Below are 457,722 nucleotides of genomic sequence, written 5' to 3'. Positions count from 1 at the left end.
GTGTCAGGTAGCTTCAGGCCCTTGTTGCCGTAACGCTTGGCGATTTCGCCGGAGAGCATGGCCCCAACCGAACGGTCGACGGAACAGATCGTCTCGTCGACGATCGTGGGTTCCTTGTTGTCGAGGGCCGGCTTGGCGGCTGCAATCAGGCGCCGGTCCAGAATGTCGTGGATCGGGTGATCCTGACGTGCAGTCCAGCGGGTTTCTTCCGGCTTTGCTTCCGGCTGGAAGAAAATACGGGAGAAATCGAGGCCCTTTGCTTTCCAGTGATCGATGGCGGCTTCCTTGTCGAGGAAGTCGGACCGTCCGATCATGTCTTCCAGCGTCTTGAAGCCGAGATTGGCCATCAGCTCACGAACTTCCTCGGCGACGAAGAAGAAGTAGTTGATGACGTGTTCCGGCGTGCCCTTGAAGCGCTTGCGCAGGACCGGATCCTGGGTGGCGATGCCGACAGGGCAGGTGTTGAGATGGCATTTGCGCATCATCAGACAGCCGGCGGCGATCAGCGGAGCAGTGGAGAAGCCGAATTCGTCAGCGCCAAGAAGAGCGCCGATGATGACGTCCCGACCGGTGCGGATACCGCCGTCGACCTGAAGGGCGATGCGCGAGCGCAGCCCGTTCAGCACCAGGGTCTGCTGGGTCTCGGCAAGGCCGATTTCCCACGGAGAGCCTGCATGCTTGATTGAGGTCAGCGGCGAAGCGCCAGTGCCGCCGTCGTAACCGGAAATCGTGATGTGGTCGGCACGTGCCTTGGCAACGCCCGCCGCAACCGTGCCGACGCCGACTTCGGACACCAGCTTGACCGAGATATCGGCTTCCGGATTGACGTTCTTCAGGTCGTAGATGAGCTGCGCCAGATCCTCGATGGAATAGATGTCATGGTGCGGAGGAGGCGAAATCAGGCCGACGCCCGGTGTCGAGTGACGAACTTTCGCGATGACCGCATCCACCTTGTGACCCGGCAACTGGCCGCCTTCGCCGGGCTTGGCACCCTGGGCGACCTTGATCTGGATCATGTCGGAGTTGACAAGGTATTCCGTGGTCACGCCGAAGCGGCCGGAAGCAACCTGCTTGATGGCAGAACGCTGCGGGTTCGACGAACCGTCCGGCAGCGGGTTGAAACGTTCGGGCTCTTCGCCGCCTTCACCGGTGTTCGACTTGCCGCCGATCTGGTTCATGGCAATGGCCAGGGTCGTGTGGGCTTCGCGCGAAATGGAGCCGAAGGACATGGCGCCGGTTACGAAGCGCTTGACGATGGCTTCGGCCGGTTCCACCTGGTCGAGCTTGATCGGCGTGCGGTCGATTTCGTCCGCGGACTTGATCCGGAACAGGCCGCGGATCGCATAGCGTCCGCTCTTTTCGTTCACTTCCTTGGCGAACGCACGGTAGGTCTCGGGCAGCTTCGCGCGCACCGCATGCTGCAGCAGCGCGACGGAATCCGGCGTCCACATGTGGCTTTCACCCCGGGTCCGGTAGGCGTATTCGCCGCCGACTTCCAGGGAGCGGCGCAGGATGGCGACATCGCCGAAGGCCTGCTCGTGGCGCAAGACGGTTTCATTGGCGACTTCGGGAAGTCCGATGCCTTCGATCATGGTTGCCGTGCCGAAGAAGTATTTCTTCACGAACTCCGAACCGAGGCCGACAGCGTCGAAAATCTGAGCGCCGCAATAGGACTGGTAGGTCGAGATGCCCATCTTGGACATGACCTTCAGGATGCCCTTGTCGATGGACTTGATGTAGCGGTAGACGACTTCGTCCTGATCGACTTCCTCGGGGAAGTCCATTTCCATGTGCATGGAAAGCAGCGTTTCGAACGCCAGATAGGGGTTGATCGCTTCCGCGCCGTAGCCGGCCAGAACGCAGAAATGGTGCACTTCGCGGGCTTCACCGGTTTCCACCACCAGGCCGACAGAGGTTCTGAGACCCTTGCGGATGAGGTGATGATGCACGGCGGCGGTTGCCAGAAGGGCAGGGATCGCGATGCGCGACCGGCTGATCAGGCGGTCGGACAGGATGATGATGTTGTATCCGTCCAGAACCGCTTTCTCGGCGCGCTCGCACAGTTCGTCCAGCGCGCCTTCCATGCCGACGGCGCCTTTTTCGGAATTGTAGGTGATGTCCAGCGTCTTGGCGGAGAACTGGTTGTCGGCGATGTCACCGATGGCGCGGATCTTCTCCAGATCCTCATTGGTGAGGATCGGCTGACGGACTTCCAGTCGCTTGGAGGTCGACATGCCCTCGAGATCGAAGATGTTCGGACGCGGGCCGATGAAGGAGACCAGGCTCATCACCAGTTCTTCGCGGATCGGGTCGATCGGCGGGTTGGTGACCTGGGCGAAGTTCTGCTTGAAGTATGTATAAAGCAGCTTCGACTTGTCGGAGAGGGCCGAGATCGGCGTGTCCGTGCCCATGGAGCCAATGGCTTCCTGGCCAACGGTCGCCATCGGGGTCATCAGGAGCTTGATGTCTTCTTCCGTGTAGCCGAAGGCCTGCTGACGGTCGAGCAGGCTTTCACCGGCAACTGGCGCGCGCTGGCGCACGCCCGGAAGATCTTCCAGAACGATCTGGGACCGGTGCAGCCAGTCCTTGTACGGGTTGGCCGTGGAAAGCTGACGCTTGATCTCGTCGTCGGAAACGATCCGGCCTTCGTCCATGTCGATCAACAGCATCTTGCCCGGCTGCAAACGCCATTTCTGGACGATACGCTCTTCCTCGACCGGCAGCACGCCAACCTCGGACGACATGATGACAAAATCGTCGTCGGTCACGATATAGCGGGCCGGACGCAGGCCGTTCCGGTCCAGCGTCGCGCCGATCTGGCGGCCATCAGTGAAGGCAACGGCTGCCGGGCCGTCCCACGGCTCCATCAGGGCCGCGTGGTACTCGTAGAAGGCGCGACGGTTGTCGTCCATCAGCGGGTTGCCGGCCCAGGCTTCCGGGATCAGCATCATGGCTGCATGGGCCAGGGAGTAGCCGCCCATGACCAGGAATTCGAGTGCGTTGTCGAAACAGGCTGTGTCGGACTGGCCTTCATAGGAGATCGGCCAGAGCTTGGAGATATCGTCGCCGAGAAGCGTCGAAGATACCGACGCCTGACGCGCCGCCATCCAGTTGACGTTGCCGCGCAGCGTGTTGATCTCGCCGTTATGGGCAACCATCCGGTAGGGATGCGACAGATCCCACGACGGGAACGTGTTGGTGGAGAAGCGCTGGTGCACAAGCGCCAGGGCGGAGGAGAAGCGCTCGTCTTTCAGGTCGGCATAATAGGCGCCAAGCTGATAGGCCAGGAACATGCCTTTGTAGACGATCGTCCGGCTGGACATTGAAACGATATAAAAGCCCTTCGAAACCGCGTCGGTTTCCGCGCGCACACGGTTCGAGATAACCTTGCGCAGCACATAAAGGCGGCGTTCGAATGCATCATCCTCGCCGCCGGTCTTGCGGATGAAGACCTGACGGGACACCGGTTCGGTGGCGGCGATGTCCGGAGATTTGGACAGCGATGAGTTGTCGACCGGTACGTCGCGCCAGCCGATCAGCTCCTTGCCCTCGTCCTCGATGACGCGCTCGATGATCGCTTCGCACTTGGCGCGCAATTCATCGTCCTGCGGCATGAATATGAAGCCGACGCCGTATTCACCGGGTTCGGGAAGCTGGGTCCCGGCGTTTGCCAGTTCCTCGGCAAAGAACGCATGCGGGATCTGCACCAGCATGCCGGCGCCATCGCCCATCAGCGGATCGGCACCAACCGCGCCGCGGTGCGTGAGGTTCTCCAGAACCTGCAGACCGTCTGCGACAATCTTGTGAGACTTCTCACCTTTCATATGGGCGACAAAGCCGACACCACAGGCGTCGTGTTCGCGCGACGGATTATAGAGCCCTTTGTCGGCGGCCGTGCTCAGTCGTTCCGCAAGTGTGGTGGTTGCGGTGGTCTTCATGTCCGCGCTCCCCGCTTGCATGGCTGTGCTGGTCGTCAGCTCTATCTTCGTCATGTGCGCCCTCACTGTTAACCCCAGTGCCGCCGTGGCTGGGAGCGTCCGGTTCCGTTCGGGTCGCATTCCATCAAGAATGCGGTCCGGCGAACCCTGGCTTTCCTGCCCCGGCTCTGTTGTTGTATTAACCACGGCCGTTTATCAAAGCAAACCGCCGCATTGACGCAGCGGTCCTCCGCTGCCGAAACGTTCCGTCTCGCTTCCATACGGATCCTCCCCGGATCCGCCCAGTGGTCAGCCTGACTATCGCCTCTGCCTTTTTGTCCTGCGCCCTGTCCGGGCCGTTTTTGGCATGGCGATAATTGGGACAGCATACCTGTCCTATTCCAAGCGGCGCGAACATGACAGATTTCGCCGTCGTGAGCAAGAGTGTTTCTGCGTCGCTGCATTATAATTGTTTCGCGCAAAAAGTGCCAATCGTCCGGAAAGGTCAAAACCGGCAGGAAATAAGTAAGAATCTTGCGTTTGTTAAACTTTGTGCAGTTATGCTCGCAAAACAGTCACATGCGTTTGATTTCCTATTTATCTTCAATAGGGTCATCTAACGAGGGTGCCTGGCGGCCCTGCGAGAACGCCGGTACGCATTGAATTTGCAACGACCAGAGGAGATCGAGATGAAGCACAAGGCCATGTCTGCAGCAATCGTTGCCGGTGCGGTGGCAACCGCGGTTGCGGGTCTGTCGTCAACTGTTCCGGCTCATGCCCAGGCCAAGGAAAAATGCTACGGCGTGTCCCTGAAGGGACAAAACGACTGCAAGGCCGGTCCGGGTACGACCTGCGCCGGTACGTCGACCATCGATTATCAAGGCAACGCCTGGACCCTGGTTCCGAAGGGCACTTGCGTGACGATGGATGTGCCTGGTGGTCGCCACGGGTCCCTGACCGAGCTTGAGCGCGATCTGCCGGAAGCCTGATCGGCTATTATCGGCCGCTACTGCGGCAATTTGCTCAGGCAGGCAACAGGTTGACCCGCACTTGTTTACAGTGCGGGTTCGGCACCAGGTCCCTTAAAGGCATCAGCCATGGTCCTTCAACAGGTCGCGTTTGAAGATGTCCTCAGCCAATGGGCCTGCCTGACAACATTTTTTCCCACCGGAGGACACCATGGTTTCCGACACCCGATCAGAGCCGACAATCCGTGCCGACGGCGCTGTTCCGGCGCGTGCGGGGGCTGGTCTGAAGGCGGAACATGTTGCGGCAATTCTGGAAAGTTCCCCCGATATCGGGTTTTTCGAGGTTCATGCCGAAAACTACATGGGTGCCGGCGGTCCGCCGCACCGGCAGCTGGAAGCAATCCGAGAACGGTATGCCTTGTCCCTGCATGGGGTAGGACTGTCGATCGGCGGTGAGCAACCGCTGGACAAGGATCACCTGCAGCGTTTGTCGGATCTGAACAAACGATACGAGCCGGGACTGTTTTCAGAGCATCTCGCCTGGTCGACCCATGACACCACCTATTACAATGACCTGTTGCCGGTGCCTTACGACGGGGCGACCCTCAACCGAGTGTGCGACCATATCGACGAAGTGCAGGAGACCGTCGGACGGCGGATGCTTCTGGAAAATCCGTCGACCTATGTGGCTTTCGCACAGAGCACGATGAGCGAACTGGATTTCCTGAGAGAAATCGCACGGCGGACCGGTTGTGGCCTGTTGCTCGACATCAACAATGTTCATGTGTCCTGCACGAACCACGAAAGATCAGCCTCGGACTATCTGGCCGCTTTTCCGATGGCGGCCGTTGGTGAAATTCATCTGGGTGGCCATGCGCCGGACCGGGACGATGCCGGCCGGCCGCTGCTGATCGATGCCCACGACCGGGAGGTCGATACGGCGGTCTGGCAGCTCTTCGAAGAAGTCATTCGGGTACATGGTCCGCTGCCGACCCTGATCGAATGGGACAACAATGTTCCGGCCTGGCCAATTCTGCTGGCCGAGGCAGAAGCCGCCGACCGGATCCTGGCGCAGCCCGAAGGGGCCAGACGAAAGCACGCGGTCTGACATGCGCGGACCTTTGACACTTCCGCAGGTCGATGCCTCAACGTTCGGACGCGCGCTGCTCGACCCGCAATTGGACACGCCCGTTGGTCTGACCGGTCCTGACGGACAGACGGCACCGAAGCGGTTCAACGTCTACCGTAACAATGTCATCGTCAGCCTGACCGAGGCTTTGGGCGAAACCTTTCCCGCAGTGAAGACGCTGCTTGGCGAAGAGTATTTCAAGGCCCTTGCCCAGGCCTTCGTGATGGACCATCCGCCGGTATCACCGGTCCTGATCTGGTACGGTGCCGAATTCGCAGACTTTCTGAACGCGTTTCCGCCGCTCGAGGCTTATCCTTACCTTGGCGACGTTGCCCGGCTGGAATGGGCCTGGCTGCAAGCCTACCATGCAGCGGACGCCGCGCCTCTCGACCCGGCCGCGCTGGGGGATGTTGATCCGCAGCGTCTGGGCAATGTGCGCTTCGCACCGCATCCGGCAGCGCATGTCGTGACATCCGGTTGGCCTGTGTGGGCGCTTGCACGAACCAACAGGTTCGATCCCGATGGGGCCGAGGCTGTGGATCTTGCCGAGCCGCAGGCCGTGATGATCACCCGGCCCGACATGGAAGTGAATGTCTATCTGTTGCGTCCAGGTGGTGCCGTTTTCGCGAAGGATCTCCTGCAAGGGCATACGCTTGCAGAAGCCGCAGGCCGGGCACAGGGCGACGACGAGGCTTTTTCCTTGTCCGATTGCCTCTCGGACTGTCTTGTCGCAGGTGCCTTTTCAGGCCTGCTTTGGGACGAATAACAATCACACGGCATATGGATGCCGCTTGATCATGGGGGATTAGATGGGTGTGCTGATCGGATTTTTTGTCAGGCTCTACACGATGGTGTTCGGAGCCCTGGAACGGCTGACTGATGGTTGGTTCATCGGGCTTGCCGCACGGTTCATTTTTGCCGCGATTCTGCTGCAGTTCTTTCTGAACTCGGCGATGACCAAAATCGGCGGCAGCATCATGAACATCTTCACGCCGACGGCGGGGGCCTATGCGCAGATGCTCCCCAAGATGATGGAGCAGGTCAGCTACGACACCAGCCAGATCGCGTTCTTCCCCTATGGTCTCATGGTGCTTCTGGGTACCTGGGGTGAATTTGTCCTGCCGGTCATGGTGGTTGTCGGTCTCTTCACCCGCTTCGCCAGCCTGGGGATGATCGTCTTCATCTGCGTGATGACCTATGTGGATGTCTACGGCCATGGGGCCGATGCCAAGACGATCGGAGCCCTGTTCGACGGTGAGCCTTACGCGATTATCGCCGACGACCGGTTGCTGTGGATCTTCCTGCTGCTGGTGCCGCTGCTCAAGGGCCCGGGCGTCGTCTCGCTCGACTGGCTGCTCGGCCGGTCCTATCGCAAGCGCGAGATGTACTACTGAAAAATCGGTTGCCGGTTTTGAAGCCAAGTGATTAAACCGGCACATGAATTTTGCTAGTGACAATTGGGCGGGTGCAGTTCCGGCGGTGATGTCGGCGCTGGCCCGCCATAATGAAGGGTTCTCGCCTGCCTACGGCACCGACCCTTTGACCGACGCCGTCTCAGCCACCTTCAACGAGATCTTCGAACGGGAAGTTGCCGTCTTTTTCGTGGCGACCGGTTCGGCGGCGAATTCGCTGGCGCTGGCCGCCTGTGCGAAGCCGGGTGGGGCGATCTTCTGCCATTCCGGTGCGCATATTCAGGTCGATGAGTGCAACTGTCCCGAATTCATGACCGGCGGCAACAAGCTGTTGAGCGTGGAAGGTGCAAACGGCCGGTTTTCTGCCGATACCCTGCGCGCAAAGATGGCGCAGGTGCCGGACGGCGTAGTCCATCATGGCCAGGTTGCGTCCGTTTCCATCAGTCAGGCAACCGAATGCGGCACGGTCTATACGCTGGACGAAATCAGCGCCATCAAGGACGTCTGCCGGTCGCGTTCAGTGCCGCTTCACATGGATGGCGCGCGGTTTGCCAATGCGCTTGTGACACTCGGCTGCTCGGCTGCCGACATGACCTGGAAAGCGGGCGTCGACGTGCTTTCCTTCGGCGCGACCAAGAACGGCTGCTGGTGTGCCGAAGCCGTGGTGTTCTTCGATCTGGAAGCGGCAAGGTCCTTCGAATATTTCCGCAAACGCGGCGGTCATCTGTTCTCCAAGAGCCGGTTCGTGGCTGCCCAGTTCGAGGGCTATTTCGAAGACGATACCTGGCTGGCAACCGCAAGCCACGCCAACGGTATGGCCACCCGCCTTGCCGAAGGTATCCGGGAAGCCGGCGGGCGGACAGCCTGGGCGGTCGAGGCCAACGAGCTTTTCCCGATCCTGAAGCGCAGCCAGATGGAAGCCCTGCAGGCAGCCGGGGCCAAGCTCTACGAATGGCCTGCAAACGGTCTGGCGCAGGATCACGCTCCTGCGTCTGACGAAGTCTGCCTGCGCCTGGTCACCAGCTTTGCGACGACAGACGAAGACGTCAATTCGTTCCTGAAGGTACTTGCCGGGACGGTCTGAGGACCGTTCTCCCCCTGCGATCTGCCGCGCAGACAAGCACCAAAAAAGGCGCCTGGTTTCCCAGGCGCCTCGATGATGCGATTGCCGCAGTTGATCCAGGCGGTTAGTGAGCCGTGGTTTCAATCTGCTTGGTTTCGCCGCTGGTGATTTCAATCTTGCGCGGCTTCATTGCTTCCGGAATTTCCCGGACAAGATCGACGTGCAGCAAGCCGTTTTCGAGGCTTGCCCCTTCCACGCGAACATGTTCGGCGATCTGGAAGCGGCGTTCAAAGGTGCGCGAGGCAATGCCACGGTAAAGAATTTCCCGGCTGGCATCTTCTTCAGCTTTTTCACCCTTGATGGTAAGCGTGTGCTCCTTGGCTTCGACGCTCAGTTCATCGTCGGAAAATCCGGCCACGGCCATCGTGATGCGATAGGCGTTTTCGCCGGTGCGCTCGATGTTATAGGGCGGATAGCTCGGGGCTTCGTTGCCGGCGGCATCGAGCATCGAGAAAAGCCGGTCGAAACCGACGGTGGAGCGGTAAAGCGGAGAAAAGTCGAAGTGACGCATGTGTCTGTCCTCTCTTGAGCAACTGATACTTCACTGATGTTGAGCAGTCCTTCGTCCCCCGGATTGGCGGGACAGGCTGCGGTGCAAACCCGTGTTGGCGCTTGCATGAAGAGATTTGGTATCTCGGATTTTCTTTTCAAGAGGGCAGGCAGCAGCGGGGAGCGCGGAAACATGAACGCCACATGAACGATGCCTTCCGGTTGCGTTCAAGTGGCCCGGTGCATCTTCAATCCAACGTCAGCACGGCGCTGGCGGAACAGACAGGAGATTTGAAGATGTTTGCCAATGTTTCGAAATTGTCCGCCCCGATCGCCGGTGCCATTCTGTTGGTGTCCGCCGGTTTCATCACCACCGCATCCGCTGCGCCGCTGGCCGGCAAAACCCAGATCGAACCGGCAAAAGCCGAACTGGTGGTCAAGGTTGATCATCGCCGGGGCAATGGCCGCGGCAACTGGAATGGCCGTCATGGTGGCCGGCACTTCGAAATGGGTCCGCGCCAGATCCGCCGCAGCCTGCGTCACCGCGGTTTTGACCACATCAAGATCCTCGACCGCCGTGGTCCGATGTACATCGTGCGGGCAAAAGGCTGGCGTGGTATGCCGGTTCGGCTGGTGGTCGATTCCCGCAACGCCAATATCGTCCGCAGCCATCCGATCGGCCATCGTGGTCACTGGCAGCGCCGCTGGTACTAAGCAGCCATCGCAAGGTTTCTGACATTTTCACGGCCGGCTTCCCAGGGAGCCGGCCTGAAGCTTGTTGAGGCGGGCGTCTGGCCCGGGTATCACTTGACGGTGCACGGTGTGCCGGACACTGTCGGCAAAGTCTGCAACGTGACGAGTTCTTGACGAAAAACCGTTATCTATTTGAACCAATACCCCTCAACGAACCCGAGTGATTCGCAGCGCATGACCTTGATCGACCATCCCGACAATCCGGTGCCTGACGGGGCGCGATCCGGGTTTGTCACGACGCCGGACGGCAAGAAGATCCGGTATGCGCATTGGCCCGCCGCCGGTGTGCGGCGCAAGGGCACGGTGACCCTGCTGCAGGGGCGGGCGGAATTCATCGAAAAATACTTCGAGGTGATCGAGGATCTGCGCAAGCGCGGGTTCGCCGTCATTGCCTTCGACTGGCGCGGGCAGGGTGGCTCACAACGGCTGACCCGCAACCCGAGACGCGGCCACGTGTCCAATTTCGGCAAGTACAAGCTGGACCTGCGCACGGTGCTCAAGGAAGTCTCGCTGGCAACCTATCCCGGACCGCATTTTGCGCTGGCTCATTCCACCGGCGCCCTCGTGGTCCTGTCCGACACCGAGCGGCTGAGAACCATGCTGGACCGCGCAGTCCTGACGGCGCCGCTGCTGGGGCTGCCATCAGGAACCTGGTCACCGGGCCTTGTGTCCGGCTACCGCTGGGTTCTGCGCAAGCTCACTCTCGGTCTCTTCGGTCGTCCGGGTTTGAAGGCAACGGCCCCGAAGACGTCCGGCCTGATCGAAAAGGTTGCCATTCCGGTCGCCCGGCTGTTGTCGATGTTCGGTCTTGGCAGGCTGTTTGTGCCCGGTGGAAACGCTGAGGTTTCCGTGCCCTTCGAGACTAACCGGCAGACGTCGGACAAGGCCCGGTTCGAGCGGTTCAACAAGGTATTGGACCAGGCTCCTGAACTCGGAATCGGATCGCCGACCCTCGGCTGGCTGGGAACGACGGGCCGTGCCATGATGATGCTGCGCCGGCGCGATGCCGGGCCGAACATCAAATTGCCCTGCCTGGTGCTGGCGGCTGGGAACGACCGGATCGTCTCCACGCCCATGATCGAGGACTTCGTCGCGCGGGCCAAGGCCACCGCCTATGTGGAAATCGCTGGCGCCGAACACGAACTGATGATGGAACGCGATGCCTTCCGGGATCAGTTCTGGGCGGCGTTCGACGCTTTCGTGCCGGGCCTGGAAGCCGAGCAGGCGCTGGAACGCGCCCGGACCTGATCCGGGGTCTGGTGAAGCCGAGCGGCTGGTCAAGCCGCCTTTGCAAGGTCCCGCAAAAGGAGTTCGTGCAGCCAGGGATCACCCGATGCGACGATCTGACCGCCGTCGGCCGGCGAGCCCCCGGTCCAGGTCGTGACGACCCCGCCAGCGCCCTCGATGATCGGAACAAGTGCAACGATATCATAGGCTTGCAGACCGGATTCAATCACCGCATCACCGTGACCGGCTGCCACCATGCAATAGGCGTAGCAGTCGGTGCCATAGCGGGACAGCTGCACGGCAGCTTCGATCCGGTCAAAGGCCTGACGTTCGCCATCCTTGAAAAGAGCAGGGGTGGTGGTGAAAATAGTGGCATCTTCCAGACGCGAGCAGGACCGTGTCTTCAGCGCTCTGCCGCTCAGGGGGCCAGTGTACCAGGCCGTCTTGCCGTCACCGCCGAAACGCTCGCCGATATAGGGCTGGACCATCATGCCAAGGCTCGGCACGCCGTTGGTTCTGAGGCCGATCAGCGTGCCCCAGGTGGGCAGGCCGGTGATGAAGGCACGCGTGCCGTCGATCGGGTCCAGTACCCACACATGTTCCGCATCGAGATTTTCCGGACCGTGTTCCTCGCCAAGGATTCCGTGGTCCGGATAGGTTTCGTTGATCAGCGCGCGCATCGCCGTTTCGCCGTTTCTGTCGGCGACAGTGACCGGGTCGAATCCGGCTTCCCACTTGTTGTCGATTTCAAAGCCCTGGCGGAAATGCGGCATGATCGCGCCACTGGCGGCGTCCGCCAGCCTGTCCAGGAACGGGGCAAACATATTTGAACTGGAAACAGGCCCTGCCGACATCATTACCTCCTGGCTGCGGAAACCGCTCAAAACTCAAATCAAGGTGAATTGCCGCTTGTATAACCGGTTCTGCAAAAAAATGAATCTGCAAAACATGAATGTCTGCTCATACTTTGATCAGTTTGAAAGGCCTGCCGGGCTTGACCTTTGTGCGGTGCAATGCGAATTTATTGCGGTGCGATACGTTGTGTCGTACCGCCCTCCTTGGGCGTTTCCTCCCTAGACTCGGGCCGCCTCTTTTGAGCGCGGCCTTTTTTTTGTTCGGAGGTTTATTCCGCTGCGATGGAGTCCGCCGGCAGGGCTGCGTCCGGCATGGAGGTCAGTTCACGGGCGAACTGGCGCAGATTGTGGAAGAGGTCGCCAAAGCCGGGCGTCGGCTGATGAGTGACCTCGTCCATATAGAGACCACGGTTGATTTCGATCTGCAGGGCATGGAGACCGCTTGTGGGACGGCCGTAATGTTCGGTGATGAAGCCGCCGGCGTATGGCTTGTTGCGCGAGACGCTGTAGCCCATTGTCTTCAGCACCGAGCAGGCGAACTCGGTCAGATCGTTGCTGCAGCTTGTGCCGTAACGGTCTCCCAGGATGAAGTCCGGACGGGTATCGGTGGTCTGGCATTTCACGCTGGACGGCATGGAGTGGCAATCGATCAGAACTGCATAGCCGAAGGTCACATGGGTCTGGGCCAGCAGCCGGCGCAGCGTGGTGTGGTAGGGCTTGTAGATCTCTTCCACCCGGTTGAGGGCTTCGGCAACCGGCAGCTTGTGCCGATAGATCTCGTGGTTCTCGCTGACAATGCGGGCAACGGTGCCCAGTCCGCCAGCCACGCGGATCGAGCGGCTGTTGGTGTAATTCGGCAGGCGTCCGTCGAACATTTTCGGGTCGAGTTCGTAGGGCTCACGGTTCACATCCAGATAGGCCCTGGGAAAATGGGCCCTCAGGAGCGGTGCGCCCAACGGCACCACATGGGCGAAGAGATCGTCGACATAGGCATCCTCGGACCGCCGGATGGCTGTTTCGTCCAGGCGGGAGGAGGCGAGAAAGCTCTTGGAATATTGCCGGCCGGAATGCGGCGAATTGAACACGAATGGCACCCGCTGGTCTGCAGGGCACAGGACTTCAAACGCTGGAAAGCCGTTAAAATCGGCTTCGAATGAAGCTTGAAGGAAAGGCTGTTTTTCGTCCGTCAATGGTGTGTCCTGGTTGCTGCCCTGTGCAGGCCATGTCCCACAGTGCCAAGGAATTGCTGCACAGTCTACCTTGGCAGGATCAAAAGCATGCGCGGCTGTGGGCAAAGAAGCCGTGAACGACGTCAGGAACGACCGGCGAATGCGGGATCCTCTGTCCGCGAAACATCTTGTTTTACCGCGTGCCGAACGGGTTTTCCCCGGCGTGAGAAGCTGTCCGGTCCGGAACGACTGGGCGACCGATCGTTCTCAACAAGAGCCTATCCACACCAGATGTGTGTGATCCAATTCACCCTATCATTCTGTGGAATTCGAGCTATAACCGGCAGAAAGGGAACCAAACCCACACGAACAAAGGACCTGGTCAATTACGATGCCGCGTATCCTGCTTGCCGAAGATGATAATGACATGCGCCGCTTCCTGGCGAAGGCGCTGGAAAATGCCGGTCATGACGTCGTTTCTTTCGATAATGGCAGAAGCGCCTACGAACGCCTGCGCGAAGAGCCGTTCTCACTGCTTCTGACTGATATCGTGATGCCGGAAATGGACGGGATCGAGCTGGCCCGCCGGGCAACCGAACTCGATCCGGACCTCAAGGTGATGTTCATCACCGGTTTTGCAGCGGTTGCGCTCAATCCGGAATCAGATGCACCCAAGGACGCCAAGGTTCTTTCCAAGCCCTTCCATTTGAAGGATCTTGTGCAGGAAGTGGAGCGCATGCTCGCCGCCTGACAAGGTGCTGACGCGGCGGAAAACTGGGGTTGCCAACCGGGCTGGGGAAATTTTGACAGTTCGGTGAAAAAGGGGGGTTGCACAGATTGCCGATCCCCGTTATATCGCACTCCACCACGGCGCTGGGGCGTCGGAGTACCGAGAAATTCGGGCGTGTAGCTCAGCGGGAGAGCACTTCGTTGACATCGAAGGGGTCACAGGTTCAATCCCTGTCACGCCCACCATTATTGCGCTGATCGAGGTTTTGAGAGGCGCGGATTGATCTGAAGACAGGCGCAGGACCTGCCGCTGCTTCCAGGCCAATCCAGTCAAACGTGAGCGCCTTTGGCGCTCATTTGGTTTAAAGAAGCAGGGCCCTTGTGGGGACAGTGACATGAAGATCAAAAACTCGCTCAAAGCGCTCATGACCCGCCACCGCGACAACCGTATGGTTCGCCGCAAAGGCCGCGTCTACATCATCAACAAGAAAAACCCGCGTTTCAAAGCGCGCCAGGGTTAATCTTGCTGCTGCGCCCTGCGTGGCAGACGATAGAAAATCTGTTCAGGAACAAGATGTTATCTTGTTCGAATGGAGCGGATTCAAGTCGTCGCCACGGTGGTGCACGAAGATGTGTAAAATTCCCGGATTGACCGCCGCATCCAGCGATCCATAATCGTCGGATGCGGATTTTTGTGTTTGCCCTTCTTTTTCTCGCCGGGAACAGCCTTGCCAGCGCCCAGCCTGTTCCCGATCTCGGTCCGGAAGCAGAGCCGCCGTCTGCCGAGGATTTCAACGCCCTTCCCGATGATCTGCCTGAAGAGGGCGGCCAGGTGGTCGTCGAAGAGACGGATCCGGACGATGAAAAATCCCGTCTGGACGAACTTTTTTCCAACCTCGCCAAAGCGGAAAATCCAAAGGAAGCCGAACGTATCGGCCGGGAAATCCAGATGCTCTGGATGGATTCGGGCAGTGATACGGTGGACGTACTGATGTCGCGGGCCGGCAAGGCCATCCAGGCCGACGACCATGCCTTGGCACTCGATCTCCTGGACACGGTGGTGATCCTCAAGCCTAGTTATGCAGAGGCCTGGAACCGGCGCGCCACCGTCCACTACATGCAGGAGGACTTCGGCAAATCCCTGGTGGATATCGAGCGCACTTTGGCACTGGAGCCACGGCATTGGGGCGCGCTGTCCGGTCTTGCCATCATTCAGCGTCGGCTGGGCTTCGACAACGAGGCGCTGACGACCTTCAAGCGGGCGCTTGAGGTCAATCCCAGCCTGGAAAATGCCAGCAAGGCCGTGAAGGATCTGGAAGAGGAAGCAGAGGGCGAACCCGCCTGAGGCGGCCTTGCCGCTCGGCCGATGTGCTGCCGGTCTTGATTGCTGACGGCGCAGTGCTATGTCCGGGCTATGATCCCGTTACTGATTGCCCTTCTCGTCGCCACCAGCCTTGTTGCCACCTATTCCCTGTTCAGGGCGAGGCAGATTTCACGCGCTTACACTCCTGACGGCTCTTTTGCCGAAGTGGACGGTGCGCGGCTTCACTATCATCTTGTTCCTGCGTCTGGGGCTGCCAGCGGGCAGCCTGTGCTGGTGTTCCTGCACGGGGCCAGCGGCAACGCCTATGACATGAAGCTGGCGTTCGAAGGGGCGTTCAAGGGACGGTATTCGCTTCTCTTCGTTGACCGGCCGGGGCTGGGATTTTCAGAGCGATCCAGAGAGGGCAGCAATACTCCGGAGAGTCAGGCCAGGCTGATCACCGGTCTGCTCGCAGCGCTCGACATTGAAACTGCCGTGGTGGTGGGCCATTCGCTTGGAGGGGCCGTGACGGCGGCCGTGGGGCTCGCCGCACCTGGGCGGGTCCGGGGGCTGGTCTTTCTGGCTCCTGTCAGCCATGTGTGGCCGGGTGGGGTCAACTGGTACTACCGGGTTGCCGCGATGCCGATCATCGGTTGGGTGTTCGCCCGGACGCTGACGATCCCGGTCGGCGAGAAGCTGGTACCGCACATGCTGGCGCATGTCTTCCGTCCCGACCGGCCGGTGGCCGGCTATGCGGCTTCGGTCCGTCTGCCGTTGTTGTTCCGCCCGGAAAGTTTCCGGTCGAACGCGGCCGATATCTGCTGTTTGCAGCAGGCTGTGCAGCTGCAGTCGACACTTTACGGGCAGCTTGGGCAACCGTCGCTGATCGTGACCGGCACGGCAGATACGGTGGTCTGGCCGTCGATCCATTGCGAAGGCTTGCTGCAGGACCTGCCGGAGGCGGAGCTGCTGATGCTGGGCAAGGCAGGGCATATGCCGCAGCATACGCACACGGACGAAATCGTGCGCGGCATCGACAGGCTGGTGGAGCGGGTGCAGGCGCCCGGTCGCAAGGCGGCGGAACCGGGTGCTGACATGTTGCAGACGGCATGAAAAAGGCGGCCTGGAGGCCGCCTTTCGTCATCCGGTTTGTTTAACCGATTAGATCGTCAAATGCCGCCCTGGCCGTCGTTGCCGACAAAGGCAATCCGCAACATGTTCGTGGAGCCTGGAGTGCCGAAGGGCACGCCGGCCGTCACGATGATGCGCTGACCAGGCTTTGCAATTCCCTCGGAGAAGGAGATGCGGCAAGCGCGGTCAATCATGTCCTCTTCGTTGGCGGCATCTTCACTGACCACGCAGTGGAGACCCCAGCCGAGAGACAGGCGCCGTGCAGTCGCAAGCACCGGAGACAGAACGATCACGGGGCTGGCCGGACGTTCGCGTGAGGCACGCAGACCCGTTGCGCCGGATGTCGTGTAGCAGACGACGGCGGCCAGGTTCAGCGTCTCCGCAATCTGCCGGGCAGCTGCCGAAATCGCGTCTGCGCCGGTGGCTTCCGGTTCGGTCCGCTGTGCGTAGATGATGGTCCGGTAGTTGGGATCCTGCTCCACCTGCTGGGCGATCTTGTCCATGGTGGACACCGCCTCGATCGGGAAATCGCCTGCAGCGGATTCGGCCGACAGCATGACCGCGTCGGCACCTTCGAAAACGGCGGTGGCAACGTCGGAAACTTCGGCGCGGGTCGGCACCGGTGCGGTGATCATGGATTCCAGCATCTGCGTGGCGATCACGACCGGCTTGCCGGCGCGGCGGCAGGCGCGGGTGATGCGCTTCTGAAGGCCGGGAACCTGTTCCAGCGGCAGTTCCACACCCAGGTCACCACGGGCAACCATGATGGCGTCCGACAGCTCGATGATCTCGTCCAGCCGGCCAATGGCCTGCGGCTTTTCGATCTTGGCCAGAACGCCGGCGCGGCCACGGGTGATCTTGCGCACTTCGGCGATATCGTCCGGACGCTGCACGAAGGACAGGGCCACCCAGTCGACATTCTGGTCGAGTGCCGCGATCAGATCCTTGTGGTCCTTCTCGGTCATGGCGCTGGTTGCGATTTCCGAATCGGGAACGCTGACACCCTTGCGGTCCGAAAGCTTGCCGCCGACGATGACTTCCGTCACGGCCCTGGTGCGGTCGGCTTCCAGAACCTTGAGCTGGATCTTGCCGTCATCGAGCAACAGGCGGTGGCCCGGCTCGAGCGCCTGAAGAATTTCCGGATGCGGCAGATGCACCCGGTCTATGCTGCCGCCGGACTTGTCGGCGTCCAGCGTGAAGGTTGCGCCGTTTTCCAGCATCACCGGGCCATCGGCAAAAGTTCCCACACGCAACTTGGGTCCCTGCAGATCGGCAAGAATGCCGATTGGCCGTCCAACCTTTTCCTCAACAGAACGGATGCGTTCGACAAGCATCTTCAGACGATCATGGTCGGTATGGCTCATGTTGATGCGGAACACGTCCGCACCGGAGCGATACAATTTTTCGATGATGTCTTGTTCTGAGGAGGAGGGTCCGAGAGTTGCAAGAATTTTGACTCGTCGGTTACGCCTCATCGCCCACCTGTCCCCTGTTGCACGGGTTCGGTCAGCTGGACCGTCCAGCTGCTCTGTTCACCCGTGTCGATTTCAAAAAAGCCTGTCCGCTCGAATCCGCGAGCCACACAGTCCTCAATTCCGCGAATGGTGAATTCCTTTTCCCGGGTGCACATGAATGCCCGGCCACCCCACTCGCCGAATTGGTCGTAATCAACTGCGTAGATGTAATAGTATCGTGACACAAGCGCCCCGGGTACCAGGGTCTCGCAGGAATTGGAAGCAAGGTTCCACCAGCCTTCGGTGACCCAGTCAGTCTTGTCCTTGTAGCCGATGGCCACACCAACCTGACTGTCGGTCTTGTTGCAAAGGCGGAGATCCGCTCTGGCTTCGTCACTGGATGCGGAGAAAAACAGCACGGTGAGGAAAGCAGCAAAGGCAACTTTCATAGGCACGCTGACACATGCCCGAGACCTGCCCTGGTTCCGTTCCCCAACCTTAAACATATGCAGTCGTTCGCTTTGCTGCTTTACAGACATTCGCTTTTTGCGTCGACAAGGGGGTCTTGTCAACGTCGTTAACGGGATCCAGAGGCTTTCGCCCAGACTTGTTTCCCGAACCGTCCAGATTTTTTGTCCAAATGAACAGTCCCACCCCCTATGCCGTCAGAAATGGGGCGGGAACATGGCCGCTCCGCCTCAGATCGGTGTTAGCTGTCAATAAAGCGTATACAGCGTTGTACTCACCTTGGCAAAAACACAGGTGGGTGGAAGGGTGTAGAAGGTGTGGACGGCTGGAACGATAGGCACTTGAAAGCGGTGTTTTCGGGCTTGGTTCCTTCGCCTGTTTGCCGTAAACCTGACCGCCTGCACGATAGCGAGCCAAAAAAGTTTCCACGAAGCGAGACATGATAGAACCAGCTGCCGAAACCGGCCGGGCCTTTCAGCCGACCGAATATGTGAATGGCGATTTTTCTTCCGGATTGCTGCTCTTGTGCGATCACGCCCGCAATACCGTGCCGGAGCCATATGGCGACCTCGGTGTTCCGGCCGAACAGTTCGAACGCCATATTGGCTACGATATCGGTGCCCGTGCCGTTACGCTGGAACTGGCGAGGCGGCTCAATGCACCGGCATGTCTGACCACGTATTCCCGTCTGCTGATCGATCCCAACCGGGGCGATGATGACCCGACACTTATCATGCGTCTGTCGGACGGTGCCGTCGTGCCGGGCAATGCCAAGGTAGATGCCAGGGAACGGGACATCCGGATCAACCGGTTTCACAAGCCCTATCATGATCTCATCGACCAGACACTGGAGGCGATGATCGAGGCGAGCGCACCGCCGGTGATCGTTTCCATTCACAGTTTCACGCCGGTCTGGCGCGGCGTGCCGCGGCCCTGGCATGTCACCGTCTTGTGGGACAGCGACCCGCGGGCCGTTCAGCCGATGCTGGAGGGGCTGCGAGCGCAGGAGGACATCGTTGTCGGTGACAACGAACCTTATGACGGGGCTCTCAAAAACGACACAATGTACCGGCACGCAACGCGCCGGGGTCTGGCGCACGCGCTATTGGAACTGCGTCAGGACCTGATTGCCGACGAAGCCGGGGCGCTTGAATGGGCGGACCGTCTCGAACCGGTCCTCAGAAAAATTTCCGGCATGTCCGACTGCCGGCGTATCCAGCATTTCAAGTCGCGCAGCGACGCCGCTTAAGGCCGGCAGTCGCCGGTCCGGGACAGGGAGACCTTCGGGATGGACGATCAGACGAAACTCGAACTGGAAGCAGCCGTATTCAGGCGCCTTGTGGAGCATCTGCGTGGCCGTACGGATGTTCAGAACATCGACATGATGAATCTGGCCGGCTTCTGCCGTAACTGCCTGTCCAACTGGTATCAGGACGCCGCACAGGAAAAGGGTGTTTCCCTGGAAAAGTCCGAAGCGCGCGAAATCGTCTACGGCATGCCTTATGACGACTGGAAAGCCAAATACCAGACTGAGGCGACGGCGGACCAGAAAGCCGCTTTTGAACAGAACAAACCCCAACATTGAGCTGGAATCTGCTTCGGCTCGCATGGCCGCTTGACGGCCGGTGCGGAGTCTGGCAACGCACGGCCAGGTGATTGACGGCGGCTGAAGAACAGCCGCAGCCATTAGAACCGCGCAAAGCGCGACACGTAAGAACGAGAAGGAGAAACAGAAAACATGTCCGATCCCGGTGGAGTAGCAGGCGACCAGCTGCGTGCATTCGTAGAACGTATCGAGCGTCTGGAAGAAGAAAAGAAAGTCATCTCCGATGACATCAAGGACGTCTATGCGGAAGCCAAGGGCAACGGCTTCGACGTCAAGATCCTGCGGAAGGTGGTTTCCCTGCGCAAGAAGCAGCCGCATGAGCGCGAAGAGGAAGAGGCGGTTCTCGATCTCTACCTGCATGCACTCGGCATGGCTGGTGGCGCTGGTGGGGTCGAAGGCTGATCAGCGGCAAGGTCCGTAGTTCACGACAAGAAAAAAGAGCGGCTGAAAAGCCGCTCTTTTTTGTTTGAACTTACTGGCAGTCCGGTCAGCGCGCGAAGCGCACCGGCAGGATAACCACCGCCGGACCGTCGAACCGGTCTGTCCGCAAGCCGCCGTAGGGATTGCTTTCAAAGCTGGCTGAGACAAAGCGGTTACCCGGCATCATCACGTTCTTCAGCTGGCGCTGGTTAGGGTGGCTGAGCCAGGCAAAGGACTGGTGCCGGGTGGTGCCTGCACCGGACAGGAGCGTCGGTGCGGATTTGTCAGGCAGGCTTGCGAAGCCGGCAAGCGGGTCGACAATCTGGTCACGCGGGATCCTGCCCGAAACGGACGGCTGACGGGCCGGAGCCGCCTTGGCGGTGGCGCCGGAAGCTGGCCGGTTCGCCTGTGCGCGTGCCGGCTCGCTGACCGACGGCCGCAGCGAACGGCTCAGGCTGGGTGGTGTCGCGGATGCAGACGCGTAGGCGAGTGTTGTTTCGGAGCGTGGTGCCGGTACCGGAGAGGGCACCGAAGTGCCGGTGGCAGCGGCGATTGCGGCAACCGGATCATCGGTCGGCGCGGAGCCCGGGACGGGGACGTCGCCGCTCAGGCCGAGGTTCGCAGCGGCAACCTTGGCAGCATCGCTCAGCCCCTTGCTCGGCTTTTGCACCGGAGTGCGCGAGGCCACCTGGAACCGCGAGTCGATCGCTTTTTCGGGAACCGGGTTCGGACCTTGGGCCGGCGTGGTCGGCTGACCGGTCTCGATGGCGAACCGCTGCGCGTCAAGTGTGTTCGGTGCAGGCGGAGGTGTCTTGCTTGCGGCCACTGCCGGAATGTCCGCAGGCGGTTTCACGATGGGCGCATTGCTGGCCACGACAATCGGTGCCGCGGCAGGCGCTTCCGGTTCGCTTTCCAGGATCTTCCGGCCAGGAACGGGCGGATTTTCGATCACGACGGCCGGTGCTTCGGCTGTAATCGGGGCGGGCGGCGTATTGCCGACGGCACCGGGGCGCTTGGCCGCATTGTCGCGGTTGTTGCCACCGCCGAAGAGGCTGGCGAACAGGTTGCCGCCGCCGGAGGACGCATTATCAGCCTGCGCGGTTACCGGAATCGGTTTTCCCGGGCGGGTCAGGGTCTGATCGCGGGTGCTCAGGCTCTTGGCGGAACTTGAGCGCTTGTTGGATGCAACGATCGTCGGTTTGGAACTTCTCGACCGGCCGGACTTGCTTTCGGCGAGAGCAACCTTGTAGCCGCTCATCGGCTTGCCGTCCGACGGAATATGGAGCGTCTTGCCATCAGGAAAGACGCGGGCCAGTTCAGAACGGCTCATGCGCGGCCAGTGACGGACGCTGCCGGTGTCCATGTGAACGAAGGGAGAGCCGGATCTCGGATAATAGCCGACGCCGCCAACTTCCTTGCGCAGGCCAGTGGCGCGCAGGGTGGCAAGTTTTACACCGGGAATGAAATAGTCCATTGCCTTGCCGAGCGTGTGCTGGCTGTTCTTGGCAACGCCGGAGGACCGCTTGCGCAGCATGTTGTTGGTTGCGGGCGACCGGTAGCTGGAGACGACGTGGATGGGCTGGCTCGCGCCCACCTTCTGGTACACTTCCCAGACAAGATCCAGAAGTTCCGGATCGATCTTGGTCATCTCGTTGCGGCGCCAGTCGCGCAGGAAGCGGTTGGCTTCGCGCAGACCATCGGGCAAGTAGCGGCCGTTTTTCTTGAAGGTGATGGATACACGCTCTTTGGTGTGCGTGTTGTATAGCTTCAGGGTGCGTGTCTCGGCCTGGGCAAAGGTGGCCAGGCACACGGACACAACAGCAAACGCGCCGGCCGCTTTCGCGGCACGCTTCAGCCAACCGACGGCGTCGAAATCAACTAACCGTGTACGCAATCTCTATCTCGCCGTTTTCAGAGGGCTTTCACCCATCCCGTGCTCCCCAGCAGGATGTATACCCTAGCTGCTGTAGGTTAAGAAGTTTTTACCCTAATTTCGCTTCGCTGATAATCGTTGCAGAACTGCAACGGCGCAAGCGCGTAGTGCAAAAACGCTCCCGTAGTGGTGGTTACTCGGAGAATGCGTCAAAATATCGTCGAAATCGATGGTTTGCGCTATGATTTGCCTCAATTCAGGCGGCCGCGTCCTTGCCGCTTTCGTCGAGCCCGTATTCCTTGAGCTTGCGATAGAGCGTGGAACGGCCGATTCCCAAGCGTTTGGCAACTTCCGTCATGCGTCCGGAGTAGTGATTGATCGCGGCGCGAATCAGTTCCTCCTCGATGTCGGTCAGCTTGCGGACGTGTCCATCCTGGTCGAGGTTGCGCATGAAGCCGAATGGCGCGGACTGCTCGAAACCTGCCTGAGTGGCTGGAGCCGGAGGCGCGTGATGCGCCGGAATGGAGGGTTCGCTCGGTCGAACCGGCGCTGCGGCAAGGTCACTGCCGGACATCCGGTCGGTATAGGACGAAGGTGCTTGTGACTGGAGCGTGGCGCCCTGCGTGGCGGTTTGCTCCGTTGCCGCGGCAACCTGAGGAAAATCGTTGATCGTCAATTGCGGGCCGTCGCACAGGACAACCGCCCGGAAGACCGCGTTCTCAAGCTGCCGGATGTTGCCCGGCCAGTGATAATCCTGAAGCATGGACAGCGTTTCGGCGGAAACACCGGCCACCTGGGGCTTGCCTTCCTCGGCGGCGAAACGGGCCAGAAAGTGGCGGGTGAGGGCAGGTATGTCCTCGCGCCGGTCGCGCAGGGGAGGGATCCAGATCGGGAAAACGTTGAGACGGTAATAGAGGTCTTCGCGGAAGACACCTTCCTTCACCTGGTCGATCAGCCGGCGGTTGGTCGCCGAAATCAACCGGAAATCCACCTTCACCGGGCGGCGCGCACCGATGGGGTCGATCTCGCTTTCCTGCAGGGCACGCAGCAGTTTGACCTGTACGTCCTGGGGCAGCTCGCCGACTTCGTCCAGGAACAGGGTTCCGCCGTGAGCTTCCTGGAACTTGCCGACATGCTTGTCGACCGCGCCGGTAAAGGCGCCTTTCTCGTGACCGAAGAGGATCGATTCGACCAGGTTGTCGGGGATCGCGCCGCAGTTGACGGTGACCAGCGGCTTGGACTTGCGGTCGCTGGAGCCCTGGATGGCACTGGCGATCATTTCCTTGCCGACGCCGCTTTCTCCCTCGATCAGGATGGGGATGTTCGAAGCGGCGGCCCGTTTGCCGAGATTGATCACCCGCTCCATTGCGGGCGAGTGGGTTATGATATCGGCGAAGGTCAGCGTGCCGGACGCCTGTTTGCGGATCCGGGTGATCTCGCCTTCCAGGGCGGAGGTCTTCAGAAGATTGCGGATCGAGACGTTGAGACGTTCCGGTGCCACAGGTTTGACCACGAAATCCTGTGCACCCGCGTTCATGACGGTGACCACGGTATCGATGCCGCCGTGAGCGGTCTGGACGATGACCGGTGTTGCGTTCTTGTCGGAGCGCAGCCGTTCCAGAACGCCGAGGCCGTCCAGCTCCGGCATCACCATGTCGAGGATGATCAGATCGATCTCACTGGCCTCGGGACTGGACATGATGCGCACCGCTTCAACACCATTTTCGGCGGTCTTCGAGCGGTAGCCGAATTTTTTTACGGCCTCCTGCAGCAACCTGCGCTGGATGGGATCGTCGTCTACAATGAGAATTTTGCCGCTGAGTGCTTGCATTTGCGGTTTCGCTCGTCCCGAATTGTCTCGTTTCGAACCATTCTGGTCGCAATTGGGTAAACAAATCGTCCAAGGCCGAGCAAAAAAGTTTTCACAGTCTGATTGCAGGGGCCCCTTTTCCCGGCCTACAAATTCCAACAACAGCAGATTGCCGGACCTCGTTCGTCCGGTGGCGCACCGGAGAAGATAATTTGCCCATCCCACATCCCGTCTATGCCCCCCAGGCCGCCGCTTCCGCTGATCTGGGGGCTCTTCCCGAATGGGACCTCACGGATCTTTATCCCGCTGTCGATGCGCCGGAGGTAGCCGCTGATCTGAAGGAGATCCTGGAGCGGTCGACAACCTTCGAGACGTCCTACAAGGGCCGTCTGGCCGACATGGCGCAGACCAATGTAGCCGCGCTGGTCACGGCAATCCGCGCCTATGAGGACCTCGAAGACCTGATGGGCAGGCTGATTTCCTTCGCCGGTCTGGTCTATTCGGAAAACACGATCAAACCCGCGTCCCAGAAATTTTATGGTGACGTTCAGGAGCAGATCACGACGGCCAGTTCGCATCTCCTGTTCTTCACGCTGGAGATGAACAAGATCGACGACGCGGTGATGGAAACTGCGCTCCAGGACAGCCAGTTCGCGTATTACCGGCCCTGGATCGAGGACCTGCGCAAGGGCAAGCCCTATCAGCTGGAAGACAGGGTGGAGCAACTGTTTCACGAGAAGTCCGTCACCGGTGCGGGCGCCTGGAACAGGCTCTTCGATGAAACGATGGCGTCGCTGTCCTTTGACGTGGACGGCAAGGAACTCTCAATCGAGCCGACGCTCAACCTGCTGGTCGATCCCTCGCCCGAAACGCGCCGCAAGGCGTCCGAAGCGCTGACGACAACCTTCAAGGAAAACCTGCGCACCTTCACGCTGATCACCAACACGCTGGCCAAGGACAAGGAAATCTCCGACCGTTGGCGGAATTTCACGGACATCGCCGACAGCCGCCATCTGTCCAACCGGGTCGAGCGGGAGGTGGTCGACGCGCTCGTGGCCGCCGTGCGCGATGCCTATCCGCGCCTGTCGCACCGCTACTACAAGCTGAAGGCAAAGTGGCTGGGCATGGACCAGCTCAATACCTGGGACCGCAACGCGCCCCTGCCTAACGCCGACACACGCGTGATCCCCTGGGACGAAGCGAAGGACACGGTCCTGTCCGCTTACAGCGCGTTTTCGCCCGACATGGCCGAGATCGCGGGTCGGTTCTTCGACCGGCGCTGGATCGATGCTCCGGCACGCTCCGGCAAGGCTCCCGGTGCCTTTGCCCATCCGACCGTGCCGAGCGCGCACCCTTATGTGCTGGTCAACTACCAGGGCAAGATCCGCGACGTGATGACGTTGGCGCATGAGCTTGGCCACGGCGTTCACCAGGTGCTGGCAGCGCCCAACGGGCCGCTGATGGCACCGACACCGCTGACCCTGGCCGAGACGGCCAGCGTCTTCGGCGAAATGCTGACGTTCAAGTCGCTGCTTGCCAAGGCCGACAACCCGCAGACCCGCAAGGTGATGCTGGCATCCAAGGCGGAGGACATGATCAACACCGTGGTGCGCCAGATCGCCTTCTACACCTTCGAGCGCAAGATCCATACAGAGCGGCGCAACGGCGAGTTGACCTCGGAGAAGATCGGCGAACTGTGGCTGTCCGTGCAGGGCGAAAGCCTTGGCCCCGCGATAAAGTTGAGCGAAGGCTATGAAACCTTCTGGACCTATATTCCGCACTTCATCCATTCGCCGTTCTACGTCTATGCCTATGCCTTCGGCGATTGCCTGGTAAACTCGCTCTATGCGGTTTACGAGGAAGCGGAGACCGGCTTCCAGGAGAAGTATTTCGACCTGCTGAAGGCCGGTGGTACCAAGCATCATTCCGAATTGCTGGCACCGTTCGGCCTGAGCGCGGTCGACCCGGATTTCTGGAAGAAGGGTCTTTCGGTGATCGAACGGATCATCGACGAACTGGAAGCACTGGAAGAGGCCTGACGCGGAATCCAATGACACGGCAACCGTCGCCACCCTTTCATCACACGCCCTATGACGGCACCAGCCAGCCCTTCACCGTCGGTCTGAAGCCGATCCATGAGGCGGTCTGGCTGGAGCCTGATCCCTTTCTGGCGAAACATCTGGCCGAGAAGAACCGGCTGTTTTCAGACCACCTTGAAACGGTGTTTCGGGCAGAGGCGGATACACCTTCCGCGCAGCAGGAGGTGTTGGACCTCGTTACGGAGAACCTTGCAAGGTTTCATCACGAGACCCACAGGGTGGCGGATGACGCCGTCGAGATTGCCCAAACAGGCGAGCGGGTATTGCTTGCCGGTGCACCGCCCCTGATGACCGCGGCACGCCTCGTGCAGGAAGATCTCGTTTTGATGCGGCCCGGTCCGGACGGCTACAGGCTCGCGGCCGCTGCGCTGTGTTTTCCCTCGTCCTGGTCCCTGGCGGAGAAATTCAGGCAGTCCATGACGGGCATTCACGACAATGTCCCCGGTTTCAACGGAAGCCGCATGGGACTGATGGTGGCCCGGATCTTCGACAATCTGAAGGCTGGACAGTTTCTGGAGCGCTTCAACTGGTCGATCTATCCCGACGGCGATCTTCACCACCCGTTGCCGAAACAGATCCGCGTCAAGATTGACGACGGTGCGCTGGCTCAGCTTTTCCTCAGGGTTGAACGGCAGACCCTGCGGCGCTTGCCGGGTTCCGGTGATATTCTGTTCACCATCAAGATCCATCATGATCCCCTGGCGGCACTGGAAGCGCAGGATGGGCGCGCGGATCTGGCGGCCGGTCTGCGGACGCAGCTTCTTGCACTTGATGCGGACCAGCTTGCCTACAAGGGCCTCGTGGCAACACGGGACGATCTGGCCCAGGCGCTTGAGAAAATCAGCCAGAGCTAACGGTTGTTCCTTTCCGTGTAATTGCCGAGGCACTTGGCCGCGGCCTGGATCACCCCGTACGTTCTTGTCTTCGGAAAAAGCGGGCTCCCATTTCGGTTTTCTGGGTGCCTTTGCCGGTATGGATGGCCCAGCTTACGCTGCAAAGACCAGGGCATCGCTCGGTTGGCAGCGGGAAGAAACGGCTTGTTGGCGGATATCAAACGGAGCGGCTAATACGGAAAATAGCCTTGCCTCGAGGACCGGCTGACAGCCTGCGTCGGAATAGCGGCTGGCGGATCTGGATATTGCCGCGGTAGGTCATATGTAGTTTCTGGAGACTGCCTCTCAACGGTTTGGCGCATCGGGCGTTCCAGGGAACGTCCGATGTCACAAAGGAGTTCGCCACCGCATGGCCGAAAGCAAAGATCGCGAAAGCAACCGTCTCAGCGCCCGGATGGGGCGTTATGCCAAGGTCGGCACCAACATGGGCGGGATTGCCGCGAAGGTGGCCGGGGCCCGGTTGTTCGGCATGGAACTCGACAACGCCAAGAATGCGGCCGAGCTTGCGGCGGCCCTTGGCGGGCTGAAAGGCCCGTTGATGAAAGTGGCGCAGCTCCTGTCGACAATTCCCGATGCCTTGCCGCCGGAATACACCACCGAGCTTGCCAAGTTGCAGGCAAGTGCGCCGCCGATGGGCTGGGCCTTTGTCAAACGTCGGATGCGCGCCGAACTTGGCGCGAACTGGCAGGGCCGGTTTGCCGAATTTGGCAAGGAACCGGCGGCTGCTGCTTCTCTCGGACAGGTTCATCGGGCCACCGGCCACGACGGTCGGGTCCTGGCCTGCAAGCTGCAGTATCCGGACATGGCCTCGGCGGTTGAAGCGGATCTCAAGCAATTGCAGATGCTGTTTTCGCTGCACCGGCGCATGAGCCCGGCCATCGACACGCGGGAGATCGCCAAGGAAATCAGCTCCCGTGTCCGAGAGGAACTGGACTATGCCAGGGAAGCGGCGCATATCGCCATGTATCAAGGCATCCTGGGGGACTTCGACCGCATCCGCGTGCCGGACGTGATCGCGGATCTGTCGACCAAACGGCTGCTCACGATGGGGTGGCTGACCGGCAAACCCCTGCTCGACTTCAAGGATCACAGCCAGGATGAGCGCAATCTGCTTGCCAGAACCATGTTCCATGCCTGGTGGCACCCGTTCAGCCACTTCGGTGTCATTCACGGTGATCCGCATCTGGGCAATTACACGGTGTTCGAGCAGGAAGGTGCTCCGGCGGGAATCAACCTCCTGGATTATGGCTGTATCCGCATCTTCCCCGAAGCCTTCGTCGAGGGCGTCGTCGAGCTTTACCGAGGTCTTCTGGAAGAGGATAACGACCGGGTCGTGGCGGCTTATGAGCGCTGGGGTTTCAAGAATCTGAAGAAAGAAGTCATCGAGGTCCTGAATATCTGGGCAAGGTTCATCTACGGTCCGCTGCTGAGTGACAGGGTCCGCTCGATCGCGGATGGGGTGTCTGCCGCCGAATACGGGCGCAAGGAGGCGTTCCGCGTGCATTCCGCCCTCAAGCAGTTGGGACCGCTCACCGTGCCACAGGAATTCGTCTTCATGGACCGGGCGGCGATCGGTTTGGGTGGGGTCTTCCTGCATCTGCGGGCTGAACTCAATTTCTTTCAGCTCTTCAACGAACAGATCGACGGCTTTGATGCGGGAACCGTGCGCAAGCGCCAGGACGATGTTCTGGCCGCCGCGGGCCTGGCAGGGGCTTCTCATGCTGCCTGATTCCACGCGTGATTCCGGTGAAGGCAGGGGCAATCCACACAGGGCTGTCAAAAAGTCGCGACCTGTGTGACGAATTGTGCACTTCCCATCATTGCCGAACCGGGAAGCTTTATTGTATGTAGGCTGCCGACTATCGAATTTTCCTGGGGGACTTCATGTCTGACGAAACTGCGCCCGCTATGGACTATGACGCTCACGAGCAGACTTACGAGGGGTTCATCAACTTCTCCAAGATCGGCACGATCGCGGTCCTGACCATTGTCGTTTGCCTGATCATGTTCGCTTTTGGCGGCACTGCTGCCACTGTTTTCGGCTGGCTGCTGCTGATCGCAACCCTCGTTGCCACCGCTATCGGCATGGCTCTGGGTGCATCCGGCTGGATCCCGCCTGCAGCTGTCTTCGTTCTGAGCGGCATCCTGGCGATCCTGACCGTCTGAGCTTAACCTCCGGCCTTCATGGTCCGGTCGGCACAGACGAATACATCTATTTTTGGAAAGGCGCGGTCAGATCCGCGCCTTTTCCTTTTGTCCTTGGACCCCGAGTGCGATGAGCCAAGCCGCGCCAACATCCTTTGTCTATGATCCGCCGCTGGAGCCGTTTCTAACGGTGCTTCACGCGGATGACGACCTTCTTGTAGTCGACAAGCCGAGCGGGCTTCTGAGCGTGCCTGGCAAGGCTGCCGAGCATGGTGACTGTATCGAAAGCCGCGCGCAGGAGCGGTTTGCGGATGCGCGGATCGTCCACCGTCTCGACATGGACACATCAGGTGTCATGGTATTGGCGCGGAACCCTGCCGCCCACCGGCATCTCGGACTCCAGTTCGAGCGGCGCAAGACACTCAAGACCTACCTTGCCGATATCTGGGGAAGCCCGTCAGAAGACGAGGGAGAAATTGATCTGCCGCTCGTTTGCGACTGGCCGAACAGGCCCAAGCAGATGGTCAGCTTCGAGTTTGGCAAACCTGCACTAACCAGGTGGAAGGTACTTGAGCGGAAAGAACTGACGACGCGGGTCCGGCTGTTTCCCCATACGGGACGGTCGCATCAGTTGCGTGTCCACATGCTGGCTCTGGGACATCCGATTGCCGGAGACAGATTCTATGCGGAAGGTGAGGCGCTGTCAGCCTCTCCCAGGCTGGCGCTCCATGCAGAAACCCTGGAGCTGCATCATCCGGCGCATGGCGGACGGATCTGTTTCCGGTCCGAGGTGCCGTTCTAGATAACCATTCGGCCTGAGTGGTGCCCCCGGCCAGCTTCAGCGGTTACCGGGCGAGACACCACAAACAGGTCTGGGCAGTCACTGCACATGATGACTTCAGGTCTTTTGGTAAGCTTGCGTTTGGGCCGGGTCAGCCGTTGCCGACGCGGCGAAGACCTTCACGGGCGATCGTGTTGGAGTTGTCCAGCGTGATCGCGCGGGTGAAGCTCCGGCGGGCATCCTTCGGATTGTTGAGCATTTCCTGGGCAAGGCCCCGGTTTGCCCAGGCAATGGCCGAATCCCGGTCGAGATTGACGGCCATCGACAGATCCGAGAAGGCAGCGTTCGGGTCGTTCACCGCAATGTAGGAGATGCCGCGGGCGATATAGGGCGCGCTTGCCTTCGGGTTGAGGCCGATGGCGGTCGCAAAGTCCTCGATCGCGCGTTGATGCTGGTTCTGGGCCTGGTAGATCAGGCCGCGATTGTAGAACGCACGGGCATCGCTGCTGTCACGGGTGATGACGGAATTGAAGTCGGCGAGGGCGGCGTTGTAGTTGCCCTGCTGACGATAGATGTTGCCGCGCCCGACATAGGCCACGTCATAATCCGGCTTGATGTTGATCGCGCGGGTATAGTCGGAAACTGCCTGCTCGTTCTGGTCCATGCGACGGTAGACGAGGCCGCGGTTGGCATAGGTCTGATAGGACTGGGGATTGAGCTGCAGTGCCCGGTTGAAGTCCTCGACCGCCTTGTCCAGCTTGCCGGCCTGGCCGTAGGCGATGCCACGGGTGCTGTAGGCACTGGCGTCGTTCGGATTCGCGTCGATCACCGCCGACAGAGAGGCGATGTTGGTCGACGACCCGGCAGAGGCATTGGTTGGCACATTGTCATAGGCGCCTGTCGTGCACGCCGCCAGCACGGCAGCAGCGCCGAGCAATGTTGCATGAGGCAGGAACTTGCGCATGCGGCACATACGATCTCTCAGGGTCAAGCGATTAGACATGCCGTTCATCTGCCTCCAATAGGGCGGGAGTGTGGCTGCACCCGGCTCTTTGGGCCGAGTCCGGAGCATTCCCCGCAAAACGCCAAAAGCCGACCGGAACGTCGGTCGGCCTTAGGGCAATTTTGAGAAGAGCGGCGGCCAAATCCGCCAGAAACGCTCAAGCCGAACTTAGCGGCGAGCGGACTTGCCCGGGAGCAGGCCTTCACGCTGTGCCCGCTTGCGAGCCAGCTTGCGTGCACGGCGAATTGCTTCAGCCTTTTCACGCGCCTTCTTTTCAGACGGTTTTTCGAAGTGACCGCGAAGTTTCATTTCACGGAAGATGCCCTCGCGCTGCATCTTTTTCTTGAGCGCCTTCAGCGCTTGATCGACATTGTTGTCGCGAACCAGAACCTGCACGCGTTTTTTCCCGTTTTCGATGCGCTGCAGAGGATCCGCAGCAAGAAATAACCATGATGGAAGCGAGGCTTTGCCAACGAACCTTTACGGTGGTTTCAAAAACACACACGAATGCTCATCGTTTTACCGATCAATCAAGCATCCACTTGTGTACAGAGACCTTATCGCCGCTGACGCGTCGCTCACTTTGGCGGGCTTAATACCAGAGCAAACCCTACGTGTCCACAGTCATTCGCAAAGAAACCCGCCGAAAACGGATTCCAGCACCCGAGTCAGAGCGTGTCCCCGACCCGCATAACATGTGTGGACACCGGACTGTATCACGACTAGAGGTGGATGTCTCACCGCGGTCAATCGAGCCTCGCAAAAGAAGGCATGACCTTGCCCACATTGTTGGAGGAAACAATGGCGCAACACGCGTCAAGGGCTCCCGATTCGGACAAGAGCCAGTCCCTTTGGCGGAGCGACATTCAGCCGACGCTTTCTCTGGGCTTGCCGCTGGCCGGTGCCCAGTTGGCCCAGATGGCCATCAACACCACTGACGTCCTGATGATCGGACGCCTTGGCGCGCAGGAGCTTGCTGCTTCCGTGCTGGCCTTCAATTTCTACATGCTGGTCTGGTTCTTCGGAATGGGCTTGCTGCAGGCTGTGATCCCGCTCGCCGCGCGTGCCCGCGGTCAGCGCAAACCGCGTGACCTGCGCCGCGCCGTGCGCATGGGGTTCTGGATTTCGGTCCTGTTCTGCATCCCTGTCTGGGGCATCCTGCTGTTCATCGAGCCGATTCTCCTGCTGCTCGGCCAGGAGCCGGAGCTGGCCAGGCTTGCAGGGGTCTATATGGCCTACCTTCAGTGGACCATGTTGCCGGCGCTGCTGATCATGGCTGTCCGTGGCTTCCTGACGGTGATGGAACGGACGCAGGTCGTGCTCTGGGCGACGATCGCAGGTGCTGTTGCGAACGCTTTTCTGGACTATGTGCTGATTTTCGGCGAGTGGGGCTTTCCGCGCCTTGAGTTGGTGGGGGCGGGGATCGCGTCCGTCATCAGCGCGACAACGACATTCCTGTTCCTGCTGGCCTACGCCATGCTGCACCCCAAGCTGCGGCGCTATAACATTCTCGGCCGCATATGGCGGTCGGACTGGCCGGTCTTCTTCCAGATCGTCCGGTTGGGAACGCCGATCGCGCTGACCATTATTGCCGAAGGATCGCTGTTCACGGCCTCTTCCGTAATGATCGGCTGGCTGGGCACGCTGCCGCTTGCCGGTCACGGCATCGCACTGCAGATCTCGTCCATCACGTTCATGGTGCCTGTCGGACTGTCCGTTGCCGCCATGACCCGGGTCAGCCTTGCTTCCGGCCGCGACGACCACAAGGGGGTTGGCCGTGCCGGCTGGACGGCCCTTGCCGTGACCATGATGTTCATGGGGCTCTTCGCCATCTTGTTCTGGACGATCCCGGAGCAACTGGTGGGCGCGTATCTCGATCTCAGCGATCCGGAAGCCAGGGAAGTAATGGCCTACGGGGTTTCGTTCATCATGGTGGCGGCACTGTTCCAGCTTGCCGACGGCGGCCAGATTATCGGCGTCAACAACCTGCGCGGATTGGGCGACACCACGATCCCGCTGTTTTATGCCCTGTTCGGGTACTGGGTCGTCGGCATCAGCCTGTCGCTTGGGCTGGGTTTTGTTGCCGAGTGGGGCGGGGTCGGTGTCTGGTGCGGGCTGGCCGGTGGCCTTGCCTCAGTCGCGGTGTTGGCAAATCTGCGCTTTGCCCGGAGGGAGAAGCTGGGCCTCGTGCCCGGCTGAGCCGCCGTGACAGCGCCCGCTCCCTCAACCGGCTTTACAGGCCCCGGCGTACGGCCGGGGCTGCAACAGCTTTCAGGTAATCCTGCTCAGGACCTTTTCGAGATCCGGTTGACGTGGCCCATCTTGCGGCCTTCGCGGGTTTCCGCCTTGCCGTAAAGATGCAGCCGGGCAGCAGGTTCCTTGAGAACCGCTTGCCAACCGTCGGCGTCAAAGCCGATCAGGTTTTCCATGACGGCGTCCGAATGCCGCTCAGCGGAGCCCAGAGGCCAGCCGGCGACGGCGCGGATGTGCTGGTCGAACTGCGAGGTGAGGCAGGCGTCCTGCGTCCAGTGGCCGGAATTGTGCACGCGCGGCGCGATCTCGTTGACCAGCAGTCTCTCGCCCGCCGGATCGCGTACCAGGAACATCTCGACACCCATGACACCGACATAGTCGAGACCGGCGACGATCTGTCCGGCCATTGCGCGGGCCGCGTCCATGGTGGCCTGTGAGACGCCGGCCGGAACGGTCGAGGTTTTCAGAATGTGATTTTCGTGGTGGTTCCGGGCAATGTCGTAGCAGGCGATGTCGCCGTCCAGGTCACGGGCGACAATCACAGAGACCTCACATTCGAACGGGATCAGCGCTTCCAGTACCATCGGAACAGATCCGAGCTTCTCGAAGGCGCCGCCCGCATCCCCGGGGTTGCGGATCATCTGCTGGCCCTTGCCGTCATAGCCGAAACGGCGGGTCTTCAGAACGCCCTTGCCGCCGAAGCGGGCAACCGCCTCGTCGAGATCCTGCTGCGAGGCGATGTCGGCGAAGTCGGCAATGGCAACGCCGGCTCCGGACAGAAACTGCTTTTCGAACAGCCGGTCCTGGGAAACCTCCAGCGCACGGACGCCGGGGCGCACCGGAACCCTTGCATCGAGATGAGCCGCGGTCGGGCCGGGCACGTTTTCAAATTCATAGGTGACGGCAGCCACCGAGGAGGCGAAACGGTCGAGCGCATCAACGTCCTCATAGGGGGCAACCGTAAAGGTGGCGCTGACATCGAAGGCGGGACTGTTCGGATCCGGACAGAAGATATGTGTCTTGAGGCCAAGGCTGGCAGCCGATTGTGCCAGCATCCGGCCAAGCTGGCCTCCACCAAGGATGCCGATGGTGTCGCCTGGGCTCAAACGGGTTTTGGCGCTCATGATGTGGATCCTGCCCGCGGGGGTCTGTGTCAGTCGTTGGAGGGTGTTTCGGCGACGGCTGCTGTGCGCTCGGCGCGGAACGTGGTGAGAGCGGCGTCGATTGCCGGATTGTGCAGGGCCAGAACGGCGGCGGCCAGAAGCGCGGCGTTGGTCGCTCCGGCCTTGCCGATGGCCAGCGTGCCGACCGGTATGCCTGCCGGCATCTGAACGATGGACAAAAGACTGTCCTCGCCCGAGAGCGCCTTGCTTTCGACCGGGACGCCGAAAACGGGAAGCGGGGTCAGCGCGGCGGTCATGCCCGGAAGATGGGCGGCCCCGCCTGCGCCTGCGATGATGATCTTGAAGCCTTCGGCCTTCGCGCTCTTGGCGAAGTCGTACATCCGGTCCGGCGTGCGATGGGCGGAGACGATGCGCGCCTCGTAGCTGACGCCCAGCTGATCCAGCGTGTCGGCGGCGTGTTTCATTGTCGGCCAGTCCGACTGACTGCCCATGATGATGGCGACATCCGCTTTTGCCATAAAATGCTCCAGTTTCCGGCGGGCTCAGAAGAGCCGCGGAGTATAGGCAGCGGGCCGCGCATCGCAAGCGCGAATCCGCGGAAATCGTGTCGGAAATTCACTTTCGGGATGCATGCTGCCGATGCGGGTAAACCCGTGACAGGAAAGGCTCAGGCGATGATGTCCGGGAACAACTGATCCTCAAGCGCCGTAATCCGGTCCTTGATCATCAGTTTCTTCTTCTTCAGTCGCTGAAGCTGCAAGGCATCTTGGATCGAAGTTGAGGCAAGTGCCTCGACGGCCGCGTCAAGATCTCTGTGTTCCTGGCGAAGCTGCGCCAGCTGTATACGCAACGCTTCACTATCCATCTGCGCCATCTATGTCCCCCAAACAGGAGATAAGTCCTAATCCATTTTGTCGCTGGCGGGCAAGATATCATCTTTGGCCGACCAGTGGCCGGTTTTCAAAAGTCCGTTGCTTTCGTGAAGCGGACAGGGGCCTTGGTCACGATTTCGTATGTTGAAAACTTGTGAACTGGCAAATTTTTCAAGGGTAATTTTCGTGAGTTTCTAGCGTGTTAATTGGCGTTGCATCTTCAGGGTTTCCTAAGGATAGCAGCGAGAATGCATAATTTGACGGCGAAACGTTCAAGGTATGCGTAATCAACAATCGACAACGCTGGAATTCCTGTGGCACGATGAAAATGTTGAGCCAACAGACAGGAGGATATCCATGTCAATGCAGTCGCATCTCGCAGAACTTGAGCGCCGTCACGCGGAAATGGAACGCAAGATTGAAGACGCTCAGTTACATCCGAGTACAGACTCCCTGCAACTGGCTGACATGAAGCGTCAAAAGCTCAAGATCAAGGATGAGATTACGCGAATACGGGAAAATGAAACGCTCCATTAGAGGGGCGTCCCTTTGAGATCAAACGCCGCGCATTGCGCGGCGTTTTTGTTTTTATCGACTTAAAGCGCCTTCGCCTGTTCCCGCAGGGCGAATTTCTGGATTTTTCCCGTCGAGGTCTTGGGCAGTTCGCAGAAGACGACTGTTTTGGGAGCCTTGAAGCCCGCAAGGTGCTGCTTGCAGAAGGCAACCAGATCCGCTTCGCTCACGGTTGAGCCGTCTTTCAGCTCGACAAAGGCGCAAGGGGTTTCCCCCCACTTCTCGTCTGGCCGTGCCACGACCGCTGCCGCCTGAACGTCAGCATGCTTGTACAGCACTTCTTCCACCTCGATGGACGAGATGTTCTCGCCGCCTGAGATGATGATGTCCTTGGACCGGTCCTTCAACTGCACATAGCCGTCGGGATGCAGGACGCCGAGATCGCCTGAATGGAACCAGCCGCCCTCGAAGGCCTTTTCGGTCGCCTCCGGGTTTTTGAGGTATCCCTTCATCACGACATTGCCGCGGAACATGACTTCCCCAAGCGTCTCGCCGTCTGCGGGCACCGGTTCCAGCGTTTCCGGGTCGAGCACCGTCAGACCTTCGAGCGCGACATAGCGCACGCCTTGCCGCGCCTTCTTCTGTGCCTGTTCGGCCAGCGGCAGGTCGTTCCATTCGACTTTCCAGTCGTTGACGACCGCCGGGCCATACACCTCTGTAAGGCCGTAGAGATGGGTAACATTGAAGCCGGCGGTCTTCATGGCGGCCAGCACGCTTTCCGGTGGCGGGGCGGCCGCGGTGTAAAATTCCACCTCGCGCTCGAGGTCGCGCTTGTGCTCCGGTGAGGCGTTGAGGAGCGTCGACATGATGATCGGCGCGCCGCACAGATGGGTGACCCCTTCATCGGCGATCAGGTCCCACATGGTTTGCGGCCGGACCCAGCGCAGACACACATGGGTGCCGGCAACAAGTGACAGGGACCAGGGGAAGCACCAGCCGTTGCAGTGGAACATCGGCAAGGTCCACAGATAGACCGGGTGCTTGGCCATGGAGGCGGTGATCACATTCGCCTGGGCCAGCAGATAGGCGCCGCGGTGGTGATAGACGACGCCCTTGGGATTGCCCGTGGTGCCGGAGGTGTAGTTGAGCGCGATCGCATCCCATTCGTCTTCCGGAAGCGACCAGCTGAAGTCCGGATCGCCCGATTGCACAAATTCCTCGTAATCGAGGCTGCCGAGACGCTCGCCGTCCTGCGGGAATTCCGTGTCGGAAAAGTCGATCACGGTAGGGGTCACGGTTGCAATCGACAAGGCTTCCTTGACGACCGGCGCATATTCGCGGTCGGTGATCAGCACCTTGCAATCGGCGTGATCGAGCTGGAAGGCGATGATTGCGGCATCGAGACGGGTGTTCATGGAATGCAGCACGGCGCCGGCCATCGGCACCCCGTAGTGGGCTTCCAGCATGGGTGGCACGTTGGACAGCATGACGCTGACCGTGTCGTTCTTGCCGATGCCTAGCCGCGCCAGTGCCGACCCGAGCTGCCGCGCACGCCGGTAGAACGTCCGGTAGTCAGTCCGCTGGCGGCCGTGAACAATTGCAATCGTGTCCGGAAAGACATCCGCCGCGCGCGCCAGGAAACTCAGCGGACTGAGCGGGGCATAATTGGCGGTGTTCTTGTCGAGGCCCCGGGCAAAGGGGTTGACGCTGGCATCCATGACCATCCTCCCTGAAGCATCCCGCCCATAGATGGAGTGCGGGACGCCAAAAACGTCTTGAAGCCGATCAGCGTTCCCGCCCGCGCATGGGGGCGGACTGTTGATCCGGTGATTTTGGCCGTATCAAAACCGGAAACGGTCTGCCGCGCAATTGATCATTGGCGAGGGGTATCCCCTTTGACGATCCGCGGCGTCTGCCGGGTCAGGCAAGAAGGCCCACAATTCCGTCGTAGGTCAGCTTGGCGCCGATCACGCCCATGAAGATATAGATGATGGCGTAGAACATTTCCGCCTTGACGACACGCACCAGCCAGACCCCGACAAGGGTTGCGACAAGCGCGACCGGAAACAGCATGACGGAGGTCGACAGGTTTGTGGCGTCGAATTGTCCCAGCAGAAAATAGGGTACCAGCTTGATCGCGTTCACGGTCGCGAAAAAGATGACCGCCGTTCCGGCAAACAAAAGCGGCGCCAGGCGCAGCGGCAGCATGTACATCTGAAAGGGTGGGCCGCCGGTGTGGCTGATGAAGCTGGTAAACCCTGCTATCGCACCCCAGAACGTGCCTTTCGGCAGGTTGTGACCACTGGCGGTTGTGACCTTGCGCTGCTTGAAGAGGTAGTCGGCGACGAAGGCCAGCGACATGATGCCGATCAGGAAGATGACGAAGGCATCGTTCACATAGGCTGCGGTTGCCCAGCCGATGCCGATGCCGATCACGGCGGCAGGCAGCAGGATGCTTAGGCTTTTCCAGTCAGCCCGGCCGCGATAGGCGATGAGCGCGACAACGTCCATCACGATCAGGATCGGCAACATGATGCCGGCTGCCTGTAGCGGGGAAACGACGAGCGCCATGATCGGCACGCCGAGCATTGCGAAGGTTCCGCCGAACCCACCCTTGGACAGGCCGACCAGAAAGACCGACGGAATGGCGGCCGCGTAGAACCAGGGATCAGTTATTGGGGTCATGTTCTGAGAAATTTGAGGAGTAGAACGGATAGGACCGGCAGACAATCATGCCAGAGTGCTTACGTAAAGTCCCGAAGGCCGAATTGCCTAGAAGCGGAGGCTTGCAATTTCGGGTTCCCTTACAGCACTCTAGGCCGCAAAAGCCGGGGTTGCGTCTCCGGTCTGGTGTTTGGGAGGACAAGTCATGGCAAGCCGGTATCACGAGATTTACCAGGGCTGGAAACAGGACCCGCTCGGGTTCTGGAAAACGGCAGCAGAGGAAATCGACTGGATCTCGATAGGTGACAAGGTGTTCGACCCGGATCAGGGGCAGTATGGCCGCTGGTATCCGGATTGGGAGTGCAACACCTGCTACAACTGCCTTGACCGGCATGTGGAACGCGGCCGCCCCGGCCAGCCGGCGCTCATCTACGACAGCCCGATTACCGGCCGGACGGCAAGCTACACTTTCGCGGAACTGCTTGAGGAAGTGGAGGCAATGGCCTGCGTGCTCGCCGACCAGGGTCTCGTCAAGGGCGACCGGGCCATCATCTACATGCCGATGATCCCCCAGGCGGTGATGGCGATGCTGGCCTGCGCACGTCTTGGCGTCATCCATTCCGTCGTCTTCGGCGGGTTTGCCGCCAACGAGCTGGCAACGCGAATCGACGATGCGACCCCGAAGGCAATCATCGCAGCCTCCTGCGGCATCGAACCGGGCCGGGTCATCGCCTACAAGCCGCTGATCGATCAGGCCATCGATATCGCCCGGCACAAGCCGGACAGTTGTCTGGTCTTCCAGCGCGAGGAACTGGCCGCCGACCTGAAAGACGGCAGGGATCATGATCTCGGCGCTCTTCAGGCGGAAGCGGTCGCGGCCGGACGCAGGATCGCGCCGGTGCCGGTCAAGGCAACCGACCCGCTCTATATCCTTTACACCTCCGGCACGACCGGTCAGCCCAAGGGCGTCGTCCGGGACAACGGCGGCCACATGGTGGCGCTGAAATGGTCGATGAAGAACCTTTACGACATTCAGCCGGGCGAAGTTTTCTGGGCGGCGTCCGATGTCGGCTGGGTTGTCGGTCATTCCTATATCTGCTACGCGCCGCTGCTGCACGGTTGCACCACCATCGTCTTCGAAGGCAAACCTGTCGGGACACCGGATGCGGGCACGTTCTGGCGTGTCATCTCTGACCACAACATCGTATCGCTGTTCACGGCGCCGACCGCCTTCAGGGCGATTCGCAAGGAAGATCCGAAGGGTGAGCTTATCCAGAAATACGACCTGTCCCAGTTCCGGTCGCTATTTCTGGCTGGCGAGCGCGCGGATCCGGAAACGGTCAACTGGGCCATCGACCAGTTGCAGGTGCCGGTGATCGATCACTGGTGGCAGACGGAAACCGGCTGGTGCATCGTCGGCAACCCGGTAGGCCTCGGCCAGTTGCCGGTAAAGCCAGGGTCACCGACGGTGCCGATGCCCGGCTACGACGTTCAGGTGCTTGACGATTCCGGCCATCCGCTGGGCGCCAACACACTTGGCAACATAGTGGTTCAGCTTCCGCTGCCGCCAGGTGCCTTGCCGACGTTGTGGAACGCCGACAAGCGATTCTTCGATGCCTATCTCGCCGAGTTCCCCGGCTACTACAAGACGGCGGATGCGGGCATCATCGACGATGACGGCTATCTGTCGATCATGGCGCGGACCGACGACATCATCAACGTGGCCGGTCACCGCCTGTCGACAGGCGGCATGGAAGAGGTGCTGGCAACGCATCCGGATGTCGCCGAATGCGCCGTCATCGGCATTGCCGACAAGCTGAAGGGCCAGCTTCCCTGCGGCTTCGTCGTGCTGAAGGCAGGTGTCGAGCGGTCGCATGAGGAGATCGAGAAGGAACTCATCAAGCTGGTCCGCGACAAGATCGGTCCGGTGGCGGCTTTCAAGGTTGCGATCACGGTCGACCGGTTGCCGAAAACACGCTCCGGCAAGATCCTGCGGGGCACGATGCGCCAGATCGCCGATGGGGAAACCTGGAAGATGCCGGCCACGATCGATGATCCGGCCATTCTGGACGAGATCACCGAAGCGCTCAAAACGCACGGAATTTCCGTCTGAAACTGCAAGGTGACGTTGGTGGAGGGCGATAACAGCCATCGACACAGCCGTTTTTGACACTTAATGTCGGGCCGCCGCGAAGCGGCCCGCGTTTTTTGCGCGGCAGAATTAAACTCAAGCAGCCGTGAGGTTTCCGTGTCTTTGGAGAATAAGGTCGCCATCATTACCGGGGCAGCCCGTGGGATCGGATTTGCAGTCGCCAAGCGCTTTGTCGCCGATGGCGCGAAAGTCGTGATTGCCGATGTGGATGACGAAGCCGGTGAAGCCGCGGCTGAAGATCTGAAATCGCAGGGCGAGGTGATGTACATTCATTGCAACGTCGCCGAACGCCTGGACGTCCGCAATCTGGTTGCCGAAGCACTGAACGCCTATGGCGACATCGATGTGCTGGTCAACAACGCAGGTATCGTGGTCGGCGCAGATTTCCTCGACCTGGAAGAAGAGGATTTCGAGCGCGTCCTGTCGATCAACCTGAAGGGCGCTTTCCTGTGCTCGCAGGCCGTTGCCCGCCACATGGTGGAAAAGGTGCAGAACGGTGGTGAGCCGGGCTGTATCGTCAACATGTCTTCGGTCAATTCGGTGCTCGCGATCCCGAACCAGATCCCCTACTGCGTTTCCAAGGGGGGCATGTCGCAGCTGACCAAAACCACGGCGCTGTCGCTTGCCCAGTACGGCATCCGCGTGAATGCCATCGGGCCGGGCTCGATCATGACCGAGATGCTGGCGTCGGTGAACAGTGACCCGGCGGCCAAGAACCGCATCCTGTCGCGCACGCCGATGCTGCGTGTCGGTGAACCGTCCGAAATCGCCAGCGTCGCGGCCTTCCTGGCCTCCAGCGATGCCAGCTACGTCACCGGCCAGACCATCTTTGCCGACGGTGGCCGCATGCCGCTCAACTACACGGTCGCCGTTCCCGACGACGCGTGATTGTCATTCGATTTCATTGACTAGAAAGGGCGGCTATTTTGCCGCCCTTTTGCGTTTGAGGATTTATGCCGTTTCGGCATCCAGTTCGGCGCCAAACTGCAGCCGGGCGAGTTTGGCATAAAGGCCTCCGGCCGCTGTCAGTTCGCCATGCGTCCCGGTTTCAACTATGCGGCCGTTTTCCATCACCACGATCCTGTCGGCCTTGAGCACGGTTGCCAACCGGTGGGCGATCACCAGCGTGGTTCGGTTCTCCATCAGCCGGTCGAGCGCTTGCTGGACAAGGTTCTCGCTTTCGGCATCGAGAGCGCTTGTTGCTTCGTCCAGAAGCAGCACGGGCGCGCGTTTCAAAACGGCGCGGGCAATGGCGATGCGCTGGCGCTGGCCACCAGACAGGGTAATGCCGCGTTCGCCGACAAGCGTGTCGTAACCGTCCGTCATCTGCTCGATGAAGGGGGCGGCCAGGGCTGCTTCCGCTGCCGCGATCACGTCTTCACGGCCGGCTTCCGGCCGGCCATAGGCGATGTTCTCCGCGATGCTGGCGCCGAAGATGGCCGTATCCTGGGGTACCAGGGCGATATGGCGGCGCAGGTCTTCCGGGTCGAGGTCCTGAAGGGCAACGCCGTTAAGGCGGATGACGCCAGAGACCGGATCGTAGAAGCGCATCAACAGACTGAAGATGGTCGACTTGCCGGCACCTGAGGGCCCAACCACCGCGACTGTCTCACCCGGCGATACGGTGAGGCTGAGATCGCGGACAACAGGCATCTTCTCCGCGTTGCGATAGGCAAAGGACACATCCTGGAAGACGATCTCGCCGCGCGGCGTGTCAGGCAGGCTGACCGGATTTTCGGGAGCGGCGATTTCCGGCTGGATTTCCAGCAGCTCCGACAGCCTCTCGGCCGCCCCGGCTGCCTGTGAGAGTTCGCCCCAGACCTCGGAAAGAGCAGCCAGAGACCCGGCGGCCAGGATGGAATAGAGCAGGAACTGGCTGAGTTCGCCGCCGCTGATTCTGCCCGAGAAGACATCGCTCGCCCCGATCCACAGAACCGCGACGATGCTGGCGCCGATCACCATGATGGCAAAGCCGGTGAGCGCCGCGCGGGCCACGATCGCCTGCCGGGCAGCCTGGAAGGCCGCATTGACGGCGCCTGCGTAGCGGGCTGCACTGCGGCTTTCATGGGTGAAGGCCTGAAGTGTGCGGACCGAGCCGAGCATCTCGCTGGCATAGGCAGACGCTTCGGCCAGGGTGTCCTGGGCAAAGCGGGAGCGTTTGCGCACCTGACGCCCGAACCCCAGGATGGGAATGAGAATGACCGGAATGGCGGCCAGCACGATGACGGAAAGGCGCGGACTGGTGACCACCATCATCACCGAAGCCCCGAGGAACATGATCAGGTTGCGCATGGCGAGCGATGCGCTGGCACCGAAGGCTGCCTTGATCTGGGTGGTGTCGGCGGTCAGCCGCGAGAGGATTTCCCCGGACTTGGCACTGTCGTAAAAGGCCGGGCTGAGGCGGGTCGTATGGGCAAAGACATCGGAGCGCACATCGGCAACGACCCGTTCGCCAATCCACATCACCAGAAAATAGCGGACGGAACTGGCCGTCGCGAGGGCACACACCACGCCGATCAGCACGGCAAAATAGGAATTGACCAGCGCGGGGTCATCTGCCCCGAAACCGAAATCGATCATCCGGCGGACCGCCGCGGGCAGAATCAGTGTGATGACGGCGGCGGAGAACAGGGCGGCGACAGCCGCTGCAACCATGCCCTTGTGCCGGAATAGATAAGGCAACAGCCGGGTGAGGGGGCGAAGCGATCTGCGGGAATTTCCGGTTTGGGATTGGGTTTCGTTGACAGGGGCGTCGGCCACTGGGCTCTCCTCGTTGTTCCATCCCGTCTTAGCATGTTCCGCACGGTGGACAATGACTTTGGACAAAGCTGTCCGGAGCTTTTGTGCAAGCTTTGCCAGAGCTTTGAAGCCGCTTTGCGGAAGCGTTGACGAAACTTTGCCGAGACTTTATCGGGGCCGTTTGGATGAGGTGGAATTCCTTTGCCGGACATCGCTGGAAATTGCGGGATTTTGCCCCTTGTCTTGGCTCCCTCCTTGGGGTATATCCCCGCCTCATGTTTCTGAGGGCGGCGTCCGCAACCGGATCGGCGGCCCCTCACTTCGTTTTGCGTTTGCTTGGCGGCTTTCCCGAAAAGTTGTCACAGGGCGCTTGAAAGGACCGGCCATGAAAGCGGATATTCATCCCGACTACCACACCATCAAGGTCGTCATGACCGATGGCACCGAATACACCACCCGCTCCACCTATGGTGCGGAAGGCGATACCCTGACGCTCGACATCGATCCGACGTCCCATCCGGCATGGACCGGTGGCGACCGTCAGCTGATGGACCGCGGCGGCCGCGTGTCCCGCTTCAAGAACAAGTTCGCTGGCTTCCTGGGCTCCTAAGCCTCCGCCACGACAGCTTCAAACGAAAGACCCGGCCTTTGGCCGGGTTTTTTGTTTTTGAGGCGATCGCAGAACTGCAGCTAGTTCAGGACAGTGTCACTCCGGGGCTGCACTGGCATCCGGCGCAGGTTCTCACTCAAAAATAAAAAAGCCGCCTTGCGGCGGCTTTTCAAAAACGAAAGAGTTTGACCGGCGTTAGCCGAACTTGCCGAATGCGGCGTGCAGCTTGTTGATCTGGGACGCGACCGGGTTGTCGTTTGTGGCTTCCTCGACCGGCTCGGCGTCCTTGCGGTACAGCATCTTGTCGAGATGGACGACGCGTTCCTGCAGCCGCGAAGAGCGCTCGATCAGCTCACGCAGGGTTTCCGGCAGGTCGCTCCAGGTCGGGCCACCCGAGGCGGTGGACAACTTGTCGAGTCGGACCTTGTTCTTCTCGCTGCCGGCCTGCTCACGGGACATCTCGCCTTCGTTGACTGCGCGCTGCAGCAACAGCCAGGACGCAAGCTGCATGAGCCGCGTGGTCAGACGCATGGATTCGGTCGCATAGGCCAGGGAAGCGGGACGCGGAAGCTGCTTGGCTTCGTCGCGGCCACTGCCGTCCAGGTACATTGCGGTTTCCTCGACCAGCGACATGCCTTCCTGAAACAGGTTCTGGAAACTGTCGGAGCTCGCAAGATGATGCGCAATGTGAACTGCGCTACCTGTGTCACCGGCTTTCTTGATGTCGTCCGTCATAGGATTGCTAAGCCTCAATTACTCTTCCGGTTATCCCGCATCTCTTCTTGGACTGTCCCGGGATATGTCATCCCGTTTCGGGTGTTCCTTTTTGGAACGATGCAGGTCTTCATGGCCTATATCCAGCAAAGCGCGTGCCAAACGGACAAGTAAACAGCCATTAACCAGAACATTGACAAGATACTATGAGGCGGCAGCAAAAAAAAGAGCCGCAGGGTTGCGGCTCTGAGTCTTTAACAGGGAGGCGTCAAACAGAGTGGACAGGAGCCACTCACATCCAGATGACTGGATGACTATGTTTATATTTTGGAAAGATTAATAAGAGGTAAACAAGTAAATTTTTACCTATCAGCTTCACTGTAAGTGCGTGTCAGAAAAGGACATAAACTCTAGTTATGTAATAAATAACAGGGTCATTTCTGGAAGATCGAGTTGGCGGCATCGCGAATAGTGCTGCGTTGCTCTAACTCCTTCTGGGTACGGTTAATTTCACCCTGCAGAGCTTCGATCCGTTCCTCCAGCTCTGCCTCGGAAAGGCGCGCCAGCTCTTCCCCTACGGTAACAGCGCCGAGCGGTGATTTTTTGGGGACATCTTCATCAAACAGGCTCATCGATTTCCTCCACTACAGCTCCACGATGGTGTCCGACCGTCAATTCGAGCCAGGCCGGGCGGGTTGCCTCACCGGTCCGTTTTCCTGCAAATAGACTGACAGCCGATTTACCATAGGCCAGGCACAGTTGGCCTATCCAGTCCCAAAATGAACCAAAAAGGAAACGTCTCTATGCAGAAACTGCCGGATCGCATGACCGCCGTTGCCATTTCCGAGCCCGGAGGACCGGACGTTCTGCGCCTTGAGGAGCGGGCCCTTCCCGAATTGGGACAGGGCGAAATCCTGATCAAGGTGGCCGCGGCCGGCGTCAACCGTCCGGACGTCCTGCAGCGCAAGGGAGCCTACCCACCACCCAAGGGCGCCTCGGATCTGCCCGGACTGGAAGTCTCCGGCGAAGTGGTCGCGCTGGGCGAGGGAGCCGGACGGCACAAGGTTGGCGACAAGGTGACGGCGCTTGCCCCAGGTGGCGGGTACGCGACCTACTGCAAGGTGCCGGAGGGCCATGCGCTTCCGGTACCGAAGGGCCTTTCAATGGTCGAAGCGGCGGCCGTTCCGGAAACCTTCTTCACCGTCTGGACGAATGTGTTCGATCGCTGCGGCCTGAAGAGCGGCGAGCGCTTCCTGGTTCACGGCGGCACGTCGGGTATCGGTACGACCGCGATCCAGTTGGCCAAGGCATTTGGAGCGGAGGTCTTCACCACCGTCGGTTCAGCCGAGAAGGCCGAGGCGGTACGAAAGCTCGGCGCGGACCACGCTATCAACTATCGCGAAGAGGACTTCGAAAAGGTGATCTTGGACATCACCGGCGGTGAAGGGGTCAACGTGATCCTCGACATGGTCGGGGGTGACTATGTGGAGCGGAACTGGAAGGCTGCAGCTGTCGAGGGACGGATCTGCCAGATCGCGACGCTGAACGGGATTGCCGAGAACGTCAATTTCTCCCGGCTGATGGTCAAGCGGTTGACCCATACCGGATCGACGCTGCGTCCGCGCAGTGATGCCTTCAAGACGGCGATTGCGGAAAGCCTGAAAGAGAAGGTCTGGCCGCTGCTCGAATCGGGGAAAGTCGCCCCGGTGATGGATTCCACCTATCCTCTGTCTGAAGCTGCGGAAGCCCACCGGCGCATGGAAGGCTCTGGCCATATTGGAAAAATCGTCCTGACGGTGGAGGTCTGATGCCGTACGGAAACCTGAGAGAGCACGATTGTTACGCGAGTATTTGCGTTTCCGTGTTTTTCGACATATATTCCGCCCACTTTCCAGGAAATTGACCAAGGAACACCGCTTTTTCGCCCTGCCAGGCGAGGGAGCAGACGAGAGGAATTTATCCGATGGCGAACACGCCGCTAATGCCGAAGGCAACCGCCGTCTGGCTCGTGGACAATACTGCGCTGAGTTTCACTCAGATCGCCTCCTTCTGCAGACTGCATCCGCTTGAAGTGAAGGCGATTGCCGATGGCGAAGCCGCCCAGGGGATCAAGGGCCTCGATCCGATCCTGACAGGCCAGCTCTCCCGTGAAGAAGTCGAAAAGGCTCAGAGAGACCCGAACTATCAGCTGAAGCTGCAGGGGTCGAAAGTGGTGGTGCCTGAATCGAAGCGCAAGGGTCCGCGCTACACTCCGGTGTCGCGCCGTCAGGACCGTCCGAACGCGATCCTGTGGTTGGTGCGGAACCATCCGGAACTGAAGGACGCTCAGATCATGCGCCTGGTCGGCACAACCAAGCCGACCATTGCCGCGATCCGCGACCGGACCCACTGGAATTCGGCGAACCTGACCCCGTCCGACCCGGTTACCCTGGGCCTGTGCAGCCAGCTTGAGCTGGACATGGAAGTCGAAAAGGCTGCGAAGAACGCTCCGTTGCCGATGGCCGGCGAAGTGAACGAGACCCTGATGTCTGTCGAAGACAGCACCAGCGAAGACGCCATCGCGGCTGCTTTCTCGCTCGACCCGTCCAAGCCGATCCAGCGTGAGGAAGAAGAAGAAATCGACGCCGACGCCGTGTTCGCCAAACTGAACTCGCTGAAGAGCGAAGCTCAGGACGAAGGCGAGGAAGACGACGGAAACGGCGAAGACGACGAAAACCGCTGATCGCTTCCTGTTTTCAGCAGATTTCAAAACCGCCGGCTGGGCTCAGCCGGCGGTTTTTGTTTGACCCTGCAGGCGTAGATTTTCGGCTTGCCCGTCCAGGGTGTGGAGTGGCTGAAATTTCGTCGTGAGCCGTACCCAGATCATATGAAAACGCGTTGCCACGCCGAAGATCACACAATAGTCTGCCTGAAAAATTCGGGAGACGCTCATGACAAACAGATTTTTGAAACTTGCCTTTGGCCTGACACTCGCTCTTGGCACGTTCCAGGCCCATGCCGAAACGCGGATCACCTATAAATCCGCCAAATCTGGCTCGTCCTATTACCAGATGGGCGTCCAGATCGCGGAAGCCATCAAGGCCGGCAGCAATGGCGACATGATCGTCACCGTGGAAGAAAGCCAGGGCTCCGTTCAGAACGTGATGGAAGCCAAGGCGCGCGGTGGTGACTATGTCTTCACGACGCCGCCTGCGCTCGTATCCCTCGCCCAGGGCGGCAAGGCCATGTTCGAAGGCAAGGGCGATCCGAAGTTCGACGAAATCCGCGCTCTCTTCCCGATTCCTTCGCTGACCATGCATTTCGTCATGTCGGCCGACAGTGGCGTGACCGACTTTGCCAGCATGGAAGGCAAGACGATCCTTCTCGGCAAGGGCTCCTTCGGGGCGACGGAAGGCGAGAAATATCTCAAGATGTTCGGTCTGGACGGCAAGGTCAATATTGCCGACGCCGAACTGTCCAACGCCGTTGCCGCACTCAAGAACGGCCAGATCGACGGTTTCGTAACCGCCGGCTCCTGGCCCGCACCGAATGTCATCGAGGCTGCCGCTTCCACGGACGTGACGGTGCTTTCGCTCAGCGACGATCAGATTGCCGAAACCAAGCGCTCGAAGCTGGTCATTCCGGCAGGTACCTATGCCGGCCAAGCTGAAGACATTGTCACCACGTCACTGCCGGTCGTTGCCTATACGACCTCCGCGATGGACGACGATACGGCCTACGCGCTGACCAAGACCTTCTGGGATGAGAAGGCCAAGATGGGCGAAGAAGCGCCGTGGTGGAACGGTGTCGATCAGGCGCTGATGGCCAACATCACCGGCAAGATCCATCCGGGTGCCGCACGCTACTACCAGGAAGCCGGCATCGAGTTGACCGACGCGCAGAAATAAGTTTCAAGACGCAATACGGGGCGCCATGGCAGGACCTGCCGAAAGTGGCGCCCCGCATTGTTCGAGCTGAAATACACAGGTCCGGGGAGATCGTCCGCCGGGCATTTCCATGTCTGCTCAGTGACAACGGAAACCCTGCCGGGTGCTGGGGCTCTGACAGATTGAAACCGTGCAGCTGCTGTTTGGTCCTTCTCGGCTGGACGGTTGCGGAGCCAGATAGAAATTTCTGCCAATGATCAGTGGTGAGACCGCGACATCGCCCTTCCAGCGAATGGCCATGCTTCTTCTTGCAACGGTGCTTGTGGTGTTTCATCTCGGGCTGATCTTTTCCGGCCTGGTGCCGAACCTCGTCAGCCGCCCGCTTCACCTCGCGCTTGCCCTGCCATGGATTTTCATCTTTGCAAAAGGTGGCGCGCTCACGCGTGTCAGCGGTGCAATCCTGTGTGTCGCGGGGGTGGCTGTCTGCCTTTGGATCGCGGCAAATCAGTCCGCGCTCTCCGATCAATACGGCTTTCTGGAAGGCGATTTCCAGTTCTGGCTGGCGGGCATCCTGCTGCTGGTCGTCCTTGAAGGGGCGCGCCGCGCGATTGGCTGGCCATTGCCTGTGGTTGCCGCACTCGCGCTGGCCTATGGCATGTTCGGCCAGCACATTCCGGGTGAGTTCGGTCATTCCGGCACGCCGCTCGCCAGTTTTCTCGGTACGCTGACCATTGCAGAAGGCGGTGTCTGGGGCAGCCTCACCGGCGTTTCGGTGGGTGTCGTCGCCATTTTCGTGATCTTCGGAGCGGTGCTCAACGCAGGGGAGGCGGGGCAGGGCTTCATGAATGTTGCTGCTGCGGCGGCAGGACGGCTGAAGGGCGGAGCGGCCAAGGTGTCGGTCCTGTCCTCGGCGCTGTTCGGGTCCATTTCCGGTTCGGCGTCCGCCAATGTGGCCTCCACGGGCGCGATCACGCTGCCGGCAATGACGCGGCTCGGCTACCCGAAGAAACTGGCGGCGGCAGTCGAGGCGGTTGCGTCTTCCGGTGGACAGATCATGCCGCCATTGATGGGGGCAGGGGCCTTCGTCATGGTAGAGCTGACACGGGTGCCCTACACCCAGATCATGGCGGCGGCCCTGCTGCCGGCAATCCTCTATTTTTTCGCGGTCTGGGTGGGCATCAATGCCTACGCCAAGCGGTATGACCTTGCCGCTATCGACCGTGAGGACCAGCCACAGATGCGCCAGGTCGCCATTACGTCTGCCTTCTTCCTGGTGCCGTTTACCGTGCTTTTATGGGGAATGTTCGTTGCGCGCTACACACCACAATATGCCGCCTGCATTGCCATCCTGGCTGGATTCGCACTGTTGTTCTTCAACGCCCGGGGGACCTTTGCGTTCAAGGAAATCCTGCTGCGTCTGGAAAGCGCGGTCCTGAATGCCGCCCGGCAGGTGTCAGTCATCGCCTCGATCATCGTTTGCGCGTCGATCATCATCGGCGTGCTCGCGATTACCGGCCTGGGCGTAAAGATTACCTCGCTGATTCTGTCGGGATCCGGCGGGTACCTGTGGCCGTCTCTTTTCCTGACCGCGCTTGCCTGCCTGATCCTGGGTATGGAAGTGCCGACAACTGCCGCCTATGTGATATGCGTTTCCGTTGCCGGACCGGCCCTGATGCAGCAGGGGCTGGAGCCGTTGCAGGCGCATCTTTTCGTCTTCTGGTTTGCGCTGCTGTCGACCATCACGCCGCCGGTCTGCGGTGCGGTCTTCATTGCCGCCGGCATGATCGGCGAAAACTGGCTGAAGGTCGCGCTCTCCGCCATGGCGCTCGGCATCGGCCTCTATATCATCCCGCTGGCCATGGTGGCCAATCCGGCGGTGCTGGAGCTTGCCGCCCGTCCGCTGCCGGCGCTGCTCGCGGCGGTCAAGACCGGCCTTGGTTTGGGCCTTGTCTCCTACGCGGTCATCGGCTTCAAGAAGCCCTTGCAGAAACTGGCCTCAGGCGGCGCAGGCCTTCTGGTGATCTTCGTCGGGGGCAATTTTCTCTAGGTGATCTGACCGCAGCCTTCCGGCTTGAGGATCCGCTCTGTGGATGCGGGATGGCGCAGCAGGGCTGCGGCTGGACGGATCGGCCGTGGTTGCAGGTTGCCACCGCAGTTGGGGCAGGTGCCATGCAGGACATTCCGAGCGCAGTCCGCGCAAAACGTGCATTCGAAAGTACATATGAAGGCGTCATCCGACTGAGGCGGTAGATCCTTGTTGCAACATTCGCAATTGGGGCGCAGGTCCAGCATGATGTGTCTCCGGTAAGGATGGGCCCGCCAAAGGTCAGCCCTTGCAGGCCGTAAGGTCAAGCGGCAAATGCTAGCCTTTTTGAACGCGCTTGCGAAAATCGACGTTGCTACTGTCACCCAGACCGTGCCTGAGACACAGGTAGATGATGGCAAGGCTTGCCAGAAGCCAGAGACCGCCCCAGAAAATGGTCGGTCCGCCGAACTCGTCCGCCAGCATGTAGGCGTCCGATCGGGCACCCGAGCGGCGAATGGTATCGTCGAAGATGTCAAAGGGCACGTAGAGGATGCTGGTCAGACCGATGACGCGCAGGATCAGGTCGTTGATCGTGACACTGAGATACCGGGCAGCCGCCAGCATGGCGACACCTGTGCCGATGCAAAAGGCCAGGGCGAAGAGATCGCGGATATAAAGCAGCGCAACCAGCAAGGTGAAGGCCCCGAGCAGCCCAAGTACAATGCGGTCCGCATCGGTCTTCAGGGCTATCATCAGAAGCGCCATGCCGATGACGAGAGAGCCGAGATATCCGGCCGTCAATGTCAGGAAACGGCTACCGCCGCGCGTGATCGCGTGTCCACCCTGCCAGGGCGAGAGGGAGATTTCCTCGACGGACCCGCCGGTCAAAATGGCGGCCAGGGCGTGAGAAAGCTCATGTAGATAGACGATCAGGATTTTCAGGGGCACGACAAGGAAGGTGTTCCAGAACAGGAACATGACCGCCGTGATCAGAATGAGCTGCCAATGGCCTTTAAGGATCTGCATGCGTTTGAGAAATCCGTGCAGGGGCGGGAAAGTCAAGCAGACATGTTCTTTTCGCCGGACATGACGCGCGAATTCACCAAAGCCCGTTGAGCTGGGACCAGCCTCAGCGTTCCGTCAGCTTCAGCTCTATCCGGCGGTTCTTGGCCAGGGCTTCCGGCGTGTCGCCTTCCTCCAGCGGCTGGAATTCGCCGAAACCGGCGGCGACAAGACGTTTGGGGTCGACGCCGCGTTCGATCAGGTATCGGACAACGGAAATGGCGCGGGCGGCGGAGAGTTCCCAGTTGTTGCGCAAGCGCCCGGTGCCCGACAGGGGGCGGGCGTCGGTGTGCCCGTCGACACGCAGCACCCAGTTGATCTCGTCCGGTATCTGACCGCTGAGTTCCTGGATGGCGTCTGCGAGCTTGTCGAGCTCCTGCCGGCCTTCCGGATTGATGTCTTCCTGGCCGCTGTCGAACAGCACTTCGGACTGGAACACGAACCGGTCGCCGACAACGGAGATGTCGGAGCGTTGGGACAGAATCTCGCGCAAGCGGCCGAAGAAGTCGGAGCGATAGCGCGACAGTTCCTGCACGCGTTGCACCAGCGCGGCGTTCAGCCGCTTGCCAAGGCTCGCGATCTTGGCCTGGCTGTCGGCTTCCTTTGCCTCAGAAGCTTCAAGAGCGGCGTTGGCGGCGGCTATCTGACGGCGCAACGCGGCGATCTGCTGGTTGAGCAGCTCGACCTGGGCAAGAGCTTCCTGGCTGATCTGGCGCTCGTCGTCGAGCAGGTTTTCCAGCTGCGAGGCGCGGCCGCCGGCAGCATCGGCTGCACCGGAACTGTTTTCCAGAAGACCGAGCAGGCGGGTCTGTTCGGCCTGTGCATCGGAAAGGCTGGCCTGCAGCCCGAGGATCGTGTCTTCCAGTTCGCCGGAGTTGGCACGTTCCAGGGCAAGAAGCTCGGTCAGTTCGCTGATCTGGGCGTTGAGCCGGTTCAGAACCGTGTCGCGTCCCGAGAGCTGCTGCGACAGGAAGAACTGCGCAATCATGAAGATGGATAGCAGAAAGATGATGACGAGCAGCAGCGTCGCCATGGCGTCGACGAAGCCGGGCCAGTAGTCGGTCGACTGGGCCCTCCGGCGGGCGCGCAATGCTGCCAGTCCGGCCATCGTCTACTCCTTCGCGCGGTCGAAGGCCGCGGCGATCGAAGACAGGAGCCCTTCGATGCGCTTTTGCTGTTCGCCCTGGGCCTCGGCCCAGTCGCGCATCATCTGCTGTTCGGAGCGCACATGTTTGACGAGGCCCTGGATGCCTTCCGCCAGATTGGCCATGGCCTGATTGGCATTCTTGCTGCCACCGTCCTCGACGCTTTTCTGCAAGGCGGAGATAGAGGCCTGTATCTGTTCGACGCCCGGTGAATCCGGTGCGTTGAACAGGCTTTCTTCCGGGTCGATGTCGGTGACCGTGGACAGCCAGTCTTCCAGTTCGTTGTAGAACCGGTTCTGCGCCTGGCCGGCCTGCAGATCCAGGAAGCCCAGCACCAGCGAGCCCGTGAGACCGAACAGCGAGGACGAGAAAGCCGTGCCCATGCCGGACAGGGGGGCTTCCAGGCCTGCTTTCAGATCTTCGAAGATGACGTTGGCATCGCCCGAGCCGACGTCGAGCGACTGGATGGTGGCGCCGACCGAGCTGACCGTCTGCAGCAGGCCCCAGAAGGTGCCAAGGAGGCCGAGGAACACCAGAAGGCCGGTGAGATAGCGCGACATCTCGCGGCTTTCCTCAAGGCGCATGCCGATGGAATCGAGGATCGAGCGGGCGGTGGTTGGCGTCAGGGCCATGTCGCCGGACTTGTTGCCGAGCAGGGCCGCCATCGGCGCCAGCAGGACCGGCGAACGCGTGTCGAGGCCCGGGTCGCCGATCCGGAAACTGTTGACCCAGGAGATTTCCGGGAACAGGCGGATCACGCGGCCGAACAGCAGCAGCACACCGAACACGCCGACAAGCACGATCAGGCCATTCAGACCCGGGTTGCTCATGAAAGCCGTCGATATCTGCGGGAACAGGATGAAGGCGATGAAGGCAACGATCACCAGGAAGATGATCATGAAGGTCAGATAGGCCCGCGGACTGGACAGGCTGTAGGGGTCGAATTCACGGGCCATATTGCGTTATCAATCACCTGAATTGGACGTAACTGATTGATAGCGTGATTTTTAACGGCTTGGAAACCTCGAATTGCGGCAGAAGCCCGAATAAAGTCTGGAAAGCCTGAAAACCGGCAGGTTTATCCAAAGGCTACCGTCAGCCCGAGACGGACAGTGCGGCCCGTCTCCGTGCATGGGCGACCTGCGCCAAAGTTCACCGCCCATCGTTCGAGGCAGCGCTACGCACTTCCTCAGGACGATGTTTTTCGTGCGGCGGTTCTTTTCCGGGATGGGCGAAATTATCAGCCCTGCGCGGGGGTATCCGCCTTTTTCAGAAGCTGAAGCAGGTATTTGTGGGCGTCTTCGTTGCCGACCACCACATCGCCGCTTTCCAGCATCTTGTTCTTGCCCTGAAGGTCGCTGACGAAGCCGCCGGCTTCACGCACCATCAGGAGACCAGCTGCAATGTCCCAGCTGTTGAGATTGCGCTCCCAGAAGCCGTCCAGGCGGCCGGATGCGGTCCAGGCGAGATCAAGCGCGGCTGCGCCACAACGGCGAACGCCTGCAACTTCCGGCATGATGTAGCGCAGTTCGCGCAGGGTCCGGCCATGGTCACCCATCCCGATGAAGGGAAGGCCGGTGCCGAACACCATCTCGGTCAGTTCGGTGCGGCCGGCAACGCGCAGGCGACGGTCGTTGAGGAATGCGCCACGGCCACGTTCGGAGGTGTAGAGCTCATCCATAACCGGGTTGTAGATGACGCCGGCAACGATCTCGCCAGCCCGCTCCAGTGCGATGGAGGTGGCGAAGATCGGAATGCCGTGCAGGAAGTTGGTGGTGCCGTCGAGCGGGTCGACATGCCAGCGGTGCTGGCCGTCCGTACCCTCGATTTCGCCGCTTTCTTCCATGACCAGCCCGAAGGTCGGGCGAGCCTTGGTCAGTTCGGCACGCACGATGTCCTCGGCGCGGCGGTCGGCTGCCGAGACGAAGTCGCCGGGCCCCTTGCGGGACACCTGAAGGTTTTCAACTTCACCGAAATCGCGAACCAGAGAGCGTCCGGCTTTCGTTGCGGCTTGAACCATCACGTTGAGGAGAGCTGTGCGGGCCATTTTTCGTCACTTGTTGTTGGGCGCTGCCCGGCGAAATCCGGGCGCGCCAGTTTGAAGTCTTGCCGGCCGGAGGTCAGTCCGCGCGGCGGACGTATTCCAGAGAGCCGGTGTCGACGATGATCTTTTCGCCGGCCGTGATGAACGGCGGAACCATGACGCGCACGCCGTTTTCCATCAGCGCGGGCTTGTAGGACGAAGACTGGGTCTGGCCCTTCACCACCGCGTCGGCTTCCCGGATTTCCAGGGTAACGAACTGCGGCAGGGTGATGCCGATCGGGCGCTCTTCGTGCAGTTCCACGGTCACCATCATGCCGTCCTGCAGGAAGGCGGCGCGGTCGCCGACGAAATCAGCCTGAAGTTCCAGCTGCTCGTAGGTTTCCGTGTCCATGAAGATCAGCATGTCTTCCTGGGTGTAGAGATACTGAAAGTCTTTTTGTTCCAGGCGGACGCGCTCGACCTTGTCTTCGGAGCGGAAACGCTCGTTGAGCTTGCGGCCATCGAGCAGGTTTTTCATTTCAACCTGTGCAAAGGCGCCGCCTTTGCCCGGCTTGACGTGTTGGACTTTGACAACCGCCCAAAGCGTGTCCTGGTGCTGAAGCACGTTACCGGGCTTTATTTCGTTTCCGTTGATTTTCATGGAACGACCGACTGTTTGATTTGTTTGGATCTCAGGGTCCGGTGACCATTGGAAATCAGCCGTGCCCGATGGGATTTGCTCCCAAGCCACGACAAAACTCCAAAACTCAACAGAACCTGTAGCAGGGCGGTGACCGGCGGGACGCCGGTGCGCCTGAAATTTGCTCGCGCCTGTCCACCACAAAAGCCGGTGGAGTTCAAGGAAAAAAGGCAAACATCCTTACGATTCCGCGCGTCATCGCAAGGTTTACGGAGATTCCTTGGTAGGGTCCTGTGACGGAGCCATCAATGTGGCCGAATATTGTTCGGCAAGCTTGCGGGCTTCGTCCATCGTGGTTTCGTCCAGGCTCTCGACAATCCGGTCGAGGGAGAAATCCGCAACGCCGAGCGTGCGGGCAATCAGGTGCCAGCCGGCGGCGGCGGCAAAATTCTGCTCCCGGCCACGGCCATAGGCATAGACCCGGGCCAGTCTGTTCATCGCGACCGGGTTGCCGGCAGTTGCTGCCCGCTCGAACCAGTCGGCGGCTTCCGCTTCGTTCGGATCCACGCCTTTGCCCTGGAACCTCAGGATGCCGTAATAGACCTGTGCCGAGGTGTGCCCGCGGCGGGCTGCGCGGCCCAGCCAGAACGCGCCGAGCCCGGGGTCGTTCAGACCGGTCTGAGCTTCCAGATAGGACAGGCCGAGCGCATATTGCGCTTCCGGATCGTTGAGCTTGGCCGCTTGTTCCAGAAGCTCGCGCGATTTCTTTTCATCGAAGGGGCGGCCTTCACCTTCTTCGTAGAGCAGGGCCAGATTGTAGAGCGCGGATGCATTGCCGGCCGCGGCCGCTTCTTCGAAAAGATCGGCGGCCTTCTTCTTGTCGACCTCGACACCGGTACCCAGCAGATAGAGCTGGGCGAGCTGCATGGCAGATCCGGTATCGCCCTTGGCGGCCGCCAGTCGGTACCAGTCGGCGGCTTTTGCCTTGTCCTGGTGAATGCCGAGCCCAGCCTCATGCAGCACACCGAGTAGGGCCTGGGCCGCCTTGTCACCCTGTTCTGCAAGCGGCGTTGCCAAACCGAGCGCGGTCAGGAACCAGCCGCGCTGAAAGGCGGCATATGCGGTATCCGCGGAGGCAACTTCGCCTTCTTCCAGTTTCGGAGGACCCGCGTCGACAATGCTCAGCAGCGTCTTGTCCTTGGTCGTGACATCGATCAACACCGGCAGCGGCTCGCCATCCGCGCCCACCGGCGTTTCGGACCCCGGAGCCGCACCGTCTGTCTCGGTCGTCTCACTGGCGGCGGCATTCTCCTGTGCAAGTACCGGAGACAACGACACGGATGACAGCAGTCCGGCAGCCAGCAGCCCTGCAGCCAGCAGAAATGAGGCAGGAAATTTCCGGTGTCGGCTCGTTTCAGGTGTCGGCATGCATCCAGCTCGGGCTATTCGGCTTCGGGAAAGGGATGGGCGTCCAGAATACGGTTGGCTTCGGCAATGACAGATGAAATGTCCGTGGCGGATTGCCAGACGGCGTCCTTGAGGGCAACGAAATCTGCAGCGGTCGCTGCCACATCGCCCAGGGTGTCGAGCGAGTTGCCGGCAAGCGCGACACAGGGTGTTTCGAACAGTTCCGCCCACCACGACGCGCTGGCCAGGGTTCTGTCATGGGCTTCGGCCTTTTCAGGCAGATCCAGTTTGCCGAACAAGATGTAATCGACCCCGGTCTCGGCCCATTCCATGGAATCATGCTTCAGCTTGGTGCCGCCGGTACCGACGATCCGATCGGGTTTGAAGCTTTCCACCGCCAGTTTCAGGTCTTCCAGTGACGTGTCGACATGAACTCCGTCGGCACCGCTGCGGCCGGCCGCCTGGGTGTCGCGGTAGACGATCGCCGCTGCACCGCCTTCCTGGATGATCGGCACCAGTTCGCTGGCGGCGGCCTGCAGTTCCTTTGTGCTGGCACTTGGCAGGTAGATCATCACGCAGGCGATGTCGCCGCCGGTGAAGGCCTGTTTGAGCTTGGCCGCCATCTCGGCGGTGTCAAATTCCGGCGGCGTCACGAGAAAGAGGCGGGGACGGTTCACTTGTGCGGTCCTGGTTGATGTCTGATCGGGATTTTGTCCCTAAAGACGGCGAAAGAGGGACGCAAGGCCCCTCTTTCAAGAAAGTGAAAGAATTTATCTGCCGGTCCTGCCGAAAATCACGCGACTTTCGGATCCAGTTCGCCAGTCTGATAGCGTTTGGCCATATCGGCAAGCGTAATGATCTTCTTGATCTTGGACGCCTGTCCGGCGGTGTTGAAGGCTTCGAGACGCTCGATGCACAGTTTCTGCATGGCATCGCGGGCCGGCTTCAGGTATTTGCGCGGATCGAATTCACCCGGGTTCTCACTCAGGATCTTGCGGATCTGGCCAGTCATCGCCATCCGGTTGTCGGTGTCGATGTTGACCTTGCGCACGCCGTTCTTGATACCGCGCTGTATTTCCTCAACCGGCACACCCCAGGTCTGCGGCATCTGACCGCCATACTGGTTGATGATGTCCTGCAGGTCCTGCGGCACGGAAGACGAGCCGTGCATGACAAGGTGGGTTTCCGGAAGACGGCGGTGAATTTCCTCAATCACGTGCATGGCGAGAATTTCGCCGTCCGGCTTGCGGGTGAACTTGTAGGCGCCGTGGCTGGTGCCCATGGCGATGGCGAGCGCATCGACCTTGGTTTCCTGCACGAATTTGACTGCCTCTTCCGGATCGGTCAGCAACTGGTCGTGGCTGAGCTTGCCTTCAGCGCCGTGGCCGTCTTCCTTGTCGCCCATACCGGTTTCCAGCGACCCCAGAACGCCGAGTTCGCCTTCGACCGAAATACCGCCCAGATGGGACATGTCGGTCACGGTCTTGGTGACGCCGACGTTGTAGTCCCAGTTGGCCGGGGTCTTGCCGTCGGCTTCCAGCGAGCCGTCCATCATCACCGAGGTGAAACCGGCCTGGATGGCGGTCATGCAGGTCTGTGGCGCATTGCCGTGATCCAGATGCACGCAGACCGGAATGTGCGGATAGATTTCCACGACCGCATCCATCATGTGCTTCAGCATGATGTCGTGGGCATAGGACCGTGCGCCACGGGAAGCCTGGATGATGACCGGCGAATCGGTCTGGTCCGCCGCTGCCATGATCGCCAGCGCCTGCTCCATGTTGTTGATGTTGAATGCCGGAACGCCGTAGTCGTGTTCAGCAGCATGATCAAGAAGCTGGCGGAGGGTGATACGTGCCATCAAAAATCTCCCGAGGGTGCGGTTCCGATGAGCCGACAAGGCTGGCGAAAATCACGACACCTATTTTGCGGTGCGTCAAGTCCCGGTGGTTCTAACAAGATTTTCAGCCATGAACAGAGGGGCGTGACCGCTTAAATCAATTAAAATACAAGGGCCTGCCGGAAAACGTCCCGGCAGATTTAATTTGCAGATCGAATTAAATTGAGGCGTTCCGACTGCCTGCCCCGTGACAGTTTAGACCGGCGAACTGATATCGACAAAGGTTCCTGCCGGATCCCTGACAATCATCCGCATCTGGCCATAAGGCATTTCACGAGGTGCCTCGACCACATTCACACCGAGCGTCTGGGCGCGCTCGTATACCTCCGCGCAATTGTCGACGACAAATGTAAGGATAACCCCGGCGGTTGCCCGCTGCGCACGGGCCGGGACAATCTCGCTTGTCTGTTTCAGGATGCCGAGTTCAAGGGAAGGGTTTTCCGCATCTGCCAGACTAACGAACCAGTCGGACACGAATTGGGGCTGCATGGCCAACAGATCTTCGTAGAAGGCCGCCGTCGCGGCGACCTCCTCGGTCAGAATGTTGGTGAAACAGCGTTGCATTGCGGTTCCCTGTTCCTTTGAGCCGTCAGGCTTCGAGTGCCTTTACTCCCGGCAGTTCCTTGCCTTCCAGCCATTCCAGGAAGGCGCCACCGGCGGTGGAGACATAGGAGAAATCGTCCGCAGCGCCAGCATGATTGAGTGCTGCGACGGTGTCGCCGCCACCGGCCACGGAGTTCAGTTTGCCGGCCCTGGTATTGGCGGCTGCGTGTTTGGCGGCAGCAACCGTAGCGGTGTCGAATGGTGCGATCTCGAAGGCACCCAGCGGACCGTTCCATACGAGAGTTTTGGCGGTATCGATCCTGGCCTTCACCGTTTCGATGGAGGCTGCGCCGACATCGAGGATCATGCCGTCGGCCGGAATGGCATCGAGTGATACGGTCTCGTTTTCCGCACCGGCCTTGAATTCCTTCGCGACAACGGCATCGACCGGAAGGACGATCTCGCAACCGGCCTTGTCGGCTGCGGTCATGATGCGTTTCGCCGTTTCCGCAAGATCATGTTCGCACAGCGACTTGCCGACATCCGTACCCTGCGCTGCCAGGAAGGTGTTGGCCATGCCCCCACCGATCACCAGCATGTCGACCCTGGTCACAAGGTTTTCCAGAAGATCGATCTTGGAAGACACCTTGGCGCCGCCGACAACAGCGAGAACCGGACGAACCGGATTGCCGAGTGCGGACCCGAGCGCTTCAAGTTCCGCCTGCATGGTGCGGCCGGCATAGGCAGGCAAAAGCCGGGCGATGCCTTCGGTGGAACCGTGAGCCCGGTGGGCGGCGGAAAAGGCGTCGTTGACATAGATGTCGCCATTGGCGGCAAGGGCCTTTGCGAAGTCCGGGTCGTTCTTTTCCTCGCCCGCATGGTAGCGGGTGTTTTCCAGAAGCAGGACATCGCCATCGACCATCACGTCGACAGCATCCTTCGCGGCCTGACCGATACAGTCGTCAGCAAAGACGACAGGCTGGCCAAGAAGAGATGCGACCGCCAAGGCGACCGGGCCGAGCGACATGCCGGCAACGCGTTCACCCTTCGGACGGCCGAAATGGGCCAGCAGGATGACCTTCGCCTTCTTGTCGGACAGTTCGCGGATGGTCGGCAGAACGCGTTCGATACGGGTGGTATCGGTCACCTTTCCACCATCCATCGGCACGTTGAGGTCGACGCGGACCAGAACGCGTTTGCCGGCAATGTCAGTCAGATCATCGAGAGTTTTGAAAGCCATTGATTCACCTGTTGGAAAACGCCTGTCTTCAAGGACGGCTGGAGTTTGTGGAAACGGCGATGCCGATGCCGAACAAGGTCAGCAGAATGCCGAAGGAGCGCTCCATCCAGAGCTTGGCACGCATGAACTTGAGGCGCACGGCAGGCAGGGTGAAGAAGACGGTCACCAGAACGAACCACAGGAACACGCCACCGGCCATGATTACGCCGTAGCCGATCTGCGTCCAGAGCGGCGTTGCGGGAGACGTCACCTGAAGGAATACCGACAGGGCGAACATGGTTGCCTTCGGATTGGTCACATTGGTGAAGAAGCCCCAGCGGAGCGCGCGGAAGGGAGACATGCCGGACAGGGCGCCATCGGCCGGCATCTCCTTCGATGCCGTGCGGTACATGGTGACGCCTAGGAAAACGAGGTAGGCCGCGCCGATCAGCTTCAGCGCGTTGAAGAGCAGGATCGACTGGGAAACGATCAGGCCGATGCCCGCCAGCGCGTAAGTGACATGTACGCCAAGCGCCAGCGCGATGCCGAGCGCAGTCATTATGCCGGCGAGACGTCCGCCGATGAGTGCGTTGCGGAGGACGACGGCAAAGTCGGGCCCGGGAACGATTGCGACCACGACGGTCAGCGAAATGACGGTGAGCAGTTCGAGCAAGCAGGGAACTCCGGGAAGGGAAAAATGTCTTTTCGGGAGGGCTATCGATCGGGTGGTGTTTGAAGGCTGGCCATCGTTTCGGATTTTTGGCTATCCACATCCGGCTGCCAGCTCCGTTTGGTGTTTCTCGCGGAGCGTTCCTTCGACCGTTCGACGAAATAGAAGCCGACGCCGATCAGCACAACAAATCCGAACAGAAATGTCAGAGTGGTCATTTTCTGGATCCTTCAATTGGCATCAGGAATTTCCGGCCGGGAAATCCGGCTTTCGCAAGGCGTCGGTATCGGGATTGCCGATATCAGGCTCCGAGTCCTGATCTGAAGGGAACCGTTCGTTGTCCCTCTTCATGTCGACCCAATAGAAGCCGAAACCCACCAGGCAACCAACCGCGAACAACGACCCAAGAATGACCAGTAAGGCAGTCATGACGGCGTCTCCAGGATTGAACTGCACGTGTCTGCAGTTCCAGTCTACATGACCTTTGCCCTGGAGCTATGCCTGAAATGAAAACCGTGTCGCGGTCTTGCCGGAATTGGCACCCGTGCCGACCAAAAAAGACGCCGGATGGCCCGGCGTCTTTCGAAGGCAACAATCAGATGAGCTTTGCCATTGCCACAGCCGTGTCGGCCATGCGGTTGGAGAAGCCCCACTCGTTGTCGTACCAGGACAGGATACGCACGAAGGTGCCGTCCATGACCTTGGTCTGGTCGCAATGGAAGACCGAGGAATGGCTGTCATGGTTGAAGTCCATGGAAACCAGCTTGTCTTCGGTGTAGCCGAGCACACCCTTCAGCTTGCCGTTAGCTGCTGCCTTGATGGCTTCGTTGATTTCCTCAACGGTGGTGTCGCGCTTGGCGATGAAGTTCAGGTCGACCACGGAAACGTTCGGGGTCGGGACGCGGATGGCAACACCGTCCATCTTGCCAGCCAGGTCCGGCAGCACCAGGCCGACGGCCTTCGCGGCGCCGGTGGAGGTCGGGATCATGGACATGGCCGCAGCACGGGCGCGGTAGAGATCCTTGTGCATGGTGTCCAGGGTCGGCTGATCACCGGTGTAGGAGTGGATCGTCGTCATGAAGCCTTTTTCGATGCCGATGGCTTCGTTCAGCACATAGGCAACCGGGGACAGGCAGTTAGTGGTGCAGGACGCGTTGGAAACCACCAGGTCGTTCGCAGTCAGCGCATCGTGGTTGACGCCGTAGACGATGGTCTTGTCGGCACCGTCAGCCGGAGCGGAGACCAGAACGCGTTTGGCGCCGGCTTCCAGATGCATGGAGGCCTTTTCCTTGGCGGTGAAGATGCCGGTGCATTCCATGGCGACTTCGACGCCAAGCTCGCCCCAGGGCAGTTCCTTCGGATCGCGGATCGCGGTCACCTTGATCGGCTTGCCGCCGCCGACGGAAATGGTGTCGCCATCGACCTTGACCTCTGCCGGGAAGCGGCCGTGAACGCTGTCGTAGCGCAGCAGATGCGCGTTGGTCTCGACCGGGCCGAGGTCGTTGATCGCAACGACTTCAATGTCGGTGCGACCGGATTCGACGATGGCGCGCAGCACATTGCGGCCGATGCGTCCAAATCCATTGATTGCTATCTTGGTTACCATAATCCACTCCCGCAATCTTCGGCGTGCCTCATCATGGGCTAAACCGATTTAAAAACCACTTGTTGTGGTCACTTGATGAGCAGCTTTGTGCTCGAAAGGCCCGGCACCATAGGAGGAAGTCTTGGTGCCGGGAATTGATTTAAGTTAAGAGCCGAGCTTTGCCTTGGCGGCTGCAACGACGGCGTCCGCCGTGATGCCGAAATGCTCGTAGAGCTCCTTGTAAGGAGCGCTCGCGCCGAAGCCGGTCATGCCGACAAAGATACCGTCTGAACCGATAAAGCGGTCCCAGCCCATGCGGATGCCGGCTTCAACGGCAATCTTGACCGGGCTGTTGCCGATAACGGCGGCCTTGTAGTCGTCAGACTGAGCTTCGAACAGTTCGAAAGAAGGCACGGAAACCACCCGAGCGGCAATGCCGGCAGCGGTCAAATCCTTGTGCGCGTCGGCAGCGATCTCAACTTCCGAACCGGTCGCGAAAATGGTGACGGCTGCATCTTCGTCGCTGTCGATAAGCACGTATGCGCCTCTGGCGCAGAGGTTGTCTTCCTCATAGGTCTTGCGCAGCGACGGCAGGTTCTGACGGGTCAGCGCCAGGACCGACGGGCCTTCACGGTTTTCCAGCGACAGCTGCCAGCACTCGAGCGTCTCGGTGATGTCTGCCGGGCGGAAGAAGGACAGGTTCGGGATGGCACGCAGGGCGGCGAAATGTTCCACCGGCTGGTGCGTCGGACCGTCTTCGCCAAGGCCGATGGAATCGTGGGTCATGACATGAATGACCCGCTGGCCCATGAGCGCTGCGAGGCGGATCGACGGGCGGCAATAATCGGAAAAGATCAGGAAGCCGCCGGAGTAGGGGATCAGGCCGCCATGCAGGGCCATGCCGTTCATGGCCGCCGCCATGCCGTGTTCCCGGACACCGTAGTGGATGTAACGGCCGGAGAAATCGTCCGGTGTGACAGGCGCGGTCTGAGGTGTCTTGGTGTTGTTGGAACCGGTCAGGTCGGCGGAGCCGCCGATGGTTTCCGGAACCACTTCGTTGATGACGGTCAGGACAGCTTCCGACGCCTTGCGGGTCGCCATGGTGGGCTGTTCGTCAGCGAGCTTCTTCTTGTAGTCCAGAACGGCCTGGGTGAAGCCAGCCGGCAGGTCGCCACGATTGCGGCGCTCGAATTCGGCGCGGGTCTCGGCGTCTGCCTCGGCGAAGCGCTTCTGCCAGTCCTTGTGGGCCTGGGCAGAGCGAAGGCCGGCAATACGCCAGGCGTCCAGAATGTCGCTCGGAACTTCAAACGGCGCATGTGGCCAGTTGAGCGCGGCGCGGGTACCGGAAATCTCCTCGGCACCAAGCGGGGAGCCATGGACCTTTGCGGTGCCGGACTTGTTCGGAGCACCGAAGCCAATGGTGGTCTTGGCGGCGATCAGGGTCGGGCGGTCGCTGGCCTGGGCCTGACGAATTGCAGCGGAAATGGCAACCGGGTCGTGACCGTCGACGCTGAGCGTGTTCCAGCCGGATGCGGCGAAGCGGGCCTGCTGGTCGGTTGAATCGGTGATTTCGACCTTGCCGTCGATGGAAATGCCGTTGTCGTCCCAGATGACGATCAGCTTGTTGAGCTTCAGGTGGCCTGCCAACGTCAGGGCTTCCTGGCTGATGCCTTCCATGAGGCAGCCGTCCCCGGCCAGCACATAGGTGTAGTGATCGACAAGGTCTTCCCCGAAGCGGGTCGACTGCAGGCGTTCCGCGATGGCCATGCCAACCGCGTTGCCGAGACCCTGGCCGAGCGGCCCGGTGGTGGTCTCGATGCCGGCGCCGTGGCCGTATTCCGGGTGACCGGCGGTGCGCGCACCGAGCTGGCGGAAGTTCTTCAGCTCGTCGAGCGAGAAATCTTCATAGCCGAGCAGATACAGCAGGCTGTAAAGCAGCATCGAACCGTGACCGGCGGACAGAACGAAGCGGTCGCGGTCGGCCCAGTTCGGGGATGTCGGATCGAATTTCAGGAATTCGGTAAAAAGAACTGTCGCGATATCCGCAGCGCCCATGGGCAGGCCTGGGTGACCGGAGTTAGCCTTTTCCACGGCATCGATGGCAAGAAAGCGGATCGCATTTGCCATGCGCTGGTGTTTATCAAGATCGGTCATCGTCGTCCCGTTGCTTGCTTTGGAGCCCCCCTTGGCCGAAGCAGGGAGCCCGGCAAGGTTGTTTTGAGGTGCGTTGCTCAAGAATTAACTTTCGTCAATCTCGAACAGGCGCCAGACAAATATCAGGAACGGCACCCGAGTCAATAAAGCTGCCTTGGGTCTTTTGCGGGCTTGGTCGGGGAAGAATTTTTTCCTTCGCGCGTTATAGAGTTGAGGATTCTGCCAATGGTGGCATTGACTGAGAGAAGTTGCGGCGCCTAAGCTCAATGCTCTAACAAAGATTTGCTTTTTCGCCGTGAAACGCGCTTTGCCACGCATTGTCTGAAATGCACGCAATTTGAGCAGCAAATACAGGGTTGAAAGCGCCAAATCTCCAGTCTGACCTCGGAAGGAATGGGCGGACCGCCGCAGAAGAACGATTGGGACGACGTAATTAATGGCGGATGTCGACTGCATGGAAAAGACCAGCCTGGCCGATGCGGTAAAGCGCCTGGACAAAGCCGTCGGCAATCTCGAAGCGGCTGTCCAGCGGCGCCTTGACGCAGACAGGTCGCTGAATGCCCTGCAGGACGATCTGCAGCGGCTTGGCGAAGACCGCTCCCAATTGGCAGCCTCACTTGATGAAAGCGAAGCACGGGCTTCCCGCCTGGAAGAGGCCAACCGGGATGTGTCCCGGCGGCTGGTCTCTGCGATGGAAACCATTCGCAGCGTGCTCGACGCGCACGGAGGCTAGGCGCATATGGCTCAAATCACGGTTACCATTAACGGCAAGTCGTTCCGGATGGCGTGCGACGACGGCGAGGAAGAGCGCCTGATGGGCCTCGCCGCGCGTTTCGACGGCTGGATCAACGACCTTCGTGGCGCCTTTGGCGAAATCGGCGACCAGCGCCTGACGGTGATGGCCGGCATCATGGCGGCCGACCAGCTTTCGGAACTGGAACGCAAGGTTGCCCGGCTTGAAGAGCAACTGGCGGACGCCAGGAACCAGCAGGTGGCCGCGCTCGACAACATGAGCCAGAACGAGGAAGAGCTTTCGCGGGCGGTCAACACGGCCGCCGCACGCATCGAAAGCCTCGCCGATGGCCTGTCCAAGAGCTTGCGCACCCAGGACAACGCCTGAGGCGATTGTCTGACCGGTATCTTGCAGCAAGGCTGCACGTGTTCACACGAGCCACTCTCAAGAAACTTCGTTTGTGATGAATTTCATGCCGCACTGGTAATTGCGGCTGCACCGGATTATATGCGGTACTTGCGGCTGCCCGATACGTCAGGAACATTATCCCCGGGGCCTTACGCATTCCCTTGGGAGCTGTCCCTGCGCTGGGCCGTGGTCCGTTGCATACGGCGCCCACCTACATAGTAGGTTTCCCGGGATTGCAAATCCAACGGTCGGGCGGCTGCGCGTTCTTGTTTGTCTGAACGGTGGCCGATGCAATTGACACGAGGCCTCATGACCGACCTTTCCACCATCGCGACCGAAAAAGACAGGCTCCGCAAAGATGTGCTGGCTCGCCGCAAGGCAATGCCTGTTGTCGAACGGATTGAAAAAAGCCTTCAGCTGAGTGATTTTGCCGATGATCTGCCGCTGCCGGCAGGAGCGGTGGTTGCCGGGTTCTGGCCAATTCGCGACGAGATCGATCCGCGCCCGCTGATGGATCGCCTGCGTCAGCTCGGGCATCCGCTCAGCCTGCCTGTAATGACAGGGCCAAGCCTTATCTTCCGCCGCCTGGAACGGGACACGGAACTGGTTTCAGCCGGTTTCGGTACGTCGGAACCTGGTCCTTCCGCCGAAGAAGTGCGTCCGGACGTTCTTCTGATGCCGCTCGCCGGCTTTGACGCGCGGGGCACGCGCATCGGCTACGGCAAGGCTTTTTACGACACCACAATTGCGCAGTTGCAACAGTCCGGTCCCCTTTTGTGTATCGGGCTCGCCTTTTCCTTGCAGGAGGTTGACCGCGTCCCCTCGGAAGCGCATGACAAGCCGTTGAATGGAATTTTGACCGAGCAGGGGTACCGGGCGTTCGGCTGACGGCATGATTGACAGCCGAAAGCAGGCCGTTCAGTGAAGATATATGCGTATTCTGTTTCTGGGCGATCTTGTCGGCCGCGTGGGCCGTACCGCCGTCATTGAGCAACTGCCGGAGCTGGTGGAAAGCAACCGGCTCGACTTCGTGATCGTCAACGGCGAGAACGCTGCATCCGGGTTCGGCATTACCGAAGCCATCTTGCAGGATGTTCTGGACGCAGGCGCCGACGTGGTCACAACCGGCAATCATGTGTGGGACCAGCGCGACACGCTTGTCTATATCGAACGGCAGGACAGGCTGCTGCGTCCGGTGAATTATCCTAACGGAACACCCGGCCGCGGTGCGCATCTCTTCACCGCCAGAAACGGTGCGCGGGTGATGGTCGCCAATGTGATGGGGCGCGTCTATATGGACGCGCTGGACGATCCTTTTGCAGCCATCGACAACGTGATCAACGGATGTCCGCTCGGCGATGTGGCCGATGCGATCATCGTCGACATGCATGCCGAAGCCACCAGCGAGAAACAGGCCATGGGCCATTTCCTGGATGGCCGCGTCAGTCTCGTTGTCGGTACGCACACCCATGTGCCGACGGCCGATCACCAGATCCTGGAAAACGGCACGGCCTATATGTCGGACGCAGGCATGTGCGGTGCTTACGACAGCGTGCTGGGCATGGACAAGGAAGAGCCGGTCAACCGGTTTCAGCGCAAGATCCCGAGCTCCAGGTTCACCCCGGCGAACGGCGATGCAACGATCTGCGGTGTTGCCCTGGAGACGGACGACCGTACGGGTCTTGCCGAGCGGATCGCACCACTGCGGATCGGCGGGCGGCTGGAGCCCGTGATCCCCCACTTCTGGCCGGACGGGGCCTGACCACCGGCGAGATTTTCTCTGCGCTGGATTTTCCGGGTCAACTTGCCTATAAGCGGCGCAGTTTTCACTGACATCACCTGTAAAGAACCGAGAAGAGCCATGGCAGGCCATTCAAAATTCAAGAACATCATGCATCGCAAGGGACGCCAGGACGCGGCCCGCTCCAAGATGTTCTCCAAGCTGTCCAAGGAAATTACCGTCGCCGCGAAGATGGGCGACCCGGATCCGGATTCGAACCCGCGCCTGCGCCTTGCCGTCCAGAACGCCAAGGCTCAGTCCATGCCGAAGGAAAACATCCAGCGGGCGATCAACAAGTCCCAGTCCGGTGACGACGACAACTACGAAGAAGTCCGCTACGAAGGCTACGGCCCGGCCGGCGTTGCCGTGGTCGTCGAGGCTCTGACGGACAACCGCAACCGGTCGGCTTCCAACATCCGCTCGTATTTCACCAAATGCGGCGGCTCGCTGGGGGAAACTGGGTCGGTGTCCTTCATGTTCGACCGGGTTGGCGAGATCATCTACAAGCCGGAAGCCGGCGAAGCCGACGCTGTTCTGGAAGCCGCGATCGAGGCAGGGGCGGAAGATGTCCAGTCCGACGAGAGCGGTCACACGATCTACACTGCCTTCGAAGACCTGAACGATGTCTCCGCGGCCCTTGAAAAGGCGCTGGGCGAAGCGGATTCGGCCAAGATCATCTGGAGGCCGCAGAACCTGACACCGGTCAATGCGGACAAGGCCCAGACCATGATGAAGCTCATCGACATGCTGGAAGACGACGACGACGTCCAGAACGTCTACTCCAATTTCGATGTCGACGAAGAAACCATGGCCTCTCTGGCTTCCTGAGGGCCTCAGGATATGGATCTGAAAACCCCGGCTCTGCCGGGGTTTTTGTTTTGGAGTTCCTGAGGGCTCGGGCCTTCGTTGAACCAGGGAAACCGATCGCATGTTCAATATCTTCGATCTGACGCGGAATGATCCGAAGACCTTGCAGGAACGGGCGCTGAAGCTGGCGGAAGAGGCTGGAGAGCTGGCGCAGGCTGTGCTTTCGGCGACGAAAGCACCGGGCAGCGAATACAAGAAGCAGACATTGGCGGATGTGCGCGAGGAAGCCGCCGATGCTGCGATCGTGGCGCTGAGCGTTCTTGCGCAGGCTTCTTCAAGCAAGGAAGAGTTTGAGGTCGAGCTCAACCGGCTGATGGCGGAAAAATGTGCCAAGTGGCAGGCAAAGCTTCAGGAAAAGTCTTTGGCCGAATAGGGTTTGCGCCGCGTTTTTGGGGCGGTTTTTGCAATATCTGAAGCCAGATAAATATGGCTTTCTTCTTTTCACCCTCATCTTGAGGAGCCGCGTTAGCGGCGTCTCGAAAGATGGGCCACTTGTACCTGAGTGCGCAGCCCATCCTTCGAGACAGCGCTTCGCGCTTCCTCAGGATGAGGAGGTGGGTGGAGCCGACGCAAGATTCCGGATTGGAACCGCCTACCGGAACAGTGGGTCGAGCAGGGGCATGCTTGACAGCGCGGCGAGTGCGATCAGTCCGTAGGCAAGCTTGCGGTAGAGGCTGGGGTCGGCACGCTTGAAGCCGTTGGAACCCAGGTAGATGGCAAGGGCATAAACAGGGACCGCCATCACCAGGAGCTGGAACACTTCAAGCGTGAAGAAGCCGTTGAAGATATAGGCAATGAAGGTTCCGATGCTCGCCAGCGCGAAGAAGACGATCAGGTTGGCGCGCACAATGGCCGGTTCCTTGGCGCTGGACAGCCAGAAGGCAACAACCGGCGGGCCGGAGACCTGCGAAATTCCGCCAAGGACACCGGCAACCGCACCGACGCCGAGGGAAACCGGTCTGGAGGGCTTGCGTTCATAGCGCCAGCCGGAGACCAGCAACAGCAGCAGGCCTGTGACGATTGCAAAGATCGTCCAGCGCAGAACCAGCACGTCCGCATTTGCCAGCAGCCACGCGCCGACCTGGACGAAAACCACCGCGCCAATAACTGCGGGAAGCACTGTTGCCCAGTTGCATAGCCTCAGCGCCCTGACCACCAGCGGCAGGGCGACAATGCCGTCAATGAACAAGAATGTGGCCGCGGCGGTTGAGGGCAGCATGACGCTGGCGGCAACCGGCATGAAGATCATTCCAGCACCGAACCCGGCAAATCCGCGCACGCACCCGGCGATGAACAGAACGGCGGCGAGGAAAACCAGAAGGCCGGGCGAAAAGGAACTGAAAATGTCGGCCATAGAAACTCGCGGGACGGACGGGATCGGAAATAGTGAGGCCCTGCGGTTGGTGGGCCCTTGCGGGAAAGCGGCCTGCTGCTGAGGGTGAGAACTGATTACACGCGTTTTCAGGTGTTTTTGACAGGCATTCCGGTGGTAAGCCGCGCTTTGGCTGGCGTCAACGGGGAAGTTTTGTTACCGATTTGTTCCATGATACACGCGATTCGTTTGCTGGGCATCGACCCGGGGCTGCGGCGTACCGGCTGGGGCATGATCGAGGCGGCGGGAAATCGCCTTTCCTTCATCGCTTCCGGTACGGTGACCTCCGACAACAAGAAGAGCCTGGCCGAGCGCCTGGTACAGCTGCATGATGGCCTCACCGACGTCGTGCGCCGTCACGAACCGGCGGAAGCCGCGGTCGAGCATACGTTTGTCAACAAGGATGCGGGAGCGACGCTGAAGCTGGGGCAGGCGCGCGGGATCGCGCTGCTGGTGCCATCGCTTGCCGGGCTGCCCGTTGCCGAATATGCGCCGAACCTCGTCAAGAAAACCGTTGTCGGCACAGGCCATGCGGAAAAGGAACAGATCCGGGCCATGGTCAAGATCCTGATGCCACGGGCCACCTTCAATTCGGACGATGCCGCCGATGCACTGGCAATTGCCATCTGCCACGCACAGCACCGGTCCAACAGCACGGCGCGGCTTGCCGCCATGGGGGCAATATGATCGGTAAGCTGAAGGGTACAATCGACAGCTACGGCGAGGATCACGTGATCCTGGATGTGCATGGGGTGGGCTATCAGGTCCATTGCCCTTCCCGCATCCTTCAAGGCCTGCCCCGGGCGGGTGAAGCGGCTGTCCTTTTCATCGAGACGATCGTCCGCGAGGACATGATCCGCCTCTATGGCTTCGGTGTCGAGGCGGAACGTGAATGGTTCCGTATCCTGATGACGGTGCAAGGGGTCGGTGCCAAGGTGGCGCTCGGCATTCTGGGCATCCTGAAGGCAAGTGAAGTCGCCAACGCGATTGCCCTTGGCGACAAGGCGACGATCTCGCGCGCGCCCGGTGTCGGCAAGCGCGTCGCCGAACGTATCCTCTCGGAGCTCAAGGACAAGGCGCCGGGCCTTGCCACGGTGGATCAAGGCACGATTGCGGTGTCCCAGAACGTGGCCGACAATGTGGCCGCGCGGCCGGTGGCCGAGGCGGTATCGGCGCTCACCAATCTGGGGTATGCACAGGCGCAGGCGAGCGGCGCCGTCGCAAAGGCCCTGCAGTCAGCCGGTGAGGACGCGACCACGGAAACGCTGATCCGCCTTGGCTTGAAGGAATTGGCCGGATGATCGCCGTTACCTATGGCATCATAGCCGTCGTGTTCGTGGTTCTCGGCATTGGCGGCATCGTGTATCTCGATCATCGCTTCAGTGCTTCGGTGGGGGATCGCCCCTTTACCGTCAACGGGCGCCGCGTGGAGTCGGACGATCCGTTTGTCCTGCGCCAGTTCAAGAAATTCTATGCGCTCCGGGTGGCCTATTCCCTGGCTCTTCTGGTGCTGCTGTTTGTGGTCGTAAGCCATGTCGGATGACACTCGCATCGTGACGCCGGAAATCCGGGGGGACGAGATCGATTCAACCATGCGCCCCCAGGTGCTGGATGATTTCGTCGGTCAGGCCCAGGCGCGCGCCAATCTGAAGGTCTTCATCGGCGCGGCGAAAGCGCGTGGTGAGGCGCTGGACCATGTGTTGTTCGTCGGGCCTCCGGGCCTCGGCAAGACGACGCTGGCGCAGATCATGGCACGCGAACTCGGTGTCAATTTCCGCGCAACTTCCGGCCCGGTCATCGCAAAGGCCGGGGACCTGGCCGCCCTTCTGACCAACCTGGAAGAGCGCGATGTGCTCTTCATCGATGAGATCCACCGGCTCAATCCGGCGGTCGAGGAAGTACTTTATCCGGCGATGGAGGATTTCCAGCTCGACCTGATCATCGGTGAAGGCCCTGCCGCGCGGTCGGTCAAGATCGATCTGGCGAAGTTCACGCTTGTTGCGGCGACCACACGGCTCGGCCTGCTGACGACGCCGTTGCGCGACCGGTTCGGCATTCCCGTCCGGCTGCAGTTCTATACGGTCCCGGAGCTGGAACATATCGTCAAGCGGGGGGCGTCCATTCTCGGCATCGGCATGGTCGAAGAAGGCGCGCGGGAAATCGCCAAACGTTCACGCGGGACGCCGCGCATCGCCGGACGGCTGCTGCGGCGGGTGCGCGATTTCGCCATCGTTGCCGGGGTCGAACGGGTCGACAGGGAACTTGCGGACAGGGCGCTTCTTCAGCTTGAAGTCGATGCCGCCGGGCTCGACAGTCTCGACCGGCGCTATCTGACCCAGATCGCCGTCAACTTCGGCGGTGGGCCGGTGGGTATCGAGACCATTGCAGCAGCGCTTTCAGAGCCACGCGATGCGATCGAGGAAATCGTCGAACCGTACCTTATTCAGAACGGATTCCTGCAACGGACACCGCGTGGTCGTATCCTCACGCCCATGGCGTTCGAACATCTTGGACTTGCCGCGCCGTCCAGACCGGATGCACCGCAAATGGGTCTGTTTTCCGATCCGGATTAGCTTACGTAGTATTTATAAAATAGAGCCTCGTTATTTATATCTAACCCTGCATAGCAATTAAGCATTTATTCGCGAATGTTGCCGTATCGTCGCGTTAACTATGCGGGGGAAACCATGCGGAAGCGGCTTTCATCTAAACTGGCTTTAATGTTTCTGGCCGGCGCACTTACCATGTGCGTGGCAATTGTGACGGTCACTTCGACCATTTCTCGGGATGTTGCTAACGGTCAGGCGGATGCCGGATTGCAAAGCGCGACCAGGGCAAAACAGAAGGTTCTTGAACTCTCCCTCGGGCAGGTGAGGGACAGCGCTGCGTTCTTCTCCACGCTGGAAGGCGCCAAGGACAGTCTGATGAAGACCATGGTCGGGTGGAAGAACCTGAAGGATGGGCAGAAAAACGCAGAGGAGAGCCAGAAGGAGGGGCCCAAGGAGCTTCTTCGGAGGATCTTCGTGACAGACAATCCGCATCCCGAAGGTGAGCGTCACCTTCTGGTGGAGCCGGAAGAGTCCAACTACTACGTGAACAACCACAAGGTCGTTCATCCGATCTACCAGGAACTGGTCGATCAGGGCCTGTTCTCGGATGCGGCACTGGCCAATCCGGACGGGTTCATCACCTATACCTTCCGCAAGGGTCCGGAATTCGCCTTCCACGTCAACGACGCGCAAATCCAGGGACATCCGGTACAGATTGCCATGGGCAAGCTGTTCGAAGCCTCGAAAAACGAGACGCTGGCGGCTGGACAGATTTATTCTTCTGGGTTCGTGACGACAGAAGATGGCACAGTCTCTGAGGTTCTCGCGGTGCCGGTCTTCTACCTCGACCGGTTCTTTGGCGCGGTGGCGTTTACGACCAACATGGAGCATCTGGCAAACCTGTTGAACGAAAAAACGGGTCTCGGCGAGAGCGAGCGCATCTTCCTTGCCGACTCAGACGGCAAGCTGGTTCAGCTTGATGAAGTGGGCCGCGCCAGTGCAGTTCACATGATCTCCGACATCAAGGTCGATGACCGGCTGATCCGCCTGGATGATGGCGTCTACCGATTTGCGGAAGCAAGCAACACGTTCGTCGGATCGCCCTTCGGTGTGGTCGATGCCGTCAAACAGACCGAACTGTCTGCTGCAGCCGACCGCATCACCTATGGCGCGATCATTTCCGGGTTCCTTTGCCTGGTGCCGATTGTCGGCCTGATCTGGTGGGTGACCCGGCGCATGTTCGCTCCCATGGAACGTCTGTCGGTCGCAGCCCGCAAGATTGCGGACGGCGATCTGGAGGTCGCTGTCGAAGCAACCGAACGCCAGGATGAGATCGGCCGCATGGCACGCTGTATCGAGGTGTTCAAGGACAGCTCCATCGAACGCGAGCGTCTGGCATCGGAGCGCAAGGTCGGCCACATCGCCCGTGAACAGCGCGAGAAAACGATCGATGCTCTGATCGCCGCATTCCGGGCCGAGTCGCAGGCGGTTCTGGAACTGGTGGAAACCAATATTGCCCGTGTGGAAGAAGTCTCTTCCGCCCTCAGTCACCGGTCCACTGCCGCGTCAGACCAGGGGCAGACCGCAGTGTCGACTTCGGAAAACGCCTCTTCCAACGTGCAGGCAGTTGCCTCCGCGACCGAGGAACTCAACGCGTCAATCTCGGAAATCTCTCGTCAGGTCGAAACCACGGCGACCATCGTGGCCCAGACAACGACTGCGGCGCAGAGCTCCAATTCCAAGATCTCCGGACTTGCGGAAGCGGCCAACAAGATCGGCGATGTCGTGTCGCTGATCTCCGAGATTGCAGAGCAGACCAACCTGCTGGCGCTTAACGCGACGATCGAAGCCGCACGTGCGGGCGATGCCGGCAAGGGCTTTGCGGTCGTTGCGTCGGAAGTCAAGTCGCTCGCCGGCCAGACCGCCAAGGCAACGGAAGAAATCTCCGCGCAGATCGCGGCAATCCAGGCCTCTACCACCGAAGCAGTGGAAGAGATTGCCCGGGTGTCGGAATCGGTCGAGGAGGTCAACTCCTACACCACCACGATTTCGGACGCCGTGCAGCAGCAGGGCGCTGCCACCGGTGAGATTTCCCGAAACGTCGCAGAAGCCGCGGAAGGCACCCGCAGCGTTGCAGAAACAGTGGCATCGCTGAACGAAGGAGTTGCCGAAAACTCGGAAGCGGTCGGCGACATGCTGAACGCGACCATCGAGATGAAACAGCAGGCGGAACAGCTTCGTGCATCCGTCGAGAAATTCCTCTCCGAGGTTGCCGCTGCATAAGATACAGCCTACGTAAGGGCCAGGCACGAGCCTCCCGGTCGGTCGACCGGGAGGCTTTTTCATTCAGCTTTCGAGGGACAAAGCGTGTCGGACTGGCCGGATCTCGCCGGCCGCCTGGAAGATGGCGGTCATGTGCTACCTGTTCGCGTCTACTACGAGGACACGGATTTCACGGGTATCGTCTATCACGGAGCCTATGTGCGCTTTTTCGAGCGTGCCCGGTCGGACTTTCTCCGTCTCATCGGCATTCATCATTTCGAAATGGCGGAAGGTAGCCACGGTGCCTCCCTGGCCTTCGCGGTCAAGACAATGACGCTGGATTTCCAGAAGCCGGCCCGGATCGACGATGTGCTGGAAGTGCATACAAGCATTGCGGAATACAAAGGTGCCCGAATCCGGCTCGATCAGCTTATATACCGGGGAGAAGAGCTGCTGGTTTCGGCTGCCGTCACCGTTGCAATCATCACCTCGCAAGGGCGTCCGACCCGACTGCCGCAGGTTCTGGCGGAAAAACTGCTGCAACATGCACCGGGAGAAAACACCGACGGTTGAAGGGGTTGGAGCTGAATGCGCGCGCCTGCTGCTTGAGGTCGGCAAAATACTTTCAAAACACATTACTGCGTTAATCTTGCAGTAACCTTAATTGATTCCTTTAGAGAGGGACTTCCTTTGATAGGAAAAGTCCCAGTTTTGACAAAATCAAACGTCAGAGAGGCGGCTGGTTACAAGAGCCGGCCGGCTGATTCCGGTTCCTCGCTGTCGTTTTCGAAACCTTGAATGCAAAACAGCGTCAGACGGCCAAGGGGTCATTGAATTTATGGAAACACTTGTCCAATCGACATTGGCGCCGGAGAGCGGCATTTCGTTTTTTGCGCTGTTCTGGCAGGCGCATATCGTCGTCAAGCTCGTGATGCTCGGTCTGCTGGGCGCTTCGGTGTGGTGCTGGGCGATCATCGTCGACAAGATCATGCTGGTCGGCCGGACCCGGCGACAGATGACACGGTTTGAAACGGTGTTCTGGTCGGGCCAGTCTCTCGAAGAGCTCTATAATACGCTTCACAATCGCGTGAACCATTCCATGGCGGCGCTGTTTGTCGCGGCCATGCGCGAATGGAAGCGCAGCCACGAGGGCGCGCGGCCTGCCATCGGCAGCCTGCAGCAGCGTATCGACAGGGTGATGGACGTCACCATCCAGCGCGAAGCGGAGCGGCTGGAAAGCCGGCTGCTGATCCTGGCGACCGTGGGATCGGCCGCACCGTTCATCGGCCTGTTCGGAACGGTCTGGGGTATCATGACCGCGTTCCAGGCCATTGCAGCATCCGAAAGCACCAACCTTGCCGTTGTGGCACCCGGTATTGCCGAGGCGCTGTTTGCGACCGCCCTTGGTCTTCTGGCAGCCATTCCGGCGGTTATCGCCTACAACAAGTTCTCCGCAGATGTCGGCAAGGCGGTTTCGCGCATGGAAGGCTTTGCGGACGAATTCTCCGCCATCCTGTCCCGTCAGATCGACGAGAGGGGCTGATCCATGGCCATGCAGGTCGGTTCAGGTCAGGCAGGAGGCGGGCGGCGCGGACGGCGCAGGCGCCGCCACGCCCCCATGAGCGAAATCAACGTCACGCCGATGGTCGACGTGATGCTCGTGCTTCTGATCATCTTCATGGTGGCGGCTCCGCTGCTGACGGTCGGTGTACCGATCGATCTGCCGGAGACGAGTGCCAAGGCACTGGAAGGCGACACGGAGCCGATAACCATCTCGGTGAACGCGGCTGGTGAAATCTTCATTCAGGATACGCCGATCACCCTCGACGAGATCGTGCCGAAACTCGAGGCCATTGCCGCCAATGGCTACGAGGAACGTATCTACGTGCGCGGCGATCAAGATGCCGACTACGGCACCATGATGAAGCTGATGGGCCGCATCAGCGCGGCCGGGTTTAAACGCCTCGGTCTGGTCACTCTGGAAGAACGGGACTCGTAACGCGTCATGCGCGCAGGTCTCATCGCGTCTCTGGCCGGTCACTCGGCTTTCCTGCTCTGGGGCTTGATAGCCTTTCCGGACGCTGAGAGCTTTGCTGTTCCGCAGGTGGATTCCCTGCCTGTCGAACTGGTGCCCATCGAGGAAATCACAAAGCTTCGGATCGGCGAAAAGAACGCCGAGGTCCGGGACGTGGCCGCGGTGAACCCGAGCGAGACCCCGGCTGAGGAACCGCCCAAGCCAGCCGACAAGCCGGGTGAGAGCAAGGTCGAGCAACCGACACCGCCATCACCGGCTCCGTCACCCACACCTGCTCCGGCACCGGAACCGCAGCCCGTGGCAGACCCCGAGCCTGCGCCTGCACCAGCCCCCGAACCGGCGCCGGTGGCAGAGCCCGCACCTGCACCGGATCCCGCTCCTGCGCCGGAACCTGTGCCACAGCAGCAGGAGGCCGCGCCTGCGCCGCAGCCGATCGTGACAAAGGTTTCGCCGCGCTCGAAGCCGACGCCGCCGAAGAACGCGCCCGAGCCGCCGAAGGAAAATTTCGACAGCACGGATATCGCCGCGCTTCTGAACAAGGTCGAACCGGCCAAGCAGGCAGGTGAAGCCAGCCAAAACCCAGCGTCCCTCGGGTCCCAGCGTGGGCAGCAGGAAGTCCGCATGAGCCAGTCCGAGCTGGATGCGCTTCGCGGCATGGTGGCGCAATGCTGGAACCCGCCGGTTGGTGCAGTCGGAGCGGAAGATCTGAAGGTTCGTGTTCGTTTCAACCTGTCCCAGAACGGTCAGGTGTCGGGCCAGCCGGAAGTCATGAATTCCAGCGGCAACCCGGCCTTCGGCGCAGCCTCAAGCAGTGCGGTGCGCGCGATAATGCGCTGCCAGCCATACAATCTGCCAATTTCCAAGTATGAAGCTTGGCAGGAAGTCATCATCAATTTCGACCCCAGAGAGATGCTCGGGGGATAGGCTGGCTCGACCAGTTCAAACGTCCATAAGGGAGCTGTTGTGCTCATGCGCGGAATACTGAAAAAACTCTCTGTTTTCACAAGCCGGAAAGCCAGAGGGCTCGCATTTGTTCTCGCTTCTTTTGTCGTGATTGCACCGCTGCCTGCCGCAGCACTTGTCGAAATTGATATCACACAGGGCAATATCGAGCCGCTGCCGATCGCGCTGCCTTCGTTTTCCGCCGAGGGTGGAGACGGCAAACTGGCCGCTGACATGACCAGCGTCATCGCCGCCGACCTGAAACGGTCCGGTCTGTTCCGGCCGCTCGATCCGGCCAGCTTCATTCAGAAGAACATGAGCGTGAATTCCACGCCGCGTTTCGGCGACTGGCGCCAGATCAGTGCCCAGGCGCTTGTAACCGGCACGGTGACCAAGCAGCCCGACGGGCGTCTGCGCGCGGAGTTCCGTCTGTGGGACGTGTTTGCGTCGGAGCAGATGCTCGGCCAGCAGTTCTACACGACGCCGGACAACTGGCGGCGGCTGGCGCATATCATTGCCGATGCGATCTATGAACGGCTGACAGGTGAAAAGGGTTACTTCGACACCCGCATCGTGTTTGTCGACGAGACCGGTCCGAAGGACAAGCGCGTCAAGCGTCTGGCAATCATGGATCAGGATGGCGCCAATGTGCGCTACCTGACGCGCGGTGACGACCTTGTGCTGACCCCGCGGTTCTCGCCGACGAGCCAGGAAATCACCTACATGTCCTATGGCGGAACGGACCCGAGCGTCTATCTGCTCAACATCGAGACAGGGCAGCGTGAAATCGTTGGCAATTTCCCGGGCATGACCTTTGCCCCGCGGTTCTCGCCCGATGGGCAGAGCGTGGTGATGAGCCTGCAGCAGGGCGGCAACGCCAACATCTTCAAGATGGACCTGCGCTCGCGCCAGACGACCCGGCTGACCAACGACGCGGCGATCGACACAAGCCCGTCTTTCTCGCCGGACGGACGCCAGATCGTGTTCGAATCCGACCGTGGCGGCACGCAACAACTTTACGTGATGGGCGCTGGCGGCGGCGGGGCGCAGCGCATCTCCTTCGGCCCGGGCCGGTATTCCACGCCGGTGTGGTCGCCGCGTGGAGACCTGATTGCCTTTACCAAGCAACATCAGGGCCGCTTCATGATCGGGGTCATGCGGCCGGACGGCAAGGGCGAGCGTATCCTGACCGAGGGCTATCACAACGAAGGCCCGGCCTGGTCACCGAACGGCCGCGTTCTGGTGTTCTTCCGTGACACGCCGGGTGCCAACGGCGGGCCTCAGGTCTGGACCGTGGACCTGACGGGATACAACGAACAGCGGGTGGAGACCCCGGCCTTCGCGTCGGATCCCTCCTGGTCGCCGCTGATCGACTGACGGTGATATTCGGCCTGCAAAGGCAGGTCGTGTTAAGCTTTCGCTAACCATGTTTGAAAAGGCGTTTTTTACCAGTTTTGGCTAGAAAGCGTTTACCAAGAACCAGACGGATGAAATGTCGGGTTGGCGGGCTGGGGTGTAGGAGACAGGAATGTTCATGAGTTTAAACGCCGGACGAAGCGCACGCTGGATTGCAGTCTGTTTCGCGGTTCTGTTCGCAGCAGCATGTGCCCAGACCAAACCGGATGGGCTGTCGAGCAATGTGAAGCCCGGTACGGGTCAGGACTTCGTCGTGAACGTGGGTGACCGCGTGTTCTTCGAGGAAGACCAGTCGGTGCTGAACGCGCAGGGTCAGGCAACCCTTGCCAATCAGGCCAAGTGGCTGAACCGCTATTCCCAGTACACGATCACGGTCGAGGGGCATGCGGATGAGCGCGGCACGCGCCAATACAACATCGCGCTGGGGGCCCGCCGTGCCCAGTCCGCGCGGGACTACCTTGTTGCGCAGGGTGTGAACGCCTCGCGCATCAAGACGATTTCCTACGGCAAGGAACGGCCTGTGGCGGTCTGTAACGACAACAGCTGCTGGTCGCAGAACCGCCGTGCGGTGACCGTGCTGAACAACGCGACCAACTGATCGCGCAAATGCCGAACAAAAGGCCGGGCATCTTGCCCGGCCTTTTTCGTTGGTCCTGACTGAATTGGCGAAATCACTTCAATTTCAGCAGGAAACGTCAAAATTTGGCCGAAGTCGGAGCGCTCTGTGCACTTGAGTAAGAAGCCGGGCATGGTAAGACATCATGCGCGTGGATCTGCTTGAGTATTAGCGTTTGTCGGACCACGGCCAGACACTGGTACAGCAAATCCAACCGGAGGAGCGAATGCTGAAACTAAAGGGACTGGCAGGTCTCATCATGGCGTTGGTCATCACCTTCGCCGCTGCCACACCGTCGCAAGCCCAGCTGTTCGGACGCAAGAACGATGATTCCAGCGTGCGGATCGGCCAGCTTGAGGAACGGATCCGGGTTTTGACCGGCCAGATCGAACAGTTGTCCTATCAGATGCGGGAATTGCAGGATCAGATGCGCCGCATGCAGGAAGACAATGAATACCGCTTCCAGCAGCTGGAAGGCGGCACACCGGGTAAACGCTCGGATGTCGCACCAGGATCGACCGCTCCGGGCCTAGGCCCGGACGGTACTCCGCAATCGGGCAGCCTGATTGCGCCGGGTGGCGGCTTTGCGACCCTTCCTGCGGACGGGTCAGGAGACGGCAACTGGGATCAGTCCGGCGGCTATGAAAACGGTTTGCCGACCGATGGTCCGATCGATCTGTCACGGCTTGCGAACGGGCTTGAAAACCTGCCGGGTACTGGTCAGGAAATCGCGCCCGACCCCGGTCTTGCGACCGACGACGACCAGATCGCCAGTGTCATCGGCAGCGGTGACCCCAGCTCTGACTACAACCAGGCCTATTCCTTCGCGGTCAACGGTGATTATGCTGCTGCCGAGCGCGGGTTCCGGAATTTTCTGGAAACCTATCCCGACGATGCACAGGCCGCGAATGCCCAATACTGGCTGGGTGAAAGCCTGCTGGCGCAGCAGAATTATCGCGAAGCAGCCGATGCCTTCCTGAAAACCTATACGGACCACCCGGGCAACTCCAAAAGCCCCGACAGCCTTCTGAAGCTGGGTGTCTCGCTCCGCGGTCTCGGCGAAGCCGATGCGGCCTGCGCAACCTTTTCCGAGCTCCTGAACAAATATCCGAATGCCGCTCCAGCCGTTTTGTCCCAGGCACGGGATGAACGCCGCCGTGCCCAGTGCTCCTGACAGGCCGGTTGAGCCAGACAGGCTCCCGGCCGATCGCGTCGATGCTCTATTTTCACAGCTAAGCCCTTTTTCAAGTCTGGCCCTGGCGGTGTCCGGAGGCCCGGATTCCCTTTGTCTTCTCGTTCTCTTCGATGAGTGGCGCAAACGCACCGGCTGGCAGGGGGCCGCCGAAGTGCTGTGCGTTGATCATCAACTACGGCCCGAAAGTGGTCGGGAAGCGGAATTTGTTGCTGAAAACGCGCGCGCCTGCGGCCTTGCCTGCACTGTGCTGCGCTGGTCGGACAACAAGCCATCGGCAAATCTCCAGGAAGAGGCGCGCCTTGCCCGCTATCGGCTGATGGCCACCCGCATGCGGGACAGCGGCGCCGAGGCGCTCGTTCTAGGTCATCACCTTGACGACCAGGCAGAAACATTTCTCGATCGCCTGACCCGCGGCAGCGGCGTCGCCGGCCTGAGCGGGATGGCCGCAGACGAATGCAATGGTCCGGAAGGCCTGCGCCTGCTACGTCCGTTCCTGAGTGTTTCGAAGGCCGATCTCGAAGCCGCGCTTGAACGGCGGGGCCACAGATGGTGCACGGATCCCTCGAACCGCAGCCCGAAATACAAGCGCAGCCGGCTCCGTGCCATCTTGTCGCTGCTGGCCGAGGAAGGATTGAGCGCGGAACGCCTGGCGCAGACCGCTGCCAACATGCGCCGGGCGCGGGAAGCGCTCGAGTTGACCGTCGACGATCTGGCCACGCGGCTGATTACCGAACACCCGGCTGGTCCGGTGCGGCTGGAGCGGCAGGCCTACCGCGGCCTTGCCGAAGAACTCCGGCTCCGTTTGCTCGTTTATGTGTTGGCGCGTGTCACCGGCAAGATCTCCAGGCCGAGACTGGCGAAGCTTCAGGCATTGGACAGCTTGCTGATGTCCGGCGAGCAAAACCGTCAGACGCTTCAAGGTTCTGTTTTTGAAGCCGATTCAGAGGTTGTCAGGGCCTGGAAAGAACCCGGGCGCGTGCCGCCGGGTGTCATCACGGGCCTTGCAGGGTCAGGAACCTGGGACGGCCGGTATCGTTACCGCGCACCCGGTCGTGCCGTGGACGATCGCCATGCACCGGTGTGCCTGGGGCCACTGGTGAGTGCGCCGGTGTCCTCCCGGGACATCGACTGGCCGGAAGGCTGGCCGAAAGCTGCCTTCGACTGCGCACCGGTGTTCTGGCGGGCAGGGGACATCCTGATGCCGGCTTCCGCAACGGCCGGTTTGACCATTGGCAATTCCTGCAGCAGCGCGGATTTGGATTTGGAGCGGATGCCGATCCAAGGTAAATTGACGGATAACTTTATGGGTAATGGGGACGCAGATGGGGAAATCTAAGGTTTTCCCCATCTGGAACATCTGGTAGACGTCCGAACTTAACAAAATAGTCAGCGCATCTGCGCAACTATGGCGCACCGCCTTGGCAGCGGGCTTTGGGCGACCTATCTTCGCTCTAAAGAAACGTAACCGCGTGCAGTAAGTCGCGTTGGGCGGTTAAGGAAACGAAATGAACGCACATTTTCGCAACTTCGCTCTGTGGGTGATCATTGCCCTGCTGTTGATCGCATTGTTCCAGCTTTTTCAAAGTCCCGCGCAGCATGGCGCAACGAATGACATTGCTTATTCGGACTTCATGAAGCAGGTCGACAACGGCGAGATCAGATCGGTCATCATTCAGGAACAGAAGATCACCGGTACCTATAGCAGCGGCAGTGCCTTCCAGACCTACGCTCCTGACGGTGCGCAATATGTCGATGAGCTGCGCCGCAAGGGCGTCCTGATCAATGCCCGCCCGCCTGCAGAAAGCTCTCCGCTGCTTGGCGCCCTGTTCTCCTGGCTGCCGATGCTGATTATTCTCGGTATCTGGATCTTCGTGATGCGCCAGATGCAGGGGTCCGGCGGCAAGGCCATGGGCTTCGGAAAGTCCAAGGCGAAGCTGCTGACCGAGGCACATGGCCGGGTAACGTTTGAAGACGTCGCCGGTATCGATGAAGCCAAGGAAGACCTTCAGGAAATCGTCGAGTTTCTGCGCGACCCGCAGAAGTTCCAGCGTCTTGGTGGCCGTATCCCGCGCGGCGTTCTGCTTGTTGGTCCTCCGGGTACCGGTAAGACGCTGACCGCGCGTGCGGTGGCAGGCGAAGCCAACGTGCCGTTCTTCACGATTTCCGGTTCGGATTTCGTGGAAATGTTCGTCGGCGTGGGTGCGTCCCGCGTCCGCGACATGTTCGAACAGGCCAAGAAAAACGCACCGTGCATCATCTTCATCGATGAAATCGACGCGGTCGGCCGTCATCGTGGCGCCGGTCTCGGCGGCGGCAACGACGAGCGCGAACAGACGCTCAACCAGCTGCTGGTCGAGATGGACGGTTTCGAGCCGAATGAAGGCATCATCATTATCGCCGCGACCAACCGGCCGGACGTTCTCGACCCGGCGCTGCTGCGCCCGGGCCGCTTCGACCGCCAGATCGTGGTTCCGAACCCGGACATCACCGGCCGCGAAAAGATCCTGAAAGTACATATGCGCAAGGTGCCGCTGGCACCGGATGTCGACGTCAAGACGCTGGCACGCGGTACCCCGGGCTTCTCCGGTGCGGACCTGATGAACCTCGTCAACGAAGCTGCCCTTCTGGCTGCCCGCCGCTCCAAGCGCCTGGTGACCATGGCAGAGTTCGAGGACGCCAAGGACAAGGTCATGATGGGTGCGGAACGCCGTACGCTGGTCATGACCGAGGAAGAAAAGAAGCTGACCGCCTATCACGAAGCTGGTCATGCGCTGGTCGCTCTGCATCAGGAAGCTTCCGATCCGATTCACAAGGCGACCATCATTCCGCGTGGACGTGCACTCGGCATGGTCATGCGCCTGCCGGAAAAGGACCAGGTCTCGCTCACCCGTGCCAAGTGCAAGGCCGACCTTGCGGTTGCCATGGGCGGCCGTGTCGCCGAGGAAATGATCTTCGGTTACGAGAAGGTGACTTCGGGCGCGTCCGGCGACATCCAGATGGCGACCAAACTGGCCCGTGCGATGGCGACCCAGTTCGGCATGTCCGACAAGCTCGGCCCGCTGCTTTACGGCGAGAACCAGGAAGAAGTGTTCCTGGGGCATTCCGTCGCAAAGAACCAGCACGTCTCCGACGAAACCCAGAAGATCGTCGACGCGGAAATCAAGTCCTTCGTCAACCAGGGCTATGAAACCGCGAAGAAGATCCTGGGCGATCACGAAGACCAGCTGCATACGATCGCCAAGGGCCTTCTTGAATACGAAACCCTGTCCGGTGACGAGATCAAGGGCCTGCTCGACGGCAAACCCCCGGTCCGTGATACGGACGACGACCAGCCGGTCGGCCGGTCGTCCGCGGTTCCGACCGCCGGCGCCAAGCGCGGCGGGGACGAAGCAAGCGGCGGCATGGAGCCGCAACCGCAGTCCTGATCGGTCCCGGTCTGTTGAAAAGTCCAGATGCCCGGCCTGTGCCGGGCATCGTCGTTTTCGGCGAAGCAGGCGGTTTTCCCGCCATGAGTGATTGGTAACAATTGCTCACATATTTTGAATCATGAGTGCGTCTGATTGCGTTACAAAGAGCGCAATCAAGACGGACAGATCAGCAAGGCATATTAGATGCGCAAGTTTTTCGGCACCGACGGCATCCGCGGTCAGGCGAACAGCTATCCCATGACAGCCGAGATGGCGCTTAAGGTCGGCATGGCTGCGGGGTTGGCTTTCAAGAATGGCGGTCACCGCCACCGTGTGGTGATCGGCAAGGACACCCGCCTTTCCGGTTACATGCTCGAAAACGCCCTTGTGGCCGGCTTTACCTCGGTCGGCATGGATGTGTTCCTGCTGGGGCCGATGCCGACACCTGCGGTCGCCATGCTGACGCGCTCGCTGCGAAGCGACCTCGGCGTGATGATCTCTGCATCCCACAATCCTTTCCAGGACAACGGCATCAAGTTCTTTGGCCCCGATGGCTTCAAACTCAGCGACGAGATCGAAAAGACGATCGAAGAGCTGATGGAAAGCGACATGACATCCCGCCTGCCGAGTGCAAGCGAGCTTGGCCGGGCCAAGCGGATCGACGGGGCGCAGCAGCGTTATATCGAAACTGCCAAGCGGACCCTGCCGCGGGAAATGAGCTTGGAAGGCCTGCGCGTGGTCATCGATTGCGCCAACGGTGCAGCCTACAAGGTTGCCCCAGAAGCCTTGTGGGAGCTGGGTGCTGACGTGATCACCATGGGTGTCACACCGGATGGCTTCAACATCAACAAGGAGTGCGGTTCGACGTCGACGGATGCCCTGTCCCGCAAGGTGCACGAAGTGCGCGCCGATATCGGTATCGCGCTTGATGGCGACGCCGACCGGGTCATCATTGTAGACGAAAACGGCTCCGTGGTGGATGGCGACCAGCTGATGGCTGTGGTGGCGCAGTCGTGGCAGGCCAGCAACCGCCTGTCCGCACCGGGGATCGTGGCGACGGTCATGTCCAATCTCGGACTGGAGCGATACCTTCAAAGCCTCGGGCTGGGCCTTGCTCGGACCAAGGTCGGCGACCGCTACGTGGTCGAGCACATGCGGGCCAACGGCTACAACGTCGGCGGTGAGCAGTCCGGCCACATCGTTCTGTCTGACTTCGCCACGACCGGTGATGGCCTGATCGCCGGTCTGCAGGTTCTCGCCTGCGTCAAGGATCAGGACAAGCCCGTTTCTGAAGTCTGCCGCCGGTTCGAACCGGTGCCGCAGATCCTGAAGAACGTGCGCTACAAGGGCGGCAAGCCACTGGAGCAGGATCTGGTAAAATCCGCGATCGAGGATGGTGAGGCCCGTCTCGGCAATTCCGGTCGCCTCGTGATTCGTGCGTCCGGCACCGAACCGTTGATCCGCGTGATGGCGGAAGGCGACGATGCGGATCTGGTCAAGCAGGTCGTCAACGATATCGCCGGTGTGGTGGCAACCACCGCCGCTTGATCGCTATAACAACAAGTGACGAGAAAAGCCGCCCCTTTGAGGCGGCTTTTTTTGTTGCACCCTTATTCGCGGACAACCCCGGATGACACCTGGAATGCAGGCTCAGAACCGGGTGGCAGGATCGTCCTTTCTCGAGAGTCCTAACAAGGTCCTGAAAACGTAGCGATAGATGGGCTTCCGGAGCCGGCTCAGGTTTCCAAGAGGCGGTGTGAGGGCCGAAAGCTTTGGCGGCTATGTTCCCAGATTGTTTGATGATTTTCCAAACCGCTTTCTAATCCGTTGATGTCTCTGGTGTCGTTAAGGTTTCCTTAAGGTAAAAAAACGCGGTTAAAGAACAGAGTTAAGTCACAATTAATGAATTCCCCTCAGTATGCTTTCAAGTTTGATGTGTCCGACATTGGTTAAAGCGGACGCTCACTGGAAAAGGACGAGGACATGGACAATTTCTTTAAGCGTTTGTCTTTGACCGGCTTTGCTGTTGCGCTTTCCACTGCAGCCTATGCCGCGGATTTGCCAACCCCGGTCATCGAGCACATCCCGGAAGTTCCTGCCGTTGGCGGTTGGTACCTGCGTGGTGATATCGGGTATAAGTTCTACAACGATCCGAGCGGCAGTTTTAACGATCCCGTAATCGGTGATCTGCGCTTCCAGCGAGAGTCGATGGATGATGCCTGGATGATCGGCGTTGGTGTTGGTTATCAGTTCAACGATTACTTCCGTTCTGATCTCACGATCGACTACGAAACTTCGGCAAACGTCAAAGGCTACGCAGTCTGTGGCACCTGCTCGGGTGGCTTTTCGACAGAATCTACAGATGTCGACGTCTGGACCGTCATGTTGAACGGTTATGTTGATCTGGGTACCTGGAACCGTATCACGCCATACGTTGGTGCAGGTATCGGTGCTTCCTATGTGACCACGGACAACACCTACTCGGTCAACCCAGGTGGTACAGGGCGTACGGATTATGACGGTTCACATAGTGAGTGGAACTTTGCGTGGGCACTTATGGCCGGTGCGTCTTACGCCGTTACCGACAACTGGGCGATCGACGCTGGCTACCAATATCGGGATCTCGGTGATGCCAAAACCGTCAAACTTCATGATGCGGGTACTGGAGAGACCCGCGTTGAGTGGGACGATCTTACTGCGCACGAAATTCGCCTCGGTGTTCGTTACAACTTCGGTGGTGGCGCGCGTGTTCCGGCCGGCCCGGTCTACTACGAGCCGCAGGGTCCGATCACCAGCAACTTCTGATCTTCCGATCACCAAATTTGAAAGGCCGGTCAATCGACCGGCCTTTTCCTGTTCGCGCCAGTACTTTCCCTTGAGTTCTCTTGAGCCAAGCGAAGCCAATCCTGATTTCAGGTGCGGGTGACTATCTGAGAGAATGCCTCCGGAAGGCGAGGGGCGTGACCGAATTTATCCGTTCACCCGCGATTTGAATTGACCAAAGGTCAGGAAGGTCCTATCCCCGTAGGTGGGCCACCTCTCCCCAACGAGAGGCTACTATCTGCGAGGGTAGACAGATATGACAGACCTCACCGCCAAGCCGGACGTGCGTCCGGCCAATCCCAATTTTTCTTCTGGTCCCTGTGCCAAGCGTCCCGGCTGGTCGCTGGAGGCCTTGGGCGATGCGCCGCTCGGACGGTCTCACCGCGCCAAGCCCGGCAAGGCCAAGCTTGCCGAAGCCATCGAGCTGACCCGCAAGGTGCTGAACGTCCCGGACGGGTATCGGATCGGCATCGTGCCGGCGTCCGATACCGGCGCTGTCGAGATGGCGCTCTGGTCGCTGCTCGGCGCCCGCGGCGTTGAAATGCTCGCCTGGGAAAGCTTCGGTTCCGGCTGGGTCACCGACGTGATCAAACAGCTCAAGCTTGATGATGCACGGGTGGTGGAAGCGCCTTACGGCGAACTGCCGGATCTTGCTTCGGTCGATTTCTCCAGGGACGTTGTCTTCACCTGGAACGGCACCACTTCCGGTGTACGCGTTCCCAACGGCGACTGGATCCCGGCCGACCGCGAGGGCCTGACCATCTGCGACGCGACCTCCGCCGCTTTCGCCCAGGACCTTGCGTTCGACAAGCTCGATGTCGTGACCTTCTCCTGGCAGAAAGTGCTGGGCGGAGAAGCCGCTCACGGCATGCTCATCCTCAGCCCGCGCGCCGTCGAGCGCCTGGAAAGCTACACACCGGCCTGGCCGATGCCGAAGATCTTCCGCCTGACCAAGGGCGGCAAGCTGATCGAGGGCATCTTCAAGGGCGAGACCATCAACACGCCCTCCATGCTCTGTGTCGAGGATTATATCGACGCCCTTAAATGGGCCGACGGCCTCGGAGGCCTTGCGGGGCTTCAGGCACGAGCCGATGCCAATCTCAAGGTGCTTGCCGACTGGGCCGAAAAGACCTCCTGGGTCGATTTCCTGGCGGTCGATCCGGCAACGCGGTCGAACACCTCCGTCTGCTTCAAGGTGGCCGATCCGGGCATACTCGCCCTCTCCGCCGACCAGCAGGCCGCCTTTGCCAAGTCACTCGCAAGCACGCTCGACGCTGAAGGCATTGCCTATGACATCGGCGCTTACCGCGATGCACCGTCCGGTCTTCGGATCTGGGCAGGTGCGACCGTGGAAGCGAGCGATCTCCAGGCCCTGACCCATTGGCTTGACTGGGCGTTCCAGTCGGAAAAAGCGAAGCTGCCTCAGGCCGCCTGAGCCTGTTCATCCTTCAACGACAACAGTCCCGGGCGGTGCGCTGCCCGGATCGTTTCTCGTATTCAAGGAGAGGCTCTTATGGCTCCCAAGGTACTGATTTCCGACAAGCTGTCGGACGCTGCCGTGCAGATTTTCAAGGATCGCGGCATCGATGTGGACTTTCTGCCGGACGTCGGCAAGGACAAGGAAAAACTGCTGGAGATCATCGGCAACTACGATGGTCTGGCAATCCGTTCGGCCACCAAGGTCACGGAAAAGATCATTGCAGCAGCCGAGAACCTGAAGGTGATCGGCCGGGCGGGGATCGGTGTCGACAATGTGGACATCCCGAAGGCGACCGCGCGCGGCATCATTGTCATGAACACGCCCTTCGGCAATGCCATCACCACCGCCGAACATGCCATCTCGATGATGATGGCGGTTGCACGCCAGATCCCGGCGGCCGATGCGTCGACGCAGGCGGGCAAGTGGGAGAAATCCCGCTTCATGGGCCGCGAACTTACCGGCAAGACACTGGGTCTGATCGGCTGCGGCAATATCGGCTCGATCGTTGCCGACAGGGCCATTGGCCTGAAGATGAAGGTGATCGCCTTCGATCCCTTCCTGACTCCGGAACGGGCGCTGGCGCTAGGTGTCGAGAAGGTCGATCTGGACGGTCTCTTGTGCCGGTCCGATGTCATCACCCTGCATACGCCGCTCACCGACAAGACGCGTAACATCATTGATGCCAAGGCGATCGAGAAGATGCGCAAGGGGGCCTATCTCATCAACTGTGCCCGGGGCGGCCTTGCGGATGAGGCCGCGGTGCGTGCAGCACTGGAAGAAGGCAAGCTCGGCGGGGCGGCCTTCGACGTCTTTGTCGAAGAGCCGGCCAGGGAGAACGTCCTGTTCGGCGCGCCGAATTTCGTCTCCACCCCGCATCTGGGCGCGTCCACAGCCGAGGCCCAGGAAAATGTGGCACTGCAGGTGGCCGAGCAGATGTGCGATTACCTGCTGCAGGGCGCTGTCCGCAACGCGCTCAACATGCCGTCCATCACGGCCGAGGAAGCACCCAAGCTTGTGCCCTTCGTGCGGCTGGCGGAGCAACTCGGTTCCTTCGCGGGACAGTTGACGGAAAGCGGCATCGAGGGTGTGCGGCTGGAATATGCCGGTGCCGTCGCCGAAATGAACGTCCAGGCGCTGACGGCGGCTGCTCTGACGGGCCTGCTGACGCCGTTGCTGCAGACGGTCAACATGGTTTCCGCACCGATCCTGGCCAGGGAACGCGGCATGAAGATCGAGGAAATCCGCCGCGAGAAAGACGGTGCCTACGAGACCTACATGCGCCTGACCGTGGTCACCCAGCGGCAGGAGCGCTCGGTTGCGGGCACGGTCTTTGCCGACGGGAAACCACGCATCATCCAGGTGAAAGGCATCAACATGGAGGCCGAACTCGGCCCGCAGATGCTGTACATCACCAACGAGGACAAGCCTGGCTTCATCGGGCACCTCGGGATGGAACTCGGCAACAGCGGCGTTAACATCGCGACCTTCCATCTTGGTCGTCTGGCCCCTGGCGACGATGCGATCTGCCTTGTGGAAGTGGATGGCGACGTGTCTCCGGAGGTTCTGGCGCGGCTGGAGGCCGTTTCTCACGTCAAGCAGGTCAAGGCCCTGCATTTCTAGAATGGCTGGCGTTCAACCGAACACCCGCTGATCCGCTATCCGGTCAAAAGGGTGCGTGCCCCTAATCGCGCCTACCGGATGTACGTCAGGTGCAGCCCAAGTTCCTGGCGCTTGAGCCTTCTGCCTTTTGCAGAAGGCTCCTTTTTTCCTGAACAGATCATACTGCCGGTGCACCGCGCCTTTTGAGGATGCGACCGTCAAGGACGACGAGGCCTGCCAGCAGCACGGCAAACCCGCCAAGCTGCAGCACTCCGAGGTTTTCTCCCAGAATCAGCCAGCCGAAGAACAGGGCGCTTGCCGGCACGATTAGCGTGACCAGCGACGCGTTGGTCGCACCGGCTTCGGCCAGAAGCTGGAAATAGATCAGGTAGGCAAGGGCGGTCGCCAGGACACCAAGCGCGAGCACGTTGAGCCAGGCTGTCGGGCCGGGATCGGCAATGGACCAGCTGCCCGATGTCAAAAGCGCAACCGGCAGCATCAGCGTGGTCGAGCCCATCAGCTGACCCGTTGCAGCCACTTGCGGTGGCAGCGATTTGAAGCGACGGGCGAAAGTTGCCGCACAGGCATAGGACATGGCGGCGCCCAGGCAGCAGAGCTGCGCCCATAACGGATCGCTCGCAAGGCCCGACAGGCTGCTCCACAGCATGATGGCGACGCCCGCGACACCCAGCACCACACCGGCAACCCTGTTGCCCTGGAGCGTTTCCTGTCTTGTCAGAACGCTTGCCACCACAACCGTGAAGACGGGCGTTGTCGCATTCAGGATCGACGCGAGACCGGCACCGATTGCGGTCTGTCCCAGAAACAGGAGCGAGAACGGAACGGCGTTGTTCAACAGACCCATGACCAGAAACGGCAAGGCGTATCTTCGCTCCAGCCTGCTCAACATGCCGCGATGCCACAGGATGATCAGCAGGACAGCGCAGGCGATGGCAACGCGCAGGAAGACGAGGACAAAGGGCGGTATTTCCGCGACGGCCACCTTTGCGAACAAAAAGGAGCCACCCCAGATGGCACCAAGGACGGTCAGCATGATCCAGTTTCGAAGTGGCATCGCAAGATCTCTGTTGGAGTGATGTCTTCCAGGTATCATTCTGCCGGGTCGAAGGACACCCGAAACGCGAGTGGTCGACCGACCGCCTTTCCGAAGGCGGGACGAGACGCTTTGAAGTGGCCCTGGTTGGGGGGCTGTCTGGCTGATCTGATGGGTCGACAGCCTGTTTCGGCTCTGTCTTCAGTATTTCGATGGCCAATTCAGACCGGTCTGTCCGATTTGTCTGCACAAGCGTCGGTCCGGGGCTTGCGCAGCCGTTTCAGTCCGGCAAAAGTGGCTGGGCCGGGTTTTCTTCGGCTGCTCGGAAGAGTTCTTCACACATGACCCAAGTTGCCACGGCTGCGGACACCAGGTCGCTTGCCGGACGTCTGACACCGTTGCTGGTTGCCGCCGCCTGCCTTTTGGGTGCGAATGGCCTTTCCGTGACCATGATCTCCGTCCGCGCCCGCTCGGAAGGCATGTCCGACGCTTTCATCGGGCTGCTCGGGTCGTGCTATTTCGGCGGCATGATCGTCGGTGTTCTGCTGACACCGTTTCTGATCGCACGGGCAGGGCATATCCGGGTCTTTTCCACACTTGCGGCAATCAGTGCCATAGCCATTCTGGCAATCGCCTTCACACCTGCCGGCTGGCTCTGGATGATGGTGCGGCTGGTGAGCGGTGCAGCGTTTTGCGGTACCACAATGGTGCTGGAAAGCTGGCTCAACTCCATTGCTACCAATTCGTCCCGGGGGCGCATTCTCTCTGTTTACCGGATCGTCGACATGATTGCCGTCATGGGCAGCCAGTTCATGTTGCCGGCCTTCGGGCCGCTCGGTCCGGATATTCTGATCGTGCTGGCCATCCTCTTCTGCTTTGCGCTGGTGCCGATCTCCCTGACCAGTGAGCGCAATCCCGCGGCACCTCCCGCGCGTTTTTTCGATCCGCTCATGCTGTGGCGCGTGTCTCCGGTCGCTCTCGTCGCAGTCTTCACCATCGGCCTGACCAACGGTGCCTTCCGGATGGTTGGCCCGGTCTATGCGGAAAGCGTTGGGTTGGGACTGGAAACGGTCGCCGCGTTCGTCGCGATCTGGGTTTTTGCCGGGGCCATCTTCCAGTATCCCGCCGGCTGGCTGTCCGACAGGCTCGACCGGCGTATCGTGCTGGGTGTCTTTACCGTCGGCGCCGGGCTGGCCTGTCTGTTCATTTCCGGGTCCTCGACCCGTCTGGAACTCTTTGCCGGCGTCTTTCTGTTCGGCGGATTTGCCTTGCCGCTTTATTCGCTCTGTGCAGCCCATGCCAACGACAATGCGGAGCCTGGACAGTTCATCGATGTGGTGGCAGGGCTGACACTTGCCTATGGCGTGGGGGCAATGGCCGGGCCGTTCATTGCGTCTGTGGTGATGGAAACATTCGGTCCCTCGGCGTTCTTCCTCTACACCGCCACACTGCATCTGTCGCTCGTGGTGTTCGTCTTCGCGCGGATCGTCAGCCGCGATGCGGTTCCGGCAAGCAAACGCCATCGTTTCGTCTGGCTGCTGCGTACATCGCCGATGATCTTCAGGCTTGCCCGCAACGAAAAGCAGGAAACAGATGAGCCGCCGGCAAAATAATCCGCCGTCGCGACATTGCCGCAAATGCAGTCTAACTCGGACAAAGTCCAATTCGAGGCGCGGTATGAATGGTCATTTGGCACAGAGGGGACCGGGCCGATCGGGAGAGCTGGCAAAAAAACTTGCTTTTGGCTTCCAATCTCCGTGCGGAGACTCGCATGAGCAGGGAAACCTGTCTATAGTCCGCGCCGTTTGCCCCGGTCCGATTGCCGGGGCTTGTCGTGTTGGCATCCCGAACATGTTTCGGAGGGTGCGGAAGCTGCTTCAGGAGAGCAAAGTCTAGATGGCGAATGTGGTTGTTGTCGGTTCGCAATGGGGTGACGAAGGCAAAGGCAAGATTGTCGACTGGTTGTCGGAACAGGCCGATGTCATCGTAAGGTTCCAGGGCGGGCACAATGCCGGTCATACCCTTGTCATCGACGGTGTCAGCTACAAGCTGTCTCTCCTGCCGTCCGGGGTTGCACGTGAAGGCAAACTCTCGGTGATCGGCAACGGCGTTGTGCTGGACCCCCATGCACTTGCCGAGGAAGTCGAGCGCCTGGGCAAGCAGGGTGTCGTTGTGACGCCTGAATCGCTTCGCGTTGCGGAAAACGTCACGCTGATTCTGTCCCTGCACCGCGAGCTTGATGCCCTGCGGGAGAATTCCAACACCGGTACGCGCATCGGCACCACCAAGCGCGGCATCGGTCCGGCATATGAAGACAAGGTCGGCCGTCGTGCCATCCGTCTGATGGATCTGAAGAACCTTGCCACGCTGCCGGCCAAGATCGATCGTCTGCTGACGCACCACAATGCGCTGCGCCGCGGCCTCGGTCAGGAAGAAGTGTCCGCACAGGCGATCTATGACGAACTCGCCAGCATCGCCGACAAGGTGCTGCCCTATATGGACAAGGTCTGGTACCTGCTGGACGAGCAGCGCCGCCAGGGTAAGCGGATCCTGTTTGAGGGCGCCCAGGGTGCGCTTCTGGACATCGACCATGGCACCTATCCGTTCGTGACCTCTTCCAACACCGTTGCCGGCCAGGCCGCAACGGGCTGCGGCCTCGGCCCGGGTTCGATCAATTACGTGCTCGGCATCACCAAGGCCTACACCACCCGTGTTGGCGAAGGCCCGTTCCCGACCGAGCTGAATGACGAAGTCGGCGAGTTCCTGGGCACGCGCGGGCATGAATTCGGCACGGTGACCGGCCGCCGCCGCCGCTGTGGCTGGTTCGACGCGGTTCTGGTACGCCAGACCGTCTGCACCTCCGGCATCAACGGCATTGCGCTGACCAAGCTGGATGTTCTGGACGGCCTTGATGAAATCAAGATCTGCATCGGCTACGAGCTGGACGGCGAACGGATCGACTATCTGCCCGCCTCGCAGGGCGCGCAGGAACGGGTCAAGCCGATCTACGAAAGCCTGCCGGGCTGGAAGGAATCGACCGAAGGGGCCCGGACATGGGCCGATCTGCCGGCCCAGGCGATCAAATATGTGCGTCATGTCGAAGAACTGATCGGTGCTCCGGTGGCTCTTCTGTCGACAAGTCCGGAACGGGACGACACAATTCTTGTGCAGAATCCCTTCCAGGATTGAGATCTGTGACGTTAAAAGCACATTATTAAGGACTGAGGTTGCGTGCTGCGAATCACCGCACGCAACCACCGCTCGTTTTCGGCGTTCCATGTGTGTGCCGAGCAAACAAATCTGTGTTAGGAAAAGGGTACTGTGAGGGTCTCTGTCGCGGCAAAGATATTGAAGAAATAGCACCGGTTTTCGAAAAACTTGCTATAAGCCTGAGAATGAAACGAAATCTCGGGCCCGCAGAACAGATCCTTGCAGTCGGCCGGTAGGCAGGAAGATGGCTGATTACTATTCAATTCTGAAGAAAACGATCGCGTCTTTACCTGAAAACAATGGTGCTGCACGCAGAAGCGTTTACAGCCGTGCGCGCAATGCCATCGTCAATCAGCTGAAAGCCTATGAGCCGCCGCTGGCGCCGTCCGAAATTACGGCGGAGCAGCTGCGACTTGAAGAAGCCATCCGCAAGGTGGAAGCGGAAGCCGCGCGCGAAAGCCTCGGTCTCAGCCCGACAGTTCCGAAGGTGGAGGCTCCCGCCCCCGCGCCGGAGGTTTCGGCACCGCCTGTGACACCGCCGCCGTCCGAGCCGGCTGCAGAAGTCGCGCCGGAAGCTCCCGCGCCGCAGGAGCCAGAAGCCGCACCTGCGCCGGCTGATGACACCCCGGCGCCTTCGCCGCTGAAGGAAACCCTGACACAGGCCGAAGCGCTTGGCACCGCTGCCAGCCAGGCCGTTCACAACGCAAAGGAAGCTGCCGATCCGTCTGCAGTGCCCCAGCGCCAGGAGCCGTCGTTTGGTGGGTCGACGCAACCGGAACAGGCTGATGACGGTCTGTTCGAAACTGCTGAAAGCGCCACCGCAACTGTTTCCGTCGACCAACCCTACCAAGCCGGCGAGACCGGGAAGGTCAAGGATGAACCGGCACCGAAGAAAGACCGCGCCAAGCGGTCCAAGCCGAGCGCTTCCGAGGCCCTGCGCGGTGAGTCGTCCGGTAACCGCACCGTCCCGATTGCAATCGCTGCCGGCTTCCTGCTGCTGGTGCTTCTGGCGGCCGCAGCCTACTTCCTGATGCCCGCTGGCGATCAGACTGCGGACAGCGGCAATGTGCCCGCCGCGTCCTCTACGCAAACGGCTTCCGAAGCCGAGCCGGTCACCACCCCTGAGCCTTCGACGTCTGCGTCGGTCGGGGAGGGCGAAGAGCCTTCCAAAAACACCGACCGCCTGTTGAACGACGGCGAGACGGATGTGGTTGCCCCGGACGCGCGTACCGTGACCACCACGACCATCACGGGCCAGGCCGATACGCCTGCGGCCACGGAAACTCCTCAGGTCGACGCGCCAGCGGCCGTGACACCCACGCCGTCCCAGCCGTCCATCGTGACGAGTGCCGAAAACGACCAGACACCGGCTGCGGCCGATAGTCCGGTCGCGGTGCCGGAAGACAACCTGTCGGCTATTTCTCCTGACGAGACTGCGCCCGCTCCGTCCGCTGCGGCGGCGGATCCTTCGGTGCAGCGCTCCATTCTCTATGAAGAGGGCGAAGAATCCGGCGGCGCCGGTACTGCGGCGCAAGGCGCTGTCGTCTGGGGTGTCGATGAAGAAACCAATCTGGACGGCAAGGCTCTTGCGGTCCTGAGTGCGTCCGTCGAAATCCCCGAACGGGATGTGAAAGTCGACATTCGTATCAAGCCTAATGACGATAACTCTCTGCCGGCCAGCCATCTCGTCGAGATCAAGTACGAGTTTCCGGAAAATTTTGCTGCGGGTGATGTCGTCAACGTTCCGGGTCTGGTCATGAAACCTACGGAAGAAGCCCGCGGCGATGCGCTGATCGGAGCGTCGGTGAAGGTGTCTCCGGGCTTTTTCTGGATTGCCCTGTCCAGCCTGCCGAACGAGCAGCAACGCAATCTCGCCCTTCTGCGTGAGCGCGGCTGGATCGACATTCCGATGCTTTATGAAAACGGCAAACGCGGCATCCTGACCCTGGAAAAGGGTACGGCCGGTGCGGATGCCGTCGAAAAGGCAATCACGGCCTGGCAAGCCGGCTAAGCGTCAATTGCCTCGTTTGAAAATCTGAAAAAGCCGCTTCACAGCGGCTTGCCTTTTTCTGTCACATTGGGCATGGTCCGCCTTGGTCCGAGGGGTGTTCCGGTTACCGGAGCTGAGATGGCGTGATGCCGAACCCTTAGAACCTGATCCGGGTCATGCCGGCGAAGGGACGGAATCCTTAGCCTATTCCCGGATCTCCATTGTCATTTTCGGTTTGTCCGAAGACGGGAGATCCTATGCGTATTTGTCTGCGACCGCAGCCGTGGCTGCAAATCCGACTGCCGATATCGGCTCCCAGGCGTTTCCGTTGGCGCATTGCAACGGGGCGTGTCGGATGATGTTTTTTCTGAAAGCCGTTGCCAGGTCCGTGTTCGGCCTGCTGCTGACCGTTGCGATCTGGGCGGCCATCGTCCATGTGTTCGATACCCAGCACTACATCCTTCCCGGACCGGACCGCGTCTTTACAGCCTTTGTCAAACACGCGGGCTTCCTGCTGCACCATGCCGGCATCACCGCCTTTGAAACAGTGCTCGGGTTTGTGCTCGGGGCTGCGGCGGGGGCACTGCTTTCCGTGCTGTTGTGGCTGTTTCCGGTCGCTGCAAGGCTTGCCATGCCACCCATTCTGGTTACGCAGGCCCTGCCTGTGTTCGCAATCGCGCCGATCCTGGTTCTCTGGCTCGGTTTCGGGCTTGCGTCCAAGATCGTCGTCATCATCCTGGTCATCTTTTTCACGGTCACATCGACCTTCTTCGACGGTCTGCAGCGGCTGGACCAGGGGTTGTGTGATCTTGCCCGGCTTTACCGTCTGTCACGCGTGAAGGAACTCTGGTTCTTCCGCCTGCCGTCAGGCCTGCCGGCGTTTGCATCCGGTCTGCGCGTTGCCGCTGTATTTGCCCCCATGGGGGCGATCATCGGCGAATGGGCGGGGGCGAAGGGTGGCCTTGCCTTCATCATGCTTCAAAGCAGCAACCGGATGCAGGCGGACATGATGTTCGCCGCCCTGATCCTTCTCGCGGCCATGGTGCTGATCATGCGCTTTGTCGTGAACCATCTCACCCGACTTCTAGTTCCCTGGCAGCCGCTCAGCTAGCTGCCGTCCAACGGAGGACCTCATGAAAAAACAAATTCTGTCTCTCGTGCTCGCCGCCGGGTTGCTGGCATCCGGCCCGGCTCAGGCCAGTGAAAAACTCACCCTGCTGCTCGACTGGTTCATCAATCCGGATCACGCGCCGCTGGTGACTGCGCAGACCATGGGCTTCTTCGAAGCTGAAGGTCTCGACGTGGAGATTATCGAACCCGCGGATCCGGCGATGCCGCCGAAGCTGGTGGCGGCCGGGCAGGGCGATATCGCGGTCTCCTATCAGCCGACGCTTCATGCGCAGATCGAGGAAGAGCTGCCGCTGAAATGGATCGGCACGCTGGTCGAAACACCGCTTAATTCGCTGATCGTGCTCAAGGATGGTCCCATTCAGGAGCTGAAGGATCTGAAGGGCAAGAGTGTCGGTTTTTCCGTGTCGGGCTTCGAGGATGCTATGCTTGGCCAGATGCTGCGCTCGGCCGGTTTGACCATGGACGATGTCGAGCTGGTCAACGTCAATTTCGCGCTGTCGGGTTCCCTGCTTGCCGGGCAGGTGGATGCGGTCATTGGCGCTTATCGCAATTTCGAGCTGACGCAGCTCGAAATCGAAGGCAAACCGGGCAAGGCTTTCTATCCCGAAGAAAACGGTGTGCCGATCTTTGATGAGCTGATCTATGTCGTCAACAAGGACAAGACGGACGATCCACGCTTCGCGAAGTTTCTGGCGGCTGTGGAAGCGGCAACCATCTATCTGAGCAACCATCCGGAAAAAGCCTGGAATGCTTTTGTCGAAGCGTATCCGAACCTCAACGACGAGCTGAACAGGCGCGCCTGGTTCGACACCTTGCCGCGTTTTGCAAAGCGCCCGGCCGCACTCGACGAAGGCCGTTACCAGCGCTTTGCCGAGTTCATGGCCGAAGCCGGCCTGATCAGCAAGGTCGTGCCGGTGGAAAGCTACACAGCCGAAATCCGCTGAGTAGACGTCTCAGGCAAAAGAAAAGCGCTGGAGCCAGGCTTCAGCGCTTTTTTTGTTTCTCTATGGCAGCGTGTCTCAGGCGGCAGGCTGGTCCATGGTGCGGGCGCTGTTGCGCACGGCTTTCTGAACCTTCTCGAACGCGCGGACTTCAATCTGGCGCACACGTTCACGGCTGACACCGAACTCGCCAGAAAGGTCTTCCAGCGTCATCGGGTCTTCCGAGAGGCGGCGCGCTTCGAAGATGCGGCGTTCGCGCTCGTTGAGGACATCCATTGCGTCGTTCAGCATCTTGCGACGCATGTCCAGCTCTTCCTGATTGGCGAGCAGGGTTTCCTGACTGTCGCTTTCATCGACTAGCCAGTCCTGCCATTCGCCGGCATCGGCTTCCGCGCGCACGGGTGCGTTCAGGCTGGCATCACCGCCGAGACGGCGGTTCATGGACACCACTTCCTCCTCGGACACACCGAGCTTGGTGGCAATTTCCGATACCTGATGCGGCTTCAGATCGCCCTCGTCCAGCGCCTGGATCTTGCCCTTGAGGCGACGCAGGTTGAAGAACAGGCGTTTCTGATTGGCTGTGGTCCCCATTTTCACGAGGGACCATGACCTCAGGATGTATTCCTGGATGGCTGCCTTGATCCACCACATGGCATAGGTCGCGAGTCGGAAACCCTTGTCCGGCTCAAAGCGCTTGACCGCTTGCATCAGGCCGACATTGCCTTCGGAGACGACTTCTCCGATCGGCAGGCCGTAACCGCGGTAACCCATGGCAATCTTGGCAACGAGGCGTAGATGGGAATTGACCAGGCGTTCGGCAGCTTCAGGATCCTCATGCTCTTTATAGCGCTTGGCGAGCATGTACTCTTCCTGTGGCTGAAGCATCGGAAACTTGCGAATCTCGTCCAGATACCGGCTGAGACCGCCTTCCCCTGCTGTAAGCGTCGGAACGTTTTGGGCCATATCATGCACCCCCTTTCGTCAAGTTTGCGACCCCTTCCTTCCGCTGCCCCGCAGTGATACGCAAGCAAGCCATTTCTGAGGGAAGGCGGACGCACAATAGTGTCCGTTCAGGCACACAAGAGCTGTTAATATAGGTCCAAATTGGCCGATTGCATGGTCAGAAAACGAAAACGTATCCTAAAATTTTTGTAATCCGGACAAAAGTTTTGCGAAATCAGCCGGGTAAGGGCTCTCAAAGCGCAAGGTTTTACCGTTTACAGGGTGTTCGAAAGCCAGCAGACCGGCGTGCAAGGCCTGCCGGTGGAAGCCGTTGACGATGCTTTTGAGCGGTTCGTCGAGCCGGTTGGACTTGGTCTTGAACCCCGACCCGTAATCATCGTCTCCGATCAGCGGGTGGCCGATATGGGCCATGTGCACACGAATCTGGTGGGTCCGTCCTGTTTCAAGGCGGCATTCCATCAGCGCAGCGAGTGCCGGCTGTTCGGCGTTGCCGAAGCGTTCCTTCACCTGCCAGTGGGTGATGGCATGGCGGCCGGAGGTCTTGACGACGGCAATCTTCTGCCGGTTGGCCTGCGAGCGTGCCAGATTTGCGTTGATCGTACCCTTCAGGCCGGAGGGCGCGCCCCAGACCAGAGCCGAATAGGCACGTTCCAGCGGCCCCGTGCGGCCGTGGTCCGCAAATTGGGCCGCAAGGCCTTTATGGGCCTGGTCCGTCTTTGCGACGACCAGTAATCCGGAGGTGTCCTTGTCGATCCGGTGGACGATGCCGGGGCGCTTGACGCCGCCGATCCCCGACAGGCTGTCGCCGCAATGATGAATGAGCGCGTTGACGAGTGTACCGGTCCAGTTGCCCGCGCCTGGATGGACGACGAGCCCGGCCGGTTTGTCGACCACGATCAGGTGTTCGTCCTCAAAGACGACCGTGATAGGAATGTCCTCGCCCTTGGGCTCGGGGTCTTCGGCCTGCGGCAAAGTGAGGGTCAGGGCATCGCCTTCATTGACCCGGTATTTCGGCTCCACTATTTTCGCGCCGCCGACGGTGACGTCCCCGGATTTGATCAGGGACTGGATCCTGTTGCGGCTAAGGGCTTCCAGATGAGCCGCCAGCACCGCATCCAGCCGTTTCCCGGCATCGGCTGCATCAACTGTTAAACTGAAATCCTGGTCCAGACCGGCCGGATACTCGAGGGAATTGTCTGTCATGTCACAACCTGATTATCGGGATGAGGGGCCGGGTGAAAAGCCGCTTGATCCAGCGGCCGAACGCATCCAGGCCAAGCTGAAGCGTCTGCTGCTCGGCTCGTCCCTCGTCATGATCGCCGGCTTTATCGCTGTCTTTGCAGCAATTCTCTACAAGATCAACTCCAATAAGACCGATGTTTCCGCTGATCAATACGCCGCGACAGTGGCGGTTGGTGCTGACGCGGAAATCCTGCAGGCAAACATCTCGGGCGGACTGTTGATGGTTCTGGTGCGCGAAGGCAGCAAAACGGCATTGCTGCGGTTCGATCCTGTCACAGGAAAACAATTGGGCCGCACGGATTTTGTCGCGCGCTGACGCAGCGTCGTGCCTGTCCGGCGCGGTTATGAACAGGCATGTGACATAAAAATGAAAATTAGGGCTTGCGTCTTTTTTCATGCAGCCTTATACGCACGGTCCTCGGCTTGAGACAGTGAACTTCTCAAGCCCCGCGCGCCCATCGTCTAGCGGTCTAGGACGCCGCCCTTTCACGGCGGAAACACGGGTTCGAGTCCCGTTGGGCGTGCCATTTTTCCCCAAGGCACCAACAGCATATCCACACCCTGCGCACAGGTTCTCAACCCGTTTGTGCACCGGGTTCGCGTATCGGAAAATCCGATCAGCCGGTGATGTGGTCTTCCTGTTGTCCGGTCTCGATCAGGTCAACCTCCGCCTCTTCCGCAATCTGCGCAAAGTCGGGCGAGGGGCAATAATCCGTGACGAAGGTGCTGACCTGGCGCAGATGACCGACGCGAACCGGTGCGGTGCGTTCGAATTTGGTGCTGTCAGCAGCCAGAATGACGTGGCGTGCGTTGTCCATGATGGTCTTGGTGACCTTCACTTCCCGATAGTCGTAATCGAGCAGAGACCCGTCCGGATCGATCGCAGAGGCGCCGATCACGGCAAAGTCGACCTTGAACTGACGCATGAAGTCGACCGCAGCCTCGCCGACGATCCCGCCGTCGGAATGGCGCAAGACGCCCCCGGCGATGACCACTTCGATCTGGGAGTAGCCGCGCATCAGGCTGGCGACATTGATGTTGTTGGTGATTACCATCAGGCCGCGGTGCTGCAGCAGCGCTTGGGCAACGGCTTCCGTCGTGGTGCCGATGTTTATGAAGATGGAAGCGTTGTCGGGAATGAGGGAGGCGACCTTCTCGCCGATGTCCGCCTTTTCGCGGCTGGAGATGATCCTGCGGGCCTCATAGCCGACATTCTCGATGCCGGAAGACAGCAGGGCCCCGCCATGGGTACGCGCCAGCAGGCGCCGGTCGCACAGCTCGTTCAGGTCCTTGCGGATTGTCTGCGGACTGACGTCGAACCGCCGGGCGAGATCGTCGACGCTGACACGGCCCATCTGCCGGGCGAGTTCGAGAATGGCGTTGTGGCGTTCGATCAACATTTACCGCAGCTTCATCCAGTGCAATTCGGGCTGACAGCGACCAGCATCTGCGAACTGGAAATGCAGATGAGGAGCTCAGCGCGTCAAATTCGTTCAGTTTTCGGACGACTGTCCATCGGACTAGATGACCGGAGCGGCCATGTCAGATCAAGCCACATCTTTCTTTTTTTGTTTCGTGGCTTTCGTTTTTTGGTCGCTGTCTTGCGCAGCCGTGGTGGTTGCCGACTTGGTCTCGGCACTTGGCTTGGATTTGCTCCGGCTGGAGGCGACGATCCTGCTTACGAGCGCCTCTGCGGCGTTCGCGATATCCGCGGACTTGGCCTGAGACTGGGGTGCCCCCTTTTCGGCAGCTGCGTCTGCCTTTGGCGAGGCCTCTTCGGACGTCGCTTCTGTCTTCGGCTCTGGCTGGTCTGTCGGGGAGTTGACCCCGGCTGGCACTGCAGCCTGTGTGTTGCGCACAGCGAACGGAGCTGAAGGCTGATCAGGGGAGAGGGTGGCGGCCGGCTTGACCGCAGCGGGCTCGTCAGCGGTGAGCTTTGCAGCAAGGGCCCTGAAATCGCGGCGCAGGTCCGCAAGGGCGGGAACCGAAGCGAGATCCTTTTGCAGCTTCGCCATCTGGCCGGTGATCCGCTGCAGCGCGCGGCCCTTTTCGATCGCATCCGCCTGGTGGCGCGCGTTTTCGACCGACAGCTTTTCCAGCTCGGCATTCAGATGCTTTTGGCGATCGTTTTCCGGAATCCTGGCCGCCTCCAGCATCAGCGACAGACGGGTGACTTCCGCCTGCGCGGAAACATAATTGGATTCCGTATCGACCAGCTGGGCTTCCAGTTCCGCGAGCCTCGATTTGGCGGTTTCGCTGCGCGCGGCATCCATCTGCCCCGCAACCGTCGGCTCATAGCGGGCCAGCTTGGCCTTCAGCGTTGCAACTTCTGCCTCGAGCCCGGTGATGGTCGCAAGCGCCATGGTGCCGGATGCAGGCAGCCAGCCGCTGTCGTCTTCAGCCTGCTCGGAAGCCTTCGTCTCCGGTTTGTTGTCGGGGCCACTGGTCCAGCTCTCCGCAAGAGCCCTTTCTGCCTCCGACAGTTTCTTTTTCAAGGAGGTCACTTCAGAGGACAGCAGGTCGACTGCGTGCTGATCGCTGGCCTGGGCGGCAATTTGGGCTTCCAGGCCGGAGACGGTGTTCTTGTGGGCTTTCGTCAGGTCGTCGACTTCCGTCCGCATCCGCGTGGCTTCAAGCAGATATTTGGCGGCTTTCTCGCGTTCGCTGTCGAGGCGCTTTTCAACCCGGCGCAGCTCGACGGCATGGCGCGCGCGCTCCTGGTCCTGGGCGGCCCGGACTTCGGCGTAGCTGGTCGGATTGACGGCGCGCAGGGCTTCTTCGGTCAGTCGGGCGGCCCGGCGATAAAATGCGGGCAGGATTGCCAGTCCAATCAGGCCGGCGGTGCAAAACCCCAGCGCCACATACATCGCTGCTTCAATCAAGTCCGGCTCCCGGTTACGTCTTGAAAAACGCCCACAACTCCATCATTAGACGACAGCGGAGCTGCCGCCAAGTCTCGTCCGAGGAACGAATGCAACCCGGCTTCGTCCAAAGATTGCCGTGATCGTCCGATCCGTCCGTTTAGAACGGGTTCCAGGTCGGCTTTTCCGTGAACTTCAGGTAACCCATGTTCAGCCCGAGACGGGCGCCGACGCCGGCCCGCACGGGCACAAGCACGATTTCATTGTTCAACAGCACGGTCATGCCGACACCGCCGACCAGATAGGCCGATCCGTTGACACCGGCAAAGCGCGTGTAGACGGAGTTCACGGTGGGCAGGTTATAGACCAGCATCATCACCCGGGCGCCATCCGCGCCGAAATCCCAGCCGACGGACGGCCCCTGCCAGAACAATTTGTGAGTGCCGGCATTGCGGGTATAGAGGTTGCCCTCACCATAACGCGCACCGGCGATGAGTGCGCCCGAACCTTCTTCACCCAGGATGTATCCATTCGGTTCGCCGTAACTGGAGAAGGCCTTTTCGACAACGGACGCAAGACCGCCTGACACGGAGCCGAAGAACTGGTGGCCGGCCTGCAGGATTTCGTCCTGGTCATAGGTCTGTCCCGATGCAATCGGCTCGTTGCCGGACGTCTGGGAAAAAGCCGGGTTGGAAAACACAAATGCGCACAAGGCCAGGAACGCAGCCGATATCAGGGATACAACTCGCCGGGAACTTTGTGCCATTCGATATTCTCCCAAATTCTGTTGGCCGCGCCGATTGTTGCCGTTCGGCCAGACCGCAATGTTAAACTGACGCAATATCATGCTGATTCGCATGAGATGGTGCACCTTACATAAGCCGAATCAATGGAAAGCTGGCCTCAAAAAAAGACAAGGTTATGTCTTTGCGCTGTATTGATCCTGCTCTCCTGTCATTTTGCGGGGAAAGTCTTCGCACGTCCCCAGGTTTTCGTGCCCGACCCGATCACCGGATACGCCATGGGCGGCCATGATCCGGTGAGCTATTTCGTCGACGGGTATCCGCGCAAGGGCAAGCGGGAGCATGTACACAAATGGGGCGGCACCGAATGGATCTTTGTCAACGAAGGCAATCTTGCCGCCTTCGCTCGTGATCCGGACGCATATGCACCTCTGTTTGCCGGCTGCGGCGCTCATGCGCTGGCCGAAGGCTTTGCCACTACGGGCAATCCGTTCATCTATGCCATCGTCGACGGTCACCTGGTGTTTTTCCATTCCGTGGTCAACCGGTTCCTGTTCGTCGTCAATGGCAGCCAGCTGATGACGGCGGCCCAGGACAATGCCGAACGGGTCGGCTGCGTCCCGATGCGGTAGACGGTCCCCCGGTCAAACGGCAGCCCGGCGCCGGAAAAGGCGGATTTCGGGGCAAACTTTCATCTGGATGACATGTTTTGCAGTCCGCCGCTGCCTTGGCAGCCGCTGTGCGGATGTGTAACCCTTGCGACCAGTATATCGAATCAGTTTCTGCCGCCTCCTCAAGAAGAGCCTTAAAACGCCATGTCTGCACTAAAAGAGCTTTCCTCTCTTGATCTTGCCGCCCTGGTGGCCAGCCGCGTCTGCCACGACATCATTTCTCCCGTCGGTGCGATAACCAACGGGTTGGAAGTGCTGGACGAGGAAGGCTCGGAGGACATGCGCGAATTCGCCATGGACCTTATCCGCAAGAGCGCGCGTCAGGCGTCGGCTAAACTTCAGTTTGCCCGTCTTGCCTTCGGTGCCGCCGGCTCGGCCGGCGCGGAAATCGACCTCGGGGACGCCCAGGTCGTTGCTACCGGGTTCATGGAAAACGAAAAATCCGATTTAAATTGGCAACTGACCCGGCACCTGATGCCGAAGAACTACGTAAAACTACTTCTTAACCTTATTCTCATCGCCAACCAGTGTGTTCCGCGCGGCGGTGAAATCAAGGTTGAAATGGAAGGCGACCCACAATCGCCGACGTTCACGCTTCAGGCCAGTGGTCTCAATCCGCGCATTCCTCTCGGAATGAAGGAAACCCTTGGCGGAGAAGAGCCTGAGCGGGTCGATGCGCATTCGGTCCAGCCGATCTACACGTTGCTGCTCGCCCGTGAATGCGGCATGGTATTAACGATAGATAAACAAGAAGAGTTGGTAAAAATTACGGCCCTTCTGGCAGAATAACCAAGGTACCCAAAAGTCTCCACCCGCTTCAGCGTATCTTAACTGTTTGCCGTCAACCTAGCTCTCATGGACTTCTCGGTCCAGACGTCCCGTTTGGGATGCGGAACCAGTAACAAGTCGGGTGAGAGCAGGCCATGGACGACCTCCTCAGGGAATTCATTACCGAGACCAACGAAAGTCTCGATGTTGTTGACGTTGAGCTCGTAAAATTCGAGCAGGAACCGAACAACGCTACTATCCTAGATAATATTTTTCGCCTGGTGCACACGATCAAGGGCACCTGTGGCTTCCTGGGTCTTCCCCGTCTTGAAGGTATAGCACACGCGGCTGAAACCCTCATGGGCAAGTTCCGCGATGGCGCTCCTGTCACACAAGAAGCTGTTTCTCTCATTCTGACCTCGATCGACCAGATCAAGGACATTCTGGGTGAGCTGGAAGCTGCTGAAGGTGAAGAGCCGCAAGGCGACGACAGTGAGCTGATCGGTCAGCTGGAAGAGATGTCAGCGAAGGCTGACGCTGCCATGAAAGGTGGCGCCGCCGCGGTGGAAGCTCCGGCCGCCGAACCCGTCGCAGAAGCCGTTGAACCCGAGATGGAAGTACCTGCGGACGATGCTTCTGCCGAGCAGGCCCTTGAGCGCCCGCTCCGTCCCGGTGAAGTGTCGCTGGACGAACTGGAACGCGCCTTCCGCGAGACAGAAGTTGAAGTCGATATCGCTGAGCCGGTAACACCGGAAGCGGAAGAAATCGTCGACGAAGCCGATGAGCCCGAGCCCGCTCCCATTGCGGTCAAGGCCGAAGCCAAGGCGGCTGCCAAGACCCCGGCGAAGAAATCCGGTGGCGAAGGCGGCGAGAAGAAGGCTTCCGGCGGCGGTGTCTCCAACCAGAGCATCCGCGTTGCGGTCGACACGCTCGAACACCTGATGACCATGGTGTCCGAACTCGTGCTGACCCGGAACCAGCTTCTGGAAATCGTGCGCCGTCACGAGGACAGTGAATTCAAGGTGCCGTTGCAGCGCCTGTCGAATGTAACTGCCGAGCTGCAGGAAGGCGTCATGGCGACGCGCATGCAGCCGATCGGCAATGCCTGGCAGAAACTGCCGCGCATCGTTCGCGATCTCAGCCAGGAACTTGAAAAGCCGATCGAACTGGAAATGATCGGTGCGGATACCGAACTGGACCGCCAGGTTCTTGAGATGATCAAGGATCCGCTCACACACATGGTCCGCAACTCGGCCGACCATGGTCTTGAGCGTCCGGATGAACGCCGCTCCGCCGGCAAGCCGGAAAAGGGCACCATCACCCTGGCGGCCTATCATGAAGGCGGCCACATCATCATCGAAGTTCGCGATGACGGTAAGGGCATCGACGTTGACAAGGTGAAGGCGAAGGTCGTTGAACGCGGCCTGGCGTCGGAAGCCGAAGTCGACAAGATGACGGACGCCCAGATCCACAAGTTCATCTTCGCGGCAGGGTTCTCCACCGCTGCAAAGGTCACGAGCGTGTCCGGCCGCGGCGTCGGCATGGACGTGGTTCGCAATAACATCGAACTGATCGGCGGTACGGTCGACCTGCGCTCTACCCAGGGCAAAGGTTCGAGCTTCATCATCAAGATCCCGCTGACGCTTGCCATCGTTTCGACGCTGATCGTCGAAGCCGGCGGCGACCGGTTCGCGATCCCGCAGCTGTCCGTTGTCGAACTGGTCCGCGTACAGACCAATTCGGAACACCGTATAGAGCGGATCAAGGACACTCCGGTGCTGCGCTTGCGCAACAAGCTGCTGCCGCTGGTGCACCTGTCCCAGCTCCTGGGTATCTATGAGGGCGAAAACGCGGATGAGGCCATCGATGCGGACAACGGCTTCATCGTTGTCATGCAGGTGGGCAGCCAAACATTCGGTGTGGTTGTCGACGGTGTCTTCCATACGGAAGAAATCGTGGTCAAGCCGATGTCGACGATGCTGCGCAACCTCGGCATGTTCTCCGGCAACACCATCCTGGGCGACGGCTCGGTGATCATGATCATCGATCCGAACGGCATCGCCGGCGCCATGGCAAGCCACGCTACGAGCGCGGTTACCGAAAACCAGGAAGACGAACGGGAAGACCTGCAGAGCCGTGCGGTTTCGGGCCAGAGTTCGATCTCGCTGCTGCTGTTCCGTGCCGGTGCGCCGGAACCGAAAGCCGTGCCGCTGTCGCTGGTCACGCGCCTGGAGGAATTCGAGGTTTCCAAGATCGAACGGTCCAATGGCCGCGATCTGGTCCAGTACCGTGGCGCGCTCATGCCGCTTGTCTATCTGAACGAGGGCGACTGCCACAAATCGGAAGGCACCCAGCCGATGCTGGTGTTCTCCGACGCGGGCCGCTCCATGGGCCTCGTGGTCGACGAGATCGTCGACATTGTCGAGGACCGCATGAACATCGAAGTCGGTTCGGAACGTCCAGGCATCCTCGGTTCCGCCGTGGTCAAGGAACGTGCGACCGAGATCATCGACCTCGGCTACTACCTGCCGCAGGCCTTCGAAGACTGGTTCATGCGCAAGGAAATGGATATCGAGGCGCTGACGAAGAAGGTTCTCTTCGTGGACGACTCGTCCTTCTTCCGCAACATGTTGACACCGGTTCTGAAGGCGGCCGGCTATGATGTGACGACCTGCACCGGTCCACATCAGGCGTTCGAGCTTCTGGAGAACGGCGACAAGTTCCATGCGATCGTCAGCGACATCGAAATGCCGGAAATCAACGGCTTCGAGTTCTGTGAATCGCTGCGCCGCGATCCCCGGTTCCGCAACATTCCGATCCTGGCCCTGTCGTCCATGGTGACGCCGGCCTCGATCGAACGCGGCCGCCAGGCAGGCTTTGACGACTATGTCGCCAAATTCGACCGCCCGGGCCTGATCGCTGCCCTGAAAGACGTCTTCTCCGGTGAAATGGGAGCTGCAGCATGAGTGTGCTGGAACACAAACTGACCGCGGAGCAAAAAGCCGCAAGTGACATGATCCAGTATGTAACCGTGGTCATCGGCGGCCAGTTGTTCGGTCTGCCCATTTCCCAGGTTCATGACGTGTTCGTGCCGGAAAGCGTGACACGGGTGCCGATGTCCGCTCCCGAGGTTCAGGGCGTCCTGAATCTCCGCGGACGCATCGTGACCGCGATCAACATGCGCCGCCGCCTGCACTTGCCTCCTCTCAAGGAAGGGCAGATGATGGCTGTGGGCATCGAGTACAAGCAGGAAAGCTACGGCCTTGTCATCGACACGGTGGGCGAGGTGCTCACCCTGCCGTCCGCGTCGGCAGAGCCCAACCCGTCGAACCTGGATCGCCGCTGGGCAGAGATTTCCGGAGGCGTGCATCGCCTGGACGGCCGGTTGATGGTCATCCTGGATGTCGACCGTCTGCTTGGCGCGATGTTCACCGAACCCATGGCAGCAGCATAACAAGGCCAGAATGGCCGTTGAGTGGAGTTACGCCTGATGAAACAGTGCCTCGTAGTAGATGACTCAAGCGTCATCCGGAAGGTGGCCCGCCGCATTCTCGAGGATATGAATTTCGAGATTACCGAAGCGGAAGACGGCCAGCAGGCGCTTGACGAATGCCGTAAGACGATGCCGGACGCGATCCTGCTGGATTGGAACATGCCCGTTATGGACGGGCTGGAATTCCTGACCAGCCTGCGGGCGGAAGAAGGCGGGGAAAACCCGATCGTCGTATTCTGCACGACTGAAAACGATGTGGCTCACATCGCCCGTGCCATTCGCGCCGGTGCCAACGAGTACATCATGAAACCGTTTGACCGCGAAATCGTGGAAGCCAAGTTTCAGGAAGTCGGTCTTATCTAGTTTCGAGTTGGGCAGTCTAAATGGCGTTTGCGCAAAGAAGCATAACTGCGGGCACGAGTCCGGGCAGCGACCCCATCAAGGTCATGGTCGTAGATGACGCCGTCGTCATCCGCGGACTTTTGACACGCTGGCTCGGTGAAGACAAAAGTCTGAAAGTCGTCAGCTCGCACCGCAACGGCAAGCTTGCTGTAGAAGATATCGAAAAAAGCAATCCGGACGTTGTCGTCCTGGATATCGAAATGCCGGAAATGGACGGCATGACGGCCTTGCCGCTCATGCTGGCAAAGAAGCGCGACCTTGTCGTGATCATGGCATCGACATTGACCCGCCGGAACGCGGAAATCAGCTTGAAGGCCCTGTCGCTCGGCGCTGCCGACTATGTGCCTAAGCCGGAATCCACCTCCGAAGTCACGACATCAATCGATTTCCGGCGCGAACTGATCGAGAAGGTCAAGGCGCTCGGCGCCCGGGCCATCCGCATGCGCGGCCCGGCTCGCACCATGCGCGCCGAAACCAGCGCCGGCCGCACAGCGCAACCGGTCAGGCCGATTTCTGCACGTCCGGCAACGGATACGCGGGCGAGCTTCCGGCAACCAGCAGCAGCTGCCGCAGGTGCCGCAAGATATCAGACCCGTCCCTATTCATCCGCGCGTCCGCGCATCCTTGCGATCGGTTCTTCCACGGGCGGTCCGCAGGCCTTGCAGGAAGTCATGCGCGAAGTGGGGACGGCCATGAACGATGTGCCGGTCGTCATCACCCAGCATATGCCGCCAACTTTCACCGCAATTCTGGCCGAGCACATGGGCAAGGCTGCCCTGCGTCCGTCCAAGGAAGGTGAAGATGGCGAATTGCTGAAGCCCGGCAACATTTATGTCGCGCCAGGCGGCAAGCACATGATCGTGGAAAAGGACGGCGGCGTTGCCAAGATCCGGCTGACCGACGGCCCTCCAGTCAATTTCTGCAAGCCTGCGGTCGATCCCCTGTTCGACAGTGTTGCCAAGGTTTTCGGTTCCGCAAGCCTTGCTGTCATCCTGACCGGAATGGGGCACGACGGCGCCGAAGGCGTCAAGACCATTGCGGCGGGCGGTGGCAGCGTGATTACGCAGGACGAAGCCACAAGCGTGGTCTGGGGTATGCCGGGCGCTGCTGCACAAACGGGCGTTTGCAGTGAAATTCTACCTTTGAAGGAGATCGGCCCGAAGATCTCGCGCGTTCTGAAGGGGAACACGAGATGACCCCGAGCGAGTTCGAGTTTCTGAAAAACTTCCTGAAGACCCGCTCCGGTCTGGTGCTGTCAAACGACAAGCAGTACCTGGTCGAAAGCCGTCTTCTGCCGATCGCACGCAGTTCCAAGCTGGAAACGCTGAGTGCGGTGATCCAGCAGCTTCAGCGCGGCACCAACCGTGCGCTGGAAACGGATGTCGTTGAAGCGATGACGACCAACGAGTCGTTCTTCTTCCGTGACAAGACACCGTTTGATCACTTCAAGGACACGATGCTGCCGGCGCTGCTTCAAAGCCGCGCGACTCGCAAGCAGATCAAGATCTGGTGTGCGGCTGCCTCGACAGGCCAGGAGCCTTATTCCCTTGCGATCTGCCTGAAGGAAGACGCTGCCAAAATGAGCGGCTGGCGAACCCGAATCCTGGGGACCGACCTGTCCAACGAGGTTCTGGAAAAGGCCAAGACCGGTCTCTACAGCCAGTTCGAGGTGCAGCGCGGTCTGCCGATCCAGATGCTGCTGAAATATTTCGAGCAGAAGGGTGACATGTGGCAGATCAACGCCGGCATGCGCGCCATGATCGAATGGAAAAAGCTGAACCTCCTGGAAAGCTTCACGCATCTGGGCGAGTTCGACATCATCTTCTGCCGCAACGTGCTGATCTATTTCGATCAGACAACCAAGACGGAAATTCTCGGTCGGCTGGCAAAATCCCTGCCGGATGACGGATATCTTGTTCTCGGCGCGGCGGAAACGGTTGTCGGCCTGACGGATGCCTTCAAGCCAGTGCCTGGAAAGCGCGGCCTGTTCCAGAAGAAACAGGCAGTGCAGGCATCGACCGGTTCGGCTGCGAGCCCGCGGCTGGCCGTCGGTGCGGGAGCAGGTCTGGGACTTCAGCGTTAGGAGCTGCGCCTGCCTATCAGTGCGGGCAAGGCCAGTCAGTTCAAGATCAAAGGCGGCCATGGGTCGCCTTTTTTCATTCACTGCATCGTGAAGAGGGCGAGCGATCCGGTGGACCGGGTTGCCGTCCTAAGCGCTTGAATTGTTTTTTCTTTATCTTGCTCTCACGAAGTTTATCCGTCAGATGCGGGCCCGCGCTTGTCTGTGCCGGCATCCATTCCATTTTCTCGGACGTAAACTTTGTGTCCCGCCGGAAAGCGCAAGTTGCCGACCGCGGGACAGTTTTTATGCGTTGGAACTGCAGGGAGTGGGAATATGACAGAGATTAAAGTTGAACTCACACGTCGCGCGGCCCTTCTGGGTGCCGGAGGCGCGCTTGCCGGGGCAAGCCTCGCCGGAACCACGGTTGTCCATGCGGCAGCGGAAAAGCAGGCTTCTGTGCCGGCGCCCGTTGCTCGCTACTCAGTGGGAGGATTCGAGGTGACGACGTTGCACGACGGTGCGGTCTCCCTGACCGATCCGCAGAAGACCTTCGCAATGAATGTGGATGCGGATACTTTTTCCGAGACCAACGCCGAAAACTTTCTGCCCAACGACACTTTCCAGATCAGTTTCACACCAACGCTCGTCAACACAGGCAATGAGTTGATCCTGTTCGACACCGGCAACGGCGAAGGTGCCCGGCCAGGCCGAGGCCACATGCGTGCGGCGCTGGAAAATGCAGGATACACACCGGAACAGGTTGACGTGGTGGTGCTGACGCACATGCATCCCGATCATATCAGCGGGCTCGTCGAAGGTGGTTCACCGGCCTTTGCCAATGCCCGCTACGTGACGGGGCAAAAGGAATATGACTTCTGGGCGGCGATGGATGCCGAAGCCAACGGCATTACCAAGCTGATGGCAAGTCATGTCAAGCCGCTGGCGGAGAAGATGACTTTCCTGGATGACGGCGGCAGCGTGACGGGCGGCGTCACCGCGATGGCCGCACCGGGACATACACCCGGACACATGATCTACATGCTGGAAAGCGACGGCAAACAGCTCGCCCTGACGGCGGACACGGCCAACCATTACGTCTGGTCTCTGGCACATCCGGAGTGGGAAGTTCGCTTCGACATGGACAAGGAAGGTGCCGCGGCCACCCGCAAGTCCGTTTTCGGCATGTTGGCAAGCGACAAGATCCCATTCGTCGGCTACCACATGCCATTCCCGGCAGTCGGCTACGTCGAGGCAAATGGCAGTGGCTTCCGCTACGTGCCGGCATCCTATCAGTTGCAGCTCTGATCCACGGGGCACGGACCACTGAAAATGTGGCAGAGATAATCTGAAGACCGGCCGCGAGGCCGGTCTTTCTGTCTTTGCGGGGGAGCCCGGGATTTCGGTCAGGTTATCGACGTGTCATAAAGGTGTGGCAGCGTTCTTTTCCTTACTCTGGGTTGAGGTGGCCATGTCTGAACATATCTATCAAGCGATTTGGAGCGAGGATGCAGACCGGTTCACCGTCGCCACGCGCGATGCGACCGGCAACTGGACCGACCCGACTGCGGATATCTTTCTGGACGAGCAGGTGAAGGCAAAAGGGTCGCGCCAGATTGATCTGGCGGCCAATCCGCTTTTTGCGAAGGTCGACTTCAGCAAGATGGAAGCCAGCGAGCTTTATCGCGCTTTCATAAGGCTTCTGGATAATTTTGCGGTCAACTTTCGTGATCCGGAGACGATCTCACCTGCCGAGCGGGACGAGATAGAGACCTTTCTCGACCTGGTGATCGACAGCCGGCCGATGCAGATCACCTTCGAACACGTGTCTGCGGAGCTCGTCAGGGACATGACGCGGGACCGGTTCCGGCAGGAGCTGTTCCGAATGTGGTTCGAGGTCTACACCAATTTCTTCAGAGGCAAGTCGACGCATTTCTGCACCGGGTTCGAACATGTCTTCGTCGGGGAGGGCAAATACAAGAAGGGGGCGAACGCGGCTTCGGAGAAGGGGGAGATTTCCGGCTATCATTCCTGGGTGAAATTCGCGCTCGATGAGTTGAACAACCGTGTCGATTACCTCGGTTACAAATACGATCTCGGTGGACCGGGACCGGACAATCCGCATGTGGTGACCTTGCAGATGATCTGGAACCATCAGGACATGTCCGGCAACCTGGTTGCCGAACTGTTCAAGAGCAAGGGCGGTTTTTTCGTCGGCAGCAGCCCTGCCTGTGAATTCGCGCTGGGTACCCTTGCCTATTACGAGGGCCTGCATGGTCTGCTTTCAAATCAGAAAAAACGCGTGCAGCTGGGACAGGGCAATTTCGATCTCGTGATGTATCACGAGACTGCCGCCGACGGCTCGCTCGGTCCGCATATCCGATCGTTCTACCCGGTGTTCCTGGGAGACGGCAGCACCGTCACGGACGATGCGGGCAGCGTGGTCGTTCGTCCCCGGTCGGTCGCAATACAAAATGACGGACCGCTGCGCATCCTGTCGGCGCTGCCCAATCCACCCGGCGATGATCAGGGCACCGAGTGGGTGGAAATCTGGAACGCCGGTGGCGCGGACGTCGATCTCGAGGGGTATGAGCTGCGGGACAAGATGGGGCGTCCCCAGGCCGTGAACGCGGTGGTTCTTGATGCGGGAGCCGTGCTGAAGGTGGCTGTTACCCGTGCCTCGGTGCATCATATGCAAATGTCGAACCGCAAGGGCCTGATCACGTTGCACGACGAAACAGGCCAGATGCTGGCGTCTGTCAATTACGGGCAGGCGGCGGAAGGGTCTGTCCTGACATTTGCCAATCGCGTCGCCGGTTAGCGCGGGTTGTCCGAGTGCTGGATGGGCAATCCGGTCCGGGCACTGACCCGAGCAGAACCTGCGATTGAAGCCGAACCGGCATGGCGACCGGTACAGGTCCGGATTTTCAGACTTTCGACACAAAAAACCCCGGCAGAGCCGGGGTTTTCAAACTTCAACCGCCTATGTTGGATCAGGCTGCTGCCTCGACATCCGGTTCGCGCAGCACGTAGCCGCGGCCCCACACCGTTTCGATGTAGTTCTTGCCGGATGTTGCCGCTGCCAGCTTCTTGCGAAGCTTGCAGATGAACACGTCGATGATCTTCAGTTCCGGCTCGTCCATGCCGCCATAGAGATGGTTCAGGAACATCTCCTTGGTGAGCGTCGTTCCCTTGCGCAGGGAGAGAAGCTCCAGCATCTGGTATTCCTTGCCGGTCAGATGGACGCGCTGGCCGCCGACTTCGACGGTCTTGGTGTCCAGGTTGACCTTCAGGTCACCGGTGACGATCACCGACTGAGCATGGCCCTTCGAGCGGCGGACGATCGCGTGGATGCGCGCTACCAGTTCGTCCTTGTGGAACGGCTTGGTCATGTAATCGTCAGCGCCGAAGCCCAGGCCACGAACCTTGTCTTCGATACCCGCGTTGCCGGAAAGGATCAGGATCGGTGTCTTGACCTTTGAAACGCGGAGCGTCCGGAGAACCTCGTAACCGGACATGTCCGGCAGGTTCAAATCCAACATTATGATGTCGTAATCGTACAGTTTGCCGAGGTCGATGCCTTCCTCGCCAAGATCTGTCGTGTAGACGTTGAAGTTCTCGGACTTCAGCATCAGTTCGATGCTCTGCGCCGTGGCGCTATCATCCTCAATCAACAATACACGCATGCCAATCCCCTTGTTCTGCCTTTCCTGGGCAAGTCGCAACGGCTCTGTCGGTGCCTGCTACGAAGGACTGATGTTAACCCCGACTCAAAGCTATCGGTTAATGGTTAACAAAATATGATTCGTAACGGCAAGCTCTGAAGAGAGGAAACTGTGAACAACAGTCAACTTGTTGAATCCCCAGAAAAAATCCAGATTCACAAATCTTAATGTTGAACTTTAAGAACCGGCGCTAACCGATTCCGTTCAGATTCCTTTCAACAAAGCCGTTTTGACTTCGAAATGGCTCTCGCTTGTCAGCCTTCCAAAGGTTAAGATTAACCAGAGTCGTAAACGATCGGTTACCAAAACCGTTAACGAGGAAAGGAATCTTCCGTGAAGGCGCTTTTCGCCGAGATTGATTCGCTCATGCCGACCGAAATTTATGGCCGGGTGACTGCGGTTCAGGGACTTCTCGTCGAGATTGCGGGGCCTATCCATGAAATGAGTGTCGGTTCGAGATTGTTGATCGACAATGGTGAGGATAACCCCAAAGTACCCGCGGAAGTGGTCGGATTTCGCGAAGGACACGCACTTTGCATGCCGTTTTCGGGACTGGAAGGCGTGCGAATGGGCTGTAAAGCGGTGATTCAGTCCCGCGACAGCGTCGTTCATCCGGCAAATGCCTGGCTTGGCCGAGTCATTAACGCACTTGGTGAACCGATTGATGGTAAAGGAGGTCTTGTTCATGGCGGAGTGCCTCGCAAATTGCGAAGTTCACCGCCTCCGGCGTCAGAACGTAAACGCGTTGGGCCGCCGCTTGATCTCGGTGTTCGCGCACTTAACACATTCGTAACCTGTTGCGAGGGGCAGCGAATGGGCATTTTTGCCGGCTCGGGTGTCGGCAAGTCTGTTCTCATGTCCATGCTGGCGCGCAATACCAAATGCGATGTCGCAGTGATCGGTCTGATCGGGGAACGCGGCCGCGAGGTTCAGGAGTTCATTGAGGACGACCTGGGTGATTCGGGCCTGGAGCGGTCCGTGGTCGTGGTGGCGACCTCCGACGAAAGCGTTCTGATGCGCCGGCAGGCTGCCTATCTGACCATGACGGTCGCCGAACATTTTCGCGACGAAGGCAAGAATGTGCTGTGCATGATGGATTCGGTCACACGTTTCGCCATGGCGCAGCGGGAGATCGGTCTGTCGATCGGCGAACCGCCCACGTCCAAGGGCTATACGCCGACCGTGTTCACCGAACTGCCGCGTCTTCTGGAGCGGGCCGGCCCTGGCAAGGAGGGCAGCGGCTCGATCACGGGACTGTTCACCGTGCTGGTGGAAGGCGACAATCATAACGAGCCGGTGGCCGACGCGGTCCGCGGTATTCTCGACGGTCACGTGGTCATGGAGCGCGGTATTGCCGAACGCGGCCGCTACCCGGCGATCAACGTGCTGAAATCCGTCTCGCGGACCATGCCGCGCTGCGTTCCGCCGGAACAGCTTCCGGTTCTGCGCCGGGCGCGCCAGCTGCTGTCGACCTATACTGACATGGAAGAATTGATCCGGCTGGGCGCATACCGGAAGGGATCGGATCCAACCGTGGATGAAGCCATCTACAGGTTCGATATGATCGACGAGTTTCTCAATCAGGGAAAAGACGAAGCGACATCACTTTCTGACGGGTATGAGCAACTTGCCAACCTTTTGGAAATGACTCAGGGGTAGACTGCCCGTGTTAGGGGAGTATTGAGTAATGAAAACCCGAGACAGTTTGATCCGTTTGAAGCGGTTTCAGGTTGATGAAAAGCGGCGACAGCTTGCTCAGATCGAGAGCATGATCGCCGAATTCAACCGCATGGCCGATGAACTCGATGACCAGATCCGGTCTGAACAGGAACGGGTTGGCATCACGGATGTCACACATTTTGCCTATCCGACGTTCGCCAAGGCCGCGGCAGACCGGCGCGACAACCTGCGCAATTCCGCGCATGAACTGGACGACCAGCTGCAGCGTGCCCGGGACGAGCTCAGCGAGGCTATTGAAGAGCTGAAGAAGTTCGAGCAGCTGGAAGAACGTGACCAACAGCGTGAACGCACCGCCCAGGAAATGGCGGAACAGGATCAGCTCGACGAAGTGGCAGCCCGCGCGCGGGGCCGATAACGGCTTTCTGAACTTCCCTAGAAATGGCCGGTCTCCAACAGGGGGCTGGCAGGGTTAGACGCATGTTCTTATATTCCTGATCGTTGCTTGCGGCGGTCAGGTTTTGTGCTTTCCGGTCCGGGTGATATGAGGAGATGGCAACCCGTCAGGCTTTCGCCAAGCGCAGGTGCCGGTGCAAATTTACGCGATAGCCAGGGTACGGCAGGTTCGATGCGATTATTTCTGGCTTTCCTGCTTCCCGTTTCCACATTTTCGTTTGCTCTCGGTCTGACACAGCCGCTCATGCGGTTCGAGCGTCTGTATTTTCTGGAAGACCGTCCGACACTGATCGAAATGGTGACGAGCCTCTATCACGAGGGCGACGCCGTTCTTGCGGCGATCGTGGCTCTGTTTTCGATCGGATTTCCCGCACTGAAGATCCTGCTGATCCATGTGGCGGTGCTCAGCGGCGCCAAGACGCGTTCGCTGGCGCTGCTGTCGATGGTGAGCAAGTGGTCTATGCTGGATGTCATGCTGGTGGCGCTGGTGCTGTTTGCCGCAAAGACCAGCGGGCTGGCCGCCGCCGCCATCTTGCCGGGGCTGTGGTTCTATGCGGCCGCGACCTTGTCGACGGCGGTCGCCGCGACACTTTGCTCCAGAAACTGAGTTTCTTGCCAGCGACAAAAAGATTTCCGCACGGTGGCGTCAGTCTTCCGGGGTGTCGCTACATCGCGGCGACACGTGCCGGCCTCTCAGCTGCGATCCTTGTTTTTTTTTCCCGCCGGTTTGCCTGAAAGTCACCGCAACGCGACTGTTTGCTCTGCGCCGTGCTGTCGAGATATTTCTTGTAGATCGCGGTCCATTCGGAGCCCTGCGTCGCCGGGAGCTTAAGGTGATCACAGCGAACTTTTGCGAACAGGGCGAAGGTGGGGGTGTCCAGCCCGGCCTTTGCGGCGGTCCTCAGAACCAGATCCTGCTTGCCGTTGAAGACTGCATCCTTGAGGGACTTCTGTGCCGTGCGTCCGCGAGCGCTGAGCAGCTCGATCGCATGATTGAAGCGGCCGTCCTGCAGCAACAGGATCATCAGTTCGTTGACGGTAATGTCTGCGCGCTCGGCTTCCCGCCACAAGAGGGCCACGTCAGGGTTGTTCAGCGCATCGCCGAATTCACGACGCAGCACCTTGAGCCGTGCGATCTGGTCCAATTGTTCCTGCGACAGGGACCCCTCGATGATGCTGCGCAGACGCTTCTTGGTTTCATCGTCCACAAGCGGCAGCAAGGCCCGGCAAACCGCGGGCGAAAGATCGGAGCGCAGGCAAAGGTCCTCACGCAGGACCACGTCTTCCGTGGCGTATTTGACGAAATTCAGCATCGTCTCGCGTGACAGCTTGATCTCGCGATTGCCTGCCAGGATGCGGTGCACCGGACGATCGCCTTTTTCGGCGATGGCATCGGAGACTTCCGGTGAAAGGTCGGTGCGGCGGGCAATCACCTGCAAGTGCGCGTTGCTCAGGCGTTCGACGAAGTCGATGAGATCTTCCTGTGTCAATGCCGGACTTTGGGCCAGCAGGGGCATGGCCACGTTGACGTCGTCTTCGGCGATCTTGCGGGCCAGTTCAGGTGGCGTGTTGACCTGTGAGGCCAGCTTGTGTGCCAGCCGGGCCCGATCCCTGGCGGTGCCGACGCCATAAAGCTTGATGATCACTTCCGCGAAGATGGCGAGTTCACGGTCGGTCCGTTGATCGAGGTTCGAAATGACGAGTTCGCTCACCTGCGCGAACAGCCGTCGGCGCGCCTCCTCAGTGCCTTCCAGGGCAAGTTTGATCAAGGACCTGGGCATTCTTTCTCCTCGTCGGGTCAGATTGGCGCCCATATTGTTATTATTACGTTACCCGATAGAAGCAGGTGGCTATATTACCTTGGGGAAATGTGAAATGTTTTTCTGAATTTCCATGAATCCTTGTTTCTGCTGAGCCCGGAGCACCGGTTACTGTGCAGGAATCTTGCAATTCATAATAGTACCTAAAAAATGTCAGATGACGGCAGACTGAGCCTTTTCATCGGGTCCCGTTCCTCCATATTGTCCCTGCCATGGCCGGACGCCAACCGGCTCCTTTGAATTGACAAGAGTTTGAAATGACGAATTTGCGCTGCTGCCTGTTTGCCCTGATGACACTCATCCTTGCCGGCCTGGCGCCGGTTCTGGCTCAGGAAACCGGGGGGCAGACCTCCGCGCAGGAGCAGGCGCCTCCGGCTGATGTCGAACAGGCGAGCCAGGCTCTGATCAAGGTCCTGAACGATCCTGACAGCCGGGCCGCACTGATCGAGCTTTTGCAAAAAAGCTCTGCCAACACCCAGCAGGCCGACGGGGACAGACAAGTTCCCGGAAAGGAGGAGGCCGTTCGGGTGGAAGGCGTTTCCCGGCCCCTGCAACAGGAAAACTTTGCTCTCAGGATCGGCGAATACACGCGCAAGCTTGTGGATGATGCAGGCTACCTCATGGAGCAGGCGATGCGCTCGCTCAACGGGCTGGTGCTCGTCGCGCGCGGTGATATACCGATCAAATGGGATCGGGCCAAGGATATCGCGATCCAGGTCGTCATCGTGCTGCTGGCTGCCTACGCGGGATTTCTTGCCAGCCAGCTGATCGCAAAGCGGCTCTATCCCCGAATTTCGGTTTATGCGCGCTATGGCGGTGGGCTGACCCGCAGCTTCGTACTTGTGCTGACTTCGGTTGTCGATGCGATCACCGTCGGGATCGGCTGGGCGGTCGGCAACGCGGCGGCTCTGGCGAGCTTTGGGGGTGTCAATGCGGGTGTGACGCTGCAGGAAAGCCTGGCGCTGAATGCCTTTTTCTTTCTCGGCATGGCCAATGTGTCGCTGCGCTTCATCTTTGCGCCTGGGCGGCCGGAGCTGCGTCTTCTGCCGTTCACCGACGAGAGCTCGCTCTACTGGTACGGCCGCTTGCGGCTGTTCATGTACTGGATGATCTACGGTTTGTTTCTGGCGGTGCCGATCGCCAATGTTGCCGTCTCCTTCGTTCTGGGCAACGCCCTGCGGTTCATCGTGGTGCTTCTGGGCATGGTCTATCTGCTGGTTCTGGTGCACCAGAACAGGCAGCGCGTGAACGCGGGTGCCAAAGATTACGCCGAACACCTGCAGAGCGCGCTTGGCAAGCGTGCCCTCATTCTGGTCGGCCAGCTCTGGCATCTGGCTGCCTTTGGATACGTCGCGGCGGTCTTTATCATCTGGGTCACACGGCCGTTTGACGCGACGACCATCATCTTGCGGGCGACGGGACTGTCGATCCTGACCATCATGGCGGGTATGGCCATTTCGCTGGTCGTCACCAAGGCCATCAAGGGCGGGATCCGCCTGCCGGACGACCTGAACCGGACCCTTCCGGCGCTTCAGAACCGGCTGAACGCTTTCGTGCCGCGTCTTTTGAAGTTCATCCGGTTCGCCGTGTTCCTGGCAACCGTGCTGCTGCTTCTGGAAATCTGGGGCGTATTGACGGTTGCCGAGTGGCTGGCAAGCGAAGCCGGGGTGCAGCTTCTCAGCAGCTATGGATCCGCCATTCTGGTGCTGCTTGTCGCCTTCGTCATCTGGCTTGCCGTCATGTCCTGGGTGGATCTCAGGCTGCAATCGCGCTCCGGCTACATCGTGACCGCCCGCGAGCGCACGCTGTTTCAGTTGTTCCGGAACGCGTCGACAGTCGTCATCGTCGTGATGGCGCTGCTGTTGTCCCTGTCCGAAGTCGGTATCGATATCGGCCCGCTGATCGCCGGTGCCGGTGTTGTCGGTCTGGCGATTTCCTTCGGGGCGCAGACCCTGGTCAAGGACATCATCACCGGTGCCTTCATCCAGATCGAGAACGCCATCAACGAAGGCGATGTTGTCACCGTTGCCGGCGTGACGGGGACGGTCGAGGGGATCACCGTTCGGTCCGTGCGCATGCGCGACATCGATGGGACCACCCATATCATTCCGTTCTCTTCGGTCGACATGGTGTCCAACTTCATGCGTGGCTTCTCCTATCATGTCGCGCTGATCGGCGTTGCCTACGACACGAACATCACCCACGCCAAGGATGCCATGCTGGAAGCCTTCCGCAGGCTGAAGGAGACGGATTTCGGACCCAAGATCATCGGCGACTTCGAAATGCACGGCGTCACCAATTTCGGTGCCAGTTCCATCGATATCCGCGGCCGCATCAAGACCGTGCCGGGGGACCAGTGGGGTGTCGGGCGTGCATATAACGAATTCGTCAAACAGGTCTTCGACGAGCGAAATATCGAAATTCCGTTCCCGCAGGTCACCTACCATTCCGCTACGCCTCCCTTCGTGGAAGACGCAAACAAACCGAAACAGCGCAAGAAAGTTGACGTTTCAGCGGGCCAGCTTGAGGACGATGCACCTGCGGAGGATGGAGAACACTAAAAACATCAATGCGTTGTGCATTTTTAGATGACGTTTGCACCCTGGCGGAAGCGCAAGCCTTCTGCCGGGGTGTTTCGTCTTCGAGTGCGAAATTGTTGATTGAATTTCGAGATGTTTCGTTTTATTTTCATTTTCAATCCTGAGACGCAAAAACACAGGCCGGGGACAGGTTATGGCTGCGGATTACGATCTTTTGATCATCGGTGGGGGCATCAACGGAACGGGCATCGCCCGAGACGCGGTCGGCCGGGGAGCTTCGGTTCTTCTGGTTGAGATGGGTGACCTTGCCGGCGCCACTTCGTCGGCCTCGACCAAACTCATCCACGGCGGGCTTCGCTATCTGGAATATTACGAGTTCGGACTTGTGCGCAAAGCGCTGAAAGAGCGTGAAGTGCTGTGGTGCGCCGCGCCCCACATCGCCTGGCCGCTGAGGTTTATCCTGCCGCACCACAAGGACCTGCGTCCGGCATGGCTGCTGCGGATCGGCCTGTTCCTCTACGACCATCTCGGCGGGCGCGAGCTGCTGCCGGCCACCAGGACCGTTCGCCTGGATCAGGCGCCGTTCTCGCAAGGGCTCAAGAAGCTCTTCAAGAAGGGGTTCGAATATTCGGACTGCTGGGTCGACGATGCACGTCTGGTGGTGCTGAATGCACGCGATGCGGCCGATCGCGGGGCCGACATTCTGACCCGCACAAAATGCATCAGCGCGCGGCGAGACGGGGATGTCTGGCGGGTCGTTCTGAAGGATCAGCAAAGCGGCGAGGAAAAGACCGTAACCGCCAATGTGCTGGTCAATGCGGCGGGCCCCTGGGTTGCCGAGATGCTGAGCGGCGTCGCCGGGGCGAACAACAGTTCCAGCGTCCGGCTGGTCAAGGGCAGCCACATCATCGTCAAGCGCCAGTTCGAGCACGACCGCTGCTTCATCTTCCAGAACGGCGATGGCCGGATCGTGTTTGCGATCCCTTACGAAAACGACTTCACGCTGATCGGCACGACCGATGTCGATTTCCAGGATGACCTGAGCAAGGTCGAGATTTCGAAAGACGAGATCTCATATCTGTGCAAGGCCGCCAGCGAATACCTGGAAAATGCGATCACGCCGGAAGATGTGGTTCATACCTATTCCGGCGTTCGCCCGCTCTATGACGATGGCGCAAAGGATGCCAAGGCGGCGACGCGCGACTATGTGCTGGAACTGGATGTGGGCGATGCCAAGCCGGCGGTCCTGTCCGTGTTTGGCGGCAAGATCACGACCTATCGCAAGCTGGCCGAGCAAGTTCTGGAAAAGCTGGAGCCGTATCTGCCTTTCAAGCGCGGCGTGTGGACAGCCTATGCTCCGCTGCCGGGCGGCGATTTCAAGGTGAGCGAGTTCGATGCGGAAGTTGCGCGACTTCAGGGCGAATATCCGTTTCTGGACAAGGTATTCGCCACGCGCCTGACCCGTCACTACGGCACGGATGCCCGCTTTATCCTTGGAGAGGCGAAGACCGTGGAGGATCTCGGCCGCTGCTTTGGCTACAACCTCTATGAAGCGGAGGTGAAGTGGCTGGTGCGCCGAGAATGGGCGCGCAGGGCTCAGGACATCCTGTGGCGGCGTACGAAACTGGGGCTGCGGCTGAGCCGGGAGGAAACCGCTGAGCTGGAAACCTATCTGTCGGCTTATCTTGCAGATCAGGCCGGCGCTGCGGCATAGTTTCATCAAAGGGAACCAGATGATCTGCCGGCCTTGCCGGCAGTTTTCATGACAAGAAGAAAACGGGAGGTGCGCCATGGCCGGATGTGTTTTGGCAATAGACCAGGGCACGACGTCGAGCCGGGCAATTGTCTTCGGCGACGATTTCAATCCAATCAGCGTGGGCCAGCAGGAATTTCCGCAACATTTCCCGAAATCGGGATGGGTGGAACATTCGCCGGCCGACATCTGGACGAGCACGCTGCGCGTGTGCCGTGAAGCGCTGGAAAAGGCACCGTCCGGCGGCGCCGACGTTGCCGCGATCGGCATTACCAACCAGCGGGAAACCACACTCGTCTGGGACCGGTCAACAGGTGAACCTGTCTACAACGCCATTGTCTGGCAGGATCGTCGCACCGCGGATTTCTGCGCCAAATTACGCGCTGAAGGCCGGGAAGAGACTTTTTCGGCCAAGACCGGCCTGCTGCTCGATCCCTATTTTTCCGGAACCAAGATCGCCTGGATCCTCGACAATGTCGAAGGCGTGCGCGAGCGCGCTGAGCGCGGAGACCTTGCCTTCGGCACAGTTGATACCTGGCTGATCTGGCAGTTGACGGGCGGCAAGGTGCATGCAACCGATGCCACCAACGCTTCGCGGACGCTGATTTACAACATTCATGAAAACACCTGGGACGAGGAACTGTGCAAGCTCCTCAATATCCCGCAAAGCCTGCTGCCCGAGGTCAAGGACAGTGCCGATGATTTCGGCAATACTGATCCGGAGCTCCTTGGCCGGACCATTCCGATCCTGGGCGTCGCCGGAGACCAGCAGGCCGCAACAGTCGGTCAGGCCTGTTTCAAGCCGGGCATGGTCAAGTCCACCTACGGCACTGGTTGTTTTGCGCTGATGAACACCGGGCCCAAACCGGTCCGGTCCAACAACCGCATGCTGACGACCATCGCCTACAGGCTGAATGGCGAGACCACCTATGCGCTCGAGGGATCGATTTTCGTTGCTGGCGCCGCTGTCCAGTGGCTGCGCGACGGTCTGGGCCTCATCGAGAATGCAGGCGACACGCAATCTCTTGCCGAGCAGGCCGATCCGAACCAGGACGTCTATCTGGTTCCGGCCTTCGTCGGGCTTGGGGCGCCCTATTGGGATGCGGATGCCCGCGGTGCACTGTTCGGCCTGTCGCGCAACACGGGGCCGAAGGAAATCGCCCGCGCGGTGCTGCAAAGCGTCGGCTACCAGACGAGCGATCTTATCGAAGCCATGCGGGCGGACTGGCCGGAAGCTGAACAGCCGGTTCTTCGCGTGGACGGGGGCATGACGGCTTCCGACTGGACCATGCAATTCCTGGCCGACATTCTGGGGGCGCCGGTCGATCGGCCGACTGTTCCGGAAACAACCGCCCTCGGGGCGGCGTGGCTTGCCGGATCGAAGGCCGGTATCTGGCCGGGAACCGAAGCTTTTTCCGCGGAATGGAAACTGGAAAAGCGGTTTGAACCGCGGTTACAGGAAAGTGAGCGGGCCCGATTGCTGGCCGGGTGGCAAGACGCCGTCAAACGAACACGTTCCACGCAGGATTGAAAATAGCAGAGGCTCCCGTTAAAGCGGGAGCCTTTTGTTTTCAGATGTTTAGACAAAGCTTGAAAATGCTTCCGTAGCGGTATTAGTTTCTCGTGAGTGCCCGTTGCCGCATCAAAAATTTACGGCAGCAACTCTTACCTAGCAAAAAAATTTCAAAAACATCGTCAAATTAGAAATATGTTGGCAGTTGATTTTCTGCCAAAAAAACGCCTTAGTTTGCGCTGGCTTGGGCTTAACTCCTTTGCGCGATTCAACGATGCAAGGCCCTTGCTCTTCATCAAGGGGAGAACAGTTTGATGAATTTCCAAAAAACCTTGAAGGCATCCCTTCTTGGCGTAAGCCTTGCTGTGATTGCAGCAACCGGCGCTTCTGCAAAAAACCTGGTTTATTGCTCTGAAGGTTCGCCTGAAGGCTTCGATGCTGCACTTTACACCGCTGGCACCACGTTCGACGCTTCTTCCAAGCCGATCTACAACCGGCTTGTCGAGTTCAAGCGCGGCACCACTGAAGTGCTTCCGGGCCTGGCTGAAAGCTGGGAAGTTTCCGAAGACGGTCAGGAATACACCTTCAAGCTGCGTCAGGGTGTGAAGTTCCACACCACCAGCTTCTTCACGCCGACCCGTGACTTCAATGCCGACGACGTGATCTTCACCTTCGAGCGTCAGCTGAAGAAGGATCATCCGTGGCACGAATACACCGCCGGCACCGCGTGGGAATATTTCGACGGCATGTCCATGCCGGACCTGATCAAGGAAATCGTCAGAGTTGACGACTACACGGTCAAGTTCGTGCTGAACCGTCCGGAAGCTCCGATGATCGCCAACCTGGCGATGGACTTCGCTTCCGTCGTGTCTGCTGAATACGCAGCACAGCTTGAAGCGGCCGGTTCCAAGGAACAGCTGAACCAGCAGCCGGTCGGCACCGGGCCGTTCTCCTTCGTGGGTTACCAGAAGGACGCCGTGATCCGCTATGCAGCAAACCCGGACTACTGGGGTGGCAAGCAGCCGGTCGACAACCTGATCTTCGCCATCACTCCGGATGCAGCCGTGCGTCTTCAGAAGCTGAAGGCCGGTGAATGTCACGTCATGCCGTACCCGGCACCGGCCGACATCGCCGACATCAAGGCTGACGGCAACCTGACCCTGATGGAACAGCAGGGCCTGAACGTCGGTTACCTTGCTTACAACACCAAGCAGGCACCGTTCGACAAGCCGGAAGTCCGCAAGGCGCTGAACCACGCGATCAACAAGCAGGCGATCCTCGATGCAGTTTTCCAGGGCTCCGGCCAGGCTGCAAAGAACCCGATCCCGCCGACCATGTGGTCCTACAACGACGCCGTTGAAGACGACGACTACAACCCGGAACTGGCCAAGGAAATGCTGGCAGCAGCCGGTGTCTCCGATCTTTCCATGAAGATCTGGGCAATGCCGGTACAGCGCCCGTACAACCCGAACGCTCGTCGTATGGCTGAAGTCATGCAGGCCGATTTCGCGAATGTCGGCGTGAACGTCGAGATCGTTTCCTACGAATGGGGTGAATACCTGTCCCGTTCCAAGGACGAGAACCGTGACGGTGCCGTGCTTCTCGGCTGGACCGGTGACAACGGCGATCCGGACAACTTCCTGGCCGTTCTGCTTGGCTGTGACGGTGTCGGCGGCTCCAACCGTGCCCAGTGGTGCAACGAAGAGTTCGACGCGCTGATCAAGAAGGCAAAGACCGTGACCAGCAAGGAAGAGCGCACCAAGCTCTACGAAGAGGCACAGGTCGTCTTCAAGGAGCAGGCTCCGTGGGCAACCATCGCGCACTCCGTGGTCTTCATGCCGATGTCCTCCAAGGTCACCGGCTACGTCATGGACCCGCTCGGTGGCCATTGGTTTGACGGCGTGGACATTGCGGAGTAAATCCGCCTAAATCGAAGGAGGCGCTGGCAGCAATGCCGGCGCCTTCGAACATTCTGGCCGGCGGATGCTTTCCTGACATCAGGTCGTTTCCGCTGGCTCTTCGTATCTGGAACCTGACATGCTTCGCTTTCTTCTAGGCCGGCTCGGTCTGTTGATACCGACATTCTTCGGCGTCACCCTCGTCGCCTTCTCGTTTATCCGCATGCTGCCCGGCGACCCCGCCGAACTGCTCGCCGGCGAGCGCGGTATATCTGATGAGCGGAGGGCTCAGGTCCTTGGCCAGCTTGGCTTCGACAAACCGCTCTGGCATCAGTATCTCGATTACATAACCGGCATCTTCCACGGGGATCTGGGTATCTCCTTCGTGTCGAAGAAACCTGTGCTCGATGAATTCCTGACGCTGTTTCCGGCAACCGCCGAACTGGCTCTCTGCGCTATCATCATCGCCATCTGCCTAGGCATTCCCGCCGGCATATTCGCGGCCGTGAAGCGCGGATCGATTGCCGATCAGGCGATCATGGGAACGGCGCTGGTCGGCTATTCGATGCCGATCTTCTGGTGGGGCCTGCTACTGATCATCCTGTTTTCGGGAACTCTCGGCTGGACACCGGTCTCCGGACGCATCTCGCTGATGTTCTTCTTCCCGCAGGTTACCGGCTTCATGCTGATCGACAGTCTGCTGTCCGGCGAGAAGGGGGCGTTCCTTTCCGCCGTCCGGCACCTGATCCTGCCTTCCATCGTGCTGGCGACCATCCCGATGGCCGTGATCGCGCGCCAGACCCGCTCTGCAATGCTTGAGGTTCTCGGTGAGGACTATGTGCGTACGGCCCGGGCAAAAGGCCTGCCGCCGCGTGCGGTGATTGGTCTTCATGCGCTGCGCAACGCGCTCATTCCGGTGGTGACCACCATCGGTCTGCAGGTTGGGGTGCTTCTCGCAGGCGCGATTCTGACAGAGACCATCTTCTCCTGGCCGGGCATCGGCAAGTGGCTCGTCGACAGCATTTCGCGCCGTGACTACTTCGTGGTCCAGGGCGGTCTGCTGCTGATCGCAGGCATCATCATGATGGTCAATCTGATCGTGGACGTGCTTTACGGCCTGATCAATCCGCGTATTCGCTATAACTGAGCCGGGGACACGGAAAATGACAAATACCTCGCCGGCTGCGAAAGCCGATCAGACCAAGCTCCAGGCCGAAAGCCGCAACGCCACCAAGGCGCAGCTGGTTGAATTCTGGTACTACTTCTCGCAAAACAAGGGCGCCGTCATCGGCCTCGTCGTTTTCGCTCTGCTGGTCCTCATGGCCGTCTTTGCGCCGTTGATCGCGCCGCACAGCCCCGATTTCCAGTATCGTGACAGTTTCCTCGTTCCTCCGGTCTGGGAGGAGGGCGGCAAGGCCGCGTTCCTGCTGGGCACGGATGCCGTCGGCCGCGATATCCTGACGCGCCTGATCTACGGCGCACGGTTCTCGCTGTTCATCGGCGTGGTCGTGGTCACCATTGCCCTCGTCGGCGGGGTCGTGATCGGCCTTGTTGCCGGTTACATGCGAGGCATGACCGACACGCTGATCATGCGTGTGATGGACATCATTCTGGCATTTCCCTCACTGCTTCTGGCGCTGGTGCTCGTTGCCATCCTGGGTCCGGGGCTGATCAACGCAATGATCGCGATCGCCATCGTGCTGCAGCCGCATTTCGTCCGCTTGACCCGTGCGGCCGTTCTGTCCGAACGCACGCGGGACTACGTTGTCGCTGCGAAGGTCGCAGGGGCCGGGCACATGCGGCTGATGTTCAAGACGATCCTGCCGAACTGCCTGGCACCGCTGATCGTTCAGGCAACCCTGTCCTTTTCCAACGCGATCCTGGATGCGGCCGCCCTCGGCTTTCTGGGCATGGGCGCACAGCCGCCAACTCCGGAATGGGGCACCATGCTGGCCGAAGCGCGCGAGTTCATCCTGCGGGCCTGGTGGGTTGTCACCTTCCCGGGCCTGGCGATCCTCATCACCGTTCTTGCCATCAACCTGGTCGGCGACGGCCTGCGTGATGCGCTCGACCCGAAGCTGAAGAGGAGCTAAGCGATGCCGCTTCTTGAAATCAGAAACCTGAAGGTCGAATTCGACACGGCCAAGGGTCCGTTCAAGGCACTCGACGGCGTCGACTACACAGTCGATGCAGGCGAGGTTCTTGCCATCGTCGGGGAATCGGGTTCCGGCAAGTCCGTTGCCATGCTGGCGACGATGGGCCTGTTGCCGAACACGGCAACGATCACCGCCGACAAGATGGAATTCGAAGGTCTCGATCTGCGTACCCTGTCGTCGAAGGATCGGCGCCGGGTGATCGGCAAGGACATTTCGATGATCTTTCAGGAACCGATCGCCAGCCTCAATCCGTGTTTCACGGTTGGGTTCCAGCTTGGCGAAACGCTGAAGACCCACATGGGTCTGAAGGGCCGGCAGGCCCGGGACCGGGTGGTCGAGATCCTGACCTCAGTCGGTATTCCGAACCCTGCCGAGCGCCTGTCCGCCTTTCCGCACCAGATGTCCGGCGGCCAGTGCCAGCGCGTGATGATCGCCATGGCGATTGCCTGCGCACCGAAGCTTCTGATTGCCGATGAACCGACAACCGCGCTGGACGTGACGATCCAGAAGCAGATCCTGGACCTGCTGGTCCAGCTGCAGCAGGACAGCGGCATGGGCCTGATCATGATCACTCACGACATGGGTGTGGTGGCCGAAACCGCCGATCGGGTCATCGTGCAGTACAAGGGCCGCAAGATGGAGGAAGCCGACGTGCTGTCCCTCTTCGAGAACCCCAAGAACGCCTACACCAGGGCGCTGCTTTCGGCCTTGCCGGAAAATGCCACAGGCAAGCGTTTGCCGACGGTGAGCGATTTCGCCGAAGCGGGAGGTTTCTGAGATGGCTGACGATGTGATCCTCAAGGTCCGCGACCTTTACCGGACCTATGACATCAAGGGCGGCATGTTCAAGAAGGCGTCGACCCTGACGGCCGTCAAGGGCGTTAACCTGGACGTGGAACGCGGGAGCACTCTTGCGGTGGTCGGCGAAAGCGGCTGCGGCAAGTCGACCCTTGCCCGCATGCTGACGATGATCGATGCCCAGAGCTCCGGCCTTATCGAAATCGACGGCCTGCCGATCGATATCTCGAAGACAGGTATTTCGCGGGAAATGCGCCAGAAGGTGCAGATCGTGTTCCAGAACCCCTACGGTTCCTTGAACCCGCGCCAGAAGATCGGCCACGTGCTGGAAGAGCCGCTTCTGCTGAACACCGACATGCCGTCGGCAGAGCGCCGCGACCTGGCCCTGCAGATGCTGGAGAAGGTTGGGCTGCAGCCAGAGCATTACGGCCGTTATCCGCACATGTTCTCCGGTGGCCAGCGCCAGCGCATCGCGATTGCCCGGGCGATCATGATGAAGCCGAAGCTGCTCGTCCTCGATGAACCTGTGTCGGCGCTGGACCTGTCGGTCCAGGCGCAGATCCTGAACCTGCTTGCCGATCTTCAGGAAGAGATGGGCCTCACCTATGTGTTCATTTCCCATGATCTGTCGGTGGTACGTTACATCGCCGACAAGGTGATGGTGATGTATTTCGGTGAAGTGGTGGAATACGGCACGCGGGACGAGGTTTTCGAAAACCCGCAGCACGACTACACCAAAACGCTGTTCGCCGCGACGCCGCGGGCAGATGTGGAAAGCATCCGGAAACGTCTGGCAGCCAAAGCCGCCTGAACCGGCACAAGATTACAGACCGTAGTCGCGAATAACAGAACCTTGCCCAAACCGGGCAGGGTTCTTTTCGTTAGAGGAAACTGACTTGAATTCCTATTTCATCATCATATTGGCAATTGTTTTGGCCGTTGTTTTCTGTGCCGTTTTTCTGGGCTTGAGTTACCTCAACGCATCGATCCTGTTTGGCGTTGTTGCCGTGGTGCTCTCACCGGTAGCCATTCATCGAATACCGCAATCAAATCTCGCGACAGGGGCGCTTGTCGGCCTGGCGATTTTCGCGTCCTACCCACTCAAGAAATTCTTCCATCTCGACTCGCTCATGCTGAGCATCATTGTCACCTTGGCGTGTTTTGGTGTGCTCTGGGTGATTGGTTTTGGTTGGAAACGGAGTTGGAAGTAACTTCCATTTTGTCCGGCGGATCGTTCTTTCGGTTTCCGGGGAGTTACTCAGCCAAACCACAAAGTTGGCAATTTGCACTTGTGTATTTCGTTATTTCGAGTATTCTCGAAATATGGAAAAAGAAGATGCCTTGAACGCATTGGCAGCACTCGGTCAGGAAACCCGCCTCGACGTCTTTCGCCTGCTGGTGAAGGCCGGAAAAGAAGGCATGACCGCCGGTGCCGTTTCAGATGCACTCGGTGTGCGTCCGAATACCCTGTCGACCCACCTGGGCGCTTTGTCCCGTTCCGGCCTTGTGCATGCCGAACGGGACGGGCGCTCGATTTGTTATCGCGCAAGCCTGGAGACGATGCAGGGCCTCGTGACCTACCTCTTGCAGGACTGTTGCGGCGGCAATCCGGAGCTCTGCGCGCCGATCGCTTCCCTGGTGACCGGTGGTGGTTCCAGTCGTGGCGGGACATGCTGACACTCAGGAAGCTGGCAGGGTCTGGTTATGCGAAGGGCCATTTCGTCTGCCGGATCAGGTCGGTGTGCCCGGTTGTGAGCGAAGCCATGTTGCAGCCCCTTGCTCAGACCCTTGAGGATGCCTCCGGTTTGCTGAAAAGCCGAATTGAGAAAGAGTTGTTATGACACAGGAAAACTCACCCCTGGGGCTCTTCGAGCGGTTCTTGTCGCTCTGGGTCGCATTGTGCATTGCCGCCGGTGTTGGGCTTGGCGCTCTCTTTCCCGGGGTTTTTGAGGCGATCGCATCGCTGGAATATGCCAGCGTCAATCTGGTCGTTGCCGTGCTCATCTGGGTGATGATCTATCCGATGATGGTCAACGTCGATTTCGCCTCGCTGAAAGATGTCGGCCGCAAGCCGAAGGGTCTCTGCATCACGATCGTTGTCAACTGGCTCATCAAGCCCTTCACAATGGCGGCTCTCGGAATCCTGTTTTTCGAGCATTTGTTCGCCGGACTGGTCGATCCGCAGACCGCGAAGGAATATATCGCCGGCATGATCCTGCTTGGCGTTGCGCCGTGCACGGCCATGGTCTTCGTCTGGAGCCAGCTGGTGCGTGGCGATGCCAACTACACGCTTGTGCAGGTCTCCATCAACGACATCATCATGGTGTTCGCCTTCGCGCCCATTGCGGCGCTGCTGCTCGGCGTGACCGACATTGTCGTGCCGTGGCAGACCCTGCTTCTATCCGTAATCCTCTATGTGATCATTCCGCTGGTGGCCGGGTATTTCACCCGTAAGGCGCTGGACGGATCGGGCAATGACGAGCGCATTGCCGAGTTTACGGCGAAGGTCAAACCGTTCTCCGTCATGGGTTTGCTGGCGACGGTTGTCCTGTTGTTCGGATTTCAGGCACAGACCATTCTGGAAAAGCCGCTGGTGATCGTGTTGATTGCCGTGCCTCTGCTGATCCAGAGCTATGGCATATTCCTGGTGGCCTATGCCTGGGGCTATCTGTGGCGCGTCCCCTTTACCACCGCCGCACCGGCTGCACTCATCGGGACGTCCAACTTCTTCGAGCTTGCGGTTGCCGTTGCCATCAGCCTGTTCGGGCTGAACTCCGGTGCAGCACTTGCGACCGTTGTTGGTGTGCTTGTGGAAGTGCCGGTGATGTTGTCGCTGGTCGCCTTTGCAAACAGGACGCGGTCCCACTTCCCGGTGGCTGCCTAACCGGAGCCGCTGACCAGCGTGGTTGCCTGGCGGCGCAGGTATAACATCAGGTTTTCCGCGTGATCCATCGCGGCGGCCTCGTCTCCGGCGGCAATGGCGCGCATGACTTCCATGTGGCTCCAGGCTGCCGGTGTGAGGTCTTCCTCACCGAAATGGCGGTACCAGAACCGGCGGCACTGCGTCTGCAACGGCGCAAGGGCCTTTGCGGCAAACGGGTTGCACGCGGCCGACGCAACGACCTCGTCAAATGCCTTGTCCAGGCGTAGGTAGTCAACCACGTCCGGCTTTGCAGCCGCCTCGCGCATGTCGATCGCGATCGCTTCCAGAGTTCGCCTTTCGTCCTTGCTGGCAAGCCGGGCAGCAAGTCCGGCTACAAGGCGTTCAAGAGCGTGTCGGGCTTCCAGGACTTTCAGAAAATCAGACGGGTTCATGTCGGCGACGACAATGCCCAGGCGCGGCCGGATGTTGAGAAGCCCCTCCCAGGACAGCCGCTGAATGGCTTCCCGTATGGGTGTGCGGCCCAGGCCGAGTTTCTGGGTGAGGGCGACTTCCGTCACTGTTCCACCGGGCTTCAGCTTCAGGGTCACGATCTCTTCTTCCAACAGGCGGTAGGCCTGCGCGGATCGGCTGGAAACTCCGGACATGGAAATCGGAACCCTTTATATGTTTTAGCTATATCAGTGATATATCATGAAATGAAACAGTAGACGAGCCTCGCAGGTTCTGGCAGGACGGTGGTCCTGACATCAGGCAAGAGGCTTGGGTCGATCGTGCATGTGAATGCTTTAAGGCATGGCAGCACGGATGTCCGGCAACGCAAGAGAGAAGACACGGCGAATGAGCAAGGGACATGTCCATGTAATTGGTGCAGGGATCGTCGGTCTTGCAACGGCTGCTGCCCTTGTGCAGCGTGGCTATGGCGTTACGGTGCTGGACCGCGAGGGCCCGGCCGCTGGTGCCAGCCAGGGCAACGCGGCCGCCATCGCCTGGACGGATGTCGCTCCGATGGCGTCTCCCGGCCTCTGGAAACAGGCCATCAAATGGATGCTCGACCCTCTGGGGCCCTTGTCGGTGCGACCGGCCTATGCGATCAAGATCCTGCCCTGGATGCTACGGTTCATGGCCGCCTCCAACCCCGCAAAGGTGGCGCAAAGTACAAAGGCGCTGGCGGACCTGAACGGGGGAGCGCTTCCTGCCTGGGAGGCCTTATGGCGGGCGACGGGAACTCACAACCAGGTGCGACGGGATGGTTGTCTGGAACTGTTCGACACCGAGCAGTCGCTTGAAGCTTCGCGGGCAGGCTGGGCGGAGCAGCGCGACTACGGCATCACGGTGGAGGAGCTGGATGCGGCGACAATCCGCGACCTGGAGCCGGATCTGTCGGCCCGTGTCGTTGGCGGGGCGCTCGTGCCGGATTGGGTCCAGGTCGATGAGCCCAAGGTCCTGTGCCTTTCGGTTGCCGAGTGGCTTGCCTCCCAGGGTGTCACATTCGAGGTTGGTGACGTCAGCCGCCTGGAGCCCAATGACGATGGTTGCGACGTCGTTCTGAAAGATGGCCGGAAGATCGGGGCCGAGCGGCTGGTGATAGCCTGCGGCGCGTGGTCGAAGGCCCTTGCCGTGCATTTGGGGGATCGGGTCCCTCTGGATACGGAGCGCGGGTACAACATCACCATTCCGGAGCCCGGCGTTACCGTCAACCGCATGATCATGCTGTCTGGCCACGGCTTTGTGCTGTCTCGATTGTCCAGCGGTTTGCGGGTGGGTGGTGCTGTGGAATTCGGCGGTCTGGATCTGCCGCCGAACTGGCGCCGGGTGGATGCCATGCTGGCCAAGGCCAAGCTGTTCTTCCCGGACCTCAAGTCTGAGGGCGGCAAACGCTGGATGGGATTTCGTCCGTCCATTCCGGACAGCCTGCCGGTAATCTCGCCGGCAACACGGCATAGCCGTGTCTTCTATGCCTTCGGCCATGCCCATCACGGTCTGACCCAGTCTGCCGTCACCGGAGAGATGATCGCGGATATGATTGATGAGGTGCGGCCGGGTATCGATCCGGCTCCCTTTGCGGCAAGCCGGTTCTGAGGCACGCGGGTCTGGTTTTCGAGGCGCAGTAGCGGCGGCCCGAAGGCCGCCGCTGTCGTATCAGGGCCTCATGGCCATTTTCACGCTGATCTGCTGAGCCAACTCGTGGAAGTATTCTTCGGTCGGCACGAAGCCGTAAGCGTCGTAAAAACGCCGCCCGCGGGCGTTTTCCTTGAAGACCTCCACGGTGAGCGGGCCTTTCTGTTTCACGGCGTGATCCACGAGGGCTCTTCCAAGACCCAGTCCGTGAAATTGCGGGTCCACAAACAAGCCGCCTATGTGGTTGTCCAGCAGCGAGATGAAGCCGACGGCAATGCCCTTGACCTCCGTGACATGGGTTTCCGCCTTCGGCAGATAGACGTCCCGGATAAGAGTGGCTGCCATGTCGTGAAAGTCGTCGCTCAGAAACGGATGTGCAAATTCGCTGGCCTTGCGCCAGATATGGATAATCCGGTCAGCGTCCTGGCTGACATAGGGTCTGATCATTTTGGATGATATTGTCCTGCTCCGATCATGGAGTCATGACCGGGTATTGTCTCTTGTGATGTTCAGCAAACGCTTCCGGGAACGGCCGGGGAGCGGGTTTGCAGATGGGCACCGATGGGTGCCCGAGAGGTCAGGACATAAAATCTCCGATTTCAATTGGGTGTCCCATATCACACCCCGAATGAGGAGGAAAAGAGAGGTGGTCTCCGAAACTGACCTGTTCCGGTTCAGATCGCCTGCATCGGCGATTGGCGTTTTTCCCGATAGAGTTTGTCCAGCCGCAAGGTCACCAAGGCAAACACAACCCAGCTTGTGTGAAAAACAAGACCGGCAAGGATGACGGTCCATCCGGGGATCGGCCCTATGGCGGCACGTTGAAACGCATCGGCAAGGCTGGTCAGCGGAACAGGATGAATGGCCAGTTTGCCATAGTAGGCGACAGCCTGGATCGCCAGGATCCAGGAATAGTTGCTGCGCAGCCGGCGGCCTGCCGCCCTCACGAGTGAGATGTGATAGTGCGGCATCTCGTAGTCGTCAGCGAGCATCGTTGCCCAGCTTCCCTGCATCGGAACTTTTCGTCCAGCCAGGATGGGCGCGTAAAAGTCTGTTTCCATCAGCCGTGCCCGGGCCCGGAACATGTTGTAGTAGCGATAGCGCCGGGCTTCGAAGATCAGGAAAACCGTCACCAGCAGGCCAACCAGCACCATGGGCAGAGGTGAGGCGTCCTTGTTGGAGAATGTCGCCGACAGCGCGATGCCTGTGGTAACGACGGCCCAGTTGGTGGTGTTGTCGAGGCGGCTGCGCCAATGGGTGCTGCGAAACACCTCGGCGCGGTAGAGATGGGCAAGCGCAGTGAGCGTGCCGGACTCCATGTCCTGCTTCGGCCAGTCCTGTTCCTGATTATTCTGCGGCATATGCCGTTCCTCGACACCCGGCTTCTACTGACAAGACTAATGCAGTTGGCCCGTATTGCCAGAGGGGCAAAATTGACCAGGTCAAAGCCGGAGCCGGAACTCGCGATTTTCTGGTTTTGATTTCGATGCCTGCTGGCAAACGCGGACAGTTCAGGAATTTGGATGACACAACGCCTGCGGTTCTCCTCCCGGGCGTAGGAGCTGTCCTTTATCCGGCGGCCCGGTTCGACATGTCGCCCTGGATGTCAGAAATGGCGCTGCGCAAACAGTTACCAAACGTGGTTTCATTTCATGTTCGTATGACCTAACGTTAGTTAGTGAATTCAGAAATTCTCGCCGATTATTCCGCGTTTCGACTTAAGCACCTTCAATAGAACAGGTTATTTGATGAACAGGTTTTCATTCTGTCTTGTGCTGGCAATCATTTTTCTGCCGGCAAATTTCGCTTTCGCCTCACCGGATGTCGATTTTCCGCAGAATGGGGCCTCCTATGGAGGCAAGGTTCGCAGTGGTCCAGGTATTCAGTACGGGCAGAGCGGTAGCCTCTTTCAGGGGGATCCCATTTTGATCCTGTCCGGAACCGGGGTCATGATGAATGGATACGAATGGTTCCAGATCAGGTACCGGAACGGGCAGACAGGCTATCACTGGGGTGGGTTGTTCTGTTCCGAGCGCCCCTATCCCGGGATTTATGAGGTCTGCGGCGTTGGTTCTCTGGTCCAAAATCCCGTGCCGCAGCAACCTTCCGGTCAACCGTCAGCAGCTTCCGGCCTGAACGGCAGAAATGTTGGTGTCGTCCGGCATTCGGGTGGCTCATTCACACACGTTGGTAATGGCCAGTGGCAGGAGGCAGACGTCTACGGCACTGTGAATTTCTATTTTCAGGAATTCGGCCGGGATGACTGGTCGGTGTATCTTCATGATTCCTCACGAAATGTGACGCTGCAACTGGATCTGCATCGGCGCATGATCCTGTATGCGCAGGGGGATGCCCCACGGTCTGACCTTTACGCCATCACTGACGCCTTTCCGATGCGTGGCCAACAGCCGGTATCAGGCGGCAACGTGGCTCAGCCGGTTGCCGGAGACTCGGTCACTGTCCAATACACGTGTACCGAAGGATTGCCGATGACGGTCACCTATGTGAGAAGTGGCAACGGATACGTGACTTATACATTTGACGGTTCTCCACCGAGGCGATTGGAGCAGGTCGTCTCCGGGTCAGGGGCGCGTTACTCGGATGGAAGTTATACGATCCACAGCAAGGGGTCGGACCTTATCCATGAAGCGCCCTATGGAAGCGATACCTGCCGTCAGAACCAATAGTGAGCTGATCCAGCAGCGCACATAAACACCGCTGGATCAGGAGATTATTTCTTCTTGTTCATGGCTGCGGCGAGTGCCGCGGCCAGTGCGTTGTTGCCGCTGTCTCCGCCAGAGGATTTGGGCGCACCGCCGCCACGCGGTCCATTTCCGCGCGGACCGTTGCCGCCGCCAGGACCTTTTCCACCGGGGCCTCTACCGCCCGGTCCGCCTCGATGCTGTCCGCCACGATCCTGGCTGCCCCGGTCCTGGTTGCTCCGGTCCTGGCCACCGCGCTCGCGCTGGCCTTGATAATCGGCCTGGGACTTCATGGTCATGGAGATGCGCTTGCGCGGAACATCCACTTCCAGGATCGTCACCTTGACGATGTCACCGGCCTTGACGACCTTGTGGGGATCATCAACGAAACGGTCGGCCAATTGGGAGACATGCACCAGTCCGTCCTGATGGACCCCGACATCGACGAAGGCACCGAAGTTGGTAACATTGGTGACCGTGCCTTCCAGCTTCATGCCGGGTTTCAGGTCTGAAATCTCTTCCACGCCGTCCTGCAAGGTCGCTGTCTTGAATTCCGGACGCGGGTCACGGCCCGGCTTTTCCAGTTCCGACAGGATGTCCTTCACTGTCGGAAGGCCGAACTTCTCGTCGGTGAATTCGGACGGTTCGAGGCCTTTCAGAAGTGATGCATCGCCCATGATCTGACGCACGTCGCGGCCGCAGGCCTTCACGATCCGCTTTGCCAGCGGGTAGGCTTCCGGGTGCACGGAAGAGGCGTCCAGAGGCTCCTTGCCCTCGTTGATGCGCAGGAAGCCTGCGCAGAGCTCAAAGGCCTTGGCGCCGAGGCGCGGCACTTCTTTCAGCTGGGTGCGGCTGTCGAACCGGCCAATCGCTTCGCGGTGTTCGACCACGGCCTTTGCCAGACTGTCCGACAGGCCGGAAATACGCGACAGAAGAGCAGGAGAGGCGGTGTTGAGATCAACACCGACGGCATTCACTGCATCTTCGACCACCGCATCAAGCGCACGGGCAAGTTTGGTCTGGTTGACGTCGTGCTGATACTGGCCGACGCCGATGGATTTCGGTTCGATCTTCACCAGTTCGGCAAGCGGGTCCTGCAGACGGCGGGCGATGGAGGCAGCGCCGCGCAGGGAAACGTCGACGTCCGGCATTTCCTTTGCTGCCAGTTCCGAGGCCGAATAGACCGAGGCGCCGGCCTCGTTGACGATGACCTTGACCGGGCGCTGGGCGGCCGGAATGTCCGCCAGGACGTCACCGGCCAGCTTGTCGGTTTCACGGCTGGCCGTGCCATTGCCGATGGCAATCAGGCCGACCTTGTGTTTCGCGATCAAGGCGAGCAGGGCAGCGCGGGAGCCGGAGACATCATTGCGTGGCTGGAACGGGTAGATGGTGGCGGTGTCGACCAATTTGCCCGTCGCATCGACAACGGCAACCTTCACGCCGGTCCGGATGCCCGGATCGAGGCCGAGCGTCGTTCTGGAGCCCGCAGGTGCTGCCAGCAGCAGATCCTTCAGGTTGCGGGCAAACACCTGGATGGCCTCTTCTTCGGCCTTGTCGCGCAGGACACCCATCAGGTCGAGTTCCAGGTGCAGGGCGAGCTTGACCTTCCAGGCGAAGCGGGCAGCTTCCATCAGCCACTTGTCGGCGGGCCGGCCGCGGTCGGCAATGCCATAGGTGTCTGCAACCATCTTGACGGCTGGCAGGACAGGGGAGACGTCTTCTGCGTCGACAGTCAGATCGACCGACAGGATGCCCTCGTTGCGGCCGCGGAACAGCGCCAGGGCACGGTGGCTCGGGATCTTCGACCATTGTTCGGAATAGTCGAAATAGTCGGCGAATTTCGCACCCTTTTCGGCCATGCCGTCGATGAGTTTCGATTGAACGACTCCGCGTTCCTCGACATGACGACGCAAACGGCCGACCAGCTCGGCATTCTCGGCGAAACGTTCCATCAGGATCTGGCGTGCGCCATCGAGTGCGGCCTTGGTGTCGGCAATGCCCTTGGCATCGTCAACAAAGGAGGCTGCTTCGGCTTCCGGATCCCGGGACGGATCGTCCAGCAAGCTGTCCGCCAGCGGTTCCAGGCCAGCTTCGCGAGCAATCTGAGCCTTGGTGCGGCGCTTCTTCTTGAACGGCAGGTAGATGTCCTCAAGCTGGGACTTGGTATCGGCTGCCTGGATGCTGGTGACGAGATCGTCGGTGAGCTTGCCCTGCTCTTCAATGGACTTGGTGATGGCGACGCGACGATCTTCCATCTCGCGCAGATAGATCAGCCGCTCTTCCAGTTTGCGCAACTGTGTGTCGTCAAGCCCGCCGGTGGCTTCTTTCCGGTAACGGGCGATGAAAGGCACCGTCGAGCCTTCGTCCAGCAACTGGACGGCCGAATTCACCTGTCCGGCCTTGCAGCCGATCTCATCCGCGATCCGCTGGGCGATGCGCACGGCGGTCTGGCCGGACAGGGCTGCCTTGGGAGTGGACGAGGTCGGGTCGGTAATCGTTACGCTTGCCATTTACGAAAGGTACTTTCCGTCGAGAAAAATCTTAGCCGCAGACGATAAGCCCCCTCAATCGGGCGGAAAAGGGACGGAAGCGCTCCGTCCACTGTGAAATACCGAAAGATTGCCGGACCGGGCACGCCGAATTGATACGCCCCGAGCCCAATGACGAACCAATTTTACGGCCGGTGTTGAAATGAAAACGTTTTGGTATACACTTTTAGGTTGAGCTGCAGGTAGTTCCTGTACGAATTGCATTAAATTGCGTATTCTGCGTTGAAAAAGAGCAGCTATTCTTTCAACAGGATGTCGTGGTTGGTTGGCAGTGCGCACGGTAGCAAGAGTGCACATCCTGCCGAGGTTCTAGGTTCTTGAGCTTTTATAACCGGCTAACACGGTTTGTTATGAGGAGGGCAGACCGATGGCGCGTGGACGACCGAGAAAAATTAATACCAAAGACGCTCTCCAATCGGTGATGATCGCCTTTTGGCAGAATGGCTATACCGGCACGTCCATGAGCGATCTCGCCGAAGCGTCAGGCATGGCCAAGCCTGGCCTTTATGCCGCTTTCGGCGACAAGGAGGCGCTGTTCGAAAAGGCGCTGCTGCATTATTTCGAAACCTATGGCGGTCCCGTCTTTGCCAGGCTGAAACGGGCCGAAAAACATGTGATCCAGGACTTCCGGGATTTTCTGGGTGCCGTCGCGGACCTGACGCTGGACAAGGAAACGCCGGCGGGATGTTTTCTGGTCAATGCGCTGGTTGATTGCACCTATGGCGCACAGCGGCACCAGGAAGTTGTCATGAATCTGCGCGCCGCGCGCTACAAGGCCATTCGGGACCGTATCCTGAAGGCGGTTTCAGTCGGCGAAATGCCTGAAGATACGGATATCGACCGGGCAGCAACTTTTGTCGACGGACAGTTTTCGGCGATTGCCCTGCTCGGGCGCAGCGGCAGCAACGAGACGGATCTCAGAACCTTTATCGAAACGGGACTTCAGGCCCTTCCTGCCACCGGTGGCATGCAGGAGCTTTCCGGGGCCCCGTTCACGTCACCTATCTTACGACAGTGATCTGCTCGGCGGCGCGGGTGACCGCTGTATAGAGCCAGCGGCTCTTGTGTTCGCGGAAGGCCCAGCTTTCGTCAAACAGGACAACATTGTCCCATTGTGAGCCCTGGGCCTTGTGGACCGTCAGCGCATAGCCGTAGTCGAACTCGTCCGCCTTGCGCCGGATGGCATAGGGAATGCTTTCCGCACCGTCCTCGAACATGGCCGGCAGCACCTTCACCTTGACGGCGTTTCTTGACAGCTCGTCCTCGGACATGACGTCGAAGCGCAACGTATTGCCGCGCGGCGGACGCAGCCGCTTGACCGTCCACAGGCCGCCGTTCAGGAGCCCTTTGGTCTTGTCGTTCCTGAGGCAGACAAGCTTGTCGCCGACAGCAGGCATGGGTGTCGAGAAATCCTTCAGCTCGCGGATGCGGGCATTGTAAAGCCTGCGCGTCTTGTTGGTGCCGACCAGCACCTGATCGGCGGCAAGGATCTGGTCCTTGTCTATGTCGCGCCGATGGATCACCCGGCTTTCGCCAAACGTGCCGTAGTCGAGCTGGCCGCCGTCGCGAATGGTCATCGACATGCGTACGATCGGGTTGTCCTGAGCCTGCCTGTGCACTTCGGTCAGCATCACATCGGGTTCGGCTTCGGTGAAAAAACCGCCACCCTTGACCGGCGGCAGCTGCGCCGGGTCGCCGAGCACCAGAACCGGGGTGCCGAAAGACAGAAGGTCCTTGCCAAGGTCCTCGTCCACCATTGAGCACTCATCGATGACGATCAGGCTCGCTGTCGAGGCCTGGCTGTCCCGCTTGATGGCAAACTGCGGGCCGCTGTCGTCGTCATCGTCGTCGAGATCTTCTTCTTCCTTGGCCGAGCGCGGGCGGTAGATCAGCGAGTGGATCGTGCCGGCATCCTCACAGCCCTTCTGGCGCAGCACATGGGCGGCCTTGCCGGTGAAGGCACCGAAACATACATCGCCGTCGATGCCTTCTGCCAGATGCCGGGCAAGCGTGGTCTTGCCAGTGCCTGCAAAGCCGAACAGGCGGAACACCTGCCGGTCGCCGCGCTTCAACCAGGCGGCGGCTTCTTTCAGGGCTTCGTCTTGTTGCGGGGACCAGGCCACGGAAACGCTCCTTCAGGATCAGAACCGGTTGCTTACCCCGAAACGCGCGATTCGACCACGGCGGAAATCGACAGGTTTGTCTCTTGGCGGATTTGCTTGTGGTCCTCCTCAGGATGAGGTTGATTGGGATGAGTAGCCTGAGCGGCCTGAGTGAGGTTTGATAATCGGGAAGTCTACCCCAACACCGAGAATGAACTTTCCTTCGTCAGCGCGCGCTTGCGGGAGAACGTGGCCGTGTTGAGCGTGTGGGGGACATGCTGCAGCTTGAATTGCAGAGGGTTGGTGTCGTGGTCGTTGCCGGCTTCGCAGTATCCGATCAGTTCGGTCATCAGGCGCCCGGCGACGGTTGCGTTCTTGAACTGGTTGCCGCTGGTGCCGATGGCCAGGTAATAGCCGTCGACATTGGTGCGGTCGTAGATCGGCAGCCAGTCGTCCGTGGCATCATAGAGCGCTGCCACACCGACCGGATGCTGGGAGACGCCCAGCTCGGGAACACGCTGGGAGTAGCGATAGGCATAGGTGAGACCGCGGTCGGTGAGATCCATGGCGAAATCGTCGGGATCTTCCACGAGGTGGGGATCGCAGGCCGGGTTCTGGCTGCCGATCATCAACTGGCCGCCACCACCCGGTTTGACATAGACCGAGATGTCGTTGTCGGAAACGATCAGACCTTCGCGGGAGTAGTTCAGATTTGTGGGCGGAGCGATCTGGACCACTTCCTGACGCAGCGGGCGGTGGCCGATCTTCAGCCCGGTCTCGCCTTCCAGCAACGCGTTCACCTTGCCGGAATGCGGACCGGCGACATTGATGACGATAGTTGCCGGGATATGTTCGCCGTTTTCAGTCAGAACGCCGATGACACGTTTGTTTTCGACCGGGATCTTGACGATCTTGGTCTTGAAGCGGAACTGGGCGCCAAGCTTCGCAGCCGCATCCTTCAGATTGCGGGCGGCAATCTGCGGATCGTCGACATACCCACCTGCCGGGAAGAAGACGCCGCCCTGAAGCGCGCCGCCGGTCGGCATGCCGAAGTCGTCATTATCCATGGTCTTGGCCGGGGCGAAGCAGTCCAGGTTGTAGCCCGGCAGTTCCTGGGTGATGCGGTCGGCCGACCAGTGCTCGTAAGGGATGCCGAGGGCGTCGGCATGTTCCAGAACATGCTTCTGGTAGTTGTCGGACGCCGTTTTCATCACCAGTGTTCCGGTTTCGATGAAATGAGCCAGATCGCCTGTGTCTTCGGCCTCCAGATAGGCCTGCCAGTTCTTCCAGTCGTAATAGCCCTCCAGCGCCATGGCCGTGCCGTCGCGGGTGGAATAATAGGTGCGGATCACCGCGGCGGAGCTGGAGGTGGAGCCATAACCAGCTGCCGGCAAAGCGTCGACATTCAGCGTTTTATAGCCCCTGCGCGTGAGTGACAGGGCAATGGCGCAGCCGATGATGCCGGCGCCGATGATGATGACGTCGTGACGGCTCGGCGATTCGTTCGATGTTGGCATGGCTGTCCTTCCTTCCGGCTATTGGCCAAGATCAGAGGACAGTCCCTTTTTTGTCTAGCGGCAAAACCGCCAATTGATGTTCCGATCCGGTCATCAGGCTTTTCAAAAAGTCTGCATTTGCAGCTTAAAATCATCAAGTGTTTACAATGAGAAACATCATGATGAATTTGCGAAATTCCGTGGAATTTGTTCTCAAGTCTCAAATTGTTCTGAACGTGAGCGGCGCGCATAGTTGAACCGGTTCTTATCGGTTTGCGCCGATTTTTCAAACATTTGGAGACCTCCTTGCCGCGAGCTAAACTCTGCGAGTGGCCGACACTGGCTCTTATTCTGGCTACGTCGTCGGCATGGTTATTGATGATAGGGTTCTATTCCGAGCTTGGCCCTTTCGTGGTCTGCCCGTTGGCGGCGATCCTGGTGACGCTGCAATCCTCACTGCAACATGAAGTTCTGCACGGACACCCGACACGCAGTCCCGCATTCAACGAAGCCCTTGTCTACTGCTCGTTTGGCCTATGCGTGCCGTATCGCCGCTTCAAGTCTCTCCATCTGCGCCATCACAACAACGACCGCCTTACGGATCCGTATGACGACCCGGAAAGCTACTATCTTGCCTGGGCGGACTGGCAGAAGCTTCCTGGCCCAATCCAGCTTGTCCTGACGGTCAACAACACCCTTCTCGGCCGTCTGCTGATCGGCCCTGTTGTGTCGATGGTCGGTTTCGTCGGGGCGGAGATCCGGATGATGCTGGCGGGAGACAAGGTCGTCATGCGCGCCTGGGCACATCATCTCGCCGGTTTGGTGCCGATTTTGCTGTTTGTCACCCTGGTTGGCGGTATGCCGCTCTGGCTTTACATCCTCGGTGTCGCCTATCCGGGAATGAGCCTGCTGATGTTGCGCACTTACGCGGAACACCGGGCACACGAACAGGCCGAGGCGCGTTCGATCATCGTCGAGTTCTGCCCGGTGTTCTCGCTTCTGTTTCTGAACAATAATCTCCACGTTGTTCATCATGCCAATCCACGTGCACCCTGGTATCAGCTGCCGCAGCTTTACCGGGCCGCCCGTACGGAATGGCAGGAACGGAACGGCGGCTATGTCTTTGCCAGCTACTTCCAGTTGGCCAGGCACTATTTTTTCAAGGTGAAGGAGCCCGTTGTGCACCCGATCAAATACAAGGAAACAAGCGGATTTCCCGCCGCGGAAAAGGCGGTGTCTTGACCGGACGATCCTTTCTCGCCGTCCGTCTGCCGATGTATGACTGGCCGGAAGTGCGAAGTGCCACGCGGGATCTTGAAAGCGCGCTCCAGGGCGCGCTTTGCCGCGTTCTGGGTCTGGCTGAAAGCGATATCCGGCCTTGGCTGGAGGGGCAGGACCTTGTGGAGGCCTGGACAGATCCGGACCTTCTCCTGTCGCAGACCTGCGGATATCCACTGACACACGGTCTTGCGGACAAAGTCCGGCTCGTTGGGACACCTCATTACGATGCCGAAGGATGTGAGGGCCCGCGATACTGCAGTCAGCTTATCGTCGGGCGCGGCAGCTCCCACAAGAGCCTGGAAAGCCTGCGCGGGCAACGTGCGGTTTTCAACGGTTCTGACAGCCAGTCGGGCATGAACACCTTCCGGCATGCGGTGGCGCAGCTTGAAGTCTCGGGGCGCTTCTTTTCAGAAGTGATCGAGAGCGGCAGTCACCTGGCGTCCTTGAAGGCCGTTGCGGCGGGCAAGGCAGACATTGCTTCGATCGATGCGGTTTGCTGGGCTCTGGTCTGCCGGGAAATACCAGAGCTGGCTGCGCAACTGCGGCCGCTTGCCCGCACGGCTTCCGCACCGGGGTTGCCTCTGATCACGTCCTGCCGCTTCAGCGATACGGAACTCGGCCTTGTAACCGAGGCCGTTGCCAAGGTGTTCACCGCACCTGAAACGCAACAAAGCCGCGAACGCCTTGGCATTCACGGCTTTTCAAAACTGTCTGCGGACGATTATGCGGTGATCTTGAAAATGGAAGCCGAGGCGGCCGAACTCGGTTATCCCGTGCTGGCCTGATGCTCGCTTCGGACGCCTTGGAATGATGCCTGATTGCCGGCATCAGGCCGGCAAACGACAGTCATTCAGGTCGTCAGATCAGCGTGTCTTCGCCTTCTGAATTTCGCGTTGGCGCAGGGCCTGGTTCAGGCGTGCCAGTTCTGCGGCGGTGCGTCCACTGACGACACCCATGAGATTGGTGCCGAGGGCTTGTGCAAGATAGGTCATGGCGTTCCCAATCCGGAAGATATTCGATTGTTCCAAGAAAGTGCGGTTCGCTGACTAAGCGCGAGGCCGCTTGCCTGCTATATGGGCGGGTCTTGTGGTTCAATCAATCGAATTGTATTCATCAGTTCGTTCAAAAATATTGATCTGAACTCGCAAGGTGTCAGGATATGGAAAAGCTGCCCGGCACAGGCATGCCGCTCATCGATCTGGATCTTTACAGGACGTTCTTGGTTATCGCAGAAACGTCAAGTTTTTCAAAAGCTTCCGAGCTCGTTGGCAGGACGCCGTCGGCAGTTTCGATGCAGATCAAAAAACTTGAAACGATCCTCGGCGTATCGGTGTTTGCCCGGGAAGGGCGGACAGTACGTATGACTCCGGAGGGCGAAGCCCTGCTTGGATATGCCCGCCGGATCCTGATGCTGAACGAGGAAGCGGTCTCGCTGTTCCTGTCACCGGAAGTGGAAGGGGAAGTCCGGTTCGGTGCACCGTCGGATTTCGGTACGAGGTTCCTGCCCAACATCCTGTCGCGCTTTGCACGTTCCCACCCTGGCGTGAATGTGGATGTGCACCTCGAGGGCAGCCCGATGCTGGACGAGAAGGTGAAGAAGGGAGAGCTGGATCTGGCGCTCTTTACCGCCCGCCCGGGCACTGCGCTGGCACGGGGCGGGACAATCGTCTTTACCGAGCCACTGGTCTGGGTAGGGCTGGAAGGCGGGATCGCCTATGAGCGCGATCCGTTGCCGCTGGCTGTTTCCACGCCCGGGTGCCCCTGGCGCAGAGCCGCGCGCGTTGCGCTGGACGACGCCCAGAAGTCCTATCGTATTTCCTATACAAGCTTTCACAGCGCCGGTCAGGAGGCCGCGCTGCTGGCGGATCTTGCTGTGGCACCCTTTCCGGCAAGTGTGGTCGAGGCACCCTTGATGGCGCTGGATGAACGGCATGGCCTGCCGGAAATCGGTGACTACCATATTCTCATGGCCGAGCGTGCCCATGCGGGCAAGGCCACCCATGCGTTCGCCAAGCATGTTGCCGAAAGTTTCAAGGATCTCAGCCACGGCGTCTCGGTCTGAAGCCAACCCTTCGCGTTAACCATAATTGGCGTTTCACGGGACAAATCCGCAGGGCCTCTGGCGCAAAAGTTAACGAGCGGTTACGATTCATGGTAAATGGAACGTTAACAGCGAGACGTGTCATGAATTCGTTCTGCAAAACCCTGCTGGCCGCAGCCGGCATGAGCATCACCCTTGGAGCCGCAGCGCGGGCCGAAAGTGGCACGACGCGCATTGTCCATGACGAACCCTACGGCGCCATCGTCACCAAGGAAGCCGGCGTGCTGGTGTTCCGCGGTCTTCCGCCGACCCGCAAGGTGATCGTCAATCCGGACGGCAAGACGCCGCTGGAGCTGAAGCAGACCGAAGTGACCGAGACCAACGTGGTGGTGTTCGCCAACCAGAGCGATTACGTGCGCGCCCTCGGGCCGAAGATCATCCGGTTGAAGTAAACGTCGAGAGCCGGTCTTCAGGCGTGTTCCGATTAGCCGACTGGCTTCTGCCATCGGTTTGCTTAGGTCGCATGATAATCTGCCAGTCCCCACCAAACTCCTCAGGATGAGGTTGTGAGAGACGAGGCTCAGCATGTCTGGGGGAAGATTGGACGACCCCATGCGAGGAAATCATCGATGAGTTTCAGCCTGTGTTCCGACACGATGTACGCCGAGGCGGGCGCAGAGCCGGGCAGGTGTGCCCGGCTGGTCCATGTCCTCACATGCGCATGCGTTCGGCTTTCGGGTCGAACAGCGGCTCGCTGATGATCGTCGCCTTGCGGCGCTCGCCGAGGATTTCGATCTCGAAGGCGCCTTCCTGCGTGTTTGTTGCCAGGTCCGCTGGAATGTAACCTTGCGCAAGGGATTTCCGCAGGAAGTGGGCGTAACCGCCGGATGTCACCCAGCCAATGACCTCGCCGTCGTGCCAGACGGGTTCGTCGCCCATGACGTCGGCGTCCGAGGCGTCGACCACGAAGCTGACACGCAGGCGCTTCGGTCCTTCGTCGAATTCCTTCTGGGCCGCGTCCTTGCCGATGAAAGCGTCCTTGGACAGCTTCACGAAGCGACCGAGATCGGCTTCGAATGCGCCGTAGATAGGGCGGAATTCACGAAACCAGGTGCCGAAGTTCTTTTCCAGCCGCAGGCAGAGCAGGGCACGCATGCCGAAGTTGACGATGTTGAACTCGGCCCCGGCCGTCATCAGGGCATCATAGACCTGGCGCTGATACTCCGGCGCCATCCAGATTTCGTAGCCGAGGTCGCCCGTATAGGTTATGCGATTGACCTTGCAGGGTGCGTTGGCGACGTCCATTTCGCGGAAGTCCATGAAACGGAAAGCCTCACCCGAGACGTCTTCACCGGTGATCTTCTCCAGAACCTTGCGTGAGTTCGGCCCGGCGATGGACAGGCCGACCCAGCCGAGATTGATTGCGCGGATCGTCACCGAGCCATCCTCGGGCAGGTGTTTCTCGAACCAGCGCATGTGATAGATCTCGGCCTGGGACGAGCCCCACATGTAGAATTTTTGCTCGCTGGCCCGGGCTATGGTGAAGTCGCCGATCAGTTTGCCGTTCTCGTTCAACATCGGTGTCAGGATGATGCGGCCGACCTTCGGCATGGTGTTGGTCATCAGCAGCGACAGGAAGCTTTCCGCCCCCGGACCGGTGATCTCGTATTTGGCGAAGTTGGCCGTCTCCGTTACGCCCACGCTCTCGCGCACGGCCCGGCACTCAGCGCCGATATGCTCAAAATCGTTGGAGCGGTGGTAGGAGACGATGTCCCTGGCTTCCACGCCTTCAGGAGCGAACCACAGCGGTGTCTCCAGACCCCAGCTGTCACCCATGACTGCGCCCTGGGCCAGCATCCTGTCATAGAGCGGCGTTGTCTGTTGCGGACGGGCTGCGGGCAGTTCCTCATTCGGGAAGCGGATACGGAACCGGCGGCGGTAGTTTTCTTGAACCTTGGCATTGGTGTAGGACAGCGTTGCCCACGTGCCGTAGCGGGCAACGTCCATGCCCCAGATATCGTAGCCCGGGTCGCCGTTGATCATCCAGTTGGCAAGCGTCAGGCCTACGCCGCCGCCCTGGCTGAACCCGGCCATGACACCGCAGGCGACCCAGTAGTTCCGGAGGCCGCGCACCGGACCGACCAGCGGGTTGCCGTCGGGGGCGAAGGTGAAAGGCCCGTTGATGATCTGCTTGATGCCGGCATTCTGCAGGGCCGGGAAATGCTCGAAGCCGACTTCCAGCTCGGGCGCGATCCGGTCGAGATCGGGCGCCAGCAGTTCATGGCCGAAGTTCCAGGGGGTCTGGCGCGGGCTCCACGGGCGGCAGTTCTGTTCGTAGGTGCCGAGCAGCACGCCCTTGCCTTCCTGGCGGGTGTAGATCTCGCCGCCGAAATCCAGCACGCCGATCAGCTCCTTGCCGGTGGCTTCGTTGTGGGACGTCACTTCCTCCATTTCGTCGGTCAGGAGGTACATGTGCTCCATGGCGAGAACCGGTAGCTCCAGACCGACCATGCGCCCGCATTCGCGCGCCCAAAGGCCGCCGGCGTTGACCACATGTTCGGCATGGATGGTGCCCTTGCTGGTGATGACATCCCAGGTGCCGTCGGGCGTCTGGACCAGTTCTTCCACCTTGGTGTGGCGCAGGACGGTCGCACCGTTGACGCGCGCGGCCTTGGCATAGGCATGAGTGGTGCCGGACGGGTCGAGATGGCCTTCGATCGGATCCCAGAGCGCACCGATGAAATGCTTTTCGTCCAACAGCGGGAACATTTTCTTGGCTTCGGAAACCGATATCAGTTCCAGATCCATGCCGAGATAACGGCCCTTGGCCTGGGCAAGACGCAGAAAGTCCATTCGCTCTGGCGTGTCAGCCAGCATGACGCCGCCGGTCAGGTGCAGGCTGCAGGACTGTCCGGAAATCTCCTCCAGCTCCTTGTAGAGATCGACGGTGTAGCTCTGAAGCTGGGCAACGTTCGGGTCACCGTTGAGGGTGTGAAAGCCGCCGGCGGCGTGCCAGGACGAGCCGGAGGTCAGTTCGTCCCGCTCGATCAGCGTGACGTCTTTCCAGCCGAGTTTGGTCAGGTGATACAGAACGCTGCAGCCGACAACGCCACCGCCAATGACAACAACCTGAGTATGGGTATTCATGCAATCTGCTCCGGAAGCGCCTGCTCTTGCGCGGCAGGCCTTGTTCGAACGTTAAATGTGAAATGATCAGAAGTCGGTCGGGGCGCCGCCCTCGGCCTTTCGTCTTTCGACAAAGGCGGTGATTTCCTCGTCGATGGCTTGATCGAGCGGTGGCTGTTCATAGGCTTCCAGAGCCTTCTTGTAGAGCATGTTCGCCTTGTCATAGGCGGTCGGGCTGCCGGCTTCCGCCCAGGTTTCGTAATTGCGCCAGTCGGAAACGATCGGCGCGTAAAACGCATCCTTGTAGCGGTCCTGGGTGTGCTGGGTGCCGAAGAAGTGTCCCGCCGGACCGACTTCGCGGATCGCATCGACGGCGAGTGCCGCTTCTGAAACGTCAAGCGGCGTCAGGTATTCGGCGATCTTCTGCAACAGGTCGATGTCGGTGATGAATTTCTCGAAGCCCGCGCTGAGGCCGCCTTCCAGCCAGCCGGCGGCATGCTTGATGATATGCGCGCCGCCATTGATAGCACCCCATTCCGACAGGGTGGTTTCCAGCGCAGCCTGATAGTCGACCGTATTGGCCGCGCATACGCCTGACGAACGGTAAGGCAGATGATACCGCCGGGCGAGCTGACCGCCGACAATCGCCGCCTTCATGTATTCCGGTGTGCCGAAGGCCGGCGCGCCGGATTTCATGTCGACATTGGAGGTGAAGCCGCCATAGACCACCGGCACGCCCGGCCGCACCAGCTGGGCGAAGGCGATCCCGGCAAGGGCTTCCGCGTTCTGCAGGGTCAGCGCCCCGGCCACGGTGACCGGAGCCATGGCCCCGGCAAGGGTGAAGGGCGTGACGATGGAGACCTGACCGGCCCTGGCCATTTCGATAAGGCCCTGCAGCATCGGCGTGTCGAGCCTCAGTGGCGAGGACGTGTTGATGACGGTTGCCACGCACGGGGTCTCGACGAATTCTTCCCGGGTGAGGCCGTAGCCGATGCGGGTCAGCTCCAGGCCGTCCTGGTTGCGTTCCTTGCCCAGCGAATAGATGTGGTAGACCTTGTCGGTCAGCCGCAGCATGTCGGCAACGCAGTCGAGGTGGCGCACGGAGGCGTGGATGTCGACGGGTTCGACCGGATAGCCCATGACGCAGTGAATGATGTTGAAGAACTGCGCCAGTTTCAGGAAGTTGCGATAGTCCTCCTGGTTGCCTGGACGGCGGCCGCGGTCGCGGTCGACTGCGTTGGGCGCGCTGGCAACGCAGGAAAAGGCAAGGGCATCGCCACCGACCTGCAGATCATGGGCCCGGTTGCGGGCCCGGAGTGTGAATTCGGCCGGGGCCTTGGCGACAAGCTCCTCCACCATGTCCCGGTCCATGCGCACACGATCATCACCCGGCTTGATGTCGGCTCCGGCGTCTTTCAGGATCTGTTTGGCTTCCTCATGCAGGAAGTCGATACCGATTTCTTCCAGAACACGCATGGATGCGTCGTGGATCGCTTCCAGTTCGTCGGCGGAAACGGCTTCAAGCGGTTTGAATATGTGCCGGGGCTGCTTGAACGGCTTTTGCGGAAAGAGATCCGGACCGGCTTTCTCGCCACCTCTGCGCCGCCGGCCGCGACGTGCGGGAGCTGTCTCGGCAAGGGAGGCCGTTTCGATGTCATGCGTCATGTCGTCCGCCACTTTTCTGGAAGCCGGGCCCTGTGCCTTGGGTAGGCCAGAATGCGGGCCGGTCTGCGCCATCTGATCAGACGTTACTTGAGAGGGTGGTTTCGGCGGGCAGTCTCAGAACGACGGCCAGTGCTTCAACTCCGACATCGGGTTCCCGTGACCTGCTTCCTGCCGGGGTCTTGTCAATCGAGGGCTTGACGGCAAGAGACTTCAAAGCGATCAGAACAAAGAGATTTTTCGCAGGGAGCATTGGTGCGCGTGTTGCTGTCGGATTCGGACCTGCTGGCCTATTTGAAAACGCTGCTGCCGGTGAGAGACTGGGCCGCGGCGCGCCTGCGGCCGTTGCCGGTTGCCTATACGGCCCGGTTCTGGCGCCTCGACACGCCCGGTCGAAGCTACGTGGTCAAGGAGTTCTTCCCCGAAAACGAGAACAATCCGCTGTACCCGACCTTGCCACGGCAGGAGGCCGATGCCCTTGCCGTTCTGTCGCGGCACGGCCTGTCACCGGAACTGGAAGCCTTCACCCACAGTCCGGCGAATACGCCGCTGCTGATCTATGGCTATCCGACCCCGATCGACAATGAGATCGATGTCGGCGAAGCCGCGGAACTGATCGGGCGCTTTGCGGCCCTGAGCGAACCGGTACCCGGTCATCAGACTGTTCCGGCCGGATATCATGAAGTGCTGGCGCGAGGCGATGCCATGCTGGCGCTTATCCCGCACAGCCGGAAGGCGGCGAACCTGAAAAGGTCGCGTCCGGCGGACAACGCGGTGAAGACACGCGAGATCAAGCGCTCGCTGGTCCATCGCAGTTTTTGCCTCGGCACGATCCAGGCGACCGGGGACGGCGCCCGGCTGATCGACTGGCAATTTGCCGGTCTCGGTGATCCGGTGGAGGATATCGCCTGCTTCGTTTCACCGGGCCTTGCAACGCTTTACGGCCTTCATCCGCTGGTGGCCCATGCGGAGGAAATGTTCCTGATGCGCTATCCGGACCAGGAGACCGTCGAACATTTCCTGACGGAACGCGCGGCCTATCACTGGTGCCTTGCAGCCTATTGCCTGTTCCGGCACGAAACGCTGATGCATTCCAATGCCCCTGCGGCCCGGGCCTATGGCCGGGCGCTGGAAGAGGAAGTCGACCTGTTGCTGCGTCTTCGTGGCCGATGAGGCCCGTTGGCGGCGCTTGTAATCAATCTGTCACGGGAGCGCGCTAACGGGAGGCATGTCCATCCAGCTTGCTTCCGTTTCCAAGTCTTTCGGTGCCCACAAGGCGCTGAACAATGTGTCCCTTTCCATCGAGGACGGCACGTTCTTCGTCGTGCTCGGCCCCTCCGGTTGTGGCAAGTCGACCCTGCTGCGCGCCATTGCCGGGCTGGAACCAGTCGATGAAGGCGAGATCATGCTCGGCGGGCAGGCCGTTGCCGGCAAGGGGTTGCACCTGCCACCCGAGCAACGCCAGGTGGGTGTGGTGTTTCAGTCCTATGCGTTGTGGCCGCATATGAGCGTTGCCGGAAACGTCGCCTTTCCGCTGGAAACCGCGGGCGTCAAGCGAGCCGGTGTTGCTGCCCGTGTGGCTGAGTGTCTCGAAACGGTTGCCCTGACGCCTTTCAGGCAGCGCAAACCTGCGGACCTTTCCGGTGGCCAGCGTCAGCGGGTGGCGCTGGCGCGGTGTCTGGCTCAAGACGCGGCAACCGTGCTCATGGACGAACCTCTCGCCAATCTCGATCCGCATCTGCGCAGCACAATGGAAGAGGAACTGGCGGCCTTCCACAGGGCGAGTGGCGCGACAACGCTGTTCATCACCCACGACCAGCGCGAGGCGATGGCCCTTGCCGACAAGGTGGCGGTGATGTGGGACGGCAGCATCCTGCAGGTGGCGGATCCCGACACGCTTTACCGCCAGCCGAATTCGAAAAAGGTCGCCGGTTTCATCGGCCGCAGCACGCTTGTGCCCGTGGAGGTGGAGCGGGCCGAGGATGGTGAGGCGCAGGTTCGCTTCGGCAAGATCTCGGCAGTGGTCGACTGTCCGCAAGGAATTTCCTGCGGGCCGGCGACACTCTTGCTGCGGCCCGAACATGTGGTTCTGGCAACGGGGTCTTCCGGCTTTCAGGCAAGGGTTGAGCGGATGATCTATCGCGGCGGGTATTGGGAGGTCTTTGTCAGCACTGAAGGCCTCGACACGCCCCTGCTCATGGTGCTTCACCGGAGGGCCGAGCCGGGCGAGGTCCTGCGGCTCGACATTCTGCGCGGCTGGGTGCTGCCGGAGTAGGTTTTGTTCCTTGTTGTCATCCCGGTCATGGCTATGCCAAACAGGGATGACAAGAGCTTCGAATGCCCCTCAATCCTTCCAGGGTATCGTGCCAGCCGGCACCTTTCGGGCCAATGCGTTCATCGTCAGCATGATGAAAATTGTTGCCGCAACGACGATCACCGACATGGCGGCGGCCAAGGTGGTGTAGCCGCCGTCCTCGTAATTGAAAATCGTGGTGCCGATGGTCTCGTTGCCTGTGGACCAGAGCAGGGCAGAGACCGTGACCTCATTATATGCGGTCAGGAACACGAGGATTGCTCCGGAGGCAGCCGCCGGGGCTGCGAGCGGGGTGAAGATCTTCGTCATGCGCCGGAAGAAGCCGGCCCCGGCGACCCTTGCTGCATCTTCCAGCGAGCCGTCCATTTGCAGAAAGGCGGCGGCAACCGGTTTCAGGCCGACTGCCAGGAAGACGGAGACATAGGCGATCAGGATGATCCAGAGCGTGCCGTAGAGCGAGACATTGAGCAGCGGCAAGGGCCTGATGAACGCCAGGATGAAGGCGATCGACATCACCAGACCGGGAACGGCGAAGGCGACTTCCGACTGTGTCAGCACAAGGCTCGCCCATCTTCGGTGGGCCGGTTTCCGGTGTGCCAGGAAATAGGCGATGAGCAGGCTGATGACGGCAATGGCAAGCGCCGCAAATCCTGCGATGATGGTGGAGTTGGCGAAGGCGCGCAGGGTAACGGACTGGCGCCAGAGCACCTCGGAGAAGTTCTCCAAGGTCAAGGTTTCGGACGAAAGCGTCAGGCCGTAGGTGCGGACCAGGGAGGTTGCCAGCAACGAGGCGGCGGGCAGCACCAGGACAAATGCCACAAATCCCCAGAGCAAAGCTTCAACAAAGGGGCGCTTGCGGCCAAGGGAAATCGCCAGTGGGTCCTGCGGCAGGCCGATAAGGCTAGTGCGCAGACGTCGCTGCAAAAGGCTCTGCAACAGGATTGCAGCAAGGGCGACGACGGCGAGGATCACCGAAATAACCGCCACGTTGGGCAAGACATCCGGTCCGAAACTTGCCAGCCTTCGCCAGACCAGAACGGGCAAGGTGGTGTAGCGCGCCGGAATGCCGATCAGCGCGTTGATGCCGAAGTTGCCGAGCGCGGCCACAAACGCCAGGGCGAAGCCGGCCAGCAACGAGGGGGCCAGTAGCGGCAGAGTGATCCGGCGCAGCATCAACAGGCTTCCGGCCCCGGAAACGCGGGCCGCGTCCGACAATTCGCGCGGGAAAGACCTGAGCGCGGCGCGCACCAGCAGGAACACCAGCGGGCTGTGCTGCAAGGTCAGCAACAGGACGAGACCTTCACGCGAATACAGCGGATGGGTGGAGCCGAGTTCCGGTTCCAGCCCAAGCCAGCGCAGCACCGGGCTAGCCGGGCCGAGTGCCTGGATCCAGGCAATTGCCGTTACATGCGGCGGGATCATCATCGGCAGCAGAATGAGGAAGACCAGCAGCCCCTTGGCGCGAATGTCGGTGAGGCCGATCAGCAGGGCAAGCGCGGTGCCCAGCACGGTTGCGGCAACCGCAGACCAGAAACCGCTTTCGATTGAGTGCCACAAGGCGCGCAAGACTGACCGACTTTGGATGGCTTCCAGAAGCGGGCCGAAGTTCAGGCCGTGCTCACCCGTCAACCCGGTTTTGAACAACAGCAGCAACGGCAGGCCGCAGATCAGCGTTGCACCGAGAACAAGCACGAGGAGGATGGTCTTTTCGGAAAGCCTTGGTGATTGCACAGGGATATACCGTTGCTTCCCGCAGTCATTCCGAACGAGAGAGATGTAGCCGAGCGATGATCCGGAATCCTGACTTATTTCGCGCCGGAGGTGCGGCCAAATTCCAAACGGAAAGGTATTCGGTCTGCTCATGATGATTTCCGAATTCCGGATCAGCATGCAGCATTGCTGCATTCGTCCGGAATGACGGGAGAAGAATGGAAGGCCGCGCGGGAAATGATTACCGCGCGGCCGGACTTGTTTTGCGTAGACCGGCTTAGCCGCCGAAGATCTCGGAGAATTTCATCTTGTTGGCCTGGTCCTGTTTCAGGGCGTCGGCCGGATCGAACTTCATGAGCTTGATCTGATCGCGGACCGGGAAGCCTTCCGGGGCCGGGACGCCCGGGTGAGCCGGCAGGTAGCCCTGTGAAGCGGCGAGCTTCTGACCGTCTTCGGAGATCAGGAAGTCGACAAACGCCTTGGCCGCATCCGGGTTCTGCGCAGTGGAGAGGATCGCGACCGGCTCGGTGACGGCGGAAACGCCTTCTTCCGGGAAAACGAACTCAACCGGCGCGCCTTTCACCTTTTCGCGGATCGGCAGGAAATCGACGACGAAACCGTAGAGTTTCTCGCCACCGGCAATCGCCTTGTAGACACCGCCATTGCCGCCTTGCGGGTTGGCGCCCTGGTCTGCGAGGCCTTCATAATAGGCCCAGCCGAGGTCCGGGTTGGAGGTCAGCGCGGTCATGTGGATGGTCGCGGCGCCGGAGGTCAGCGGCGACGGCATGGCCAGCTTGTCCTTGGCTTCCGGCTTCAGGAGGTCCTTGTAGGACGTCGGCTTCATCGGCGCATTGGTGTTGTACATGATGCCGGTGGTGATCAGCTTGGTGGAGAAGTAGGTCTTGTCCTTGTCCATGATCGCCGGATCGTAGGCGGAAACATCAACGGCCTCATGGGCCATCAGGCGGCCTTCCTGCTTCAGACTTTCCATGGTCACCATATCGGCGATCAGCAGCACGTCCGGCTTCGGTGCACCGGCTTCGAATTCGGCCAGCAGCTTTGCCATGATCTTGGTGGTGCCGTCACGCACCCACTCCACGTCCACGCCCGGATGCGCCGCGGTGAAGGCATCGACGGTTGCCTGGGCGTCGGCGTTCGGCTGGGAGGTGTAGAGCACGAGCTTGCCGGTAACATCTTCGGCGTAAGCGGAGGCGGATGCCGCGGCCAGAAGACCGGCTGCAATCAGAAGCTTTTTCATGTGACAGATCCTTTGCACAGAGCAGCAAAAGGGTTGCGGATGAAGATCGCCTATCAGCTCTACATGACAGTTTTATTCGGTCAGCCGGTATTTTTACGGGTGAATTAGCCGGCTAATTTAATTCACGCTTGAGAAAATTTCGCCTTCCGGCGTCGATGTCGCGACGCGGGAAGGCAGTGTTCTGGTGTGGTCAAAGGTAGCTGACACAGGTGCCTTCCGAAACCAGGTCGAGCCCTTGCGTCTTGCCGGCAAGTGCCGTCGGCAGGCTGGTGACAGGTTCGAGATAAAGCGCATATGTGGAGTGATGGATCGGCAGTACCTTGCCCGGCTGGAGCCTATCAACGAAATCTGCGGTATGAGTTGCGCCCATGCTGATCTGCCCGAGGGGTCCTGAAGTGCCGACGCCGCCAAGATGTGGAATGAACACGTCCGGCGATCCGAAGCCCTTGAGCGCGTCGAGGACATTTGGCGTCGGGAAGGTATCACCGGTCCAATAGACTGACTTTGCCCAGTCGCCCTGGCGGATCTCCAGCCAGTATCCGTTGCCGGGGCCGAGCAGGGCGGCAATCTCCGGGTTTTCCGAGTGTTCGGCAGGTAGTGCGGTCAGCGAGAGAGTGACGTCGCCCTTGGTGATCGAGTGAGGTTTCATCCAGTTGGCCACCTGGACCTGGGTGAACCCTTTTGCGGTCAACCTGTCCCGGTCATGAGTGGGCGCGAAGAGCGGCATGTCCGGGGCAATCGCGCTTTCCGCCTTCTGATCGAAGTGGTCTTCGTGCAAGTGGGACAGCAGGACTTGATCTACCTGAGAAAGAGCAACACCCCGAAACGGGGTCAATCTTTTGTGTGGCACGACGTCGGGCCCCTTGGCGAGATCGAACATCTTGTTGGGATCTCCCATCTGGTAGGCTTCATCACCTTCGCCGAAGGCCGGGTCGGTCAGTAGGGTCAGACCACCGCATTCGATCAGCATCGTTGCACCGCCCAGCCAGGTGATGTCGAGCCGTGGAGATCTAGTCGCGGGTTTTGCGGGTGCGGCTGATACGCTGCCCAGACCTGCCGGAACAGTCAGTGTCATCGCGCCGGCTGATTTCAGAAAACTGCGCCGTTTCATGGAAGTACCTCTTGGTGCCGTTGAGAGTGCACTTGAGGTAGACCACCGCCATTGTTCGGAGTAGTTGTGTAAAAATAAACAGTCTGACTGATAATTTCGCTTAATGACAACACTCGCTCATCTGGAAACCTTTGTCGAAGTCGCCAGCCAAGGCAGTTTTGCCGCTGCCGCCAGGCGGCTCGATCTGCCGAGATCGACGGTCACGGCGCGCATCAAGGCCCTGGAGGAGGAACTAGGTGTTGCCCTGTTCCAGCGCACAACCCGGCAGGTTCGGCTGACGGCAGAGGGCGAGGCCTACCGTGCAAAGGTACAGCCGGCCCTGAAGGATCTGGAAGAGGCGGGTGAACAGTTGAAATCGGCGCAGGCACCGCAAGGTCTGGTGCGCGTGTCCGTTCCGGTCGATCTGCCACTGGACGTTCTGGCAGAGGCGATGGCCAGCTTCAATGTGCGTTATCCGGATGTCCATATCGAGGTTCACGTCAGCGACCGCCCTGTGGACCTGACAAGCGAGCGGTTCGACTTTGCCCTTCGCGGCAACCGGGTTTCATCGGAGAGCGTCATCGTGCGGAAAATCGCGTCCAGTTCCATGGTCCTTGTCGTCCGTCCGGATCTGTCGCAAGAGGCGACGTTCGACGCGTTGCTCAAGGAAGGACGGGTGATCGATCCCGCCGAGGTGCTTGGAGAGGCCGGGCTGGAGAATGCGGAACCTCTCTACAGGACCCGAAACCTGCAGCTTGCCCGAGCCCTGGTGCTGGAAGGCGGTGTGGCCGGTATTCTGCCGAAATCGATGTGTGTCGATCTCCTGGCTGAGGGGCGCATGGTCGAGGCTTCATGTCCGGTCAACCTGCCGGAGTTGTCGCTCTTTGCGGTCCTGCCGTCACGCCGGTTCATCCCCAGGCGCGTCCGCCTGCTGGTGGATCATCTGGCAAGTGCTTTCGGCTGACCGGATTTTACACGGTCATGCCCTATCCAGACGTTGCCGTTGGGCTGCTTGTCGGCTATCACCGCCCCACCAGACATTAATCGATTTATGAAAGGCATGTTCATGAGCTCAAACGGCGCGGCCGCGGAAATCGGCCTGATCGGTCTCGGTACCATGGGTGGCAACCTTGCGCTCAATATTGCCGAACATGGCTTTCAGATCGCGGTGTTCAACCGGACCACGGAGAAGACCGACCAGTTCATGGCAAAGGCCGGTGAACTTGCGCCGAAACTCGTGCCGACCAAGACGCTGGAAGAGTTCGTTGCCGCCATCAAGACCCCGCGCGCGGTCATTCTGATGGTCCCGGCCGGTGAAGCGGTCGATGCGCAGATCGAAGCCTTGCGGCCGTTGCTCGATGCCGATGATCTCATCATCGATGCGGGCAACGCCAACTACCACGACACCAACCGTCGTGCGGCAGACGCGGCCGAAAAAGGCCCGCGCTTCATGGGTATCGGCGTGTCGGGTGGCGAGGAAGGCGCGCGCTTCGGCCCGTCCATCATGGGCGGCGGCGCCAAGGACGCCTGGGATCAGGTCGGCCACATTCTGGAGGCGATTTCCGCCAAGCACGAAGACGCACCCTGCGCTGCTTATCTTGGCGAAGCCGGAGCCGGTCATCTGGTCAAGACCGTCCATAACGGCATCGAATATGCCGACATGCAGATGATCGCCGAGGTCTACGGGGTCATGCGTGACGGTTTTGGCATGTCGGCGTCGGAAATCGGTGATGTCTTCGAGAAGTGGAACGGCGGCATCCTGCAGTCCTACCTGATCGAAATTTCCGGAAAGGTAGCCAAGACAGCGGATCCGGACACCGGCAAGCCGATGCTCGACATCATCCTGGACAAGGCCGGCCAGAAAGGCACTGGCCGCTGGACGGCCATCGAGGCCCTGATGCTGGGCACCCCGGCAAGCGCCATCGAGGCGGCGGTTGCCGTGCGCAACATGTCCGCGCGGTACGACGAGCGCAAGGAAGGCGAAACCGAATTCGGCGCGGCCCCGAGCGGCATGGACCGCGAAGCCGTGACCATCGATGCACTGGAGGCAGCCCTCGTTGCCGGCAAGATCATCTGTTACGCGCAAGGCTTCGGTCTGATCCTGGAAGCAGCGAAGCAATATGGCTGGGCGATGCCCCTGCCGGAAATCGCCAGGATCTGGCGCAACGGCTGCATCATTCGTTCGTCCATGCTGAACGACATGTCGTCCGCGCTCTCCGACAATGCCGAACGCAACCTGATGCTGGCGCCGTTCTTCTCGGCAAAGCTGAAGCAAACCGAAGCAATGCTTCGCCAGGTTGTTGCCCAGTCGGCCTTGCACGGATTGCCGGTTCCGGCGCTTTCCGCGGCACTTTCCTATTTCGACATCATGCGCACCGGCCGCTCCACCGCCAACATGCTGCAGGGGCAACGCGACTTCTTTGGTGCCCACGGCTTCGAACGCACCGACAAGGACGGCGGCGGCTACCACGGCCCCTGGGCGATGGGCTGACGTTCATCGGAACTGTGCGCCCGGGCTTTCGCCTGGGCGTCATTCCGGACACGTGCACCTTGCACCTCGCTTTTCCGGAATGACGGCGCACTGATATGCGCCGTCGGGCAGCGGTGTCTTCGCGGCTACTGCGCCAGTCCCAGTGCCGCCATGTTGGCGATCGAAGCCGGCAGGCCGGAATGGTCGCGCAGTTCGATGATCAGGCGCGGGTCGCTGTCGAGTTTGGCCAGCGCGGCGAAGACGGAGTGCCAGTTGATGGTGCCTTCGCCGAGCGTCCAGTGGCGGTCGGCGTAACCGTCCGCATCCTGCAGGTGGATATGGCGGAGACGATTGCCGGCGGCCTTGACGTAGTAATCGACCGGCGGGGCACCCGTTGTGCCATGTGCATAGTGAGCGTGTCCGGTATCGATCGAGATTTTCACTGCCTCTGAACCGAAGCTTTCGGCAAGCTCTATCCGGGCATAAGGGTCCTTGTCCTCGATGTTCTCGATGACGAGTTCGCAGCCGATGTCTTCGGCACGCTTAACGGCGCCCGCCATGGTCAGGTGACAGAGCTCTATCTTGCGTTGCCGGGCATTCTCGTAATTGTCGAGGTTGTTGAAGTCCCAGGTCGTATAGGGGCTGTGCACGACCATGTGGGTGCCGCCCACTGCCTCGCAGACTTCCAGTCCCTGCAAAAGGCGCTTGCGGACGATCTCGCGCACATCCACGTCCATGCTGTCGATGGTAAAGCCGAAGAAAGGGCCATGGATGCCGACACGGCCCTGATGGCCGTCCAGCAGTTTCCTGGCCTTTTCGACAATCGGCTTCCAGTCGCCGTTCAACACTTCTGCCGGCCAGAAATCCTGAAGTTCCAGATCCCGCGGTTTGTCCAGCATCAGTTTGCGATGGGTTTCCAGCGCGTCGACTGTCAGCGCGGCACCAAGAATTGGAAGATCGGTCATGAAACACCTTTGAAGGAGACGAAACGGTTGCCGCCTGATTAGAGGCCGATCCTTGACACTATTGCGACGGAGGGTGGATCAAATGTCAGTATCCACGGTCCCGGTCGACGGCTGGGGGTATCGTACCGTCTTCGTAATATCGGCCGATGTTGTCTGCCACAATCCTGGACGCTGTGCTGATGATGGTCGGGGCAGATATGTGCGGCAGCACCGTGACCTTGTCATGGTCCCACAGCCGACTTGAGAGCGGCAAAGGTTCTTCATCGAAGACATCAAGAACGGCATGGCCGAGTGGGCCATGATCCAATGCGTCGACGAGCGCGACCGTGTCGATAATCGGACCCCGGGCGAAGTTGATGATCGAGGCGTCCGTCTTGCAGGCAGTCAGTTCGTCCTTGCCGAGCAAGCCACGGGTTTCATCCGTCAGCGGCATCAGCAGAACGATGAAATCCGACTGGCCGAGCACGTCCAGAAGGCCGTCGCGTCCATGGTGGCAGACGATCCCGTCAATCGATTTTTCCGTGCGGCTCCAACCGAGCACGTTGAAGCCGTTGTCTTTCATCCGCAGGGCCGCCGCAGCACCAAGCTTGCCCAGTCCCAGGACACCAACCGTGCGCTCCTGGGGGCGCTTGAGTTCATGGTCCTGCCAGATCTTCTGCCGCTGCTGTGCGACGTAACGGGGCATGCCCCTGTGCAGGTAAAGCGTCCAGGCAAGAACCGCTTCCGACATGGTTTCCGCCATTTGCGGATCCGTGAGGCGGACAATCTTCGGACCGTCTGCAGGAAGTTCACCCATCAGGCGCTCCACACCGGCCCACAGGCTTTGCACCCACACCAGATTGGGAAGAGCCGCCACATCGGCGGGATCGGGATTGGCGACAATGGCGACCCGCGCTGCGGCGCGTTCGTCTTCCGTCAGGTCCTCGAAAGGCTTGACGGCGGCGATGCCGTCAAGGGCCCGCGGCAGGGCCTCCCGCCAGGCCTGGCGCTCATCAGGGCTTGCGGAGGAAACGAAGGGAACGACTGGCCTCATGCGGCAAAAACCCCGGCTTCATCCGCAAAGCCTTTGATTTCGATGGGGTTGCCGGAAGGGTCCTTGAAAAACATGGTGCTCTGCTCGCCGGGTTGGCCCTCGAACCGGACGGTCGGGGCGATGACGAAGGCGAGGTTAGCGTCTGTCAATTTTTGCGCAAGCGCCTTCCAGGTCTCCATGTCCAGAACGACACCCAGATGCGGCATCGGCACCATGTGGTCGCCGACCTTGCCGGTGTTGGTCGTTTCGAAAGGTTTGCCGAGATGGAGGGAAACCTGATGACCGAAGAAGTTGAAGTCGACCCAGGTATCCGTGCTGCGGCCTTCCTTGCAGCCAAGCAGGCCGCCGTAGAACGCACGGGCTTCGTCCAGATCGGTGACGTGGTAGGCAAGATGGAAACAGGGTTGCATCGCTCAGCTCCTTTGAAAACGGGTGTTGAGTAGCAGATCCGATCCAAAACATTTAAGATGTTTTTCTGCTTCTGAGCGAAGGAAAAAGTTTTGGATACTCGATTTCTCGAAAGCCTGCTGGCCGTTGCCGAAACAGGCTCAATCGCGGCGGCAGCCCGGCAGCAAGGGCTTACGGCCGCTGCGGTCAGCCAGCGCATTCGCGTGCTGGAAGCCGAATTCGGCGCAACGCTGCTCAACCGAACGGCGCATGCGGCCTTGCCGACCGAGACGTGCTTCCGGCTATTGCCTGCAGCGCGCCGCCTTGTTCGGGCCGCGGAACAGTTGACCAACGGCATAGATGCTTCCGGGCTTAGCGGTCCGTTTCGCCTGGGGGCGGTGTCGACGGCACTTTCGGATACCGTGCCCGCGGTCGTTCAGCAATTTCGGGAAAAAGCGCCACAGGCAGTGCTGACAGTCCGGCCCGGCACGTCGGCGGATCTCTACGAAGGATTGCGCAGCGGGGGGCTGGATGCGGCCATCACGGTTGCCGCTCCCTTCGATCTGCCAAAGGATATCATCAGCCGGACGCTGGAAATCCAGAAAGTCGTTCACGCCTTGCCGCCCGGACGCGATGTATTACCGGCCGGCGCCGAGACCGAGACCGAGACCGAGACCGAGACCGAGACCGAGACCGGGGGCGGGGAGCTGCCCTGGGTCGTCTATGACAGACAATCGTGGGGTGGCCGCAAGCTTTGGTCTGACTTCGGCGGGCTGGTTGGCGAAGAACACATCCTGTGCGAACTCGACGCCCCTGAAACGATTGCGCAGATGGTTTCACAAGGAGCAGGGCAAGCGATTTTGCCCGTCTGGCAGGGTTTGCGGATGCACGGCCCGGCGATGACCTTGAAAGATCTTGAGGGTGGCGCCGGGCGGGAAATGGTTTTCTTGCGAAAGCACGCTTGTGCCGCGCCGGTACTTGCTGACCTTGTGCACGAGGTTTTGCGCGACCAAGTCATCAATTTACATGGTTAAATTCAGCACTTATTGGTTGAAGTTATTGAGTTTTAACATCTTTTAAGGGTGAAGAGAATCGCTTCCAAAGTAAGAAAATTATGTGTCATGACGAATACCGGCACTAAAATGTCGTTTGCAGGCATGTCCACGAAATTTGACGTATGAATGGTATAAGAGTTGCGACTATACTGTTGTGCTAAGAGCCTCTTAATGCAATTGTATTGGTCGTTGAGCCTGAGCTCGGTACAAATACCGGGAATGACCTTATTCTCAAATGGAGATGTTGGTCAGGTTTATATAGAGCAAGAACAGCGTATATGCGTCAAATGAAGGCTGAATTAATAAGATTTAACCTGGAAGCCTTCTTGGCTAATTTTTGTTCTCAACCCGTTATTCTTTTTCATTGGACGCGCAGGGAGGTGATTGCTTTTACGGAAGCTTTCGCGCGCCGCGCCCAATTCAATCTCAAGCAAACAGACTGCACAGGAGCACCCTCATGAAGAAGTTGTTTGTCTCGGTCGCCACGACCGCTCTTATCGGCATGGCCTCGTCCGCCATGGCAGAAGAGTGCGGCACGGTCACCGTTGCGGAAATGAACTGGGCGTCGGCAGGCGCTATCGCGCAGATCGACAAGATCATTCTGGAAAATGGTTATGGCTGCGACGTCGAACTGGTCACAGGCGACACGATGCCGACCTTCACCTCCATGAGTTCCAAAGGGAAGCCGGACATGGCGCCGGAACTCTGGATCAACGCCGTGCGCGAGCCTCTCGACAAGGAAGTTGCCGAAGGCTCCCTGATCATTGGCGGCGAAATCCTGAACGAAGGCGGCGTCGAAGGCTTCTGGGTCCCGACCTATATCGCCGAAGAGCATGACATCTACACCGTCAAGGATGCCTTGGCTCATCCGGAACTGTTCCCCGGCGCGGAAGACGAAAGCAAGGGTGCCTTCTTCACGTGTCCGACCGGCTGGAACTGCCGCATCACAACCGGAAACCTGTTCCGCGCCTTCGGCTTCGACAAGGGTGGTTTCGAACTGGTTGATCCGGGTTCTGCTGCCGGTCTCGATGGCTCACTCGCAAAAGCCAACGAGCGCAAGGAAGGCTGGCTCGGTTACTATTGGGCACCGACCGCGATCCTCGGCAAGTACGACATGACCCTGCTCGACTTCGAAGTCCCGCATGACAAGGAAGAGTGGGACACCTGCACCGTGATCGAGGACTGCCCGGAGCCTAAGCCGAACTCCTGGGTGAAGTCTGAAGTCTTTACCGTCGTCACCGACGACTTTGCCAACAAGGCAGGCCCGGCCATGGAGTACATCAAGGGCCGCACCTGGGATAACCGGACGGCCGGCAAGGTTCTTGCCTGGATGACCGACAACCAGGCGACCAATGAAGATGGTGCCTACTACTTCCTCGAAAACTTCGAGGATGTCTGGACCAAGTGGGTTAGTCCGGAAACGGCCGAAAAGGTCAAGTCGGCACTCTGAGTCGGCAAAAGGTAGAAGGGCCGCCCCAGCAGGTGCGGCCCTTTCCATATGAGGCAAAAAGAATACCATCAGGATTGGTTAGATGGATTGGATTGAATTTCCCTCGTTAAGCAGGGGTACGTTGCGAGACATTCGCGTGACGATCGACGGCACCGTTGACACTTTCTTGGGGGCCTATGGCGAAGCGATCGAACACGCTTTCGATCCTCTGAAAGATTTTCTCATCTGGCTGGAAGACCTACTGATTTCGTCACCTTGGCCAATTGTGCTGGCTGTTCTTCTCAGCATCGTCTTCCTGATGAGCCGGAACTACAAGATCGTTGCCGGATCACTCTTTTCACTCATCCTGATCGGCGTATTCGGTATGTGGGAAGACACCATGCGGACCATCGCCATGGTCACGGTCTGTACCATGTTGGCTATTCTTTTGGGAATCCCGCTCGGCATTTTGATGTCGCGCTCGGAACGGGTTCAAGGCTGGATCAACCCCATTTTGGACCTGATGCAGACGATGCCGAGCTTCGTCTACCTCATTCCGGTCGTGATGATTTTCGGTATTGGTAAAGTTGCCGGCCTGATCGCGATCGTTGTGTATGCTATCCCGCCGACCATCCGATTGACGAACCTTGGAATCCGCCTTGTCGATCAGGATGTCCTTGAGGCTGCCGATGCGTTTGGTTCCAGCCCATGGCAAAAGCTAGTCAATGTTCAGTTGCCACTGGCGCTACCAACCATCATGGCGGGGATCAACCAGACAATCATGATGGCACTGGCCATGGTTGTTGTCGCGGCCCTGATCGGGGTCAAAGGGCTTGGGCAGCCTGTCCTGAACGCTATCGCAAACCAGTATTTCTTCATGGGGGTTCAGAACGGTCTAGCGATTGTCGCGATCGCTATCATATTCGACCGGGCAACACAGGCATATGGAAAACGCCTTCAAAAACATTCGGAGGTGCTTCATGGCTGAGGCAACAGGTATCGAAGTCAGGAATCTCTACAAGATCTTCGGATCGAACGGCAAGGAGATGGTCAAGAAGGTCAAGGACGGCATGTCCAAGTCCGAGTTGAACGAGAAATTCAACCATGTGCTTGGCCTCAACGACATCAACATCTCCATGCCGGGTGGCAAGATCCAGGTGGTGATGGGCCTTTCCGGCTCGGGCAAATCCACCTTGATCCGCCATATCAACCGGTTGATCGACCCGACTGACGGCGAAGTGCTTTATGGCAATGACGATGTCTGCAAGATGTCTCAGGCGGAGCTTCGGGAATTCCGCCGGCACAAGACGGCGATGGTATTCCAGAAGTTCGCGCTGCTGCCGCACCGCACGGTGATGAAGAACGCCATCTACGGCCTGGAAATCCAGGGTGTGCCGGTCAAGGAAGCTGAAGAGCGTGCGGCCCGATGGATCGCCCGCGTCGGGCTGGAAGGGTTCGAGAACCACTATCCCAACCAGCTGTCCGGCGGCATGCAGCAGCGTGTGGGGCTTGCGCGCGCGCTCACCAACGATGCCGACATTCTGCTGATGGACGAGGCGTTCTCGGCGCTTGACCCGCTGATCCGCATGGACATGCAGACCGTGCTTCTCGACCTTCAGGAAGAGCTGCACAAGACCATCGTCTTTATCACCCACGATCTGGACGAGGCCCTGCGTCTCGGCGACAGGATCGCAATCCTGCGCGACGGGGCAGTGGTGCAGCAGGGGACCGGTCAGGAAATCGTTCTGAAGCCTGCGGACGCCTATATCGCCGACTTCGTCAAGGAAGTGAACCGTGGCCGGGTGATCCTGGTCGATACGGTCATGGATACGTCCCGGACGCTGGAAAACGGACCTACGATCTCCAGCGGTATTCTGCTGGAAGAAGCGGCCCGGACCTTTGCCGACACGGGCGAGGGCGAGGCAAACATCGTCAACAACGATGGCCGTCCGATCGGCGTGCTCAACGTGCATGACACGATCTATGCCATGGTGACGCCGGCAACCCACTGAGCCGCAGGCAGCTGAAAACAATAAAACCCCGGAGCTCGCTTCGGGTTTTTTTGTGCACCGCTTGTTATTTGGCCGGAGGCAATGGCGGGGTTTCGATCACGACGGTGTCGCCGGTCGCGACTTCCACGACACCTGACTGAAAGAGATCGTTCTCCGACTGTCCGAGGCGCAGGTCCCAGGTGTTGAATTCCGGCATCAGGCGAGGGATCGAGGCTGGTCGTTCCTCGATGATCCCGAAATGCTGAGGTGCCAGCCGGCCGATATTGGCCAGCAGGAAGAAATCGGCAATGCGGCTGTCGTAGCGCGCCCGCACATGGTCGACCTTGCTGAGCAGAAGTTCCCGTTCGCCGTCCAGAACATCAAGCAAGGACCGCTGACCGCTGTCGAACTCCACCTGCAGTCCCTTGACGGCGCGCTGGTTGGCTTCAATGGCGCGTTTGACCGCCTTGACCTTGAGCCGGGACGCGGCGCGCTGCTTCATGGCGCGGACAACGTTCTCGCGGATGATCTGCTGGGTGTCGTCCAGCTCGTATTCCTGCTGGGCGGCTGTGTGATTTGCGCGTTTGACAGCGGCCACATTCCGGCCGCCGGTGAAGAAAGGCGCGGTGACGCGCACGCCGAAGCGAAAGTCCTCTTCATCCTGATTGCCGAGGTTGCCCCTATATCCGCTTTGCCATTCGCTTTCCAGCGAGACGCGCGGCAGCATGTCGCCAACCGCGGCCCGTGCAGCGTAGCGTGCCGCCCTGGCATCGGCTGTTGCAGCGCGGATGGAGGGGTTGTTCTGAAGGGCCACATTGATCGCGTCGTCCAGTCCGGCAGGTTCGACCGATGTCGGAATGCCCGGCCAGCCGAGCTTGCCGGGTTTCTGTCCGGTCAGGCGCTCATAGACGGCTTCGGAGGCTTCCAGATCGCCAACTGCCTGGTCGGAATTTCCCTGTGCCTCGCCGAGGCGGGCAAGGGCCTGTTCGATATCGGTGCGGGTGGCGTCTCCTGACTTATAGCGGGCGCGGGCGGCGTTCACCTCCCGTTGCACCACATTGGTATAGGCCCGCAGATGGGACAGGATAGCCCGGTCGCGAACAACGCGCAGGTAGGCGTCGGCCGTGTTGAACAGCAACGTTTGTTCCGCGCCGATCAGCTGGTTGCGGCCCGAATTTGCCTCCTCGTGGGCCTGGTTCAACCGGTTGACGCCGGCAAAGCCCTGAAACACGGTCTGGGACATGGAAACACCCAGTTCGTGGAAGAACGACCTGTCGCTGTTACCGCTCCGCTCGCTGCGAAAGGCATTCTGTTCTCCCAGGTAAGTGCCGGTCACTGTTGGTAGAAACTCCGACCTGGCAGTCCAGATATCCTGGTTGATTGCTTCATAGCGAGACCGTTCCGCCTTCAATCCCGGATTGATGGCGTAAGCCGCCCCCATGGCCTCTTCAAGCGATTGTGCGGATACAGGTGTGCTGGCGAAGGACAGGGTGATCAGTGACGCACCAGCCAGCAGGCTGGCAAGACGCGTTCTCAATCCGTGCATCAGTTTGGTCGGGGCAAGGAAAGTCGTCATTGCGGCACCGTGATTGTTGTGTGCCCTCAAGGTAAAATTTTATAGTTAATCAAAGGTAAGTTAAGAGTAGAGATTATGGCTAACAATTTTCAATAGTTACCAAGAGTAAATTTTCGAATATATTGTAGTTTTTAAGATATTGATATTTATATAAGTGTAAAATTTGGTAATTATTCAAGTTTCTTTCAATGAATGGTCAGATCTGGGCTTGCGCTAAGCTCGGGACAAACTTTTTGATCTGTGAAGGCAGCAGATGTTTTCCGAATAGAAATCCCTGCACTTGCAGGCACCCGGCTTGCTGCAGGAATTGCAACTGACGTTCCGTTTCGACACCTTCGGCGATTACTGGAATGTCAAAACTGTGGCCCAGAAGGACGGCCGATCTCAGGATCGCCCGGGCATGGCGATTGGTCTCAAGCGACTGGGTGAAAGCTCTGTCGACCTTGATCTTGTCGAAGGGGAACGCCTGCAGCGTATTGAGGGAGGAATAGCCCTTGCCGAAATCGTCCATCGCAACCCGCACGCCCATCTTGCGAAGCGAGAGGATCGTCTCATGAACACGCTCGTGATCCTCGATGGGCGTGGATTCGGTCAGTTCGATTTCCAGGCGTTCGGCGGGCAGGCCGGTTTTCATCAACACAGTTGAAACGAGGCCGGGAAAATCGCAGCGGGAGAATTGCAGCGGCGAGGCGTTCACGGACAGTGTCACGGGATTTTCCCAGCAGGCCGCCTCCCGGCAGGCCGTTTCCAGCACCCAGTTGCCGATATCCAGGATGATGCCTGACCGCTCTGCTATCGGTATGAAGTCTTCCGGCGGGATCGGGCCTTTTTCCGCATGACGCCAGCGCACCAGCGCTTCGTAGCCGATCAGGTCACCGGTCCTTGTCAGGTTCTGTTTCTGAAAGACCAGGTTGAGCTGGTTTTCCAGTGCGGCGTTGCGCAGGTCGGCCGCCAGTCCCGCTTCCCACCGGTTGGTTTCCTCCATACCGGTGACGTAGGGCTGAATCAGGTTGCCGCCAATCGACTTGGCTTGTTTGGCTGCGAGATTTGCCCGTTGGACCAGCTTTGTCAGGTCGTTGCCGTCCCTTGGAAAGATGGCGAGGCCGATGCTTGAGCGGATGGACAGGCGATAGGACTTCCAGTGGACCGGTCTGCGGGCGAGGGCGCGGACGAGACGGGCGAATTCGACGGCATCCTCCAGAGTGTCAAGGGACGAATTGATGACCAGAAATTCGTCACCATAGAACCGGGAGATGAAGATGGTGTCGCTCAGGTTGTTTCTCAGCGTGTCGGCCAGTGTGCGCAGAACCGTGTCGCCGACCTCATATCCATGCAGATCGTTGATGGCCTTGAACTGGTCCAGGCTGATCAGCACGACGGCGCATGCCTTGCCTTCCAGTTCGGCCTTCTTCAAAAGTTCGGCCGCCGCCTTCTGCACATAGTACCGGTTGGGAAGGCGCGTCAGGGAATCCTGCAGCGACAGGTGCCTGTAGGTTCGCCGGGCCGCGCTCTTTCGGAACCTGTCAAGCAGCACGCCGGTCGTGGCCACAAAGGCGCAAAGGCCGAAGATGACCAGAGATACCGCCATCATGTGCTGTTCCGACATCAGGATGATGTTTCGTGGGAAACTGACCTCACGAAGCGGGGTGGCAGGGGCATGGGCCGGCATGTGAATGGTGATGGCGGCGAGGAACAGAAACAGGGTCGCACTCAACAGCGCGCGCCTGGACAGCAGTTGGGGGACAAAGCTCATCGCGATGGCCCCCAGGCATGTCCCGAGCAGCAAGGTCCACAAACCGAAGGAACTGCCTGCGTCAGGTTCGCCGGCGATCTCCCGGGCCATGGACAGGATCAGGCTCATTCCGGCGATGGCCAGCCCGAACAGGGTGCCGCCAAGTTCCGGTGCCAGCCGAATGTTTCGACGAATTGCGAGCGTGTAACCAGCAAAGAGGCCTGCGAAGACAACAAGCAGAGCAAGCAGCGCCATCTGCAGGTGATAGCCTGTCTCCGCAGGGAGCTTGACCGAAGAAAAGGCGATGATCTGCGCTGACCAGATAGCGGAGGCGCCGACGAGGGAAGACCAGATGAGCCAGATACCGCGCGCCGGGCTGGCGTCGCGGTGAACCTTGGCGAGGAGGAGCAAAGAAAAGCTGCATCCAAATAGGCATGTCGCAATCGCAAGCGCCAAGAGAGCGTGGTCGTGCTCAATCGACATGGCTGTTGCGATGCGTTCCATAAAAGCCCCTACCAACGGTTGCTTTCATTGGAGCGTAAAAAGCATAACAAACCGTGTTTTCCAAGAGTATTCGTTCGATTTGTTCTGGTTTAAAATGTGACTGTTGTAATTGCCTATAGGCATCTGTTCTTGTTGGTTAGGCTTATTGTTATTTTTGACCTGGTTGGAACTTCTGTCGGGTAGCTATTATTTGGTTTGGTGCGGACATCCTCTGCCACAGTTCACGTTGGTATCTGAGCCGGATCCGGCGGACCTTCCTGTTGGGTGCTGAGGCTCGGTATATTCGTAAACGACTACAGTAATCTGCCCGGGTATTTTGGGCTGAAAACGGTTGGCGTGCCGCGGGGGCGCCTGGGGCATGTCCTTATGTCACCGTAATTTTTGACAATATTTTTTTCGCCTGAAGAAGGCCGCAAATTCGTATAAAATCGAGGAAATGCATGGCCTCGGAAGGTCGAGCCTCATCCTGGGTGCCCTGACGGCATGGGGATGGATAAAATTCTATCGATAAAATTATCAATACGGCATTGATTTGCTTTCAAAACAGAGCGGCCGCGCCGGAGGGATCTGCTTTCGGCGACAAGAAATGCCGTGCCGGCCTCGCGAGAGAGGTGTGGGGCAATGCCGAATTGTTTTAGACACGTCAGGAGAACGGGTGCATCCCGCAATGCCAACGAAAGCCAGATCCACACGCGTCGATAACGCTTATGAGCGGTTGAAAGCCGAGATCCTGAACGGGCAATTGCCGCCCGGATTTCAGGCGCCGGAACCCGATATTGCGACGCGGCTGGGCATGAGCCGGACGCCGGTCCGGGAGGCGCTCATCCGACTCGAAGCGGATGGACTGGTGGGGCTCGTGCCGCGTCGTGGGGCAAAGGTTTTGCCGATTTCACTGCAGGATATCTGCGAGATCTACGAGATCCTTTCGGCGCTGGAAGCGCTCGCCGCAGGCACGGCTTGCGGCAAGGCGAGTGATGAAACACTTGCTCAAATCGAGGACGTGCTAACAAGCGCCGACGCGGCGCTGGAGCGGCAGGACATCGAAGCCTGGGCGATTGCTGACGACCGGTTCCACCGGCTGATAGCCAAGGCGAGCGGGAATCTGCGCCTTGAGGCCGAGATCGAGGGTTTCCTCGATCAGGTTTACCGGGCAAATACCGTGTTGCTGCGCCTGAACAAGGCACCGGCCTCAAACGCGGCCGATCATCGCAAGATGCTCGAGGCGATCCGGGAAGGCGACACAGACAGCGCGGCGGAAACGGCGCGGGTTCATCGTCTCAACGGATTGATCCGGATGAAGGATGTCCTGAAAGACTGCGGCCTCAGCCAGGTCTGACTATCTTGTCGTTGCAGGAGCTGGGCCGGTGGACTGGCCGATGATCAGTTCGGCGTCCAGATGCAAGGATACCGGTTCGCCGGACGGATTGGAAATCATGTTCAAAAGCAGTTCTGCAGCCTTTTCCCCCGCATAGCGGACCGAAGAGCGCGTGCAGGTGAAAATAGGCACTTCACCGCTGTTCGGCAGGAAGGAGAGAGCGTCGTCATGCGTGATGATGGAAACATCCTTGCCTGTCTTCAGGCCGCACTGGCCGACCGCGCGTGCAACGCCGATCGCTGAAATCATGGACGAAATCAGGAAGGCGGTTGGCGGATTGCCGCTCTTCAGCATTTGCATCGCATTGTCGCAGCCAAAGGGTTCCGTCATGTCGGCGCTGCGCATCAGGGCAGGGTCCGGTGTCAGTCCCCGGGCGGCCAAGGCCTCTTCGAACCCGCGGCGGCGCCTGTTGGCAAAGTCCATGTGCTCCAGGCCGTTGAGCAGCGCGATCCGGGTGTGCCCGAGGTCCAGCAGCAGGTTGGTTGCCCGCTCGAATGCGCGCCGGTTGTTCATGTCGATCCAGGAGGTCTCTTCCTCGGCACCCGGAATGCGACCGTGCACGACGAAGGGCAGGTTGAGTTCCTTCAGAAGCTTGTGTCTGCGCTCGTCGTTCGCGGGCCCGTGAATGATTACGCCGTCCGCCTTCTTGCGCGAGGCAATCTGCCGGTAGGCGTCTTCCTCCTTGGCGTCATCAACGACAGAGATGATCATGTCGTAGCCGTGGCGCGAATACGTCTCTCCGGCACCGGCGATGAACTCCAGGAAGATAGGGTTCATCATCTCGTGAATTGAGCGGGGTATGACATGGCCGATGGCCATTGCGCGGCCGGTCGCCAGCCGTCTTGCCTGGCTGTTGGGGGCATAGCCGAGCTTGTCGGCCATTTCGGTCACTCGTTTGCGGGTTTCTTCACTTACCTCCGGATAGCCGTTGAGCGCACGGCTGACCGTGGTCTGCGACAGGTTCAGCCGTTGCGACAGTTCTTTCAGGTTTACGCCGTTGCTCATTCTGGCCCAAAACGCTTTGAAAGCGCCCTCCCAACAGGCTGTTATTGAAATGCAACATTAATTCGCGAGCTGCACGCTTGACAAGGCCGAAGCCTGAAGACATGGTTAGGGCCAAATCCAAAGCGGTTTGGATAAAGGGTTCTGGTGGAATTGCCAACCCGGCGACTCGGGTAGGTATTGCTGCAAGGTGGTCACATGTGCCACCTTGGGTGGAGTGTTCCAGCATAGGGACAATCTGGGAGGACAGATATGAAACTACGTTTGAAAGCCTGCACGGCAGGTCTGGCGCTGGCCATTGCGTTTGGCGCGGGCGCTGCGTCCGCGGCTGATCTGAAATTCGCTCCGGGCGAAGGCCCGTTCAACTGGGACAGCTACAACGAATGGGCTAAGAGCGCTCCTGACCTCAAGGGGCAGACCGTGACGATCGCCGGCCCGTGGCTGCAGCCGGAAGACGGCTATTTCCGGAACGTGCTTGCCTATTTCACCGAAGCCACCGGCGCTGAAGTGATCTACACCGGTTCGGATTCCTTCGAGCAGCAGATCGTGATCGATGCCGAAGCCGGTGCAGCACCGAACATCGCCGTCTTCCCGCAGCCGGGCCTTGCCTCCGACATGGCTGCGCGTGGCCTTCTGAAGCCGCTGCCGGAAGGCATGGCCGACTGGGTTGCCAACAATTACGGCGCGGGTGAAAGCTGGGTAAACCTCGGTACCTACAAGGACGCCGACGGTCAGGATCAGCTGTTCGGCTTCTTCTACAACGTCAACGTCAAGAGCCTCGTCTGGTATGTGCCGGAAAACTTCGAGGACGCCGGCTATGAAGTGCCGACGACCATGGAAGAGCTGAAGGCGCTGACGGAGCAGATCGTTGCCGATGGCGAAACGCCCTGGTGTATCGGTCTGGGTTCCGGCGCTGCCACCGGCTGGCCGGCGACCGACTGGGTCGAGGACCTGATGCTGCGCACGCAGCCCGCTGAAGTCTACGACCAGTGGACCACCAACGAGATCCCCTTCGACGACGAGCGCGTTGTCGCCGCGATCGAGGAATTCGGCTGGTTCGCACGTGACGATGCCAAGGTGGCCGGCGGTGCGGGGGCAGTTGCCAGTACCGATTTCCGCGACAGCCCGAAAGGCCTCTTTTCCTCTCCGCCGCAGTGCTACCTGCACCGCCAGGCATCCTTCGTTCCGGCCTTCTTCCCGGACGGCGTCGAATTCGGCACCGATGTCGACTTCTTCTACTTCCCGGCCTATGCGGAAAAGGATCTCGGCAACCCGGTTCTCGGCGGTGGCACGCTGATGGCGATCACCAATCCGTCCGACGCCACGAACGAACTGATGAAGTTCTTCGAACTGCCGCTTGCGCATGAAGTCATGATGGCACAGACCGGCTTCCTCACGCCGCACAAGGGAGCCAATCCGGAAGCCTACAAGGATGACACTCTGCGCGGTCAGGGCGAGATCCTGGTCAATGCAAGCACCTTCCGCTTCGACGGTTCCGACCTGATGCCGGGCGCAGTCGGTGCAGGCACCTTCTGGACCGGGATGGTCGACTACACCGGCGGCAAGGACGCGAAAGCCGTCGCCGAGGAAATCCAGAAAAGCTGGGACGCCCTCAAGTAATCCTCCAGGCGGCCGGTCTCCCCAGGGAGACTGGCCGTTTTTCTGATGGATCGGCGAAAACGTCCAAGAAACAAAGTTCCTAAACGCAGGAAGCCCCCGGTCTTCCGGGTGCCTCCCCATAATCAATAATGGGAGGGAACGGCCATGCTATCGGACAATCCGGCACTGTTAGGGCTCTTTACCATCGTCTTCGGCGTTGGAGCCTGCCTTGCCTACTTCTTCTTCTCGAATGTCATTCTCGACAAGGTCCTGTTTCCGGCTCGCGGGCCAAATGCAGGGAGAAACATCAACCGGGCCAACATGATCCGGCCCTGGCTGTTCCTGTTTCCGGCGATGTTCGCGCTGACGCTCTATCTCGCCTATCCGGTGTTCGAGACCATGCGTCTGTCGTTGACGGACCGCTCCCAGGGCGGCGCCTTTGTCGGCCTTGCCAACTATCGCCAGATGATGAACGAGGCGAAGTTCTGGGAAGCCGTGCGCAACAACATGCTGTGGCTGATCGTCGTGCCGGCTGCATCGACCGCCTTCGGGTTGCTGGTTGCCCAGCTCACAGACCGGATCAGATGGGGCAATTTCGCAAAATCGCTGATCTTCATGCCGATGGCGATCTCCTTCGTTGGCGCCTCGGTCATCTTCAAGCTGATCTACGACACGCGCGCAGCCGATCAGAACCAGATCGGCGTGTTGAACGCGATGTGGCTCAAGTTTGACGGTGGTATCGGCTCGGTCGTGTTTCTCCAGCTTTTGCCGACCCTTCTCCTGCTGGCCTTCGTCGTCGTCGTTGCCTATGTGGGATGGACCTTCGTGCGGGGTATAGTCGCCCGGGGCGAGGACAAGTCGCTCTGGCTTCTGCCGTTGCGCCTTCTGGTCGCTGTCGGCGGTATCTGGCTGATCTGGATTTCGCTGAGTTCCATTCTCGGTATCTGGATTGCCGACGTGCCCTACGGCGAACCGCAGACCTGGCTGACGCTACCGCTGTGGAACAACTTCTTCCTGATGGTTGTGCTGATCTGGATCCAGACCGGCTTTGCCATGGTGATCCTGTCGGCGGCCCTGCGCGGTATTCCGGAGGAAACCGTGGAAGCGGCCATCGTTGACGGCGCCAATCCGTTCCAGATCTTCTTCAAGATCAAGGTTCCGCAAATCATGGGCACCATCGTTGTGGTCTGGACCACGATCACGCTGACCGTACTCAAGGTGTTCGACATCGTCTTCGCCATGACCAACGGCCAGTGGGAGACCCAGGTTCTGGCGAACTACATGTACGACAAGCTTTTCCGTGCCAATGACTGGGGCGTGGGGTCGGCGAGTGCCATCATCATCATGCTGCTCGTGACCCCGATCCTTGTCTGGAACGTCTATAACGCCCGGAAGGAGATGAAGTGATGGCCAGTATTGCTGGGAAAAAATCCGGACTGACCTGGGCCGTCCAAATCTCCGTCGCTGCGCTCGTGCTCTTGTGGCTGTTCCCGACGGTCGGGCTGTTCGTCTCGTCCTTCCGGACAGCCGACCAGATCTCCAGTTCCGGCTGGTGGGCGGCTCTGATGCCGTCTGAACAGAACGAGGTCTACCGGACGGCTGATCCGGACGATGCACGCGTTGCCGACGGCGACAGCTTCACTGTGTCCGGGAACATCTTCGAGGGAGCGCCTCGCGACATCCGTTCCTGGGGTGTGTCCTCGCGCGACGTTTCGGCCTATCAGCCCGGAGACACCGCCGACATGGGTGATGGTGAAAGCCTGACACTCCAGGCCGACGGGTCCTATGTCTGGAAGGGCAATGACAAGCAGATTTCCGGCCGCGGCCAGCGTGTCTTCATTACCGCGACCGTGCCGCCGGAATTCACCCTGCAGAACTACGCCACCATCCTGTTTTCCGGCACCGGACAGGACAATATGGGCAAGGCGTTCTTCAACACGCTGACGGTCACCATTCCGGCGACGATCATCCCGATCGTCATTGCGGCGTTCGCAGCCTATGCCCTTGCCTGGATGGAATTTCCCGGCCGTGCCCTGCTGATTGCCGCAGTTGTGGCACTGCTCGTCGTGCCGCTGCAACTGGCGCTCATTCCGCTGCTGCGGCTGCATCTGGCTGTCGGCATCGGCAAGGGCTACATGGGGGTCTGGCTGGCCCATACGGCCTTCGGCATGCCACTCGCGGTCTACCTGCTCAGAAACTATATGGTCGGGCTGCCGCGGGACATCATCGAGAACGCCAAGGTGGACGGGGCGACGGATTTCCAGATCTTCACCCGCATCATCCTGCCGCTCAGCTTTCCGGCTCTGGCGTCCTTCGCCATCTTCCAGTTCCTGTGGACCTGGAACGATCTTCTGGTGGCCAAGGTGTTCCTGATCGACGCCACGGGCTCGACCACGGTGATGACCAACCAGATCGTTGAACTGTTGGGAACGCGCGGCGGGAACTGGGAGATTCTCGCGACTGCGGCCTTTGTGTCCATCGCGGTGCCGCTCTTCGTGTTCTTCGCGATGCAACGCTATCTCGTGCGCGGCCTGTTGGCCGGATCGGTCAAATAACATGTACAAAATCAACAATCGGGAGCAGCCGGCATGACATCGTTGTCCTTGAAGAATGTCAGCAAGTCCTATGGAACCGTCGAAGTTCTGCGCGACATCAACATGGAGATCAATGAAGGCGAGCTGATCGTTTTCGTTGGTCCGTCGGGGTGCGGAAAATCGACATTGCTGCGGATGATCGCAGGCCTGGAAAAGATCACCGGCGGTGAACTGGAAATCGACGGGGTTGTCGTCAACGACGTGCCGCCGGCACAACGCGGCATCGCCATGGTGTTCCAGTCCTATGCGCTTTATCCGCATATGACGGTCTACGACAACATGGCCTTTGCCCTGAAGCTGGCCGGCAAGTCGCGTGATGAAATCGACAAGGCAGTGCGGGCGGCGGCCGACAGGCTGCAGCTCACCGCCTATCTCGACCGCCTGCCGAAGGCGCTGTCAGGCGGTCAGCGCCAGCGTGTTGCCATCGGCCGCTCGATCGTACGGGATCCCAAGGTGTTCCTGTTCGACGAACCGCTGTCGAACCTCGATGCCGCCTTGCGTGTTGCGACAAGGATCGAGATCGCACAGCTGAAGGAGAGCATGCCGGAAAGCACCATGATCTACGTCACACACGATCAGGTCGAGGCAATGACGCTCGCGACACGGATTGTTGTGCTTCATGGCGGCAACATCGAACAGTTCGGAGCGCCGCTGGATCTTTACGAGCGTCCCGCCAACACGTTCGTTGCCCAGTTCATCGGCTCGCCTGCCATGAACCTGATCGATGCCAAGGTGACGGCCACCGGCAGTCAGACCTCCGTTGTCATGTCCGATGGCGGTCATGCGGATGTGCCGATTGCCTCGCTCGACAGCGACAAGGGCGCGACGGTGAAGCTCGGTGTGCGCCCGGAAGATCTGACCGTGACAGACAGTGACGATTTCCTGGTATCAGCCGACATCGAAATCGTCGAAGCGCTCGGGGAAACGACAGTGCTGTATTTCCGGGCGAAAGAGGGCGCGCCCGCCCTGATCGCCAAGCTGCCGGGGATCCACAAGATCGCAAGGGGCACGACCATCCGCCTGACAGCCGCGCCGGAAAAGCTCCATCTGTTCGATGGAGAGGGGCAGTCGTTCCTCTACAGGTAATACGCCCGATAGGGTGGGAGTGCCTGGCAAGGCTGTTGACCCCCACCCCTAACCTCTCCCGACAGGGGGGGAGGGGATTTCCGCTTTACCGCGCCACATCGTCAGCGCACTGAAATCCTTTGTCCCTCTACAGGCAGTTCGGCAGACAGACGCGACCTATTCAATCGGCACGGCCTGATTCCACTCCCCCCTGTGGGGAGGGGTTAGGGGTGGGGGGTATCCAAGGGGTTAAGCGTGGGAGCAGCCTCAATTTGTCCCTGCCTCAAATCCCGGCAGATCTAGTGCTGATGCCCGGCGTGGCTGTGCCGGGTTGCGTTCATGGATTCGACCTGTACATGCATCTCGATATGGCCGAAGTCGAATTCGATCTCGATTTCGAATTCCTCACCTTTGCGGAAAGATCGTGTAAGGCCACCGAGGCGCAGGGCCAGAGCGTTCGGAGCAAGGGCCAGTGTCTTGCCCGGCTGGATCGGAACGGGCGGCAGGGCGTCGTAGCCGGGTTCACCATCTTTCAGGGCAAAGCCGACCAGCTGTGTCTGTGACGCAACGCCGGTGTGTCCGCCGATCAGTTTTACCTGCCGTTCGGACATGTTCTCGATGTTGACGAAGAGCAGCGCGGAAGTGCCGGATGTCTCGCGGATCCAGGCGTGAAGGGCTCGCACACCTTCCGACCTGCCTTCGTGGCTGTCTTCATCTTCCTCGTGATTGTGCTCGGCTTCCTCATGCGTCCGGTGCGTTTCGGTGTTGCCATGGCTTGCTTCGGAAGCGGTATGTGTGCCGGACGCCCAGGCAGGGTGAGACAGGCAGAACAGCAGCGGCAACAGAACGGCAAGGGCACGCATGTGAGGGAATCCTTCGGGCTTCAGGTCAGGCGCGCAAATCTGTAATGATATTACGTGACATTGCCATGAAGGCCGGCAAAAGAGCGAGCAGCATCGTCAGGCTGACGAAGGCGGCGATCAGGTGAAATTCGGGCCAGTCGAGCGTTGCCGTCACCAGAATGTCCGTTCGGGTAGTGACGATTGAGGAGATGACATCGACCGCGATCCAGCCGACGCCAAGCCCAGCAGCCGAGCCCAGGATAATCAGGGTGGCGGCATAGGACCAGACCACGGCAAAGACGAACCGTCCTGGTGCCCCAAGAGCCCGCAGGAGCGCCAGCCGTCTGGCGAACAGCCGGGCAAGGGCTATCAGCCCCGTCAGGACACCGGCGGTCACCAGCACCTGGGTCAGCACCGCCATCACCGACATGATCTGGCGAATGTCCCCCATGAGCGCGTGAAGTTGCGCAAGCACCGCGCCGGGGAAGAACGCCATGGTGTCGTCACGGGTGAACTCGGACCGCAGGGCGTAATTCGCCCAGAGCTCGTTGGCATGAACGAGTATCGCCGGTGTTCCCGGGAAATACTCCGCGTCGAAAGGCGGGCCGATCCGGGTATTCCGCTCTGGACTGTGGCCATTGGCAAGGCCGTGCACTTCCCAGACGGTTTCGACGGGAACAAGAACGGCTCTGTCCCAGGGGCTGCCGGTTGGTGACATTCTGCCGACGACGGTCAGGACATGGCCAGCGTGGGCATCTTCTTCCGCGCTGTCGCCCATCCCGTGGGCGGGTTCGAAGGTTTCGCCAAGCTTCAGGTTGACACGCGAACCGGCAACCGCTTCCCCGCTGCCGGCAAAGAGCCTGCCTTCGGCAAGGTTTCCTGCCAGATGCGTGACGAACTGCGGCGTGGTGCCGACAATAGGTGACGACAGGTAGCTGTCGCCGAAGGCAATCGGGGCGGCAAGGTCGACGTCGTCATGGGTGGCAATCTCGTTGTAGATGTCACCGCCCAGAAGCGGTACGTCGCTTGGTTGCAGATAGACAGCAGCGAACATCATCGTGATTTCACTGCCGGGGGCTGCGACGATCAGATCGAATTTTTCCGCGGCCCGCGCGGTGCCTTGTCGAAGGCCGCGTTCCTGGGCAATCAGGCCGACGCCGATGCCGATGGATATGGCGATCAGGGCAATGAAGGTCAGGTTTGTCCAGCGGAAGCGCCAGAGAAGCGCCCTGACCAGAGCCTGCGGCCGGAACCTCCAGGTCACGATCACGCCGGTGATCACGGCAGGCAGAAGAAGTGCCGCCAGCCACAGCATGTCCTGGGCGAGGGGAGAAAGGTCCTGCCAGCGGTCTGCGAGAAAGTCAGCCACCGGAAGCCTCCGTTTTCAGGCGCCCGTCGGAAATGTCTATGACCCGGTCCATCCGGTCCAGCAGATGCAGGTCGTGGCTGACGGCAATCAAGGTCTTGTTCTGAGCGCGTGTCTGGCCAATCAGGTCGTCAACCAGGCCATCGGCTGTCTTGCGGTCGAGGCTCGCGGTCGGTTCGTCCGCCAGAATGATGGCTGGATCGTGTGCCAGAGCGCGGGCAATCGCAGTGCGCTGACGCTCGCCGCCGGAAAAACTGTCCACGGTACGGGCTTCCGCCGGAACCCCGAGGCTCTTCAGAAACTGTTGTGCCGTGCCGGTAATCGACCGGCGCTTCGCAGCCGGGTTGAAAGCCGTCGCAAGCGATGCATTGCCAAGCGCGCTCAGTTCCTCAAAAAGCAGAAAGTCCTGGAAGATCAGACCGACATGGTTGCGACGGAACCCGGCGCGGGTGGCATCATTCATTGGAACCAGATCGGTTTCTCCCCAACGGATATGTCCCGTCATGACCGGATGTAGACCGGCAAGGGCGTAGAGAAAGGTAGATTTTCCAGCGCCTGAAGGACCGCGCAGGCCGATGGTTTCTCCCGGCGCGGCTTGAAACCGGTCGCAGGTCAGCAGGACCCGGCCATTGGTGGCCACAACGCGGAGATCGTCGACATGAAGAGAAAGGCTCATGAGACGGTATCAGGCTCGTTCATACACGGCATCGATCAGCCTTGCCCGGCTGAGGAACCCGGTCTCGGGATCCTTGTAGGGACCCAGTTCCAGAACACCTCTGGTCACGATCTTGCTGTTGAAGGCGACCACATCGACATTGCGCTTTGTGTAAATGGCGAGAATGTCCCGCGGCCATTCGGCTTCTGTTTCACAGAACGGGCAAACTGCCATCGGAATCCTGGTAAGCACGAAGAACTGGCTGTCGGCTTTCAGGGGCGGTGCCATATAGCCGCCGACCGACACTCTGGAGCCTTTCAGTGAATGAGCGAGGTCGGAAAAGCTCCGGTCCTTGTTGTAGAGCGTTCGCAACTTGAGGGGGGCGTCCGCCGCACCAGCTGCGTCCGTCAGCAGATGACCGGCAAATGGAGCGAGTCCGAGCCCGACGATAAGCTGTCTGCGGTTCATGACGTCCTCGGTTCTGTCCATTTCGTTATTCTCGTGTATCGGGCGGATGTGACAAACGGGCGAAAGGCCTGCCGAATGGCAGGCCCTTCAGATCATTGGCCGGTTGCCCCGGCGCGAAACCCTGCCGAATGGCTTACCGGGCGTTTACGGCGTGGTTCATGACGTGGAAGATCACGTTCTGCTCGATGGTGCCATCGACCAGATGTGCCCACGGACCCTTGGCGTAGACAGCAACATCTTCACCCGAATGGCTTTCGGAGGATTTCGGGATCAGGGCCTGCTGGACATAGTCCAGATCGGTAGCGGTTTCCTGGTCCAGGTCGGGGCGCGAGCCAGTGTAGTCGTTCTCGCCTTCGCCCTTCTTCAGAACCGAACCGGTGCCGTTGAGGTAGCCGATCACGGTGTAGGGCTTGCCATCGTCCGCAGTCAGGACCTTGTCGGAATGCTTGATGCCTGTCTGGGCGACGTCGTAGCACAGACCGAGGATGGCCGAACCGCGGCCGCAATAGCCGTTGAAGGCGATGGCATGTTCGTGGTCGGCGGTGACGATGATGAGCGTGTCTTCGTCATTCGTCAGTTCGTCAGCCATGGCAACGGCTTCCGCGAAGGCGACCCCGTCGCGCATGGCGCGGGCTGCATTGCCGGCGTGGTTGGCGTGGTCGACGCGGCCGGCTTCGATTTCCAGGTAGTAGCCACCTTCATTCTTGGACAGATACTCGATGGCAGCCTTGGTCATGTCGGCCAGGGAGGGCTCGTCATCGTCGGCGCGGTCGGCTTCATATTCCATGTGGCTGTTGTTGAACAGAGCCAGCACGGGGCTGGAGCCGTCAAGCTTCAGCGACTGGAAGCCAGTCGTGTCGGAAGCGAACTGTGCGCCCAGCCCGGTGGCACGCTCAACCAGGTCGACATTGTCTTCGCGGCGGCCCTTAAGCCCGCCCATTTCCTTGTCCTTCGGCAGGAAGTAACGGCCACCGCCGCCCATTGCGAAGTCGACGGTACCGGCTTCCATGGCGTCGATCAGCTGGGTCGCGATGTCTTTCTGCGCGGTGCAGCCTTCCGGCACGGCGTCTTCCCAGTTGCGGTTCGCAGTCTTGGCGTAAACGGCCGCCGGTGTCGCATGGGTGAGGCGGGCGGTGGACACCACGCCGACGGACTTGCCGGCTTCGGTCATCAGCTCGGAGAACAGCGCCAGCTGGTTGCCTTCAACCGTGGAGCAATCGTCATGGATTGCTTCTTCGCCAAGGTTGATCAGGTTGAAGCGCTGCTTCACGCCGGTGTTCATTGAGCCGGCGGTCGGTGCGGAGTCCGGTGTCTGGGCGTTGATGTTGTAGGTCTTGACCAGGGCGCTGTAGAAGTCCGGGGTCTCATAGGGGAGAACGTTTTCCTCGCCCAGCATGCCCTTCTGCTGGCCGTCGAACAGGCGGGTGGCGTAATTGGTGCCGACGCCGTTGCCGTCCGCGATCAGCAGGATAACGTTCTTGGCGCGGTTGGTGTTCGGCTGACGGTCCAAAATGGCCTGGATGGCAGCTTCACCATCCTTGAACCACTGGCTGGAAGCCTGCGGTACGGCGTCCTGAGCGAGGGCAACGGAACCGGTCAGGGCCAGTGCCAGCGAAGTGCAAACGATCGTTTTCATGATATCTCCCGGAGGTGAGGGTGCATCCCGGGTGCTACTTAAAAACGCTGCATGACATTTGATTGACAGTTAGATGACGAAACAGATTTGTAATTTTATTACATGGTTTGGAGCGTCGAGAGGAACTCTCCTTTTCCTGAGCCGTCTTATTTTTTGTCCAGCTCTGTCCTGCCGCCGGAACGCATGTTTAGTCCTTAACCGGGTAACCGGACTGCCTGCCCCGTGGAAATGATCAGACAATCACAGATGGAAAAAGAAAGTCCTGAAATCTGAGGATGCTGATCTGCCTTGTGTTCCAGGGCTGCCCGCAATCCCCTATTGTCACATCATTTTCATATGAGCGTCGAATAAGGTTCATATGAAAATGTTTTATCGGGCTTCGAAGTCAGACTTTTTCGAGTCAACATGATGCCTTTGATGCAACTGGCCTCCCGCAGCAGCAGGAGGAGAGGGGACGATGGCGGATCAGAAGAACATGCTTGGGCAAATAGATATTTCAAGGCGTCAGGCCGAGATTGCGGATCTGGTACAGAAGGCGGGGTTTGCGTCCGTCGAGGAATTGGCTGACCGGTTCGAGGTGACCACGCAGACAATCCGCCGGGACGTCAACGGTCTTTGCGAACTGGGGATCCTGCGCCGGACACATGGCGGCGTCGAGCCTCCCGCGCCGGCCTCCAACATCCACTATTCCACGAGGCAGATTCTCAATCTTCCGGAAAAGCAATTGATCGCGAACCTGGTCGCCGGTCATGTCGGCAACAACCAGTCTGTCGCGTTTTCCATCGGTACCACGCCGGAGATCGTGATGCAGGCCCTCGTCGGGCATGAAAAGCTGGCGGTCTTCACAAACAATCTGAACGTTGCCTTCACCGCGTCGGTCAATCCGTCGTTTCAGGTGACAATAACCGGCGGGCGGCTGCGCCACGGCGACCGTGACGTGCTCGGGTCCGCGGCCCAGGCATTCTTTTCCAACTACAAGGTGGATATCGGCATTTTCGGCGTCGCCGGTGTCGATGAAGACGGCACGCTTCTGGACTTTCATGAAGATGAAGTGGCAGCACGCCAGTCGATACTTGCCAATTGCCGCAAGTCCTACCTGGTTCTCGATCACAGCAAGTTCGGCCGAAATGCCCATGTGCGCGGCGGGCAACTCAGTGACGTCGATGCGATCTTCACCGATTGCCCGGTGCCGGATGTCTTCCTGGCAGCTCTGGAAGGCACGAATACGGAAGTGTTCGTGGCCGAAGACGGGGATGAGGCGTGACATCAGCTCCGCAAACTTCAGGTTCGCAGACACAAAGCGCCGGCAAGCCGATCGTCCTTGAACAGGTGTCACGCATCTGGGGTGAGACCGTTGCCGTCGATACGCTGTCGATCGACATTCCGGCTGGCTCGTTCACGGCGCTGCTCGGACCGTCCGGCTGCGGCAAGTCGACGACGCTGCGCATGATCGCAGGTCTTGAGAATGTCAGCGGTGGCCGCATCCTGATCGGCGGAGAGGATGTAACCGGCCGTCCGTCGGCCAAACGCGACCTGTCCATGGTGTTCCAGTCCTACGCGCTGTTTCCCCATCTGAGCGTCGGCGAGAACATCATTTTCGGCCTGAAGGTCCGCCGGGTCGGCAGGACCGAGCGGGACCGCCGTCTTGCACGGGTTGCCGATCTTCTGGGGCTCGGCCAGTTGCTGGACCGCAAGCCGGGCCAGCTTTCCGGCGGCCAGCAGCAGCGTGTTGCCCTCGGGAGGGCAATCATCGGCGAAAAGCCGATCTGCCTGATGGATGAGCCCCTGTCCAATCTCGACGCCAAACTGCGCCACGAAATGCGGGTGGAGATCCGCGCGCTGCAACAGCAGCTCGGTTTCACCATGGTCTATGTCACGCATGATCAGGTCGAGGCCATCACCATGGCCGATCAGGTGGTGCTGCTGAATGGCGGCCGGCTGGAGCAGGTGGCCAGCCCTCGGGACCTTTACGAAAAACCGGCCACGCCTTTTGCCGCCCGCTTCATCGGGACGCCGCCGATGAACCTCTTTCCGGCCAACGCCTTCAGGAAGCTGTGCACTGCGCCGGACTTCAAGCTCGGCCTGCGTCCGGAGGCCATGCATCTGGAGAACGGCGGTCCGGTCAATGCCTGTGTTCGTGCCGTTGAATATCTCGGGGCCGATGTGCTGGCCGATTGCGACGTTGAAGGTACCGGCTTCCAGGTGCGCCTTCCGGCCAACCGGGCCTTCACGCCCGGTCAATCCGTTCAGCTCGGCTTCTCGCCGGACGCCCTTCATGTTTTCGACGCAGACACCGGCCGCCGCCGGGACGATCTCATTTCCGAGTTCGGAGCCTTGTTGCGCTCCTGACCTGCTGCGCGCGCCCGCGTAGACCGACCGCAGACCTGCGGATTTTCAAACCTTAGGAAGTAAACTGATGTTGAAGTCCACTTTCCTGAAAGCCGTTGCGGCAACGGCGTTTACCTTCAGCACCTGGGCGTCCGCTCAGGCTGTCGATTTGCAATTCTATTTTCCGGTCGCTGTTGGCGGCAAGGCGGCTGAAACCATCCAGGAACTGACCGACGCCTATGTTGCGCAGAATCCGGATGTGACCATCGACGCAGTCTATGCAGGTTCCTATCAGGACACCGTCGCCAAGGCGATCACCGCTTCGCGTGGCGGCAACCCGCCCCAGCTTTCAGTGATCCTGTCCGCCGACATGTTCACCCTGATCGATGAAGACCTGATCCAGCCTTTCGACAACTATCTGACCAGCGACGAAGACAAGAAGTGGGTCGAGGGTTTTTATCCGGCATTCATGGAAAACAGCCAGACCGGCGGCAAGACCTACGGTATTCCGTTCCAGCGCTCCACGCCGGTGCTCTACTGGAACAAGGAAGCCTTCGAGGCAGCCGGTCTCGACCCGGAAGTCGCACCCGCAAGCTGGGATGAAATGGTCGAATTCGGCAAGAAGCTGACCAGGAAGGACGCCACCGGCAACGTCACCCAGTGGGGCGTGCGCATTCCGTCTTCCGGTTTCCCGTACTGGCTGTTCCAGGGTCTTGCAATCGAAAACGGCGCGATCCTGGCCAATGCCGATGGCAACAAGACCAGCTTCGATGATCCGAAAGTGGTTGAAGCCCTGCAGTATCTGGTCGACCTCAGCACCAAACATGAAGTCATGGCCCCGGGCATCATCGAGTGGGGCGCAACGCCGAAAGCCTTCTTCGAAGGTCAGACGGCCATGATGTGGACCTCCACCGGTAACCTCACCAACGTGCGCGACAACGCTCCGTTCAAGTTCGGCGTTGCCATGTTGCCGCAAAAGGCACAGCGCGGCGCACCGACCGGCGGCGGCAATTTCTACCTGTTCAAGGGGGCTTCCGACGAACAGAACAAGGCTGCCGTCAAGTTCGTGCAGTGGATCACGGCTCCGGAACAGTCCGCCAAGTGGACCATCGCAACCGGTTACGTCGCACCGCGCGCCGAAACCTGGGAAACCGACACGATGAAGGCCTATGCAGCCGATTTCCCGGCTGTTCTGGTTGCCCGCGACCAGCTGGAATTCGCCAAGGCCGAGCTAGCGACCTACCAGAACCAGCGCGTGACCGGCATCTTCAACGATGCTCTGGCGGCTGCCATCACCGGCCAGAAGGATGCCGAAACGGCGCTGAAGGAAGCTCAGGCCCAGGCCGACGAGATCCTGTCTGAATACCGCTAAAACCTCTCGAGGCGGAGCGCCGGGTCCCATTCCGGCGTTCCACCTCGTTTCCCTGACCTTTCGCCGTCCTGCCAGCAAAGGGCTTCAGGCCGGCCTCTCTCTATCGGACGCGAGACCATGAAGCGGGGCTTTGCCTTGAAACGCGACTGGATACACGGCTGGCTGCTGTTGTTGCCGGCAATGGTGTTTCTGTTTGCCTTTACCCATATCCCCGCGGTCACGACCTTTCTGAACAGCTTCTTTTCAACGCCGCGAGGACGCCGCCCGGCAAAGTTCATCGGCCTCTCCAATTATGAGCGCATGCTGGACGATCCCGTCTTCTGGAAGGTGCTGTGGAACAATGTCTGGTTCGCCTTCGGCACCATCCCGGCATCGGTCGGGCTGGCTATCGTCATGGCGCTCTGGGTCAATGACAGGCTGGCAGGCCGAAGCTTCGTCCGCATGGCCTATTTCACGCCGACCGTTCTACCGCTGATCGCCGTCGCCAATATCTGGCTGTTTTTCTATACGCCCGGGTTCGGGCTGGTCGACCAGATCACCGGTGCCCTGTTCGGCTGGCCAGCCAGCAACTATCTCGGCAATCCGGACACTGCGCTCAACGCCATCATCGTGGTGACCGTCTGGAAGGAAGCAGGGTTCTTCATGATCTTCTATCTGGCGGCTCTGCAGGCGATCCCGGTCGCACTGAAGGAGGCCGCGCAGATCGAGGGCGCCGGGCGCTGGACGATCTTCTGGCGGATCACCTTTCCGCTCTTGATGCCGACGACCCTGTTCGTCTGCGTCAACGCGGTCATCAATTCCTTCCGCCTGGTCGATCATATCTTCATTCTGACGGACGGCGGGCCGGACAACGCGTCGGCGCTGCTGCTGTTCTACATCTATGAGGTCGCCTTCCGCTTCTGGGAAACCGCCTATGGCGCGACGTTGACGGTCGCCTTGCTGGTACTCCTGTCGCTGCTCGCCATCGGCCAGTTCTTCTTCTTCGACCGCAAGGTGCATTACAAATGACCGGCACCGGTATTTCCTTCGACAGGATCCTCAATACCATTGCCGCCTGGGCATTGGCGCTCGTGTGGGTGCTGCCGCTGGCCTATGCGGTCTGGACTGCGTTTCATCCGGCCGCCTATGAGGCACGGTTCGAGCTTCTTGCCCCGTTGACGCTCGACAATTTCGCCAAGGCCTGGGACGCAGCGCCCTTCGCCCGCTATTTCCTCAACACCTTCCTGCTGGTGTCGATGATCCTTGCCGGGCAGTTTATCCTTGGTACGCTGGCCGCCTTTGCCTTTGCCCGGTTTCAGTTTCCAGGGCGCAATATCCTCTTCACCCTTGTCTTGCTGCAGCTTCTGGTGATGCCGGACATCCTGATGGTGGAGAACTATCAGACCATGCGGCTGCTCAATCTGGTGGATACCATCCCCGCAATCGCGCTGCCCTACATCGCGTCCGGCTTTGGCATCTTCCTGCTGCGGCAAACTTTCATGACCATCCCGAAGGAACTGGACGAGGCAGCGCGCATCGAGGGTGCTTCGGTTCTGGGCGTGTTGTGGCGGGTCTATATTCCGCTCGCAAAGCCGACCTATCTTGCCTATGGCCTCGTTTCCGTCAGTCACCACTGGAACAATTTCCTGTGGCCGCTGATCGTGACCAACTCGGTGGACACCCGCCCGGTTACCGTCGGTCTCAGCATTTTCTCGGCCATCGACAGCGGGGTGGAATGGTCGGTCATCAATGCCGCGACATTGATGACCTCCGGGCCGCTGCTGATCGCTTTCCTTCTCTTCCAGAGACAGTTCGTCCAGAGCTTTATGCGCGCCGGCATCAAATAAAATTATTTTTTGAAATGGCGGAAACCGGCGGTGGATGACAATTGCCCGGATGGCCAAACCGCTTTGGCAAGGCGCATAGACCTTTGTGCCACTTTTTAAGGCAGGGGCTTTTATGCTAATGGATTTAAATCCCGGTTTTCTGCGGGGTTTTCGCCTTTAGTTTTTCTGATCCCCGAGCCCCGAGGAGCCTCACCGTGTCATCCAAATTCCTGGCCATTGGCGAATGTATGGTTGAGATGGCGCCAACGGGCGATGGCACTTATGCCATGGGATTTGCCGGGGATACGCTTAACACCGCCTGGTATGCGCGCAAGTGCCTTCCGGCGGACTGGACGGTCGGCTACTACACTGCCGTCGGCCGCGATCAGGTGTCAGAGCAGATGCTTTCTTTCCTGAAAGAATCAGACCTGGAGACGGCTGCCATCCAGAAGCGGGACGACCGGACTGTCGGTCTCTACATGATCCAGTTAAAGGACGGCGAACGCAGCTTCGCCTACTGGCGCTCACAGTCTGCGGCCCGTTGCCTGGCCGCAGACAGGGGGCATCTGGCATCTGCGCTTGAAGGGGCGGGGCTGATCTATTTCAGCGGTATCACTCTTGCCATACTTCCTCCGGACGACCGGACTGCATTTCTGGAAGCGCTCAGAACAGCGCGAAAAGCCGGTGCCAAAACAGCGTTCGATCCGAACCTGCGCCCGCGCCTTTGGGAGGATGCGGACACGATGCGGGCGAGCGTGACGGAAGCTGCCGGTTGCTGCGATTTTCTGATGCCCTCCTTCGAGGACGAGCTGGCGCATTTCGGCGATGCGACACCTGACATCAGCGCCGACCGTTATCTGGCTGCCGGGGCTGGCATGGTGGTGGTCAAGAACGGCCCTGAAGAAGTGATCTGTGCGGATGCGGGCTCCCGGCAGGCTTTCCAGCCGGCGCCAGTTTCGAACATCATCGACACGACGGCTGCGGGAGACAGTTTCAACGCGGCGTTTCTGGCGACATATCTTTCAGGAAGTGACATCCCGGCAAGTGTCGATGCGGGTGCAAGCCTCGCCGGAAACGTGATCCAGCACCGAGGAGCATTGGTGCCAGGCCTTACTGCTGGCTGAGGTTTTCGGCCAGCAGACGTAGGGAAAGGTAATTTCCCCAAGAATTGATTCGCAATCTCTTGCCGAGAATATTGTGATTATTGACAGTATGATTTGAAACGCTTTTCGAATTCTTCGCGTATTATTGTCAAATTAATAACTTCATGAGGTGAAGTTAAGCTTTCATTCGTTCCTTCCGCCTTACGCTGCGTCGGATTTTGGTCGTTGGCTGATTGGCCGTCTGAGGGGGGACAAATGTTCTCGGAAATGCGTCTGTCGAAAAAAATTCCGGCACTTGTTGTAGGTGCTGCGGCTGTGGTTGGCATTGGTATCGGTGTTGAAAGCTATTTCACATCTGCGGAGAGCGTGAACCAGCTCACCAAGGCGCGGCTGACTGCTGCTGCAGAAACAGGTAAGCAGGAAATGCTTGATTATCTGCAGGCGATCGAGCGGGAACTGGTCCTGACTTCCAGGAGCCCGGGCACCATCGCGGCGGTTCGGGAATTTGCAAGCGCCTGGAGTGTTTGGAAAGAGTCCGGTGTCGATCCGGGCCCGAGTCTGCAGAAAGCCTACATCACGGACAATCCACACCCGACCGGCGAAAAATACAAACTCGACCGGGCCGATACCGGCTCCGGTTATGACGACGTTCACGCCAAATACCATGCCTGGTTCCGCAGTTTGCAGCAGGATCAGGGCTACTACGACGTCTTCCTGTTCGATAAGGAAGGAAATCTTGTCTACTCGGTCTTCAAGGAACTGGACTACGCCACCAACTTCAAGTCTGGTGGTGGGAAGTGGGCTGATACGGATCTTGGTGAAGTCTATCGCAAGGCGATGGTGGTGACGGATCAGCGCGCAGTCTCCTTCGAGGATTTTGCTGCCTACAAGCCCAGTTTTGATGCACCCGCCAGCTTCATGGCTCATCCTGTCATCGACAAGGGCGAGACGGTTGGTGTGCTCGCCTTTCAGATGCCGATCGACAAGATCAACGAGCTTATGAGCCACAATCTCGGGCTTGGCAAAACGGGTGAGCTTGCGCTTATCGGTGAAGATCGGCTGATGCGCAACGATACGCCTGTTACAGCGGATCAGAACGACATTCTGGTCACGGAATTGAGCGGACCGATTGTCGACAAGGCGTTTTCGGAGGGAACGGCCTTCGGATACAACTCCTATTATCAAGACGAACTCATGGATATCGGTGCGGAGAAGTTCGAATTCGGGGGCAAGACCTTCGCGATCCTTGCGATGCAATCCTACGCGGAAGCCTCGGCACCTGTGGTCGCGATGCGCAATCGCATGGTGCTCGCGGGTTTTGCTCTACTTGCTGTTATTGCTGCCGTCGGTTTCTTTGCAGCACGCACGATCACGAAACCCATCGGCAAGGTGGTTGACGCAATGAACCGGCTTGCCGGGGGGGACACGCACGTCGAGACGGATGGAGCCGAACGTGGCGATGAGATCGGCGACATGTTCAAGGCGGTTGCCATCTTCAAGGACAACGCCATTCAGCGACGCCATCTCGAAGATCAGGCCCGCAACGAGCGTGACAAGGAACGCCAGCGTCAAGCCTTCCTCGAAGGCGTGATAAAGGAGTTCAAGTCGATCATGACCGACCGTCTTGCAACTGTTTCCGATCAGATGGAACGGATGCGGGGAGCCGCCACGACGTTGGAAGATCTGGCGACCAACGCGAAGTCGGAATCCGATCAGGCTGGACATGCCTCCATCAACGCTTCTGAAAATGTTGCCGCGGTTGCCGCCGCAACGGAAGAAATGACGGCGACCGTTCAGGAAATCGCAAACCAGACCGAAGCCACCACCCGCATCGTTATGGAAACCGTGGAGGCCGCTGAACAGACCAACCGGAATGTTCAGACGCTTTCCGAAGCTGCCGAACATATCGGCAGCGTGGTCAATCTCATTCGCGATATCGCGGAGCAGACCAACCTTCTGGCACTGAACGCCACCATCGAGGCGGCCCGCGCGGGCGAAGCCGGTCGCGGTTTCGCGGTCGTTGCATCGGAAGTGAAGCAACTTGCGGAGCAGACATCAAAGGCCACGGACGAAATTTCGGGCCGGATTTCAGGCATCCAGTCCTCGGTTCGCGATGCTGCAGGTGCTATCGAGCACATCGCCGAGAAGGTGTCCGACATCAGGAACCTGACAAGTTCCGTTGCCGGGGCAATCGAGGAACAGCGGGCAGCAAACCAGGAAATCGCACGTTCCGCTCGCGCGGCCAGCGACAGCACCGGCAACGCCGCCAACAGCATGTCTTCCGTTTCCGGAGCGGTGGAACAGACTTCCACGGAAGCCGGATCCGTCAGCACTGCCTCCGATCTGGTGTCGGAGGCGAGCTCCAGTCTGGCTCGAGATGTCGAGAATTTCCTTGCCGACGTGACCCGGGATGTCGAGGACCGCAGGCGCTCGGTCCGCAAGTCGATTTCCGCGGATGTTGCCATTACGTTGTCGGATGGCCGCAATCGCGCAGCGCAGCTGATGGACGTCAGCATCACGGGTGCCCAGATACTGGACATGACCGATCTGCAAATCGGCGAGAGCATGACGCTGAAATTTCTGGATGGCACCGTGCTGCATGGCAAGGTCGTGCGCCAGACGGAAGTTGGCTGCGGTGTCGAATTTGCTGAGCGGCTTCCGGAGAGCCACATTCTCATCGCCGCATAAGAGCGCAGGTACGAAAAATGAAAAAGGGCGCCCGTTGGCGCCCTTTTTCTACTGCCTTCACGCTGTGCAATCCTCACCCTGAGGAGGGCCAAAGGCCCGTCTCGAAAGATGGGCCGCTTGCTCAGTCCCTGCTACTTGAACCTACCCTGCGTCCCGTAGGGCGATCCAGTCGTGGTCCGGGTGGTTCTGGAACCGCCACTTGCGCAAGGGGCCGGCCATGACGTTGAGATAATACATCTCATAGCCATAGGGCGCGCCGCAGGGGTGGTGGCCCTTGGGAACCAGCACCACGTCGCCATCCGCGACCGCCATCGTCTCGTCCAGTTCGCCGTCTTCGGTGAAGACGCGCTGGAAACCGAAGCCCTGTTTCGGGTTGAGGCGGTGGTAATAGGTCTCTTCCAGGTAGGTCATATCCGGGAAGTTGTCTTCGTCGTGCCGGTGCGGGGGATAGGACGACCAGTTGCCTTGCGGGGTGAACACTTCCGTCACCAGCAGGCTGTCGGCAATGTCGCTTTCTTCCATCGCGATCGGATGAATGTAGCGGGTGTTGGCACCCTTGCCGCGTTCCACCTGACCGATGTCTGTAATGACCCGCGCCTTGTAATTCCCCTTGCCCGGTGCGCTGCAAACCGCCAGAACGCAGTCGGTGGTCGCCGTCGCGGACCAGCTGGTTCCGTTGGGCACATAGACGCAATGCGGCTTCTTGCGTTCGAACACGCTCATCCGGTCTCCCAGTTCACCAAAGCTTTCGCCGGCAGCGGAGATCGACGCCTTGCCTTCCACCAGCACAAGGATGACTTCCTTCTCGCCGGTCTCTTCCGATGCCGATTGTCCGGCTTCCAGATGGTACAGCCCGAAGCCGACGTAGCCCCACCTGGCGCTTTCCGGCGTGATGTCGTGCACCTTGCCGGAGGTGCCGGACGGTTTGACGAGAAGATGGCTCATGTCAAATCCACTTCCTTTGCGAGTTGCTTGAGGGTCTTGAGGCCGAGGCTCTGATACTGGAACGGATTGCGGACTTCCGGGTCCTGCTCTGCCTCGATAACAATCCAGCCTTCGTAGCCGGTATCCTTCAGGATCTGGAGAAGAGGTTTGAAATCGACACCGCCTTCCTCGTCGCCGGGCACGGTGAAGACGCCGGCACGGACGCCATCCATGAAGGATTTCTTGTCGTCACGGATTTCCTGCATCACAGCCGACCGCACGTTCTTGGCGTGGAAGTGCTTCACCCGGCCGGCATGTTTTTGCAGCACGGGTGTCGGATCCTGACCATTGCTGCCGAAATAGCAATGACCGGCATCGAACAGCAACTTGGTCGCCGGGCCGGTGGCATCCATGAAAGCGTCGATTTCCGCCGGTGTCTCGACCACAGTGCCCATGTGGTGGTGGTAGACAAGGTCGATGCCCTGGCTTGCACAGAAGGCCGCGAGTTCCTCGATCCTGGCGCCGAAGGCTTTCATTTCTTCGGCGCTCAGAACCGGGCTGGTGTTGATGTCGACCTGAGAGCCCTGAATAGTGTTGGAGGTCTCGCAGGCAATGCAGACCTTGCAGCCATTGTGCTTCAGCTTGTCCAGATGCGGCTGGATCGCCTTCTTTTCGGCCTCGACCGACTGGGCCAGCAGGTTGAGCGAATACCAGCCGGAAATGAACTTGAGGCCATGGCTGCCGAGAAGCTGTTTCAGCTCCTGCGGATCGTTCGGCCAACGGTGGCCGTTCTCGATACCGTCGAATCCGATTTCGGAGGCTTCCGAAAGGATTTGCTCTGTCGGGATATGCGCGCCGAGGGTCTGGTCGTCGTCATTGGCCCAGGCGATCGGGTTTGTGCCGTAAAGGATCATGGCTGTTGTCCTGTAACGCGTCGGAGCGTTGGAGTTGATCGTAACTTTCGAACCTCATCCTGAGGAAGCGCTTCAGCGCTGTCTCGAAGGATGGGCCGCTTGTTCGGTATATGCCGCCCATCCTTCGAGACGGACCTGACGGTCCTCCTCAGGATGAGGTGTGACTGGTTGGAAAAGCTGGGCTGGTGTCCTGCATTCTCCCTCAATCGACAAGGCTCTGATGCCTCAGCGCGTCGACATAGCCTTCACGCGCCTTGTTGACCTCGGCGCGCTCGGAGACTTCCGGCACGGCAACGTCCCACCAGTGACCACCGCCATTCTCGCCCGGACCGTGCATCGGATCGGTCTCGATGACGATCACCGTCGGGATGGCCCTGTCTCTTGACGCCAGGATCTGAGCTTCCAGGTCGGCAATGTCCTTTGCCTTGACCGCATGTGCGCCCATGGCGGCCGCGTGGGCGACGAAGTCGATGTCGGGCTGGGCCTCGACATTGCAGGTTTGATAGAGGTTGTTGAACTGATTGCCACCGGTGCCCATCTGAAGCCGGTTGATGCAGCCGTAACCGCGATTGTCGGTCAGGACCACGGTGAACGGCACCCGCCGCATGACGGCGGTCGCCAGTTCGGAGTTGGCCATCATGTAGGAGCCGTCGCCGAGGAAACAGACGACGTCCCGCTCCGGCTGAGCCAGCTTGACGCCCATGGCACCTGCAATCTCGTAGCCCATGCAGGAATAGCCGTATTCCATGTGATAGCCGCCCTGCGGGGCCTGCCACAGAAGCTTCAGGGCGCCCGGCATCGTGCCGGCGGCGCACATGGCAATTGTTCTGTCTGTCGAGGTCCGCTGAACTGCGCCGATCACCTCCGCATCAAGCGGCAAGTAGTCTTCGGGCACATTCGTTCTGGCACTGCAATGGGCGTCAACCTTCGCCAGCCAGTCGAGCCGCGACTGCGGGTTGAACGCAGACTTCTTCTCCGCGCCGAGCGCAGCGGAGATCTTCTCCAGGGCCACTTTGGCATCGCCGATGACGCCGACAGCACCATGCTTCAGCGCGTCGTACCCTTGAGTGTTGATCGACACCAGCTTGCGCCCGGGCGCCTTGAAGAGCGCCCAGGAGCCGGTGGTGAAATCCTGGAAGCGGGTGCCGATACCGATGACGAGATCGGCGGTTTCCGCAATCTCGTTGGCGCAGGCCGAACCATCGACACCGGCAGTGCCGAAGTTCATCGGGTGCGACTGGGCGAGCGCCGATTTGCCGGCCTGGGTTTCGATCACGGGAATGCCGTGGCGGGTGGCGAAGTCGCCGAGCGTCTCTTCGGCCTGCGAATAGATAACCCCGCCGCCGCAGACGAGCACCGGGTTCTTCGCGCCCTTGATGAGTGCCGTGACATCGGCAACGTCCCGGCTGTCCGGTTCCGGTCTGCGAATGCGCCAGACCTTCGGTTCGAAGAAGCTTGCCGGATAGTCGAAAGCTTCTGCCTGGGTGTCCTGGCAGAAGGCCAGGGTGACAGGGCCACAGTTGACCGGATCGGTCATCACGCGGAAGGCCCGCGGCAATGCCGTCAGAAGGTGTTCCGGCCGGCTGATCCTGTCGAAATAGCGTGAGACAGGGCGGAAACAGTCGTTGGCGCTGACGGTACCGTCGTCAAAGTCCTCGACCTGCTGCAGCACCGGGTCCGGTGCGCGATTGGCAAAGACATCGCCAGGGATCAGCAGCACCGGCAGGCGGTTGACATGGGCGAGTGCGGCGGCGGTCACCATGTTGGTAGCGCCCGGGCCAATAGAGGAGGTCACGGCCATTGCCCGTGTCCGTTTCTTCGCCTTGGCATAGGCAATGGCGGTGTGGGCCATGGTCTGTTCGTTCTGGCCGCGCCAGGTTGGCAAGGCGTTGCCGGCCTGTTCCAGTGCTTCGCCAATACCGGCGACATTGCCGTGGCCGAAGATCGCCCAGACACCGTCGATGAAACGCTCGCCGTCCTCGTTCATTTGCGCCGAAAGATAACGGACCATCGCCTGGGCGGCTGTCAGACGGATCGTACTCATGCGGGAATTCCTTGGGGTTCGTTGACGTTCGCCTCAGTTCCGGCTTCTGCGCGGGCTGTATCCCAGATGGTGCACAGGCGGTCGAAGCGGCTCACCATGTCGGCGACGGCAGCTTCGTCTGTCAATTCGCCTGCCAGCCATTTTCGGGCGGCTTCCGCGAAAATCGTGCGACCGACCGCAAAGCCCTTGACCAGCGGGAACCGGGCCGCTTCGGCAAAGCTCGCGGCCAGTTCTTCTTCCGGTGCATCAAGGCCAAGCACCACGATGCCGCGGGTAAAGGGGTCGTTGTCGGATATCGCAGCACAAGCTTTCGCCCAGGCCTCTGCCGAGGTCATCGGTTCCAGCTTCCACCAGTCCGGGTAGATGCCGATGTCATAGAAGCGTCGGATGATGTCCGCCGTGGTGTCAGTGTCTACCGGACCGACCTTGGAAGGAATGACCTCCAGCAGCATTTCCAGCCGGTTGCGGCGGCAGGCCGCAAACAGACGTTTCAGGACATCTTCCTGCTCGGCCTTCATCGCATCCGTGTCGTGCGGATGATAGAAGCACAGCACCTTGACCACATGCTCCGTGGGCCATTCGGCCAGGCCGCCGAAATCAGGGCCGATTTCCGGCTCCAGTGTCAGTGGCCGGGAGGTTGGCCACTCCACCGGATGACCGATCCAGAGCCCGGTTCCGGCGGCCCGATAAAGTGCCTCGCGGCCGTGCCGGCTATCACACAGGATGCCGTAGCCCGGCTGGCCGTCTGCAACCGTGAGGGCTGCGTCGAGGCAGAGTTTCTTGAAAGAACCGATCCGCTCGTGACCGGCATTGGCCGTATCGGCCATCTGTTCCAGCTGGATGCGGTGGTCGAAGGCAAAGACACGCATGGTCGACCAGTCGCCACCGTGAAGCCGGCTCCGGTTGGTGGACCAGTGGATCTGCTCCAGCTCCGGGTCCTTGCGCAGGGCCTTGTCCTTGACGCCCCGTTTCAGGAAAAACTGAAGTTCCTCCCAGCTCGGATAGGCAGGCGTGCAGCCATGACGGGAAACCGCGAAGGCTCCGCAGGCATTGGCATAGGTCAGGGCCGTGACCCAGTCTTCGCCGGTGATCCACCCCTTCAGAAGGCCCGACATGAAGCCGTCTCCGGCGCCCAGGACGTTGAATACCTCGATCGGAAACCCGGGACCGGAAACGCCCTCGTTGAGACTGTCGGGAATTGCTCCTTCGAAGGCGGTCGCACCCATCGGTCCACGCTTGCAGACCAATGTTGCACCGGAGACCTTGCGCACGTTGCGGAGCGCCTCAACCGTGTCGGTGGTGCCTCCGGCAATGTGGAACTCCTCCTCGGTGCCGACGATCAGGTCGAAGAGATGCAAGGTCGACTGCAGTTTTGCCGTTACCTTGTCGGAGGCGATGAAGCGGTTCTCGCCGTCGCCGTGGCCGGACAGGCCCCACAGGTTGGGGCGATAGTCGATGTCGAGCGCAGTACGGCTGCCGCTTTCCCTGGCAAGCCTCAGGGCCTTCAGTACGGCGGCTTCCGTCTGCGGATGGCTGAGATGCGTGCCGGTGGCGACAACCGCCTTGGCCGAAGCGATGAAGGCGGGGTCGATGTCATCTTCGCTGAGGGCCATATCGGCGCAGTTCTCGCGGTAGAAGATCAGCGGGAACTGTTCCTGGTCGCGGATGCCGAGCAGAACGAGGGCGGTCAGGCGCTCTCTGTCGGTGATTACGCCGTGTGTGTCGACACCGTGCCGTTCCAGTTCCTCGCGGATGAAACGGCCCATGTGTTCATCACCGACGCGGGTGATCAGCGCGGACTTGAGGCCGAGCCGCGCCGTGCCGCAGGCCATGTTGGTGGGTGAGCCGCCGATATACTTGTTGAAGCTGGCCATGTCCTCCAGACGGCCGCCCGCCTGGGCTCCGTAGAGGTCGACCGACGAGCGGCCTATCGTGATGACATCGAGTTTCTTCACGTGCACATTCCGTTTTTCATTCAGCCCGTCAGATGGTGCCGCCGAGGGAACCTTCCAGTTCCGCCAGTTCCTGGCCACCGGCCATCAGGTCCTGAAGCTCTTCCGCTTTTATGTCCCCACGCAGTGCGGTGCCAAGCGTCTTGCCGCGATTGAGCACCGTAAACCTGTCGCCCACAGCCATGGCATGGCGCACGTTATGGGTGATGAAGACGACGCCAATGCCTTTCTGGCGGACCTTGTCGATCGTCGCCAGAACGTTGGAGGTCTGGCGCACGCCCAAGGCCGATGTCGGTTCGTCCAGAATCAGCACCTTGGCACCGAAGAAGACGGCTCGGGATATGGCCACGGTCTGGCGTTCCCCGCCCGACAATGTGCCGACTGCCTGTTCCGGCGAGCGCAGATGGATGCCCATCTTGGCCATTTCGGTCATGGTGACTTCATTGGCCTGGGAAAAGTCGAAGAACTTGAACGGACCAAAGCTCTTCTGGGGTTCCCTGCCCATCCAGAAATTGCGAGTGACCGACATCAGCGGGATCATCGCAAGGTCCTGGTAGACGGTCGCGATGCCGGCTTCCATGGCGTCGCGCGGGCTGTCGAAATTGACTTCCCTGCCTTCCATCAGGATCTTGCCCTTGGTCGGCTTGTGGACGCCGGACATGGTCTTGATGAAGGTGGACTTGCCTGCGCCGTTGTCGCCCAGAAGGCAATGGCATTCACCGGCCTTGACGGAGACAGAGACGCCATTGAGAGCGATCACCGGGCCGAAGTGTTTCTCGATATCGACGAGTTCGATGAGGTTGTCGGACATCTTAGCGTTCCCCCGTGATCATGCGGCGGATGTAGGTGTTGAGGATCACGGCGAGCAACAGGATCACGCCGAGGAAAACCCGGAAGAGGGAGCTTTCGACCCCGGCGAAGAAAAGACCCTGCTGGACGACGCCGAAGATCAGCGCGCCAAGGGCCGCGCCGACCACCGAGCCATAGCCGCCGGTGAGGAGCGCGCCGCCGATGACCACGGAAATGATGGCTTCGAATTCCTTCAGAAGGCCGCGGTCAGCCGCGGCCGAACCGAATTCCATCACCTGGCAGGTGGCGAAAATGGTCGCGCAGAAGGCGGAGAACATGAACATCAGGATCTTGACCCGGTTCACCGGAACACCGACGTAGCGAGCGGCCTGGGAATCGCCACCGGCTGCGAAGATCCAGTTGCCGAAACGGGTGCGGGTGAGAAGGATGTGGCCGAACACGATCAGGATTACCGCCCAGATCATCAGCATCGGGATACCTTCAACCACCGGCAGGCCGGCTTTCGGGCCGGCGACGAACTTGCCGACGATGCCGAGATCGGCGAGCCAGACGAAAAGACCGGAAAAGACCTTGCCGCCGAAGAGCCAGGCAATGGGATCGCCTTCTGCTGCCTCACGCACACCGCCGATGATTGTCTTGCGGGTGGTGGCAATGGAAATGAAGATCGTCAGGCCACGCAGGATGTACAGGAAGGCGAGCGTGACGATGAAGGACGGCAAGCCGGTCTTGATGACCAGGTAACCGTTGAGCGCGCCGATGGCCAGCGCCATGGCAAAGGCGACCAGGATGCCGAACCATGCGGGGAAACCCCACTGAACGGTGAAAAGCGCGATGATGACGCCGGAAAAGCCGATCATCGAACCGACGGAGAGGTCGAACTCGCCTGCGATCATCAGGAGGCAGGCACCGACGGCGATGATGGCGAACTGGGCAGAGACTGTGCCCCAGTTGATGATGCCTTCCGGAGCGAACATGCCGCTGTCGCTGGCGATACCGAGGAAGAACATGAATACGAGAATGGTGCCGCAGATCGCGCCCAGCTCCGGGCGGATCAGGGCTTTGCGCATGGGCGACATTTCGCGGATGCGCTCGTCTTTCTGAGGGGCGGCAGCCGATTGTGTCTCAGCCATAGGTCTCCTCCTGCGTGCCGGGGTGGCCGGCCGCGTCCAGTATGCGGCCCGGCCGCAGAACAGTGTTCTGGAATTCAGCGCTTCCCCTTTTTAGGGCGCGCGAGCGTGTCGATTGCAAGGGAGAGGCGGCAGACCGCCTCTCCGCCGGACCGCGCCTGGCGGTCCTTGGGTCTTAGCGGTATTCGCCGGCGTATTTTTCCACCAGGGCAATGTTGCCCTTGGTCACGAAGCCCGGACCGGAGTTGATGGAGTTGCCCGGAACCACGCCATAGCGAGCCAGGTTCGTCAGGATGACGACCGGCAGGTAACCCTGCAGGTAAGGCTGCTGGTCAATGGCAAAGGCAATCACGTCACCCTTGATGGCTTCTGCGATTTCGCCGGAAAGGTCGAAGGTGCCGAAGTGAATGGTGCCGGACTTGCCCATGTCTTCCAGCGCGGCCAGCGTCGGATGTGCGGACGTCGGGCCGAGTGTCAGGACGCCGTTGGTGTCCGGGTTGCCCTGCAGATATGCCATCACCTTGGACTTGATTTCAGCCGGGTCCTGGCCGCTGTCGATCATCTGGCTGCCGAGTTCGACACCCAGTGCATCGGCATAGCCCTGGCAACGTTCAACCGAAGCCGGGTTGGTGATGTAGTGGTTCACACAAAGGAAGTTGGTGACGCCGGCCGCCTTGGCCTTTTCGCCAGCACCTTTGCCGGCATCGTATTCCGGCTGGCCGACATGCATCAGAGCGCCGATCTTCTTGGACTGCTCTTCCGTGCCGGAGTTGATGGTGATGACCGGAATGCCCTTGGCAACCGCATTGGACAGAGGGCCGCTGAGAACGTCGTAGTCGGCGATCGTCGCGATGATACCGTCTGGGTTGGACGCAGCCGCCTGCTCGATGATGCGGGCCATGTCGGCAAGGTCACCGGTCGGCGGGTTGCGGTATTCCACTTCAACGCCCATCTGGTCGCCGGCAACGGCAATGGCGTTCTTGATGGTGTTCCACCAGCTGTCGCTGTCCGGTGCGTGGCTGACCAGCACGAAACGTTCACCGTCGGCGGACGCCGGAGCGGCAAGGCCGGTGAAGGCAACGGCGGCGGCCGCCATCGCGATAAGTGTCTTCTTCATGGTGTTCCTCCCAGAACGTGGACCGCGGGTCTCAAACAATCCCACCCGCGTCATCAGAAGTCTGTGGCGACTCCGGATCGCCGGTGCCGCATTTGGAATATAAATTCCATTTTTATCGGAGCGCAACAGATTTTTTCCAGAAAGCTCACATCCGGTTCCTCTGCGCCCCGACGGAAACGGCCAGGGCAATGGCGAGGGAAAGGCTTGCCGATAATGCGCGGAACGCTCCGACGTCGAGTTCGGAGACCAGAAGCTGGATTGCCTTGAGGCGGGCGAGCGGGCTGGTGACCACATCCGTTATGGCGACAATATCGGCGCCGCTTGCGCGAGCCTTGGTGGCCATGTCGATGGTCATTTCCGTGTAAGGCGCAAAGGTCACCGCAATAACCGCGTCGTTCGGCCGGATCAGGTGTTCCATGTTTATGTTGGCGATGCCTGAATGAAGAACGGCAGGAACATCCATTTTTTCAAAGGCATAGGCGAGGTAGGATGTGACCGGGAAGGCTCTTCTGAAGCCGATCATGTGAATGGTCTCGGCGCGCGCCAGCACATCGACCGCCTGTTGCAGGGCGGACGGGTCGACGGTTGTCAGCAGGTTTTCCAGCGAGGCGCGGCCAACCTCGACAAATTCGGCCAGGAGCGCGGAGGGCGACTCGGTGCCATGCTCGCGCAATTTGGCGAGGCGGGTGGCATAGTCCGGCCACTTCTGGGAATAATCGGAGCGGAACAGTTTCTGCATTTGCGAAAAGCCGGAAAAACCCATTTCCTGGCAGAAACGCATGACCGCGGAGGGCTGCACGTCGGCGCCTTCGGCCAGTTCCGCAACGGTGGAAACCGCCACCTTGTCAGGATTGGCGGCAATGTAATTCGCAAATTGTTTCAGGCGCTTGGGCAGCCTGTCCGCGGTGTTGCCGAGACGAGCGAAAAACGCGTCGATGGACTGCGGTGGAGCAAGGATTTCGGCGGAAGCGAGGTTGGCGTCCTGGTCTGGATCGGGCGAGGCGTCATTCATTGTCTTCTTCTTTTCCGGCTTGACACATTCCGTCGAAAGTGATTTTGGAATTTTTATTCTAAATTGGCAAGCGCTGGTTCAAACCGCTCTGTCACATATTATCCGGGAGGAAATATCATGGCCGTCAATGTCGCCCTGCTTGGGGCCGGACGTATCGGTAAAGTGCACGCAAAGGCCGTTGGCGCAGCGGCCGGTGCGACGCTTGTTGCGGTCGCGGACGCCTTCCCGGAAGCTGCCGAAACGCTTGCTGCCGCCTATGGCGCGCGGGTCAGCACGATCGACGAGATTGCGGCTGCCGGTGACGTCGATGCAGTGATCATCTGCACGCCGACCGACACCCATGCGGATCTGATCGAACAATTCGCACGGGCCGGCAAGGCGATCTTCTGTGAAAAACCCGTCGATTTGTCCCTGGACCGCGTGAAGGCCTGCCTGAAGACGGTTGAAGACCTCGGCGCAACCCTGATGCTCGGCTTCAACCGCCGCTTCGATCCGCATTTTCGGGCGGTCCGTACCGCCATCGACGAAGGCCGGATTGGCGACGTTGAAATGGTGCAGATCACCTCGCGCGACCCCGGCGCGCCGCCGCCTTCCTACATCACATCGTCCGGCGGCATCTTCCGCGACATGACCATCCACGATTTCGACATGGCCCGGTTCCTGCTGGGTGAAGAAGTCACAACGGTTTATGCGACTGGTTCGGTTCTGGTCGATCCGGAAATCGGCAAGCTGGGTGACTACGACAGTGCCATGGTGGTGCTGACGACGGCATCCGGCAAGCAATGCTCCATCTCCAATTCCCGCCGGGCCACCTATGGCTACGACCAGCGGATCGAGGTGCATGGCTCCAAGGGTGTGGTGAGTGCAGAAAACCAGCGTCCGGTGTCCATCGAAGTGGCGACGGAGGCCGGTTACACCCGCCCGCCGCTTCATGACTTCTTCATGACCCGCTACACGGAAGCCTATGCGGCTGAAATCACCGCCTTTGTTGCGGCCATCGAAACCGGAACGGCACCGTCGCCAAGCGGCGAAGACGGCCTGAAGGCGCTTGCCCTGGCCGAGGCCGCTCTCAAGTCCATTGCCGAGCGCCGTGCCGTCGGCATGGATGAGGTTTAAGCGCTCCAGACATCGGAACGCAGAGACAGAAATCGCCACGTCGTCATTGCCGGGCTTGACCCGGCAATCCATGCCCTGGATTCCGCCTCCAGCACCGTCCGTAAGGTGATGAAACGGCATGGATCCCATGGTCAAGCCATGGGATGACGAGGTCAGCGACAAGATGTTCGGTCCAATCGGCCTCATCCTGAAGCGGGCTCAAGGGTCCATCGCTTCGGATGGGGGGATTCACCAGTGCAAGCGCAAGGATTATCGCAATGACAAGTCTCGGTATCGGATTGATCGGCACCGGTTTCATGGGAAAGTGCCATGCGCTTGCCTATGGTTCGGTGAAAGCGGTGTTCGGCGATGTGCCGGCGACCCGCCTGGAAGTTCTGTGCGATGTTCCTGCAGAAAAGGCTGAGGCCTTTGCCGACCAGTTCGGCTTTGCCCGGGCGACCAGCGACTGGAAAGATCTGATTGCGGATCCGAAGGTCGATATCGTCTGCATCACCACGCCCAACAAGGTACACAAGGAGATGGCGCTTGCCGCGCTTGAAGCCGGCAAGCATGTGCATCTGGAAAAGCCGATGGCGCTTAGCCTGGAGGATGCCAGGCAGATGCTGGCGGTTGCCGAAAAGACGGGTGCCAGGACCATCGTCGGTTACAATTACCTGCACAATCCGGCGATTTCCCATGCCCGCAAGCTCATTGCGGACGGGGCTATCGGCCGGATCGTGCATTTCCGTGGTATGGTCGATGAAGACTATCAGGCCGATCCGGAACTCGCCTGGACCTGGCGGGCAACCAAGGCCGATGCCGGTCTCGGCACACTCGGCGATCTTGGCTGTCACCTGATCTCGCTGGCAACGGCCCTTGTGGGACCGGTCGAAAGCCTGATCGCGGAAACGAAGACCGTTCACGAAACGCGGCCATTGGGTGACGGCTCAAGCGAGCGCCGTCCGGTAGAAAACGAAGACATCGCCTCCGCGCTGCTGACCTTCGAAAACGGTGTCCATGGGGTTGTCTCGACCTCGCGCAGCGCCTGGGGCCGCAAGAGCTACATCGCCTTCGAGGTGCATGGAACGGAAGGCATGATCACCTTCGATCAGGAGCGAATGAACGAACTCCGGCTCTACCAGAACCGGGGCGAGCTTGCCGAACAGGGGTTCAAGACCCTGCTGACCGGACCGTCCCATCCGCCGTATGGCCAGTTCGTTCCGGCCGCCGGACACCAGCTCGGCTTCAACGATCTGAAAGTGATTGAGGTACATGAATTTCTGAAGGCGATTTCCGAAGGCCGCAACGCGGTCCCTTCATTCCGGGAAGCTCTTCATTTGGAAGCGGTGATCCACGCGATCGCCAAAGCCGGCGAAACAGGCACCCGTGTGCAGGTCTCCAAGGCGGACTGACGCCGACAGCATTCCACTGTCTACCGCTCACTTTATTGTTCAATGGGCGCGAACAGGCCGGTTCCTGTTCGCGCCCTTTATCTGTTTGGGATGGTCCCTATAAACTCCTGAGAATACAGACCGTTGGCCTGCCGTGCCTGGCAGGCCCTGCCGGCTCTGCGGGCTTACTCAGATCCGGGAGATCCTCTTGGCCAAGGTAATCGTTTTCTTTGCCCACCCACGACCACACAGGTCGGAGGTGAACCTGCCGCTGTTTGAAACAGCGCGGTCGATCGAGGGTGTCACCGCCGTAGATCTTTATGCGGACTATCCGGATTTCAGCATCGATATCGACCGGGAACAGGACCGGCTGCGGGCGCATGACGTGATAGTCTTCCAGCATCCGCTCTACTGGTATTCGGCTCCGGCCATCATGAAGGAGTGGCAGGATCTCGTCCTGGAACACGGCTTTGCCTATGGCCACGACGGCAAGGCGCTTCATGGCAAGGTGTTCCTGAACGCGGTCACGACCGGTGCCAAGCCGGATGCCTATTCGCAGACAGGCATGAACCACGCCGAGTTGCGCAGTTTGCTTGGTCCTTTCGAAAAGACGGCGGACCTGTGCGGCATGCGCTACCTCGCTCCCTTTGCGCTGTTCGGGGCCGGGCGGGCGCTGGAGGAAAATCGGTTTGAGGCCCACCGTGTGGCCTATGAAAAACTTTTGAATTCGCTGGTCGGCGATCAGCTGGATCTTGCAAAGGCAGCTGCGGCGCCGGTCCTGCCGAACGAACTGGACGCATTCCTGCTCGCAGGGGAGATAGTCTGATGGCGCTACTCAGCGAAGCTTTTGTCTATCTGTGTGCGGCCGTCATCGCAGTGCCGATTGCAAACCGGCTCGGCCTCGGGTCCGTGCTCGGTTATCTGATTGCCGGTGTGGTGATCGGGCCGGTCATCGGCATTGTCGGGTCGGAGGCCGCCGACGTTCAGCATTTTGCCGAATTCGGCGTGGTGATGATGCTGTTCCTGGTCGGGCTGGAACTGCAACCCGCCATGCTCTGGAAAATGCGTCAACAACTGATCGGGCTTGGCGGCTTGCAGGTTATCGGGACGGCTCTTGCCTTTGCCGGGGCCGGTCTGGCGTTCGGACTTCACTGGCAGAGCGCTCTGGCACTTGGCATGATCCTGTCGCTTTCCTCCACCGCCATCGTCTTGCAGACGCTCAACGAGAAGGGGTGGTTGAAGACGCAAGGCGGGCAAAGTTCCTTCTCGGTGTTGCTGACCCAGGATATCGCGGTCATCCCGATGCTGGCCCTTCTACCGTTGCTTGCCATCGGCGGTCACGGCGGCGAAACGTCCGCGGACGGGCATGGCGAGAGTGCCGGTCATGGCAGCGAAGCTCTGGCTGCCTTGCCGGGCTGGGCACAGGCCCTCGTCATTCTGGCTGTCATTGTGGCCATCATCCTGGCAGGACGCCATCTGCTGCGACCTGTCTTCCGGTTCATTGCCGAAGCTCGGCTGCGGGAAATCTTCACCGCAACGGCGTTGCTGCTGGTGATCGGCATTGCCCTGGTGATGGATTTTGTCGGTCTGTCGCCGGCGCTTGGTACCTTCCTTGCCGGAGTGGTCCTGTCCGACAGCGATTACCGTCATGAACTGGAAAGCGACATTGAACCGTTCAAGGGCCTGTTGCTTGGCCTGTTCTTCCTGACGGTGGGGGCGGGGATCGATTTCGATCTCCTGTTCGGTTCCCCTTTGTCGATCCTCGGTCTTGCGCTCGGGTTGATGGCAGTCAAGTTTCTGGTGCTGTTCCTGCTGGGGGCACTCTTTCGCCTCAAGGGACCGGACCGGTGGTTGTTCGCGCTCGGGCTTGCCCAGGCAGGGGAATTCGCCTTCGTGCTGTTCGGCTTTGCCTCCGGCAGCGGAGTTCTGGAGCCGGCCCTGATCAAGACCATGACCCTGGTGGTGGCGATTTCCATGCTGCTGACGCCGGCCTTGTTCATCTTCTACGAAAAAATCGTCGCTCCACGTGCTCTCGCGAAAGCCGACCGGGAACCGGATGTGATCGACCAGCGCGGTCGCGTCGTTGTTGCTGGCATGGGCCGGTTCGGACAGATCGTCTCCCGGCTGCTGCTGACCAGCGGCTATGACGTGATCATTCTGGACCACGACCCGCAGACGATCGAGAACCTGCGCAGGATAGGCATTCGAACCTTCTATGGCGATGCGACCCGGCCGGATCTTCTGCACGCTGCGGGGCTGGCTGAGGCCGACCTCTTCATTGCCGCGCTCGATGATCGCGACAAGCAGACGGAACTGGTGGAACACGTCGCCAAGGCCTATCCGAAGGTCCGGATCCTGGCCCGTGCCCGCGATCGGCATCACGTCTACGAACTCGAAAATGCCGGTGCCCATTTTGCGGAGCGGGAGGTCTTTGAAGGGGCGCTGGCGCTCGGGCGCCAGGCGTTGACCGAACTGGGCTTTCATCCGTTCAGGGCCCGGACCAAGACCCGGGAGTTCCGTCATCACGACATTGCGATGCTCGATGACCTTCGCGAGAACTTTAACGACGGCGGTGTCGACACGTCCTATATCGACGCCATGCGGGCGCATTCCGAAACCCTGTTCGAAATCATGCAGGTCGACCGGGGTGGCGACCTTCCTGAAGGCCCGGAGCGCGGCTGGACACCGCCGCCGAAAGGGGACGCGACGCTGTGATGCCATGATGAAAAGCGGCGCAATGAACGGAAAATGAGGTTTCCTGACGGTAACCGCTGCCTTTTCCTACCCGGCAGCGGCTCCTATATGCAGGGCAAGACAGACGAAGGTGCCAGCCGGATGCGGCTGACCCTGCCAAAACAGGGATCTACCATGACTTCGCAAGACACCGACAAGACCGGCCTCGATGATGTTTTGCAGATCGACATCGTGTCCGATGTCGTCTGCCCCTGGTGTATCGTCGGCTTCAAGCAGCTTGAACAGGCAATCGCCCGTACCGGGGTTTCCGCCGCCATCAAATGGCACCCGTTCGAACTCAATCCGGACATGGCCTCCGAAGGTGAAAACCTTCGCGAACACATCATGCGCAAGTACGGTTCCAGCGCGGGGCAGTCCCAGGCAGCTCGGGACCGGCTGACAGAACTGGGTGCGAGCCTCGGTTTCGACTTCAAGTTCACCGACGACATGCGCATGGTGAACACGTTCAAGGCGCATCAGCTGATCCATTGGGCCGGCGAGAGCGGCAAGGAACACCAGTTGAAGATGTCGTTGTTCGAGGCCTATTTCGGCGACCGGAAAGACCTCAACGACAATCAGGTTCTGGCGGATGTAGCAGAAGGCATCGGCCTGGATCGGGCTGAAGCCCTTGCCGTTCTGGAAGACGGCCGCTTTGCCGAAACCGTCCGCGCGGAAGAAGCCTTCTGGACCGGCAATGGCATTCACGGCGTTCCGGCGGTCATCTTCGAGCGTCAGCACCTGGTTTCAGGTGCGCAGGGCGCCGACAATTTCGCGGCTATCATTACCGAACTGACGAAAGGCAAGGCGGCCTGACCGAAAGCCTCTAGGCAACCTGTCACTTATCCAGCTTCTTCGTCATGCCATGGCTTGACCATGGCATCCACGCCGTTTCGTTACCACTCGGCGGGCCAATGTTTGAAGCTCCGTCACGGCATGGATTGCAGGATCAAGTCCTGCAATGACGGGGAGAAGGAAGAGCTGGATTCTCTAACCCTTCCCAGTGTGGAGGCCACTGTTTCCTCAGAGCTTTTCGAACAACACCCCTGCGGCTTCGATCCGGCCGGCAGGGGTGTCGGCAGGTTCTGCGCCGTAGTTGGTCCAGATCCTGAGGCCGTCGGTCAAGCGGCAGCGAACGCCACCGGCAAGGTCGAGTGTGTCGATACCGGCTTCCTCGCACAGCATGGTGTAGAGACGCTTCAACACGGTTTCGTCGCCCCAGCCACCCAGATAGACGAGATGTTCCTGGCGGTAGGCGGCGGGTTGGCCGTCTTCCAGTTCAAGGATGACCTCGCCGGCACCTTCCAGTTCCTCGCGGTAGCCTTTGAAGAAGCCACCACCCTTGAGCGGCATCGGCATGTCCGGGCGCAGGGTTTCGACGCGCGAGACAGCAAGATCGAGACCGGGTATGTCGGGCGGCAATGGCACGGGGATGACCATGTCGGCGTTGCGGGCAGCCGTACGCGGGCCCAGAACGACGAGGGCCTCGGTTTCCGCAAGCACCTTTTTGAGGTCCTGTGGCACATAGATAAGCCCGGGAAGGGCAACGATCCTGTATCCGGAGAAATCTCGGGTTTCACCGCGCAGGATGTCGACCGAAAGTCCGAGCTTGCGCAGGGCCTTGTAGGTGTCGAACACGAGCTGGAAGTAGGAAAGTCCCTTGCCATGCGGCTGGGTGGTCCAGGTGAAATCCGCGTCATAGTCGAAGATCAGTGCGACGGATGCCTGCGGAGCTGAAACGTCTGGTGCGTCGCGCAGTTCGTCGGCAACCTTGCGGGCTTCGAGAAGGGCTGGCGCATCGGCATTGTCCGGGCGTAGCATGCCGGCATGCATCTGTTCCTGGGCGAAGGGGGCCTGGCGCCAACGGAAATAGCACACGGCTTCCGCGCCATGGGCATAGGCTTCCCATGCCCAGAGCCGCATCATGCCCGGCATTGGCGCAGGGTTGTGTGGGGCCCAGTTTACCGGGCCCGGTTGCTGTTCCATTACCCACCAGCGGCCGTTGCCGACAGCACGATAGAGATCGTGGTGGAACGCCTGGAAGTCCGGATCGCCCTGGCGCATGAAGGCCCGCTGATGGGCGTCATCCGCTCCGACACGGTCTTCCAGGAAGCCGAGGGGGTAGCTGTCCCAGGTGGCGATCTCGAGATCGTCGCCAACCTTGAAGTGGTCGAAATCGGTCACCCGGCCCATGTAGTTGTGGCTAATCGGCGCGCTGGAATGCGCCCGGATGATATCGACCTGGCGCTTGTTGAAGCTGACCACCTGATCGGACGAGAACCGCCGGAAGGCGAGCGTGTGCGACGGGTTGGGTTCGGTCACCGTCAGGTTGGGCAGGTCGATCTCGTCGAAGGAGAGATACTCCATCGACCAGAAGACATTGCCCCAGGCGCGGTTCAGGGCTTCGATGGAGCCGTAACGTTCCTTCAGCCAGACCCGGAATGCCTTTCGGGCGGCGTCCGAATAGGAATGGATCGTGTTATGGCATCCATATTCGTTGTCGGTCTGCCAGGCCGCGACGTGCGGATTGCTGCCGTAACGCTCAGCAACAAGCTTCACGATCCGGTCGCTCTCCTGGCGAAAGCCCTCGTGTGAAAAGCAGTAATGGCGGCGTGAACCGAACTTGCGCGGTTTGCCATCGGCATCGACGGCGACCATGTCGGGATGCTTGTCGACGACCCAGCGCGGCGGTGTTGCGGTTGGTGTGCCGAGAACCACCTTCAGTCCGGCACGTCCCAGGGTCTCGATGGCCCGGTCCAGCCAGTCGAAATGCAATTCGCCCGGGCGAGGCTCCAGGCGCGACCAGGCGAACTCACCAATGCGGATCCAGGTCAGGCCGGTCTCCGCCATTCGGCGGGCATCGGCTTCCCAGATTTCTTCCGGCCAGTGTTCCGGGTAATAGCAGGTGCCGAGGGTGCGTTTCATGATGGGTGCTCACTGAGTTGCGTTTCTGCAATCGTCATTCGAGGCGAGACGCGTTGCCGGTATTCGTTTGTCGTTCCCGCGAACGCGGAGGAGGGACACGTCGAAAATTCCGTGATTTCAAGGCTCCGGCCAGTTACAGCACAACCTTGTGCTCGCTCTGCCCGCGGACCTTCACCTCGGCGAAAAAGGTCTTGCCTTCGTCTTCGCCAGTCAAGCCGTCGGCGGCGGATGTGGCAAAGAGTGTCTGCAAATCCGCGCCTCCGAACGCCGGACAGGAGATCTGTTTTGCGGGCATGGAAATTGCCTCGGCGAATTTGCCGTCCGGGGTGTAGCGGGCGACATGGCTCGCGCCCCAATGGGCGTTCCACAGAAATCCTTCGCTGTCGACCACCGCACCGTCCGGATTGAACCCGTCTGCAGAAAGGTTGGTGAACAGGGTTGGCGTGCCGGCGGGCCAACCCTCGGCGTCCAGAGAGACCTGCTGGATGGTCAATTTGTCGGTGTCGGCGAAATAGGCTGTCTTGCCGTCCGGGGAAAAGCAGATCGCGTTGGAAATGGTGATGCCGGAAAAGAGTTTGCGCAATTCACCCTTGTAATAGCGGTAGATCGATCCGGCGTCCTTTTCAGCGCCAATGCCCATGGTGCCGATCCAGAAGCCGCCCTTGGGGTCTGCCCGGCCGTCGTTGGACCGGGTGATGGCGTTGTCGGCCTCCAGATCGCAGATCTTGGCGGAGGCTTCCGTTTCCAGGTTGAACAGGAACAGCTTGGAAGAACTTGCGATCAGGAGCTCAGCCCGGCTCACCCAGCCCGCGGCGGAGACATATTCGTCGAACTGCCAGGTTTTCTCGGTGCCGTTGTCACGGCTGAGCAGACGCTTGTTCAGAATGTCGAACCAGAACAGCTGCTGGCGCTCGGGGTGCCACAAAGGGCCTTCGCCCAGGGTGCACTTGCGCTCATCAAAAACTGTGCTCATGAAATCACCTGTTTTCTGCAATCGCCGCATCGTAGGCGGCGACGATTTTTTGGGCCCGGTCGCTGACGTCGGCAACACTGAAACCGGGTTTGAACAGAGCCGTTCCGATGCCGAAACCGGCTGCACCCGCCTTGATCCAGTCGCCGAAATTGTCCGGGCCGGCCCCGCCGACCGCGTAGGTGGCGGTTCCCTTTGGCAACACCGCCAGCACCGCCTTCAGGCCGTCCGGACCGATGAGCGAGGCAGGAAAGAACTTGAGGCCATCGGCACCGCTGCGCAGTGCCGTGAAGCACTCGCTCGGCGTCATCACCCCGGGGAAGGAGGACATGCCTTCGGCTTTCGTCGTCCTGATAACGTCAGGATTGCAGTCGGGCGATACGATCAGCGTACCGCCGGCGTTCTTCACCTCACGCACCTGCTCGGGTGCCAGCACGGTGCCCGCGCCGATTTCCGCCTTTGACGAAAAGGCCTTGGCCATTGCGGAAATGCTGATGAGCGGGTCCGGAGAGTTGAGCGGAACCTCGATGCGGGTGATGCCGGCGGCGATCAGGCACTCGGTTACCGGCAGAGCCTCGTCCGGGGTCAGGCCGCGCAGGATGGCAATCAGGTTACGGCTCATGAATGCTCCGGTGTGTAGGAAGAATAGGAAAGGGTCAGGCCCTTCAAGGTGATGGATTCCGCATCGAGCTGCCTGGATGCGTGACCGAGATGGCTCAAGGCGGCACGATAGGCGCCGGCAATCTTGTCGCTGCCCAGGACGGCCGTGCCGTCGAGGTTGAAATCCCGGCTGACGGCGGCTAGTTCTGCGCCGATCAACAGGCCCGACAATCTGCCGCTGGCTTTTGCCGGGCCGAAGTCCGCCACCAGACCGGCAGCACGCACGCCAAACAGGTCGGCGGTTAGGGATTCAGGCTGCTTGAAGCTGTGTTCAGCCGCCGCAACAAAAGCGGAATTGTCAAGCTCATCAGACGACAGGCCGTGCCGCAGGACCGAGTGTCGGGACAGAAGTGCGAAGGTTTCTCCGGTCATGAACGTGCGGAACCGTTCAATTCGTCCGGCCTTCAGAGCGACCCACTTGGTGTGTGTTCCAGGCAGACACAACGTGCCGGTATAGCCCTGATTGTCCGCAAGGAACCCGGCGATCTGCGTTTCCTCGCCGCGCATGACATCGGGAGGCGACAGCTGTTTGATGCCGGGCAGGATGCGCACATCGAGACGCGGGTCCGATGCGTCCACACTTGTAGCATCCCGGATCGATGGCGGCGTACAGGGCACGGTCATATAGGGTGCTTCGGACCAGCCCTGACGGGATCCGGCCATGCCGCAGACGATTACCGGTGTCAGCGAGCCGTCCTTCAGAAGATCATCCACCAGCTCCAGAAGTGCAGGTTCGAAATCCTGTTTCTCCAGCTGGCCCATACCCTTGTCCGAGCTGCGATGGGCGAGGATGCTGCCGGCCTCGTCAAGCGCCCAGATACGCAGATTGGTAGTGCCCCAATCCGCCGCGATCCAGCTCGCTTTTGGGTGCGTGGTCATCCCGTCACCACCACGCCGCCGTCGACGACAAGTGCCTGTCCGGTCATGGCCTTGCTGGTGTTGGACGCCAGGAACAGGACCGGATCGACCATGTCTTCCGGCTGCAGTTCAACCTTTAGACATTGACGGTCGATGTGGGCAGCCAGACCTTCCGGCGTCACCCACATGTCCTTCTGCTTCTGGGTCAGGACCCAACCGGGCGCCATGGCGTTGACGCGGATGTTTTCCGGGCCGAATTCACGGGCGAGGCTGCGGGTCATGCCGTTGATGCCGGAATTGGCAGTGGTGTAGACGGGATAGCCGGCGTTGCCCATCATGTAGGAAATGGACGAGAAGTTGACGATCGAGCCGCCGCCGGCCGCACGCATGCCGGCGATGACATGCTGGCAGGCGAAGAAATAGGCCTTCAGGTTGATCGCCTGGGACCAGTCCCAGAACGCCTCGTCCACCTCTTCGGTCTTGTGGCGCTTGTCGTTGGCGGCGTTGTTGACCAGAACCGTGATTGGCCCATGGGCTTCGGCCGCCTGATCCATGGCCGCCTTGAGTGCGGCCATGTCGGTGATGTCACAGGGCAGGAACAGCGGACGGTGGCCGTATTTCTGTTCCATCTCGTCACAGAAGGGGGCTGCGTCGGAACGCTGCACAAAGGCGACCTTCGCGCCTTGCCGCAGGAAACCTTCCGTCAGCGCCGCGCCAATGCCGGAGCCGCCACCGGTGATGAAAACCGATGCGTTGTCGAGATCCGGGTATGTAGCGTACATGGCACTTCCTCAATTGTTCTGGTGGCCGAAGCCGAAATCGGTTCGTTTTTGAGTAACGTTACTCAAAAACGTTCGCCTTCCACAACCCAAAGCGTTTCAGGGAACCGCCAGGGAAGGGTAAGCCCGCGGGACATGAGATATTGTCCGGTGGCTTCAAGGTCTTGATGTTTCAGGAGAGGGGCGCCGCGTGACAGCCGAGGCGCTTCGTCCCGGTTGGCAAGAGATACCCTGTATCGGGCTTGCGGGTCCAGACCGGTCAGCCTCAGGGGATGCGGCAGGATCTGATCGCTCGGGCGTATCAGCGCGGCAAAGGCTACGAACCGTCCGCCATCCCTTGAGAGTTGCTGCTCGGCGATCACTGCCGGGTCGGAAGTGTCGAGCCGCAGGATATCGGCCTGCATCATCCAGTCCCGGTTGGCTTTCCACCAGCTCGTCACCTTGCGCAAGGTTTCGGCTTCGGCGTCCGTCAGTTCCCGCGGGTCCATCTCGAAGCCCATGTGCCGCTGGGCCGCTGTCCAGGCACGCAGGCGAATGTCGAGCGTGCGGCCGGAAGTGTGGCAATGGCGGGGCCCGACGTGAGAGCCGGTCACGGAGGCCGGCAGGAACAGGGCGGCATCGTGCTGAATGCGCTGGCGCTCCAGCGCGTCGTTGCTGTCCGAAAGCCAGACCCGATGCGTGCGCTCAAGAACGCCGAAATCGATGCGCCCACCGCCGGAGGAACAGCTTTCGATCTCTACGCCTGGAAAGTCTGCCCGCAGACGGTCGATCAGCTCATAGAAGCCTTCGGCCTGCCGGGCATCCACCACCGGCAGGATGCGGTTGTGGTCCCATTTGATGTAGCCGATGTCGTTGTTCTTAAGGACATCGGCGATATGGTGATAAAGATAGTCCCGGACGTCCTGGCGGGACATGTCCAGCACAAGCTGCTGGCGTCCGCGAACCTGGTCGGCGTGACCGAGAACCCAGTCCGGGTGAGCGCGGTAGAGATCGCTGTCCTCATTGACCATCTCCGGCTCGAACCAGATACCGAACTCCATGCCGAGCGCCTTGATATGGTCGATCAGCGGGGTGAGGCCATCCGGGTATTTGCGTGTGTCGATCACCCAGTCTCCCAGAGACGAGGTGTCGTCATCCCGGCGGCCAAACCAGCCGTCGTCCAGAACAAAGCGCTCGGCACCCAGGCCCGCCGCTTGGGAGGCGATGGCTTTGAGCTCTTCAAGATCGTGTTTGAAATAGACCGCTTCCCAGCAATTGTAATGCACCGGACGCGGCGTGCGGGCTGCCTGAACCACATGATCGCGGACATGTCGCTGAAAGCGCACGGCAGCGCCGTTGAAGCCGGTGTCAGTATATGTCGCATAGAGCGGCGCGGTAACGAAATGGCGGCCGCTCGGAAGGCTCGCAGTAGCGTGCCCGAACTGGACCTGACGGCGTCCGTCGGCAAGTTCCTCGGCAACCATCTTGTGACCGCCGGACCAGCCATAGTGAAACGCGAAAGCTTCACCTGCCGTGTTGGACGTTCCCGCACCGCAGACGATCAGACCCGGAAAATGCGCATGATCAGTGCGACCCGTGCGGTTGTCGCGGACGCGGGCGCCGGGTGCGAACGGCAGACGCCGGGTCAGGAATTCCGCGCACCAGCGGCCGGAAAACTCGATCATCTCGCCCGTGTGGGCCGGTACCGGCAGAACGGGAGCTGCCAGCCAGTCGACCGTGATCTCGTCCGCGCTTTCCAGCCGTGTCTGCAATTTCAGCAGGGAGGTTTCCGGTGTCAGGGTCAGATCGAAGACAAGATTGAGGTCGAGGGCCTTGTCGGCGAAGACAAGCGTCAGGCCATGCTCGGTCGTGGCTTCGCTTTCGAACCGGAATGATGGCATGAGCGGAGCGCCGGATGCATCCCTTGCGGTGAGGCCGGTCTGCCCCGGGAAGCTTTCGGTGGCTTCTGGGCAGAGACTCAGACCGGCATTGCGGTCGACCATTCCAGCAGCGACATCGGCGAGCGTGGCTGCCGAAAGCGTCTCCAGGTTTTCGCCTGTGGGAAGGGCGGGCCCCCAGTAGACGGCTTCCGGCAATCGGTTGTCGAAGCTGGCCAGGACCAGGCTCTGTCTGTCATCTTGAAGATGCCAGTTGCGGATCATTTCACGGCTCCAAGTGTGAGGCCTGCGATAAAGTGGCGTTGCATCAGGAAGAACATGGCGACAGGTGGCAGGGCAGCCACGATGGAACCTGCGCTCATCAGGTGATAGGCGGCGCGGTACTGGGCGTTGAAGGATGTGATCCCTGCCGTCACGGGCTGGCTTTCAACGCCCTGCGTCAGGACCACGGCCCAGAAATAGTCGTTCCAGATGAAGGTGAAGATCAGCACCGACAGGGCGGCGATGGCCGGTTTCATCAGCGGCAACACGACGTACCAGAAGATCCGCCATTCGGAGACGCCTTCCACCCGTGCGGCCTCGATAAGTTCGAAGGGCAAAGCGCGAATGAAGTTGCGCATGAAGAGCGTGCAAAAACCGGTCTGAAAAGCAATGTGGAACAGCACCAGGCCGGTGATGGTGTTGTAGAGACCCATCTGCAGGGTCAGGTCTCGAACAGGCACCATCAGGATCTGGAACGGCACGAAGTTGCCGGCCACGAACATGAAGAAGATCCAGATATTGGCCTTGAACTTGTAGACGCCGAGGGCAAAGCCGGTCATGCACGAGAGCCCGACCGCGCCGATCACCGTCGGAATGGTAATCTTGAACGAGTTCAGCAGATATTGCGGCATGTCCGAGCCGGTGAAGACCAGCGCGTAGTTGGTGAAGCCTTCGAAGGAAGACGGCCAGCCCCAGTAGTTGGCATTTGCGAAATCCGCGTCCGGCTTGACAGAGAAAACGGCAACCGCGATCAACGGCAAGAGCCACAGGATCAAAGCCAGCGGAAGCAGCGTCTGATAGGTGATCTGCCAGGGGCGGGACGTGCGTTCGATCGGTGTCGGGAACATGTCAGCGCGCCTTTTCTTCTTTGTACATCGACCAGAGGAAGTAGGCGATGAAGGCCAGCATGATCAGGAACAGGACCACGGCAATGGCCGCGCCGTAGCCCATGCGGAAACCATATTCGGAGAGCGCGACCTCGAACATGTAGAAGCTGAGCACCCGGCTGGCGCCGAAGGGGCCGCCGTTGGTCATGATGGAAATCAGGTCGAAGGAGCGCAGCGCGCCGATGATGGTGACGACGAAGGCGATGAAGGTTGCCGGGCGAAGCTGCGGCACGATGATGTACCAGAGCATGCGCCAGCCCTTGGCGCCGTCGAGGCGTCCGGCCTCGATCTGTTCCGGGTCAACCGCGTTGAGGCCGGTGAGATAGAGGATCATGCAATAGGCGGTCTGTGGCCACAGACCTGCGACGATGATGCCGACGGTGACCCAGTTCTCGTCTCCCAGCACGTTGAGCGGCGGCAGGCCGACCGCGCCGAGCAGAACGTTGAGGATGCCGAAGGTCGGGTCGTAGAACCAGGTGAACACCAGGCCGACCACGACCTGGGAGATCACGAAGGGAAAGAAGAACAGGGATTTGTAGAGCCGGATGCCGGTGACGGTCTGGTTCAGGAACAGCGCGATGAAAAGACCGGCCGGAATGGCCAGCAGATAGAGCAGCAGCCAGATGACGTTGTTCTTCAGCGAGGTGTAGAACGCGTCATCCCAGTAGAGTTCCTCGTAATTGTAGAGCCCGACATATTCCGCCTGGCCCAAACCGTCCCATTCGTAGAGCGACAGATTGAACGACTGGAAAATCGGGAAGATCACATAGAACAGGAAAAACAGGATCCCTGGAGCCAGGAACAGCCAGGGTGTGAGCTGTTGCTGGTTGCGATGCCACCAGGAACTCTGGCGGGTCTCGGCGACGGATGCTTGGGCCATTTTCGGAACTCTTCGTGAGTCGGCGGCGGAAACCGGAAAAGAGGACAGGGAGCGGTTGCCCCCTGTCCGGTCACGCGCAGGCGGACCTTACTTGTAGATACGCTTTTGGGCGCGGTCCAAACGGTCCAGGATCTTGTCCAGGTTGTCCGGCTTGACCATGAATTCCTGCAGGCCTTCCATGGCAACTTTTGCCATTTCCGCCGGGGCATCGCGGTCGAAAAACTGGGCAACGCCGCCCGGGGAATTCGTGGACAGCATTTCGAAGCCCTGTTCCAGGAACTTGTCCTTGTCCACCGACGACTTGGCGTTCACCGGCAGCTGGCCGAGGTGCTTGCCGTCGTTGATCCAGGTCTGAACGTCCGGCGAGACCGCGAACTTCAGGAACTCGCGTGCGTTTTCCTTGTTCTCGGCATTGGCCGGAATGTGGAAGGTGTCCGTCGGCGCGTCTTCTGCCTTGGCAACGCCCGGCGTGATTTCCACGAACTGGTAGAAATCGATCTGGTCATCGGAAAGACCAGCTTCGCGCAGCGGCGCGACGGCGAAGTTGCCCATCAGGTAAGCGGCCGCATCACCCTTGACCATGAACGGCAGGGCTTCCTGCCAGGAGTAGGTCTGGTGGTTGTCGATGAAAGCGCCCATGTCGATGAGCTCACGCCAGTTGGCGAAGGTCTTGCGAACTTCGTCGGACTTCCATGAGGCCTTGCCCGTAAGCAGGTCCATGTGGAAGTCGAAGCCGTTGGTGCGCATGTTCAGGTAGTCGAACCAGCCGCCGGCGGTCCAGAGGAACTTGGTGCCGATGGTGTAGCACTTCTTGCCGGCATCGATGATCTTCTGGCAGTTCGCCTTTTCCTCTTCCCAGGTTGTGGGCTCAGACAGGCCAAGCTCGTCGAAGATGTCTTTGCGGTAGTAAACGCCCCACTGATAGTAGGTGTAGGGCACGCCCCACTGCTTGCCGTCGATGGTCATCGCGCCTTTGGTCGAGGCGAGGTTGTCGCCGATGGCCGGGTCCGCCCACAGGTCGGAAACGTCCTCGAAAAGGCCGGCCTCCACGTAGGGCCGCATCCGGTTGGCTGCATACCATGTGGCAACGTCCGGCGCATTTGCCGTCAGGAAGTTGCGGATCTGGGTCTTGTACGCTTCCCGGTCAATCACCGTCGTCTCGATGTTCAGCTCCGGGTTCTTCTCCTGGAACTGGGCGATCATCTCTTCCATGGTCGCGCGTGGCGCCGGGTTCGACGTATCGAGAAAGATTTTCAGATTGCCGGTCAGGCCGTCAGCAGAAGCTGCGCCCATCGCGGTTGCCAACATGGCAAATGCCGCTACGGACGTTTTCAGCATGGAACGCATGGTGTCCTCCCTTTTGGTTCCATTATGTGAAACTTAGTTTTGTATATTGATACTTTGATGCGATGGCGGTAAGTTGTCAACAGGTTCGGCGACAAGAAACGGGCCGATGGAGGAAGGCATGATCAAACAGGCGGGGTCATCGTCGGGTGACGGCACGGTCGGCAAGGCGCTGGAAGTGCTCGACAAGGTCGCGGCTGTCGGCCGGCCCGTACGCTTTTCCGAGCTATTGGCCGAAAGCACCCATCCCAAGGCGACACTTTACCGGCTGCTGCAGACCCTGGTGAGCCAGGGCATGCTGGCCTACGACGAACGCCAGCAGACCTATTCGCTCGGCATACGGCTGGTGCGGCTGGCGCATGCGGCCTGGCGGCAAAGCTCCATTGCGCCAATCGCGCGTCCTTTCGTCAGCGCCTTGTCCGAAGCGGTCGGCGAAACCGTGCACCTGGCGCAGCTTGACAGCGGACAGGTGCTTTATGTCGACAAGCGCAATCCGACCAACGCCATCGACATGTTTTCACAGGCCGGCAAGGTTGGCCCGGCCTATTGCACCGGTGTCGGCAAGGCTCTGATGGCCTTTCTGGAGCCGGCTGAGCTCGATCACGTCTTGAAGAAGCAGTCGTTCTATCGATACACGCCGGCAACGCTTGCCAGCGAGGAGGCGCTCCGGGCGGATCTGGAGAAGATCCGCGAAGAGGGGCTGTCCTATGATCGCGAGGAACACGAGCCCGGCATCATCTGCATTGCAGCGCCGATCCTGTCGTCCAAGGGGCGGCCTGTCGGGGCGCTTTCCGTGACAACTTCCACGCAGCGCAAAGGCCTTGACCAGCTTCTGGAAGCGCGGCCCGCGCTGCTGGATGCGGCCTCCAAGATCGCAGCGGCGGTCGAGGACTGGCAGTTCCCTGCGTAACAGAAATCCCAAGGGAGAGAGAATTACATGTCTGGCGTCACACTGACAAAAGCCGTCAAGAAATATGGCGATCTGGAAGTGATCCATGGAGTGGACCTTCAGATCCAGGATGGCGAATTCTGCGTTTTTGTCGGCCCGTCCGGCTGTGGCAAGTCCACGCTCCTGCGCATGATCGCTGGGCTAGAGGAAACGACCGAGGGCAGCATCGAGATCGGTGGCCGGGATGTGACCAGGATTGATCCGGCCGAGCGGGGTGTCGCCATGGTGTTCCAGACCTATGCGCTTTACCCGCATATGACAGTCGAGGAGAATATGGGCTTCGGATTGAAGATGAATGGTCATCCGAAGGCCGAGATCCAGACCAAGGTTGCCGAAGCCAGCCGCATCCTGAAGCTCGATCCCTATCTGAAGCGCAAGCCGAAGGCGCTTTCCGGCGGGCAGCGCCAGCGCGTCGCCATCGGCCGCGCCATCGTGCGTGGTCCGGAAGTGTTCCTGTTCGACGAGCCGCTCTCCAACCTCGATGCGGAATTGCGCGTCGACATGCGTGTTGAAATCGCCCGCCTGCACAAGGATATAGGCGCGACCATGATCTACGTGACACATGATCAGGTCGAGGCGATGACGCTTGCGGACAAGATCGTGGTTCTGCGTGGCGGTATTATCGAGCAGGTCGGTTCGCCGCTGCAGCTCTATTCCGATCCGGACAATCGTTTCGTCGCGGGCTTCATCGGGTCACCCAGCATGAACTTCGTCGAGGGGATTGCGGGTGACGGCGCAGTCAGCGTCGCAGCATTCGGCGATATCTCCGTTCCGACTGGTGTCGCGTTGCCCGCCAAGGGCGAGAAGGTACTGGTCGGGCTACGTCCTCAGCATCTGAAAGTGTCATCGGCGCAGGAGGGTGCGAAGGTTGATCTGTGCGAGCAGCTTGGCGGTGTCGCCTATTCGTATCTTATCTGTCCGACCGGCGAGCGGGTGATCGTGGAAACCAAGGGTGAGGATGCCCCGGTTTCCGATGGCCTTGTTGCCATCGACTTCGACCCGGCCTCGGCGCTGTTCTTCGATGCGAAGACGGAGAAGCGGCTGCGGTAGTCTCGCCGAGGCTGCCAGCCGAGGTGGCGACCTCCTTCCGAACGTCATTCCGGACAAATGAGGCAAAGCCGAACGCCGATCTGGAACCCAGATATCAGCCGCGCCTTTGGCGCCTCTCCTCGTTCGAAAAAGAGTTCGCTACACTTATCCTGTACCTGCGGATCCCTGAACAACGGTGAGGAACGCAAACCTCTCCGATTGTCGTCCCGGCCAAGCGCAGCGCGAGCCGGGATCCAGGACACCTGGGCGGTCGTTATCGCGCAACGAGGTGCCGATGGGGATTCCTTGGTCTCCGCTTTCGCGGAGATGACATCCTTCCTGGTGTCTGCGTCTTTCGGATCGCTTGGTTGCGACTGTAAACCGGATTGCGACGGGAACTGAGAACAGCCTTTATCAGATGACGTCATGCATCGCGCCGCAGTTCGCGAGGCTGTGCTTTTGTGTCCCCCGCAGCAGTCTCCGGTCACAGTCACCGGTTACACTCACCGACGCCCGGCCCGGTGAGGCGACTGATATGAACGCGTATCATGCCTTGACATGAATACTGATTCATGTGTCATATATTGCTGCGTCAGGCGATGATGTTGCCCTGTGAAGGCCGTGGGAGCGGTCCTGCAGGTTTTCCGGCCTTTCGCGCAACGGGAGGAGAATTCATGACGAAACGCGTTTTTCGCTGGGCCGTGCCGCTTGTGGCAGGCATTGGCGTGGCGGCTGCCGGTGTGTCCGGCGCCCTGGCCGACGATATCAAGATCGCCCATGTTTACGGCAAGACCGGTGCCCTGGAGGCCTATGCGAAACAGTCGCATACCGGCCTGATGATGGGCCTCGAATATGCCACCGACGGCACCATGGAAATCGACGGCCGCAAGATCGTGGTCATCGAGAAGGACACGCAGCTGAAGCCGGATATCGGCAAGGCCGTGCTGGCGGAAGCCTATGGTGATGATGAAGTCGATATCGCCGTCGGCCCCGTCTCCTCCGGCGTTGCGCTGGCCATGCTGCCGGTCGCTGAAGAATACGAGAAGGTGCTGCTGGTGGAACCGGCTGTGGCCGACAGCATCACCGGCGAGAACTGGAACCGCTACATCTTCCGCACCTCGCGCAATTCATCCCAGGACGCGATTTCCAACGCTGTTGCACTTGGGCAGGAAGGTGTCTCCATCGCGACGCTGGCCCAGGACTATGCTTTCGGACGCGATGGCGTTGCCGCCTTCAAGGAAGCGCTGGAAGGCACCGGTGCCAAGCTGGTATTCGAGGAATATGCTCCGACCGACACCAAGGATTTCACCGCCAACGCACAGCGCGTCTTCGATGCCCTGAAGGATGAGCCGGGCCGCAAGTTCCTGTTCGTGATCTGGGCCGGCGGCGGCAATCCGATCAGCAAGATCAAGGCAATGGAGCCGGAGCGTTTCGGCGTCGAAATCGCCACGGGCGGCAACATCCTGGCGGCTATGGCGGCCTACAAGGAACTGCCAGGCATGGAAGGCGCAACCTATTACTACTACGAGATCCCGAAGAACCCGGTGAACGACTGGCTGGTGGCAGAACACCAGAAACGTTTCGATGCGCCGCCGGACTTTTTCACCGCAGGTGGCATGTCGGCCGGTATCGCCATTGTGGAGGCGATCCGCAAGGCAGGTTCCACGGAAACCGAGGACCTGATCACCGCCATGGAAGGCATGGAGTTCGAAACGCCGAAGGGCAAGATGATGTTCCGGGCGGAAGATCACCAGGCGTTGCAGTCCATGTATCATTTCAAGATCAAGGTCGACCCGGATGTCGAATGGGGAATTCCGGAGCTGGTGCGCGAACTGAAAATCGAGGACATGAACATCCCGGTGCGCAACCAGTAAGTCGAATGAAGACGCGGCGGGGCTTATTGCTTCGCCAGCGTGGCCCCTGGACCAACTGTTTGCCCGGCTGGCCGATCACTGTCCGGCCGGGCACACTTCCGATACTGTTTTCACGACATTTTCAGCCTGGGAACGCGCATCGTGGCCAAGGAACACCCGATTCTGGAAACGAGAGACCTGACGATCCGCTTCGGCGGGCATGTGGCGGTCGATCATGTTTCCTGCGCGTTCGAGCGCGGCACGCTGACGGCGATTGTCGGGCCGAATGGCGCCGGCAAGACCACCTATTTCAACCTGATCTCCGGCCAGTTGAGCGCAACCTCCGGGGCGGTGCTGCTCAACGGAGAAACCATCACCAGACTGTCGGTGCCCGAGCGTACAGACCGGGGTATCGGCCGGGCGTTTCAGCTGACCAATCTGTTCCCGACGTTGAGCGTGCGCGAAAACGTGCGCCTTGTGGCGCAGGCGAAGGCCCGCAAGGGCTTTGATCTTTTCTCCGTCGCCGAAAGCCATGTGGAACTTCTGGAGCGCGCAGACCATGTGCTGTCAGAAGTCCGGCTGATCGACCAGGCAGACCAGACCGTTTCGGCCCTGCCTCACGGCGACCAGCGCAAGCTGGAAGTGGCGCTGCTGATCGCCCTTGGTCCGCAGGTGCTGATGTTTGACGAACCGACTGCGGGCATGAGCGTCGACGAGGTGCCGGTGATCCTGGAGCTGATCAAGAAACTGAAGAGCGACATGGACCGCACGATCCTGCTGGTGGAACACAAGATGGATGTCATCCGCACCCTGGCCGACCGCATCATCGTTCTGCACAACGGGGCGCTGGTGGCCGATGGAGAACCGTCGGAAGTGATCGCCCTGCCGATTGTCCAGGAGGCCTATCTCGGCAAGGCACCGGTCTCGTCCGGGGAGGCTGCGTGATGGCGGAAAATCTGCTCACCTTGTCCGGGGTTCATACCCACATCGGGCCCTATCACATCCTGCAGGGTGTCGATCTTGCAGTGCCGGAAGGTGGTGTGACCGTTCTGCTCGGCCGCAATGGTGCGGGCAAGACCACCACCTTGCGGACGATAATGGGGCTTTGGACGGCGAGCCAGGGCGATATCCGCTTCGGCGATCATGTCATCACCAGGCTGTCGACCCCGGAGATCTCCCGCAGGGGAATCGCCTTCGTGCCGGAAGACATGGGCATCTTCACAGATCTGACGGTTGCCGAAAACATGATCCTGGCCTCTGCCAACGGACCGATGGACCAAAAGCGCCTTGCCTGGATCAAGGAGCTGTTTCCGCCGATCGGCAGTTTCTGGAATTCCTCCGCGGGAACGCTTTCAGGTGGTCAGAAGCAGATGCTGTCGGTGGCACGCGCGATCATCGAACCGCGCCGCCTGATCCTGATCGACGAGCCGACGAAAGGTCTCGCCCCGGCGATCATCAAGGCGATGACCGATGCGCTGAAGGAACTGAAGGAAACCGACACCACCATCCTGCTGGTGGAGCAGAATTTCGCGATGGCCTCAAGCGTCGGCGACACGGTCGCCGTGATGGATGATGGCCGCATCATACATTCCGGCAGAATGGACGAGCTGGTGGCGGATGTGGCCTTGCAGGAAAAACTCATGGGACTGAGCCTGGAGGCGCATCAATGAGCGAGACGGCGATCAAACCGCGGATCGAGAAGATCCCGCTGAAGGAACAGCTTGCCCAGAAACTGCCGGTGCTGCTGGTCCCGGTGCTGGCCATTCTTGGCCTCATCGCCATCGGCAATCTGGCAAGCTGGCTCACGCTGACGGTGGCCGGGCTCGCCATGGGCATGATGATCTTCATCATGGCGTCGGGACTGACCGTGGTCTTCGGGCTGATGGACGTGATCAACTTCGGCCATGGTGCCTTTGTCGCCGTCGGTGCCTTTGTCGGCTTTACGGTTCTGGCCTGGCTGGCGGGCTGGACGGCTTCACCGAGCGTGTTCATGAACCTGACTGCCGTTTTGATCGCGATCCTTGCGGCAATGCTCGTCACCGGCCTGCTCGGTCTTGCCTTCGAGCGGGTGATCGTGATGCCGGTCTATGGCGAACACCTCAAGCAGATCCTTGTCACCATGGGCGGGCTGATCGTCGCCCAGCAGATGATCTATGTGGTCTGGGGCCCCGATGAGCTGCACATGTCCCGGCCGGAAGCCTTGCAGGGATCGCTGGTGATCGGCGAAGCAGCCATCGAGAAATACCGGCTGGTGGCCGTAGGCATCGGGCTCGCGCTGTTCCTGGGGATGCGTCATATTCTGAAGAACACCAAGATCGGCCTGCTGGTGCGGGCCGGGGTGGAAAACGGCGAGATGGTCGAAGCGCTCGGCTACCGCGTCCGCCGCCTGTTCCTGATCGTGTTCATGACCGGGTCCGCACTGGCCGGGCTGGGAGGCGTCATGTGGGGCCTCTATCAGGAAACGATTACCGCGCACATGGGCTCGGAGATCATGGTGCTGGTGTTCATCGTCGTGATCATCGGTGGGCTCGGCTCGGTCGAAGGGTGTTTCATCGGTGCGATGCTGGTGGGGCTGCTTGCCAATTACACCGCGTTTCTGGCGCCGAAGGTGGCGCTGATCTCGACCATCGCGCTGATGGTTGCGGTGCTGATGTGGCGGCCGCAGGGCCTTTATCCGGTCGTCAAGGCGAAGTAGGGACGGGACAAGAGAATGCTGACCAGACTTCTTTCCGGCGACACACCGCGCAGCGGTCTTCTGACTGCGCTGCTTTTGATTGTGCTGATTTCGCTCGCCTTCGCGCCGTTTCTCTTTCCCGGTACGAAGTCGCTGGAGACGGCGGCGCGGATCTGCATCTTCATCGTGCTGGTGGCAAGCTACGATCTGCTGTTGGGGTATGCGGGTATCGTTTCCTTCGCCCACACCATGTTCTTCGGGATCGGCGCTTATGGGACCGCGCTGGCCCTGTCGACCACCGGGCCGAACTATGGCTCGCTGATCTGGGGAACGGCGGCGGGCGCCGGCGTCGCTGCTCTGTTCGCACTGGCCATCGGGTTGTTCTCGCTGCGGGTGAAGGCGATCTTCTTCGCCATGGTGACGCTGGCGGTGGCAAGCGCCTTTGCCGTGCTGGTATCGCAGATGTCGTGGCTCACGGGCGGTGAAGACGGGCTCAACTACAAGATCCCGCGCGAACTGACGCCGGCCTTCAAGCTGATCAAGGCGAAGGTGTTCGACGTCAGCATCAATGGCAAGATCCTGGCCTATTACCTGGTGTTCTTTGCTGCAGCGATCCTGTTCCTGGTCATGCTGCGCATCGTCAACTCGCCCTTCGGCCGCACGCTGAAGGCGGTTCGCGACAATGCCTTCCGGGCTGAAGCTATCGGCTACCGTGTGGTCTGGTACCGCACCACGGCCACCGTTCTGTCCGCAGTCATGGCGGCTCTTGCCGGCTCTCTCCTGGCCATCTGGCTGCGCTACACCGGCCCGGCGACAACGCTCTCCATGGAGATCATGATCGACATTCTGCTGATGGTCGTGATAGGGGGCATGGGTACGCTCTACGGGGCCGTGCTCGGGGCAACCCTGTTCATTCTGGCGCAGACCTACCTGCAGAACCTGATGGGAGTCGCTGCGGAGGCGACCAGCGCGGTGCCGGTGTTCTCGACGCTGGTGGCGCCGGAACGCTGGCTGTTGTGGCTCGGTGTTCTCTTCATTCTGTCGGTCTATTTTTTCCCGACGGGCATAGTTGGACGGCTACGGGCAGGGCGTGCGTGAGCGGAAATATGATGCATATCCGCGACGAGGGAACGGGCAGACCGCTGGTGCTGATCCACGGCTGGTCCTGTCCGGGCCGGTTCTTCGATGCTCAGATCGATGCGCTCAAGGCGGACGCCCGCTGCATCGTTCCGGATCTGCCGGGACACGGCAAAACGGCTGACCGGCTGCCATTGACCATCGAGGCGGCTGCCGATGCGGTTCAAGCAACGCTGAGTGACCGGGATCTTTCCGACGTCGTCCTGTGTGGCTGGTCGATGGGCGCGCTGGTGTCCTACGCGATGATCGAGCGGCACGGCGCCGACAGGATCTCGCAGTTCGTTGCCATCGATATGACACCGAAGGTACTCAACGATCCTGAATGGCAGAACGGAACGCTGAACGGCCTCAATGCAGACCTCAACAGCCATTTTCTGAACGCCATCGTCGCGGATTGGGGCAAGTTGCCGGCCCGGATCGCGAGACGCCTTTTCGCGGAAGGGCAGCCTGTGCCGAAGTGTGCTGCAGAGCTTGCCCGCACGGAAATTGCCGCGGCCGATCCCGTCCTGTTGAAGCCGATGTGGGCATCGCTGACCGCACAGGATTTCCGCCCGCTTCTGAAAGCCTTTCCCGTGCCGTTTCATCTGGTGGCCGGACTGCGCAGCCAGCTCTACGGCCCGGGCGTGCATCGCTGGCATGCAGACAACGTTCCGGATTTTCATTTTCATGGCTTCGAGGCATCAGGCCATGCGCCGCACATGGAAGAGCCGGAGACGTTCAACAGCCTGCTGCGGGGGCTGGTGAAGGGCTGAGTTGATAAGCAGGCCGCGCTTTGCCCTCGTCTTCAAGTTTGAAGCGTTGGTGGTAGGGCCAGGAACCTGGGATGACCTTCCCGATGGTTTGTCGTCAGTGTCCGTTGCCCAATTTCGCCTTCACGAACTCGACAATCCGGTCCAGCAGACTAAGCACCAGGAACACGGCAAGCAGGCCGATGAAGAAGCGGAGGTCGCGCAGCAAGGTGCCGGGGGCAAAATTCTGGACGCTGCTGTTGGCGTAGGTCCAGACGGCCCAGGCAACCGCGGCGAGGAGTGCCGTCAACACCAGCGAGATCAGGATTGTCTGCCAGAGTGGCTTTTGCGGCTGTTCGCTCATTTCAGCACCCGTGCGGTCAGAAGGTCTGCCTTGAACACCATCAGGTCATCCAGTTGTTCGACCTCGCCTTCGACCTCGATGTAAAGCGCCAGCAGCGGATCGATGGCCTCGCCAAGAAGCTGGCCGTCCTTGCCTGCCAGAAGAAAGAAATTGCGCCCCTCGACCGGTCCGGACGACACGAAGACCGGCGGAATGCCGCCGGTGAGGCAGAGGTCCGCGCAGGCCTTGTGTGCAAGGCCGCGACCGGGGCGCATGGCGCCCGCGTAGCACTTGCCGTCACAGATCTCGCCGGTCAGTTTCCAGCGGCCGAGCGAGACGGGTTCGGCCGGATTGAAACCGGGCGCGGCGTCCGCTGCAGCTTCCACCTGTCCTACCTGGATCATCGTCAGGTCGCCGCGGTTCACCGGCACACCGCGCAGGGTCACTGGCGTCTCGCGATTGGCCTCGGCCTGTTCGAAAACACCACGCTTGCCCTGGCCGGCCAGCATGTAGGTGCGGGCAGGGGTGTCGCCATCAGCGGGAAGGCGGAACACGGGATAGGGCCGCAGTTCAAGCCGGCCCGTTTGCTCGAACCGGTTGCCCCACTGAAACGCGCCGCTGCCGGGGTCATTCTGGGTGGAGGAGAGGGCAAAGGCCGCAAGGCCCAGGCCTGCGACGAAGCAGAGGGAGAAGACACCAACAAAGGCGACCAGTGGCTTCGGCACCTTGTTGAGATAGCCGACGAAGAACGGAGCAGCCTTGGTTTGTTTCCAGCTCATGAGGCACCTCCGATCACGACCGGCTCGACATAGGTGCCGGGCGGCAGGGCTTTCGGGTCCAGAAGAACGGTGGAGCCGACCAGCTTCAGCTTGTAGGTGGCGATCTTTTCGGTGAAGGGGGCGGGCGCGCGGCCGTCGGCCAGATTGTACTGATACCCGTGCCATGGGCAGGTGATGCAGCCCCACAGCACCTTGCCCTCGCCAAGCGGGCCGTTCTGGTGGGCGCAGACATTGGTGACGGCGGACAGCTTGCCGTCGTACTTGAAGATGGCGACGCGTTCCTCGTCGCTCAGGGTCACGACCTTGGCGCATTTGTCGTCGATCTCGTCGACTTCTCCGGCAACAACCCAGCCGGCTTCCTCCAGCGAAGCCTTTGCCGTTGCATCGTTCTTTTCCCGATTGGCTTCCAGGCGCCCGCTTGCAAAGTGAAGGCCGCAGACCAGAACAACACTTGCCGAAACCATGCCGGTGAAGATGGGATCGGACGGTCCTTGCAGAGCGCCGAGCGCCACATGCAGCACCACGAAAGCATAGGCGGCATAGATGAACATGTGCAGCGCCTTCCAGATCGGCGCTCCCAGAAAGCTGAGCCAGAAATCATGGCTGGTGGCGGCCAGCACGAAGAGGATCAACAGCGCGGCAATACCGAAGGCCTCGAAGGGAAAGCCGAGCACCTGCCCGTAGCTTGTGTTGGAGGACAGCAGCGCGACATAGCTGTCGGTCGGTGAGAAGTTGAAATACCAGCCGAGCACATAGTTGGCGTGAACGGCGGCAATACCGGCGGTCATCACGCCGAAATGGCGGCGGTTGTAGAGCAGTGGCAGAAAGCGTCTGTCGAGCCGGGCCAGTGGCCCGATGCACAGGATCACGGTCAGCATCAGGAAGGCACAGCTTCCGAAAGCGCGCATCCTCAGGATGGCACCATCAATCGGCCGGGTGACGTCCTCGTAGAACGGGCCGACACGAATGAAGACGTAAAGATAAAGCGCGACGGCAATCAGCAGGACGGCATCATAGACCATCTTGTTGCGGTTCCATATGACCGGTGTGTATTGCACGCTCATTGGCTTGCCTCCCCGGAGCTTTCTGCCGGGGCCTCGATCAGCACAGCCGGTCTGTCCGCGGGGGGCGACTGGCGTATGGCCAGAATGGTGAAGAAGACCAGCGGCAGGAGCAGGCCAAGGATGGTCCAGATACGGGCATGAGCCTTTCGATGCGCACGTTTCACCGGCCAGTCTCCCCAAGTTTTTCAAGCACGTACCAGCGATAGAGCACCAGAGGCCAGATCAGGCAGATGCCGGGAATGAGCAAGGGTCGGAACACGTGAGATCCACGCGCGGACGGTTCCACCCGATCGATGCCGATGACAAGAAAGAGTGCCGCGACCAGCCCGCCGGCCATCAGATAGTATTTGCCGATATCGATCAGTATGGCTGCTGTTTGCAATTAGGCCTCCCGATTGGTCTGGACACGATTTGGTGTCAGCTTAGCTCAATACATAGCATTGCCAACGGGTTCTTCCTTTCTTCCGGTGCGAGTTAGCCGCTCCTCCAACCACGTCATTGCAGGGCTCGACTCTGCGATCCATGCCGTTTCTGTGCCTTGCGCGAGGTTGGTCATGTCGAACCTCAATGGCATGGATCCCATGGTCGCGCCATGGGATGACGGAGGAGGAAAGAGGTGTTGCTCGAGTGGCCTTGCCGCGTAGGGAGAGCGATTGTGAACTTGCTACGGTTCGCATCACACCAGATCCGCATCGGTGATGATTTCCACCAGCGACGGGCCATCATGGGCGATGGCGTCTGCGATGGCGTCTTTCAGTTCGGCAGCGTCCGTCACCCTGTGGCCGTGACCGCCGCACAGGCGCGCGAAGGCGGCGAAGGACGGGTTGGTTAGGTTCGTTTCCCAGACCGGCCATTCGCCAGAGCGCTGCTCCTTGGAGATCTTGCCGAGCTCGGAATTGTTCAAAAGGATATGGGTTATATCCATTCCGTATTTGACGGCGGTGGTGAACTCCATCGCATACTGGCCGAAGCCGCCGTCACCGGAAATCGAGATAACCTTGCGGCCACGGAATTCCTCGAAATCCTGGGTCGCGCTCCAGGCGCCCAGGGCCGCGGGCAGGCTGAAGCCGATGGAGCCGAGATAGCCGGACATCAGGATGCGCTGTCCGCAAGGTTCGAAATAGCGACCGAAGGAATATGTGTTGTTGCCGACGTCGACCGGGATAATCGCGTCCGGTGGGCACAATTCGCTCAACACTTTGAACACAGCCGCCGAGTGAATACCCCTGCCGCTGTCCTCTGCAAGGCGATGTTCCTTTTCCGCGCGCCAGATTGTCCAGCGTTCCACCAGTTCACTTGCCTGGTCGGGGGCGTCAGCCGGTTTCAGGACCTGATCGACAATCGCCTCGCAGAAGGTGCCGATCTCTCCCCATACAGGCAGGGTCACGGGATGGAACTTGCCGAGCTGCATGCGTTCGAAATCAACCTGGATGATGGTCTTGTAGGGAGCAATGCCGGTGTGATTGGCAAAGGACGACCCGAGCGAGATGATCAGATCCGCCTCGTTCATGAACCAGCTTGCAATCGGCGTTCCTGATCGGCCAAGCACACCAGCCGCCAACCGGTGCGTGTCCGGGATCAGCCCCTTGCCCTTGAAAGTGGTCAGGACTGGCGCGCCGATCTTTTCGGCCAGTGCGATGACCTTGTCGCGGACATCCCTGGCGCCGTAACCGAGCACGATAACCGGGCGTCTGGCCGTGTTGATCATGTCGATGGCTCTGGCAAGGTCCTCGCCAGAAGGCGTGATGGTGTTTCCGCCCAGGCGGCCCTCGGGTTTGCCGGCGTCCTTGCTGCTCGGGTTGGTCTGGACATCGTCCGGGAAAATCAGGTTGGCAACGTCCCGCTCCACCAACGCGGTTTTCAAGGCGAGCGACATCAGCTCGGCATGGTTGGAGGTGCTGAGCACCGGCTGGGAAAACTTCGAGACGGCCTCGAACGCGGATTTGAGATCAATGTCCTGGAACGCGCCCGGGCCAAATACCTGCGTCTGCACCTGGCCGGTGAGGGCCAGCACCGGTGACCGGTCGACCTTGGCATCCCAGAGACCGGTCAGAAGGTTGGTTGCGCCTGGGCCTGCAATGGTGAGGCAGGCCGCCGGTTTGCCGGTCAGCTTGCCATAGGCGGAGGCAGCGAAGGCTGCGGCACCTTCGTGACGAATGCCGATGTAGCCCAGTGTGCCTTTGACAACCTGACGGCGGATGGCATCGGCAAGGCCGAGGTTGGAATGGCCGACCATGCCGAAGACGCGCTTGACGCCCCAGTTGACCATGGTTTCGGCCATGACGTCTGTCACCGTGCGTTCGTGAGGGGGCTCCGGTTCCAGTCCGATGAAGATTTCGTCGCCGTCTATCCTGAGCGGATAAAGCTTCTGACCGCTGTCCTCATGACCGCCGGGAGGAGCGCCCGTCAGCGGATCGAAGTCCCAGCCGTGCCAGGGGCAGCGGATCCAGCATTTGCCGTCCGATCCCTTTTCGATGGAGCCTTCTCCCAGTGGGCCGCGTTGATGCGGACAGTGGTTGTCCATGGCGGCCCACTGGCCGTCGAAATGCGACAGGCAGATCGAGGTCGTGCGGGCCGTGACCGTTTTCACCCGGCCTTCAGGTAGGTCTTTGACGTTTCCAACCTTGATCCAGTCGAGGTCCTGAGCGTCCATGGGTCTTCCTCCCTCAAAATGCCGATCGATTACGCGACACCGCCATAGGCTACGCCGGAAAGCTCTGCCATTTCCCGTTTCCAGGTGGTCAGGTCAGCCAGCGTGAACTGGCTCAGGTGCGAATGTCCGCAGGCCCGTGCCATGACTTGCATCAGTTCGACCGAAGCCTCGAAGAAGTTGGTAAGCTGGCGGGCGGATTTCTCGATTTCCAGCCGATTGACCAGATGCGGTTTCTGGGTGGCGATCCCGACCGGGCAGTTGTTGGTGTGGCAGGCACGCATGGCGATACAGCCGATGGCCTGCATGGCCGAATTGGAAAGCGCCACGGCATCGGCACCAAGCGCCAGAGCCTTGATGAAATCGGCCGGTTTGCGCAGACCGCCGGTGATGATCAACGTGATGTCCGGCCGTCCCGACGTGTCGAGGTGCCGGCGGGCGCGGGCGAGCGCGGGGATGGTGGGAACAGAGATGTTGTCCCGGAAGATGATCGGCGCGGCACCGGTGCCGCCGCCACGGCCGTCAAGAATGATGTAGTCGACACCGACTTCCAGCGCCGCATCGATGTCCTTTTCGATGTGCTGGGCCGACAGCTTGTAGCCGATAGGGATGCCGCCGGTGCGGGCGCGCACCTCGTCGGCGAAGTCCTTTATCTGGGATCGATCCGTCCAGTCGGGAAAACGCGGCGGCGAGATCGCGTCTTCGCCTTCCTTGAGGCCGCGAACTTCGGCAATCTTGCCCCTGACCTTGGCTCCGGGCAGATGGCCGCCGGTGCCGGTCTTGGCGCCCTGACCGCCCTTGAAATGAAACGCCTGAACCTTGTCGAGCTTGTCCCAGGCAAAGCCGAAACGGGCCGAGGCAAGTTCATAGAAATACCTCGAATTGGCCTGTTGTTCTTCCGGCAGCATACCACCTTCACCTGAGCAGATGCCGGTGCCTGCAAGCTCCGCGCCTCTGGCAAGGGCAATCTTGGCCGGTTCCGACAGGGCACCGAAGCTCATGTCGGAGACAAGCAGCGGGATCTTCAGCCTCAGCGGCTTCTGTGCGTTCGGCCCAACCACGACGTCGGTTCCAACCGCCTCGTCCTCCAGCAGCGGAAATTTCTGCAGCTGAGCCGTCAGGATCTGGATGTCGTCCCAGTCGGGCAACTGGTTGCGCGGCACGCCCATGGCATCGACGCGTCCATGATGACCTGTCTTCTTAAGGCCATCACGGGCATATTGCTGGATCAGGCCATTATAGGGTTCTTCCTCGGTGCCGTGGCTGGTGTCGGCATAGAGACCGAGATAACTCTTGCGGTTGAACGGCTGCGGGTGCTCCTGCGCCCAGGCGGAAATCTCGTCCTCGTCGACGAAGATATCGTCGCCTTCCACCCAGCTTCTGAATTTTGGCAAGGCCTCGGAGTTGTTGTATTCGGAGACGCCGCTGTCGAGCCGGTAGTCCCAGTAATGAACGCCGCAGATCAGGTTGTTGCCGCTGACATAGCCGTCGGACATGAGTGCACCGCGATGCAGGCAGCGGCCGTAGAAGACAGAGATGTCGTCATCGAAGCGAACGACCACCAGATCGACATCGGCGACGAGGGCATATTGTGGCTTTCTGTCCGGCAATTCGCTGAGTTTGGCAACAAACTGTTTTGTCATGTCTTCCCCCGGCTAATGGCGATATGCGCCCTGGCTATTGGGTTGTTCGAAGTTCAGTCAGCCGGTACCTCCGGCCGCATGGGCGGCATGGCCTTGAGTTCCGCTGCTCCGTCCTGACCGGACATGTGAGCACCGTACCATTTGGCAAAAGGGACGGCTGTGACACCGTGCAGAACCGCGCTGATCCAGACCGCGTTGACGGCGAGGTTCAGCAACTGCTGACCGATTTCGTGATCGATCTGGTCAACGATGAGAAGCGCGAAAAGGGCTGTCGCCAGTCCGCGTGGGCCGAACCAGCCGAAAAAGAGCTTGGTCAGCGGGGCGGCATCCGTCCCGGCGAGTGACAGCCAGACCGCCAGCGGTCGCACGACGAACAGGCTGACCAGAATGAGAGCCAGGCTGCCGGCATCAAGGTGCGTGATGGCCTCGGGCACCAGGGCAAGGCCAATCAGGAAGAAGGCTCCCCAGGAGAGCATCTGGCCTTCGCTTTCCGTAAATTCGTAAATGAAGGCGCATTGTCCCTTGATGACGTTGCCGAAGAAGAGACCTGCGACGAACGCTGATATGAAACCGTTGCCGCCGATTTCGCCGGCGGCAAGATATGCACCGCAGGCCATGGCGATGGCGCCGATGCCTTCGATGGTGTCGGTAGTCATGCCCCGGCGTTTGGCTGCCAGAAACAGCACACCGCCTGCTGCACCGATCGCCGCACCGGCCAGCGGTCCGAGGACCAGTTGTTTGGCACCAAACATCAGCCAGTCGGTCGCCCCCGGCTGCATCATTTCCCCGGCGAGGCTCGCGAACAGCAAAATCGCCGGCAGGGCCAGTCCGTCATTGAGGCCGCTTTCCAGTGTCAGCGCTCGGCGCACCCGCTCCGGCACCGCCTTGTTGGTGACGACCGCCTGCCCGAGAGCAGCATCGGTGGGTGCGAGAAGCGCTGCGGCGAGGGCCGCGACGATGAGAGGTTCGCCGCTCAGAAAAGGTATGGCGGCAAAGGTGCCGATAATGATGGCAAGTGGCAGACCGAAGGCCAGCATGCGCAATGGCCATTGATGGCGCCTCCGCAGCGCCTGAAGGTTGGTCTGCGCGGCGTCCAGAAACAGGAGGACGATGAGAGCCGTTTCGGCAACGATGTGGAGCAGGCGTTCCGCATCGGTTCCGGGCATCAGTCCGGTCTGTGCCATCAGGTAACCAAAGCCGATGAAGAGGATCGGCGCCGTCAATATGCCGTTCGACAGCGTCCTGGCCAGCAGCGTGTAGCTGACCGTAAATAACGCCAGAAGCAACAGGCCGGTTGTCATGAAACGGTATCCCCCTCGAACGCTGTGACGTTAGGACAGCGCGGGCTGCCGTCTCAAATCATAATCCGATGACGCCATTGTGCGACAGTCGTGATTTTTCGAAGGTCGCAATGCCCTTCGAAAGAACCGGGTGAAAGCCCGTATGAGGATTACTGCAAGGTCGCCATTTGCTTCAGGATGCGCCGGGCATCGGCTGGTTTCGCCGCGATTTCCAGGATCAGTTTCTTGCGTACTGCCTCGGCAAAGGTCTGGGGGCTGTCGGCCGTCACCACGAAGGCGGCCGGCCCACCGATGATGCTCTGGAAGAACCGCTCTTCCAGATCGTAGGCTATCGGCCGCCCGGAACAATGCCGGCACAGAACCGCCAGACCATTGATGACGATACCGGACGAAACCACGATATCCCGGGCTTCGGGTATGGTCGGACCGTTCCAGTTGTTGGCACTGTCGGCGGACAGGTCGATCACCCTGCGCAGGCCCTGAAAGGCATTGCCGTCGATCAGCGCCTTGCCTTTCAGGAGGGCGGCGCCAATGGCGTTGCGGCCATAGGCCCGGCGCGGCGCCGCCATCAGCTCTGCGGCAAAGTGCTGGGCGCTTTCCGGTCCGTCAATGACTGTCCAGTCCACGACCACATCCTGGGAATGCATGTCGGCCCATTCCACATAGGTGACGACGATCTTGCCGTAGATATTGCTGGAAATGGCATTCAGCACTGACGGATCCGTGATCGCATCTGCATATCCCCTGCGCTGGAAGCGGATTTCCTCGTCATCGATGGACCCGGTTGCATCCGCCAGCAAGACCAGTTCCAGGTCGAGTTCTTCAGAGAAAGCAGACGGGATCAGGAACAGGCAACAGACTACAACAGCAAGGATCATCCGCATCGCAACCGTCTCCCCAAGGCAAACACATCTGAGGAAAGTTAGGGCAGGGGCGGGAAAAGGGCAGGGCGGATGATGGCCGTGTCGCGACGTTCGTCGTTGGTGTCACGCCTCATTGTACACCTTCCCCCACTCGTATTCGGGAAAACCCTCGACACAGAATTTAGCACTCAAGCATTGGCAACTTGTCATCCCTGCGCAGGCAGGGATCCAGTAACTCACTGAGTTTGCGTTTTTCGCCTCATACGACACGGCGTACTGGGTCCCGGTCTTGCTGCTGACGCAACAAACCGTGAATCGGACACTAGATCGTGTCGCGTTTGACTGGAAATATCTTGAAACGCGATCTGCTCTAGTGGGTCTGACCCATGCAATCCATGCCGATGCGCTTCCTCGTGCAAAAGAGTTGAGTGGAACCGCAATGGTTTGGATCCCATGGTCACGCCTTGGGATGTCGAAGCTGGGAAACGCTCAAAGAAAAACCCGCCCTTGATTGGAGGGCGGGTTCCGAAATGTTTGCTTTTCAACCAGCGCTTACGCGACGGCGCGGGCCAATGCGCATTGCGACCACAGGTCGTTGATCGCGCTGGCGAGGTGTTCGATGTCCTCCGCCGTGTGCAGCGGGGTCGGGGTGAAGCGCAGGCGCTCCGTGCCGACCGGGACCGTCGGATAGTTGATCGGCTGAACGTAGATGCCGTAGGTATCCAGAAGGATGTCGGAGATCCATTTGCACTTCTTGGCATCACCCACCATCACCGGAACGATGTGACTCGGGTTTTCCATGTGCGGGATGCCGCGCTTGTCGAGAGCGGCGCGGACCTGGGCGACCCGGTCCTTGTGCGCCTTGCGCTCGAACGGGCTGTCCTTCAGGTGACGGATGGAGACGGCTGCGCCTGCTGCCAGTGCCGGCGGCAGGGCGGTGGTGAAGATGAAGCCGGAGGCGAAGGAGCGGATGAAGTCGACAACCGTCTTCGAACCGGTGATGTAACCGCCCATCACGCCAAAGGCCTTGCCGAGCGTGCCTTCGATGATGGTCAGACGATCCATCAGGCCTTCGCGTTCGGCAACGCCGCCGCCGCGCGGGCCGTACATGCCGACCGCATGAACTTCGTCGAGGTAGGTCAGTGCGCCGAACTTGTCAGCAACGTCGCAGATTTCCTTGATCGGCGCGATGTCGCCATCCATGGAGTAAACGCTTTCGAACGCGACCAGCTTCGGTGCGTTCGGGTCGTCCGCCGCCATCTGGCGTTCCAGGTCTTCATAGTCGTTGTGCTTGAAGATGCGTTTTTCGCAGCGGGCATGACGAATGCCCTCGATCATGGACGCGTGGTTGAGCGAGTCCGAATAGACGATCATGCCCGGAACCTGGGAGGCAAGCGTACCGAGTGCCGCCCAGTTGGAAACATAACCGGAGGTGAAGATCAGAGCAGCTTCCTTGCCGTGAAGGTCGGCCAGCTCGTTCTCCAGAAGAACATGGTAGTGGTTGGTGCCGGAAATGTTGCGCGTTCCGCCTGCGCCTGCGCCGCATTTGGAGATCACGTCCTGCATCGCGGACACGACCTTTTCGTTCTGGCCCATGCCGAGATAGTCGTTGGAGCACCACACGGTGACGTCCTGGACGGAGCCATCTTCGCGGTAACGGGTTGCGCGCGGAAAATCACCTGCCTGGCGTTCCAGATCTGCAAACACGCGGTAATTACCATTGTCGTGCAGTTTGCCCAGGCGTTCTTCCAGATACGCGTTCACGTCCATTCTCAGGATCCTCTCATCGCGGGCACCTTTGCCAGCGCCTCTCTCCTGCCCGCGCAACTCGCGTCCCGCGCGGCCAATTTGCTGTCTGGAGCCTTTCCGTCCGATTCCAGACTAGCAGCTAACTTATAGCCATTCAAAACTGCTTATCAAAGTTTTGGCCTTGATCAAGGTCAAAAACCCCAGCTGCGTCCAATCGCCATAGTTTCAGTTGCCGCAGTTTGTCCGGGAAAACCGGCTTCGTTTCCATGTTGGCAAAAGCCCGGAAAACCCGGCGAAACGGAAGGGTATCCGAAGGTGATTGGCGGAAAGCTTTCGTGGCCGCCCCCAAAACAAGAACTGCATGAAAAACCGCATCGGGCCAAATTGCCGCATTCTTCGGCTCTGCTTGAAGAAGTTTCTTGCTTTCAATCCTCAAACATGAATACTGATTCATGTTTCATGAATTGGGAGGAAACAGCAGGTGCGCAAACCGGCCGCAGAAGCAGACGCGCCGCAAAAGGCTGCAGGCAATCAGCCAAAAACGGCGCGCGGAGAAGCCACCCGAAAGGCGATCCTGGCTGCCGCCGAACGGGTGATCGGCGAGAAAGGCTACAACGACGCTTCCATCGGCCACATTACCAGCGAGGCAGGCGTCGCCCAAGGCACTTTCTATATCTACTTCACCACCAAGGAGCAGGTATTCTCCGAGCTCGTTCTGGAGATGGGGCGACTGGTCCGTCATACAATCGCCGAGGCAACGCAAGGCATCGGCAACCGGCTGGAAGCCGAAGAGGCCGGGCTCCGGGCATTTCTGGAATTCGTCCAGGCCCATCCTGATCTCTACCGGATCGTTCAGGAGGCGCTGTTCGTCGATCCTGCCGCCTATGAGGAATATTACAAGACATTCGCCGCCGGTTACCGCTCGGGGCTGGTGGCTGCCGAGGCTGCCGGCCAGATCTCCAGGGGGGATACGGAAACCCGTGCATGGGCGCTCATGGGGATTGCCCGGGCACTTGGCGAGCAGCTGGTCGTGTTCAAGTCGGAAAAACCGATTTCCGAGCTGGTCTCCAGTGCCTACGACCTGATCGCCAACGGCATCAAGCCCTGAGGCGCATGTCATGAGCCTCGTTGAGACAGAACCCCGCGGCGCCGCCATCTGGTTATGGCTGAACCGGCCGGACCGGCACAACGCCCTGGTTCCGGCCCTGGTTTCCGAAGTGCGGAGCGCCATTGCCCAGGCCGCTGAAGCCGATCCGGTGGCGCTGGTGCTGTCCGGACGCGGCGCAAGCTTTTCGACCGGTGGCGATATAGGCGGGTTTCTTGACCATGCAGCAACACCCGGCGACCTGCTGGCCTATTCCGAAGTGCTTGTCGGCGGTCTGCATGAGGCGATACTCGACCTGCTGACCTTTCCGGCGCCAGTCCTGGCAGCCGTCAACGGGCCGGTGACGGGCGGGGCGGCCGGATTGCTGCTGGCGGCAGATCTCGTCGCCATGTCGGAAACGGCCTTCGTCCAGCCCTACTACAATCAGGTGGGGTTCGGGCCGGACGGTGGCTGGACAGCGCTTCTGCCGGAGCGGATCGGGACATCGAAGGCGCTTGCAATTCAGTATCGCAACACGCGCATCAGTGCGACGGATGCCGTGGCGTTGGGACTTGCCGAGTGCCGCGTGCCGGGTACCGACCTTGTCGCGACCGTCGACGGCTGGGTTGCGGATCTCGGCAGAGGCTTTGCGCAGACCCATCGCGCAACACGGCAGAGTGTCTGGGACGAACACAGACGTACAACGGTGCGAGAACGTCTCGACCAGGAAAAAGCCAGGTTCCTGGACCTGGTAAGCCGCCAGAGTACGCTCGACGGCATGATGGAATTCACCAGGAAGTGGGCCTGAGGAGAAGCCCGGTCAGAAGGTTGGAGCGACGACTTCAAATCGCATCGCCTCAACCTTCCACGGGCTGCCGGCTCGCGGCCGCGCCAGGTGTTGGGAGGACACATGGAGTATTTAACCGACATGGCTGCAAAACGGGCGGAGCTCACGCCCGGCGAGACTGCTTTTGTCGATCGGGACAGCGGCAGATCCTTCAGCTTTTGCGAAATCAATCAGCGCGCCACCCGGTTGGGCAATCTTCTGCTCGGCCGCGGCCTTGGCAAGGGCGACCGCATGGCGGTGCTCTGCCATAATCACCCGGATTTCTTCGTGCTGCTTTTTGCGGCTCAGAAAACCGGCATCCTTCTGGTGCCGCTGAACTGGCGCCAGCCGGTTGCCGAGCTGCAGCCCATATTGGCAGCTTCCGGCGCGAAGCTGTTGTTCCATGATCTTGCGTTCGCGGAGATTGCCGCAGAGCTTGCCGCCGGTACCGACCTGTCTCTTCTGCCACTGGGTGCAGAGGGCCGGGGCGGCAGCGCACTCGATGGCCATCTTGCCGGGGCAAGTCCTGCAGCGATCGGCTGCGGCAAGGTCAAGGCGTCTGCGCCCTGGTATCTGCTTTACACTTCCGGGACAACCGGCCTGCCCAAGGCGGTTATCCAGACAGCGGGCATGGCCTATGCCAACATGATCAACTACTGCCAGGCGACAGGGCTTTCGATTGGCGAAAAGGGTGTCAACTTCCTGCCGCTCTTCCATACGGCGGGCATCAATCTGCCGACGCTGCCGATCTTCCTGAACGGCGGCATGTCGACGGTTTTGCGCAAGTTCGACCCGGAGACCGTGCTCGATCTCGTTTCCGCCGGAAACGTGACCTGCTTCTTCGGTGTTCCGGCGATCTATCAGGCGCTGGCCCTGTCGCCCAGGATCGGCAAGACGGATTTTTCCAGGGTCCGGTCGCTCGGTTGCGGCGGCGCCCCGGTGCCGAAACACTTGCTGTCGGAGTTTCAGGAACGGGGCGTTACCATCTGCAACGGCATGGGCATGACCGAGACCGGGCCAACCGTGTTCCTGATGGACAAGGCTCGTGCGTCCGCCAAGATCGGCTCTGTCGGCAAACCGCAGATCCTGACGGATGTCCGTCTGGTCGACGGTGATGGGGGCATTGTCGAGGGACCGGGCGAGGGGGAGGTCCAGTTCCGCGGACCGAATATCACGCCGGGTTATATGGACAACAAGGACGCGACGGTTGCCAGCTTTACTGTCGACGGCTGGCTGAAGTCCGGCGACATCGGGCGCCGCGACGAGGACGGCTACTACTACATCGTCGACCGCATCAAGGACATGTACATCTCGGGCGGCGAGAACGTCTATCCGGCCGAAGTCGAGAAGGTTCTGGTCGGCCATCCGGCAATTCTGGAGGCCGTGGTCATCGGCGTTCCGGATCCCAAATGGGGCGAGGTCGGCGCGGCCTTTCTGATTGTGCGACCCGGCGAAGACCTCGACACGGCGACACTGGCCGCCTGGTGCCGCAAGCAGCTTGCTCCCTACAAGGTGCCGAAAAGCTTCACCGTTGTTGACGACCTGCCGCGCACGGCCGCGGGCAAGGTGCGCAAGAACATCCTCAAGGACGACTTCCTTGCCGACATACCCCTGGAGAAAGCATAACCGATGAGCCTCACCGCCGACGCGCAGCCCGGCGCTACGTTTAGCTGGATCCCCCGTCAGGAGGATTTTGATGCCTTTGCCCATCTGTCCGGAGATGACAACCCGATTCACGTCGATCCCGACTTTTCGGCTCGCACCCGTTTCGGCCGCACCGTTTCACACGGGATGCTGCTTTACACGCGGGTCTTCGCGCATCTTGAGGCGCTTTATCCGGGGCGGACGCACGCCGTGCAGACGCTGATGTTCCCGAACCCGGCCTATGCGGACGAGGAGCTGACCTTTTCGTTCACGCCAAGCGAGGAAGACGCGGACCTGATCCTGATCGAGGTTGCCCGTGCTACGGACAATGCCCTGACCTTGTCGGGGTCCTGCAAATTGGGAGGGCGGACATGAGCCTGGAAGTCGGAGCGCGCGCGGAGGTCAAGCGCAGCTACACCAAGGAAGACATGCTCGGTTTCGCACGCCTTGCCGGAGATGGAGCGGACGTGCCGGCATCCGTTCCGGGGCCGCTGATCGGGGGGCTTTTTTCCTACCTGCTGGGTGTCGAACTGCCGGGCAGAGGAACAAATTATCTGAAGCAGAGTCTGGAGTTTCTGGCGCCTGCACCCGTCGGGGAAACGCTGACGGCCTCTGTCACCATCACGCGCCTGCGGCCGGAAAAACACCTTGTCGATCTGGAAACGGTCTGTGAGTCTGAAGACGGCACCCGGATCTGCCAAGGCCGGGCGCTGGTCTATGTCGAGGATGTCGGCAAGGGTTGAGCCCGCCTCAGAAGTGACGACCGCTGACAAACGTCAAGTTTGCGAGCGCAGACGTCCGCAAGGAGCACGAAGGCGGCTGGAAGAGTAGTCCCGACCGCCTCGAACCGGTTCTTGCCGGCAGCCATGGCAGACTGACACAACCAGGCTCCGGACGCGTTCCGGAGCCTTCTTCCTATTCGCCTTCGATGATCCGGACCTTGGACGGCCAGAAGGCGTAGTGACCGGCAAGTTTGACGGCCATCGGCACGGGCGACCTGTAAACCCAGCCGATCTCTTCACCGTCGTGGGAAATGTAGCTGGCGTCGCCCTTGATGGGGCAATGTGTGGTCTTTTCGACATACCCGAACCGGGTTTTGAGATCCGCTTCCGGCACGTAGATCACGGGATCATAAAACGACTTGCCGATTTCCAGAATACGGACCGCATTGATGCTGTCCGCAAGCAGGGCCGCACCCTGATAGATGCGTATGCGCCGGGGAACATCCTTGATCACCATCAGGTGGCCGGGGTTTTCCGGATTGCGGATCGCCGTTTCGAAGGCGGGCATTGTCTGCGCAGTCATGATGTCCTCCGTGGAATTGGCCCTCATGTGTGGATGGAGACGGCGAAACGCAAAACAATTCTATGCTGCAGGGCACACGGTTTCGCTGGGTTTTGGAAGTTCACAGGCCGGAAGGTATCGTTTCGGCCTTGATAATCCCTCCGGTTCTGCGCTCAAACAGGAGAACACGATTTACGGAAGAAGTGGTGCCATGGCCGAAAGCGTTCAGGATTTTTTGAAACGGCTGTTCCTGCGGGCCGTCGAGGTGGCCGACCCGATGCAAAGCCTGGGCGGGTTCCTGCCGGAGAAACCGGCAGGTCGCGTCGTTGTGATTGGCGCAGGCAAGGCTTCTGCCCGAATGGCGGAAGCGGTCGAGAAGGTCTGGGGGCCATGCGAAGGCCTGGTGATCACACGCTATGGCTACGCAAGGCCGTGCAAGGGCATCGAGATCGTGGAGGCTGCGCATCCGGTTCCGGACGAAATGGGGTTCGTTGCGACAGAGCGCATGATCGACCTCGTTTCCGGCCTGGGTGAGAACGACTTCGTGCTGGCGCTCATGTCCGGCGGGGCCTCGGCCTTGCTGATTGCGCCTGCCGGGGACATCACGCTGGCAGAGAAGCAGGCGGTCAATCAGGCGCTCCTGGCTTCCGGTGCGCCTATCGGGCAGATGAACGTCCTACGAAAACATTTGAGCCGGGTGAAGGGCGGACAACTGGCTGCCGCTGCCTACCCTGCGAAGATGCTGGCCCTGCTGATTTCCGACGTTCCTGGCGACAATCCCGCTGAAATCGGGTCCGGTCCGACGGTTGGCGATACCAGCACGACGGCCGATGCCAGAGCCATTCTGGACCAGTGGAAGATCGAGGTGCCGCAATCCGTGCAGCAGGTTTTGACCGAGGGTAGCGGTGTTCTGAAGCCGGAAGATGAAAAACTCAGCCGCGTGTCGAACGTCATTTTCGCCGCCCCGTCCCAGTCTCTGGAAGCTGCCAAAAGCCTTGCAGAGGCGGAAGGCTGCGATGTCGAGATCCTGGGTGATGCCCTGGAAGGTGAAGCGCGGGAGGTGGCGCGCGCTCATGCGGAGCTTGCCTTGAGCCGCCAGAGCGAACGTCCGGATGACAGCCGCCCGTTGCTGCTCCTGTCCGGAGGAGAGCTGACGGTGACCCGGCGCGGCGAAGGCGTCGGCGGTCCGAACGCCGAATATGCCCTTGCTCTTGCCTATGCCTTGCGCGGCGCACCGGGCATCCATGCGATCGCCTGCGACACGGATGGTGTCGACGGCGCCGCCGAGGTGGCAGGTGCCGTTATCGGTCCCGACACGCTTTCCCGCGCAGACAAGGCCGGTGCCGATGTGGAAGAAGCGCTGCTCAACAACGACGCCCACCGCTTTTTCGACACGATCGGAGATCAGGTTGTCACCGGACCGACACTGACGAATGTCAATGATTTCCGCGCAATATGGATCGGATAGCGCATTGGCAAGGATAGGCTTCCGCGCTTCCTTTACCCGGCTATCCTTGCCGGATTTCCCAAGGGACTGGACTTGACCGAGATCACCATCACCCGTGTGGCACGCCTGCCGGATCCGTTTCGGATCGAACGGTTTCTGTCCAATCCCAAGCTCGGGCCAAGGACGCTGTTTTTCAGTGGCGGATCGGCACTCAACGGTGTCGCCCAGTGCCTGAAGCGCTACACGCATAATTCCATTCATCTGGTGACGCCGTTCGATTCCGGTGGCAGCTCACAAGGCCTCAGGCTGGCCTTCAACATGCCTGCCATCGGCGATCTTCGAAGCCGGCTGATGGCTCTTGCCGACGAGACGGTGCTCGGCCATCCCGATATCTTTCGGCTGTTTACACACCGGTTTTCGAAAACCGCGGCGCAGGCGGATCTTGCGGGTGAGCTGGATAGCATGATCGCCGGAAATCATCCGCTGGTAGAGGCGATCGAGCAGCCGATGCGCACGCTCATCCAGAACCAGCTGGGCATGTTTCATGCCGCCCGCCCGAAAAGCTTCGACCTGCGCGGTGCCAGCATCGGTAACCTGATCCTGGCCGGCGGCTATCTCAATCAGAACCAGCAGCTTGAACCGATCATCTTTCTGGTGGCCAAGCTTGTGGGCGTGCAGGGCACCGTGCGGGCCGTTGCCGACGACAACCTGCATCTGGGGGCAGAGCTTCAGGACGGTGAGGTTGTCATTGGCCAGCATCTTCTGACCGGCAAGGAACATCCTCCGCTGGTCTCGTCGATCAAGAACTTTTTCCTCAATCGGGGGCTGACCGGCAAGGATCCGGCCGAGGCGACGTTTCCGGACCGCAACAGGAGCCTGATTCAGTCCGCCGATCTGATCTGCTATGCCCCGGGCAGTTTCTACACAAGCCTGATCGCAAATCTTCTGCCGCAAGGTGTCGGGAAAGCTATCGCCGCGCGCACCGTGCCGAAGGTCTATGTGCCTGGCAGCGGACAGGATCCGGAAACCGGTTCGATGAGCGTTGCAGACAAGGTGCGAACCCTGCTTGCCTATCTTCAGCGGGACACCGGCAGTGACTGTCCGGTGGACCGGCTGCTCAATTTCGTGATCGTCGACCGGGCGGTTCCGGAAAGCCAAACCGAGGGGCTGAAGACACTGGGGATCTCCGTACTTCGGCTTGATCTCGTCAGCACCGCGTCAGCGCCCTATTATGATCCCGTGCCGCTTTGCGAAACGCTGGTCTCGCTGACGTAAGCACCACAGAACCATTCAGGACAAGGCCATGAAACGTACGAAGCTTCTGAACCGGCATCTCAGCAAACTGGTTGCCTCGCTCGGTCATATGGACGAAATCGTTCTGGCCGATGCCGGCCTGCCGGTTCCAGCCAATGTCGGTGTGATTGACCTGGCGGTGAGCCCCGGAATTCCGGGCTTCTTCGATGTTCTGGAGGCGCTTGCCGATGAGATGATCGTTGAGCAGGCAGTCTTCGCAGACGAAGCCTCGGAGGATCTCGTCACGCAGATCGAAGTGCGGCTCGCGCATTGGGCAGCAGATACCGGCAAGCCCATTGAGCATGTGCGCATGTCTCATGAGGACTTCAAGGAACGATGCTCGAAGGCACGCGCGGTTATTCGCACTGGTGAGTGCACACCTTACGCCAATCTGATTCTGGTTTCCGGAGTGCCATTCTGACAGTCGCCGCAAGCGTTGGCGGTGGGGTCTTTTTCAAAGGCCGGTGATCAGAGACCGATCCAGTCAAGGGGGAGCGGAAATGCTCCTCCTTTTTTGTTTTCCGAAACGTTGCGGCGGGATGTTTCGTTGCAACCTCAGTCGCTTCCCGCTTTGCAAAAAATATATTTTCAATCACCAAAACCGATTTTGTTGACTTACAAAATCGGTTTTGTAAGAATTTTCATCAATAAAACAACTTGTTGCCAAAAGTGGCGGCGGGGCGGGAATTGAGCCCACAAGGCTCGCAGGGAGGATCGATGTCGCGACTGCGCGATTCCGTCACCATTGACGATGTGGCGCGCCATGTGGGCGTTGCAAAAGGAACCGTGTCGCGGGTCCTCAACAACTACACCGACATTTCCGAAGCCACACGCAAGCGCATCCTCAAGGCTGTGCAGGATCTGGGGTACCAACCGTCTGCCACGGCGCGCAATCTGAAGCGCGGACGCCAGGATACGCTCGGCATCGTCATTCCAGTCGGTCATGGCAGCGGGGCGGATCCGTTCCTGTCCGAGTTCATCGACGGCATTGCCAGGGCGCTCGACGAACTGGGTCTGGACCTTCTGGTGACCACTGCCCATTCGCGTGAACACATGATCGAGACCGTGAAGCGGCTGATTGCCCGCCGCAAGGTGGACGGCTTCATTGTCACGCGAACCGAAGTGGACGATCCGCGCATCTCCTATCTCAGGGAACAGAACTTTCCCTTCGTCGCTCACGGCCGCACGCGCGACCCTGCGGGATATGCCTGGTTCGATATCGACAACGAGGCGGCCTTTGCCGACGGCGTTCGCCATCTCTACAGCCTCGGACACGAGCGGATCGGCTTCATCGGTGGTCCGATGGAACTCAATTTCGCACTTCAGCGGCGCGACGGTTACCGGCAGGGCCTGGAGGCGCTGGGCCTTGCGCATGATGACGGACTGGAAACGCTTCAGCCGCTCAGCGAGAAGGGTGGCTTTGCAGGTGCCAAGGCCCTGCTGTCGCTTGACGCGCCGCCAACCGCGCTTTTGTGCGTGACCGACGCCCTGGCCATCGGTGCGGTGCAGTTCTGCCGCAAGTTCGGTCTTAAGGTCGGCTCTGATGTTACCGTCGTCGGTTATGACGGCTTGCCGGTGGGCGAATATCTGGACCCGCCACTGACGACATTTTCGCAAAGCGCCCAGGAGGCAGGCGGCCGGGTTGCCCGCATGCTTATCGATGTCCTGGACGGCAAGAATCCCACGGATCTTCAGGCACTTGCCAAGGCAAACCTGATCCGGCGCGCCTCGGACGGTGCTCCGGCAAATTCATCGGAGGCGCTTGCAAGCGCGCTCCGCGACCGGCTGAACCAACAGCCATATTCCGGCAGGAAGGGAGAGTAATATGTTTGGGAGGACAAAATTCCTGGCCTCGACCATTGCGGGCGTTCTGACGCTCGGTCTGACGGCCGCACAGGCCGAGACGTTGCGGTTCTGGACGACTGAAGAACAACCGGAGCGCCTGGCCAAGCAGGAAGAAATGGCTGCCGCGTTCAAGGAAAAGACAGGCATCGAGGTGGACGTCATTCCGGTGACCGAATCCGATCTCGGCACGCGGACGACGGCAGCCTTTGCCGCCGGCGACCTGCCGGATGTCATCTATCACACGGTGCAATACGCGCTGCCCTGGGCCGAGGCCGGCATTCTGGACACCGAAGCTGCGACAGAAGTGTTTGAAAAACTGGGTGCCGGCACTTTTGCACCAGGCGCAGTTGCCATGGCCGCCGTTGAAGACGGCGTCGCCTCCGTCCCCGTGGACGGCTGGACCCAGATGGTCGTCTACCGCAAGGATCTGTTCGAGGAGAACGGCCTTGCCGCTCCGGACAGCTATGAAGACATTCTGGCGGCTGTCGAAAAACTGCATAACCCGCCCGAGATGTTCGGTTTCGTTGCCGCGACCAAGGTGGACGAGAACTTCATGAGCCAGGTGCTGGAACACGTGTTTCTGGCCAATGGCGTGAGCCCGGTTGGCGAGGAAGGCTTCACGCCTCTGGATGAGAAGAAAACCATCGAAGCGCTGGAGTTCTACAAGGCAATCGCCAAGGCGTCGCCTCCGGGAGACCTCTTCTGGAAACAGTCGCGCGAGCTTTATTTTGCCGGCAAAGCAGCCATGATCATCTGGTCGCCGTTCATCCTGGACGAGCTGGCCGGCCTGCGTGACAGCGCTCCGCCGACCATCACCGACGATCCGACCTCCACGGAGCTTGCTTCCAAGACAGGTGTCGTCACAACACTCAGCGGTCCGTCCAATCCCGATGGCGCTGCCTGGGCAGACATGCGTTACTTCGGCATCACCAACGATGCGGATACGGAAGCCGCGATGCAATTCGTCGAGTTCTCCATGGACGACGGCTACATGTCGACCCTGTCGATCGCGCCGGAAGGCAAGTTCCCGATCCGCCGCGGCACGGCTGACAATGCAACCGAATTCGTCGATGGCTGGGCGAAGCTTCCGGTAGGGGTCGACCGCAAGGCGCCGCTGACCGATCTCTATGATGCGGACACCATCAAGACCATTGTCTCCGGTCTCGACACCGCCAGCCGTTGGGGCGTCAAGGAAGGCCAGCTCTCGCTTGCCTCCAAGATGATCAACAGCCAGGTGATCAACCGACTGGTGCGTGAATATATCGACGACGAGCGCGATGCTGCGGCAACCGTGGCCAAGCTGAACGAAGAACTGGCGAAGATCCAGTAAGGCGCTTCCACCCCTGAAGACCCATTGATGGGGTGGAAAACCCGCACATAACGGCCCGGACCGGGCGTCCATCGGATGCCCGGTCCTTCCCGGCCTCCTGCCGCCTTTTGCCGGTGGCGGATGTGGACCACAGATAGTTGCCAGTTGAACCTTGCCAGTTGAACCTTGCCGGTTGCCAACGGCGGAACGGGATCCAGACCCCGGGCGGAAACATGAACACCAAATCCCAAGCAGACGCTTCCTCAGGGCCGCCGAAAGGCATTGGCCCGATGCAGCGGCGCGAAATGTGGCTGGCCTATCTGATGCTGGCACCGACATTTGCCATCATTCTTATGATCGTTGCCGGCCCGCTGCTTGCCAATTTCTGGATCAGCGTGAAACCGGTCCAGCTTGCAGATCTCAGGCCGCCGACCGTTCTTGTGAACGAGCGGGTGCGCGGCCGGCCGAAAGCGCCGGGCGACGAGGCCCGGTTGGAATACAGGTTGCGCAACTCCTCGCAGGACGAGGAAATCCGCAACGTCATACTGACCGATGTGGTCCCTGACGGATTCACGGTTGTCTCGCACTCCGAAAGCTGTTCGTTGAACGGTTCGGCGATGACCTGCGATCTTGGAACAGTCGCGCCCGGCTGGCGCGGCGACATTGAGCTTGTCGGAACGGTTTCGGAAGCGTTTCTGGCTGCCAACCGCCCCGAACGGGCGAGCAAGCCCGTCATCGCAGGAGAAGCCAACAATGTGCTGACCAACTTCGAATTCACCTTCGAGAATTTCAGCCGGATCTTCAAGGCGGACGAGTTCTGGTCCGTGCTGCGCATCACCTTCTACTACACCATCTTCGGTACTGGCGGTGCATTGGTACTGGGCCTGTTCGCGGCACAGCTTCTGAACACGGCCTTTCCGGGACGGGGTGTCCTGCGTGGCCTGTTCCTGTTTCCTTACGTGTCGCCGGTGATTGCCGTCGCCTTCACCTGGGTGGTTCTGTTTGACCCGTTCTCCGGCACGCTGAACGCATTGCTGACCAAGATGGGCGTTGTTACGGATCCGATCAATTTCTTCGGCCAGCGGGCCGTCGAGTTTTCCATCCTCGGCATTCCGATGGAGTTTCCACTGGCCTTGACGACGGTGATCGCCTTCGAGGCCTGGCGTTACTTCCCGCTGTCGTTCCTGTTCATCCTGGCACGCATGCAATCGATCAACACCGACATGTATGAGGCTGCCGAAATGGACGGGGCAACACCATTGCAGCAGTTCTGGTACCTGTCGCTGCCCCAGCTCATGGGCATCCTCTCGGTCCTGTTCCTGCTGCGCTTCATCTGGACCTTCAACAAGTTCGACGACATCTTCCTGTTGACAGGTGGCAACGCGGGCACCCGCACGCTCACCGTCGATGTCTATGAACAGGGGTTTGCCCTGTCCAATCTCGGAGCCGGCGCGGCTGTCGCCGTGGTCGTCTTCGTCGTCCTTGTCACCTTCGCAACCCTGTTCATCCGCTTTTCGCCGAAGGAGGAAGGGCTATGAGACCTGGCAGCATCGTTCTTGCGGCCCTGACGGGCCTGATTTGGGGCGTAACAGTCATGGTGGTGATCGGGGTCACGCTGACACTGGTAACCGGTGACGTGGCGCTGCCGCAGGTGACTGCCGCCGGTCTTGCCGGTCTTGTCAGCGCTCTGGTTCTGGTCTGGCGGCAGTCGGCAGGAGGTGCTGGTGCGATGGCAGACAGGGGCCTGTCGGCTGCTGTCCTGTTCGTCATCCTGATGGTCGCGTCCTTCGCTGCCCCCTTCGGTCTGTCACTCGGTCAGCACACCTTGTGGCAGGGCCTCGGTCTGGTGATGTTTGTCGTCGGCGTTGCAGGTGCCAACGCAATCTGCCTCGGCGGGGCCCGGCTGGGGGCCATGTCGCGCTATGAGCGTGAGGTCGTCTATATCCGCATCGCCAAGGGTATCGGCTTCGTTGTATTTTCCATCATCGTCGCCCTGCCGTTCTACGTCATGATTATGACCTCGCTGAAAAGCCAGCAGGCGCTGCTCGCAAACCCGCTGGACCTGTCGATCGATGTGAGTCAGGGCATAAGCGGCCTGTTCCGGTCCTACGTCGAACTCTTCACCCAGTTCAATTTCGGCCGCTACCTGATGGTGTCCGCTTTCGTGTCGGTGGCAACCGTCGTTCTGACGCTGCTGTTTTCGGTGCCGGGTGCCTATGCGGTGTCGCGGTTGCGGTTTCCGGGACAGGCGTTCCTGGCCCGCTCCGTGCTCCTCATCTACATGGTGCCGGCCATTGTTCTGGTGATCCCGCTCTATGCGGTGTTCTCGCAGCTTGGCCTGCGCAACACGCTCACCGGCCTTCTGATTGTTTATCCGGCAACCACGATCCCGGTCGCGCTCTACATGCTGCAGGGCTACTTTCGCGGACTGCCGTCGGAACTGGAGGAGGCCGGGCTCATGGACGGGCTCTCGCGCATCGGTGTGATCCTGAAGATCACCTTGCCGTTGTCGCTGCCGGCGTTGGCCTCCGTGTCGCTTTACGTCTTCATGATCGCCTGGAACGAGTTCCTGTTCGCGTTCATGTTCCTGGACGATCCGGACATCTTCACGCTGTCGCGCGGGGTGGTGTCCCTCAATTCCTCCGAGGTGCCGCGTCAGCATCTCATGGCGGGCGCGGTGATTGCGACCGTGCCCGTCCTTTTCATTTTCCTGTGGTTCGAACGTTTCCTTGTCCAGGGCCTGACGGCTGGCAGCGTCAAGGGTTGACCGATCAAGAGAAGGGGCTCTGAAGAGCCCGAGGGAGTACGCTGTGGCACACGCAGATCTAGACCAGGCGGCAAAGGCCATCCTGACCGAAAACGACCAGGGCGGATATACGATCCCGACCAAGGGACTTTATCCGTACCAGTGGAACTGGGATTCCGTCTTCGTCGCGCTGGGGTTCGCCGAGTTCGATCAGGACCGGGCCTGGCAGGAAATCGAAATGCTCTTCCAGGGTCAGTGGCGGGACGGAATGGTGCCGCACATCCTGTTTCGCAAGGATGACCCGAGCTATTTTCCCGGGCCGAGCGTCTGGGGCACCGACGGTGGCCCGATCCCGAGTTCCGGTCATTCGCAGCCGCCGGTGGCCGCGTCCGTTGTCCACAGTCTGGTGGAGGCTGACCAGACGGGAAAGGCCTTGGAGCGGGCGGAAGCGCTGCTGCCGAAACTGATGGCCTGGCACCGCTGGTATCTGGCCTATCGCGACCCGAAAAACCTTGGCGTCATCGCCGTTATTCACCCCTGGGAATCGGGCCGGGACAACCTGCCGGACTGGGATGAGGCGCTCAGGGCGGTCGAGGTCAAGGACATCGGTCCTTACGAGCGCAAGGATACCTCGCATGTGGATCCGGCCATGCGGCCGCACAAGGAGGATTACGACCGCTATCTCAGCATCGTCGCCGCCTGCCGCAAGGTTGGCTGGGACCCGCAAAAGGTCGCCGAGACCTGCCCGTTCTTTGTTGCTGACCCGGGCGTGACCTTCATCTTCCTGCGCGCCAACAGGGACCTTCTTTCGCTGGCTGAGAAACTCGGCAAGAGTGCGGAAGCCGACGAGATCCGGGGCTGGATCACGGCGATGGAGGCTGGCAGCCGAACGTTGTGGAACGATGAGGTCAAGGCCCATGTCGCCTTTGATGAGCGCAGTGGAAAGCTGACGGACGGTCTCTCCAGCGCGTCATTCCTGGCGCTTTATGCTGGGCTCACCGATCCGCAAACCCTGGCTGCGCTTCAGGCCCATTTCGACAGGATCGCGGCACGGGTCGACTATCTGATGCCGTCCTACGATCCCGATCACCGCAGCTATGAACCCTTGCGCTATTGGCGCGGGCCGGTGTGGGCCATGATCAACTACATGATCGCGAAAGGCTTTGCCGAAGCAGGCGATGCCACCCGGGCCGAGCGTCTGCGGGCCGACACCGCGCGGTTGATCGAGACCGGCGGCTTTGCCGAATATTTCAGCCCGGAAACGGGGGCGGGAGCAGGCGGTGGATCGTTCTCCTGGACGTCGGCCATCTGGCTAACCTGGGCTTCGCCCTCACACGCCGAGCAGGCAGCTTAAGGGGGACGCGATGGGAGCGATTCAGCTCAACAAGGTCGAAAAGTGGTTTGGTGACCTGCAGGTCATCAAGGGGATCGACCTCGATATCAAGGACGGCGAATTCGTCATCTTTGTCGGGCCCTCCGGCTGCGGAAAGTCTACACTGCTGCGCTTGATTTCGGGCCTGGAGGAAACCAGCCGCGGCGCTATCGAGATCGACGGCAAGGACGTGACCGCTCTGCCGCCATCGGGCCGCGGGCTGTCGATGGTGTTCCAGTCCTATGCGCTTTATCCGCATATGTCGGTCCGTGAGAATGTCGGCTTCGGCCTGAAGACTGCGGGCTTCCCCAAGGCGGAGATCGACCGCAAGGTGAATGCCGCCGCCGAAGTGCTGAAGCTGGACGATTATCTCGACCGGCGTCCAAAGGCCCTGTCCGGCGGACAGCGCCAGCGGGTGGCTATCGGCCGGGCCATCGTGCGCGAGCCGAGCGCCTTTCTGTTCGACGAGCCATTGTCGAACCTGGATGCAGCGCTGCGCGTTGAAATGCGCTTCGAGGTCGCGCGCCTGCACAAGAGCCTCGGAACCACGATGATCTATGTGACGCACGATCAGGTGGAAGCGATGACGCTGGCCGACAAGATCGTGGTGCTGCAGTCCGGCGAGATTGAGCAGGTCGGATCTCCGCGTGAGCTATATGAGCGGCCGGACAATCTGTTTGTTGCCCAGTTCATCGGCTCGCCGAAGATGAACGTGCTGCCTTGTACTTTGGAAGAAGGCCGGTTTTCGCTGCGGGGGCACGGCGGCGGTCACTATCCGCACGCCGGCAGCGCACAGGTGCCGGTCAAGCTCGGTATCCGTCCGGAACACATCGGCATCACCGGGGCGGGCGAGGGGCATTGCAGCGGTACGGTGGAAGTCGCCGAGTATCTGGGGGCTGACACCTTCCTCTACGTGGCACTCGACGGGCTCGACACGATCCTGGTGCGTATCAGCGGTGCCGACCAAGTTGAAGAGGGGACCCGTGTCGGTCTTGTCTTTGACGAAAGCCGTCTGCATTTCTTCGATGCCGAGGACAAGGCCATTCGGTAAAGCACGACATGCCGGAAAGGCAAGATGGTTTTTCCGGCTGGTTCAGTTCCGGCAGAGCACCAGCACGGTGTATTGCGAGGCTTCCTCGTCGATCCGGGTCGGGCTCTTGATGGTGGTGATGGTGTTGTAGGAGGGAGCCAGTCCAAGGCTTTCCATGAACTCCGCCATCAGTCTCCCCCGTACAGCGAAATTCACGTTTTCGGGCAGATCACCGGCCAGCTTCAGCGTCTTGAACTTGTCCAGCCGGGACACCACGGTGCCGACGACGGCACCGGTCCGGTCCAGGACCGGGCCACCTGAATTGCCGGGCTGCACCGGTGCGGTCACCATGAAATGGCGACTGTCGCCTTTCACGCCCGCCAGCGAGGAGATCATGCCGGGGGTGAAGTTCAGGTTGTTGTCCAGGATCTGGGCAAAGGGGTAACCGATCACGAAGATTTCCTCGCCGCGTACAATCGGTTGCTTGGACCGGAACTGCGCGACATGATCCGACTTTCCGCTGTCGAGCTGCAGGATGGCGAGATCGTTCTCCGTGTCCGCCTTCACCAGTCTCGCGGTGCCGTGTCCAGGGACGTCCAGCGATTGGCAATCGCCAACCACATGAGCGTTGGTGCCGATATGACCTTCGGTGGTCAGGAAGTAGCCGCTGCCGGAGGACGAGGTCTGCTTGCCGGGGATATCCTTGCGCGCTCCTTTGGGAAAGGGAGTGCTGCCGTTTTCACGTTCCAGAACCTGCAGGCCGGGCGCGGATGTGATCGCGTCCAGTTTCTCCTCGTCGGTTCCGTCGTAAAACGTCATGCTGTTCGACATGGCAACTGCCACACGGTCCATGAAGACGGCATGCCGTGCCTGCCAGGCAAGCGAAAAGCCGCGGCTGTCCTCACCTGTCTTCATCATCCGCAGGTAAAAGTCGCGCCCGTTCTGCTGGCCGGAGACGACGAAGTAGTCGTTCCGGAATTGTTTGTGCTCCACGGTCCGCCCGTCGCTGGTGTCGGTCAGGCGCTTGTAGAGGGCCGCGTAGTCGGTTTCGTCGGCCGGAACCTGCAGGGTTTCCAGTTCGATGCTGTTGTCGTAGGCACGCCAGAGGCGCCCGCGCGGTGTCTGGGTGGACAGTTCGAAAAGCTTGCCCGGAACACCGAGCTGGAGGCCGGAAATGGAGTCCTTGTAGGTTTCAAAGCCCACCCGCGTGACAAGGTCGAGACCGTCACGCTGGAGGATCTGCATCTGCTCGTCGTCAAGCACGCCGCTTGGTACAAATTCCCGATGTTTCTGGAAAGTGGTGAGCGCGTTGTAGGTGAGCTTGCCAAAGGTGCCATCCACCTGGGAGGCGTAGTCGCTGGTGAAGACCAGCAGAAACTGGATCCGGACCCGCTCCCTCCAGTCCTTGGCGTGGAACCAGTCCCTGGACTGGTCGTAACCTGCCTGCACGGTGCTGGCCGATACCAGCAAAAACACGATGGCATGAAGAAACGAACGCATAACCAGCTCCCCTTGGTCGCGTTCCACATTTTAGCAAAACGTCGGTTATGGAAACAGGTTGACCTGGCTCAGCCGGGGATATCTCGCGATAATATTCCGGAGGCCGTCCAAAGACGGTGTGGTGTGAAAAACGACTGCTTCAAAGTGGGACAACATCGACCTTGTGATCGGTGGATTGAGGGCCCGACGTGCGCAGGACACCCTTTACCGGCGCTGTATCGCCATAGTCGCGGCCATACGCGACAACGATATGATCCTGCCCCACGCGCAGTGCATTGGTGGGGTCGTATTCGATCCAGCCGATCTCGATGCCGCACCAGGCCCTTACCCAGGCATGCATGGCGTCGGCCCCTTCGAGCCGTTCCTGGCCTTCGGGCGGAATGGTGCGCAGAAAACCGCTGACATAGCCTGCCGGAATGCCAATGCTTCTGAGGCAGGCGATCATGATATGCGAAAAATCCTGGCAGACCCCGTGACGGCGGTCGAAGGCCTCGATGGCCGGGGTGTCGACGGTCGTGGCATCGGCATCGAAACGCATGTCCTTGTTCAGCGCCTTGCCGATGGCTTCGACCGCGGAAATCGTGCTCATGCCCGGCACGATAAGGTCCTGGGCATAAACGGCGAATGCGGGGTCGAGCGGCAGGCGCGGGGAAGCGGACAGGAAATGGACCGGTGCGTTGGAGGCAAGGGAGTGAACTCCGGAAAGTTCCCGTGCCAGCGCGCTCAGCGGCGGGGAAATGTCGAGTTCCTCGGGCACCGCGGTTCTGTCGATACGCGCTTTCAGTTTGAAGCTGAGTTCACTGTGGCTGCGGCGGTAGGCGACATCGACGACGGAATTGCCGAAAAAGTCCGTCCGGTCGTGACGCTCGGACGGGCCGGGCACGATATGGATCTGCCCCGCCATGAGCTTCTGCTCACCACGAATGGTCGCCGGCATCAGCCTGAGGGCATGATGGCCGTAGTTGGCCGGGTTGGCATAATCGTAGGTAATTTCAAGTGTTACATCGTAAAGCACGGGCGCCTCACGTCAGTCGTGTCGGGTGCAAGTGACCGGGTGTTACCGGATATAGGCATCGGTCAGCTCCACGGAGAGATAGGCGATCTGGTCCCTGAGGTCGGCGAGGGTGTCCGGGGTCAGGGTCTCCGGGGTCGCAATTGCCAGAAGGGTGTGAATCTGCAGGACGGAGCGGGCAAGTTCCGACAGGTGCCCGTTTTCCGTGGCATTCGGCAGGACACCGATATGGTCTTTCATGTCGGTGAGCTGATAGAGCACCGCACGCGGGTTCTTGGTGTCCATCGCCAGCAGGTCCAGCACGGTGGCGTGGCTGAGAGAAACCGCATAACGCCGGCTCATGGACATGGCGCTGTCGCCAACTTCCAGCAGCAGTTCAAGAGAACCCTCGGGAGCATCTTCTGCGGTAAAGACCGACAGAAGATCGGCCATCCGGTGGGCACGTTCCAACGCGCGGCCGATCGACAGGAAACGCCAGCCGATGAAGCGGTACATGTTTTCGTGCACGAGGCCCGAAAAGCCGGTGATCTTGCGCAAGAGAAGGCCCATGGCCCTCGTCACGTCGGCATTGCCGCGCATGGTGCGCTTGGCGCCGTTCGCAGCCTGGGCAAGGTCGTTCAGCGCCAGCCAGCCGTCGACGGAGAACCTGTCGCGCACCTTTGCGGCGCTGGCGACGGCCGATTGCAGCATGTCGCCCAGGCCGTCGGGGATCGGTTCGACCGGTGCCATGCCGATCTTGTCGAGATATTCCGCCGTCAGTGCCACAAGTGGGGCTTCCGGATCGGCCGTCTCCATCAGCCGGGCGTGATAGGCTCTCAGCAGCCTTACGGCCCCTTCGGCCCGCTCCACATACCGGCCAAGCCAGAAGAGGTTGTCGGCCGCGCGTGAGGGCAGGGAACCGGTCTGCGATTTGAAGAACGGCGATTCCGTCTGGTGCAGCAGGGTTTCCTTATGCGGCTTCTGGCCGCCGACAATCCACACATCGGCGGCGGACCCACCCGACTGCATGGCAATCGCACTTGCGTCTTCCGTCTGCCCGATCCGGGCAAACCCGCCCGACATGACTTCCCAGCCATTGGCAGTGCGGGCCAGAAACACCCGGAGGCTCATTGGCCGGGGAACCAGAAGACCGTTGTCATAGGCAGGCGTTGTCGACAGGGTGACGGCTTCCTGTCCGACCAGCTTGTCGCTCTTGCTGTCGATCCAGGTTTCCAGGATACCCTTGTGGAACTTGTCGAAATCCTTGCCGATAAAATCGGTATGGGAGGACGTGAAGGGAAGGGCTGTCGACAGCGCGGGGCTGAACATTATGCTTTCGGCATGTTCCTTCACGTAGGCCTTCGTCCTGTCTTCGCCGCACCACCAGGTCGCGACATTCGGCAGCTTCAACGGTTCGCCCAGCAGATGTTCGCTGATGCGCGGCAGGAAGGCCAGCAGGGCCCGCGTTTCCAGAATGCCGGTGCCGAGTGCGTTGATCATGGTCACGGCACCGCTGCGCACGGCCTGCACGAGGCCCGGAGTACCAATATGAGAGGTTTCGTTCAGTTCAACCGGATCGGCCCACGCAGCATCAAGGCGGCGCCAGAGAACGCTGACGGGTCTCAGGCCGGCGACCGTGCGGACCATCAGCTTGCCGTTCTCGACCGTCAGATCCTCGCCTTCCAGCAGCATGAAACCGAGGTAGCGGGCGATATAGGCATGCTCGAAATAGGTATCGTTCAACGGTCCCGGCGTCAGGATGGAAACGCGGCTTTCGGTTTCTCCGCGCAGTTCGACGAGATGATCGCGAAACCGGCGGAAAAACCCCGCCAGCCGGTGAACGTTGGCACGGGCAAAGAACTCGTTGAAGACACGTCCGGTGGCCACCCGGTTTTCCAGCGCGAAACCGGCGCCGGACGGCGCCTGCGCCCTATCGGACAGGACCCACCAGGTTCCGTCCGGCCCGCGGCCGATCTCAAAGGCCAGGAAATGCAGGAAATGTCCGGACTTCGGCTTGATGCCCACGAGCGGACGCTGCCATTCCGGGCTTTGCGCAATCAGGCTCGCAGGCAGGTAGCCGTTCGTCACCAGCCGGTTGTCGCCATAAAGGTCGGCGACCACCTGTTCCAGGAGTTCGGCGCGCTGCGTCAGACCGTCGGCAATCACCTGCCAGTCTTCCTGGCTGATGATCACCGGAATATGGCTCAGCGGCCATTCCCGCTCATTGGCACCGTCCTGCCCGTATTGACGGAAATAGACACCGGCGTCGTTCAGATACTGGTTGCCGCGCGCGAAGCGTTCGGTGATTTCCTCGGGCGTCAGTGCGCCCAGGTGATCAAGAAATGGCCGCCAGACAGGCCTTACCCGCCCGTCGGGGAAAAGCAGCTCGTCCGAAACATCCGGAAAGGGACGATAGGCCTTCAAAAGGTCATAGCGAAGCGCTCCGGGTTCTGCGTTTTCGTCCAAGCTCATGCATCGTTTCCAATCGGCGGGGCTGCCGGTTCATCAGACATTCTGCGGTCTGCGCAGGTCCAACGTCAACGGAAACTCCGGATGCGGCCGCTCCAGTCCCGGAAGATAGAGCCCAGGCGTATGACCATGAGGCTCGAACCGGGCCAGGCGGCGCGCCTCCGCCTCGTTGCCGTTGACGGGGAACGTGTCATAGTTCCGTCCGCCCGGATGGGCAACATGATAGACGCAGCCGCCCAGGGCCCGGCCGCTCCAGCGGTCGAAAATATCGAAGGTCAGCGGGGCGTCGACCGGATGCACGGGGTGCAGCGCCATGGCCGGTTGCCAGGCCTTGTAACGGACACCTGCGACCGAAACGCCATTGGTCTCCGTCTTTCTGAGCGGCAGCGTGCGCTGGTTGCAGGTGACGGCATAGCGGTCAGGATCGCTGGTGGTAAGCTTGACCTGCAGACGTTCTGTGGAGCTGTCCGTATAGCGTACGGTGCCGCCGATGGCTCCGGTTTCACCCAGCACGTGCCAGGGTTCCAGCGCCTGACGCAATTCCAGGTGGACGCCGTCGACCTCGAGCTCTCCGCAGAAGGGGAAGCGGAACTCGGCCTGGGCTTCGAACCAGTCCGGCCGCATCGCAAATCCGTGATGCTCCAGATCGCCCAGAACATCGAGGAAATCCGTCCACACGTAATGTGGCAGCATGAAACGGTCATGCAGAGCCGTACCCCATCGGGTCAGATTTCCGGACAGCGGCTGCTGCCACAGACGGGCAATGAGGGCCCTCAGCAACAATTGCTGGGCAAGGCTCATGCGCGGGTCGGGCGGCATCTCGAAGCCGCGAAATTCGACCAGACCCAGCCGGCCCGTGGGGCCGTCGGGCGAATAGAGCTTGTCGATGCAGATTTCCGCCCGGTGGGTGTTGCCGGTGACATCCACCAGGAGGTTGCGCAGCAGACGGTCGACCAGCCAGGGGAATGGGGTCGGGCCTTCATGGGGACGGCTGATCTGCGACAGGGCGACTTCGAGCTCGTAGAGGCCGTCGTGGCGGGCTTCGTCCACACGCGGGGCCTGCGAAGTCGGGCCGATGAACAGGCCCGAGAACAGGTAGGACAGGCTGGGATGGCGCTGCCAGTGAAGGATCAGGCTGCGCAGCAGGTCCGGCCGGCGCAGGAAAGGGCTGTCGAGCGGTGTCGCTCCGCCGACCACCACATGGTTGCCGCCGCCGGTGCCGGTGTGCTTGCCGTCGATCATGAACTTGTCGGCGCCGAGCCGTGTCTGCCGGGCATCCTCGTAGACACCTTCGGTGATGGCAACGCATTCCTGCCAGTTCGAGGCCGGGTGGATGTTGACCTCAATAACACCCGGATCCGGAGCGACACGGATGACATTCATGCGTGGATCGGTCGGAGGCGGGTACCCTTCGATATGGACCGGCAGGTTCAGATCGGCCGCAGCGGCCTCCGCCACAGACACCAGCTCCAGATAGTCTTCGATGCGTTCGACCGGCGGCATGAACACGCACAGACGGCCGTCGCGCGCTTCAATCGACAAGGCTGTCCTGACGGCGGAATCGCCAATTTCTGCATCCGGCAGGCTTTGTTCACGCCTGTCCTGCTGGGTGTCGCCCGCAGTGAAGCGTGCAATGCCCTGAGTGCGATCCGCACGCGGGCCTGCGGGGAATTCCGGCAAGGGATCCCGCGGGACGGTCGGGTCGGCGATGTTGGTATAGGGATATTGCGCCGGCGGGACATGAGGCAGCGATTCCAGCGGCAAACGGTAACCGACCGGGCTGTCTCCGGGAACCAGGAACAGGGCGTTGCGGCGCAACTTCCAGTGCTCGGACCGCCAGCGATGGCCGCCGGCTTTAGACTGCCAGCGCTGGATCGGCAGCACGTGGCCGGCCGGTGCGGTCAGGCCTCTGTCGAAGACGCGCGCAATGCGATGCCGAGCTTCGGCATCCTCAAGCATGGAATTATTCGGCGTGACGTTTTCCGGCAGGTTGGCTTCCTTCACCATCCAGACCGCCGGGTCCTCATAGGCAGGCACGACGTAGTCCGGGTCGATTTCCAGCTTTGTCGCGATCTCCTGCAGCAGGGCTTCGGCCTGTTCGGTGCTCGCTCCTGTCTCGTGGCCTTCTTCGGCGATCAAAGCCGGATCGTTCCAGATAGGTTTGTCGTCGCGGCGCCAATAGAGCGAGAATGTCCATCGGGGCAGGGTCTCGCCCGGATACCACTTGCCCTGGCCGTAGTGCAGAAAACCGCCCGGTGCAAAACGCTCGCGCAAGCGGCGGATCAGTGTGTCCGCCTTCTGGCGTTTGGTGGGGCCGACGGCGTCAGTGTTCCATTCGTCGGATTCGAAATCGTCGATTGAGACGAACGTCGGCTCGCCCCCCATGGTCAGCCGGACATCCTCTTGCGTCAGGATTCGGTCGACCTTGGCTCCGAGCTGATTGAGCGCCGACCAGGCGTCATCGGAGAAAGGCTTGGTGATACGCGGGTGTTCGGCAACGCGGGAGACCTTCATGTCGAAGGCAAAGTCGACCTCCGCCTTGCTCGCCATGCCGACAATCGGCGCCGCGTTGACGTAATGAGGTGTTGCAGCCAGTGGAATGTGGCTTTCCCCCGCCAGCAGCCCGGACGTGGGGTCCAGCCCGATCCAACCGGCGCCGGGCAGGTAAACCTCGGCCCAGGCGTGCAGATCGGTGAAGTCGTGGTCGGTGCCGGAAGGGCCATCGAGCGCTTCCAGATCCGGTTTCAGCTGGATGAGGTAGCCGGAAACAAACCTGGCGGCAAAACCGAGATGACGCAGAGCCTGCACCAGCAGCCAGGTTGAATCGCGGCAGGAGCCGGTGCCTTTTTCGAACGTTTCTTCCGGCGTCTGGACCCCGGGTTCCATCCGGATGACATAGTTGACGGTCTGGGAAACTTTGGCATTCAGGCCGACGATAAAGTCGACGGTCCTCTGGCGATCCTTCGGCACCGTTTCCAGGAATGCGGTCAGGTGCGGGCCGGTCGGGTCGAGCTTCCGGTAGATCTGGAGATCTTCGCGAAGTTCCGGCGGATAGTCGAAGGGCCATTCCTCGGCGCTTTCCTCGATGAAGAAATCGAAGGGATTGTAGACCGCCATGTCTGCGACCAGGTCCACCTCGATTTTGAACTCGCGCACGGGCTCGGGAAACACAAAGCGGGACAGCCAGTTGCCGTAGGGATCCTGCTGGTGATTGACGAAGTGCCCTTCTGGCGAAACCTTCAGCGAGTGAGACAGGACACGGGTGCGGCTGTGTGGGGCTGGCCGCAAGCGGATGATCTGCGGGCTCAAGGTAACAGGACGGTCGTAGCGGTAATGGGTCAGGTGATAAATGCTTGCACGAATTGACATTTTCAGGGCCCCGGTATGTGTCCGTTTCAAAGCGCGGATTTCAGGTTTTCACAAAATCAACCGTATAACCACGTCTTTCTGTAGGCAGTTTTGCCTTGCAAAGTGGCTGGAGCGTCTTCCGGCAGCATGTGCAGGACCGGGAACCGGTCGAAATGTCTGGCAGTACGTCAGGTTTTGTTAAACACGATGTAATCCTCCCGGTGGAGCCGGTTCCGGAGCTGCCTTTTCTCGTGGTAATTTTGCTTTGATTAAGAAAATCGGATCAATGTGCCCGCATCCAGTAAATGGCTTGCAGGCAGATGTTCGGTCGCGACCCGGTTCCCGGCAGGACAGTGTCAGGGAGCCGTTGCTGGCAATCCATGGTTTAGCGCGACTAAAATGTGCGTAAGCGGATGCCGCGTCTGCAGAAAATTTGTGTGGTGGCTAATATCATGCCGGAGCTTCTCCTGCCTGCTTCAGGCAGCGGGAAAGCTCCCAAGCTCAGGTCCTGTTCGGATTTCGAACATTCCTTCTGCGCCAGGGTGCCAGCGTCAGGGTGCCAGAACCAGGAGGAATGTGCGTGATCCGATCCGGCAACGGTTCTTGCGGACAGGGCAGCAAGGACGGGCAGGGAAGGTTGAAGTGCGAAGGATAATGATGTTCGTCAGACTGCTGTGCATGGTTTGGTTCTGGGTCGTGGCCGGTGTTGTCCAGGCGGCCGACTTTCGCGTGACCTTCATCAATCCGGGTGGGGAAACCGGGTTCTGGGGCGACGTGTCCAGAACCATGGTGGCGGCGGCGGTGGATCTGAACGTCGAACTGGAAATTCTTCATGCCAACCGGCGTCCCTACGGCATGGAAGAGCTGCTCAGCCGCCGGCTGGAACAGGGGGAGCTGCCCGACTATTTCATCCTGGTCAACGAGAACCAGGCCGCGGCCCGGCTGATGCAACTGATGGAAGGCAAGTCGAGCAAGGTTCTATTTCTGCTCAACAAGCTGACACCAAAACAGCGGGTGGATCTGGAGCGCCGGAACATCAGTCTGCAGGGCATTGTTGCCTCGATCGTTCCGGATAACGAGACCGCTGGGTACGAGATGGCACAGTCGTTGTTCGCCGAAGCGCGACGGCGCAATCCGGACGCGCAGGAGATCCGGCTGCTTTCGCTGACGGGCGACACCAGCACCCCTGCCGGACTGCAGCGGGAACTCGGCATGTTGCGGGCCGTTGCCGATAACGGTGATGTCAAGCTGGTTCATGCCATTCCGGTCGACTGGAGCGAGGAAACCGCGTTCGCACGCACCCGGAGTGTTTTGAACCGGACACGGATCGACGTGGTCTGGGGAGCGAACGACGATATCGCTTTCGGCGCACAGCGGGCGGCGGTCGAGGCAGGGCTGAACATCGGCACGGATATCTTGTTCGCGGGGCTCAACTGGTCAAACCGCGGCATGAACGCGGTGCGTTCCAGTGAGCTGACCATGACCCACGGCGGGCATTTTTTCGCAGGCGCCTGGGCAGTCGTGATGCTGAGGGATCATTTCTTCAGGAGCGTTCAAGGCGAAGTCTTTGTCGATGTCGTGTTCAAGATGTCGCCGATTACCGCTGAGAACGTGGAGCTTTATCTCAGCAGGCTGGGTGACGAGAACTGGGACAAGATCAACTTCGCGCGTTTCTGCAAATCGTCTACCAACCGCAGCCACTACGATTTTTCCTCCGCTGCCATTCTGGAAGCGGCCGGCAGTTGACCACCACGCCGGATGGATGGGGCGGCTCTCGTCCGTAATCTCGTAACGCTTTGAAATCTCTCCTATCCAAGTCCGTTGTCCGGACGCTATAGATGCCGTGGAAGGACCGTTTGAAGAGTCCAGCGGGAGAGAGCCATGAGCGATGAAGTCGAACCGGGCAAAGCCTACAATCCCGAAACGGAAGGCGCTGAAATGCGCTTTGCCGACAAGATGTCCTATGGCGATTATCTTGGGTTGCCGCGGATACTGAGTGCACAGGCGCCCTTGTCGGATGCGCCTGACGAGCTGCTTTTCATCATTCAGCACCAGACGTCTGAATTGTGGATGAAGCTCATGCTGCATGAGCTGAACGCGGCTCGCGATGCGATTGCCGAAGATCACATGCCGCAAGCGATGAAGCTCCTTGCTCGCGTCAGCCGTATCATGGAGCAGCTTAATTCCGCCTGGGATGTGCTGCGGACAATGACACCCAGCGATTACACCCAGTTCCGGGATGCGCTGGGCATGTCCTCCGGCTTCCAGTCACTGCAGTACCGGTTGATCGAATACGCGCTGGGCAACCGGAACACGGCGATGATCAGACCGCATGAACACGATCCGGAAGGCGTCACCCTGCTGAACGCGGAACTGGCACGTCTGAGCCTTTACCAGGTCGTGCTTGCCTTTGCCCGCCGGCAGGGGCTCGACGTGCCGGACGACACCATCGCGGCCCCTTCATCTGCACCGCACCGTGAAGTTCCCGAGATCATGGCGCTCTGGCAGAAGGTTTATCGGGATCCCTCCGCCCACTGGGCGCTTTACGAGGTTGGCGAGAAACTGGTCGATCTGGAAGATTATTTCCGCCGTTGGCGGTTCAACCATGTCACCACCGTGGAACGGGTCATCGGCTTCAAGCGCGGGACAGGAGGGACTGGCGGCGTCAGCTATCTGAAGCGCATGCTGGAAGTCGAACTTTTCCCTGAACTCTGGCATGTGCGAACTGCTCTTTGACTGGATCGGCGAGCCGTCGCTCTTCGACGAAATGCATGTTTGCCATCGGCGTTTGTGCCGATAGAGTGAGGTTTCAAGAGCTCCGCAAGCGGGCTCAAGGGATTGAAGAGAGGGGATTTCCTATGTTGAAACAATTTGCTGCGGCTGCCAGCCTGGTGGCCATCCTGGCAGGCGCTGCCCAGGCCGAACCGGTCAAGGTCGGCATGATCACCACGCTGTCCGGCGGTGGCGCGGGACTTGGCATCGATGCGCGCGACGGGTTCATGCTGGCGGTCAAGCAGGCCGGCAACAAGGACCTGGAAGTGATCGTCGAGGATGACCAGCGCAAGCCGGACGTTGCCGTGCAGCTTGCCGACAAGATGATCCAGTCCGACAAGGTTGATGTTCTGACGGGCATTATCTGGTCGAACCTGGCCATGGCCGTCGTGCCGTCGGTAACCGCCCAGGGCAAGTTCTACCTGTCGCCGAATGCGGGTCCATCCGCGCTGGCCGGCAAGGGGTGCCATCCGAACTATTTCAGCGTCGCCTATCAGAATGACAACTTGCACGAGGCCGCCGGCGCCTATGCCAAGGAAGCTGGTTTCAAGAAGAGCTTTATCCTGGCGCCGAACTATCCGGCCGGCAAGGATTCGCTCACCGGCTACAAGCGCTACTACGGCGGTGAACTGGCGGGTGAGATCTACACCAAGCTTGGCCAGACGGACTATGCGGCCGAGTTGGCCCAGATCCGCGCATCGGGCGCCGACAGCGTCTTCTTCTTCCTGCCCGGCGGCATGGGCATTTCCTTCCTGAAGCAATATGCCGACAGCGGCATCGGGCTTCCGGTCGTCGGTCCGGCTTTCTCCTTCGACCAGGGCATCCTGCAGGCGGTCGGTGATGCGGCGCTGGGTGTGAAGAACACCAGCCAGTGGAGCAAGGACATCGACAATGATGCCAACAAGGCCTTTGTCGAAAGCTTCCAGGCCGAATATGGCCGCCTGCCGTCGCTCTATGCGGCTCAGGGTTTCGACACGGCCAACCTGTTGCTGTCGGCCATGGCCAAGGCGGATGTGACGGACGCTGACGCATTCCGGGCAGCCCTTGAAGCAGCAGACTTCCCGTCCGTGCGCGGCAAGTTCAGCTTCGGCCCGAACCATCACCCGATCCAGGACATTTATGTCCGTGAGGTGATCAAGGAAGGTGACGTCTATACCAACAAGATCGTCGGAACGGCCCTCACCGATCACGGCGATGCCTATTCAGACGAGTGCAAGATGTAAGACCCACTTCGGGTTTTTCTCATCAGGAAAGGCGCGGCTTCCGGCTGCGCCTTTTCTTTTTGAAATCCTGAGGTTCCCCAGTCCCGGTTCTCGCGTCGCCGGGATCAAGGTGGTTGGGCTCAATTGCCTTTGCTGGCGAAATTACACCTCACCTGACTTCGATCTTTTCAGGGCTTGCCCCAGGCAAACCACACCTTGACCATGCCAGCCGGGGCTGCGGTCTGGCCCAAGGGCAACGGCATGGATCCCATGGTCTAGCCATGGGATGACTGGGAACGAGTCGGAAAACGGAGGACATGGTCACGGCGATGCTTTACCCAACTTCCGTCATTGCAGGGCTTGACCCTGCAATCCATACCGTGACCTCAGCGAACGGAGAGGGCGTGATCTGAAGCGAGCTACTTTCCGAAGGCCCCGGCGTCGATCATCTGCTGGAACATCTCTTCCATGGAGACTTTCATCGGCCGGTAGGTAACACCCAGGGCGCGCTTGCTCTTGGAATTGTCCGCTCTCCATTTCACATCGACATTGTTGGTTACGAATTTCCGCGAAATGCCGCCGGCAATCGGCCCGGCCAGCCAGACGATCCATTTCGGCAGGGACTGGCGCGGGAGCGGGTAGCGGTCGCCGTATTTCTCAACCAGCACCTTGCATAGCTCCAGAATGTTGGTGTTGTGGCCGGAGACGATGTGCCGGCCTTTCGCGTCTTCCCTGAAGCCTGCCTCCATATGGGCCTTGGCAAGATCGCGGACATCCACGACACCCAGGCCGAGTTTTGGTGCTCCCCGCTTCATTGTGCCGTCGCCCATCTGGCGGATGATGTTGAAGCTTTCCGACGTCGGCCGTGGGTTCAGGGCCGGGCCGATCACCAGCGACGGATTGACGGTGACCAGTTTGAATTGATCCTGCGCCTCGGTAATCTTCCACGCTTCCTGTTCCGCGAGTGTCTTGGAATAGCTGTAGGGCTGATAGTCGAGGGAGGCGGTGGTGTTCCAGACTTCTTCAGTCAGCTTGCCGCCGGGGGCTTTCGAACAATCGATTGCATCAGTGTAGATAGCGGCGCAGGAACTGGTGACGACAACGCGTTTGACACTTGGTGTCCGAGCCGCGGTTTCCAGTACGTTCCGTGTGCCCTTCACAGCCGGATCGATCAGTTCCCGTTGCGGGTCCCTGACGGTCGTGGTGAAAGGCGAAGCCGTGTGGAACACAACGGAACAGCCTGCGATTGCCTCGGCATAGGAGCCGTCCTCCAGGAGATCGGCCCTGAACAGGCGAAGCGTTCCTGGCGAGTTCTCGGCAATATCCTGAAGATGTCCGGTTTTCTTCCGCCGCTCCGGATCGCGGACGGCAGCATGCACGGTGAGGCCGGCATCGAGCAATTCCTTCACCAGCCAGCCGGCGACATACCCCGTGGCTCCCGTCACCAGGACAGGTGCATCGGTCGGAAAAGTGGTCATCGGATTTTGTTGTCCTTCCGTTGAAGGTTTGGCCAGAGCAAGACAATCGTCTGTCCTTTGACATAGCCGCTCAAACGGTTGCGTCAACGCAGGTCTTCTTTTGCCCTGCGCCTATCCGAGACCGTCGGCCGGACGATGCACGGGGATGCGGGACGCGCGCCGCGGGTGTGGCGTCTGACTTCCCGGTTAGAGCCGGCATGAGCACACAGGGACTGTATCGCGGCTGTGTCACGACTGTGCTGCAGTGCAAAATCTGTATTCGATTTTCGTTTTGCGATGCAAAACGAACCTCAATAGAAGTATGACTTAGAAAAATATGAAAGACTCGAAACCCGATTTCGTGCTACAGGTGATGTCAAATTTGTGCCACACTATGGGCACTGATTGACAGGTGACCGGGTTTCCGGATCGAGTTCTGGTCTTGCTTACGTTCTCGAAAAGCCTTTAAAAACATATATTTGCCGCTCATTGGAGTAGGCTTTTCTATCTACTAAAAATTTAGTTTGACAACATGGCGATGCTGTGACCATCTATTCGTAGCCGGTTAATGACGGCGTTTAATATCTCACGGGAGGAGATGCAGATGCGTAAGTATCTACTCACCGCAGTCGCAGCTGGTGCTGTGCTTGCGGGGGCAGGGTCCGCTTTTGCCGATGAAGCAGCGGCGCAAAAGTGGATCGACCAGGAATTCCAGCCATCCGCTCTGTCAAAAGACGAGCAGCTTGCAGAAATGCAGTGGTTCATCAATGCGGCCGAGCCGTTCAAGGGCATGGAAATCAACGTCCTGTCCGAAGGCATTCCGACCCACTCTTACGAGTCGGAAGTTCTGACCAAGGCCTTTGAAGAAATCACCGGTATCAAGGTCAATCACCAGATCCTCGGCGAAGGGGAAGTGGTGCAGGCCGTGCAGACCCAGATGCAGACCGGCCGGAACCTCTATGACGCCTATGTCAACGATTCCGACCTGATCGGCACCCATTCCCGTTTGCAGCTGGCCTACAACCTGACCGACTGGATGAACGGCGACGCCAAGGATGTCACCAACCCTGGTCTCGACCTGGACGACTTCATGGGCACCCAGTTCACGACCGGCCCGGACGGCGACCTCTATCAGTTGCCCGACCAGCAGTTCGCGAACCTCTACTGGTTCCGCAAGGACTGGTTTGACCGCGAAGACTTGAAGAAGGCCTTCAAGGACAAATACGGCTATGAACTCGGCGTGCCGGTGAACTGGTCCGCATATGAGGATATTGCGGAGTTCTTCACCAAGGACGTCAAGGAAGTCGACGGCGTTCAGATCTACGGTCACATGGACTACGGCAAGCGCGCACCGGATCTCGGCTGGCGCATGACCGATGCCTGGCTGTCCATGGCGGGCGCAGGTGACAAGGGTGAGCCGAACGGCGTACCGGTTGACGAGTGGGGCATCCGCATGGAAGCCGGCACCTGTAATCCGGTTGGCGCTTCGGTTTCCCGTGGCGGTGCAGCAAACGGCCCGGCGGCTGTCTATGCAATCCGCAAGTGGGACGAATGGCTGCGCAACTATGCGCCTCCGGGCGCCGCAAGCTTCGACTTCTACCAGTCCCTGCCGGCTCTGAGCCAGGGCAACGTTGCCCAGCAGATCTTCTGGTACACCGCGTTCACCGCGGACATGGTGAAGCCGAAGTCGGAAGGCAACAACACGGTTGACGACGAAGGTACGCCGCTGTGGCGCATGGCACCGAGCCCCCATGGTCCTTACTGGGAAGAAGGCCAGAAGGTCGGCTACCAGGACGTGGGTTCCTGGACCATCCTGAACTCCACTCCGGTGGACCGTGCAAAGGCCGCATGGCTCTATGCCCAGTTCGTTGTCTCCAAGACGGTTGACGTGAAGAAGAGCCATGTCGGTCTCACCTTCATCCGCGACAGTACCGTCCGCCACGAGTCCTTTACCGAGCGTTCTCCGAAGCTTGGCGGCCTGGTCGAGTTCTACCGCTCGCCTGACCGTGTTGCCTGGTCCCCGACCGGTGTCAACGTTCCGGACTATCCGAAGCTGGCCCAGATCTGGTGGCAGCAGATCGGTGACGTGAACTCCGGCGCCTTCACGCCGCAGGAAGCGATGGACCGTCTGGCCGAGGAAATGGACATCGTCATGGCCCGCATGCAGCAGGCTGACGAACGCGCCAACGTCTACGGCGGTTGCGGTCCGCGTCTGAACGAGGAATCGGATCCGCAGGAATGGCTGGACAAGCCGGGCGCTCCGAAAGCCAAGCTCGAAAACGAGAAGCCGCAGGGCCAGACCGTGAACTACGACGAGCTGGTCGCACGCTGGGCTGAAAAGTAACCCCAGGCGTCAACGTGCAGGGGCGTCGTGTCTGCCAGACAGCACACGATGCCCGGGCACCCATCACCTACGAAACCGGACCGGGGTCTTTCCCCGGTCCACCACCGATCCGAAGCGACAGGGCGCGAAATCGATGTTTCGCCACTTGCACCTGTCCGGACGCGGGCGAAAAATAAATGTCTCTAGAACTTAAGAACGTCAGCAAGCGCGTTGCAGGCATCACCCATGTCAAGGAAACGAGCCTGACGCTGCATCCCGGTCACTTCAACGTTCTGCTTGGGGAAACCGGCTCGGGCAAGACCTCGCTGATCAAGCTGATGGCTGGCCTCGACAGCCTGGCCACCGGGCAGATCGTACTCAATGGCAAGGACGTGTCGCGCCTGTCTGCGCAAAAGCGCAACATCAGCCTGGTGCATCAGTTTTTCGTCAACTACCCGCACATGTCTGTCTTCGACAATATCGCCTCACCGCTGAAAGTCGCCGGTGTCGCAAGGTCGGAGATCGAAGGGCGGGTGGAAGAAGCGGCAAGGCTCATGAAGCTGAACCCGTATCTCAACCGGAAACCGCACGAATTGTCCGGTGGTCAGCAGCAGCGCACGGCGCTGGCACGGGCCATCGTCAAGGAAAGCGATGCGGTGTTTCTCGACGAGCCGCTCGCCAACCTCGACTACAAGCTGCGCGAGGAACTGCGCGATCAGCTTCCCGAGCTCTTCGCAGGCCGCGGTGCGGTCGTGGTCTATGCGACCTCCGAGCCCGAGGAAGCCCTGCTTCTGGGCGGGAACACGGCCCTTATGACCGATGGCAATGTGGTTCAGTTCGGCCCGACCGCCGATATCTATCGCAAGCCGAAGGACCTGGATGCCGCCAAGGTGTTTTCGAACCCGCCGATCAATATCGCTCCGGTCACCAAGCAGGGTGATACGGTGATCCTGAACGAGGGTACACGCTGGCAGGTGACAGGCGCGGCGTCGGGGCTGAGCGATGGCACTTACACCCTTGCGATCCGGCCCAACCATGTCATGCCGGTCGAAAGCGCGCATCACACGGTGAAGCTTGACGGCCGCGTTCTGGTGACGGAACTCAGCGGATCGGAAAGCAGCGCCCATTTCGACATGGACGGCAATGCCTGGGTCTCGCTGTCACCCGGTGTTCATCCCTATTCCGTCGGCGAGGTCCACACGTTCTATCTGGATCCGAGCCATTGTTTCTTCTTTGCGCCTGACGGCCAGTTGGCTGCCTGAGGAGAGGACATCATGGCACAAATCAAACTCTCCAATCTGCGCCACAGCTACCAGCCCGATCCGGCCAGCGACGCAGATTACGCCCTGAAGAAGATCGACCTGACCTGGGATGACGGCGGCGCCTACGCTCTGCTTGGCCCTTCGGGTTGCGGCAAGTCCACTCTGCTGAACATCATCTCCGGCCTGCTGGTTCCTTCGGAAGGCAAGATCCTGTTCAACGATCAGGATGTCACGTCCCTGCCTCCGGCAAAGCGCAACATCGCGCAGGTGTTTCAGTTTCCGGTCATCTACGACACGATGACCGTCTACGACAATCTGGCCTTTCCGCTGAGAAATCGGGGTCGCGACGAGGACACGGTCAAGCGCCGGGTCGCCGCGATCGCCGAAATGCTGGAAGTCACCGACATGCTGAAGGTCCGTGCGGCAAACCTTTCGCCGGACAACAAGCAGAAGATCTCCATGGGGCGCGGCCTCATCCGCGAGGATGTCAACGTGGTCATGTTCGATGAGCCGCTGACAGTGATCGATCCGCATCTGAAATGGAAACTGCGATCCAAGCTGAAAGAGCTGCATCAAAGGGTCAGGGCAACCATGATCTATGTGACGCACGACCAGACCGAAGCGCTTACGTTTGCCGACCAGGTCGTGGTGATGCAGGACGGCGAAGTGGTGCAGATCGGAACACCCGTGGACCTGTTCGAACGGCCGGCCCACACCTTCGTCGGGCACTTCATCGGGTCTCCGGGCATGAATGTTCTTCCCTGCGACGTTCAGAACGGAGCAGCCTTCTTCCGCGGTGAAAAGGTCGACCTTGAGGGCCCCGTGACGGGTGCCGGCGACGGCTCGGCGGAGATCGGCATCCGGCCGGAATTCGTCAAGATGTCCGCCGACGGCACGGGCATTGCGGCAAAGGTCCGCAAGGTCGCCGATATCGGCCGCCACAAGGTGGTCGAGGCGATCGCTCATGACATGCGCATCAACGCCATTCTGGAGGGCGAAGCGCCCAATGCCGGAGACGACGTGATGCTCGACTTCAAACAATCCCAGACGCGTCTCTACAAGGACGGCTGGCTGGCGAGCCAGCCCGAGGGAGGGGCCCGATGAAAACGCAAAACCAACGCGCCTGGTTCTTCGTAACCCCGGTGCTTCTTCTCGTCGCCTTCAACGCGCTCATCCCGATGATGACCGTGGTGAACTATTCCGTCCAGGAGACCTTCGGTGACAACCTGTTCTTCTGGCAGGGTCTCGACTGGTTCGAGCAGGTGCTTCGCTCGGAGCGTTTCCACAACGCGCTCGGCCGGCAGTTCCTGTTCACCTTCCTGATCCTGATCATCGAGGTGCCGCTTGGTGTCGCGATTGCGCTGTCCATGCCCAAGAAGGGTTTCTGGGTACCGTTCTGCCTCGTCACCATGGCTCTGCCGATGCTGATTCCGTGGAACGTGGTCGGCGCCATGTGGAACATCTTCACCCTGCCGGATATCGGCCTGCTCGGTTACTTCCTGAACCACACCCTGGGTATTTCCTATGACATGACCCAGAACCCGTTGGCTGCCTGGGTGACGATTATCGTCATGGACGTCTGGCACTGGACCTCGCTGGTCGTGCTGCTGGCCTATGCCGGTCTGGTCTCGATCCCGAACGCCTACTACCAGGCGGCCGAAATCGACGGAGCGTCCCGTTGGGCGGTGTTCCGCTTCATCCAGCTGCCGAAGATGAAAACGGTGCTGACCATTGCCGTGCTGCTGCGCTTCATGGACAGCTTCAACATCTACACCGAGCCTTTCGTGCTGACGGGCGGCGGTCCGGGCAACTCCACCACACTGCTCTCGATCGACCTTGTGAAGATCGCTCTTGGTCAGTTCGACCTTGGACCGGCAGCCGCCATGTCCCTCATCTACTTCGCCATCACGTTGTTCGCCTCCTGGCTGTTCTACACGCTGATGACGATGAACGATAACAAGTCCTGAGGAGAACCGTCATGCGCCTGAAAAGCCTGGTTCCCGTGATCTACATCCTCTTCCTGATGTTGCCGATCTACTGGCTCGTCGCGATGAGCTTCAAGACCACCAACGAGATCCTGTCGGGGTTCACCCTGTTCCCGCAAAGCTGGACCTTTGCGAACTACATCGAGATCTTCACAGATCCAACCTGGTACTGGGGGTACATCAACTCGATCATCTATGTGACCATCAATACGGTCATTTCGATCACCGTCGCGCTGCCTGCAGCCTATGCGTTCTCCCGCTATTCCTTCGTGGGCGACAAGCACCTGTTCTTCTGGCTGCTGACCAACCGCATGGCGCCGGCCGCCGTCTTCGCGCTGCCGTTCTTCCAGCTCTATTCGGCCGTCGGCCTGTTCGACACGCATCTTGCCGTTGCACTGGCACACTGCCTGTTCAACGTGCCGCTGGCGGTCTGGATCCTGGAAGGTTTCATGAGCGGGGTGCCAAAGGAACTGGATGAAACCGCCTATGTGGACGGCTATTCCTTCCCGCGCTTCTTCATGACGATCTTCCTGCCGGCCATCAAGTCCGGCGTCGGAGTGGCGGCCTTCTTCTGCTTCATGTTCTCCTGGGTGGAAATGCTGCTGTCCAAGACACTCACCGCCGTCGAGGCGAAACCCATTGCCGCCGTGATGACCCGAACCGCTTCCTCCGCCGGTTACGAACTGGGTCTGCTGGCGGCAGCCGGGACCCTGACCATCATTCCCGGCGCCATCGTCATCTATTTTGTCCGTAACTACATTGCCAAGGGCTTTGCCCTGGGGAGGGTATGATGCTCGGTTGGATGGCCTGGACCTTGCCGACGGCTCTGCTGTTCGTCGGTATCTTTTCCGCAATCGGGGTGCTGACCGCCCTGGAAGTGAAATTTCCCGGCGGCGCAGCCCGCCGGGGCGTCCTGGGACTGGAAACGACCCGCGGCGACCGCCTCTTCATCACCCTGCTGGGGACGGCCTATATCTTTCTGGCCTGGCTCGGTCTGGTGGGCAACCCGCTCTGGTGGCCGCTGGCCCTGAGCATCGGTTGGGGTGTCTTCTGCTTCTGGAAGGTTTGACGAGAAAAGAGCGCGCGGAAATTCCGCGCGCTTTGTCCTTCCGGACACTTGCGCAAAGGAAGCAGAACCGAACCCCTTCGACGACTAAAGACATAGTAATTTCCGATATTCTGGTGCATGAATAGATGTTGTAAGCCACATCCATTCCGCAATCGGCGCAGGACTGTAATGAGAAAGCGTAAAAGCAACGAGTTTTTGACCGAAGTCGAACTGGAGTTCATGACTGAACTCTGGAAACTCGGCGAAGGCTCCGTGCGGGACATCCTTGCATGTCTGCAGCCGGAGAGAAAACTCGCCTATACGTCCTGTGCCACCATCATGCGGATCCTGGATGAAAAAGGCTTCGTGGACAGCCGCAAAGAAGGCAAGACATTCATCTATACCCCTCGGCTGACCAGGGATACCTACCAGTCCCGATCTCTCCGAAACCTGTCAGAAAAACTGTTCGATGGCACGCCGGCGTCGCTCGTGGCCCGGCTTGTCGATGAATACGAACTAACGGGAGACGATCTGGAGGAAATCAGAGCGTTGCTGGGCAGGAGGAGGACAGATGACGCTACTTAACCAGATTTTCGATATTTATATCGATCTGAACATCACACTGGCCATCACCGCTATGGTGTGGCTAAGCGCCAAACTTCTGCTGGCCCGGTCCGGCAAACGGGTCGACTTTTCCGTTCAGCTTGGGCTGCTGAACGGCTTGTTCGCCCTGATCCTGCTAACGCCCTTCGCCGTCATGGGCTATCAGCACATGCTGTCGGCGGAGGTGGTGCCCCAGACCCTGTCTGTCAATCTGGCTGACTATGCCGTGTCGCAGTATCTGCGTGGTGGCATTGCCATCTCGGCGGAGGACTTTCAGTCCCTGCTCGGGCTGCGGGCACAATTGAGCGAGAAAATCCTGACCCTGTCGCCGGGCCTCGGTGCCGGCATTGCCTTCGCCTTTCTGGCGGGGTTCGGCTATTTCGCCTTGAAGCTTTTCGTCAGTTTCGTCCGCTTGTACCGGGTACTGTCCACCTGTCACGAGTGGCGGAGCAACGGACGTGTGCAACTGCTGCTCTCGGATCGGGCCATGGTGCCGTTTTCCGCACGTGGCCTGATGCGCCATTATGTGGTCATCCCGTCCGACCTGCTGGCCGAACCCGAAGACCTGAAGCTGGTTCTCAAGCACGAATTCCAGCATCTGCGCCAGGGCGACGTCACCTGGGAAATCGGGCTGGAACTGTTGCGGCCTTTGTTCTTCTGGAACCCGTTCTTCTACATGTGGAAGTCTGAGGTCGAGCGTCTGCGTGAACTCGCCTGCGATCAGAAGGTCGCCGAAAATGCCCACGTTGATCTCAGGTCCTATTGCATGTGCCTGTTGCGGGCCGCCCAGGCAGGGCTCCGCAAACGCCAGGACAAGGAAGCCCGCAAAAGGTCCGTCGGTATCGCCGCCGTCGCGCTGCTTGAAGTGCAGGACCGGCTGTTGCGCCGCTCTCCTGCGCAGAAGCTGCGCCGTCGGGTAGAGGCCCTGCTGGAAACCAACCGGGTTCGCCCTCATTGGGGTGTGACCTGTCTGGCGGTGCTGCCCATGGTGGCGGTGGTGTTTCTGTCGGCCTTGTCGATCCAGAAACCGGCCGACTGGAGCCAGGACCGGCTGATGCTGTCTGCCATCATCAACCTGGAACGGCTTGAGAGCAGAAACGGCTCGAGCGGGCAGTTGCAAGCCTATAACACCTTCGCGCAGCGCCCACTGCGCTAAGTGATCCAGGTCTGCTCCGGGCCGCCTGTGCCGTCCGGAGCGGGTAATAGCCTTTACGCACCTAGCCTTGTGTGAATGTGCAAGCGCGCGCTTGTGGCTGAAGCCGCTTGAGCAATCGGCGCTTCCCATCCCGGTGCCTTCAAAACATCCGACAGCAAAAGTTCTGTCCTTCACGTAATCGCTGGAGGCAAGCCTGCAGGAGTCCGGAACGGCGAGTCCAAGATCGCGAGTTCGGGTTCGCATGCGACTGCCGGTTTGTGACGGCACACGCTGCCCCGATTTTATGCAGGTTGATCTTCCTCAAAGACGGTTCCCTGCAAGTCTGGAAGCGTGAGCCCGCCAGGAAATTTCACACACCTGTTGCGGACGATCGTCATCATGTGCTGCAATCCGGTTTGACTTCAAATCGATTTAAGGACCGTGCGCAACACCGAGCCGTCGTTTCCGGATGGAACGGTTCAACTTCTGTGCTCATTCGGGTGCAGTCTGCTTTGGGTATCAGGAGGGAGGGGCCATGGACAACGGGCACAAGACCGGAAACGGGGTCTCGACGGCCATCTGCGGAACCGCGCCTGTACCTGCTGAAGAAATCGGCGCCATCTGCGCGCAATTCGGCAACGACAAGCATCGCATGCTCGACATTCTGCGGGAGGTGCAGGATCGCTACCGCTGCATCGCCCCGGCGACCATGGACCATATTGCGGCTGCCACCGGCCTCACCCGGATCGAGGTGGAAGGCGTTGCCAGTTTCTATTCCTTTCTGTCATTGACGCCGAAAGGCAGGATCACCATCCGGCTGTGCGACGATATCGTCGATCGTTTTTCCGGTCTGTCAGATGTTGCCTGCGCATTTGAGGACGTGCTTGGGCTGAAGGTCGGCGAGACCGGCAATGACGGCGTTTTTTCGCTGGAATACACCCCCTGTATCGGCATGTGCGATCAGGCTCCGGCCGCGATGGTCAACGACATCGTCCTGACGAAGCTGACGCCGGAGACAGCGCGCAGCGCCGCGGAAGCGCTGAAGGCGGGCCGACGCCCGGAGCAATTGATCAGCGAGCGGTTCGAGGCGCTGACACCGTCTGAACGCGCCTTGCATATGGTCGACAACAACATCCGCCACGCGGGCGAAGTGTTGCTCGGTCCGGTGCCGGAAGATGCCGGGCTTGCCAAGGCGGCCACCATTACCCCGACGCAGATCATTTCGGCCATCGAGGAAAGCGGGCTGCGCGGCTGTGGCGGCGCGGGCTTTACCACCGGCCGGAAATGGCGTTTTGCCGCCAGCGAGCGCGCTGAAAAGCACTTCGTCATCTGCAATGCCGATGAAGGCGAACCGGGTACATTCAAGGACCGTGTCCTCTTGACCGAACGGCCGCATCTGCTGATCGAAGGCATGACGATTGCAGCCAGGGCCGTCGGTGCGCGCGAGGGCATCCTCTATCTGCGCGGCGAATATGTCTATCTGCGCGAGCTCCTGCTTCAGGTGCTGGAAGAGCGCCGCCGGCGGGGCCTGCTCGGCAAGGACATTCTTGGCGTGAAAGGGTTTGATTTCGACGTCCGCTTGCAGCTTGGTGCTGGCGCCTATATCTGCGGCGAGGAAGGTGCGCTCATCAGCTCCTGCGAGGGCCTGCCCGGCGAACCCAAGACACGGCCGCCGTTTCCGGTCAATCGCGGGTACCTAGGCTATCCGACGGTGGTCAACAACGTGGAGACCTTTTGTCATGCCGCGCGCATTCTCGACAGGGGGGCGGCCTGGTTCAATGCGATGGGCCTGGAAGGGTCGCACGGCACCAAGCTGTTCTCCGTCTGTGGCGATTGCCTGAACCCGGGCATCTATGAACTGCCTTACGGGCACACGGTCTGGGAACTGCTTGCGATGGTCGGCGGCGAGGATGCCGCGGCGGTGCAGGTCGGCGGCCCGAGCGGCACGATGATTGCCCGCGACAGCTTTCATCGCAAACTGACCTTCGACGACCTTGCGACCGGCGGAGCGATCATCGTCTTCAACGGCGACCGCAACGTTCTGGAGATCGTCGAATACTACATGTCCTTCTTCGTGCATGAGAGCTGTGGTTATTGCACGCCCTGCCGGGTCGGCAATGTCTTCCTGCAGAAAGCGATCCAGAAGTTCCGCAAGGGTCTCGCGAACCCGGAGGACATCGACTACCTCAAGGACCTTTCCGGAACGATCATCGAGACCAGCCGCTGCGGCCTCGGCATGACGTCGCCCAATCCGGTCCTCACCACCTTGAAGAATTTTCCGCTGGTCTATTCGGCGGTGATCAAGCCGAGCAAGGACGGCATTCGCGACACGTTCGACATCCAGTCGGCCATCGACGGTGCACGCAAGATCGCCAAGCGCCGCTCCTATATCTTCGACAAGGATTTCACCCAATGAGCGGCACGAAGAAAGAGACCGGCTTTTCCTTCACCATCGACGGGGTGGAGATTGCCGCTTATGCGGGCCAGACCATCATGGAAGCCGCCGACGAAGCCGGGGTCTATATTCCGCGCCTGTGTGACCACGAAGGCCTGCGCCACCAGGGCAGTTGCCGGGTCTGTACGGTGAAGGCTGGCGGACGCAGCGTGGCGGCCTGCACACAGCCGGCGGCACCCGGCCAGGCGGTGGAGAACGAGACCCCGCATCTTACAAAGATGCGCCGGGACCTGGTGGAAATGCTGTTTCACGAGGGAAATCATCTCTGCCCAATCTGTGAAGCCAGCGGCAATTGCGAGCTACAGGCGATGGCCTACCGGCTGGACATGACGGAAGCCACCAGGTTTCCCTATCTGGAACCGTGCCGGGCGCTGGATGCGTCCCATCCGGACATCGCACTCGATACCAACCGCTGCATTTCATGCGGTCGCTGCATCCGAGCCTCCCAGGATGTCGATGGCAAGGGCGTGTTCGGCTATGTCGGCCGCGGGATTCACCGGCGTGTGGCGGTCAACGGCGAGAACCTTGCCGACACGGATGCGCAGGTGACCGATCATGCGATCTCGTCCGAGGTCTGCCCGGTCGGCTGCATCATCCGCAAGCGCGTCGGCTTTGCCGTTCCCATCGGCGAACGGGAATTCGATCATGGCTTGATCGGTCACGACATCGAGGAGAAGCGCAAATGAGCGACCTGCCCAAGGCCCGGATCGCGACCGCTTCCCTTGCCGGCTGTTTCGGTTGCCACATGGCGATCCTGGATATCGACGAACGTCTGATCGAACTGATGCAACTGGTCGATGTCGACCGTTCGCCGCTCACCGACAAGAAGCGGTTCACCCAGCGCTGTGACATCGGCATCATCGAGGGCGGCTGCTGCAACGAGGAGAACGTGCATGTGCTGCATGATTTCCGCCGCAACTGCGATGTGCTGGTCGCGCTCGGTCAATGCGCGATCATGGGCGGCCTGCCGGCGATGCGCAACGCGATCATGCATTCCGACGCGCCGCTGCGGGAATGCCTGGACGAGGCCTATATCACCGGCAAATACATCCGCAACACCACCCACAACGTGCCCAACGATCCGGCCCTGCCGCTGTTGCTGGACGAGGTCTACCCCTGTTCCCAGGTGGTCGAGATCGACTACCAGATCCCGGGTTGTGCACCGAGTGGGGACATCATCTTCGACACGCTTTCCAAGCTGTTGACCGGCAAGTTCCGGGGCTTCGAGCGTGACATGATCAAGTTCGACTGAGGGAGATCGCAATGGCTGAACCCAGACTGATTGAAATCTCCCCCGTCACCCGGGTGGAGGGGCACGGCAAGGTGACCATCCATCTCAATGCGGAAAACGAGGTGGATGAAGCCCGGCTGCATATCGTCGAATTCCGCGGCTTCGAACGTTTCATCCGCGGTCGGCTGATGTGGGAAGTGCCGGTGATTGTTCAGCGTCTTTGTGGCATCTGCCCGGTCAGCCACCATCTGGCGGCGGCGAAAGCCATGGACATGATCGCGGGGGTCGACCAACTGACGCCGACGGCGGAAAAGATGCGCCGGCTGATGCATTACGGCCAGGTGATGCAGTCCCACGTGCTGCACTTCTTCCATCTGGCGGCGCCCGATCTCCTGTTCGGCTTCGGTGCGCCTGCGGAAAAGCGCAACATCTTCGAGGTGATCAAGGAAAATCCGGAACTCGGGAAACGTGCCATCCTGATGCGCAAGTACGGGCAGGAAATCATCGAGGCAACGGCGGGCAAGAAGGTGCACGGCACCGGCGCCATTCCGGGTGGCATCAACCGCAATCTTCCCATCGAACGGCGGGATCATTTCCTCGCCTCGGTCGATCAGATGATTGAATGGTCACAGGATGCCGTAAAGCTGGCGCGGGACTATACGCTCGAACATGAGGACCTCGTTGCCGAGTTCGGCTCGTTCCCGTCCAACTACATGTCACTGGTGCGCGAGAGCGACGGTGCCCTCGACCTTTATCACGGCAACTTGCGCGCCCTCAGCTCTACCGGCGACATGATCTTCGATCAGGTTCCCTACACGAAGTATCATGAGCTGATCGTCGAAGACGTGCGCTCCTGGTCCTACATGAAATTTCCGTTCATCAAATCGCTCGGACCGGACGCAGGCTGGTACAGGGTCGGGCCACTGGCGCGCATGAACACGGCAAGCTTCATCGACACGCCTCTGGCCAATGCCGCGCTTGGGGAGCTGAAGGCGGTTACCAGCGGCACGCCCAACAACTCCACGCTGGCAAATCACTGGGCGCGCATGATCGAGGTTCTGCATTGCGTGGAAAAGATCAGGGAGCTGCTGAACGATCCGGATCTGCAAGGGACGGATCTGATTGCCAAGGGCGATCGGCGCGAGGAAGGCATCGGCGTGATCGAGGCGCCGCGCGGCAACCTCATCCATCATTACAAGGTCGATGAGCATGACCAGGTCACCTATTGCAACCTGATCGTCTCCACGACCCATAACAACGAGGGCATGAACCGGGCGGTGAAGGATGTCGCGATCAAGCATCTGTCCGGCAAGGAGCAGATCACCGAAGGCATGTTGAACCATGTCGAAGTCGCGATCCGCGCCTATGACCCATGCCTTTCCTGCGCCACCCACGCCCTTGGCCAGATGCCGCTGCAGGTGGAATTGTTCAATGCGGACGGCGCGCTGGTCGACAGCCAGACGCAGTGTGTTTGAGAACGGGAGGTCCGACGGAATGGCTACCTCTCAGATCGTCATCCCGGACGCAGCAAAGCGAAGGTCCGGGACCGGAGCGCCGGATACTCTCTTTCTGGAAATGAATTCCGGAGAGACTTGTGGCTCCCCGATCCCGGCTCGCGCTGCGCTTGGCCGGGATGACGATGGAGAGAATTTGTGTGCGGCAAGGTTTTATGTGCCTGAAGAGAGGACGCCTTCATGCTGCTGATCGGCTACGGCAATCCGGGGCGAGGGGACGACGGGCTTGGGCCGGCCTTGTCCGAAGCCGTTGCCGCGCGCACTCTTCCGGGGCTGGAAGTCGAAACCGATTACCAACTCGTTGCCGAACATGCGTTGGCGGTCTCTGGCCATGATGTGGTGATCTTCGCCGATGCGGAGATCGGCGGGGACGGTGCTTTTTCGTTCCGGGAAATCGCACCGGGCGCACCGGAAGTTCTTGGCAGTCATAGCCTGATTCCCGAAACTGTCCTCGCCCTGTGCGAAACCCTTTACGGCGCCACGCCGAAAGCCTTCGTGCTGGGGATCTCCGGCTATGAGTTTGGCGAGGTGAAGGAAGGCCTTTCCGTCAAGGCGGCCGCCAGTCTGGCGGAAGCCGAGGCTTTCTTTCTGGACTGGCTGCAAACAGCAACTCACCAGCGGGAGGCTGCCGATGCATGAAATGTCCCTTTGCGAAAGCATCCTCGACATTTTGAAAGACCAGGCGGCGAAGGACAGCTTCACAAGGGTGAAGCGGGTTGCCGTCGACATCGGGCCTTTGTCCTGCGTCGAACCCGAAGCGCTGAAGTTCGGCTTCGACGTCGTCATGAAGGGCTCGCTGGCGGATGGCGCGGTGCTGGAAATTTCAAGGCCTGCAGCCGAAGCGCTGTGCCTTTCCTGTTTCAAGACCGTGCCGGTAAAGGCGCGGTTCGATAGCTGCCCGGAATGTGGCTCGGAAGCCCTGCAGGTTGTCAGTGGCGAAGAGCTGAAGATCCGGGAACTGGAGGTGGTGTGATGTGTACGGTATGCGGCTGCAACAGTTCTGGCGACCATGATCGTGAGACGCATCATCACGGCCATGGACATTCACATACACACGACGTCGGGCATGTCCATTTCGGCGAGGGTGAAGCGGGTGTTTCCGTTCCGGGCATGAGCCAGGCACGGCTGATCCGGATCGAAGAAGACATTCTGGGCAAGAACAATTCCTACGCGGACCGCAACAGGTCCTTGCTGACTGCAAAAGGCGTTCTGGCGCTCAATCTCGTTTCCAGCCCCGGATCAGGCAAGACATCGCTGCTCGTTGAAACCTTGAAGCGGATGGCAGGAAGGACCCCTGCTGCAGTTATCGAGGGCGATCAGCAGACGTCGAATGACGCCGACCGGATCCGCGAAACGGGTGCTCCCGCCGTTCAGATCAACACCGGCAAGGGCTGCCATCTGGATGCGCATATGATTGGCCATGCTCTGGAAAAGCTGCCGCTGGATGAGGGCGGAGTGCTATTCATCGAAAATGTCGGCAACCTGGTGTGCCCGGCAGCCTTCGATCTTGGCGAAGCCTTCAGGGTGGTGATCCTGTCGGTGACGGAAGGCGAGGACAAACCTCTGAAATATCCGGATATCTTCGCCAATGCGGATCTGATGATCCTCAACAAGACCGACCTTCTGCCACACGTGGATTTCTGCGTAGGGGCGGCGATCAGGAATGCGCGGCGGGTCAACCACAAGATCCAGATCCTGCAAGTGTCGGCCCGCACAGGCGATGGCCTGGATGGGTGGCTGGCATGGCTCGACGGTGCTCTGAAGATGCAGGTGGCGCACGCGCGCGGCCTTGCAGCGGAATAGGAGGTCCGGTCCATGTGTCTTGCCATTCCCGCCAGGGTCGTTTCCATTGACAGCGACGCCATGGCAACCGTTGCCCTGGAGGGGATCCGCAAACCGGTCTCGACCGCGCTGCTGGAGGAGGTTGCCGTCGGCGACTATGTTCTCGTCCATGTCGGCTATGCCCTGCACAAGCTCAGCGAAGAAGAAGCAGAACGCACCTTGCAGCTGATGGCGGAAGCCGGCGTCCTCGCCGAAGAGCTGGAGGACATGGCAGGCGAACCGGTGGCGGGGGTGGACGCATGAAGTACATCAAGGAATTTCGGGACGGACAGCTGGCGGAAAAGCTCGCCCTTGCCATCCGACAGGAAGCCCATCCGGACCGACGTTATCATCTGATGGAATTCTGTGGTGGACATACCCACGCGATCTTTCGCTACGGGGTGCAGGACCTGGTTCCGGAAAATGTCGAGTATGTGCATGGGCCGGGCTGTCCGGTCTGCGTCCTGCCGGTTCGCCGTCTCGACGACGCCGTGGAGCTGGCACTGAAGGCGAACGTGATCCTGACCACCTATGGCGACATGATGCGCGTGCCGGGAACCAAGCAGAAAAGCCTGATCCGCGCCAAGGCCGAAGGGGCCGATATCCGGATGGTCTATTCGACCCAGGATGCACTGCGCATTGCCCGGGAGAACCCGGAGCGGCAGGTGGTGTTCTTTGCCATCGGTTTCGAAACGACGACGCCACCGACGGCAGTCGCGATCCTGCAGGCAAAGGCGGAGGGGCTGAAGAATTTCTCTGTCTTCTGCAATCATGTTCTGACGCCTCCGGCCATTGCCCATATCGTCAACGCTCCGGCGGAACCGGGCGAGCGACCAGTGAAGATCGACGGTTTTCTGGGTCCCTCCCATGTCAGCTCGGTCATTGGCTGGGCTCCTTATGAACCGGCGGCGCGGGACTTCAGGAAGCCGGTCGTCATTGCCGGGTTTGAGCCGCTCGACGTGATGCAGTCGACGCTGATGCTGATCCGCCAGATCAATGAAGGCCGGCACGAGGTGGAAAACCAGTACACCCGTGTCGTGACCAGGGAAGGCAATCGCAAGGCGCAGAGGCTGGTTGACGAGGTGCTGGAGCTGCGCCGGACCTTTGAATGGCGCGGGCTCGGTTATGTTCCCGAAAGCGCCCTGAAAATCCGTGATGCCTATGTCGACTTCGATGCCGAGGAGCGTTTTGCCCTCAGCCCGAAGGAGGCGCGCGAGGTCAAATCCTGTGAATGCCCGGCGATCCTGCGCGGAGTGAAGAAACCGACCGAATGCAAGCTGTTCGGCACGGTCTGCACACCGGACAATCCGATGGGAGCCTGCATGGTGTCTTCCGAGGGTGCTTGCGCCGCCTACTGGACCTATGGCCGCAAGCGCGAGGCGGTTGCTGCCGCCAAGGGAGCGGCGGCGTGACCAGCATTGATCAGCAATCCAAGTTCCGCACCGGTTCTGTCGACATGACCCACGGCGGTGGCGGCCGTGCCATGGCGGAGCTGATTGCAGATCTGTTTCACAGGCATCTGAAAAATCCCATTCTTGACCAGGGTCACGATGCGGCGGTGCTCGAAGTGCCCCTTGGCCGACTGGTCCTGTCGACCGACGCCCATGTGATTTCGCCGCTTTTCTTTCCGGGTGGCGATATCGGATCGCTGTCGGTGCACGGAACCTTGAACGATGTGGCCATGGCCGGTGCCAGACCGGTCTCGCTGACTGCAAGTTTCATTCTGGAAGAAGGGTTCCCGCTGGCGGATCTGGAACGGATCGTCATGTCCATGGCACGCGCCGCCCGCGAGGCCGGCGTGCCGGTGGTGTCGGGCGATACCAAGGTGGTGGAAAAGGGTAAGGGCGACGGGGTCTTCATCACGACCACGGGAGTCGGCGTTTTGCCGGAGGGCGTCTCTATCTCTCCGTCTGCCGCGAGACCGGGGCAGGCTGTGCTCCTGTCCGGCACCATTGGCGATCATGGCGTTGCCATCCTGTCGAAGCGGGAAAACCTGGACTTCGAGACCGAAATTCTTTCCGACAGCGCCGCGTTGCATGGTCTGGTCGCCGCGATGATCGAGGCGGTGCCGGGCATGTCCGTCCTGCGTGATCCGACCCGGGGCGGGCTGGCAACGGCCCTGAATGAAATCGCTGCTGCCTCAAAGGTCGGGGTGGTGCTGGAAGAAGAAGAGATCCCGGTTCGCCCGGATGTGGAAGGGGCCTGCGAGCTGCTTGGGCTCGATCCGCTTTATGTCGCCAACGAAGGCAAACTCATCTGCGTTTGCGAGGCTGAGGATGCGGACCGGTTGCTTGCAGTCATGAAGGCTCACCCGCTGGGAGAGGGGGCTGCGAAGGTCGGCGAGATCGTGGAAGATGCCAGCTGCATGGTCGTCATGAAGACCGGCTTCGGCGGGTCCCGCGTCGTTGACTGGTTGTCGGGTGAGCAACTGCCCCGGATCTGCTGAGGGCGGGTTGGGTATCAAGGTGCGGGGAGATGTCTTCACAAACCCCGATCCTTGTCATTCCGGTCTTGGCCAGGTTTCGGGACATGAGATGACGCGCTTTGAGCGCGGCTGATGTCCGGAATGACGGTGAGGAGGACAATGGCTTCGTCCGGGCCTCACCCTATCCGCCCTTCACCTTCAGCTTGCCATTGTCCTTCTTGTCCTGGCCATCGTTTGTCCAGGTGATGCGAAGGTCCAGGCGGGACTGGTCGTCTTCCGTGGTGGCTGTCACCCTGAGGGCCAGAAGACCTTTCGGGTGCAGGGTAATCTCGCCGGTGTCGTCGCCGAATTGCAGCTCGCCCTTTGCGATGCCGCGCTTGACGGCGTCGAGCAGTTTCTGGATCGATTTCTTGTCCTGCAGGGACTGGTGCCGGAAACGGCCCTTTCGTTCCATCATGATGACAATCCGTGTTGCTGGAGAATGTGCGCCGGATTGAACAGCTTGGCGTGGGGATAGTCCCGGCTGATCCCGACTATGTTGCCATCGGGACAGATGATCGTGGCGCCGGTGCCGATGCCTTCCAGCCCCTCAGAGCTTCGCGAATGCCGGTCGAGCGTGATGTCCGCTTCCAGGTGCAAGAGGCCGTGTTTGGACGTCAGCTCCTGGCCGCTGTGCCTGTTGACGTGCCCCTGTATCAGCATCCGGATGCCGGCAAGGTGGAGATCGTCGACACCGTTTTCGGTCAGGGGATGGTCCACATCCCGGTATTTCGTGCGCATCAGATTGGCGATGGTGCCGGAATAGAAGACGAAGGGGTCTTTCCGGCTTTCCTTTCGAAAGCGACGGTTCACGTGGGCTACGCCTTTTGCCGAGATCTGGGCAGCCATCTGGTCGTCGATGCCGGCATGCACGAACAGCAACGAGCCGCTCTGGTGCACTGCCTTGAGGCTCTGAAAGAACCAGGCGTAGCGGCTACCCGGCTCAACAAACAGCTCCCGGCATTTGAGAGCGGCGGCGTAAAGCTGACGAATTGTGAGGTCAACCTCGGCGGCATGTTCCGCGAACTTGTCCGCCTTTTTCTTGAGGCGTTGCATTTCCTTGCGGATGGCGGCGTCACTTAGATAGCGGGTGGCGACCTTTGGAAACTGTCTGGTCCATTTCTTCCCCGGTACCATCAGCGAGAAACAAGTCGCTTGGTCGGGCAGGGTGTCGAGATCCGTTGCATCATCGACATACCGGTCATGAACTTCCTTCAGGAGTGGCATCACCTTCTTGCCCATGCGCACGAACATATGGGCGTTGAGCGAGCTGCGCTTCACGGTCAGGGCTTCAAGGCCGAGATAAAGCCGCAGATCATGGTTGCCGGCGAGGAGGACGACATCGGCGCCGGTTTTCAGCAGCGCACCGAGACTATCGAGAAGGTCCAGATTGCTGGGGCCCTTGTCCAGGCAATCCCCGCCAATGATGAACTGGCAACTGCGTCCGAAAGGCGTCAGGTGGAAGTCGGTCAGTCCGCCGCCATCGCGCTGGATTGCTCGTGCCGCCGTCAGCGATCGCAGCAGGCTTTCCGCATCGGCATGCAGGTCGGAAATGAAGATCACCGGCTTTTCCGGCCAGTCCCAGGGACCAAGGGCGTTTGCCCGGGCAAGACTGCCGACAACGCCGGGCGGTGTGTTGCCGGTGGCGTGCCAATCGAAAGGTAAGGTCTCGGCCGGGTCCAGAGGCCATGGGACGCAGCTTTCCGGCAGGCCGAGATTGATGGCCTCGGCCTTATCCATCGGCGGCAGAAACGGGGTCAGTGGCAGATGGGTCATCAGGGCAGCCGTCTGTTTCAATCCGTTGCGGTTTCAAGTGGCTCGCGCAGCTTCCAGTCGCCCCGGTGGTGCGACCAGGATCTGTTCTTGGTCAGCTTCAGGACGACAGGGCGGGCGTGGTGCATGCTGAGCTGGCGGATCTGGTTAAATTCCAGGACGCCGATGCAGTGAGCGGCATGTCGCATGGCAGCGCCGTGCCCTACAAAGATCCGGGCATTCAGTCCTGCTCCGTCTCCCAGGTCCACCATTCTCTGTTCCAGACAGGTTGCCACCCGTTGCCCGGCGTCCATCAGGCTCTCCGCCCCCTGCACCGGCAGCCTGTGATGACTGTTCGATTTCCAGTCTCCGGGAAGCGGCGCGGTGCGCGGGTCGTCTGCGATTACCTGTTCGATTTCCCGCAGGGTCAGGTTCGCAAGGGCTCCGACGCTGCGTTCGGCAAGGGCTTCGTCCTCGGTGATCGTGAAGTCCGATCCAAGGACTTCACCAAGCGACCGGCCGAGAAGCGCTGCCGTCTGCCAGGCTCTGAGCTGGCGTGAGCACAAGATCTCCGGTGCCAGCCGGAAGCCTTCTTGTCGTGCGATGTCTGCAATCTCGGTGCCTGCCTCTTGTGCCTGCACCTTGCCTGCATCGGTCAGGCCATAGGGCTGCAGGGCACTCGGCGTGTCCGGTTTTTGATTGTAAACGCCATGACGCACCAGGATGGCGAAACAGTCTGTCATGGCGTTTGTCCCAGAAGCTCTGCACCGGCTTCAAACAGGGCGTCGAAATCGATCAGTCCCTTTACTTCCCACACCTGAACACCTTCGAGTGCGCCCAGATAGGCCTCTGTGTCGAGTGGTGTTTTCATTGGCCAGAACGGGCCTTGCGGTGTCTGGTAGAACGGGCCGGGGTTTTTCATGATTGCGGTTAGGAGATCCGGCCGGTCTTTCAGGTCTGTCTTGCTCACGTCTGTGGCCTCACTGCTGTCGCGTGACCAGTTCAGCACCCAGAAATCGGTCAGGCGGGCATCGTGGGAGATGCGGCCGGGGCCGTAGATGTCGTCTATGAAGAGGTCGTATTTTTCCTCCAGATGCCAGAGCTCGTCCGGTTCCAGGTTGCGCAGTTCCTCTTCGCGCTCCTCGTCGATAAGACCAGTCAGCCGTGCGTTGGTGACGATGGTGCCCGGGTTGATGCGCGGCAGTTTCGGAATGCCGAGCGCATCGGTACTGTTGCCGGCATTGCGAACGAGAAGGCGGTCGTTGGTGACATACTGCGTGCCGGTGAGTTCCATCAGGCGCAACATCGAGGTGGACTTGCCGCCGCCGGAAAGGCCCGATATCGCAAGCCCCTTGTTGGGGGTGCGGACAGCCGCTGCATGACAGGCGACCCACCCCTGCCGCTGGAAGTGATTGAGAAACTGGGTGTTGATGAAGTTGATCACCTGGTTGGGGTGATCGTCCGTAGGGCCAAAGGCGATCGCCCAGTCGGGCGATTGCAGGAACTGCAGACTCGTGCGGACCTTCAGGATCAGGCGCCCGTTTTCAAGGTCACAGACCGCATCCTTGCGGCCGGACTTTCCCGTTTCCCGCTCCCAGTCGGTGTACTCCGGGTCAAAGGGCAGTTCCGGCGTTCCAAGCACATGGACGATCCTGTCCGGTTCGCTCGGCGCGGAAATCACGTGCTGGAAATAGCGCAGCAATTCGGCCAGAAGCGCCGAAGAGGTGCATCTCACCTCGACCACATGGCCGCCGACCGTGAGGCACACCGGATCGCAGTTTCGCGTTTCCCGAGCCGGGGAAAGAGCGTCGACAACGTCCTGGACGGTTATGCCGGTCATCCGCGCACCTTTTCAATTACATGGTTGGCGTAAAGCGTGGCAGCGTCGATGCCGGCGCCTTCCAGAGCTCCCTTGAAACCACCGAAGGCCGAGACCTCGAACACGACCGGTCCGCTGTCCGTCAGGCCGACATCCACGGTTGTGAAGTCGAGATCGAACGGTTCCTGCGCGCGGCGCGCCAGTTCGATCAGGTCGGCATCCGGTTCGAATGGTTCGTACTTGCCACCGTGCAGGATGGTGGTGTTCCAGCTGCCCGTCCGGGCGACACGTGCGTAGGTGCAGAGATAGGCACCGCCGAGGAAAACCATGCCGAGATCCCTGCCGGAAAGATTGACCTTCTTCTGCAGGTACATGACCGGATTGTCGGCCTTGAAAGCGGCGATCTTTTGCCGGAGGGCTTCTCCTCCCTCGTTCGCATCCATCAGCGTCATGCCGCGGGCCTTGGTCGAATACAGGGGCTTGAACACCGCGCTGCCGAACCGCTGGACGGCGGCCAGGGCTTCGTCCACGTTTTCGGTGATGCAGGTTGCGGGCATGGGGATGCCGGCATTGGCCAGGGTCACGGTGCAGCTCAGCCGGTTGACCAGGCCAAGAATGGACCTTGTGCTGGAAAAGACCTTGGTGCCGGCGTTTTCGGCCACGCGCAGCATTTCCAGCCGGTCCAGTGTCGCGGGGCTGTAGGTCTGGCTAATCTTCTTGACCACGAGGCCGTCGAGGCCGCAAAGGTCGGTCTGTCCGGTGATCAGCGCCTTCTTGTCCAGATCCAGAACCACGTCGGCCATGTCGACCACGCAGCGATACCCGGTTTGTGCCTCCAGGGCGTCCGCCAGAACTTCCGTCGACCATTTGCCGGGAATTCCGACAACTCCGATCCTGAGGTCAGTCAACGAAGATCTCCTTCATCGGCAACCGGAACCGGGCCTCGGCACCGGGCGGGCAGGCAAGTGCCTGTTCGATCAGGTAGCGGGCACGCTGCCACATGCGCCGTGCATGCGACTTGTCCAGGATGAACCGCGTAGATGTGGCAAAGGACCGGGCAAGGCCGAGCGCCAGCCGGTATTCGAAAGTGTCGTCGCCCTGCTTGCGGGCGAAAGTCCGGACAGACTTGCAGAAAGCGAGCGAGACATCGCTGATCCGCCGGCGCGTTTCCCGGTCGAGAACCTGAAGCCGGTAGTTCGAGACCATGAAAACGGAGACGTCCTGGACGTAGTCCATGTAGCGGGAGCGGTGCAGGTCTATGAAACGGACCCGGTTTTCGGCCGGGTCGTAGAGGATGTTGTCGACGTTGAAGTCGCCATGGATATAGACGGAAAAGGGGGCAGGTACCTTTGCCTCGCGTTCGGTGGCCTCGGCAATGAGGCTGTCCAGCGCGGGAATGGTCTCGCCAGCAAAGTTGATCGAGCTGTCCTTGAATTCCGGATGAATCCTGCGGACATGCCCAAGGCGTTTGCCAAGTTGCTGCATGCTGCCCAGCTCCACCGGTTCTGCCGTGCGCGTCTGTTTCCAGATGTCTTTCAGCGTTTGCGAGAGGGTGGCAAGCGCCTTGGCGCGCAAGGCGTCGCCTTCGTTCAGCACGATGTGTTCGAGCGTCAGTCCGGGCAAATGTTCGATCAGAAGCGCCGCGGACTGGTTGCGTTTCTGGTAAGACAGGATTTTCGGGGCCAGACCCGGATAGATCGAATGCCAGCTTTTCACGCCCTGGCGCTCTTCCTTGACCTTGCTCTTGTCACCATCCTTGAAAACGGCCGTCACGGTCTCGGTCTTCTTGTCCCTAACGGCGGAGATCGCACTCCCCGACCTCGTGTCGGCAATCTGTTCGATCGTGATGTCGTTGGAAGCCGCGTCCAGATCCGACATCAGGCCTTGCAGGGCGAAATAGCGTTCGAAATTGACCGCCTGGCCGATGTTGGCGGAAATCAGTGCTTCGCTTATGGCCCGCAGGGATTCGCCCATGCGTTGAAACTCACTGGCGACGAGCAGGCTGTTGGCGACGTCGGCGGGTGACCGGTCGGGGTTGCGCATGTCGCGCGTATAGGCCTTGAAGAGCTTGCGGTAGTCGGCTTCGATCTTGTTCTGCAACTGGCCGATCTCGATGGCCTTTTCGCTGTCCTTGCTGAGAAAGGCATCCTCGATCCGGGCTACGCCCTGCCGGACCCGGCTCACTATCGCCGGGTAGCGGCCAGGCTCAAGGGTGGCAAAGGTCTCGATCCGCTCCACATGACGCAGAGACTGGCGCACCAGGTTGGCGATGCGCTGAAGGTCGGTGGCGACAAACTCCAGGCTGCGCAGGGTAAGATGTTTGCGATCGTTCTTTCTGGCTCCGGCCATCTGCTGGACGCAGGCCGCAAGGATCCGGCTCTTCAGGTTATGGGCGTATCCGGCACGGTCCATGATCCGGCGTGCCGTCGCTGCCGTCGGTTCCTTGAAGAAGGCTTCAAGCTGTATGAGCTGACCTTCGATTTCCGCGCACAGAAAACGGAGATTTTCCCGAATGGTCTTTGGGGCATTAATCATTATGGGGTCCGAGATAGACTTCGGGCTCCCGCGTACAGCCAAGTGAAAACAGTTTTGTGACATAAAGCGGACGCAGCTGTTGAGCGTCTTCAAAACCTATCCAGCGCGTACCGACCTGATGTGGATCCGGATGAGGTCCAACAGCCGGTTCGTAGTCTTCCGCGACACTGCAGGCGAAGATGAAATCGAGCTGATGCTGATATTCGTTTGCCGTGGTTTTGCGCCGGTGAACTTCCGCGACATGCATCAGATGCGACACGGTGACCGCCGCGCCGATCTCTTCCAGGCATTCGCGTATCAAACAGGCGTCAAGTGTTTCGCCTGGGTCCTGCTTGCCGCCGGGCAGGGTGAAGTAGCGGCCCTTGACTGGGTGCCGCTTGTCTTGCACCAGCAGCCGGTCGCCCCGGCGGATGAAGGCTCTTGGGGTTGAGCGGATGACCGGCCGAAAAACGGCGCGTTTCGAGGGCGCGTCACTTGCGATGGATATCGCTCCCTGTTCAGGCCTGCCGGTTCGGGACCTGCCAGACCGGCTGGCGCAGTTTCTGTCAGGAGCCCGTCCTGGCTGTCAGCGGGCCGTGATGGACGCAAGTATAGGTGAGTCGCTGCCGGTGGGCGAACCGATGTTCTGCCGTGCTTGATTTTGGCCGGTTGGGATCCGGTCAGATGTCCGGCCCCATGGCGCGGCCTTCGGTCGAGGGATCGATGTCGTTGCGCAATTTCTCCAGGGCCCGCATGCGTTCCTGGGCGCGCTTCTGGTTTTCCCGCGTGACGCCGGTGATGAGTACTTCGGCAATCGCCATGAGCGCCAGCGAGGAATCCCAGGGGGAAGGAACCGCGACGCGGGCGGGCAGTACGAAACTGGCGATGCGGCCGACGGGAGACATCCAGCTGTCGGTGACGAGTGCCACGGTTGCCCCCTGGCGGGCGGCGGCTTCGGCAAACTGGATGATTTCTGCCTGGTATCGGCGGATATCGAATACGACGACGACGTCCTTCTGACCGATCCCGATGAGCTGGTCGAGCCAGTTGCCCTGCTGTCCGGCAACGTGATTGACGTTTGCGCGCACGATCCGCAAATGCGCCGCCATGTAGCGGGCGAGACCATCGGTAAAGCGCCCGCCGATCAGGTGAACATGCCTTCGTTCATCCGACAGCAGTTTGATCAGGCCGGTGAGTTCGCCTTGTGGCAGGTGGGAAAAGGTCTCTCGCACGTTTTCCAGAAGCTGGCTGACGTGGGGGTCGCCGACAGGGTCATCCTCCATGTTGGCGCTGCGAGCGAGCGGTGAATTGAGCTGGCTTTCCAGTTCGCCGCGCAGTTTCCGCTGAAACTCGGCAAACCCGGGGAAACCCAGGCGGCCGACGAAGCGCAGGATGGTGGGAGAACTGACGCCGGCGGCTTCGGCAAACTGGGCCACTGTGCCCAGTCCCTGCATGGGATAATTGGCCAACAACGCATGCGCCGCTTTCTTTTCAGTGGCGGTGAATTCGTCCAGACGGTCGCGAATATCTTCCAGAAGAGGACGTTCCATGGGCGTCGGCCTTTATGACGGTCCGCGGCACTGAATTTCATTTGACAGCCGCTTCAAACTGCGTATCAAATATTACAGAAGTTAGTTAAGTCGGCAATCCTGTAATAAACATTACAAAATTCGGGGCCGATCTTTCAGGGAGTAGGGAATGGGTTCGAATCCCCAGACCGGAGGAATGACTCGGGCTGTCGCCGTTGAAAATGCGGAGGGAGCAGGCCCCTTTGTTTTTGTTTGCGATCACGCTTCCAACTTCTTTCCGCCTCCCTACGACACATCTCTCGGCCTCACCGATGCGGACAAGATTGCGCATATCGCCTGGGATCCGGGTGCGCTTGGCGTTGCCAAGGGGCTGGCAAAAAGCCTCGATGCGCCGTTGGTCCACACCACCGTTTCGCGCCTCATCATCGACTGTAACCGCGAGGAAAGCCGGGCTGATCTGATCCCGTGCCTCAGCGAAACCACGCAGATTGCCGGCAATCGCGATCTGTCGGCGGATGAAAAGGCGTTCCGCCTGAACTTGGCGCACCGGCCGTTTCACAAGGCCATCGACAAGGTGATCAACGAGCGGCTCGATCGCGGCCTGCCGACGGCCGTGGTCTCGATCCATTCCTTTACGCCGGTTTACAAGGGTCGGTCCCGGCCATGGGAAATCGGTCTCATCTACGACACGGACCGGCGTCTGGCGGATCCTGTACTGGAAGGACTGAAGGCAGCAGGAGGTCTGACTGTTGGCGACAACGAGCCCTACGCGCCGTCCGATGGCGTCTACTACACCATCCGACGCCACGGCGAAGACCGCAAGCTTCCCTGCCTGATGATCGAAATCCGCAATGACGAAGTGAAAACGGCGGCTGAAGAGGCACGCTGGAGTAACCTTCTGGGGCCCCTGCTGGAGCACGCCGCGCAGGCCGTTGGTGGGCAAACGCAGGGAGGAGCCCATGCTTAAGGCGGCCCGCGTCTATATCTGCATCGTCGACAGCTTCAATCGCGGTCTTGGCAAGATCATCATGTGGGGGGTCTTCGTCATGGCGGCGATCCTTCTGTGGTCATCGATCTCAAAGTCCTTCTTCAATCCTTCGCTGTGGACACTGGAAGTCGCCCAGTTTGCGATGGTTGCCTATTACATTCTGGGCGGGCCGTATTCGATCCAGCTCGGCTCCAATGTGCGCATGGATCTGTTCTATGCCGAGTGGAGCCTCAAAAAGAAGGCCTGGTTCGATGCCTTTACGGTGCTGCTGCTGATGTTCTATCTCGGCGTGCTGCTGTATGGCGCGCTGAACTCCACAGCCTATTCCCTCGGCTATTTCGGCAAGGATTCGCTCGGTTTCTGGTGGGACTTGTTCGTCTCCTTCGTTACCGGTGGACCTGACGCGGCGGCTGAAAAGCTCGGCTATATCGAGCGCAGCCCGACCGCTTGGCGCCCCTATCTCTGGCCGGTGAAAGTGATCATGATCTTGGGATTCCTCCTGATGCTTCTGCAGGTCTTTTCAGAGTTCCTGAAGGATATTGCCCGGATCAAGGGAGTGTCGCTCTGATGTCCTATGAGATGATCGCTCTCCTGATGTTCTCGTCGATGATGCTGATGCTCCTGACGGGACAGCGCGTCTTCGGCGCGATCGGTGGCATCGCCGCAATCGCCGCTCTGGCTCTTTGGGGAACAGGCGGTGGCGATATTCCGTTCTCCGCAGCCATGAAGCTGATGAAATGGTATCCGCTGCTCACGCTGCCGATGTTCATCTTCATGGGCTATGTGCTGTCGGAAACCAAGATCGCCGACGATCTCTACAAGATGTTCCACGTGTGGATGGGTCCGCTCAACGGCGGGCTTGCCATCGGTACGATCCTGCTGATGGTTCTGATCTCTGCCATGAACGGCCTGTCGGTTGCCGGCATGGCCATCGGTGCGACCATCGCGCTGCCGGAACTCCTTAAACGAAAATATGACAAGCGCATGGTCACGGGGGTGATCCAGGCGGGGTCGTCGCTCGGCATTCTGGTGCCACCATCCGTGGTGCTGGTGCTCTATGCCATGATCGCGCGGGCGCCTGTCGGGCAGCTCTGGCTGGCGGGTGTCGTTCCCGGCCTGATGATGGCGGCCATGTTCGTCGTCTACATCGCGATCCGCTGCAAGATCCAGCCTGAGCTTGGCCCGGCACTGTCCGAAGAGGAACGTGAGGCCTCCAAGGACGAAAAGTACCACCTGCTTCTGGCGGGCATCCTGCCGATCATCATCTTTGCGGTGATGATGGTGCCGTTCGTGAAGGGTTACACCAGCCTGGTGGAAAGCTCGGCCATCGGTGCGCTGGCTGCCCTGGTGGCTGCCATCATCCGACGCCGGATGACCTGGGATATCCTGAAGCTTTGCCTGAAGAACACGCTCGGCATTTCGTGCATGTTCATGTGGATCATCCTTGCCGCCCTCGGCTTTGGTGCGGTGTTCGACGGTCTGGGCGCGGTCAAGGCCATCGAGAGCCTGTTCACCGAGCAGCTTGGTCTGTCGCCGTGGATGATCCTGATCCTGATGCAGTTGTCCTTCCTGGTGATGGGCACTTTTCTGGACGACACGGCGATGCTGGTGATCGTGGCGCCGCTTTATGTGCCACTGGTCGCAAGTCTCGACCTTGGCATGCCGGCGGGCGAAGTTCTGATCTGGTACGGGGTGCTCTACACGATCACCACACAGATCGCCTACATGACGCCGCCCTTCGGTTACAATCTCTTTCTGATGCGGGCGATGGCGCCCAAGGAAATCAGCATGCGCGACATCTACGGCTCTATTACGCCGTTCGTTGCGGTGATGGTTCTGGCGCTCGTCCTCGTCATGGTTTTCCCGCAAATTGCCCTGTGGTTGCCGGATCTGGTGTACGGCAGGTAGCGTTGAACGGGACAAGAAGACAACGTCCGGAGGAAAAACGGAGTTGGACCGCGGACTTACGAGAGCCGGAAAACGGCCGCACCGCTTTAGCTGAATGTGAAACTTAGGGGAACTTGAGATGACCAACAGACGTGATTTTCTGAAAAAAGCCGGTATCGGCACTGCCGCCGCCGCCGGAGCAACCACACTTGCGGCTCCGGCCGTGCACGGCCAGTCGCAGATCAAATGGCGCCTCCAGACCTACGCCGGTCCGGCGCTTGCCGAACACGTGATCAAGCCGCATATCGATGCCTTCAACAAGGCCGCCAACGGCGAAATGGTAATCGAGCTCTACACCGCCGACCAGCTGGTGCCGACGGGTGAACTGTTCCGCGCCATGCAGCAGGGCACGATCGATGCCGTACAGTCGGACGACGACAGCATGGCGTCCCCGACCGAAGTCACCGTCTTTGGCGGCTACTTCCCGTTCGGATCGCGCTATTCCCTCGACGTGCCGGTGCTGTTCAACCAGTACGGCCTGAAGGAAATCTGGGAAGAGGAATACGCCAAGGTTGGCGTGAAGCACATTTCCGCAGGTTCCTGGGATCCGTGCCATTTTGCCACCAAAGACCCGATCCGCTCGCTGAAGGACCTGGAAGGCAAGCGCGTCTTCACCTTCCCGACAGCCGGCCGCTTCATGAGCCAGTTCGGTGTCGTGCCGGTCACGCTGCCTTGGGAAGACATCGAAGTCGCCGTCCAGACCGGCGAACTCGACGGGATTGCCTGGTCGGGCATTACCGAGGATTACACCGTCGGCTGGGCGGATGTGACCAACTACTTCCTGACCAACAACATCTCGGGTGCCTGGGCCGGTTCGTTCTTCGCCAACATGGAACGCTGGAACGAACTTCCCGATCATCTGAAAGCCATGCTGCAGCTGGCCATGGATTCCTCGCACTATTATCGCCAGTGGTGGTACTGGGGCGGTGAAGCCAACCTGCGTGTCAACGGCACCAAGATGGAACTGACCTCCATTCCGGATCCTGAATGGGCAACGGTTGAAGAAGCTGCCATGGTTTTCTGGGACGAGATAGCAGCTGAATCCCCGACCAAGGCAAAGGTCGTGGAGATCTTCAAGAAGTACAATCAGGACATGAAGAAGGCCGGCCGGCCTTACCGCTATTCCTGATAGAGGCCCAGCATAGAGGCCCAGTCCGTGCCGGCCAAAGGCTGGCACGGTCCAACACTTCCGGTCCGGAGCAAACCCCGGACCGGGAATATTCGGAACAGAATTCAAGACCCGCCTAACCTGGGAACACCCGTAAAATGCCTGGCAACCTGACCTTTGATGCGCTGAAGTCTCTCGTCTCATCCGGTGAGATCGACACGGTGCTGACCTGTATCGTCGACATGCAGGGACGGCTGATGGGCAAGCGCTTCCACGCCCAGCATTTCGTCGACAGTGCCTATCACGAGACCCATTGCTGCAACTACCTGCTGGCAACCGACCTGGAAATGTACACGGTCGAAGGCTACGCGGCGACCAGCTGGTCCGGCGGGTATGGCGACTATGTCATGAAACCGGATCTTTCCTCCCTGCGGCTGGTGCCGTGGCTGGAAGGCACCGCCATGGTGATGTGCGATATCCTTGATCACCACACTCACAAGGAAGTACCGCATTCGCCGCGCGCCATGCTGAAATCGCAGGTCGCGCGTCTGGAAGAGCTTGGCCTGACGCCGATCATGGCGACCGAACTGGAGTTCTTCCTGTTCGAGAAAAGCTACGACGAGATGCGCAAGGGCGGTTTCCGCGATCTGGAGCCGATCTCCGGATACAATGAAGATTACCACATCCTGCAGACCACCAAGGAAGAGGACGTGATGCGCCCGGTGCGCAACCACCTCTATGCTGCAGGCATTCCGGTTGAGAATACCAAGGGCGAAGCCGAAGCCGGGCAGGAAGAGCTCAACATCAAATATGCGCCGGCACTCGACACGGCCGAATATCACACCATCGCCAAGCATGCGGTGAAGGAAATCGCCTGGGCGAAGGGGCGGTCCGCGTCGTTCCTGGCCAAGTGGCATCATTCCCGCGTCGGCTCGTCATCCCACGTGCACCAGTCGCTGTTCGACAAGGACGGCAACAACGTCTTCGTGGATGCCAAGGGCGAATACGGCATGTCGCAGATAATGCGCCACTACATGGCCGGGCTGATCAAATATGCGCCGGATTACACCTATTTCCTGGCGCCCTATATCAACAGCTACAAGCGGTTCCAGAAAGGCACCTTCGCGCCGACCAAGACCGTGTGGTCGGTCGACAACCGCACCGCCGGTTTCCGGCTCTGCGGCGAAGGTACCAAGGGGCTCCGGGTGGAATGCCGCATCGGCGGCTCCGACCTCAATCCCTACCTGGCGCTGGCGGTTCAGATCGCTGCCGGTATCAAGGGCATGGAAGAAAAGCTGGAACTCGATGCGCCGACGACTGGCGATGTCTACGATGCCCGCAAGGCCAAGGAAATTCCGCACACGTTGCGCGATGCCCGCGAGACCTTGCGCAAGTCGAAATTTCTGCGCGAAGCCTTCTCCGACGACGTGATCGACCACTATGCCCGTGCTGCCGAATGGGAGCTGGAGGAGTTCGACCGCGTGGTCACCGACTACGAGATTGCCCGCGGCTTCGAGCGGGCGTAAGAGGCGAAGAAGTACCATCCGCTCACCTCATCCTGGGGAGGACCGCAAGGTCCGTCTCGAAGGATGGGCCACTTGCTCAAGAGTGTGCCGCCCATCCTTCGAGACAGCGTTGAAGCGCTTCCTCAAGATGAGGGAGTGGATGAAAACAGATCAGGAAGAAACAGAGCCACCCACTTTCAACAAGCCGTCCGTAGAGGCGGTTCTGAGAGGTTCAAAATGTCAGATGTCATCAAGCTGATTTCCCCCATCGACGGTTCGGTCTATGCCGAACGCCCGGCTCTGGACGATGCCGCGGTCGACCGGGTCGTTTCAAATGCCCGGACCGCACAGGTGGGCTGGGCTGCCGTACCGGTCGCCGAAAGGGTTGCCTATTGCCTCAAGGCGCTGGAAGCGCTGAAGGCGATGAACGACGAAGTCGTGCCGGAACTGGCCTGGCAGATGGGCCGCCCGATCCGTTTCGGCGGTGAGCTCGGCGGTACCATCGAGCGCACGGAATATTGCGCCAAGATCGCAGCCGAAGCGCTGGCAGATGTGGAACGCACCGACAAGGCCGGCTTCAAGCGGTACCTGCGCCGTGTGCCGCTCGGTATCGTCATGGTGATCGCGCCCTGGAACTATCCGTTCATGACAGCGATCAACACCATCATGCCGGCGCTGATGGCGGGCAATGTGATCGTCCTGAAACATGCCGCACAGACCCTTCTGGTCGGTGAACTTCTCGCCAAGGCTTTCGAGATCGCCGGCCTGCCGAAGGGCGTCTTCCAGAACATCGTTCTGACTCACCAGGGCACGGAAAAACTGCTCGGCTCCGGTCTGATCGACCACGTCAACTTTACTGGATCCGTCGGTGGTGGCCGCGCCATCGAAAAGGCTCTGGCAGGTACCTTCGCAACGCTCGGTCTTGAGCTGGGCGGCAAGGATCCGGCCTATGTTCGGGCCGACGCCGATCTGAATTATGCTGTCGAGAACCTGGTCGATGGCGCCTTCTTCAATGCCGGTCAGTGCTGCTGCGGCATCGAGCGCGTCTATGTGCATGAAAGCCTCTACGACCGCTTCGTCGAGGGATTTGTCGACCTGACCAGCCAGTACAAGCTGGGCAATCCGCTGGACGAGGCAACCACCCTCGGCCCGATGGCTCAGGCACGGTTTGCCGCCTGGATCCGCGAGCAGACGGATGAAGCCCTGCGCAAGGGTGCCAAGGCGCATATCGACACGTCCAAGTTCGAAGCGGACAAGGAAGGCACGCCCTATCTGGCACCTCAGGTGTTGACGGACGTCAACCATCAGATGTCGGTGATGCGCGAGGAAAGCTTTGGCCCGGTCGTCGGCATCATGAAGGTGAAGGACGACGAGGAAGCGCTGCAGTTCATGAACGACAGCCCCTATGGCCTCACCGCGTCGATCTGGACCGAAGACGTCCAGGCAGCGGCAGAAATCGGCGACAGGATCGAGACCGGCACCGTGTTCATGAACCGTTGCGACTATCTCGACCCGGCGCTTGTGTGGACCGGCGTCAAGGACACCGGCAAGGGCGCAGCCCTGTCTGAAATCGGCTTCCACAACCTGACCAGGCCGAAGTCGTTCCACTTCCGTCTGGAGCATTGAGGCTGAACCGACAAACGATTGGGCAAGACCGAAGGCTTTCTCCTCCAGGGCAACGAAGCCGCAGGTCTTGCTCTCCTCTCGCCCTTTCATAGGACGAGGGCGCAAGTGGAAATGCTGAAGTTGAAGGCTGCCTCCTTTGGGGCGGTCTTATCAAAGAACCTGAGTTTCTAGACAACGAGACACCCATGAGCTCACTTCCTTCCGTCAACTGGTCCTATCCGACCTCCGTTCGCTTCGGTGCAGGCCGCATCAAGGAACTTCCCGATGCGGTCAAGGCTTCCGGCATGTCCAATCCGCTGCTGGTCACCGACCCGGGCCTCGCCGGCCTGCCGATGGTTTCCGAGGCGATTGCCAGCCTGGAAGCCGCGGGCCTGAAGGCCGCGGTCTTTTCCGACGTCAAGCCGAACCCGGTCGACAGCAACATCGCTGCCGGTGTGGCCGCCTACAAGGCCGGCGGACATGACGGCGTCATCGCCTTTGGTGGCGGATCGGGCCTCGATGCGGGCAAGCTGATCGCCTTCATGTCCGGTCAGAGCCGTCCGATCTGGGACTTTGAAGATATCGGCGACTGGTGGACCCGTGCAGACCCGGCTGGCATCGCGCCGATCGTCGCCGTGCCGACCACTGCCGGAACCGGCTCGGAAGTCGGCCGCGCGGGCGTCGTCACCAACGAAGCGACCCATACCAAGAAGGTCATCTTCCACCCGAAGATGCTGCCGGCCATCGTGATCTGCGATCCGGAACTGACCGTCGGCATGCCGCGCTTCATCACCGTCGGCACCGGCATGGATGCCCTGGCGCACTGCCTGGAGGCCTATTCCGCGCCGATGTATCATCCGATGTCCGAAGGCATTGCGCTTGAAGGCATGCGACTGGTGTTCGAAAACCTGCCGAAAGTTGCCGCGGACGCGTCCGATCTTGAAGCCCGCGGCCACCTGATGAGTGCCGCTGCCATGGGCGCCGTCGCCTTCCAGAAAGGCCTCGGAGCGATCCATTCGCTGTCACATCCGGTTGGTGCTCTGTACGACACCCACCATGGCATGACCAACGCGGTCTTCATGCCTTACGTGCTGCAGTTCAACAAGCCGGCCATCGAACAGAAATTTGAACGCCTTGCCGGTTTCCTCGGCATCGCAGGCGGTTATCAGGGTGTGCTCGAAGCGATCCTGAAACTGCGTGAAGACCTTGGTGTGCCGCACACGCTGGCAGGCCTCAATGTTGATGACAGCAAGCGCGATCTGATCGCGGAAATGGCCATTGTCGATCCGACCGCAGGCGGCAACCCGGTTCCGCTGACCAAGGAAGGTGCACTGGAAATCTTCGACAAGGCCCAGCAGGGTACTGTTTGAGGCAACGCACTTTGAACTCGAAGGCGCACCGGATCCCGGTGCGCCTTTTTTGATTTTCTGCCCATCTTTCGTCATCCCGGCCACGCGCAGCACGAGCCGGGACCGGGGAATCACCGGGTTTGCTGATGGATTTCGGGTATGCTGATGGATCTGATCTGTTCGCTGACAGTTTCGGGGCTATCTGATACCGGATCTTCGCTTCGCTGCGTCCGGCACGACGCACTCAGAGACTTTGCACTGTAGCTGTACCGAACTTGACCGGTATGACGATGCTGGGGGCGTTCTGCTGAAGCTTGGTGCGCTTATTGGTCTTTTTGCTTGTCATTGGCACCATCCGCCTTCCGCCATTGATCCGGTGTCATTCCGGTCACGCGCAGGAATTCGCGGTTGAAGTTCGACTTGGTCGAAAAACCAGCACGATACATGGCCTCGGTCACGGTGATGCCGTCCTGCCGCAGCAGGGCGCAGACGTCCTTGATCCGGAAATCATTCACATAGCGCGAGACATTCATGCCGCGAGCCCGGTTGATGGCCTGCGAGACCTGACGGGCGGGCAGACCGGCACGGCGGGCAAGCCTTGAGAGGTTGAGCGTGTCGTCGCGGTGAAGGTGCTGTGCGGTCATCAGGGCGTCGACCCGCGCGACGATTTCAGCGTCTTCGGATGTAGCGGTCTGGGCCGCGGGTTCCAACTCGTTGATTGTCTCCGTCTGGGCCTGGCCTGCCGTGCGGGCGGCAAGACCAATCAGCAGAAGGCTAAAGATGTTGGCGTTGCTGACCAGAAGCGCTGCGTGACTGCCGCCCGAGCGTTCAAAATCGAACAGGATGACCAGATCGAAACCGGCGGACAGGCAAAGGCAGAAAGCAGCCAGCCACAGGGCCCGGTGGGCAGCGGCAGCTTCGTCCAGACGGGCAAGTCCAAGGCCGTCCGGTCCGCGCCAGGCGATCCGTGCCAGGGCCACGGCATAGGCCAGGAACAGCAGCACCAGGGCACTATCCAGCAAGATAGGCGCCGCAAGCATCAGACCCAGAATGACGAGTGCAGCCAGTGGCGCCGCTGCAAGGCGAAACCGTCCGGGCGCGGCCTGATCGACGAGACCTCGAAAGCTCTCATAGGCAAGAGGGGGAAGCAGAGCGGCCAGCAGCGGCTGCACGAAGCGCAAAGCGTCGACGTTATATCCCCAGCGCAGGCCGAGGACGATGGATTGCAGGCAGCACAGGGCAATCAGCATCAGGAAGGCGCGTGTGGCTGTTGCTCCGTTGCTTTTCTTCAGGAACACAAAGACAAGCGCCAGAAGCAACGCGTTGACAAAGGGCAGGGGAACAAACAGCACGGGCAAGGCACCTCGATGGGGCGATGGCGGGGACCTTTATCGCGATCCGGCATGACTGAATCGTGAAAGAGGACGCTTTCCATCACGGCCTTAGCAAGAATTCGGTCATTGCTCCACTGACTGAAAGACCCCTCATGAAAATACAATCTCTTCTCCTGCCTCTGGTTCTCACGCTGGCTGTCACCACACCAGCCAAGGCTCAGGAGCCGGTGGGTGTTCAAAAGATCTCGGTAAGTTCGAAAGCCAGGGGTGAGGATCTCACCGTCCTGGTGTGGTATCCGGCCAAACAGGGCGGCGAGCAGGTGCTCTTAGGCGACGACAGGATCTTCGAAGGTACACCCGCCCTGCAAGATGCCGTCAAGGTGGAAGGCTCCTTTCCGCTGATCCTGCTGTCACATGGTTCGGGAGCGTCGGTCGAAAAGATGGCCTGGATCGCGAGCGAACTTGCGGGCGACGGTTTCATCGTGGCCGGTCCCAACCATCCTGGCACCACCAGTGGCGATTCCACACCGGAAGACACGCCGAAGCTCTGGCAGCGGACGGATGATCTTGCAACGGTGATCGACAGACTGCTTGCCGATCCGGACTGGTCGGCATCAATCGATTCGGGGGAAATCGGACTGCTTGGATTTTCCCTTGGCGGAGCCGCCGTTCTGGAAAGCGCAGGTGCAACGGCCAGTCTGGAGGCTTATGCCGACTATTGCGACACCAACCCGCAAATGCCGGATTGCCATTGGTTCAAGGGTGGCAGGGGGTTTCGCGACAGGGAGGAAATCAAGGTCGAGCCGTTCGATCTGCGGACGGTCGACAAGGCCTTGTTCGAACAAGAGCGAAGGGATGCCAGGATCACATCGGTTGTTGCTGTCGATCCATCGGTTGCAGACGCTTTTAACGAGCAGAGCTTCGCCGGTATCGACATTCCGCTGCATTTTCTCAACCTCGGTGTTGCCGGGCAGATCGACGTGGGTGTGCGCTCCGCGCATCTGGTTGAGGCTGCCCCGGACGCCGAACTGGATCACATCGCGGATGCCGTCCATTTCAGCTTTCTGCCCGTGTGCAAGGCCGATGCGATCGCCTTCATGAAATCCATCGGAGAAACCGACACCCTTTGCACCGATGGCGGCGGCCGGCCCCGCGCGGAACTTCACGATCAGATGGCTGACCTGATTGTCGAGGCGTTCCGGACTGATCTGAAGACCGGAAACTGACAGGCTTAGCGGCGATCTCGATCGAGTTGTTGCTGAAGTGACCCGCAGTCTCGCGCACATTCGGGTGAGAGACTGCGGGTTTGTCTCTTTTATTGGGTTCAGGCGCCCTGGCTTCGTTCGATCAGCTTCAGCACCGCTACAAGCACGATGCCGTAAAGGACGTGACCAACGAGGGCGACCCAGACGATGCCGCTGAAATTCAGGAAGAAGGGGAGACCGGCAACCGACGTGATGCCGCCGATGGCAAAGACCCAGAGGCCGAAGCCATAAATCGCGGACGGCAGGAACCAATGTGTATTGCCGACCACACGCTGCCACAGTGGTGCGAAGATGAACATCCAGCCGACCGGGTATCCGATCAGGCCGACGGCATAGAAATGGACGAAGTATCCGGCGAAATCGCCGTTCGGGAGACCGAGACTGCCAAGCAGGCTTTTGGCAAGTCCGTGGGGAGAGAGCGTGGCAAAACCCAGGGCGGGGCTGATGATCTGGCCCCAGAGGTCGAAAGCGTTGGTGGCAAAGAAACCCGAGACGAACATCAGTCCAAGCGTATGGAAATTCAAGGCGGGCAGTGCACCAGCAGGCTGGCTCTGGCTGGAAGTCGTGTTCATGACGGGATCACTTTCCTGGGAATGAATTTGATGCTGGCAGATACTTGGCCCTGATTGCGATCACATGGAAATAAAATGGCGAGGGCCTTGCGTGACGAATTCGTGATGGAAATTTGACGTCCCGAATGGCTGTTTTCTTCCTTTGGAAAACGTTTCACCAGTGTTGCTCCACTTTCTGTTGCATGGTCGGATGCGCCCTCCTTTACAGCGCCGACCGTGAGAGAAAAAAACGAAATGGATACGTTGCCCGTCCGCCTCTATGCCGCATTTGCTGCTGACGAGCGGGGTGGCAACATTGGCGGTGTCGTCTTCGAGGATACGCCTTTATGGCCGGACGCCCGTCAACGGATCGCGGCGGATCTCGGGGCTCCCACCACGGGCTTCGTCCGGCGAAAATCCGACAAGAGGATCGAGACCCGGTTTCATTCGACCCGGGCGGAAATGGACATGTGCGGTCATGTTACCGTTGCCATTTTTGCAGCATTGCTGGCGGATGGCCGGATCGGGCCCGGAAGCTACGTGCAGGAAACACCAGCCGGCGAGATCGGCGTCGAAGTTGCCTCGGACGGCGCCATCACCATGCATCAGCCCTTGCCAAAGTTTGGATTGAACGAGGCGGCCGCTGGCGAGATCGCCCCGCTGCTTGGGATCGAGCCGGCTGACGTTCTCAGCGTTTCGGCGTCTTCGACGGCCCTGAGGCATGTTTTCGTCGAACTGGCAGATACTGATGCCCTGGCCGCCATTCGTCCGGATGATGACGGCTTGCGCCACTTCTGCCTCGCGCGGTCGATCGACACGATGGGGGTGTGGTGCCGGACGGGGCACGGGTTGGGCAAGGCGAAGGTTCGCCTGCGCGACCTCTGCCACGGTGTCGGAGACCCGGAGGAGGCTGCCAGCGGCACCACCAATGGAGCGCTTGCCTGCGAATTGTTCCGGGCGCGAAAACTCCTGCCCGGAAGTGGCGGGCAGGTGGTTCTGGTGGCTGAGCAGGGCTTCGAGATGGGCCGTCCCAGCATTGTCAGAACAGTGCTGAGTACGGCTGACAACCAGATCACCGGGGTTTCCGTCGGCGGATATGCGGCCCTGCGGCTGACGGGCGAATTTCTTCTGTGAAATCCGCCGCAGTGATGTGACATCAAACCCTCTCGAATAGAGACGCGCCTGTTTCGCTGAAGAGTTCGATCTCAAGGGATTTGGCCGGCCCGTTCGAGACATCGTCGAAGACGAGCGTCGAACGCGAGCCTTCCGGGGCGTTTTCAGTGACGAAATCGAATACCATCACCGGCCCGTTCCAGGGCTGCAGCGGGAAGGGGATGTGTTTTGGTCCGGCCAACAACACCAGGCCGTCGCCGTCAGCCTTGACCTCGACCTTGCCGAAATAAGGGTTGGAATAGGTGCCGGTGAGAAGGTCTTGTGGAGGCGTCGGGGCGGCATCTGCCGGACGGTCCTGACCGACGGTGCTGCCGCGCTTGATGTAGAAGCCTTCGAACCTGCTCGAATATCCGGCATACCAGTCCCGGGTGATGTGCCCGAGTTGTGCAAGATCGGTGAAGGAAGCGGTGATGGCCTCCGCTGCACCGACAGGAGCAGCGTTGGTGAGAACGACAATGCCGAGGTCCAGTGAAGGAATCATCGCAAAGCAGGTACCTGCCCCCAGGAGAAAGGCCCCGGAATGGCCGATCCGGACACGTCCCGAAGGATCATTGCTGACGTTGAAACCGTAACCGTAAAACCCTGAGCGGGCATCGGGGCTGTGTGGACGGTCCGAAAAGCTTTGCGGGCTGATGGCGGGCAGCAGGGCTTCGGAAGTGATGACCTGCGTTCCGGCATGTTCGCCGTTTGCCAGCAGCATTTTCAGCCAGACGGCCAGATCGGTCACGGTGGAGCTGACGCCACCTGCCGGTGACTGGGCATCGGGGTTGCGCTGGAACAGCGGGGCAAAACCGTCGCCGTCACGGCTGTGCGGGATGGCGCGGTTTGCGGCTGCCATGTAGTCGGCAAAGCGAGAGCTGGTCGAGGTCATGCCGAGTGGCCGGTAGAGCGCCTCTTCCGACAGGCTGCTCCAGTCGGTTCCGGAAGCCTGGGCAACGGCCTCAGCGGCGGCAGTCAGGCCGAAATTGGTATAGGCATAGGAAATCCGGAAAGGAGCCAGCGGCTGAAGCCGCAAGCGTTCCAGGATTGCCTTGCGGTCATAGCCGAGATCTTCCAGATCGTCGCCCGCGTGGTCCGGCAGGCCTGAGCGATGGCTGTAGAGATCTCCGATGGTCAGTTTTTCGGTACGGTCCAGATCGGACAATTCGAACCAGGGCAGCAGATCGCGCATCCTGCTGTCCCACGAGACGGCGCCCTTGGCGACCTGGCTGGCGACGACGGTCGCACCGACCGGTTTCGACAGGGACGCAAGCTGAAACACCGTGTCCGGCGTGACGGTTTCAGGCTCGCCAAGGCGGCGCAGGCCGAAGCCTTTGGAATAGACCGTTTCTCCCCGATGGACCGCGGCGACGGCCAGACCCGGAATTTTGCTGCGCTCCATCACCTCGGCAACGATTGCGTCGAGCTCGGCGACGGCCTTGGCAATCTGTTCGGGAGACGCTTCGACACCGGGTGTCTGTGCGGGAGAAAGTTCCTGCGCAAAGGCGCGCAACGGCAGGGCGGTCAGGGCGGCGGTTGCCGTACCGAGAAAAAGGCGGCGGGTGAGAGTGTGCCGGGACATATGCAATATTCCTTGGGGAGATTCTGAAATTAAAACAAGCGACTGCATGATGCGCGAAACGCACCGGAGAGATCAACTTAACGCTGTGTAATCTGTGTTTATTGAAATGTCTTGGTTAAGCAACTGTGTCTGCGGGGCAGGTCGGTGGCCGGGTCAAGGAGGGCATCCGGCCAGTCGATCCGATGCTAATCGATGTCGCCATGGACAGCGACCATATCCAGCTTCGCTTCAGGTGCGGCAATGGTTCGGAAGGCTTCGCGAACGCCGTCTTCGGTCAGGTCCCGCTGGACGGCGATCAGCGTGTTTTCCGGATGTTCTTCGCAGAGTTCGGCCATATAGGCCAGCTCCTGCTGGGCAACACCGCGTGCAGCCTCCACGGACGGCGCACCGTAGATGTCGACGAAATGCTGCGCCAGGCGCTCGGTGAGGGCGGCAAACTCGGTGTCTTCGATCGGCGTGACGGCGACGAATGTTGCCCTGCCGAAGGTTTCCAGGCCCAGCCAGCCATTGGCGAAGGCCTGACGGGCCTTGCCGCTCAGGTCGGCTTCGGTCCAGTCGGAAAATTCGAAGCCGCCGGACAGGCACCATTCGCCGGTGCGGGCCGGAGAAAAGAAGACGTTGCGGTCGCTGTCATCCAGGTGAATGGCGCGGGCAAGTTTCATCCGGTTATTCCTCAAGACGGCTGGAAAGCGGGATCAGGATCGTGTCCTCACCCGTTCTCAGCAGCATACCAAAATTTTCATCGACACCGACGAACGTGCCTGATGCTCCGTCCACGTCCACCGTTTCGCCCATTGCCGGGACAAGTCCGCGCCAGTCGGCATGGACGGGGCGCGGGCCGTCATCGAGCCAGCGGTTGAGCCAGTAGAGGCTGTGGCGTACCCAGCATTCCAGAAGCTGGGCGGCTGTGATCTCGCCGCAGCCTTCTTCTGACAGCCAGGTCCGGTCTGGATCCTTGCCCGGGTTCGACTTCCGGCTGGCCATGTTGAGTTCCAGACCAAGGATCAGCCAGTCCGGAATTGCCTCCGGGTCTTTCGTGGAAGCCTTGACGCGCATGCGTCCGCAGACCGCACCATTGACGCGGATCCTGCCGTCCCATTCCAGGTGTACGGCGACCTCCGGCGGGGCAAGCGCGCCAAGCGCTGCCTGAAACCCGAGGCCACACACCGGCAGGATGGCGATGGCCCGTTCCAGCGAGACTTCCGGAGCGAAGATAAGCGCGGCCCGCAGGCGCTCCCCACCGAGGTTGTAGACAACCGTTCCCGGATCCGTTCCGGAGATGGCAAGCGCAAGTGCCCGTTCGAACGGGTCGGCCTGACCGGTCAGAGCCTCACCCTGAAACAGCGGTGGAAATTGCATGTCGGTCATGCATTGCCCTCCGCGACCAGGGTTCGGGCGAGTTGACGGAAGACCGAAGCTTCCGGGGCTTCGGGCGTCTTGATCGAAATCGGCGTGCCGCCATCTCCCGCGAGGCGGATATTGAGATGCAGCGGCACCTCGGCCAGCAGGGGAACGCCGAGCTTTTCGGCTTCCTCTGCAACTCCGCCATGGCCGAAGACGTGTTCCTCATGACCGCAGTTGGAGCAGATGTGGGTCGACATGTTCTCGATCATTCCGATGAGCGGCACCTGCATCTGGTTGAACATGCTGATGCCCTTGCGCGCATCGATCAGGGCAACGTCCTGCGGCGTCGAAACGATGATGGCGCCGTCGACGGCGAATTTCTGGCAGAGCGTCATCTGGACATCGCCCGTGCCCGGTGGCAGATCGACGATCAGCACATCGAGCGCACCCCATTGCACCTGGGTCATCATCTGCTGCAACGCGCCCATCAGCATCGGTCCGCGCCAGGCCACAGCCTCGTCGCCCGAAGTCATCAGGCCGATGGACATCATGGTGACGCCGTGGTTGCGCAGCGGCAGGATCATCTGGCCGTCCGGGGAGGTCGGCCGCCCTGAGATGCCCAGCATCTTGGGCTGAGACGGTCCGTAGACATCGGCATCCAGCAGTCCGACCTTGCGGCCTTCGGCGGCCAGTGCGCAGGCAAGATTGGCCGCAACGGTCGACTTGCCAACACCGCCCTTGCCAGAAGCTACGGCGATCACCCGGTCGATGCCCGGCACCTTCTGCGGCCCGGTGGCTCCCGGGGCGGCCGGTTTCGCCCGGATCGGTTGAGGCGCGTTCGGTTTGGGCGCTGCGGGTGGGACGGCTTGCGCGGCCGGTTGGTCCGAATGGGAGGTCAGAGCCACCTGAACGCTCTCACAATCTTCCAGGGCTCCAAGCTTTCTTTCCGCTTCGGACGCGAGATTTTCCATCTCGTCCATGCGCCGTGGATCGACCTCAAGAACGAAGCGGACCGAGCCACCGTTCACTCGCAATGCGCGCATCATGCCGGAGGCGACAATGTCCTCGCCGCTGGCCGGGTCCTTGATCGTTTTCAGAACCGACAGGGCGGCTTCACGCGTTAGTGGCACTTCAGTCCTGCCCCTCGATTTCACCGGTGACCACATGCTCCAGACCGAGTTCCTCGATCGTGACCACGGCTTTCACCTTGTAGGTTTTTCCGGCGCTGGGGCCAGCTTCGCGCACTGCCTTTTCAATGGCCTGCTGCGAGGTTACACCGACCTGCTTCAGGAACTTGCGCATGGACATGTTGAAATCGTCGCTCATCTTATTCTCCTGTTGAATACGGGGTGCATTGACGGCTCGCCCGATTGAAACCTACCCTAGCCGATCTGGCCAGCAACGTGAGGGAGGAGCGCGTGGGCTGCCGTGCGTTGATACTTCTTGCCGTCACCCTGTGCTCCGGCATCCTGTTCCACCAGCCGGGGAACGCCCAGTCGCGTTCCTTCCGGCTGAGCGTGCCGGACGCGATTGCTGAAACCGGCTTCCTCAAATATCTGCTGCCGCGCTTTTCCCTCAAGACGGGCATCCGCATTGAAATTGTCGGCGAAGCCGAAGCTTCCGAGCTGCGTCTTTCGGATGGCGGTGCCGGTGTGGCGGTGTTTTCCGGGCTGGGCAAGACATGGTCCCTTACCACCCATGAAGAGACCAGCGAACATGCGGACCGTTTTCGGGACTGGCTGACCGGTGACGTCGGCAGGCGCACGGTCGATGCTTTCGAAGAGAACGGCAAGCAGGTGTTCACCGCCGCGCTCGAGCAGGTGGAGGACAATGGTCCTGTCGTGCTTTCCGGCGATGCGGTTCGCGGCGAGAAACTGGCCGTGCTCCATTGCGGGCGATGCCACATGGTCAACGAGGCAACACGGTTGTCGACCATCGGTTCATCGCCGTCCTTTGCTGTGATGCGCAGCTTTTCCGACTGGCAAATGCGGTTCGAGGCGTTTTTCGCGCTCAATCCGCATCCGGCTTTCACGGTGATCGACGGTGTCACCGAGCCCTTCGACATCACCAGGCCATCGCCCATCGTGCCGGTTGAGATGACGCTCGAGGAACTCGAAGCGATCCTGGCCTTCGTTTCCCGCATTCCGCCGGCCGACCTCGGAGCTCCCATCCAGTACCAGTGATCCTGTCTCATGCGGTTCAATGGTCGCGCCGCTTGCTGATGTAGTCGTCCGTCGTGCGTACCCGCGGACGTTCCGCGGAGGCAAACGGGTTGTTTTGCGAATGGTAGACAGCATTCACGCGGCAGTCGTCACACATCTGGATCAACTGGACGGCCTTGTTGTCCTGGAACATGGAGTGCTTGCCTGCGAGCTTTTCCGTCAGCTTCATCACGGTTGACCGGACGCCGAAGGGCTTGCCGCATTCGATACAGTTGAAGGGCTCTTCCTCCTTCAGCACCTTGGCCCGCAAGGCTTCGTCCGACAGGTCCAGCCTTGGGTCCAGTGTCAGGGCCTTTTCCGGACAGATGGTCGTGCAGATGCCGCATTGCAGGCAGGCATCTTCCTGAAAGCGCAATTGCGGCGCGTCCGGGTTTTCCTTCAAGGCACCGGACGGGCACAGCGACACACACGAAAGGCAGAGGGTGCAGGCGTCCTGATCGAGCGTGACCGAGCCATAGGGAGCGCCTGCCGGAAGGGGAATGACCTTGCCCGGTTCGTTGAGCGCTTTTGCGGCCAGGCGGGTGATTTGCCGGCGCGATCCCAGCGGCAGGATCGGCTGCACGGCGGCTGCCGGCTGCCGTTCGCGGTAGAGGATCTCTTCCAGCTGGTCAGGACCGGTGGGGGAAATCAGCGTCACGCGTTCATTGCCGGCGATTGCGTTGGCGAGTTCTGCCTGAAAGGGCATGCCTTCCTTTTCCGTGCCAGGCGACAGCAGCACCGTTACGTCATCGAAACCACAGGCAAGTGCTGCCAGGACTTCCGAATGTCCAAAGCTGGCAAGAGCCTCCATCTCCATCGGTATGACGTCCGCCGGCAGGCCCTGGCCGTATCGAGCGCCGAGACGGATCAGTTCCGCACCATGCTTGTCGTCATGAACGAGCAGACGCGGTGTGTCGGAGCTGAGCTTGCGCCATGCCGCCGCCAATGTCTGCAGCCGCTGGAACGTGTGGCTGACCGGCGGGGCATCGTAGCTGATGGCACCGGAGGGGCAGACAGCCGAACAGCTTCCGCATCCGGCGCAGACCATCGTGTCCACCGCCACGTGGTCGCCGTCCGGGCTGATGGCGCCGGTGGGGCAAAGATCGAGGCAGCGTGTGCAGCCGGTTTTCCGGGCCCTTGAATGGGCGCAAAGCTGCTCGTCCAGGCGAATGTAGAGCGGTTTTTCGAATGTACCGACAAGTTGCGATGCGTCCAGGAGCGCCTTGGTCAGGCCAGCTGCATTGCCCGGATCCACCCGAAGGTATCCTTCGCGTTTTTCAGGTGCTGGAAAGAGCGGCTGCGTTCGGCGAAGATCCAGCACGATGTCGCATTCCGTGCGGGCGCCGCTCTTGGGGTCTGTCCAGTTGAAGGCGCCCCGTCCACCGGGAATGCGTTCCTGAAGGGCTTCAAAACCGATCTTGAAGTGGCCGAGCGCGCCGGTCGCCGTCGTCACCCGGCCGCGCACGATGTCGAAGCGCCGGTCGTCCGCAAGAGGCAGTTCGTCGGCAGGGTCGAGAATAACTGTAACGCTCAGGAGCTCGCACAGATGGTCTGCCGCGGCAAGCGCAGCTTCGGCATCACCAAGGATCAGGCAGGTGCCTTCGGACGTGACGTCGACAACCTTCGCGCCGGATGACGGCAGGACCGCGTCGGCGATCAGTGCGGCCATCTTGGGCGTGGTGGTGCGCGTGTCGGCTGTCCAGCCGGCACGGTCGCGCAGGTCGACAAAAAGCGGGTCGTCCGCCTCAAGGTCGGCGGCCAGATCCTCGAATGCCTGGCGCTCCTGCTGGCACGCAATGATCACGTTTCCTGCCTGGATCGCTTCGGCTGCCTGCGCGGCTTCGCCGCGGCACAGTTGCGTGTGGATTTTTGAACAGGACAGTCCAGTCGCCTGTTCGATCAGCCCGGCGTCGATGGCCTGTGTCTTCAGGCAATCGCAAAGCAGAAGCCTTGGTTGCGTCATATCGTGCGCGTCCTCTCCCCCGGATCGTCCGAAACCGATTCTCTTGTGATTTGTCAGACAATTCCGAACCCCATAACAAGGGCGCGGAAGGGCGCGCGTCAAGTTCGACTTCTGCGGGGCTTGAAATTTATATCGCTTGCTACAGCATTTTACGTAACATCAAGATAGAACCGGATTGAACCGGGGACGGGGAGGAAGGGTATCCGTGACTAGGGAAAGAACGCGTGTCATGCCGGTGGGGGTTGTGGTGCGCAGGCTGCCCGGCGTAACCCGCTGGCAGAAATGGACCTGGCTTCCCGTATCCCTGTTGCCGGGTGCCGCACCAGCGGACTGGAAAATGCTGCGAGCCGAAGGCGATGCGATTGAATACCACGCCACGACCCTGAGCCTGGAACTGCATCACACCCAGACCGAGGCCTATCTGATCGCGCTGTCCGACAGGGTCCCCTCCGTCTATGTGGTGATGCGGGCCGCCCCGGAACTGGAACCGGCAATTCCCATCGAGGTGCTGCATATGACGGCGTCGGCCCATGAAGGGCTGGATTATGCGGATTCCGCTGAAGTCTTCGTCGAAAAGGTGCCGATGCCACCGGGGCTGATTGCCTGGATACGGGAATTCGTCGACATGCACCATGAAGAGGAAATCTTCTACAAGCGTCAGCGCGACATACACCGTATCGACCTTGAGGAAGAGGGTATCGGTGATCCGCGCATTCGGCAGCTTGCCGATGTTTACCGGGCACCCGGCACCCGCAAGAAGGACACACTGCAGTGAATTCCGGCGATGACAAGCCATTGGATTTCTGGTCAAGGCGCAAGGCTGCGGTGCGTGAAGCCGAAGCCGCGGAGATCGAGCGCCAGGAAAGTAAAGTTGAAACCGCGAAACGGGCCGAACTGGAAGAAAAGAGCGACGCGGACATTCTGGAAGAACTCGGCCTGCCTGATCCGGACACCCTGGAAAAGGATGACGATTTCGCACAGTTTCTGGCCAAGACGGTGCCGGAACGGCTCCGCCGGCGGGCACTGCGCCGCCTTTGGCTTTCAAATCCCGTTCTCGCCAATCTCGATGGGCTAAACGACTACGACGACGATTTTACCGATGCCTCAACCGCCGGTCAGGTGGTGAAAACCGCCTACGAGGTTGGTCGTGGATTTTTGAAAAAAATCTCCGAAACCGAGCCGGAACAGGTCTTGGACGCGTCCACGGCAGATGAGAGTGAAAATCTTTCCCGGCAAAGTGATTCTGCTGCGCCGCAACGCGAACAACTTGCTGCAACGCAGCATAATTATGTTGAAAAAGGAAAAACATCTATTCGATTGACGCAAAGTGACGAGACGGTGCAAATAAGTGAAATTGGAACTATTGTAACCGATGAAACAGCACTGGTTGATACCGAAGAAGAGCGCCCGCCGAGACGGCGCCGAATGCGGTTCGACTTCGATTAATACTAAAGTCTAAGAAGTTATTGCGCCAGATAAGCACCGCGTGTGTGGGAGGAAAAGGCTCGAATGGCCGTTGTGGCGAGGGAATTCATTATTGAACCGGAGGACCAGGCCCGGTCCGAATTATACGATTTTCTGGCGCTGGTGCTTGCGCGCCCGGCGGAAGCGGAGCTGCTTGGTCAGATTGCCGGCCTGCAGGGCGGAGATTCACCGCTCGGCAATTCCCTGAACGTGCTTGCCAAAGTCGCGGCGGTCACGACACCGGAGACGGCCGAGCGTGAATTCAATGCCTTGTTTATCGGCCTGGGGCGCGGCGAGCTGCTGCCTTACGCCAGCTATTACCTGACCGGGTTTCTCAACGAGAAGCCGCTGGCCAAGCTCCGTCAGGACATGGCGGAACGCGGGATCGAGCGGGCGGAAGACAAGCACGAGCCGGAAGACAATATTGCCTCGCTGATGGAAATGATGGCCGGGATGATCCTGGGCCGCTTCGGCAAGGTGACCTCGCTCAGCGAACAGAAGAGCTTCTTCAACGCTCATATCGAGCCCTGGGCGATACACTTCTTTACCGACCTGGAAGCTGCCGGAACCTCCGTGTTCTACGGCGCTGTCGGTTCACTGGGACGCCAGTTCATGGAAATCGAGGCACAGGGCTTCGACATGATCTCGAACTGACGATTGCATCTGAAACAGGGTGGCTGCGCCATCCATCTGGGAGAGGAGGAATGCGACCATGAAACGACCCGAAACGGCACGCCCTGAGGAGGGTACAGGCCGCCGGGACTTCCTGAAGCTGGCGGCAATATCTGCCCCGGTCGCCGTTACCACGGTGACTGCCGGCGCGACTGCGGAAGCGGCCGAGCCCGACCTGGCTTCCGACAAGATGCAGGACACGGTTCACACCCGTGCCTACTACGACAGCGCCCGGTTCTAACCGGACCTTGTCAAGACTTTCCCGGCCATGGTTGCGTGACGCCCGGACGCCGGTTCACACATCACCCAGCCGTATCAGGTTCTGATACAAGCAAGGTAGGGCACTATGCTTAGGAAAAAGACCAATGGGGTTGCGCGACGCCCCCAAGGTGCAAGTATCCTGAAAGACGCTGCACACAAGTCGGTTGACCGCCGTTCGTTCCTGAAGGGATCCGGTCTTGCCGCAGGCGGCCTGGCCGCCATTACCGTGACCGGAGGAACGGTCACCAAAGCCAAGGCACAATCCACCGGCGACGCCGTGAAGACCGTCAAGTCGGTCTGCACGCACTGCTCCGTTGGCTGTACCGTCATCGCCGAAGTCTCCAACGGGGTCTGGATCGGGCAGGAGCCCGGTTGGGACAGCCCGTTCAACCTGGGCGCCCACTGCGCCAAGGGAGCTTCCGTCCGCGAACATGCCCATGGCGAACGCCGCCTGAAATATCCGATGAAAAAGGAAGGCGGCGAGTGGAAGCGGATCAGCTGGGAAGAGGCGATCAACGAGATCGGCGACCAGATGCTGCAGATCCGCGACGAAAGCGGTCCGGACAGCGTCTACTGGCTGGGCTCTGCCAAGCACAGTAACGAGCAAGCCTATCTCTTCCGCAAATTCGCGGGCTACTGGGGGACGAACAACGTCGACCACCAGGCGCGTATCTGCCACTCCACGACGGTTGCCGGCGTAGCCAACACATGGGGCTACGGCGCCATGACCAACAGCTACAACGACATCCACAATTCCAAGGCGATCTTCATAATTGGCGGCAACCCGGCGGAGGCACACCCCGTCTCGCTGCTGCATGTGCTGCGCGCCAAGGAACAGAACAACGCACCGCTGATCGTCTGCGATCCGCGTTTCACCCGCACCGCGGCCCATGCCGACGAATATGTCCGCTTCCGTCCGGGCTCGGACGTTGCCCTCATCTGGGGCATTCTGTGGCACATCTTCGACAACGGCTGGGAAGACAAGGAGTTCATCCGCACCCGCGTGTGGGGCATGGACCAGATCCGCGAGGAAGTTGCCAATTGGACGCCGGATGAAGTCGAGCGGGTCACCGGTGCGCCGGAAAGCCAGCTGAAGCGCGTGGCGCGGACGCTTGCCAACAACCGTCCGGGCACCGTGATCTGGTGCATGGGCGGCACCCAGCACACCAACGGCAACAACAACACCCGTGCCTACTGCATCCTGCAGCTCGCACTTGGCAACATGGGCACCGCCGGTGGCGGCACCAACATCTTCCGTGGCCACGACAACGTGCAGGGAGCGACCGATCTCGGCGTTCTCGCCGATACGCTGCCGGGCTACTACGGCCTGACCGCCGGCTCCTGGGCCCATTGGGCGCGTGTGTGGGAAGAAGATCTGGATTGGCTGAAGGGCCGCTTCGGCACCATCAAAGGGGCTGACGGCAAGGACAAGGCCATGATGAACCTGACCGGCATTCCGGTCAGCCGCTGGATCGACGGTGTTCTGGAAGCCAAGGAAAACCTGGAACAGCCGGACAACACCCGCGCGATGGTTCTGTGGGGCCATGCCCCGAACTCCCAGACCCGTCTGCCGGAAATGAAACAGGCAATGGAGAAGCTCGACCTGCTGGTCGTGGTTGACCCCTATCCGACCGTTTCGGCAATCCTGCACGACCGCACCGACGGATGTTACCTGCTGCCGGCCTCGACCCAGTTCGAGACCCGCGGTTCGGTAACCGCGTCCAACCGGTCCCTGCAGTGGCGCGAACAGGTGGTGGCACCGCTGTTCGAATCCAAGCCCGACCACACGATCCTGGCCATGTTCGCCAAGAAGTTCGGTTTCGACGACCGTATCTTCCGCAACATCTCCATGGACGGGGACGAGCCCAACGTCGAGGACCTGACGCGGGAGTTCAACCGCGGCATGTGGACCATCGGCTATACCGGCCAGTCGCCAGAGCGGCTGAAGGCGCATATGGCCAACCAGCACACCTTCGACCGCACCACGCTGCGTGCCGTCGGCGGTCCGAACGACGGCGAGTTCTACGGCATGCCGTGGCCGTGCTGGGGGACACCGGAAATGAAACATCCGGGCACCGCCAACCTCTACGACATGTCGATGCCGGTCGCTGAAGGCGGTCTGTGCTTCCGTGCCCGTTTCGGCGTGGAGCGTGATGGCCAGAACCTTCTGGCGGAGGGCGTCTCCAACCCAGGTGCTGAAATTCAGGACGGCTATCCCGAGTTCACCATGCAGATGCTGATGGATCTCGGCTGGGATGGCGACCTGACGGCGGAAGAACGGCAGTCGATCGAGGCTGTTGCCGGATCTGCTGACAAGATCGGTACCGTGAACTGGAAGACCGACCTGTCCGGCGGTATCCAGCGCGTCGCGATCGCCCATGGCTGTGCCCCCTTCGGCAACGCCAAGGCCCGCGCCGTGGTGTGGACCTTCCCGGATCCGGTGCCGCTGCACCGCGAGCCGCTCTACACCAACCGTCGGGATCTGGTTGCGGACTATCCGACCTATGCCGACAAATCGTTCTGGCGTGTTCCGACGCTTTATGAGTCGATCCAGAAGAACGATTTCTCCAAGGACTTCCCGATCATCCTCACATCCGGCCGACTGGTCGAATACGAGGGCGGCGGGGACGAATCCCGGTCGAACCCGTGGCTGGCCGAACTCCAGCAGAACATGTTCGTCGAAATCAATCCACGGGATGCCAACAATCTCGGGGTGCGGGACGGCGCGCAGGTCTGGGTCGAAGGCCCGGAAGGCGGCAAGGTCAAGGTCATGGCAATGGTGACCGAACGGGTCGGCGAAGGCGTTGCCTTCATGCCGTTCCACTTCGGCGGTCATTACCAGGGCGAGGACCTCAGGTCCAAGTATCCGAAAGGTGCAGACCCTTATGTGCTTGGGGAAAGCTCCAACACCGCGCAGACCTACGGGTATGACTCGGTGACTCAGATGCAGGAGACCAAGGCCACTCTCTGCAAGATCTCGGCAGCGTAAGGAGGACGTATAATGGCAAGATCAAAGTTCCTTTGTGACGCCGAACGCTGCATTGAGTGCAATGCCTGCGTCACGGCCTGCAAGAACGAGCATGAGGTGCCGTGGGGCATCAACCGCCGCCGGGTGGTGACCATCAATGATGGCAAGCCGGGCGAACGGTCGATCTCCGTGGCCTGCATGCACTGCTCGGACGCACCCTGCATGGCGGTGTGCCCGGTGGACTGCTTCTACCAGACCGAAGAAGGCGTGGTGCTTCACTCGAAGGACCTGTGCATTGGCTGCGGCTACTGCTTCTACGCCTGTCCGTTCGGCGCACCGCAATTCCCGCAAGCGGGTAATTTCGGTTCGCGCGGCAAGATGGACAAATGCACCTTCTGTGCCGGCGGTCCGGAAGAAAACAACTCCACTGCAGAGTTCGCCAAATACGGCCGCAACCGTATTGCGGAAGGCAAGTTGCCGCTCTGCGCGGAAATGTGCTCCACCAAGGCCCTGCTTGCGGGCGATGGCGACGTCGTGTCGGCCATCTACCGCGAACGTGTGGTTGCCCGCGGCTTCGGCTCGGGTGCCTGGGGCTGGGGCACCGCTTACGGCCAGAAAGGCGGCTGATCCCCTTGGGTGAGGGCAGTCTGGTACACCGGACTGCCTGTCACGCTTCGGGACATGCCTGAAACAAGCGTAAGCGGGGCGGCTTCACGGCCGCCTCGCTCGTCTCCGGTTGTAATCGACAAAGAGGTTTGCGGTCATGAAACGCGTGACTATGGCTTTGCTTGTTCTACTGACCTTTCTTGGGGCAGGTCTGGGGACAGGGTTCGCGCAGGATACATCCGCCGACCGGTCCGCGACCGGTGGCGCGCAGACCCTGGAAGACATCATGAAACGCCAGCGCGGCGAGAAGGTCGATTATGACTTCCGCCGCAACAACACCGGCGATCCGAACGATGCGGCGGCAATATCCTCGCAGCTCGGAACGCTTGGCGGCGTCTCGGACCCGGAGCTCTGGCGGTCTCTGCGGTACGGCTCTGCAGACGTGACCGTCTCTTCCGGCGGTTTCGCGGCAGGCGTGTTGATGCAGGATGGCGGCATGCGCTGGCTGGAATGGCGCAAGGGGCCGCTCGCAACCTATGGCACCTGGCTGCTTGGCGGGACCATTGTGCTGCTGGCTCTTTTCTATCTCATTCGCGGCCGCATCCGCATAGACGGCGAGAAAACCGGCCGCACCATCACACGGTTCAAGGCCATCGAGCGCTTTGGTCACTGGCTGCTTGCGGGATCATTCGTCCTGCTGGGCATTACCGGCCTACTGACGCTTTTCGGGCGCTTTGCAATCATTCCATTGATCGGCAAGGACGCATTTGCGCCTGTCGCGCATTTCTCCAAGTGGATCCACAACAACGTCGCCTGGGCCTTCATGCTGGGCCTCATCATGGTGTTCGTGATGTGGGTTGCCCACAACATTCCCAACAAGACGGACCTGAAATGGATCGCGGTCGGTGGCGGGCTCTTCAAGAAGGGCGTGCATCCACCGGCCAAGAAATTCAACTTTGGCCAGAAGCTTGTGTTCTGGGGCGTGATCGTGCTTGGGGCGTCGATCTCCGTGTCCGGACTGTCGCTGCTGTTCCCGTTCGAAATGCCGATGTTCGCGGTCACCTTTGAAAAACTCAACGCGCTTGGTTTGCCGCAACTGGTCGGGCTCGGCACATTGCCGACTGAACTTGCCCCTCACGAGGAAATGCAATTCGCCCAGCTCTGGCACGCCATCGTTGCCTTTGTGATGATGGCTTTGATCCTGGCGCATATCTACATCGGCTCCATCGGCATGGAAGGGGCCTATGACGCCATGGGATCGGGTGAGGTCGAACTGCAATGGGCGAAGGAACATCACGGCCTGTGGGTGAAGGAAGTGGAAGAGGCGGAAAAGCGCGCTGCCGGCAAGCACTCCGGCGGAGACAGCGCGGTTCCTGCCGAATAGGCCCGGCGTGACATGCCGCTTCAGCCGGATTTCAGATGGTTGCTTGCGCGGGTCTTCGGGCCCGCCACCGGCTTCTTTATGGCGCTGGTCGCCGAGGCTGGTGCCGCAGATTTCCAGACACTGAAAGGTCATGGCGGCCCGGTCATGGACGTCGACGTCTCCTCCGAGACCGGGCAGGTGGCAACCGCCAGCTTCGACAATTCCGTCGGCATCTGGACGGGCCGCACGCCGCACTGGCTGGAAGGCCATGCGGCGGCGGTGAAGGTGGTGCAGTTTCTGGACGGCCGTCATATCGTCTCCGGTGGTGACGACAATGACCTCATCCTCTGGAACACCGGAGAGGGCACGCACCGCGTCCTGAAAGGACATACGGCCAAGATCATGGGACTTGCGGTCTCTCCCGACAAGACGACGATTGCCAGTGCAAGCTGGGACGCGCGCGTCGGTCTCTGGCCGGTTGCCGGCGGCGAACCGCAGTATCTGTCAGGGCATACTGCCGGAGTGAACGCGGTTGCGTTCTCACGCGACGGAGGCCAACTCTACTCCGCGTCGGTCGACGGATCGATCAAGCTCTGGGATCTGGCAACCCAAAGTGAAAAGCGGGTTGTCGATCGCAACGGTTTTGGCGTCAATGTCATTGCCGTTGGCGGTGAGGGAGATCGTGAGAGCTGGATCGCCTATGGCTCCCAGGACGGCGTCACCCGGATCGTCGACATTGAAACCGGCGAGCGGCTGCAGGATTTCACCTTCGAGCGCCGTCCGATATTGGCCATGGCAGTCAGCCCCGACGGCTCTCGCCTCGCGACAGGCGACGGCCACGGTTACATTACCGTGTTCGACACGCAGTCCTGGACGCTTGAGACGGACTTCCGGGCGGCCCTGAGAGGGCCGATCTGGGCGCTCGCCTTTTCCAGGGAAGGTGACGTGCTGCATGCGGGCGGTATCGAGAACATCGTCTATTCCTGGCCCCTTGCGGACCTGGCCAATTTCGACCCGATGGCGACGGAAACGCCACAGTTTCTGAAAAAGCCCGAAGAGATGTCCAACGGCGAGCGGCAGTTCGCGCGCAAATGTTCCATCTGTCATGCCCTTACAGGCGACAGTGCGCGCAAGGCTGGGCCAACGCTTCACAACATCTTCGGCCGACGTGCGGGTACCGTGCCGGACTATCCCTATTCGTCGACGCTGTCGGGATCTGATATTGTCTGGTCGGAAACGACGATAGACCAACTGTTCCTGGACGGGCCCGACCACTATATTCCCGGCTCCAAGATGCCGATGCAGCGGATCGTGGAACAGCAGGACCGTGACGACCTGATCGACTATCTGAAATCGGCGACGGCGCCATCCGAAGGAGAAACACAATGAAAACGATGCTCATCGCGTTTGCCGCCATTATCGTGATTGCCATTGGCGCAAATCAGGCCCTGGAACACATGGGTTTCTCCAGTGCTGATTTCACGACCAGCCCCTCCGTGCGGCTGGGGGAATAACGACACTCCCAATTCGAAGGGAACTGGAGATACTCTCCACCAACCCCGTTTTGCAACAGGCGTTTCATGGCTCATGAGCGCCATCTGCCTCAGGCGCATTTGCCAAATTCTCAAAGGTTGTCACCCCGGACATACGAAGCGTAGATCGGGGTCCACTCGCACTCCCGCTTGCGGAAGCAGGCAAGGTTTCCAAAAGGTGTTCTCCACATTCCAGGCAGCGCCCTGGAAACGAGTAGGCGCCGGCTCTCGCGATGCTATTTGTGCTCACTGCCTTCCGTGGACTGTCGAGAGGGATTGAATGCCTTCGACCAAGTCAAAAAAAATCCCCCTCCTCGTGAGAGAAGGGGGAAGGTATGAGCGGATCGTGCGACACAGATGCTTATCTGTTTCCGCTCACTCGGAAATCGGGAATGCGGCAGGTCGGGCTCAGCTCGAGCCCTTGTCCGCATTCGGGAAAAACAACTGCTGGCCGTCGACCTTGTAATCGGCGATCGCCTTCTGGCCTTCCTTGGACAGAACCCAGTCGATGAACTGCTGGCCGAGATCCGCCTTCACATGCGCATGCACTTCCGGATTGACCAGGATGACGCCGTACTGGTTGAACAGGATCGGGTCGCCCTCGACGGCAACCTTGTAGTCTCCCTTGTTGCCGAAGGAGATCCAGGTGGCGCGGTCGGTCATGACATAGGCACCCATGCCGGTACCGGTGTTGAGGGTTGCGCCCATGCCGGAGCCGGTTTCACGGTACCAGTCTCCCGAGCCTTCGGTTGGATCGATGCCGGCGGCCTTCCAGAGGCGACGCTCGGCCTTGTGTGTGCCGCTATCGTCACCGCGGGACGCGAAGGGCGCCTTTGCTTCGGCGATTTTCTTCAGAGATTCAACGACATCCTTGGAGCCGGCAACGCCTGCCGGATCATCGGCCGGACCGACGATGACGAAGTCGTTGTACATGACGTCGGAGCGGGAAACGCCGAGACCGTCGGCGACGAATTTTTCTTCAGACGGTTTGGAGTGAACGAACAGGACGTCACCGTCACCGTTGGCGGCGTTCTTGATGGCCTGGCCGGTGCCGACAGCCACCACGCGCACGTCGATACCTGTCTTGTCCTTGAAGATCGGCAACATATAGTCGAACAGACCCGAATTCTGGGTCGATGTGGTCGACTGGACAACGATGAACTTGTCTTCGGCAAAGCTCTGCTGACCGGCAATTACGGTCGTCAGGACGGCGGCGGCAAGCGCCAGAAATGCTCTTCTGATCAATTTTTCCTCCCGGGGTAATCATTCAGGGATTGGGTGTTGGGTCCAAGGTAGAGCCGGCCGTCACGCCAGGCGCGAACGGGTTCGCTTCTGGGGGCGGTCAGCACTTTTTCGACAGGTCCGGTCTCGACAACGGTGCCGCTCTGCAGAAACACCAGATCCTCGCCGAGGCGTTTTGCCTGACCGGCGTCATGGGTCACCAGAACAATGGTCACACCGCGGGCGTTGGCTTCCAGGATCAGGGCTTCGATGGCGGCGGTGGAGGCCGGGTCGAGATTGGCGGTGGGTTCGTCGAGGAACAGGAGTTCCGGATCGCAGGCAAGTGCGCGTACCAGCGACAGGCGCTGCTGTTCGCCGCCGGACAGAACGCGGGCCGGACGCCGGGCCAGGTGGCTGAGGCCTGCCGTTTCCAGAGCGCTCCTGACCTTGTCAGCCCGCTCCGCGCCCCGCATGCCGCGCACGGTCAATGCGAACTTGAGGTTGGCGACAACCGACCGGCGCAGCAGGACTGGCCGTTGGAAGACCATGGCCTGGGCGCGCCGGGCTGTGGCGTTCATCCGGCTGCCCTGCCACAGGATGGCGCCTTCCTGCGGCTGAAGCAGACCATGCATCAGCCGCAGCAAAAGGCTTTTCCCGGCACCGTTCGGACCCATGATAAGGGTGCGTGAGCCGCGGCGAATGGAAACATCGACGCCATGCAGCAGCTTTTCGCCGCCTGCGGAAAAGCCTAGGCTTCTGACGTCCAGCAGGGGATCATGTGTGGCAGCGTGTGGCATCGTTGAGGCGGTGCCCGGTGTGTCAAAGGCAGCGTCACGCATAGGCAGCCCTCGCGGCTGAGGCGCGCAGGGCCATGACACCGGCATTCACGGCAAAGGCAATCATCAGGAGGATCACGCCGAGCGCCAGGGCAAGCTGAAGATTGCCCTTGGATGTTTCCAGCGCAATGGTGGTGGTCATGACGCGGGTGACGTGGTTGATGTTGCCGCCGACAATGATAACCGCTCCGACCTCGGCGACCGCCCGGCCAAAGCCGGCGAGCGCGACCGTCAGCAGGCTGTAACGGGCATCCCAGAGCATGGCTGTCAGCCTGTCGAAGGCACCGACACCGAGCGAGGCAAACTGTTCGGAATATTCCCGGTTGAGGTCCTCGACCACCTGGCGGGTCAGGGCCGCGACGATCGGCGTTACCAGCACCATTTGCGCAATGATCATGGCCGTTGGCGTGTAGAGCAGGCGTAGTGGCCCGAGCGGACCGGAAGCCGACAGAACGAGGTAGACGAGCAGGCCGACGACGACGGGCGGCAGGCCCATCAGTGCGTTCAGGATGACGGCCACAAGCGTTCTACCGGGAAAATCGAAGGTGCCGACCGCTGCGCCGAGGGGCAGGCCAAGCAGGCAGGCGAGAAAGACAGCGGTGAGGGTGACCCGCATGGACAGGCCGATGATCTCCATCAGATCCGGATCCAGCGCGATTACCAGGCCAAGGGCTCCGGCAAATGCGCTCCAGAAGCTGTCCATTCTTGTTATTCCTCCCTCGCTTCGGGAAAAAATAACGCAAAACGTCAGAAAATGAAACTCGTGTGCGACATGGATGCGCACAAAAAAGCCGCAGCAAGAGGAGCTGCGGCTTTTCAAGCGTGCTTGTGATTTTTATCGGCAGGTCGACACAGTCTCAATACAGCCAGCGGGGCAGCCAGGTGGCGAACATCGGGAAGGTCCACAAGATGGCGACGGCGACAATCTGCAGGACGATGAAGGGCACAACGCCGCGGTAAATCTGGCCGGTGGTGATTTCCTTCGGTGCCGCGCCTCTGAGATAGAATAGCGAGAAACCGAAGGGTGGGGTCAGGAACGATGTCTGCAGGTTGATCGCGATCAGCACCGTCAGCCAGATGGGGTCGATGCCCATCAGGATCAGCGGCGGGATCAGGACCGGTAGCAGGATCACCGAAATCTCGACGAAATCCAGGAAGAAGCCGAGCACGAAGACAAACAGCATCGCGAATATTAGCGCGCCTGTCGGGCCGCCCGGCATTTCCTGAAGAATGTCGTGCACCCGGTCTTCCCCACCGAGGCCGACAAAGACCAGCGAGAAGAAGCTGGCCATCAGGATGGTGGCAAAAATCATCGAGGTGACGGTCAGTGTGGAAAGCATCGAGGCTTTCAAAAGGCCGTCAGCGAAGGCCTTCTTCAGGATGTGCAGAACGACGCCGAGGGAAAACAGCGCGAGCCCCGCATAGATCGCGGCCATCACGTAGCCGCCGATGGTGATGTCGGACCGCTGCAGGCGCACGGGAAGGATCGATGCGGCAATGGCAAGCGTGAGGAGGGCGGCCGTTGCCAGCACGATGAGCCGGGAGGAAACGCCGAGACGGCGGCCTGCCAGCAGGATCGCCCCGACAGCGCCGACGGATGCCGCCTCGTTGGGTGAGGCGATGCCGCCGAGGATGGAGCCGAGCACGGCAATGATCAGAAGTATCGGTGGCACGATGGCCGCAGCGATCTCCCGTCCTGATGGCTGATCGATATGTTCAGACATGGCCGGCGCGTCACTTGGAAACAGGTAGGCCCGGCCGACGATATAGGCGCAATAGACGGCGACAAGCAGCAGACCAGGGATCATGGCGGCGGCAAACGTCTGGCCGACCGAGATCGTCTCGATGGTGAACTTGCCTTGCGCATATTGGGCCTGCTGAAAGGCGTTGGACATGACGTCGGCCAGGATGATCAGCAGCGTCGACGGCGGAATGATCTGTCCCAGTGTTCCGGCGGTGCAAACCATGCCGGAGGCAAGTTTGGGGTCGTAGCCGTTGCGCAGCATGGTCGGAAGGGCGATCAGCCCCATGGCGACAACCGTTGCCCCGACAATGCCGGTGGAAGCCGCCAGCAGGGCGCCGACCAGCATCACCGACACGCCGAGACCACCCCTCATGCGGCCGAAGAGACGGCCCATGGTTTCCAGAAGATCCTCGGCAATGCGGCTCTTTTCCAGAATGACACCCATCAGGACGAACAGCGGGATCGCGGTCAGCACCGGGTTTGTGAGAACGCCGAAGAAACGCTGGCCCATGGCGCCCATGAGCTGGATGTTGAAGTCGCCCATCATCCAGCCGAGCAGGGCAAAGCCCGTGGCAACGCCCGCAATGGTGAAGGCAACCGGATAACCCAGCAGGATGAAGGCGATCAGCGCGCCGAACATGATGAGATCGAGAGGCAGGCTCATGCGCTGGCGCCTTTCAGCTTCTGAACATCGCGGATGAAGGCGGCCACACCCTGAACCAGCAGCAGCACGCAGTAGGCCGGAATAAGAGACTTCAACAGGAAGGAGGCGGGAATGCCTCCAACGGAAATCGGCCCTTCCAGAATGGCCCAGCTACCGCGCACGGAGGGCCAGGAAAACCAGATCAGCACGACGAGCGCCGGCGTCAGCAGGAACAGGTGACCGAAGACATCAATCCACGCCTGCGCGCGGTCGCTGTTCCTGGCGTAGAAGATGTCGACCCGGACATGGGCATTGACCAGGAACGTGTATCCGGAGCCGAGCATGAAAATCGCCGCGTGGAAGTAAAGCACGCCTTCATCGAGAAAGATGAAGCTGTAGCCGAAGACATAGCGCAGCAGCACGATCGTGAATTGCAGCAGCAGCATCAACAGCGCCGCCCAGCACAGCGTGTTGCCTATCACCGAATTGACACGCTCCAGCGCACCCGCCAGTTTTTCCATCGCAATCTGTCCTGCTTTCTCGATCCGCTTGCGGCCCCGCTGCCGCCTGCGGGGTAAGGTGTCGAAGTCTCTGTTATTGTCATCCCCGCGAAGGCGGGGAACCAGTAACCGTTGACCCCGATGCTGAACACCGCTCGGCTGCGGTGTACTGGATCCCGGATCTGCGCTTCGCTCCGTCCGGGATGACAAGTGGAGGGGCTTTGCCGTTCCTTTTGTTATGAGACACCTGCGGTCCTGGAGGTATTGCAGACCATGACCCCGAAATTCATTCCGTATCCCTGAAGCAAATACAGACGCGGTGATGAAACGGAATGGCGCTCAGGGTCAAGCCATGAGGTGCGAATGGGCGCTGAAAATATCTGCTTTCAGCACTCGTTTGTCACAAGACCTGATCCCGCCCTGTGCCCCATCCTGAGGAAGCGCGAAGCGCTGTCGCGAAGGATCGGCCACGCGTGCCGGAACAAGGTGACGATCTGTCAGACAGGCCACTGGTTCCCCTCAGGCGAAAGACAGGGATGATGAAACGCCGCCACATCGGGGAAAGCACGTTTCCCCGATGTGGGTGTGACGAGTGCCCGATCAGTCGTACTTGTAGTCGAGCATGCGCGCGTTCATCTGGCCGTTGTCGGCGTAGGGCATATACTCGCGCATCAGCTTGCGGTAGGCGAGGAAGCTTTCCGTGATGCGTTGCACCAGTTCGTCTTCGTCCGCACGCAGGTCGGCGATGACTTCGCCGGCGGCATTGCCCATGGCGACAATGACGTCGTCCGGCAGCTTTCTCACCATCACACCGTGATCATTGACCAACTGGGTCAGCGCCTGGGCATGCTTGGTGTTGTATTCCGTCAGAACGTCGTTGTAGAGGCTGGCGCAGGCACGCTGCACGGCTTCCTTCAGGTCGTCCGGCAGGGCGTTGTAGGCTTCCAGGTTGACGGCACATTCTTCTGCCGAAGACGGCTCGCCAACACCCGGCCAATAGTAGTTCTTGGCGATCTGGTAGTAGCCGAGCGCGCTGTCGGTCCACGGTCCGATGAACTCGCCGGCATCGAGTGCGCCGGACTGAAGCGCCTGGAACATGGCCGGGCCGCTCATGGCCTGAACCGCCATGCCGAGCTTGGAGCACATTTCCGAAGCCAGACCGGTGGAGCGGAACTTCATGCCCTTCAGGTCGTCGACGCTTTTGATCTCTTCGCGGAACCAGCCGGCCCACTGCGGTCCGGAGTTGCCGCACAGGAACGGCTTCAGGTTGAAGCGGGCGTAGATCTCGTCATAGAGCGCCTGGCCACCACCGTGGATCATCCAGCCGGCCTGTTCCGGAGCAGTCAGACCGAACGGCTGGGAACCGAACAGCAGAATGCCCTTGGACTTGGAGCCCCAATAGGCGGGAACCGCATGGTATAGCTCGGCGGTGCCCTGACCGACAGCATCGAACACGCCGTTGCCCGGAACGATTTCTCCGGCTGCAAAGAGTTTCACCTCGATGCGGCCGCCGGACAATGCGGTGATGCGGTCTGCCAGCATCTGGGCGGCGACGCCCGGACCCGGCAGGTTCTTCGGCCATGCGGTGACCATGCGCCACTGGTGCACATCCTGCGCAATGGCAGGTGCGGCCAGGGTGGAGGCCGCAACGGCGGCCGTGCCGGTGGCGCCGGCTTTCAGAAAATCACGTCTCTTCATGGTATTACCCCTCAGTCAAAGGAATGGATCGGAGTGTCCCGCCGTGCTTGATTGTTTCCCCAAGATCAACCTGCTTTCATGTTGGACCATGAAAGCAGAAAGTTGATTGCATTATAGTTGCCGGGTCATCTTTCTGCGTCCATCAGGACGCGGGACGACCCAGAATAGCCGGCAGGTTAAGCCCCTGTTCTTTCGCGCAGTCGAGCGCGATCTCATAGCCGGCATCCGCGTGACGCATCACGCCGGTTGCCGGATCGTTCCAAAGCACCCGGCCGATACGCCGGTCGGCATCTTCCGTGCCGTCGCAGCAGATGACCATACCCGAGTGCTGGGAAAAGCCCATGCCGACGCCGCCGCCGTGGTGGAGCGACACCCAGGTCGCACCGGACGCGGTGTTGAGCAGGGCGTTCAGTAGCGGCCAGTCGGACACGGCGTCGGAGCCGTCCTTCATGGCTTCGGTCTCGCGGTTGGGCGAAGCGACCGAGCCGCTGTCGAGGTGATCTCGGCCGATCACGATCGGGGCTTTCAGTTCGCCGTTGCGGACCATTTCGTTGAAGGCAAGGCCCAGGCGGTGGCGCTGGCCGAGGCCGACCCAGCAGATGCGTGCCGGCAGGCCCTGGAAGGCAATACGCTCGCGCGCCATGTCCAGCCAGTTGTGCAGGTGTTGATCGTCCGCGATGAGTTCCTTCACCTTGGCGTCGGTCTTGTAGATGTCCTCCGGATCGCCGGAAAGCGCGCACCAGCGGAACGGGCCGATGCCGCGGCAGAACAGCGGGCGGATGTAGGCCGGAACGAAGCCCGGGAAGGCGAAGGCGTTTTCCAGACCTTCTTCCTTGGCCACCTGGCGGATGTTGTTCCCGTAATCGAGAGTCGGCACACCCATGTTCCAGAAATCGACCATGGCAGCGACATGCACCTTCATGGAGGCACGCGCGGCCTTTTCGACGGCCTTCGGATCGGTCTCGGCCTTGGCGCGCCATTCGGCGACGGTCCAGCCCTGCGGCAGGTAGCCGTTGACCGGGTCGTGGGCGGAGGTCTGGTCGGTGACGATGTCCGGCTTCACGCCGCGATTGACCAGTTCGGAGAACACATCGGCGGCGTTGCCGATCAGGGCGACGGACTTGGCTTCACCCGCCTTGGTCCAGCGGTCGATCAACGCCAGGGCCTCGTCGAGGGAATGGGTCTTTTCATCGACGTAGCGGGTGCGCAGACGGAAGTCGGCGCTCTTCTCGTCGCACTCGACCGCAAGGCAGCAGGCCCCTGCCATGACGGCGGCAAGCGGCTGGGCACCGCCCATGCCGCCGAGGCCGCCGGTCAGGATCCAGCGGCCCTTCAGGTTGCCTTCATAGTGCTGACGGCCGGCTTCCATGAAGGTTTCATAAGTGCCCTGCACGATGCCCTGGGTGCCGATATAGATCCAGGACCCGGCGGTCATCTGGCCGTACATGGCCAGGCCCTTTTTATCCAGCTCGTGGAAATGGTCCCAGTTGGCCCAGTTCGGCACCAGGTTGGAATTGGCTATCAGAACGCGCGGAGCGTCCTTGTGGGTCTTGAAGACACCGACCGGCTTGCCGGATTGCACCAGCAGCGTCTCGTCTTCCTCAAGGGTCTTGAGGCTTGCGACGATACGGTCGAAATCGTCCCATGTGCGTGCGGCGCGGCCGATGCCGCCGTAGACGACCAGCTCATGCGGGTTTTCCGCCACATCCGGATGAAGGTTGTTCATCAGCATGCGCAGCGGGGCTTCGGTCAGCCAGGACTTGGTGTTGAGCTCGGTGCCGGTGGGCGGGAATACGTCGCGGGCGTTGTGGCGGCGATCAGTCATTGTTCGCTCCCTGGGTGTTGTTCTGGAATAAGGTTGGCGCAAGGGTTTCCAGTGCGCTCAGGATTTCTTTGAGATGGACCCGAAGCTGTTCGGCCTTGGCCTCGTCATAGGCAAAGGGCGTGTCTTCGGTGGCAAGATGGGTCTTCTGGGCGAGCTCCATCTGGATGGCGTGAAAGCCTTCGGCCGGCCGGCCGTAGTGCCGTGTCGTCCAGCCCCCCTTGAAGCGGCCGTTGAGGATCGACGTGTAGCCTTCCGCTGCTTTCGTGCAGCCGACGACGGCGGCTTCGATCGCGCTGGCGCAGGTCGTGCCGTTGTTGGTGCCCGTGTTGAAGTCGGGCAGCGTGCCCTCGAACAGGAACGGTACAACCGAGCGGATCGAGTGGCAGTCATAGAGAATGGCGACGCCGTGTTTTTCCCGCACCCGTTCCAGTTCCGCCAGAAGGGCGGCATGGTACGGGGCGTGCCAGGCAAGCCGCCGCGCTTCGATGTCGTCCGTCTCCGGTTCCATGCCGGGCTGGTAAAGGGGGCGTCCGTCGAAATCGGTTGTCGGGCAAAGGGTCGTGGTGTTCTGGCCCGGATAAAGGCTGACGCCTTCCGGATCGCGATTGGCGTCGATCACGTAGCGATGGAAGTTGGCCTTCACCATGGTCGCGCCGGGCAGAAGATCGGAATAAAGCCGGTCCACATGCCAGTCGGTGTCGGCCAGCTTCAGGCCGATGTCGTTGAAGCGGGCCTTGATGTCCTCCGGCACGAAGGTGCCTGCGTGGGGCACGCCGAGAACGACCGGGCCGTCTCCGCGAATGACGTCAACCGGCTGCATGAGCGTCTCCCAGCGTGATCATGTGGTCGGCCGATACCGTGGACATTAGCTTGCGGCTGCGGATCAGGGTGGCCGCTGTTTCCAGATCCGGTGCCATGTAGCGGTCCTTTTCCAGCGGGGGGACGACGCCACGAAGAGCGCTCATCACCGTTTGAAGGGATGCGCTGGTCTTCAGCGGGGCGCGATGCTCGATGCCTTCGGCGGCACACAGAAGTTCCACACCCAGGATCTGGCTGAGGTTGGCGTTCATGCGGGCAAGGCGGCGGGCGCCGTGGGCCGCCATGGAGACATGGTCTTCCTGGTTGGCGCTGGTCGGGGTGGAGTCCGTCGAGCACGGATTGGCGAGATGCTTGTTCTCGCTCATCAGGGCGGCGGTGGTCACTTCCGCGATCATCATGCCCGAGTTCAGACCCGGATCCTTGGCGAGGAACGGCGGCAGGTCGAAAGACAGCGTCGGGTCGACCATCAGTGCGACGCGGCGCTGGGAAATCGCGCCGAGTTCGGCAATGGCCAGCGCAATCTGGTCGGCGGCAAAGGCAACAGGCTCGGCGTGGAAGTTGCCGCCGGACACGATCCGGTCGGCATCGATCAGCACCAGCGGGTTGTCGGTCGCCGCATTGGCCTCGACCTCCAGCGTGCGGGCCGCCATGCGCAGAAGATCGACACAGGCACCAGCCACCTGGGGCTGGCAGCGGATGCAGTAGGGATCCTGCACACGGGTGTCACCTTCGCGGTGGCTTTCGCGGATCTCCGAGCCGTCCATGATCGCGCGCATGGCCCTTGCCACTTCGATCTGACCGCGATGGCCGCGCAGTTCGTGGATTTCCGGCAGAAGCGGCGCGGTCGAGCCCATGATGGCGTCGGTGGAAAGGCTTGCCGTCATCAGGGTCGCTTCGGCCAGACGCCAGGCGTCGAACAGACCGGTGAGCGCACAGGCGGTCGAGAACTGCGTGCCGTTGATCAGGCCAAGGCCTTCCTTGGGGCCGAGTACCACCGGTTTAAGACCAGCTTTGGCAAGAGCTTCGCCGCCGGGCATCCGGGTGCCGCCGTAGTCGGCTTCGCCTTCACCGATCAGGACGGCGGTCATGTGGGCCAGAGGGGCAAGGTCGCCGGAGGCGCCGACAGACCCTTGCGAGGGCACCATCGGCGTGACGTTCTTTTCCAGGCACGCCTCGATCAGCTTCATCACTTCAAAGCGGACACCGGACGCGCCACGGCCGAGCGAGAGCAGCTTCAGCACCATCATCAGGCGGGTGGTGGTCTTGTCGAGCGGTTCGCCGACACCGCAGCAATGGGAGAGGATCAGGTTCCTCTGCAGGGTTGCCGTGTCTTCCGGGGCGATCTTGACGCTGGCCAGCTTGCCGAAACCGGTGTTGACGCCGTAGACCGCGTCGCCGCCCTGTGCAGCCTTGGCGACGCGTTCGGATGCAAGGTTGATTGCAGCTTCCGCCGCCCGGTCGATGCGCACCGGCAGCTCTTCGCGGTAGATGCGTTCCAGATCCGCCAGGGTCACGGAGCCCGGTGTCAGGGTGAGGGCGCTCATTCAGAGCCTCCGAATATGCGTTTGAAGAGGGAGTTGAAGCCGATCCGGTAGGAAAGTTCCGCCGGGTGGGTGACGTTCCACACGGCGAGATCCGCCCGCTTGCCGGGTGCCAGCGTGCCCTGATCATCGAGACCGAGCGCTTTGGCGGCTTCGCGGGTGACACCGGCCAGTGCTTCTTCCGGTGTCATGCGGAACAAGGTGCAGCCCATGTTCATGGTCAGAAGCAGTGAGGCGAGCGGCGAGGAGCCCGGATTGCAGTCGGTGGCAAGGGCGACGGGCACCTTGTGTTTGCGCAGGAGATCCAGTGGCGGGTACTGCGTTTCGCGCAAGGTGTAGAACGCGCCTGGCAGCAACACGGCGACGGACCCGCTTTCGGCCATCGCCTTGACGCCGGCTTCATCCAGATATTCCAGATGGTCGGCGGAAAGCGCGCCATAGGAGGCGGCCAGCGCCGCGCCGTTCAGGTTGGACAGCTGCTCTGCGTGCAGCTTCACCGGCAGGCCAATCTCTTTTGCCTTGTCGAACACCTTGCCGATCTGTTCCGGCGAGAAGGCAATGCCTTCGCAAAAGCCGTCGACCGCATCCACCAGACCTTCGGCGTGGGCGGCTTCCAGCGCCGGCAGGCAGACCCTTTCCAGATAGGTATCGGCCTTGTCCTTGTATTCGGCCGGAATGGCATGGGCGCCCAGAAAGCTGGTCTTGACGGTGATCGGGCGCAGCTTGCCGATCTTGCGGGCGGTGCGCAGCATGCGCAGCTCCGTTTCCCGGTCGAGGCCATAGCCTGACTTGATCTCGATGGCGGTGACGCCCTCGGCAATCAGCGCATCCACACGCGGCAGGGCAGCTTCCAGCAGCTGCTTTTCGCTGGCTGCGCGCGTTGCCTTGACCGTGGAAACGATGCCGCCACCGGCGCGGGCAACTTCCTCGTATGAAGCACCTTCAAGGCGCATTTCGAATTCACGTGCCCGGTCGCCGCCGAAAACAACATGGGTATGACAGTCGATCAGGCCAGGGGTCACCAGCCGTCCGCCGAGATCATCCGCGCTGAGCGACGCATAGTGAGAGGGCAGCTCCTCGACCTTGCCGATCCACGCAATCCGGCCCCCTTCGATCACCAGCGCACCGTCCTCAATCAGGCCGTATGGCTCTCCGTTTGCGGTGAGCGTTGCCAGCTTGGCGTTTGTGAGGAGGCGTTTCAGCACGTCCATCTCCGGCTTGATTAGATTGCGATATAAGATAATATGCATGCACATATTAAGGTGTCAACGGAGGAATAGGCGACATGTCGACAGTTTCGGGCGCGACGGTTTTTGCGGAAAAGGCGCTACTGGCCGATGGCTGGGCGAAAAATGTCGCTGTCTCGATTGGGTCGGACGGCCGGATCGCCTCCGTTGAACGCGGTGCGGCCGCTCAGGACGCGCGTGTTGGCATTCTTCTGCCGGCGCCGGTCAATCTGCACAGCCATGCCTTTCAGCGGGCGATGGCCGGCATGAGCGAGCGGCGCGGCAGCGAAAACCGCGACAGTTTCTGGACCTGGCGCCAGATCATGTTCCGCTTCCTGGATGCTCTGACGCCGGACGATGTGGAGGCGATTGCCGCCTTCGTGCAGATGGAAATGCTGGAGGCAGGCTATGCCGCCGTTGGCGAGTTCCACTATCTGCATCACCAGCCGGGCGGTGCGCCCTACGCCAACCTGGCGGAAATGTCGGACCGCATCATGGCGGCCGCTTCCGATACCGGCATCGGCCTCACGCATCTGCCGGTTCATTATCAGTTCGGCGGTTGCGACGGGCGCCCGTTGGCGGCCGGGCAGATCCGCTTCGGCAATGATTTCGACCGCTTCCAGAAGCTGCACGAGCTTGCGTCCCAGGCGCTCAAATCCCTGCCGGATGACGCGGTCATCGGCGTTGCGCCGCATTCGCTTCGGGCGGTGGACGCAGACAGCCTGAAGAACGCCGTTTCCCTTGCCAGCGGCAATCCGCTGCACATGCATCTTGCCGAACAGATCCCGGAAGTGGACGAGGTTCTGGCGGCCACGGGGCAGCGCCCGGTGGAGTGGCTGCTCGCCAACCACGCGGTGTCCGAAAACTGGTGCCTGATCCACTGCACGCAGATGACCTCTCAGGAAACTGCAGGCCTTGCTGCGACCGGCGCCGTTGCGGGCTTGTGTCCGATCACGGAATCCAGCCTTGGCGACGGCATCTTCGATGGTGTCGATTATCTGGCGGCGGGCGGGCGCTTCGGTGTTGGCTCGGATTCCAACATTCGCATTGCGCTGTCCGAGGAGCTGCGCACGCTGGAATATTCCCAGCGGCTGCGCGACACCTGCCGGGCTTCGGTCGCCACGAAGGAAAAATCCACCGGGCGGGTGCTGTTCGACGGCGTGGTTGCCGGCGGTGCGCAGGCGGCGGGTCGTGCGGCGGGCAGGATAGCGGAAGGCGCGCTTGCCGATCTTGTTGCGCTGGATGGCACGGCCATCGATCTGGAGGGCCGGGAAGGTGATGAAATTCTGGATGCCTGGATCTTTGCCGGTGACGACCGGATGGTCACGGAGGTCTGGTCGGCCGGCCGGCATGTTGTTTCCGGCGGAAACCATGTAAAAGGCAACGCCATCCGCGCGAAATACCGGGCGACCATGGCCTCGTTGCGCGCCAGACTCTGAAATGGGCTCTGAAAAAGGGCTCTGAAAAACGGCTTTGAAGAACGACTTGAACGGGTAAGACGACTTGACGCTGGCGGACACAAATTCCTGGACGGGCATTCGCGAAGAGCTTCTTCGCCGGATCCATGACCGGGTCTGGCAGCCGGGGGAGCAGATCCCCCATGAGGCCGATCTTGCCGAAGAGTTCGGCTGCGCCCGCACCACCGTCAACCGTGCTCTCCGGGACTTGGCCGAAAGCGGGCTTGTGGTGCGCAAGCGCCGGGCGGGAACGCGTGTTGCGCTCAACCCGCCCCAGCGCGCGACGCTCACCATTCCGATCCTGCGCGAGGAAGTCGAAGCCCTCGGCCGCATCTACCGGCACAGCCTTCTGGAAAAGGATTTCCGGCCCCTGCCGCCGATGCTGCACGGTGCGTTCCAGGTGAGCCTTGGCGAGGATGTCCTGTTCCTGAAGACGCTGCATTTTGCCGATGACCGGCCCTATGCCTTCGAGGAACGCTACATCAACCTGGAAGCAGCCCCCGCGGCCCGCGAAATGACGTTCGAGGACGTCAGCGCCAACGAATGGCTGGTGCACAACGCGCCCTATAGCCACGGCGACATTTCCTTCTTCGCCGTCAACGCCGACAAGACCCTGTCCCGCAAACTGGATGCCGCCACGGGCGCGGCCCTCTTCGCCATGGAACGCATCACCTGGACCGGCCCCCTGCCCATCACCCACGTCCGCCTCATCTTCGCGCCGGGTTACCGGATGCGGACGGAGATTTGAGGGGGAGGGGGGCGTTCTCTCGAGCTATGGGCCGTTGTTGAGTCGGCTGGTTTGGGGAGCGGAAGGTGAATGAGGAATTTTTCCGCACAGTTGTTGAAGCGGACACTCAAATAGAGCTAGGTCACTCTAGTTTTCGGCCCGGAGCGGACATACAACGTCTATTGCTTCAACGGCTCCTTCGCGGACAAAGTCGACGGAAGTTGATGCACTGGTTAAGCAATGGATGTTTTTGTGCGGAGCAACGTCTGGGATGTTCGTAGAGCATGAGTTCTGACACTTCGCAGGCAAATGAAGCGCAGAACCGCTATCCAAATCAAGCTTCTAAGTGTCGCTGCCACTTCCGGGATATTGCCAACTTGTTGCTCACGCTTGGGCTTAGTAGATCGCTTTGATGTTTGAAACTCTTGATTTGCCACGCCATACGGGCTTCCGCTTTCCCAGATCGATCATTTCCTATGCGGTTTGGGTGTATCACCGGTTAGCGTTGAGTACGGCGGATGTTGAAGACCTCCTGGCGGAGCGGGGCATTGGTGTCAGCCGGGAAACGATCCGCAAATGGGTGAACCGGTCTGGCCGGCAATTCGCACGCTGCGTTCGCCGGGACCGGCCAAAGCCAAACAGTAAATATCATTTGGATGAGGCCGTGATCGTCATTGGCAGTGTGAAATACTGGCTCTGGCGGGCAATTGACGGCGATGGAGACGTTCTCGACATCCTGGTTCAATCCCGCCGAAATGCCAAGGCGGCCAGGCGTTTCTTTGGCGCGCTGGTGACACAATTCGAGGAAACCAGGGCCGTGGTGACTGACAAGCTGCGCAGCTACACCAAGCCCGTTCAGACCCTTGCTCCAAATACCGATCATCGCGCTCACAAAGGGCTAAACAGGAACATTTCCTCCAGATCCCGATAGCTCAGCGGATACCGCAAGTACCAGGACACTGCCTGGATGATCAGCCAGGCCTCAAACTGTCTATCTTTGAAGTCATCCGTCGATTGGCGTTTCAGTTTTTCAACGATGGCAGTGAGAATCATGACGCAGAACTCCAAATTCAGGAGCGCTCTTTCAACAGTCAAATCTCAAGGCGTGGTCAACACGACAATCTTTGCGACAGGCCCCTAAGGGCTTGCAATCCGGGTTCCTCTCCTACCTTATGCTCGCCATTACAGGAGGAAAGCCAGGGACATGGTCGATATTGCTACCCGCGTCTATAATCACAAATGGAAGATCGATCCGATCGTCCGGTCCCTTATAGACACGGACTTCTACAAACTCCTGATGTGTCAGTCGGTGTTCCGAAACAAGCCGGACACCAAAGTGACATTTTCCCTGATCAACCGCTCCAGGTCCGTCCGCCTGGCCGAGATGGTCGATGAAGGCGAACTGCGCGAGCAACTCGACCATGTACGCTCGCTCTCCCTCAGCCGGGGCGAGAGCACCTGGATGCGCGGCAACATGTTTTACGGCAAGCGGCAGATGTTCCGTTCCGACTTCATGGAATGGTTCGAGAACCTGCGCCTGCCTCCCTACCATCTGGAAAAGCGGGACGGACAGTACGAACTGACGTTCGAAGGCGCCTGGCCGGAAGTGATGCTCTGGGAAATCCCGGCCCTCGCGATCCTTATGGAACTGCGCTCGCGCGCCGTGCTCAATTCCATGAAGAGGTTTGAACTTCAGATCCTCTATGCCCAGGCCATGGCCAAGCTCTGGGAAAAGATCAAGCGCCTGCAACCGCTCGAAGGTCTCAAGATTGCCGACTTCGGCACCCGCAGGCGGCACTCCTACCTGTGGCAGGACTGGTGCGTTCAGGCGATGATCGAAGGCCTTGGCAAAAAGTTCACCGGCACGTCCAATTGCCACATCGCCATGCAGCGCGATCTGGAGGCAGTCGGCACCAATGCCCACGAGCTCCCGATGATCTATTCTGCCCTCGCAATGACGGACGAGAAACTCGCCGCCGCCCCCTACGATGTGCTGCGAGACTGGCACGAGGAGCATGAAGGCAACCTGCGCATCATTTTGCCGGATACTTATGGCACCAAAGGATTTCTCGAGCGTGCGCCAGACTGGCTGACCAGCTGGACGGGCATCCGTATCGACTCCGGCGACCCTGCACAGGGAGCAGAAACGGCGATCGACTGGTGGCGCTCACGCGGCGAGGACCCAACTCAGAAGCTCGTCATCTTTTCCGATGGGCTGGACACGGACAAGATCATCGAGCTGCACAAGCAGTTCCAGGGCCGCGTCCGGACGTCCTTTGGCTGGGGAACGCTGCTGACGAACGATTTTCGCGGCCTCACCACCGACGACGCCCTCGCCCCTTTTTCCCTGGTGTGCAAGGCGGTTTCCGCGAACGGCCGCCCGACAGTCAAGCTCAGCGACAACCCGAACAAGGCCATGGGCCCGGACGACCAGATCGAACGCTACAAGCGCGTCTTCGATGTCGGTACGCAAAAGGCAGTGGAAGTCGTCGTCTGACGAGTTACCGGACATACGCAATTTGGACCTGTCACGGTTTGACGCGGATATCGGGAAAATCACCGCTGGCCGTGGCGATCCGCTATGCACTCAGCCGCCTGCCGAAAGCCCGACCGGACCCAGGCAACGGGCATCAGGAACTGGACAACAATTGCGTGGAGCGGGCAATGAAACCGATTGCCCTTGGACGAAAAAACTATCTCTTCATGGGCTCAGAAGGCGGTGGCAAATCAGCGGCTACGGCCACCGAAATGTAATCGGCGCCGTCGCATTAGGTCTCGTGCAATCGGGAAGTGTCGATGGCTACGATTGGGAAGTCATGCGGGAGATCGAACCTGAACTGGTGTCGAATCCGGCCCAAAGCCGACATTCAATCGCTTATACGTTGCTGCGACGCAACTCGCCAAAGCCGACCTTCGTTGCCTCTGCAAAGACGATTGTCTGCCAGATGCCGGCAATGCGGACTATTTAGCCATTCACGTGAGTGTGCCGTATGACCGCGCCCGGTGAACTACCAATTGTGTAGTGATTTGCTTTCGAGCGTGAAGTATCTCGCGATCTGCCAAGTCTCTAGAAGTCACCTCATAGCGCGGAAATCAGTCAGCGCAGGACGCTTTAATGAGGACATTACGATGACGACACAGACTCACAACGGAACCGCATCAAACGGCATCAATACTGAGGCTCTTATCGGGGCACGGGTTGCCTTTGCCGAGATGCCCGAAGCCGCATCTTTTACGTTTCGCAGCATCTGCGACTGGGTTGCCGGTTCCGAAAGCCGGAATACGATCAACGGTTACTTCGGGCTGGGCCAGGACCACGAACGCAAACAGACCTTCACCATCAGTTCGGATCATCCGGAAGTTTTCGCTGCCCCCGACACGGCCCCGACACCTCCCGAAATTGTCCTGTCGGCTCTCGCAAGCTGTCTGACCGGCGGCGTCGCTGCAGTTGCACAACACCGGGGCATTCAGTTACGCAAGGTGCGAGCCCGCGTCGAAGGTGACATGGACATGCGTGGAATTCTGGGCATGGACCCGGAAATTCGCAATGGCTTCAGCGCGGTACGTGTCACATTTGAAATCGAGGCGGATGCCAGCGATGACGATATTCGTGCCTTGATCGCCCAATCACAAAAAAGGTCGGCAGTTTTCGATCTGATGACCAACCCGACCAACGTCCATGTGGCGGTGGCCTAGCTCCGGGCACAAAAGGACAGCGAGCGTCGCGCGCCTTGCGTCGACCACCTTCATTGGTGCCGGCGATGCCGGGCTCGCGGTGCAATGCGTGCGGCGAGATTGGAGAGTGTCATGATGCCCACACGGCCCAGCGAACGATTCATCACAGGCTTTACAAAGCTTGTCGGCGTGGAGCACCCAATCGCCCTGGCCCCCATGGGCGGTGTGGTTGAAAGTGATCTGGCAGCAGCCGTCGGCAATGCGGGCGGCTATCCAATCATGCCGCTATCATGGAGCGGGCAAGACATCATCGCGACCGAACTTCAAAGCCTGAGTGCAAAGACGAACGCCCCCTTCGCCGTTAATCTTTGCCTTGACATGCCACAAGACGCGCGGCTGGAGCTTTGCCTTTCCTACAAGCCGAATGCCGTGCACTTCTTCTGGGGTGACGCGGCCCCATACGTGAGCCGGGTCCATGCACATGGCGCGCTGGTGATCCAGACCGTTTCGGATTCTGAAGAGGCAAAGCGGGCTGTCGCAGCCGGAGTGGATGCGCTGGTCGCACAAGGCTGGGAGGCTGGCGGGCATGTGCGCAGTACCATCGCGACAATGTCGCTGGTTCCTGCCGTGGTAGACGTTGCGGGGTCCGTACCCGTGTTGGCTGCGGGTGGTATATCGGACGGGCGTGGGCTGGCGGCGGCCTTGTGTCTTGGGGCAAGCGGCGTCGTGCTGGGTACGCGGTTTCTGGCAACCCCGGAAAGTGCGGCCCACGAGGATTACATCGCGCACCTCATTGCGGCCGATCACGGCGATACGCTGGTTGAAACAGACCTTTACAATGTTGGCTGGCCAAACGCACAGCACCGCGTTTTGCGCAATGCACTAGCGGACCGTTGGCTGGCAGAGGGGCGCCCGGACAACACGTCAAGACATCGCGCGGGCGAGACAGTCGCACAACGCGGCGAGGCAAGGATCCGTACGTATCAATCCACGACCCCACACCGCGAGATGACGGGAGAGATTGAGACCATGTCCATGTGGGCGGGTCAAAGCGTCGGCTTGGTAAATACGATCGAGCCCGCCGGTGCTATCGTTGAGCGCGTGACGCATGAGGCGCGAACGATCCTCAGATCAATCTCTTTGGATTCCGCATCTAGGGTGTAGCCGTTTCCATGTCCTGCGGATTTAACCGGACTGGTCCTCCTCACACCATTTCGTCTTCCTTTATGAGACCCCACCCTAGCTTTCCGCAAGGATTTCCTCGGCATTGGGCAGGCTGGCGAAAATACAATCCGATAGCCAGTGCGAGATGTTCCGCGTCAGGGCAACAGGCCCGATGATCTCCATCGCGCCTGATGCCTTGGCGGCTTTGTAACTTGTGCGCCCCAACCAGGCATCCGCCATCGCGCGAACCCTGGTTTTGACAAAGACATCGACATCCAACCCCGGGTCGGTCGTGCAGACATCCACATTTTCACCTTCCGCCGTGATCCACCATTTCGGCTGCTCGGGGAAATCCGTAAACTGAAACAGCACGACAGTTTTACCGCCAGGCAGGTTTTCCGTTACAACGCTGCGCTGAAGGTAAAGCATCAGCAGTTCAACGTCATAGTCGGCATCGCTCATGAAGGCCTTGGACCATTCCATGCCCCAGCTGCCAAGCGCCAGCAAAATAGGCTGAAGCTGTTTGCAGCTGGATGTCGGTATATATTCGTGACCTCTTCCGCCCTGTATCCGGCGCTTATAGACAAGGTCATACTGTTCCAGCGTGGCCAATCTGCGGGTCAGCAGCGTTGGCGAAATGGACCCCAGCCCCCGTTGAAGCTCCGAGAACCGGGTGCTGCCCATCAACAGTTCCCGTATGATCAGCAACGTCCATTTTTCACCGAGAATTTCGGTTGATTTGGCGATGGGGCACCACTGGCCATAGCTGTGGGACATAGAGCCAACTCCAGAATGTGTAGCGACCTACATCAATTCCTATAGTGAGTTGCTCCAACCTGTAAAGCATCCGGCAAAAGAAATGGCAGGTATCTCTGCTGGCATGATGTGGCCCATTGGCGGGCCCTGAAGCGGAGAAACCCCATGACTTTACCAATCCACACCATTGAAACAGCGGCTCCCCAAGCCCGTCCAATCTTCGATGCAATTGCCCAGGCGCGCGGCTTTGTACCCAATGTCTACGCCGTCTACGGCGCACATCCCGAGGCGATGACAGGCTTTGCCGGGCTCACTGGCGCGTTCGGGGCCAGCAGCCTGACGCCTGCCGAACGCGAGGTGATCCAACTGGCGGTCAGCGTTGCCAATCAGTGTCGGTATTGCGTTGCAGGCCACACGGCCTTTGCCGCCGAGGCGGGGCTGGAAAAGGCCCATGTCCAGGCGATGCGGAATGGCCAGGACCCCGATGATGATCGGCTTGGCGCTCTGGCACGGTTCGCCCGGAAGCTGGCAACGGATCGCGGACGTAACTCACTGGCAGAGCATGCAGCGTTTCTGGCAGCAGGCTATGCCCCCGAACAGGCGCTGGAGGTCATCATTGGCGTGGCGAACAAGACCCTCAGCAATATGACGGCCAACCTCCTGAATTTGCCGTTGGACGCCGAATTCGCGCCCTTTGCCTGGTCTCCATTGGAGGATGCGGCATGAAACATATACCCACACTTATCATTGGTGCCGGGCAGGCTGGCCTTGCCATGAGCCACTGTCTGACCGAGCGGTCAGAGCAGCATGTCGTGCTTGAACGCGGCGAAGTTGGCAATTCGTGGGCGCACGAGCGGTGGGATAACCTCGCCATGCAATCACCCAACTGGCAAAGCCGGCTGCCAGGCTATTGCTACGACGGCCCCGATCCGCATGGGTATATGACCATGCCCGAGGTTCTGGCCTACCTGAAGTCCTACGCCGTACAATCTGCCGCGCCGGTAGAGGCTGGCGTAACTGTCACCTCCGTCACACGGAGCAACGCTCAGTTTGTCGTGACGACGGACAAGGGTGTCTGGCACGCCGCAAATGTGGTTATCGCAACCGGGGCCTGCAATCGTCCTGCTGTTCCGGTGTTTGCGAAGGAGGTTCCCCGTGACATCACACAAATATCGCCCCTGTCCTATCGCAACCCTTCGGAATTGCCCGCAGGCGGTGTCCTCGTCGTTGGGGCATCTGCAACAGGTGTGCAGCTTGCCGCGGAGATCCGTGCGTCCGGCCGCCCGGTCATCCTTGCGACTGGCAACCACATCCGCATGCCACGGCACTACCTTGGCCATGACATCGCCTGGCTGATGGAGCAATCCGGGCTCTTCTCAACCACTCTTGACAACATTGATGACATCACGCGTGCCCGCTCACTGCCGTCGCTGCAACTCGTTGGTGACCGCTTGCGGCGCTTCCTCGACCTCAACGCGTTGCAAGGCATGGGGGTCGAGATCGCCGGTCGGCTGGTCGGGTGCCATGAGGGGACGCTCCAGTTTTCAGGCGCACTGGCGAATGCGATAGCGCTCTCTGACCTCAAGATGAACCGGGCCCTGTCGGTGATCGACGCCTGGGCACAGCAGAGCGGTCTGACCTTTACGGAGGCGCCACGTCGCTTTGCACCAACATTGGTGCCGGACATGCCACGCCTCACCTTGCCTCTTGCACGTGGCACGATCTCCACCATCGTCTGGGCTTCGGGCTTTCAGCCCGACATGTCGTGGTTGCACTTGCCACTCTTTGACGAAAAGGGACGGCTTCAGCACCGGGGCGGCATCGTGGCACCCGGTCTCTACGTGCTGGGGCTGCCGTTCCTGCGCACCCGAAAATCCACCTTCCTCGGCGGTGTTGGCGACGATGCCCGCGTTCTCGCAAAGCATATTTCCGAAACCCGAGGCCGAATGGCCGCCTGATCTGACCGAGGTTTCCATGACACAACAACGCAATTCAAGGATCGATGCAGACGCCACCCGGCGGATGTCGCTGCCCTGCGAAGGCGGATGCACCTGTGGAAGCGTCCGCTATCGCCTTCTGGCCACACCCCTCATCATCCATGGGTGCCATTGCAGCCTGTGCCAGCGGCAGACAGGCAGCGCATTTGCGATCAACGCACTTGTGGAGGCCGAAAACGTGGAGGTTCTGTCAGGCGATATAGATATGCTCAAGGTGATGACGCCGAGCGGGCTGGGGCAGACAATCACCCGCTGTACCAACTGCCACGTTGCCGTCTGGAGTTATTATCACAAGCATGAGCTGAATGAACGGATCCGATTTCTCAGGGTCGGGACCCTGGATGACCCTACGGCGTTTCCGCCAGACGTCCATATTTACACATCGACCAAGCTGCCCTGGCTGTCCCTGCCCAAAGGTGTCCCGGCGGTTGCCAGGTATTACAAGGTGAATGAGACATTCTCGCGTGATAGCCTCGCACGGAGAGCGAAGCTTTTGGAAACTGGATGAACCAATCGTCCTGATCAATGCCAAAGCAGACTTTCCTAGCACCACAAGTATTCGGTAGATTTGGGTTCGGATCTGTAGTTGCCAGCTTCATTAAAAGCGGAATATCATAGCTTGCTCAAATGTCGCGAGTGTTGCGGTGGGTAGGAGTGGTTCGGAGGAACCGCTATGTCTGCTTTAAACTTGCCGATGGTGGTGCCCGCCAAGAAGGCATGGAACCACGGTCGCATTATCGGTCAGAAGAGGCCTCTGCTCCCAAAGCATGTCTGGGCGATCCGTGTTCGCCTCGAACTGGCCGGCGCCGTCCGTGATCTGGCGCTTTTCAATATGGCAGTCGATAGCAAACTGCGTGGCTGCGATCTGGTCCGACTGAAAGTCGCAGACGTCTTCTCGGCAGGCGCAGTCAAGGAACGGACTTCGATCTTGCAGAGTAAGACGAAATCGCCGGTGCGTTTCGAAATCACTGACGGCACACGAAAGGCCCTGATGGAGTGGATCAGCAATCCGGAGATGATCGGCCACTAGTACCTCTGGCCCGGCCGTTTCCATGATCGCCCGCATATATCGACGCGGCAATACGCTCGTCTTTTGAAGGACTGGGTGTGCTCGATCGGCTTGGAACCGAGCGCGTATGGCACGCACTCCATGAGACGTACGAAGGTCGCCCAAATTTATAAAAAGACCGGTAACCTTCGAGCGGTTCAGCTTCTTCTCGGCCACACGAAGATGGACAGCACCGTCCGATACCTCGGCGTGGAACTCGAAGACGCGCTAACGATCTCTGAAGGCGTAGAGATATGATGAAAGGGCCGGTGGCAACACCGGCCCGGAGCTGCCGTTAGTAGGTCAAGTTGCATGCTGCGGTGCGTCCGGTCATACCGGCCAATCGCTGCGGCTGCGTTGTCTGCGCCTTTGCCAAGGCTCACTGTACGGACGAAACCGCCGTTCGATTTTCTTGGCCCTCGCTGATATTTTGCCTTTTGGTCACGCAGAAAGGAACAGGGATGGCACCTCAATCAACCAGCATGTTTCACCAAGGCCACCGCGAACTACAGGACAAGTTCGACGGTCGCCGAATGGCGGATGCATTGGAAAAGCACCGGCGGTTTGACGAGTTCCGTGAGCAAGATGTGAGCTTTATCGAAAATGCCGAGTTCTTTTTTATCGCCACCGCACACGCACAAAGTGTCGACTGTTCCTTTCGGGGTGGCGCACCAGGGTTTGTGCGTGTCACCGGACCAGCACGATTGGAATGGGCGGATTTTGACGGTAACTCCATGTACCGTAGTCTCGGAAATGTTCTGAAGTCACCGCGAATTGGACTACTGTTCATTGAATTTGGGGCGCAACCCAAACGTTTGCGCGTCAATGGCAAATGTACTCTGGTGGATGGCCCGACCCGCGAAGGCCACAAGCTGACCGTTCAAGTCGACGCCGACGAAATATTTCCAAACTGTCCACGCTACATCCCCAATTTGACCAAAGCTGCTGCCTCCACATTCATCCCGGACGAGACCGGGGCCAGCGCCAAACCAGACTGGAAAAACGCCGAGGACTTGCGCGAGGCGCTTCCGAAAAACGACCCGCACCGTGAATAGCTGAGGTTCGGTCAAAGTTGTTTGGTTTATTGAGGCTCTGAGTTCGGAGCAGACTTGCGGCGGTGCAGGGTGCCTATCCTGATCTTGGTGCGTGCCTGGTGGACACAATCGGACCGGAGCTGTCATAGAGCGCCGTCTCGATCAATGGCAGCAATGCGTCCCCATTTCGGTCGTTCCAAGGTGTCAGGCGATCTCCCAAAAGCTGTCGTCCAGCTAATGCTCAGTTTCCAGATATGCGCCCAATTTGATGCTGGCGTGAACGATGTTTGTTTTCATTGCGCAAACAAGAACGCTTGCAAACGCTCGGTTTGAGGGTTGGCCAGGATGTCGTCCGGATGTCCTTCTTCTGCGATCACACCCTGGTTAAGAAAAATCACCTTGCTGGAAACATCCCTTGCGAACTTCATTTCGTGGGTGACGACGATCATGGTGCGGCCCTCTTCCGCGAGGCTGCGCATGACACGCAGGACTTCTCCCACGAGTTCGGGATCGAGCGCGCTCGTCGGTTCGTCGAACAACATGAGTTCAGGCTCCATCGCAAGCGCACGGGCAATCGCAACGCGCTGCTGCTCGCCACCGGACAGGAAACCGGGATAGGCGTCCTTTCGATGCGAGACACCGACCTTGGCAAGATAATGCTCTGCCTGCTCCGCGGCTTGCGCGCGGCTGTGGCCGAGAACACGCATCGGCCCCAGCATGACATTCTGTTTGGCCGTCATGTGTGACCAGAGATTAAACTGCTGGAACACCATCGTGACCCTCGCCCGATAGGCCTGCAGTTCTGACCGATCGGCCATGATCTGGTTGCCCGACCGGTCGCGCTCGCACTTCAGCTCGACGCCGGCCAGCGAAATCGTGCCCTCCGTCGGACGTTCCAGGAAGTTCAGGCAGCGCAGGAACGTGCTTTTTCCCGAACCGGAAGAGCCGATCATCGAGATGACGTCGCCCTTGTTCGCTTCCAGGCTAAGCCCCTTCAGCACCTCATGCGCACCGAAACGCTTGCGGATGTTTGTTGCTTTCAACATTGCGTCAAAACTCCAGTTGGTTACGGGCTCAGCAGAGGGCCTTGCCGGAAAGGTGTGGTGCCGGCAATCTTTCCGAGCCGCTTGCCCACTTCCGCAATGCGTGTTGCCGGCCGCGCATAGAAGACCCCGGCCGTGCTTGCCTTCACGGGTGTGACCTTGCCTGTTTCAAGGTCGGTGATTTCGGCGATTGTTTCACCGGCAGCGACACGTGATCCAAGTCCTGTGACGTAGGAGAGGAGCCCACTTGCCGGCGCGACAAGCGCTTCAGACCCTGCAAGGGGTGTCGGGTCACAGGCCCTCTCGGGGACTTCTGCGGTACCGTCGAGCACGCCCAGATGCGTCAGATACTGCAGGAGACTGTCGGCATCGCGAGATGCCAAAGACCGGCACACTTCCGCCCTTCCACGAAGTTCCACCGTGCAGGTCGCACAACCCGTCGGGATGGGCAGGTCAGGGTGCCGTCTTGCAAGCTCCTGCCAGGGCTTGACCAGCGCCTCGTCGAATGGGTCTCCGCCGGAAACATCAGCGATTAGAACGGCGCGGCATTGCAGGAACGAGGCAAGCGGCAGGATTGTCTCCGAAGATGCCGGCTGGGTGTAAAGATGAACCTCAGCCTCACCGTCGCAGTGAAGATCAAGAACCACGTCGGCCTCAAGAGCCGCCTTCAGCAGGTGTCTGCGCAGACGACCGGACGGCGTTCTGGCATCGCTCCGATCAACGGCCGTCCGAAGTGCTGAGCGTATCAGCGCCGCGTTCTGCCCGGCATCAGGTCCAAGCTCTCCTTCAACTTCTCTGGCGACTTCCGCTGCGAGGTCTGGATAGTCACGGTTGAAGTTGCGGCCGTCATAGAGATCGAACCGGCCCGTCTGGTCGCCGTTTACGAACTGGTTCAAGCCCAAGGGATTTGCAAACGGGACAATCGTCACGCAGCCTTTTATCGAACCTGCGTCTTCATCTTCCTGCAGCCTGTCAGCCAGCAGGCGCGCAGCGAGCATGCCCGGTCCTTCATCGGCGTGCAGACCGCTTTGAACGTGAACATGCGGCCGGGCACCGGGATTGCCGAAGGTCAGCACGGTCAATTCATGGGTCGTCCCGGCCCCGTAGCCTGGAATGGCGATCGTATTCTTAAGCATGTATGGGAGCTGTGTTCGTCAGTTTCTGCGCCGACATGCTGGATGCCGGATCGAGGTGTTTCAGATAATGTCTTTCGAGGGCACGGAACCCGGTCGTCAGAATGAGTGTCAGTCCGAGGTAGAAGACCGCAGCCATGCCGAAGCTTTCCGGGATGACGAGATAGTTTGTGTAGACATCCCGGGCGACCCTCAGGATTTCGACAATGGTTACCGTGCTGGCAAGCGCGGTGGCGTGCATCATCTGCACGATCTCGTTGCCGTATTGCGGCAACGCCCGCCTCCAGGCACCGGGCCAGAAAACATCCCGGAAGACCTGCCAGTTGCTCAGACCGATCGCCCGCGCAGCTTCGAGCTCTCCCGAGGGTGTCGTTTTGATGGCCCCAGCAAAAATCTCGGTCGTATAGGCGGTCGTATTCAGGGTGAAGGCAAGCCAGGCGCAAAACCAGGGCTCCCGGAACAGGAACCATAGACTGCTGTCACGGACCATCTCGAACTGGGGAAGTCCGTAGTAGATGACGAAGAGCTGCACCAGCAGCGGCGTCCCGCGAAACACATAGGTAAAAGCGAAGACCGGCGCCCTCAGCCACGTCCGCGAGGAGGCCCGCGCAACGGATAGCGGGACGGAGAGAACAAGGCCACTTGCCGACGAAATCAGCAAAAGGGCGATTGTGATCTGCAGACCGCCCCAAAAATCAGGCAGTGTGTCCCGGACAATGTCCCAGTTGATCATCGGACGGCTTCCTCTTTTCGAACGCCGCGCGACACCCACCGGTCGACGACGGCCAGGGCAGCGATCGACGCCGTGGTGACGGCAAGATAGATGAGACCGATCAACGCGTAGAAGGTGAAGGGTTCGCGGGTCGCGGCGGAGGCGAGCGATGCCCGGTGGACCATGTCATCGAGACCGATGATGGACACGAGCGCGGTCGCCTTCAGCATGACGAGCCAATTGTTGGTGAAGCCTGGAAGGGCGTGACGGATCATCTGTGGCAGCACTATGTGCCACAGGACCTGAAGGGGACTCAGGCCGTAAGCCTGGCCAGCTTCGATCTGACTTTTCGGTATGGCAAGGATGGCTCCGCGAAAGGTCTCGGTAAGATAGGCGCCGAAAATAAACCCGAGTGTCAGGGTACCGGCAGCGAAGGCGTTGACGTCGACATATCCCCACCCTTGCGCCTCTGTCAGGCGATTGAGAAGCACCTGACCGCCGTAGAAGACAACGAGCATCAGCAGGAGATCCGGCAAGGACCGGACCACGGTCGTATAACTCGTTGCAATGGCTCTCAGGACAGGCGAACCGGACAGTTTTGCGCTGGCGCCGGCCAGACCAAAGACACTGGCGAAGGCCAGCGAGACACTCGCGACGGACAAGGTGACCTTGAGCCCGTCCAGAATCATCGGTAGATAACCGTTGAACATTTTCCCTTTTCCTTCGCGGCGTCCTGCGGATTACCAAATGGCGTTCGGATCCTCGTGGACCTGCAGCCGGCATTCGGGCATTGGCGGCGGAGGTCCAGTCGCGTCCGGCTGGGAAAGCCGGTCGCGACTGGACTGCTTCATGAGGTTGGATTACTGGCGGGCTGACCGCGGCGTGATGTCGAAGTCGAAATATTTGCCGGCCATTTCGTCGTAGGAACCATCCGCCATCATGGCGGCAAGCGCGGCATTCACCTTTTCCCGAAGGTCCGCCTCGCCCTTGCGCAGCGCGATCCCAACGCCGCCATCGACACTGTCAGTCAGGAAAAGGGTTTCCCCGACTTGCGCGAACCCATCGCCCTCGGGCTGTTTCAGGAAGGATTCTGCGGATACCACGGAAGAGCCGAAGGCAATGTCGCCGCGTCCGGCGGCAAGCTCCAGATAGACAGCAGTCTCCTTGTCGACGGCAAGGACAGGATTGTCCGGATAGGCCTGCTTCAGGTATTCGGCACGCGGGCTGTTGCGAAGAACGATGATTTTCTTTCCGGCGATCTGGTCGGGGGCATAGCCTTCAAAAGCGCCTGCCTTCGCGATGAACCGTGAGGGAACATCGTAATAAGGGTCGGAGAAATCAACGACTTCCTTGCGCTTGTCGGTGATCGACATCGACGCGACGATCATGTCGAACTTCTTGGCATTCAGAGCCGGGATCATGCCGTCCCACTCCTGCTGCACCATTTCGCATTTCATCTTCATCTTTTCGCATAGCCCATTGGCGATATCGATATCGAAGCCGGACAGCGTACCGTCAGCAGAAACCTTGCTGAAGGGCGGATAGTTGCCTTCTACGCCGACGCGAATGACGTCCTGGGCGAAGGATGCGCTCGTGGTAATCAATGTTGCTGCTAGGAAAGCGGCGATCTTTCGGTACATGATGGTTCCTCTCTGGTGCCGGTTGGCCTGGCTTGATATGAAAGTTTGTTTTCACATAATAGAAAAATGAAAAAAGAAACGTCAACACAAAAACCGTCCTGGTCGGCGCATTCCGATCAGCAGTTCACGGATTCGTCGCTCGGCCAGCGGGTTCTCGAGCTGATCGAGACGGGCTCGCGCTCCCAGCGCCAGCTCTCGGAATTCATCCTCCGCGATCCGGTTTACGTGGCCACTCACGGCATTGAGGAACTGTCAAAAGCCTCGGGGATCTCGCCGAGCACAATCAGCCGCTACGTGCGTGATCTTGGCCTGGAAAACTTCGCGGACTTCCGCTCAGGTATCGCCGAAACGGTTCACGCCCTCATCGCCCCGGTCACCAAACTCGGCGATCGGCTTGCCGGGAACGAGCCGAACAATTCGCCCGCGGAAGCTTCTCTTGCCTCTGCAATCCTGAATCTGGAAGCGTTGGTGGGGCCGGTTCCAGCCGAACGCGTCAAGGACGCGGCCGCCCTTCTCAAGCAGGCCAGCAGTGTCTGGACGATGGGTTTCGGATTGTCCGCGCATCTGGCGGCGATGCTCGCATTAGGGTTGCAGCCCTACAGGAACAATGTCGTCAACGTGGTCCAGTTCGGGGGAACCGAGGTTGCGGCGGGGCGGCTGATGTCGGCTGAAAAGGGCGACGTCCTGGTCGCAGTGTCCTTCCCACGCTATTCGAGTGAACTCATCAGTCTGGCCCAGGCGGCCCGCGAAATCGGAGTTCAGGTCATCGCGATCACAGATTCAAAAGCTTCACCGCTTGCCCGGATCGCAGACCACGTACTTCTGGCACCCTCGCAACACCCGGTGCTTTCGTCCTCTTCGGTCACCGGCCTTGTCGTTATCGAGGCACTGGTATCCGAGTTCCTGCTTTCAGATCCTGCGCATCTGGAGCGGGCCGGCAAGCTGGCTGCGGCGATGGCCGCGTATCTTTCACCAGGGAACTGAGATGGGTAATGCCAAAGCTAAGGTTCGGACCCTAGGTGCGGGCCTTCTCGAAAGCTGACCAGGCCGCCTCGAATTTTGCAAAGTCAAAACCCGCTTCCCTCGCAGGCCCGAGTACGATTTTTTCTGTTTGCAGCAGCTTGCGGATTGCCTCCCCAAGGCTCGGGATAACTGCGTCCGGCACCACCAGTGCGCCGTGACGGTCGGCATGTACGAGGTCTCCAGGGTGAATGTCGAGACCAAAGATCTTCACCAGCGTATCGATTTCTTTCACATGCACATAGCCGTGGCTCGGGCCGATGGAGCCCGCAACGACCGGAAAGCCGTCGGGCAGATCGCCAAGGTCGCGCATAACGCCGTTGGTGAGTGCTCCGGAGAGGCCGAAGCCCTTGTGCACAGTGGTGTTGATCTCACCCCAATAGGCGCCGATCGCATTCGGGTAATCGACATCCTCGACCACAGTCACCGCCGGACGCGGCCCCTCGGACATGTAACGGTAATAGTCCATCCGCCTTGCCTTGATGACCTCGAGAGTTTCGGTCGGCGGTGCGAGCGCTGATATCTTGGCCGTCCGGGCGAAACCGACCATGGCTCCCCCCCCAGGATCGGAACACAGCATGGTGCCGCGGGTGAACCGGTTGAAGCCGCGCCGACCCTCGGCGACCTCGATGGCGTTGCAGACGGTCGGGGTGTCGACGGATTTTAGAAGTTCCAGGAGTTCAAGGTACATCAGATTTCCAGCCAGGTCTTGAGAGCGGCGTTGACGGCGTCCGGCTGCTCCAGGGTGGGCAGGTGTCCGGCTCCGTCGATGATTTGAAGTGTCGAGCTCTCAATGAGTTGGTGCATCAGCTCGTGCCGATCGATCGGACAGAGCCGGTCCTCGGCGCCCATGAGAACAAGGGTCGGACAGGTAACCCTTTTCAGAGTGTCCTGCTGGTCCGGACGGCTCTGGAGCGCGCGCGATTGCCGTTCGAAGACCTGCGGTCCGAGTTCGAGCGCCATGGCCATGCAGAGATCGAGCACGAACTGGCGAGAAGGGCCGTTGGCGAGATAATTCGGCTTGAGCTCGTCGCGCATAACCTCCCTGAGACCACCGGAAAGGACCTTGTCGATCTGCGGTTCGCGGCGCGCCTTGACTTCGTCCAGCTCAGCCCTTGGATTTGTATCAAGTAGCGCCAGACGATCGATCCGGTCCGGCGATTGCCGTAGGACTTCCATCGCGACGATGCCGCCCATGGACAGTCCTGCCAGTGCGAAGCGCGGCGGAGCGGTATCCAGAACATCTGCCGCCAACTCTTCGACGCTTGCTCTTTCCGTGATTGGCGCCAGATGGATCGGCACCCGGCCTGACAGTGCAGCGATCTGTGGCACGTAGAGACGGGCATCACACATCATGCCTGGCAGAAGGACAAGCGGTGTCACGCCCTGGCTCCCGCGATGGCAGCCCCTTCAGCAAGCGCACCGAGCTTGGCATAGGCTATGTCCGGATCGACCGCGCCGAAGCCGGCAAATGTGCCGAAGCCGCAATCGGACCCCGCGATCACCCGGTCCTTGCCCACGATGGCTGTAAACCTGTCAAGGCGCTGCGCAAGGACTTCCGGGTGCTCGACAAAGTTGGTGGTCGTGTCGACGACACCGGGCACCAGGGTCTTGTCTTCCGGGATCTCCGCCTTGCGGTCGCGAAAGACCGTCCATTCATGGGCGTGACGTGGATTGGAGGTTTCGAACAATACATAATTGGCCCGGGCGGACATCAGCGTGGAAAAGACCTTGTCCATGGAAATATCGCAGACATGCGGGCCTTCGTAATTGCCCCAGCAAATGTGAATGCGCACCTTTGCCGGGTCGATATCTGAGAGCGCGTGGTTGAGGGCCTCGACATGGCTCGCCGCAACCTTGACGAACTCCTCGTCCGAAAGATCCGTGAACAACATGTGCCGGGACAGCGCCAGGTCCGGACAGTCGAGCTGAAGATCGAGCCCGGAGGCCACGATTGTCTCGTATTCCGCCTTCATCACGTCGGCGAGCGCTGCCAGGTAGGCGTCCCGGCTGGGATAGAAATCGTTCTGAAGGAACAGCGAGATCACGCCCGGCGAAGCCGCGTTCATGAAACCGCGGCCGGCGCCATGCTCGGCCATTGCCGCCTTGAGGTTGGCAATGTCCTTTTCGAGCTCTCCCTGCCCCTTGGAACGCACTTCACCGGTGCACATGGGCCTTGCGTATTTCGGCGTGCCGCCGCTTTCCGCAATCCGCTTCAGGAAACTGGGATAGAGCTTGAGATCCGCCGGAGCATTGCGCGGGCTGTCGCCGGAAAATCCAGTGTAGCGGTCCTTCACGTAGGTAGCATAGGAGATCTTCGAGGTTTTGCCGTCGCTGACGATCGAAACACCGGCCTCGACTTGTTTCCGCACGGTCTCGGAGACGGCCTCTGTCATCGCGGCGTCGAATTCGGCTTCCTGATAGGGCTCTCCGTTCTCGCGCGCGAAGATGAAATCGACAACAGTCTGCGTTCGCGGTAGCGAGCCGACATGGGTGACTTCAAGCTTGCTCATGGTTACCTCCCGCTCCTGCACTCTTTTCACCCGACCCAGGTCGGTCCTGCGGCATCGTTGGTGTTCATCACCCGGTAGAGGCTTGCCTCGCCGCTCATGGATGGGGCCAGGCTGTGCTCCAGGCCCGGCGGCACGGCGCAGGTGTCGCCCGGCGCCAGCACTTTCTCGCCGTCCGACCAGGTCAGCTTCCAATGGCCACGCATGACCATCAGAACCTCATGGGCGTTCAGGGTATAGGCCGTTTCCGGGATAGATCCGCGGGTCAGGAATTCGACCTCGAAACCGGGCTTGTCCTTCAGGAGCGCGGTCTCGCCGATCACCTTGCAGGGCCGCTTCGCAGCCAATGCCATCATGTCCCAGTAACGGGCCACATAATGGCTGACGACCGCGGCGTTTTCCGGCTCCGGAAAATCTTTGAGTTCCTCGTCGCTCAGGAGCGGCATCGGCCGAACACCTGAGGGAAGCGACTGACCCTTCTTGCTGTCATAGAGAACACCGTTTTCCCCGAGCACAAGCCCATGTTCCTTTGCGTCTTCGATCACCTGCGGCGCCCAGATGACACCGCCGCCGGCATCGTCACCGCCGAGGATCGCCATGATCATCCCGTAGTCCGTGCCGATATTTTCAAAACCTCGGAAGATGCCGGTCGGGATGTTGAAGATGTCGCCTTCTTCCAGGACCACCTCGCCGGCCGTGCCCCAACGCCCCCAGAAGAAGCGCCAGCGCCCTTTAAGCACGAAGAACACTTCCGCAGTCCGGTGAGAATGCAGGGAATTTCGGCACTTGGGAGGCTGGCCGGCTGCGCCGATGTTGAAGCCCGGGGTTTCCTTGATGTGGACATGCTGGTCCGGGCTTTCGGACACACCGCCGCCGATGATCGTGAAGTTCTCCTTCTGATCGGAACCTGGTGTGTGGGCGTCGATGAAGGCGGTGCGGCAGGGTTTCAGATCGCCGTAACGGACGATCCGGGTTTCCATTTCTTGAGGGGTCATGATGGGGCCTATGGCATTTCTGGCTGACGGATCAGCCGGTCCTGAGAGCAATCTGTTTCCAGATCGAGGTTTCGTCGAAGAGCACATATTCGCGGCGCAGCCCCCAGGGGCCGAACTCGGCATGGGCCGCGCCCATCACATGGACATCGGCACCGGTTGGGGTGCCGAAGACGCCCCAACCATCATGCTTGCCGTGAAGCGACCACCGCAAAGCGGCGCGAGGCGGCATTAGGGGATCGTCGCGCCCAATCTGGTGCTCGATCCTGAACTCGGCCGACGGGAAACTTGCGCGCAGCCCCATCCAGAACCGGTCCGCGTCTCCCCATGAGCAACCATCAACGCCTCCCGGATAGGAGAGCTGACAGGCACGGTCATATTCACTCTCGATGGCGGCCATGTCGGCGCTCATGATGCGGGTCAGAATGTCGGCGTATTTCGCGCCCCATTCGTTATCGTTACCCATGCCCTTGTATGGGCCGGGCTTGTCGATCTCCGGCGAGAAGGGACGGACGCAGGCTTCGGGTCCGCCTTCCCGCTCGATGAGGTCATGGGCGTAGGCCTTCGGTTCCCACCCCATCTGGCGCACGATGGCCCCCTGGTCGCGGATGAGCCATTCGTCGTTGATCTGGTTGTTGATCGCATGACAGTCGGCGATGATCCGGTACCGCAGTTTCCTGCCTGTGGCCTTGCCGTAGACACCATCGCCGAGATGGGTCGCCGTCGAAACAATGCGGTGGGAGGACAGCATTCCCTCTTCCGGTGAACCCGACCAGATGACGTCCTCACCAAGGAGCGTGCGATCCGGAAATTCCGCCAGGGTCGCCATGGTGGCGCCAATCACGCCCTTGTTGCCCGTCACGACGGAGGCCGGCGAGCGGACGACGATGTCCTCGGAATAATAGTGATGCAGGGTCGCGATCTTGCGATCTTCCCAGATCTCCCTGGTGATCCCGATGATGTAGTCGGGGAAGTCCTTCCAGCGCGGGTCAAAGCCTTTCATTGGGCCATCCTTGAGGTATACGGGCGGAACCGCGGACCATCAGAGGTCCGTCGATCTTGATCTTTCGGACCTCCGTGCTGCCTTCCTCGATCCAGCCGAGCAGGGTCGAGACCGTGGCTTCCACCATGCGGTTGGAGGGCTGGCGCAGGGTCGTGAGGTTGTAGGCGGGCCAGGAGGCCAAGGGCACGTCGTCGTAGCCGACGACGGAGACATCGCCGGGCACGTCGAGCTTTAGCTCGAACCGCAGGACATCCATTACCGCAAAGGCCATGTGGTCGTTGCCGACAAAAACAGCGTCGGGATGGTCCTTGCCTGAAAAGAGATCCCTTGCGGCGGCAGCGGCCGTCTCACGCTTGTACATGCCGTCGATGCAGGCGGAGAGTTTGAGGCCTGCGTCCGCCAAACCCTGCCGGAAGCCGGCTTCACGGTCCCGCCCGGTGGAGGATCCGCCCCATCCCGCGATGTGTGCGATACGCCTGTGACCACCGGCCGCCAGGAACTCCGCAATCTTGCGGCCGCCCTCGAAATTGTCGGAGGTGACCTGGTTGAGCCTGTCGTCATCCTGGCCGCGGTTGAAGAGGACTACCGGAACACCAGCCGCTGCGCAGCGCCCGGTGAGGGCGTTGGACATGGCAACCGAAGCGGTGATGATGCCGTCAACCTGATAATCCAGCAGCTCGCCCATGACCTTGTCGACACTGGCATCGTCGTTGGAAACCATGAAGACCAGGATGTGGTAACCGTGCGCCTGCAGCGCATTGGAGAGCTTTTCCAGAGCGTCCGGATAGAACTGATTGTCGAGATAGGCGACGACGAGACCGATGATTTTCGAGCGCCCCGTGATCAGGGATCGTGCCAACACGTTGGGCCGGTAGCCGAGTTCTTCTGCCGCCTTCAGCACCTTTTCCGCCATTTTGGGCGAAACCGACGCGCCGGGCGTGAACACCCTGCTCACCGCTGACTGGCTAACGCCTGCCAGCCTGGCAACTTCGATGGACGTGATCTTATCGTTGCTCATCAGTCTGCCGTCCAACCTCCGTCAACCAGCAGCGAGGTACCGGTCACAAGGGAGGAAGCGTCGCTGGCTAGGTAAAGCACCGCGCCCATCAGATCCTCGACCGTCCCTGTCCGGCCGAGCTTGATCTTCTCCTCTATCCACTTCACCCGGTCCGGATTGTCGAAGGTCTGTTCGGTAAGCGGCGTGCGGATGAAAGTCGGGCAGATGGTGTTGACGCGAATTTTCCTGGGCCCGAATTCCAGCGCCATCGCCTTGGTAAAGCCCTCGACGGCAAATTTCGAAGCGCAGTAGACGGCCCGGTCGATGCCGCCGACATGAGCCATCTGCGAGGACATGTTGATCAGCGACCCGGGTCGCCCCGCCGCGATCAGCTCCTTGGCGACGCACCGGGTCACGAAGTAAGCGCCGCGCAGATTGACGTTCATGACAGCATCGAAGTCCTCCGGTGTCGTCTCGACAGCCGGAGTGTGGCGGGCAAGACCGGCACTGTTGACCAAGACGTCGAAGGGACCGTGTTTCGCGACACTGATCTCGACTTCCATCACGTCTGCAATATCGAGCTGAAGCGCCGAAGCCTTCCATCCCCGGGTCCTCATGGCATCGACGGCCTCCTCGAGCCTGTCCGCCCTGCGTGCGGCAAGCACAACCTCGCCGCCTGCTTCTGCCAGCGCCGTGGCACAGGCGAGGCCGATGCCGGAGGAAGCGCCGGCAACCAGCACTTTCTTGCCGGCAAGGGAAAAGCTTGGGGTGGAGGGCAAGTCGATCATGAAAGGGCAACTCCGGTATCAGGGTCAAAGCCCGGGCGGGCCTTGTTGAATTCCCGAAGCCGGTGAAAGACGTCAACATCCAATTGCGCGTAGGCGTCCAGAAGATCGACCAGAACCCAGTTTTCCCGGATCAGACCATTTTCCACGCGCCAGAAATCGAGGCTGCGCATGGTGATGCGCTTGCCGGAAGGCGCAATTCCCATCCAGCCGTCGTGGGTCACCGACTGGATCATGTTCGGCCAGCCGGTGACGGCGGCATAATTGCGGTCGCCGAAGAAGTGGTACTCGATCTCTTCGACATACCGCCCACGGTCGGGCATGCCGTTCAGGAACGGGATCTGGTGCCAGTTGCGGAAGCCTTTGATGCCGCGGCCGGTGCCGATGCCGGACGGCCCGTACCAGCTCATGCGCGGATGCCAGAACTTCGGCATCTCCATGACTTCCGGGCCTCCCTGGGAGGGGTGGCGCTTCAGGTGCTCCAGCATGTCGATGATATGCTGGCAGGTTTTCGAGCCAGCGTCCTCGTCATACGGCCCTGGAACGATCCCGTCCTCTGTCGCAGGCCCCGGCACGTGCCATTCGCGGCCAAGGCTCGGCGCCATCGGCCAGGCTCCCGCCTGCATTATCACTTCCGGAATGTCCCAGAGCGCCTGGAACTCGACCACCTTGCCTTCTTCGAAGCGGTAGAACTCGTGGAAGCGCATGGCGACCTGATGTCCGGTCGCCGGGATGTCCAGCCACGGCTTTTCAAAGGACCCGGTGTAGTAACCGCCGCAACCGACCCAGTCGTTTCCTTCAGGAGTCGGACCAGCCATGACGATGGTATCCCGGCGCTCCAGATCCGGGATGGCCTTGAGAAGGGGCGCGTAGGCCTTGTCGTAGAAGGCGTCCGTGCCGGTGGTGTCGCCGAACGGATGGCACAGACGGAAAAGGACGTCCGGGACACAGACCTCGTCAAGTGCGTCGCGTACAGACTTTTCCTCGAAGTCGTACATCGCCGCCCGGAGCGGAGCGATCAGCGCCTTGTGCTGTGTGTGCCTGTCCATCTTATTCGGCGGCCTCGCCATATGGCACATTGCCGCCACCATAGCGGCGCACACGAATATTGGCTTGTTCGGCGTGACCGACAAAGCCTTCCAGCAGGCAGAGACGCGAGCAGTAAGAGCCGATCTCGGCAGCAGCCTTGTCGGTCAGAACCTTCTGGTAGGAATGGGTCTTCAGGAACTTGCCAACCCAGAGTCCGCCGGTGTAACGCCCTGCCTTCTTGGTAGGCAGCGTGTGATTGGTGCCGATCACCTTGTCGCCGTTGGCGACATTGGTCCTGGGGCCCAGGAACAGCGCGCCGTAGCAGGTCATTTTCTCCAGGAACCAGTCGTCCCGGTCGGTCATCACCTGTACGTGCTCGGACGCGATGTCGTCAGCGACGGCGAGCATCTCCTCGTAGGTGTCGCAAAGGATCACTTCGCCATAGTCTTCCCAGGATTTCGACGCCGTATCCGCGGTCGGCAGGATTTGCAGGAGGCGGTCGATTTCGGCAAGCGTTTCGGTTGCGAGCTTACGCGAATTGGTGACCAGGACAGCCGGCGAATTGTAGCCGTGCTCGGCCTGGCCGAGCAGGTCGGTCGCGCACATTTCCGCATCGACCGTCTCGTCGGCGATGACCATGGTCTCGGTCGGCCCCGCAAAGAGGTCGATGCCGACCCGCCCGAAAAGCTGACGCTTGGCTTCAGCGACGAAGGCGTTGCCCGGGCCGACAAGCATATGTACCGGATCGATGGTTTCCGTACCAAGTGCCATGGCACCGATCGCCTGGATACCGCCGAGCACATAGATCTCGTGAGCCCCGCCCAGATGCATTGCCGCGATCACCGCAGGGTTGGGCGCCCCCCTGAAGGGCGGCGTTGCGGCGATGATGCGCGGCACACCAGCGACAGAGGCCGTCGCGACGGACATATGCGCCGAGGCCACCATCGGGAACTTGCCTCCGGGCACATAGCAGCCGACAGACTGAACCGGGATGTTCTTGTGACCGAGGATCACGCCCGGGAGCGTTTCCACCTCGATGTCGAGCATGGAGTCGCGCTGCGCCCTTGCGAACTTTCGCACCTGCTCCTGGGCAAACCTGATGTCTTCCATGTCGCGGGCAGACACCTGATTCATCAGGGCGCCGATTTCGGATTGGCTCAGCCGGAAGGACGCAGGCGTGTAATTGTCGAACTTTTCCGACAGCTCCCGAACCGCGGCATCTCCACGCGTTTCGATCTCCTTGAGCGTTGCCTCCACGATGGAGCGAACCTTGGCATCCTCCTCCGACCGTTCGGTCTCCGGCTTGCCGCGCTTCAGATACTCAATCGCCATGTTTCTTCCCTTTCACGACGCGGGTTTTGGCCTTCTTGTGGACCATGCCCGTTGCTTAAGTCAGACCTCATTTGCATACGAATGCGTCCTGGTCAGGCGGCTTTCCGGCGCGTTGCGGATAGCTGCCTGCAAATCCCTCAGGCGGCCTTGCCCGGTGCCAGCGGCTTCTTTTCGCCGCGGTCGAAGGCTTCCCAGCCCTCACCAGCGAAGACGTCCTTGCCGAGCTGAGCCAGCACATGCGGAAAATCGACCATCACCCAGTTATCGACGATCTTGCCGTTTTCCACCTTCCAGAAATCCATGTAGCGGATCTCCACCCGCTTGCCCGTCGGCGCAACACCCATGAACTCACCTGAATGGGTTGCCTCCTGCCGGCCGAAGGCGGCTGCCCATTCGCCCATGTAAAGCCGCGCCTCGTCGACGCAGACCTTGTCGGAAAAGGCCGCCTGGAAAGGTTTTTGCCAATTGTCCTGGAATTCCTTCAGGCCGGTCTTGGTGCCGCAGCCGAAATTGCCCATCCAGCGGAAGCCTTCCGAGAAGAACTCACCGATATCGGCAATCCGGTGGTCGTTGAGGCCGTCAACCATGCTTTCGATGACACGGCGGGTTTCATCGGTCCTGCTCATATCCGTGTCGCGGCTCAAGACCCCCTGTTCGGGACGGGATCCCTTCATTTCAATTCTCCAAATTACGTGTCGCGATGCTGGCTCTCTTCATCGGACACGCAGTGAACAGGAGATCACGTGGCAGCCGGTTGCGTGCCGGGTGCCGGATCAAAAGCAATTTGGCCTCGGCAGGTCTCATCCCTTCACCGCTCCCGCAGTCAGGCCGGAGACGATCTGGCGCTGGAAGATCATCACCAGCAGGAAGAGAGGCGCCGTGATGGAAACGGCGGCCGCTACCGCCTCGACCTGGTCGGTCGTGGTGGTTTCCCGGTTGAAATAGCCGGCTATGGCAGGAACCATGGTCTGGTTCTGCGCATCGAGAAGCAGCGAACAGACCAGGTAGTCGTTATAGGCCAGCAGGAAGCTGAAAAGGCCGGTGGTGATGACGCCCGGCCACATTACCGGCATGATCACCCAGCGAAAGGCCTGGAAGTGGGTGCAGCCGTCGACACGTGCCGCTTCGTCCAACTCGGTCGGGATGCTCTGGAAGAACGACCGCAGCATCCAGATGGTGAAGGGTTGGTTGATCGAGACCAGAACGGCGATCACTGCCCAGGGCTTGCCGTAGAGTGTGGGTGCGGCGTCACCCAGGATCGGACGCAGGATCTCGGCTGAGTTGATGAAGGGCGGTAGGTAACCGGCCACCAGAACCGAATGCGGCAGCGCCCGGAAGACCAGCGCAACAATCAGGATCCAGAAGGCCAGCCCCGAACCAGACCGGGCAAGGCCATAACCAGCAAGAGTTCCGACGGTCAGCGAAACGGTGACGACGCCCGCGGTAATGATCAGTGAATTGATGAAATTCTCGTAGAACGCATTCTCGACCCAGACGGCCCGATAGTGTTCCGCCGTCAACCCGAGGATCGGCTTGCCGATCGGACCGAGCACGGAATTCACGGCGTCCAGCACGGGTGGCAGCAGGCCGAAAAAGACGATCAGGAAACCGAGCGCAAAGACGAGAACGCCGATGATCCAGCCGGCCACGATCAGGTGCGGCGGAGTATACTGTTTGATCAGCCCCGGCAACGTATTGAGCGCCAGACGGATCGAACCCCACAGCACGCCGATGCCCACGATGATGCTGACGATGGACAGACCTCTTCCACTCTCAAGCGTAACCGGGCCGAAGATCACCTCCAGCGGGTTAGACGCAAAGGCGTCGACCGGATCCTTGAAGCTCATCACCGCGATCCAGAAGATCGGAAAGCTTGCCAGAAGGCACCAGAAGGCCAGGAACCCGGCAGAGGACAGGCGCAGCGCGAACGGCTGCTGCATGGACTTCGGAACGCTCATACCCGTCCTCCCTTATGGTCGCGCCAGGTCTTGCGCAGAAGCGGCACCAGCAGGACGACGATGCCGATCATGGTCAGCATGGCGCTGGCCGAGGCGCGCGAGATCGACCGGTTGCCGCTGTCGTCGGGCGTGAGGAAATCGTAGGTCAGCCATTGGAGCGAGATGCGGTGCGCCTGACTGGAGAAACCCACGATCTCCTCGAACACCCTGTAGGCATCCATCAGGTGGATCAGCGAGATGAAGACGATCAGCGGCATCAGGTGCGGAACGATGACGTAGCGCAGGCGCTCCCAGCGGCTGGCGCCATCGATCACCGCAGATTCCAGCGTGTCCTGGTTGACGGTCTGCAAGCCCGCATAGAAGACGACAAAGGCGAAGGGCGCCACGTGCCAGACCCGGTAGAACATCATCAGAAGTTCGATGGTCCAGCCCTGTGCAAACATCGAGATATCCTGCTGCAACCACCATTCGATGAACGCGGTCATGATGCCGTCACCGATGAAGAGCCAGCGGATCGACAGTGCGCCGATCACCGGGGTGATGATGAAGGGCAGCAGCGAGATGAAAATGATGGGGCCGCGGATCGCGCGCGTTGCATTGTTGACCGCGACTGCGATCGCCAGCCCGAGCCCGATAACGAGGGGGAGCGTTACCAGCGTAAAGGTGACGGTGAACCGGAGGGCCTTCCAGAAATCGATGGTAAGCAATGCTCCGATATCGAAGGAGCTCAATGCCGCCCATGCCCGGTCCGGCTCCAGGACGTTGCGATAACTTTCCAAGCCAACATATTTGACCGATGTCACCACCTTGCCGTCGTCGCCGAGCATTGGCCGGGTCTTGGTTTCGGTAACACAAGTCTGGGCCGGAAAACCGGGTGTACAGGTCTCCACCTCCACCGTCTCGAAGACAGGCTGGGTGATATAGAAGCTCTGCACGAAGACGCTGACCAGGGGAGCCGCAATGAAGAGCAGCATGAGAAAGATGGATGGGCCGACAAATGCGGCAAAGGTCTTGAACCTCATGCTGTCCTCCCTGGTGCGTTTGTGGTGATGGGGCGCAGAGGGCGAACCGCCCTCCGCCTTTTACAGGTGCAGGTTACTGGATCAGTCCGGCTTCCTTGGCTGACGTCGTATAGGCGGCAGCGATGTCCTTGAGCGTCGTCTGTGCATCCTTGGCGCCGGTCAGAAAGTCGGCAACGCCGTTACCGAGTGCCGTATGCATCAGCCCCATCTGGGAACTCGCCGGGTAGGGCACGGCACCTGCCTGAGCCGTTTCCACAACGCCTATGGAGAGCGGACCGGTCTCGTAACCGTCGATCAGCCAGACCGCTGCATCGTTGTTGGCCTTCACCATTTCCGGCGTCATGCCGTTCATGGCGACGCGGAAAGCAGCTTCGGCTTCCTCGTCGGAAATATTCTTGGCAATGACGATGCCGTCCCACCAGAGGGTCGAAGCAGCCCGTTCGGCAGCTTTCGGAGCACCGGCCATCTTCACCTTGCCGACGACCTGGGATTCGTTCGGATCATCCATAGCACCCGCGCGGGAGGCCCACAGGTTCGCCATGGCAATCTTGCCCTGCTGGAACTGCTGCTGAACGTAGGTGCTTTCCGAAACGAGGTATTCCGGATCCATGTATTCGGTCAGCTTTTTCAGCATTTCGAGGGTGGCGACACCCTGTTCGTTCTCGATGGTCGGGGTGTTGTCCGCCGCATAGAACTCACCGCCCATGCCGAGATACATGTTCACGAATTCCTCTCCGAGGTTCCAGCCGGTCTGGAACGTCCCGCCGATCGGATAATCGACGACGCCTGCTGCCTTGATCTTCTCGGCTGCCGCGAGCATCTCGTCATAGGTCTTCGGCACCTCGATGCCGAGATCCTTGAGAATGTCTTCCCGGTACATCAGGTGCTGTGCATTGACCATCATGGCAATCGCCATGATCTGACCGTCAATCTTGATGAGCTGGTTCGGGCTCAGGTTCTGGCCATATTTCTCGACAAGTCCATCAAGCGGGCGGATCGTGCCCTCGTTAAGCAGCGGGACCAGCGTGCCATTGGCGACGCCACCGATCTGGTAAAGCGCCGGATTGGCCGCAAAGGCGGCAGGCTGCTTGGTGCGGAATTCCTGGTCGAGCTCGGCTTCGAAGTTGCCGCATTTGGCCATGTATTCCGTCACCGCCTTCCAGGCCTCGAAGCCGGCCGTCAGCGATTTCACCGGTACGGTGTTTTCAAAGTCGCAGGCACCGGCGGCACCCGTAACCGCCAGTGACATCGCACCGGCAAGAAGAAGGTTCTTAAGCATCTGTCAGGTCTCCCTGCTGTTCCAAGCGCCGAAGGGGCGCACCTCTGGGTAGATCGGCTTTCATGCCGGGCGGACGGAGTTCAGGCGCCGAGGCGTGCCCCCGTCTCGTGATGGAAAAGGTGACAAATCTCCGCAGGCACATGCAGGCCAACGGTTTCATCGATTTCGATCCGGTAGTCCTTGTGGGCTTTGACGGAGACCATGGCCCCACCCGCCTTGACGGTGATCATGGTCGCGTCGCCAAGCAGCTCCATGGTGTAGACAGGCGCGTTGACCTCGGCATCGGCGCCCTGCTGTGCAACGGAGGCATCCTCCGCGCGGAAGCCGAGCGTCACAGGGCCATCCGGACCGGCGAACCCCTTAATGCGGACATGCTGGCCGACAAAGGTTCCGTTCTCCAGCCGACCTTCCATCAGGTTCATGGCCGGAGAGCCGATAAAGCTCGCCACGAAGGTGTTCGCGGGCCGGTCGTAGATTTCGGTCGGAGTGCCGACCTGCTGGATAATGCCCTTTTTCATTACAACGACACGATCGGCGAGCGTCATCGCCTCGATCTGGTCGTGAGTCACATAGATGGTCGTGACTTGAAGCTCGTGCTGAAGGTTCTTGATCTGGGCACGCGTAGACACTCGCAGCTTGGCATCGAGGTTCGACAGCGGCTCGTCCATCAGGAAGACGTTCGGTTCGCGCACAATTGCCCGGGCAAGAGCGACGCGCTGACGCTGTCCTCCGGAAAGCTCCGCCGGCTTGCGATGAAGAAAATCGGTCAGCTCCACCATTTCCGCAGCCCGCAGCACACGGGCATCATGCGTTGCCGGATCAACCTTGCGGACCTTCAGGGGAAAGCGAATGTTCTCATACACATTCATGTTCGGATAAAGACCATAGGACTGGAACACCATCGCGATGTCCCTGTCTTTCGGGTCGAGGTCGTTGACCAAGCGCCCGCCGATGATGATCTCGCCGTCGGTCGCATCCTCCAGCCCTGCAATCATGCGCATTGTGGTTGTTTTGCCGCAGCCGGAAGGTCCCAGCAGAACCAGGAATTCGCGGTCGCCGATCGTCAGGTCGAAATTGTCGACACCAACAAATCCACCCCATCGTTTCGACACGTTCTTGAGCTGAATTTCAGCCACAGTGTCCCCTCCTGAACTTGTCTGCCGGCCAAATTGCATTCGTATGCAAAATAGCTAGACACAGCAGAAAAGATTTGGCAATGTTTTTTTGCATACGAATGCAAATTCGTTTCCATTGCGTTCGTCACACCCACTTCACAGGCTTCCAAATGTCAGACTTCCGGCGTGCAGCTCACAACTTCCTGAACACGATCCTCACGGCCTCCCCAAGTGAAACAGAAGACCTGCTTGCCAGACACTTGCGAGAAGACGTGGCGTTCGACGTCGCGTTTCCGGTCAACCGGCTTAACGGAAGTTCCGGGGTTCTGGAGGGCTTCTTCGAACCTCTCAAGTCGGCCTTTCAACACGTGCGCCGGCGGGATGAGATCTTCATCGGCGGCCCCAACAGGCGCGCGCCGGGCGGTCACTGGGTGGCGAGCGTCACCCACTATGTCGGCAATTTCGAAAAGCCGCTATTCGGCATTCAGCCGTCAAATCACCTCGCTTTCCTGCGCTCCGGCGAATTCTACCGGGTGGAACCTGACGGACGAATTTCTGAAGCCAAGATCATCATCGACCTGTTGGACCTGATGCGTCAGTCCGGTTGCTTGCCCCTGCCTCACATGCTTGGCACAGAAATGCTCTTTCCCGGTCCCGCCACCCACGACGGCGTCCTGCCGTCGGGCCAGGCGGACGGCGAGAAGACACTCGATCTCTGCGAAGCCATGCTGGCGGATCTGAAGGCCTTCGACCCGGAGAACTTCACCTCGAAGGGACAGACCGGCGATGACGGCTACTGGCATGACGACATGCTCTGGTATGGTCCTGGCGGCATTGGCTCCAACTACCGCTGGAGCGGCTTCGAAAAGGATCACCGCGCCGCTTTCCTGACCGCATTCCCGGACCGGGTCGGCGGCAACCACTATTGCCGCATCGGTGATGGCGACTATGCCGCTGTCAGCGGCTGGCCCTCCATGACCATGACCCACCAGGGCGACTATCTGGGCGTCAAGGCGACCGGCAAACCCCTGACCTTGCGCGTCATGGATTTCTACCGCTGTGCGGGCGGCAAGATCATGGAGAACTGGGTGTTGCTGGACTATCTCGAACTGTTCAGCCAGATGGGAGTAGACCTGATCGCCGAGCATGCTCGAATTAGCAATCGATAAGGTTCGGTAGTTCGACTTCATCTGACAGATTCAATTGGCACGGGAAGAATTAGATTGCGATGCTAGCGGAAGTCCACAAAGCGTCCCCAAAATGGAAGTTCACTACGTCAAACGCATCTCTGCTAACCAGGCATCCATAGGTCAGCAACAGTTTAGGTAGCTCCCTTAGCCAATACTGTTCTGCCGTATCTGCACGGCTGAAACCTGAACACCATTCCAGACACCTGCGGCCCACAATGGATCCTTTTCGAACAAGGCTTCGATTTCGGTCCGGCTTCGTGCTTCCAGAAGAAAGAAGGACCCGCGCATGGTGCTGCCGTCATCGGCGACCAGCGGCCCGGAGAGCAGCACCCTGACACCATGGTCGGCAGGTGCCGTGTCCAGAAAACGGCGATGCGCATCAAGCACATCGAGCCGCTGCCGCAGCATCTCGGGATTGTCGATGGCATGGACCACAAACTGCATGATGGCTCCTATTCGAAAACCAGACTGAGGGCCGGAATAAAGGTGAGAAGCAACGTGACGAATGCCATCATGAGCACAAACGGGAAGGTGCCGATGAAAATGTCGCCAAGTGTTGTGTTCCGGTCCGATATCGTGGCTTTCACCACATAGACGGTCAGGCCGAAGGGTGGTGTCAACAAACCGATCTCCACCGCAATCACGGTGACAATTCCGAACCAGACCAAGTCGCCACCGAGACTGCTGACGATCGGCAGGGACAACGGCAGCATGATCAGCATGATTGACGTGCTGTCGAGGATCATGCCCATCAAGACCACCAGCAGCAGGTAGATCAGCATGAAGCCCATCAGCCCGAGACCGGCGTCGGAAAACAGCATGGTGATTTCCTGAGGGATGGTCGAGAGCGTCAGCATGCGTGAATACATGGAGGCCGCAATGATCAGTAGCAGGATCGAGACGGAGACAAGTCCTGTGTCAACCAGAACGCGCCAGAAGCGCGCCCAGGTGAGACTGCCCTTGATGACCGCCACGACAATCGCGGCCGCGGCGCCTGCAGCCCCTGCCTCAGTCGGTGTGAAAAAACCCGAATAGATACCGCCAAGAACGATAATCATCAGTGCGGTAATGGGCGCCAGCTTGACGGCGGCGGTACCCCAGGTCTCCCCTTCGATAACGACGGGCCGATCGCTCTGCATCACCATTTTTGGCCGGTAGCGTGCCATTAGGTAGATGCCGACCCCAAAAACCAGCGCAAGCAGAACACCGGGCACAATGGCGGCAAGGAACAGCGCGCCGACAGATTGCTCAGCAAGCACGCCGTAAATGATCAACAGCAAGCTCGGCGGTATCAACATGCCCAGGACGGAGGACCCGGCGACCACGCCGAGCGCAAAGCGATTGTTGTAACCGTTGGCCACCATCTGCGGCACCGCCACGCGCGAGAAGACAGCGGCTGAGGCAATGGAAATCCCGGTGATCGAAGCAAAGACGGCATTTGCGGCAACGGTCGCCATTCCCAGACCGCCCCGGACCTTTTGAAGCAACCAGGCGGCAACCCTGTAAGCGTCGCGGCCGATATCCGCTGTATCGACGATCAGCCCCATGAGCACGAACAGCGGAACGACGCCGAACAGATAACGGTTGATGGCACCGTCCGCAGCAAGGGCAAGCGAACGCATGGCGACATTCGGATTATCCCGAATGAGCCAGATACCCAGAAAACTCAAGAGGATCAGGACGACGGCAATATGCGCGCCGGAAAAGATCAGCAGCAACATGAAACCAATGGCAGCAATGCCGATTTCGATGCGGCCAAGATCTGCGATGAAGACGCCGTAACCAAGCACAAGAAGCAAGGCGAAGGCGATCAGGATGGGCAGCCCCTTGGGCGGAAGTCTGACCGAGTGCCGGACACTGAGATGCTCAACACGTGACGCATTGAGAATATCCTTTATGTCACGCAGAACCTGGGTGGCAAAGGTCAGGCAGGTCAGGAGAGAGCCGCCAAAGAGACAGGCCTTGATGGGCCAGACCGGCGCCGTGAAAACACCCTGGGCGCCGAAAAATTCGTTCTCGACCCAAGCGTCAATCAGCTTTGGCCAGGTTCCCCAGGCAATCAGGGCAAAGACAAAAAGGCCTGCAAAGTGAAAGAAGACGCGCATCGTTGCAGCAGCAAAAGGACGATGATCTTCGACACTGCCTATCAGAATGTCGGTGCGGGTCATGCGCCCGCTCATGATCGTATGGCCCGCCTGCAGGAAAACGATGGCGACGATGGAGTTTGCCACGATCTCGGCAACGCCCTGAACAGGCGCGTTGAAGAAGGTCCGCCCGATGATGTCGGAACAGATCAGCAGCATCAGGCAGAAGATCCAGATCGATGCTGCGGCGCTTATGGCACCGGTAAGCGAAGAGACCCCGCTTACCGTTCGGTCGATGCCGTGACGGAAAGATCTTATGGAAATGGCCACGGCGTTCTCCTCCGGTTAGCGATTGGACCAGTCGATGCGGGGCGACAGGTTGGCTTCCTGGACCTTGGCCATGTAGGCCTCGAGCACTTCGCCGGCGCCCTTGTCCGCATTTGCGGTGACCCAATCCTGAGCGAGGTTCGGCAGGCCGCTCGCCCAGGCCTCGATCTCCGCTTCCGGCAACGCGCTTACAACCGCGCCGTTTTCGGGAAGCTTTTGCAGAAAAGCCCGATATCTGCTGAGAACTTCTTCCGCATGCGCGATCGTGTATTCTTCACCAAGCTCCGTCAGAACCTTGCGCACATCGTCGGAAAGACCTTCCCAGACATCCTTGTTGATGCCGAAACCGCCGGTCATCTGCGCGCCAAGGCCAACGAGCGTGACATGCGGTGCAACTTCCTGAAGCTTGTTCGGGACGGCGCCGGTGACAATCACCACGACACCATCGGCGACACCCGTCTGGATCTGGTTGTAGTAGGTCGGCAAGGCCCCGTTTACCGGAACGGCCCCAAGAGACTTGATCCAGTTGGCGGAGGGGCCGGGCGCGATGATCTTGCGACCGTCCAGGTCTTTCAGGGTGCTGATCGGAAAATTCGTGAAGAGGTGGTAGGTCTCGACACCGCTTGCACCCAGGAAGACAACGTTCTGGCTTTCCCAGGCCTCTTTGAGCTGCGGGACTTCCCGGTGGAGTTCGTTCATGATCTTCAGCGTTTCCACCAGGTCGTCAGACACGAACGGCGTGAAATAGGTCATGTTCTGGAGCGGCATTTTCGAACCTTCCCAGAGTGTTCCAACCCATCCCGCATCCGTCAGACCGTCGCCGACCGCTTCAAGGGTGTCCTTGAACCCGTAAAGCGCCCCGCCATAGGATTCCGTCCATTCGATCCGGTCTTCTGAGCCCATTTCCTCAAGGCGCTGGTTCGACTCGGCAACCACGAGGGTGGACAACTGGCCCACCCATGGGAGCACCGTCGGGTGGCTGGACGAGATGGTGAGGTTGTAGGTTTCCGCTTGGGCGGCGCCAGCGGCGATGATGCTGGCACACCCGGCAGCAAGGGCGCGCAGCGCGCGCATTGAATGCTTGTACGAGATTTCCATTTCACTTCCTCCTCAAGTGGGAATTGCGGCTTTGCTGTTTCCTCCCCCAGCGTGACCGTTCGGGCGTGGTCTGATCCGGTCCCGCCATGGCTCCGGTTCGACCCTTCCGATCACAGCGTCTGGCAGACTTCGGGGTAATCCATGCGCGGCAGGCGTCTGAAAATCTTCGACGTGTCGGCGTAGCCGAGATTGACGAGGAAGTTCGATTTGACGGAGGTGCCGTGGAAGAACTCCTCGTCGACCTTGCCGTTGTCAAAACCGGACATGGCCCCGACATCCAGCCCGACCGCACGGGCGGCCAGCATGAAATAGGCCCCCTGCAACGTTCCATTCCGGAAGGCGTTGACCTGAGCCGCCGTCGCGTTGTTTCGGAAGATGTCCTGAGCCGAAGGATTGGGTGGAAACAGACGCGGAAGTTCCTCCCAGAAGTTCAGGTCATGGGCAATGATCGCCGTCACGGGGGCGGAGCGCATCTTCGGCCGGTTGCCTTCCAAAAGGGTCGGTTCAAGCCGGTCCTTGGCCTCGTTTGAGCGGATGAAAAGAACCCGCATCGGTTGCTGGTTCATCGAGGTCGGGCCCATTTTGGCGATGTCGTAGAGATCCTTCAGGATCTCCTCCGGCACATCCCGGTCCTGCCAGCCATAATGGGTACGGGCCTCCGTGAAGAGCAGCCGCAGGGTGGCGTCGTCCGCTTTGAGACCCGCCTGCTGAAGCGTTTTCGCGGATTGCCGGGCAACTTCATCCGCGGCTTGTTGGATATCTGTCATTTGACGTCTCCCGTTTGAAGGTGTGAGGCCGGTGCAAGTCCAAGTATGTTGCGGGCCTCGGCCGGCGTTGCGACAGAGCGGTCGTGAGCGGCACAGATCTCGGCCGTGCGCCTGACAAGAGCGGCGTTCGATGGGGCAAGTGTCGTTCGGTCGAGGCGGATGTTGTCCTCAAGCCCGGTGCGGGCATGGCCGCCGGCGGCAATCGACCATTCGTTCAGGGTCCGTTGGCTCGCGCCGATCCCGGCGGCACACCATTCGGCGGACGGCATCAACCGCTCCACGGTCCTGACGTAAAAATCAAAGACGTCCTTGTCGGCGGGCATGGCGTTTTTAACGCCCATCACGAACTGGATGTAGATGTCGCCTGGTATGCGGCCGTCCTTGTTCATCTGCGCGGCCTGAAAGATATGGCTCAGGTCAAAAGCTTCGATCTCCGGCTTGATGCCGTGGACGCGCATTTCACCGGCCAGCCAATCGACAAGATCGGGCGGATTTTCGTAGACCCGTGTCGGAAAATTGTTCGACCCGACTGAAAGGGAAGCCATGTCCGGCTTGAGCGGCAGCATTCCGCCGCGTGCCTGGCCGGCACCCGAGCGTCCTCCGGTGGAGAACTGGATGATCATGCCGGGGCAGTGTTTTTCCAGACCTTCCTTCAGGCGGGCGAATTTCTCCGGATCGGAGGACGGCGACTGGTCGTCATTGCGCACATGGGCGTGGCAGATCGTGGCGCCGGCCTCGAACGCTTCCTGGGTGCTTTCGATCTGTTCGGAAACGGTGATCGGTACGGCCGGATTGTGCTCCTTGCGCGGCAGGGAACCGGTGATCGCGACACAGATGATGCAGGGCTTTTCCATGTCACGCCTTTTTTGGTGCGAGCACGAAGTCGAACTCGACGTCCCAGTAGGAGGCGCCGTCAAAACCTGCGTCAGAAATTCTCTCCGGATCCTCGACCTTCCTGAAATCGGCGATCAGGCTCTTCTTGACGCCAAAGACGCTGTCGGAATCGATGTAAGGATCGTCCGGATCGAAGATATGGGTGGTCAGCTCGTCATAGCCGTCCTTGGAGACAATGTAGTGCAAATGCGCCGGGCGGAACGGATGGCGGCCGAGGCGGTTCAGAAGGTCGCCGACAGGGCCGTCTGCGGGGATCGAATAATGTTTCGGTTTGACTGCCTTGAACCAGTATTTGCCGTCCGCGCCTGTGCGAAACACACCGCGCAGATTGAAATCCGGCTGGATGCCTTTTTGCTGGACGTCATAAAAGCCTTCGTCGTTGGCCTGCCAGACATCGATCTTGACGCCTTCCAGCGGCTTGCCGTCAACATCCGTCACTTTGCCCCGGACGAGCATGTCCTCGCCCTTCTCGTCGAGACAGATGTTGTGGCCCATCTCGTATTCCGGGGCGTCACCGATATGGAACGGTCCAAGAACGGTGTTCTCGGATGCTCCGCTCGGCCGGCGCGAATTGACCGCGTCGACCAGCATGGACACGCCGAGAACGTCGGACAGAAGAATGAATTCCTGGCGCCAGTCGTCGCATTTATGACCCGTTGCGGTCAGGAACTGGATCGCCTGGAACCATTCTTCCTGCGTCGGTTCAATCTCCTTGACCGCCTCGTGAAGCTTGCGTGTCAGGACTTCCATGACCTGCTGCAGGCGCGGGTCGCTGGCGTTCCTGTTACGCCCGGTAACGACTTCGGCCGAATTTTCTTCGGTGAAATATCCAAGCTCGTGTGCTTCCATCACGGCCTCCTACCTTGCGAGAATGTGTTTGAAGACCCGGCGCAGATCGCCGGCCGGATCGTTGCTCAGGGTGGAACTGCGCCAGGCGACGTGCTGGTCCGGGCGCACAAGAATGCATCCCTTGTCACTCACTTCGCGTGCGCGGGCCCAGTCACCGGTGTGGTCGACAAACTTCCTGCGTGGACCGATGACATAGACGGCCACGTCAAACCCGAGTTCCGCTCCAACCGACTGAGCGGCCTCTTCCCATGCTTCGCCGCCAATGCCGGTGAAGAGTGCGAACTTGCCACCGCCACTGAGATCCAGCGTCGAGTGCTTGTCGCCCGTCTCGTGATCGAACAGCCAGCAATGGGGAATGCGCGCGCCGGGCCAGGTCGTCGGCTGGTAGTGCAGCTCGGCATCGCGCTCGAATGCCGGTTCGGGCTGCCCGTCCGTGACGATGGCGTTCGACGTGTAGCGCTGGTTCATCTCAACGCCATGGGCGTCGAACTCGTATTTCTTGAAGGCGATCGCCTTGCGGATTGCCGCGCGCTGTTGTTCCGCGGCATCGGTGCTGTCACAGCGTGCGACAAGATTTTGCTGCATCACATCCGGATCGACGCCTTCGCCCATGCCCAGCGCCTCGAAAATCGGACCGAATTCTGCGATCGACTGATTGGCGCGCGTGACGATCTGCCTTGCAATCGGCGCCCGCTCGGTGCTGTAGCTTTCGAGGAGCGCCTCACCCGCCCGGCCTTTCAGAACCGCGGCAAGTTTCCAGGCGAGATTGAAGCTGTCCTGGATGGAGGTGTTGGAACCGAGACCGTTGGACGGCGGATGGCGATGGGCGGCATCGCCCATGATGAAGACCCGGTCTTTCTGCATGTGGGTCGCATACATGTTGTTGACGGTCCAGGTATTGGCGGACAGGAGCTCGATCTTCAACTCCGGATCGCCGACCAGCTGCCGGGCGACGTCGGTCGCCATGGCTTCGTCAACTTCGGGCGCGGGCTGGTTGATGTCATAGCCCCAGACGATCAACCATTCGTTCCAGGGGCGCACCATGCGCACCAGGCCCATGCCGATACCTCCGACATCTGCGCCCGGTTGCATGACCCAGTAAAGAACGGACGGGCGGTGCGCGACGTATTTCGAGAGATCCGCCCTGAACAGGATGTTCATCGAGCCGCCGACACCCATTTTCCCTTCGAAAGGCAATCCGGCATGTTCCGCGACCAGAGAATTGCCGCCGTCGGCACCGACCAGATATTTCGACCGGACGGTGAATTGCTTGCCCGACAGGCGGTCCAGGCATGTCGTTGTAACGCCGTCCGCGTCCTGCTCGTACGAAAGATACTCCGTCGACATGCGCGCCTGGGTCCCGCGCGAACAGGCGGTCTTGAAGAGGAGTGGCTCCATGAAGGTCTGCGGCAGGTCGTTCATCATGGTTGGGGAGGACAGAAGATGTTCCGCCTTTGACAGCGGATGGTTGCCCCAGCTCTTCATGCGGCCGATTTCCTCGCCGGCCAGGCTCTCGCAGAAGACGTTCTCTCCCATCAGCTCCTGGTTTGCGGCAAAGAGATAAGCCTCGTCCTCGACCTCGCGGCCCAGATCGCGCAGAACCTCCATCGTGCGCTGGTTGGTGATATGCGCGCGGGGCGTATTGGCAAGCCAGCGGTAGCGGTTGATTGCCATGTTCTCGATGCCATAGGTCGACAGCAACGCGGCCGTTGCGGATCCCGCCGGGCCAGTGCCGATGATCAGCACGTCTGTCGTGAATTCAGCCATATCCGTTTCCTCCAAATCGCCGTCAGGACCGCGGGTCCCAGAGCCGCGCGTCGAAATCTTTTTCGTAAGCCTTGCCGTCCGGGTAGCTGACGAGCTCAAGCTGCATGCCCCAGGGTGCCAGGAAATAGACCCAGGTCTCTCCGGCTGAAGGGCCTTCCGTCATGGTCGTGGGCGTGCCGAGAACCTGGATACCCTTGCCTTCGAGATAAGCGACGGCAGCCGTCATGTCGGTTGTGTAGAAGGCCAGGTGATGCCCGCCGATATCGGAGTTGCGGGGCGGCTTCGTGTTCTGGTCGGGTGCCGTGTACTGGAAGATTTCGAGGTTGGCGCCGTTGCCGCACCTGACCAGCCGCATGGCCGGAATGGTCGCCTTCGGATCGACATTCAGATGGTCCTGCATCCAGGTGCTGTCGCCACCCGAAAACGGTCCTAGTGGATAGAAGGCCCGGCATCCCAGCGTGTCGGTGAAAAACGAAACGGCCTGGTCAAGATCAGGAACGGTAAAACCGACATGGTCCATTCCGGTCATGCCCGGCAATCCGTCCGCCGAGGCCAGGGAACCGCTTGCCAGAAGGCAAAGGGCTGCGAGTGTCTTTTTCATGTCAACCTCCCGTTTTGTCTGTGGAGCCGCCGGAGAGCCTGCGGCGAATTGGAAAGAGTTCGATGCCGGTCCGGTCGGTGAAGAGACCCCAGAGCCCGCGCGGGGCGAACAGCATGATGACGATACCCAGCAGGCCGAGCACCAGCAGGTACCAGGAGCCATAGCCGGACAGGGAATTCTGCAGGGCGAAGAAGATCAGGACGCCCAGGATAGGACCCTCGATGGTGCCGATACCGCCGATCACCACGATGAAGATCACGTAGGCGGTCCAGTCGAGGACCGAGAAGGCCGCATCCGGCGAAATCCGGGCCTTCTGCAAATAGATCAGCGCGCCAGCCAGCCCCGTGATGAACGCTGTGCTGAGATACACGATGGTCTTGATGCGCTGCGCGTCGACGCCGACGGACCGCGCGGCATTCTGGTTGTCACGCACGGCGGCGAGACCAAGGCCCTGTCGTGACCTCAACAGCCGGTAGACGACCCCGATCGTAATCACGGCGAGCACCAGCGCCAGCCAGAAGGTGATCACGTCCATTGCCGCTGAGCTCTTGAAACCGAAAGTGTCCTTCAGAAACTCCAGGCCAAAGATTTCGCGTGTTGCGCTCCGCGGCAGGGATGTCCCGGTGCCCCCGCCCAGCGCCTTCCACTGGGCAACGCTCAGGCGCACGATCTCGGCCGCCACCCAGGTACCAATGGCAAAATAGGCACCCTGCAGACGGAAGGTGAAAAACGCGGTTGGCACGGCCAGCAGGGCGGCAGCGGCACCGCCCAGCAGGATCGAGAGCAGCGGATCGAGATCCAGAAGGATCACTCCGGTGAACATGGCGTAGGCGCCGAGGCCGACAAAGGCCTGCTGCCCCACCGATACGAGCCCCGCATATCCGGCCAGCAGGTTCCAGCCCTGCGCCAGGACGAGCATTGTCAGGATAAAGAAGAGATCCTGGATCAGACTGCGCGATGCATAGAAGGGCGCCAGCGCGAGCACGACGACCAGCACCGCGGCGACGCAGAGGAAAATTGTCGAGGTCCGGGTTCTGGTCTCAACGGTCCAGGCGGTTTCAGCGGACGTGGTCATGATGGTCCTCCCTCAGTCCACGGCCCGCGGGAAAAGCCCGCGCGGTTTGAACAGCAAGACAATGACGAAGGCGACATGGCCGGCCAGGATCTGCCATTCCGGATTGATCGCTGCACCGAGCGTCTGGGCGAGGCCGATGATGATGCCGCCGGCCAGCGTTCCCCACAGGGAGCCGAGGCCACCGATAATCACGGCTTCGAACGCGTAGATCAGACGGGCCGGCCCAATGGTCGGGTCGAAATTCGCCCGCGTGCCAAGATAGAGAGCCGCGATGGTGACCACGACCATGGCGATGCCGGTGGCGGTCGCGAAGATGGATTGCGGACGGATGCCCATGAGACTGGCAGTGACCGCATCGTCGGAGGTCGCCCGGAACGCCCGGCCAAGGGCGGTGCTGTAGAACAGCCGGTTGAGGGCAACAATGACCAGGATTGCGGAAAGGAAGGTCAACAGCGGCATGACACCGACATTGACGGACCCGAGCGCAAGAGAGGCTGTCTCGAGGGAGCCGACCGAAAGGCGCTGGCTGTCGGCGGAAAACCCTTGGAGGAGTGCGTTCTGAATGACGATCGAGAGGCCGAAGGTCACCAGCAGCGGCGGCAGGATATCAGGACCTAGCGTCCTGTTGAGCACATGCATCTGCAAAAGCCAGCCGATGCCGAAGAGGGCAGGCGCGGCTATCAGCGCCGCCACAAACGGATTGATCCCGAGCACAGAAACCAGAACAAGGATCAGATAGGCCGCCATGACGATCAGATCGCCATGGGCCAGATTGACCAGCCGCATGATGCCGAAGACCAGGCTGAGACCTGCGGCAAAGAGAGCATAGAGGCCGCCCAGCAGGATGCCCTGCACGATGGTGTCGATCCAGATCATGCCGAAGCTCCGAAATAGGCGTTGTGAATGGCGTCGCGGCTTAGATCGGACGGTGCGCCTTCCAAAGTGATCCGGCCTTCCATCATGCAATAGACTCGGTCTGCAACCTTCAGCGCCTGGCCGATATCCTGTTCCACGACGATGATGGAGGTGCCAGTTTCCTTGACCCTCGGAAGGGCGGCGTAGATGTCCTTGATGATGACGGGGGCTAGACCGAGGCTGATCTCGTCGCACAGAAGCACGCGCGGGTTGGACATCAGCGCCCTGCCGATCGCGACCATCTGCTGCTGGCCGCCTGAGAGCGCCGTTCCCGGATTGCCTCGCCGTTCTTTCAGAACCGGAAACATCTGGTAGACGGTGTCCAATGACCATGGTCCGCCTGTCTTGCGGCCATAGGCACCGATCAGTAGGTTTTCCTCGACGGTCAGTGATGGGAAGAGCTTGCGCCCCTCCGGCACCATGGCGATGCCTTTCCTGACGATGTCGGCGGCATGGGCCGCACCTATCTTGTTGTTATCGAACAGGATGGCGTCCTCGCGGTTACGCAAAACGCCGGAAATAGAGCGCATCAAGGTGGTCTTGCCGGAGCCGTTGGCGCCGATAATGGCGACCGTCTCGCCTTCCTCCAGCCGGATATCGACACCGAACAGGGCCTGGAAGTCGCCGTAATAGGCGGCGAGATCATGGGTTTTCAGAAGGGCCATCAGACGTCGAGCCCCAGGTAGATTTCGCGCACTTCCCTGGAATTCATGATCGCGTCTGGTGCACCAATGCCGATGACCTTGCCGAAATCGAGCACCAGCAGCCGTTCTGCCACGGAGGTCAAGGCGTGCAGGACATGCTCGATCCAGATGATCGACATGCCATTGGCATGGATTTTTTGAATGGTTGCGACGAGCGCGTGGCATTCGCCTTCCGTCAGTCCACCGGCGATCTCATCGAGCAAAAGAACCTTGGGCAAGGTCGCCATGGCCCGGGCAAGTTCAAGGCGTTTGCGCTCCAGAAGGCTCAGGCGTCCGGCAAGCTCGTTGGCCTTGCCGATCAGGCCGGTTTCCACGAGGATCTCGGCACAGCGCTCCGAGACGTCGCTTTCAGGCAAGCGGTTGCCGAAGGCGCCGGCAACCACGAGGTTTTCAAACACCGTCAGCTTTTCGAACGGCTGCGGGATCTGGAAGGTGCGCCCCAGACCGCTGAGGCAGCGGTCCATCGGTGGTACTCGTGTGACCTCGCGGCCGAGGAAATCGATCCGGCCTTTATCGACCGCAATGTTCCCCGTGATCAGGTTGAAAAGGGTCGACTTGCCGGCGCCGTTCGGCCCGATAACACCCAGGGCTTCGCCTTCGGCAAGCTCAAAGGTGATGTTCTGCGAGACGCGCAGCGCGCCAAAAGATTTGGACACGTTATCTAACGCGAGAATAGCCATGGGTGCGGTCCTGTCAGAAGCGCAGGCACAACCTGCGCCAGAGCTGCCTCAGGTGATCGGTTCCATCTTTCCGCCGGTCGGAATGATCGGAAAGGTGCTGTTGTCGGTGATGACGAGGTCGTACCCACCGTCGCCCTTCAAACGCCATTGACCGCCCACCAGGGGTGTTTTCGCCACATTTCGTGCAGCAACGCGCGGCACGCCAGCGCCGTTCCAAATAACCGGGCCAACGATTGTGGAAAGCTGTGTTGCAGCGATCACCTCGGAAACTTCATCTGCATCCGTCGGGTCGTTTGCACGCTTTATGACATCTGCCGCGACTTCAAAGAGTGCGTGGACGAAGCCGATCGGCTGTGTCCAGGGCCGGCCGGTGGCTTCCGTGAAGCCCGATGCAAGCTCGGCTGAGCTTTCACCCGTGAGGGAGGAGGAGAACGGGTGCGTCGGGCTCCACCAGACTTCGGATGACAGGTTGTGACCGGCATCGCCAAGCGCTTCGACCGACTGCGGAAACAGAATTGCCTTGCCGATTGAGGCGATCTTTGGCGTGAAGCCCTGTTGCTTTGCCTGGGTCCAGAAAGTGGTGAAATCGGGGGGGATCATCACGCCTGTGACGATCTCGGTATTGGCCTGTTTGAAAGCGTTGATCTGGGCGGTGAAATCGTCGGTCAGGTTCTGATAACGGCCCGGATCAGTCAATCCATAGCCGAGCTTGTTCAGGACCGGCGGAAAACCAAGATTGGGATCGCCCCAAGCATTGCCGTCGCCATCATTCGGGAACAGGCCGCCGACCTGCTTGTTGGTCTCCAGCTGGCCCCACATATTGGTGAAGACGGCAATCACGTCCTCGAGGCCCCAAAAGAAGTGGTAGGAGTAATAGAACTGTTCCCAGCTTGCCGGGTCTCCCGGATTGCCCTGCTGTCCGATGAACCAGGGTTGCCAGGGCGCAACGGTCGATATGCACGGGATCTCTTCGCTTTCGCAGGTTGTTGTGACCGGGTTCGTGGTCTCGGGCGTGGCGGCCACCAGCATCAGGTTTATTTCGTTGTCGATGATCAGTTCGCGGGCGACTTCAGCCGCGCGGTTGGGATTGGACTGGCTGTCCTTGACGATCACCTCGATGTTAAGACCATGCGCCTTGGCTGCGGCCTGAAACCCGTTGATGATGTAATTGTCTGCTTCGGCAAAGGCGGCCAGTGGACCTGTCTGAGGGCTTACATAGCCGATTTTGACCGGTGTGCCCTGCGCCCGTGCGGGAAATGCAAGGCCCGATGCTCCAGCGGCGGCGGCAGTAAATGCGGTTGTTTTCAAAAACGTACGTCTGTTCAGCATCTTGGTTCCTCCCAGAACACAGGGTCAAAGCGCGGGACGGGTTCCCTCCCAGGCGTCCTGCAGCAGATTTCGAATGGATGAGCGATAGATGGGACGCGGGTTCCAATAGGGAGCTTCTGTCGCGATCTTCGCGGCACGATCGAGATCGGCCTCAGTCAGCCCCAGGTCTTTGAGCGCCTGCGGCGCACCAATGGACGCAGAAAAATCAAACAGCGCTGCACCAGGTGTAGAGCCAAAAATTTCGACCACAGGCTGCAGTTGACTTGACACAACGGCTGCATTGAAACCGACCGTATGCGGGAGCATGATCGCATGAGTTTCGGCATGTGGTGTTTCGAAACTGCCGCCAAGCGTGTGGCAGATCTTGTGATGGAGAGCCATGCCGACGGTTCCAAGAACCGTTCCGCAGAGCCACGCCCCGTAAAGGGCATTCGCGCGAGCGTCTGCGTCGGACGGATCGACCACAAGGGCGGGCAATGCGGCCTTGAACGCGGTCAGACCTTCCGTGGCCATCAGGCTCGAAACCGGGTTCCTGTCCTGAGCGTAGAGTGCCTCGGCCGCGTGCGCCATCGCATTGAGACCGCTTGTAACGCTCATGCCGAGAGGCAATCCCATTGTCAGATCCGGGTCATAGATCACGACTTCCGGCAAGATGCTGTCGCCGCGGACGGTGGTTTTGCGGCCCGCTTCCGTCTGCCCCAGGATCGGCGTCACCTCGGACCCTGCATAGGTGGTCGGGATCACGACTTGGGGCAGGTCGGTGCGATAAGCGATCGCCTTGCCGAGACCGGTTGTCGAACCGCCGCCGAGTGCCACGACGCAATCGACGTTCTTCGATCGCACCTGCTCCATGGCCTCTTCGGTCACTTCGACGGGAGTGTGCATGGCCGCATTGGCAAAAACACCCACACTGAGAGATCCAAGTTGGTCCGACAGGGCGATGGCGTCGTCTTCCTGATGAGTGGTCGCCAACACCAGGGCCCTGGAACAGCCGAGTTTTTCGACCCAGGTGCCAGCGTCATTGCGCTTGCCCGCTCCAAAGACGATATGGGCGGCGCTGCCCCGGTAGGTGAAGGCTCGGGTCATCAACGGATTTCCTGATTGTCGGGATTGAGGTGGAAGTCGAGATCAAGGGAAAGCGTCGATCCGCCGACGGCAACCTCGCAAAATGTTCCAACGAGCCCGGGTTTCACGCTGAAGAGCGGATCCTTTCCCAGGTTTTCGTCTTCGCTGTCGAAAATCTGCGTAGTCAGGGTTTCGAAGCCTGGAGCGGTAATCTGGAAATAGATGTGTGCGGGGCGGCAAAGCGGGGCTCCAAGACGCGCCAGAAGATCGCCTAACGGACCATCATTCGGCACATCGTATCCGGCTGGCCGGACGGTCCGGTAGGTCAGTTGTCCGGCATCATCGGCAAGGAAATGCCCTCGCAAATTGTGTTCGGGCTGCAGGTCAGGCTGCTGGTTCTCGTAAAAACCCTGTGCATTGGCTTGCCAGGTCTCGACCCGGGCGCCGGGGACAGGTTTGCCGGCAAGATCCGAAATGCGCAGATTTACAATCACGGACGTTCCCACGCCGTCCAGACTGATGTTGTCTCCGGCTTTCATCAGCGGCACGTCGGCGCGATAGAACGGCCCGCGCATCGTGTTGGGTGTCGCCGTCTTCGGGCGATCCGAATTAAGAGCATCGACAAGAGACGATGTTCCAAGGAGATCCGAAACCAGCACCCATTCCTGCCGACGCTCATCGGTCAGGTGGCCGACCTCTGTCAGGAATGCGATGGCAGCGCGCCAGTCGTTCAGGCTCGGTCTTGTTTCTCGGACAATCGCATGAAGGTGCTCGGCGACCGTGACAAGCACATCCGCCAGCCGCTCGTCGTCCGCATGCTTGAGGCGGTCCGCGAACATCCGTCCCGATGTTTCCGCCTGAAAATACGCAATGTCGGACGTGCCGGCCATGTTTCCTCCCGTCGGTCACCACTTGACCATGAGGAAAGCTTAATCGGCGAAACAGCACAGTTGATGATTTCTGCGCCCAAGTTTATAACATATTGCTATGAAGCTGGATGAACGCCATCTCATTCAATTGGCTGCCGTGGTGCAGACCGGCAGTGTCACCGAAGGGGCGGAACTGCTGGCCATGACGCAGCCGGCAGTTTCCCGAACGCTGGCGACACTGGAGAAACGGCTTGGAGAGCCCTTGTTCCTCCGTGGCCAGCGGCCCTTGCAGCCGACGCCACTGGGCCGCGCCTTGGCGGATCAGGGGCAAGTCATGCTGGCGGCCTCGCGCAAGGCCTCAGAAACGGTGCGCAATTTCCAGGAAGGCAAAGCCGGTGCGGTCCGTGTGGGCGGAACGCCGTTTTTCATGGATGCCCTCATTTCCAGCATGACCGCAGACTTTCAGAACGGTTTTCCGGAGATCCGGGTTGATCAGAGCTATGGCTATGTCAAGGACCTGCGCGATGCAGTTTATTCGGACCGGATCGATCTGGCGATCTGTCCGATTGACATTCTGGGTGAGGGATCAGGCCTTGCATTTGAAGAAATTCTGCCCGGCCGCAACGTCGTCGCCTGCAGTGTTCTGCATCCGCTTCTGAATAGGCGAAAGCCGACCGCGCAGCAACTCCTGGAATTTCCGTGGATCGCGCCACCTCCCGGCAGTCCGCTTTACGCCGACCTTCACTCGATCCTGCTGTCACTCGGGGCGACGGAGATCAAGATCCGCTATTCCGGCGGATCTCTGGCCAGTGTCATCAATTATATGACCCGTACCAATGCCCTGACGGTCCTGCCGCACAGCGTGGTCTTTGCCTACCGGAAGGAGCGCACAATGACGGCATTGCCGTTCAAAATCCCCCACCCGGACCGTGCACTCGGAATATTACGGCTAGCAGACGCGCCCTATCTGCCGGCCGTCGACAAATACGCCAAACACATCTCGAACGGCTTTAGCGACCTGCGCCACCTGATCAAGCGGCATGAAGATGCGGTGGTCTGGGGGGGGTAGAACAAAATAGTTGCCTTTACCAACTTGTTGAAGCGATCGAAGCAACAATTTTAATGTAGTTTTTCGCAACAGCTGCCATTCCAAACCTGGCCTTTACATCGAGCTCAAGTGTTTTCCAGATGACCAGCGTTGGTCAAAGGAGAACAGAAATGGGTACTGCACAATTTGATCCGAATGCATTGGGGCGCCCGGCTTGGAATGCCGGTCGAAAGGTCGGCGTCAAGAAACCGTTGAAACAACGTCAGATCTGGGCGATCCGCTTCTTCCTCGATCGGGAGGAACGCATGAGAGATCGTGCGTTGTTTGATCTTGCGATCGACAGCAAGCTGCGCGGCTGCGACCTCGTGAAGATGAAGATTGGAACTCTCGTCACTGGAACCGAAATTCGATCTCGAGCGATGGTCGTTCAGCAAAAGACCGGACGTCCGGTTCAATTCGAAATAACTCCAGATGTGAGGGCGAGTTTGCTCGCGTGGCTCGAACGGCGCGGCGGATCGATCGACGACTATGCCTTCCCCAGCAGAGTTGACCATACCGGTCATTTGAGCACTCGCCAGTATGCCCGCCTGGTGGACGAATGGGTGACCGCGATCGGACTGCGACGCGAAGATTACGGTACCCATTCGCTTCGGCGCACCAAGGCCGCGATGATCTACAAAGCGACCGGCAACCTTCGTGCCATACAAATCCTTTTGGGGCATACCAAGATCGAAAACACGGTCAGGTATCTGGGCGTGGACATCGAAGATGCCCTGGAGTTGGCGGAACATACTGAGATTTGAAAACGTGTGGCCCCGCACACTGCGGGGCTGCACACAACATGGCAGTTACCCAAGTGCGGAGTTCCGCCAACGGGCGGATTTGCGTCCCCATTTCAGGCGTTCGCGGCTTCCAGCAGGCACCTTGAAACCGGACGTTCGCCTCGACTTAATCAGGGCAATCGTCCGCGAAATCAGGTTCCAGTGTTCATTGAGCGCAATGGGATCACCGGAGCAAACGCTCTGCGTTCGTCCGGCCATATCGTGCCAGCGGGAAAAGGTCCTGTTCTGCCTCCCGAATGGTAGGCCTAGGGTTTGTGGACATTTATTTTCATTCCGATATGCGGGCCATCCACCGTCAGATCGCTCAGCTTCGGGTCATCGCCGAAATTATAGTCCAGGTAGCGGACATCTCCGACCCTTGAAGGTTCATGTAGATGAGATCGGAGACCCCACCGAAGTGCCTCTTTCCGCTGAGAGCTGGCCCATCGCGGTAAAGTTCAGATTTTGCAGGATCTGTCAGAGCGGAAGCTCGACGGTGCCACCAGCTGATGTCCTCATGTCTATGTCTGGAAGCCAGCCATAGACGCCGCTTTGAAACGCCTCCCGTGAATGGGTCCGCAGCCAGCGCAGGCTCGCCCGGATGAGGGCCATCGGCGGCCAGCGCCGAAGGCCCCGGACAGAACAGAAGGCTATTCGAGGCAGCCGAATTCAGTACAAGCTTCAGCATGTCAAAGCCTCGCAACCAGTCTTCTTTCGAGAATCCGCTCACTTTTCCAAATGGCAAACGACAGCCACCTTATCAGAAAACCGCCGATCCTGTACCGCGCTCTGCATTCCCGGGTTGCATCTATCGATACATATATGCACGGCGATAAACGCGGCGCCGGGCGCCGGCATAGGAAAGCGGCGTCCTCGGCATACCGATGACATCGATGAAGACGGAGACATTTTCGCCCGTACCAGGCAACCCGCCTTCAATCGTCTTCACGGTGTAGACCAGATCATTGCCGTCGAGGCGCGGATCCATCAAGACCACCACCGATTGACGAAGCGTTTCCCCTTCAAGAACCGAAATGTCGGCATTCGGCGGATCCGAGAGAAAGCTGTCAGTGCCGTCGCTCCAAAACGGAAGGAATGCAACGGTGGTCATGTTGCCGGCGATCCGTTCCGGTCTGTCGGAAAAGAACAACGTCGTCGGGCTTACATCCTTCAGAGTCAGCGTCATTGTTGCTGGATCGAAAGCCATGCTTTTTGAGGTCTGGACAAAGAGGAAGTCAGCGTTTTCTTCCGCTGCTTGTGCGGCCGAGTGAGGGGCTGCCCCGGCGATCACCGCGGTTGCGGCCAGGCTCGTTACCAGTGTTCGTCTGTTTACTGCAAATTCCTGCGGTTTCATCGAAATTCTCCCAACAGATTGAAAGTGGAGCCACACCCGTTGCCTGGAAGTGGCTCAGGAACAGAATTTGTTTGGCTTTTCTAATCGTCTGGGAGGACCCTGGGTCCTCCCGCGCTACGCATTTAGGCTTGTGAAGCCGCACCCGAGATGGCTCGGATAGTCTAGTGGCCGGGCCGTTTTCCGGTCACTTCTTCCGCGGCGTCGGCGGACCCGGGAACGTCCATGTACCGTCCTGAATCGCTTCGCCCGGCTCATACATACGCACTGCGTAGTTCCAGCCGTCCATGATCGGCAGGCAATTCTCGACACCCTCGCCGCATCCGCCAAAGCGAATGGTGTAGGACCCATCACTGTTCGGCTTCGCGGTCAGGTCGTTGAGGCTGTAGGCATGAAGGTCATTTTCCTGAAAATAGCCTTTGGCGTTGTAAAGGCTGATCGACCAGAAACCCTTGACCGGCACATCCTTGACCTTGAGTTCGTATTCGCCCACCGGCAGGCCCGGCTGAACATTAACGTAAACCGCAGCCTTATCCGGCAACCCGCCCCAGGCGGACGCGGTGCCGATCAGGAAATGGACGGGGTTGACTTCCTCCTTGGAGCCGAAGGTGTTGATGTACCGCTTCAGCCCCTTGGCAAGATCGAGAACCGGCGCGAGTGTCGCCTCGTAGCTTGCCTTGTCGTAGTCCGGCATCACGAACGGTGCATCCGAACTGGCCGAAATCTCGATCATGTCCTGAAGCTTGTGAGCTTCCTCAAGATCCGCCTTGTCTTCCGGGTCTGCGAGCGTTCTGATGACAAGGCCGACGACAGGCGTATCGAACTTGTCCACTGTCAGTTCGTGAGCACCAGCACCATAGAAGACCTCATTGACGTAGCCGTCATTGTTGATGACCATCAGCGACATGTATCGCTTTCCGGCATCCGGCATGGTCACGGTCGCTCCCTTGGAAATATCGACGACGCCGAGGCTGTACAGCGTGTCGCGGTTCATCCGGATGACATTCTGCTTGTCGATCGGCGTCGGTGTCCGGTTATGGTGCAGCTTGTTGATGCCGTCCGCCAGCTTGATGATGCCGACAAACTCGAAGTCGGTCTGCGCCCTGTCGAAATTGTCGACATTGACGATGACAGGTTCGGCCGCATGTGCCGCCAGGGGAAGCGGGGTCATGGCAAGCGCGCATACCAGAGATAGAGAAGAAAAGCTTTTCATTCTAAAACCGAGCTCCATTTGATTTTTGGTGTTCGAAGGTGAATTGATCGGGATTTCAGGTTTCAGCAGCCTTACTTGACCAATTCGATTTCGCCCGGCCGCCAGGTCTTGTTGATCCAAGGCTCCAGCGGACCGTACATGCGCAGGATAGTGAACCAGCTCTTGCCCGGAATGGTCTGGAGCCAGTTGCCCTCCTTGCCCACTGGCGCCTCTGGCGCGAAATAAACGTCGTAGGATCCGTCGGCGTTCTTCTGCGCCCCCTCGCTCTGACTGCCCATTGTCGGAAATTTCTGACCAGTTTGCAGCAAGGAGCGCGTTTGCGTGTCGTAGAGCGTTACCGCCCAGAAATTATTGACCGGAACGTCCGGCGGCAGACGCAGCTTGTACGTTTTTGACCCATCCAGCGGTTTCTTGTCGGCATCAAGATAAGCCAGGGCATAGTCGGAACCTTGCCCGATAGTCGTGGCCGCCATCGCCTGTGTCACACCGGTCGCATTGAAATAGAACAAGACACGCGCATCGAGACCCATCGCGCCATTGGTCTCAAAGGTCGTGTTCTTGTTCGCATAGGCGGTTGTCCAGGCACTATTCGTGTCAGGATATATGAACACACCATCAATGCGCGGCTGATAGGTGATGGCCCGCGCCGTCGCGTTTCCGATTGTCGCCGCTTCGCCGAGCAGCTTCTTCATGCGCGCATCTGGTTTGAAGGGCTGGCCCTTCACGATACCGATCGCGGCCAGAAGTCCCCGTGCCTCTGGGTCGATCGCGTCGATGGGCTCTTCCTGAACCACCTGGTTGATGCCCTCAAAAAAACTGAAATCATTTGACGCAATCGTATTGTAGCTCTTGCCAGAGAAGTTGACGAACTCGGTTTCAGGCGGGTTGTCCGCCTGCGCCAGCGGATACACCTTGAGATTGGACTTGATGTTCTCGACCGCAGGCTCAAGACCCTTCGCGATGGAGCCGCGCAGGAACACGAGGTTGCTGTACGTGTCGGTTCTGATCACGAAATACCCTGCCGGCACCGCTCCCTGATAGTCAGGCGGCAGCATCAGGTATTTGCCGCCTTTCCCCTTGTCCGGCCCAATCGCGCCCAGGTTCTCGACAAATCTGAACCAGGCATCATCGACAAAGCCTAGCATGCCGGGCGGCAGTTCGATGACCAATGGGCCATCTTTTTTCAGATCCATGTAGCCAAGCGCATAAAGCGTCGATGTGTTCCCGGTCAGATAGAGGGATTCCGGCTGGAGCAGTTGCTCGGTGATCGTGAACTTATTGGACGCATCGGCGCCGATGCCCGCATTTCCCATCCGCATGGCGTGGAGCGAGGCCGCGCCCTGATTGTCCAAGAAGGCCGCCAGCCCCCGCATAAGATCGAGATTGTCATAGACCTTGTCGACAGTGTCGCCGACCGGTACGCCATCGAAGAATTTGAGGGGGCCAATCGACGTCTCGACCTTGTCGGGAATGGAGATTGACTCCAGTTCGGCCTTGCTGACCTCGGATGAGGCCGGCAATCCGGCGAAACACGCCAAGACGGTAGTGGAAAGAAGTAACCGCTTAATCATGTCACTGTCTCCTCGGTGTGGTCTGCAGGTCGAGGGCACCCGTCCGGGCGCCCATAGTTGATCATTCGGATCAATCGACCTTGATCACTTTCGGCATGTTGTATGTGCCATCTACCAGCGGCGCATAAGGTCCATAGAAGCGCGAGGTGAATCGGAACCCTTTGGCCGGCGCCGGGAGCCAGTTCTTGGCCTGATCAGGATCAGAGGGCTTTTCGTTCCGGATATAGATCACCAGCTTGCCGTCCTTGGCCACCAGCTCACCAGATTTCAGCATGAAGCTGTTGACGGTGTAGCGGTTGATCTCATTGGCCACGAAGTAGCCTTCGGCGCTGTAGATCGGGATTGACCAGAATTGGGTAACCGGCGGCAGATCGTTCATGTCGAAGGTCAGGGTGTAATTGTTCTTGCCATCGAGCGGCTTGCCTTCGGAATCGGTAAACAGGAAGGCTCCACCATGCGAGATGTTCTTGTCCGGTGCCGCCCAGGCTGCATCGGCGATGATCGCGCGGTCCATCCAACGGGTTTCGAATCCGCCGTCATTGCGTACGACGCCCCAGCCATTCATGTTTATCATGTTGGTCTTCAGCGTCTTGCGCACGTTGTCGAATCCGGCCTTGAACCCGGCCTCGAGTGCCGTTTTCTGCTCTGCCGTCAGCTTGGACCAGTCAAAGCTCAAACCCTTGCCGATGTTGAACGCCTCAAGCTGCTTGAGCATTTCGGCCTCCATGATCGAATCCTTGAGCGTTGGCATGGTCGGATCGTTCAGGATTACGCTGAGCAGGGTGAAATATTGCTCTGCAGTCTGTTTATCGACCTGACCGAACTGATATTCGGGCAGACCATCGGGAATGAGGAAATCGCCCTTCACTTTCTTTCTGTCGGCTTGGGCGATGCCCTTGTGGCCATTGGCCAGCCAGTCGGCCAAGGGCGTGATGGTCACCTGATCCTGATAGCCGTTGATCGTTTTGATCTCGGCAGCGGACCCGGTTTCGACAGCCATGCGGACCACGCCGTAAGCGGTTAGGGCCGGCCATTGTACGATGTCAGTGGTCGGGAAATCAGCCGGAACATTGCCGGTGAAACCCGGCGGCACCAAGATATATTTTCGCGCCTTAGTGCCATTGAAGGGCGACCCGACAATCATCCGAAATATCCCGTACTGATCCATGACCTGGACGCTGAAGTAACGGTCGGTGATCTCTGGCACTTCGATGACGACTGGACCTGCGCGGAGGTCAAGAAAGCCTGCGCCATAAAGCGTGGTCGCGTTCGGCGTGACCACAGGATAATCGGGGGTAATCTGCTTGCGCACCCATGCAAACTGGTTCAGGCCCGCATAGACAATATTGTGCTTGGCGTCATTCTGGGTGTAAGTCCAGCGCTGACCATAATAGATCGCCTGTTGCAGGCCGTAGATATAGGCTCGCTCTGCGACGGCCTCCGGTTTCTGCCCGGTCTGGGCCGGTGCGTTGGCGGTCATACCGACAAGTGCGATGGCGGCCAAGGCTTGGGTTGCGTGCCGCTTTGTGGAGTGCAGAGCACCGCTCGAACGTGCAAGCAATGCGCCGATCCACGTCGAGGCAGACGGCGTGGCAAGAAACCCATTTATCTGTGTCATCTTCTCTTTTCCGATGTGTCAGTGTCAGAACGCGCTTTGCGACGGGCCCTTGAGGGCGAATAGGCAGGGCATCTGCCCCGCCGACCCAATCACTCAACCAATTCGATTTCGCCCGGCCGCCAGGTTTTGTTGATCCATGGCTCCAGCGGGCCGTACATGCGCAGGATGGTGAACCAGCTCTTGCCCGGAACGGTCTGCAGCCAGTTGCCTTCCTTGCCTGCGGGTGCTTCGGGCGCGAAATAGACGTCGTAGGAGCCGTCGGCATTTTGGCTCATGCCTTTGCTCTGGCTACCGACGGTCGGGAAGTTCTGCCCGGTCTGAAGCTGAGAACGGGTCTGGGTGTCGTAGAGCGTGAGCGCCCAGAAATCATTGACTGGAACATCCTTGGGCAGGTGAAGCCTGTAGGTCTTTGACCCGTCGAACGGTTGTTTGTTGGAATCGAGAAAAGCCAGGCCATAGTCCGAACCTTGTCCCGGATGGGTGGCGGCCATGGCGGGTGTCACGCCGCCTGCATTGAAATAGTACAGCACCCGGGCGTCGAGGCTCATTGTGCCGTCTGCCTCAAAACTGGTGTTCTTGTTGGCAAAGGCCGTGGACCAGACGCTATTCGGGTCATCGGGATAGATCCTCACGCCATCAATGCGGGGATGATAGGTGATAACGCGCGCTGTCGCGTCCGCCAGCGTCGCCGCCTCGGTCAGGAGCTTCTTCATTCGTTCGTCCGGCGCGAAAGGCTTGCCCTTGACGATGCCGATTGCCGCAATCTCGCCGCGTACTTCCGGGCTGATGGCACCGATCGGCTCCTCCTGGATAACCTTGTTCAGGTTCTCGAAATAGCTGAAGTTACTGGCGAAGACTGTGTTGAACGGCTTGTTCGACATGTTGACGAATTCGGTTGCCGCCGGATTGGCCGCATCTTTCAGCGGATAGACCCTCAGCTTCGACGTGATGTTATCAACAGCGGGCTTCAGCCCGTTCTTGATGGAGCCGCGCAGAAACATGAAATTCCTGTTGGTCGATGGCTTCAGCAGGAAGTAGCCGTCTGGGACAGCGCCGTCATATCCCGGCGGCACCACCAGATACTTGCCGCCCTTGCCCTTGTCGGGTCCGGTGACACCCATATTGCCGGCAAAACGCTGCCAGGCATCGTTGAGGAAGCCAAGCATGCCGGGCGGCACCTCGATCACCGTGGGACCGTCCTTGGCAAGGTCTGTGTAGGTGTAGGCGTAAAGTGTGGACGTGTTGGCCGTTACCACGAGGGTCTGCGAATCCATCAACTGCTCGAAGAGGGCGATCTTGTTGGCCCCCTTGGCTCCGGCATTGGCCAGGCCCGTGCGCACGCTGAACATGGATACGGCGCCGACATTGTCGAGAAACACCTCCATGCCGCGCATACGGTCGAGGTTGTCATAGACTGCGGCGATTGTCGTGTCCTTGGGGACGCCATCGAAAAACTCGAGCGTCCCGATGGAGGTTTCAACCTTGTCGGGGATGGAGATCGCGTCGAGTTCGGCGGTTGAAACCTGCCCCAACGCAGGGCCAATGGCTAGGGCGAACGCAATGGCGCTCATGGCAGGCAGGCGTATCATTCGTCTTTCTCCTCGGACAGGTCTGGATCGCGTTCGAAGGTTACCTTAGGTCAGTCACTGCTTCTGCCCATTCCGCGCCACTATTCCGCGTCGGAGAGCCGGTCTGTTTGAGTTTTCCTGTAGGCATTGGGAGACTGGCCGGTCCATCTGGTGAAAGCCCGGGCAAAGGCACTTGGCGAACCATAGCCAAGCATTGCTGCGATCTCCTGAACCTTCAGGTCCGTCTCGCACAGTAGGGCTCTGGCGATCTTGAACCGGCTGCGCTCAACAAGTTCTGAGAAATTATGGCCAGGGTTGCTCAGTCTCCTCTGAAGTGTTCGCGGACTGGTCTCAAGAAGTTTTGCCGCAGCGTTAAGTGATATCGTACCGGCCAAAGCAAGCCCCGCGATCACCGATTTGATCCTGGTAAGCTCCTGTTCGGAACCATTCGTTCGGTGGGGCATCCGTGTTACCCGGAGTTGAGGGATGTTGAATGGTCACATTGACCGGTTGGAGATACGAACTCCAACCAATGCGCGCCAAAATTCAGGCGGGCGAGCCAAGGGGGATTGCGTTTGGAAAGCAGGCTTGCGCTCGTCCGAGCGACCCATCTGAACACGTATATCTCGGCATTGCGCGAGATAGGTGCTCCGGTCGACCGTGATCTTGCACATTCGAAATTGCCGAAAGACATTGAAGAGACCCCGGATCTCTACGTCAGCATCCCCGTTGCGTTGGAATGGATCGCGCGAACCGGTCATGACCTTCACCCCATGGAACTGGGACTGCTTGGCGCGCAGGCTGCCTCTCTGTCGTCTTTGCGTCCTATTCAACAGACTGCGATCATGACGGCACAAACCGGCCTGAAACGTATGGCGGCCTTGAGCGCCTTGTCGCGTTTCGAGGACAGCGCCCTTGAAATGAGCGTTCGGCACGAGGAGAACGATGTTCGCGTCATCTGCAACATGGCGGGTTTGGAGCGCCACCCTTACTTGTGCTTTGCAGACTGGTTGAACCTCCAGGCGGTCATTTCAGTCGTGCGCAGCGTGGCAGGGCCTTCGTGGTGCCCGAGCGAGTTGACCTTCGCATCAAGCCATCGTCTGCCCGATGCCATACACACGGCGTTTCCCAATACGCTCATACTGGCGGGCCAACCTCACACGTCCGTCGTCATCGGGCGCGGCTCACTCGCCTTGTCAACTGGTTTGTCGGCCCCGAGGGAGGTGCCCCCGCAGGCACCAGGAGATCAACATCAGGGGCAATCGGAGGACTGGGAGTTTGTCAGCCTTCTGCGAAAGTTGGTTCAGCCCTATCTGAGTAGCGGTCGCGCGGATATCGCCTTCTCCGCCGAGATGGCAGGCCTCAGCACGCGAACACTACAACGACGTCTCAAGATGTGCGGAAGTTCTTACTCCCAGATTCTTCAGGAAGCTCGCTTCGAGCTTGCGCGTAAGAACCTCGAAAATCCTGCGCTGAAGGTCATTGATGTTGCAATATTGGCAGGTTACGAGAGCCCCCAACACTTTACACGCGCCTTCCGCCGGTTTACGGGCATTACGCCAACGGACTATCGTCACCAAAACGACATGATGGAATCTGAAAGGATCTGATCGTTCTGTTCTCCTGGCGTAGTCGGACGAGAGCCTCCTGCTGAGCCTATGGGAATGTTCGCTTATGCAGAAGCGTTTGCTTATTGTGAAACAACGACTTCCTAAACTACCGTCCTAAATGTCCGGACTTCGTCACAGGCAACGATTTCCGCTAAGGAATGCATAAGGGAAAATCCCACCGTGTATCTCGACGGCCCCAACATCCGCTGCGAGCAGGAGCCTATCGACGATCTTTATTAAATAACGTCGGTTTGGGTAAAATGGTGCCAATAAGCCGCCAGTCCCCTCCCGGCCCCTTTTCGGTCATTCGTTCCGACCGCTGCGAATGTCGTCTCCCCACCCCGTTCTTGAATGCAATGCGTCTGGGATGAATGTGGGAGTTTGGCGAGATAGACGAGAACAGATGAACGTCCGAAATGAGGACGCTTTGCCGACCGGCGGGGACGGGCCCGAGAGGAGACCGGCAGGGTCCCTGTCTTGAAGGTCTGCTTTCTGCGTATTCGCCATCAGCTGACAATGTCAGGTCTTGACCCGTTCCATTTTCGGATCGTAGAGCGGAGCAAGCGTCACTTCGGCCTTTACCCGTTCCTTGCCGACTTCAAGTTCATAGTCGGCGGAAAGGACGTAGTCTCTCGTGACGCTCTCGGGATGCCGGACGTAACCAAGGCCAATGCTCTTGCCGAGCGTATGGCCATAGGCACCTGAACTCAGCCAACCGCACCGTTCTCCGTTTCGGTAGATCGTTTCCCGGCCGGACAGGATAACATCGCCGTCGGTCGTGAAGGTCGCGAGCATTTTTTTCACGCCGTTCTCGCGCTGTGCTTGCACAGCGCTGCGTCCCTTGAAGTTGGCAGTGGTCTTCATCTTGACGGCCCAGCCAATCCCGGCTTCGTCTGGCGTATGGTCCGGCCCGATATCCGCCCCCCAGGCGCGATACCCCTTTTCGAGGCGCAGCGTTTCGATCGCCCGGTAGCCAGCGTTGCGCAGACCAAAATCCTTCCCGGCTTCGTGCAGGGCGTCGTAAACCGTTTGCGCACATTCGCTTGGAAGGTGCAGCTCCCAGCCGAGCTCGCCGACATAGGTGATGCGAAGCGCGAGGACCGGGCTGCCGGAAATGCCGATCCTGCGCGCCTGACCAAAGGGAAACGCCTCGTTGCCTACATCTGCCCGGGTACAGGCAGAAAGAATGTCGCGTGCCCTCGGTCCGAACAGCGACAGCACGGCATTTGACGACGTAACATCGATGAGCTGGGCGTTCAGACCATGGGGAATGTTCCGCCTGATCCAGTCGAAGTCGTGCGTGGCAAAGCCTGTTCCGGTGACGATGTAATATTCGTCGAGAGCCGTGCGCACGCAGGTCAGGTCACACTCGATGCCACCATGGTCATTCAGCATTTGCGTATAGATGATGGACCCGACCGGTTTGTCGACACGGTTGGCGGCGATCCAGCTTAGCGCAGCCTCGGCATCCGGCCCCTTCAGGATAAACTTTGCGAAAGACGTCTGGTCGAAAAGGGCTGCGGCCTCCCTGGCTGCCTTGTGTTCCCGGCCGACCGGCCCGTGCCAGTTCGGCCGCTTGAAGGTGTAGATGTCGCGCGGTTCTTCACCAGCTTCGGCGAACCAGTTCGGCCGTTCCCAGCCAAGCTTTTCGCCGAAGACCGCGCCGGCCGATTTCAACCGGTCATAGAGCGGTGAGCGGCGGCAGGGTCGGCCGCTGTCGTGTTCTTCCGAAGGCCAGGCGATCGTGTAGTGCTTGCCATAAGCCTCCAGCGTACGGGTTCGCACCCAGTCGGTGTCGGCATGCGGCCGTCCGAAACGCCGGATGTCGACTGGCCAGAGGTCGCAGGGTGGCTTCCCCCTGGCGACCCATTCGGCCAATGCCATTCCCGCTCCGCCACCAGACGCAATTCCGAAGGCGTTGAACCCCGCTCCGACGAAGACGTTCGCCATTTCAGGAGCTTCGCCCAGAATGAAGTTGCCATCCGGGGTGAAACTCTCCGGTCCGTTGACCAATTGCTTGATGCCGACATTTTCCAGGGCAGGCACACGCGGCAGCGACAACTCCATCAGTTGTTCGAAATGATCGAAATTGCTGTCCAGCAGCTGATAATCGAACCGGTCCGGGACACCGTCGAGCGCCCAGGGAATTCCGTTGGGCTCGTACCCGCCCATGACAAGGCCGCCGACTTCTTCCTTGTAGTAGGTCAGCCGGTCCGGGTCGCGCAGGGTCGGCAGGTTGGAAGGCACGCCAAAGGCTTCCGTGATCATGTATTGGTGCTGGATGGACACAAGTGGCACGGTCACGCCGATCGTCGCGGCAAGTTCCCGGGTCCATTGTCCGCAACACAAGACCAGCTTTTCGCAGGCAATATTGCCCTGTGCGGTGCGCACGCCAGTCATGTTTCCGCGCTCGGTGAGGATCTCAAGAACCGGTGTGTTTTCGACAAGCTTTGCCCCGCCAGCCCGTGCCCCCCTGGCGAGAGCCTGGGTTATGTCGGAAGGACTCGCCTGACCATCTGTCGGCAGATAGGCGGCACCGACGATGTCGCTGATGTCCATCAGCGGCCACAGATCCTGCGCCTCCTTTGGCGTCAGCAACTGCATGTCCAGACCGAAACTATGCGCCGTGGTGGCCTGGCGCTTGACCTCGGTCCAACGTTCTTCGGTACAGGCGAGCCGGAGGCCACCATTCATCTTCCATCCGGTTGCCTGTCCGGTCTCTGCTTCCAGTCTGTCGTAAAGCGAGATCGAGTATCCCAGAAGCTGGGTGATATTGGCGTTGGAACGCAGTTGACCGACCAGGCCGGCGGCGTGCCAGGTGGATCCGGATGTCAGGGCCGCCTTTTCCAGAAGCAGAACTTCCTGCCCCATCTGCGCAAGATGATAGGCCGTTGCACAACCGACAATGCCGCCGCCGATAATGATGATCTTCGAAGATGAGGGAAGTGTCATGAGGGCTTTCACAATTCACGGAATTCGGAAAGAGCGGCGTTCAGCCGGTCCGTGTTTTCGCGGGTATAGGCGGCGTAGTCGAAGTCGAGATCCGAATGGATCTCCGATGTCATCGACCAAAGGGTTTCACGCATGAGGGAGGTGCACTTCATGGCCTTGTAGGCGCGCCATCTCGTTTCGGAGGGGGCTTCGAAATACTGTTCGAGCATCTTGCATTCCTGCACCTCGCTCAAGCCATTGTTGGAGGCAAGGCCGGCAAGATCGAACAGCGGCGAATTGAACCCGCCATATTCCCAATCGATCAGCCAAAACCTTTCGCCGTCATCGAGCAGATTGGCGGCAAGAAGATCATTGTGGCCAACAACGAGCTCAACCGGTCCGACCGCCTTTTCAAGACTGTCCAATGTGTCCATCAGATCCGGCAGCAAAGCCGAATGTACTGATCCATCGGCTTTCAGGCGCGCAGCATAGGTCCGGTTCACCTGGAACGGCCAGAAGGCGAGCACCGGCCCGGTGAGATGGCGCCCCAGGTCCCGGTGAACCCTGGCGACCAGCTCGATGATTTTCGTCAGGTTTCCCGGATCCCTGACATCGGTTTCCTCCAAGGTTTTTGCCTCTACGAAGTCCAGAACCAGGACGCCGGGTTCGTGATGAACAACCGCAGGCGAAACACCGGCCGCCTCGGCAGCCCTGCTGAGCGCCAGCTCGTTCCAGCGCATGACGCCGTGTTCGGGAATGTCATCACCCAGGCGTACGACATAACGGCGGCTGCCGTCCCGCACGAGGAGATTGACATTGGTGATACCACCGTCCAGCGGCATTATGTCCTGAGGATCGGAAAAGCAGGCAAGCGTCGCGGCGCGGGCAATTGCAGTTTCAGACATGCATCAACTCCCCAACCTTTCACACCGGCCTTGATGAGTTCGACCGGTGGCAATTGAAATGTCAATGGCCAATGAATGCAGACATGGTGTCCTTTAGCTTGCCCGCTGGAGTGCATCAGAAGGGCCCAAGCGAACAAATACGCGGACCTGATCATTTGCGCGGATGCGTTTTGGAGCGAATTTCTGCCGCGACGACAAGTTAAGCCTAATGTGATTGCCTATGGTGCTCTACACCAAAAGGTAAATTCGATCATCGCACCTATCGATTATTCACACCGGCCCGAGGGTCTACTTCCCACCCTTTTTGAACCTTCGTATGTCGCACCGCGAATGGCAGCTTTGCAGACTGGACCAGTATCTCCCGAACGACCGACATGGGGACGCCTTGTTGACAGACAGCCCTGAGGAGGACAGCGGTTGTTCGTGAATTTTCGCGAGAACAGCTGCATTACAAGACCAAAACCAGAAGTTGACATTCTCATTGAAAGTCCATAAACACACGACATCGATATTTTCTTGCCGAGCTTTGGTTACAACGCGATTGGCACCGCGTTCCTAACGAACCCTCCCTTTAAAGCATCGTTATCATCACCTGTGAGCCCTCTGGCTTGCCGGTTCCTCTCTCTATGCTATGAAAGGGTTCATCATGACCACTGGCACAGTAAAATGGTTCAATTCCACCAAAGGCTTCGGCTTTATCCAGCCTGACAACGGCGGCCCGGACGCCTTCGTCCATATCACCGCTGTCGAGCGTGCTGGCATGCACGAAATCGTTGAAGGCCAGAAAATCGGCTACGACATGGAGCGCGACACCAAGTCGGGCAAGATGTCCGCCTGCAATCTGCAGGCCGCCTGATAGATCCGGAATCTGCTTTCCCTTGACCACGGATGTACTGGCACTGTCGAAAGCATGAGACCAAGCAAGGTCAGGCAAGTTGCCTGGCCTTTTTCGTACTTGCTCACTGGTGAGCGGCCTCTACGAGGAAAGCCTTGACCGAGAATTACAGCAAACTTCGCCAGCAGGCCGAATCCGCTTTTGGAAAAGCCCAGTCGCAACTCTTCGAACGCCAACGTGCGATTGAAGACCTGAACTCGATCGAAATCGCCCGCAACGAAAAGACCCGGAGACTACGAGAGGCTCGGCTTGCCAAGGAATTGCAAGACAGTGTGACCTCTGCAGCCAAGCCGGCTTCGAAACGGGCAAGAAAGCCCTGAAGCCGCTATACGTATCCCGTCAAATGGAATTGAGATTTGAAAAGAATTACAAACAACGAACACACCGACCGTCGCAGCGCTGCGAAGGATGCCAAGTCAGCCCTTGTTGAGGCCTTTCGTGCCGCCAGGAAAGCTGCCGAACCGACCCGCGAAGCCAAACAGGCAGAGCGGCGCTTGATCGCCGAAGCTCGTGAACAGCGCCGGGCCGAGCGCGAGCAGGCGAAACTTGAAGAACAAAATCGCGTTGCCACGGAAGCAGCAGCAAGAGATGCCGCCGTTGCTGCCGCAGCCAGAGCTGAAATCGATGCGCGCGAGCTGGCTGACAAGACCCGTATCGAGCGCGTCCTGCAGGACGAGGCAGCTCGGAAAGCTGAACGCGACCGGCGCTACGCAAATCGAAAGGCCCGTCAGGCCTAGAGTTGTCATGACGCATGGTCGTGCTCCTACCTTTTGAAAGTGACCACAACCATGCCCTTGGCGCGTCCGGTCTCGACATAGGCCAAGGCGTTTTCCGTCTGCGTAAACGGAAACACCTTGTCCATGACGGCCGGATGACGCCTGCGACAAGATCCGTCGCCCGGGTGATTGTCGACCTATGTCAGACCATCTGGCCGATCGCAGAACTCAGCCAAGAGAAATGATGGATCTGGATCCATTCAACAGTCGGCCGCTTCGAGGCGGCGGGCGAGTGTGTGCGATGACTGAATTGGCGGCGCATCTCGCTCATTTGTTCTCCACGCAACGAATGTCCGGTTTTGGAAACTCGACGCGTGGCATTGCATGTCCGAAATGGGGACACTTTGCCGACCGGCTCAGTTGGGGCCGAAAGGGGACGGACGGCATAGGCGCCCATCTCAAACTTTGCCGACACGTGTCATCGCTGGATGCGCTTTCGTTTCCGGCTCACCAGCGGACGTTGGATCAACGGAAAACAAAGGGCCCGGAGGGATGCCAGGCGGGTCAGGTCAGCCCATGTCGTGTGGTCACGAAGCCAAAACGATTGGGTGATGGCAAGACCTGCGAACCTGCGTGATCCAACTGCCCGAAAACGCATCAGGCTATTGCGCTGTGCTTCGGCCTGATACTCCATGCGATCCCAAGCACACATAGGAGCAGGATAACAGGGAGGAGCGCCAGAGGGCTCCCTGCCGCGATGAGTGCTGTGCCGGCCGCGCAAGCAATGGATGCCGCGGCCTCCGTGAGCGTTGAAGCATTCGAAGCGACCTGCCGGCGTCGGAAGGTGCTGCGTTTGGCTTGCGCTCGAAACCAGAGTTGAACCAGGATTGCACTTGCTGCCGCGATCATTGCACCGGCCGCGGTGACCACAGCGCCCCACAACGATACGAGTGCCAGACCCAGAGTAATCGGCAGCACTATTGCCGCGATAAGCGTCAGGACCGACAACACCTTCGCCCACAGGCGTGTAAACGCAGAGATGGGGGCCGTCGCGATCAGATCGGGTGCATCCTCACCGGAGATGGTCAGCCAGGCAAGGCCGCCGGCAAGCTGTCCGATCGCCATGACGACAACGGGAGCGACTATCGCTGAAATCTCGGTGTTCTCGCCAAAGCTGACCCAGAGCATGACAGCCGGCGGGATGAGATAGAGAACCTGCATCAACGTCTGGGATACCAGCCAGGGATCGCGGGCGATCAGCTTGAGTTCTTTAAAAACGAGCGCGCCGAGTTGCGAATAGCCGCGAAAGGCCCTTCCAGATTTGCGTCCAAGCGGGGTCTTTTCCGTGACGCCGAGCGCAAGCACGACAATGCTGCGAAACTGTACCGCACCCCACCAGGCTCCCACCGCAAAAAACGTGACAGAAACTACGAAGATCAGAAAGACGGCACTGGTCTGTCCGGCCACCGCGTGGGCGAGGAACCACCATGCAGAGCCTGCACCTGGCGCATGGTTTGCCAGGAAGGCCGGATCGAAAAGCGTGAACCGCGACATCGATCCGAAGGAGAGGATCGCAACCACCTGCATCCCGATCAGGAAGGCTGCGCCAACGACCGCAGCCAAGATTTGCGCATAGAAGCGTGTACGCTGCGCTCCGACCGTTCGGAACAGCGCGAGTGTGATCAACACGCCTGCCCCGGTTGCAGTCAGCGATACCGCCAGGAGAACCACATATCCCGCAAACCAACGTTCTCCGCCCAGCGCCACCGCAACGTTGAGGAAGGGAGAAATCACCAGTGCCGACATCGCCCAACTCGTCAAAGCCATCATGACGATGCGCACAAGGAAAAGGTCGCGGGAGGGAGCGGGGGAAGACAGGATCAGGTCGAGGTCGTCTCGGGCGTAGAACGCACGCGTTACCGACTCCATCGCCTGTGACAGCATCATGGTGAAGCTGAGCAGTACCGTGACCGAAAGCATCGCCTGTGCGGTCTGATCGAGCACAAACCCTGCGCCGAGACGGGGTGATAGCACGGCGTAGGCGATCAAATGCATGATCGCATAGAATATGCTCATGCCGATCAGTGCGCGCCGCAGGCTGGTATTGCGCCAGCCTGAAAACATCCAGGCCCAGTCGCGCCAGGCGAGCCGCAGCTCATGGCGAGAAAAACGCAACAGGGCAGAAGGTGCCGCTATCGCTCTCATGCCACTTTCTCATCAAGGTAGTCCGCTGCGCTAGCAAATGCTTCGCGCTCAAGGTCACCGCCCACGATTTTCAGGAAAATGTCCTCCAGCGAATTGCCATCGGCGCTCGCGCCTTCGCGCAACTCCTCCAGCGTTCCTTCTGCAACGAGTTGGCCGCGAGCGATAATCCCGATCCGGTCAGCCATGCGCTCCGCGACTTCAAGGATATGTGTCGTCATGATGATCGACACGCCTTGCGCTACAAGGCCGGTCAGCACCTTTTTCACCTGCCGCGCAGATCCTGCATCAAGTCCGGTGAGCGGCTCATCGAGGATTATCAAACGCGGTTCATGGATCAAGGCGCCGGCCAGCGCCACTTTCTGACGCATCCCTTTCGAGAACCCGCCACAGCGTTCGTTGGTATGGGGGCCAAGTCCAAAGGATTCGAGCAGACTGTCGGCCTTGAAGCTCGCGAGGTCCGGCGGCATGCTCCAAAGGCCTGCCACGAACTCGAGGTATTCGAGCGGTGTCAGCTTGTCATAAACCATGGGTTCGTCCGGCACCCATGCAAGGACTTTCCTGGCGGCAATCGGGTCCGCAAAAGCGTCGATACCGCAAACCTTGACGGTGCCCGCATCGGCCTGGAGCAATCCCGCGACCATCCGCAGCGTCGTTGTTTTGCCTGCACCGTTCGGGCCCAGCAAGGCATAGAATTCGCCCTCACGCACCTTCAGAGAGAGATCATTGACGGCGGGTTCGCTGAAGCGCTTGTGAAGGTTGAGAATTTCGAGGGCAGCGGTACTGGAAGATGGCATCTGTCTCTCGTCCATAGGTGGTTCAGACCAGATTACCGAGTGGACCTTTCTCTAGGGTAAAACCCGGTCATTTCCGCGCATTGAAGCCCCTGGAACGAAAAAGGGGGTTTGAAAGACAGGGTCGGTCCTTCGAGAAAGGAACTTCTTACCTCCATGTAATTGCGACTTCTCACTCCTGAACAGACTTGGCAAATAACGGCCCTTTGCAGTGATAGGTCGCGGTCTCAATCGATGGCGGCTTCGCGTCCCCATGTTGGTCGTTTACGATCTTGCACCCAGTTCCGGAAATCAACCCTTCGCTGCACTCTGCAAAAGGTCACCAAAGGGCGGGAAGCGGGCTTTCGCTGCGGTCCAATCGAATTACCGTAATGGGGCCGGGAAGAGACTGTCGGGTTTCGTGCGCAAAGTCATTCAAGCGGACATTCCGCGTGTCCAACTGAGTGTAAGTTCCGGCCCACTGCCAGGTTTCAGTTGATTGTTAAACTTGACTGATCAATTCCTAAATTTTTGCAGATTGTCTGAAGTGAATAGAGCGTTTACGGCTACGGGTCTGCCTGGAAAGCTGGCCGCTGGCGACAACATCGTTGATCAAAGGCTCGTTCGCCGCCAGCTTTGCAGGCCGATAAATCAGGATGCTGCCACAACGGGTTAGCTCACCAATACCCCCAACGCACGCCGAAACTTGCTGGCAGCGGTAGACGAGAAGGAACTTCAGAATGAAGAAGGTCGGATTGATCGGAGTCGGGCTGATGGGCCACGGCATTGGCAAGAACATCGCCGGCAAAGGCTGGGAGCTTCACTTCCTGGAACACGCGGGCAACCAGCCGACGGCCGATCTGGTGGAACTCGGGGCGAAGTCTCACGACAAGGCAAAAGACCTCGCAGCGGCTTGCGACATTCTCGTCCTATGCGTGACAGGTAGCCCGCAGGTAGAAGACGTCCTCATCGGGTCGGGCTCGGTCCTCACTGCCTTGCAGCCCGGGTCTATCGTGGTCGATTGTTCGACCGCAATACCAAGCTCCACCCGCGCACTCGCCGCCAGGGTACGCGAAGTGGGCTGCGATTTTGTCGACGCGGCGATGACGAGGACCCCGAAGGAAGCCGAAGAAGGGCGCCTTAATCTTCTTGTCGGCGGGGAGCCTGCGCCCGTCGCACGCATAAGACCGCTGCTGGAGAGTTTTGCTGAGAACATCTTCGTGGCAGGCGGAGTAGGAAGCGGTCACCAGTTGAAGCTGGTCCACAACATCATTTCGCTGGGAACCGTGACGCTGATCGCCGAGGTCGCGGCCTGTGCCCTCAAGGATGGGATGGATGTTGCCGCGATGGTCGATTGCCTTCGCAAGGGCGGTGCCGGCGGCGCTGCGCTGGAACGCGTTGCGCCCTACATCCTCGAAGGCAATTCCGACCAGCTGCGATTTACCATCAGCAATGCCTACAAGGACGCTGGTTACTACACTCAAATGGCCGCCGAAATGGGAGCAGCGCAGACGATGGCCAATGCCGTCTATCAGACCTTGGGAGGTCTGGTCGAGCAGGGCGAAGGCGATGCGTTCATGCCGGAACAAGTGAAACTGCTGCAATCGCCCCTTGCTTAGGGACGGGGCAGCCCTCGGGCTGTCGAGATCTGGATATATCAGATCAACTTAGTAATGCTTAAGGTTATGCAGATTGTCTGAATTGTATGGCCGCAATAAAGTGGCGTTACTGCACGCCGGCTTGGCGTTAACGCATGGATAACGCTCAGGAAAATACGACATGGTCAGCTCAAATGTAGATTGTTCCGTGCGCGACGGGATTGCCACCGTTACGTTGAACAATCCTCCCCTCAATGTCTTCAAGATCGAGATGACAGGGGAACTTGACCGGATTCTTGAGGATCTGCGCCGGGACAACACGGTTCGCGCGATCGTTCTGACGGGCGCGGGCAGAGCCTTCTGCGCCGGGTCCGACATCTCCGAGTTCGAGGCCTTCCACGAACCGGGAAAGGTTGTCGAGTTGAAGCTGCGGCGCCAGAACGCGGTGTTCGAGAAACTGGATACTTTCCCCAAGCCGATCGTCGCCGCCATTCACGGCCTTGCCTATGGCGGGGGACTCGAAATAGCCATGTGCTGCGACTTCATCGTCGCCGAAGAGGATTGCCGCTTCGCGTTGCCGGAAATGCGCCTGGGCGTGTTTCCGAGCAGCGGCGGGCCCTACCGGACGGTGCGCCGCATCGGCCCCGCCCGGACCAAACAGCTCATCTTTCTCACCGAGCCAGTCGATGCGCAACGTGCGCTCGACTGGGGTCTGATCGACCGCATCGCGGTGAAAGGAGAGGCCGTTCAGATTGCCGGGCAGCTTGCCGGCGAGATGGGGAAACGCCCTCCCAAGGCACTTGCGCTTTGCAAGGCCTTGATCAGCGACGCTACACGTCTGTCAACGGCCGAACTGATCTCGCATTCCCTTGACGCCAGCGATCAGGTCTTCGCCTCCGCCGATTGCCGGGAAGGCGTGCGGGCCTTCTTCGCCAAGGAAGAACCGAATTTCGGGATGAATAAAGACACTCGAGATTAAACGCTGAACCCGGCCTCAGCCTTGATCATCCGTGCCACAGGTATGGGGAAGTGCCGGGTATTCGCAAAGGACATCACGATGAACGATACCGCCACAAACGCTGCGCTGACGGTTCCCAAGCCTTTGAACCTGATCGGTAACAACTGGATCCCGTCGCAGACCGGTCGGGTTCTTCCGGTTGTATCCCCGATTGACGGCACGACCTTTGCCAAAATCGCAGATAGCGGCTCCGCGGATGTGGATCTGGCCGTCGCTGCTGCGAAGGAGGCGTTCGAAACCGGCCCATGGTCGACCCTGACCGCGACGGAGCGCGGCAGGCTCATGCTGAAGCTGTCAGCCCGCATCCTCGAGGAAGCGGAGCCCCTGGCGCAGCTCGAGACCAAGGACAATGGCAAGCCGATCAAGCAAGCCCGCACTGACATGATCATGGCGGCCCGATACTTCGAATTCTACGGTGGCGCGGCGGACAAGTTCCACGGCGAGGTCATTCCGTTCATGAACGGCTATGACGTGGCGATGTACCGCGAACCGCATGGCGTCGTCGCGGTGATCCTTCCGTGGAACTACCCGGCCCAGCAGATCGGGCGGTCGATCGCGCCCGCGCTCGCAATGGGCAATACCGTCGTGCTGAAACCGTCGGAGGACGCCTGCCTGAGCGGGTTGCGTATCGCGCAGCTTGCCGTTGAGGTCGGATTTCCCGCAGGTGTCTTCAATGTCGTGACCGGTCGCGGGGAAACCGTCGGCAAGGCACTGACAGAGCACCGGGGCGTGGATTTCATCTCCTTCACAGGATCGCCCGAGGTTGGGGCGATGATCCAGATCGCGGCGGCAAAGAACTACGTCGGTTGCACGCTGGAGCTTGGCGGAAAGTCGCCGCAGATCGTCTTCGAAGACGCCGATCTCGAAGCGGCTATCCCGGTTCTGGTAGGCGCCCTGATCCAGAATGCCGGCCAGACCTGTTCGGCGGGCAGCCGGGTGCTGATCCATCGACCGATCTACGACCGGGTCGTTGCGGAGTTGAAGGCGCGTTTCGAGGCCATCGAGGTCGGGCCGTCAGGCGAAGATGCGATCATGGGACCGCTCATTTCGGCCAAGCAAAAAGTCCGCGTCGAAGCCTATATCGCTGAAAGCGATCAGCCGATCATCGCCCGTGGCCGCATCGGTGCCAACACGCCGGGCGATGGGTTTTACGTCGCGCCGGTCCTGTTCGGGCCCTGCGAACCCAAGTCCAGGATTGCGCAGGAAGAGGTGTTCGGCCCCGTCCTCTGTGTTATTCCGTTCGAGGATGAGGCCGAGGCCATCGCCATCGCGAACGGCACCGAATACGGGCTTGTCGCCTCGGTCTGGACCCGGGATGGTGCCCGCCAGAAGCGGGTTGCGAAAGCGCTGCACTGCGGGCAAGTCTTCGTCAACAACTTCGGCGCTGCTGGTGGTGTGGAACTGCCTTTCGGCGGTGTGCGCAAATCGGGGCACGGGCGGGAAAAGGGCTTTGTCGCCCTGCACGAATTCTCGCGGATCAAGACCGTAGTAAACCATTACGGCTGAGCCAACCTCGGGCGACAAGGAGGATGCCATGAAAATCGCGGTGATGGGAGCGGGCGCAGTTGGCTGCTATTACGGAGCCATGCTGGCGCTGGCCGGTCACGAGGTCGTGCTCGTCGGGCGCGCCACGTTCGTTGATGCGGTTTCGCGGAATGGCCTGATCCTGGAGAAAGGCGGCGAACGTCTTGTCGCCACGGTCAGGGCCAGCACCGATCCTTCGGCGCTCGCGGGGGCCGAGATGGTGATGGTCTGCGTGAAGTCCGGCGATACCGAACAGGCCGGGCGACAGATCGCGCCGCATCTTGCACCGGATTGCACAGTGCTCAGCCTGCAAAACGGGGTCTCCAACGCCGAGACGCTTGGCCGCACCACCGGGCAACCGGTGCTGCCCGTAGTGGTCTATGTCGCCAGCCGCATGAATGGCACCGGCGTTGTGCGCCACGAAGGCCGCGGCGATCTGGAACTGTCGGGGCAAGGCGCTGAAGAAATCGCACAAATTCTCAACGCGGCCGGTGTCGAAACGCGGGTTTCCGAGGATGTCATGGCGTCGCTCTGGGCCAAGCTGGTGGTGAACTGCGCCATCAATCCGCTTTCGGCGGTTACCCGATTGCCGTACGGAAAAATGGCGGCACAGGAAGGTATTCGGCAGCTGATGGAGGATATCGCCCGCGAAGCCCTTTCCGTCGCGCAGGCGGAAGGCGTCTCGGTGCCGGATAGCGTGTTCGAGACGATTCGCACCATACCGGTCTCGATGGCCGGTCAGTTCTCATCCACCGCCCAGGACCTCATGCGCGGAAAGGCGACCGAGATCGACTTTCTCAATGGCGAAATCGTGCGACGTGCCACCCGACTTGGCATCGCCGTCCCGATCAATCGCACCTTGACCCTGCTCGTAAAAAGCGCCGAACGCGGTGAGGTGGGCAACACTCAATCCTGAACAGGCAACACGCGATCACTCTCCATCATAAATGGGGGCTCGCGCTTCAAGTCGAAAGTGAAACGATGAAAGTCCAGCATATTGCAGCCTTTTCAAGCGGACAAAACGGCGGCAATCCGGCGGGCGTCGTCATCTGCGACGTATTGCCCGAACCGGCGGTGATGCAGAAAGTAGCCGCCGATGTCGGCTATTCTGAATCCGTCTTTGCCGCGCCGGCCGGCGAGGCGTGGCGGGTGCGTTACTTCGCGCCCGAGGTCGAGGTGGACTTCTGCGGCCATGCCACCATCGCGCTCGGCGCCGCGCTGGCCCGGCATGAGGGACCGGGCCTGTTCACGCTCGATATCAATCGCGCGCGCATTACCGTCGAGGGCCACCTTTCAAAATCGGACTGGGGCGCTTCGTTCCAGTCACCGCCCACCCGCAGTGGCCCTGTCGCGCCTGCCGTTCTGGAAGAAGCGCTCGAACTTTTCGGCCTCAGCCCCGCCGATCTCGACACGCGAATACCGCCTGCGGTCGCGCATGGCGGCGGTGACCATCTGGTGCTGGCGATGAAGGACCGGGAGACACTGCGCGCAATGAAGTATGACTTCGAAAAGAGTCAAGTGCTGGCCGAACGCGAGGGGTATGTCACCTTCAATCTCGTCTACGCTGAGACCGCCCAACTGTTCCATGCGCGCAATCCGTTCCCGCTTGGTGGCGTCATCGAGGACCCGGCAACCGGGGCTGCCGCGGCGGCCCTGGCCGGATATCTGCGCGATCTCGGCTGGCCGCATGCGGGCGCTATTACCATTCACCAGGGCGAAGACATGGGCGTCCCGTCCCGGCTGCAAGCCGAAATCTCGCCCGAGCCCGGCGCGAGCATCCGGGTGACCGGAAGCGCCCGCACGATCCGCGAACCGCAAATGATGGAGATTTGAGAAGTGACCACGACGCCGGAACAGAAGCTGGTCTCGCTTGGCCTTGGCCTGCCACCCGCGCCCGAACCGCTGGCGGTGTATCGCCCGGTGCGGCAGGTTGGAAACACCCTCTATCTATCGGGGCAGATTCCGAGAAACCCCGACGGCTCGTTCATCCTCGGCCGGTTGGGCCGCGATGCCACGGTCGAGGACGGCTATGAAGCTGCGCGCAATGTCGGGCTGCAATTGCTGTCGGTCGTCAAATCGGTGGTTGGCGATCTCTCCCGCGTCGAGGCGGTTGCCAAGGTCACGGGCATGGTCAACGCCGAACCGGATTTCACCGATCACGCCCAGGTCATCAACGGCTGTTCCGAACTTTTGATCGAAGTGCTCGGCGAAGCGGGCTATCACGCCCGTTCCGCGGTCGGCATGGGCTCGTTGCCCCTCGGCGTCATGGTTGAGATCGAAGCCATTGTCATCGTCAACCCATGAACGCGCTGGCCACTATCCGCGCACCGCTCTTCGTTCCTGCGAACCGGCCCGAGCGTTTCGAGAAGGCAGCCCGCTCGGGGACCGACGCGGTGATCCTCGATCTTGAGGACGCGGTGGCGGCGGATGCCAAGGACGCCGCCCGGTCGGCATTGCGGGGTGACTTCACCGACCTGCCGGTGATCGTGCGTATCAATGCCATGGCCAGCGTGGCGCATGAGACAGACCTTGTTGCCGTCAAGGCGCTGCGCCCCGCAGCGATCATCCTGCCCAAGGCCGAGGCGCCAGAACTCGCCGAAGTATTGGCGATGAGCCTTCCCTGTCCGATCATCGCCCTGATCGAAACCGCCCAGGGCTTGGCGCACGCACGGCAGATCGCGGCGGTGCGAGGCGTGGCGCGGCTTGCCTTCGGCTCGGTCGATTTCTGCGCCGATCTCGGCTGTGCGCATCAGCGCGACGTTCTGGCACCCGCCCGGTTCGAGCTCGTGCTGGCCTCGCGCCTTGCCGGGATCGCAGCGCCCTTCGACGGTGTGACTGTCCGGCTGGATGATCTGTCGCAGACCTCGGATGACGCGGCCCATGCCCGCGATATCGGTATGGGCGGCAAGCTCTGCATCCACCCCGGGCAGGTCGAGCCGGTGCTGAATGCCTTCTCCCCCGGCGAGGCCGAAATCGCATGGGCGCGCAGAGTGCTGGCCGCGGGCGACGGCGCGGTTCAGGTAGATGGTGCGATGGTGGACGAACCGGTTCGCGTCAGGGCCCGGGCGATCCTGCACCGGGCCGGGCTCTGAGCCCTCAGCGCCGCCAGCGCAACGGCCCCTCGCGATGGATCGAGCCGCCGCGGCTGTCCACGGCGACCGTGACCGGCATGTCCTCGACTTCGAATTCATGGATCGCTTCCATGCCGAGGTCGTCGAACGCCAGAACGCGCGCCTTGCGGACAGCTTGCGACACCAGATAGGCCGCGCCGCCCACGGCGATCAGATAGGCCGCCCCGGTGCGCGCGATGGTGGCGTTGGTGGCGTCATTGCGCTCGGCCTTGCCGATCATCACCGCGACGCCGAGCCGTTCCAGCATCATCTCGCTATAGCCATCCATCCGGCTGGAGGTGGTGGGGCCTGCGGGGCCGACAACCTCATCGCCAACCGGATCGACGGGGCCGACATAGTAGATCGCCCGGTCGCGGAACTCGACTGGCAGCGGCTCTCTGGCATTCAGCATCTGGGATATGCGCCGATGCGCCGCGTCGCGCCCGGTCAGCATCTTGCCCGGCAGCAGCAGTTGCTCGCCAGGTTGCCAGGTGGCGATCTCGTCCTTGGTCAGGCCATCGAGATTGACCCGCCGTGCGGCCTGCCAGGAATCGCCAAGATCTATCTCCGGCCAGTCGGCAAGGCGGGGCGGCGCCAACCTTACCGAACCGTCGCCGCGCAGGCTGAAATGGGCATGGCGCGTCGCGGCGCAATTGGGCACCATCGCCAGGGGCAGCGAGGCCGCATGGGTCGGAAAGCTGCGGATTTTCACGTCCAGAACGGTGGTCTGCCCGCCAAGCCCCTGCGCACCGATGCCAAGCGCGTTGACGCGATCGACAATCTCCAGCCGCAGCTCCTGCTCAGCAGTACTGGGGCCGCGCGCCCGCAGCTCGGTGATGTCGATAGGCTCGTTCAGAGCCTGCTTGGCCATCACCATCGCCTTGTCCACGCTGCCGCCCACGCCGATGCCCAAGATACCCGGCGGGCACCAGCCGGCACCCATCTGTTCGACCTGCGAAACCACCCAATCGGCCACGCTGGCGGCGGGGCCCAACACCGCGAAACGGGTCTTGTTTTCCGTTCCGCCGCCCTTGGCCGAGACATGCACCTCGACCCCGTCGCCCGCGACCATTTCGACCGTCAGCATGGCCGGGGCATTGTCGCGGGTGTTTTGCCGCCGCCCGAACGGATCGGTGACGACAGAGGCGCGCAAGGGGTTGGTGTCGAGTAGATAGGCCCGCCGTACGGCGTCGTCGACGATCTCCTGCAAGGGCCGATGCCAGTCCAGCCGAGCCTGCACGCCGACGGCGACATGCACATTGGCCACGCCGGTATCCTGGCACAGCGGCCTGCGCCCCATGGCAGCCATGCGCGAGTTGACCAGGATCTGGGCAATGGCGCCCTTTGCTGCGGGGCTTTCCTCCTTCTCCCAGGCGCGGGTCATCGCCTGCACGAAATCGCGCGGGTGATAGTAGGAGATGAACTGCAACGCCTCCGCGATGCTGTCGATCAGGTGATCTTCGGTGATCGCTGCCACGTCGGTTTACACCTGCCGAACAAGGTCGGTCACGCTTCCGTCGCGATATTCCGACACCGCCACGATCCGTCCTTCTGCTGGATGGACCGCCGCGCGGGTTGCAGCGGTCGCCGCGTCGCGTTGCAAGTCAGCTATGCTGCGTAGAGGCAGCCCCGCGGCGCGCAACCGCTCAGCCAATTCGCCGCGTCTCGGGTTTACCGCAATCCCGGCTTCAGTCACCAGCACATCAACGGTATCGCCTGGGGTGGTCACGGTGCCGACGCGATCAACGACCTTGGCAAAGCCCTTCGCCGTCAGCCGCGTGGTGATGATCGTCAGCTTGGCACCTGCTGCCGTATCGGCATGACCACCCGAGCCGCCATTGATCATACCGTCCGAACGGGTGGTGACATTGACGTTGAAATCCGTGTCGATCTCGGTCGCACCCAAGACCACGGTATCGAGTAGATCCACGACGGCACCGCGCGGGCCGGGACAGGCGTAGACCGAGGCCGACATGCCTAGATGGCGCGGATTGCTGGCATAGGATTGCACGGCGGCAAGATCGAAGCACTGCACATCCAGCAGCGCCTCAAAGAGCCCAGCCTCGAGCATTTTGACGTGAAACCCGGTGATGCCGCCGGCGGCAAAGCTGCCCTTGATCCCGGCATCGGTCATGAAGTGCGCCAGTTCGTCCGCCATTGCAATAGAAATGCCACCCGCGCCGTTTTGCAGCGAAAAGCCAGGCACCAGAAGGCCGCTCGCCTCGACCACCGCAGCGGTGCGGCGTGCGATTTCCAATCCGACAGGTTCGGTGGTCGGCCGGGTAATGCCCGACAGGATCCCGGCCGCGTCGCCGATACTGTCTACCTCGACCACCCAATCGACCGATTGCTGGTCGATCTCGATCTGGGCCACCGGAAAGGGCACCAGCGTATCGGTCACCGTCACGACATGGCGCGCCTTGCCGATATCGGCCTTGGGATAGCCCAGAGCACCACAGGAGCGTGGGCCGATCGAGCCCGAGATATTGCCAAGCGGGTCCGCCGCCGGCGCGGCGACAAAGGCGACATCAATCGGCAGCTCGCCCGCCGCAATCGCCCGCGCTCGCCCGCCATGGGTCCGCAGGATCGCCGGTTTCGGCAACTTCCCGCGTGAAATCGCCTCGGCCACCGGGCCTGAGATGAACCCGGCAGATATCCCGGTGACGGTACCGCGCTCGATGAAGCCCACAAGCGGTTCATGCACCGGAAAGATCGACGAGGCGGCGACATGCAGATCCTTCAGTCCGCGTCTTTCGGCCACAGCCAGCACCATGTTCAACACCGCATCGCCGTTGCGCAAGTGATGGTGAAACGACAGCGTTGCGCGGTCCCGCACCTCGCAGGCGTCAAAGGCGGTCTCCAGATCGGCGAGCAGCTTGCTGCCCACTCGCGATGACGTATTGCCGCGATAGGGGCGGATATCGCCATAGAACTCAAGCAGGGCGGGGAGGTTCTCTCGGGTCATGCGGTTGTTCATCATGCTTCAGGCCGTCTCGGCATTGCCAGACCCGAAAGCGCCGCCGGGGCGTTGCGACAACCGTTCGCCATTGAATTTGATCGGGTTCGACAACAACCGCATGTCGGAGCGCGTTTCGTGCGGGACGTCCGAAATCATGCCAACCTCTTCGACAAACGGATTTTCCAGTGCGTCGCGCACGCTCAGAACCGGCGCGACCGGCAGCAACCCGCGGAAGGTTTCAAGCCAATGCGCCGCCGGAGCTTTGGCGAATTCGGCGTCCAATACTTCGGTCAGCGCATCCCGGTTCTTCGAACGGGTGTGCTGATTGACAAAGCGCGGGTCGGTCTTCAGATCGTTGCGTCCCAGTTTGTCCACCATCAATTCCCAGAACCGTTCGGTCATGCACATCACATAGATCCAGCCATCCTGCGCCGTGAACGTCTGCACCGGCGATACCGACATATGCGACCCGCGCGCCACACGGCTGCTTTCCAACCCCTCGTTCAGATACCAGGTGCCGGCATAGCCCAACTGATGCAGCGCCACGTCGAACAGGCTGACATCGACATCGCAGCCCTCTCCGGTTTGCCCGGCGCGCCGCAGCGCCGCCAGGAGCCCCAGAACACCCACCGTGCCGGTCATGAAGTCGATGATCGAGACGCCGAACCGGGTCGGATCCGCCGACGGGTCGCCGGTCAGGTGCATCAGCCCGGCCTCGGCCTGCATCAGGAAATCATAGCCCGGCCAGTTGGCGCGCGAATTATCCCGTCCGTAAGCCGAGATATGCAGGCAGACGATGTCCTCCTTTTCAGCCCTCAGCGCGTCATAGTCGATGCCCAGCTTTGCAGGCTGATCGCCGCGCAGGTTGTTCATCACGGCATCGGCCGAGCGCACGATCGCCAGAAACGCCTCGCGGCCCTCCGGGCTCTTCAGATCCAGCGCGATGCTGTTCTTGTTGGTGTTCCAGCCCTGAAACACCAGGCTGTCGTTCTCGCCCAGGAAATACGGCCCCATCTTGCGTGCCGGATCGCCCTGCGAGGCGGCGTTTTCCACCTTGAACACCGTCGCACCCATATCCGCCAGATACATCGACCCATATGGGCCGGCGGCGAAATGTTCGACAGTAACAATCTTCAGGCCTTCCAACGGCTTCATCTTGGATCTCCTCATGCGGACCCATCCCGACAGGCAGGCCGTTCGTCATTGGCGAGCAGGAGGCCTGCCGCCCACGATTGGCCGGCGCAGGCCAGCGATTTCACTAGGTGCATTCCATGCTTGCCCAATGAAGTTAGCGTGGACTCTGTTATTCAATCCATCTTATTAAACTGAATGATCTTTCAGTTTTCATGATGAGATGATAGGGTGCTGCAAGGGAAGGATCGCAATGTCAGTCAACCTCAAGCTCTTGCACACTTTTGCGCGAGTCGCCCATCTGCGCAGTTTCAGCCGGGCGGCCGAGGAACTGGGCCGCACGCCGTCGGCCATCAGCATGCAGGTGGCGGAACTTGAGGAGCAGATCGGCCTGAAACTTCTTGAGCGCACGACGCGCAGCGTCATTCCGACGCCCGACGGAGCTATCCTACTGGAACGGGTTCATGACTCGATCCGCAGCCTGGAGGAAGGCATCACCGAAGCGCGCGACGCGGCCGACCGCCGACGGGGGCGCGTCGTGTTTGCCTGCGCGCCGACCGTTGCGGCCGGAACGCTCGCGACTGTCCTGACAGAATTTCGTGCCCGCTTTCCCAAGGTGGCGCTGCAAGTCCGTGAGGTTACATCGAACGACTTGCTGAATTCCGTCCGCGAGCGAGAGGTTGATTTCGGTATCACCCCGTTTGTGCAGGCCACATCGGATCTGGTGTTCAGGCGCCTGCTGCGTGAACCACTGGTCGCGCTTGCTTCCCGCGATCATTTCGATGAATTGCCCGAAGTCCTGACACTGGACCGCCTGACCCGACTGCCACTATTGGTTATGCAGGGCATGCCGATCATCGTGTTTCAGGACGAACGGGAACTGCCCATGATGCTGACGGAGTATCTGGAACGGTCGGGTCGACCGCTCAGCATCGCATGCAGTGTGCGACAGGCGGCGACCCTGGTCGATCTGGCGGCTTCGGGATTGGGGATCGGTATCGTACCCCAATTGGCAGTCCCGGCAGACCTGCCGCAGAAAGTTCGAATGCACTCGCTCACGGAACCCGAAATCGTCCGTGATATCGGCATCGCGACACTCAAAGGCGAAGTGCTGAGTAAGCCGGCGCAGGCCCTGGCGGGGATTTTCAAGGCCACGCTCACCAAATGTCTGCCGGTCTGACGATGCGAAAGTTTGGCCAGTGACCGCCACATCCCTTGGATCTTACGAAGTGGTTGAGAGAGCAGCCAGCATTCGTGTGGAATGTTGCCAATGCCCGCGTTCCAACTCATCGACCAATTTGCAGTGAATGGCTACTTTTAGGATCGGATCGAGAATCAGCGAACGACCGACTTGGGGACGCAAAGCGGAGATCCACACCTTGGCCTCCGCGCTGATCCGGAACCCAATGGGTCAGCACGCGCGGCTGCGGGCACAACGCAGTCATTGAGCACAATTGCCCACGACGTCGCTCATCCAGTCCACGAAGGTCTTCAGCCGTTCTGCAAAATACTCAGGTGTCGCATCTGGCTCTTGAACTTGCCTCAGAAAGTACCGCAACTCATCGCCGTGCGTGGGGAAATGGCGCTGGAAACTGGTGACATGCTCCTCTAGCGTGTCTGGCCAGTCGCGGTCACTGTCTGTCCGCAGCACATTGGTCGACCGTATCAACTTTCGTGATGCCTCTCTCACCAGGCGCCTGCAGGCGGATGCTGGGGGAGATGCCGAAAGCATGCTGTGGTACTTTCCCAGAACCTGCTCAAAATCGCCATTCACCGCGAGTGCAAGCATCCGGGACGGGCGGAACAACGGTACGCCTTCAGCCAGATCCTCGCCTGCAATGCACCGGCAATGATGTCTGAGCCAATAGCGCCATGCCACAGCAGAATCCGCCGACAACACATCCTGCAGCAAGCCGATGTCGAAATCGACTTTGATGACGATCGAATGCGCCGCCTCAAGGGCCTGCCTCGTGTCTTCGATGAGTTTGCTGTCGTGCTTCGACGACAGGTCGTGCAGGATCAGAGACACGTCCAGATCGGAGCGCCCGGCAACAGCCTTGCCGGTCGCAACACTTCCGTAAACATAGACGCTATGGACCAATGGGACTGTTGATGGGCAAAGGCGGGTCCGGACGTCCTGCAGCAGAAGGCTGAACTCATCCTGAAAAGGATGATTTTCCACCACGTCAATGAAGCCATGCGGGTCTACGCTCATCGGATTCCCGACTTTCTGACGTGGTGCCAAGCAGAGGTGCCCGGCAATTCAACTGCAGTCCTTTTCACATCTGCCAGACGCTGCAAGGCGGGCGGAGCGACAACGCTCACTCCATCCCGGCCGACATTGACACAAGACCCCAGGGCGTTCATCCGGGCGAAACAGGTGTCAGCTGTTCTGCCAGGAAGGTCCACACACGTTTAACCCTTGGTGTTTTGTGCAGGGCTTCATGAGCTGCAAGCCAGATGGGCAGGGTTGGAAGGTCTGGCTGGAAGCCGAGCCTCTGGACCTTCGGGTCCGCGTCTCCGATGACTGTTTGCATGGCGCCGACACCACACCCCGCGCGAACGAGTTCCCAGTATATGGCCTGCTGATCGCAGCGGACGCCGAAGAAGTGCCTGTCTATCCTGAGACCCAGGTTGCGCATTTGCTGCAGGATCATGTCGGAACGATCGAACCCGACAAAGGGGAGGGTTGCAAGCTCCTCGAGGGTTTGCGGGTGGCCATTTCGATCAAGGACCGCGTGGGTGGCATAGAGCGCTATGGGCTGATCCACAATCTTCCGGGCCACAACGTCCAGCTGGGTGGGCCGGAACATGCGGACTGCAATGTCGGCCTCACGGAACATCAGGTTTTCGGTGGTGTCTGAAGGGACCAGCTCGATCTCGATGTCTGGCTCCCTGCGTCGCAACTCGGCGATGATCGGGGGCAGCAGGTAGTTCGAGACGACGATGCTCGCCGTTATGCGCACAGTGCCGGCAACGGCGGCATCACGGCCCGCAGCCTGCGTGGTCAGACGCGCATAAGCCTGTGCCATGTCGCGGGCGGGCTCCAGCAGCGACAGGCCGGCTTCCGTCAGCTGGAGACCGCTGGCACTTCGCACGAAGAGATCCGTGCCGAGCGCCATCTCGACAGCTTTGATATGCCGCCCGAGAGTTGGCTGGCTCTGGCCGGTTTTTCTTGCCGCCGCTGACAGGGATCCGGTCTCGGCCACCGCGAGCAATGAACGGATATAGCTCCAGTCAAGAATGTCAGTCGGCAGGCCCATTCAATAATGAATACCCTATATGGGAACTTATGCAATTCCATTTCATTTTTGACTATCTAGCTTGTCGCCCGAGCATTCAACACCAGCTGGAGCAACACATGTCTGGAACTGTATTGATATTGGGCGCATCCGGAAAATTCGGCCGGCATAGCGCATTGGCATTTGAAGAGGCCGGGTGGACCGTCAAAAGGTTTCGGCGCGGCAAGGACAGTCTGGAGGATGCGGCGCATGGATGCGACGTCATTCTCAACGGGCTCAATCCACCCAATTACCACGACTGGGAAACGATCGTGCCGCAAATCACCCGGGACGTGATCCGGGCCGGGCGGGCAAGCGGCGCAACCGTGTTCCTGCCGGGAAATGTCTACCATTTCGGGGATCAGGTTGGCGTCTGGTCGGCGTGCACGCCTGCCAGACCCGTCAGCCGGAAGGGGCAGATAAGGCTGACCATGGAGTGGGACTACGCAAACAGCGGTGTTCAAACGATTGTGCTGCGAGCAGGAAATGCAATCGACCCCGACCGGCAGGGATGCGTCATGTCACAGATCTATCTGCGGGGGATCGGGAAAAACAGAATTACGCTCCCCGGCCCGGCGGAAATACGGCAAGCGATGTGCTTTGTGCCGGACTGGGCGCGCGCCGCGGTTGCTCTGGCTGAAAAGCGTCACGAGTTGATGCAGTTCGAGGACATTCCGTTTGAAGGCCACACGCTGACGGCGCAAGAGATCAAGACCGGCCTTGAACGTATCCTGCAACGTGAGCTGCGATTTGCCCGGTTTCCATGGTGGCTGTTTTCGCTGACCGCGCCTTTCTGGGAACTGGCGCGGGAACTGAAAGAGATGCGGTATCTCTGGAATACGGATCACTCTCTGTCCGGCAGGCGGCTGAAAGAATTGTTGCCGGATTTAAGCGTCACGCCTCTGGATGACGTTCTGCAAAGCTCACTTCCGTAGGCAAGCGGATTGGCCGTGTTCGCCGCACGCAATGGGATTGCAGGCCTCCGACCAGCTCACATCAGACTACCTCCCGTGAAAGGTGACACACCTTCACGGGAGGGATCGGTACCCAAACACCGGCTTGAGGCGTTGCCCGCTATCCGAAGAGCGCGAGCGTTGCCCTAGGCCACCTTTGCCGGGTCCAGGAAGCCACCGGACTGTCTGTTCCAGAGCTGGGCATAAACCCCGCCCTTTTCCAGCAGCCTCTTGTGGGAGCCTTCTTCAATGATCCGGCCCTGATCCATAATGATGAGCCGGTCCATCGCAGCAATGGTTGACAGGCGATGGGCGATGGCAATCACGGTCTTGCCCTTCATCAGGTCAAACAGGCTTTCCTGAATGGCGGCCTCGACTTCGGAGTCGAGCGCCGACGTTGCCTCGTCCAGAACCAGGATCGGCGCGTCTTTCAACAGAACCCGGGCAATGGCAATCCGCTGACGCTGTCCGCCAGACAGTTTGACACCACGCTCGCCAACATGGGCGTCGAGGCCGCGCCGGCCCTTGAAATCCTGAAGGTCGGGAATGAAGGACATGGCATGGGCCTTTTCCGCTGCCCGCATGGCCTCTTCCCGGCTCGCGCCGAACCGGCCATAAACGATGTTGTCAAACACGGAACGGTGCAGCAGCGACGTATCCTGGGTCACCATACCGATCTGCGCCCTGAGGCTGTCCTGGGTGACGGCACTTATGTCCTGGTCATCGATCAGAATGCGGCCGCCCTCAAGGTCGTAGAAGCGCAGCAACAGGTTGACGAGGGTCGATTTCCCGGCACCGGACCGACCGACCAGGCCCACTTTCTCACCGGGCTCGATCCTCAGGGAGAGGTCCTCAATAACGCCTTTGTCCTGTCCGTAATGGAACCGGATACCTTCAAAGACGATCTCGCCCCTGGAGACTGCCAGCGGCTTGGCACCCGCACGATCCACCAGCGTATGAGGCCGGGAAATCGTTTGCATGCCTTCCTGAACGGTTCCGACATTTTCGAAAATATCGGTCGTGATCCACATGATCCAGGCGGACATGTTGACGATGCGCACAGACAGCGTGATGGCCAGCGTCAGCGAACCGACGGAGACGAGACCGCTCTGCCACAAGCTGATCCCGAGCGCGCTCAGGGATGCAATGAAGACGCCGTTGACGATCCAGAGCAGGATGACCATCTGCGACAATGGCCGAAGGATGTCGTAGAACTTCCTTGTATGGTCTTCCAGCGACTCGCGGGTATAGGCTTCCTCCTGTCGGCCTGCGGCGAAGAGCTTGACGGTCAGGATGTTGGTGTAACTGTCGACGATCCGCCCGGTCAGGCTCGAACGCGCCTCGGACATGATGGCCGAGCGCTCCTTGATCCTGGGAACGAAACTGACCAGCAACGCCACGTAAATGAAGAGCCATCCGGCCAGCGGCAGGATCAGCCAGGCATCGACCCCGGCAAACAGATAGATGGCTGCGGTGACATAGATCAGAACGAACCAGATCGCATCAATCAGGGACACGACGGATCCGCGCAGGGACGGCCCCGTCTGTATGATCTTGTTTGCAATCCGGCCGGCAAAGTCGTTGTTGAAGTAGGACAACGACTGTCCCAGAACATGTTTATGCGTCTGCCAGCGCACGAGGTTGGTCATGGCCGGCTCGATGATCTGGAACTTGATCATCGTGTGGCCCGCGCCAAACAGCGGGCGCAGCAGCACAACCACCACCAGCATCCAGACAAGTTCGCCGCCGTGATCGGCAAGCAATTGATCGGGGCCGGTTGTGTTCAGATAGTCGATGATCCGCCCGAGATAATCAAAAAGCGCGACCTCGATGATCGAGACGACGAACCCGAACGCCATCAGCCAGGCCAGCGGCTTCCAGATCTGGCGGATGAAATGCCAGTAAAACGCGCTCAGATCGGAAGGCGGCGGCGTTCCGTCGTGAGGCTTGAAGGGCGATACAATGTTTTCAAGATAGGAAAAGACCGTGTTCATCGGTCCAGTGCTCCGTTTTCAGGTCGAGATTCATGAAAAGAATCGTACCGGCACGGAGATGCTCTTTGAGAGATTCGGGTCGCGGGCGGTACGGATGATAGGCTGATACCGACACGGGAACCGAATTTGGTCTGCGTGTCGGTCTAGTTTAGGCCGAGACGTCGCATGGGGACCTCTTGAATTCTGATTGCTCTGAAACATGAATGTCGCCGCACATGCACAATGCTCATGCGCTCCAACATTGCCACCGTAGCTGCTGTTCCGGGCAGATCAAGCTTTAAGTGTCACGGGTCGCGCCAAGTCGGAATACACGTGTTAATTGTGTCACACTCGCGAAACGACGTTGACCCGGACTGCGTTCAAACTTGCCAGATATTGCAATTTGCCAGCCCGGACTGTTTTGAAACAGGTCACGAAATGCGACCGGTCGTGTTGGGGCCGACCAGGGGACTGGCAGCAACCGGACCCGTTTCCGGGGAAACGGGCATTTACATCGGTTCCGCCGGCTTGTTGCAAAAGCCAGGGCCGGACAAAGCCTGTTCGCCGTCGCGATCCAAGGCGAATTGGCCAAAGCAATCTCAAAGCCATGATACCGCTCCAGCTGCGCAGCGGAGGCCGCGAAGTCTGCCCCGAAACACCATCCTTTACTGAGCTCGGACCGGCCCGATGAGTGGTGTCTTTACAGGCTTTGCAACCCCGAAGAACACAACGATGGTATGAGCTGAGAAGTGGGTCGATACCGCCTCGGGAGGGTTCTCGCTAAAACCCGCATCCGTATCGTTCCATCCATTGCCGACCCAGGCATTGCCCTGGCTGTCGATGGCAATGGCATGCGGGCTGAAGCCGACCTTGAACTCTTCCGCCTTGGCCGGATCGTTCGCCGGAAACCGGGTTACCGTGTCGGAGCCGCTGTTGGTGATCCAGATCCTGTCCTCCTGGTCAATGGCGATGCCGAAAGGCAGCTTGACCTGCGACGTGCCATCTGCGGGTTTGCCGTCCACGGTCTGGCCCAGAAGGCGTCCTTTGGACGGGGCGCCGCCGGGAATGTGGACGATTTGGCTGTTGGCATTGTCCAGCGCCCAGACATCGCCGTTGGGTGCGACGAGGACGCCCTGCATCTGCCCGAGCTTGCCATCGAAATTGTAGCCGCCTTCAGGCGACAGTGGCTCGCCAGTCTTGCGGTCCAGCACGGAAATCGTGCTGCCGATCAGGTTTGTGAGCCAGACCTTGTCATCGGCGAAAAAGGCGACGCCCCATCCGGGACTGTCCAGACCGCCGCCTTGAAAGCCTGTGATTGCGGGTAACAGAGGTTTGCCATTCGGTGCGAATTTCCCGCTGCCGGCTCCGAATTGCTGGAAGATCGTGGTCTGGGACCCGACCAGCCAATTGTTGTTGGGCCGAAAGACTGCGAACGTCAGAATTACGCCGCCGACCAAACCAGTCTCCGAGGTGGGTTTACCCGGGCTTTTTCGCGACCAGCAGTGTGCTCGCGATGCGTCCCTCGGACAGGCTCTTGAGGTAGTTGACGCGTCGTTCAAGAAAGTCGGGGCCAAGAACAACCTCGTTTGCCTGTTTCTGTCCTGCTGACGGGATGACGCCGGATGATTTCATCCGCTTTGCCAACTCCAGGTGCGCACCGGTCTCGTCGTCTACGGACACAATCTCGAAACCGGCAGCCAGCATTTGCCCCTTCAAAGCTTCAAGCGTGTCGACGTGACTACCCTCGGCGTTCAATGACCAGGGCAAGGGATAGTAGGGAGTGCCCACAACGGAAGTCACTTCGGTCCATAGCAGGATGCCGCCCGGCTTCAGAACCCGGAGGCACTCACTCAGAACCGCCGGTTTATCGATGAGGTTCATGCCCACGTAGAAGCAATAAGCGTGATCGAACGCCGCGGCCTCGAACGGAATTGTCGCAGCATCGCCAAGAACGAATGTCGACAGATCCGACAAACCGCACAAGCTGGTGAGTTCATCCGCGGCCGCAATGAATTCCGGCGTCAGGTCGATCCCGGTGACATGGCAGCCGAAAGTGCTGGCAACATAGCGTGCCGGTCCGCCGATCCCCGAACCGATGTCGAGAACATGCGCGGCCTTACCCGGATTAAGCCTTGCGGCATGGTCTTTCGTTGCCTGGAGTTCCCTGCCGTGCAACTGGTCATAGGCAAAGAGCTGATCTGCAGTGAGTGCCTTGCCCTCTTCGGGCAGCCAGGGGATAGCAGCGAGGATGCGCGAGACGATGTCGGACGCACCATAATGATCCTGAACAAGCGTCGTCATGATTTTACGCCTTTCTGACGGATCTACTGTCTGTCCTCGTTCGGGCGAACGGATGGATGCGGACAGCAAACCGGATATTGTTGCGCCTGTTGCAACGGTGTCGCAATCAAAATCGCCATCTCAGCAGAAAGAGCTGATCGTTTGGCACCCGTGATGGAACTGCGCCCGCAGGAACCCGCCGTCCTGAATGCACAACAAGGGCTCGACGCAGACCTGCGCCGGCGCAGGGTGCCGGTTCTGATCTTGGTGCGTGCCTGGTGGACACAAACGGCCCCTTGCTGACAGTCACCTGCTGATAGGGTGCTGCGTGCAGCTCGTTGAAGCTGCCATTCATTGCGGCTACGAAGGCGGCTGGCAACCAGACGCCTCAATTTACGCGCTGGAGCCCTGTTGTAACTAGCGAGAATGGTCACGATTTCTGACAGACAGATTGGTCACAATTGGACGGCGCAGCGAGCAGGGCAGAGCAAGGCTGAGCGCCCGAAGGCCCCACATGTCGCTGGGCGGGGTAGCCTGGCGGGAGGAGGGCGCTGCGTATCAGATCGGTTTCGGGAAATTGTTTCCCTTCGAGTTCCGCGTAATCTGGCTCTCCAAAGCTCCAATTTTTAATATGATTGAAATAATACCTAAAAAACAACATATGAAGCCAGCAATAAATGCAGCAGAACAGATCAAAACAACAGACTGGATCAGTAGGGGTTGACCCGACAACACAATTCTCATTTCTGCTGACCTTTATTCGGTTCTTTTATTCTGCGACTTCAATTCGAATCCGATCTTTTCTTCGCTTCGCAATATGGTCCGGTTCGTCAAACAGGCTCGGCCACCCAGGAGACTTCCGGCCACGCCGCTCGTAGCCGCCTATCTCACTGGCCGGCTTGACCTTCGGCAGTGGCGTCACACGATCGCGGGATCGAACCACGCTGTCAGGGCCACACGTCGCTTCAATGCCTCCTTGCAAGCCGACCAGTTCGTGGTCTTGTGCTTCGCCGGGGCCCAATGGCTCATACCAACCGGGCTATCAAACTGGATTTACGCAGTTGAATCCCTTGTCCGGTTTGTGCAAAACCGGATCATCTGCCTATTTTTTACGCGAATTTTAACGGGCGACTAACCCCGTTTATTCTGATATGTTTAGTATAGATTGTTAACTTTTGAAATTTCAAATGAGTGATCATCAGTCAAACACCTCGGTCAGGATCGGCTCCGAACGGAATTTCGGGCTGGTTTTCGCTGCGGTCTTTGCACTGATCGGGCTGTGGCCGGTCACGGATGGCTCCGCGCCACGCTGGGTATTGCTGGGCCTCGCGGCTGTTTTCATCGCCCTCGCCGTATTTGCGCCGCAGATCCTGCGCTTGCCCAACAGGTTGTGGTTCAAGTTGGGCCTGCTGCTTGGTGCCGTGGTGGCGCCGATAGTTATGGCGCTTGTGTTTATTTTAGTCTTCATTCCAATCGGGCTGGCAATGCGGGCCAGTGGAAAGGATCCGCTTTCACGGAAAGTGGATCCGAATGAAAATTCATATTGGATTCAAAGAACCGATCAGCCGAAGTCCATGAAACTGCAATATTAGGACGCAATACCGGCGCGGTTCCCAGACAAAGCAAGGAATTGCCTCTATGTCGATGATCGCTGAATTGTGGGGTTTTCTGCGTGAAAGGCGGAAATTCTGGCTTTTACCCGTCTTTATCGTGCTGGCAATTTTCGGGGCGCTGATCGTTCTCAGCCAGGGCTCGGCGGTGGCTCCCTTCATCTATGCGCTGTTCTAGGCCTGTGACGGCGATCCTCGGAATCTCGGCATTGTATCACGACAGTGCAGCGGCGCTGATGGTCGATGGCCGGATCGTGGCCGCCGCGCAGGAGGAGCGCTTTACCCGGCGCAAGCACGATGCTGGCTTTCCCGCCCATGCCATCGCGTATGTGCTGGAGGAAGCCGGGCTGGACCTTGCCAGCGTCGATCACGTCGCCTTTTACGACAAGCCCTTCCTGAAGTTCGAGCGCCTGCTGGAGTCTTATCTGGCCCATGCCCCACGCGGTTTTACTTCGTTTCGGATGGCAATGCCGGTCTGGCTGCGCGAGAAGCTGTTTCTGAAGGACCTGCTGAAGCGAGAACTGAGCCTTTTCGACCCGCGCTTTTCCGCGGACAAGCTGCTGTTCGCCGAACATCACGTCAGCCATGCTGCCAGCGCCTTCTACTCCTCGCCCTTCGAAGAGGCGGTGGTACTGACCATCGACGGGGTCGGGGAATGGGCGACGACCACGGTCGCCATCGGGCGCGGCAAGGATCTGGAAATCCGGCGCGAACTGCATTTCCCGCATTCGCTGGGCCTGCTCTATTCCGCCTTCACCTATTACACCGGCTTCAAGGTGAATTCCGGCGAATACAAGGTAATGGGGCTTGCCCCCTATGGGCAGCCGCGCTTTCGCGACCTGATGCTGGACAAGATCGTTGACGTAAAGCCGGACGGCTCGTTCCGGCTGGATCAGCGCTATTTCAACTATGCGGCCGGGCTGACCATGACCAGCAAGGCCATGTCGGACCTGTTCGGCCAACCCGTGCGCCAGCCCGAGACCGAGCCGCTGACCCAGTTCCACATGGATATCGCCGCCTCTGTTCAGGCCGTGACCGAGGAGATCCTGCTGCGGATGACCCGCGCACTGGCGCAGGAATACGGGATCCCCTCGCTATGCCTTGCCGGCGGGGTGGCGCTGAACTGCGTGGCAAATGGCAAGATCCTGCGCGACGGCGCCTTTCGCGACATCTGGGTGCAGCCGGCGGCGGGCGATGCCGGCGGGGCACTCGGGGCGGCGCAGGCGGCGTGGCACATGGAACTGGGCCGGCCCCGACAGGCGCAGCCCGGCGATGCAATGCGGGGCGCCTATCTGGGCCCAGCCTTCGACGACGACCGGATCGCGGCGGATCTGACGGCGGCGGGGGCCAGCTTCACCCGGCTGGACGAGGATGAGATCCTGACCCGCAGCGCACAGGCGCTGGCGGATGGCAAGGCCGTGGGCTGGTTTCAGGGGCGGATGGAATTCGGGCCGCGTGCGCTTGGCAACCGGTCTATCCTTGGCGACCCGCGCTCGGACACCATGCAGAAGCTGCTGAACCTCAAGGTGAAATACCGCGAGAGCTTCCGCCCCTTCGCCCCTTCTGTCCTGCGCGAGCATGTCGGCGAGTGGTTCGATCTCGACGGCGACAGCCCCTATATGCTGCTGGTCGCCGATGTCGCCGAACATATCCGGCGCCAGATGACGTCCGAGGAACAGGCCCTGTTCGGCATCGACAAGCTGAACATCCGCCGCTCGGCCATTCCCGCCGTGACTCATGTCGATTATTCTGCCCGCGTGCAGACGGTGCATCGCGACACCAACCCGAAATATCACGCGCTGATCTCAGCCTTTCACGACCTGACCGGCTGCCCGCTGCTGGTCAATACCTCGTTCAACGTGCGCGGGGAGCCGATCGTCTGCACCCCGACCGACGCCTTCCGCTGCTTCATGGGCACCGGAATCGAGATGCTGGTCGCCGGCAATTGCCTGCTGGAGAAACAGGCACAGGACGCCTCGCTGCACGAGAATTACGAAAACATGTACGAACTGGACTGACCGGAGAAGCCATTGCCCATTGTCGGCCGCCATCGCCGAACCGCCACGATCTTGTGCCTGATTCCGGCGGGTTACTTCCTGCTGACCGCGATCTTTGCGCTGGCGCATTACGGGGATTTCGCCTCGGACCTGCCCCGGCTGCTGCGCTATGTGCTGGGACCATTGGCGATTGCCGCACTGCTGGTCGGTTGCGCCACGCTGCTGTCGCCCGACAATGCGCTGACGGTGGGGATCTCCGCCTGCTCGATCCTTGCCGCGGTGTTTCTCTTCGAGGGCTATATGCGTTGGCATCACCTGCCGCAGCGAATGGGGCTGGCCGGGATCGTCGATGGCGGCGCCGATCCGGACCGCTTTGGCGGCGCCATGCCCCCGGCCTATACGATCAAGGCCCTGAATGCCAAATTGGGGACCGAAACTCTGGCCGATGCGGTGCTGGCCGGAATGCCTGGAACCGAGATGCTGCTGTGTAGCCGCATGGGCGTGCCGGTCACGACACGGACCGACAGTTACGGTTTTCGCAACCCGCAGCCGGAAACCGCCGCGCCGGTCGATCTGATGGTCCTCGGCGACTCCTTTGCCGAGGGGATCTGCCTCGACGATGGCCAGCATCTCGTCGACCAGATGCGCGCGGGCGGGGCTTCGATCCTGAACACCGCCACTCGGGGTGCTGGTCCCTTGTATGAACTGGCGGTCTTTGGCCGCTATGGCCCGCATTTCCGCCCCCGCATCACCGTTCTGGCCTTTTTCGAGGGTAATGACTGGGAAAACCTGTCTGTCGAGACCGAGCAGCCATGGCTGCACGAGGCCCTGGCGCCGGGAGCCGATTTCGGCCCGATAGAGATGAGCGCGGCACGGCGCGCGGAAGCGGCCCGGATCATCGCCGGCTGGTGGCAAGGCACCGCCGCCACTCTGGAGGAATATCTGAGCCGCCGCTCCTATATGCGCAATTTTCTCGCCCTTCAGGAAACCGCCAGCATTCTGGGTTTGCACTACCCAAAGGCGGCCCACGACAACCCGGTTTTCGAACAGATCCTGCATCGCATGAAGCAGATCGCGGATGGCTGGCAGGGGCGCGTGGTGGTGGTCTATATCCCCGCGCTTGACCAGTTCGGGGGGCTGTTTCCGCATGGCTTCGTCAGCGCCCCGCTACGCCGGAACGTGGCCCGCGCGGCCGAGAGCGCAGGGTTGGACCTGATCGACCTGACCCCGACCTTTCGCGACCATCCGTCGCCGCTGGGGCTTTACGCGCCGGATGCGCATCTGAATGCCGAAGGCGCGGCGCTTGCCGCAGACAGGATCATGGGCGACCCGCTGCTGGGCCTTCCCTGATCCCGCCTCCCTGACCCCGCCTCCCTGACCCCGCCTCCCTGACCCCGCCTCCCTGACCCCGTCTTGCCGGAAGTAGAGGACGTGGCCAGGATACTGGTAAAGTTCAAACTGCTCGAGAGGCGAAAGTCGCCTTCGAGCCAGACAATCCGTAGCCCACACGTTCGCAAAAACGCATCACAAACAGCCTTCTTCATCCTTGGCCATGTGGCGCATGCGGGCGTTCAGGATCTTGCACAGGATGATCGGAACCAGCGACACATTGCCGTCTCAGCCCGTCGCCGACAGGTCTGACCGGATTACACGGTCCTGCTGGACCTCTCCAAATATCCAGTCACGAAATGCCAGCACCATCGGATCGGCAGCACGGGCCTCGGTATAGGCCACGGAATATATGACGATCGGCATCGTCACGGTGTCGAACAGTCGGACCAACCGTCCTGATGCCACCGTGGAACGCACCATCGCGTCATAAGCCAGCGACACGCCTTGTCCCTTCTCTGCTGCTGTGGTGGCCAGTTCGCAGTTCGGGAAAACCGGTCCGCGTGGCATCGCGGGGGGTGTAAGCCCGGCAGCCGTGAACCACTCCGCCCAGGCGTCACCTGTTTCATCGTGCATGAGCCGGAGGCGAAGCAAATCCTCGGGCTTGCGGATTTTCTCGCGGGCCAGCAATTCCGGGCTGATGACCGGATAGCGGTTCGACGACATCAGCCGTTCGCTTTTCACGCCCTCTACCGGCTCGTCGCTCCACTGAATGACCAGATCGCTTTCGTTCACCGAAAAATCCACCGATGGAGCACCGGACGAAACACGCAGTCGCACCCTGTCGCCGAAGCTCAACCGGTCCAGTCTCGGTACGAGCCAGCGCGCCGCAAAGCCAGGGGTGCACAGGATTCGAAACGGTCGCTGACCTGCCTCCTGAACGGTGCGCGTCGTTTCTTCGAGACCATTCAGCAAATGCGTCAGTTTGCCCGCATAACCGCGCCCCGTCAGTGTCAGGTCCATCCCGTTACCCTTGCGTTCAAAGAGCGCCGTGTCGAGATATTCTTCCAGTGCCCGGATCTGATGGCTGACTGCCGAAGGCGACAGACACAGCTCGTCTGCAGCCTTCTTGAAGCTCTTGTGACGCGCGGCAGCCTCGAAGGCGCGAACCGCCGCAAACGGTGGAAACCTGCGGCCCATAGGAAGTGAATTCCCTTCAGCAGAAGGTGAATTTTCGCCTTTTGTGTCGATTGCACTCAGATCGTAGCATTCCCTCATCAATTTCCAAAATCAGCGGAGGCCATCATGGCTCTCGGACACCTCGCCGGACTTCGTCTGGCGTGTACCCTCCAGCTTTGCCTTCTTGCATTCCTCGTTCCGGCAGCTGCCCAGCCAGCCGAGCCTGTGGCCTTGCTAGAGGCCGACGACATGCCCGGCCTCGTCAGCCATCTCGAGGACTGGCTGGACGACAACACCTCGTTGCCGCGGCGCGAGGAGGCGGCGGCGATACGCTGGATGGAAGCGGACCAGTTCCTGTTTCCATCGGACACTGTCCGCGTCGCACACGACAGCAATCCGCGGGGGTATTACGATGCGGACCGTACGAGCATCTGGCTGGTGCGCCCCTGGAACCCCCGCAACCCGCAAGACGTCAGCGTGTTGCTGCATGAACTCGTCCATCACAGGCAAGCAGCCGCGGGCCACTGGTACTGCCCGGGAGCCCAGGAACTTCCCGCCTACCGGCTGCAACAGGCCTGGCTCGACGGGTTCGGACTCAAGGCAAATGTGAACTGGATCGCGGTGGTGCTGGAATCCGGATGCACACCACGGGACATTCACCCCGATTGAGCATGCAGATGCCCGCTACTGGAGCGCCGTCCTGCAGATCGATATGGATCGTGCGTTGCGCCTATCCACGGCTCGGATTGCAAGCATCCCGGGTTCTCACTCGAATTATCTGCGTCTGCCCAGGGTGCCAAACTCACATTGATTGCGGCTGCAATCAGGTTGCACGCGACGAGATTGGACTTGTCGCCGTCGGTTCAAATCGTGGGCGAATGGCAGCCGCGCGGGAAGACGTCGCTGTTGGACCGTTGTCGCTGAATGTCTTCTTTCAAGCGGATGAAGCGTCCAGGAACACCTCATATTGAGCCGCGAAAGCGCGCTTGTAGGCCGGCCGGGCTTCGGCGCGGGCGATATAGTCCATGAACACTTGATAGCCCTCAAGGATCCCGGATCCTTCCAGCCGGCGGATCGCATGGACCATGAGAATGTCGGCGGCGCTGAAGGAGCCGGTCAGCCATGACGCATCTCCCAGGGCGGCGGCTAGCCGATCCAGGCACGTTCTGATCCGTGCGTCCACAATCGCAAAGCGTTCCGCCTGCCAACTCTTGTCCGCTTCGAAGTATTTTACGTTGTCGCGTTCCACGATTGGCGGCTCGACGGTGTTCAGGGCTGCGAACATCCAACTCAATGCCCTGGCCCGCGCCACCTCATCAACGGGTAGCAATCCGGGGTTGTTTTGCGCGATATGAAGAACGATGGCCCCTGACTCGAACAGAGATAAATCTCCGTCTTCATAGGTCGGAATCTGGCCGAAGGGCTGAATTTCCAGATGCGGCGGTTGTTTCAGGTCTTCAAACGTAACGAGGCGCACATCGTAGGGCTGACCGACCTCCTCCAGCGCCCACCGGATGCGCATGTCCCGCGCCAGTCCGGCGCCTTTGTCCGGTGAAGCCTTGAAGGCCGTTATCGTTGGCATGTCCGCAATCCTCATTTCGCGGTAGCGCCAAGGCTTTTCAGGAGGCCATTGAGCCGGTCGAAGACAGACTTCATCCCGGCCTCCATGCCCATGGCCCTGACCGCCTGCATGGCCTCGGCACTCTCGTAGGTCGCTACGATCTGAACCACGGTGTAAGGCGCGGTTTCCTCGAAGGTTACGTCCCAGACCGAGACCGGCATGTCGTGGTTCACTGCGCCTGTCTCGTCGCTGAAGGCATCCCGCGCGCGGTAGCTGTCGGTCGGGTCGATCGCCTCATAGTCGAACCGGCCCCAGTATTCGTTGCCATCCGGATCGATCATGGCGAAGTGCCAGTGCCCGCCTTCGCGGAACTCCATCGATTTTGTTCGGGCCGTCAGGGGTTCGGGCGCGAACCATTGGTCGAGCAGTTCCGCTTTGGTGTAGCAGGCCCAAACTAGCGCCTTGGGCGCGTCGAAGCTGCGCCTGATCGTCAGCCGGTTCGTCTGCACGTCGGCGGTGATGCTGAAGGGAAGGTCGGCAGTCATTCTGTCTGTCCTTTCAGGGTGTCGAGAAGTGCATCCAGCTTTCGATAACGCGACGCCCAGTTCATGCGTTGGTCGGTGAGCCACCGCTCTAATTCGGTGTAGCGTGCGGGGTTGATCTCGCACGTTCGAACCCGGCCGTCCTTTCGAGTGATGATCAGGCCCGCTTTCTCCAGCGTCCTGATATGTTTCATGAACGGTGGCAGGGCCATGTCAAATGGGGCCGACAGGTCGCTGACCGAGGCCGGGCCCTGACCCAGTCGCCGGAGCACGGCGCGACGGGTGGGGTCGGCGAACGCCAGGAAGACGGTATCGAGGTCGGGGCTATTGTTATCCATAAGGGTAACTATAAATCGAGCTATTACTTATCTCAAGAGATAAGTTTTTGCGCCTGAAACGATAGTCGCTGGTCGGCCCTCACTCTCGCGATTTTACGGAGAGCTCCAGGCGGGTTCAAATATACGAAGCGGTCGTTCAAATCGATAACAGCGAATGGCAGCAACGACCCCAAAACCTACCGAATACTTGAGGCGCCACGAAAGTCTGCCTTGGCATTGATCAGGGTAATTGGTTCATCCAGCTTCCAAGAGCTTCGCTCTCCGTGAGAGGCTGTCACGCGAGTACCAACATATCTACAGTTTGAAACGGTTCCGCTGTGAGTCTGTGTCGTCATTGTATTTTCCTCATTAAAGCGTCCTGCGCTGATTGATTTCAGCGCCATGAGGTGACTTCTAGAGACCGGGTGGACCGCGAGATACTTCACACTCGAAAGCAACTCACTACATAATTGATAGTTCACCGGACGCGGACATATGACCCAGCCACATGATTGGCTGGAAAGTCCGCACAGTCTCCCTCTTGAAACCTTCAGCCAATCCTCGCTTCCCGCCCTGAGTAGGCCTTCGCACGCCGCGCAATGAACAGCGGCTTTACAGAGTGGGCCGAAACCTTGCGACCGAGCGCGTTGGGTGCACACAAACAAAAACGCCCTCGTTCGGTAGAAGAGGGCGTTTTCGTTTGTTGCGGTGCTAGCAGCAATCAGTCGACGATTGAGCCTTCTTCATCCTTGGCCATGCGGCGCATGCGGGCTTTCAGGACCTTGCCGAAGATGATCGGCAGCACGAAGCCGATGATGGCCAGGCTCCACAGGGTCAACGAGAGCGGGCTTGCGACCAGGGTGAACCAGTCGCCGTTGCTGATGGTAATCGCACGGCGCAGGTTGTTTTCCATGGCGTTGCCGAGAAGCGTGCCGAGGATGATCGGAACCAGCGGCACGTCGAGCTTGCGCAGCACCCAGCCGAGCACGCCGAAGCCGACCATGACCATAAGGTCGAAGGAGGAGCCGGAGATGCCGTAGATGCCGACGAAGCTGACCATGGCGACGATGGGCATCAGGATACGCGGCGGGATCAGGAGGACGCGGGTGAACAGGCCGATCATCGGGATGTTCATGGCCAGCAGCATGAAGTTGGCAATGAAGAGCGCCGCGATCAGGCCCCAGACCACATCCGGCTGCTGGGTGAACAGCAATGGGCCCGGGGTGATGTTGAGCGCCAGCAGAACCGCCAGCAGCACGGCCGTGGTGCCTGAGCCCGGAACACCAAGTGCCAGCATCGGCACGAGCGCGCCACCGGCAGCGGCATTGTTGCCGGCTTCCGGGGCGGCAACACCGCGCGGGTCGCCCTTGCCGAAGGTGCCTTCCTTGTCGACGAGCTTCTTCTCGAACGTATAGGAAATGAACGAGCCGAGCGATGCGCCGGCACCGGGCAGAACGCCTGCCACGAAGCCGAGCAGGCTGGTGCGCAGCATGGTTGGGGTGCAGTATTTCAGCAGCGCGAAGCTGGGCATCAGCCGGCCGACGGAGATCTTGCTGGAATTGGCGTCGGCATTGCCGTGGCGGTGCTCCAGAAACAGGAAAACCTCGGACAGCGCGAACAGGCCGACGATGGCCACCAGGAAGTCGATGCCGTCGTAAAGGTGCACTTCACCGAAGGTGAAGCGCGGCACGCCGGTCTGGGTGTCGACACCGACGGTGGCCAGACCAATGCCGAGCGCCGCGGCGAAGGCGGTCTTGGCCTGGTTGGTCGAGGCAACGCCGCCCAGGGTGGCGAAGGCCAGCGTGAACAGGGCGAAATATTCCGCCGGTCCGAACAGAAGTGCGATCTTGACCAGCTGAGGTGCCAGCAGGATCAGGCCCCAGGTGGCGATGAACGCGCCGACGAAGGAGGCGACGCCCGACAGGGACAGGGCCTCGCCGGCGCGTCCCTGCTGGGCCATCGGGTAACCGTCGAGACAGGTCATCATCGCCGGTTCGTCACCGGGAATGTTCAGCAGGATCGACGAGATACGCCCGCCATACATGGCGCCGTAGTAAACCGATGTCAGCAGGATCAGCGAGGGCGTGGCGCCGAGGCCGAGCGTGAAGGCCAGCGGGATCAGGATGGCGACGCCGTTGGACGGGCCGAGGCCTGGCAAAGCGCCCATGATGGTGCCGAGAAAACAGCCGAGAAGGGCGAGCAGCAGGTTCTGCCAGGTCAGTGCGATGGCGAAGCCGTCGGCCAGTGAAGAGAGGGTTTCCATGGCGATGCTCCGTTAAAAGCCGAACGGGCCCTTGGCCAGGGACAGGCCAAGAACAAGGTGGAAGACCGCGTAGATGCCCAGCGAGGTCAGGCAGCCGGTGATGATCGAGCCGATCGGCGAGGAGCCGAGGCGCCAGGTCAGATAGGCGGCGGCAACGGCTGTCGAGATGATGAAGCCGGCTTCCGGCAGAAGTATCGCGTAGAGGATCATCGCCAGCACGGCCATGGCGACTTCGAGAAGGCGCGGCAGTGACGGCCATTCCGGCGCGACGTCGGGTTTCAGGAAAATCGCCAGCGACGACAGACCCAAGACGGATGCGATGATCAGGGGGAAGGCCTTCGGGCCGACGGCGTCGGACAGAAAGCTTTCTTCGATGATAAGAGCGGCCCAGGCATATCCCAGCGCGAGAAGTAGCCCGACCGCGCCAAAGATGCGGTCGCTCATGGATACCTTCCTAATAGCGGCTCCTCCCCAAGTCCGGCGGCCGCCCCTTATGTGTTCTGTTGTTTGTTGGCACCCGAAGTGTGCCACTGTGTCCGCCGACAATCCACTTTGCCCAATCGAGCGGACTCTGATCAGGCAGACATTTTTCCGGCGTTACGCTGTCGGTCTCAAAGCTGAGTGGGGTAAACCGGATGTCGCCCGCGTTCGGACGCGTCCAGAAAAAGAAGGGGGCACATGGACTGCGCCCCCTCCAGTCGGACTGTAGGCATTCTTATTTGATGATGCCGATTTCTTTGGAGATGTCCTGGATCTGCTGAACCGAGTTGGCAACGAATTCCTGGAAAGCATCGCCCTGCAGGTCGAGCGGAGCCAGACCGTTTGCAGCCATGATGCCTTTCCACTCTTCGCTTGCGTAGAGTTCGGAGATCTTGGACACCCAGGCGTTATAGGCGTCGTCGGACATGTTGCCCGGTGCGTAGAAGCCGCGCCAGTTGGCGCCGATTGCGTCGACACCCTGTTCCTTTGCGGTCGGGAAGTCGGCGAATTCACCGGACAGACGCTCGGGAGCCAGAACCGCGATCACCTTGATGTCGCCGCTGTCGACAAAGCCCTTGGCTTCGGAAATATCACCCGTGAAGGCCTGGACGGAGCCGGCCAGAAGCTGGGTCACGGCTTCACCGCCACCGTCAAAGGCAATGTATTTCACGGTGCGGACGTCTTCGATGCCATAAGCGTTGGCAGCGATCAGGACCTTCAGGTGGTCCCAACCACCAACTGCGGAGCCACCGGCAACAGAGACGGAGGTCGGATCGGACTTCATCTGGTCCAGAAGGTCCGGCAGCGTGTTGATCGGGCTGTCAGCGGCAACGGCGATCACGCCGTAGTCAGCACCGACGGAAGCAACCCAGCGGACCTGGTCCATGGTGTTGCCAGGGAACGCGCCCTGGGCAAGACGGGTCGCGGTGGCCGAGGAGGCTGCGACGATCAGGTCGTTGTCGTCGCCACGCTTGTTGACAACTTCAGCGTAGGCAACGCCACCGCCGCCACCAGCCAGGTTCACCACCTGCATGGTCTTGTCGAGAAGCTTCAGGTCCTGAAGGGTCTTGCCGACCTGTCGGCAGGTGAAGTCCCAGCCACCGCCCGGGTTGGCCGGTGCAATGCACTCCGGGTTTTCCGGTGTGAAATCGGCAGCGGTTGCGCCGAACGCGGATGCGCCAAGGAATGCGGCCGCCAGCAGAAGGCGGGTCTTTTTGAATGCCATGTTGTGTTTCCTCCACATGTGCAAGGCTTTTGGTGAGCCCTTGTTATCCGTTGTGCCGCGACGACGCGGGTCCTCCCAACGGACGTGAGGTGAGCCTAGCGCCAAACCCTGTCACCAACCTGTCACCGCAGGCCACATTGCTTGCAAGCGGCGAAATTGCGGGGCAAGACTGGGATCGGGAGGAAAGAATCTTTGCGCCTTTTGCTCGTTGAAGACACGTTTGACATGGCGGAGGCGATCATGATCCGGCTGGACCGGTCCGGTATCGCCTGCGATCTTGCAAAGTCGCTGGAAGAGGCGCGGGCCTGCGTGACCGTCCAGACCTATGACGTGATCGTTCTGGATATCAATTTGCCCGACGGGCTCGGTACCGAGCTGCTGAAGGAAATCCGGGCACGGGGGGAACGCACGCCGGTGCTGATGCTGACAGCGGAGTTCTCCGTCGATGACAGGGTCTCCTCGCTCAATTCCGGAGCGGATGATTACCTGGTCAAGCCGTTCGACCACCGCGAGCTGGAAGCCCGCATTCGCGCGCTCTATCGCCGGGAGCAGGGCGACAAGGCGGAAGAACTGACGCTCGGCAATCTCACCTTCAACGCGTCGGCCCGGGTCGTGCGCGAGGGCGATAGCCCGGTCAATCTCACCCGGCGCGAATTCTCGCTGCTGGAAATCCTGGTCCGCAATCGCGGCAAGACCGTCAGCAAGGAGCGCCTGTTCGAGGGCGTGTTCAGTTTCCAGGATACCGACGTCAGCATGAACGCGCTGGAGCTTTACGTCGCCCGGCTGCGCAAGAAGCTCTCGGGCGGATCGGTCCGGATCGAGACCCAGAGAGGGCTTGGCTACAAGCTGGAAGTCGATGACTGATCTGTTCCGCAGGCTTGCGTCGACCTCGCTCACGGCACGTGTTGCCTTCGGGATCGCCTTCCTGCTGATCTTCGGTGGCGTGATCGTGTCCATCGCCGCTTTCGCCTACGGCCGGGAAGCCGCCAGAAGCGCCTATGACCGGCTGCTCCTGGGCGCGGCGACCGGCATTGCCTCCTCCATCACCGTTCAGGACGGCAGGCCTGTCATCGAGCTGCCCGTCTCCGCGTTCGAGCTGCTTGCCCTCGCTCCCGACGACAGGATCGGCTACCGCATCATCGGTGCGGAAGGCGAGACGCTGACCGGCTATGATGAAATCGTCCTGCCGACAGGCCGGCGCGATTTTCGGGACGGGTTTTTCGATGGCTCATTCTTCGGCGAACCCGCCCGGTTTGCCGTGGTCTCCCGCCGTTTTGCCGAACGGACGCTCAACGGAACGGTCAAGGTGGTCGTCGGCCAGACCCTGCGGGCACGTAACGACATGGCCTATGACATCACCCGCAAGGCACTCTACGTGCTTGCAGCCTCCGGGCTTGCGATGGTGCTGCTGTCGATCGTTGTCGTCCGCTCGGTGCTGCAGCCTCTGGAGCGGATCGCCGGCGGCCTGTCGGCGCGCGATCCGCATGACCTGACGCCGCTGGATACCTCGGTGCCCCGGGAAACGGCGGTCATGATCAATGCCCTCAACGGTTTCATGGCCCGGCTCGACCGTCAGATGAACTCCATGCGGCATCTGATCTCCGACACCGCGCATCAGCTCAGGACGCCGGTTGCAGCGCTCAGGGCCCAGGCGGATCTCTTCATCGACGAACCGGAGCTTGCCCGCAAGGAAAAGATCGTCGAGCGGATCCAGACGCGCACTGCCAGTCTCGGCCGCCTGCTGGACCAGCTCCTGAGCCAGGCGCTGGTGATCCACCGGGGCGACAGTGCCAGGCGGGAAAGGGTGGATCTGCGCGATATTGCCCTCGACGTTTTCGAAGAAGGCGATCATGCGGTTCTCAATCCGGAGTTCGATGTGATCCTGGATATCGGCGAGGATCCCGTCGAGGTGATGGCGGATGTGCAGTCCCTGAAGGAAGCCCTGAAGAACCTCCTGAACAATGCGCTCAAATATGGCCGGTCGCCGGTACGCATCGGAGCTTCGGCCGAGGGCCGCCGGGGCAGCATCTGGGTGGAGGATGCAGGCGGTGGGCCCGCGGACGGCGTTCTTGCCGACCTTGGCTCACGCTTCAACAAGGGTACTTTGTCACGGCAGAGCAGTTCCGGTCTCGGTCTTGCGATCGCACATTCGGTCGCCCACGCCTTCGATGGCGAATTGCGGCTGGAAAAAACAGGCGGGGGGAGCTTTCGTGCCGCCCTGGTCTTTGCCGCTGTAGCGGAGGTCCGGGCATGAAGCGGCTCCAGAACGTCCTGAAGTCACTTGTCGCAGCACTGCTTCTGCTGGTCGCGGGCCGTACCGCCTCTGCCCAGGAAATGGTGGAGGTGTTCGGTCCCCAGACCAGCAACAGGGTGCTGGTGCTGCGCTCGACCACCGACATTTCCATTTTCGGACCCGTGGTCGAAACCTATCTGCGCACCCGGCCCGGTCTGCAGGTGCGCTACGAACAATGGGGCTCGAACGAGCTCTACCGGTTGACCCGCCGGGATTGTCGTGACGGTCTTCCCGGTGCCGATATTGTCATCAGCTCCGGGGTTCACCAGATGGTGCAGCTGGTCAACGAAGCCTGTGCGGCGTCCTACCGGTCCCGGTTGACCGAACAGTTGCCGGAAGCGCTTCGCTGGCGCGACGAGTTGTGGGGCATCACCCGAGAGCCTGCGGTGATCGTCTATAACCGCGAGCTGGTGCCGGTGGAGGATATTCCGCAGACGCGCTTCGACCTGCTCGATCTCCTGAGGCCGTCCGGAACGCCCTATGCCGGGCGGGTCGCGACATACGATATCGAACAGTCCGGCCTTGGCTATCTGTTCGCCTTTGCCGACGCGCAGGAAGCGACCACCTTCGGGGCGCTGCAGGAATCCTTCGGCCGGTCGCAGGCAATTTCCACCTGCTGTTCCGTCGACATCATCAGGGGCGTTGCCGAAGGGCGCTACCTGATCGCCTACAATGTGCTCGGATCCTATGCACAGGGGTACCAGCTCAAGGACGACCGGATCGGCATCGTGCTGCCGTCCGATTATACCCTTGTCCTGTCGCGCACCTTCATGATCCCGAAACAGGCAAAAAACCAGACCGAGGCAGAAGCGTTTCTGGATTTCCTGCTGTCTTCGGAAGGCACGCTTGCGCTCAGGACCGCACTGCTGATCAGCCCGCTTCTGGAAACGGAAGAAGGCAACGAGGGGGAGGTGCTGAGTTCGACCGCGCTGCGGCCGATCGGGCTGTCGCCTGCGCTCATGGTTGCGCTCGATGCTTTGACCCGGGAAACCTTCCTGCGCCGCTGGCGGTCGACGTTTCCCGGGCCGTAACTGTCCGTCTCCGATGGGCAACCCGCCGCCCGCGGGGACAGGCGGCGGGTCTTGGCTCAGAACTTCTTCGCGAAGCTCAGCTTGAAACTGCGGCCAGCACCTTCGTCTTCACTCAGATGGTTCCGATAGGACTTGTCGAACACGTTGTCGACGTTGAACCGGACCTCGCTGTCCGCCATGAAACCGTCGGTCGGTTTCCATGCCGCATAAAGGTTATGCAGCACGTAGCCGGCGGTTTCCTGCTCGTCGGCGCCCACACGGTCCTGGGCGGCGTAGAAGTCGCCTTTCCAGCCGAAGTCCAGGTTCCATGGCCGATAGACGTAACCGATCTTGAGGAATGCGCTGTCGGCGGGAACCGCATTCATGTAACCGCCGGTGCTGACATTGTTGCCTCGTATCAGCGATGCGCCGAGCGATCCGTAAATGCTGTCGGTCCAGTAGGAGGCTTCCAGCTCCAGTCCTTCGTAACGGGCTTTCGGGATGATTTCCGTCACGACCGACGAACCGTTCCAGTAGCTGGCGTAGTAGTTCGTAACGTTGTTGCGGAACGCCGTTCCCTTCAGGCGGAAAGCATCGCCGCCAAGGATCAGATCATCGAAGGACAGCGTGATGCCGGCCTCGAAATTGTTCGACAGTTCCTTGTCGACATCGTTGACGACGTAATTGGAAAACACTTCGTCGAGCGACGGCAGGCGTTCGGTATGGGCAACGGAGCCGAAGACACCGAGCCAGTCCGACATCTTGATCATGGCTGCGAGCTTTGGCGAATAGCCGACGGCGCTCTTGTCCTCGTTCAGGTTGATGGTGTTGCCGCTGCCATTCACATAGCTGCCAACAGACACGTTGCTGTAGTCGATCCGCATGCCGGGAATGAGGGTGATGCGATCATTCCAGACAAGCTCGGCCTGTGCATAGCCGCCGACGTTGACCGTTTCGCCTTCCGGGTGGGAGCCCGAACCGCTGCGCACGTAGGTGCCGAAATCGCGGGGATTGCGGCGCTCCTGATACTGGCCGTCAATACCGGTGGTGACATAGGCCATCCAGTCTTCGCCCAGCTGGAACGTTGCGACGTTGTCAGCCTTGCCCTGCCAGGTCTCGTAGGAATATTCGGAGTTGAAGCCAAACGGGTTATAGCAGGTCGGCGGAGCGGGCGCCGGTGCGAACTGGGCGCAGATCTGATCCTGGTTCTTCTGCTCGACACGCGTGTCGGACCAGCTGAACTGAGCCTTCACATCAAGCAGATCGTTTCCTGAAAACCCGTTTTCATAACCGATGATCGCGGTCTGGTCCGTGACCGTGCGGTCGACATCGCCAAAGTCCGGACCCCAGGCAATCTGGTCGTAGTTCTGGTCATCCTCGTCACTCGACCAGTTCTGGTAACTTGCGAAAACGGACTGGTCGTCGTTCTCCCCGAAGGTGTAACGGGCCTTGATCAAGCCGTTGATGGAGCTGAAATCCGTGTCCGGAACCTCGTTGCCCTGGCCGTCCGTAATGTCCTGAGACTGCCGATAGTTGAGGGCGCCGAGCAACTCGAGGTTCTTGACCGGTTCCGCCGCGACGATCGCGCTGCCCAGCCAGCCGTTGCCGTTCGAATCCCAGGAGGTTTTCAGCCGGCCGCCGATCAGGTCACCCGGATCGAGGAAATCGCTGGCATCCTTTGTGGTGAAGGTGATCACACCCCCCATCGCACCGGCGCCATAAAGGGTTGATGATGCCGGTCCACGCAGGACCTCGATCTGTTTATAGAGTTCCGGATCGGAGAAGAACGACCCCATCCGGTACTGTTCGAAAAACTTGTTGACCCCGTCGACTTGCATGATGATCCGGGTCTCGTCACCGGAGAGGGCTTCGCCGATACCGCGGATATTGATGCTCTCGCCGAGAACCGAATTGCTGCCGATCGGCGTGACGCCCGGGATTTCCTGGAAGACGTCCCCAATCGAGCGTGGTTGCAGATCATCGATGCGTTCCTGGTCCAGCACCGTGACCGCCTGAGGTGTGTCGATGGCGACTTTCGGAACACCGGCGCTGACCACGATCTGTTGCAAAAGCGATACCGACTGATCCTGTTCGGAAGCGGATGTTTCCGGTGCACCATCCTGTGCAACCGCCCCACAATTAAAAGCCAAAACCCAAAGGGCAACACCACCCATCAGGCGGGTGTTCCTGGTCTTGTTGAGCCCCATAAAAATTCTCCAAGAGTGCGCGTTGGTCGCGTCCTTTTCGCTGCCTCTCACACAGCGTTTTAAACATGAGTCAGTGACTCAGGTATTGTGTTCCTAATGAAATATGAATATAGGAGTCAAGTATTAGATTGCGGCCGTCGAGGAAAAACGTCTCTTTGGAATGATTCAAAAATTCCTAATAATCCCAGAAGGTTACGCGGCGGGATGATGAGGCGGGAAACTGAAAACAGGCAGCGGAAAGACCACAGCGATTGGGGACAGAATTCATGAATGCCGAACAGATTTCGTCTGAAACCATGCAGGGCGCAGCCGACATTCGGGCGGCGCGTGCGGACAATCCGAAGATGCGCGAGCGGGATCTGGCGCAGATGCTCGGCATTACGGAAGCGGAGCTGGTCGCCAGCTTCGTGGGGCATGGCGTGCGCCGGATCGCACCGCGTTTCGAAGACCTGTTTCCGGGGTTGCAGACCGTCGGTACGGTCATGGCCCTGACGCGCAACGAAAGCGCGGTTCACGAGAAGATCGGACCGTTCGAGAAATTCGTGAACGGCAAGCGGGCGGCTCTGATGCTGGGCGAGCAGATCGACACGCGCATGTTCCCGGCCAATTGGGTACATGGCTTCGCGGTCGAAAAGGCTGACGGCAACGATATCCGCCGCTCGCTGCAGTTCTTCGATGGCCATGGTGATGCGGTGATGAAGATCCACACCCGCGCGGAAACGGACCTGGATGCCTGGAACACTCTGGTTGAAAAGCTCGTGCTGGAAGACCAGACACCGGACGTGCTGCCACAAGTGAGCAAGGCCGAACCGTTCAGCCGAAAGCTGCCGGCCGAGGGCGCTGAAGCGGTGCTGCGTGACCGCTGGCAGGCCATGACCGATCCACATCAGTTCCACGGACTTCTGAGGGACCTCGACCTGGATCGGGTCAGCGCCTTTGAACTGGCGGGCGATGCATGGGCCTGGCCGCTTGACCGCGGCGCGGTTCCGGCCATGCTGCGCCTTGCCGCGTCGGAAAGCATCCCGATCATGTGTTTCGTCGGTAATCGCGGCTGCATTCAGATCCATTCCGGTCCGGTGGCAACGGTGATGGAGAAGGGCCCCTGGATCAACGTGATGGATCCGACCTTCCACCTGCATCTGCGCATCGATCACATCCAAGAGGTCTGGGCCGTGCGCAAACCGGCGGACGTCGGCCACGTCACCTCGGTGGAAGCCTATGACAGCGACGGCCAGCAGATCATCCAGTTCTTCGGTGTGCGCGGTGAAGGCAACCGGGAACGGGCCGACTGGCGCGGACTTGCCGAATACCTGCCGAAACTCGACCGGGCGGTAAAGTTGGGGGCTGCGGAATGACCGGATTTATCTCGCGTTCTTCCAGTGTCGCCACGGCTCTCGCCTTGACTGTCGCCGCCCTGGTCCTGCCTGGCAAACCACTCTTTGCTGAAAGTGCCGGCAGTTCGGAAAGCCGCCATGTTGTCGCCATCGGCGGTTCGGTGACGGAGATCGTCTATGCCCTTGGCGAAGACAAAAGGCTGATTGCCCGCGACAGCACGAGCATCTTCCCGGCAGAAGCTTCAAGCCTGCCGGATGTCGGTTACATGCGCGCGCTTTCACCGGAAGGCGTGTTGTCCGTCAATCCGGACCTGATCCTGATGCTGGAAGGCAGTGGGCCGCAGGAAACGGTGGATGTGTTGCGCAAGTCGGGCGTGGCGATGGCGGATGTGCCGGAGGCATACACTGCCGAGGGCATCGTCCGGAAGGTCCGTGTAGTCGGTGAGGTGCTCGGCGTTCAGGCAAAGGCGGATGCTCTTGCCGGCAAGCTTGAAGAGGATCTCGCCGAAGCGCAGCGGGCTGCAGAAAGCAGGGTCCCTGGTGTTCGCGTTCTTTTTGTCCTGTCGACAAAGGCCGGGCGCATACTTGCCGCAGGAACGGACACGGCGGCCGACGGCATCCTGAAACTCGCGGGTGCCGAGAACGCCACGTCCGGTTTCTCCGGATACAAGCTCCTGAGTGATGAAGCCATCGTCAGCGCAGCTCCGGATGTGGTGCTGATGATGGACCGGCACGGTGACGGCGAGGCGAGCGGCGATGCGCTCTTCGATCATCCCGCGCTGGCGCAAACACCTGCAGGCCGCAACAAACAGCTGATCCGGATGAACGGCCAGCTTCTGCTTGGCTTTGGCCCGCGCACTGCCGAAGCCGTGCGCGAATTGTCGAACCGCCTGGCAGAAACGGCAAGCTGATGGCATTGATGAGCGAAACGGCCCTGGCCGGCAGAAGCAGATGGCTTTCTTCCCTCCTCGGGGTTGCCGACCTGCAACGCGGAGACCGGGCTCCCCTCGCACGAGCTGTCATTGTGCTGCTCGCCTTGCTGACCTGTCTTGTGGGTCTGGGAAGTCTTGCCATCGGGCCCATCTCGATCCCCGTTCTGGAGCTCTTGCCGCATGTGCCGTCCTATGTCTCCGGGGCGGGTGAGGGCGTTCCAGACGGGGTATCGGCCAGGGACTGGATCGTGCTCATGGATATCCGTCTGCCGCGTGTGGCGCTGGGAGCGTTGATCGGAGCGGCCTTGGCGGTGTCGGGTGCGGTGATGCAGGGACTGTTCCGGAACCCGCTGGCCGATCCGGGGATCGTTGGTGTTTCTGCTGGGGCGGGACTTGGCGCGGCCGCGTTCATCGTTCTTGGAAACACCGTGCTGGCGCCGGTCATGGCACTTCTGGGTATTTACGCGGTTCCGCTGGCGGCCTTTTCCGGCGGTCTCGTCACGACGCTGCTTCTCTACCGGATCGGCACCCGTGGCGGGATCACTTCGGTGGCGACATTGCTTCTGGCAGGCATCGCACTTGGTGCTCTCACCGGCGCGATGACCGGGCTCCTGGTCTATGTGGCGGATGATCAGGAACTGCGCGACCTGCAGTTCTGGGGGCTTGGTTCACTCGCGGGATCCAACTGGCAGAAGGTTGCTTCCGCGGCGCCGATTATCCTGCTCATGCTGGTCTGCGTGCCGTTTCTGGCGCACGGTCTCAACGGACTGACCCTGGGCGAGGCGGCGGCAAGCCACATCGGCATCAGGGTGCAACGGCTCAAGAACCTCAGTATCCTGCTGGTGGCTGCGGCCACCGGTGCGTCGGTGGCGGTCAGCGGCGGCATCGGGTTTGTCGGCATCGTCGTGCCGCATTTGCTGCGCCTCACAATCGGCCCGGACCACCGCTACATGCTGCCGGCCGCAGCTCTGCTCGGGGCCTGTTTGCTGATTGCCGCCGATACGCTGGCACGCACCATTGTAGCGCCGGCGGAAATGCCCATCGGCATTATCACCGCCTTTGCAGGCGCGCCGTTTTTCCTCTGGATCCTGCTGCGCAAGCGCGGCCTCACCGGTCTTTAGGGTGTGGACTCATAAATGAAGATGAAATGGCATGAGAAATGGCTTCACCGCGTGTCGTCTGCCTGCTTGACCGGGCACAACGCCCGCTCCGCGCCTTGAGGCGGACCAGTCCGCCTCAAACCATTTCATCTTCATTCATGTGACCACACCCTAAGGAGGCGTCATGTTGCACAGAAGAATTGAAAACGGCACGGCACTGACGCCCGATCTTGTTGTCGAGCAGATCGGTGTTTCGGCGGGCAAGGTCCCGATCGTGCAGAACCTTTCCTTTCATGCAAAGGCCGGCGAAGTGCTGGCGATCATTGGACCAAGTGGCTCCGGCAAGACGACCCTGATGAAGGCAATGACCGGCGAGATGGCCTACGCGGGCAGTGTCACACTGGCCGGGCTGGAGGTGAGCGGTCTTGCTCCGGAAACGCTGGCGTCCTTTCGCGGGGTGCTGCCGCAGACGAGCCAGATATCCTTTCCGTTGAATGTGGCCGAAGTGGTCGGTCTTGGCCTGAGCGGCGGCCGGCGGGACAGAAGCTTCCGGGCCCGGCGAACTGCCGAGGCTCTCACGAAGGTCGGCCTTACGGGGTTCGAGGGGCGCAGTTATCAGGAACTGTCGGGCGGTGAACAGCAGCGGGTGCAGCTCGCACGCGTATTGTGTCAGGTCTGGGAGCCGATTCCGCAGGATGGCCTGCCACGCTGGCTGTTCCTGGACGAGCCCGTGTCCAGTCTCGACATCAAGCACCAGGTCCAGATCATGCAGCTTGCGGCCGACTATGCCAAACGTGGTGGTGGTGTCGTGGCCGTGATGCACGACCTCAATCTGACTGCGGCTTTCGCCGACCGTGTGTTGGTTATGCAGGGCGGAAGCCGTCTTGCCTTCGGCACGCGCGGGGAGGTGATGCAGGCCGGACTGTTGTCGAAAGCCTATGACTTTCCACTCGAGATCCTGACACGTCCCGGCGGCGGGCGACCGGTCATCGTGCCGATGGACAACAGCTGATTTTCTGTTTCTTCAGCGGTCGCACAGCGTCGTCTGAGACGGGGCGGCGTCAGCTGCTTTTGAGGGTGCGTAGCGCTGCGACCATTTCATCCGAATCCCATACCCTGTCACCAATGGCAGCAAGGACCACTTTGCCATTGCCGTCGAGAATGTAGGTCACAGGCAATCCGCGCAGGAACCACGTGCTTGGCATGGCCTTTTCCGTGTCCATCAGGACGGTGAGGCCATCATGGTCAATCTGGCCGAGGAAGTCCTCGATCCGGTCCTGCCGGTCACCAACATTGACGGCAAGCACGGTGAAGCCTTCGGGCCCGAGCTCCCGGTTCAGACGCGCCAGGCCCGGCATTTCCTTCCGGCACGGCGGGCACCAGGTTGCCCAGAACGATACGAGCAGAATCTTTCCGGAATAGTCGGAAAGCGTGTGGACGGTGCCGCCAAGATCGGGAAGGTCGAGTTTAGGGTCGAGGGCAAAGGCCGGCTCGGCCAGACCAAGCCGGAAGAAGTCGTTTTCTGCCGCGACAACCGTTCCCGGCAGCAATGCCAGTGCCGCGCTGCCTGCCAGGACGGCTCGTCGATTTAAGTGTCTCATGCCCGTAATCCCGCCTTACCGCGTACTGTCGTGCAGGCGAAGGTCAATTCTTCGTCTGTCAGTGAAGGCTAAGGTAAGCGGGGCAGGGCGAATTGAAAGGCAAAAGGGATCACATTGCGCACACGGTGCCGCGAGCGTGATCCCTTGCCGTCAGTGGGCGTTCGCCTGGAGAGATGCGGCGTCGTTTTCGAAACGTCCGTCGAGGTAGGCTTTCAGCGTTTCGGCGACCCCGTCTGTTGCGATCATCGCTGCTGCATGGCTGAAGGCCTTCAGGAAGGTTCCATCAGAAGCGAGGCTGCCGAAGAGCTCCGGCATCTCGATGAGGGCCGTCTCACTGGCATAGACGCCTTGCGCCCAGACCTTCAGGATGTCGGCGTTGTTGTCCTCGATGACATGTGTCTCTCCAGCCTCGTTGTGACCGAGGCAGTACCGGCACCACAGTGCCGTTTCGAGGGCAAGACCGGTAACCGGCAAGCCCTTGTCGAGCCGGTCCTGGATCGACGGCAGGATGAACTTCGGTTGGCGATTGGAGCCATCGAGGCAAAGACGCGGGATCGTGTCTCCTACCGCCGGATTGGAAAAACGGTCCATCACCGTGGTGAGATAGGTTTCGAAGCTGACGCCCGGAATTTCCGGAACGGTCGGCAGGATCTCGTCTTCTTCCAGCTTCTTCAGGAAGGCGCGTATCAGCGGATCGGCCATGGCGTCATGGACGAAGTAATGTCCCAGCAGTGCGCCCGGATAGGCAATGGCCGCGTGGCCGCCATTGAGGATGCGCAGCTTCATCAATTCGTAGGGAGCGACATCGTCGACGAATTCAACGCCAACTTTTTCCAGGGCCGGACGGCCTGTCGGGAAGTGATCCTCCAGCACCCATTGGCGGAAGGGTTCGCAGACGACTGGAGCGGCATCGGTCAGACCGAAACGCTCTTGCACCAGGGTGCGTTCGCGGTCACCGGTCGCCGGCGTGATGCAGTCCACCATGCCGTTCGGAAAGGCGACATTCGCGGCGATCCAGCTTCCCGCTTCCGGTGACAGGGCCCTGGCAAACCCGGCGACGGCCTGTTTCGCCATATGTCCGTTTTCCGGCAGGTTGTCGCAGGACATCACGGTGAAGGGCGCAAGGCCCTTGTCGCGGCGGGCCAGCAGCGCGGCGACGAGCACGCCGAATACGGTCTGCGGCGTATCCGGCGCGGCGAGATCTGCCTGGATTTCCGGGTGGTTGACGTCAAACCCGCCGGTGTTCGGATCGACAAAATAGCCGCCCTCGGTGATCGTCAGCGAGACGATGCGGATATCGGGCTCGCCGAGACGCGCGATCAGCGCCTGCGGATCCACGTCGACGAAGTCGATCATGGCACCGCAGACCTGCGCGCTGAGGCCGTCCGGGTCAAGCTCGACCACGGTCGTCAGCCAGTCCTGGGCCTGCAAGCGTTCGCGCATTGCCTTGTCGTAGGGTTTCAGACCCGCGCCGACGATGGCCCAGTCACGGCCTTCACCGAGATCGAACAGTTTGCTCAGGTAGATCGCCTGATGCGCACGATGAAAATTGCCGACGCCGATGTGAAGGATGCCGGGGGTCAGGTCCGACCGGCGATAGACCGGCGCCTTGACAGATTCAGGAAGAGAAGAGAGCACAGTTTCACTTAGGTTTTGGGTCATTGGTCAGCTCATCCAGTTGCCGCCATCGACGTTGTAGGTCTGCGATACGATGTAGTCGGCGTCTTTCGATGCCAGGAAAACGGCCATACCGGTGAGGTCTTCTGCGGTGCCCATCCGTCCGAAGGGCACGGCAGCGCCGACGGCGGCCTTCTTTTCGCCGGGCTGCAGGCCTTCGTATTTGGCGAACATCGAATCCACATGGTCCCAGTGCTCGCCGTCGACGACGCCCGGAGCGATGGCGTTTACGTTGATGCCGTGTTCGATCAGGTTGAGGCCTGCCGACTGGGTCAGGCTGATGACCGCGGCCTTGGTGGCGCAATAGATGCCCACCAGCGCTTCGCCACGTCGCCCCGCCTGGCTGGCCATGTTGATGATCTTGCCACCCTGGCCGCGCCGGATCATCGATTTCGCCGCGGCCTGCATCATGAACAGCGTTCCGGCGACATTGATGTCGAACAGACGCTGGTAGCTTTCGCGGGTGATCTCGACAATCGGTGCGAGGTCGAACAGAGCGGCGTTGTTGACCAGTATGTCGAGCCCGCCGGTCTTCTGTTCCACGGTGGCGATCGCCGCATCGATTGACGACTGGTCGGTGACGTCCAACTGGATGGCATAGGCGTTCGGACCGATGTCCCTGGCCGCCGCTTCGGCGCCGGCCAGGTTGATATCGCCAATCGCCACCTGGGCGCCTTCTTCTGCAAACCGCGCGGCAAAGGCCTTGCCGATGCCACGGGCCGAGCCCGTTATCAGCGCGGATTTTCCTGCAAGTCGGCTCATGCGATCCTCAGACCCTGGTTGTCGAAGCGGTGGATCTTGTCGGGTGCCGGGGTCAGGTGCACGGTATCGCCGTGACGGAAACCGACCTCGCCCGAGGAACGCACGGTGATCGGTTCATCGACGCCCTCCATATCGACATAAAGGAAGGTGTCCGAGCCCAGATGTTCCGAAACGCCGACCTTGCCAACCCATTTGCCGTCGCCCTGCGAAACGGTCAGATGTTCCGGACGCACGCCGATGGTGGTCGCATCGTATTCGGCTGCGAAGTTGCCCATCAGGAAGTTCATCTTGGGCGAGCCGATGAAGCCGGCCACGAACTTGTTGCGCGGGGTGTGATACAGCTCCAGAGGAGAGCCGACCTGTTCGATCCGGCCAGCCTGCAGCACCACGATCTTGTCGGCCATGGTCATGGCTTCCACCTGGTCGTGGGTGACGTAGATCATGGTCGTCTTGAGGGACTGGTGCAGCTCGGAGATCTCGAGCCGCATGTTGACACGCAGCGCGGCGTCCAGGTTCGACAGGGGTTCGTCGAACAGGAAGGCGGCCGGTTCGCGCACAATGGCACGGCCGATGGCAACACGCTGGCGCTGACCACCCGAAAGCTGTCCCGGACGCCGGTCCAGATAGTCAGTGAGGTTCAGCACCTTGGCTGCGGCTTCCACCTTGGCGGTTTGCGCCGCCTTGTCGATGCCGGCCATGCGCAGAGGGAAGGCAATGTTCTTGCGCACCGACATATGCGGATAAAGCGCATAGGACTGGAACACCATGGCAAGGCCGCGTTTTGCGGGCGGCACCTCGGTGGCGTTTGTGCCGTCGATGGTGATGTCGCCGGAAGAAACATCTTCCAGGCCGGCAATCAGCCGCAACAGCGTGGACTTGCCGCAGCCGGACGGGCCGACGAACACTACGAACTCACCATCCTCGATGCGGAGATCCAGCGGCGGGATGACCTGAACGTCGCCAAAGCTTTTGGTAATCTGGTTGAGGGTTATCTGACCCATGTTCAGGTCTCCTATTTAACCGCGCCGAAGGTCAGGCCACGTACGAGCTGTTTCTGGCTGAACCAGCCGATGATGAGGATCGGGGCAATCGCCATCGTCGAGGCAGCGCTCAGTTTTGCGTAGAACAGGCCTTCCGGGCTGGAATAGCTGGCAATGAAAGCGGTGAGGGGGGCGGCATCGACCGCCGTCAGGTTCAAGGTCCAGAACGCTTCGTTCCAGGACAGGATGATGTTCAGCAGCAGGGTCGAGGCAATGCCGGGAACCGCCATGGGTGTCAGCACATAGATGATCTCGGACCAGAGCTCGGCACCGTCCATGCGCGCTGCTTCCAGGATTTCGCCCGGAATTTCGCGGAAGTAGGTGAACAGCATCCAGACGATGATCGGCAGGTTGATGAGGGTAAGCACCATCACGAGGCCGACACGCGTGTCGAGGAGACCTGTATCCCGGAACAGGAGATAGATCGGGATCAGCACGCCGACCGGCGGAAGCATCTTGGTGGACAGCATCCACATCAGGACGTCCTTGGTGCGCTTGCCCGGCACGAAGGCCATGGACCACGCCGCCGGTATCGCGATCAGCAGACCCAGAAGGGTGGAGCCGAACGAGATGATGACCGAGTTGGAGAAGTGCCGGAAATAGTCCGAACGCTCCTGGACCGTGCTGTAATTTTCCAGCGTCCAGTCGAAAAACAGGAAGCTAGGAGGAGACGCAATGGCTTCCGCTTCCGTCTTGAAGCTGGTCAGCACGGTCCACAGGATCGGGAAGAATATGGCGATGCCGACGGCCCACGCACATACGGTGACGAGAGCCTTGCGGCGGTTGGAGACTGCTCGCGCCATGGGTCAGGCCTCCAGGTTCTTGCCGATCATCCGCATCAGGAAGATCGCAACGATGTTGGCGAGGATAATGGCGACCACACCGCCGGCCGATCCGCCGCCGACGTCGAACTGCAGCAGCGACTGGGCGTAGATCAGGTAGGTGAGGTTGGTCGAGGCATAGCCCGGACCGCCATTGGTGGTGACGAGAATTTCCGCGAAGACCGACAGCAGGAAGATCGTCTGGATCAGGATCACGACCGTGATCGAGCGCGCCAGGTGCGGCACCATGATGAAGACGAAGCGGTTCAGGAAATTGGCGCCGTCCATTTCGGCCGCTTCCAGCTGTTCGCTGTCCAGCGACTGCAGGGCGGTGAGCAAAATGAGTGTCGCAAAGGGCAGCCACTGCCAGGCGACGATCAGGATGATCGAAAACAGCGGTGCATGCGAGAGAAAGTCAAACGGTTGCAGCCCCAGAAATTTCGCAAAGTATGCGAATAGGCCGTTCACCGGGTTCATGAACATGTTCTTCCACACCAGCGCGGAGACGGTCGGCATGACGAAGAACGGGGCAATCACCAGAATGCGCACGATCCCCTGGCCCCAGAAGGGCTGATCGAGCAGCAGGGCCAGCAGCACACCGCCGACAATGGTGATGAGAAGGACGCCGCCAACGAGCAGCAGGGTGTTCTTCAGCGCTGCAAAGAAAGCCGGATCGGTGAGGAAGAACTCGTAGTTGGTCCAGCCGGTCCACTCTTCCATTCCCGGAATGAGCAGGTTGTAGCGCAGGAAAGAGAAATAGAGGGTCATCGAAAGCGGGATGATCATCCAACCCAGCAGCAGCAGAACTGCCGGAGAGATCATCAAACGGGCCGCCGCCCGTGAATGTTGGGTAGCCATGATGCGACCTTTGCTCGGTCAGAGCCAGAGCTCACGCGGAACAGAAAGGAGGAGACCGGCGGGACGGGCAGGTGCCCGCCGGTCCGCGAAGGCTTCTACTTGAGGTAACCGGCCTTCTTCATTTCTCGTTCCGCGGTCGCCTGGGCAGCAGCCAGTGCAGCGTCCGCATCCATCGAGCCGGCAAGGGCTGCCGAGAATGCCTGGCCGACAACGGTTGCCATGCCCTGGAATTCCGGAATAGCCACGAACTGAACGCCAACATATGGAACCGGATCCACGGTCGGATTTTGCGGATCAGCGGAGTTGATGCTGTCCAGGGTCATCTTGGCGAACGGAACTTTCTGGTATTCCGGGTTCTCATAGAGAGACGTCCGGGTTCCCGGAGGAACGTTCGCCCAGCCTTCTTCGGCTGCAACCAGCTCCAGGTATTCCTTGGAAGTCGCCCATTCGATGAACTTCTTCGCAGCGGCTTCCTTCTGGGTGCCGGCCGGAATGGCCAGCGACCATGCCCAGAGCCAGTTGCCGCGCTTGCCAAGGCCCTTGTCCGGTGCCAGAGCAAAGCCGACCTTGTCCGCAACCTGACTGTCCTTCGGGTTGGTCACGAAGGATGCCGCCACGGTGGCGTCGATCCACATGCCGCACTTGCCGGTCTGGAACAGGGCCAGGTTTTCGTTGAAGCCGTTGGAAGAAGCGCCTGGAGGGCCTGCTTCGTTCATCACGTCGAGATAGGTGGTGAGAGTGTCTTTCCACTGCGGCGTGTCGAACTGCGGCTTCCAGTCCATGTCGAACCAGCGTGCGCCGTAGGAGTTCGCCATGGCCGTCAGAAACGCCATGTTCTCGCCCCAGCCGGCCTTGCCGCGCAGGCAGATGCCGTAGACTTCATTTTCCTTGTCCGTCATCGCCTTGGCGGCTTCGACGATAAAGTCCCAGGTCGGGGCTTCCGGCATTTCCAGGCCGGCTTTTTCCATCAGGTCCTTGCGGTACATGACCATGGAGCTTTCGCCGTAGAACGGTGCTGCATAGAGCTCGCCGTCAACGGTCAGGCCGCCGCGGATGGCCGGCAGGATGTCGTCTGCATCATAGCTTTCCGGCAGGTCGTTCAGGGAAACGAGCCAGCCCTGCTTGCCCCAGATCGGAACCTCGTAGGTGCCGATGGTCATGACGTCGAACTGACCGCCCTTGGTAGCGACGTCGGTGGTGACGCGCTGGCGGAGAACATTCTCCTCCATGGTCAGCCACTTGACCTCGATGTCAGGGTTCTTGTCGGTGAAATCCTTCGTCAGACCCTGCATGCGGATCATGTCACCGTTGTTCACGGTTGCGATGGTGATTGTTTCTGCAGATGCGGATGCGCACAGAGCCGCCATTGCACATGCGCTGAGAAGCGCACGGGTATGAAATGCCATATTTTCCTCCCAAGCGAGATTGGGCATTTGCCATTCTTGCGGGCAAATATTCGCTCTAATTCGGATCCCGAGTCAAGGCGTGAATCGCCTAAAACTAAAAAGGCTTCTCGCTGCGGTGCGAAAAGCCTTTTAAAATCATATAGTTATATGTAGTGGGAAATAGCTCAGAGCTTGAGCAATTGCTCAGCCGTCGTCTCGTTGGTGATCAGGCAGTTGATGAATTTGCCATTCAACGCCCCCAGCATGGCAGGCACCTTTCCGTCGCCGGCAGCGACGCCGTAAACCGGTTTTTCCCCGGCTGGAAGAAGTGGCGCACTGGCCACCAGGTCGTTGGTAAGTCCCTCGACCAGAGCGCCTTTTCGGTCGTAGACCCAACTGGTGATCTCGCCGATGGCACCGGCTTTCTCCAGGGCACGCATTTCGTCGTGGCTGACGAATCCGTCGACCGTCAACGGAGCGGTCGGACCCATGTTGCCGATACCGACGAAGGTGACGTCCGCCTGACGGATGAGATCGAGGATATTGTGCACCGCTTCCTGGTTATGCAGAAGCTGCAGCTCCTCGCGAGAGCGCGCAAAGACAGGAAGCGGCATCGGATAATGGCGGGCATTGATGCGGTCCGCGAGACGGATGATGACGTTATAGGCCGAAGCCGAGCCGTCCGACATCATGTTGCCCAGGAGCGAGACGATGCGGTGCTGCGGACAGTCCATCGTCGGCAACTGGTCGACCGAGGCACGCAGCGCGCGACCCGTGCCATAGGCGATGATCTTCGGTGTCTGGGAGCGAAAGTGACGCTCCATCTCGGCTGCCGCCGCCAGTGCAATTCCGACAGTGGAGGACGGCGCATCAGGATCACTGGGCACGATTTCGCAGCTCTGCAGGCCGAAGCGGTCAGTCAGGCGGCTGCTGAGTTCCATGCAATTGGCAATCGGATGATCGAGGCGCACCTTGATCAGGCGTTCGCTGACGGCAAGCGATACCAGCCGCTGTGCCGATTGCCGCGAAACGCCGAGCTTGCGGGCAATCTCGTCCTGGGTATTACCGGCAACATAGTATAACCAGCCGGCGCGGGCGGCATCATCGAGACGGGATGCCTCGGCAGGGATTTTCTGTTTCATCTCAGTTGCCGTTCTTCTTCAGATCCGGCCTAAGCTGAAAGAATTCGCCGAAAGATGCAAACACTTGCGCGGCACCGGCCGCAGCGGTGCTGGAGGTCGCAAGACCCGTGAGGTGCGATCCGCCAATAAAACGGTAGACTTCCATGCCGGCGGCAAGGCCGGCCTTGATGCCGTTTTCACTGTCTTCGATCACCAGGCAGCGCTCCGGTGCGACGGAGTGTTTTTCCGCCGCCAGCAGGAACAGGTCCGGTGCGGGCTTGCCGTGGGCGACTTCTGAAGCTGTCGTGGCGCGGCCGGAAAACAGGTCGGTCAGTCCGGTGATCTCCAGCGACTTGGCAAGCCTCGGTGGGCTGGAACTGGTGGCAAGGCAATAGTTGACACCAAGGCTCTCGATCACTTCCCGCACACCCTTGACCGGCCGGAGTTCCGCTTCAAAGGCGCTGAGAAGGCTCGCCCGGTAGGCCGTCTCGAATTCCGGAGGCAGATCGACGCCGAACTCCTTGCGGATCTGCTGCAGGACCACCGGATAACTGCGACCGAGGAAATGGTGCGCGACATAGTCCATGGTGATGTGGACGTTGCGCGTCGCAAGCTCTGCCACCAGCATGCGCGCACTGATGACCTCGCTGTCGATGAGGACACCGTCGCAGTCGAAGATGACAAGGTCGATTGGCTGATTCAAGCTGGGGTTCCTGCCGATTGGAAGGTTATAACAAACGACCTCATCCTGAGGGGGCGGGCAAGCGCCGTCTCGAAGGATGGGCCGCTTGCTCAGGAGTGTGAAGTCCATCCTTCGAGACGGACCTGACGGCCCTTCTCAGGATGAGGGTGGTGCAAGAGAGCACGGTCGAAAGAGAGGCACGTCGTTTCTGTCCCGTCAACCGAACCAGCGCTTCAGCCAGCGACGGAAGCCGCTTGTGGCTTCGCTGGCGCGGCGGTGGGCGCTGTTGCGGGCCTGTTCGGCGCTGTCGCCGACATCGTCCATGAAGTCGTCGATGCCATCGACCACGGGGTCGATCCGGCGTTTCTTGAAGGCATTGACGGTCTTGATGATCAGATAGGCAAGCACCAACAGCACCACGACGAACAGGATATTGAACCAGGGGATCAGGAAGACGTCCGGACCGGAGACGACCTCGATGCTGATGGCATTGGGAAAGATCGTGAAGAGTTCCAGCCGCCAGCCGTAATGGGTCACTGCAATCCAGACATCATCGCTCTTTTTGGCAAGATCCTGGGCCTGGGCGGTGATGTTGCTGCTGTCGAACTTGAAGTAGGGCGGCCAGCCCCAGTCGGTGTCCTCGTTGCGGTAGACCCTCGGTTTGCCGTTCGGCCAGACCGTGTTGATGAAGCGGACGTCCCGTGTCCAGTTCTTGTTGGTGCCCGCATCCGGCGCGGCCCAGAACAGCGATGATGCGCCGATATCCATGCGCTTGACGTCGGTGCCGACAACGCGGACCACGTCGCGGCCCGGCAGTGTGTAGTGGAGGAAAGCGACAAGGATCAGCAGGAGTGGAACGCCGATTATCCATTTGATCCACTTCATCGCGCACCGTCCTCACCGTCTTGCTCCTTGGGGATCGCACCCCAGGGACCCATGTTGCTGCCGAAACCGTAATCGGCCTGGTCTTCCTCCGCCATGCCTGCTTCCGGCCCGAACAGTTCCAGCCGCGTGCCGACCTTGTCGACCATGTATTCTTCCGCCAGGAACTGGGCCGCATAGTTTTTCTTGGCCTCGCTCCAGCTTCGGTAATGGTCGTAGAAAGCGTCCTTGTGACAAATGAAAAGCTGGCGAAAGTCAAGCGGGGTCAGCTCTGCGAGCAGCATGTTGACCAGGTTCTTGTCGCGGTGATTGCGCGAGCGCAGCAAGTAGAAATAGGCCGCGTTTTCCGGTTCGACCCACAGTCTCTCGCCCTTCAGGTCCAGCCGTTGCACGATATCGCTGAGCGCATGATATTCGCCCGGCAGCTGATGGTGATACTTGCGCCTCAGCGCACGCAGGTCGCGCCGCGAGACGTCGGACAGATCCTCGCCGTGGCTGGCGGCGGTGTCGATGACGATGAAGTCGAGTTTCTGTTTCAAAAGGCTCTTGGCAACGCTGCCGCCTGCATCGAGGATCGGCTCGACCAACTGGTTGCGGTTCAGGAAATCGGCGACCTCATAGCGGTCTTCCAGACTGAAGAGATGCTTCACCGGCAGATCGACGACAATGTCCAGGCGCTTGGAGGCGATGCACGCGGTTTCCTTGACATCGCGGAAGATATAGAGCCCCCCGAAATGCGACGTGTAGAAGTTGCCTTGCTCGTAGCTTTTCGAGCTGATCGACAAGGGCGTGCGAATGATGTCGCCGGTATGTTTGGACAGTTCGATCATCTCGGCGATCAGGACGTCGTCCCACCAGCCATCCGGCTCGGTGATGAATGCCTCGATCTTACCGGCAAGTTCTTCACCGGCTTCCGAATGCCCGCCGACGGTATCGGCCTCCACTTCGATTGCCCGAATGTAGAAAAGGTCCTGGGGCGAGGAGATGGAATAGATGGAGTTGACCAGTTCGCCGACGACACAATCGCGGATCGACAGGGCAAAGAGCTGTTCCTCATTGTCCACGATGAAGCGTTTCAGGATCGAACGAGACGTCGAAAACCGGGCATTCAGCAGTGGCGCGGTCTTCTGTTCGATCGACAGCAGGATGAACTGCCGGTTGCAGCCGTGCGGATTGAGGTAGTGGATGTCTTCCAGCTCGTCGCCGATCTCGGGCGAATATCCGGAGATGTCGATATGAAAGCAGTCGAGTGCCGTGCGTTTCCCGGTCAGATGCTCCAGGGCACGGTTGTAGCGGGCCACCATGGAGGGTGAGGACACCTCATAAAGGTTGCCGAACATCAAGCCATGTTTGACGAGCCTCATCATGGGCGCGTGGCTTCCAGGTAACGGCGCTTGGCTTCTTCCATCCGCTGCATGTCACGCACGGCGTTTTCGATGGCAACCTCGTCCGACTTGTCCGCATAGCGGAACTCGCTGTCCGCGTAACGGTTGATTTCCTGAATGACCATGTCGACGGTGATCGGCTGCGCGAGATCGGCGATCATCGCCTTCTTGGTCTCGTAATCCTTGAACAGGAACAGCTCGGGATCTTCCATCCATTCGTCCGGCAGTTCGAAATCCATCGCCCGCACCTTCACCGCATCGGTGATGTTCTTGATCGCGCGGCCTGTGAAACGTTCATCCGCCTGCTGAATGGCTTTCAGATAGGTGCCGAGCTTGGCGATCGTGTTCAGGTCGCCGGTCTGCGCCTGTACCGTTTCGAACACCTTGATCAGCGCGTCTTCCTGTGGCCGCGAGTGGCGGTCGTAGGAGGCGGCGACGGCCTTCTTCAGCGCCTGGGCTTCGAAAAGGTCATGGTCGCCGACAGGGATCGAGTGGTTCTTGCCCATCAGCAGATGCAGGATGTCGATATAGTCCTCACGGCTCTGCGGGCCGTCGACCAGAAACCGGGCACCTGCGCGCTGGCGCAGGGCGTCGTCGACGTTTTCCGGATAGTTGGAAAACATGCCGAAGGTGCAGTTTCCACGCACCACGGTGTTGGCGCCAGCGAAGCTTTCCATCAACACCGCAGTGATCTCAAGCTGACCGGCGGACGACTGTCGGTCGCCACGCTTGCCGGCTAGCTGATCGATGTCGTCGATGGTGCCGAAGCCGATCACATTCGGGTCGGTGACGTTTCGGATGAAGGCCTTGGCGTTCTGTGCGGACTTGCCCTGATAGCTGTCGATGCTCTCGGTCGACAGGTTCTGATAGCGGAACGGGTAACCGGCGACCTGACAGTATTCGTTGATCATGCCGGCCATCATCTGGATCAGCGTGGTCTTGCCGGTGCCGGGCTTGCCGTCGCCCATGAAGGTGAAGATGAAGCCGCCAAGCTCGGCAAACGGGTTGAGCTTGCGGTCGAAATCGTAAGCCATCAGCATCTTGGCAAGCTTCATTGCCTGATACTTTGCGATGTGGTTGCCGACGACTTCTTCCGGCTTCTTGAAGGCCATGGCAAGCGCCGTCGAGTGCGCCCGCGCGGACGGTGTGAAGCCGTTGATCTCGAAATTGTCCGCTTCCACCCGGTACCGGCTTTCGGCAAAGGGCTGCAGAACGCTGACGCCCTCCGACCGCAGCGCTACCTTTTCCATCAGCTGTTCGCAGAAGGAGAGGACCACGCTGATCAGTTGAGCATCCGTTTCGATCGGGGCAGCGGCAATTTCCTGATCCAGTTCCCACAGGGCGCCATGCAGGGCAAGCTGGTCGTTGTCGAAGAGAACTTCCTCGACCTCACCGCACTGGATGTCGGTTTCTCCGGCTTCGCCAGCCAGGCCGGACAGCAGGAAGTCGGTCATGTTGGCAAAGACATGGAGTGCAACCATTGCACTGGCCGACAGAAGATCCTGGAACCGCACCTTCTGCGAGGCATCGAGCGTTCCGGCAAGGTTGGTGCGTTTCAGTTCGGCAAGGCCGGACTGGTCCGTGAACTGGTCCGCGGTCACCTGGGCAACGGCCAGTGCCCGGCGCAGGGACCGCAGCACATTTGCCTGAAGCGGGGTCGTCAGCGCGTCGTCGTCACAGTCCAGGATGCGGTTCGTGAGCTGCACCCCTTCCGGACGGGCGGTGGAGCGGGTGACGAGGCCGGGGGTCGTGGAGCGGAACCGCCGGCGGGCGCCAAGTCCGGGCGAACGCTCCTGGGCGACAGGCGCAGTTGACTTCCTGGCGATCCGCGGTGTGTGGTCGAAGCCCTGCAGCATCGCTTCCGCGAAGGCATATTTCTCGCGGATCTTGTCTTCTTTCAGTTCCATGAGATCGTTGGAGAGAGTCACGCGGAAAACCTATTTGTAGCTGAGGATCTTGCCCGAGGGGCTGACGACATATTTTCGGATATTGGCAAAGCCCGGCGGATCGCGCTCTTCCAGGATCTGATAGGGGCGCTGGGGCAGGATCAGGGACCGCTGCTGGTGGGTGTGGCCCGCCATGTCCTGAGACGCGGGATTGAGTGCCGACAGCGGATCGAGCTGATAGATCTGCCGCTCGACAGACGAAAAGAAGCCGGCGGATTCGAACTCGGAACCCGAGGCGACCAGGGTTTCTGTCGTCCAGGCCAGGGCCCAGTCTTCTCCAGGACGGCCTGCTGCCTCGGCAAGCACGTCGCGCAGCGGGCCGGACTGCTGGGTAAACGTGTGGCTGTACATTGGCCCCAGAAAGAACCGCCGCAGTCGCTTGGGGTGCAGATCGTCGAAATCGCGGTCGAAGCCGCGGGCTATCGTCACCAGCTTGAGGGACGCGGAGGATTGCGCGGTCAGGTGGCTCTGGACACGCGGCCAGCGGCGTTCGTCCTTGGCCAACGGCCACTTGCCGCTGTCTTCCAGATCGAGAATATAGATCAGCGGGATGTTCTGCTGGCTGTCGTAGACCGCCCAGTGCAGCCGGTAGAGACGGCGGTTGTCGGCGACGTTACCCATCCAGGCCAGACGCGGATCGTTGCGCGCCCAGAAAAGGGTTCCCCTGGCAAGTTCTTCGTAATACTGGCGCTGCGAGGCCGCGAATTGCAGGTTGGTCGACGAGGATTGTTCGCGCAGGATATGGTTCACCATTTCCAGCTTCAGCTCGCGCATCGCCGGCAGCGAGCGCAAATGCTTGTCCGCCTGCATGGCGTCATTCGCCATCTGCAGCAGCTCCTGATAGATCGGGAAACCGCTGTCCTGACGGTCGATGTTCAAGAGCGAGGGCAGCATGTCCGACACGCGGCCCGCCAGCAGATATTTGTAG

Annotated in this window: 415 protein-coding genes, 2 tRNA genes, 1 other RNA gene, 5 pseudogenes and 1 riboswitch (2 of these 424 running past the window's edge); of the genes and pseudogenes, 221 read left to right on the top strand and 202 right to left on the bottom strand. The window is 60.1% G+C overall.

Annotation, left to right across the window (positions count from 1 at the left end):
• Positions 1-3,992, bottom strand: the 5' portion of a protein-coding gene (gltB, locus tag ACYQ54_RS09685) for a glutamate synthase large subunit (RefSeq protein ID WP_460081468.1). The gene continues 739 nt to the left of window position 1, outside the view; only the first 3,992 of its 4,731 coding nucleotides appear in the window; the start codon lies at positions 3,990-3,992; its stop codon lies beyond the left edge, outside the window.
• Between the two features lie 614 nt (positions 3,993-4,606).
• Here gltB and ACYQ54_RS09680 point away from each other — a divergent pair.
• From ACYQ54_RS09680 to ACYQ54_RS09660, 5 genes are all read left to right on the top strand, one after another.
• Positions 4,607-4,906: a BufA1 family periplasmic bufferin-type metallophore gene (locus ACYQ54_RS09680; RefSeq protein ID WP_460081466.1), complete on the top strand. Its 300-nt coding sequence runs from the start codon at positions 4,607-4,609 to the stop codon at positions 4,904-4,906.
• A gap of 190 nt (positions 4,907-5,096) precedes the next feature.
• A complete protein-coding gene (gene bufB / locus ACYQ54_RS09675) occupies positions 5,097-5,993 on the top strand; it encodes an MNIO family bufferin maturase (protein WP_460081465.1) in 897 nt (298 codons plus the stop codon).
• Between the two features lies 1 nt (position 5,994).
• Positions 5,995-6,780, top strand: a complete 786-nt coding sequence (locus tag ACYQ54_RS09670) for an HvfC/BufC N-terminal domain-containing protein (RefSeq protein WP_460081462.1) — start codon at positions 5,995-5,997, stop codon at positions 6,778-6,780.
• 43 nt (positions 6,781-6,823) lie between these two features.
• On the top strand, positions 6,824-7,408 hold the full coding sequence (locus ACYQ54_RS09665) for a DoxX family protein (RefSeq protein WP_460081460.1): 585 nt from the start codon (positions 6,824-6,826) through the stop codon (positions 7,406-7,408).
• Between the two features lie 43 nt (positions 7,409-7,451).
• Positions 7,452-8,510, top strand: coding sequence for a threonine aldolase family protein (locus ACYQ54_RS09660; RefSeq protein WP_460081459.1), 1,059 nt, complete (start codon positions 7,452-7,454; stop codon positions 8,508-8,510).
• Between the two features lie 103 nt (positions 8,511-8,613).
• Here ACYQ54_RS09660 and ACYQ54_RS09655 read toward each other — a convergent pair whose 3' ends face one another.
• Positions 8,614-9,060: an Hsp20 family protein gene (locus tag ACYQ54_RS09655; RefSeq protein ID WP_055661173.1), complete on the bottom strand. Its 447-nt coding sequence runs from the start codon at positions 9,058-9,060 to the stop codon at positions 8,614-8,616.
• A gap of 182 nt (positions 9,061-9,242) precedes the next feature.
• Between ACYQ54_RS09655 and ACYQ54_RS09650 the strand changes: the two genes are divergently transcribed.
• Both ACYQ54_RS09650 and ACYQ54_RS09645 read left to right on the top strand, forming a co-directional pair.
• Positions 9,243-9,752 carry a hypothetical protein gene (locus tag ACYQ54_RS09650; protein ID WP_460081457.1) on the top strand — a complete coding sequence of 170 codons (510 nt, stop codon included), beginning with the start codon at positions 9,243-9,245 and terminating at the stop codon, positions 9,750-9,752.
• A 213-nt stretch (positions 9,753-9,965) separates the two neighbouring features.
• Positions 9,966-11,039 carry an alpha/beta fold hydrolase gene (locus ACYQ54_RS09645; protein ID WP_460081456.1) on the top strand — a complete coding sequence of 358 codons (1,074 nt, stop codon included), beginning with the start codon at positions 9,966-9,968 and terminating at the stop codon, positions 11,037-11,039.
• Between the two features lie 29 nt (positions 11,040-11,068).
• Here ACYQ54_RS09645 and hisN read toward each other — a convergent pair whose 3' ends face one another.
• Positions 11,069-11,875, bottom strand: coding sequence for a histidinol-phosphatase (hisN, locus tag ACYQ54_RS09640; RefSeq protein ID WP_460081454.1), 807 nt, complete (start codon positions 11,873-11,875; stop codon positions 11,069-11,071).
• A 266-nt stretch (positions 11,876-12,141) separates the two neighbouring features.
• Positions 12,142-12,987, bottom strand: a complete 846-nt coding sequence (locus tag ACYQ54_RS09635) for an N-formylglutamate amidohydrolase (RefSeq protein WP_460081719.1) — start codon at positions 12,985-12,987, stop codon at positions 12,142-12,144.
• 445 nt (positions 12,988-13,432) lie between these two features.
• Here ACYQ54_RS09635 and cpdR point away from each other — a divergent pair, with 445 nt between their 5' ends.
• From cpdR to ACYQ54_RS09610, 5 genes are all read left to right on the top strand, one after another.
• Positions 13,433-13,792: a cell cycle two-component system response regulator CpdR gene (cpdR, locus tag ACYQ54_RS09630; protein WP_006932209.1), complete on the top strand. Its 360-nt coding sequence runs from the start codon at positions 13,433-13,435 to the stop codon at positions 13,790-13,792.
• Between the two features lie 149 nt (positions 13,793-13,941).
• Positions 13,942-14,016: transfer RNA gene (locus ACYQ54_RS09625), tRNA-Val, on the top strand.
• Between the two features lie 149 nt (positions 14,017-14,165).
• On the top strand, positions 14,166-14,291 hold the full coding sequence (ykgO, locus tag ACYQ54_RS09620; RefSeq protein ID WP_006932207.1) for a type B 50S ribosomal protein L36: 126 nt from the start codon (positions 14,166-14,168) through the stop codon (positions 14,289-14,291).
• 173 nt (positions 14,292-14,464) lie between these two features.
• The gene (locus tag ACYQ54_RS09615; RefSeq protein ID WP_460081453.1) at positions 14,465-15,115 is read left to right on the top strand and encodes a tetratricopeptide repeat protein; all 651 of its coding nucleotides are present in this window, start codon (positions 14,465-14,467) and stop codon (positions 15,113-15,115) included.
• Positions 15,116-15,184: 69 nt separating this feature from the next.
• Positions 15,185-16,186, top strand: a complete 1,002-nt coding sequence (locus tag ACYQ54_RS09610; protein WP_460081451.1) for an alpha/beta fold hydrolase — start codon at positions 15,185-15,187, stop codon at positions 16,184-16,186.
• A gap of 56 nt (positions 16,187-16,242) precedes the next feature.
• On the opposite strand, the gene pyk is transcribed toward ACYQ54_RS09610, so the two are convergent.
• A complete protein-coding gene (gene pyk / locus ACYQ54_RS09605; protein WP_460081449.1) occupies positions 16,243-17,679 on the bottom strand; it encodes a pyruvate kinase in 1,437 nt (478 codons plus the stop codon).
• Positions 17,676-18,107 (bottom strand): DUF1036 domain-containing protein, encoded by a 432-nt coding sequence (locus tag ACYQ54_RS09600; RefSeq protein ID WP_460081446.1) that lies wholly within the window; start codon positions 18,105-18,107, stop codon positions 17,676-17,678. Before ACYQ54_RS09600 ends, pyk begins: the two co-directional genes overlap by 4 nt.
• Before the next feature lie 458 nt (positions 18,108-18,565).
• Between ACYQ54_RS09600 and ACYQ54_RS09595 the strand changes: the two genes are divergently transcribed.
• The 3 genes from ACYQ54_RS09595 to ACYQ54_RS09585 all read left to right on the top strand — a co-directional run bounded on the left by ACYQ54_RS09595 (position 18,566) and on the right by ACYQ54_RS09585 (position 20,134).
• Entirely contained in the window at positions 18,566-19,375 is an 810-nt protein-coding gene (locus ACYQ54_RS09595) for an N-formylglutamate amidohydrolase (RefSeq protein WP_460081444.1), read from the top strand.
• 39 nt (positions 19,376-19,414) lie between these two features.
• Positions 19,415-19,711 (top strand): DUF1244 domain-containing protein, encoded by a 297-nt coding sequence (locus tag ACYQ54_RS09590; protein ID WP_460081442.1) that lies wholly within the window; start codon positions 19,415-19,417, stop codon positions 19,709-19,711.
• Positions 19,712-19,864: 153 nt separating this feature from the next.
• Complete coding sequence (locus tag ACYQ54_RS09585; RefSeq protein ID WP_460081440.1) at positions 19,865-20,134, top strand: DUF2312 domain-containing protein; 270 nt, start codon at positions 19,865-19,867, stop codon at positions 20,132-20,134.
• An 85-nt stretch (positions 20,135-20,219) separates the two neighbouring features.
• Here ACYQ54_RS09585 and ACYQ54_RS09580 read toward each other — a convergent pair whose 3' ends face one another.
• Positions 20,220-21,968, bottom strand: coding sequence for a DUF882 domain-containing protein (locus ACYQ54_RS09580; RefSeq protein ID WP_460081717.1), 1,749 nt, complete (start codon positions 21,966-21,968; stop codon positions 20,220-20,222).
• Positions 21,969-22,281: 313 nt separating this feature from the next.
• Positions 22,282-23,856, bottom strand: a complete 1,575-nt coding sequence (locus ACYQ54_RS09575) for a sigma-54-dependent transcriptional regulator (RefSeq protein WP_460081438.1) — start codon at positions 23,854-23,856, stop codon at positions 22,282-22,284.
• 191 nt (positions 23,857-24,047) lie between these two features.
• On the opposite strand from ACYQ54_RS09575, the gene ACYQ54_RS09570 reads away from it, so the two are divergent.
• From ACYQ54_RS09570 to ACYQ54_RS09550, 5 genes are all read left to right on the top strand, one after another.
• Positions 24,048-25,874, top strand: a complete 1,827-nt coding sequence (locus ACYQ54_RS09570) for a M3 family oligoendopeptidase (protein WP_460081436.1) — start codon at positions 24,048-24,050, stop codon at positions 25,872-25,874.
• A gap of 11 nt (positions 25,875-25,885) precedes the next feature.
• Positions 25,886-26,788, top strand: coding sequence for a heme-dependent oxidative N-demethylase family protein (locus ACYQ54_RS09565; protein ID WP_460081433.1), 903 nt, complete (start codon positions 25,886-25,888; stop codon positions 26,786-26,788).
• Between the two features lie 388 nt (positions 26,789-27,176).
• Positions 27,177-28,556 carry an ABC1 kinase family protein gene (locus tag ACYQ54_RS09560; RefSeq protein WP_460081431.1) on the top strand — a complete coding sequence of 460 codons (1,380 nt, stop codon included), beginning with the start codon at positions 27,177-27,179 and terminating at the stop codon, positions 28,554-28,556.
• A gap of 155 nt (positions 28,557-28,711) precedes the next feature.
• Positions 28,712-28,993, top strand: a complete 282-nt coding sequence (locus ACYQ54_RS09555; protein WP_460081428.1) for an aa3-type cytochrome c oxidase subunit IV — start codon at positions 28,712-28,714, stop codon at positions 28,991-28,993.
• Between the two features lie 109 nt (positions 28,994-29,102).
• On the top strand, positions 29,103-29,774 hold the full coding sequence (locus ACYQ54_RS09550) for a pseudouridine synthase (RefSeq protein WP_460081426.1): 672 nt from the start codon (positions 29,103-29,105) through the stop codon (positions 29,772-29,774).
• Positions 29,775-29,904: 130 nt separating this feature from the next.
• Here ACYQ54_RS09550 and ACYQ54_RS09545 read toward each other — a convergent pair whose 3' ends face one another.
• Both ACYQ54_RS09545 and rpsU read right to left on the bottom strand, forming a co-directional pair.
• On the bottom strand, positions 29,905-30,756 hold the full coding sequence (locus ACYQ54_RS09545; RefSeq protein ID WP_460081424.1) for a tetratricopeptide repeat protein: 852 nt from the start codon (positions 30,754-30,756) through the stop codon (positions 29,905-29,907).
• Positions 30,757-30,924: 168 nt separating this feature from the next.
• The gene (gene rpsU / locus ACYQ54_RS09540) at positions 30,925-31,152 is read right to left on the bottom strand and encodes a 30S ribosomal protein S21 (RefSeq protein WP_008188883.1); all 228 of its coding nucleotides are present in this window, start codon (positions 31,150-31,152) and stop codon (positions 30,925-30,927) included.
• Positions 31,153-31,557: 405 nt separating this feature from the next.
• Between rpsU and ACYQ54_RS09535 the strand changes: the two genes are divergently transcribed.
• Positions 31,558-32,955, top strand: coding sequence for an MATE family efflux transporter (locus ACYQ54_RS09535; RefSeq protein ID WP_460081422.1), 1,398 nt, complete (start codon positions 31,558-31,560; stop codon positions 32,953-32,955).
• Positions 32,956-33,041: 86 nt separating this feature from the next.
• On the opposite strand, the gene ACYQ54_RS09530 is transcribed toward ACYQ54_RS09535, so the two are convergent.
• The 3 genes from ACYQ54_RS09530 to ACYQ54_RS09520 all read right to left on the bottom strand — a co-directional run bounded on the left by ACYQ54_RS09530 (position 33,042) and on the right by ACYQ54_RS09520 (position 35,007).
• Complete coding sequence (locus tag ACYQ54_RS09530; RefSeq protein ID WP_460081420.1) at positions 33,042-34,133, bottom strand: 5-(carboxyamino)imidazole ribonucleotide synthase; 1,092 nt, start codon at positions 34,131-34,133, stop codon at positions 33,042-33,044.
• A 29-nt stretch (positions 34,134-34,162) separates the two neighbouring features.
• Positions 34,163-34,651, bottom strand: coding sequence for a 5-(carboxyamino)imidazole ribonucleotide mutase (gene purE, locus ACYQ54_RS09525; protein WP_460081418.1), 489 nt, complete (start codon positions 34,649-34,651; stop codon positions 34,163-34,165).
• A 149-nt stretch (positions 34,652-34,800) separates the two neighbouring features.
• Positions 34,801-35,007, bottom strand: coding sequence for a YdcH family protein (locus ACYQ54_RS09520; protein WP_460081416.1), 207 nt, complete (start codon positions 35,005-35,007; stop codon positions 34,801-34,803).
• A 355-nt stretch (positions 35,008-35,362) separates the two neighbouring features.
• Between ACYQ54_RS09520 and ACYQ54_RS09515 the strand changes: the two genes are divergently transcribed.
• Positions 35,363-35,542 (top strand): YdcH family protein, encoded by a 180-nt coding sequence (locus ACYQ54_RS09515; protein ID WP_040439055.1) that lies wholly within the window; start codon positions 35,363-35,365, stop codon positions 35,540-35,542.
• Between the two features lie 59 nt (positions 35,543-35,601).
• Here ACYQ54_RS09515 and ACYQ54_RS09510 read toward each other — a convergent pair whose 3' ends face one another.
• Positions 35,602-37,242, bottom strand: a complete 1,641-nt coding sequence (locus ACYQ54_RS09510; protein ID WP_460081414.1) for an acyl-CoA synthetase — start codon at positions 37,240-37,242, stop codon at positions 35,602-35,604.
• 196 nt (positions 37,243-37,438) lie between these two features.
• Complete coding sequence (locus ACYQ54_RS09505) at positions 37,439-38,203, bottom strand: sulfite exporter TauE/SafE family protein (RefSeq protein WP_460081413.1); 765 nt, start codon at positions 38,201-38,203, stop codon at positions 37,439-37,441.
• Positions 38,204-38,387: 184 nt separating this feature from the next.
• On the opposite strand from ACYQ54_RS09505, the gene ACYQ54_RS09500 reads away from it, so the two are divergent.
• Positions 38,388-40,295, top strand: coding sequence for a propionyl-CoA synthetase (locus tag ACYQ54_RS09500; protein WP_460081410.1), 1,908 nt, complete (start codon positions 38,388-38,390; stop codon positions 40,293-40,295).
• A gap of 135 nt (positions 40,296-40,430) precedes the next feature.
• Entirely contained in the window at positions 40,431-41,222 is a 792-nt protein-coding gene (locus ACYQ54_RS09495; RefSeq protein WP_460081409.1) for an SDR family NAD(P)-dependent oxidoreductase, read from the top strand.
• Between the two features lie 63 nt (positions 41,223-41,285).
• Here the strand turns inward: ACYQ54_RS09495 and ACYQ54_RS09490 are convergent, their stop codons facing one another.
• Positions 41,286-43,094, bottom strand: a complete 1,809-nt coding sequence (locus tag ACYQ54_RS09490) for an ABC transporter transmembrane domain-containing protein (RefSeq protein ID WP_460081408.1) — start codon at positions 43,092-43,094, stop codon at positions 41,286-41,288.
• Positions 43,095-43,458: 364 nt separating this feature from the next.
• Here ACYQ54_RS09490 and rpmE point away from each other — a divergent pair, with 364 nt between their 5' ends.
• Complete coding sequence (rpmE, locus tag ACYQ54_RS09485; protein WP_006932159.1) at positions 43,459-43,683, top strand: 50S ribosomal protein L31; 225 nt, start codon at positions 43,459-43,461, stop codon at positions 43,681-43,683.
• 195 nt (positions 43,684-43,878) lie between these two features.
• On the opposite strand, the gene rcdA is transcribed toward rpmE, so the two are convergent.
• Positions 43,879-44,418: a protease adaptor protein RcdA gene (gene rcdA, locus ACYQ54_RS09480; protein ID WP_460081407.1), complete on the bottom strand. Its 540-nt coding sequence runs from the start codon at positions 44,416-44,418 to the stop codon at positions 43,879-43,881.
• 413 nt (positions 44,419-44,831) lie between these two features.
• Positions 44,832-45,029, bottom strand: a complete 198-nt coding sequence (locus tag ACYQ54_RS09475) for a DUF1192 domain-containing protein (RefSeq protein ID WP_460081404.1) — start codon at positions 45,027-45,029, stop codon at positions 44,832-44,834.
• Between the two features lie 171 nt (positions 45,030-45,200).
• Between ACYQ54_RS09475 and ACYQ54_RS09470 the strand changes: the two genes are divergently transcribed.
• From ACYQ54_RS09470 to ACYQ54_RS09455, 4 genes are all read left to right on the top strand, one after another.
• A complete protein-coding gene (locus ACYQ54_RS09470) occupies positions 45,201-46,205 on the top strand; it encodes an NAD(P)H-quinone oxidoreductase (protein WP_460081403.1) in 1,005 nt (334 codons plus the stop codon).
• Positions 46,206-46,360: 155 nt separating this feature from the next.
• Positions 46,361-47,119: a DUF1013 domain-containing protein gene (locus ACYQ54_RS09465; protein ID WP_460081402.1), complete on the top strand. Its 759-nt coding sequence runs from the start codon at positions 46,361-46,363 to the stop codon at positions 47,117-47,119.
• Between the two features lie 208 nt (positions 47,120-47,327).
• A complete protein-coding gene (locus tag ACYQ54_RS09460; protein WP_460081400.1) occupies positions 47,328-48,284 on the top strand; it encodes a TAXI family TRAP transporter solute-binding subunit in 957 nt (318 codons plus the stop codon).
• Positions 48,285-48,516: 232 nt separating this feature from the next.
• Positions 48,517-50,310 carry a TRAP transporter permease gene (locus tag ACYQ54_RS09455; protein ID WP_460081398.1) on the top strand — a complete coding sequence of 598 codons (1,794 nt, stop codon included), beginning with the start codon at positions 48,517-48,519 and terminating at the stop codon, positions 50,308-50,310.
• Here ACYQ54_RS09455 and ACYQ54_RS09450 read toward each other — a convergent pair.
• The 17 genes and pseudogenes from ACYQ54_RS09450 to ACYQ54_RS09370 form a co-directional block, all read right to left on the bottom strand.
• Positions 50,307-50,555, bottom strand: coding sequence for a DUF1272 domain-containing protein (locus tag ACYQ54_RS09450; protein ID WP_460081396.1), 249 nt, complete (start codon positions 50,553-50,555; stop codon positions 50,307-50,309). The genes ACYQ54_RS09455 and ACYQ54_RS09450 overlap by 4 nt on opposite strands.
• Positions 50,556-50,625: 70 nt before the next feature.
• A complete protein-coding gene (locus ACYQ54_RS09445; protein ID WP_460081394.1) occupies positions 50,626-51,315 on the bottom strand; it encodes a M50 family metallopeptidase in 690 nt (229 codons plus the stop codon).
• A 103-nt stretch (positions 51,316-51,418) separates the two neighbouring features.
• The gene (locus tag ACYQ54_RS09440) at positions 51,419-52,459 is read right to left on the bottom strand and encodes a peptidoglycan -binding protein (RefSeq protein WP_460081391.1); all 1,041 of its coding nucleotides are present in this window, start codon (positions 52,457-52,459) and stop codon (positions 51,419-51,421) included.
• A 3-nt stretch (positions 52,460-52,462) separates the two neighbouring features.
• A complete protein-coding gene (locus tag ACYQ54_RS09435) occupies positions 52,463-53,452 on the bottom strand; it encodes a flagellar motor protein MotA (RefSeq protein ID WP_330562546.1) in 990 nt (329 codons plus the stop codon).
• A 284-nt stretch (positions 53,453-53,736) separates the two neighbouring features.
• Complete coding sequence (locus ACYQ54_RS09430; protein ID WP_460081389.1) at positions 53,737-54,543, bottom strand: inositol monophosphatase family protein; 807 nt, start codon at positions 54,541-54,543, stop codon at positions 53,737-53,739.
• A gap of 73 nt (positions 54,544-54,616) precedes the next feature.
• Positions 54,617-55,180, bottom strand: coding sequence for an elongation factor P (gene efp / locus ACYQ54_RS09425; protein WP_148582952.1), 564 nt, complete (start codon positions 55,178-55,180; stop codon positions 54,617-54,619).
• Positions 55,181-55,426: 246 nt separating this feature from the next.
• Positions 55,427-56,587, bottom strand: a complete 1,161-nt coding sequence (locus tag ACYQ54_RS09420; protein ID WP_460081386.1) for a tetratricopeptide repeat protein — start codon at positions 56,585-56,587, stop codon at positions 55,427-55,429.
• 14 nt (positions 56,588-56,601) lie between these two features.
• Positions 56,602-57,249 (bottom strand): annotated as a pseudogene (locus ACYQ54_RS09415) (thiamine phosphate synthase); the annotation flags it as partial.
• A 110-nt stretch (positions 57,250-57,359) separates the two neighbouring features.
• A complete protein-coding gene (gene fba, locus ACYQ54_RS09410; protein WP_460081384.1) occupies positions 57,360-58,427 on the bottom strand; it encodes a class II fructose-bisphosphate aldolase in 1,068 nt (355 codons plus the stop codon).
• 234 nt (positions 58,428-58,661) lie between these two features.
• Positions 58,662-59,030, bottom strand: a complete 369-nt coding sequence (locus ACYQ54_RS09405; RefSeq protein ID WP_460081381.1) for a VOC family protein — start codon at positions 59,028-59,030, stop codon at positions 58,662-58,664.
• A gap of 25 nt (positions 59,031-59,055) precedes the next feature.
• Positions 59,056-60,249, bottom strand: coding sequence for a phosphoglycerate kinase (locus tag ACYQ54_RS09400; RefSeq protein ID WP_460081380.1), 1,194 nt, complete (start codon positions 60,247-60,249; stop codon positions 59,056-59,058).
• Between the two features lie 28 nt (positions 60,250-60,277).
• A complete protein-coding gene (locus tag ACYQ54_RS09395; RefSeq protein ID WP_460081378.1) occupies positions 60,278-60,901 on the bottom strand; it encodes a LysE family translocator in 624 nt (207 codons plus the stop codon).
• A gap of 41 nt (positions 60,902-60,942) precedes the next feature.
• Positions 60,943-61,116 carry a hypothetical protein gene (locus ACYQ54_RS09390; protein ID WP_460081377.1) on the bottom strand — a complete coding sequence of 58 codons (174 nt, stop codon included), beginning with the start codon at positions 61,114-61,116 and terminating at the stop codon, positions 60,943-60,945.
• A gap of 22 nt (positions 61,117-61,138) precedes the next feature.
• Positions 61,139-61,327, bottom strand: a complete 189-nt coding sequence (locus tag ACYQ54_RS09385; protein ID WP_460081375.1) for a hypothetical protein — start codon at positions 61,325-61,327, stop codon at positions 61,139-61,141.
• Positions 61,328-61,493: 166 nt separating this feature from the next.
• Positions 61,494-62,504 (bottom strand): type I glyceraldehyde-3-phosphate dehydrogenase, encoded by a 1,011-nt coding sequence (gene gap / locus ACYQ54_RS09380; protein WP_460081373.1) that lies wholly within the window; start codon positions 62,502-62,504, stop codon positions 61,494-61,496.
• Positions 62,505-62,648: 144 nt separating this feature from the next.
• The gene (tkt, locus tag ACYQ54_RS09375; RefSeq protein WP_460081372.1) at positions 62,649-64,637 is read right to left on the bottom strand and encodes a transketolase; all 1,989 of its coding nucleotides are present in this window, start codon (positions 64,635-64,637) and stop codon (positions 62,649-62,651) included.
• An 84-nt stretch (positions 64,638-64,721) separates the two neighbouring features.
• Positions 64,722-65,006 (bottom strand): hypothetical protein, encoded by a 285-nt coding sequence (locus tag ACYQ54_RS09370; RefSeq protein WP_460081370.1) that lies wholly within the window; start codon positions 65,004-65,006, stop codon positions 64,722-64,724.
• Positions 65,007-65,073: 67 nt separating this feature from the next.
• Here ACYQ54_RS09370 and ACYQ54_RS09365 point away from each other — a divergent pair, with 67 nt between their 5' ends.
• The 7 genes from ACYQ54_RS09365 to ACYQ54_RS09335 all read left to right on the top strand — a co-directional run bounded on the left by ACYQ54_RS09365 (position 65,074) and on the right by ACYQ54_RS09335 (position 68,798).
• Positions 65,074-65,370 (top strand): DUF4164 domain-containing protein, encoded by a 297-nt coding sequence (locus ACYQ54_RS09365; RefSeq protein ID WP_077291769.1) that lies wholly within the window; start codon positions 65,074-65,076, stop codon positions 65,368-65,370.
• 6 nt (positions 65,371-65,376) lie between these two features.
• A complete protein-coding gene (locus tag ACYQ54_RS09360; protein WP_460081369.1) occupies positions 65,377-65,757 on the top strand; it encodes a cell division protein ZapA in 381 nt (126 codons plus the stop codon).
• 129 nt (positions 65,758-65,886) lie between these two features.
• A non-coding RNA gene (gene ssrS, locus ACYQ54_RS09355) (6S RNA) lies at positions 65,887-66,041 on the top strand.
• 46 nt (positions 66,042-66,087) lie between these two features.
• Positions 66,088-66,666, top strand: a complete 579-nt coding sequence (locus ACYQ54_RS09350; protein ID WP_460081366.1) for a 5-formyltetrahydrofolate cyclo-ligase — start codon at positions 66,088-66,090, stop codon at positions 66,664-66,666.
• A gap of 43 nt (positions 66,667-66,709) precedes the next feature.
• Positions 66,710-67,540 carry a TIGR00282 family metallophosphoesterase gene (locus ACYQ54_RS09345; protein ID WP_460081364.1) on the top strand — a complete coding sequence of 277 codons (831 nt, stop codon included), beginning with the start codon at positions 66,710-66,712 and terminating at the stop codon, positions 67,538-67,540.
• 99 nt (positions 67,541-67,639) lie between these two features.
• The gene (locus ACYQ54_RS09340; RefSeq protein WP_460081362.1) at positions 67,640-68,386 is read left to right on the top strand and encodes a YebC/PmpR family DNA-binding transcriptional regulator; all 747 of its coding nucleotides are present in this window, start codon (positions 67,640-67,642) and stop codon (positions 68,384-68,386) included.
• Positions 68,387-68,486: 100 nt separating this feature from the next.
• The gene (locus ACYQ54_RS09335) at positions 68,487-68,798 is read left to right on the top strand and encodes a MazG-like family protein (protein WP_460081359.1); all 312 of its coding nucleotides are present in this window, start codon (positions 68,487-68,489) and stop codon (positions 68,796-68,798) included.
• A gap of 219 nt (positions 68,799-69,017) precedes the next feature.
• Here the strand turns inward: ACYQ54_RS09335 and ACYQ54_RS09330 are convergent, their stop codons facing one another.
• Positions 69,018-69,779 (bottom strand): sulfite exporter TauE/SafE family protein, encoded by a 762-nt coding sequence (locus tag ACYQ54_RS09330; protein WP_460081356.1) that lies wholly within the window; start codon positions 69,777-69,779, stop codon positions 69,018-69,020.
• Positions 69,780-69,968: 189 nt separating this feature from the next.
• Here ACYQ54_RS09330 and ruvC point away from each other — a divergent pair, with 189 nt between their 5' ends.
• From ruvC to serA, 18 genes are all read left to right on the top strand, one after another.
• Complete coding sequence (ruvC, locus tag ACYQ54_RS09325; RefSeq protein ID WP_460081354.1) at positions 69,969-70,484, top strand: crossover junction endodeoxyribonuclease RuvC; 516 nt, start codon at positions 69,969-69,971, stop codon at positions 70,482-70,484.
• Positions 70,481-71,098 (top strand): Holliday junction branch migration protein RuvA, encoded by a 618-nt coding sequence (gene ruvA / locus ACYQ54_RS09320; RefSeq protein ID WP_460081352.1) that lies wholly within the window; start codon positions 70,481-70,483, stop codon positions 71,096-71,098. Before ruvC ends, ruvA begins: the two co-directional genes overlap by 4 nt.
• Complete coding sequence (locus ACYQ54_RS09315) at positions 71,095-71,340, top strand: endonuclease (protein WP_460081350.1); 246 nt, start codon at positions 71,095-71,097, stop codon at positions 71,338-71,340. Before ruvA ends, ACYQ54_RS09315 begins: the two co-directional genes overlap by 4 nt.
• Positions 71,330-72,370 (top strand): Holliday junction branch migration DNA helicase RuvB, encoded by a 1,041-nt coding sequence (gene ruvB / locus ACYQ54_RS09310; RefSeq protein ID WP_460081348.1) that lies wholly within the window; start codon positions 71,330-71,332, stop codon positions 72,368-72,370. The genes ACYQ54_RS09315 and ruvB overlap by 11 nt, the downstream gene beginning before the upstream one ends.
• 171 nt (positions 72,371-72,541) lie before the next feature.
• Entirely contained in the window at positions 72,542-74,629 is a 2,088-nt protein-coding gene (locus ACYQ54_RS09305) for a methyl-accepting chemotaxis protein (protein ID WP_460081346.1), read from the top strand.
• Between the two features lie 84 nt (positions 74,630-74,713).
• Positions 74,714-75,181 carry a tol-pal system-associated acyl-CoA thioesterase gene (gene ybgC, locus ACYQ54_RS09300; protein WP_460081344.1) on the top strand — a complete coding sequence of 156 codons (468 nt, stop codon included), beginning with the start codon at positions 74,714-74,716 and terminating at the stop codon, positions 75,179-75,181.
• A gap of 265 nt (positions 75,182-75,446) precedes the next feature.
• On the top strand, positions 75,447-76,151 hold the full coding sequence (tolQ, locus tag ACYQ54_RS09295) for a protein TolQ (RefSeq protein WP_460081342.1): 705 nt from the start codon (positions 75,447-75,449) through the stop codon (positions 76,149-76,151).
• A gap of 3 nt (positions 76,152-76,154) precedes the next feature.
• Positions 76,155-76,607 carry a protein TolR gene (tolR, locus tag ACYQ54_RS09290; RefSeq protein ID WP_460081340.1) on the top strand — a complete coding sequence of 151 codons (453 nt, stop codon included), beginning with the start codon at positions 76,155-76,157 and terminating at the stop codon, positions 76,605-76,607.
• A gap of 6 nt (positions 76,608-76,613) precedes the next feature.
• Positions 76,614-77,567, top strand: coding sequence for a cell envelope integrity TolA family protein (locus tag ACYQ54_RS09285; RefSeq protein ID WP_460081339.1), 954 nt, complete (start codon positions 76,614-76,616; stop codon positions 77,565-77,567).
• 45 nt (positions 77,568-77,612) lie between these two features.
• The gene (tolB, locus tag ACYQ54_RS09280; RefSeq protein WP_460081337.1) at positions 77,613-78,962 is read left to right on the top strand and encodes a Tol-Pal system beta propeller repeat protein TolB; all 1,350 of its coding nucleotides are present in this window, start codon (positions 77,613-77,615) and stop codon (positions 78,960-78,962) included.
• A 151-nt stretch (positions 78,963-79,113) separates the two neighbouring features.
• Positions 79,114-79,599: a peptidoglycan-associated lipoprotein Pal gene (pal, locus tag ACYQ54_RS09275; RefSeq protein ID WP_006932093.1), complete on the top strand. Its 486-nt coding sequence runs from the start codon at positions 79,114-79,116 to the stop codon at positions 79,597-79,599.
• A gap of 244 nt (positions 79,600-79,843) precedes the next feature.
• On the top strand, positions 79,844-80,791 hold the full coding sequence (gene ybgF, locus ACYQ54_RS09270) for a tol-pal system protein YbgF (protein ID WP_460081335.1): 948 nt from the start codon (positions 79,844-79,846) through the stop codon (positions 80,789-80,791).
• Between the two features lie 88 nt (positions 80,792-80,879).
• Complete coding sequence (gene tilS, locus ACYQ54_RS09265) at positions 80,880-82,148, top strand: tRNA lysidine(34) synthetase TilS (RefSeq protein ID WP_460081333.1); 1,269 nt, start codon at positions 80,880-80,882, stop codon at positions 82,146-82,148.
• Between the two features lie 169 nt (positions 82,149-82,317).
• Positions 82,318-84,237, top strand: coding sequence for an ATP-dependent zinc metalloprotease FtsH (gene ftsH / locus ACYQ54_RS09260; RefSeq protein WP_206909398.1), 1,920 nt, complete (start codon positions 82,318-82,320; stop codon positions 84,235-84,237).
• Between the two features lie 186 nt (positions 84,238-84,423).
• On the top strand, positions 84,424-85,767 hold the full coding sequence (glmM, locus tag ACYQ54_RS09255) for a phosphoglucosamine mutase (RefSeq protein ID WP_460081330.1): 1,344 nt from the start codon (positions 84,424-84,426) through the stop codon (positions 85,765-85,767).
• Positions 85,768-86,202: 435 nt separating this feature from the next.
• A complete protein-coding gene (locus ACYQ54_RS09250) occupies positions 86,203-87,024 on the top strand; it encodes an outer membrane protein (RefSeq protein WP_460081329.1) in 822 nt (273 codons plus the stop codon).
• Positions 87,025-87,298: 274 nt separating this feature from the next.
• Entirely contained in the window at positions 87,299-88,477 is a 1,179-nt protein-coding gene (locus ACYQ54_RS09245; RefSeq protein WP_460081328.1) for a phosphoserine transaminase, read from the top strand.
• A 78-nt stretch (positions 88,478-88,555) separates the two neighbouring features.
• Positions 88,556-90,142 (top strand): phosphoglycerate dehydrogenase, encoded by a 1,587-nt coding sequence (serA, locus tag ACYQ54_RS09240; protein ID WP_460081327.1) that lies wholly within the window; start codon positions 88,556-88,558, stop codon positions 90,140-90,142.
• Positions 90,143-90,299: 157 nt separating this feature from the next.
• Here serA and ACYQ54_RS09235 read toward each other — a convergent pair whose 3' ends face one another.
• The gene (locus ACYQ54_RS09235) at positions 90,300-91,196 is read right to left on the bottom strand and encodes a DMT family transporter (RefSeq protein ID WP_460081325.1); all 897 of its coding nucleotides are present in this window, start codon (positions 91,194-91,196) and stop codon (positions 90,300-90,302) included.
• Between the two features lie 320 nt (positions 91,197-91,516).
• Here ACYQ54_RS09235 and ACYQ54_RS09230 point away from each other — a divergent pair, with 320 nt between their 5' ends.
• From ACYQ54_RS09230 to ACYQ54_RS09210, 5 genes are all read left to right on the top strand, one after another.
• Complete coding sequence (locus tag ACYQ54_RS09230) at positions 91,517-92,788, top strand: MFS transporter (protein ID WP_460081323.1); 1,272 nt, start codon at positions 91,517-91,519, stop codon at positions 92,786-92,788.
• 283 nt (positions 92,789-93,071) lie between these two features.
• Positions 93,072-94,364: an adenylosuccinate synthase gene (locus ACYQ54_RS09225; RefSeq protein ID WP_460081321.1), complete on the top strand. Its 1,293-nt coding sequence runs from the start codon at positions 93,072-93,074 to the stop codon at positions 94,362-94,364.
• A 265-nt stretch (positions 94,365-94,629) separates the two neighbouring features.
• The gene (locus ACYQ54_RS09220) at positions 94,630-96,396 is read left to right on the top strand and encodes a hypothetical protein (protein WP_460081318.1); all 1,767 of its coding nucleotides are present in this window, start codon (positions 94,630-94,632) and stop codon (positions 96,394-96,396) included.
• An 80-nt stretch (positions 96,397-96,476) separates the two neighbouring features.
• Positions 96,477-96,583: riboswitch (TPP riboswitch) on the top strand.
• A gap of 147 nt (positions 96,584-96,730) precedes the next feature.
• Positions 96,731-97,486: an ABC transporter permease gene (locus ACYQ54_RS09215; protein WP_460081317.1), complete on the top strand. Its 756-nt coding sequence runs from the start codon at positions 96,731-96,733 to the stop codon at positions 97,484-97,486.
• A 22-nt stretch (positions 97,487-97,508) separates the two neighbouring features.
• Positions 97,509-98,450, top strand: a complete 942-nt coding sequence (locus ACYQ54_RS09210; RefSeq protein ID WP_460081314.1) for an ABC transporter substrate-binding protein — start codon at positions 97,509-97,511, stop codon at positions 98,448-98,450.
• A gap of 75 nt (positions 98,451-98,525) precedes the next feature.
• On the opposite strand, the gene rpoH is transcribed toward ACYQ54_RS09210, so the two are convergent.
• Both rpoH and ACYQ54_RS09200 read right to left on the bottom strand, forming a co-directional pair.
• Positions 98,526-99,410 (bottom strand): RNA polymerase sigma factor RpoH, encoded by an 885-nt coding sequence (gene rpoH / locus ACYQ54_RS09205; protein WP_006932070.1) that lies wholly within the window; start codon positions 99,408-99,410, stop codon positions 98,526-98,528.
• Positions 99,411-99,587: 177 nt separating this feature from the next.
• The gene (locus ACYQ54_RS09200; protein ID WP_460081312.1) at positions 99,588-100,613 is read right to left on the bottom strand and encodes an RluA family pseudouridine synthase; all 1,026 of its coding nucleotides are present in this window, start codon (positions 100,611-100,613) and stop codon (positions 99,588-99,590) included.
• Between ACYQ54_RS09200 and ACYQ54_RS09195 the strand changes: the two genes are divergently transcribed.
• The gene (locus ACYQ54_RS09195; protein WP_460081311.1) at positions 100,612-100,968 is read left to right on the top strand and encodes a hypothetical protein; all 357 of its coding nucleotides are present in this window, start codon (positions 100,612-100,614) and stop codon (positions 100,966-100,968) included. The two genes, ACYQ54_RS09200 and ACYQ54_RS09195, sit on opposite strands and share 2 nt — an antisense overlap.
• Positions 100,969-101,103: 135 nt before the next feature.
• Positions 101,104-101,179: transfer RNA gene (locus ACYQ54_RS09190), tRNA-Glu, on the top strand.
• A 90-nt stretch (positions 101,180-101,269) separates the two neighbouring features.
• On the opposite strand, the gene ACYQ54_RS09185 is transcribed toward ACYQ54_RS09190, so the two are convergent.
• The 3 genes from ACYQ54_RS09185 to ACYQ54_RS09175 all read right to left on the bottom strand — a co-directional run bounded on the left by ACYQ54_RS09185 (position 101,270) and on the right by ACYQ54_RS09175 (position 104,279).
• Positions 101,270-102,052, bottom strand: coding sequence for a DeoR/GlpR family DNA-binding transcription regulator (locus ACYQ54_RS09185; protein ID WP_460081309.1), 783 nt, complete (start codon positions 102,050-102,052; stop codon positions 101,270-101,272).
• 147 nt (positions 102,053-102,199) lie between these two features.
• A complete protein-coding gene (locus tag ACYQ54_RS09180) occupies positions 102,200-103,534 on the bottom strand; it encodes a hypothetical protein (protein WP_460081307.1) in 1,335 nt (444 codons plus the stop codon).
• A 139-nt stretch (positions 103,535-103,673) separates the two neighbouring features.
• Positions 103,674-104,279, bottom strand: coding sequence for a DUF1134 domain-containing protein (locus ACYQ54_RS09175; RefSeq protein WP_460081305.1), 606 nt, complete (start codon positions 104,277-104,279; stop codon positions 103,674-103,676).
• A 255-nt stretch (positions 104,280-104,534) separates the two neighbouring features.
• Here ACYQ54_RS09175 and ACYQ54_RS09170 point away from each other — a divergent pair, with 255 nt between their 5' ends.
• From ACYQ54_RS09170 to ACYQ54_RS09130, 9 genes are all read left to right on the top strand, one after another.
• A complete protein-coding gene (locus ACYQ54_RS09170) occupies positions 104,535-104,888 on the top strand; it encodes a YHS domain-containing (seleno)protein (RefSeq protein ID WP_460081303.1) in 354 nt (117 codons plus the stop codon).
• A gap of 183 nt (positions 104,889-105,071) precedes the next feature.
• Entirely contained in the window at positions 105,072-105,716 is a 645-nt protein-coding gene (gene chpT / locus ACYQ54_RS09165) for a histidine phosphotransferase ChpT (protein ID WP_460081301.1), read from the top strand.
• A 134-nt stretch (positions 105,717-105,850) separates the two neighbouring features.
• On the top strand, positions 105,851-108,661 hold the full coding sequence (locus ACYQ54_RS09160; protein WP_460081299.1) for a hybrid sensor histidine kinase/response regulator: 2,811 nt from the start codon (positions 105,851-105,853) through the stop codon (positions 108,659-108,661).
• A complete protein-coding gene (locus tag ACYQ54_RS09155; protein ID WP_023003411.1) occupies positions 108,658-109,149 on the top strand; it encodes a chemotaxis protein CheW in 492 nt (163 codons plus the stop codon). The genes ACYQ54_RS09160 and ACYQ54_RS09155 overlap by 4 nt, the downstream gene beginning before the upstream one ends.
• A gap of 36 nt (positions 109,150-109,185) precedes the next feature.
• Entirely contained in the window at positions 109,186-109,551 is a 366-nt protein-coding gene (locus ACYQ54_RS09150) for a response regulator (protein ID WP_006932059.1), read from the top strand.
• A gap of 20 nt (positions 109,552-109,571) precedes the next feature.
• The gene (locus ACYQ54_RS09145) at positions 109,572-110,786 is read left to right on the top strand and encodes a protein-glutamate methylesterase/protein-glutamine glutaminase (RefSeq protein ID WP_460081295.1); all 1,215 of its coding nucleotides are present in this window, start codon (positions 109,572-109,574) and stop codon (positions 110,784-110,786) included.
• Complete coding sequence (locus ACYQ54_RS09140; protein ID WP_460081294.1) at positions 110,783-111,673, top strand: CheR family methyltransferase; 891 nt, start codon at positions 110,783-110,785, stop codon at positions 111,671-111,673. The genes ACYQ54_RS09145 and ACYQ54_RS09140 overlap by 4 nt, the downstream gene beginning before the upstream one ends.
• Positions 111,674-111,985: 312 nt before the next feature.
• Positions 111,986-112,957: an MBL fold metallo-hydrolase gene (locus ACYQ54_RS09135; protein WP_460081292.1), complete on the top strand. Its 972-nt coding sequence runs from the start codon at positions 111,986-111,988 to the stop codon at positions 112,955-112,957.
• Between the two features lie 163 nt (positions 112,958-113,120).
• Positions 113,121-114,470: a lamin tail domain-containing protein gene (locus ACYQ54_RS09130; RefSeq protein ID WP_460081290.1), complete on the top strand. Its 1,350-nt coding sequence runs from the start codon at positions 113,121-113,123 to the stop codon at positions 114,468-114,470.
• Between the two features lie 172 nt (positions 114,471-114,642).
• Here ACYQ54_RS09130 and ctrA read toward each other — a convergent pair whose 3' ends face one another.
• Complete coding sequence (gene ctrA / locus ACYQ54_RS09125; protein ID WP_031270498.1) at positions 114,643-115,335, bottom strand: response regulator transcription factor CtrA; 693 nt, start codon at positions 115,333-115,335, stop codon at positions 114,643-114,645.
• A 372-nt stretch (positions 115,336-115,707) separates the two neighbouring features.
• Here ctrA and fliI point away from each other — a divergent pair, with 372 nt between their 5' ends.
• From fliI to ACYQ54_RS09110, 3 genes are all read left to right on the top strand, one after another.
• A complete protein-coding gene (fliI, locus tag ACYQ54_RS09120; RefSeq protein WP_460081287.1) occupies positions 115,708-117,033 on the top strand; it encodes a flagellar protein export ATPase FliI in 1,326 nt (441 codons plus the stop codon).
• A gap of 28 nt (positions 117,034-117,061) precedes the next feature.
• Positions 117,062-117,469, top strand: coding sequence for a flagellar export protein FliJ (gene fliJ / locus ACYQ54_RS09115; protein WP_460081286.1), 408 nt, complete (start codon positions 117,062-117,064; stop codon positions 117,467-117,469).
• A 210-nt stretch (positions 117,470-117,679) separates the two neighbouring features.
• Positions 117,680-118,114 carry a paraquat-inducible protein A gene (locus ACYQ54_RS09110; RefSeq protein WP_460081284.1) on the top strand — a complete coding sequence of 145 codons (435 nt, stop codon included), beginning with the start codon at positions 117,680-117,682 and terminating at the stop codon, positions 118,112-118,114.
• A 58-nt stretch (positions 118,115-118,172) separates the two neighbouring features.
• Here ACYQ54_RS09110 and ACYQ54_RS09105 read toward each other — a convergent pair whose 3' ends face one another.
• Positions 118,173-119,288: a DUF2336 domain-containing protein gene (locus tag ACYQ54_RS09105; protein WP_460081282.1), complete on the bottom strand. Its 1,116-nt coding sequence runs from the start codon at positions 119,286-119,288 to the stop codon at positions 118,173-118,175.
• A 296-nt stretch (positions 119,289-119,584) separates the two neighbouring features.
• On the opposite strand from ACYQ54_RS09105, the gene ACYQ54_RS09100 reads away from it, so the two are divergent.
• From ACYQ54_RS09100 to arsB, 11 genes are all read left to right on the top strand, one after another.
• A complete protein-coding gene (locus ACYQ54_RS09100; protein ID WP_460081281.1) occupies positions 119,585-121,888 on the top strand; it encodes a mechanosensitive ion channel domain-containing protein in 2,304 nt (767 codons plus the stop codon).
• 172 nt (positions 121,889-122,060) lie between these two features.
• Positions 122,061-123,581, top strand: coding sequence for a glycerol-3-phosphate dehydrogenase (gene glpD, locus ACYQ54_RS09095; RefSeq protein ID WP_460081279.1), 1,521 nt, complete (start codon positions 122,061-122,063; stop codon positions 123,579-123,581).
• A gap of 76 nt (positions 123,582-123,657) precedes the next feature.
• Positions 123,658-125,151: a glycerol kinase GlpK gene (glpK, locus tag ACYQ54_RS09090; protein ID WP_460081278.1), complete on the top strand. Its 1,494-nt coding sequence runs from the start codon at positions 123,658-123,660 to the stop codon at positions 125,149-125,151.
• Between the two features lie 296 nt (positions 125,152-125,447).
• Positions 125,448-127,052, top strand: a complete 1,605-nt coding sequence (locus ACYQ54_RS09085) for an ABC transporter substrate-binding protein (protein ID WP_460081277.1) — start codon at positions 125,448-125,450, stop codon at positions 127,050-127,052.
• A 118-nt stretch (positions 127,053-127,170) separates the two neighbouring features.
• Positions 127,171-128,178: an ABC transporter permease subunit gene (locus ACYQ54_RS09080; protein ID WP_460081276.1), complete on the top strand. Its 1,008-nt coding sequence runs from the start codon at positions 127,171-127,173 to the stop codon at positions 128,176-128,178.
• Between the two features lie 16 nt (positions 128,179-128,194).
• Entirely contained in the window at positions 128,195-129,124 is a 930-nt protein-coding gene (locus ACYQ54_RS09075) for an ABC transporter permease subunit (protein WP_460081275.1), read from the top strand.
• A gap of 3 nt (positions 129,125-129,127) precedes the next feature.
• On the top strand, positions 129,128-129,964 hold the full coding sequence (locus ACYQ54_RS09070) for an ABC transporter ATP-binding protein (protein WP_460081274.1): 837 nt from the start codon (positions 129,128-129,130) through the stop codon (positions 129,962-129,964).
• A gap of 1 nt (position 129,965) precedes the next feature.
• The gene (locus ACYQ54_RS09065; RefSeq protein WP_460081273.1) at positions 129,966-130,796 is read left to right on the top strand and encodes a dipeptide ABC transporter ATP-binding protein; all 831 of its coding nucleotides are present in this window, start codon (positions 129,966-129,968) and stop codon (positions 130,794-130,796) included.
• Between the two features lie 85 nt (positions 130,797-130,881).
• Positions 130,882-131,196, top strand: a complete 315-nt coding sequence (locus ACYQ54_RS09060) for a hypothetical protein (protein WP_460081270.1) — start codon at positions 130,882-130,884, stop codon at positions 131,194-131,196.
• A gap of 112 nt (positions 131,197-131,308) precedes the next feature.
• Positions 131,309-131,662 carry an ArsR/SmtB family transcription factor gene (locus ACYQ54_RS09055; RefSeq protein WP_460081269.1) on the top strand — a complete coding sequence of 118 codons (354 nt, stop codon included), beginning with the start codon at positions 131,309-131,311 and terminating at the stop codon, positions 131,660-131,662.
• 160 nt (positions 131,663-131,822) lie between these two features.
• Positions 131,823-132,869: an ACR3 family arsenite efflux transporter gene (gene arsB / locus ACYQ54_RS09050; protein ID WP_460081267.1), complete on the top strand. Its 1,047-nt coding sequence runs from the start codon at positions 131,823-131,825 to the stop codon at positions 132,867-132,869.
• Here the strand turns inward: arsB and ACYQ54_RS09045 are convergent.
• On the bottom strand, positions 132,866-133,513 hold the full coding sequence (locus ACYQ54_RS09045; RefSeq protein WP_460081265.1) for a GntR family transcriptional regulator: 648 nt from the start codon (positions 133,511-133,513) through the stop codon (positions 132,866-132,868). The genes arsB and ACYQ54_RS09045 overlap by 4 nt on opposite strands.
• 193 nt (positions 133,514-133,706) lie before the next feature.
• Here ACYQ54_RS09045 and ACYQ54_RS09040 point away from each other — a divergent pair, with 193 nt between their 5' ends.
• The gene (locus tag ACYQ54_RS09040; protein WP_460081263.1) at positions 133,707-134,948 is read left to right on the top strand and encodes an NAD(P)/FAD-dependent oxidoreductase; all 1,242 of its coding nucleotides are present in this window, start codon (positions 133,707-133,709) and stop codon (positions 134,946-134,948) included.
• Between the two features lie 60 nt (positions 134,949-135,008).
• Here the strand turns inward: ACYQ54_RS09040 and ACYQ54_RS09035 are convergent, their stop codons facing one another.
• A complete protein-coding gene (locus ACYQ54_RS09035) occupies positions 135,009-135,434 on the bottom strand; it encodes a GNAT family N-acetyltransferase (protein WP_460081261.1) in 426 nt (141 codons plus the stop codon).
• Between the two features lie 227 nt (positions 135,435-135,661).
• Positions 135,662-136,348, bottom strand: coding sequence for a DUF2270 domain-containing protein (locus ACYQ54_RS09030; RefSeq protein ID WP_460081259.1), 687 nt, complete (start codon positions 136,346-136,348; stop codon positions 135,662-135,664).
• 387 nt (positions 136,349-136,735) lie between these two features.
• Here ACYQ54_RS09030 and ACYQ54_RS09025 point away from each other — a divergent pair, with 387 nt between their 5' ends.
• Positions 136,736-137,674 carry an MliC family protein gene (locus ACYQ54_RS09025; protein WP_460081258.1) on the top strand — a complete coding sequence of 313 codons (939 nt, stop codon included), beginning with the start codon at positions 136,736-136,738 and terminating at the stop codon, positions 137,672-137,674.
• A 44-nt stretch (positions 137,675-137,718) separates the two neighbouring features.
• Here ACYQ54_RS09025 and ACYQ54_RS09020 read toward each other — a convergent pair whose 3' ends face one another.
• Complete coding sequence (locus ACYQ54_RS09020; RefSeq protein ID WP_460081257.1) at positions 137,719-140,199, bottom strand: Tex family protein; 2,481 nt, start codon at positions 140,197-140,199, stop codon at positions 137,719-137,721.
• A 460-nt stretch (positions 140,200-140,659) separates the two neighbouring features.
• Here ACYQ54_RS09020 and ACYQ54_RS09015 point away from each other — a divergent pair, with 460 nt between their 5' ends.
• The gene (locus ACYQ54_RS09015; protein ID WP_460081714.1) at positions 140,660-141,256 is read left to right on the top strand and encodes a TetR/AcrR family transcriptional regulator; all 597 of its coding nucleotides are present in this window, start codon (positions 140,660-140,662) and stop codon (positions 141,254-141,256) included.
• On the opposite strand, the gene ACYQ54_RS09010 is transcribed toward ACYQ54_RS09015, so the two are convergent.
• Positions 141,240-142,361, bottom strand: coding sequence for an ATP-dependent DNA helicase (locus ACYQ54_RS09010; protein ID WP_460081254.1), 1,122 nt, complete (start codon positions 142,359-142,361; stop codon positions 141,240-141,242). The two genes, ACYQ54_RS09015 and ACYQ54_RS09010, sit on opposite strands and share 17 nt — an antisense overlap.
• 173 nt (positions 142,362-142,534) lie before the next feature.
• Positions 142,535-143,857 carry an NAD(P)/FAD-dependent oxidoreductase gene (locus ACYQ54_RS09005; protein WP_460081253.1) on the bottom strand — a complete coding sequence of 441 codons (1,323 nt, stop codon included), beginning with the start codon at positions 143,855-143,857 and terminating at the stop codon, positions 142,535-142,537.
• Positions 143,858-144,142: 285 nt separating this feature from the next.
• On the opposite strand from ACYQ54_RS09005, the gene ACYQ54_RS09000 reads away from it, so the two are divergent.
• Together ACYQ54_RS09000 and ACYQ54_RS08995 are read left to right on the top strand one after the other, a co-directional pair.
• On the top strand, positions 144,143-145,078 hold the full coding sequence (locus ACYQ54_RS09000; RefSeq protein WP_460081252.1) for a fatty acid desaturase: 936 nt from the start codon (positions 144,143-144,145) through the stop codon (positions 145,076-145,078).
• Positions 145,075-145,902 (top strand): phosphate/phosphite/phosphonate ABC transporter substrate-binding protein, encoded by an 828-nt coding sequence (locus ACYQ54_RS08995; RefSeq protein ID WP_460081250.1) that lies wholly within the window; start codon positions 145,075-145,077, stop codon positions 145,900-145,902. Before ACYQ54_RS09000 ends, ACYQ54_RS08995 begins: the two co-directional genes overlap by 4 nt.
• A gap of 78 nt (positions 145,903-145,980) precedes the next feature.
• On the opposite strand, the gene ACYQ54_RS08990 is transcribed toward ACYQ54_RS08995, so the two are convergent.
• Positions 145,981-146,109, bottom strand: coding sequence for a hypothetical protein (locus tag ACYQ54_RS08990; protein ID WP_460081248.1), 129 nt, complete (start codon positions 146,107-146,109; stop codon positions 145,981-145,983).
• A gap of 167 nt (positions 146,110-146,276) precedes the next feature.
• Between ACYQ54_RS08990 and ACYQ54_RS08985 the strand changes: the two genes are divergently transcribed.
• Positions 146,277-147,179 (top strand): LysR family transcriptional regulator, encoded by a 903-nt coding sequence (locus ACYQ54_RS08985; protein WP_460081246.1) that lies wholly within the window; start codon positions 146,277-146,279, stop codon positions 147,177-147,179.
• A gap of 122 nt (positions 147,180-147,301) precedes the next feature.
• Positions 147,302-147,610: a hypothetical protein gene (locus ACYQ54_RS08980; protein WP_460081245.1), complete on the top strand. Its 309-nt coding sequence runs from the start codon at positions 147,302-147,304 to the stop codon at positions 147,608-147,610.
• A 259-nt stretch (positions 147,611-147,869) separates the two neighbouring features.
• Here the strand turns inward: ACYQ54_RS08980 and ACYQ54_RS08975 are convergent, their stop codons facing one another.
• Positions 147,870-150,305 (bottom strand): GcvT family protein, encoded by a 2,436-nt coding sequence (locus tag ACYQ54_RS08975; protein WP_460081244.1) that lies wholly within the window; start codon positions 150,303-150,305, stop codon positions 147,870-147,872.
• Positions 150,306-150,371: 66 nt separating this feature from the next.
• Positions 150,372-151,949 carry a trimethylamine methyltransferase family protein gene (locus tag ACYQ54_RS08970; protein ID WP_460081243.1) on the bottom strand — a complete coding sequence of 526 codons (1,578 nt, stop codon included), beginning with the start codon at positions 151,947-151,949 and terminating at the stop codon, positions 150,372-150,374.
• 258 nt (positions 151,950-152,207) lie between these two features.
• Here ACYQ54_RS08970 and ACYQ54_RS08965 point away from each other — a divergent pair, with 258 nt between their 5' ends.
• Positions 152,208-153,119: a phosphotransferase gene (locus ACYQ54_RS08965; RefSeq protein ID WP_460081241.1), complete on the top strand. Its 912-nt coding sequence runs from the start codon at positions 152,208-152,210 to the stop codon at positions 153,117-153,119.
• A gap of 55 nt (positions 153,120-153,174) precedes the next feature.
• On the top strand, positions 153,175-154,221 hold the full coding sequence (locus tag ACYQ54_RS08960) for an ABC transporter ATP-binding protein (protein ID WP_460081240.1): 1,047 nt from the start codon (positions 153,175-153,177) through the stop codon (positions 154,219-154,221).
• 69 nt (positions 154,222-154,290) lie between these two features.
• Here the strand turns inward: ACYQ54_RS08960 and ACYQ54_RS08955 are convergent, their stop codons facing one another.
• From ACYQ54_RS08955 to ACYQ54_RS08945, 3 genes are all read right to left on the bottom strand, one after another.
• Positions 154,291-155,991, bottom strand: a complete 1,701-nt coding sequence (locus tag ACYQ54_RS08955; protein ID WP_460081238.1) for an ABC transporter permease — start codon at positions 155,989-155,991, stop codon at positions 154,291-154,293.
• A gap of 256 nt (positions 155,992-156,247) precedes the next feature.
• Positions 156,248-157,228: an ABC transporter substrate-binding protein gene (locus tag ACYQ54_RS08950; protein WP_460081236.1), complete on the bottom strand. Its 981-nt coding sequence runs from the start codon at positions 157,226-157,228 to the stop codon at positions 156,248-156,250.
• A 190-nt stretch (positions 157,229-157,418) separates the two neighbouring features.
• Positions 157,419-158,339 (bottom strand): MBL fold metallo-hydrolase, encoded by a 921-nt coding sequence (locus ACYQ54_RS08945; RefSeq protein WP_460081235.1) that lies wholly within the window; start codon positions 158,337-158,339, stop codon positions 157,419-157,421.
• Between the two features lie 103 nt (positions 158,340-158,442).
• Here ACYQ54_RS08945 and ACYQ54_RS08940 point away from each other — a divergent pair, with 103 nt between their 5' ends.
• The gene (locus ACYQ54_RS08940) at positions 158,443-159,282 is read left to right on the top strand and encodes a LysR family transcriptional regulator (RefSeq protein WP_460081233.1); all 840 of its coding nucleotides are present in this window, start codon (positions 158,443-158,445) and stop codon (positions 159,280-159,282) included.
• Positions 159,283-159,384: 102 nt separating this feature from the next.
• Positions 159,385-160,809 carry an NADP-dependent phosphogluconate dehydrogenase gene (gndA, locus tag ACYQ54_RS08935; protein WP_460081232.1) on the top strand — a complete coding sequence of 475 codons (1,425 nt, stop codon included), beginning with the start codon at positions 159,385-159,387 and terminating at the stop codon, positions 160,807-160,809.
• Between the two features lie 125 nt (positions 160,810-160,934).
• On the opposite strand, the gene ACYQ54_RS08930 is transcribed toward gndA, so the two are convergent.
• The 3 genes from ACYQ54_RS08930 to ACYQ54_RS08920 all read right to left on the bottom strand — a co-directional run bounded on the left by ACYQ54_RS08930 (position 160,935) and on the right by ACYQ54_RS08920 (position 163,196).
• Positions 160,935-161,753, bottom strand: a complete 819-nt coding sequence (locus ACYQ54_RS08930; RefSeq protein WP_460081230.1) for a sugar phosphate isomerase/epimerase family protein — start codon at positions 161,751-161,753, stop codon at positions 160,935-160,937.
• An 85-nt stretch (positions 161,754-161,838) separates the two neighbouring features.
• Complete coding sequence (locus ACYQ54_RS08925; RefSeq protein ID WP_460081227.1) at positions 161,839-162,786, bottom strand: 2-hydroxyacid dehydrogenase; 948 nt, start codon at positions 162,784-162,786, stop codon at positions 161,839-161,841.
• Positions 162,783-163,196, bottom strand: coding sequence for a VOC family protein (locus ACYQ54_RS08920; RefSeq protein WP_006932003.1), 414 nt, complete (start codon positions 163,194-163,196; stop codon positions 162,783-162,785). Before ACYQ54_RS08920 ends, ACYQ54_RS08925 begins: the two co-directional genes overlap by 4 nt.
• Before the next feature lie 90 nt (positions 163,197-163,286).
• Here ACYQ54_RS08920 and ACYQ54_RS08915 point away from each other — a divergent pair, with 90 nt between their 5' ends.
• The 4 genes from ACYQ54_RS08915 (at position 163,287) to ACYQ54_RS08900 (ending at position 167,669) form a co-directional block, all read left to right on the top strand.
• Positions 163,287-164,207 carry a LysR family transcriptional regulator gene (locus tag ACYQ54_RS08915; RefSeq protein WP_460081226.1) on the top strand — a complete coding sequence of 307 codons (921 nt, stop codon included), beginning with the start codon at positions 163,287-163,289 and terminating at the stop codon, positions 164,205-164,207.
• A gap of 478 nt (positions 164,208-164,685) precedes the next feature.
• Positions 164,686-165,678 (top strand): ABC transporter substrate-binding protein, encoded by a 993-nt coding sequence (locus ACYQ54_RS08910; RefSeq protein ID WP_460081224.1) that lies wholly within the window; start codon positions 164,686-164,688, stop codon positions 165,676-165,678.
• 82 nt (positions 165,679-165,760) lie between these two features.
• Positions 165,761-166,645, top strand: coding sequence for an ABC transporter permease (locus ACYQ54_RS08905; protein ID WP_152505558.1), 885 nt, complete (start codon positions 165,761-165,763; stop codon positions 166,643-166,645).
• Positions 166,638-167,669 (top strand): quaternary amine ABC transporter ATP-binding protein, encoded by a 1,032-nt coding sequence (locus tag ACYQ54_RS08900; RefSeq protein WP_460081223.1) that lies wholly within the window; start codon positions 166,638-166,640, stop codon positions 167,667-167,669. The genes ACYQ54_RS08905 and ACYQ54_RS08900 overlap by 8 nt, the downstream gene beginning before the upstream one ends.
• Positions 167,670-167,733: 64 nt before the next feature.
• Here the strand turns inward: ACYQ54_RS08900 and ACYQ54_RS08895 are convergent, their stop codons facing one another.
• Positions 167,734-169,224 carry a TolC family outer membrane protein gene (locus ACYQ54_RS08895; protein ID WP_460081222.1) on the bottom strand — a complete coding sequence of 497 codons (1,491 nt, stop codon included), beginning with the start codon at positions 169,222-169,224 and terminating at the stop codon, positions 167,734-167,736.
• A 196-nt stretch (positions 169,225-169,420) separates the two neighbouring features.
• A complete protein-coding gene (locus ACYQ54_RS08890; protein ID WP_460081220.1) occupies positions 169,421-171,460 on the bottom strand; it encodes a putative bifunctional diguanylate cyclase/phosphodiesterase in 2,040 nt (679 codons plus the stop codon).
• Positions 171,461-172,127: 667 nt separating this feature from the next.
• On the opposite strand from ACYQ54_RS08890, the gene ACYQ54_RS08885 reads away from it, so the two are divergent.
• Positions 172,128-172,796, top strand: a complete 669-nt coding sequence (locus tag ACYQ54_RS08885; RefSeq protein ID WP_460081218.1) for a GntR family transcriptional regulator — start codon at positions 172,128-172,130, stop codon at positions 172,794-172,796.
• Here ACYQ54_RS08885 and ACYQ54_RS08880 read toward each other — a convergent pair whose 3' ends face one another.
• Complete coding sequence (locus ACYQ54_RS08880) at positions 172,797-173,840, bottom strand: LacI family DNA-binding transcriptional regulator (protein ID WP_460081217.1); 1,044 nt, start codon at positions 173,838-173,840, stop codon at positions 172,797-172,799.
• Between the two features lie 249 nt (positions 173,841-174,089).
• On the opposite strand from ACYQ54_RS08880, the gene ACYQ54_RS08875 reads away from it, so the two are divergent.
• The 4 genes from ACYQ54_RS08875 to ACYQ54_RS08860 all read left to right on the top strand — a co-directional run bounded on the left by ACYQ54_RS08875 (position 174,090) and on the right by ACYQ54_RS08860 (position 179,116).
• Positions 174,090-175,457 carry an ABC transporter substrate-binding protein gene (locus ACYQ54_RS08875; RefSeq protein WP_460081215.1) on the top strand — a complete coding sequence of 456 codons (1,368 nt, stop codon included), beginning with the start codon at positions 174,090-174,092 and terminating at the stop codon, positions 175,455-175,457.
• Between the two features lie 144 nt (positions 175,458-175,601).
• On the top strand, positions 175,602-176,843 hold the full coding sequence (locus ACYQ54_RS08870) for a carbohydrate ABC transporter permease (protein WP_460081214.1): 1,242 nt from the start codon (positions 175,602-175,604) through the stop codon (positions 176,841-176,843).
• Positions 176,843-177,991: a carbohydrate ABC transporter permease gene (locus tag ACYQ54_RS08865; RefSeq protein ID WP_460081213.1), complete on the top strand. Its 1,149-nt coding sequence runs from the start codon at positions 176,843-176,845 to the stop codon at positions 177,989-177,991. Before ACYQ54_RS08870 ends, ACYQ54_RS08865 begins: the two co-directional genes overlap by 1 nt.
• A 33-nt stretch (positions 177,992-178,024) precedes the next feature.
• Positions 178,025-179,116, top strand: a complete 1,092-nt coding sequence (locus ACYQ54_RS08860; RefSeq protein WP_460081212.1) for an ABC transporter ATP-binding protein — start codon at positions 178,025-178,027, stop codon at positions 179,114-179,116.
• 278 nt (positions 179,117-179,394) lie between these two features.
• Here ACYQ54_RS08860 and ACYQ54_RS08855 read toward each other — a convergent pair whose 3' ends face one another.
• The 5 genes from ACYQ54_RS08855 to ACYQ54_RS08835 all read right to left on the bottom strand — a co-directional run bounded on the left by ACYQ54_RS08855 (position 179,395) and on the right by ACYQ54_RS08835 (position 184,062).
• On the bottom strand, positions 179,395-179,958 hold the full coding sequence (locus ACYQ54_RS08855; protein WP_460081210.1) for a copper chaperone PCu(A)C: 564 nt from the start codon (positions 179,956-179,958) through the stop codon (positions 179,395-179,397).
• A 25-nt stretch (positions 179,959-179,983) separates the two neighbouring features.
• Entirely contained in the window at positions 179,984-181,306 is a 1,323-nt protein-coding gene (locus ACYQ54_RS08850; protein ID WP_460081209.1) for an ABC transporter permease, read from the bottom strand.
• Positions 181,299-181,979, bottom strand: coding sequence for an ABC transporter ATP-binding protein (locus ACYQ54_RS08845; RefSeq protein ID WP_460081208.1), 681 nt, complete (start codon positions 181,977-181,979; stop codon positions 181,299-181,301). The genes ACYQ54_RS08850 and ACYQ54_RS08845 overlap by 8 nt, the downstream gene beginning before the upstream one ends.
• A 9-nt stretch (positions 181,980-181,988) precedes the next feature.
• Positions 181,989-182,447, bottom strand: a complete 459-nt coding sequence (locus ACYQ54_RS08840; protein WP_460081206.1) for a hypothetical protein — start codon at positions 182,445-182,447, stop codon at positions 181,989-181,991.
• Positions 182,448-182,559: 112 nt separating this feature from the next.
• Positions 182,560-184,062: an alkaline phosphatase gene (locus ACYQ54_RS08835; protein WP_460081204.1), complete on the bottom strand. Its 1,503-nt coding sequence runs from the start codon at positions 184,060-184,062 to the stop codon at positions 182,560-182,562.
• Positions 184,063-184,519: 457 nt separating this feature from the next.
• Here ACYQ54_RS08835 and ACYQ54_RS08830 point away from each other — a divergent pair, with 457 nt between their 5' ends.
• From ACYQ54_RS08830 to ACYQ54_RS08800, 7 genes are all read left to right on the top strand, one after another.
• The gene (locus ACYQ54_RS08830; protein WP_460081202.1) at positions 184,520-185,326 is read left to right on the top strand and encodes a DeoR/GlpR family DNA-binding transcription regulator; all 807 of its coding nucleotides are present in this window, start codon (positions 184,520-184,522) and stop codon (positions 185,324-185,326) included.
• The gene (locus tag ACYQ54_RS08825) at positions 185,323-186,411 is read left to right on the top strand and encodes an ABC transporter ATP-binding protein (RefSeq protein ID WP_460081201.1); all 1,089 of its coding nucleotides are present in this window, start codon (positions 185,323-185,325) and stop codon (positions 186,409-186,411) included. Before ACYQ54_RS08830 ends, ACYQ54_RS08825 begins: the two co-directional genes overlap by 4 nt.
• A 67-nt stretch (positions 186,412-186,478) precedes the next feature.
• Positions 186,479-187,762: an ABC transporter substrate-binding protein gene (locus ACYQ54_RS08820; RefSeq protein ID WP_460081200.1), complete on the top strand. Its 1,284-nt coding sequence runs from the start codon at positions 186,479-186,481 to the stop codon at positions 187,760-187,762.
• A gap of 117 nt (positions 187,763-187,879) precedes the next feature.
• Complete coding sequence (locus tag ACYQ54_RS08815) at positions 187,880-188,770, top strand: carbohydrate ABC transporter permease (RefSeq protein WP_460081198.1); 891 nt, start codon at positions 187,880-187,882, stop codon at positions 188,768-188,770.
• A complete protein-coding gene (locus ACYQ54_RS08810; protein WP_460081197.1) occupies positions 188,767-189,588 on the top strand; it encodes a carbohydrate ABC transporter permease in 822 nt (273 codons plus the stop codon). The genes ACYQ54_RS08815 and ACYQ54_RS08810 overlap by 4 nt, the downstream gene beginning before the upstream one ends.
• A 194-nt stretch (positions 189,589-189,782) precedes the next feature.
• Positions 189,783-190,691 (top strand): sugar kinase, encoded by a 909-nt coding sequence (locus ACYQ54_RS08805; RefSeq protein WP_460081196.1) that lies wholly within the window; start codon positions 189,783-189,785, stop codon positions 190,689-190,691.
• A gap of 234 nt (positions 190,692-190,925) precedes the next feature.
• On the top strand, positions 190,926-193,358 hold the full coding sequence (locus tag ACYQ54_RS08800) for a methyl-accepting chemotaxis protein (protein ID WP_460081193.1): 2,433 nt from the start codon (positions 190,926-190,928) through the stop codon (positions 193,356-193,358).
• 141 nt (positions 193,359-193,499) lie between these two features.
• Here the strand turns inward: ACYQ54_RS08800 and iolB are convergent, their stop codons facing one another.
• The 8 genes from iolB to ACYQ54_RS08760 all read right to left on the bottom strand — a co-directional run bounded on the left by iolB (position 193,500) and on the right by ACYQ54_RS08760 (position 203,258).
• On the bottom strand, positions 193,500-194,303 hold the full coding sequence (gene iolB, locus ACYQ54_RS08795; RefSeq protein WP_460081192.1) for a 5-deoxy-glucuronate isomerase: 804 nt from the start codon (positions 194,301-194,303) through the stop codon (positions 193,500-193,502).
• A complete protein-coding gene (iolE, locus tag ACYQ54_RS08790) occupies positions 194,300-195,196 on the bottom strand; it encodes a myo-inosose-2 dehydratase (protein ID WP_460081191.1) in 897 nt (298 codons plus the stop codon). The genes iolB and iolE overlap by 4 nt, the downstream gene beginning before the upstream one ends.
• A gap of 202 nt (positions 195,197-195,398) precedes the next feature.
• Positions 195,399-197,240 carry a 3D-(3,5/4)-trihydroxycyclohexane-1,2-dione acylhydrolase (decyclizing) gene (gene iolD, locus ACYQ54_RS08785; protein WP_460081189.1) on the bottom strand — a complete coding sequence of 614 codons (1,842 nt, stop codon included), beginning with the start codon at positions 197,238-197,240 and terminating at the stop codon, positions 195,399-195,401.
• Positions 197,237-199,195, bottom strand: a complete 1,959-nt coding sequence (locus ACYQ54_RS08780) for a bifunctional 5-dehydro-2-deoxygluconokinase/5-dehydro-2-deoxyphosphogluconate aldolase (protein WP_460081188.1) — start codon at positions 199,193-199,195, stop codon at positions 197,237-197,239. The genes iolD and ACYQ54_RS08780 overlap by 4 nt, the downstream gene beginning before the upstream one ends.
• A gap of 28 nt (positions 199,196-199,223) precedes the next feature.
• Positions 199,224-200,003, bottom strand: a complete 780-nt coding sequence (locus ACYQ54_RS08775) for an ATP-binding cassette domain-containing protein (RefSeq protein ID WP_460081187.1) — start codon at positions 200,001-200,003, stop codon at positions 199,224-199,226.
• Position 200,004: 1 nt separating this feature from the next.
• A complete protein-coding gene (locus tag ACYQ54_RS08770) occupies positions 200,005-201,132 on the bottom strand; it encodes an ABC transporter permease (protein WP_460081185.1) in 1,128 nt (375 codons plus the stop codon).
• Between the two features lie 172 nt (positions 201,133-201,304).
• Positions 201,305-202,246 carry a sugar ABC transporter substrate-binding protein gene (locus tag ACYQ54_RS08765; protein ID WP_460081184.1) on the bottom strand — a complete coding sequence of 314 codons (942 nt, stop codon included), beginning with the start codon at positions 202,244-202,246 and terminating at the stop codon, positions 201,305-201,307.
• 145 nt (positions 202,247-202,391) lie between these two features.
• Positions 202,392-203,258, bottom strand: a complete 867-nt coding sequence (locus tag ACYQ54_RS08760; protein WP_460081182.1) for a MurR/RpiR family transcriptional regulator — start codon at positions 203,256-203,258, stop codon at positions 202,392-202,394.
• Between the two features lie 117 nt (positions 203,259-203,375).
• On the opposite strand from ACYQ54_RS08760, the gene iolG reads away from it, so the two are divergent.
• The 5 genes from iolG to ACYQ54_RS08735 all read left to right on the top strand — a co-directional run bounded on the left by iolG (position 203,376) and on the right by ACYQ54_RS08735 (position 209,290).
• A complete protein-coding gene (gene iolG / locus ACYQ54_RS08755; RefSeq protein WP_460081181.1) occupies positions 203,376-204,374 on the top strand; it encodes an inositol 2-dehydrogenase in 999 nt (332 codons plus the stop codon).
• 257 nt (positions 204,375-204,631) lie between these two features.
• Complete coding sequence (locus tag ACYQ54_RS08750) at positions 204,632-205,765, top strand: Gfo/Idh/MocA family protein (protein ID WP_460081179.1); 1,134 nt, start codon at positions 204,632-204,634, stop codon at positions 205,763-205,765.
• Between the two features lie 187 nt (positions 205,766-205,952).
• Complete coding sequence (locus ACYQ54_RS08745; protein WP_460081177.1) at positions 205,953-206,570, top strand: NAD(P)H-dependent oxidoreductase; 618 nt, start codon at positions 205,953-205,955, stop codon at positions 206,568-206,570.
• Positions 206,570-208,459 (top strand): monovalent cation:proton antiporter-2 (CPA2) family protein, encoded by a 1,890-nt coding sequence (locus ACYQ54_RS08740; RefSeq protein ID WP_460081176.1) that lies wholly within the window; start codon positions 206,570-206,572, stop codon positions 208,457-208,459. Before ACYQ54_RS08745 ends, ACYQ54_RS08740 begins: the two co-directional genes overlap by 1 nt.
• 153 nt (positions 208,460-208,612) lie before the next feature.
• Complete coding sequence (locus ACYQ54_RS08735) at positions 208,613-209,290, top strand: DsbA family oxidoreductase (RefSeq protein ID WP_460081174.1); 678 nt, start codon at positions 208,613-208,615, stop codon at positions 209,288-209,290.
• A 207-nt stretch (positions 209,291-209,497) separates the two neighbouring features.
• Here the strand turns inward: ACYQ54_RS08735 and ACYQ54_RS08730 are convergent, their stop codons facing one another.
• From ACYQ54_RS08730 to ACYQ54_RS08690, 9 genes are all read right to left on the bottom strand, one after another.
• Positions 209,498-211,399, bottom strand: a complete 1,902-nt coding sequence (locus tag ACYQ54_RS08730) for a beta-galactosidase (RefSeq protein ID WP_460081173.1) — start codon at positions 211,397-211,399, stop codon at positions 209,498-209,500.
• Positions 211,400-211,532: 133 nt separating this feature from the next.
• Positions 211,533-212,372, bottom strand: coding sequence for an SMP-30/gluconolactonase/LRE family protein (locus ACYQ54_RS08725; RefSeq protein WP_460081172.1), 840 nt, complete (start codon positions 212,370-212,372; stop codon positions 211,533-211,535).
• Positions 212,373-212,376: 4 nt separating this feature from the next.
• Positions 212,377-212,991, bottom strand: a complete 615-nt coding sequence (locus tag ACYQ54_RS08720; protein WP_460081170.1) for a 2-dehydro-3-deoxy-6-phosphogalactonate aldolase — start codon at positions 212,989-212,991, stop codon at positions 212,377-212,379.
• Positions 212,988-213,908 carry a 2-dehydro-3-deoxygalactonokinase gene (locus ACYQ54_RS08715; protein WP_460081169.1) on the bottom strand — a complete coding sequence of 307 codons (921 nt, stop codon included), beginning with the start codon at positions 213,906-213,908 and terminating at the stop codon, positions 212,988-212,990. The genes ACYQ54_RS08720 and ACYQ54_RS08715 overlap by 4 nt, the downstream gene beginning before the upstream one ends.
• Complete coding sequence (locus ACYQ54_RS08710; protein WP_460081167.1) at positions 213,905-214,669, bottom strand: SDR family NAD(P)-dependent oxidoreductase; 765 nt, start codon at positions 214,667-214,669, stop codon at positions 213,905-213,907. The genes ACYQ54_RS08715 and ACYQ54_RS08710 overlap by 4 nt, the downstream gene beginning before the upstream one ends.
• Before the next feature lie 62 nt (positions 214,670-214,731).
• Positions 214,732-216,807, bottom strand: coding sequence for an alpha-galactosidase (locus ACYQ54_RS08705; protein WP_460081165.1), 2,076 nt, complete (start codon positions 216,805-216,807; stop codon positions 214,732-214,734).
• Positions 216,804-217,652: a carbohydrate ABC transporter permease gene (locus tag ACYQ54_RS08700; protein ID WP_460081164.1), complete on the bottom strand. Its 849-nt coding sequence runs from the start codon at positions 217,650-217,652 to the stop codon at positions 216,804-216,806. Before ACYQ54_RS08700 ends, ACYQ54_RS08705 begins: the two co-directional genes overlap by 4 nt.
• 1 nt (position 217,653) lies before the next feature.
• The gene (locus ACYQ54_RS08695) at positions 217,654-218,571 is read right to left on the bottom strand and encodes a carbohydrate ABC transporter permease (RefSeq protein ID WP_460081162.1); all 918 of its coding nucleotides are present in this window, start codon (positions 218,569-218,571) and stop codon (positions 217,654-217,656) included.
• 87 nt (positions 218,572-218,658) lie between these two features.
• Complete coding sequence (locus ACYQ54_RS08690) at positions 218,659-219,918, bottom strand: ABC transporter substrate-binding protein (protein WP_460081161.1); 1,260 nt, start codon at positions 219,916-219,918, stop codon at positions 218,659-218,661.
• A 118-nt stretch (positions 219,919-220,036) separates the two neighbouring features.
• Here ACYQ54_RS08690 and ACYQ54_RS08685 point away from each other — a divergent pair, with 118 nt between their 5' ends.
• The 8 genes from ACYQ54_RS08685 (at position 220,037) to ACYQ54_RS08650 (ending at position 228,309) form a co-directional block, all read left to right on the top strand.
• The gene (locus ACYQ54_RS08685; RefSeq protein WP_460081160.1) at positions 220,037-220,825 is read left to right on the top strand and encodes an IclR family transcriptional regulator; all 789 of its coding nucleotides are present in this window, start codon (positions 220,037-220,039) and stop codon (positions 220,823-220,825) included.
• Positions 220,826-220,852: 27 nt separating this feature from the next.
• Positions 220,853-221,914 carry an ABC transporter ATP-binding protein gene (locus ACYQ54_RS08680; RefSeq protein WP_460081158.1) on the top strand — a complete coding sequence of 354 codons (1,062 nt, stop codon included), beginning with the start codon at positions 220,853-220,855 and terminating at the stop codon, positions 221,912-221,914.
• Between the two features lie 653 nt (positions 221,915-222,567).
• Entirely contained in the window at positions 222,568-223,767 is a 1,200-nt protein-coding gene (locus tag ACYQ54_RS08675) for a substrate-binding domain-containing protein (RefSeq protein ID WP_460081156.1), read from the top strand.
• 141 nt (positions 223,768-223,908) lie between these two features.
• Entirely contained in the window at positions 223,909-224,691 is a 783-nt protein-coding gene (locus ACYQ54_RS08670; RefSeq protein ID WP_460081155.1) for an ABC transporter ATP-binding protein, read from the top strand.
• The gene (locus tag ACYQ54_RS08665) at positions 224,691-225,416 is read left to right on the top strand and encodes an ABC transporter ATP-binding protein (protein WP_460081153.1); all 726 of its coding nucleotides are present in this window, start codon (positions 224,691-224,693) and stop codon (positions 225,414-225,416) included. Before ACYQ54_RS08670 ends, ACYQ54_RS08665 begins: the two co-directional genes overlap by 1 nt.
• A complete protein-coding gene (locus ACYQ54_RS08660) occupies positions 225,413-226,441 on the top strand; it encodes a branched-chain amino acid ABC transporter permease (RefSeq protein ID WP_460081152.1) in 1,029 nt (342 codons plus the stop codon). Before ACYQ54_RS08665 ends, ACYQ54_RS08660 begins: the two co-directional genes overlap by 4 nt.
• Before the next feature lie 15 nt (positions 226,442-226,456).
• Positions 226,457-227,518: a branched-chain amino acid ABC transporter permease gene (locus ACYQ54_RS08655; protein WP_023003028.1), complete on the top strand. Its 1,062-nt coding sequence runs from the start codon at positions 226,457-226,459 to the stop codon at positions 227,516-227,518.
• 8 nt (positions 227,519-227,526) lie between these two features.
• On the top strand, positions 227,527-228,309 hold the full coding sequence (locus tag ACYQ54_RS08650; RefSeq protein WP_460081150.1) for an alpha/beta fold hydrolase: 783 nt from the start codon (positions 227,527-227,529) through the stop codon (positions 228,307-228,309).
• Between the two features lie 94 nt (positions 228,310-228,403).
• Here the strand turns inward: ACYQ54_RS08650 and ACYQ54_RS08645 are convergent, their stop codons facing one another.
• The 11 genes from ACYQ54_RS08645 to ACYQ54_RS08595 all read right to left on the bottom strand — a co-directional run bounded on the left by ACYQ54_RS08645 (position 228,404) and on the right by ACYQ54_RS08595 (position 239,131).
• Complete coding sequence (locus ACYQ54_RS08645) at positions 228,404-228,649, bottom strand: hypothetical protein (protein WP_460081148.1); 246 nt, start codon at positions 228,647-228,649, stop codon at positions 228,404-228,406.
• Positions 228,646-229,407, bottom strand: coding sequence for a hypothetical protein (locus tag ACYQ54_RS08640; RefSeq protein WP_460081146.1), 762 nt, complete (start codon positions 229,405-229,407; stop codon positions 228,646-228,648). The genes ACYQ54_RS08645 and ACYQ54_RS08640 overlap by 4 nt, the downstream gene beginning before the upstream one ends.
• Positions 229,404-230,471 carry a Rieske 2Fe-2S domain-containing protein gene (locus tag ACYQ54_RS08635; protein WP_460081144.1) on the bottom strand — a complete coding sequence of 356 codons (1,068 nt, stop codon included), beginning with the start codon at positions 230,469-230,471 and terminating at the stop codon, positions 229,404-229,406. The genes ACYQ54_RS08640 and ACYQ54_RS08635 overlap by 4 nt, the downstream gene beginning before the upstream one ends.
• The gene (locus ACYQ54_RS08630) at positions 230,468-230,635 is read right to left on the bottom strand and encodes a hypothetical protein (RefSeq protein WP_460081142.1); all 168 of its coding nucleotides are present in this window, start codon (positions 230,633-230,635) and stop codon (positions 230,468-230,470) included. Before ACYQ54_RS08630 ends, ACYQ54_RS08635 begins: the two co-directional genes overlap by 4 nt.
• A complete protein-coding gene (locus ACYQ54_RS08625; protein WP_460081139.1) occupies positions 230,632-230,853 on the bottom strand; it encodes a hypothetical protein in 222 nt (73 codons plus the stop codon). The genes ACYQ54_RS08630 and ACYQ54_RS08625 overlap by 4 nt, the downstream gene beginning before the upstream one ends.
• A gap of 294 nt (positions 230,854-231,147) precedes the next feature.
• Positions 231,148-233,124, bottom strand: coding sequence for a thiamine pyrophosphate-binding protein (locus ACYQ54_RS08620; protein ID WP_460081138.1), 1,977 nt, complete (start codon positions 233,122-233,124; stop codon positions 231,148-231,150).
• A gap of 29 nt (positions 233,125-233,153) precedes the next feature.
• Positions 233,154-234,764: a glutamate synthase-related protein gene (locus ACYQ54_RS08615; RefSeq protein ID WP_460081136.1), complete on the bottom strand. Its 1,611-nt coding sequence runs from the start codon at positions 234,762-234,764 to the stop codon at positions 233,154-233,156.
• A gap of 53 nt (positions 234,765-234,817) precedes the next feature.
• Positions 234,818-236,065 carry a cation:proton antiporter domain-containing protein gene (locus ACYQ54_RS08610; RefSeq protein ID WP_460081135.1) on the bottom strand — a complete coding sequence of 416 codons (1,248 nt, stop codon included), beginning with the start codon at positions 236,063-236,065 and terminating at the stop codon, positions 234,818-234,820.
• Between the two features lie 149 nt (positions 236,066-236,214).
• Complete coding sequence (locus tag ACYQ54_RS08605) at positions 236,215-236,949, bottom strand: DUF1194 domain-containing protein (RefSeq protein ID WP_460081132.1); 735 nt, start codon at positions 236,947-236,949, stop codon at positions 236,215-236,217.
• Between the two features lie 531 nt (positions 236,950-237,480).
• Entirely contained in the window at positions 237,481-238,698 is a 1,218-nt protein-coding gene (gene hemA / locus ACYQ54_RS08600; protein ID WP_460081131.1) for a 5-aminolevulinate synthase, read from the bottom strand.
• A gap of 133 nt (positions 238,699-238,831) precedes the next feature.
• A complete protein-coding gene (locus tag ACYQ54_RS08595; protein ID WP_460081129.1) occupies positions 238,832-239,131 on the bottom strand; it encodes a hypothetical protein in 300 nt (99 codons plus the stop codon).
• A gap of 27 nt (positions 239,132-239,158) precedes the next feature.
• Here ACYQ54_RS08595 and ACYQ54_RS08590 point away from each other — a divergent pair, with 27 nt between their 5' ends.
• From ACYQ54_RS08590 to ACYQ54_RS08570, 5 genes are all read left to right on the top strand, one after another.
• Positions 239,159-239,785, top strand: a complete 627-nt coding sequence (locus ACYQ54_RS08590; RefSeq protein WP_460081127.1) for a TetR/AcrR family transcriptional regulator — start codon at positions 239,159-239,161, stop codon at positions 239,783-239,785.
• 10 nt (positions 239,786-239,795) lie between these two features.
• Positions 239,796-240,569, top strand: a complete 774-nt coding sequence (locus ACYQ54_RS08585) for an enoyl-CoA hydratase/isomerase family protein (protein ID WP_460081124.1) — start codon at positions 239,796-239,798, stop codon at positions 240,567-240,569.
• Positions 240,570-240,671: 102 nt separating this feature from the next.
• Positions 240,672-242,213 carry an AMP-binding protein gene (locus ACYQ54_RS08580; RefSeq protein WP_460081123.1) on the top strand — a complete coding sequence of 514 codons (1,542 nt, stop codon included), beginning with the start codon at positions 240,672-240,674 and terminating at the stop codon, positions 242,211-242,213.
• Between the two features lie 3 nt (positions 242,214-242,216).
• Entirely contained in the window at positions 242,217-242,606 is a 390-nt protein-coding gene (locus ACYQ54_RS08575) for a MaoC/PaaZ C-terminal domain-containing protein (protein WP_460081121.1), read from the top strand.
• Positions 242,603-242,974, top strand: a complete 372-nt coding sequence (locus ACYQ54_RS08570; RefSeq protein WP_460081120.1) for a hotdog family protein — start codon at positions 242,603-242,605, stop codon at positions 242,972-242,974. The genes ACYQ54_RS08575 and ACYQ54_RS08570 overlap by 4 nt, the downstream gene beginning before the upstream one ends.
• 172 nt (positions 242,975-243,146) lie before the next feature.
• Here the strand turns inward: ACYQ54_RS08570 and ACYQ54_RS08565 are convergent, their stop codons facing one another.
• Entirely contained in the window at positions 243,147-243,536 is a 390-nt protein-coding gene (locus ACYQ54_RS08565; RefSeq protein ID WP_460081119.1) for a DUF427 domain-containing protein, read from the bottom strand.
• Between the two features lie 190 nt (positions 243,537-243,726).
• Between ACYQ54_RS08565 and ACYQ54_RS08560 the strand changes: the two genes are divergently transcribed.
• From ACYQ54_RS08560 to ACYQ54_RS08520, 9 genes are all read left to right on the top strand, one after another.
• Positions 243,727-244,983, top strand: coding sequence for a glycerate kinase type-2 family protein (locus ACYQ54_RS08560; protein ID WP_460081118.1), 1,257 nt, complete (start codon positions 243,727-243,729; stop codon positions 244,981-244,983).
• A 72-nt stretch (positions 244,984-245,055) separates the two neighbouring features.
• Entirely contained in the window at positions 245,056-246,237 is a 1,182-nt protein-coding gene (locus tag ACYQ54_RS08555; protein ID WP_460081116.1) for a GAK system CofD-like protein, read from the top strand.
• A gap of 28 nt (positions 246,238-246,265) precedes the next feature.
• Entirely contained in the window at positions 246,266-246,676 is a 411-nt protein-coding gene (gene rbsD, locus ACYQ54_RS08550; protein ID WP_460081115.1) for a D-ribose pyranase, read from the top strand.
• Between the two features lie 296 nt (positions 246,677-246,972).
• Positions 246,973-248,079, top strand: a complete 1,107-nt coding sequence (locus tag ACYQ54_RS08545) for a LacI family DNA-binding transcriptional regulator (RefSeq protein WP_460081113.1) — start codon at positions 246,973-246,975, stop codon at positions 248,077-248,079.
• A gap of 1 nt (position 248,080) precedes the next feature.
• Positions 248,081-249,430, top strand: a complete 1,350-nt coding sequence (locus ACYQ54_RS08540) for an ABC transporter substrate-binding protein (RefSeq protein ID WP_460081112.1) — start codon at positions 248,081-248,083, stop codon at positions 249,428-249,430.
• Between the two features lie 212 nt (positions 249,431-249,642).
• Positions 249,643-250,947, top strand: a complete 1,305-nt coding sequence (locus tag ACYQ54_RS08535) for a carbohydrate ABC transporter permease (protein ID WP_460081111.1) — start codon at positions 249,643-249,645, stop codon at positions 250,945-250,947.
• Positions 250,944-252,176 carry a carbohydrate ABC transporter permease gene (locus tag ACYQ54_RS08530; protein ID WP_460081108.1) on the top strand — a complete coding sequence of 411 codons (1,233 nt, stop codon included), beginning with the start codon at positions 250,944-250,946 and terminating at the stop codon, positions 252,174-252,176. Before ACYQ54_RS08535 ends, ACYQ54_RS08530 begins: the two co-directional genes overlap by 4 nt.
• 43 nt (positions 252,177-252,219) lie before the next feature.
• Positions 252,220-253,509 carry an MGH1-like glycoside hydrolase domain-containing protein gene (locus ACYQ54_RS08525; protein ID WP_460081107.1) on the top strand — a complete coding sequence of 430 codons (1,290 nt, stop codon included), beginning with the start codon at positions 252,220-252,222 and terminating at the stop codon, positions 253,507-253,509.
• 10 nt (positions 253,510-253,519) lie between these two features.
• Entirely contained in the window at positions 253,520-254,578 is a 1,059-nt protein-coding gene (locus tag ACYQ54_RS08520; protein ID WP_460081104.1) for an ABC transporter ATP-binding protein, read from the top strand.
• Positions 254,579-254,620: 42 nt separating this feature from the next.
• On the opposite strand, the gene ACYQ54_RS08515 is transcribed toward ACYQ54_RS08520, so the two are convergent.
• From ACYQ54_RS08515 to ACYQ54_RS08500, 4 genes are all read right to left on the bottom strand, one after another.
• Positions 254,621-256,057, bottom strand: coding sequence for a serine protease (locus ACYQ54_RS08515; RefSeq protein WP_460081102.1), 1,437 nt, complete (start codon positions 256,055-256,057; stop codon positions 254,621-254,623).
• A gap of 139 nt (positions 256,058-256,196) precedes the next feature.
• A complete protein-coding gene (locus tag ACYQ54_RS08510) occupies positions 256,197-257,072 on the bottom strand; it encodes a transglutaminase family protein (protein ID WP_460081100.1) in 876 nt (291 codons plus the stop codon).
• A gap of 42 nt (positions 257,073-257,114) precedes the next feature.
• The gene (locus tag ACYQ54_RS08505) at positions 257,115-259,520 is read right to left on the bottom strand and encodes a circularly permuted type 2 ATP-grasp protein (protein WP_460081099.1); all 2,406 of its coding nucleotides are present in this window, start codon (positions 259,518-259,520) and stop codon (positions 257,115-257,117) included.
• A gap of 33 nt (positions 259,521-259,553) precedes the next feature.
• The gene (locus ACYQ54_RS08500; protein ID WP_460081096.1) at positions 259,554-262,886 is read right to left on the bottom strand and encodes a transglutaminase family protein; all 3,333 of its coding nucleotides are present in this window, start codon (positions 262,884-262,886) and stop codon (positions 259,554-259,556) included.
• 636 nt (positions 262,887-263,522) lie between these two features.
• On the opposite strand from ACYQ54_RS08500, the gene ACYQ54_RS08495 reads away from it, so the two are divergent.
• From ACYQ54_RS08495 to ACYQ54_RS08485, 3 genes are all read left to right on the top strand, one after another.
• The gene (locus tag ACYQ54_RS08495; RefSeq protein ID WP_460081095.1) at positions 263,523-264,611 is read left to right on the top strand and encodes an ABC transporter substrate-binding protein; all 1,089 of its coding nucleotides are present in this window, start codon (positions 263,523-263,525) and stop codon (positions 264,609-264,611) included.
• Between the two features lie 135 nt (positions 264,612-264,746).
• Positions 264,747-265,601 (top strand): tryptophan 2,3-dioxygenase, encoded by an 855-nt coding sequence (gene kynA / locus ACYQ54_RS08490; protein ID WP_460081093.1) that lies wholly within the window; start codon positions 264,747-264,749, stop codon positions 265,599-265,601.
• 122 nt (positions 265,602-265,723) lie between these two features.
• Positions 265,724-266,860, top strand: coding sequence for an ABC transporter substrate-binding protein (locus ACYQ54_RS08485; protein WP_460081091.1), 1,137 nt, complete (start codon positions 265,724-265,726; stop codon positions 266,858-266,860).
• A gap of 398 nt (positions 266,861-267,258) precedes the next feature.
• Here ACYQ54_RS08485 and ACYQ54_RS08480 read toward each other — a convergent pair whose 3' ends face one another.
• On the bottom strand, positions 267,259-268,317 hold the full coding sequence (locus ACYQ54_RS08480; RefSeq protein ID WP_460081089.1) for an NAD-dependent epimerase/dehydratase family protein: 1,059 nt from the start codon (positions 268,315-268,317) through the stop codon (positions 267,259-267,261).
• 583 nt (positions 268,318-268,900) lie between these two features.
• Between ACYQ54_RS08480 and ACYQ54_RS08475 the strand changes: the two genes are divergently transcribed.
• The 18 genes from ACYQ54_RS08475 to hypE all read left to right on the top strand — a co-directional run bounded on the left by ACYQ54_RS08475 (position 268,901) and on the right by hypE (position 286,119).
• A complete protein-coding gene (locus tag ACYQ54_RS08475) occupies positions 268,901-270,640 on the top strand; it encodes an ABC transporter substrate-binding protein (protein ID WP_460081088.1) in 1,740 nt (579 codons plus the stop codon).
• 176 nt (positions 270,641-270,816) lie between these two features.
• Positions 270,817-271,881 (top strand): ABC transporter ATP-binding protein, encoded by a 1,065-nt coding sequence (locus tag ACYQ54_RS08470; RefSeq protein ID WP_460081086.1) that lies wholly within the window; start codon positions 270,817-270,819, stop codon positions 271,879-271,881.
• Between the two features lie 12 nt (positions 271,882-271,893).
• Positions 271,894-272,985, top strand: a complete 1,092-nt coding sequence (locus tag ACYQ54_RS08465) for an ABC transporter ATP-binding protein (protein ID WP_460081084.1) — start codon at positions 271,894-271,896, stop codon at positions 272,983-272,985.
• The gene (locus tag ACYQ54_RS08460; protein ID WP_460081083.1) at positions 272,982-273,848 is read left to right on the top strand and encodes a carbohydrate ABC transporter permease; all 867 of its coding nucleotides are present in this window, start codon (positions 272,982-272,984) and stop codon (positions 273,846-273,848) included. Before ACYQ54_RS08465 ends, ACYQ54_RS08460 begins: the two co-directional genes overlap by 4 nt.
• A gap of 11 nt (positions 273,849-273,859) precedes the next feature.
• On the top strand, positions 273,860-274,657 hold the full coding sequence (locus tag ACYQ54_RS08455; RefSeq protein WP_460081081.1) for a carbohydrate ABC transporter permease: 798 nt from the start codon (positions 273,860-273,862) through the stop codon (positions 274,655-274,657).
• Positions 274,654-274,935, top strand: coding sequence for a DUF2160 domain-containing protein (locus tag ACYQ54_RS08450; protein WP_023003070.1), 282 nt, complete (start codon positions 274,654-274,656; stop codon positions 274,933-274,935). The genes ACYQ54_RS08455 and ACYQ54_RS08450 overlap by 4 nt, the downstream gene beginning before the upstream one ends.
• Before the next feature lie 168 nt (positions 274,936-275,103).
• Positions 275,104-275,499 carry a BlaI/MecI/CopY family transcriptional regulator gene (locus ACYQ54_RS08445; protein WP_460081079.1) on the top strand — a complete coding sequence of 132 codons (396 nt, stop codon included), beginning with the start codon at positions 275,104-275,106 and terminating at the stop codon, positions 275,497-275,499.
• Positions 275,486-276,673, top strand: coding sequence for a M56 family metallopeptidase (locus tag ACYQ54_RS08440; RefSeq protein ID WP_460081076.1), 1,188 nt, complete (start codon positions 275,486-275,488; stop codon positions 276,671-276,673). Before ACYQ54_RS08445 ends, ACYQ54_RS08440 begins: the two co-directional genes overlap by 14 nt.
• A 514-nt stretch (positions 276,674-277,187) precedes the next feature.
• On the top strand, positions 277,188-279,068 hold the full coding sequence (locus ACYQ54_RS08435; RefSeq protein ID WP_460081073.1) for an NAD(P)H-dependent oxidoreductase subunit E: 1,881 nt from the start codon (positions 277,188-277,190) through the stop codon (positions 279,066-279,068).
• The gene (locus tag ACYQ54_RS08430; RefSeq protein WP_460081071.1) at positions 279,065-279,793 is read left to right on the top strand and encodes a 2Fe-2S iron-sulfur cluster-binding protein; all 729 of its coding nucleotides are present in this window, start codon (positions 279,065-279,067) and stop codon (positions 279,791-279,793) included. Before ACYQ54_RS08435 ends, ACYQ54_RS08430 begins: the two co-directional genes overlap by 4 nt.
• Complete coding sequence (locus ACYQ54_RS08425; protein ID WP_460081068.1) at positions 279,790-280,359, top strand: NADH-quinone oxidoreductase subunit B family protein; 570 nt, start codon at positions 279,790-279,792, stop codon at positions 280,357-280,359. Before ACYQ54_RS08430 ends, ACYQ54_RS08425 begins: the two co-directional genes overlap by 4 nt.
• Before the next feature lie 11 nt (positions 280,360-280,370).
• Positions 280,371-281,813: a Ni/Fe hydrogenase subunit alpha gene (locus ACYQ54_RS08420; protein ID WP_460081066.1), complete on the top strand. Its 1,443-nt coding sequence runs from the start codon at positions 280,371-280,373 to the stop codon at positions 281,811-281,813.
• 219 nt (positions 281,814-282,032) lie between these two features.
• Entirely contained in the window at positions 282,033-282,491 is a 459-nt protein-coding gene (locus ACYQ54_RS08415; protein WP_460081064.1) for a hydrogenase maturation protease, read from the top strand.
• Complete coding sequence (gene hypA / locus ACYQ54_RS08410) at positions 282,484-282,825, top strand: hydrogenase maturation nickel metallochaperone HypA (RefSeq protein ID WP_460081062.1); 342 nt, start codon at positions 282,484-282,486, stop codon at positions 282,823-282,825. The genes ACYQ54_RS08415 and hypA overlap by 8 nt, the downstream gene beginning before the upstream one ends.
• Positions 282,825-283,655, top strand: coding sequence for a hydrogenase nickel incorporation protein HypB (hypB, locus tag ACYQ54_RS08405; RefSeq protein WP_460081060.1), 831 nt, complete (start codon positions 282,825-282,827; stop codon positions 283,653-283,655). The genes hypA and hypB overlap by 1 nt, the downstream gene beginning before the upstream one ends.
• A gap of 12 nt (positions 283,656-283,667) precedes the next feature.
• Positions 283,668-283,937: a HypC/HybG/HupF family hydrogenase formation chaperone gene (locus ACYQ54_RS08400; RefSeq protein ID WP_460081057.1), complete on the top strand. Its 270-nt coding sequence runs from the start codon at positions 283,668-283,670 to the stop codon at positions 283,935-283,937.
• A complete protein-coding gene (gene hypD / locus ACYQ54_RS08395) occupies positions 283,934-285,085 on the top strand; it encodes a hydrogenase formation protein HypD (protein WP_460081056.1) in 1,152 nt (383 codons plus the stop codon). Before ACYQ54_RS08400 ends, hypD begins: the two co-directional genes overlap by 4 nt.
• 44 nt (positions 285,086-285,129) lie before the next feature.
• Positions 285,130-286,119, top strand: a complete 990-nt coding sequence (hypE, locus tag ACYQ54_RS08390; protein ID WP_460081712.1) for a hydrogenase expression/formation protein HypE — start codon at positions 285,130-285,132, stop codon at positions 286,117-286,119.
• A gap of 160 nt (positions 286,120-286,279) precedes the next feature.
• On the opposite strand, the gene ACYQ54_RS08385 is transcribed toward hypE, so the two are convergent.
• The 7 genes from ACYQ54_RS08385 to ACYQ54_RS08355 are packed head-to-tail and all read right to left on the bottom strand — an operon-like array spanning position 286,280 to position 292,655.
• The gene (locus tag ACYQ54_RS08385; protein WP_460081054.1) at positions 286,280-286,555 is read right to left on the bottom strand and encodes an amphi-Trp domain-containing protein; all 276 of its coding nucleotides are present in this window, start codon (positions 286,553-286,555) and stop codon (positions 286,280-286,282) included.
• Positions 286,552-287,913, bottom strand: a complete 1,362-nt coding sequence (locus ACYQ54_RS08380) for a metallophosphoesterase (protein ID WP_460081053.1) — start codon at positions 287,911-287,913, stop codon at positions 286,552-286,554. Before ACYQ54_RS08380 ends, ACYQ54_RS08385 begins: the two co-directional genes overlap by 4 nt.
• Positions 287,914-287,930: 17 nt before the next feature.
• Positions 287,931-288,632, bottom strand: coding sequence for a histidine phosphatase family protein (locus tag ACYQ54_RS08375; RefSeq protein WP_460081050.1), 702 nt, complete (start codon positions 288,630-288,632; stop codon positions 287,931-287,933).
• Positions 288,629-289,729 (bottom strand): HprK-related kinase B, encoded by a 1,101-nt coding sequence (locus ACYQ54_RS08370; RefSeq protein ID WP_460081049.1) that lies wholly within the window; start codon positions 289,727-289,729, stop codon positions 288,629-288,631. The genes ACYQ54_RS08375 and ACYQ54_RS08370 overlap by 4 nt, the downstream gene beginning before the upstream one ends.
• On the bottom strand, positions 289,726-290,616 hold the full coding sequence (locus tag ACYQ54_RS08365) for a GAK system ATP-grasp enzyme (RefSeq protein WP_460081047.1): 891 nt from the start codon (positions 290,614-290,616) through the stop codon (positions 289,726-289,728). Before ACYQ54_RS08365 ends, ACYQ54_RS08370 begins: the two co-directional genes overlap by 4 nt.
• Positions 290,609-292,243, bottom strand: coding sequence for a phosphotransferase (locus ACYQ54_RS08360; RefSeq protein WP_460081045.1), 1,635 nt, complete (start codon positions 292,241-292,243; stop codon positions 290,609-290,611). The genes ACYQ54_RS08365 and ACYQ54_RS08360 overlap by 8 nt, the downstream gene beginning before the upstream one ends.
• The gene (locus ACYQ54_RS08355) at positions 292,236-292,655 is read right to left on the bottom strand and encodes an NUDIX domain-containing protein (RefSeq protein ID WP_460081711.1); all 420 of its coding nucleotides are present in this window, start codon (positions 292,653-292,655) and stop codon (positions 292,236-292,238) included. The genes ACYQ54_RS08360 and ACYQ54_RS08355 overlap by 8 nt, the downstream gene beginning before the upstream one ends.
• A gap of 22 nt (positions 292,656-292,677) precedes the next feature.
• Between ACYQ54_RS08355 and ACYQ54_RS08350 the strand changes: the two genes are divergently transcribed.
• A complete protein-coding gene (locus ACYQ54_RS08350) occupies positions 292,678-292,881 on the top strand; it encodes a hypothetical protein (RefSeq protein ID WP_460081043.1) in 204 nt (67 codons plus the stop codon).
• A 21-nt stretch (positions 292,882-292,902) separates the two neighbouring features.
• Here ACYQ54_RS08350 and ACYQ54_RS08345 read toward each other — a convergent pair whose 3' ends face one another.
• On the bottom strand, positions 292,903-293,772 hold the full coding sequence (locus tag ACYQ54_RS08345) for a MurR/RpiR family transcriptional regulator (protein WP_460081040.1): 870 nt from the start codon (positions 293,770-293,772) through the stop codon (positions 292,903-292,905).
• Positions 293,773-293,920: 148 nt separating this feature from the next.
• Here ACYQ54_RS08345 and ACYQ54_RS08340 point away from each other — a divergent pair, with 148 nt between their 5' ends.
• The 7 genes from ACYQ54_RS08340 (at position 293,921) to ACYQ54_RS08310 (ending at position 302,274) form a co-directional block, all read left to right on the top strand.
• On the top strand, positions 293,921-294,718 hold the full coding sequence (locus ACYQ54_RS08340; RefSeq protein ID WP_460081039.1) for an N-formylglutamate amidohydrolase: 798 nt from the start codon (positions 293,921-293,923) through the stop codon (positions 294,716-294,718).
• Positions 294,711-295,307, top strand: coding sequence for a TRAP transporter small permease subunit (locus tag ACYQ54_RS08335; protein WP_460081037.1), 597 nt, complete (start codon positions 294,711-294,713; stop codon positions 295,305-295,307). Before ACYQ54_RS08340 ends, ACYQ54_RS08335 begins: the two co-directional genes overlap by 8 nt.
• Positions 295,307-296,647: a TRAP transporter large permease gene (locus ACYQ54_RS08330; protein WP_460081036.1), complete on the top strand. Its 1,341-nt coding sequence runs from the start codon at positions 295,307-295,309 to the stop codon at positions 296,645-296,647. The genes ACYQ54_RS08335 and ACYQ54_RS08330 overlap by 1 nt, the downstream gene beginning before the upstream one ends.
• Before the next feature lie 118 nt (positions 296,648-296,765).
• Positions 296,766-297,815, top strand: a complete 1,050-nt coding sequence (locus ACYQ54_RS08325) for a TRAP transporter substrate-binding protein (protein WP_460081033.1) — start codon at positions 296,766-296,768, stop codon at positions 297,813-297,815.
• A gap of 137 nt (positions 297,816-297,952) precedes the next feature.
• Positions 297,953-299,320 (top strand): glutamine synthetase family protein, encoded by a 1,368-nt coding sequence (locus ACYQ54_RS08320; RefSeq protein WP_460081032.1) that lies wholly within the window; start codon positions 297,953-297,955, stop codon positions 299,318-299,320.
• Positions 299,321-299,536: 216 nt separating this feature from the next.
• Entirely contained in the window at positions 299,537-300,925 is a 1,389-nt protein-coding gene (locus ACYQ54_RS08315; protein ID WP_460081031.1) for an aldehyde dehydrogenase family protein, read from the top strand.
• Between the two features lie 185 nt (positions 300,926-301,110).
• Positions 301,111-302,274: an iron-containing alcohol dehydrogenase gene (locus ACYQ54_RS08310; RefSeq protein WP_460081029.1), complete on the top strand. Its 1,164-nt coding sequence runs from the start codon at positions 301,111-301,113 to the stop codon at positions 302,272-302,274.
• Positions 302,275-302,576: 302 nt separating this feature from the next.
• Here the strand turns inward: ACYQ54_RS08310 and ACYQ54_RS08305 are convergent, their stop codons facing one another.
• The gene (locus ACYQ54_RS08305; protein WP_460081027.1) at positions 302,577-303,605 is read right to left on the bottom strand and encodes a helix-turn-helix domain-containing protein; all 1,029 of its coding nucleotides are present in this window, start codon (positions 303,603-303,605) and stop codon (positions 302,577-302,579) included.
• 134 nt (positions 303,606-303,739) lie between these two features.
• Between ACYQ54_RS08305 and ACYQ54_RS08300 the strand changes: the two genes are divergently transcribed.
• Positions 303,740-304,813 carry an alpha/beta hydrolase family protein gene (locus ACYQ54_RS08300; protein WP_460081025.1) on the top strand — a complete coding sequence of 358 codons (1,074 nt, stop codon included), beginning with the start codon at positions 303,740-303,742 and terminating at the stop codon, positions 304,811-304,813.
• A 98-nt stretch (positions 304,814-304,911) separates the two neighbouring features.
• Here the strand turns inward: ACYQ54_RS08300 and ACYQ54_RS08295 are convergent, their stop codons facing one another.
• Complete coding sequence (locus tag ACYQ54_RS08295; RefSeq protein WP_460081024.1) at positions 304,912-305,424, bottom strand: hypothetical protein; 513 nt, start codon at positions 305,422-305,424, stop codon at positions 304,912-304,914.
• Positions 305,425-305,658: 234 nt separating this feature from the next.
• Here ACYQ54_RS08295 and ACYQ54_RS08290 point away from each other — a divergent pair, with 234 nt between their 5' ends.
• The gene (locus ACYQ54_RS08290) at positions 305,659-306,537 is read left to right on the top strand and encodes a PhzF family phenazine biosynthesis protein (protein ID WP_460081023.1); all 879 of its coding nucleotides are present in this window, start codon (positions 305,659-305,661) and stop codon (positions 306,535-306,537) included.
• Between the two features lie 22 nt (positions 306,538-306,559).
• Here ACYQ54_RS08290 and ACYQ54_RS08285 read toward each other — a convergent pair whose 3' ends face one another.
• From ACYQ54_RS08285 to ACYQ54_RS08265, 5 genes are all read right to left on the bottom strand, one after another.
• Positions 306,560-308,137: a serine hydrolase gene (locus ACYQ54_RS08285; protein WP_460081020.1), complete on the bottom strand. Its 1,578-nt coding sequence runs from the start codon at positions 308,135-308,137 to the stop codon at positions 306,560-306,562.
• A 185-nt stretch (positions 308,138-308,322) separates the two neighbouring features.
• Positions 308,323-308,799: a DUF6505 family protein gene (locus ACYQ54_RS08280; RefSeq protein WP_460081019.1), complete on the bottom strand. Its 477-nt coding sequence runs from the start codon at positions 308,797-308,799 to the stop codon at positions 308,323-308,325.
• Between the two features lie 4 nt (positions 308,800-308,803).
• Positions 308,804-309,505, bottom strand: coding sequence for a biotin/lipoate--protein ligase family protein (locus tag ACYQ54_RS08275; protein WP_460081016.1), 702 nt, complete (start codon positions 309,503-309,505; stop codon positions 308,804-308,806).
• Positions 309,502-310,611, bottom strand: a complete 1,110-nt coding sequence (locus ACYQ54_RS08270; RefSeq protein WP_460081014.1) for an Mrp/NBP35 family ATP-binding protein — start codon at positions 310,609-310,611, stop codon at positions 309,502-309,504. The genes ACYQ54_RS08275 and ACYQ54_RS08270 overlap by 4 nt, the downstream gene beginning before the upstream one ends.
• 1 nt (position 310,612) lies before the next feature.
• Positions 310,613-310,807, bottom strand: coding sequence for a DUF6494 family protein (locus ACYQ54_RS08265; RefSeq protein ID WP_006937395.1), 195 nt, complete (start codon positions 310,805-310,807; stop codon positions 310,613-310,615).
• A gap of 44 nt (positions 310,808-310,851) precedes the next feature.
• On the opposite strand from ACYQ54_RS08265, the gene ACYQ54_RS08260 reads away from it, so the two are divergent.
• On the top strand, positions 310,852-311,664 hold the full coding sequence (locus ACYQ54_RS08260; protein WP_460081012.1) for a hypothetical protein: 813 nt from the start codon (positions 310,852-310,854) through the stop codon (positions 311,662-311,664).
• 16 nt (positions 311,665-311,680) lie between these two features.
• On the opposite strand, the gene ACYQ54_RS08255 is transcribed toward ACYQ54_RS08260, so the two are convergent.
• Positions 311,681-313,645: a 4Fe-4S binding protein gene (locus ACYQ54_RS08255; RefSeq protein ID WP_460081011.1), complete on the bottom strand. Its 1,965-nt coding sequence runs from the start codon at positions 313,643-313,645 to the stop codon at positions 311,681-311,683.
• A 205-nt stretch (positions 313,646-313,850) separates the two neighbouring features.
• Between ACYQ54_RS08255 and ACYQ54_RS08250 the strand changes: the two genes are divergently transcribed.
• The 9 genes from ACYQ54_RS08250 (at position 313,851) to ACYQ54_RS08210 (ending at position 322,493) form a co-directional block, all read left to right on the top strand.
• A complete protein-coding gene (locus tag ACYQ54_RS08250; RefSeq protein ID WP_460081009.1) occupies positions 313,851-314,420 on the top strand; it encodes a DUF3305 domain-containing protein in 570 nt (189 codons plus the stop codon).
• On the top strand, positions 314,417-315,091 hold the full coding sequence (locus ACYQ54_RS08245; RefSeq protein ID WP_460081007.1) for a DUF3306 domain-containing protein: 675 nt from the start codon (positions 314,417-314,419) through the stop codon (positions 315,089-315,091). Before ACYQ54_RS08250 ends, ACYQ54_RS08245 begins: the two co-directional genes overlap by 4 nt.
• Before the next feature lie 63 nt (positions 315,092-315,154).
• Positions 315,155-315,763, top strand: coding sequence for a TorD/DmsD family molecular chaperone (locus ACYQ54_RS08240; RefSeq protein ID WP_460081006.1), 609 nt, complete (start codon positions 315,155-315,157; stop codon positions 315,761-315,763).
• 58 nt (positions 315,764-315,821) lie between these two features.
• Positions 315,822-316,022 carry a twin-arginine translocation pathway signal protein gene (locus tag ACYQ54_RS08235; protein ID WP_460081004.1) on the top strand — a complete coding sequence of 67 codons (201 nt, stop codon included), beginning with the start codon at positions 315,822-315,824 and terminating at the stop codon, positions 316,020-316,022.
• A 105-nt stretch (positions 316,023-316,127) separates the two neighbouring features.
• The gene (locus tag ACYQ54_RS08230) at positions 316,128-319,031 is read left to right on the top strand and encodes a formate dehydrogenase subunit alpha (protein WP_460081003.1); all 2,904 of its coding nucleotides are present in this window, start codon (positions 316,128-316,130) and stop codon (positions 319,029-319,031) included.
• 12 nt (positions 319,032-319,043) lie between these two features.
• Positions 319,044-319,637 carry a formate dehydrogenase FDH3 subunit beta gene (gene fdh3B, locus ACYQ54_RS08225; protein ID WP_006937368.1) on the top strand — a complete coding sequence of 198 codons (594 nt, stop codon included), beginning with the start codon at positions 319,044-319,046 and terminating at the stop codon, positions 319,635-319,637.
• Between the two features lie 136 nt (positions 319,638-319,773).
• On the top strand, positions 319,774-321,000 hold the full coding sequence (locus tag ACYQ54_RS08220; protein ID WP_460081000.1) for a formate dehydrogenase subunit gamma: 1,227 nt from the start codon (positions 319,774-319,776) through the stop codon (positions 320,998-321,000).
• Positions 321,001-321,012: 12 nt separating this feature from the next.
• Positions 321,013-322,368, top strand: a complete 1,356-nt coding sequence (locus ACYQ54_RS08215) for a c-type cytochrome (RefSeq protein WP_460080999.1) — start codon at positions 321,013-321,015, stop codon at positions 322,366-322,368.
• The gene (locus tag ACYQ54_RS08210) at positions 322,365-322,493 is read left to right on the top strand and encodes a hypothetical protein (protein ID WP_460080997.1); all 129 of its coding nucleotides are present in this window, start codon (positions 322,365-322,367) and stop codon (positions 322,491-322,493) included. Before ACYQ54_RS08215 ends, ACYQ54_RS08210 begins: the two co-directional genes overlap by 4 nt.
• A 426-nt stretch (positions 322,494-322,919) precedes the next feature.
• Here the strand turns inward: ACYQ54_RS08210 and ACYQ54_RS08205 are convergent, their stop codons facing one another.
• The 10 genes from ACYQ54_RS08205 to hutI form a co-directional block, all read right to left on the bottom strand.
• On the bottom strand, positions 322,920-323,756 hold the full coding sequence (locus ACYQ54_RS08205) for an ABC transporter substrate-binding protein (RefSeq protein WP_460080996.1): 837 nt from the start codon (positions 323,754-323,756) through the stop codon (positions 322,920-322,922).
• Positions 323,753-324,571, bottom strand: a complete 819-nt coding sequence (locus ACYQ54_RS08200; RefSeq protein ID WP_460080994.1) for an ATP-binding cassette domain-containing protein — start codon at positions 324,569-324,571, stop codon at positions 323,753-323,755. Before ACYQ54_RS08200 ends, ACYQ54_RS08205 begins: the two co-directional genes overlap by 4 nt.
• A complete protein-coding gene (locus ACYQ54_RS08195; RefSeq protein WP_460080993.1) occupies positions 324,564-325,271 on the bottom strand; it encodes an ABC transporter permease in 708 nt (235 codons plus the stop codon). Before ACYQ54_RS08195 ends, ACYQ54_RS08200 begins: the two co-directional genes overlap by 8 nt.
• Positions 325,272-325,425: 154 nt before the next feature.
• On the bottom strand, positions 325,426-326,976 hold the full coding sequence (locus ACYQ54_RS08190) for a TRAP transporter large permease (protein ID WP_460080992.1): 1,551 nt from the start codon (positions 326,974-326,976) through the stop codon (positions 325,426-325,428).
• A complete protein-coding gene (locus tag ACYQ54_RS08185) occupies positions 326,973-327,476 on the bottom strand; it encodes a TRAP transporter small permease subunit (RefSeq protein WP_460080989.1) in 504 nt (167 codons plus the stop codon). Before ACYQ54_RS08185 ends, ACYQ54_RS08190 begins: the two co-directional genes overlap by 4 nt.
• A gap of 579 nt (positions 327,477-328,055) precedes the next feature.
• Positions 328,056-329,153, bottom strand: a complete 1,098-nt coding sequence (locus tag ACYQ54_RS08180; protein WP_460080987.1) for a TRAP transporter substrate-binding protein — start codon at positions 329,151-329,153, stop codon at positions 328,056-328,058.
• A 142-nt stretch (positions 329,154-329,295) separates the two neighbouring features.
• A complete protein-coding gene (gene hutU, locus ACYQ54_RS08175; RefSeq protein ID WP_460080985.1) occupies positions 329,296-330,978 on the bottom strand; it encodes a urocanate hydratase in 1,683 nt (560 codons plus the stop codon).
• Positions 330,971-331,798 (bottom strand): N-formylglutamate deformylase, encoded by an 828-nt coding sequence (hutG, locus tag ACYQ54_RS08170; RefSeq protein ID WP_460080984.1) that lies wholly within the window; start codon positions 331,796-331,798, stop codon positions 330,971-330,973. The genes hutU and hutG overlap by 8 nt, the downstream gene beginning before the upstream one ends.
• Positions 331,785-333,341: a histidine ammonia-lyase gene (hutH, locus tag ACYQ54_RS08165; protein WP_460080982.1), complete on the bottom strand. Its 1,557-nt coding sequence runs from the start codon at positions 333,339-333,341 to the stop codon at positions 331,785-331,787. The genes hutG and hutH overlap by 14 nt, the downstream gene beginning before the upstream one ends.
• Complete coding sequence (gene hutI / locus ACYQ54_RS08160; protein WP_460081709.1) at positions 333,338-334,549, bottom strand: imidazolonepropionase; 1,212 nt, start codon at positions 334,547-334,549, stop codon at positions 333,338-333,340. Before hutI ends, hutH begins: the two co-directional genes overlap by 4 nt.
• A 74-nt stretch (positions 334,550-334,623) precedes the next feature.
• Between hutI and ACYQ54_RS08155 the strand changes: the two genes are divergently transcribed.
• The 3 genes and pseudogenes from ACYQ54_RS08155 to ACYQ54_RS08145 form a co-directional block, all read left to right on the top strand.
• On the top strand, positions 334,624-336,003 hold the full coding sequence (locus tag ACYQ54_RS08155) for a formimidoylglutamate deiminase (RefSeq protein ID WP_460080981.1): 1,380 nt from the start codon (positions 334,624-334,626) through the stop codon (positions 336,001-336,003).
• 64 nt (positions 336,004-336,067) lie between these two features.
• Entirely contained in the window at positions 336,068-336,769 is a 702-nt protein-coding gene (locus ACYQ54_RS08150; RefSeq protein ID WP_460080979.1) for a GntR family transcriptional regulator, read from the top strand.
• A gap of 391 nt (positions 336,770-337,160) precedes the next feature.
• Positions 337,161-337,676 (top strand): annotated as a pseudogene (locus ACYQ54_RS08145) (IS6 family transposase); the annotation flags it as partial.
• On the opposite strand, the pseudogene ACYQ54_RS08140 reads toward ACYQ54_RS08145, so the two are convergent.
• Positions 337,655-337,801: pseudogene (locus tag ACYQ54_RS08140) on the bottom strand (IS6 family transposase); the annotation flags it as partial. The pseudogenes ACYQ54_RS08145 and ACYQ54_RS08140 sit on opposite strands and share 22 nt — an antisense overlap.
• Before the next feature lie 151 nt (positions 337,802-337,952).
• Here ACYQ54_RS08140 and pncB point away from each other — a divergent pair.
• The 5 genes and pseudogenes from pncB to ACYQ54_RS08115 all read left to right on the top strand — a co-directional run bounded on the left by pncB (position 337,953) and on the right by ACYQ54_RS08115 (position 341,587).
• The gene (pncB, locus tag ACYQ54_RS08135; protein WP_460080978.1) at positions 337,953-339,245 is read left to right on the top strand and encodes a nicotinate phosphoribosyltransferase; all 1,293 of its coding nucleotides are present in this window, start codon (positions 337,953-337,955) and stop codon (positions 339,243-339,245) included.
• A 38-nt stretch (positions 339,246-339,283) separates the two neighbouring features.
• Positions 339,284-339,502 carry an IS66 family transposase gene (locus ACYQ54_RS08130; RefSeq protein WP_460080976.1) on the top strand — a complete coding sequence of 73 codons (219 nt, stop codon included), beginning with the start codon at positions 339,284-339,286 and terminating at the stop codon, positions 339,500-339,502.
• A pseudogene (locus ACYQ54_RS08125) lies at positions 339,484-339,594 on the top strand (phosphonate ABC transporter substrate-binding protein); the annotation flags it as partial. The gene ACYQ54_RS08130 and the pseudogene ACYQ54_RS08125, both read left to right, overlap by 19 nt.
• Before the next feature lie 283 nt (positions 339,595-339,877).
• Positions 339,878-340,444, top strand: coding sequence for an OsmC family protein (locus ACYQ54_RS08120; RefSeq protein ID WP_460080974.1), 567 nt, complete (start codon positions 339,878-339,880; stop codon positions 340,442-340,444).
• A gap of 111 nt (positions 340,445-340,555) precedes the next feature.
• Entirely contained in the window at positions 340,556-341,587 is a 1,032-nt protein-coding gene (locus ACYQ54_RS08115) for an NAD(P)H-dependent flavin oxidoreductase (RefSeq protein WP_460080972.1), read from the top strand.
• A gap of 75 nt (positions 341,588-341,662) precedes the next feature.
• On the opposite strand, the gene ACYQ54_RS08110 is transcribed toward ACYQ54_RS08115, so the two are convergent.
• On the bottom strand, positions 341,663-342,364 hold the full coding sequence (locus ACYQ54_RS08110; RefSeq protein ID WP_148633477.1) for a winged helix-turn-helix transcriptional regulator: 702 nt from the start codon (positions 342,362-342,364) through the stop codon (positions 341,663-341,665).
• A gap of 144 nt (positions 342,365-342,508) precedes the next feature.
• Between ACYQ54_RS08110 and ACYQ54_RS08105 the strand changes: the two genes are divergently transcribed.
• The 5 genes and pseudogenes from ACYQ54_RS08105 to ACYQ54_RS08085 all read left to right on the top strand — a co-directional run bounded on the left by ACYQ54_RS08105 (position 342,509) and on the right by ACYQ54_RS08085 (position 346,443).
• Positions 342,509-343,069: a carboxymuconolactone decarboxylase family protein gene (locus ACYQ54_RS08105; protein ID WP_460080968.1), complete on the top strand. Its 561-nt coding sequence runs from the start codon at positions 342,509-342,511 to the stop codon at positions 343,067-343,069.
• Positions 343,066-344,301, top strand: a complete 1,236-nt coding sequence (locus tag ACYQ54_RS08100; RefSeq protein ID WP_460080966.1) for an NAD(P)-binding domain-containing protein — start codon at positions 343,066-343,068, stop codon at positions 344,299-344,301. Before ACYQ54_RS08105 ends, ACYQ54_RS08100 begins: the two co-directional genes overlap by 4 nt.
• Positions 344,302-344,317: 16 nt before the next feature.
• Positions 344,318-344,848, top strand: a complete 531-nt coding sequence (locus ACYQ54_RS08095) for a GFA family protein (RefSeq protein WP_460080965.1) — start codon at positions 344,318-344,320, stop codon at positions 344,846-344,848.
• 186 nt (positions 344,849-345,034) lie between these two features.
• Positions 345,035-345,646, top strand: a pseudogene (locus tag ACYQ54_RS08090) (tyrosine-type recombinase/integrase).
• Positions 345,647-345,849: 203 nt separating this feature from the next.
• The gene (locus ACYQ54_RS08085) at positions 345,850-346,443 is read left to right on the top strand and encodes a pyridoxamine 5'-phosphate oxidase family protein (protein WP_460080963.1); all 594 of its coding nucleotides are present in this window, start codon (positions 345,850-345,852) and stop codon (positions 346,441-346,443) included.
• Positions 346,444-346,715: 272 nt separating this feature from the next.
• Here the strand turns inward: ACYQ54_RS08085 and ACYQ54_RS08080 are convergent, their stop codons facing one another.
• The 5 genes from ACYQ54_RS08080 to ACYQ54_RS08060 all read right to left on the bottom strand — a co-directional run bounded on the left by ACYQ54_RS08080 (position 346,716) and on the right by ACYQ54_RS08060 (position 350,950).
• Positions 346,716-347,468, bottom strand: a complete 753-nt coding sequence (locus tag ACYQ54_RS08080; protein ID WP_460080961.1) for an ABC transporter ATP-binding protein — start codon at positions 347,466-347,468, stop codon at positions 346,716-346,718.
• A 20-nt stretch (positions 347,469-347,488) separates the two neighbouring features.
• A complete protein-coding gene (locus tag ACYQ54_RS08075; RefSeq protein WP_460080960.1) occupies positions 347,489-348,601 on the bottom strand; it encodes a succinylglutamate desuccinylase/aspartoacylase family protein in 1,113 nt (370 codons plus the stop codon).
• Complete coding sequence (locus ACYQ54_RS08070; protein ID WP_460080958.1) at positions 348,594-349,331, bottom strand: ABC transporter permease; 738 nt, start codon at positions 349,329-349,331, stop codon at positions 348,594-348,596. The genes ACYQ54_RS08075 and ACYQ54_RS08070 overlap by 8 nt, the downstream gene beginning before the upstream one ends.
• The gene (locus ACYQ54_RS08065; RefSeq protein WP_460080956.1) at positions 349,328-350,020 is read right to left on the bottom strand and encodes an ABC transporter permease; all 693 of its coding nucleotides are present in this window, start codon (positions 350,018-350,020) and stop codon (positions 349,328-349,330) included. Before ACYQ54_RS08065 ends, ACYQ54_RS08070 begins: the two co-directional genes overlap by 4 nt.
• Before the next feature lie 150 nt (positions 350,021-350,170).
• The gene (locus ACYQ54_RS08060; RefSeq protein WP_460080954.1) at positions 350,171-350,950 is read right to left on the bottom strand and encodes a transporter substrate-binding domain-containing protein; all 780 of its coding nucleotides are present in this window, start codon (positions 350,948-350,950) and stop codon (positions 350,171-350,173) included.
• Positions 350,951-351,016: 66 nt separating this feature from the next.
• Between ACYQ54_RS08060 and ACYQ54_RS08055 the strand changes: the two genes are divergently transcribed.
• Positions 351,017-351,934: a MurR/RpiR family transcriptional regulator gene (locus ACYQ54_RS08055; RefSeq protein ID WP_460080951.1), complete on the top strand. Its 918-nt coding sequence runs from the start codon at positions 351,017-351,019 to the stop codon at positions 351,932-351,934.
• A 31-nt stretch (positions 351,935-351,965) separates the two neighbouring features.
• Here ACYQ54_RS08055 and ACYQ54_RS08050 read toward each other — a convergent pair whose 3' ends face one another.
• The 14 genes from ACYQ54_RS08050 to ACYQ54_RS07985 all read right to left on the bottom strand — a co-directional run bounded on the left by ACYQ54_RS08050 (position 351,966) and on the right by ACYQ54_RS07985 (position 366,013).
• Positions 351,966-352,661: an RraA family protein gene (locus tag ACYQ54_RS08050; RefSeq protein ID WP_460080948.1), complete on the bottom strand. Its 696-nt coding sequence runs from the start codon at positions 352,659-352,661 to the stop codon at positions 351,966-351,968.
• Positions 352,661-353,353 (bottom strand): alpha/beta fold hydrolase, encoded by a 693-nt coding sequence (locus tag ACYQ54_RS08045; RefSeq protein WP_460080947.1) that lies wholly within the window; start codon positions 353,351-353,353, stop codon positions 352,661-352,663. Before ACYQ54_RS08045 ends, ACYQ54_RS08050 begins: the two co-directional genes overlap by 1 nt.
• Positions 353,350-354,483 (bottom strand): cobalamin-independent methionine synthase II family protein, encoded by a 1,134-nt coding sequence (locus ACYQ54_RS08040; RefSeq protein WP_460080945.1) that lies wholly within the window; start codon positions 354,481-354,483, stop codon positions 353,350-353,352. The genes ACYQ54_RS08045 and ACYQ54_RS08040 overlap by 4 nt, the downstream gene beginning before the upstream one ends.
• Before the next feature lie 26 nt (positions 354,484-354,509).
• Positions 354,510-355,475, bottom strand: coding sequence for a cupin domain-containing protein (locus tag ACYQ54_RS08035; RefSeq protein WP_460080943.1), 966 nt, complete (start codon positions 355,473-355,475; stop codon positions 354,510-354,512).
• Between the two features lie 31 nt (positions 355,476-355,506).
• Positions 355,507-356,475 carry a nuclear transport factor 2 family protein gene (locus ACYQ54_RS08030; protein WP_460080941.1) on the bottom strand — a complete coding sequence of 323 codons (969 nt, stop codon included), beginning with the start codon at positions 356,473-356,475 and terminating at the stop codon, positions 355,507-355,509.
• Positions 356,462-357,493, bottom strand: a complete 1,032-nt coding sequence (locus ACYQ54_RS08025) for a LacI family DNA-binding transcriptional regulator (RefSeq protein ID WP_460080939.1) — start codon at positions 357,491-357,493, stop codon at positions 356,462-356,464. The genes ACYQ54_RS08030 and ACYQ54_RS08025 overlap by 14 nt, the downstream gene beginning before the upstream one ends.
• Complete coding sequence (locus ACYQ54_RS08020) at positions 357,493-358,260, bottom strand: SDR family NAD(P)-dependent oxidoreductase (RefSeq protein ID WP_460080937.1); 768 nt, start codon at positions 358,258-358,260, stop codon at positions 357,493-357,495. Before ACYQ54_RS08020 ends, ACYQ54_RS08025 begins: the two co-directional genes overlap by 1 nt.
• The gene (locus tag ACYQ54_RS08015) at positions 358,257-359,306 is read right to left on the bottom strand and encodes an ester cyclase (RefSeq protein WP_460080935.1); all 1,050 of its coding nucleotides are present in this window, start codon (positions 359,304-359,306) and stop codon (positions 358,257-358,259) included. Before ACYQ54_RS08015 ends, ACYQ54_RS08020 begins: the two co-directional genes overlap by 4 nt.
• A 1-nt stretch (position 359,307) precedes the next feature.
• A complete protein-coding gene (gene hisD / locus ACYQ54_RS08010; RefSeq protein WP_460080933.1) occupies positions 359,308-360,618 on the bottom strand; it encodes a histidinol dehydrogenase in 1,311 nt (436 codons plus the stop codon).
• A gap of 137 nt (positions 360,619-360,755) precedes the next feature.
• Entirely contained in the window at positions 360,756-361,292 is a 537-nt protein-coding gene (locus tag ACYQ54_RS08005) for an ester cyclase (RefSeq protein WP_460080931.1), read from the bottom strand.
• 126 nt (positions 361,293-361,418) lie between these two features.
• Entirely contained in the window at positions 361,419-362,576 is a 1,158-nt protein-coding gene (locus ACYQ54_RS08000; protein WP_460080928.1) for a carbohydrate ABC transporter permease, read from the bottom strand.
• On the bottom strand, positions 362,573-363,598 hold the full coding sequence (locus ACYQ54_RS07995) for a carbohydrate ABC transporter permease (protein ID WP_460080927.1): 1,026 nt from the start codon (positions 363,596-363,598) through the stop codon (positions 362,573-362,575). Before ACYQ54_RS07995 ends, ACYQ54_RS08000 begins: the two co-directional genes overlap by 4 nt.
• A 73-nt stretch (positions 363,599-363,671) precedes the next feature.
• Positions 363,672-364,877, bottom strand: a complete 1,206-nt coding sequence (locus tag ACYQ54_RS07990; RefSeq protein ID WP_460080924.1) for an ABC transporter substrate-binding protein — start codon at positions 364,875-364,877, stop codon at positions 363,672-363,674.
• A gap of 80 nt (positions 364,878-364,957) precedes the next feature.
• Positions 364,958-366,013 (bottom strand): ABC transporter ATP-binding protein, encoded by a 1,056-nt coding sequence (locus tag ACYQ54_RS07985; RefSeq protein WP_460080921.1) that lies wholly within the window; start codon positions 366,011-366,013, stop codon positions 364,958-364,960.
• A 149-nt stretch (positions 366,014-366,162) separates the two neighbouring features.
• On the opposite strand from ACYQ54_RS07985, the gene ACYQ54_RS07980 reads away from it, so the two are divergent.
• On the top strand, positions 366,163-367,161 hold the full coding sequence (locus ACYQ54_RS07980) for a nuclear transport factor 2 family protein (RefSeq protein ID WP_460080919.1): 999 nt from the start codon (positions 366,163-366,165) through the stop codon (positions 367,159-367,161).
• Between the two features lie 165 nt (positions 367,162-367,326).
• Here the strand turns inward: ACYQ54_RS07980 and ACYQ54_RS07975 are convergent, their stop codons facing one another.
• From ACYQ54_RS07975 to ACYQ54_RS07905, 15 genes are all read right to left on the bottom strand, one after another.
• Positions 367,327-367,626, bottom strand: a complete 300-nt coding sequence (locus ACYQ54_RS07975; protein ID WP_460080916.1) for a YciI family protein — start codon at positions 367,624-367,626, stop codon at positions 367,327-367,329.
• An 8-nt stretch (positions 367,627-367,634) separates the two neighbouring features.
• Positions 367,635-369,596, bottom strand: coding sequence for a TRAP transporter large permease subunit (locus tag ACYQ54_RS07970; RefSeq protein WP_460080914.1), 1,962 nt, complete (start codon positions 369,594-369,596; stop codon positions 367,635-367,637).
• A 15-nt stretch (positions 369,597-369,611) separates the two neighbouring features.
• The gene (locus tag ACYQ54_RS07965) at positions 369,612-370,691 is read right to left on the bottom strand and encodes a C4-dicarboxylate TRAP transporter substrate-binding protein (protein ID WP_460080912.1); all 1,080 of its coding nucleotides are present in this window, start codon (positions 370,689-370,691) and stop codon (positions 369,612-369,614) included.
• A gap of 110 nt (positions 370,692-370,801) precedes the next feature.
• Complete coding sequence (locus ACYQ54_RS07960) at positions 370,802-371,458, bottom strand: malonic semialdehyde reductase (protein ID WP_460080909.1); 657 nt, start codon at positions 371,456-371,458, stop codon at positions 370,802-370,804.
• Complete coding sequence (locus ACYQ54_RS07955; RefSeq protein ID WP_460080906.1) at positions 371,455-372,312, bottom strand: beta-keto acid cleavage family enzyme; 858 nt, start codon at positions 372,310-372,312, stop codon at positions 371,455-371,457. The genes ACYQ54_RS07960 and ACYQ54_RS07955 overlap by 4 nt, the downstream gene beginning before the upstream one ends.
• A 1-nt stretch (position 372,313) precedes the next feature.
• Positions 372,314-373,201, bottom strand: a complete 888-nt coding sequence (locus ACYQ54_RS07950) for an intradiol ring-cleavage dioxygenase (protein WP_460080903.1) — start codon at positions 373,199-373,201, stop codon at positions 372,314-372,316.
• 9 nt (positions 373,202-373,210) lie between these two features.
• Positions 373,211-374,968 carry an FAD-dependent oxidoreductase gene (locus ACYQ54_RS07945; protein ID WP_460080901.1) on the bottom strand — a complete coding sequence of 586 codons (1,758 nt, stop codon included), beginning with the start codon at positions 374,966-374,968 and terminating at the stop codon, positions 373,211-373,213.
• Between the two features lie 22 nt (positions 374,969-374,990).
• Positions 374,991-375,569 carry a VOC family protein gene (locus ACYQ54_RS07940; protein WP_460080898.1) on the bottom strand — a complete coding sequence of 193 codons (579 nt, stop codon included), beginning with the start codon at positions 375,567-375,569 and terminating at the stop codon, positions 374,991-374,993.
• 1 nt (position 375,570) lies between these two features.
• Entirely contained in the window at positions 375,571-376,644 is a 1,074-nt protein-coding gene (locus ACYQ54_RS07935) for a branched-chain amino acid ABC transporter permease (RefSeq protein WP_460080896.1), read from the bottom strand.
• Between the two features lie 12 nt (positions 376,645-376,656).
• Positions 376,657-377,520 (bottom strand): branched-chain amino acid ABC transporter permease, encoded by an 864-nt coding sequence (locus tag ACYQ54_RS07930; protein ID WP_460080894.1) that lies wholly within the window; start codon positions 377,518-377,520, stop codon positions 376,657-376,659.
• A complete protein-coding gene (locus ACYQ54_RS07925; protein ID WP_460080892.1) occupies positions 377,517-378,224 on the bottom strand; it encodes an ABC transporter ATP-binding protein in 708 nt (235 codons plus the stop codon). Before ACYQ54_RS07925 ends, ACYQ54_RS07930 begins: the two co-directional genes overlap by 4 nt.
• Complete coding sequence (locus ACYQ54_RS07920) at positions 378,224-378,943, bottom strand: ABC transporter ATP-binding protein (RefSeq protein WP_460080889.1); 720 nt, start codon at positions 378,941-378,943, stop codon at positions 378,224-378,226. Before ACYQ54_RS07920 ends, ACYQ54_RS07925 begins: the two co-directional genes overlap by 1 nt.
• A 48-nt stretch (positions 378,944-378,991) precedes the next feature.
• On the bottom strand, positions 378,992-380,272 hold the full coding sequence (locus tag ACYQ54_RS07915; RefSeq protein WP_460080887.1) for an ABC transporter substrate-binding protein: 1,281 nt from the start codon (positions 380,270-380,272) through the stop codon (positions 378,992-378,994).
• A gap of 24 nt (positions 380,273-380,296) precedes the next feature.
• Complete coding sequence (locus ACYQ54_RS07910; protein WP_460080885.1) at positions 380,297-381,358, bottom strand: maleylacetate reductase; 1,062 nt, start codon at positions 381,356-381,358, stop codon at positions 380,297-380,299.
• The gene (locus ACYQ54_RS07905) at positions 381,358-382,227 is read right to left on the bottom strand and encodes a dioxygenase family protein (protein ID WP_460080883.1); all 870 of its coding nucleotides are present in this window, start codon (positions 382,225-382,227) and stop codon (positions 381,358-381,360) included. The genes ACYQ54_RS07910 and ACYQ54_RS07905 overlap by 1 nt, the downstream gene beginning before the upstream one ends.
• Before the next feature lie 97 nt (positions 382,228-382,324).
• Between ACYQ54_RS07905 and ACYQ54_RS07900 the strand changes: the two genes are divergently transcribed.
• The gene (locus tag ACYQ54_RS07900) at positions 382,325-383,275 is read left to right on the top strand and encodes a LysR family transcriptional regulator (protein WP_460080880.1); all 951 of its coding nucleotides are present in this window, start codon (positions 382,325-382,327) and stop codon (positions 383,273-383,275) included.
• A gap of 149 nt (positions 383,276-383,424) precedes the next feature.
• The gene (locus tag ACYQ54_RS07895; RefSeq protein WP_460080879.1) at positions 383,425-384,057 is read left to right on the top strand and encodes a tyrosine-type recombinase/integrase; all 633 of its coding nucleotides are present in this window, start codon (positions 383,425-383,427) and stop codon (positions 384,055-384,057) included.
• 826 nt (positions 384,058-384,883) lie between these two features.
• Here ACYQ54_RS07895 and ACYQ54_RS07890 read toward each other — a convergent pair.
• From ACYQ54_RS07890 to ACYQ54_RS07865, 6 genes are all read right to left on the bottom strand, one after another.
• Positions 384,884-385,429: a hypothetical protein gene (locus ACYQ54_RS07890; RefSeq protein ID WP_460080876.1), complete on the bottom strand. Its 546-nt coding sequence runs from the start codon at positions 385,427-385,429 to the stop codon at positions 384,884-384,886.
• Between the two features lie 184 nt (positions 385,430-385,613).
• Complete coding sequence (locus ACYQ54_RS07885) at positions 385,614-386,597, bottom strand: DUF1214 domain-containing protein (protein WP_460080875.1); 984 nt, start codon at positions 386,595-386,597, stop codon at positions 385,614-385,616.
• A 113-nt stretch (positions 386,598-386,710) separates the two neighbouring features.
• A complete protein-coding gene (locus ACYQ54_RS07880) occupies positions 386,711-388,210 on the bottom strand; it encodes a DUF1254 domain-containing protein (RefSeq protein WP_460080873.1) in 1,500 nt (499 codons plus the stop codon).
• 70 nt (positions 388,211-388,280) lie between these two features.
• A complete protein-coding gene (locus ACYQ54_RS07875; RefSeq protein ID WP_460080872.1) occupies positions 388,281-389,828 on the bottom strand; it encodes a DUF1254 domain-containing protein in 1,548 nt (515 codons plus the stop codon).
• Positions 389,829-389,917: 89 nt separating this feature from the next.
• Positions 389,918-391,417: a DUF1254 domain-containing protein gene (locus tag ACYQ54_RS07870; protein ID WP_460080870.1), complete on the bottom strand. Its 1,500-nt coding sequence runs from the start codon at positions 391,415-391,417 to the stop codon at positions 389,918-389,920.
• Between the two features lie 80 nt (positions 391,418-391,497).
• Positions 391,498-391,860 (bottom strand): helix-turn-helix domain-containing protein, encoded by a 363-nt coding sequence (locus tag ACYQ54_RS07865; RefSeq protein ID WP_460080869.1) that lies wholly within the window; start codon positions 391,858-391,860, stop codon positions 391,498-391,500.
• Between the two features lie 111 nt (positions 391,861-391,971).
• Here ACYQ54_RS07865 and ACYQ54_RS07860 point away from each other — a divergent pair, with 111 nt between their 5' ends.
• Positions 391,972-393,006 carry an AraC family transcriptional regulator gene (locus tag ACYQ54_RS07860; RefSeq protein WP_460080867.1) on the top strand — a complete coding sequence of 345 codons (1,035 nt, stop codon included), beginning with the start codon at positions 391,972-391,974 and terminating at the stop codon, positions 393,004-393,006.
• Between the two features lie 519 nt (positions 393,007-393,525).
• Here the strand turns inward: ACYQ54_RS07860 and ACYQ54_RS07855 are convergent.
• Together ACYQ54_RS07855 and ACYQ54_RS07850 are read right to left on the bottom strand one after the other, a co-directional pair.
• A complete protein-coding gene (locus ACYQ54_RS07855) occupies positions 393,526-395,958 on the bottom strand; it encodes a GcvT family protein (RefSeq protein ID WP_460080865.1) in 2,433 nt (810 codons plus the stop codon).
• Positions 395,959-395,966: 8 nt separating this feature from the next.
• Positions 395,967-396,842, bottom strand: a complete 876-nt coding sequence (locus tag ACYQ54_RS07850; protein WP_460080863.1) for a choline/ethanolamine kinase family protein — start codon at positions 396,840-396,842, stop codon at positions 395,967-395,969.
• Positions 396,843-397,488: 646 nt separating this feature from the next.
• Between ACYQ54_RS07850 and ACYQ54_RS07845 the strand changes: the two genes are divergently transcribed.
• The 3 genes from ACYQ54_RS07845 to ACYQ54_RS07835 all read left to right on the top strand — a co-directional run bounded on the left by ACYQ54_RS07845 (position 397,489) and on the right by ACYQ54_RS07835 (position 398,474).
• On the top strand, positions 397,489-397,698 hold the full coding sequence (locus ACYQ54_RS07845; protein ID WP_062491466.1) for a cold-shock protein: 210 nt from the start codon (positions 397,489-397,491) through the stop codon (positions 397,696-397,698).
• 134 nt (positions 397,699-397,832) lie between these two features.
• Positions 397,833-398,057, top strand: coding sequence for a hypothetical protein (locus ACYQ54_RS07840; RefSeq protein ID WP_460080861.1), 225 nt, complete (start codon positions 397,833-397,835; stop codon positions 398,055-398,057).
• A 36-nt stretch (positions 398,058-398,093) separates the two neighbouring features.
• Positions 398,094-398,474, top strand: a complete 381-nt coding sequence (locus tag ACYQ54_RS07835) for a DUF6481 family protein (RefSeq protein ID WP_460080858.1) — start codon at positions 398,094-398,096, stop codon at positions 398,472-398,474.
• A 636-nt stretch (positions 398,475-399,110) separates the two neighbouring features.
• Here ACYQ54_RS07835 and ACYQ54_RS07830 read toward each other — a convergent pair.
• A complete protein-coding gene (locus ACYQ54_RS07830; protein ID WP_460080857.1) occupies positions 399,111-400,658 on the bottom strand; it encodes a permease in 1,548 nt (515 codons plus the stop codon).
• On the bottom strand, positions 400,655-401,452 hold the full coding sequence (locus ACYQ54_RS07825; RefSeq protein ID WP_460080856.1) for an ABC transporter ATP-binding protein: 798 nt from the start codon (positions 401,450-401,452) through the stop codon (positions 400,655-400,657). Before ACYQ54_RS07825 ends, ACYQ54_RS07830 begins: the two co-directional genes overlap by 4 nt.
• Before the next feature lie 716 nt (positions 401,453-402,168).
• On the opposite strand from ACYQ54_RS07825, the gene ACYQ54_RS07820 reads away from it, so the two are divergent.
• The 7 genes from ACYQ54_RS07820 (at position 402,169) to ACYQ54_RS07790 (ending at position 408,660) form a co-directional block, all read left to right on the top strand.
• Positions 402,169-403,047, top strand: coding sequence for an NAD(P)-dependent oxidoreductase (locus ACYQ54_RS07820; RefSeq protein ID WP_460080854.1), 879 nt, complete (start codon positions 402,169-402,171; stop codon positions 403,045-403,047).
• A gap of 160 nt (positions 403,048-403,207) precedes the next feature.
• A complete protein-coding gene (locus ACYQ54_RS07815) occupies positions 403,208-404,005 on the top strand; it encodes an enoyl-CoA hydratase/isomerase family protein (RefSeq protein WP_460080851.1) in 798 nt (265 codons plus the stop codon).
• 78 nt (positions 404,006-404,083) lie between these two features.
• The gene (locus ACYQ54_RS07810; protein ID WP_460080850.1) at positions 404,084-405,550 is read left to right on the top strand and encodes an aldehyde dehydrogenase family protein; all 1,467 of its coding nucleotides are present in this window, start codon (positions 404,084-404,086) and stop codon (positions 405,548-405,550) included.
• 28 nt (positions 405,551-405,578) lie between these two features.
• Positions 405,579-406,484 carry a ketopantoate reductase family protein gene (locus tag ACYQ54_RS07805; protein ID WP_460080849.1) on the top strand — a complete coding sequence of 302 codons (906 nt, stop codon included), beginning with the start codon at positions 405,579-405,581 and terminating at the stop codon, positions 406,482-406,484.
• 65 nt (positions 406,485-406,549) lie between these two features.
• The gene (locus ACYQ54_RS07800) at positions 406,550-407,401 is read left to right on the top strand and encodes a PhzF family phenazine biosynthesis protein (protein ID WP_460080848.1); all 852 of its coding nucleotides are present in this window, start codon (positions 406,550-406,552) and stop codon (positions 407,399-407,401) included.
• Positions 407,402-407,404: 3 nt separating this feature from the next.
• Positions 407,405-407,872 carry a RidA family protein gene (locus tag ACYQ54_RS07795; protein ID WP_460080846.1) on the top strand — a complete coding sequence of 156 codons (468 nt, stop codon included), beginning with the start codon at positions 407,405-407,407 and terminating at the stop codon, positions 407,870-407,872.
• On the top strand, positions 407,869-408,660 hold the full coding sequence (locus ACYQ54_RS07790) for an HpcH/HpaI aldolase/citrate lyase family protein (protein WP_460080845.1): 792 nt from the start codon (positions 407,869-407,871) through the stop codon (positions 408,658-408,660). The genes ACYQ54_RS07795 and ACYQ54_RS07790 overlap by 4 nt, the downstream gene beginning before the upstream one ends.
• A gap of 4 nt (positions 408,661-408,664) precedes the next feature.
• Here ACYQ54_RS07790 and ACYQ54_RS07785 read toward each other — a convergent pair whose 3' ends face one another.
• Genes ACYQ54_RS07785 through ACYQ54_RS07775 form a run of 3 tightly spaced genes read right to left on the bottom strand, consistent with a single transcriptional unit; the run spans position 408,665 to position 412,792 of the window.
• On the bottom strand, positions 408,665-410,155 hold the full coding sequence (locus ACYQ54_RS07785; protein WP_460080843.1) for a fumarate hydratase: 1,491 nt from the start codon (positions 410,153-410,155) through the stop codon (positions 408,665-408,667).
• Positions 410,156-410,161: 6 nt separating this feature from the next.
• Positions 410,162-411,658, bottom strand: a complete 1,497-nt coding sequence (gene citF, locus ACYQ54_RS07780) for a citrate lyase subunit alpha (protein WP_460080841.1) — start codon at positions 411,656-411,658, stop codon at positions 410,162-410,164.
• Between the two features lie 3 nt (positions 411,659-411,661).
• On the bottom strand, positions 411,662-412,792 hold the full coding sequence (locus ACYQ54_RS07775) for a CaiB/BaiF CoA transferase family protein (protein ID WP_460080840.1): 1,131 nt from the start codon (positions 412,790-412,792) through the stop codon (positions 411,662-411,664).
• Positions 412,793-413,021: 229 nt separating this feature from the next.
• Here ACYQ54_RS07775 and ACYQ54_RS07770 point away from each other — a divergent pair, with 229 nt between their 5' ends.
• Positions 413,022-413,948: a LysR family transcriptional regulator gene (locus tag ACYQ54_RS07770; RefSeq protein WP_460080838.1), complete on the top strand. Its 927-nt coding sequence runs from the start codon at positions 413,022-413,024 to the stop codon at positions 413,946-413,948.
• A 261-nt stretch (positions 413,949-414,209) separates the two neighbouring features.
• Here ACYQ54_RS07770 and ACYQ54_RS07765 read toward each other — a convergent pair whose 3' ends face one another.
• Positions 414,210-415,013, bottom strand: a complete 804-nt coding sequence (locus ACYQ54_RS07765) for a nucleotidyltransferase domain-containing protein (protein ID WP_460080837.1) — start codon at positions 415,011-415,013, stop codon at positions 414,210-414,212.
• A gap of 118 nt (positions 415,014-415,131) precedes the next feature.
• Positions 415,132-416,031 (bottom strand): LysR family transcriptional regulator, encoded by a 900-nt coding sequence (locus ACYQ54_RS07760; RefSeq protein WP_460080836.1) that lies wholly within the window; start codon positions 416,029-416,031, stop codon positions 415,132-415,134.
• Positions 416,032-416,129: 98 nt separating this feature from the next.
• Between ACYQ54_RS07760 and ACYQ54_RS07755 the strand changes: the two genes are divergently transcribed.
• Positions 416,130-416,984 (top strand): Rossmann-fold NAD(P)-binding domain-containing protein, encoded by an 855-nt coding sequence (locus tag ACYQ54_RS07755; protein WP_460080835.1) that lies wholly within the window; start codon positions 416,130-416,132, stop codon positions 416,982-416,984.
• A 164-nt stretch (positions 416,985-417,148) separates the two neighbouring features.
• On the opposite strand, the gene ACYQ54_RS07750 is transcribed toward ACYQ54_RS07755, so the two are convergent.
• The 3 genes from ACYQ54_RS07750 to ACYQ54_RS07740 all read right to left on the bottom strand — a co-directional run bounded on the left by ACYQ54_RS07750 (position 417,149) and on the right by ACYQ54_RS07740 (position 421,276).
• Positions 417,149-418,996, bottom strand: a complete 1,848-nt coding sequence (locus ACYQ54_RS07750) for an ABC transporter ATP-binding protein (RefSeq protein WP_460080834.1) — start codon at positions 418,994-418,996, stop codon at positions 417,149-417,151.
• Between the two features lie 644 nt (positions 418,997-419,640).
• On the bottom strand, positions 419,641-420,432 hold the full coding sequence (locus ACYQ54_RS07745; RefSeq protein WP_460080833.1) for a Vgb family protein: 792 nt from the start codon (positions 420,430-420,432) through the stop codon (positions 419,641-419,643).
• A 19-nt stretch (positions 420,433-420,451) separates the two neighbouring features.
• Positions 420,452-421,276, bottom strand: a complete 825-nt coding sequence (locus tag ACYQ54_RS07740; RefSeq protein WP_460080831.1) for a class I SAM-dependent methyltransferase — start codon at positions 421,274-421,276, stop codon at positions 420,452-420,454.
• 1,166 nt (positions 421,277-422,442) lie between these two features.
• Between ACYQ54_RS07740 and ACYQ54_RS07735 the strand changes: the two genes are divergently transcribed.
• Genes ACYQ54_RS07735 through ACYQ54_RS07720 form a run of 4 tightly spaced genes read left to right on the top strand, consistent with a single transcriptional unit; the run spans position 422,443 to position 426,212 of the window.
• On the top strand, positions 422,443-422,847 hold the full coding sequence (locus tag ACYQ54_RS07735; protein ID WP_460080830.1) for an SxtJ family membrane protein: 405 nt from the start codon (positions 422,443-422,445) through the stop codon (positions 422,845-422,847).
• A gap of 46 nt (positions 422,848-422,893) precedes the next feature.
• Positions 422,894-423,043 (top strand): DUF5989 family protein, encoded by a 150-nt coding sequence (locus ACYQ54_RS07730; protein WP_447238722.1) that lies wholly within the window; start codon positions 422,894-422,896, stop codon positions 423,041-423,043.
• The gene (locus ACYQ54_RS07725) at positions 423,030-424,883 is read left to right on the top strand and encodes a carbamoyltransferase family protein (RefSeq protein WP_460080829.1); all 1,854 of its coding nucleotides are present in this window, start codon (positions 423,030-423,032) and stop codon (positions 424,881-424,883) included. Before ACYQ54_RS07730 ends, ACYQ54_RS07725 begins: the two co-directional genes overlap by 14 nt.
• Before the next feature lie 12 nt (positions 424,884-424,895).
• On the top strand, positions 424,896-426,212 hold the full coding sequence (locus tag ACYQ54_RS07720; protein WP_460080828.1) for an SGNH/GDSL hydrolase family protein: 1,317 nt from the start codon (positions 424,896-424,898) through the stop codon (positions 426,210-426,212).
• Between the two features lie 267 nt (positions 426,213-426,479).
• On the opposite strand, the gene ACYQ54_RS07715 is transcribed toward ACYQ54_RS07720, so the two are convergent.
• Positions 426,480-427,391, bottom strand: a complete 912-nt coding sequence (locus tag ACYQ54_RS07715; RefSeq protein ID WP_460080827.1) for a LysR substrate-binding domain-containing protein — start codon at positions 427,389-427,391, stop codon at positions 426,480-426,482.
• Between the two features lie 105 nt (positions 427,392-427,496).
• On the opposite strand from ACYQ54_RS07715, the gene ACYQ54_RS07710 reads away from it, so the two are divergent.
• Positions 427,497-428,039 carry a DUF6647 family protein gene (locus ACYQ54_RS07710; protein ID WP_460080826.1) on the top strand — a complete coding sequence of 181 codons (543 nt, stop codon included), beginning with the start codon at positions 427,497-427,499 and terminating at the stop codon, positions 428,037-428,039.
• Between the two features lie 265 nt (positions 428,040-428,304).
• On the opposite strand, the gene ACYQ54_RS07705 is transcribed toward ACYQ54_RS07710, so the two are convergent.
• The 6 genes from ACYQ54_RS07705 to ACYQ54_RS07680 form a co-directional block, all read right to left on the bottom strand.
• Entirely contained in the window at positions 428,305-428,952 is a 648-nt protein-coding gene (locus tag ACYQ54_RS07705) for a glutathione S-transferase family protein (protein WP_460080825.1), read from the bottom strand.
• Positions 428,953-428,963: 11 nt separating this feature from the next.
• Entirely contained in the window at positions 428,964-429,476 is a 513-nt protein-coding gene (locus tag ACYQ54_RS07700; protein WP_460080823.1) for an SRPBCC family protein, read from the bottom strand.
• Positions 429,473-429,811 carry an ArsR/SmtB family transcription factor gene (locus ACYQ54_RS07695; RefSeq protein ID WP_460080822.1) on the bottom strand — a complete coding sequence of 113 codons (339 nt, stop codon included), beginning with the start codon at positions 429,809-429,811 and terminating at the stop codon, positions 429,473-429,475. Before ACYQ54_RS07695 ends, ACYQ54_RS07700 begins: the two co-directional genes overlap by 4 nt.
• 700 nt (positions 429,812-430,511) lie before the next feature.
• Positions 430,512-432,053 carry a tripartite tricarboxylate transporter permease gene (locus tag ACYQ54_RS07690; protein WP_460080820.1) on the bottom strand — a complete coding sequence of 514 codons (1,542 nt, stop codon included), beginning with the start codon at positions 432,051-432,053 and terminating at the stop codon, positions 430,512-430,514.
• Between the two features lie 12 nt (positions 432,054-432,065).
• On the bottom strand, positions 432,066-432,497 hold the full coding sequence (locus ACYQ54_RS07685; protein WP_460080818.1) for a tripartite tricarboxylate transporter TctB family protein: 432 nt from the start codon (positions 432,495-432,497) through the stop codon (positions 432,066-432,068).
• 271 nt (positions 432,498-432,768) lie between these two features.
• On the bottom strand, positions 432,769-433,758 hold the full coding sequence (locus tag ACYQ54_RS07680; protein WP_460080816.1) for a Bug family tripartite tricarboxylate transporter substrate binding protein: 990 nt from the start codon (positions 433,756-433,758) through the stop codon (positions 432,769-432,771).
• A gap of 192 nt (positions 433,759-433,950) precedes the next feature.
• Between ACYQ54_RS07680 and ACYQ54_RS07675 the strand changes: the two genes are divergently transcribed.
• The 3 genes from ACYQ54_RS07675 to ACYQ54_RS07665 are packed head-to-tail and all read left to right on the top strand — an operon-like array spanning position 433,951 to position 437,082.
• Complete coding sequence (locus ACYQ54_RS07675) at positions 433,951-434,622, top strand: response regulator (RefSeq protein ID WP_460080815.1); 672 nt, start codon at positions 433,951-433,953, stop codon at positions 434,620-434,622.
• Positions 434,615-436,012 (top strand): sensor histidine kinase N-terminal domain-containing protein, encoded by a 1,398-nt coding sequence (locus ACYQ54_RS07670; protein WP_460080814.1) that lies wholly within the window; start codon positions 434,615-434,617, stop codon positions 436,010-436,012. The genes ACYQ54_RS07675 and ACYQ54_RS07670 overlap by 8 nt, the downstream gene beginning before the upstream one ends.
• Positions 436,009-437,082 carry an ABC transporter substrate-binding protein gene (locus ACYQ54_RS07665; RefSeq protein WP_460080812.1) on the top strand — a complete coding sequence of 358 codons (1,074 nt, stop codon included), beginning with the start codon at positions 436,009-436,011 and terminating at the stop codon, positions 437,080-437,082. Before ACYQ54_RS07670 ends, ACYQ54_RS07665 begins: the two co-directional genes overlap by 4 nt.
• A gap of 56 nt (positions 437,083-437,138) precedes the next feature.
• On the opposite strand, the gene ACYQ54_RS07660 is transcribed toward ACYQ54_RS07665, so the two are convergent.
• A complete protein-coding gene (locus ACYQ54_RS07660; protein WP_460080811.1) occupies positions 437,139-439,268 on the bottom strand; it encodes a TonB-dependent receptor domain-containing protein in 2,130 nt (709 codons plus the stop codon).
• A 266-nt stretch (positions 439,269-439,534) separates the two neighbouring features.
• Here ACYQ54_RS07660 and ACYQ54_RS07655 point away from each other — a divergent pair, with 266 nt between their 5' ends.
• The 4 genes from ACYQ54_RS07655 (at position 439,535) to ACYQ54_RS07640 (ending at position 443,646) form a co-directional block, all read left to right on the top strand.
• A complete protein-coding gene (locus ACYQ54_RS07655) occupies positions 439,535-440,623 on the top strand; it encodes a hemin-degrading factor (RefSeq protein WP_460080809.1) in 1,089 nt (362 codons plus the stop codon).
• Positions 440,620-441,513, top strand: a complete 894-nt coding sequence (locus tag ACYQ54_RS07650; RefSeq protein ID WP_460080808.1) for a heme/hemin ABC transporter substrate-binding protein — start codon at positions 440,620-440,622, stop codon at positions 441,511-441,513. The genes ACYQ54_RS07655 and ACYQ54_RS07650 overlap by 4 nt, the downstream gene beginning before the upstream one ends.
• Positions 441,513-442,655 carry a FecCD family ABC transporter permease gene (locus ACYQ54_RS07645; protein WP_460080806.1) on the top strand — a complete coding sequence of 381 codons (1,143 nt, stop codon included), beginning with the start codon at positions 441,513-441,515 and terminating at the stop codon, positions 442,653-442,655. The genes ACYQ54_RS07650 and ACYQ54_RS07645 overlap by 1 nt, the downstream gene beginning before the upstream one ends.
• A 163-nt stretch (positions 442,656-442,818) precedes the next feature.
• Positions 442,819-443,646 (top strand): heme ABC transporter ATP-binding protein, encoded by an 828-nt coding sequence (locus ACYQ54_RS07640; protein ID WP_460080804.1) that lies wholly within the window; start codon positions 442,819-442,821, stop codon positions 443,644-443,646.
• 49 nt (positions 443,647-443,695) lie between these two features.
• On the opposite strand, the gene ACYQ54_RS07635 is transcribed toward ACYQ54_RS07640, so the two are convergent.
• The 13 genes from ACYQ54_RS07635 to ACYQ54_RS07575 form a co-directional block, all read right to left on the bottom strand.
• Complete coding sequence (locus ACYQ54_RS07635) at positions 443,696-444,235, bottom strand: TlpA family protein disulfide reductase (protein WP_460080803.1); 540 nt, start codon at positions 444,233-444,235, stop codon at positions 443,696-443,698.
• A 150-nt stretch (positions 444,236-444,385) separates the two neighbouring features.
• A complete protein-coding gene (locus ACYQ54_RS07630; RefSeq protein WP_460080801.1) occupies positions 444,386-445,897 on the bottom strand; it encodes a mannitol dehydrogenase family protein in 1,512 nt (503 codons plus the stop codon).
• A gap of 3 nt (positions 445,898-445,900) precedes the next feature.
• Complete coding sequence (locus tag ACYQ54_RS07625) at positions 445,901-446,674, bottom strand: L-iditol 2-dehydrogenase (protein ID WP_460080799.1); 774 nt, start codon at positions 446,672-446,674, stop codon at positions 445,901-445,903.
• Positions 446,671-447,675 carry an ABC transporter ATP-binding protein gene (locus ACYQ54_RS07620; RefSeq protein WP_460080797.1) on the bottom strand — a complete coding sequence of 335 codons (1,005 nt, stop codon included), beginning with the start codon at positions 447,673-447,675 and terminating at the stop codon, positions 446,671-446,673. The genes ACYQ54_RS07625 and ACYQ54_RS07620 overlap by 4 nt, the downstream gene beginning before the upstream one ends.
• 11 nt (positions 447,676-447,686) lie before the next feature.
• A complete protein-coding gene (locus ACYQ54_RS07615) occupies positions 447,687-448,517 on the bottom strand; it encodes a carbohydrate ABC transporter permease (RefSeq protein ID WP_023003159.1) in 831 nt (276 codons plus the stop codon).
• Positions 448,518-448,520: 3 nt separating this feature from the next.
• Positions 448,521-449,393, bottom strand: a complete 873-nt coding sequence (locus ACYQ54_RS07610) for a carbohydrate ABC transporter permease (RefSeq protein ID WP_031270353.1) — start codon at positions 449,391-449,393, stop codon at positions 448,521-448,523.
• Positions 449,394-449,488: 95 nt separating this feature from the next.
• Positions 449,489-450,799: an ABC transporter substrate-binding protein gene (locus ACYQ54_RS07605; RefSeq protein WP_460080795.1), complete on the bottom strand. Its 1,311-nt coding sequence runs from the start codon at positions 450,797-450,799 to the stop codon at positions 449,489-449,491.
• Between the two features lie 164 nt (positions 450,800-450,963).
• Positions 450,964-451,920 carry a sugar-binding transcriptional regulator gene (locus ACYQ54_RS07600; protein ID WP_460080793.1) on the bottom strand — a complete coding sequence of 319 codons (957 nt, stop codon included), beginning with the start codon at positions 451,918-451,920 and terminating at the stop codon, positions 450,964-450,966.
• Between the two features lies 1 nt (position 451,921).
• Positions 451,922-452,602, bottom strand: coding sequence for an HAD family hydrolase (locus tag ACYQ54_RS07595; protein WP_460080792.1), 681 nt, complete (start codon positions 452,600-452,602; stop codon positions 451,922-451,924).
• Positions 452,603-452,797: 195 nt separating this feature from the next.
• The gene (locus tag ACYQ54_RS07590; RefSeq protein ID WP_460080791.1) at positions 452,798-453,466 is read right to left on the bottom strand and encodes a DUF1523 family protein; all 669 of its coding nucleotides are present in this window, start codon (positions 453,464-453,466) and stop codon (positions 452,798-452,800) included.
• The gene (locus tag ACYQ54_RS07585) at positions 453,463-454,830 is read right to left on the bottom strand and encodes a DUF6638 family protein (RefSeq protein ID WP_460080790.1); all 1,368 of its coding nucleotides are present in this window, start codon (positions 454,828-454,830) and stop codon (positions 453,463-453,465) included. Before ACYQ54_RS07585 ends, ACYQ54_RS07590 begins: the two co-directional genes overlap by 4 nt.
• Positions 454,827-456,776 (bottom strand): AAA family ATPase, encoded by a 1,950-nt coding sequence (locus tag ACYQ54_RS07580; RefSeq protein WP_460080788.1) that lies wholly within the window; start codon positions 456,774-456,776, stop codon positions 454,827-454,829. Before ACYQ54_RS07580 ends, ACYQ54_RS07585 begins: the two co-directional genes overlap by 4 nt.
• 9 nt (positions 456,777-456,785) lie before the next feature.
• Positions 456,786-457,722: the 3' portion of a hypothetical protein gene (locus tag ACYQ54_RS07575; RefSeq protein WP_460080786.1), read on the bottom strand. Its footprint extends 197 nt past the window's final position; the window shows 937 of its 1,134 coding nt (coding positions 198-1,134); the start codon falls outside the window, past its right edge; it ends in the stop codon at positions 456,786-456,788.

Source organism: Roseibium sp. LAB1, assembly GCF_054658235.1.
The sequence above is the reverse complement of the archived record's forward strand: the minus strand, read 5'-3'. Positions and strand labels throughout refer to the sequence as shown.

Excerpts from the sequence above, each read along its gene's own strand:
- ACYQ54_RS09680 (WP_460081466.1), top strand. The coding sequence starts at position 4,607 with ATGAAGCACAAGGCCATGTCTGCAGCAATCGTTGCCGGTGCGGTGGCA.
- bufB (WP_460081465.1), top strand. The coding sequence starts at position 5,097 with ATGGTTTCCGACACCCGATCAGAGCCGACAATCCGTGCCGACGGCGCT.
- ACYQ54_RS09670 (WP_460081462.1), top strand. The coding sequence starts at position 5,995 with ATGCGCGGACCTTTGACACTTCCGCAGGTCGATGCCTCAACGTTCGGA.
- ACYQ54_RS09665 (WP_460081460.1), top strand. The coding sequence starts at position 6,824 with ATGGGTGTGCTGATCGGATTTTTTGTCAGGCTCTACACGATGGTGTTC.
- ACYQ54_RS09660 (WP_460081459.1), top strand. The coding sequence starts at position 7,452 with ATGAATTTTGCTAGTGACAATTGGGCGGGTGCAGTTCCGGCGGTGATG.
- ACYQ54_RS09655 (WP_055661173.1), bottom strand. The coding sequence starts at position 9,060 with ATGCGTCACTTCGACTTTTCTCCGCTTTACCGCTCCACCGTCGGTTTC.
- ACYQ54_RS09650 (WP_460081457.1), top strand. The coding sequence starts at position 9,243 with ATGAACGATGCCTTCCGGTTGCGTTCAAGTGGCCCGGTGCATCTTCAA.
- ACYQ54_RS09645 (WP_460081456.1), top strand. The coding sequence starts at position 9,966 with ATGACCTTGATCGACCATCCCGACAATCCGGTGCCTGACGGGGCGCGA.
- hisN (WP_460081454.1), bottom strand. The coding sequence starts at position 11,875 with ATGATGTCGGCAGGGCCTGTTTCCAGTTCAAATATGTTTGCCCCGTTC.
- cpdR (WP_006932209.1), top strand. The coding sequence starts at position 13,433 with ATGCCGCGTATCCTGCTTGCCGAAGATGATAATGACATGCGCCGCTTC.
- ykgO (WP_006932207.1), top strand. The coding sequence starts at position 14,166 with ATGAAGATCAAAAACTCGCTCAAAGCGCTCATGACCCGCCACCGCGAC.
- ACYQ54_RS09610 (WP_460081451.1), top strand. The coding sequence starts at position 15,185 with ATGATCCCGTTACTGATTGCCCTTCTCGTCGCCACCAGCCTTGTTGCC.
- pyk (WP_460081449.1), bottom strand. The coding sequence starts at position 17,679 with ATGAGGCGTAACCGACGAGTCAAAATTCTTGCAACTCTCGGACCCTCC.
- ACYQ54_RS09600 (WP_460081446.1), bottom strand. The coding sequence starts at position 18,107 with ATGAAAGTTGCCTTTGCTGCTTTCCTCACCGTGCTGTTTTTCTCCGCA.
- ACYQ54_RS09595 (WP_460081444.1), top strand. The coding sequence starts at position 18,566 with ATGATAGAACCAGCTGCCGAAACCGGCCGGGCCTTTCAGCCGACCGAA.
- ACYQ54_RS09590 (WP_460081442.1), top strand. The coding sequence starts at position 19,415 with ATGGACGATCAGACGAAACTCGAACTGGAAGCAGCCGTATTCAGGCGC.
- ACYQ54_RS09585 (WP_460081440.1), top strand. The coding sequence starts at position 19,865 with ATGTCCGATCCCGGTGGAGTAGCAGGCGACCAGCTGCGTGCATTCGTA.
- ACYQ54_RS09575 (WP_460081438.1), bottom strand. The coding sequence starts at position 23,856 with ATGCAAGCACTCAGCGGCAAAATTCTCATTGTAGACGACGATCCCATC.
- ACYQ54_RS09565 (WP_460081433.1), top strand. The coding sequence starts at position 25,886 with ATGACACGGCAACCGTCGCCACCCTTTCATCACACGCCCTATGACGGC.
- ACYQ54_RS09560 (WP_460081431.1), top strand. The coding sequence starts at position 27,177 with ATGGCCGAAAGCAAAGATCGCGAAAGCAACCGTCTCAGCGCCCGGATG.
- ACYQ54_RS09555 (WP_460081428.1), top strand. The coding sequence starts at position 28,712 with ATGTCTGACGAAACTGCGCCCGCTATGGACTATGACGCTCACGAGCAG.
- ACYQ54_RS09550 (WP_460081426.1), top strand. The coding sequence starts at position 29,103 with ATGAGCCAAGCCGCGCCAACATCCTTTGTCTATGATCCGCCGCTGGAG.
- ACYQ54_RS09545 (WP_460081424.1), bottom strand. The coding sequence starts at position 30,756 with ATGTCTAATCGCTTGACCCTGAGAGATCGTATGTGCCGCATGCGCAAG.
- ACYQ54_RS09535 (WP_460081422.1), top strand. The coding sequence starts at position 31,558 with ATGGCGCAACACGCGTCAAGGGCTCCCGATTCGGACAAGAGCCAGTCC.
- ACYQ54_RS09530 (WP_460081420.1), bottom strand. The coding sequence starts at position 34,133 with ATGAGCGCCAAAACCCGTTTGAGCCCAGGCGACACCATCGGCATCCTT.
- purE (WP_460081418.1), bottom strand. The coding sequence starts at position 34,651 with ATGGCAAAAGCGGATGTCGCCATCATCATGGGCAGTCAGTCGGACTGG.
- ACYQ54_RS09520 (WP_460081416.1), bottom strand. The coding sequence starts at position 35,007 with ATGGCGCAGATGGATAGTGAAGCGTTGCGTATACAGCTGGCGCAGCTT.
- ACYQ54_RS09515 (WP_040439055.1), top strand. The coding sequence starts at position 35,363 with ATGTCAATGCAGTCGCATCTCGCAGAACTTGAGCGCCGTCACGCGGAA.
- ACYQ54_RS09510 (WP_460081414.1), bottom strand. The coding sequence starts at position 37,242 with ATGGTCATGGATGCCAGCGTCAACCCCTTTGCCCGGGGCCTCGACAAG.
- ACYQ54_RS09505 (WP_460081413.1), bottom strand. The coding sequence starts at position 38,203 with ATGACCCCAATAACTGATCCCTGGTTCTACGCGGCCGCCATTCCGTCG.
- ACYQ54_RS09500 (WP_460081410.1), top strand. The coding sequence starts at position 38,388 with ATGGCAAGCCGGTATCACGAGATTTACCAGGGCTGGAAACAGGACCCG.
- rpmE (WP_006932159.1), top strand. The coding sequence starts at position 43,459 with ATGAAAGCGGATATTCATCCCGACTACCACACCATCAAGGTCGTCATG.
- rcdA (WP_460081407.1), bottom strand. The coding sequence starts at position 44,418 with ATGACGGACGACATCAAGAAAGCCGGTGACACAGGTAGCGCAGTTCAC.
- ACYQ54_RS09475 (WP_460081404.1), bottom strand. The coding sequence starts at position 45,029 with ATGAGCCTGTTTGATGAAGATGTCCCCAAAAAATCACCGCTCGGCGCT.
- ACYQ54_RS09470 (WP_460081403.1), top strand. The coding sequence starts at position 45,201 with ATGCAGAAACTGCCGGATCGCATGACCGCCGTTGCCATTTCCGAGCCC.
- ACYQ54_RS09465 (WP_460081402.1), top strand. The coding sequence starts at position 46,361 with ATGGCGAACACGCCGCTAATGCCGAAGGCAACCGCCGTCTGGCTCGTG.
- ACYQ54_RS09460 (WP_460081400.1), top strand. The coding sequence starts at position 47,328 with ATGACAAACAGATTTTTGAAACTTGCCTTTGGCCTGACACTCGCTCTT.
- ACYQ54_RS09455 (WP_460081398.1), top strand. The coding sequence starts at position 48,517 with ATGATCAGTGGTGAGACCGCGACATCGCCCTTCCAGCGAATGGCCATG.
- ACYQ54_RS09450 (WP_460081396.1), bottom strand. The coding sequence starts at position 50,555 with ATGCTGGACCTGCGCCCCAATTGCGAATGTTGCAACAAGGATCTACCG.
- ACYQ54_RS09445 (WP_460081394.1), bottom strand. The coding sequence starts at position 51,315 with ATGCAGATCCTTAAAGGCCATTGGCAGCTCATTCTGATCACGGCGGTC.
- ACYQ54_RS09440 (WP_460081391.1), bottom strand. The coding sequence starts at position 52,459 with ATGGCCGGACTGGCAGCATTGCGCGCCCGCCGGAGGGCCCAGTCGACC.
- ACYQ54_RS09435 (WP_330562546.1), bottom strand. The coding sequence starts at position 53,452 with ATGGCCCGTGAATTCGACCCCTACAGCCTGTCCAGTCCGCGGGCCTAT.
- ACYQ54_RS09430 (WP_460081389.1), bottom strand. The coding sequence starts at position 54,543 with ATGGCCCGCACAGCTCTCCTCAACGTGATGGTTCAAGCCGCAACGAAA.
- efp (WP_148582952.1), bottom strand. The coding sequence starts at position 55,180 with ATGAAAATCAACGGAAACGAAATAAAGCCCGGTAACGTGCTTCAGCAC.
- ACYQ54_RS09420 (WP_460081386.1), bottom strand. The coding sequence starts at position 56,587 with ATGCCGACACCTGAAACGAGCCGACACCGGAAATTTCCTGCCTCATTT.
- fba (WP_460081384.1), bottom strand. The coding sequence starts at position 58,427 with ATGGCACGTATCACCCTCCGCCAGCTTCTTGATCATGCTGCTGAACAC.
- ACYQ54_RS09405 (WP_460081381.1), bottom strand. The coding sequence starts at position 59,030 with ATGCAACGCTGTTTCACCAACATTCTGACCGAGGAGGTCGCCGCGACG.
- ACYQ54_RS09400 (WP_460081380.1), bottom strand. The coding sequence starts at position 60,249 with ATGGCTTTCAAAACTCTCGATGATCTGACTGACATTGCCGGCAAACGC.
- ACYQ54_RS09390 (WP_460081377.1), bottom strand. The coding sequence starts at position 61,116 with ATGACCACTCTGACATTTCTGTTCGGATTTGTTGTGCTGATCGGCGTC.
- ACYQ54_RS09385 (WP_460081375.1), bottom strand. The coding sequence starts at position 61,327 with ATGACTGCCTTACTGGTCATTCTTGGGTCGTTGTTCGCGGTTGGTTGC.
- gap (WP_460081373.1), bottom strand. The coding sequence starts at position 62,504 with ATGGTAACCAAGATAGCAATCAATGGATTTGGACGCATCGGCCGCAAT.
- tkt (WP_460081372.1), bottom strand. The coding sequence starts at position 64,637 with ATGACCGATCTTGATAAACACCAGCGCATGGCAAATGCGATCCGCTTT.
- ACYQ54_RS09365 (WP_077291769.1), top strand. The coding sequence starts at position 65,074 with ATGGCGGATGTCGACTGCATGGAAAAGACCAGCCTGGCCGATGCGGTA.
- ACYQ54_RS09360 (WP_460081369.1), top strand. The coding sequence starts at position 65,377 with ATGGCTCAAATCACGGTTACCATTAACGGCAAGTCGTTCCGGATGGCG.
- ACYQ54_RS09350 (WP_460081366.1), top strand. The coding sequence starts at position 66,088 with ATGACCGACCTTTCCACCATCGCGACCGAAAAAGACAGGCTCCGCAAA.
- ACYQ54_RS09345 (WP_460081364.1), top strand. The coding sequence starts at position 66,710 with ATGCGTATTCTGTTTCTGGGCGATCTTGTCGGCCGCGTGGGCCGTACC.
- ACYQ54_RS09340 (WP_460081362.1), top strand. The coding sequence starts at position 67,640 with ATGGCAGGCCATTCAAAATTCAAGAACATCATGCATCGCAAGGGACGC.
- ACYQ54_RS09335 (WP_460081359.1), top strand. The coding sequence starts at position 68,487 with ATGTTCAATATCTTCGATCTGACGCGGAATGATCCGAAGACCTTGCAG.
- ACYQ54_RS09330 (WP_460081356.1), bottom strand. The coding sequence starts at position 69,779 with ATGGCCGACATTTTCAGTTCCTTTTCGCCCGGCCTTCTGGTTTTCCTC.
- ruvC (WP_460081354.1), top strand. The coding sequence starts at position 69,969 with ATGATACACGCGATTCGTTTGCTGGGCATCGACCCGGGGCTGCGGCGT.
- ruvA (WP_460081352.1), top strand. The coding sequence starts at position 70,481 with ATGATCGGTAAGCTGAAGGGTACAATCGACAGCTACGGCGAGGATCAC.
- ACYQ54_RS09315 (WP_460081350.1), top strand. The coding sequence starts at position 71,095 with ATGATCGCCGTTACCTATGGCATCATAGCCGTCGTGTTCGTGGTTCTC.
- ruvB (WP_460081348.1), top strand. The coding sequence starts at position 71,330 with ATGTCGGATGACACTCGCATCGTGACGCCGGAAATCCGGGGGGACGAG.
- ACYQ54_RS09305 (WP_460081346.1), top strand. The coding sequence starts at position 72,542 with ATGTGCGTGGCAATTGTGACGGTCACTTCGACCATTTCTCGGGATGTT.
- tolQ (WP_460081342.1), top strand. The coding sequence starts at position 75,447 with ATGGAAACACTTGTCCAATCGACATTGGCGCCGGAGAGCGGCATTTCG.
- tolR (WP_460081340.1), top strand. The coding sequence starts at position 76,155 with ATGGCCATGCAGGTCGGTTCAGGTCAGGCAGGAGGCGGGCGGCGCGGA.
- ACYQ54_RS09285 (WP_460081339.1), top strand. The coding sequence starts at position 76,614 with ATGCGCGCAGGTCTCATCGCGTCTCTGGCCGGTCACTCGGCTTTCCTG.
- tolB (WP_460081337.1), top strand. The coding sequence starts at position 77,613 with ATGCGCGGAATACTGAAAAAACTCTCTGTTTTCACAAGCCGGAAAGCC.
- pal (WP_006932093.1), top strand. The coding sequence starts at position 79,114 with ATGTTCATGAGTTTAAACGCCGGACGAAGCGCACGCTGGATTGCAGTC.
- ybgF (WP_460081335.1), top strand. The coding sequence starts at position 79,844 with ATGCTGAAACTAAAGGGACTGGCAGGTCTCATCATGGCGTTGGTCATC.
- ftsH (WP_206909398.1), top strand. The coding sequence starts at position 82,318 with ATGAACGCACATTTTCGCAACTTCGCTCTGTGGGTGATCATTGCCCTG.
- glmM (WP_460081330.1), top strand. The coding sequence starts at position 84,424 with ATGCGCAAGTTTTTCGGCACCGACGGCATCCGCGGTCAGGCGAACAGC.
- ACYQ54_RS09250 (WP_460081329.1), top strand. The coding sequence starts at position 86,203 with ATGGACAATTTCTTTAAGCGTTTGTCTTTGACCGGCTTTGCTGTTGCG.
- ACYQ54_RS09245 (WP_460081328.1), top strand. The coding sequence starts at position 87,299 with ATGACAGACCTCACCGCCAAGCCGGACGTGCGTCCGGCCAATCCCAAT.
- serA (WP_460081327.1), top strand. The coding sequence starts at position 88,556 with ATGGCTCCCAAGGTACTGATTTCCGACAAGCTGTCGGACGCTGCCGTG.
- ACYQ54_RS09235 (WP_460081325.1), bottom strand. The coding sequence starts at position 91,196 with ATGCCACTTCGAAACTGGATCATGCTGACCGTCCTTGGTGCCATCTGG.
- ACYQ54_RS09230 (WP_460081323.1), top strand. The coding sequence starts at position 91,517 with ATGACCCAAGTTGCCACGGCTGCGGACACCAGGTCGCTTGCCGGACGT.
- ACYQ54_RS09225 (WP_460081321.1), top strand. The coding sequence starts at position 93,072 with ATGGCGAATGTGGTTGTTGTCGGTTCGCAATGGGGTGACGAAGGCAAA.
- ACYQ54_RS09220 (WP_460081318.1), top strand. The coding sequence starts at position 94,630 with ATGGCTGATTACTATTCAATTCTGAAGAAAACGATCGCGTCTTTACCT.
- ACYQ54_RS09215 (WP_460081317.1), top strand. The coding sequence starts at position 96,731 with ATGATGTTTTTTCTGAAAGCCGTTGCCAGGTCCGTGTTCGGCCTGCTG.
- ACYQ54_RS09210 (WP_460081314.1), top strand. The coding sequence starts at position 97,509 with ATGAAAAAACAAATTCTGTCTCTCGTGCTCGCCGCCGGGTTGCTGGCA.
- rpoH (WP_006932070.1), bottom strand. The coding sequence starts at position 99,410 with ATGGCCCAAAACGTTCCGACGCTTACAGCAGGGGAAGGCGGTCTCAGC.
- ACYQ54_RS09195 (WP_460081311.1), top strand. The coding sequence starts at position 100,612 with ATGTCACAACCTGATTATCGGGATGAGGGGCCGGGTGAAAAGCCGCTT.
- ACYQ54_RS09200 (WP_460081312.1), bottom strand. The coding sequence starts at position 100,613 with ATGACAGACAATTCCCTCGAGTATCCGGCCGGTCTGGACCAGGATTTC.
- ACYQ54_RS09185 (WP_460081309.1), bottom strand. The coding sequence starts at position 102,052 with ATGTTGATCGAACGCCACAACGCCATTCTCGAACTCGCCCGGCAGATG.
- ACYQ54_RS09175 (WP_460081305.1), bottom strand. The coding sequence starts at position 104,279 with ATGGCACAAAGTTCCCGGCGAGTTGTATCCCTGATATCGGCTGCGTTC.
- ACYQ54_RS09170 (WP_460081303.1), top strand. The coding sequence starts at position 104,535 with ATGGGCGGCCATGATCCGGTGAGCTATTTCGTCGACGGGTATCCGCGC.
- chpT (WP_460081301.1), top strand. The coding sequence starts at position 105,072 with ATGTCTGCACTAAAAGAGCTTTCCTCTCTTGATCTTGCCGCCCTGGTG.
- ACYQ54_RS09160 (WP_460081299.1), top strand. The coding sequence starts at position 105,851 with ATGGACGACCTCCTCAGGGAATTCATTACCGAGACCAACGAAAGTCTC.
- ACYQ54_RS09155 (WP_023003411.1), top strand. The coding sequence starts at position 108,658 with ATGAGTGTGCTGGAACACAAACTGACCGCGGAGCAAAAAGCCGCAAGT.
- ACYQ54_RS09150 (WP_006932059.1), top strand. The coding sequence starts at position 109,186 with ATGAAACAGTGCCTCGTAGTAGATGACTCAAGCGTCATCCGGAAGGTG.
- ACYQ54_RS09145 (WP_460081295.1), top strand. The coding sequence starts at position 109,572 with ATGGCGTTTGCGCAAAGAAGCATAACTGCGGGCACGAGTCCGGGCAGC.
- ACYQ54_RS09140 (WP_460081294.1), top strand. The coding sequence starts at position 110,783 with ATGACCCCGAGCGAGTTCGAGTTTCTGAAAAACTTCCTGAAGACCCGC.
- ACYQ54_RS09135 (WP_460081292.1), top strand. The coding sequence starts at position 111,986 with ATGACAGAGATTAAAGTTGAACTCACACGTCGCGCGGCCCTTCTGGGT.
- ACYQ54_RS09130 (WP_460081290.1), top strand. The coding sequence starts at position 113,121 with ATGTCTGAACATATCTATCAAGCGATTTGGAGCGAGGATGCAGACCGG.
- ctrA (WP_031270498.1), bottom strand. The coding sequence starts at position 115,335 with ATGCGTGTATTGTTGATTGAGGATGATAGCGCCACGGCGCAGAGCATC.
- fliJ (WP_460081286.1), top strand. The coding sequence starts at position 117,062 with ATGAAAACCCGAGACAGTTTGATCCGTTTGAAGCGGTTTCAGGTTGAT.
- ACYQ54_RS09110 (WP_460081284.1), top strand. The coding sequence starts at position 117,680 with ATGCGATTATTTCTGGCTTTCCTGCTTCCCGTTTCCACATTTTCGTTT.
- ACYQ54_RS09105 (WP_460081282.1), bottom strand. The coding sequence starts at position 119,288 with ATGCCCAGGTCCTTGATCAAACTTGCCCTGGAAGGCACTGAGGAGGCG.
- ACYQ54_RS09100 (WP_460081281.1), top strand. The coding sequence starts at position 119,585 with ATGACGAATTTGCGCTGCTGCCTGTTTGCCCTGATGACACTCATCCTT.
- glpD (WP_460081279.1), top strand. The coding sequence starts at position 122,061 with ATGGCTGCGGATTACGATCTTTTGATCATCGGTGGGGGCATCAACGGA.
- glpK (WP_460081278.1), top strand. The coding sequence starts at position 123,658 with ATGGCCGGATGTGTTTTGGCAATAGACCAGGGCACGACGTCGAGCCGG.
- ACYQ54_RS09085 (WP_460081277.1), top strand. The coding sequence starts at position 125,448 with ATGAATTTCCAAAAAACCTTGAAGGCATCCCTTCTTGGCGTAAGCCTT.
- ACYQ54_RS09080 (WP_460081276.1), top strand. The coding sequence starts at position 127,171 with ATGCTTCGCTTTCTTCTAGGCCGGCTCGGTCTGTTGATACCGACATTC.
- ACYQ54_RS09075 (WP_460081275.1), top strand. The coding sequence starts at position 128,195 with ATGACAAATACCTCGCCGGCTGCGAAAGCCGATCAGACCAAGCTCCAG.
- ACYQ54_RS09070 (WP_460081274.1), top strand. The coding sequence starts at position 129,128 with ATGCCGCTTCTTGAAATCAGAAACCTGAAGGTCGAATTCGACACGGCC.
- ACYQ54_RS09065 (WP_460081273.1), top strand. The coding sequence starts at position 129,966 with ATGGCTGACGATGTGATCCTCAAGGTCCGCGACCTTTACCGGACCTAT.
- ACYQ54_RS09055 (WP_460081269.1), top strand. The coding sequence starts at position 131,309 with ATGGAAAAAGAAGATGCCTTGAACGCATTGGCAGCACTCGGTCAGGAA.
- arsB (WP_460081267.1), top strand. The coding sequence starts at position 131,823 with ATGACACAGGAAAACTCACCCCTGGGGCTCTTCGAGCGGTTCTTGTCG.
- ACYQ54_RS09045 (WP_460081265.1), bottom strand. The coding sequence starts at position 133,513 with ATGTCCGGAGTTTCCAGCCGATCCGCGCAGGCCTACCGCCTGTTGGAA.
- ACYQ54_RS09040 (WP_460081263.1), top strand. The coding sequence starts at position 133,707 with ATGAGCAAGGGACATGTCCATGTAATTGGTGCAGGGATCGTCGGTCTT.
- ACYQ54_RS09035 (WP_460081261.1), bottom strand. The coding sequence starts at position 135,434 with ATGATCAGACCCTATGTCAGCCAGGACGCTGACCGGATTATCCATATC.
- ACYQ54_RS09030 (WP_460081259.1), bottom strand. The coding sequence starts at position 136,348 with ATGCCGCAGAATAATCAGGAACAGGACTGGCCGAAGCAGGACATGGAG.
- ACYQ54_RS09025 (WP_460081258.1), top strand. The coding sequence starts at position 136,736 with ATGAACAGGTTTTCATTCTGTCTTGTGCTGGCAATCATTTTTCTGCCG.
- ACYQ54_RS09020 (WP_460081257.1), bottom strand. The coding sequence starts at position 140,199 with ATGGCAAGCGTAACGATTACCGACCCGACCTCGTCCACTCCCAAGGCA.
- ACYQ54_RS09015 (WP_460081714.1), top strand. The coding sequence starts at position 140,660 with ATGATCGCCTTTTGGCAGAATGGCTATACCGGCACGTCCATGAGCGAT.
- ACYQ54_RS09005 (WP_460081253.1), bottom strand. The coding sequence starts at position 143,857 with ATGCCAACATCGAACGAATCGCCGAGCCGTCACGACGTCATCATCATC.
- ACYQ54_RS08990 (WP_460081248.1), bottom strand. The coding sequence starts at position 146,109 with ATGACCTATCTTGCACAAGCCCTCGGCACCAATCTCATGGGTGTCGTC.
- ACYQ54_RS08985 (WP_460081246.1), top strand. The coding sequence starts at position 146,277 with ATGGAAAAGCTGCCCGGCACAGGCATGCCGCTCATCGATCTGGATCTT.
- ACYQ54_RS08980 (WP_460081245.1), top strand. The coding sequence starts at position 147,302 with ATGAATTCGTTCTGCAAAACCCTGCTGGCCGCAGCCGGCATGAGCATC.
- ACYQ54_RS08975 (WP_460081244.1), bottom strand. The coding sequence starts at position 150,305 with ATGAATACCCATACTCAGGTTGTTGTCATTGGCGGTGGCGTTGTCGGC.
- ACYQ54_RS08970 (WP_460081243.1), bottom strand. The coding sequence starts at position 151,949 with ATGACGCATGACATCGAAACGGCCTCCCTTGCCGAGACAGCTCCCGCA.
- ACYQ54_RS08960 (WP_460081240.1), top strand. The coding sequence starts at position 153,175 with ATGTCCATCCAGCTTGCTTCCGTTTCCAAGTCTTTCGGTGCCCACAAG.
- ACYQ54_RS08950 (WP_460081236.1), bottom strand. The coding sequence starts at position 157,228 with ATGAAAAAGCTTCTGATTGCAGCCGGTCTTCTGGCCGCGGCATCCGCC.
- ACYQ54_RS08945 (WP_460081235.1), bottom strand. The coding sequence starts at position 158,339 with ATGAAACGGCGCAGTTTTCTGAAATCAGCCGGCGCGATGACACTGACT.
- ACYQ54_RS08940 (WP_460081233.1), top strand. The coding sequence starts at position 158,443 with ATGACAACACTCGCTCATCTGGAAACCTTTGTCGAAGTCGCCAGCCAA.
- gndA (WP_460081232.1), top strand. The coding sequence starts at position 159,385 with ATGAGCTCAAACGGCGCGGCCGCGGAAATCGGCCTGATCGGTCTCGGT.
- ACYQ54_RS08930 (WP_460081230.1), bottom strand. The coding sequence starts at position 161,753 with ATGACCGATCTTCCAATTCTTGGTGCCGCGCTGACAGTCGACGCGCTG.
- ACYQ54_RS08925 (WP_460081227.1), bottom strand. The coding sequence starts at position 162,786 with ATGAGGCCAGTCGTTCCCTTCGTTTCCTCCGCAAGCCCTGATGAGCGC.
- ACYQ54_RS08920 (WP_006932003.1), bottom strand. The coding sequence starts at position 163,196 with ATGCAACCCTGTTTCCATCTTGCCTACCACGTCACCGATCTGGACGAA.
- ACYQ54_RS08910 (WP_460081224.1), top strand. The coding sequence starts at position 164,686 with ATGAAGAAGTTGTTTGTCTCGGTCGCCACGACCGCTCTTATCGGCATG.
- ACYQ54_RS08905 (WP_152505558.1), top strand. The coding sequence starts at position 165,761 with ATGGATTGGATTGAATTTCCCTCGTTAAGCAGGGGTACGTTGCGAGAC.
- ACYQ54_RS08900 (WP_460081223.1), top strand. The coding sequence starts at position 166,638 with ATGGCTGAGGCAACAGGTATCGAAGTCAGGAATCTCTACAAGATCTTC.
- ACYQ54_RS08895 (WP_460081222.1), bottom strand. The coding sequence starts at position 169,224 with ATGACGACTTTCCTTGCCCCGACCAAACTGATGCACGGATTGAGAACG.
- ACYQ54_RS08890 (WP_460081220.1), bottom strand. The coding sequence starts at position 171,460 with ATGGAACGCATCGCAACAGCCATGTCGATTGAGCACGACCACGCTCTC.
- ACYQ54_RS08885 (WP_460081218.1), top strand. The coding sequence starts at position 172,128 with ATGCCAACGAAAGCCAGATCCACACGCGTCGATAACGCTTATGAGCGG.
- ACYQ54_RS08880 (WP_460081217.1), bottom strand. The coding sequence starts at position 173,840 with ATGAGCAACGGCGTAAACCTGAAAGAACTGTCGCAACGGCTGAACCTG.
- ACYQ54_RS08875 (WP_460081215.1), top strand. The coding sequence starts at position 174,090 with ATGAAACTACGTTTGAAAGCCTGCACGGCAGGTCTGGCGCTGGCCATT.
- ACYQ54_RS08870 (WP_460081214.1), top strand. The coding sequence starts at position 175,602 with ATGCTATCGGACAATCCGGCACTGTTAGGGCTCTTTACCATCGTCTTC.
- ACYQ54_RS08865 (WP_460081213.1), top strand. The coding sequence starts at position 176,843 with ATGGCCAGTATTGCTGGGAAAAAATCCGGACTGACCTGGGCCGTCCAA.
- ACYQ54_RS08860 (WP_460081212.1), top strand. The coding sequence starts at position 178,025 with ATGACATCGTTGTCCTTGAAGAATGTCAGCAAGTCCTATGGAACCGTC.
- ACYQ54_RS08855 (WP_460081210.1), bottom strand. The coding sequence starts at position 179,958 with ATGCGTGCCCTTGCCGTTCTGTTGCCGCTGCTGTTCTGCCTGTCTCAC.
- ACYQ54_RS08845 (WP_460081208.1), bottom strand. The coding sequence starts at position 181,979 with ATGAGCCTTTCTCTTCATGTCGACGATCTCCGCGTTGTGGCCACCAAT.
- ACYQ54_RS08840 (WP_460081206.1), bottom strand. The coding sequence starts at position 182,447 with ATGGACAGAACCGAGGACGTCATGAACCGCAGACAGCTTATCGTCGGG.
- ACYQ54_RS08835 (WP_460081204.1), bottom strand. The coding sequence starts at position 184,062 with ATGAAAACGATCGTTTGCACTTCGCTGGCACTGGCCCTGACCGGTTCC.
- ACYQ54_RS08830 (WP_460081202.1), top strand. The coding sequence starts at position 184,520 with ATGGCGGATCAGAAGAACATGCTTGGGCAAATAGATATTTCAAGGCGT.
- ACYQ54_RS08820 (WP_460081200.1), top strand. The coding sequence starts at position 186,479 with ATGTTGAAGTCCACTTTCCTGAAAGCCGTTGCGGCAACGGCGTTTACC.
- ACYQ54_RS08815 (WP_460081198.1), top strand. The coding sequence starts at position 187,880 with ATGAAGCGGGGCTTTGCCTTGAAACGCGACTGGATACACGGCTGGCTG.
- ACYQ54_RS08810 (WP_460081197.1), top strand. The coding sequence starts at position 188,767 with ATGACCGGCACCGGTATTTCCTTCGACAGGATCCTCAATACCATTGCC.
- ACYQ54_RS08800 (WP_460081193.1), top strand. The coding sequence starts at position 190,926 with ATGTTCTCGGAAATGCGTCTGTCGAAAAAAATTCCGGCACTTGTTGTA.
- iolB (WP_460081192.1), bottom strand. The coding sequence starts at position 194,303 with ATGAGCCATCTTCTCGTCAAACCGTCCGGCACCTCCGGCAAGGTGCAC.
- iolE (WP_460081191.1), bottom strand. The coding sequence starts at position 195,196 with ATGATCCTTTACGGCACAAACCCGATCGCCTGGGCCAATGACGACGAC.
- iolD (WP_460081189.1), bottom strand. The coding sequence starts at position 197,240 with ATGAGTACGATCCGTCTGACAGCCGCCCAGGCGATGGTCCGTTATCTT.
- ACYQ54_RS08775 (WP_460081187.1), bottom strand. The coding sequence starts at position 200,003 with ATGTCCGACAACCTCATCGAACTCGTCGATATCGAGAAACACTTCGGC.
- ACYQ54_RS08770 (WP_460081185.1), bottom strand. The coding sequence starts at position 201,132 with ATGGCTGAGACACAATCGGCTGCCGCCCCTCAGAAAGACGAGCGCATC.
- ACYQ54_RS08765 (WP_460081184.1), bottom strand. The coding sequence starts at position 202,246 with ATGAAGAAGACACTTATCGCGATGGCGGCCGCCGCCGTTGCCTTCACC.
- ACYQ54_RS08760 (WP_460081182.1), bottom strand. The coding sequence starts at position 203,258 with ATGAATGACGCCTCGCCCGATCCAGACCAGGACGCCAACCTCGCTTCC.
- iolG (WP_460081181.1), top strand. The coding sequence starts at position 203,376 with ATGGCCGTCAATGTCGCCCTGCTTGGGGCCGGACGTATCGGTAAAGTG.
- ACYQ54_RS08750 (WP_460081179.1), top strand. The coding sequence starts at position 204,632 with ATGACAAGTCTCGGTATCGGATTGATCGGCACCGGTTTCATGGGAAAG.
- ACYQ54_RS08740 (WP_460081176.1), top strand. The coding sequence starts at position 206,570 with ATGGCGCTACTCAGCGAAGCTTTTGTCTATCTGTGTGCGGCCGTCATC.
- ACYQ54_RS08735 (WP_460081174.1), top strand. The coding sequence starts at position 208,613 with ATGACTTCGCAAGACACCGACAAGACCGGCCTCGATGATGTTTTGCAG.
- ACYQ54_RS08730 (WP_460081173.1), bottom strand. The coding sequence starts at position 211,399 with ATGAAACGCACCCTCGGCACCTGCTATTACCCGGAACACTGGCCGGAA.
- ACYQ54_RS08725 (WP_460081172.1), bottom strand. The coding sequence starts at position 212,372 with ATGAGCACAGTTTTTGATGAGCGCAAGTGCACCCTGGGCGAAGGCCCT.
- ACYQ54_RS08720 (WP_460081170.1), bottom strand. The coding sequence starts at position 212,991 with ATGAGCCGTAACCTGATTGCCATCCTGCGCGGCCTGACCCCGGACGAG.
- ACYQ54_RS08715 (WP_460081169.1), bottom strand. The coding sequence starts at position 213,908 with ATGACCACGCACCCAAAAGCGAGCTGGATCGCGGCGGATTGGGGCACT.
- ACYQ54_RS08710 (WP_460081167.1), bottom strand. The coding sequence starts at position 214,669 with ATGTACGCTACATACCCGGATCTCGACAACGCATCGGTTTTCATCACC.
- ACYQ54_RS08705 (WP_460081165.1), bottom strand. The coding sequence starts at position 216,807 with ATGATCCGCAACTGGCATCTTCAAGATGACAGACAGAGCCTGGTCCTG.
- ACYQ54_RS08700 (WP_460081164.1), bottom strand. The coding sequence starts at position 217,652 with ATGTTCCCGACACCGATCGAACGCACGTCCCGCCCCTGGCAGATCACC.
- ACYQ54_RS08695 (WP_460081162.1), bottom strand. The coding sequence starts at position 218,571 with ATGGCCCAAGCATCCGTCGCCGAGACCCGCCAGAGTTCCTGGTGGCAT.
- ACYQ54_RS08690 (WP_460081161.1), bottom strand. The coding sequence starts at position 219,918 with ATGCGTTCCATGCTGAAAACGTCCGTAGCGGCATTTGCCATGTTGGCA.
- ACYQ54_RS08685 (WP_460081160.1), top strand. The coding sequence starts at position 220,037 with ATGATCAAACAGGCGGGGTCATCGTCGGGTGACGGCACGGTCGGCAAG.
- ACYQ54_RS08680 (WP_460081158.1), top strand. The coding sequence starts at position 220,853 with ATGTCTGGCGTCACACTGACAAAAGCCGTCAAGAAATATGGCGATCTG.
- ACYQ54_RS08675 (WP_460081156.1), top strand. The coding sequence starts at position 222,568 with ATGACGAAACGCGTTTTTCGCTGGGCCGTGCCGCTTGTGGCAGGCATT.
- ACYQ54_RS08665 (WP_460081153.1), top strand. The coding sequence starts at position 224,691 with ATGGCGGAAAATCTGCTCACCTTGTCCGGGGTTCATACCCACATCGGG.
- ACYQ54_RS08660 (WP_460081152.1), top strand. The coding sequence starts at position 225,413 with ATGAGCGAGACGGCGATCAAACCGCGGATCGAGAAGATCCCGCTGAAG.
- ACYQ54_RS08655 (WP_023003028.1), top strand. The coding sequence starts at position 226,457 with ATGCTGACCAGACTTCTTTCCGGCGACACACCGCGCAGCGGTCTTCTG.
- ACYQ54_RS08650 (WP_460081150.1), top strand. The coding sequence starts at position 227,527 with ATGATGCATATCCGCGACGAGGGAACGGGCAGACCGCTGGTGCTGATC.
- ACYQ54_RS08645 (WP_460081148.1), bottom strand. The coding sequence starts at position 228,649 with ATGAGCGAACAGCCGCAAAAGCCACTCTGGCAGACAATCCTGATCTCG.
- ACYQ54_RS08640 (WP_460081146.1), bottom strand. The coding sequence starts at position 229,407 with ATGAGCTGGAAACAAACCAAGGCTGCTCCGTTCTTCGTCGGCTATCTC.
- ACYQ54_RS08635 (WP_460081144.1), bottom strand. The coding sequence starts at position 230,471 with ATGAGCGTGCAATACACACCGGTCATATGGAACCGCAACAAGATGGTC.
- ACYQ54_RS08620 (WP_460081138.1), bottom strand. The coding sequence starts at position 233,124 with ATGGACGCTCAGGACCTCGACTGGATCAAGGTTGGAAACGTCAAAGAC.
- ACYQ54_RS08615 (WP_460081136.1), bottom strand. The coding sequence starts at position 234,764 with ATGACAAAACAGTTTGTTGCCAAACTCAGCGAATTGCCGGACAGAAAG.
- ACYQ54_RS08610 (WP_460081135.1), bottom strand. The coding sequence starts at position 236,065 with ATGACAACCGGCCTGTTGCTTCTGGCGTTATTTACGGTCAGCTACACG.
- ACYQ54_RS08605 (WP_460081132.1), bottom strand. The coding sequence starts at position 236,949 with ATGCGGATGATCCTTGCTGTTGTAGTCTGTTGCCTGTTCCTGATCCCG.
- hemA (WP_460081131.1), bottom strand. The coding sequence starts at position 238,698 with ATGGACGTGAACGCGTATCTGGAAGAACGCCTGGGCAAACTGCACGAC.
- ACYQ54_RS08595 (WP_460081129.1), bottom strand. The coding sequence starts at position 239,131 with ATGAATCAGTATTCATGTTTGAGGATTGAAAGCAAGAAACTTCTTCAA.
- ACYQ54_RS08585 (WP_460081124.1), top strand. The coding sequence starts at position 239,796 with ATGAGCCTCGTTGAGACAGAACCCCGCGGCGCCGCCATCTGGTTATGG.
- ACYQ54_RS08580 (WP_460081123.1), top strand. The coding sequence starts at position 240,672 with ATGGAGTATTTAACCGACATGGCTGCAAAACGGGCGGAGCTCACGCCC.
- ACYQ54_RS08575 (WP_460081121.1), top strand. The coding sequence starts at position 242,217 with ATGAGCCTCACCGCCGACGCGCAGCCCGGCGCTACGTTTAGCTGGATC.
- ACYQ54_RS08570 (WP_460081120.1), top strand. The coding sequence starts at position 242,603 with ATGAGCCTGGAAGTCGGAGCGCGCGCGGAGGTCAAGCGCAGCTACACC.
- ACYQ54_RS08565 (WP_460081119.1), bottom strand. The coding sequence starts at position 243,536 with ATGACTGCGCAGACAATGCCCGCCTTCGAAACGGCGATCCGCAATCCG.
- ACYQ54_RS08560 (WP_460081118.1), top strand. The coding sequence starts at position 243,727 with ATGGCCGAAAGCGTTCAGGATTTTTTGAAACGGCTGTTCCTGCGGGCC.
- rbsD (WP_460081115.1), top strand. The coding sequence starts at position 246,266 with ATGAAACGTACGAAGCTTCTGAACCGGCATCTCAGCAAACTGGTTGCC.
- ACYQ54_RS08545 (WP_460081113.1), top strand. The coding sequence starts at position 246,973 with ATGTCGCGACTGCGCGATTCCGTCACCATTGACGATGTGGCGCGCCAT.
- ACYQ54_RS08540 (WP_460081112.1), top strand. The coding sequence starts at position 248,081 with ATGTTTGGGAGGACAAAATTCCTGGCCTCGACCATTGCGGGCGTTCTG.
- ACYQ54_RS08535 (WP_460081111.1), top strand. The coding sequence starts at position 249,643 with ATGAACACCAAATCCCAAGCAGACGCTTCCTCAGGGCCGCCGAAAGGC.
- ACYQ54_RS08530 (WP_460081108.1), top strand. The coding sequence starts at position 250,944 with ATGAGACCTGGCAGCATCGTTCTTGCGGCCCTGACGGGCCTGATTTGG.
- ACYQ54_RS08520 (WP_460081104.1), top strand. The coding sequence starts at position 253,520 with ATGGGAGCGATTCAGCTCAACAAGGTCGAAAAGTGGTTTGGTGACCTG.
- ACYQ54_RS08515 (WP_460081102.1), bottom strand. The coding sequence starts at position 256,057 with ATGCGTTCGTTTCTTCATGCCATCGTGTTTTTGCTGGTATCGGCCAGC.
- ACYQ54_RS08505 (WP_460081099.1), bottom strand. The coding sequence starts at position 259,520 with ATGAGCTTGGACGAAAACGCAGAACCCGGAGCGCTTCGCTATGACCTT.
- ACYQ54_RS08500 (WP_460081096.1), bottom strand. The coding sequence starts at position 262,886 with ATGTCAATTCGTGCAAGCATTTATCACCTGACCCATTACCGCTACGAC.
- ACYQ54_RS08495 (WP_460081095.1), top strand. The coding sequence starts at position 263,523 with ATGTTCGTCAGACTGCTGTGCATGGTTTGGTTCTGGGTCGTGGCCGGT.
- kynA (WP_460081093.1), top strand. The coding sequence starts at position 264,747 with ATGAGCGATGAAGTCGAACCGGGCAAAGCCTACAATCCCGAAACGGAA.
- ACYQ54_RS08485 (WP_460081091.1), top strand. The coding sequence starts at position 265,724 with ATGTTGAAACAATTTGCTGCGGCTGCCAGCCTGGTGGCCATCCTGGCA.
- ACYQ54_RS08480 (WP_460081089.1), bottom strand. The coding sequence starts at position 268,317 with ATGACCACTTTTCCGACCGATGCACCTGTCCTGGTGACGGGAGCCACG.
- ACYQ54_RS08475 (WP_460081088.1), top strand. The coding sequence starts at position 268,901 with ATGCGTAAGTATCTACTCACCGCAGTCGCAGCTGGTGCTGTGCTTGCG.
- ACYQ54_RS08470 (WP_460081086.1), top strand. The coding sequence starts at position 270,817 with ATGTCTCTAGAACTTAAGAACGTCAGCAAGCGCGTTGCAGGCATCACC.
- ACYQ54_RS08465 (WP_460081084.1), top strand. The coding sequence starts at position 271,894 with ATGGCACAAATCAAACTCTCCAATCTGCGCCACAGCTACCAGCCCGAT.
- ACYQ54_RS08460 (WP_460081083.1), top strand. The coding sequence starts at position 272,982 with ATGAAAACGCAAAACCAACGCGCCTGGTTCTTCGTAACCCCGGTGCTT.
- ACYQ54_RS08455 (WP_460081081.1), top strand. The coding sequence starts at position 273,860 with ATGCGCCTGAAAAGCCTGGTTCCCGTGATCTACATCCTCTTCCTGATG.
- ACYQ54_RS08450 (WP_023003070.1), top strand. The coding sequence starts at position 274,654 with ATGATGCTCGGTTGGATGGCCTGGACCTTGCCGACGGCTCTGCTGTTC.
- ACYQ54_RS08445 (WP_460081079.1), top strand. The coding sequence starts at position 275,104 with ATGAGAAAGCGTAAAAGCAACGAGTTTTTGACCGAAGTCGAACTGGAG.
- ACYQ54_RS08440 (WP_460081076.1), top strand. The coding sequence starts at position 275,486 with ATGACGCTACTTAACCAGATTTTCGATATTTATATCGATCTGAACATC.
- ACYQ54_RS08435 (WP_460081073.1), top strand. The coding sequence starts at position 277,188 with ATGGACAACGGGCACAAGACCGGAAACGGGGTCTCGACGGCCATCTGC.
- ACYQ54_RS08430 (WP_460081071.1), top strand. The coding sequence starts at position 279,065 with ATGAGCGGCACGAAGAAAGAGACCGGCTTTTCCTTCACCATCGACGGG.
- ACYQ54_RS08425 (WP_460081068.1), top strand. The coding sequence starts at position 279,790 with ATGAGCGACCTGCCCAAGGCCCGGATCGCGACCGCTTCCCTTGCCGGC.
- ACYQ54_RS08420 (WP_460081066.1), top strand. The coding sequence starts at position 280,371 with ATGGCTGAACCCAGACTGATTGAAATCTCCCCCGTCACCCGGGTGGAG.
- ACYQ54_RS08415 (WP_460081064.1), top strand. The coding sequence starts at position 282,033 with ATGCTGCTGATCGGCTACGGCAATCCGGGGCGAGGGGACGACGGGCTT.
- hypA (WP_460081062.1), top strand. The coding sequence starts at position 282,484 with ATGCATGAAATGTCCCTTTGCGAAAGCATCCTCGACATTTTGAAAGAC.
- hypB (WP_460081060.1), top strand. The coding sequence starts at position 282,825 with ATGTGTACGGTATGCGGCTGCAACAGTTCTGGCGACCATGATCGTGAG.
- ACYQ54_RS08400 (WP_460081057.1), top strand. The coding sequence starts at position 283,668 with ATGTGTCTTGCCATTCCCGCCAGGGTCGTTTCCATTGACAGCGACGCC.
- hypD (WP_460081056.1), top strand. The coding sequence starts at position 283,934 with ATGAAGTACATCAAGGAATTTCGGGACGGACAGCTGGCGGAAAAGCTC.
- hypE (WP_460081712.1), top strand. The coding sequence starts at position 285,130 with ATGACCCACGGCGGTGGCGGCCGTGCCATGGCGGAGCTGATTGCAGAT.
- ACYQ54_RS08385 (WP_460081054.1), bottom strand. The coding sequence starts at position 286,555 with ATGATGGAACGAAAGGGCCGTTTCCGGCACCAGTCCCTGCAGGACAAG.
- ACYQ54_RS08380 (WP_460081053.1), bottom strand. The coding sequence starts at position 287,913 with ATGACCCATCTGCCACTGACCCCGTTTCTGCCGCCGATGGATAAGGCC.
- ACYQ54_RS08375 (WP_460081050.1), bottom strand. The coding sequence starts at position 288,632 with ATGACAGACTGTTTCGCCATCCTGGTGCGTCATGGCGTTTACAATCAA.
- ACYQ54_RS08370 (WP_460081049.1), bottom strand. The coding sequence starts at position 289,729 with ATGACCGGCATAACCGTCCAGGACGTTGTCGACGCTCTTTCCCCGGCT.
- ACYQ54_RS08360 (WP_460081045.1), bottom strand. The coding sequence starts at position 292,243 with ATGATTAATGCCCCAAAGACCATTCGGGAAAATCTCCGTTTTCTGTGC.
- ACYQ54_RS08350 (WP_460081043.1), top strand. The coding sequence starts at position 292,678 with ATGACCGGCCGAAAAACGGCGCGTTTCGAGGGCGCGTCACTTGCGATG.
- ACYQ54_RS08345 (WP_460081040.1), bottom strand. The coding sequence starts at position 293,772 with ATGGAACGTCCTCTTCTGGAAGATATTCGCGACCGTCTGGACGAATTC.
- ACYQ54_RS08340 (WP_460081039.1), top strand. The coding sequence starts at position 293,921 with ATGGGTTCGAATCCCCAGACCGGAGGAATGACTCGGGCTGTCGCCGTT.
- ACYQ54_RS08335 (WP_460081037.1), top strand. The coding sequence starts at position 294,711 with ATGCTTAAGGCGGCCCGCGTCTATATCTGCATCGTCGACAGCTTCAAT.
- ACYQ54_RS08330 (WP_460081036.1), top strand. The coding sequence starts at position 295,307 with ATGTCCTATGAGATGATCGCTCTCCTGATGTTCTCGTCGATGATGCTG.
- ACYQ54_RS08325 (WP_460081033.1), top strand. The coding sequence starts at position 296,766 with ATGACCAACAGACGTGATTTTCTGAAAAAAGCCGGTATCGGCACTGCC.
- ACYQ54_RS08320 (WP_460081032.1), top strand. The coding sequence starts at position 297,953 with ATGCCTGGCAACCTGACCTTTGATGCGCTGAAGTCTCTCGTCTCATCC.
- ACYQ54_RS08315 (WP_460081031.1), top strand. The coding sequence starts at position 299,537 with ATGTCAGATGTCATCAAGCTGATTTCCCCCATCGACGGTTCGGTCTAT.
- ACYQ54_RS08310 (WP_460081029.1), top strand. The coding sequence starts at position 301,111 with ATGAGCTCACTTCCTTCCGTCAACTGGTCCTATCCGACCTCCGTTCGC.
- ACYQ54_RS08300 (WP_460081025.1), top strand. The coding sequence starts at position 303,740 with ATGAAAATACAATCTCTTCTCCTGCCTCTGGTTCTCACGCTGGCTGTC.
- ACYQ54_RS08295 (WP_460081024.1), bottom strand. The coding sequence starts at position 305,424 with ATGAACACGACTTCCAGCCAGAGCCAGCCTGCTGGTGCACTGCCCGCC.
- ACYQ54_RS08290 (WP_460081023.1), top strand. The coding sequence starts at position 305,659 with ATGGATACGTTGCCCGTCCGCCTCTATGCCGCATTTGCTGCTGACGAG.
- ACYQ54_RS08285 (WP_460081020.1), bottom strand. The coding sequence starts at position 308,137 with ATGTCCCGGCACACTCTCACCCGCCGCCTTTTTCTCGGTACGGCAACC.
- ACYQ54_RS08280 (WP_460081019.1), bottom strand. The coding sequence starts at position 308,799 with ATGAAACTTGCCCGCGCCATTCACCTGGATGACAGCGACCGCAACGTC.
- ACYQ54_RS08275 (WP_460081016.1), bottom strand. The coding sequence starts at position 309,505 with ATGACCGACATGCAATTTCCACCGCTGTTTCAGGGTGAGGCTCTGACC.
- ACYQ54_RS08265 (WP_006937395.1), bottom strand. The coding sequence starts at position 310,807 with ATGAGCGACGATTTCAACATGTCCATGCGCAAGTTCCTGAAGCAGGTC.
- ACYQ54_RS08255 (WP_460081011.1), bottom strand. The coding sequence starts at position 313,645 with ATGACGCAACCAAGGCTTCTGCTTTGCGATTGCCTGAAGACACAGGCC.
- ACYQ54_RS08240 (WP_460081006.1), top strand. The coding sequence starts at position 315,155 with ATGGCCGTTGTGGCGAGGGAATTCATTATTGAACCGGAGGACCAGGCC.
- ACYQ54_RS08235 (WP_460081004.1), top strand. The coding sequence starts at position 315,822 with ATGAAACGACCCGAAACGGCACGCCCTGAGGAGGGTACAGGCCGCCGG.
- ACYQ54_RS08230 (WP_460081003.1), top strand. The coding sequence starts at position 316,128 with ATGCTTAGGAAAAAGACCAATGGGGTTGCGCGACGCCCCCAAGGTGCA.
- fdh3B (WP_006937368.1), top strand. The coding sequence starts at position 319,044 with ATGGCAAGATCAAAGTTCCTTTGTGACGCCGAACGCTGCATTGAGTGC.
- ACYQ54_RS08220 (WP_460081000.1), top strand. The coding sequence starts at position 319,774 with ATGAAACGCGTGACTATGGCTTTGCTTGTTCTACTGACCTTTCTTGGG.
- ACYQ54_RS08215 (WP_460080999.1), top strand. The coding sequence starts at position 321,013 with ATGCCGCTTCAGCCGGATTTCAGATGGTTGCTTGCGCGGGTCTTCGGG.
- ACYQ54_RS08210 (WP_460080997.1), top strand. The coding sequence starts at position 322,365 with ATGAAAACGATGCTCATCGCGTTTGCCGCCATTATCGTGATTGCCATT.
- ACYQ54_RS08200 (WP_460080994.1), bottom strand. The coding sequence starts at position 324,571 with ATGCGTGACGCTGCCTTTGACACACCGGGCACCGCCTCAACGATGCCA.
- ACYQ54_RS08195 (WP_460080993.1), bottom strand. The coding sequence starts at position 325,271 with ATGGACAGCTTCTGGAGCGCATTTGCCGGAGCCCTTGGCCTGGTAATC.
- ACYQ54_RS08190 (WP_460080992.1), bottom strand. The coding sequence starts at position 326,976 with ATGAGCCTGCCTCTCGATCTCATCATGTTCGGCGCGCTGATCGCCTTC.
- ACYQ54_RS08185 (WP_460080989.1), bottom strand. The coding sequence starts at position 327,476 with ATGGAAAAACTGGCGGGTGCGCTGGAGCGTGTCAATTCGGTGATAGGC.
- ACYQ54_RS08180 (WP_460080987.1), bottom strand. The coding sequence starts at position 329,153 with ATGAAGAGACGTGATTTTCTGAAAGCCGGCGCCACCGGCACGGCCGCC.
- hutU (WP_460080985.1), bottom strand. The coding sequence starts at position 330,978 with ATGACTGATCGCCGCCACAACGCCCGCGACGTATTCCCGCCCACCGGC.
- hutG (WP_460080984.1), bottom strand. The coding sequence starts at position 331,798 with ATGCAGCCGGTTGACGTCATTCGCGGAGACGGCCCGGTCGTTCTCGGC.
- hutH (WP_460080982.1), bottom strand. The coding sequence starts at position 333,341 with ATGAGCGCCCTCACCCTGACACCGGGCTCCGTGACCCTGGCGGATCTG.
- hutI (WP_460081709.1), bottom strand. The coding sequence starts at position 334,549 with ATGGACGTGCTGAAACGCCTCCTCACAAACGCCAAGCTGGCAACGCTC.
- ACYQ54_RS08155 (WP_460080981.1), top strand. The coding sequence starts at position 334,624 with ATGTCGACAGTTTCGGGCGCGACGGTTTTTGCGGAAAAGGCGCTACTG.
- pncB (WP_460080978.1), top strand. The coding sequence starts at position 337,953 with ATGGTCGATATTGCTACCCGCGTCTATAATCACAAATGGAAGATCGAT.
- ACYQ54_RS08120 (WP_460080974.1), top strand. The coding sequence starts at position 339,878 with ATGACGACACAGACTCACAACGGAACCGCATCAAACGGCATCAATACT.
- ACYQ54_RS08115 (WP_460080972.1), top strand. The coding sequence starts at position 340,556 with ATGATGCCCACACGGCCCAGCGAACGATTCATCACAGGCTTTACAAAG.
- ACYQ54_RS08110 (WP_148633477.1), bottom strand. The coding sequence starts at position 342,364 with ATGTCCCACAGCTATGGCCAGTGGTGCCCCATCGCCAAATCAACCGAA.
- ACYQ54_RS08105 (WP_460080968.1), top strand. The coding sequence starts at position 342,509 with ATGACTTTACCAATCCACACCATTGAAACAGCGGCTCCCCAAGCCCGT.
- ACYQ54_RS08100 (WP_460080966.1), top strand. The coding sequence starts at position 343,066 with ATGAAACATATACCCACACTTATCATTGGTGCCGGGCAGGCTGGCCTT.
- ACYQ54_RS08095 (WP_460080965.1), top strand. The coding sequence starts at position 344,318 with ATGACACAACAACGCAATTCAAGGATCGATGCAGACGCCACCCGGCGG.
- ACYQ54_RS08085 (WP_460080963.1), top strand. The coding sequence starts at position 345,850 with ATGGCACCTCAATCAACCAGCATGTTTCACCAAGGCCACCGCGAACTA.
- ACYQ54_RS08080 (WP_460080961.1), bottom strand. The coding sequence starts at position 347,468 with ATGTTGAAAGCAACAAACATCCGCAAGCGTTTCGGTGCGCATGAGGTG.
- ACYQ54_RS08075 (WP_460080960.1), bottom strand. The coding sequence starts at position 348,601 with ATGCTTAAGAATACGATCGCCATTCCAGGCTACGGGGCCGGGACGACC.
- ACYQ54_RS08070 (WP_460080958.1), bottom strand. The coding sequence starts at position 349,331 with ATGATCAACTGGGACATTGTCCGGGACACACTGCCTGATTTTTGGGGC.
- ACYQ54_RS08065 (WP_460080956.1), bottom strand. The coding sequence starts at position 350,020 with ATGTTCAACGGTTATCTACCGATGATTCTGGACGGGCTCAAGGTCACC.
- ACYQ54_RS08060 (WP_460080954.1), bottom strand. The coding sequence starts at position 350,950 with ATGTACCGAAAGATCGCCGCTTTCCTAGCAGCAACATTGATTACCACG.
- ACYQ54_RS08055 (WP_460080951.1), top strand. The coding sequence starts at position 351,017 with ATGAAAAAAGAAACGTCAACACAAAAACCGTCCTGGTCGGCGCATTCC.
- ACYQ54_RS08050 (WP_460080948.1), bottom strand. The coding sequence starts at position 352,661 with ATGTACCTTGAACTCCTGGAACTTCTAAAATCCGTCGACACCCCGACC.
- ACYQ54_RS08040 (WP_460080945.1), bottom strand. The coding sequence starts at position 354,483 with ATGAGCAAGCTTGAAGTCACCCATGTCGGCTCGCTACCGCGAACGCAG.
- ACYQ54_RS08035 (WP_460080943.1), bottom strand. The coding sequence starts at position 355,475 with ATGACCCCTCAAGAAATGGAAACCCGGATCGTCCGTTACGGCGATCTG.
- ACYQ54_RS08030 (WP_460080941.1), bottom strand. The coding sequence starts at position 356,475 with ATGAAAGGCTTTGACCCGCGCTGGAAGGACTTCCCCGACTACATCATC.
- ACYQ54_RS08025 (WP_460080939.1), bottom strand. The coding sequence starts at position 357,493 with ATGAGCAACGATAAGATCACGTCCATCGAAGTTGCCAGGCTGGCAGGC.
- ACYQ54_RS08020 (WP_460080937.1), bottom strand. The coding sequence starts at position 358,260 with ATGATCGACTTGCCCTCCACCCCAAGCTTTTCCCTTGCCGGCAAGAAA.
- ACYQ54_RS08015 (WP_460080935.1), bottom strand. The coding sequence starts at position 359,306 with ATGGACAGGCACACACAGCACAAGGCGCTGATCGCTCCGCTCCGGGCG.
- hisD (WP_460080933.1), bottom strand. The coding sequence starts at position 360,618 with ATGGCGATTGAGTATCTGAAGCGCGGCAAGCCGGAGACCGAACGGTCG.
- ACYQ54_RS08005 (WP_460080931.1), bottom strand. The coding sequence starts at position 361,292 with ATGAAGGGATCCCGTCCCGAACAGGGGGTCTTGAGCCGCGACACGGAT.
- ACYQ54_RS08000 (WP_460080928.1), bottom strand. The coding sequence starts at position 362,576 with ATGAGCGTTCCGAAGTCCATGCAGCAGCCGTTCGCGCTGCGCCTGTCC.
- ACYQ54_RS07995 (WP_460080927.1), bottom strand. The coding sequence starts at position 363,598 with ATGAGGTTCAAGACCTTTGCCGCATTTGTCGGCCCATCCATCTTTCTC.
- ACYQ54_RS07990 (WP_460080924.1), bottom strand. The coding sequence starts at position 364,877 with ATGCTTAAGAACCTTCTTCTTGCCGGTGCGATGTCACTGGCGGTTACG.
- ACYQ54_RS07980 (WP_460080919.1), top strand. The coding sequence starts at position 366,163 with ATGTCAGACTTCCGGCGTGCAGCTCACAACTTCCTGAACACGATCCTC.
- ACYQ54_RS07975 (WP_460080916.1), bottom strand. The coding sequence starts at position 367,626 with ATGCAGTTTGTGGTCCATGCCATCGACAATCCCGAGATGCTGCGGCAG.
- ACYQ54_RS07965 (WP_460080912.1), bottom strand. The coding sequence starts at position 370,691 with ATGGAAATCTCGTACAAGCATTCAATGCGCGCGCTGCGCGCCCTTGCT.
- ACYQ54_RS07960 (WP_460080909.1), bottom strand. The coding sequence starts at position 371,458 with ATGACAGATATCCAACAAGCCGCGGATGAAGTTGCCCGGCAATCCGCG.
- ACYQ54_RS07955 (WP_460080906.1), bottom strand. The coding sequence starts at position 372,312 with ATGGAAAAGCCCTGCATCATCTGTGTCGCGATCACCGGTTCCCTGCCG.
- ACYQ54_RS07950 (WP_460080903.1), bottom strand. The coding sequence starts at position 373,201 with ATGGAAGCACACGAGCTTGGATATTTCACCGAAGAAAATTCGGCCGAA.
- ACYQ54_RS07945 (WP_460080901.1), bottom strand. The coding sequence starts at position 374,968 with ATGGCTGAATTCACGACAGACGTGCTGATCATCGGCACTGGCCCGGCG.
- ACYQ54_RS07940 (WP_460080898.1), bottom strand. The coding sequence starts at position 375,569 with ATGAAAAAGACACTCGCAGCCCTTTGCCTTCTGGCAAGCGGTTCCCTG.
- ACYQ54_RS07935 (WP_460080896.1), bottom strand. The coding sequence starts at position 376,644 with ATGACCACGTCCGCTGAAACCGCCTGGACCGTTGAGACCAGAACCCGG.
- ACYQ54_RS07930 (WP_460080894.1), bottom strand. The coding sequence starts at position 377,520 with ATGATCTGGATCGACACCATCGTGCAGGGCATCCTGCTGGGCGGCCTC.
- ACYQ54_RS07925 (WP_460080892.1), bottom strand. The coding sequence starts at position 378,224 with ATGGCCCTTCTGAAAACCCATGATCTCGCCGCCTATTACGGCGACTTC.
- ACYQ54_RS07920 (WP_460080889.1), bottom strand. The coding sequence starts at position 378,943 with ATGGCTATTCTCGCGTTAGATAACGTGTCCAAATCTTTTGGCGCGCTG.
- ACYQ54_RS07915 (WP_460080887.1), bottom strand. The coding sequence starts at position 380,272 with ATGCTGAACAGACGTACGTTTTTGAAAACAACCGCATTTACTGCCGCC.
- ACYQ54_RS07910 (WP_460080885.1), bottom strand. The coding sequence starts at position 381,358 with ATGACCCGAGCCTTCACCTACCGGGGCAGCGCCGCCCATATCGTCTTT.
- ACYQ54_RS07905 (WP_460080883.1), bottom strand. The coding sequence starts at position 382,227 with ATGGCCGGCACGTCCGACATTGCGTATTTTCAGGCGGAAACATCGGGA.
- ACYQ54_RS07900 (WP_460080880.1), top strand. The coding sequence starts at position 382,325 with ATGAAGCTGGATGAACGCCATCTCATTCAATTGGCTGCCGTGGTGCAG.
- ACYQ54_RS07895 (WP_460080879.1), top strand. The coding sequence starts at position 383,425 with ATGGGTACTGCACAATTTGATCCGAATGCATTGGGGCGCCCGGCTTGG.
- ACYQ54_RS07890 (WP_460080876.1), bottom strand. The coding sequence starts at position 385,429 with ATGAAACCGCAGGAATTTGCAGTAAACAGACGAACACTGGTAACGAGC.
- ACYQ54_RS07885 (WP_460080875.1), bottom strand. The coding sequence starts at position 386,597 with ATGACCCCGCTTCCCCTGGCGGCACATGCGGCCGAACCTGTCATCGTC.
- ACYQ54_RS07880 (WP_460080873.1), bottom strand. The coding sequence starts at position 388,210 with ATGATTAAGCGGTTACTTCTTTCCACTACCGTCTTGGCGTGTTTCGCC.
- ACYQ54_RS07875 (WP_460080872.1), bottom strand. The coding sequence starts at position 389,828 with ATGACACAGATAAATGGGTTTCTTGCCACGCCGTCTGCCTCGACGTGG.
- ACYQ54_RS07870 (WP_460080870.1), bottom strand. The coding sequence starts at position 391,417 with ATGATACGCCTGCCTGCCATGAGCGCCATTGCGTTCGCCCTAGCCATT.
- ACYQ54_RS07865 (WP_460080869.1), bottom strand. The coding sequence starts at position 391,860 with ATGCCCCACCGAACGAATGGTTCCGAACAGGAGCTTACCAGGATCAAA.
- ACYQ54_RS07855 (WP_460080865.1), bottom strand. The coding sequence starts at position 395,958 with ATGACACTTCCCTCATCTTCGAAGATCATCATTATCGGCGGCGGCATT.
- ACYQ54_RS07850 (WP_460080863.1), bottom strand. The coding sequence starts at position 396,842 with ATGTCTGAAACTGCAATTGCCCGCGCCGCGACGCTTGCCTGCTTTTCC.
- ACYQ54_RS07845 (WP_062491466.1), top strand. The coding sequence starts at position 397,489 with ATGACCACTGGCACAGTAAAATGGTTCAATTCCACCAAAGGCTTCGGC.
- ACYQ54_RS07830 (WP_460080857.1), bottom strand. The coding sequence starts at position 400,658 with ATGAGAGCGATAGCGGCACCTTCTGCCCTGTTGCGTTTTTCTCGCCAT.
- ACYQ54_RS07825 (WP_460080856.1), bottom strand. The coding sequence starts at position 401,452 with ATGCCATCTTCCAGTACCGCTGCCCTCGAAATTCTCAACCTTCACAAG.
- ACYQ54_RS07820 (WP_460080854.1), top strand. The coding sequence starts at position 402,169 with ATGAAGAAGGTCGGATTGATCGGAGTCGGGCTGATGGGCCACGGCATT.
- ACYQ54_RS07815 (WP_460080851.1), top strand. The coding sequence starts at position 403,208 with ATGGTCAGCTCAAATGTAGATTGTTCCGTGCGCGACGGGATTGCCACC.
- ACYQ54_RS07810 (WP_460080850.1), top strand. The coding sequence starts at position 404,084 with ATGAACGATACCGCCACAAACGCTGCGCTGACGGTTCCCAAGCCTTTG.
- ACYQ54_RS07805 (WP_460080849.1), top strand. The coding sequence starts at position 405,579 with ATGAAAATCGCGGTGATGGGAGCGGGCGCAGTTGGCTGCTATTACGGA.
- ACYQ54_RS07800 (WP_460080848.1), top strand. The coding sequence starts at position 406,550 with ATGAAAGTCCAGCATATTGCAGCCTTTTCAAGCGGACAAAACGGCGGC.
- ACYQ54_RS07790 (WP_460080845.1), top strand. The coding sequence starts at position 407,869 with ATGAACGCGCTGGCCACTATCCGCGCACCGCTCTTCGTTCCTGCGAAC.
- citF (WP_460080841.1), bottom strand. The coding sequence starts at position 411,658 with ATGATGAACAACCGCATGACCCGAGAGAACCTCCCCGCCCTGCTTGAG.
- ACYQ54_RS07775 (WP_460080840.1), bottom strand. The coding sequence starts at position 412,792 with ATGAAGCCGTTGGAAGGCCTGAAGATTGTTACTGTCGAACATTTCGCC.
- ACYQ54_RS07770 (WP_460080838.1), top strand. The coding sequence starts at position 413,022 with ATGTCAGTCAACCTCAAGCTCTTGCACACTTTTGCGCGAGTCGCCCAT.
- ACYQ54_RS07760 (WP_460080836.1), bottom strand. The coding sequence starts at position 416,031 with ATGGGCCTGCCGACTGACATTCTTGACTGGAGCTATATCCGTTCATTG.
- ACYQ54_RS07755 (WP_460080835.1), top strand. The coding sequence starts at position 416,130 with ATGTCTGGAACTGTATTGATATTGGGCGCATCCGGAAAATTCGGCCGG.
- ACYQ54_RS07750 (WP_460080834.1), bottom strand. The coding sequence starts at position 418,996 with ATGAACACGGTCTTTTCCTATCTTGAAAACATTGTATCGCCCTTCAAG.
- ACYQ54_RS07740 (WP_460080831.1), bottom strand. The coding sequence starts at position 421,276 with ATGACGACGCTTGTTCAGGATCATTATGGTGCGTCCGACATCGTCTCG.
- ACYQ54_RS07735 (WP_460080830.1), top strand. The coding sequence starts at position 422,443 with ATGAGTGATCATCAGTCAAACACCTCGGTCAGGATCGGCTCCGAACGG.
- ACYQ54_RS07730 (WP_447238722.1), top strand. The coding sequence starts at position 422,894 with ATGTCGATGATCGCTGAATTGTGGGGTTTTCTGCGTGAAAGGCGGAAA.
- ACYQ54_RS07725 (WP_460080829.1), top strand. The coding sequence starts at position 423,030 with ATGCGCTGTTCTAGGCCTGTGACGGCGATCCTCGGAATCTCGGCATTG.
- ACYQ54_RS07715 (WP_460080827.1), bottom strand. The coding sequence starts at position 427,391 with ATGGGCCGCAGGTTTCCACCGTTTGCGGCGGTTCGCGCCTTCGAGGCT.
- ACYQ54_RS07710 (WP_460080826.1), top strand. The coding sequence starts at position 427,497 with ATGGCTCTCGGACACCTCGCCGGACTTCGTCTGGCGTGTACCCTCCAG.
- ACYQ54_RS07705 (WP_460080825.1), bottom strand. The coding sequence starts at position 428,952 with ATGCCAACGATAACGGCCTTCAAGGCTTCACCGGACAAAGGCGCCGGA.
- ACYQ54_RS07700 (WP_460080823.1), bottom strand. The coding sequence starts at position 429,476 with ATGACTGCCGACCTTCCCTTCAGCATCACCGCCGACGTGCAGACGAAC.
- ACYQ54_RS07695 (WP_460080822.1), bottom strand. The coding sequence starts at position 429,811 with ATGGATAACAATAGCCCCGACCTCGATACCGTCTTCCTGGCGTTCGCC.
- ACYQ54_RS07690 (WP_460080820.1), bottom strand. The coding sequence starts at position 432,053 with ATGGAAACCCTCTCTTCACTGGCCGACGGCTTCGCCATCGCACTGACC.
- ACYQ54_RS07685 (WP_460080818.1), bottom strand. The coding sequence starts at position 432,497 with ATGAGCGACCGCATCTTTGGCGCGGTCGGGCTACTTCTCGCGCTGGGA.
- ACYQ54_RS07680 (WP_460080816.1), bottom strand. The coding sequence starts at position 433,758 with ATGGCATTCAAAAAGACCCGCCTTCTGCTGGCGGCCGCATTCCTTGGC.
- ACYQ54_RS07670 (WP_460080814.1), top strand. The coding sequence starts at position 434,615 with ATGACTGATCTGTTCCGCAGGCTTGCGTCGACCTCGCTCACGGCACGT.
- ACYQ54_RS07665 (WP_460080812.1), top strand. The coding sequence starts at position 436,009 with ATGAAGCGGCTCCAGAACGTCCTGAAGTCACTTGTCGCAGCACTGCTT.
- ACYQ54_RS07660 (WP_460080811.1), bottom strand. The coding sequence starts at position 439,268 with ATGGGGCTCAACAAGACCAGGAACACCCGCCTGATGGGTGGTGTTGCC.
- ACYQ54_RS07655 (WP_460080809.1), top strand. The coding sequence starts at position 439,535 with ATGAATGCCGAACAGATTTCGTCTGAAACCATGCAGGGCGCAGCCGAC.
- ACYQ54_RS07650 (WP_460080808.1), top strand. The coding sequence starts at position 440,620 with ATGACCGGATTTATCTCGCGTTCTTCCAGTGTCGCCACGGCTCTCGCC.
- ACYQ54_RS07645 (WP_460080806.1), top strand. The coding sequence starts at position 441,513 with ATGGCATTGATGAGCGAAACGGCCCTGGCCGGCAGAAGCAGATGGCTT.
- ACYQ54_RS07640 (WP_460080804.1), top strand. The coding sequence starts at position 442,819 with ATGTTGCACAGAAGAATTGAAAACGGCACGGCACTGACGCCCGATCTT.
- ACYQ54_RS07635 (WP_460080803.1), bottom strand. The coding sequence starts at position 444,235 with ATGAGACACTTAAATCGACGAGCCGTCCTGGCAGGCAGCGCGGCACTG.
- ACYQ54_RS07630 (WP_460080801.1), bottom strand. The coding sequence starts at position 445,897 with ATGACCCAAAACCTAAGTGAAACTGTGCTCTCTTCTCTTCCTGAATCT.
- ACYQ54_RS07625 (WP_460080799.1), bottom strand. The coding sequence starts at position 446,674 with ATGAGCCGACTTGCAGGAAAATCCGCGCTGATAACGGGCTCGGCCCGT.
- ACYQ54_RS07620 (WP_460080797.1), bottom strand. The coding sequence starts at position 447,675 with ATGGGTCAGATAACCCTCAACCAGATTACCAAAAGCTTTGGCGACGTT.
- ACYQ54_RS07615 (WP_023003159.1), bottom strand. The coding sequence starts at position 448,517 with ATGGCGCGAGCAGTCTCCAACCGCCGCAAGGCTCTCGTCACCGTATGT.
- ACYQ54_RS07610 (WP_031270353.1), bottom strand. The coding sequence starts at position 449,393 with ATGGCTACCCAACATTCACGGGCGGCGGCCCGTTTGATGATCTCTCCG.
- ACYQ54_RS07605 (WP_460080795.1), bottom strand. The coding sequence starts at position 450,799 with ATGGCATTTCATACCCGTGCGCTTCTCAGCGCATGTGCAATGGCGGCT.
- ACYQ54_RS07600 (WP_460080793.1), bottom strand. The coding sequence starts at position 451,920 with ATGAAACAGAAAATCCCTGCCGAGGCATCCCGTCTCGATGATGCCGCC.
- ACYQ54_RS07590 (WP_460080791.1), bottom strand. The coding sequence starts at position 453,466 with ATGAAGTGGATCAAATGGATAATCGGCGTTCCACTCCTGCTGATCCTT.
- ACYQ54_RS07585 (WP_460080790.1), bottom strand. The coding sequence starts at position 454,830 with ATGATGAGGCTCGTCAAACATGGCTTGATGTTCGGCAACCTTTATGAG.